Source organism: Clostridium taeniosporum (assembly GCF_001735765.2).
Lineage (GTDB): Bacteria > Bacillota > Clostridia > Clostridiales > Clostridiaceae > Clostridium > Clostridium taeniosporum.
Window position 1 is genome coordinate 1,167,914 of record NZ_CP017253.2, and the last position, 461,373, is coordinate 1,629,286.

At 26.3% G+C, this 461,373-nt stretch carries 402 protein-coding genes, 1 tRNA gene, 11 pseudogenes and 6 riboswitches (2 of these 420 only partly in view); of the genes and pseudogenes, 362 read left to right on the forward strand and 52 right to left on the reverse strand.

What is annotated here, in order from left to right; genetic code table 11:
* From priA to BGI42_RS05620, 11 genes and pseudogenes are all read left to right on the forward strand, one after another.
* Window positions 1-618: pseudogene (gene priA, locus BGI42_RS05570) on the forward strand (primosomal protein N') (it extends 1,583 nt beyond the left edge of the window).
* A 12-nt stretch (window positions 619-630) separates the two neighbouring features.
* Window positions 631-1,074, forward strand: coding sequence for a peptide deformylase (gene def, locus BGI42_RS05575; protein ID WP_069679380.1), 444 nt, complete (start codon window positions 631-633; stop codon window positions 1,072-1,074).
* A gap of 12 nt (window positions 1,075-1,086) precedes the next feature.
* On the forward strand, window positions 1,087-2,016 hold the full coding sequence (fmt, locus tag BGI42_RS05580; RefSeq protein WP_069679381.1) for a methionyl-tRNA formyltransferase: 930 nt from the start codon (window positions 1,087-1,089) through the stop codon (window positions 2,014-2,016).
* A gap of 38 nt (window positions 2,017-2,054) precedes the next feature.
* The gene (locus BGI42_RS05585) at window positions 2,055-2,732 is read left to right on the forward strand and encodes a zinc metallopeptidase (protein ID WP_069679382.1); all 678 of its coding nucleotides are present in this window, start codon (window positions 2,055-2,057) and stop codon (window positions 2,730-2,732) included.
* Between the two features lie 16 nt (window positions 2,733-2,748).
* The gene (rsmB, locus tag BGI42_RS05590) at window positions 2,749-4,065 is read left to right on the forward strand and encodes a 16S rRNA (cytosine(967)-C(5))-methyltransferase RsmB (RefSeq protein WP_069679383.1); all 1,317 of its coding nucleotides are present in this window, start codon (window positions 2,749-2,751) and stop codon (window positions 4,063-4,065) included.
* 14 nt (window positions 4,066-4,079) lie between these two features.
* Window positions 4,080-5,123, forward strand: coding sequence for a dual-specificity RNA methyltransferase RlmN (rlmN, locus tag BGI42_RS05595; RefSeq protein ID WP_069679384.1), 1,044 nt, complete (start codon window positions 4,080-4,082; stop codon window positions 5,121-5,123).
* A gap of 1 nt (window position 5,124) precedes the next feature.
* Window positions 5,125-5,844 (forward strand): Stp1/IreP family PP2C-type Ser/Thr phosphatase, encoded by a 720-nt coding sequence (locus BGI42_RS05600; protein WP_069679385.1) that lies wholly within the window; start codon window positions 5,125-5,127, stop codon window positions 5,842-5,844.
* Window position 5,845: 1 nt separating this feature from the next.
* A complete protein-coding gene (pknB, locus tag BGI42_RS05605) occupies window positions 5,846-7,771 on the forward strand; it encodes a Stk1 family PASTA domain-containing Ser/Thr kinase (protein ID WP_069679386.1) in 1,926 nt (641 codons plus the stop codon).
* Window positions 7,772-7,909: 138 nt separating this feature from the next.
* Window positions 7,910-8,782, forward strand: coding sequence for a ribosome small subunit-dependent GTPase A (gene rsgA / locus BGI42_RS05610; RefSeq protein ID WP_069679387.1), 873 nt, complete (start codon window positions 7,910-7,912; stop codon window positions 8,780-8,782).
* Window positions 8,776-9,426, forward strand: coding sequence for a ribulose-phosphate 3-epimerase (gene rpe, locus BGI42_RS05615; protein WP_069679388.1), 651 nt, complete (start codon window positions 8,776-8,778; stop codon window positions 9,424-9,426). Before rsgA ends, rpe begins: the two co-directional genes overlap by 7 nt.
* Before the next feature lies 1 nt (window position 9,427).
* A complete protein-coding gene (locus BGI42_RS05620) occupies window positions 9,428-10,066 on the forward strand; it encodes a thiamine diphosphokinase (protein WP_069679389.1) in 639 nt (212 codons plus the stop codon).
* Between the two features lie 254 nt (window positions 10,067-10,320).
* Here BGI42_RS05620 and rpmB read toward each other — a convergent pair whose 3' ends face one another.
* The gene (gene rpmB / locus BGI42_RS05625; protein WP_003373388.1) at window positions 10,321-10,512 is read right to left on the reverse strand and encodes a 50S ribosomal protein L28; all 192 of its coding nucleotides are present in this window, start codon (window positions 10,510-10,512) and stop codon (window positions 10,321-10,323) included.
* A 197-nt stretch (window positions 10,513-10,709) separates the two neighbouring features.
* Between rpmB and BGI42_RS05630 the strand changes: the two genes are divergently transcribed.
* The 6 genes from BGI42_RS05630 to BGI42_RS05655 all read left to right on the forward strand — a co-directional run bounded on the left by BGI42_RS05630 (window position 10,710) and on the right by BGI42_RS05655 (window position 16,476).
* On the forward strand, window positions 10,710-11,060 hold the full coding sequence (locus tag BGI42_RS05630; RefSeq protein WP_069679390.1) for an Asp23/Gls24 family envelope stress response protein: 351 nt from the start codon (window positions 10,710-10,712) through the stop codon (window positions 11,058-11,060).
* A gap of 13 nt (window positions 11,061-11,073) precedes the next feature.
* Window positions 11,074-12,720, forward strand: a complete 1,647-nt coding sequence (locus tag BGI42_RS05635) for a DAK2 domain-containing protein (RefSeq protein WP_069679391.1) — start codon at window positions 11,074-11,076, stop codon at window positions 12,718-12,720.
* A gap of 66 nt (window positions 12,721-12,786) precedes the next feature.
* Window positions 12,787-14,820 carry an ATP-dependent DNA helicase RecG gene (recG, locus tag BGI42_RS05640; protein WP_069679392.1) on the forward strand — a complete coding sequence of 678 codons (2,034 nt, stop codon included), beginning with the start codon at window positions 12,787-12,789 and terminating at the stop codon, window positions 14,818-14,820.
* A gap of 62 nt (window positions 14,821-14,882) precedes the next feature.
* Window positions 14,883-15,440 carry a 16S rRNA (guanine(966)-N(2))-methyltransferase RsmD gene (gene rsmD, locus BGI42_RS05645; RefSeq protein WP_069679393.1) on the forward strand — a complete coding sequence of 186 codons (558 nt, stop codon included), beginning with the start codon at window positions 14,883-14,885 and terminating at the stop codon, window positions 15,438-15,440.
* Between the two features lie 2 nt (window positions 15,441-15,442).
* A complete protein-coding gene (coaD, locus tag BGI42_RS05650) occupies window positions 15,443-15,922 on the forward strand; it encodes a pantetheine-phosphate adenylyltransferase (protein ID WP_069679394.1) in 480 nt (159 codons plus the stop codon).
* Window positions 15,923-15,933: 11 nt separating this feature from the next.
* A complete protein-coding gene (locus BGI42_RS05655) occupies window positions 15,934-16,476 on the forward strand; it encodes an ATPase (RefSeq protein WP_069679395.1) in 543 nt (180 codons plus the stop codon).
* Here the strand turns inward: BGI42_RS05655 and ylbJ are convergent.
* On the reverse strand, window positions 16,456-17,631 hold the full coding sequence (ylbJ, locus tag BGI42_RS05660) for a sporulation integral membrane protein YlbJ (RefSeq protein WP_069679396.1): 1,176 nt from the start codon (window positions 17,629-17,631) through the stop codon (window positions 16,456-16,458). The genes BGI42_RS05655 and ylbJ overlap by 21 nt on opposite strands.
* An 80-nt stretch (window positions 17,632-17,711) precedes the next feature.
* Window positions 17,712-18,908, reverse strand: coding sequence for a nucleotidyltransferase (locus BGI42_RS05665; protein ID WP_069679397.1), 1,197 nt, complete (start codon window positions 18,906-18,908; stop codon window positions 17,712-17,714).
* Between the two features lie 290 nt (window positions 18,909-19,198).
* Between BGI42_RS05665 and pta the strand changes: the two genes are divergently transcribed.
* The 19 genes from pta to BGI42_RS05760 all read left to right on the forward strand — a co-directional run bounded on the left by pta (window position 19,199) and on the right by BGI42_RS05760 (window position 36,387).
* Window positions 19,199-20,197 carry a phosphate acetyltransferase gene (gene pta / locus BGI42_RS05670; protein WP_069679398.1) on the forward strand — a complete coding sequence of 333 codons (999 nt, stop codon included), beginning with the start codon at window positions 19,199-19,201 and terminating at the stop codon, window positions 20,195-20,197.
* A gap of 26 nt (window positions 20,198-20,223) precedes the next feature.
* Window positions 20,224-21,426 (forward strand): acetate kinase, encoded by a 1,203-nt coding sequence (locus BGI42_RS05675; protein ID WP_069679399.1) that lies wholly within the window; start codon window positions 20,224-20,226, stop codon window positions 21,424-21,426.
* A gap of 125 nt (window positions 21,427-21,551) precedes the next feature.
* Window positions 21,552-22,058 carry a YceD family protein gene (locus tag BGI42_RS05680; protein WP_069681034.1) on the forward strand — a complete coding sequence of 169 codons (507 nt, stop codon included), beginning with the start codon at window positions 21,552-21,554 and terminating at the stop codon, window positions 22,056-22,058.
* Between the two features lie 2 nt (window positions 22,059-22,060).
* Window positions 22,061-22,243: a 50S ribosomal protein L32 gene (rpmF, locus tag BGI42_RS05685; RefSeq protein ID WP_069679400.1), complete on the forward strand. Its 183-nt coding sequence runs from the start codon at window positions 22,061-22,063 to the stop codon at window positions 22,241-22,243.
* Window positions 22,244-22,474: 231 nt separating this feature from the next.
* Window positions 22,475-23,476, forward strand: a complete 1,002-nt coding sequence (plsX, locus tag BGI42_RS05690; RefSeq protein ID WP_069679401.1) for a phosphate acyltransferase PlsX — start codon at window positions 22,475-22,477, stop codon at window positions 23,474-23,476.
* Between the two features lie 88 nt (window positions 23,477-23,564).
* A complete protein-coding gene (acpP, locus tag BGI42_RS05695) occupies window positions 23,565-23,795 on the forward strand; it encodes an acyl carrier protein (protein WP_069679402.1) in 231 nt (76 codons plus the stop codon).
* A gap of 117 nt (window positions 23,796-23,912) precedes the next feature.
* A complete protein-coding gene (gene rnc, locus BGI42_RS05700) occupies window positions 23,913-24,611 on the forward strand; it encodes a ribonuclease III (RefSeq protein WP_069679403.1) in 699 nt (232 codons plus the stop codon).
* A complete protein-coding gene (locus BGI42_RS05705) occupies window positions 24,604-25,626 on the forward strand; it encodes an elongator complex protein 3 (protein WP_069679404.1) in 1,023 nt (340 codons plus the stop codon). Before rnc ends, BGI42_RS05705 begins: the two co-directional genes overlap by 8 nt.
* 214 nt (window positions 25,627-25,840) lie before the next feature.
* The gene (gene smc / locus BGI42_RS05710; protein WP_069679405.1) at window positions 25,841-29,398 is read left to right on the forward strand and encodes a chromosome segregation protein SMC; all 3,558 of its coding nucleotides are present in this window, start codon (window positions 25,841-25,843) and stop codon (window positions 29,396-29,398) included.
* Between the two features lie 165 nt (window positions 29,399-29,563).
* Entirely contained in the window at window positions 29,564-30,475 is a 912-nt protein-coding gene (ftsY, locus tag BGI42_RS05715) for a signal recognition particle-docking protein FtsY (protein ID WP_069679406.1), read from the forward strand.
* A 136-nt stretch (window positions 30,476-30,611) separates the two neighbouring features.
* A complete protein-coding gene (locus BGI42_RS05720) occupies window positions 30,612-30,941 on the forward strand; it encodes a putative DNA-binding protein (RefSeq protein ID WP_069679407.1) in 330 nt (109 codons plus the stop codon).
* A gap of 13 nt (window positions 30,942-30,954) precedes the next feature.
* On the forward strand, window positions 30,955-32,331 hold the full coding sequence (ffh, locus tag BGI42_RS05725) for a signal recognition particle protein (protein WP_069679408.1): 1,377 nt from the start codon (window positions 30,955-30,957) through the stop codon (window positions 32,329-32,331).
* A gap of 17 nt (window positions 32,332-32,348) precedes the next feature.
* Window positions 32,349-32,594 carry a 30S ribosomal protein S16 gene (gene rpsP, locus BGI42_RS05730; RefSeq protein ID WP_069679409.1) on the forward strand — a complete coding sequence of 82 codons (246 nt, stop codon included), beginning with the start codon at window positions 32,349-32,351 and terminating at the stop codon, window positions 32,592-32,594.
* A gap of 49 nt (window positions 32,595-32,643) precedes the next feature.
* Window positions 32,644-32,871, forward strand: a complete 228-nt coding sequence (locus BGI42_RS05735; RefSeq protein ID WP_003371032.1) for a KH domain-containing protein — start codon at window positions 32,644-32,646, stop codon at window positions 32,869-32,871.
* Window positions 32,872-32,945: 74 nt separating this feature from the next.
* Complete coding sequence (gene rimM, locus BGI42_RS05740; RefSeq protein WP_069679410.1) at window positions 32,946-33,443, forward strand: ribosome maturation factor RimM; 498 nt, start codon at window positions 32,946-32,948, stop codon at window positions 33,441-33,443.
* The gene (gene trmD, locus BGI42_RS05745; RefSeq protein WP_069679411.1) at window positions 33,433-34,149 is read left to right on the forward strand and encodes a tRNA (guanosine(37)-N1)-methyltransferase TrmD; all 717 of its coding nucleotides are present in this window, start codon (window positions 33,433-33,435) and stop codon (window positions 34,147-34,149) included. Before rimM ends, trmD begins: the two co-directional genes overlap by 11 nt.
* Before the next feature lie 118 nt (window positions 34,150-34,267).
* Window positions 34,268-34,618, forward strand: coding sequence for a 50S ribosomal protein L19 (rplS, locus tag BGI42_RS05750; RefSeq protein WP_069679412.1), 351 nt, complete (start codon window positions 34,268-34,270; stop codon window positions 34,616-34,618).
* Window positions 34,619-34,721: 103 nt separating this feature from the next.
* Window positions 34,722-35,579 carry a ribosome biogenesis GTPase YlqF gene (gene ylqF, locus BGI42_RS05755; protein ID WP_069679413.1) on the forward strand — a complete coding sequence of 286 codons (858 nt, stop codon included), beginning with the start codon at window positions 34,722-34,724 and terminating at the stop codon, window positions 35,577-35,579.
* Entirely contained in the window at window positions 35,572-36,387 is an 816-nt protein-coding gene (locus BGI42_RS05760; RefSeq protein WP_069679414.1) for a ribonuclease HII, read from the forward strand. The genes ylqF and BGI42_RS05760 overlap by 8 nt, the downstream gene beginning before the upstream one ends.
* Before the next feature lie 207 nt (window positions 36,388-36,594).
* Here the strand turns inward: BGI42_RS05760 and BGI42_RS05765 are convergent, their stop codons facing one another.
* Window positions 36,595-36,963, reverse strand: a complete 369-nt coding sequence (locus BGI42_RS05765; RefSeq protein ID WP_069679415.1) for a YraN family protein — start codon at window positions 36,961-36,963, stop codon at window positions 36,595-36,597.
* 174 nt (window positions 36,964-37,137) lie between these two features.
* On the opposite strand from BGI42_RS05765, the gene BGI42_RS05770 reads away from it, so the two are divergent.
* The 37 genes from BGI42_RS05770 to BGI42_RS05950 all read left to right on the forward strand — a co-directional run bounded on the left by BGI42_RS05770 (window position 37,138) and on the right by BGI42_RS05950 (window position 80,166).
* Entirely contained in the window at window positions 37,138-38,658 is a 1,521-nt protein-coding gene (locus tag BGI42_RS05770; protein WP_069679416.1) for a YifB family Mg chelatase-like AAA ATPase, read from the forward strand.
* Between the two features lie 190 nt (window positions 38,659-38,848).
* Window positions 38,849-39,907: a DNA-processing protein DprA gene (gene dprA / locus BGI42_RS05775; protein ID WP_069679417.1), complete on the forward strand. Its 1,059-nt coding sequence runs from the start codon at window positions 38,849-38,851 to the stop codon at window positions 39,905-39,907.
* A gap of 50 nt (window positions 39,908-39,957) precedes the next feature.
* Window positions 39,958-42,045 (forward strand): type I DNA topoisomerase, encoded by a 2,088-nt coding sequence (topA, locus tag BGI42_RS05780; RefSeq protein WP_105165898.1) that lies wholly within the window; start codon window positions 39,958-39,960, stop codon window positions 42,043-42,045.
* A 191-nt stretch (window positions 42,046-42,236) separates the two neighbouring features.
* On the forward strand, window positions 42,237-43,013 hold the full coding sequence (gene codY, locus BGI42_RS05785) for a GTP-sensing pleiotropic transcriptional regulator CodY (RefSeq protein WP_069679418.1): 777 nt from the start codon (window positions 42,237-42,239) through the stop codon (window positions 43,011-43,013).
* Window positions 43,014-43,248: 235 nt separating this feature from the next.
* On the forward strand, window positions 43,249-43,950 hold the full coding sequence (rpsB, locus tag BGI42_RS05790; protein WP_069679419.1) for a 30S ribosomal protein S2: 702 nt from the start codon (window positions 43,249-43,251) through the stop codon (window positions 43,948-43,950).
* 176 nt (window positions 43,951-44,126) lie between these two features.
* Window positions 44,127-45,038 (forward strand): translation elongation factor Ts, encoded by a 912-nt coding sequence (gene tsf, locus BGI42_RS05795; RefSeq protein WP_069679420.1) that lies wholly within the window; start codon window positions 44,127-44,129, stop codon window positions 45,036-45,038.
* A gap of 109 nt (window positions 45,039-45,147) precedes the next feature.
* Window positions 45,148-45,861 carry a UMP kinase gene (gene pyrH, locus BGI42_RS05800; RefSeq protein WP_069679421.1) on the forward strand — a complete coding sequence of 238 codons (714 nt, stop codon included), beginning with the start codon at window positions 45,148-45,150 and terminating at the stop codon, window positions 45,859-45,861.
* 10 nt (window positions 45,862-45,871) lie between these two features.
* Window positions 45,872-46,429, forward strand: a complete 558-nt coding sequence (gene frr / locus BGI42_RS05805) for a ribosome recycling factor (RefSeq protein ID WP_069679422.1) — start codon at window positions 45,872-45,874, stop codon at window positions 46,427-46,429.
* A 97-nt stretch (window positions 46,430-46,526) separates the two neighbouring features.
* Entirely contained in the window at window positions 46,527-47,288 is a 762-nt protein-coding gene (locus BGI42_RS05810) for an isoprenyl transferase (RefSeq protein WP_069679423.1), read from the forward strand.
* 7 nt (window positions 47,289-47,295) lie between these two features.
* Window positions 47,296-48,090, forward strand: coding sequence for a phosphatidate cytidylyltransferase (locus BGI42_RS05815; RefSeq protein WP_069679424.1), 795 nt, complete (start codon window positions 47,296-47,298; stop codon window positions 48,088-48,090).
* Window positions 48,091-48,458: 368 nt separating this feature from the next.
* The gene (locus BGI42_RS05820) at window positions 48,459-49,430 is read left to right on the forward strand and encodes an AI-2E family transporter (RefSeq protein ID WP_069679425.1); all 972 of its coding nucleotides are present in this window, start codon (window positions 48,459-48,461) and stop codon (window positions 49,428-49,430) included.
* A 51-nt stretch (window positions 49,431-49,481) separates the two neighbouring features.
* Window positions 49,482-50,639 carry a 1-deoxy-D-xylulose-5-phosphate reductoisomerase gene (locus tag BGI42_RS05825; protein ID WP_069679426.1) on the forward strand — a complete coding sequence of 386 codons (1,158 nt, stop codon included), beginning with the start codon at window positions 49,482-49,484 and terminating at the stop codon, window positions 50,637-50,639.
* A 6-nt stretch (window positions 50,640-50,645) separates the two neighbouring features.
* Window positions 50,646-51,674 (forward strand): M50 family metallopeptidase, encoded by a 1,029-nt coding sequence (locus tag BGI42_RS05830; RefSeq protein WP_069679427.1) that lies wholly within the window; start codon window positions 50,646-50,648, stop codon window positions 51,672-51,674.
* Between the two features lie 11 nt (window positions 51,675-51,685).
* Window positions 51,686-52,735, forward strand: coding sequence for a flavodoxin-dependent (E)-4-hydroxy-3-methylbut-2-enyl-diphosphate synthase (gene ispG / locus BGI42_RS05835; protein ID WP_069679428.1), 1,050 nt, complete (start codon window positions 51,686-51,688; stop codon window positions 52,733-52,735).
* Between the two features lie 68 nt (window positions 52,736-52,803).
* A complete protein-coding gene (locus BGI42_RS05840; protein WP_420825932.1) occupies window positions 52,804-57,198 on the forward strand; it encodes a PolC-type DNA polymerase III in 4,395 nt (1,464 codons plus the stop codon).
* Window positions 57,199-57,460: 262 nt separating this feature from the next.
* Entirely contained in the window at window positions 57,461-57,922 is a 462-nt protein-coding gene (gene rimP / locus BGI42_RS05845) for a ribosome maturation factor RimP (RefSeq protein WP_069679429.1), read from the forward strand.
* A gap of 16 nt (window positions 57,923-57,938) precedes the next feature.
* Window positions 57,939-59,093 carry a transcription termination factor NusA gene (gene nusA, locus BGI42_RS05850; protein WP_069679430.1) on the forward strand — a complete coding sequence of 385 codons (1,155 nt, stop codon included), beginning with the start codon at window positions 57,939-57,941 and terminating at the stop codon, window positions 59,091-59,093.
* A 13-nt stretch (window positions 59,094-59,106) separates the two neighbouring features.
* Window positions 59,107-59,373, forward strand: coding sequence for an RNase P modulator RnpM (gene rnpM, locus BGI42_RS05855; RefSeq protein ID WP_069679431.1), 267 nt, complete (start codon window positions 59,107-59,109; stop codon window positions 59,371-59,373).
* A complete protein-coding gene (locus BGI42_RS05860) occupies window positions 59,366-59,686 on the forward strand; it encodes a 50S ribosomal protein L7ae-like protein (RefSeq protein WP_069679432.1) in 321 nt (106 codons plus the stop codon). The genes rnpM and BGI42_RS05860 overlap by 8 nt, the downstream gene beginning before the upstream one ends.
* An 18-nt stretch (window positions 59,687-59,704) precedes the next feature.
* Window positions 59,705-61,774 carry a translation initiation factor IF-2 gene (infB, locus tag BGI42_RS05865; protein ID WP_069679433.1) on the forward strand — a complete coding sequence of 690 codons (2,070 nt, stop codon included), beginning with the start codon at window positions 59,705-59,707 and terminating at the stop codon, window positions 61,772-61,774.
* Between the two features lie 13 nt (window positions 61,775-61,787).
* The gene (rbfA, locus tag BGI42_RS05870; protein WP_069679434.1) at window positions 61,788-62,138 is read left to right on the forward strand and encodes a 30S ribosome-binding factor RbfA; all 351 of its coding nucleotides are present in this window, start codon (window positions 61,788-61,790) and stop codon (window positions 62,136-62,138) included.
* Window positions 62,138-63,115, forward strand: a complete 978-nt coding sequence (locus BGI42_RS05875) for a DHH family phosphoesterase (RefSeq protein WP_069679435.1) — start codon at window positions 62,138-62,140, stop codon at window positions 63,113-63,115. Before rbfA ends, BGI42_RS05875 begins: the two co-directional genes overlap by 1 nt.
* Entirely contained in the window at window positions 63,112-63,987 is an 876-nt protein-coding gene (truB, locus tag BGI42_RS05880) for a tRNA pseudouridine(55) synthase TruB (protein ID WP_069679436.1), read from the forward strand. The genes BGI42_RS05875 and truB overlap by 4 nt, the downstream gene beginning before the upstream one ends.
* Before the next feature lie 16 nt (window positions 63,988-64,003).
* The gene (locus BGI42_RS05885) at window positions 64,004-64,930 is read left to right on the forward strand and encodes a bifunctional riboflavin kinase/FAD synthetase (RefSeq protein WP_069679437.1); all 927 of its coding nucleotides are present in this window, start codon (window positions 64,004-64,006) and stop codon (window positions 64,928-64,930) included.
* Window positions 64,931-65,045: 115 nt separating this feature from the next.
* Window positions 65,046-65,309 carry a 30S ribosomal protein S15 gene (rpsO, locus tag BGI42_RS05890; protein ID WP_069679438.1) on the forward strand — a complete coding sequence of 88 codons (264 nt, stop codon included), beginning with the start codon at window positions 65,046-65,048 and terminating at the stop codon, window positions 65,307-65,309.
* A gap of 73 nt (window positions 65,310-65,382) precedes the next feature.
* Entirely contained in the window at window positions 65,383-67,488 is a 2,106-nt protein-coding gene (locus BGI42_RS05895) for a polyribonucleotide nucleotidyltransferase (protein ID WP_069679439.1), read from the forward strand.
* A 257-nt stretch (window positions 67,489-67,745) separates the two neighbouring features.
* Complete coding sequence (locus tag BGI42_RS05900; RefSeq protein ID WP_069679440.1) at window positions 67,746-69,053, forward strand: M16 family metallopeptidase; 1,308 nt, start codon at window positions 67,746-67,748, stop codon at window positions 69,051-69,053.
* Between the two features lie 65 nt (window positions 69,054-69,118).
* Window positions 69,119-69,400 carry a YlmC/YmxH family sporulation protein gene (locus tag BGI42_RS05905; protein ID WP_069679441.1) on the forward strand — a complete coding sequence of 94 codons (282 nt, stop codon included), beginning with the start codon at window positions 69,119-69,121 and terminating at the stop codon, window positions 69,398-69,400.
* Between the two features lie 130 nt (window positions 69,401-69,530).
* A complete protein-coding gene (gene dapG, locus BGI42_RS05910; protein ID WP_069679442.1) occupies window positions 69,531-70,730 on the forward strand; it encodes an aspartate kinase in 1,200 nt (399 codons plus the stop codon).
* Window positions 70,731-70,795: 65 nt separating this feature from the next.
* On the forward strand, window positions 70,796-71,500 hold the full coding sequence (locus tag BGI42_RS05915) for a ClpP family protease (RefSeq protein ID WP_069679443.1): 705 nt from the start codon (window positions 70,796-70,798) through the stop codon (window positions 71,498-71,500).
* A 113-nt stretch (window positions 71,501-71,613) separates the two neighbouring features.
* The gene (locus tag BGI42_RS05920; RefSeq protein ID WP_069679444.1) at window positions 71,614-73,980 is read left to right on the forward strand and encodes a DNA translocase FtsK; all 2,367 of its coding nucleotides are present in this window, start codon (window positions 71,614-71,616) and stop codon (window positions 73,978-73,980) included.
* Between the two features lie 103 nt (window positions 73,981-74,083).
* A complete protein-coding gene (gene rimO / locus BGI42_RS05925) occupies window positions 74,084-75,424 on the forward strand; it encodes a 30S ribosomal protein S12 methylthiotransferase RimO (protein WP_069679445.1) in 1,341 nt (446 codons plus the stop codon).
* Entirely contained in the window at window positions 75,408-75,998 is a 591-nt protein-coding gene (pgsA, locus tag BGI42_RS05930; RefSeq protein WP_069679446.1) for a CDP-diacylglycerol--glycerol-3-phosphate 3-phosphatidyltransferase, read from the forward strand. Before rimO ends, pgsA begins: the two co-directional genes overlap by 17 nt.
* A 302-nt stretch (window positions 75,999-76,300) precedes the next feature.
* On the forward strand, window positions 76,301-77,368 hold the full coding sequence (gene recA / locus BGI42_RS05935; RefSeq protein WP_069679447.1) for a recombinase RecA: 1,068 nt from the start codon (window positions 76,301-76,303) through the stop codon (window positions 77,366-77,368).
* Between the two features lie 462 nt (window positions 77,369-77,830).
* Entirely contained in the window at window positions 77,831-79,372 is a 1,542-nt protein-coding gene (gene rny, locus BGI42_RS05940) for a ribonuclease Y (protein WP_069679448.1), read from the forward strand.
* A gap of 147 nt (window positions 79,373-79,519) precedes the next feature.
* Window positions 79,520-79,780, forward strand: coding sequence for a stage V sporulation protein S (locus BGI42_RS05945; RefSeq protein WP_003369307.1), 261 nt, complete (start codon window positions 79,520-79,522; stop codon window positions 79,778-79,780).
* A 125-nt stretch (window positions 79,781-79,905) separates the two neighbouring features.
* Window positions 79,906-80,166: an HPr family phosphocarrier protein gene (locus tag BGI42_RS05950; protein WP_069679449.1), complete on the forward strand. Its 261-nt coding sequence runs from the start codon at window positions 79,906-79,908 to the stop codon at window positions 80,164-80,166.
* Between the two features lie 146 nt (window positions 80,167-80,312).
* Here the strand turns inward: BGI42_RS05950 and BGI42_RS05955 are convergent, their stop codons facing one another.
* Entirely contained in the window at window positions 80,313-80,537 is a 225-nt protein-coding gene (locus BGI42_RS05955) for a DUF378 domain-containing protein (RefSeq protein WP_069679450.1), read from the reverse strand.
* 170 nt (window positions 80,538-80,707) lie between these two features.
* On the opposite strand from BGI42_RS05955, the gene purB reads away from it, so the two are divergent.
* Window positions 80,708-82,138, forward strand: a complete 1,431-nt coding sequence (gene purB, locus BGI42_RS05960) for an adenylosuccinate lyase (protein WP_069679451.1) — start codon at window positions 80,708-80,710, stop codon at window positions 82,136-82,138.
* Window positions 82,139-82,359: 221 nt separating this feature from the next.
* Here the strand turns inward: purB and BGI42_RS05965 are convergent, their stop codons facing one another.
* Window positions 82,360-83,343, reverse strand: a complete 984-nt coding sequence (locus BGI42_RS05965; protein ID WP_069679452.1) for an amidase domain-containing protein — start codon at window positions 83,341-83,343, stop codon at window positions 82,360-82,362.
* A 279-nt stretch (window positions 83,344-83,622) separates the two neighbouring features.
* On the opposite strand from BGI42_RS05965, the gene BGI42_RS05970 reads away from it, so the two are divergent.
* The 5 genes from BGI42_RS05970 (at window position 83,623) to ribH (ending at window position 88,932) form a co-directional block, all read left to right on the forward strand.
* Window positions 83,623-84,828: a DUF6398 domain-containing protein gene (locus tag BGI42_RS05970; RefSeq protein WP_105165899.1), complete on the forward strand. Its 1,206-nt coding sequence runs from the start codon at window positions 83,623-83,625 to the stop codon at window positions 84,826-84,828.
* 67 nt (window positions 84,829-84,895) lie between these two features.
* Window positions 84,896-85,013, forward strand: a riboswitch (FMN riboswitch).
* Between the two features lie 419 nt (window positions 85,014-85,432).
* Window positions 85,433-86,524 carry a bifunctional diaminohydroxyphosphoribosylaminopyrimidine deaminase/5-amino-6-(5-phosphoribosylamino)uracil reductase RibD gene (gene ribD, locus BGI42_RS05975; RefSeq protein WP_105165900.1) on the forward strand — a complete coding sequence of 364 codons (1,092 nt, stop codon included), beginning with the start codon at window positions 85,433-85,435 and terminating at the stop codon, window positions 86,522-86,524.
* A 13-nt stretch (window positions 86,525-86,537) separates the two neighbouring features.
* Entirely contained in the window at window positions 86,538-87,188 is a 651-nt protein-coding gene (locus BGI42_RS05980) for a riboflavin synthase (protein WP_069679453.1), read from the forward strand.
* Window positions 87,189-87,220: 32 nt separating this feature from the next.
* Window positions 87,221-88,414 (forward strand): bifunctional 3,4-dihydroxy-2-butanone-4-phosphate synthase/GTP cyclohydrolase II, encoded by a 1,194-nt coding sequence (locus BGI42_RS05985; protein ID WP_069679454.1) that lies wholly within the window; start codon window positions 87,221-87,223, stop codon window positions 88,412-88,414.
* Between the two features lie 56 nt (window positions 88,415-88,470).
* Window positions 88,471-88,932 carry a 6,7-dimethyl-8-ribityllumazine synthase gene (gene ribH / locus BGI42_RS05990; RefSeq protein WP_069679455.1) on the forward strand — a complete coding sequence of 154 codons (462 nt, stop codon included), beginning with the start codon at window positions 88,471-88,473 and terminating at the stop codon, window positions 88,930-88,932.
* Between the two features lie 152 nt (window positions 88,933-89,084).
* On the opposite strand, the gene BGI42_RS05995 is transcribed toward ribH, so the two are convergent.
* Window positions 89,085-89,855 carry a DeoR/GlpR family DNA-binding transcription regulator gene (locus tag BGI42_RS05995; protein WP_069679456.1) on the reverse strand — a complete coding sequence of 257 codons (771 nt, stop codon included), beginning with the start codon at window positions 89,853-89,855 and terminating at the stop codon, window positions 89,085-89,087.
* Between the two features lie 228 nt (window positions 89,856-90,083).
* Between BGI42_RS05995 and BGI42_RS06000 the strand changes: the two genes are divergently transcribed.
* From BGI42_RS06000 to BGI42_RS06035, 8 genes are all read left to right on the forward strand, one after another.
* Entirely contained in the window at window positions 90,084-91,238 is a 1,155-nt protein-coding gene (locus BGI42_RS06000; protein ID WP_069679457.1) for an iron-containing alcohol dehydrogenase, read from the forward strand.
* Window positions 91,239-91,243: 5 nt separating this feature from the next.
* Complete coding sequence (locus tag BGI42_RS06005; RefSeq protein WP_069679458.1) at window positions 91,244-92,089, forward strand: class II fructose-bisphosphate aldolase; 846 nt, start codon at window positions 91,244-91,246, stop codon at window positions 92,087-92,089.
* Between the two features lie 78 nt (window positions 92,090-92,167).
* Window positions 92,168-93,187: a 5-dehydro-2-deoxygluconokinase gene (iolC, locus tag BGI42_RS06010; protein WP_069679459.1), complete on the forward strand. Its 1,020-nt coding sequence runs from the start codon at window positions 92,168-92,170 to the stop codon at window positions 93,185-93,187.
* A 14-nt stretch (window positions 93,188-93,201) separates the two neighbouring features.
* The gene (locus BGI42_RS06015) at window positions 93,202-93,987 is read left to right on the forward strand and encodes a 5-deoxy-glucuronate isomerase (protein WP_069679460.1); all 786 of its coding nucleotides are present in this window, start codon (window positions 93,202-93,204) and stop codon (window positions 93,985-93,987) included.
* 17 nt (window positions 93,988-94,004) lie between these two features.
* Complete coding sequence (iolD, locus tag BGI42_RS06020) at window positions 94,005-95,936, forward strand: 3D-(3,5/4)-trihydroxycyclohexane-1,2-dione acylhydrolase (decyclizing) (protein WP_069679461.1); 1,932 nt, start codon at window positions 94,005-94,007, stop codon at window positions 95,934-95,936.
* 16 nt (window positions 95,937-95,952) lie between these two features.
* Window positions 95,953-96,966: an inositol 2-dehydrogenase gene (iolG, locus tag BGI42_RS06025; RefSeq protein ID WP_069679462.1), complete on the forward strand. Its 1,014-nt coding sequence runs from the start codon at window positions 95,953-95,955 to the stop codon at window positions 96,964-96,966.
* Window positions 96,967-97,058: 92 nt separating this feature from the next.
* Window positions 97,059-97,955, forward strand: coding sequence for a myo-inosose-2 dehydratase (gene iolE / locus BGI42_RS06030; RefSeq protein WP_069679463.1), 897 nt, complete (start codon window positions 97,059-97,061; stop codon window positions 97,953-97,955).
* Between the two features lie 116 nt (window positions 97,956-98,071).
* Window positions 98,072-99,664, forward strand: a complete 1,593-nt coding sequence (locus BGI42_RS06035) for a solute:sodium symporter family transporter (protein WP_069679464.1) — start codon at window positions 98,072-98,074, stop codon at window positions 99,662-99,664.
* Window positions 99,665-99,987: 323 nt separating this feature from the next.
* Here BGI42_RS06035 and BGI42_RS06040 read toward each other — a convergent pair whose 3' ends face one another.
* Window positions 99,988-100,149: a hypothetical protein gene (locus BGI42_RS06040; RefSeq protein ID WP_242984749.1), complete on the reverse strand. Its 162-nt coding sequence runs from the start codon at window positions 100,147-100,149 to the stop codon at window positions 99,988-99,990.
* Window positions 100,150-100,407: 258 nt separating this feature from the next.
* Between BGI42_RS06040 and BGI42_RS06045 the strand changes: the two genes are divergently transcribed.
* On the forward strand, window positions 100,408-100,644 hold the full coding sequence (locus BGI42_RS06045) for a hypothetical protein (RefSeq protein WP_069679466.1): 237 nt from the start codon (window positions 100,408-100,410) through the stop codon (window positions 100,642-100,644).
* Window positions 100,645-100,731: 87 nt separating this feature from the next.
* The gene (locus BGI42_RS06050; RefSeq protein ID WP_069679467.1) at window positions 100,732-101,337 is read left to right on the forward strand and encodes an NUDIX hydrolase; all 606 of its coding nucleotides are present in this window, start codon (window positions 100,732-100,734) and stop codon (window positions 101,335-101,337) included.
* A gap of 198 nt (window positions 101,338-101,535) precedes the next feature.
* On the opposite strand, the gene BGI42_RS06055 is transcribed toward BGI42_RS06050, so the two are convergent.
* Window positions 101,536-102,828, reverse strand: coding sequence for an NCS2 family permease (locus BGI42_RS06055; protein ID WP_069679468.1), 1,293 nt, complete (start codon window positions 102,826-102,828; stop codon window positions 101,536-101,538).
* A 469-nt stretch (window positions 102,829-103,297) separates the two neighbouring features.
* Between BGI42_RS06055 and BGI42_RS06060 the strand changes: the two genes are divergently transcribed.
* From BGI42_RS06060 to crcB, 3 genes are all read left to right on the forward strand, one after another.
* The gene (locus BGI42_RS06060; protein WP_069679469.1) at window positions 103,298-104,140 is read left to right on the forward strand and encodes a YdbT family protein; all 843 of its coding nucleotides are present in this window, start codon (window positions 103,298-103,300) and stop codon (window positions 104,138-104,140) included.
* Window positions 104,141-104,350: 210 nt separating this feature from the next.
* Window positions 104,351-104,491, forward strand: coding sequence for a hypothetical protein (locus tag BGI42_RS16180; protein WP_192875389.1), 141 nt, complete (start codon window positions 104,351-104,353; stop codon window positions 104,489-104,491).
* 303 nt (window positions 104,492-104,794) lie between these two features.
* A complete protein-coding gene (gene crcB, locus BGI42_RS06065; RefSeq protein ID WP_069679470.1) occupies window positions 104,795-105,172 on the forward strand; it encodes a fluoride efflux transporter CrcB in 378 nt (125 codons plus the stop codon).
* A gap of 134 nt (window positions 105,173-105,306) precedes the next feature.
* Here crcB and BGI42_RS06070 read toward each other — a convergent pair whose 3' ends face one another.
* The gene (locus BGI42_RS06070; protein ID WP_069679471.1) at window positions 105,307-106,671 is read right to left on the reverse strand and encodes a voltage-gated chloride channel family protein; all 1,365 of its coding nucleotides are present in this window, start codon (window positions 106,669-106,671) and stop codon (window positions 105,307-105,309) included.
* A gap of 224 nt (window positions 106,672-106,895) precedes the next feature.
* Window positions 106,896-106,955: riboswitch (Fluoride riboswitch) on the reverse strand.
* Between the two features lie 314 nt (window positions 106,956-107,269).
* On the opposite strand from BGI42_RS06070, the gene BGI42_RS16185 reads away from it, so the two are divergent.
* Window positions 107,270-107,446, forward strand: a complete 177-nt coding sequence (locus BGI42_RS16185) for a hypothetical protein (protein WP_192875390.1) — start codon at window positions 107,270-107,272, stop codon at window positions 107,444-107,446.
* Window positions 107,447-107,740: 294 nt separating this feature from the next.
* Here BGI42_RS16185 and BGI42_RS06075 read toward each other — a convergent pair whose 3' ends face one another.
* Window positions 107,741-108,364 carry an MntP/YtaF family protein gene (locus tag BGI42_RS06075; RefSeq protein WP_069679472.1) on the reverse strand — a complete coding sequence of 208 codons (624 nt, stop codon included), beginning with the start codon at window positions 108,362-108,364 and terminating at the stop codon, window positions 107,741-107,743.
* 585 nt (window positions 108,365-108,949) lie between these two features.
* Between BGI42_RS06075 and BGI42_RS06080 the strand changes: the two genes are divergently transcribed.
* The 3 genes from BGI42_RS06080 to BGI42_RS06090 all read left to right on the forward strand — a co-directional run bounded on the left by BGI42_RS06080 (window position 108,950) and on the right by BGI42_RS06090 (window position 112,439).
* The gene (locus BGI42_RS06080; protein ID WP_069679473.1) at window positions 108,950-110,425 is read left to right on the forward strand and encodes a cell wall-binding protein; all 1,476 of its coding nucleotides are present in this window, start codon (window positions 108,950-108,952) and stop codon (window positions 110,423-110,425) included.
* Window positions 110,426-110,645: 220 nt separating this feature from the next.
* Window positions 110,646-111,677: a M42 family metallopeptidase gene (locus BGI42_RS06085; RefSeq protein ID WP_069679474.1), complete on the forward strand. Its 1,032-nt coding sequence runs from the start codon at window positions 110,646-110,648 to the stop codon at window positions 111,675-111,677.
* Between the two features lie 534 nt (window positions 111,678-112,211).
* The gene (locus BGI42_RS06090; protein WP_069679475.1) at window positions 112,212-112,439 is read left to right on the forward strand and encodes a carbon monoxide dehydrogenase; all 228 of its coding nucleotides are present in this window, start codon (window positions 112,212-112,214) and stop codon (window positions 112,437-112,439) included.
* 42 nt (window positions 112,440-112,481) lie between these two features.
* Here BGI42_RS06090 and BGI42_RS06095 read toward each other — a convergent pair whose 3' ends face one another.
* The gene (locus BGI42_RS06095) at window positions 112,482-113,459 is read right to left on the reverse strand and encodes a radical SAM protein (RefSeq protein WP_069679476.1); all 978 of its coding nucleotides are present in this window, start codon (window positions 113,457-113,459) and stop codon (window positions 112,482-112,484) included.
* Window positions 113,460-113,900: 441 nt separating this feature from the next.
* Here BGI42_RS06095 and BGI42_RS06100 point away from each other — a divergent pair, with 441 nt between their 5' ends.
* Complete coding sequence (locus BGI42_RS06100) at window positions 113,901-115,262, forward strand: MATE family efflux transporter (protein ID WP_069679477.1); 1,362 nt, start codon at window positions 113,901-113,903, stop codon at window positions 115,260-115,262.
* Between the two features lie 167 nt (window positions 115,263-115,429).
* Here BGI42_RS06100 and BGI42_RS06105 read toward each other — a convergent pair whose 3' ends face one another.
* A complete protein-coding gene (locus BGI42_RS06105) occupies window positions 115,430-115,819 on the reverse strand; it encodes a hypothetical protein (RefSeq protein ID WP_069679478.1) in 390 nt (129 codons plus the stop codon).
* Window positions 115,820-115,998: 179 nt separating this feature from the next.
* Here BGI42_RS06105 and BGI42_RS06110 point away from each other — a divergent pair, with 179 nt between their 5' ends.
* From BGI42_RS06110 to BGI42_RS06130, 5 genes are all read left to right on the forward strand, one after another.
* Window positions 115,999-116,955, forward strand: coding sequence for a CobW family GTP-binding protein (locus BGI42_RS06110; RefSeq protein WP_069679479.1), 957 nt, complete (start codon window positions 115,999-116,001; stop codon window positions 116,953-116,955).
* 15 nt (window positions 116,956-116,970) lie between these two features.
* Window positions 116,971-117,621: a GTP-binding protein gene (locus BGI42_RS06115; RefSeq protein WP_069679480.1), complete on the forward strand. Its 651-nt coding sequence runs from the start codon at window positions 116,971-116,973 to the stop codon at window positions 117,619-117,621.
* Complete coding sequence (locus BGI42_RS06120; RefSeq protein ID WP_069679481.1) at window positions 117,618-118,625, forward strand: permease; 1,008 nt, start codon at window positions 117,618-117,620, stop codon at window positions 118,623-118,625. The genes BGI42_RS06115 and BGI42_RS06120 overlap by 4 nt, the downstream gene beginning before the upstream one ends.
* Before the next feature lie 222 nt (window positions 118,626-118,847).
* Window positions 118,848-119,321 (forward strand): SPOCS domain-containing protein, encoded by a 474-nt coding sequence (locus BGI42_RS06125; RefSeq protein ID WP_069679482.1) that lies wholly within the window; start codon window positions 118,848-118,850, stop codon window positions 119,319-119,321.
* 12 nt (window positions 119,322-119,333) lie between these two features.
* Window positions 119,334-119,819 carry an SPOCS domain-containing protein gene (locus BGI42_RS06130; RefSeq protein ID WP_069679483.1) on the forward strand — a complete coding sequence of 162 codons (486 nt, stop codon included), beginning with the start codon at window positions 119,334-119,336 and terminating at the stop codon, window positions 119,817-119,819.
* A 364-nt stretch (window positions 119,820-120,183) separates the two neighbouring features.
* Here BGI42_RS06130 and BGI42_RS06135 read toward each other — a convergent pair whose 3' ends face one another.
* The 3 genes from BGI42_RS06135 to BGI42_RS06145 form a co-directional block, all read right to left on the reverse strand.
* On the reverse strand, window positions 120,184-120,579 hold the full coding sequence (locus tag BGI42_RS06135; protein WP_069679484.1) for a bacteriohemerythrin: 396 nt from the start codon (window positions 120,577-120,579) through the stop codon (window positions 120,184-120,186).
* 173 nt (window positions 120,580-120,752) lie between these two features.
* Entirely contained in the window at window positions 120,753-121,307 is a 555-nt protein-coding gene (locus BGI42_RS06140) for a hypothetical protein (protein ID WP_069679485.1), read from the reverse strand.
* Between the two features lie 164 nt (window positions 121,308-121,471).
* Window positions 121,472-122,620 carry a DEAD/DEAH box helicase gene (locus BGI42_RS06145; RefSeq protein WP_069679486.1) on the reverse strand — a complete coding sequence of 383 codons (1,149 nt, stop codon included), beginning with the start codon at window positions 122,618-122,620 and terminating at the stop codon, window positions 121,472-121,474.
* A 341-nt stretch (window positions 122,621-122,961) separates the two neighbouring features.
* Here BGI42_RS06145 and BGI42_RS06150 point away from each other — a divergent pair, with 341 nt between their 5' ends.
* The 9 genes from BGI42_RS06150 to BGI42_RS06190 all read left to right on the forward strand — a co-directional run bounded on the left by BGI42_RS06150 (window position 122,962) and on the right by BGI42_RS06190 (window position 145,951).
* The gene (locus BGI42_RS06150; RefSeq protein ID WP_069679487.1) at window positions 122,962-124,404 is read left to right on the forward strand and encodes a DEAD/DEAH box helicase; all 1,443 of its coding nucleotides are present in this window, start codon (window positions 122,962-122,964) and stop codon (window positions 124,402-124,404) included.
* Between the two features lie 296 nt (window positions 124,405-124,700).
* Window positions 124,701-125,570: a methionyl aminopeptidase gene (locus tag BGI42_RS06155; protein WP_069679488.1), complete on the forward strand. Its 870-nt coding sequence runs from the start codon at window positions 124,701-124,703 to the stop codon at window positions 125,568-125,570.
* A gap of 539 nt (window positions 125,571-126,109) precedes the next feature.
* Window positions 126,110-133,417 carry a DUF7507 domain-containing protein gene (locus BGI42_RS06160; protein WP_069679489.1) on the forward strand — a complete coding sequence of 2,436 codons (7,308 nt, stop codon included), beginning with the start codon at window positions 126,110-126,112 and terminating at the stop codon, window positions 133,415-133,417.
* 175 nt (window positions 133,418-133,592) lie between these two features.
* Window positions 133,593-134,066, forward strand: coding sequence for an SPOCS domain-containing protein (locus BGI42_RS06165; RefSeq protein ID WP_069679490.1), 474 nt, complete (start codon window positions 133,593-133,595; stop codon window positions 134,064-134,066).
* A gap of 11 nt (window positions 134,067-134,077) precedes the next feature.
* Window positions 134,078-134,563: a hypothetical protein gene (locus BGI42_RS06170; protein WP_069679491.1), complete on the forward strand. Its 486-nt coding sequence runs from the start codon at window positions 134,078-134,080 to the stop codon at window positions 134,561-134,563.
* Window positions 134,564-134,590: 27 nt separating this feature from the next.
* Window positions 134,591-141,709 carry a DUF7507 domain-containing protein gene (locus tag BGI42_RS06175; RefSeq protein WP_069679492.1) on the forward strand — a complete coding sequence of 2,373 codons (7,119 nt, stop codon included), beginning with the start codon at window positions 134,591-134,593 and terminating at the stop codon, window positions 141,707-141,709.
* A gap of 572 nt (window positions 141,710-142,281) precedes the next feature.
* A complete protein-coding gene (locus BGI42_RS06180; RefSeq protein ID WP_069679493.1) occupies window positions 142,282-143,358 on the forward strand; it encodes a galactose ABC transporter substrate-binding protein in 1,077 nt (358 codons plus the stop codon).
* A 248-nt stretch (window positions 143,359-143,606) separates the two neighbouring features.
* Entirely contained in the window at window positions 143,607-144,104 is a 498-nt protein-coding gene (locus BGI42_RS06185) for a cupin domain-containing protein (RefSeq protein WP_069679494.1), read from the forward strand.
* A 407-nt stretch (window positions 144,105-144,511) separates the two neighbouring features.
* A complete protein-coding gene (locus tag BGI42_RS06190; RefSeq protein ID WP_069679495.1) occupies window positions 144,512-145,951 on the forward strand; it encodes a cation:proton antiporter in 1,440 nt (479 codons plus the stop codon).
* Window positions 145,952-146,005: 54 nt separating this feature from the next.
* Here the strand turns inward: BGI42_RS06190 and BGI42_RS06195 are convergent, their stop codons facing one another.
* Complete coding sequence (locus BGI42_RS06195) at window positions 146,006-146,473, reverse strand: SDR family oxidoreductase (RefSeq protein ID WP_069679496.1); 468 nt, start codon at window positions 146,471-146,473, stop codon at window positions 146,006-146,008.
* Window positions 146,474-146,586: 113 nt separating this feature from the next.
* Here BGI42_RS06195 and BGI42_RS06200 point away from each other — a divergent pair.
* From BGI42_RS06200 to BGI42_RS16610, 12 genes and pseudogenes are all read left to right on the forward strand, one after another.
* Window positions 146,587-147,551: pseudogene (locus BGI42_RS06200) on the forward strand (tRNA dihydrouridine synthase).
* 126 nt (window positions 147,552-147,677) lie between these two features.
* A complete protein-coding gene (locus BGI42_RS06205) occupies window positions 147,678-148,748 on the forward strand; it encodes a galactose ABC transporter substrate-binding protein (protein ID WP_105165901.1) in 1,071 nt (356 codons plus the stop codon).
* 334 nt (window positions 148,749-149,082) lie between these two features.
* The gene (locus BGI42_RS06210; RefSeq protein ID WP_069679497.1) at window positions 149,083-150,147 is read left to right on the forward strand and encodes a galactose ABC transporter substrate-binding protein; all 1,065 of its coding nucleotides are present in this window, start codon (window positions 149,083-149,085) and stop codon (window positions 150,145-150,147) included.
* A 689-nt stretch (window positions 150,148-150,836) separates the two neighbouring features.
* Complete coding sequence (gene xylB / locus BGI42_RS06215) at window positions 150,837-152,339, forward strand: xylulokinase (RefSeq protein WP_069679498.1); 1,503 nt, start codon at window positions 150,837-150,839, stop codon at window positions 152,337-152,339.
* A 107-nt stretch (window positions 152,340-152,446) separates the two neighbouring features.
* Window positions 152,447-152,692, forward strand: coding sequence for a hypothetical protein (locus BGI42_RS06220; RefSeq protein ID WP_069679499.1), 246 nt, complete (start codon window positions 152,447-152,449; stop codon window positions 152,690-152,692).
* Between the two features lie 283 nt (window positions 152,693-152,975).
* Window positions 152,976-154,253 (forward strand): L-cysteine desulfidase family protein, encoded by a 1,278-nt coding sequence (locus BGI42_RS06225; RefSeq protein ID WP_069679500.1) that lies wholly within the window; start codon window positions 152,976-152,978, stop codon window positions 154,251-154,253.
* Between the two features lie 433 nt (window positions 154,254-154,686).
* Window positions 154,687-156,015: a uracil-xanthine permease family protein gene (locus BGI42_RS06230; protein WP_069679501.1), complete on the forward strand. Its 1,329-nt coding sequence runs from the start codon at window positions 154,687-154,689 to the stop codon at window positions 156,013-156,015.
* Window positions 156,016-156,441: 426 nt separating this feature from the next.
* On the forward strand, window positions 156,442-158,346 hold the full coding sequence (locus BGI42_RS06235) for an acyl-CoA dehydrogenase family protein (RefSeq protein ID WP_084023844.1): 1,905 nt from the start codon (window positions 156,442-156,444) through the stop codon (window positions 158,344-158,346).
* A 62-nt stretch (window positions 158,347-158,408) separates the two neighbouring features.
* A complete protein-coding gene (locus BGI42_RS06240) occupies window positions 158,409-159,608 on the forward strand; it encodes an FprA family A-type flavoprotein (RefSeq protein ID WP_069679502.1) in 1,200 nt (399 codons plus the stop codon).
* Between the two features lie 368 nt (window positions 159,609-159,976).
* Window positions 159,977-160,858 (forward strand): Cof-type HAD-IIB family hydrolase, encoded by an 882-nt coding sequence (locus BGI42_RS06245; RefSeq protein WP_069679503.1) that lies wholly within the window; start codon window positions 159,977-159,979, stop codon window positions 160,856-160,858.
* Window positions 160,859-161,350: 492 nt separating this feature from the next.
* Entirely contained in the window at window positions 161,351-161,740 is a 390-nt protein-coding gene (locus tag BGI42_RS06250; RefSeq protein ID WP_069679504.1) for a bacteriohemerythrin, read from the forward strand.
* A 165-nt stretch (window positions 161,741-161,905) separates the two neighbouring features.
* Complete coding sequence (locus BGI42_RS16610) at window positions 161,906-162,028, forward strand: hypothetical protein (RefSeq protein WP_420825939.1); 123 nt, start codon at window positions 161,906-161,908, stop codon at window positions 162,026-162,028.
* Between the two features lie 58 nt (window positions 162,029-162,086).
* Here the strand turns inward: BGI42_RS16610 and BGI42_RS06255 are convergent, their stop codons facing one another.
* Entirely contained in the window at window positions 162,087-163,268 is a 1,182-nt protein-coding gene (locus tag BGI42_RS06255; protein WP_125461014.1) for a glycosyl hydrolase family 8, read from the reverse strand.
* Between the two features lie 360 nt (window positions 163,269-163,628).
* Here BGI42_RS06255 and BGI42_RS06260 point away from each other — a divergent pair, with 360 nt between their 5' ends.
* The 5 genes and pseudogenes from BGI42_RS06260 to BGI42_RS06280 all read left to right on the forward strand — a co-directional run bounded on the left by BGI42_RS06260 (window position 163,629) and on the right by BGI42_RS06280 (window position 167,862).
* Window positions 163,629-163,934 carry a hypothetical protein gene (locus BGI42_RS06260; RefSeq protein WP_069679506.1) on the forward strand — a complete coding sequence of 102 codons (306 nt, stop codon included), beginning with the start codon at window positions 163,629-163,631 and terminating at the stop codon, window positions 163,932-163,934.
* Between the two features lie 23 nt (window positions 163,935-163,957).
* On the forward strand, window positions 163,958-164,671 hold the full coding sequence (locus tag BGI42_RS06265; RefSeq protein ID WP_069679507.1) for a serine/threonine protein kinase: 714 nt from the start codon (window positions 163,958-163,960) through the stop codon (window positions 164,669-164,671).
* A gap of 94 nt (window positions 164,672-164,765) precedes the next feature.
* A complete protein-coding gene (locus BGI42_RS06270) occupies window positions 164,766-165,347 on the forward strand; it encodes a hypothetical protein (RefSeq protein WP_069679508.1) in 582 nt (193 codons plus the stop codon).
* A 256-nt stretch (window positions 165,348-165,603) separates the two neighbouring features.
* Window positions 165,604-167,284, forward strand: a pseudogene (locus BGI42_RS06275) (flavin monoamine oxidase family protein).
* Between the two features lie 173 nt (window positions 167,285-167,457).
* Complete coding sequence (locus BGI42_RS06280; RefSeq protein ID WP_069679510.1) at window positions 167,458-167,862, forward strand: hypothetical protein; 405 nt, start codon at window positions 167,458-167,460, stop codon at window positions 167,860-167,862.
* 251 nt (window positions 167,863-168,113) lie between these two features.
* Here the strand turns inward: BGI42_RS06280 and BGI42_RS06285 are convergent, their stop codons facing one another.
* Complete coding sequence (locus BGI42_RS06285) at window positions 168,114-169,217, reverse strand: DEAD/DEAH box helicase (RefSeq protein WP_069679511.1); 1,104 nt, start codon at window positions 169,215-169,217, stop codon at window positions 168,114-168,116.
* A 346-nt stretch (window positions 169,218-169,563) separates the two neighbouring features.
* On the opposite strand from BGI42_RS06285, the gene BGI42_RS16615 reads away from it, so the two are divergent.
* Window positions 169,564-169,650 carry a DUF4428 domain-containing protein gene (locus BGI42_RS16615; RefSeq protein ID WP_420825940.1) on the forward strand — a complete coding sequence of 29 codons (87 nt, stop codon included), beginning with the start codon at window positions 169,564-169,566 and terminating at the stop codon, window positions 169,648-169,650.
* Window positions 169,619-169,759, forward strand: a complete 141-nt coding sequence (locus BGI42_RS06295) for an SHOCT domain-containing protein (protein WP_084023847.1) — start codon at window positions 169,619-169,621, stop codon at window positions 169,757-169,759. The genes BGI42_RS16615 and BGI42_RS06295 overlap by 32 nt, the downstream gene beginning before the upstream one ends.
* Window positions 169,760-169,848: 89 nt before the next feature.
* Here the strand turns inward: BGI42_RS06295 and BGI42_RS06300 are convergent, their stop codons facing one another.
* Window positions 169,849-170,244: a carbohydrate-binding protein gene (locus BGI42_RS06300; protein WP_069679512.1), complete on the reverse strand. Its 396-nt coding sequence runs from the start codon at window positions 170,242-170,244 to the stop codon at window positions 169,849-169,851.
* A gap of 397 nt (window positions 170,245-170,641) precedes the next feature.
* Complete coding sequence (locus tag BGI42_RS06305) at window positions 170,642-174,379, reverse strand: collagenase (RefSeq protein WP_069679513.1); 3,738 nt, start codon at window positions 174,377-174,379, stop codon at window positions 170,642-170,644.
* 378 nt (window positions 174,380-174,757) lie between these two features.
* On the opposite strand from BGI42_RS06305, the gene BGI42_RS06310 reads away from it, so the two are divergent.
* The 4 genes from BGI42_RS06310 (at window position 174,758) to BGI42_RS06325 (ending at window position 180,411) form a co-directional block, all read left to right on the forward strand.
* Window positions 174,758-175,951 (forward strand): DUF6348 family protein, encoded by a 1,194-nt coding sequence (locus BGI42_RS06310; RefSeq protein ID WP_069679514.1) that lies wholly within the window; start codon window positions 174,758-174,760, stop codon window positions 175,949-175,951.
* Between the two features lie 247 nt (window positions 175,952-176,198).
* Entirely contained in the window at window positions 176,199-177,404 is a 1,206-nt protein-coding gene (locus BGI42_RS06315; RefSeq protein ID WP_069679515.1) for a class I SAM-dependent rRNA methyltransferase, read from the forward strand.
* Between the two features lie 44 nt (window positions 177,405-177,448).
* Window positions 177,449-177,739 carry a thiamine-binding protein gene (locus BGI42_RS06320; protein ID WP_069679516.1) on the forward strand — a complete coding sequence of 97 codons (291 nt, stop codon included), beginning with the start codon at window positions 177,449-177,451 and terminating at the stop codon, window positions 177,737-177,739.
* Between the two features lie 311 nt (window positions 177,740-178,050).
* Window positions 178,051-180,411 carry an EAL domain-containing protein gene (locus BGI42_RS06325; protein ID WP_069679517.1) on the forward strand — a complete coding sequence of 787 codons (2,361 nt, stop codon included), beginning with the start codon at window positions 178,051-178,053 and terminating at the stop codon, window positions 180,409-180,411.
* Window positions 180,412-180,685: 274 nt separating this feature from the next.
* On the opposite strand, the gene BGI42_RS06330 is transcribed toward BGI42_RS06325, so the two are convergent.
* Window positions 180,686-180,868 carry a hypothetical protein gene (locus BGI42_RS06330; RefSeq protein WP_069679518.1) on the reverse strand — a complete coding sequence of 61 codons (183 nt, stop codon included), beginning with the start codon at window positions 180,866-180,868 and terminating at the stop codon, window positions 180,686-180,688.
* Between the two features lie 153 nt (window positions 180,869-181,021).
* On the opposite strand from BGI42_RS06330, the gene amrA reads away from it, so the two are divergent.
* The 10 genes from amrA (at window position 181,022) to BGI42_RS06380 (ending at window position 192,921) form a co-directional block, all read left to right on the forward strand.
* Window positions 181,022-182,431, forward strand: coding sequence for an AmmeMemoRadiSam system protein A (gene amrA / locus BGI42_RS06335; protein WP_069679519.1), 1,410 nt, complete (start codon window positions 181,022-181,024; stop codon window positions 182,429-182,431).
* Between the two features lie 5 nt (window positions 182,432-182,436).
* A complete protein-coding gene (gene amrS / locus BGI42_RS06340; RefSeq protein WP_069679520.1) occupies window positions 182,437-183,423 on the forward strand; it encodes an AmmeMemoRadiSam system radical SAM enzyme in 987 nt (328 codons plus the stop codon).
* 113 nt (window positions 183,424-183,536) lie between these two features.
* Window positions 183,537-184,892: a 6-phospho-beta-glucosidase gene (locus tag BGI42_RS06345; protein ID WP_069679521.1), complete on the forward strand. Its 1,356-nt coding sequence runs from the start codon at window positions 183,537-183,539 to the stop codon at window positions 184,890-184,892.
* 64 nt (window positions 184,893-184,956) lie between these two features.
* Entirely contained in the window at window positions 184,957-187,698 is a 2,742-nt protein-coding gene (locus BGI42_RS06350) for a sigma-54-dependent transcriptional regulator (protein ID WP_105165902.1), read from the forward strand.
* A gap of 262 nt (window positions 187,699-187,960) precedes the next feature.
* Entirely contained in the window at window positions 187,961-188,302 is a 342-nt protein-coding gene (locus BGI42_RS06355; protein WP_084023848.1) for a PTS sugar transporter subunit IIB, read from the forward strand.
* Window positions 188,303-188,323: 21 nt separating this feature from the next.
* Entirely contained in the window at window positions 188,324-188,638 is a 315-nt protein-coding gene (locus tag BGI42_RS06360; RefSeq protein WP_069679523.1) for a PTS lactose/cellobiose transporter subunit IIA, read from the forward strand.
* Between the two features lie 84 nt (window positions 188,639-188,722).
* Complete coding sequence (locus BGI42_RS06365) at window positions 188,723-189,616, forward strand: BadF/BadG/BcrA/BcrD ATPase family protein (protein WP_069679524.1); 894 nt, start codon at window positions 188,723-188,725, stop codon at window positions 189,614-189,616.
* Complete coding sequence (locus BGI42_RS06370; RefSeq protein WP_069679525.1) at window positions 189,613-190,707, forward strand: DUF871 domain-containing protein; 1,095 nt, start codon at window positions 189,613-189,615, stop codon at window positions 190,705-190,707. The genes BGI42_RS06365 and BGI42_RS06370 overlap by 4 nt, the downstream gene beginning before the upstream one ends.
* A gap of 39 nt (window positions 190,708-190,746) precedes the next feature.
* On the forward strand, window positions 190,747-192,012 hold the full coding sequence (locus tag BGI42_RS06375) for a PTS sugar transporter subunit IIC (RefSeq protein ID WP_069679526.1): 1,266 nt from the start codon (window positions 190,747-190,749) through the stop codon (window positions 192,010-192,012).
* Window positions 192,013-192,309: 297 nt separating this feature from the next.
* Window positions 192,310-192,921, forward strand: a complete 612-nt coding sequence (locus tag BGI42_RS06380) for a cache domain-containing protein (RefSeq protein ID WP_069679527.1) — start codon at window positions 192,310-192,312, stop codon at window positions 192,919-192,921.
* Window positions 192,922-192,945: 24 nt separating this feature from the next.
* Here the strand turns inward: BGI42_RS06380 and BGI42_RS06385 are convergent, their stop codons facing one another.
* Window positions 192,946-194,163 carry an IS701 family transposase gene (locus BGI42_RS06385; RefSeq protein ID WP_069679528.1) on the reverse strand — a complete coding sequence of 406 codons (1,218 nt, stop codon included), beginning with the start codon at window positions 194,161-194,163 and terminating at the stop codon, window positions 192,946-192,948.
* Between the two features lie 209 nt (window positions 194,164-194,372).
* Here BGI42_RS06385 and BGI42_RS06390 point away from each other — a divergent pair, with 209 nt between their 5' ends.
* The 6 genes from BGI42_RS06390 (at window position 194,373) to BGI42_RS06415 (ending at window position 200,394) form a co-directional block, all read left to right on the forward strand.
* Window positions 194,373-195,446 carry a methyl-accepting chemotaxis protein gene (locus BGI42_RS06390; RefSeq protein ID WP_084023849.1) on the forward strand — a complete coding sequence of 358 codons (1,074 nt, stop codon included), beginning with the start codon at window positions 194,373-194,375 and terminating at the stop codon, window positions 195,444-195,446.
* Between the two features lie 183 nt (window positions 195,447-195,629).
* Complete coding sequence (gene uvsE / locus BGI42_RS06395; RefSeq protein ID WP_069679530.1) at window positions 195,630-196,541, forward strand: UV DNA damage repair endonuclease UvsE; 912 nt, start codon at window positions 195,630-195,632, stop codon at window positions 196,539-196,541.
* Between the two features lie 169 nt (window positions 196,542-196,710).
* The gene (locus BGI42_RS06400) at window positions 196,711-197,268 is read left to right on the forward strand and encodes a PadR family transcriptional regulator (protein WP_069679531.1); all 558 of its coding nucleotides are present in this window, start codon (window positions 196,711-196,713) and stop codon (window positions 197,266-197,268) included.
* Window positions 197,269-197,304: 36 nt separating this feature from the next.
* Window positions 197,305-198,009, forward strand: a complete 705-nt coding sequence (locus BGI42_RS06405; protein ID WP_069679532.1) for a flavodoxin family protein — start codon at window positions 197,305-197,307, stop codon at window positions 198,007-198,009.
* A gap of 11 nt (window positions 198,010-198,020) precedes the next feature.
* Complete coding sequence (locus BGI42_RS06410) at window positions 198,021-198,641, forward strand: VC0807 family protein (protein WP_069679533.1); 621 nt, start codon at window positions 198,021-198,023, stop codon at window positions 198,639-198,641.
* Window positions 198,642-198,930: 289 nt separating this feature from the next.
* Complete coding sequence (locus tag BGI42_RS06415; protein WP_069679534.1) at window positions 198,931-200,394, forward strand: MFS transporter; 1,464 nt, start codon at window positions 198,931-198,933, stop codon at window positions 200,392-200,394.
* Between the two features lie 321 nt (window positions 200,395-200,715).
* Here the strand turns inward: BGI42_RS06415 and BGI42_RS06420 are convergent, their stop codons facing one another.
* Entirely contained in the window at window positions 200,716-201,939 is a 1,224-nt protein-coding gene (locus BGI42_RS06420) for a trehalase family glycosidase (protein WP_069679535.1), read from the reverse strand.
* A gap of 205 nt (window positions 201,940-202,144) precedes the next feature.
* Between BGI42_RS06420 and BGI42_RS06425 the strand changes: the two genes are divergently transcribed.
* The 3 genes from BGI42_RS06425 (at window position 202,145) to BGI42_RS06435 (ending at window position 207,032) form a co-directional block, all read left to right on the forward strand.
* The gene (locus BGI42_RS06425) at window positions 202,145-202,906 is read left to right on the forward strand and encodes a MerR family transcriptional regulator (protein ID WP_069679536.1); all 762 of its coding nucleotides are present in this window, start codon (window positions 202,145-202,147) and stop codon (window positions 202,904-202,906) included.
* A gap of 395 nt (window positions 202,907-203,301) precedes the next feature.
* Window positions 203,302-204,771 (forward strand): phospholipase D-like domain-containing protein, encoded by a 1,470-nt coding sequence (locus BGI42_RS06430; protein ID WP_069679537.1) that lies wholly within the window; start codon window positions 203,302-203,304, stop codon window positions 204,769-204,771.
* A 68-nt stretch (window positions 204,772-204,839) separates the two neighbouring features.
* Entirely contained in the window at window positions 204,840-207,032 is a 2,193-nt protein-coding gene (locus tag BGI42_RS06435; protein WP_069679538.1) for a phospholipase D-like domain-containing protein, read from the forward strand.
* A gap of 428 nt (window positions 207,033-207,460) precedes the next feature.
* On the opposite strand, the gene ablB is transcribed toward BGI42_RS06435, so the two are convergent.
* From ablB to BGI42_RS06450, 3 genes are all read right to left on the reverse strand, one after another.
* A complete protein-coding gene (gene ablB, locus BGI42_RS06440; RefSeq protein ID WP_069679539.1) occupies window positions 207,461-208,333 on the reverse strand; it encodes a putative beta-lysine N-acetyltransferase in 873 nt (290 codons plus the stop codon).
* A 4-nt stretch (window positions 208,334-208,337) separates the two neighbouring features.
* Window positions 208,338-209,591 carry a lysine 2,3-aminomutase gene (kamA, locus tag BGI42_RS06445; RefSeq protein ID WP_069679540.1) on the reverse strand — a complete coding sequence of 418 codons (1,254 nt, stop codon included), beginning with the start codon at window positions 209,589-209,591 and terminating at the stop codon, window positions 208,338-208,340.
* Window positions 209,592-210,042: 451 nt separating this feature from the next.
* A riboswitch (cyclic di-AMP (ydaO/yuaA leader) is annotated at window positions 210,043-210,175 on the reverse strand.
* A gap of 339 nt (window positions 210,176-210,514) precedes the next feature.
* Complete coding sequence (locus tag BGI42_RS06450; protein ID WP_069679541.1) at window positions 210,515-210,724, reverse strand: cold-shock protein; 210 nt, start codon at window positions 210,722-210,724, stop codon at window positions 210,515-210,517.
* Between the two features lie 401 nt (window positions 210,725-211,125).
* Here BGI42_RS06450 and BGI42_RS06455 point away from each other — a divergent pair, with 401 nt between their 5' ends.
* Window positions 211,126-212,367 carry an MFS transporter gene (locus tag BGI42_RS06455; RefSeq protein ID WP_069679542.1) on the forward strand — a complete coding sequence of 414 codons (1,242 nt, stop codon included), beginning with the start codon at window positions 211,126-211,128 and terminating at the stop codon, window positions 212,365-212,367.
* A 438-nt stretch (window positions 212,368-212,805) separates the two neighbouring features.
* Here the strand turns inward: BGI42_RS06455 and BGI42_RS16190 are convergent, their stop codons facing one another.
* Window positions 212,806-212,952 (reverse strand): hypothetical protein, encoded by a 147-nt coding sequence (locus tag BGI42_RS16190; protein WP_192875391.1) that lies wholly within the window; start codon window positions 212,950-212,952, stop codon window positions 212,806-212,808.
* Window positions 212,953-213,273: 321 nt separating this feature from the next.
* On the opposite strand from BGI42_RS16190, the gene BGI42_RS06460 reads away from it, so the two are divergent.
* From BGI42_RS06460 to BGI42_RS06475, 4 genes are all read left to right on the forward strand, one after another.
* The gene (locus BGI42_RS06460) at window positions 213,274-213,453 is read left to right on the forward strand and encodes a DUF1858 domain-containing protein (RefSeq protein ID WP_069679543.1); all 180 of its coding nucleotides are present in this window, start codon (window positions 213,274-213,276) and stop codon (window positions 213,451-213,453) included.
* 30 nt (window positions 213,454-213,483) lie between these two features.
* The gene (locus tag BGI42_RS06465; protein ID WP_069679544.1) at window positions 213,484-214,131 is read left to right on the forward strand and encodes a nitrite/sulfite reductase domain-containing protein; all 648 of its coding nucleotides are present in this window, start codon (window positions 213,484-213,486) and stop codon (window positions 214,129-214,131) included.
* Window positions 214,132-214,516: 385 nt separating this feature from the next.
* Complete coding sequence (locus BGI42_RS06470) at window positions 214,517-215,296, forward strand: polysaccharide deacetylase family protein (RefSeq protein ID WP_069679545.1); 780 nt, start codon at window positions 214,517-214,519, stop codon at window positions 215,294-215,296.
* 390 nt (window positions 215,297-215,686) lie between these two features.
* The gene (locus BGI42_RS06475) at window positions 215,687-217,696 is read left to right on the forward strand and encodes a methyl-accepting chemotaxis protein (RefSeq protein WP_069679546.1); all 2,010 of its coding nucleotides are present in this window, start codon (window positions 215,687-215,689) and stop codon (window positions 217,694-217,696) included.
* Between the two features lie 156 nt (window positions 217,697-217,852).
* Here the strand turns inward: BGI42_RS06475 and BGI42_RS06480 are convergent, their stop codons facing one another.
* Both BGI42_RS06480 and BGI42_RS06485 read right to left on the reverse strand, forming a co-directional pair.
* Complete coding sequence (locus BGI42_RS06480; protein WP_069679547.1) at window positions 217,853-219,862, reverse strand: methyl-accepting chemotaxis protein; 2,010 nt, start codon at window positions 219,860-219,862, stop codon at window positions 217,853-217,855.
* Between the two features lie 240 nt (window positions 219,863-220,102).
* On the reverse strand, window positions 220,103-220,411 hold the full coding sequence (locus tag BGI42_RS06485) for a hypothetical protein (protein ID WP_069679548.1): 309 nt from the start codon (window positions 220,409-220,411) through the stop codon (window positions 220,103-220,105).
* 234 nt (window positions 220,412-220,645) lie between these two features.
* On the opposite strand from BGI42_RS06485, the gene rbsK reads away from it, so the two are divergent.
* The 20 genes from rbsK to BGI42_RS06580 all read left to right on the forward strand — a co-directional run bounded on the left by rbsK (window position 220,646) and on the right by BGI42_RS06580 (window position 238,960).
* Complete coding sequence (rbsK, locus tag BGI42_RS06490) at window positions 220,646-221,575, forward strand: ribokinase (protein WP_069679549.1); 930 nt, start codon at window positions 220,646-220,648, stop codon at window positions 221,573-221,575.
* Window positions 221,576-221,582: 7 nt separating this feature from the next.
* Entirely contained in the window at window positions 221,583-221,978 is a 396-nt protein-coding gene (gene rbsD / locus BGI42_RS06495; protein ID WP_069679550.1) for a D-ribose pyranase, read from the forward strand.
* A 31-nt stretch (window positions 221,979-222,009) separates the two neighbouring features.
* Complete coding sequence (locus BGI42_RS06500; RefSeq protein ID WP_420825941.1) at window positions 222,010-223,494, forward strand: sugar ABC transporter ATP-binding protein; 1,485 nt, start codon at window positions 222,010-222,012, stop codon at window positions 223,492-223,494.
* Between the two features lie 15 nt (window positions 223,495-223,509).
* On the forward strand, window positions 223,510-224,445 hold the full coding sequence (locus tag BGI42_RS06505) for an ABC transporter permease (RefSeq protein ID WP_069679552.1): 936 nt from the start codon (window positions 223,510-223,512) through the stop codon (window positions 224,443-224,445).
* A gap of 24 nt (window positions 224,446-224,469) precedes the next feature.
* On the forward strand, window positions 224,470-225,372 hold the full coding sequence (gene rbsB, locus BGI42_RS06510) for a ribose ABC transporter substrate-binding protein RbsB (protein ID WP_069679553.1): 903 nt from the start codon (window positions 224,470-224,472) through the stop codon (window positions 225,370-225,372).
* A gap of 51 nt (window positions 225,373-225,423) precedes the next feature.
* Window positions 225,424-226,419, forward strand: coding sequence for a LacI family DNA-binding transcriptional regulator (locus tag BGI42_RS06515; protein WP_069679554.1), 996 nt, complete (start codon window positions 225,424-225,426; stop codon window positions 226,417-226,419).
* A 293-nt stretch (window positions 226,420-226,712) separates the two neighbouring features.
* The gene (locus BGI42_RS06520; RefSeq protein WP_069679555.1) at window positions 226,713-227,702 is read left to right on the forward strand and encodes an NAD-dependent 4,6-dehydratase LegB; all 990 of its coding nucleotides are present in this window, start codon (window positions 226,713-226,715) and stop codon (window positions 227,700-227,702) included.
* Between the two features lie 102 nt (window positions 227,703-227,804).
* Entirely contained in the window at window positions 227,805-228,986 is a 1,182-nt protein-coding gene (locus tag BGI42_RS06525; protein WP_069679556.1) for a LegC family aminotransferase, read from the forward strand.
* Window positions 228,983-229,690, forward strand: coding sequence for an acylneuraminate cytidylyltransferase family protein (locus BGI42_RS06530; protein WP_069679557.1), 708 nt, complete (start codon window positions 228,983-228,985; stop codon window positions 229,688-229,690). Before BGI42_RS06525 ends, BGI42_RS06530 begins: the two co-directional genes overlap by 4 nt.
* Window positions 229,683-230,792, forward strand: a complete 1,110-nt coding sequence (locus BGI42_RS06535; RefSeq protein ID WP_069679558.1) for a DegT/DnrJ/EryC1/StrS family aminotransferase — start codon at window positions 229,683-229,685, stop codon at window positions 230,790-230,792. Before BGI42_RS06530 ends, BGI42_RS06535 begins: the two co-directional genes overlap by 8 nt.
* 50 nt (window positions 230,793-230,842) lie before the next feature.
* Window positions 230,843-231,868 carry a lipid II:glycine glycyltransferase FemX gene (locus BGI42_RS06540; RefSeq protein ID WP_069679559.1) on the forward strand — a complete coding sequence of 342 codons (1,026 nt, stop codon included), beginning with the start codon at window positions 230,843-230,845 and terminating at the stop codon, window positions 231,866-231,868.
* A 43-nt stretch (window positions 231,869-231,911) separates the two neighbouring features.
* Complete coding sequence (locus BGI42_RS06545; RefSeq protein WP_242984750.1) at window positions 231,912-232,226, forward strand: carboxypeptidase regulatory-like domain-containing protein; 315 nt, start codon at window positions 231,912-231,914, stop codon at window positions 232,224-232,226.
* Between the two features lie 252 nt (window positions 232,227-232,478).
* Window positions 232,479-232,811, forward strand: coding sequence for a hypothetical protein (locus tag BGI42_RS06550; protein WP_069679561.1), 333 nt, complete (start codon window positions 232,479-232,481; stop codon window positions 232,809-232,811).
* A gap of 92 nt (window positions 232,812-232,903) precedes the next feature.
* The gene (locus tag BGI42_RS06555) at window positions 232,904-234,628 is read left to right on the forward strand and encodes a motility associated factor glycosyltransferase family protein (RefSeq protein WP_069679562.1); all 1,725 of its coding nucleotides are present in this window, start codon (window positions 232,904-232,906) and stop codon (window positions 234,626-234,628) included.
* A 51-nt stretch (window positions 234,629-234,679) separates the two neighbouring features.
* Window positions 234,680-234,856, forward strand: coding sequence for a hypothetical protein (locus tag BGI42_RS16195; RefSeq protein ID WP_192875392.1), 177 nt, complete (start codon window positions 234,680-234,682; stop codon window positions 234,854-234,856).
* 22 nt (window positions 234,857-234,878) lie between these two features.
* Complete coding sequence (locus BGI42_RS06560) at window positions 234,879-235,187, forward strand: hypothetical protein (protein WP_069679563.1); 309 nt, start codon at window positions 234,879-234,881, stop codon at window positions 235,185-235,187.
* 3 nt (window positions 235,188-235,190) lie between these two features.
* Window positions 235,191-235,508, forward strand: coding sequence for a hypothetical protein (locus BGI42_RS06565; RefSeq protein ID WP_242984751.1), 318 nt, complete (start codon window positions 235,191-235,193; stop codon window positions 235,506-235,508).
* A gap of 84 nt (window positions 235,509-235,592) precedes the next feature.
* Window positions 235,593-235,880: a hypothetical protein gene (locus BGI42_RS06570; RefSeq protein WP_069679565.1), complete on the forward strand. Its 288-nt coding sequence runs from the start codon at window positions 235,593-235,595 to the stop codon at window positions 235,878-235,880.
* A gap of 90 nt (window positions 235,881-235,970) precedes the next feature.
* Window positions 235,971-237,014 carry a sugar phosphate nucleotidyltransferase gene (locus tag BGI42_RS06575; protein ID WP_069679566.1) on the forward strand — a complete coding sequence of 348 codons (1,044 nt, stop codon included), beginning with the start codon at window positions 235,971-235,973 and terminating at the stop codon, window positions 237,012-237,014.
* A gap of 437 nt (window positions 237,015-237,451) precedes the next feature.
* Window positions 237,452-238,960 (forward strand): glycosyltransferase family 39 protein, encoded by a 1,509-nt coding sequence (locus tag BGI42_RS06580; protein ID WP_069679567.1) that lies wholly within the window; start codon window positions 237,452-237,454, stop codon window positions 238,958-238,960.
* Between the two features lie 236 nt (window positions 238,961-239,196).
* Here BGI42_RS06580 and BGI42_RS06585 read toward each other — a convergent pair whose 3' ends face one another.
* A complete protein-coding gene (locus BGI42_RS06585) occupies window positions 239,197-239,709 on the reverse strand; it encodes a GNAT family N-acetyltransferase (protein WP_069679568.1) in 513 nt (170 codons plus the stop codon).
* Between the two features lie 163 nt (window positions 239,710-239,872).
* Between BGI42_RS06585 and neuC the strand changes: the two genes are divergently transcribed.
* From neuC to neuB, 5 genes are all read left to right on the forward strand, one after another.
* On the forward strand, window positions 239,873-241,027 hold the full coding sequence (gene neuC, locus BGI42_RS06590; RefSeq protein ID WP_242984752.1) for a UDP-N-acetylglucosamine 2-epimerase: 1,155 nt from the start codon (window positions 239,873-239,875) through the stop codon (window positions 241,025-241,027).
* Window positions 241,017-241,205, forward strand: coding sequence for a PIG-L deacetylase family protein (locus BGI42_RS16620; protein WP_420825933.1), 189 nt, complete (start codon window positions 241,017-241,019; stop codon window positions 241,203-241,205). Before neuC ends, BGI42_RS16620 begins: the two co-directional genes overlap by 11 nt.
* Window positions 241,193-241,690 (forward strand): PIG-L deacetylase family protein, encoded by a 498-nt coding sequence (locus tag BGI42_RS06595; protein ID WP_420825934.1) that lies wholly within the window; start codon window positions 241,193-241,195, stop codon window positions 241,688-241,690. The genes BGI42_RS16620 and BGI42_RS06595 overlap by 13 nt, the downstream gene beginning before the upstream one ends.
* Before the next feature lie 13 nt (window positions 241,691-241,703).
* Window positions 241,704-242,657 carry a GNAT family N-acetyltransferase gene (locus BGI42_RS06600; RefSeq protein ID WP_069679571.1) on the forward strand — a complete coding sequence of 318 codons (954 nt, stop codon included), beginning with the start codon at window positions 241,704-241,706 and terminating at the stop codon, window positions 242,655-242,657.
* Window positions 242,658-242,722: 65 nt separating this feature from the next.
* Window positions 242,723-243,727, forward strand: a complete 1,005-nt coding sequence (gene neuB, locus BGI42_RS06605) for an N-acetylneuraminate synthase (protein WP_069679572.1) — start codon at window positions 242,723-242,725, stop codon at window positions 243,725-243,727.
* A gap of 27 nt (window positions 243,728-243,754) precedes the next feature.
* On the opposite strand, the gene BGI42_RS06610 is transcribed toward neuB, so the two are convergent.
* Window positions 243,755-244,210 carry a DMT family transporter gene (locus BGI42_RS06610; RefSeq protein ID WP_069679573.1) on the reverse strand — a complete coding sequence of 152 codons (456 nt, stop codon included), beginning with the start codon at window positions 244,208-244,210 and terminating at the stop codon, window positions 243,755-243,757.
* 21 nt (window positions 244,211-244,231) lie between these two features.
* Complete coding sequence (locus BGI42_RS06615) at window positions 244,232-244,654, reverse strand: DMT family transporter (protein WP_069679574.1); 423 nt, start codon at window positions 244,652-244,654, stop codon at window positions 244,232-244,234.
* A 172-nt stretch (window positions 244,655-244,826) separates the two neighbouring features.
* On the opposite strand from BGI42_RS06615, the gene BGI42_RS06620 reads away from it, so the two are divergent.
* The 5 genes from BGI42_RS06620 to BGI42_RS06640 all read left to right on the forward strand — a co-directional run bounded on the left by BGI42_RS06620 (window position 244,827) and on the right by BGI42_RS06640 (window position 249,803).
* Window positions 244,827-245,516 carry a cyclic nucleotide-binding domain-containing protein gene (locus BGI42_RS06620; protein ID WP_069679575.1) on the forward strand — a complete coding sequence of 230 codons (690 nt, stop codon included), beginning with the start codon at window positions 244,827-244,829 and terminating at the stop codon, window positions 245,514-245,516.
* A gap of 45 nt (window positions 245,517-245,561) precedes the next feature.
* Window positions 245,562-246,428, forward strand: a complete 867-nt coding sequence (locus BGI42_RS06625; RefSeq protein ID WP_069679576.1) for a radical SAM protein — start codon at window positions 245,562-245,564, stop codon at window positions 246,426-246,428.
* A 251-nt stretch (window positions 246,429-246,679) separates the two neighbouring features.
* Complete coding sequence (locus BGI42_RS06630; RefSeq protein ID WP_069679577.1) at window positions 246,680-247,582, forward strand: chemotaxis protein; 903 nt, start codon at window positions 246,680-246,682, stop codon at window positions 247,580-247,582.
* Between the two features lie 315 nt (window positions 247,583-247,897).
* Window positions 247,898-249,061 carry a class I SAM-dependent methyltransferase gene (locus BGI42_RS06635; RefSeq protein ID WP_069679578.1) on the forward strand — a complete coding sequence of 388 codons (1,164 nt, stop codon included), beginning with the start codon at window positions 247,898-247,900 and terminating at the stop codon, window positions 249,059-249,061.
* Between the two features lie 202 nt (window positions 249,062-249,263).
* The gene (locus tag BGI42_RS06640; protein WP_069679579.1) at window positions 249,264-249,803 is read left to right on the forward strand and encodes a DUF5662 family protein; all 540 of its coding nucleotides are present in this window, start codon (window positions 249,264-249,266) and stop codon (window positions 249,801-249,803) included.
* Window positions 249,804-249,890: 87 nt separating this feature from the next.
* Here BGI42_RS06640 and BGI42_RS16200 read toward each other — a convergent pair whose 3' ends face one another.
* Window positions 249,891-250,037 carry a hypothetical protein gene (locus BGI42_RS16200; protein WP_192875393.1) on the reverse strand — a complete coding sequence of 49 codons (147 nt, stop codon included), beginning with the start codon at window positions 250,035-250,037 and terminating at the stop codon, window positions 249,891-249,893.
* Between the two features lie 95 nt (window positions 250,038-250,132).
* Window positions 250,133-250,981 (reverse strand): AraC family transcriptional regulator, encoded by an 849-nt coding sequence (locus tag BGI42_RS06645; RefSeq protein ID WP_069679580.1) that lies wholly within the window; start codon window positions 250,979-250,981, stop codon window positions 250,133-250,135.
* A gap of 198 nt (window positions 250,982-251,179) precedes the next feature.
* Here BGI42_RS06645 and BGI42_RS06650 point away from each other — a divergent pair, with 198 nt between their 5' ends.
* A complete protein-coding gene (locus BGI42_RS06650) occupies window positions 251,180-252,412 on the forward strand; it encodes a dicarboxylate/amino acid:cation symporter (RefSeq protein ID WP_069679581.1) in 1,233 nt (410 codons plus the stop codon).
* A 239-nt stretch (window positions 252,413-252,651) separates the two neighbouring features.
* Entirely contained in the window at window positions 252,652-253,464 is an 813-nt protein-coding gene (locus BGI42_RS06655; RefSeq protein WP_069679582.1) for a RelA/SpoT domain-containing protein, read from the forward strand.
* 249 nt (window positions 253,465-253,713) lie between these two features.
* Here BGI42_RS06655 and BGI42_RS06660 read toward each other — a convergent pair whose 3' ends face one another.
* Entirely contained in the window at window positions 253,714-254,721 is a 1,008-nt protein-coding gene (locus tag BGI42_RS06660) for a PLP-dependent cysteine synthase family protein (protein ID WP_069679583.1), read from the reverse strand.
* A gap of 612 nt (window positions 254,722-255,333) precedes the next feature.
* On the opposite strand from BGI42_RS06660, the gene BGI42_RS06665 reads away from it, so the two are divergent.
* A complete protein-coding gene (locus tag BGI42_RS06665) occupies window positions 255,334-256,668 on the forward strand; it encodes a L,D-transpeptidase family protein (protein ID WP_105165903.1) in 1,335 nt (444 codons plus the stop codon).
* Window positions 256,669-256,799: 131 nt separating this feature from the next.
* Here BGI42_RS06665 and alr read toward each other — a convergent pair.
* Together alr and BGI42_RS06675 are read right to left on the reverse strand one after the other, a co-directional pair.
* Window positions 256,800-257,959, reverse strand: a pseudogene (alr, locus tag BGI42_RS06670) (alanine racemase).
* 195 nt (window positions 257,960-258,154) lie between these two features.
* Window positions 258,155-259,630, reverse strand: coding sequence for an aminotransferase-like domain-containing protein (locus BGI42_RS06675; RefSeq protein WP_069679586.1), 1,476 nt, complete (start codon window positions 259,628-259,630; stop codon window positions 258,155-258,157).
* A 223-nt stretch (window positions 259,631-259,853) separates the two neighbouring features.
* Between BGI42_RS06675 and BGI42_RS06680 the strand changes: the two genes are divergently transcribed.
* The 7 genes from BGI42_RS06680 (at window position 259,854) to BGI42_RS06710 (ending at window position 266,806) form a co-directional block, all read left to right on the forward strand.
* The gene (locus BGI42_RS06680) at window positions 259,854-261,227 is read left to right on the forward strand and encodes a L,D-transpeptidase family protein (RefSeq protein ID WP_069679587.1); all 1,374 of its coding nucleotides are present in this window, start codon (window positions 259,854-259,856) and stop codon (window positions 261,225-261,227) included.
* Between the two features lie 126 nt (window positions 261,228-261,353).
* On the forward strand, window positions 261,354-261,914 hold the full coding sequence (gene mnmM, locus BGI42_RS06685; protein WP_069679588.1) for a tRNA 5-(aminomethyl)-2-thiouridylate-methyltransferase MnmM: 561 nt from the start codon (window positions 261,354-261,356) through the stop codon (window positions 261,912-261,914).
* Window positions 261,915-261,962: 48 nt separating this feature from the next.
* Window positions 261,963-262,250, forward strand: a complete 288-nt coding sequence (locus BGI42_RS06690) for a DUF503 domain-containing protein (RefSeq protein WP_069679589.1) — start codon at window positions 261,963-261,965, stop codon at window positions 262,248-262,250.
* 15 nt (window positions 262,251-262,265) lie between these two features.
* Window positions 262,266-263,222, forward strand: a complete 957-nt coding sequence (locus BGI42_RS06695; RefSeq protein ID WP_069679590.1) for an aromatic acid exporter family protein — start codon at window positions 262,266-262,268, stop codon at window positions 263,220-263,222.
* Between the two features lie 356 nt (window positions 263,223-263,578).
* Window positions 263,579-265,699 (forward strand): RHS repeat-associated core domain-containing protein, encoded by a 2,121-nt coding sequence (locus tag BGI42_RS06700; RefSeq protein ID WP_069679591.1) that lies wholly within the window; start codon window positions 263,579-263,581, stop codon window positions 265,697-265,699.
* Between the two features lie 17 nt (window positions 265,700-265,716).
* Window positions 265,717-266,160, forward strand: coding sequence for an SUKH-3 domain-containing protein (locus BGI42_RS06705; RefSeq protein WP_069679592.1), 444 nt, complete (start codon window positions 265,717-265,719; stop codon window positions 266,158-266,160).
* Between the two features lie 331 nt (window positions 266,161-266,491).
* Window positions 266,492-266,806, forward strand: coding sequence for a site-specific integrase (locus tag BGI42_RS06710; RefSeq protein ID WP_069679593.1), 315 nt, complete (start codon window positions 266,492-266,494; stop codon window positions 266,804-266,806).
* 172 nt (window positions 266,807-266,978) lie between these two features.
* Here the strand turns inward: BGI42_RS06710 and BGI42_RS06715 are convergent, their stop codons facing one another.
* A complete protein-coding gene (locus BGI42_RS06715; RefSeq protein ID WP_084023850.1) occupies window positions 266,979-268,100 on the reverse strand; it encodes an IS4 family transposase in 1,122 nt (373 codons plus the stop codon).
* A gap of 197 nt (window positions 268,101-268,297) precedes the next feature.
* Between BGI42_RS06715 and BGI42_RS06720 the strand changes: the two genes are divergently transcribed.
* From BGI42_RS06720 to BGI42_RS16205, 12 genes are all read left to right on the forward strand, one after another.
* Window positions 268,298-268,639 (forward strand): hypothetical protein, encoded by a 342-nt coding sequence (locus tag BGI42_RS06720; RefSeq protein ID WP_069679594.1) that lies wholly within the window; start codon window positions 268,298-268,300, stop codon window positions 268,637-268,639.
* 218 nt (window positions 268,640-268,857) lie between these two features.
* Window positions 268,858-269,847: an RHS repeat-associated core domain-containing protein gene (locus BGI42_RS06725; protein WP_125461015.1), complete on the forward strand. Its 990-nt coding sequence runs from the start codon at window positions 268,858-268,860 to the stop codon at window positions 269,845-269,847.
* 27 nt (window positions 269,848-269,874) lie between these two features.
* Entirely contained in the window at window positions 269,875-270,540 is a 666-nt protein-coding gene (locus BGI42_RS06730) for a DUF2625 domain-containing protein (RefSeq protein ID WP_069679596.1), read from the forward strand.
* 126 nt (window positions 270,541-270,666) lie between these two features.
* Window positions 270,667-271,161 (forward strand): hypothetical protein, encoded by a 495-nt coding sequence (locus BGI42_RS06735; RefSeq protein WP_148665656.1) that lies wholly within the window; start codon window positions 270,667-270,669, stop codon window positions 271,159-271,161.
* A 2-nt stretch (window positions 271,162-271,163) separates the two neighbouring features.
* Entirely contained in the window at window positions 271,164-271,487 is a 324-nt protein-coding gene (locus BGI42_RS06740; protein WP_069679598.1) for a hypothetical protein, read from the forward strand.
* Window positions 271,471-271,815 (forward strand): hypothetical protein, encoded by a 345-nt coding sequence (locus tag BGI42_RS06745; RefSeq protein ID WP_069679599.1) that lies wholly within the window; start codon window positions 271,471-271,473, stop codon window positions 271,813-271,815. The genes BGI42_RS06740 and BGI42_RS06745 overlap by 17 nt, the downstream gene beginning before the upstream one ends.
* A 218-nt stretch (window positions 271,816-272,033) precedes the next feature.
* On the forward strand, window positions 272,034-272,978 hold the full coding sequence (locus BGI42_RS16035; RefSeq protein WP_158523392.1) for an RHS repeat-associated core domain-containing protein: 945 nt from the start codon (window positions 272,034-272,036) through the stop codon (window positions 272,976-272,978).
* A gap of 86 nt (window positions 272,979-273,064) precedes the next feature.
* The gene (locus BGI42_RS06755) at window positions 273,065-273,511 is read left to right on the forward strand and encodes a DUF2691 family protein (protein WP_069679601.1); all 447 of its coding nucleotides are present in this window, start codon (window positions 273,065-273,067) and stop codon (window positions 273,509-273,511) included.
* A gap of 360 nt (window positions 273,512-273,871) precedes the next feature.
* Entirely contained in the window at window positions 273,872-275,584 is a 1,713-nt protein-coding gene (locus BGI42_RS06760; protein ID WP_069679602.1) for an RHS repeat domain-containing protein, read from the forward strand.
* A 5-nt stretch (window positions 275,585-275,589) separates the two neighbouring features.
* On the forward strand, window positions 275,590-275,913 hold the full coding sequence (locus BGI42_RS06765) for a hypothetical protein (protein WP_069679603.1): 324 nt from the start codon (window positions 275,590-275,592) through the stop codon (window positions 275,911-275,913).
* On the forward strand, window positions 275,897-276,064 hold the full coding sequence (locus BGI42_RS16040) for a hypothetical protein (RefSeq protein WP_158523393.1): 168 nt from the start codon (window positions 275,897-275,899) through the stop codon (window positions 276,062-276,064). The genes BGI42_RS06765 and BGI42_RS16040 overlap by 17 nt, the downstream gene beginning before the upstream one ends.
* Window positions 276,065-276,070: 6 nt before the next feature.
* Window positions 276,071-276,280: a hypothetical protein gene (locus BGI42_RS16205; RefSeq protein ID WP_069679604.1), complete on the forward strand. Its 210-nt coding sequence runs from the start codon at window positions 276,071-276,073 to the stop codon at window positions 276,278-276,280.
* A 209-nt stretch (window positions 276,281-276,489) separates the two neighbouring features.
* Here the strand turns inward: BGI42_RS16205 and BGI42_RS06775 are convergent, their stop codons facing one another.
* Window positions 276,490-277,224, reverse strand: a complete 735-nt coding sequence (locus BGI42_RS06775; protein WP_069679605.1) for a GntR family transcriptional regulator — start codon at window positions 277,222-277,224, stop codon at window positions 276,490-276,492.
* A 725-nt stretch (window positions 277,225-277,949) separates the two neighbouring features.
* Here BGI42_RS06775 and udp point away from each other — a divergent pair.
* The 63 genes and pseudogenes from udp (at window position 277,950) to BGI42_RS16380 (ending at window position 343,621) form a co-directional block, all read left to right on the forward strand.
* Entirely contained in the window at window positions 277,950-278,732 is a 783-nt protein-coding gene (gene udp, locus BGI42_RS06780) for a uridine phosphorylase (RefSeq protein WP_069679606.1), read from the forward strand.
* A 172-nt stretch (window positions 278,733-278,904) separates the two neighbouring features.
* Complete coding sequence (locus BGI42_RS06785; protein ID WP_069679607.1) at window positions 278,905-280,107, forward strand: NupC/NupG family nucleoside CNT transporter; 1,203 nt, start codon at window positions 278,905-278,907, stop codon at window positions 280,105-280,107.
* Window positions 280,108-280,272: 165 nt separating this feature from the next.
* Window positions 280,273-281,463: a phosphopentomutase gene (gene deoB, locus BGI42_RS06790; protein ID WP_069679608.1), complete on the forward strand. Its 1,191-nt coding sequence runs from the start codon at window positions 280,273-280,275 to the stop codon at window positions 281,461-281,463.
* A gap of 164 nt (window positions 281,464-281,627) precedes the next feature.
* On the forward strand, window positions 281,628-282,443 hold the full coding sequence (locus BGI42_RS06795; protein ID WP_069679609.1) for a transketolase: 816 nt from the start codon (window positions 281,628-281,630) through the stop codon (window positions 282,441-282,443).
* Between the two features lie 13 nt (window positions 282,444-282,456).
* On the forward strand, window positions 282,457-283,383 hold the full coding sequence (locus tag BGI42_RS06800) for a transketolase family protein (RefSeq protein ID WP_069679610.1): 927 nt from the start codon (window positions 282,457-282,459) through the stop codon (window positions 283,381-283,383).
* A 66-nt stretch (window positions 283,384-283,449) separates the two neighbouring features.
* Window positions 283,450-284,157, forward strand: coding sequence for a purine-nucleoside phosphorylase (deoD, locus tag BGI42_RS06805; protein WP_069679611.1), 708 nt, complete (start codon window positions 283,450-283,452; stop codon window positions 284,155-284,157).
* 171 nt (window positions 284,158-284,328) lie between these two features.
* Window positions 284,329-284,973 (forward strand): fructose-6-phosphate aldolase, encoded by a 645-nt coding sequence (gene fsa / locus BGI42_RS06810; RefSeq protein WP_069679612.1) that lies wholly within the window; start codon window positions 284,329-284,331, stop codon window positions 284,971-284,973.
* 649 nt (window positions 284,974-285,622) lie between these two features.
* Window positions 285,623-287,296 carry a ribonuclease J gene (locus tag BGI42_RS06815; RefSeq protein ID WP_207656934.1) on the forward strand — a complete coding sequence of 558 codons (1,674 nt, stop codon included), beginning with the start codon at window positions 285,623-285,625 and terminating at the stop codon, window positions 287,294-287,296.
* A gap of 358 nt (window positions 287,297-287,654) precedes the next feature.
* Window positions 287,655-290,156, forward strand: coding sequence for a dynamin family protein (locus BGI42_RS06820; RefSeq protein WP_069679614.1), 2,502 nt, complete (start codon window positions 287,655-287,657; stop codon window positions 290,154-290,156).
* A 26-nt stretch (window positions 290,157-290,182) separates the two neighbouring features.
* Window positions 290,183-290,941 (forward strand): viral A-type inclusion protein, encoded by a 759-nt coding sequence (locus BGI42_RS06825; RefSeq protein ID WP_069679615.1) that lies wholly within the window; start codon window positions 290,183-290,185, stop codon window positions 290,939-290,941.
* Between the two features lie 7 nt (window positions 290,942-290,948).
* Window positions 290,949-292,718, forward strand: a complete 1,770-nt coding sequence (locus BGI42_RS06830) for a dynamin family protein (protein ID WP_069679616.1) — start codon at window positions 290,949-290,951, stop codon at window positions 292,716-292,718.
* 219 nt (window positions 292,719-292,937) lie between these two features.
* Window positions 292,938-294,740 (forward strand): dynamin family protein, encoded by a 1,803-nt coding sequence (locus BGI42_RS06835; protein WP_069679617.1) that lies wholly within the window; start codon window positions 292,938-292,940, stop codon window positions 294,738-294,740.
* A gap of 341 nt (window positions 294,741-295,081) precedes the next feature.
* Window positions 295,082-296,265, forward strand: a pseudogene (locus BGI42_RS06840) (DegT/DnrJ/EryC1/StrS family aminotransferase).
* A gap of 181 nt (window positions 296,266-296,446) precedes the next feature.
* Window positions 296,447-297,607, forward strand: a complete 1,161-nt coding sequence (locus BGI42_RS06845) for a MerR family transcriptional regulator (protein WP_069679618.1) — start codon at window positions 296,447-296,449, stop codon at window positions 297,605-297,607.
* Window positions 297,608-298,054: 447 nt separating this feature from the next.
* Window positions 298,055-300,220, forward strand: coding sequence for a transcriptional regulator (locus tag BGI42_RS06850; protein ID WP_069679619.1), 2,166 nt, complete (start codon window positions 298,055-298,057; stop codon window positions 300,218-300,220).
* Between the two features lie 66 nt (window positions 300,221-300,286).
* A complete protein-coding gene (locus BGI42_RS06855; protein ID WP_069679620.1) occupies window positions 300,287-300,715 on the forward strand; it encodes a membrane-associated protease 1 in 429 nt (142 codons plus the stop codon).
* 13 nt (window positions 300,716-300,728) lie between these two features.
* On the forward strand, window positions 300,729-301,154 hold the full coding sequence (locus tag BGI42_RS06860) for a membrane-associated protease 1 (RefSeq protein ID WP_069679621.1): 426 nt from the start codon (window positions 300,729-300,731) through the stop codon (window positions 301,152-301,154).
* A 349-nt stretch (window positions 301,155-301,503) separates the two neighbouring features.
* A complete protein-coding gene (locus BGI42_RS06865) occupies window positions 301,504-301,941 on the forward strand; it encodes a J domain-containing protein (RefSeq protein ID WP_069679622.1) in 438 nt (145 codons plus the stop codon).
* A 41-nt stretch (window positions 301,942-301,982) separates the two neighbouring features.
* Entirely contained in the window at window positions 301,983-302,540 is a 558-nt protein-coding gene (locus BGI42_RS06870) for an FHA domain-containing protein (protein ID WP_084023852.1), read from the forward strand.
* Window positions 302,541-302,553: 13 nt separating this feature from the next.
* Window positions 302,554-303,063, forward strand: a complete 510-nt coding sequence (locus BGI42_RS06875; RefSeq protein ID WP_069679623.1) for an FHA domain-containing protein — start codon at window positions 302,554-302,556, stop codon at window positions 303,061-303,063.
* Window positions 303,064-303,167: 104 nt separating this feature from the next.
* The gene (locus BGI42_RS06880) at window positions 303,168-303,818 is read left to right on the forward strand and encodes a PP2C family protein-serine/threonine phosphatase (protein ID WP_242984753.1); all 651 of its coding nucleotides are present in this window, start codon (window positions 303,168-303,170) and stop codon (window positions 303,816-303,818) included.
* Between the two features lie 219 nt (window positions 303,819-304,037).
* On the forward strand, window positions 304,038-305,879 hold the full coding sequence (locus BGI42_RS06885) for a PP2C family protein-serine/threonine phosphatase (RefSeq protein WP_069679624.1): 1,842 nt from the start codon (window positions 304,038-304,040) through the stop codon (window positions 305,877-305,879).
* Window positions 305,872-307,149 carry a normocyte-binding protein gene (locus BGI42_RS06890; RefSeq protein WP_069679625.1) on the forward strand — a complete coding sequence of 426 codons (1,278 nt, stop codon included), beginning with the start codon at window positions 305,872-305,874 and terminating at the stop codon, window positions 307,147-307,149. Before BGI42_RS06885 ends, BGI42_RS06890 begins: the two co-directional genes overlap by 8 nt.
* Window positions 307,146-307,844, forward strand: coding sequence for a hypothetical protein (locus BGI42_RS06895; protein WP_069679626.1), 699 nt, complete (start codon window positions 307,146-307,148; stop codon window positions 307,842-307,844). Before BGI42_RS06890 ends, BGI42_RS06895 begins: the two co-directional genes overlap by 4 nt.
* Before the next feature lie 106 nt (window positions 307,845-307,950).
* Window positions 307,951-310,599 (forward strand): Hsp70 family protein, encoded by a 2,649-nt coding sequence (locus tag BGI42_RS06900; protein ID WP_069679627.1) that lies wholly within the window; start codon window positions 307,951-307,953, stop codon window positions 310,597-310,599.
* 196 nt (window positions 310,600-310,795) lie between these two features.
* Window positions 310,796-311,575, forward strand: coding sequence for a hypothetical protein (locus BGI42_RS06905; RefSeq protein WP_069679628.1), 780 nt, complete (start codon window positions 310,796-310,798; stop codon window positions 311,573-311,575).
* 242 nt (window positions 311,576-311,817) lie between these two features.
* Window positions 311,818-312,672: a DUF2167 domain-containing protein gene (locus BGI42_RS06910; RefSeq protein WP_069679629.1), complete on the forward strand. Its 855-nt coding sequence runs from the start codon at window positions 311,818-311,820 to the stop codon at window positions 312,670-312,672.
* Between the two features lie 62 nt (window positions 312,673-312,734).
* Window positions 312,735-313,007 carry an EsaB/YukD family protein gene (locus tag BGI42_RS06915; RefSeq protein ID WP_069679630.1) on the forward strand — a complete coding sequence of 91 codons (273 nt, stop codon included), beginning with the start codon at window positions 312,735-312,737 and terminating at the stop codon, window positions 313,005-313,007.
* 1 nt (window position 313,008) lies between these two features.
* On the forward strand, window positions 313,009-314,187 hold the full coding sequence (locus BGI42_RS06920) for a HesA/MoeB/ThiF family protein (protein WP_069679631.1): 1,179 nt from the start codon (window positions 313,009-313,011) through the stop codon (window positions 314,185-314,187).
* Entirely contained in the window at window positions 314,184-315,908 is a 1,725-nt protein-coding gene (locus tag BGI42_RS06925; RefSeq protein ID WP_069679632.1) for an FHA domain-containing protein, read from the forward strand. The genes BGI42_RS06920 and BGI42_RS06925 overlap by 4 nt, the downstream gene beginning before the upstream one ends.
* A 26-nt stretch (window positions 315,909-315,934) precedes the next feature.
* Window positions 315,935-316,750: a S1C family serine protease gene (locus tag BGI42_RS06930; RefSeq protein ID WP_069679633.1), complete on the forward strand. Its 816-nt coding sequence runs from the start codon at window positions 315,935-315,937 to the stop codon at window positions 316,748-316,750.
* A 122-nt stretch (window positions 316,751-316,872) separates the two neighbouring features.
* On the forward strand, window positions 316,873-317,547 hold the full coding sequence (locus BGI42_RS06935) for an RING finger protein (RefSeq protein ID WP_069679634.1): 675 nt from the start codon (window positions 316,873-316,875) through the stop codon (window positions 317,545-317,547).
* Window positions 317,548-317,582: 35 nt separating this feature from the next.
* Entirely contained in the window at window positions 317,583-318,602 is a 1,020-nt protein-coding gene (locus BGI42_RS06940; RefSeq protein ID WP_105165904.1) for a LysM peptidoglycan-binding domain-containing protein, read from the forward strand.
* A 74-nt stretch (window positions 318,603-318,676) separates the two neighbouring features.
* Window positions 318,677-319,279 carry a hypothetical protein gene (locus tag BGI42_RS06945; protein ID WP_069679635.1) on the forward strand — a complete coding sequence of 201 codons (603 nt, stop codon included), beginning with the start codon at window positions 318,677-318,679 and terminating at the stop codon, window positions 319,277-319,279.
* Between the two features lie 16 nt (window positions 319,280-319,295).
* Entirely contained in the window at window positions 319,296-320,705 is a 1,410-nt protein-coding gene (locus BGI42_RS06950; protein ID WP_069679636.1) for a contractile injection system protein, VgrG/Pvc8 family, read from the forward strand.
* Window positions 320,706-320,733: 28 nt separating this feature from the next.
* Window positions 320,734-321,342, forward strand: a complete 609-nt coding sequence (locus BGI42_RS06955) for a hypothetical protein (protein WP_069679637.1) — start codon at window positions 320,734-320,736, stop codon at window positions 321,340-321,342.
* 14 nt (window positions 321,343-321,356) lie between these two features.
* A complete protein-coding gene (locus BGI42_RS06960; protein ID WP_069679638.1) occupies window positions 321,357-321,884 on the forward strand; it encodes an imm11 family protein in 528 nt (175 codons plus the stop codon).
* Window positions 321,885-321,903: 19 nt separating this feature from the next.
* Entirely contained in the window at window positions 321,904-322,290 is a 387-nt protein-coding gene (locus tag BGI42_RS06965) for a DUF4280 domain-containing protein (protein WP_069679639.1), read from the forward strand.
* A 25-nt stretch (window positions 322,291-322,315) separates the two neighbouring features.
* Window positions 322,316-324,307, forward strand: a complete 1,992-nt coding sequence (locus tag BGI42_RS06970; protein ID WP_125461016.1) for a late control protein D — start codon at window positions 322,316-322,318, stop codon at window positions 324,305-324,307.
* Between the two features lie 89 nt (window positions 324,308-324,396).
* Entirely contained in the window at window positions 324,397-324,975 is a 579-nt protein-coding gene (locus BGI42_RS06975; RefSeq protein WP_105165905.1) for a hypothetical protein, read from the forward strand.
* 8 nt (window positions 324,976-324,983) lie between these two features.
* Complete coding sequence (locus BGI42_RS06980) at window positions 324,984-325,361, forward strand: hypothetical protein (protein WP_069679641.1); 378 nt, start codon at window positions 324,984-324,986, stop codon at window positions 325,359-325,361.
* Between the two features lie 604 nt (window positions 325,362-325,965).
* Window positions 325,966-327,221: pseudogene (gene istA, locus BGI42_RS06985) on the forward strand (IS21 family transposase).
* Window positions 327,214-327,966, forward strand: a complete 753-nt coding sequence (gene istB, locus BGI42_RS06990) for an IS21-like element helper ATPase IstB (protein WP_069679642.1) — start codon at window positions 327,214-327,216, stop codon at window positions 327,964-327,966. Before istA ends, istB begins: the two are co-directional and overlap by 8 nt.
* 162 nt (window positions 327,967-328,128) lie before the next feature.
* The gene (locus BGI42_RS06995; protein WP_069679643.1) at window positions 328,129-329,046 is read left to right on the forward strand and encodes a tyrosine-type recombinase/integrase; all 918 of its coding nucleotides are present in this window, start codon (window positions 328,129-328,131) and stop codon (window positions 329,044-329,046) included.
* Window positions 329,047-329,184: 138 nt separating this feature from the next.
* A complete protein-coding gene (locus tag BGI42_RS07000) occupies window positions 329,185-329,709 on the forward strand; it encodes an imm11 family protein (protein WP_069679644.1) in 525 nt (174 codons plus the stop codon).
* Window positions 329,710-329,723: 14 nt separating this feature from the next.
* On the forward strand, window positions 329,724-330,116 hold the full coding sequence (locus BGI42_RS07005) for a DUF4280 domain-containing protein (protein WP_069679645.1): 393 nt from the start codon (window positions 329,724-329,726) through the stop codon (window positions 330,114-330,116).
* A gap of 36 nt (window positions 330,117-330,152) precedes the next feature.
* A complete protein-coding gene (locus BGI42_RS16570) occupies window positions 330,153-332,411 on the forward strand; it encodes a hypothetical protein (protein ID WP_069679646.1) in 2,259 nt (752 codons plus the stop codon).
* A 119-nt stretch (window positions 332,412-332,530) separates the two neighbouring features.
* The gene (locus BGI42_RS07015; protein ID WP_069679647.1) at window positions 332,531-332,857 is read left to right on the forward strand and encodes a hypothetical protein; all 327 of its coding nucleotides are present in this window, start codon (window positions 332,531-332,533) and stop codon (window positions 332,855-332,857) included.
* A gap of 27 nt (window positions 332,858-332,884) precedes the next feature.
* The gene (locus BGI42_RS07020; protein ID WP_069679648.1) at window positions 332,885-333,136 is read left to right on the forward strand and encodes a hypothetical protein; all 252 of its coding nucleotides are present in this window, start codon (window positions 332,885-332,887) and stop codon (window positions 333,134-333,136) included.
* Window positions 333,137-333,138: 2 nt separating this feature from the next.
* Window positions 333,139-333,423 carry a hypothetical protein gene (locus BGI42_RS07025; protein ID WP_069679649.1) on the forward strand — a complete coding sequence of 95 codons (285 nt, stop codon included), beginning with the start codon at window positions 333,139-333,141 and terminating at the stop codon, window positions 333,421-333,423.
* An 18-nt stretch (window positions 333,424-333,441) separates the two neighbouring features.
* Window positions 333,442-333,579, forward strand: a complete 138-nt coding sequence (locus BGI42_RS07030) for a DUF4176 domain-containing protein (protein ID WP_242984754.1) — start codon at window positions 333,442-333,444, stop codon at window positions 333,577-333,579.
* A 1-nt stretch (window position 333,580) separates the two neighbouring features.
* Entirely contained in the window at window positions 333,581-334,450 is an 870-nt protein-coding gene (locus BGI42_RS16210) for a hypothetical protein (protein ID WP_069679650.1), read from the forward strand.
* Window positions 334,451-334,470: 20 nt separating this feature from the next.
* Window positions 334,471-334,659, forward strand: coding sequence for a hypothetical protein (locus BGI42_RS16215; protein WP_069679651.1), 189 nt, complete (start codon window positions 334,471-334,473; stop codon window positions 334,657-334,659).
* A gap of 147 nt (window positions 334,660-334,806) precedes the next feature.
* Window positions 334,807-335,187, forward strand: a complete 381-nt coding sequence (gene cdiI, locus BGI42_RS07040; protein ID WP_069679652.1) for a ribonuclease toxin immunity protein CdiI — start codon at window positions 334,807-334,809, stop codon at window positions 335,185-335,187.
* Between the two features lie 228 nt (window positions 335,188-335,415).
* The gene (locus BGI42_RS16045; protein WP_158523394.1) at window positions 335,416-335,568 is read left to right on the forward strand and encodes a hypothetical protein; all 153 of its coding nucleotides are present in this window, start codon (window positions 335,416-335,418) and stop codon (window positions 335,566-335,568) included.
* Between the two features lie 173 nt (window positions 335,569-335,741).
* The gene (locus BGI42_RS07045; protein ID WP_069681039.1) at window positions 335,742-336,452 is read left to right on the forward strand and encodes an endonuclease V; all 711 of its coding nucleotides are present in this window, start codon (window positions 335,742-335,744) and stop codon (window positions 336,450-336,452) included.
* 732 nt (window positions 336,453-337,184) lie between these two features.
* On the forward strand, window positions 337,185-338,933 hold the full coding sequence (locus tag BGI42_RS07050) for a hypothetical protein (RefSeq protein WP_084023853.1): 1,749 nt from the start codon (window positions 337,185-337,187) through the stop codon (window positions 338,931-338,933).
* A 190-nt stretch (window positions 338,934-339,123) separates the two neighbouring features.
* A complete protein-coding gene (locus BGI42_RS07055) occupies window positions 339,124-339,831 on the forward strand; it encodes an MBL fold metallo-hydrolase (RefSeq protein ID WP_069679653.1) in 708 nt (235 codons plus the stop codon).
* Window positions 339,832-340,061: 230 nt separating this feature from the next.
* Window positions 340,062-340,601, forward strand: coding sequence for a cysteine hydrolase family protein (locus BGI42_RS07060; RefSeq protein WP_069679654.1), 540 nt, complete (start codon window positions 340,062-340,064; stop codon window positions 340,599-340,601).
* A gap of 208 nt (window positions 340,602-340,809) precedes the next feature.
* Window positions 340,810-341,337, forward strand: a complete 528-nt coding sequence (locus BGI42_RS07065; RefSeq protein WP_069679655.1) for an RNA polymerase sigma factor — start codon at window positions 340,810-340,812, stop codon at window positions 341,335-341,337.
* Window positions 341,338-341,438: 101 nt separating this feature from the next.
* The gene (locus BGI42_RS07070) at window positions 341,439-341,849 is read left to right on the forward strand and encodes a PadR family transcriptional regulator (RefSeq protein ID WP_084023854.1); all 411 of its coding nucleotides are present in this window, start codon (window positions 341,439-341,441) and stop codon (window positions 341,847-341,849) included.
* 35 nt (window positions 341,850-341,884) lie between these two features.
* Entirely contained in the window at window positions 341,885-343,156 is a 1,272-nt protein-coding gene (locus tag BGI42_RS07075) for an FtsW/RodA/SpoVE family cell cycle protein (RefSeq protein ID WP_158523395.1), read from the forward strand.
* Between the two features lie 78 nt (window positions 343,157-343,234).
* On the forward strand, window positions 343,235-343,621 hold the full coding sequence (locus BGI42_RS16380) for a coiled-coil domain-containing protein (protein ID WP_069679656.1): 387 nt from the start codon (window positions 343,235-343,237) through the stop codon (window positions 343,619-343,621).
* A 187-nt stretch (window positions 343,622-343,808) separates the two neighbouring features.
* Here the strand turns inward: BGI42_RS16380 and BGI42_RS07085 are convergent, their stop codons facing one another.
* Window positions 343,809-344,591, reverse strand: a complete 783-nt coding sequence (locus tag BGI42_RS07085; RefSeq protein ID WP_069679657.1) for a viral A-type inclusion protein — start codon at window positions 344,589-344,591, stop codon at window positions 343,809-343,811.
* A 170-nt stretch (window positions 344,592-344,761) separates the two neighbouring features.
* On the opposite strand from BGI42_RS07085, the pseudogene BGI42_RS07090 reads away from it, so the two are divergent.
* From BGI42_RS07090 to gshAB, 3 genes and pseudogenes are all read left to right on the forward strand, one after another.
* Window positions 344,762-346,546, forward strand: a pseudogene (locus BGI42_RS07090) (S8 family peptidase).
* 372 nt (window positions 346,547-346,918) lie between these two features.
* A complete protein-coding gene (locus BGI42_RS07095) occupies window positions 346,919-348,247 on the forward strand; it encodes an MATE family efflux transporter (RefSeq protein ID WP_069679658.1) in 1,329 nt (442 codons plus the stop codon).
* Window positions 348,231-350,537 (forward strand): bifunctional glutamate--cysteine ligase GshA/glutathione synthetase GshB, encoded by a 2,307-nt coding sequence (gene gshAB / locus BGI42_RS07100; RefSeq protein ID WP_069679659.1) that lies wholly within the window; start codon window positions 348,231-348,233, stop codon window positions 350,535-350,537. Before BGI42_RS07095 ends, gshAB begins: the two co-directional genes overlap by 17 nt.
* A 144-nt stretch (window positions 350,538-350,681) precedes the next feature.
* Here the strand turns inward: gshAB and BGI42_RS07105 are convergent, their stop codons facing one another.
* Window positions 350,682-350,993: a hypothetical protein gene (locus tag BGI42_RS07105; RefSeq protein ID WP_069679660.1), complete on the reverse strand. Its 312-nt coding sequence runs from the start codon at window positions 350,991-350,993 to the stop codon at window positions 350,682-350,684.
* Window positions 350,994-351,316: 323 nt separating this feature from the next.
* On the opposite strand from BGI42_RS07105, the gene BGI42_RS07110 reads away from it, so the two are divergent.
* From BGI42_RS07110 to BGI42_RS07195, 17 genes and pseudogenes are all read left to right on the forward strand, one after another.
* Complete coding sequence (locus tag BGI42_RS07110) at window positions 351,317-351,961, forward strand: hypothetical protein (RefSeq protein WP_069679661.1); 645 nt, start codon at window positions 351,317-351,319, stop codon at window positions 351,959-351,961.
* Between the two features lie 376 nt (window positions 351,962-352,337).
* A complete protein-coding gene (locus BGI42_RS07115) occupies window positions 352,338-352,877 on the forward strand; it encodes a hypothetical protein (protein WP_069679662.1) in 540 nt (179 codons plus the stop codon).
* Window positions 352,864-353,262 carry a GntR family transcriptional regulator gene (locus tag BGI42_RS07120; protein ID WP_069679663.1) on the forward strand — a complete coding sequence of 133 codons (399 nt, stop codon included), beginning with the start codon at window positions 352,864-352,866 and terminating at the stop codon, window positions 353,260-353,262. The genes BGI42_RS07115 and BGI42_RS07120 overlap by 14 nt, the downstream gene beginning before the upstream one ends.
* Entirely contained in the window at window positions 353,246-354,142 is an 897-nt protein-coding gene (locus tag BGI42_RS07125) for an ABC transporter ATP-binding protein (RefSeq protein ID WP_069679664.1), read from the forward strand. Before BGI42_RS07120 ends, BGI42_RS07125 begins: the two co-directional genes overlap by 17 nt.
* Window positions 354,123-355,175, forward strand: coding sequence for a hypothetical protein (locus tag BGI42_RS07130; protein ID WP_069679665.1), 1,053 nt, complete (start codon window positions 354,123-354,125; stop codon window positions 355,173-355,175). The genes BGI42_RS07125 and BGI42_RS07130 overlap by 20 nt, the downstream gene beginning before the upstream one ends.
* Window positions 355,176-355,481: 306 nt before the next feature.
* Window positions 355,482-355,715, forward strand: a complete 234-nt coding sequence (locus tag BGI42_RS16385; RefSeq protein WP_084023856.1) for a ground-like protein — start codon at window positions 355,482-355,484, stop codon at window positions 355,713-355,715.
* Between the two features lie 364 nt (window positions 355,716-356,079).
* Window positions 356,080-356,790: a pseudouridine synthase gene (locus tag BGI42_RS07140; protein WP_069679666.1), complete on the forward strand. Its 711-nt coding sequence runs from the start codon at window positions 356,080-356,082 to the stop codon at window positions 356,788-356,790.
* A 288-nt stretch (window positions 356,791-357,078) separates the two neighbouring features.
* Window positions 357,079-357,984, forward strand: a complete 906-nt coding sequence (locus BGI42_RS07150) for a MurR/RpiR family transcriptional regulator (protein ID WP_069679668.1) — start codon at window positions 357,079-357,081, stop codon at window positions 357,982-357,984.
* A 195-nt stretch (window positions 357,985-358,179) separates the two neighbouring features.
* Window positions 358,180-359,483 (forward strand): annotated as a pseudogene (locus tag BGI42_RS07155) (CCA tRNA nucleotidyltransferase).
* A 7-nt stretch (window positions 359,484-359,490) separates the two neighbouring features.
* A complete protein-coding gene (locus BGI42_RS07160; RefSeq protein WP_069679669.1) occupies window positions 359,491-359,769 on the forward strand; it encodes a late competence development ComFB family protein in 279 nt (92 codons plus the stop codon).
* Window positions 359,770-359,821: 52 nt separating this feature from the next.
* On the forward strand, window positions 359,822-360,784 hold the full coding sequence (locus BGI42_RS07165; RefSeq protein WP_069679670.1) for an alpha/beta hydrolase: 963 nt from the start codon (window positions 359,822-359,824) through the stop codon (window positions 360,782-360,784).
* 173 nt (window positions 360,785-360,957) lie between these two features.
* On the forward strand, window positions 360,958-361,845 hold the full coding sequence (locus BGI42_RS07170) for a radical SAM protein (RefSeq protein ID WP_069679671.1): 888 nt from the start codon (window positions 360,958-360,960) through the stop codon (window positions 361,843-361,845).
* Window positions 361,846-361,916: 71 nt separating this feature from the next.
* Complete coding sequence (locus BGI42_RS07175; RefSeq protein WP_069679672.1) at window positions 361,917-362,147, forward strand: hypothetical protein; 231 nt, start codon at window positions 361,917-361,919, stop codon at window positions 362,145-362,147.
* A gap of 299 nt (window positions 362,148-362,446) precedes the next feature.
* A complete protein-coding gene (locus BGI42_RS07180) occupies window positions 362,447-362,968 on the forward strand; it encodes a metal-dependent hydrolase (RefSeq protein WP_069679673.1) in 522 nt (173 codons plus the stop codon).
* A 233-nt stretch (window positions 362,969-363,201) separates the two neighbouring features.
* Window positions 363,202-365,397, forward strand: coding sequence for a DNA topoisomerase III (locus tag BGI42_RS07185; RefSeq protein WP_069679674.1), 2,196 nt, complete (start codon window positions 363,202-363,204; stop codon window positions 365,395-365,397).
* 632 nt (window positions 365,398-366,029) lie between these two features.
* Window positions 366,030-368,513 carry an MBL fold metallo-hydrolase gene (locus BGI42_RS07190; RefSeq protein ID WP_069679675.1) on the forward strand — a complete coding sequence of 828 codons (2,484 nt, stop codon included), beginning with the start codon at window positions 366,030-366,032 and terminating at the stop codon, window positions 368,511-368,513.
* A 111-nt stretch (window positions 368,514-368,624) separates the two neighbouring features.
* The gene (locus BGI42_RS07195; protein ID WP_069679676.1) at window positions 368,625-369,554 is read left to right on the forward strand and encodes an exonuclease domain-containing protein; all 930 of its coding nucleotides are present in this window, start codon (window positions 368,625-368,627) and stop codon (window positions 369,552-369,554) included.
* Window positions 369,555-369,851: 297 nt separating this feature from the next.
* On the opposite strand, the gene BGI42_RS07200 is transcribed toward BGI42_RS07195, so the two are convergent.
* Complete coding sequence (locus BGI42_RS07200) at window positions 369,852-370,394, reverse strand: hypothetical protein (RefSeq protein ID WP_192875394.1); 543 nt, start codon at window positions 370,392-370,394, stop codon at window positions 369,852-369,854.
* A gap of 309 nt (window positions 370,395-370,703) precedes the next feature.
* Here BGI42_RS07200 and BGI42_RS07205 point away from each other — a divergent pair, with 309 nt between their 5' ends.
* From BGI42_RS07205 to BGI42_RS07255, 11 genes are all read left to right on the forward strand, one after another.
* The gene (locus tag BGI42_RS07205) at window positions 370,704-371,201 is read left to right on the forward strand and encodes a hypothetical protein (protein WP_069679677.1); all 498 of its coding nucleotides are present in this window, start codon (window positions 370,704-370,706) and stop codon (window positions 371,199-371,201) included.
* A 49-nt stretch (window positions 371,202-371,250) separates the two neighbouring features.
* Window positions 371,251-371,442 (forward strand): hypothetical protein, encoded by a 192-nt coding sequence (locus BGI42_RS07210; RefSeq protein WP_069681044.1) that lies wholly within the window; start codon window positions 371,251-371,253, stop codon window positions 371,440-371,442.
* A gap of 83 nt (window positions 371,443-371,525) precedes the next feature.
* A complete protein-coding gene (locus BGI42_RS07215) occupies window positions 371,526-371,741 on the forward strand; it encodes a hypothetical protein (protein ID WP_069679678.1) in 216 nt (71 codons plus the stop codon).
* Window positions 371,742-372,167: 426 nt separating this feature from the next.
* Window positions 372,168-375,092 carry a helicase C-terminal domain-containing protein gene (locus BGI42_RS07220; RefSeq protein ID WP_069679679.1) on the forward strand — a complete coding sequence of 975 codons (2,925 nt, stop codon included), beginning with the start codon at window positions 372,168-372,170 and terminating at the stop codon, window positions 375,090-375,092.
* 377 nt (window positions 375,093-375,469) lie between these two features.
* Window positions 375,470-375,571: riboswitch (purine riboswitch) on the forward strand.
* A gap of 213 nt (window positions 375,572-375,784) precedes the next feature.
* Window positions 375,785-377,077 (forward strand): uracil-xanthine permease family protein, encoded by a 1,293-nt coding sequence (locus BGI42_RS07225; RefSeq protein WP_420825942.1) that lies wholly within the window; start codon window positions 375,785-375,787, stop codon window positions 377,075-377,077.
* Between the two features lies 1 nt (window position 377,078).
* Window positions 377,079-377,651, forward strand: a complete 573-nt coding sequence (locus BGI42_RS07230) for a xanthine phosphoribosyltransferase (RefSeq protein WP_069679681.1) — start codon at window positions 377,079-377,081, stop codon at window positions 377,649-377,651.
* 307 nt (window positions 377,652-377,958) lie between these two features.
* Entirely contained in the window at window positions 377,959-379,332 is a 1,374-nt protein-coding gene (locus tag BGI42_RS07235; RefSeq protein WP_069679682.1) for an MATE family efflux transporter, read from the forward strand.
* Window positions 379,333-379,779: 447 nt separating this feature from the next.
* Window positions 379,780-383,229: a pyruvate carboxylase gene (locus BGI42_RS07240; RefSeq protein ID WP_069679683.1), complete on the forward strand. Its 3,450-nt coding sequence runs from the start codon at window positions 379,780-379,782 to the stop codon at window positions 383,227-383,229.
* Window positions 383,230-383,359: 130 nt separating this feature from the next.
* Window positions 383,360-386,341 (forward strand): type I pullulanase, encoded by a 2,982-nt coding sequence (pulA, locus tag BGI42_RS07245; protein WP_084023857.1) that lies wholly within the window; start codon window positions 383,360-383,362, stop codon window positions 386,339-386,341.
* Between the two features lie 431 nt (window positions 386,342-386,772).
* On the forward strand, window positions 386,773-388,068 hold the full coding sequence (locus BGI42_RS07250) for an amidohydrolase (RefSeq protein ID WP_069679684.1): 1,296 nt from the start codon (window positions 386,773-386,775) through the stop codon (window positions 388,066-388,068).
* A 123-nt stretch (window positions 388,069-388,191) separates the two neighbouring features.
* Window positions 388,192-388,287: riboswitch (purine riboswitch) on the forward strand.
* Between the two features lie 399 nt (window positions 388,288-388,686).
* Window positions 388,687-389,499, forward strand: a complete 813-nt coding sequence (locus tag BGI42_RS07255) for a purine-nucleoside phosphorylase (RefSeq protein WP_069679685.1) — start codon at window positions 388,687-388,689, stop codon at window positions 389,497-389,499.
* 184 nt (window positions 389,500-389,683) lie between these two features.
* Here BGI42_RS07255 and BGI42_RS07260 read toward each other — a convergent pair whose 3' ends face one another.
* Together BGI42_RS07260 and BGI42_RS07265 are read right to left on the reverse strand one after the other, a co-directional pair.
* Entirely contained in the window at window positions 389,684-391,717 is a 2,034-nt protein-coding gene (locus tag BGI42_RS07260; RefSeq protein WP_069679686.1) for a YcdB/YcdC domain-containing protein, read from the reverse strand.
* A 298-nt stretch (window positions 391,718-392,015) separates the two neighbouring features.
* Window positions 392,016-393,365: a [Fe-Fe] hydrogenase large subunit C-terminal domain-containing protein gene (locus BGI42_RS07265; RefSeq protein ID WP_069679687.1), complete on the reverse strand. Its 1,350-nt coding sequence runs from the start codon at window positions 393,363-393,365 to the stop codon at window positions 392,016-392,018.
* A 203-nt stretch (window positions 393,366-393,568) separates the two neighbouring features.
* Here BGI42_RS07265 and BGI42_RS07270 point away from each other — a divergent pair, with 203 nt between their 5' ends.
* From BGI42_RS07270 to BGI42_RS07435, 34 genes are all read left to right on the forward strand, one after another.
* Entirely contained in the window at window positions 393,569-394,246 is a 678-nt protein-coding gene (locus tag BGI42_RS07270; protein ID WP_069679688.1) for a GTP pyrophosphokinase, read from the forward strand.
* 151 nt (window positions 394,247-394,397) lie between these two features.
* Entirely contained in the window at window positions 394,398-395,387 is a 990-nt protein-coding gene (gene galE, locus BGI42_RS07275; protein ID WP_069679689.1) for a UDP-glucose 4-epimerase GalE, read from the forward strand.
* Between the two features lie 333 nt (window positions 395,388-395,720).
* The gene (locus tag BGI42_RS07280) at window positions 395,721-396,230 is read left to right on the forward strand and encodes a QueT transporter family protein (protein ID WP_069679690.1); all 510 of its coding nucleotides are present in this window, start codon (window positions 395,721-395,723) and stop codon (window positions 396,228-396,230) included.
* Between the two features lie 486 nt (window positions 396,231-396,716).
* Entirely contained in the window at window positions 396,717-397,223 is a 507-nt protein-coding gene (locus tag BGI42_RS07285) for a hypothetical protein (RefSeq protein WP_069679691.1), read from the forward strand.
* 219 nt (window positions 397,224-397,442) lie between these two features.
* Window positions 397,443-398,939: a glycan biosynthesis hexose transferase WsfD gene (wsfD, locus tag BGI42_RS07290; RefSeq protein WP_069679692.1), complete on the forward strand. Its 1,497-nt coding sequence runs from the start codon at window positions 397,443-397,445 to the stop codon at window positions 398,937-398,939.
* The gene (locus BGI42_RS07295; protein ID WP_069679693.1) at window positions 398,936-399,790 is read left to right on the forward strand and encodes a diguanylate cyclase domain-containing protein; all 855 of its coding nucleotides are present in this window, start codon (window positions 398,936-398,938) and stop codon (window positions 399,788-399,790) included. Before wsfD ends, BGI42_RS07295 begins: the two co-directional genes overlap by 4 nt.
* A complete protein-coding gene (locus tag BGI42_RS07300) occupies window positions 399,774-401,129 on the forward strand; it encodes a DUF2334 domain-containing protein (RefSeq protein WP_069679694.1) in 1,356 nt (451 codons plus the stop codon). The genes BGI42_RS07295 and BGI42_RS07300 overlap by 17 nt, the downstream gene beginning before the upstream one ends.
* A gap of 11 nt (window positions 401,130-401,140) precedes the next feature.
* A complete protein-coding gene (locus BGI42_RS07305; RefSeq protein WP_069679695.1) occupies window positions 401,141-402,391 on the forward strand; it encodes a glycosyltransferase family 2 protein in 1,251 nt (416 codons plus the stop codon).
* A gap of 17 nt (window positions 402,392-402,408) precedes the next feature.
* Window positions 402,409-404,535, forward strand: a complete 2,127-nt coding sequence (locus BGI42_RS07310) for a cellulose biosynthesis cyclic di-GMP-binding regulatory protein BcsB (RefSeq protein WP_069679696.1) — start codon at window positions 402,409-402,411, stop codon at window positions 404,533-404,535.
* A gap of 235 nt (window positions 404,536-404,770) precedes the next feature.
* Window positions 404,771-405,040 (forward strand): ACT domain-containing protein, encoded by a 270-nt coding sequence (locus BGI42_RS07315; protein WP_069679697.1) that lies wholly within the window; start codon window positions 404,771-404,773, stop codon window positions 405,038-405,040.
* A 15-nt stretch (window positions 405,041-405,055) separates the two neighbouring features.
* Window positions 405,056-406,411 carry a PFL family protein gene (locus BGI42_RS07320; protein ID WP_069679698.1) on the forward strand — a complete coding sequence of 452 codons (1,356 nt, stop codon included), beginning with the start codon at window positions 405,056-405,058 and terminating at the stop codon, window positions 406,409-406,411.
* Between the two features lie 543 nt (window positions 406,412-406,954).
* Window positions 406,955-407,824 carry a DegV family protein gene (locus tag BGI42_RS07325; protein ID WP_069679699.1) on the forward strand — a complete coding sequence of 290 codons (870 nt, stop codon included), beginning with the start codon at window positions 406,955-406,957 and terminating at the stop codon, window positions 407,822-407,824.
* A gap of 274 nt (window positions 407,825-408,098) precedes the next feature.
* On the forward strand, window positions 408,099-408,365 hold the full coding sequence (locus tag BGI42_RS07330; protein WP_069679700.1) for a hypothetical protein: 267 nt from the start codon (window positions 408,099-408,101) through the stop codon (window positions 408,363-408,365).
* Window positions 408,366-408,539: 174 nt separating this feature from the next.
* Window positions 408,540-410,465 (forward strand): YgiQ family radical SAM protein, encoded by a 1,926-nt coding sequence (locus BGI42_RS07335; protein WP_069681046.1) that lies wholly within the window; start codon window positions 408,540-408,542, stop codon window positions 410,463-410,465.
* 354 nt (window positions 410,466-410,819) lie between these two features.
* Complete coding sequence (locus tag BGI42_RS07340) at window positions 410,820-412,826, forward strand: methyl-accepting chemotaxis protein (RefSeq protein ID WP_069679701.1); 2,007 nt, start codon at window positions 410,820-410,822, stop codon at window positions 412,824-412,826.
* A gap of 94 nt (window positions 412,827-412,920) precedes the next feature.
* A complete protein-coding gene (locus BGI42_RS07345) occupies window positions 412,921-413,208 on the forward strand; it encodes a hypothetical protein (RefSeq protein ID WP_069679702.1) in 288 nt (95 codons plus the stop codon).
* Window positions 413,209-413,480: 272 nt separating this feature from the next.
* On the forward strand, window positions 413,481-414,236 hold the full coding sequence (locus tag BGI42_RS07350) for an exodeoxyribonuclease III (RefSeq protein ID WP_069679703.1): 756 nt from the start codon (window positions 413,481-413,483) through the stop codon (window positions 414,234-414,236).
* A gap of 34 nt (window positions 414,237-414,270) precedes the next feature.
* Window positions 414,271-414,612 (forward strand): hypothetical protein, encoded by a 342-nt coding sequence (locus BGI42_RS07355; RefSeq protein ID WP_069679704.1) that lies wholly within the window; start codon window positions 414,271-414,273, stop codon window positions 414,610-414,612.
* A gap of 36 nt (window positions 414,613-414,648) precedes the next feature.
* Window positions 414,649-415,752 (forward strand): alpha/beta fold hydrolase, encoded by a 1,104-nt coding sequence (locus BGI42_RS07360; protein ID WP_069679705.1) that lies wholly within the window; start codon window positions 414,649-414,651, stop codon window positions 415,750-415,752.
* A gap of 210 nt (window positions 415,753-415,962) precedes the next feature.
* Window positions 415,963-417,927: a GTP-binding protein gene (locus tag BGI42_RS07365; protein WP_069679706.1), complete on the forward strand. Its 1,965-nt coding sequence runs from the start codon at window positions 415,963-415,965 to the stop codon at window positions 417,925-417,927.
* A gap of 324 nt (window positions 417,928-418,251) precedes the next feature.
* Window positions 418,252-418,485: a TIGR04540 family protein gene (locus tag BGI42_RS07370; RefSeq protein ID WP_069679707.1), complete on the forward strand. Its 234-nt coding sequence runs from the start codon at window positions 418,252-418,254 to the stop codon at window positions 418,483-418,485.
* Window positions 418,486-418,842: 357 nt separating this feature from the next.
* Entirely contained in the window at window positions 418,843-420,207 is a 1,365-nt protein-coding gene (locus BGI42_RS07375; RefSeq protein ID WP_069679708.1) for a cation:dicarboxylate symporter family transporter, read from the forward strand.
* Between the two features lie 152 nt (window positions 420,208-420,359).
* Complete coding sequence (locus BGI42_RS07380; protein ID WP_069681047.1) at window positions 420,360-420,665, forward strand: hypothetical protein; 306 nt, start codon at window positions 420,360-420,362, stop codon at window positions 420,663-420,665.
* Between the two features lie 373 nt (window positions 420,666-421,038).
* A complete protein-coding gene (locus BGI42_RS07385; protein WP_069679709.1) occupies window positions 421,039-422,202 on the forward strand; it encodes a 1-propanol dehydrogenase PduQ in 1,164 nt (387 codons plus the stop codon).
* A 311-nt stretch (window positions 422,203-422,513) separates the two neighbouring features.
* Window positions 422,514-422,954, forward strand: coding sequence for a BMC domain-containing protein (locus BGI42_RS07390; RefSeq protein ID WP_069679710.1), 441 nt, complete (start codon window positions 422,514-422,516; stop codon window positions 422,952-422,954).
* A 101-nt stretch (window positions 422,955-423,055) separates the two neighbouring features.
* Window positions 423,056-423,337, forward strand: coding sequence for a propanediol utilization microcompartment protein PduA (gene pduA, locus BGI42_RS07395; protein ID WP_242984762.1), 282 nt, complete (start codon window positions 423,056-423,058; stop codon window positions 423,335-423,337).
* Window positions 423,338-423,427: 90 nt separating this feature from the next.
* A complete protein-coding gene (gene pduA, locus BGI42_RS07400) occupies window positions 423,428-423,709 on the forward strand; it encodes a propanediol utilization microcompartment protein PduA (protein ID WP_105165941.1) in 282 nt (93 codons plus the stop codon).
* A 26-nt stretch (window positions 423,710-423,735) separates the two neighbouring features.
* Window positions 423,736-424,392 (forward strand): phosphate propanoyltransferase, encoded by a 657-nt coding sequence (locus tag BGI42_RS07405; protein WP_069679713.1) that lies wholly within the window; start codon window positions 423,736-423,738, stop codon window positions 424,390-424,392.
* 2 nt (window positions 424,393-424,394) lie between these two features.
* Complete coding sequence (gene eutJ, locus BGI42_RS07410; RefSeq protein WP_069679714.1) at window positions 424,395-425,216, forward strand: ethanolamine utilization protein EutJ; 822 nt, start codon at window positions 424,395-424,397, stop codon at window positions 425,214-425,216.
* 1 nt (window position 425,217) lies between these two features.
* Window positions 425,218-426,033, forward strand: coding sequence for a flavoprotein (locus BGI42_RS07415; RefSeq protein WP_242984763.1), 816 nt, complete (start codon window positions 425,218-425,220; stop codon window positions 426,031-426,033).
* 9 nt (window positions 426,034-426,042) lie between these two features.
* The gene (locus BGI42_RS07420; protein ID WP_069679716.1) at window positions 426,043-426,312 is read left to right on the forward strand and encodes a EutN/CcmL family microcompartment protein; all 270 of its coding nucleotides are present in this window, start codon (window positions 426,043-426,045) and stop codon (window positions 426,310-426,312) included.
* 19 nt (window positions 426,313-426,331) lie between these two features.
* Window positions 426,332-427,834: an aldehyde dehydrogenase family protein gene (locus BGI42_RS07425; protein WP_069679717.1), complete on the forward strand. Its 1,503-nt coding sequence runs from the start codon at window positions 426,332-426,334 to the stop codon at window positions 427,832-427,834.
* Window positions 427,835-427,851: 17 nt separating this feature from the next.
* Window positions 427,852-429,177 (forward strand): 4Fe-4S dicluster domain-containing protein, encoded by a 1,326-nt coding sequence (locus BGI42_RS07430; RefSeq protein WP_069679718.1) that lies wholly within the window; start codon window positions 427,852-427,854, stop codon window positions 429,175-429,177.
* Window positions 429,178-429,201: 24 nt separating this feature from the next.
* Window positions 429,202-429,750 (forward strand): BMC domain-containing protein, encoded by a 549-nt coding sequence (locus BGI42_RS07435; RefSeq protein ID WP_069679719.1) that lies wholly within the window; start codon window positions 429,202-429,204, stop codon window positions 429,748-429,750.
* A 157-nt stretch (window positions 429,751-429,907) separates the two neighbouring features.
* On the opposite strand, the pseudogene BGI42_RS07440 reads toward BGI42_RS07435, so the two are convergent.
* Window positions 429,908-431,108: pseudogene (locus BGI42_RS07440) on the reverse strand (alanyl-tRNA editing protein AlaX-L).
* Between the two features lie 133 nt (window positions 431,109-431,241).
* On the opposite strand from BGI42_RS07440, the gene BGI42_RS07445 reads away from it, so the two are divergent.
* Window positions 431,242-431,757 (forward strand): putative ABC transporter permease, encoded by a 516-nt coding sequence (locus tag BGI42_RS07445; protein ID WP_242984755.1) that lies wholly within the window; start codon window positions 431,242-431,244, stop codon window positions 431,755-431,757.
* A 359-nt stretch (window positions 431,758-432,116) separates the two neighbouring features.
* On the opposite strand, the gene BGI42_RS16220 is transcribed toward BGI42_RS07445, so the two are convergent.
* On the reverse strand, window positions 432,117-432,272 hold the full coding sequence (locus BGI42_RS16220) for a hypothetical protein (protein ID WP_192875395.1): 156 nt from the start codon (window positions 432,270-432,272) through the stop codon (window positions 432,117-432,119).
* Between the two features lie 195 nt (window positions 432,273-432,467).
* Between BGI42_RS16220 and BGI42_RS07450 the strand changes: the two genes are divergently transcribed.
* From BGI42_RS07450 to BGI42_RS07475, 6 genes are all read left to right on the forward strand, one after another.
* Window positions 432,468-432,869: a phosphate-starvation-inducible PsiE family protein gene (locus BGI42_RS07450; protein ID WP_069679720.1), complete on the forward strand. Its 402-nt coding sequence runs from the start codon at window positions 432,468-432,470 to the stop codon at window positions 432,867-432,869.
* 97 nt (window positions 432,870-432,966) lie between these two features.
* Window positions 432,967-433,239, forward strand: a complete 273-nt coding sequence (locus BGI42_RS07455) for a hypothetical protein (RefSeq protein ID WP_069679721.1) — start codon at window positions 432,967-432,969, stop codon at window positions 433,237-433,239.
* A gap of 282 nt (window positions 433,240-433,521) precedes the next feature.
* Window positions 433,522-434,229 (forward strand): response regulator transcription factor, encoded by a 708-nt coding sequence (locus BGI42_RS07460; RefSeq protein ID WP_069679722.1) that lies wholly within the window; start codon window positions 433,522-433,524, stop codon window positions 434,227-434,229.
* Window positions 434,213-436,378, forward strand: coding sequence for a sensor histidine kinase (locus tag BGI42_RS07465; protein ID WP_069679723.1), 2,166 nt, complete (start codon window positions 434,213-434,215; stop codon window positions 436,376-436,378). Before BGI42_RS07460 ends, BGI42_RS07465 begins: the two co-directional genes overlap by 17 nt.
* Before the next feature lie 298 nt (window positions 436,379-436,676).
* Complete coding sequence (locus BGI42_RS07470; RefSeq protein ID WP_069679724.1) at window positions 436,677-438,476, forward strand: heme NO-binding domain-containing protein; 1,800 nt, start codon at window positions 436,677-436,679, stop codon at window positions 438,474-438,476.
* 394 nt (window positions 438,477-438,870) lie between these two features.
* Window positions 438,871-439,014: riboswitch (SAM riboswitch) on the forward strand.
* Window positions 439,015-439,263: 249 nt separating this feature from the next.
* Window positions 439,264-440,571 carry a Na+/H+ antiporter NhaC family protein gene (locus BGI42_RS07475; RefSeq protein WP_069679725.1) on the forward strand — a complete coding sequence of 436 codons (1,308 nt, stop codon included), beginning with the start codon at window positions 439,264-439,266 and terminating at the stop codon, window positions 440,569-440,571.
* Between the two features lie 167 nt (window positions 440,572-440,738).
* On the opposite strand, the gene BGI42_RS07480 is transcribed toward BGI42_RS07475, so the two are convergent.
* The gene (locus BGI42_RS07480) at window positions 440,739-442,349 is read right to left on the reverse strand and encodes an IS1182 family transposase (protein WP_069679726.1); all 1,611 of its coding nucleotides are present in this window, start codon (window positions 442,347-442,349) and stop codon (window positions 440,739-440,741) included.
* 439 nt (window positions 442,350-442,788) lie between these two features.
* Between BGI42_RS07480 and BGI42_RS07485 the strand changes: the two are divergent.
* Both BGI42_RS07485 and BGI42_RS07490 read left to right on the forward strand, forming a co-directional pair.
* A pseudogene (locus BGI42_RS07485) lies at window positions 442,789-444,228 on the forward strand (lipase family alpha/beta hydrolase).
* Window positions 444,229-444,371: 143 nt separating this feature from the next.
* Window positions 444,372-444,863 (forward strand): GNAT family N-acetyltransferase, encoded by a 492-nt coding sequence (locus BGI42_RS07490; protein WP_069679727.1) that lies wholly within the window; start codon window positions 444,372-444,374, stop codon window positions 444,861-444,863.
* 134 nt (window positions 444,864-444,997) lie between these two features.
* On the opposite strand, the gene BGI42_RS07495 is transcribed toward BGI42_RS07490, so the two are convergent.
* A tRNA-Cys gene (locus BGI42_RS07495) sits at window positions 444,998-445,069 on the reverse strand.
* 543 nt (window positions 445,070-445,612) lie between these two features.
* Here BGI42_RS07495 and BGI42_RS07500 point away from each other — a divergent pair.
* Together BGI42_RS07500 and BGI42_RS07505 are read left to right on the forward strand one after the other, a co-directional pair.
* A complete protein-coding gene (locus tag BGI42_RS07500; RefSeq protein WP_069679728.1) occupies window positions 445,613-446,122 on the forward strand; it encodes an AAA family ATPase in 510 nt (169 codons plus the stop codon).
* Window positions 446,123-446,206: 84 nt separating this feature from the next.
* Window positions 446,207-446,968, forward strand: coding sequence for a YdcF family protein (locus BGI42_RS07505; RefSeq protein ID WP_069679729.1), 762 nt, complete (start codon window positions 446,207-446,209; stop codon window positions 446,966-446,968).
* Window positions 446,969-447,055: 87 nt separating this feature from the next.
* Here the strand turns inward: BGI42_RS07505 and BGI42_RS07510 are convergent, their stop codons facing one another.
* Window positions 447,056-447,418, reverse strand: coding sequence for a YccF domain-containing protein (locus tag BGI42_RS07510; protein ID WP_069679730.1), 363 nt, complete (start codon window positions 447,416-447,418; stop codon window positions 447,056-447,058).
* 202 nt (window positions 447,419-447,620) lie between these two features.
* On the opposite strand from BGI42_RS07510, the pseudogene BGI42_RS07515 reads away from it, so the two are divergent.
* The 9 genes and pseudogenes from BGI42_RS07515 to BGI42_RS07555 all read left to right on the forward strand — a co-directional run bounded on the left by BGI42_RS07515 (window position 447,621) and on the right by BGI42_RS07555 (window position 455,555).
* Window positions 447,621-447,802, forward strand: a pseudogene (locus BGI42_RS07515) (hypothetical protein).
* 142 nt (window positions 447,803-447,944) lie between these two features.
* Entirely contained in the window at window positions 447,945-448,493 is a 549-nt protein-coding gene (locus BGI42_RS07520; RefSeq protein ID WP_069679731.1) for a hypothetical protein, read from the forward strand.
* A 327-nt stretch (window positions 448,494-448,820) separates the two neighbouring features.
* Complete coding sequence (locus BGI42_RS07525; RefSeq protein WP_069679732.1) at window positions 448,821-449,435, forward strand: superoxide dismutase; 615 nt, start codon at window positions 448,821-448,823, stop codon at window positions 449,433-449,435.
* Between the two features lie 232 nt (window positions 449,436-449,667).
* Complete coding sequence (locus tag BGI42_RS07530) at window positions 449,668-450,693, forward strand: hypothetical protein (RefSeq protein WP_069679733.1); 1,026 nt, start codon at window positions 449,668-449,670, stop codon at window positions 450,691-450,693.
* Between the two features lie 15 nt (window positions 450,694-450,708).
* Window positions 450,709-451,596 carry an ABC transporter ATP-binding protein gene (locus tag BGI42_RS07535; protein WP_069679734.1) on the forward strand — a complete coding sequence of 296 codons (888 nt, stop codon included), beginning with the start codon at window positions 450,709-450,711 and terminating at the stop codon, window positions 451,594-451,596.
* 4 nt (window positions 451,597-451,600) lie between these two features.
* Window positions 451,601-452,374 (forward strand): ABC transporter permease, encoded by a 774-nt coding sequence (locus BGI42_RS07540; protein WP_069679735.1) that lies wholly within the window; start codon window positions 451,601-451,603, stop codon window positions 452,372-452,374.
* Window positions 452,375-452,465: 91 nt separating this feature from the next.
* Window positions 452,466-453,179: a response regulator transcription factor gene (locus BGI42_RS07545; protein ID WP_069679736.1), complete on the forward strand. Its 714-nt coding sequence runs from the start codon at window positions 452,466-452,468 to the stop codon at window positions 453,177-453,179.
* A gap of 1 nt (window position 453,180) precedes the next feature.
* Window positions 453,181-454,587: a sensor histidine kinase gene (locus BGI42_RS07550; protein WP_069679737.1), complete on the forward strand. Its 1,407-nt coding sequence runs from the start codon at window positions 453,181-453,183 to the stop codon at window positions 454,585-454,587.
* Window positions 454,588-454,736: 149 nt separating this feature from the next.
* Complete coding sequence (locus BGI42_RS07555; RefSeq protein WP_069679738.1) at window positions 454,737-455,555, forward strand: TraX family protein; 819 nt, start codon at window positions 454,737-454,739, stop codon at window positions 455,553-455,555.
* A gap of 95 nt (window positions 455,556-455,650) precedes the next feature.
* Here the strand turns inward: BGI42_RS07555 and feoB are convergent, their stop codons facing one another.
* Both feoB and BGI42_RS07565 read right to left on the reverse strand, forming a co-directional pair.
* On the reverse strand, window positions 455,651-457,801 hold the full coding sequence (gene feoB, locus BGI42_RS07560) for a ferrous iron transport protein B (RefSeq protein ID WP_069679739.1): 2,151 nt from the start codon (window positions 457,799-457,801) through the stop codon (window positions 455,651-455,653).
* A 67-nt stretch (window positions 457,802-457,868) separates the two neighbouring features.
* Entirely contained in the window at window positions 457,869-458,120 is a 252-nt protein-coding gene (locus BGI42_RS07565; protein WP_069679740.1) for a FeoA family protein, read from the reverse strand.
* A 138-nt stretch (window positions 458,121-458,258) separates the two neighbouring features.
* Here BGI42_RS07565 and BGI42_RS07570 point away from each other — a divergent pair, with 138 nt between their 5' ends.
* From BGI42_RS07570 to BGI42_RS07585, 4 genes are all read left to right on the forward strand, one after another.
* Complete coding sequence (locus BGI42_RS07570) at window positions 458,259-458,738, forward strand: metal-dependent transcriptional regulator (protein WP_069679741.1); 480 nt, start codon at window positions 458,259-458,261, stop codon at window positions 458,736-458,738.
* A gap of 289 nt (window positions 458,739-459,027) precedes the next feature.
* Window positions 459,028-459,426: a zinc ribbon domain-containing protein gene (locus BGI42_RS07575; RefSeq protein ID WP_069679742.1), complete on the forward strand. Its 399-nt coding sequence runs from the start codon at window positions 459,028-459,030 to the stop codon at window positions 459,424-459,426.
* Between the two features lie 77 nt (window positions 459,427-459,503).
* A complete protein-coding gene (locus tag BGI42_RS07580; RefSeq protein WP_069679743.1) occupies window positions 459,504-459,821 on the forward strand; it encodes a DUF5661 family protein in 318 nt (105 codons plus the stop codon).
* A 331-nt stretch (window positions 459,822-460,152) separates the two neighbouring features.
* Window positions 460,153-461,373: the 5' portion of a thioredoxin domain-containing protein gene (locus BGI42_RS07585; RefSeq protein WP_069679744.1), read on the forward strand. The gene runs 810 nt beyond the window's last position; only the first 1,221 of its 2,031 coding nucleotides appear in the window; its start codon is at window positions 460,153-460,155; its stop codon lies beyond the right edge, outside the window.

The window sequence follows — 461,373 nt, forward strand, 5'->3', positions numbered from 1 at the left end:
TCATTTAAAAATGGAGAGGCAGATATTCTAATTGGAACTCAAATGATTGCTAAAGGACTAGATTTTCCAAATGTAACTTTAGTTGGTGTATTAGCAGCAGATATTTCAATAAATATTCCTGATTATAGATGTGGTGAAAGAACTTTTCAAATTATAACTCAAGTAGCTGGTAGAGCAGGAAGAGGGCAAAAAGAAGGATTGGTAATAGTTCAAACATATACTCCAACGCATTATAGTTTAATACATGCTAAAAAAGATGATTATAATTCTTTTTTTCAGGAAGAGATTAGGCTTAGAAAACTTATGGATAATCCACCTTTTTCTAAAATACTTTTAATTAATGGTGTTTCTAAATTTGAGGAGAAATTGAAAAAGTTTATGTATAATTTACAGAATAATTTGGAAAAATTAATAATAGACACTGGATTTACGATGTTGGGACCAGTACCTTGCATAATTACCAAATTAAAGGATAAATATCGTTGGCAAATTATAATAAAAGGAAATTTAACAGATGAATTTAATAAAAAAGTAAAAGATACACTTTATCTATTAAATAAGAGTGTATATAATGAAATAAGGGTTAGTATGGATATTAATCCTAATAATATGACATAGGGGGAATTTTTTATGGCATTAAGAACTATAAGAAAATATGGAGATTCTGTTTTAAGAAAAAAATGTAGAGAAGTTAAAAAAATAGATGAAAGATTAGTAACATTAATTAAAGATATGTTAGAAACTATGTATGATGCAGATGGAGTAGGTCTTGCTGGACCACAAGTTGGAATCTTGAAAAGATTATTCGTTATAGACATTGGAGAAGGTCCATTAGTATTTATAAATCCTGAAATATTAGATACTGATGGAAAACAAGTTGATGAAGAAGGCTGTTTAAGTTTGCCAGGTAGAACAGCATCTGTTATGAGACCTAATTATGTTAAAGCAAGCGCTTTAAATGAAAAAGGAGAAGAATTTGAAATAGAAGCAGAAGAACTTTTAGCACGAGCTATTTTACATGAATATGATCACTTAAATGGAACTCTATTTATCGACAGAACTAACAAAAAATAGGAGGTGTGATAGATGAAAATAGTATTTATGGGAACACCTGATTTTGCAGTTCCATCACTAAAAAGAATAATAGAAGAATATGAAGTAAGTGCTGTTCTTACCCAGCCGGATAAACCAAAAGGAAGAGGTAAGAAACTTGCTTATTCACCTGTAAAGGAAGAAGCTCTAAAACATGAAATATCTGTTTATCAACCAATAAAATTAAAAGATGATAGAGAAGTTATTGAAAAGCTGAAAAAGATAAATCCAGATTTTATAATAGTGGTTGCTTTTGGCCAAATATTAACTAAAGAAGTGTTAGATATACCTAAATATGGATGTATAAATTTACATGCATCATTATTGCCAATGTATAGAGGAGCAGCTCCAATAAATTGGGCAATAATAAAAGGTGAAAGAGTATCAGGAAATACTACTATGCTAATGGATGTAGGTTTAGATACAGGTGATATGTTGTTAAAAGAAGAAGTTAAAATACATGATGGTATGACAAGTGGAGAATTACATGATATTTTAATGGAAAGTGGAGCTGAGCTTTTATTAAAAACAATAAAAGGATTATATGATGGAAATATAAAACCTATAAAACAAGAAGGTGAAACATTTTATGCTAAAATGTTAGATAAAAAGTTAGCACATATAAACTGGAATGAAGATGCCTATTATATACACAATCTTGTTAGAGGTTTAAATCCTTGGCCTATTGCTTATACAGAGTATAAAGGTGAAAGAATGAAATTGTATAAAACAAAAGTAATGTACAATGAAGTCTCCAAAAAGCCAGGTACAATATTAGATGTTAATAAAGAAGGTATTAAAGTTGCATGTGGAAAAAATATATTAATTATAGAAAAAGTTCAATTTCCTAATGGAAAGCCACTTACTATAGAACAGTATATAAATGGTCATAGTATTGAGAAAGATTTAGTATTAGGAGAGTAATATAATATATTTAATATTAATTAAGAGGAGGAAAGCATATGTTTTTTTTTGATCCAACAATGATTATATTGGTTCCAGCTATTATAATTGCTTTTTGGGCACAAACAAAAGTTAATTCAGCATATAGTAAATATAGTAAAGTAAGTGCTATGAATGGATATACTGGAGAACAAATTGCAAGAATGATGTTAGATGAAGCTGGACTGTATGATATAAGAATTGAACTAGTAAATACAAAACTAGGGGATCATTATGACCCATCTAGTAGAGTCTTAAGATTATCATCAGAAGTATATAGAGGTCAAACAATAGCAGCTGCTGGTATTGCAGCTCATGAGGTAGGTCATGCAATACAACATAAAGAAGCTTACAAACCCTTGATAATAAGAAACTCAATAGTGCCAGCAGTTAATTTTAGCACGAATTTTTCATGGATTTTATTTTTGGCAGGAATATTAATGGGGATAAAAGGTTTAGTAACCATAGGAATCATATTATTTTCTGCAGCAGTTGTATTTCAATTAATAACATTACCAGTTGAATTTAATGCATCAAGTAGAGCATTAAGTATATTAAAATCTAGAAATATTTTATATGGTGATGAAGTAAAAGGTGCAGCAAAAGTTTTAGATGCAGCAGCAATGACTTATATAGCAGCAGCATTAATGGCAATATCACAATTAATTAGACTTATTGCCATAAGTGATAGAGATTAGGAAAAAGAGGTAGAGTATGAATTGTAGAAATTTAGCAGTAAAAATATTAAAAAGAGTTATTGACGAAGGAGCATATTCAAATATTATTCTTTCAAATGAATTAAATGAAGCAAATCTAGATGAAAGAGATAGAGCTTTATTAACAGAATTAGTTTATGGAGTTTTAAGAAGAAAGAAAACATTAGATCTTACTATAGCTAATTTTGTAAGAGATATTAAAGTTATGGATAAAGAAGTATTAAATATATTAAGGGTAGCAATATACCAAATGACATTTTTAGATAAAGTTCCAACATATGCAGCATGTAATGAAGCAGTTGAAGAAGCAAAACAAGTATCAGAAGAAGCAAGTAAATTAGTTAATGGTATACTTAGAAATTTTTCGAAAGATCCAGATGATATAACAATTAATGGTAATAAAATTAATGAGTATGCATACAAATTTTCTTTTGAACCATGGATGATAAGACTTTTAATAAAACAATATGGAGAAGATGTTGCAAAAAAAATAATGGCTGGGTTAAATCAAATTCCGCAAACAACTGTTAGAGTAAATGATACTAAAGATGATTATGATCAAGTATTTGAAAAATTAGAAGAAATGGAATATTGTGTTGAAGAAGGTTTTATATGTCCAGAAGCTATTTTAATAAAGGGTGGAAGTTCAATACAAGAAAATCCATTATTTAAGGATGGAAAAATTACAGTTCAAGATGAAAGTGCTATGCTAGTTGCACCTTTACTTGAATTAGAACATAATATGAAAGTATTAGATTTATGTAGTGCTCCAGGAGGGAAGACAACTCATATAGCTGAATTATTACAAAATACAGGTGAAGTTAGAGCGTTTGATATACATGAATCTAAACTTGGTTTAATAAAAGAGAATTGCGAAAGACTTGATTTAAACAATATAAAAATTGAGTTAGGAGATGCAACGAAATTAAATGCAGATTTAATTTCATATGCTGATAGAGTACTTATAGATGTTCCATGTTCAGGAATAGGTATAATAAGAAAAAAACCTGAAATAAAGTGGAATAAAACAAGAGAAAGTTTAAGGAAAATTATTCCGACACAAAGAGAAATAATGAATAATGCTTGGGAATATTTAAAAACAGGTGGAGTTATGATATATTCAACATGTACTCTTAATAAAGAAGAAAATGAAGAAAACATTGAATGGTTTTTAAATAAACATAAAGATTGTAAGCTAAAACCTATTTTTATAGGAAAAGAAGATAATCTAGTTTATAACAAGAATGGTACATTAACAATACTTCCGAATACAAAAATGGATGGATTCTTTGTTGCAAAATTAGAAAAGCAATAATAGTAGGTGAATAAATGAAAAACATATTAGACTATACTTTAGATGAGCTCTCATTATGGATGAAAGAAAATGATGAAAGTGCTTTTAGAGCTAAGCAAATTATGTCATGGATATACAAAGGTGTTACAAATTTTAATGATATGAGAAATATGCCTAAATCTTTAATTGAAAAGCTTAAAGGAAATTTTGAAATAGCATTACCAGAAGTAGAACACATATATAAGTCAGAACTTGATGGTACAGAAAAGTTTTTATTTAAATTCTCTGATGGAAATTTAATAGAAAGTGTGTTAATGAGATATAAGCATGGAAATTCTATATGTATATCTACTCAGGTAGGTTGTAGGATGGGATGTAAATTCTGTGCTTCAACTATAGATGGGAGAATCAGAAATTTAACTACTGGTGAAATATTATCCCAAGTATTAGTGGTCCAAGAACATATAGGAGAGAGAATATCAAATATTGTTTTGATGGGAAGTGGAGAACCATTAGATAATTATGATAATGTAGTAAAATTTTTAGAAATAGTTTCTGCCAAGTATGGTTTGAACATAGGACAAAGACATATAACATTATCTACTTGTGGTATTGTACCTAAGATATATGAAATTGCAGATAAGGAGTTTAGTATAACTTTAGCTATTTCATTACATGCTTTTAGTGATGAAAAAAGAAAAGAGATTATGCCTATAGCCAATAAATATAGTATTGACGAAATTTTAACTGCATGTAAATACTTTATAAATAAGACTAATAGAAGAATAACATTTGAATATTCTTTAGTTAAGGACGTTAATGATTCTAAAGAAGATGCAAAAGCTCTAGGAAAATTATTGAAAGGTATGCTTTGTCATGTTAATTTAATACCTGTAAATGAAATAAAAGAGCGTACATTCAGAAAATCATCTAAAGAAACAATACAAGATTTTGAAAAAATATTAAATAATTTAGGAATAGAAGTAACTGTTAGACGTGAAATGGGAAGCGATATTAATGCAGCGTGTGGACAACTTAGGAGAAGTTATATAAAAACCCAAGAATCAAGGGGGGAATAAAATGGTTGGATTAGTTAGTGATGTAGGATTAAGAAGAGCTTTAAATGAAGATTTTGCAATTTATTTAGAAAAACAAGAGTTTAAATTATATGTTGTTGCTGATGGCATGGGTGGGCATAATGCTGGAGAAGTTGCAAGTAAAATGGCTGCTGAATATATTGTAAAATATGTAGAACAAAGTTTTCAATATTCAGTAAAAGAAAACTTAATAGAAGAAGCTATAAAGAAAGCTAATCAAGCAATTTTTAAATATTCTAAAAGTAGTGAAAGCTTAAACGGAATGGGTACTACAGTAACTGCTTGTTTAATAACTAAAGATTTTATTCATATTGCAAATGTTGGTGATAGCTCATGTTTGGCAATAAAGAGTAATGAAATTGTCAAAATAACTAAAGATCATTCTTTAGTACAAGAATTGATAGATTGTGGTAGTATAACAGAGCAGGATGCATTAAATCATCCTAAGAAAAATATAATAACAAGAGCATTAGGAACTGGTGAAAATGTTAAAGTTGATGTTTTTGTATTAAAAAATTCTGAATATAGTAAGTATATTTTATGTTCAGATGGACTAACAAATGAATTAACAAATTATGAAATATTAAATATAATCAATGATGAAGAAGATTATGTAAGTGCAGCTAATAAATTAGTAAGTTTAGCCAAAGAAAAAGGTGGAAGAGATAACATAACTGTATTGTTGTTTGGAGGAGAGATATAGAATGAATGGTGTGATACTAGGAGATAGATATGAATTGCTTCAAAAAATAGGCGAAGGTGGTATGTCAGAAGTTTTTAAAGCAAGATGTAATAAACTAAATAGATTTGTAGCAGTTAAAATTCTTAAAAAAGAATTTTGCAACAATGCAGAAATAGTAGAGAAATTTAAAGGTGAAGCTACGGCTATTGCTAAATTAAATGACAGCAATATAGTAAATATATTAGATGTGGGAACTCAAGATGATATAAATTATATTGTTATGGAATTGGTTGATGGAAAAACCTTAAAAGAGATTATTAGAAAAACAGGAAAAATGAATTATGAGTCAGCAATAACAGCAGCAATTCAAATAGCAAAAGCTTTAGATTGTGCCCACAAAAACAAGATAATTCATAGAGATGTAAAGCCACAAAATATTTTAGTGGCAGACAATGGTTTGATTAAGGTAACTGATTTTGGAATTGCTAAATCTACTTCTGCTTCAACTATTACTAATACTACTACTATAATGGGATCAGCTCACTATCTTTCTCCAGAACAAGCAAAAGGTGGATTTATTGATTATAGAACGGATTTATATTCACTAGGAGTAGTGATATATGAAATGGTTACAGGAACTTTACCTTTTGAAGCTGATACAGCAGTAACTATCGCATTAAAGCATTTACAAGAAGAAGTTATACCACCTAAAAATATAAATACTAAAATTCCTGATAGTTTAAATAGACTTATTTTAAAATGTATGGAAAAAGAGCCTACTAAGAGATATCAAACAGCAAAAGAAGTTATTAAAGACTTGGAAAAAATAAAAGAGAACCCTAATGCCGTTATAGATCAAATTTCTGATGATCAACACACTATAATAATGTCAGCTGTTACTGAAGAAATAGCAAAGCAATCACCGATAAAATCTACATCAGATGGTGATTATGATGATTATGATGATTACGATGATTATGATGATTACGATGATTATGATGATGAATTTAAAGGAAAGAAACATAACAATAAGAAAATATTATTAGGTATTGGTGGTGGAATACTATTAATATTATTATGCTTTGGAATATTTACATTATTTTCTGCAGGTGTAGGTAAAGATGTAGAAGTACCTAATATAGTTGGGATGACTTTAGATGAAGCAAAATCAAAACTTGAAGTAATGGAGTTGCTTTTAGTTGATGCTGGAACAGAAAAAAGTGATAAACCAGAAGGAACTATTATAAAAATTGATCCTAAGGCAGGAACTACTGTAAAGGAAAAGAGCAAAGTAAGGGTAATTGTAAGTTCTGGTCAACCCAAAATAGGAATGCCTAATTTGCTTGAAGATGACATTGATACTGCAAATAAAATACTAAAATCATTTAACTTAAAAATAGATAATATCACTGAAAAGTATAGTGATGATGTACCAAAAGGACAAATAATAAGCCAGACTCCTGCAAAAAATACGGAAATAGATAGTTCAACTAAAATAAGTGTTGTAGTAAGTAAGGGGCCAGAAATTAAACTTTCAACTGTACCTAATGTAATTGGATTAACATTAGACGATGCAAAAAGTAGATTAGATAATGCTAAATTAAAGATTTCTATTGTTGAAAAAGAAATTAATGATGAATCTAAGAATGGAAGAGTGTTATCACAATCTATAGAAGGTAGTAAAGTTGAACAGTGGACTCCAGTTACTATAACAATAGGTAAATATGTAGCACCAGTAGCACCACCAACGCCAATACCACCAACAACACCAACAACACCAGAAGAAAATAATAATAATGAAAATAATAACACTGAAAATAATAACACTGAAGGACCAATAACTCCAGGAAATACAGAAGAACCAACTAAACCATCTGTTGATGGAGATGGAGGAAATGTAGAAGTATCTGCTAAGCATCCAAGTCCAATAAAGCCAAAGGTAGAATAATTAAGAGACTGTCTTAAAAAGTAATTTGTTTTACTTTTTAAGATAGTTTTTTATAATTTCTATATTAAAAAAGAAGTTGCATTTTTAATATAACTTTGTTTATTATATTAAATAGGAAATTTAATTATGGAGGGATATATGGAAGGAAAAATAATAAAAGGTATAGCTGGATTTTATTACGTAAAAGTAGAAAATGATTTGATTGAATGCAAGGCTAGAGGGAAATTTAGACATAAAGATGTTAAACCAATGGTTGGAGATAATGTAATAATAGAGGTTGAAAAGGGAAAAGGAGTTATTGAATCAATAGAAGAAAGAAGCTCTCAGTTACTTAGACCAGCTGTAGCTAATATTTCATTAGCTTTTGTAGTGTTTGCAATTAAAAGTCCTGATATAAATTTTGATTTATTAAATAAATTCTTGGTTTTATGTGAGTATAATAATATAGAAGCAATTGTTTGCTTAAATAAAGTAGATTTAGTTTCAAAAGAAGAAAGAGAAGAAGTTAAGAAGAGAATTAACGATATAGGATATGAAGTTTTGTACATAAATGCAAGAGAAGGATTAGGGATAGATAAACTTAAAGAAAAAATAAATGGGAATATAACAGTTTTATGTGGTCCATCTGGAGCAGGTAAATCTACGTTAATAAATAAACTCACTGATAAAGAGCATATGCTTACTGGAAATGTAAGTGAGAAAATAGGAAGAGGTAAACATACTACAAGACATAGTGAACTTATAGAAGTTTCTAATGGATATATAGTTGATACCCCAGGATTCTCAACTTTGGAAATAAAAGATTTAATGAAAAAAGAAGATCTTAAGTATTGTTTTCCAGAATTTGAACAACACAACGAAAGTTGTAAATATAGAGGTTGTTTGCATAATAAAGAACCTCAATGTGCTATAAAAGAGCATGTTGAAGAAGGTATAATTAATAAATATAGATATGAATTTTATATAAAAACATTGGAAGAAATAATAGAGGGGGAAAAAAATAAATGGTAAAAATAGCACCATCAATATTATCAGCAGATTTTTCAAAGTTAGGAGATGATATAGAAAGAATAGATAAGGCAGGAGCAGAATTTATTCATATAGATGTTATGGATGGATCTTTTGTACCTAATATATCATTTGGATTTCCAATAATGAAATCAATAAGAAAAAAAACTGATAAAGTTTTTGATGTACATTTAATGATAGAAAATCCATCAAGATATATAGATGATTTTATAGATGCAGGGGCAGATTTAATAACTGTACACTATGAGGCTGATAGACATATAGATAGAACAATTCAATATATTAAATCTAAAGGAAAGAAAGCAGCAATTGCATTAAATCCAGGTACTCCAACAATGGTTTTAAAAGATTTAATACCGCAAGTAGATATGGTTTTAATAATGTCTGTTAATCCTGGCTTTGGAGGACAAAAATTTATTCCATATTCTTTAGAAAAAATTAAAGAAGTTAAAGAAATGAGCAAAGCTTTAAATCCATCTTTATTGATTCAAGTAGATGGTGGTGTTGATTCAAGTAATATAAGTGAAGTTGTAAAATCTGGTGCTAATGTAATAGTTGCAGGATCAGCAATATTTAAGGGAGGAAATATAGAAGAAAACATAAAAGCTTTAAGGAGACAATTATAAAATGAAAGTAATGATTGTAAGTGGGGGCACTCCCCCATCAGAAACACTTTTAGTTCAGTATAAAGAGAAAGTTGATTTTATAGTGGCTGCTGATAAAGGTGGAGAATATCTTCTTAAATATAATGTCATTCCTGATTTACTCATTGGAGATTTTGATTCAATGAGTAAAGAAATATTAGAAAAATTAAAGAAGGTAACAAAAGAAATATTAGAATTTCCACCTGAAAAGGATTATACTGATACAGAAATAGCTATAATGGAATCTATAAAGCGAGGTGGCAAAAAGATTTATTTATTAGGTGCTACTGGAACTAGGATTGATCACACGTTAGGAAATATAGGTTTACTTTTAAGTTATAAGAAAAAAGGAATAAGTTTGGAAATAATAGACAATAATAACAGAATGTATTTAGCTAAAAATAGAATAGTTTTAAATGGTAAACAAGGAGAAAATGTTTCATTCCATGCATTATCTAATACTGTTAAAAATTTTAAGATTGCAGGAGCTAAATACAATATACCACAAGGTAAAGACATATCATTACTAGATCCGGCTGCAATATGTAATGAATTTTTAGAAACACCTATAAGTATAGAGTATGATGAAGGTGAGGTATTAATCTTACATTCTTTTGATTAATATATTTAAAATAAAATAAAAAAATAGGAACTTTTTCTAAATGTCTTGAATATTAATATAGTAATATAAATTTTTTTTGTATATTAATATTCAGGAGGTTTATTAATGAAAATAATAGCAATTAAATTACCAAAGTTTTTTTCTAGTATAATAAAATTTTTTAGAAAAAAATAATAGAGTCGTACATACAACTCTAAAATAAAAGGTGAAAATAAAAAATGCAATTATAGTATGAATTGCATTTTTTATTTGAACTATATTGCTCTTTGAACCTTTCCAGATCTAAGGCATCTTGTACATACACGAACAGTCTTTGGTGTTCCATTAACTAAAGCCTTTATTTTCTTTATGTTAGGAGCCCAAGTTCTCTTTGATTGACGATGTGAATGGCTGAATTGTACACCTGCTACAACGCCTTTATCACAAATTTCGCATCTTCTTGCCACTAGAAAACACCTCCTTATATTCTAAAGATAATTATCTTCAATAGGACAGAATGAATTATAACACAGATTGTATTGTATATGCAAGTTAATTTTATAAAAGAGAGGATAATATTAAGATTATTATACATATATTTCTTGAATAAAATATCGTTCTAATATAGAATATACAGTAGGAATGTATTTTAGGAGGAATAGCTATGGTTGGATTTTCAAATGAAAATGGTAATATAAATTATTCTGAAGAAGTCTTAGCTAAAATTGTTGGATTATCAACAATGGAATGTTATGGAGTTGTAGGCATGGTTTCAAAAAGCGCTACTGATGGTTTTTGGGAACTTATGCGTATTGAAAATTTAAGTAAAGGTGTAAAACTAAAACTTATAGAAAGTGATAGATTACAAATCGAATTATTTGTTATGGTTGAATATGGAACTAAAATATCAGTTATAGCTAACAACATAATTCAAAAAGTTCGTTATAGCGTTGAAAATTACACAGGATTAAAAGTTTCATCAATAACAGTAAATGTTCAAGCGGTAAGAGTCTAGGAGGTTAAATTAGATGGAATTTAAAAAAATAAATGGCCATGATTTTTATAACATGGTTGTAAATGCTAGTAATAGATTATTGGAACAAAGTGAATTTGTAAATTCTTTAAATGTATTTCCTGTTCCAGATGGTGACACTGGAACTAATATGTCAATGACATTTAAGGCAGCAGTTAAAGAAATAGAAAATATAAATTCTGCTTCAATAGGAGAAATATCTAAGAAATTAGCAAAAGGTGCCTTAATGGGTGCTAGAGGAAATTCAGGAGTAATTTTATCACAAATACTTAGAGGATTTTCTAAGGGGTTAGAAGGGAAGAATGAAGTAGATGCTTCAGAATTCTCAGTAGCATTTTTTGAAGGCTCAAATGCAGCTTATAAAGCTGTTATGAGACCAACAGAAGGGACTATACTTTCTGTAATAAGAGCAGCATCAGAATCAGCAGTAGAATGTGATGCAGAAGATATAGTAACATTATTAGAACAAGTAAATAAAGATGCTAAAATAATGCTTGATAAAACTCCAGAACTATTACCAGCATTAAAAAAAGCAAAAGTAGTTGATTCAGGTGGAATGGGTCTTTATATAATACTTCAAGGTATGCTTGAAGCATTAAAAGATGGAATAAAAGCCGAGATTCAAGATATAAAAGTAGAATCATCACAAGTTAAAGTAGGTGCAAAATCTACAGAAGATGTGAATATTAAATTTGGATATTGTACAGAATTTATTATTGTTGGTGATTCAACTAAAGCAAAAGAATTTCAAAATATCATAGAACCCCTTGGAGATTCGATGATTGTTGTTGGATATGAAGATGTTATTAAGGTTCATATTCATACAAATGATCCTGGTCTAGTCTTATCTCATGCTGTTAAAATAGGAGAGTTATCAAAAATTAAAATTGATAATATGAGAGAAGAACATAGGGAATTGCTAACTGAATTGCAATCAAATAATAATTCAATGTTAGATGAAGTATCAACTGATGAAACAGATCATAAAAAATATGCGTTTGTAACTGTTGCTATGGGAGATGGAATTGCAAAGATATTTAAAGATTCAGGAGTAGATTATGTTATTGAAGGTGGTCAAACGATGAATCCATCAACTCAAGACATATTAGATAGTATAGATAAATTAAATGCAGATCATATTTTTGTTATGCCAAATAATAAGAATATCATAATGGCTGCAAATCAAGCAGCAGAAATATCAGATAAACACATAGTAGTAATACCTACAACAACTATTCCACAAGGAATAGCTTGTATAACTATGTTTAATCCAGAATGTGAAGTAGAAGAAAATATAGAAGAATTAAATGACGTTATAAATTCAGTAAAAACAGGTTCGATAACTTATGCAGTTAGAGATACTGAAGTTGATGGTAAAGAAATAAAAGAAGGAAATATATTAGGATTAGTAGAAGGAAAGATTAAAGAAGTAGGAGAAGATAAAACTTCTGTTGCTAAACAAATTCTTAAAGATATGCTAGATGATGATAGCGAATTAATAACCATTTATTATGGAGAAGAAGTTGAAGAAGATGAAGTTAATGAATTTATAGAAGAATTAGAAAGTGAATATGAGGATTTGGATATTCAAGCTTATAAAGGAAATCAACCTTTATACTATTTCTTAATGTCAGTTGAATAATAAAATTTTCTAATATTATATAATTAAAAAGCACCTTAATTGGTGCTTTTTTGGAGGGAAAATTTAATGAATATATATAGTGATATTTCTTCATTAAAGGGTGTAGGACCTAAATTAACAGAAAAATTAAATAAATGTGGTATATTCAATATTTTAGACCTTTTATTATATTTTCCCAGAGATTATGAATTTGTTAATTCAAATATTCCATTTGATGAAATAAATGGTGAAGAAAAACAAATTTTAAAATGTAAAGTTACAAGAATAAAAGGTGATGTAAGAACTAAAACAGGAAAAGTTTTGACAACAATAGAATTTGAATATAGTGGTTATAAAGTACATGGAAAGTGGTTTAATCAAAGATATATAAAAAATACATTTTTTATTAATAAGGCTTATAATTTAATGGGAAAATTCAAGAGAGTAGGTAAAATTTTAGAAGTAATCAATCCTACTGTTGTATGTGAAGAAGCTTTAGATAATAGTATGTTACCTAAGTATCCACTAAAGGCAGATATCAGTAATAAGATGATAGAGAAGCTAATTAATTTAGTCATTTCTTCAATAATAATAAAAGAAAATCTTCCGTTAGATATAATAAATAAATATAATCTTATATCTTTAAATGATGCAATAAAATCAATTCATTTTCCTGAAAGTAAAGGTTTATTAGAAAAATCTATTATTAGATTGAAATTTCAAGAGCTATTTACTTATTCATTAAAATTATTATTAGTAAAATATAAACTTAATAAGAGTAAAGATGGTATATATTTTCAGTGGAGTGATGATCTGAAAGCGTTAAAAGACAGTTTGCCTTATAATTTAACTAATGCTCAAACAAAAGTTGTTAGAGATATTTTAAGGGATCAGAAATCAACAAAACCTATGAATAGATTGGTTCAAGGAGATGTTGGAAGTGGAAAAACTATAGTAGCATTAATATCTATATTTAATGTTATAAAAAATGGTTATCAATGTGCTTTTATGGCTCCAACAGAGATACTTGCAACTCAACATTATGAGGAAGCAAAAAAATTATTTGAAGATTTTAATATCCATATTGAGATATTAACAGGAAGTACATCAACTAAAGAGAAAAAAAGAATAAAGGAAAAAATAAAAGAAGATAATCCACTTTTACTTATAGGTACACATGCCTTATTCCAAGATGATGTTATATTTAATAAATTAGGACTTATAATAACTGATGAACAGCATAGATTTGGTGTTGAACAAAGGAGTAAACTAATAAATAAAGGTAAGAAAGCAGATTGTTTAGTTATGACAGCTACACCTATACCAAGAACATTAGCCTTGTATTTATATTCTGATTTAGATGTTTCAATAATTGATGAATTACCACCAGGAAGAAAAAAAATAGATACTAGATTTTATCAAGAAACTAATAGAAATATTGGATATGAATTAGCTTTAAAAGAAATAAATAAGGGGAGACAGATATATGTAGTTTGCCCACTTATTGATGAAGATGAAAAAGATGAACTGAATTCTGTAGAGACTTTATATAATGAGTTGAAAAATGGTATATTTAAAGAGAGTGGAGTTGAATTTCTCCATGGTAAAATGAAGGCAATTGAAAAACAGAATATAATAAACAGATTTAAAAATAATGAATTCAAGGTATTAATATCTACAACGGTTATAGAAGTAGGGGTTAATGTACCTAATGCCTCAGTAATGATTATAGAAAATGCTGAAAGATTTGGATTAGCTCAACTTCACCAATTAAGGGGCCGCGTGGGAAGAGGAGAATATGCATCATATTGTATTTTAATTGCCAAAGCAAAAAGTAATGTAACTAAAAAAAGAATGATGATTATGACTGAATCAAGTGATGGTTTTTTTATATCAGAAGAAGACTTGAAGTTAAGGGGTTCAGGAGAGATGCTTGGTAAAAAACAAAGTGGAGATCAAGGATTTATTTTAGCAGATTTATATGAAGATATTAATATATTAAAGGCAGCAAAACATGAGGCTATTGATATATTACATAATAAATATCAAGAAAATAGGCAACTTATAAATGAAATGCAAAAGAGTTTAGAAAATAATAGTAAATACATTTGCTTCAATTAATTTGAATTATTATATATAAATATGTTAATATACTTAATATATGCCATTAAGGAGGAATAATTTTGAGAATAATATCAGGAAAAGCAAGAGGACGTAAATTAATATCTCCTGCAAGTATGGAAACAAGACCTACATTAGATAGGGTTAAAGAGGCTATGTTTAGCATGATACAAGGTTATATACCGGGAGCTACTGTTGTAGATGTATTTGCTGGAACAGGAAGTCTTGGGTTAGAAGCTGCAAGCAGAGGTGCTAAAGAAGTTTATTTAATAGATAAAAGTTCTGAAACTTTTCCTTTATTAAAAGAGAATATAAAAAACTTAAAATTTGATGATTTTTGTTTTGGATTAAATATGGATTCATATAAAGCGTTAAAAAAATTATCAAGTCAAGGTAAAGTTTTTGAATTGATTTTTATAGATCCACCATATTGTAAAGAAATGATTCCAGAAGCTATTAAAATTATAAAAGAAAATAATATGCTAGATAAAGATGGAATGATTGTAACTAAAATTGATAGTATAGAGGAAATATATGATGGATATGAAGATATAATTTTGACAAAAAGCAGAAAATATGGTAATACTACAGTGTGTTTTTATGCGTATAAGGAGGACTAACCATGAAGGTAGCTGTTTACCCAGGAAGTTTTGATCCTATAACAAATGGTCATTTAGACATGATTGAAAGAGGAGCAAAGGTTTTTGATAAACTAATCATAGGTGTTTTGGTTAATGTTGATAAAAAAGGACTTTTTGAAATTGAAGAGAGAGTTGAACTTATTAAAAAAGTTACAAAACATATAAAAAATGTTGAAGTTAGAAGTTTTAATGGATTACTAATAGATTTTTTGAAAGAAAACAATGCTAATGTAATTTTAAAAGGTCTTAGAGCAGTATCAGATTTTGAATATGAATTTAAAATGGCCCTTATGAATAATAAGTTAGATCCTGATGTTGAAACTGTATTTATGATGACTTCTACACAATATTCGTATTTGAGCTCATCTTCAGTAAAACAAGTTGCTAAATTTGGTGGATGTATAGAAGGTCTTGTACCAAAAGAAATTATATGGGATGTTATTAAAAGGAGCAAAATTTAAGGAGTGGTATTATGGAAAATATGGATGTAAATATAATGGAACTATTAGAATATTTACAGGACTTAGTAGATAGCTCACCTAAAGTTCCGATAAGTGGTAAAGTTGTGGTTGATAAAAAGGAAGTTCTAGAAGTTGTTGATCAAATTATAAATTATTTACCAGATCAGTTTAAAAAAGCTCAGTGGGTTATGAATGAAAGAGAAAGAATATTAGGAGAAGCTAAAAAAGAGTATGATACTGTAAAAAAAGAAACTATCATGATTATGAGACAAAATGTTGAAAGTCATGATATAGTAAAAGAAGCAAAAATAAGAGCACAGGAAATTATAGCTTCAGCACAAAGAGATGCTAAAGCTATAAGATTAGGTTCTAGAGATTATTCTGATGAAATTTTATCTCAACTTGATAGGGAAATAGAAGCTAAGAAAGAAGAATTAATAAAAGCACTCCAAAATAGTTTTGAAATAGTTGCTAAAGATATAGATGGTAATTTAAGTACTGCCTGCTCAACTATAAGAGGAAACATAAAAGAATTAAGAGGAATGAAAAAATAGTTTATATATTATTTTAAGTATTATTGTTAAAATTAAAATTAAGAATATTGGTAATAAGTACATAATGCTATTTATGGTACAAGTTTTTTGGAAACTAGATGTAACAACACTTGTAGGTATAATTTTTATTAATACGTATGTTATGATAAAACTAAATATACCTTGAATTAATTTTAAAGATATATATTTAAAGTAAGAAATATTAAAGTCATTTATAAATGAACTTATTTGTGCTATTACAGAGAGCCCAGAGAAAGAACATAAAAAGCTTATAATTCCTAATTTTAAAGGAAGTAAAATATTTAAGTTTGAGACTAAATTACAACCATTTGTCATTTCTATGCTTCCTAGAAATATAGAAAACAAAGTACCCTTTTGAATATTAAATAAATTTTCTAAAAAATTAAATGTATTATTTATATATGAGCTATTTTTTAGAAGAGATATTATAACAGAAAATATAACTATAAATCCGCAAATTGATAATATTGTGTTTACACCATTTCCAACGGCATTTTTTATTGCTTGACCAAAATTTATTTTTTTTTCATTTATAGAACTTTTAGAAAGTGGTTTTCTTAAGGTTCTATTTTTTTTTGTAATTATTCCAATAAATATAACAGAAAGATAATTAGCTATAAGCAAAATATATCCTAATGTGGTATTGTTTAAAAGAGCTGTTCCAACAGAACCTATTAAGAATAAAGGTCCTACATTTGAAGCTACATTTAGAAGTCTTTGGCATTCACTATCATTTATACTTCCCAAAGCCCATAAATCAATAGAATACTTTGCACCTAAAGGATATCCACATAAGAAACTGGCTACTATAGGGAAAGAACAATCTTTAGATAGTCCTAATGGGTTACAAATTAGTGGACCGAGTAGCTTAGAATAAAGGGATATCCCATCATATGCAATTAATAAGTTACAAATAACTAAAAAAGGAAATGTTACAGGCAAAACAGCATTATACCATAGTTTACACCCATCAATAGCAGCAATTGTACATTGTTTTATATTAAGTACAAATAGTATTATAAATATTGAACATAATAGGCAGAATAAAACATTCTTCTTTATATTCAATAATTTCACCAAAATAATAGTTAATAATATTATTAATAACCATAAGAAAATAATAGTATAATTCATTAAATCACTCCTAAAATATGTATCAAAACATTGAGATTTATTGAAATCTATTTATATTCTTATAATTATGTTAAATATATTTACAATATGATAGGACTAGTTAAATAATCTTGCATAGGATTTAATTTATGGTTTAAAATAGAATAACCTTTTGTTCCAATAAGATCTATTTCTAAACATTCAGAAATATTATTTCTAGGAATTTTAGTTATTAAATTAATATCTCCATTCCTTTTTATATTTTTTAAAAGATTTTTACCTTTTGAATTAAACCCCAAAATTCTACAGTATGGACAAGGCTCTTTTGATAATTTAAGTAAATTATATTTTTCAAGTCCTAAAAAGAATTGAGTTAAAATCCTATTTAGTCTAGTATAAGTATATCTTTTGCTTTTTGAATTTAATATTAAATCATTAAGAGAAGTAGAAGTGACAACTTCCTTTAGTATTTTATTATCCAATCCTTCAGATATATCTGGAATATTATCAATTGATTTTCCATCAGTTAAAAGTTTATATTTTATGTATTGAAACATATTTTCTTCAAAAATAAAAGGATAGTTTTCTTTTGATAAATTATATAGTATATCGTAACTTTCTTTTGGTAAGAAGCTTTTTAAATCTCCTAAATTTTTGTTTTTCAAATAATTTCTTATAGATGTTGCTGATGAAAAAGTGTTATTTAAAGATTTATCATTATATTTTGATCCTTCTCTTTTTAAAGTTAAAGGTTTAATTTTACTATTTAGTAAAATTAATGATTTGATATATTCTATTCCTAAAATATTATTTGAGTTTGAAATGCATTCTAAAATGTGATTTGAATTGAAAAAATCTCTTAATGCATTAGCTCTACATAGGTGAAATGGAAGTCCTAGATTTAAATAATTTTTTAACATAATTTTATAATTATCAGGTTCTTTTACTAATACTTCTGCTATATTTTTAAGAATTTTTATATTACCTTCTTCACTTCCGAAATATAAATTATCTATAATATTTAAAGAATTAAGTAGAGAAACTGCACCAAAAGCAAAATGTTCAGCAGATGATAATGAATATACTAAAGGTAATTCAATTACTAAATCAATTCCGCTTTTTAGAGCCATTTCAGTACGCTTCCACTTGTCTATAATAGCTGGTATACCACGCTGCATAAAGTTTCCGCTCATAACGCAAACTATACTATTAGCATTAGTATTTATTTTGGCTTGACTTAAATGATATTCATGTCCTTTATGAAATGGATTATATTCAGCGATTATTCCTGTTACCATAATAATGAAAACACTCCTTATAAATGAATTTGTTATGTTATTATAACATAATTATAATAGTAAGAATTGATTGTTAAACAATTATCAATATTGTAAAAAAAATATGCTAAAAAATACAAATTAATAATATTAATATAAAAATATAAGGAAAAGATAAAAAAATATTATCAGATTATTCAGATTATTTCAAATCTAAAGACTTCTATTTTATTGTGAAAATTGGTTGAAAAAATCATATATATAGGAGTATATTATAGAATATAGTAAGTCAATTGAAGGGAGATTCATTTATGCAACTTATGGAAAAGATATGGCTTAGAGCTAAAGAAGATAAAAAGAATATAGTATTGCCAGAAGGAAATGAAGAAAGAAATATAACTGCTGCTAGAAAAATAGTAGATTTGGGATTAGCAAATCCTATTTTAGTTGGAAATAGGGAAGAAGTACTAAAAAAAGCAGATGAAATAAAAGTAAATTTAGAAAATATACAAATAATAGATCCGAATGATTCGGATAAACTAGAAGGTTATATAAAAAGTTTCTATGAACTTAGAAAAAATAAAGGAATGACAATGGCCAAGGCCGAAATGATAGTAAGAGACCCACTTTATTTTGCGACTATGATGGTTAAATTAGATGATGCAGATGGAATGGTATCAGGAGCTGTTCATACTACAGGAGATTTATTAAGACCAGGATTACAAATTATAAAAACAATGCCAGGAGTATCTATAGTATCAAGCTTTTTTATTATGAATGTACCAGGAAAAGAATTTGGTAATAATGGAACTTTAATATTTGCAGATTGTGCTGTTAATCCTAATCCAAATGAAGATGAATTAGCCGCAATAGCAATAGCAACTGCTGAAACAGCAAAGAAACTTTGTAAAATGGAACCAAGAGTAGCTATGCTGTCATTTTCAACAATGGGAAGTGCAGATAATCAACTTGTAGATAAGGTGAGAAACGCAACAGCAAAAGCAAATGCATTAAGACCAGATTTAATGATAGATGGGGAATTACAATTAGATGCTGCTATAATTGAAAAAGTAGCTGCTCAAAAAGCTCCAAATAGTAATGTAGCAGGTAAAGCGAATGTTTTAGTATTTCCAGATTTACAAGCGGGAAATATAGGTTATAAATTGGTACAAAGATTTGCTAATGCAGATGCAATAGGTCCTGTTTGTCAAGGATTTGCAAAACCTATAAATGACTTATCAAGGGGATGTAGTGCTGATGATATAGTTAATGTTGTAGCATTAACTGCAGTTCAAGCACAAGGAGTTTAATTAGCTGAGAAAAAGGAGAGAAAAAGATGAAAATATTAGTTATTAATTGTGGAAGTTCTTCTTTAAAATATCAATTAATTGATATGATAACAGAAGAAGCTTTAGCAGAAGGGCTTGTAGAAAGAATAGCAATTGAAGGATCAATATTAACTCAAAAGGTTAAAGGTAGAGAAAAATACATAGTAGAAAAACCTTTAAAAGATCACCAAGATGCAATTGAATTAGTATTAGAGAGTTTAGTTGATGAAAAGAATGGCGTTATAAAATCTATGGATGAAATAAGTGCAGTTGGTCATAGAGTAGTTCATGGTGGAGAAAAATATTCAAAATCAGTGTTAGTGAATGATGAAGTAATGAAAAATATAGATGAATGTATTAAGTTAGCACCACTTCATAATCCACCAAACATAATAGGAATAAAAGCTTGTGAGAAACTTATGCCAAATACTCCAATGGTATGTGTGTTTGACACTGCATTCCATCAAACAATGCCAGAAAAAGCTTATATGTATCCATTACCATATGAATATTATACTGAAGATCATATAAGAAGATATGGATTCCATGGAACATCTCATAAATATGTAGCTAATAAAGTTGCAGAAATTATGAATAAGGATGTAACTGAATTAAAGATTGTAACATGTCATATAGGAAATGGTGTTAGTATTACAGCAGTAGATGGTGGTAAATCAATTGATACTACTATGGGATTTACTCCTCTTGCTGGTACAATAATGGGATCAAGATGTGGAGATATAGATCCTGCAATCGTAACTTACTTAATAAAAGAAAAAGGATATTCAGCAACTGAAGTAAATGATATTCTAAATAAAAAATCAGGAATACTAGGAGTTTCAGGGGTAGGAACTGATTTTAGAGACATAAGAAGTGCTATGGAAAATGATAATAAGAGAGCCATTCTTGCAACTGATATTTTTGGATATCAAATAAAGAAACAAATAGGTGCATATGCAGCATCAATGGGTGGATTAGATACTATAGTATTTACTGCAGGAATTGGAGAGCATGCTCCGGAAGTTAGAATAAGAGCTTTAAGTGGTCTTGAATTTATTGGTATAGAACTTGATGAAGAAAATAATAATAGACATGATATAGGTGAAGGTCTTTTAATTTCAAAAGAAAGTTCTAAGGTGAAAATTTATGTTATCCCAACTAATGAAGAGTTAATGATAGCAAAAGAAACTTTAGCTTTAGTGAAAAAGTAATTTGATAATAAAATTCTTGACTTTTATCGACACACTTTATATAATAAATTGTGTTTGCTTAACAAATATAATATGTTTAAGGAGTGAGAAAGAACTTATTTTTAAATAGATAAGTTCAGTTGATTATGAAAATACGAGTTTCAGATCTTATTTCAAGAAAAGAAAGAAGTAAAAAAATTGACTACAAATTTGAAATACCTAAGTTTGAATTTGAAGGAGATGTAATCACTCCAGTAAGTAAGTGCGAAGTATCAGGAGTAATAACATCTGATAAAGACATTGTAATAATGAAAGCTAAAGTAACTTGTACTTTAGAAATGAATTGTTCAAGATGTTTAGATACCTTTATCTATCCAATAGATATTGATATAGAAGAGAGGTTTGCCAATAATAATAGTCTTGAAAATGAAGATGTTATTATTGTGCTTGATGACATTTTAGACATCGCACAAGTAGTAGAATCTAATATAATATCTAGTTTACCAATTCAAAGACTTTGCAAAAGTGATTGTAAAGGTCTTTGTCAAGAATGTGGTGCAAACCTTAATAAGGAATCATGTTCTTGTAATAATGATGATGTAGATATTAGATTTGATGTTCTAAAAGGTTTTTTTGACAATAAGGAGGTGTAGTTATGGGAAATCCTGCGAGAAAGTGTTGTAGCGCAAGAAGAGATTCAAGAAGAGCTCAAACATTTAAGGCTAGTTTACCTGGCATAGTTGAGTGTCCTCAATGTCATGAAATGAAGCTTGCTCATAGAGTATGTAAAAATTGTGGATTTTACAAAAATAAAGAAGTTGTATCTTCAGAAAAATAAAAGAAAGTCTTTGGACTTTCTTTTATTTATATATTAGAATATTATTTAAGTAAAATGTTTTAATATATGAATATAATTTAATTAAAAATGTTTTAGGTATATGAAAATAAATAACTAGTCAGTATGCTAGTTATTTATTTGAATATGCATTAAGATTAATTAAATTTATTATAATTAATACTTTTAATTAATCTATTTTTTTATTATTTATAGAAAAAAGGGGTTATGTTTATGAAAATAGCTATTGATGGAATGGGTGGGGATAATGCACCTAGTGCAGTTGTAGAAGGTATATTGTTAGCATTAAAAGAATATAGTGAAATAACTTTTTACATTACAGGTCCAGAAGAAAAAATATTATTAGAACTTTCAAAATATGATTACCCAAAAGATAAAGTTATCATAATAGAAGCAAAAGAAGTTATATCTACAAATGAGCATCCAGTTATGGCTTTAAGAAGAAAAAAAGACTCTAGTATTGTTAAAGCTTTAAATTTAGTTAAAGATGGAACATGCGATGCTATAATTTCAGCTGGAAGTACAGGAGCATTCTTGGCAGGGTGTACATTAATTGTAGGAAGAATTAAAGGGATAGAACGTCCTGCATTAGGGCCTATAATACCAGGTAGAAGAGGAAACTTTATGATAGTTGATGCTGGGGCTAATGTAGATAGTAAACCTGAATATTTAGTTCAATTCAGTAAGATGGGAAGAATTTATTATAAAAACGTATTTAATGTTGAGAATCCAAGTGTTGGATTGTTAAATATCGGTTCTGAAGAAGAAAAAGGAAATGATCTTACAAAAGCTACCTATAAATTATTAAAAGAAGAAGATTCTATAAATTTTGTAGGTAATATAGAACCAAGATATATACCTACAGGAGACACTAATATTATTGTAAGTGATGGTTTTGCAGGTAATACAGCATTAAAAATGTATGAAGGATCAGCTAAAAATATCTTAGGTATGATAAAAGACGAAGTTTTAAAAGCAGACTTAAAGAGTAAAATAGGTATAGCGTTATTAAAGCCTTTTTTAAAGAAAATCATGAAAAAATTTGATTATAAGGAATATGGTGGAGCACCTTTCTTGGGCGTAAATGGTATTTGCATAAAAGCTCATGGTAGTTCTGATAGTAAAGCTTTTAAAAATGCTATTAGACAGACTAAGATTTTTTATGAAAATAATGTTTTAGATGAAATAAAAAAAGAGTTTGAAAGAAAAAACTAAATCTTATTTATAAAGTTATTTAATTTAATATTGACTATGGAAAAAATATATACTATTATCTAACTGTAGAGTTCGGGAGGTGAAATAAATGTTTGAAAAAATTAAAAATATTATAGCAGATAAATTAAGTATTGATTTAGAAAGTATTACTATGGAATCATCATTTATTGAAGATTTAAATGCAGATTCATTAGATATAGTTGAACTTATAATGGCATTAGAAGATGAATTAGATATGGAAATACCAGACGAAGATGTTGAAAACTTTAAAACTGTTGGAGACGTTGTTAATTATGTAAAAGCTCATTACGACGAATAATATGATCCCGCATATGAGCGGGATTTTCTTTATAACTAGTTTATTCTTGAATTTGTTATATTTTTACTAAAATTATTTTTAGCAAGTTGAAGAATAAACTTCAAGGAGTGTATGTGAATGAATAAATATAAATTTAATGATATAGAAAATCGCTTAGGAGTTTATTTTAATAATCAATCATTAATTAAAACTGCATTAACTCACAGTTCATTTGGTAATCAATTTAAAGATGCTAAATATAATGAGAGATTAGAGTTTTTAGGAGATTCTGTATTGCAACTTTGTATTACAGAGTATCTTTTTAATAAATTTAAAGATAAGTCAGAAGGAGAATTGACTAAAATAAGAAGCTTAATAGTTTGTGAAAATTCACTTTACGAAATAGCTAAAAAGTTAAATCTTGGAGAATATATAAGGATGAGTAAGGGTGAAGAACTTACTGGCGGAAGAGAAAGAATGTCTATACAAGCAGATGCTGTTGAAGCAGTAATTGCAGCAGTTTATTTAGATAAGGGGATAGGTTTTGTAAATGACTTTATATTACTTCATTTTGAGCATATAATATATAAAGCGATAAATAATGAAATAGTATTAGATTTTAAAACTAAATTACAAGAATTATTACAAAAAGATGGAGAAATACTAATTCAATATGAATTAGTAAAACATGAAGGTCCACCTCATAGAAGAAAATTTTTTACTAATGTAATTATAAATGAAAAAGTTATGGGGGTAGGAGAAGGATATAGTAAAAAAGAAGCTGAACAAAATGCAGCAAAAGAAGCTTTGAAGAGGTTAGAAAAAAAATATGAGTAAAAATTATTATATTATTCCTATATTTGTACCACAAGAAGGATGTCCACATAAATGTGTATTCTGCAATCAAGATAGAATAACAGGACTTAAAGATATAGTAACTACCGATATAGTAAGAAAAACAATAGACGATTATTTAGAAACTATAGTAAATAAAGATGCTGTTATAGAAGTTTCATTCTTTGGTGGTACATTCACAGCAGTAAAAGAAGAAAAGCAAAAAGCATTTTTAGAAATTGCTAGAGAATATAAAAATAAGAATCTAATTGATAAAATAAGACTTTCTACAAGGCCTGATGCAATAAATGATTATATACTTACTTATTTAAAAGAATATAAGGTTGACATAATAGAACTAGGAGTACAGTCATTAGATGATGAAATATTAAGAAAAGCTGGAAGAGGTCATTATGTATCAGATGTAAAGAAAGCATCATCATTAATAAAAGAATATGGATTTGTTTTAGGGCATCAAATAATGCCGGGTTTACCAGGTGATACTTCTGAAAAAGATATTTTAACAACAAGACTATCAATAGAAATGAAACCAGATATATGTAGAATATATCCAGCATTAGTTATAAAAGATACTCCTATGGAAAAAATGTATAAGATGGGATTGTATGTACCATATACTTTAGAAGAAGCAGTACAAATTAGTAAAGCAATGTATAAGTTATATATTGAAAATAATATTCAAGTTATTAGAATAGGTCTTCAACCAACTGAAAGCATAAATGAAGGAGCTGATATAGTATCAGGACCGTTTCATCCAGCATTTAGAGAATTAGTTGAGAGTAGTTTAATATCAGATTTGATTAATTCCAATGTAGAAAGTGAAGAAGATATTGAATTAAGAATAAATCCAAAGGATATAAGTAAATTATATGCTAACAAAAAGAGATATTTTAATACTATAAAAAATAAAAAAATTATCATTAAACAGGATTTAAATATTTTAAGAGGAAATATAAAATTAATAACTCAAGATAAAAATATTAATATTACATATTAGCGAGGGGAAACTCTCGCTTTTTAAATTAATGTTTGGTTAAAATCTTATTGAATTGATATTTAAATGCCTTTAAAATAAAATTATTAGAAATAAGGAGTGTTATTTTATGAAAAGGAAGACTAGAGAAAAATTTAAAATAGGTATGGCTATTTTTATTATTTTAATTTTTATTATAGGATTATTACCAGTATTTTTACTATAAGGAGTGAGGTTTTTGTTTTTAAAATCCCTAGATATAAGAGGATTTAAGTCTTTTGCAGATAAGACGGAATTAAAGTTTAACAATGGAGTAACTGCAGTAGTAGGTCCAAATGGTAGTGGAAAAAGTAATATTTCTGATGCTGTTAGATGGGTTTTAGGAGAACAAAGTGTTAAAACTCTTAGAGGCGGAAAAATGGAAGATGTAATTTTTGCAGGAACCCAATATAGAAAACCTGTAGGATTAGCTCAAGTTTCTTTGACTTTAGATAATAGTGATAAAAAACTATCAACAGAATATAGTGAAGTTACTGTATCAAGAAGAATATTTAGATCTGGAGAGTCTGAATATTTAATAAATAACAAGAAATGCAGACTTAAAGATGTAATAAATCTTTTTATGGATACTGGTATTGGTAAAGAAGGTTATTCATTAATAGGGCAAGGAAAGATTGAATCCATATTAAGTGGAAGACCAGAAGAAAGAAGGGCGCTCTTAGAAGAAGCGGCTGGTATAGTTAAGTTTAAAAGTAGAAAAGAAGAAGCAGAAAAAAAGTTAGCCAATACTGATAGTAATTTAGTTAGGATAAGAGATATAATATCTACTTATAGTGAACGTATAGAGCCATTAAGAATAGATAGAGAAAAAGCATTGAAATTTAATTTTATATCTGAAGATCTTAGAAAAAACGAAGTTTCATTATTGGTTAAATACATAAAAATAAAAGAAAAAGAATTAAAAGAATTTGATGATGAATTAAGAAATAAGAATTTTCTTATTAATGAAAAGAAAAAAGAACTAGAGTTACATAAAAATAAATTAAAATATTTAGAGGAAAATATTAATTTATTAGAAAAAGAAACAGAACAAGAAAAGACTGTTTATTATAAATTAAAAGAGTTAATAAGTGAATATTACAAAGATATAGAATTGAATAAAGAAAGAATTAAAAATCTTAAAGAAAAGATTTTTAAAAATAATGGAGAAATACAAAGTTTATCATTAAAGATTAAGGATTTAGAAGAAACAAAAGTTAATTCAAATACCTATTTAGAAGATTATTTAAAAGAACAAAAAGAAAAAAATGAGACTATTACTAATTTAGAGGAGATAAAATTAAATCTTTTAAATGAACAAGAAAATATGAAAGTAGAACTTTCTAAACTTAAAGAGGATGAATTTGAACTACTTAGAAGTAATTCAGAAACAAAAAATTCTATAACATTAATAAGTAAAGAAATATTAATAAAAGAAGAGAAAAAAACAGAATTAGAAAAATCATATGAGTTTATAAAGCATAATATGACTATTAATGGTGTTACTTATGAAAATTTATTAAGTAAAATAATGAATGATAAAAAAGAAATAAGTTTTTTAGAACAAGCCATAAGTAAAGATAAAAGTTCTATGACTTCATTAATGACTAAATTAACTAATAAACAAAAGGAATTAACTAAATTAAATAATTTAGTAACTAAGCTAGAAGCTAACAAAAATATATTAGAGAATTTAGAAAAGCAATATGAGGGCTACAACAAATCTGTTAAATATTTAATGGAAGCTATAAATAAGGGATTACTTGGAGATGTTAAAAACACTAAGATTCTTGGAGAAGTATTTAAAGTTGAAAAAAAATATGAGATAGCAATTGAAATAGCCTTAGGTTCAATAATTTCTAATGTTATTACTGAAAATGAAGATAATGCTAAAAATTTAATAAGGTATTTAAAAGATAATAAATTAGGTAGAGCTACATTTTTACCGTTAAATATAATAAAGGGTAAGAAGTTGATGTTAGACAATAAAGTTACTAAAATTGATGGATATATTGGTTTAGGTAGCGAAATTGTTTCTTATGAATCAACTTATGAAAACATATTAAGTCATGTATTAGGTAGAACTATAATAGCAAGAGATATGAATTCTGCATTAGAAATAGCTAAAAATGGAAATTACAGATACAAGATAGTTACTTTAGATGGAGAAGTTATAAGTCCGGGAGGAGCGTTGACTGGAGGAAGTATTTATGCCAAACACAGTAATGTACTTGGAAGAAAAAGAGAGATTGAAGAAACACTATTAAAAATAGATATAACAAAAAATAACTATGTTGAAGTTGAAAAAGAAATATTATTAATAAGAGAAGATGTAAAAAAATTAGATGAAGAAATATTAAATAAAAGAGATGAGGTGCATTATAAAAATATTGAGATAACTAAAAAACAAGGTGAAGCTGAAAGATTAAAAAATGATACTAATAAATTTAAAGATAATTTAGAAATAACTAAAAATGAAATTAAAAGAGTAGAAAATGACATAAAGAGATTAAATTCTGATTTTGAAAATAAAAAAATAGAAATTAAAGTTATTGAGGATAAAAATACATTTAACAAAGATAGATATTTAAAATTAGAGGAATCTATTAAAGAAAAAAATAAAGAAATAGATGAAATATTTAATAAGATCACAGATATAAAAATTAATAAAGCAACTTTAGATGAAACTATTCAAAATGAAAAAAATCAATTTATCAGATTAGAAAAAGAATTAAAAGAATTAAAATTAAAAGAAAAATCACTTTTATCTGAAAATAATGCAAATAAGGAAAATCTTATAAAATTAGAAAGTGATGTTAAGATTAAAGTCAATGCTACTAATGAAAATAAAATTAAAATAGAAGTATTAGAAAAGAAATTAAAAGATAGAGATTTAGAAAAAGAAAAGTTAAAAGAAAAGTTATTAAAACAGGATAATTTAATAACTAATATATTTGAAATAATAAATTCAAAGGAAAGAGATATAAATAAAAGAGAAGTTATTAAAGCTAAAAAGGAAATAGAGAAGGATAATTATTATAAAAAATTAAATGAGGAATTAGATTTAACATATGTTGAAGCATTAGAGATATCTGAGGAAGTTGAAAATGAAGATGAAATTAAAGAGTTAATTAAAAAGTTAAAGATGCAGATATCAGCACTTGGAACTGTAAATTTAGCAGCAATTGAGGAATATGAAGAAGTTAAAGAGAAATTTGATTTTATGTCTTCTCAAGAAAAAGATTTAGAGTGTGCAAAAGAGGAACTTAAGTCTGTTATTGATGAAATGACAAGTAAGATGAAAGATTTGTTTAAAGAGAATTTTAAGATATTAAATAAAACTTTCAATGAAACTTTTAGAGAATTATTTAAAGGTGGAAGTGCAGAACTTATTTTATGTGATGGTGATGAATTAACAGCTAATATAGATATAAATGTTGAACCACCAGGTAAAAAACTTCAAAATATAAATTTATTATCAGGTGGAGAAAAAGTTTTATCTGCAATTGCGTTATTATTTTCAATATTAAAGATGAAACCAACACCATTTTGTATATTAGATGAGATAGAAGCTGCACTGGATGATGCAAATGTATATAGATATGCAGAGTTTTTAACTAAGTTTTCTAAAAATACTCAATTTATAGTTATAACTCATAGAAAAGGTACTATGGAAGTAAGTGATATAATTTATGGTGTTACTATGGAAGAAAAAGGTGTATCAAAAGTTGTATCAGTAGATTTAACTGCTAGTTAAGTAAAATTATTGGATAATTGTATTTAGTAGATTATTTTTTATAAAATTTATAAATTATTATTTAGAAGTTTAAGGATATATTATATACTATAATAAATAAAACAATATATATAGCACAAATTGAGAAAAATATATGTAGATTTAAATTTTTAGGAGGAATTAAATTTGTTTGGAAATTTATTTAATAAACTAAAAGAGGGATTAACTAAAACAAGAGATGGGTTAACAGATAAAATAAATGAAGCTTTAAAAATAGCTATAACAATAGATGAAGATTTATATGAAGAATTAGAAGAAATATTAATAACATCAGATGTAGGTATGGATACTACCATGGATATTATTGAAAGATTGAGAAAAAAAATTCGTAAAGAAAAAATTAATGATCCGCAGGAAGTAAAGCCAGCATTAAAAGAAGTTATAAAAGAAATATTACTTGAAGGTGACAATGAAGAAAATTATAATGATGAAAAGAAAGTGATGCTTATTATAGGTGTAAATGGGGTTGGAAAAACTACTTCAATTGGAAAACTTGCAGCTAAAAATAAAAGAGATGGTAAAAAAGTTTTACTTGTAGCAGCGGATACTTTTAGAGCAGCAGCAATAGATCAATTAGAAGTTTGGAGCCAAAGAGCACAAGTCGATATAATAAAACATCAAGAAGGATCAGATCCAGCAGCAGTTGTATTTGATGCCATAGAAGCTTCTAAAGCCAGAAATACTGATTTATTAATATGCGATACGGCAGGAAGACTTCATAATAAAAAGAATTTAATGAATGAACTTGAAAAAATTAATAGAATTATTGATAGAGAATTAAGGGATATTAAAAAAGAAACTTTATTAGTATTAGATGCAACAACTGGTCAAAATGCGGTAATGCAAGCAAAACAATTTATGGAAGTTTGTCCGATAGATGGTATAATATTAACTAAGTTAGATGGAACAGCAAAAGGTGGAGTTGTAATTTCTATTAAGCAAAGTTTAAATATACCTGTTAGATATATAGGTGTTGGAGAAAGTGTTGACGATCTTCAAGAATTTGATGCTGAAAGTTTTGCAGAAGTATTAATTTAATATGAACAAAATATAATTTATAAGATATTTAATATATTAATAAAAGGATTAAAATAAAAAATATAACTGTTAAGTAAAAATACTTGACAGCTGTATAAAATCCTGTTAAAATCTCTTTTGTGGGTAAGGTGATCTTATGGAAGACCGAGTTGAAATTTCATTATTGATGGATTTTTATAGTTCATTATTGACGGAAAAACAACATAGTGTTATGACATTGTATTATAATGATGATTTGTCTTTAGGTGAAATAGCAGAAATAAATAAAACAAGTCGTCAAGCAATTCATGATTTAATAAAAAGATGTTATAAACAGCTTCTATCATATGAAAGTAAGCTTAACTTACTTCAAAAGAGTATGAAAAGAGAAGAAAATATTATGAATTTTTTAGAGGAACTAAAAGAAAAGTATTCTATTAGTAATGATGAATACTTAACGTTTAAAGAAAAGCTAGAAAATTTATAGGGAGGTAATAAACATGGCTTTTGAAGGTTTAGGCGAAAAATTACAGGAAACTTTTAGGAAGTTAAAAGGTAAAGGAAAGTTAACTGAAAAAGATATAAAGGAAGCCATGAGAGAAGTAAAGCTTGCCTTATTAGAAGCAGATGTTAACTATAGAGTTGTTAAAACTTTTATTTCAAATGTTAGCTCAAAGTGTGTTGGAGATGAAGTTCTTGAAAGTTTAACACCAGGTCAACATGTTATAAAAATAGTTAACGAAGAACTTACTAATCTTATGGGTGGAAGTGAGAGTAAAATAAATTACTCGAGTTCAGGAACAACAGTAATTATGTTAGTAGGTCTTCAAGGAGCAGGAAAAACTACCATGTGTGGTAAACTTGCACTTGAACTTAGAAAGAATAATAAAAAACCATTATTAGTTGCGTGTGACGTTTATAGACCAGCAGCTATAAAACAATTAGAGGTTGTTGGAAAACAAATTGAAATTCCAGTATTCTCAATGGGTGATAAAGTTAATCCTGTTGATATTGCTAAAGCTGGTATAGCTCATGGAAAAGATAATGGAAATAATGTTATAATAATAGATACAGCAGGTAGACTTCATATAGATGAAGATTTAATGAAGGAACTTCAAGATATAAAAGAAAATGTTAATCCATCTGAAATACTTTTAGTTGTTGATGCAATGACAGGTCAAGATGCAGTAAATGTTGCAGAAAGTTTTAATAAAGATTTAGATGTAACAGGTGTAATTCTTACTAAATTAGATGGAGATACAAGAGGTGGTGCTGCACTTTCAATAAGAAGTATCACTGAAAAGCCAATAAAGTATATAGGTACTGGCGAAAAGATGAATGATTTCGAGGTGTTTCATCCTGATAGAATGTCATCAAGAATACTTGGTATGGGAGATGTATTATCTCTTATAGAAAAAGCACAAAGTGCTATTGATGAAAAAGAAGCAGCTGATTTAGGAAAAAGAATGTTAAATCAAGAATTTAACTTTAATGATTACTTAACAGCTATAGAGCAAATGAAAAAGCTAGGGCCTTTAAATAAAATTTTAGAAATGATTCCAGGAATGAATTCTAAAGAACTTCAAAATGTGGATTTATCTAAAGGCGAAGATGCTATAAATAAAACAAAAGCAGTCATTCAATCTATGACAGAAAAAGAAAGAAATAATCCTGGATTACTTACATCAGGAAATACTGCAAGCTCAAGAAAAAAGAGAATTGCAAGGGGTGCAGGTACTACAATACAGGAAGTTAATAAGCTTGTAAAAAGCTATGAAATGATGAAGAAAAATATGAAGCATATGAAGTCGCTTCAAAAGCAGTCTAAAAAAGGTTTATTTGGAAAATTACCTTTTAAAATAAATAGTATCTTTTAAAGGAGGTGAAATTAAAAATGGCAGTTAAAATTAGATTAAGAAGAATGGGAGCTAAAAAAGCACCTTTCTATAGAATAGTTGTTGCTGATTCAAGAAGCCCAAGAGATGGTAGATTCATCGAAGAAATTGGTTACTACAATCCAATAACTGAACCAGCTGAAGTTAAAATAAATGAAGAAAAAGCTAACCAATGGTTACAAAATGGTGCACAACCAACAGATGTAGTTAAGAAGCTTTTCACTCAAGCAGGTCTTAGCAAGTAATTTTGTGGAGGTGAAATCTATAATTAGTACATATTAATTATAGGGGTTTATGAAAGAATTAGTTGAGTTTATAGCTAAATCTCTAGTTGATAATCCAGAAGCCGTTAGTATCAATGAGATTATTGGTGAACAATCAATAATTTTAGAGCTAAAAGTAGCTCCTGAAGATATGGGTAGAGTTATCGGTAAACAAGGGAGAATAGCCAAAGCAATTAGAACTGTTGTAAAAGCCGTAGCCATTAAACAAAATAAACGAGTTATAGTAGAGATCATTTAAAAATAAAGAGTTAGGGTTAATCCTAACTCTTTTTAAGTACTTAAAATAAAACAATATGTAAAGGAGTGACTCTTTTGGAAGAGATATTTAAAATAGGGCAAATCATAAATACTCACGGAATTAAAGGTGAAGTAAAAGTATATCCATTAACTAATGATGTTAAGAAATTTAAAAAATTAAAAAACGTTTTGATTGATGGAGAAGAAAGAAATATACAAGGTGTTAAATTTCAAAAAGATAGAGTTATCTTAAAGATAGAAGGAATAGACACTATGAATGATGCTGAAACTTATAAACAAAAATATATTGAGATATTTAGAAGTAGTGAGCCATCACTAGAAGAAGATACTTATTATATAGTTGATTTAATAGGTTGTGATGTTTATGATACTGATAATATAGAGCTTGGAAAAATATTTGATGTTATTAGTACACCTAACAATGATGTATATTGGATAAAGGAGCCTAAAGAATTATTAATTCCTGTTTTAAAAGATATTGTTTTAGATATTGATATAGATAATAAAAAAATAGTAATAAAACCAGTTAGGCAGTGGCAAGATGAAGATTAGCATACTTACTCTTTTTCCTGAAATGTTTTCAATATTTAATCATAGTATAATTGGGAGGGCTCAAGAAAATAATTTAATAGAGTTAGAATTATTGAATATACGTGATTATACTTTAAATAAACATAAAAAGGTAGATGATTATCCTTATGGAGGTGGTGCAGGAATGGTTATGGCACCACAACCAATAGTAGATACTATAAGAAAAGCTAAAGAAAACAATAATGGAAAAGTAGTTTTTTTAGGACCTAGAGGAAAAACATTTAATCAAAAAATGGCGATGGATCTTTCAAATGAAGATAATTTAATATTCTTGTGTGGGCATTATGAAGGAATAGATCAACGTGTATATAAATATATTGATATGGAAATATCATTAGGTGATTTTATTCTTACAGGAGGAGAAATGGCCGCAATTCCAGTAATAGATTCTATTTTGAGGTTAATACCAGGAGTGCTTGGAAAAGAAGAAAGCTTTATGGATGAATCCTTTAGCGATGAATTATTAGAATATCCTCAATATACAAGGCCATATGATTTTGAAGGGGATAAAGTCCCAGAAATACTTTTATCAGGTCATCATGAAAATATAAGAAAATGGAGAAGGTTGCAATCTTTGAACTTAACTAAAGAGAAGAGGTCGGATTTATATAAAAAAGTTATTTTCACAAAAGAAGATAAAAAACTTTTGGGAATAAAAAAGAAATAAATTTTATTGAAACAAATAAAAAAATATGTTATTATTGAAAATGTGCTAGTACGGGCGTTCCTCTGTCAAGCATAGATTTTGTTAAGAACGTCAAATTATCTTAAGGAGGGAATGCACAATGAACGAAATAATAAGAGCTATTGAAGCTGAACAATTAAGAACTGACCTACCAAACTTTAAAATTGGAGACAATGTAAAAGTTTATGTTAAGGTTAAAGAAGGTACAAGAGAAAGAGTACAAATGTTTGAAGGTACTGTAATTAAGAAACAAAACGGTGGATTAAGAGAAACTTTCACTGTAAGAAGACTTGCTTATGGATGCGGTGTTGAAAGAACATTCCCAATGCATGCACCAATAATCGAAAAAATCGAAATTTCAAGAAGAGGTAAAGTAAGAAGAGCTAAACTTTACTACTTAAGAGATAGAGTTGGTAAGGCTGCAAAAGTTAAAGAATTATTAACTAGATAATTAGATTAAAAGGTGGACTGATTCAGTCCTCTTTTTTTCTATAATAAATTAATAGAAGCTTAAGCTTCTTTTTCTTTTAATATATTCTAAAGGAGGAATTGAAATGGCAATTAACTGGTTTCCAGGGCATATGAAAAAAACTCAAAGAGAGATAAAAGAAAACTTAAAATTAGTAGATGCGGTTATAGAAATAAGAGATGCTAGAATACCAAGAAGTTCTGCTAATCCAGATATAGATAATTTATTAAAGGGTAAACCAAGAATAATACTTTTAAATAAAAGTGATTTAACAGAGGCTAAAGTTACAAAAGAATGGATTAAACATTTAACTAAAGATGATGTTAAAGTATTAGAAGTCAATTGTTTAAAAGGAGAAGGATTAAAGGCAATAAAACCTATGCTTTTATCATTGCTTAAAGAAAAACATGAGAGATTAAAAGCAAAAGGAATGGTTAATATAACAACTAGAGTTATGGTTGTGGGAATTCCTAATGTTGGTAAATCTACATTTATAAATAAGATGGCTAGAAATAGTATAGCTAGAACTGGGGATAGACCAGGTGTAACTAAAAGTAAACAATGGATAAAAACATCAATAGGTATAGAACTTTTAGATACTCCAGGAGTATTATGGCCTAAATTTGAGGATGAGAAAACTGCATTAAATTTAGCTTTTACAGGAGCTATAAAAGATGAAATAATGGATATAGAAGAACTTTCATATAAGCTTGTTGAAAGATTGCAAAAATTTTATAAAGAAAATATAAAAGAAAGATATAAAATAGAAGATGTTTGTGAAGATCCATTAGAAACATTAAATTCTATAGCTAGAAAAAGAGGTGCTTTAGTTTCAGGTGGAGAAATCAATTACAATAGGATAGCTGTTATATTATTAGACGAATTTAGAGCAGGAAGAATAGGAAAGATTTCATTAGAACGTCCAGGTGATATTGATGGATAATTTTCTTAAATTAGATATAGATAAATTGTCATATAAAATTATAAAAGAAGAAGTTTCTAAAATATCAATTGTTGATAATTATAGATGCGAAAAGTTAAATAGGATAATTACTAAACTGTTGAATGATAAAAGAAAAAACGTATCATCCTTAGGTAAGACCATGCAAAAACATTTAGATGCATATATTAAAGAGATGCATAGAGTAAAATCTATGTATAAATTTGATAAATCTTTTGGAGATTTTAAATATGTGGCAGGTGTTGATGAAGTTGGAAGAGGACCATTAGCAGGTCCTATTGTAGCTTGCGCAGTAGTATTAGATTTAAATGTAATAGAAGAAGATTTAATTTTATATTTGAACGATTCTAAAAAGATAAATCATATAAAAAGAGAAGAGTTATCAGAAATAATTAGAGAAAAAGCTATAGCATATCATATAGCTATTTCTTCAAATAATGAAATAGATGAGAAAGGCATAGCGTTTTGCAATAATCAAGTATTTCTAGATTCTTGCAATAATTTAAGTGTAAAACCCGATTTGGTATTATCAGATGGTTATAGAATAAAGAATATAGATATTCCCAATGAATTTGTAATAAAGGGTGATACCAAAAGTGCAAGTATTGCAGCTGCATCTATATTAGCAAAAGTATATAGAGATAATTTAATGAAGGAATATTCTAATAAATATCCAAATTATGATTTTGAAAATAATATGGGATATGGAACTCCAAAACACATAGATGGACTAAGAGAATATGGGAAATGTGAAATACATAGAAATAGTTTTTTAAATAATATATTATAATAAGGTATATTCAAATAAATAACTAGTCAGTATGCTAGTTTATTTTGTGAACTACTTCTTCCTTGTAATCTGCTAATAGCACAATTATTAGCAAAACCCAAGTCATTGTATTTCATAAAATAACTGTGGTATCTTAGACTTGTTATTTATTTTTATATACCTAAATACCTTGTAGAATAATAAAAAATTATTTTACAAGGTATTCTTTTATGTTCTGAAGGCATCTTTAATATGATTTATTTTATATGATGAATTAACTCTGTTTAAATAAACCTCAATGACATCAAAACGTACATTTGAATTATTAAGTTTTTGATAATAAATATAGGAGGTTGCCACTTTTATGATATTTTTTTGTTTTTTAAAAGAGACAGATTCTTTTGGAATACCAAATGAATAATCATATCTACCCTTTACTTCTATTATTATTAATGTAGAATTTTTTATACATATTATATCTATTTCTCCTATAAAATTTTTAAAGTTACATTCTAATATCTTAAAACTATTTTTTTTCAAATAATCACAAGCTAATTTTTCACAATAGGTTCCTATATCTTTATTAAATTTTTTCATAGATATGTACTCCTAAAAATATATTTTCACTAGATGTAATATAAAAATTATGTTAATAATAGTAATATATTAAATATAGTAGATATTATTGACACTAATTTTATAAATAAATCATTTGATTTTAAAAGGATTAATAAAAATTTATTTGTCTATAATGTTAATGGGTGATTTAAAATGTCTATAAAAATAATAAGTGCTACACAAAATGGTTTAGAAGGGTTATTAATAGAGGTTGAAGTTGATATATCCAAAGGATTACCATCATTTTCAATTGTTGGATTAGCAGATACTTCAGTAAAAGAATCTAAGGAACGTGTAAGATCAGCAATTTTAAATAGTGGATACGAATTTCCATTAGGAAGAATAACAATTAATTTAGCTCCAGCAGATATAAAGAAAATAGGATCTCTTTTAGATTTGCCTATAGCTTTAGGAATACTTATGGCTTCTAATCAAATAAAATGTAACAAAGTAAACGATTATATAATTTTTGGAGAATTATCTTTATCAGGAGAATTAAAAGCAGTAAAGGGATGTATACCTATAATAATAGAAGGTATAAAAGAGAATAAAAATAGATTTATATTTCCTTACGAAAATTTAGAGGAAAGTTACTATTTTGATGAAGGAGAATATTATCCGTTTAAAAATTTCAAAGAAGTAATATCATATATAACATATAAGGATTTATTACCTTGTAAAGTATCTAATGAAAGTATTGAAATGCAAAAAAAATTAGAACTTTTAGATTTTGGAGAAATAATAGGACAATATTCATCAAAAAGGGCATTGGAAATTTCAGCAGCTGGAAAACATAATATTTTGTTATATGGAGAACCAGGGTGTGGAAAAACAATGCTTGCTAAAGCAATAACATCAATATTGCCACCATTATCTAAAAAAGAATTATTAGAAATAGCTAAAATATATAGTGCATCAGGTCTTATGCAAAAAAATACTATAATAAGACGTCCTTTTAGATGTCCACATCATACTACAACTAAAAATGCTTTAATTGGAGGAGGTAAAGAAATAAAAGCTGGAGAGGTAACATTAGCACATAATGGAATATTATTTCTCGATGAGGTATTAGAATTTAAAAAAGAATCATTAGAATCATTAAGAGAACCTTTAGAGGAAAAACAAATAAATATAGATAGAATCAGTGGTAGTTATACTATGCCAGCAAACTTTTTATTAATAGGAGCTTTTAATCCAATTGAAGAAAAGGATGAAAGCGTATTAGAAAATGGATTATATTCGCGATATAACGCTAAAAAATATTTTAGAAAATTTTCTACTGCTTTATTAGATAGAATAGATATATTAAATTTTGTTCCAAGATTAAAATATGATGATATAGAAAAAAGACAAGATTCATATAATTCTAAATTAATGAAAGAAAGAGTTTCTAAAGCAAGAGAAATTCAAGAAAAAAGATTTAAAAATACAAAATATAAATATAATTCAGATATAAAAGGAAAAGATGTGTTTGATATATGTAAAATGAATAAAGGATGTAGCAACATTTTAAAACATTACTATAATACTTCAAGTGTATCTATGAGAGGATATAGCAAAGTTATAAAATTAGCGCAAACAATAGCTGATATAGATGGAGATAAAGAAATTTTAGAACATCATATAATTGAAGCTTTTAATTATAGAAAAAATATAGATGGGGAGATTATATAATAAGGAATATGAAAATAAATAATAAGTCAAAGATGCTATGGATATTTTGTGAAATACAATAACTTTAGTTCTAATAATAGTTGTGCTATATGTACTATTAGTAGGTTCTAAGGAAGAAGTAGTTCACAAAATAAATTAGTATGCTGACTAATTATTTATTTGAATATGCCTAAGTGCAAGGAGATTTTTAATGTTAAATTATGAACTATGGTTTATTTTGTTAAATATAAGCAATAAAGAAAAAATAAGTTTAATAGATGAGTATGAAAATGAGGAAAATATATATAATAATTTTGAGAATATTTTAAAGGAAAATAAAAAAATACAAAAAAAACTTGGAAAGTTTGAAAAGAATGATTTGATTTATGAAATTATATCTTTAAACAATATATTAAATAAAAAAAGTATAGGATATATAACATACTCTAATCCATTGTATAAAGAGAGATTAAGACTATTTTCACCAATTCCATATTATTTATTTTATAAAGGAAATATTCAGTTAATAAATGAAAAATCTATAGCAATTGTAGGTGCAAGAAAGTGTTCAAATTATGCCTTAGCAGTAACAAAACTCTTGACAAAGGAGATTATTACTAATAATATAACGCTTATAAGTGGTGGTGCAAGAGGTGTAGATTCTATAGCTCATAAATCTGCTTTAGAAAATGGAGGAAGGACCATTATAGTTTTAGGTTGTGGTATAGATGTTGTATATCCAGCCGAGAATAAAGCTCTATTTTCAAAAGTGATTGAGGATGGATTGATTATTTCAGAATTTCCTTTAGGGACTAAACCTCTAAGACATAACTTTCCACTAAGAAATAGAATAATAAGTGGTTTAAGTGATGGAGTTATAGTTATAGAAGCAAGTGAAAAAAGTGGATCATTGATAACTGCGAGAATTGCACAAGAACAAAACAAAGATGTATTAGTTGTTCCAGGGTCTATATTATATGAAGGAGCTAAAGGTTCTAACAAATTAATTAAAGATGGATGTGATGTTTTAACTAGTATCAATGATTTAAGTAGATTTTTTGAAAAAAATCATATGAATATTCAGCCTATGAAGATAAGACCAGAAAAAAGAGAAATATTAGATATGATTACTGATGCACCAATTCATATCGATGATATATTTAAAAATAGTTGTGTTGACAGAGGAGCTTTATATGCGTTATTATTTGAAATGCAAATAAAGAACGAAATAATTTGCCTTCCTGGTAATTACTATATAAAAATAATTTAAAACAAATTTAGGGGGTGAGTACTTCATAAAATTTTTATGAAGTTATAAAAATGGGTCAAAAACTTGTAATCGTTGAGTCACCAGCAAAAGCTAAAACAATTGGTAAATATTTAGGAAAAAATTATGTTGTGGAAGCTTCTATGGGGCATATAAGAGATTTACCTAAAAGTAAATTAGGTGTTGATATAGAAAATAATTATACACCCAAGTATATAACAATCAGAGGTAAGGGTGAATTATTAGATAAGTTAAAAAAAGCAGCAAAAAAATCTGATAAAATATATTTGGCAACTGACCCCGATCGTGAGGGTGAAGCTATATCTTGGCATTTAGCTAATATATTAAAAATACCAGAAACAGAAAAATGCAGAATAGTTTTTAATGAAATTACTAAGAGTGCTGTAAAAGGTGCTATAAAGCAAGCTAGAAGTATAGATTTGGATTTGGTTGACGCACAACAAGCTAGAAGAATATTAGATAGACTTGTTGGATATGAAATAAGTCCCATATTATGGAAAAATGTAAAGTGGGGCCTTAGTGCAGGAAGAGTTCAGTCAGCTGCATTAAAGTTGATTTGTGATAGAGAAGAGGAAATTAAAGCTTTTGTACCTAAAGAGTATTGGTCAGTTGATTGTATATTAAAGAAATCAAGAAATAAATTTCCAATAAGATTTTCAACTTATAAAAATAAAAAGATTGAAATAAACACAGAAGAAGAAGCTAATAAAATAAAAGAAGAACTTGAAAATGGTACCTTTGTTATTAACAAAATAAAAAAAGGTAATAAAGTTAAGAATCCATTACCACCTTTTACAACAAGTACTCTTCAACAAGATGCTAGTAAAAAATTGAATTTTATGACTAAAAGAACAATGTCAATAGCACAAGCACTTTATGAAGGAGTAGAAATAAAAGGATATGGAACTGTTGGTTTAATTACTTATATGAGAACAGACTCTATGAGAATATCTGAAGAAGCTCAAGAAAATGCAAAGGTGTTTATAGAAAATACTTATGGCAAAGAATATTTGCCAAATGAACCTAGAGTATATAAAGGAAAGAAAAATATTCAAGATGCCCATGAAGCTATTAGACCTACATACGTAGAAATTACACCAGAAGTAGCAAAAGACAATCTAACTTCAGAACAGTATAAATTATATTCATTAATTTGGAACAGATTTGTAGCAAGTCAAATGTCATCATGTGTGCTTAATACAAATTCTATAGACATATTAAATGGTGAATATAAATTTAAGGCATCAGGTTCAACAGTGAATTTTGATGGATTTATGAAAATATATAAATATTTAAATGAAGCCGATGAAAAGTCTGTTACATTACCGGCCTTAGAAGAAGGAGAGGAATTAAAAGTTGTATCTATAGAAGGAAAGCAACATTTTACACAACCTCAACCAAGATATACAGAAGCCTCTTTTGTTAAATTATTAGAGGAAAAGGGAATCGGAAGACCTAGTACGTATGTACCTACTATATCTACATTAGTTAGTAGATCGTATGTTGTCCGTGAAAAGAAAAATTTAATTCCAACTGAATTGGGATTTATAGTAAATAATATAGTAAGTGAATATTTTAAACAAATAGTAGATGTTGATTTTACAGCTGATATGGAGAAAAAATTAGATGCTGTTGAAGAAGGAAATGAAAATTGGACTAAAATAGTGGAAGAATTTTTTACACCTCTAAAGGAAGCTATAGAAAAGGCTGAAAAAGAAATATCAAAAGTTGTTATAGAAGATAAAGTTAGCGACGTTAAGTGTGATAAGTGTGGTCGTATGATGGTAATAAAAAGAGGTAGATATGGTGAATTTTTAGCATGTCCAGGATATCCAGAATGTAAGAATGCTAAACCAATAGTTGAAGAATTAGATGTTCCATGTCCTGAATGTGGAAAGCCTATAGTTATTAAAAAAAGCAAAAGAGGTAAAAAATTCTTTGGCTGTTCAGGATATCCGGAATGTACTTTTGTTAGCTGGTATGAGCCAGTAAAGGAAAAATGTCCTAAATGTAATTCTTATATGGTACTTAGATATTCAAAGAGTAAAGGAAAATATATTAAATGTTCTAATGGAGAATGTGATTATACTAAAGAACTTAAAGATGAAAAAAGCGAATGATTTAAATTATAAACTCTAGTATTTGTATTATGTCGAAATTAAAAAAATACTGTTGTAAAGCCTTATTTTATGTGTTAGACTAAAATTAGTAATGCGTGAAAGAAGATTCATTAAATTAAGAATTTTCTGAAAAGATTATGTTCTGTTTGTATAATCAGAAATTATTGTGAGGTTAACAAGGAGGATAATAAATGTCATCTCTATTAGATAAAACAAGAAGATTAAATAAAATTTTGCAAAAAACGGGAACAGATCCAGTAGCTTTTGAAGATATATGTACACTTTTAAGTGAAGTTCTTCAATGTAATGCTTATATAATAAGCAAAAAAGGTAAAGTTTTAGGATATACTTTTTCACCAGGTTTTGAATGCGAAGCTATGAAAAAAAAGGTTATAGAAGATAAAAAATTCCCAGAAGATTATAATCTTACCCTTTTAGAAAGTAATGAAACGCTAGCAAATTTATATAATCAAGGCAGATGCGTGTTTGCAGAAATTGGAGACTGCAAAGCTAAAGATAAGATTTCAACTATAATACCTATAATAGGAAGTAGGGAAAGGTTAGGAACATTAATATTAGCTAGATTTGGAAAAGAGTTTACTGATGATGATTTAGTTTTAGTTGAGTATAGTGCCACTATAGTTGGAATGGAAATGCTTAGAGCAATGCAAGAAGATTTAGCGGAACAAACTAGAAAGAAAGCAGTTGTCCAATTGGCTATAGGAACACTTTCTTACTCAGAGCTAGAAGCTGTAGAACATATTTTTGAAGAATTAAATGGAAATGAAGGGTTACTAGTTGCTTCAAAAATAGCTGATAAAGTAGGAATAACTAGAAGTGTTATAGTAAATGCTTTAAGAAAATTTGAAAGTGCTGGAGTTATTGAATCTAGGTCTTTGGGAATGAAAGGTACTTATATCAGAGTATTAAATGAAAAGTTATTAGATGAATTGAAAAAAATAAAGTAGTATTTTAGTATATGAGGAAAATAGACGAGCTGTAAATAGAAGAAACCAAAGAAAATGGTTTCTTCTATTTATTTTTACAGAAAAAATAAATTTTTTTGTTGATAGCTTAAATACCTTGTGTTATACTGTTTAAGGTAATAGAATACGCACATTATCCAATTTGTAAATTAGGTGCCCTTTTAAAGGTTATTTACAAGTAGAAGATAATGGAGGTAAAAACCAAGGAGGTAACAAAATGTCAGTAATATCAATGAAACAATTATTAGAAGCAGGTGTACATTTCGGACACCAAACAAGAAGATGGAACCCTAAAATGGCTCCTTATATTTTTACAGAAAGAAATGGTATATATATCATAGACCTTCAAAAAACAGTTAAAAAAGCTGAAGAAGCTTACAACTTTGTTAAAGAAGTTGCTACAGAAGGAAAAGATATATTATTTGTTGGAACAAAGAAACAAGCTCAAGAAGCTATAAAAGATGAAGCTATAAGAAGCAACATGCACTTTGTAAACAACAGATGGTTAGGTGGAATGTTAACAAACTTCTCTACTATAAAGAAGAGAATAAGAAGACTTGCTGAAATAGAAAAAATGCAAGAAGATGGAACTTTTGAAGTTCTTCCAAAGAAAGAAGTTATCAAATTAAAAGGTGAATTAGAAAAATTAGAAAAAAATCTTGGTGGTATCAAGAATTTAGAATGCGATAACATAGGAGCTATGTTTGTAGTTGATCCAAGAAAAGAAAAAAATGCTATTTCAGAAGCTAAAATTCTTGGAATCCCTGTAGTTGCTATAGTAGATACTAACTGTGATCCAGAAGAAGTTGATTACGTAATTCCTGGTAATGATGATGCTATAAGAGCTGTTAAATTAATAACTGCTAAAATGGCTGATGCTGTTATGGAAGGAAGACAAGGCGAAGAATTAGCTGAATAGTTTATATATACTATTTTAATGGAAGACAAAACAGTTTGTTTTGTCTTCTAACTTAGAAGTAACAATTATTTAAAGTTTAATATATTAAATTTTAAATAATTGCTTCTAAATAATTAATTTATTATGAATATAATAAGTTAATAAAATGCAATATATAATCGAGGAGGAATTTAATAATGATATCTGCAAAATCAGTTAAAGAATTAAGAGAAAGAACTGGCGCAGGAATGATGGACTGCAAAAAGGCATTAACAGAAACAGATGGTGACATCGAAAAAGCTGTTGAAGTATTAAGAGAAAAAGGACTTGCGGCTGCAGCTAAGAAATCAGGAAGAGTTGCTGCAGAAGGTTTAGTTAAAACATATATTTCAGAAGATAAAAAGAGTGGAGCAATTGTTGAGCTTAATTGTGAAACAGATTTCGTTGCGGCAAATGAAGATTTCGCTGCTTTTGCTGACACTTTAGCTAAAATAGCTACAACAACAAATGCTGCAAATGTAGAAGAATTTGTTAAAGAAAAATTCGATGGAGAAGCTACAATTCAAGAAGCTTTAACAGGATTAATTGCTAGACTTGGCGAAAATATGACTGTTAGAAGATTTGTTAAATTCACTGTAGAGAATGGAGTAGTTAAGAGCTATATTCACGGTGGAGGAAGAATTGGTGTTTTAGTAGAAGTTGCTTGTGATACTGTATCACCAGCTGTTGAAGAAGTTGCAAAAGAACTTTGTATGCAAATAGCTGCTGCTAATCCTTTATTTTTATCTAAAGAAGATGTTGATCAAGAATCTATAGAAAAAGAAAAAGAAATTTATAGAGTTCAAGCTTTAAATGAAGGAAAACCAGAAAAAATAGTTGAAAAAATGGTTATGGGAAGAATTCAAAAGTATTATAAAGAAGTATGTCTTCTTGAACAACTTTGGGTTAAAGACGGAGATAAGACTATAACTAAGTTTATAGATGAAAAATCTAAAGAAGCTGGTTCTGCAATTAAAGTAAACAGATTCGTGAGATTCGAAAGAGGAGAAGGAATCGAAAAAGTTGAAGAAAACTTTGCAGAAGAAGTTGCTAAACAATTAGGCAAATAGTTGAAATATAGGAACTAAAGAGGACACTCTGTGTTCTCTTTTTTTAAGGAAAATAATAAAAAATAAGGCATTGTTTTCTTCTAATGCCACATTCAGGAGGTAGTTTTAAATGACAAATTGTAAATATAAAAGGGTAATTTTAAAACTTTCAGGTGAAGCTTTAGCTGGAGCCAATGGTTTTGGACTTGACTTTAATGTAGCTAAAAGAATAGCTTTAGAAATTAAAGAATTAGTTGATATGGGTGTAGAAGTTGGAACCGTTGTAGGTGGCGGAAATATCTGGCGTGGACGAAGCGGTGAAGGTATGGATAGAACAACTGCTGATTATATGGGAATGATGGCTACTTGTATAAATGCATTAGCATTACAAGACTCTTTAGAACAAGTAGGAGTAAAAACTAGAGTACAAACTGCTATAGAAATGAAAGAAGTTGCAGAACCATTTATTAGAAGAAGAGCAATGAGACATTTAGAAAAAGGTAGAGTTGTTATTTTTGCAGCAGGAACAGGAAATCCTTATTTCTCAACTGATACTACAGCAGCTTTAAGAGCAGCTGAAATAGAAGCGGAAGTAATACTTTTAGCAAAAAAAGTTGATGGAGTTTATGATAAAGATCCTATGAAGTATGCAGAAGCGAAAAAATATGATACACTATCATATATAGATGTTTTAGATCAAGGATTACAAGTAATGGATTCTACAGCAACTTCATTATGTATGGATAATAATATTCCAATACTTGTATTTGGTTTAGATGAGCCAGGAAATATTAGAAGAGCTATAACTGGTAAAAATATCGGAACATTAGTAACTAAAAAATAGGAGGATTATCATGATTAAGGACATCATTAAGAACGCAGAAGAAAAGATGCATAAAACTGTAACTGTATTAAAATCTGAATTAGGAACTATGAAAGCTGGAAGAGCTAATCCAAATATGCTCGATAAAATTCAAATTGATTATTATGGAAGCATGTGCCCATTATCACAAGCAGCAAATATTTCTGCACCAGAACCAAGAGTATTAATGATAACACCATGGGAAAAGCAATTGCTAAAAGAAATTGAAAAAGCTATTTTAAAATCAGATCTAGGTTTAAATCCTTCAAATGATGGATCTGTAATAAGATTAGTTATACCAGAATTAACAGAGGAAACAAGAAAAGAGCTTGTTAAGAAAGTTAAGAAAACAGGAGAAGAATCTAAAGTAGCGATAAGATCAATTAGAAGAGATGCTAATGATAAGATTAAAGCATTAAAAAAAGAGGGAGACGTATCTGAAGACCAAATTAAAAAAGGTGAAGATGATGTTCAGAAGAAGACTGATGCTATTATAAAAGAGATAGACAAAGTAATAGCTGATAAAGAAAAAGAGGTTCTATCTATTTAATCTCAAAACCTGCTTAAAATAGCAGGTTTTTTCCTTAATTTAAATACTTAATATTATTTAGTATAATTATCTTATAAAAAGAAAGGGGATGGGTAATTTGTTAAGTATATTTAAGTCAAAAAAAAATTCAAGTAATGAGATTTTATTAGACATGAATAAGGTGCCATTGCATATTGCAATAATAATGGATGGAAACGGTCGTTGGGCTAAAAAAAGAAAATTGCCAAGAAGTATTGGGCATAAAGCTGGCGTTGAAACAATAAGGAAAATAGTTAAAGAATCTAAACGGTTAGGAATAAAATATTTAACTTTATATGCTTTCTCAACGGAAAATTGGAAAAGACCTAAAGAAGAAGTTAGTGCATTAATGCAGTTATTAGTAGTTTATCTTAGAAGAGAAGTTGCAGAACTACATAAAAATGGTGTTAAAATAAATATATTAGGCGATATGTCAAAATTTCCGGAAGAATGTAAGGCAGAGTTAAATAAGGCTATTGAGAAAACATATAATAATACTGATATAAATTTAAATCTTGCACTAAATTATGGTGGAAGAGACGAACTTGTTAGGGCTATGCAATTGATTGCAGAAGATTTAAAAGATAATAAGATAAATAAAGAAGATATTAGTGAGGATTTAATATCAAATTACATATATACAAAAGGGATGCCAGATCCGGATTTGATTATTAGACCTTCTGGTGAACAAAGACTTAGTAACTTTTTGTTATGGCAATGTGCTTATTCAGAATTTTGGTATTCGGATATAGCTTGGCCAGATTTTAAAGAAGAAGATTTACAAAAAGCTGTATTTGACTATCAAAATAGAGATAGAAGATTTGGTGGAGTAAAGGAGTGATTATTTTTTGAAATCTAATAATAGATATCTAGGTGCGCTTATGATTGCTCCATTTATAATATTTGTTTTTCTTGGAGGAATTTATCTTAAAGCGTTTGTTATTTTACTGTCAGCAATGGGACTTTGGGAATTTTATAATGCATTAAAGAAAAAAAATTTTAATCCAATATCAATTTTTGGATATGCTTTATTAATTATATATTATATATTAAATAATGATTTTAATATAATGATGTATGTAATAGTCTTAGCCATGTTTATTTTGTTAATTATTCCAGTAGTAAATTTAGACTACACATTTATAGATGTTTCTTTAACGTTTTTAGGTTTTATATATGCAGGAATTTTATTTAGTTTTGTGTATTTAGTTAATGCAAAACATTATGGTGAATTTTTAGTATGGCTTATATTTATAGGATCTTGGATGGCAGATACAAGCGCATATTATTTTGGAAGGTTTTTTGGAAAACATAAACTTTGTCCAAAGGTTTCTCCTAAAAAAACTATTGAAGGATCTATAGGAGGACTTATAGGAGCCATTTTATTTTGTGGTATATTTGGACTTATAATTAATAAACATTTAAATATTATGCCTTCATATCATTATTTTATTATAGGTGCTCTATGTGGTATATTTAGCCAATTTGGAGACTTAGTTGCATCTTCTATAAAAAGATATGTAGGAATAAAAGATTATAGTAATTTAATACCAGGTCATGGTGGAATCTTAGATAGATTTGATAGTATAATTTTTTCATCAACAGTAGTATTCTATTATTTAACTTTTATAGTTGGAATTTAATAGTTATAAGAAATCTGTGGATTTAAATTTAAATCCACAGATTTTTTGTTATAGAAAGTTATTAAAACACATTCAAATAAATAATTCAGATAAATAATTAATTAGTATTCTGGCTTATTTTGTGAACTACTTCTTCCTTGAACTAATACATAACTAGTATCAGAACGTAAGTCATTGTATTTCACAAAATATCTGTCGCATATTTGACTTGTTATTTATTTTCATATTTTATGTTTTTAATTTATACTGATATATAATGCTATTTTATTTATGAACATATCAATACTTTATGAAAATATATTTTTTGTTAAATATAAATAATAATTAAATTGTTACTTAAAGCATATATTATAAAAAGTGATTTTAGGATGGTGAATAATATTTTTAATAAATATAAAAAAATAATCTCTTTAACAGTGTTGCTTTTTATAACAATTATAATTACATATATTATAAAATATTATTTCAAACCTTTTTTAGCTATGATTTTTATATCTATAATTGCAACTCCCTTATATAAAATTATGATAAAATTATATATTCCAGATAAAATTTCAGGGGCTTTAAGCATTGTTCTAGTTAATATACTTTTAATATTAATTATATTATATTTAGGAAATGAAATATTCAATGTATTCCAAAAGATATATCTGAGTAATGTAAATACAATAAATAAGATTATACAAGACATATCCTTAGAGCTTAACTTACAATTAAAAAAACTTGATTTTGGTAAGAGTGTAATATCTATAATAAATCAAGAAATCATAAGAAAAGGTGCTTTAACTACAGGTGAAGGTATAATAGCTTATTTTATAGGTAATATATGTGCCTTTTTTGTATTAGTAGACGGTGAAAACATTAAAAAGTTCATTTTAATGTTATTTCCAAATGAAATGATATTAAAAATAAAAAAACAGAAAGAAAATTTTAGCCAAATGTGTATTATAGAAATAACTCTAGTCTTAATATCAACTATTGAGATTATATGTGGATTTTGGATACTTGGATTATCTAATTATTTCATATTAGGAATATTATGTGGAATTTTAGATATATTACCTTATGTGGGAACTATAATTGTATTTATTCCAATTATAATATACAATATTGTAATGAAAGACTATCTTATTGCCTTTGGACTTATGTGTTTATACATACTAGTTCAAGTAATAAGAGAAATTCTAGAGGCAAAATTTTTAGGTGATAAACTAGATATACATCCTTTAATTGTATTGATTTCTATATATATTGGGGTAGAAGTATTTGGTATTTTAGGTATACTAGTTGGACCAATGTATAGTATTTTAGCAAAAGAAATAGTATATAGTTCTAGTTAAATGATTTATAAAATTGATAAAACTTTATAATATACTTTAGGAGGAAAAACCATGAAAAAACTATCTATATTAGGTGTTACAGGTTCAATAGGAACACAGGCTTTAGATGTAATAAAAAATTCAAATGGACAATTAAAGTTAATTGGAGCAACAGCAAATTCATCAGTAAAGAAAATGATTGAAATCATTGAAGAATTTGATCCCAAATATGTGGGAATGATGGATAAAGATTGTGCTGAAGAAATAAAAAATTATTGTGATGAAAATAATAAGTCAACAATAGTATTATCACAAATGGAAGGATTAAACAAAATAGCATCTTTAGAGGAAATTGACATAGTTTTGACATCTTTAGTTGGTATGATAGGATTAGAACCTACTTTAAAGGCTATAAAAGCTAAAAAAGATATAGCACTTGCAAACAAAGAAACCTTAGTTGTTGCAGGTGAAATTGTTATGAGTGAAGCTAAGAAAAATAATGTTAAAATACTTCCAGTTGATTCAGAACATAGTGCTATTTATCAATCTTTAAGGGGAAATGATTTAAAAACACTAAATAAGATAATACTTACAGCTTCAGGGGGGCCTTTTAGAGGTAAGAAATTAAGTGATTTGAATAATGTTAGCGTAAATGATGCTTTAAATCATCCTAAGTGGAATATGGGAAGAAAGATTTCTATTGATTCAGCAACATTAATGAATAAAGGTCTTGAAGTAATAGAAGCACATTGGCTTTTTGATTGTGATTATGATAATATACAAGTTGTTATACATCCTCAAAGTATAATACATTCTATGGTTGAATATTGCGATGGAAGTATAATTGCACAACTTGGAGCAGCAGACATGAGATTGCCAATTCAATATGCATTTAATTATACAGAAAGAAAAAATTTAATAGCAAAGACTCTGGATTTTTATGAAGTATCTAAGTTAACATTTGAAAAACCAGATTTAGAAACATTTAAACCATTAGAATTAGCTTTTAAAGCAGGAAAACAAGGTGGACTTATGCCAACTATATTAAATGGTGCTAATGAAGCAGCTGTAGCATTATTTTTAGATGAAAAAATTGAGTTTTTAGATATTTTTAATATTATAGAAGAATGCATGAATACATTTAAAGAAGAAAGTAAAAAGTCTTTAACTTTAGAGAATATAATAACATTAGATAGAAAAATTAAACAATATGTAGTAGATATGAAATAGGAAAGGATGAAAAAAATGAATTTAGTAGCTATATTAGGAGCTATTTTAGCGTTTAGTGTTTTAATAATTGTACATGAACTTGGCCATTTTACATTAGCAAAATTAAATGGTGTAAGAGTAGAGGAATTTGCTATAGGAATGGGTCCTAAAGTGATTTCTAAGAAAGGAAAAGAAACAACATATTCATTACGTCTATTTCCTATTGGTGGTTTTGTAAATATGATGGGTGAAGAAGAAGCAGTTCAAGATAAAAGAAGTTTTTCAGAAAAATCTCCTCTTAGAAGGATAAGTATTATAGTAGCTGGAGCTTTTATGAATTATATATTAGCTATAATAATATTTGCATGTATTGCAGGAAAATTTGGGTATGCAGTACCAGAAGTGGCAAATGTCCTTCCGGGTTATCCAGCAATAGAAGCTGGACTAAAAGAAGGGGATAGAGTTTTAAAAATAGATGATTCTAAAGTTTTTACACAGGATGATGTTACAATAGGAATACTTATGGCAAAAGGTGAGCCAGTTGATCTTACTGTAAAAAGAGGAAATGAAGTTAAAAATTTCACTATAAAACCTAAGTTAAGCGAAGAAAATCAATATATGATAGGTGTTGGTTTTGCTGCAGAACGTAATCCAGGTATAGGTGCTAGTTTAAAACATAGTGTTAATAAAACAGCTTCTTTAGTATCTCAAACATTTAAAGGTCTTAAAATGATATTTACAGGAAAATCAAATTTAAAGACAGATGTTGGAGGACCACTTACAATAATTAAGATGTCAGCTAAAACTGCTGAAAGTGGAATTTGGTCTTTAATGCGTTTTGTTGGATTTATAAGTGTAAGTTTGGCAGTATTTAATATGTTACCATTCCCTGCTTTAGATGGAGGATGGACTGTAATTTTACTAATTGAATTAATAACAAGAAGAAAAGTTCCAAACAAGATAGTTGAAAATTTAAATTATGTAGGATTTATGTTACTTATAGGTCTTATGATTTTGGTAACTATAAAAGATATTATATTCCCTGTTAAGTTTTAGGAGATGAAAAGATGAAAAGAAGAATTTCAAGAAAAGTTAAGGTTGGAAATATTTATGTTGGTGGAGATGCACCTATAACTATTCAATCTATGACTAATACTGATACAAGAAATGTAGAAGATACGTTAAAACAAATAGATAGTTTATATAAGGTAGGATGCGAAATAGTAAGATGTGCTGTGCTAGATATGGATGCAGCTAAAGCATTAAAAGAAATAACAGCCAAATCGCCAATACCAGTAGTTGCTGATATACATTTTGACTATAGGTTAGCCCTTGAATCAATAGAAAGTGGTGTATCTGCATTAAGAATAAATCCTGGAAATATTGGGAGTGAAGAAAAGATAAAAATAGTTGCAGAAAAATGTAAAGAAAAAAATATACCTATAAGAATAGGGGTTAATTCAGGATCTTTGGAAAAAGATATATTAGCTAGAGATGGAAAACCTACAGCAGAAGGTTTAGTGGAAAGTGCATTAAGACATGTTAAAATTCTGGAAAAATTAAATTTTTATGATATAGTTATATCTATAAAATCATCAGATGTTAGAATGATGATAGATTGCTATAGATTGATAGGAGAAAAATGTGGCTATCCACTTCATTTAGGAGTTACAGAATCAGGGACTGTAACCAAAGGAACTATAAAATCAAGTATAGGTATAGGAACTCTTTTAGCTGAAGGAATAGGTGATACTATAAGAGTATCTTTAACAAGTGATCCCGTAGAAGAAATTAAAGTTGGATTAGAAATACTTAAATCATTAGGATTAAAAAAAGGTGGTATAAATTTTATTTCTTGTCCTACATGTGGAAGAACTCAAATTAATCTTATAAATATAGCAAATGAAGTGGAAAAAAGGTTGGAAAATTGTAATAAGGATATTAAAGTTGCTGTTATGGGATGTGTAGTAAATGGTCCCGGAGAGGCAAGAGAAGCAGATATTGGAATTGCAGGTGGTAAAGGTGAAGGGATCATCTTTAAAAAAGGTAAAATAATTAAAAAAGTTAAAGAAGAAGAGCTAATAAATGCTTTAATGAAAGAAATAGATAACATTTAATTTAAAAGACTAAAAAATATTTTGTGATTTATAAAATAAGCATTATAATATATAAGAAGTATAGGGGGATGAAAATCCCTCTATTTATTTATTTAGAAAGGAGAGTGGTTCTTATTAGTCAAGATCTTATAAAACAATTAACAAAAGAAATTAATAAAAATGAAAATTTAGAAAATAAAGAAATAAGACTATTAAGATTTCAGTTTTATAAAAAAAGCCAAATATTAAAAGTTGTACTGAAATCATTGGAATCACTTACAAGCCAGGAAGAAGAATATTTAAAAAAATTAATTATAGACAATCTAGGATTTCATATAAATATAGAGTTTTTATGTTATTTAGACGTAAGTAATACATCGTTAGAAGAGATTAATTCAAAGTATTGGGTTAATGTGGCAGAAGAAATAGCAAAAAAATATCCGTTATGTCGTTCTATATTGTATTCAAAAAATAGAAAAGTTAAAGAAAAAGTTATAAATATATATTCTGGAAATGAAACATTAATAAATCATGCTTTAAATAAAAAAATAGATAAGCTACTTCAAAATAACATAAAGGATATGTTTAGTTTTTCAGCAACAGTTAATTTTAGTTTTGATTCTAGTTTATTAGTTACAGAGGAATATGAAGCTAGTAAAAAGGAAGAAAATCTTAAAATAATAAAAGAAGTTATGAATGGTAGAACAGTAACATCGGAAAGTTCTGGTTTAAAGGCAAATAAAACACAAAGATCCAATAATAATGGATATAGGAAAAATGATAATAAATCTAATTATGCCTCATATAAAAGAGAGCCTAAAGATGAAAATACCATCTTAGGAAGAGGTATAAGAACGGAGTCTACACCTATAAAAGATATAGACGAAACAACAGGATATGTAGCAATAATAGGTGAAGTTTTTAAAACAGATATTATAGAAACTAAGACTGGAAAAACTATACTTACATTTTATATTACAGATTATACAAGTTCTATAACTGTTAAGTGCTTTTTAAAATCTCAAGAAAAAGAAGAAGTCCTTGATAATGTTAAGAAAGGCCTTTATTGCAAAGTAAGAGGTGAAGCTGTATATGATACCTATGCTAGAGAAGTGGTTATTATGGGTAGAGATATAGCTAGAATGAAGAAAATTGATAGAATGGATGGTGCTGAAGAAAAAAGGATAGAACTTCATCTACATACTAATATGAGTAGTATGGATGGAATAACCTCAGCATCTAAAATAATAGAAACTGCTGCAAAGTGGGGGCATGAAGCAATCTCTATAACAGATCATGGAGTGGTTCAAGCTTATCCAGAAGCTCAAATTGCTGCTAAAAAAAATAATATAAAAGTACTATATGGTGTTGAAGGTTATTTAGTTAATAATGGAATTCCTCTTGTAATAAATGAAAAGGATAATACATTAGATGATACATTTGTTGTTTTTGATTTAGAAACAACAGGCTTTTCTCCAGTTAATGATAAAATAATAGAATTTGGTGCGGTTAAAATTAGAAATGGTGAAATAATAGACAGATTTAGTTGTTTTGTTAATCCTGAAAGGGAGATTCCATATAAGATTACAGAGCTAACAAGCATCAATAGTAGTATGGTTAGAGATGCAGAAACAATAGATAGTGTACTTCCAAAATTTATAAAATTTTGTGAGAACAGTGTAATAGTAGCTCATAATGCATCTTTTGATACTGGTTTTATAAAAAAGAATTGTAGAGATTTGAACATAGAATTTGATTTTCCAATATTGGATACAGTTACATTGTCCAGGTTTTTATATCCTGAATTAAAAAAGGTTAAACTAAATATAGTTGCTAAATTCTTAGGAATTTCTCTTGAAAATCACCATAGGGCTGTAGATGATGCTAAAGCTACAGCAGATATACTTTTGAAGTCATTTGAAAAGATAAAAGAAGAATTTGAAATTAATGATTTAAAATCATTAAATGATTTATTTTTATCCAAAGTAGATATAAAGAAGCAACCAACTTATCATATAATAATTTTGGCAAAAACCCAAATAGGATTAAAGAATCTATATAAACTAGTTTCTAAAGCTCATATAGAAAATTTTTTTAGAAGACCAAGAACACCAAAAACTCTTCTTTCTGAATTTAGGGATGGCTTAATTATAGGATCAGCCTGTGAAGCAGGAGAAGTATATAAAGCTGTTTTAGAAGGAAAAAGTGATGAGGAAATAAAAGAAATTATAGAGTTTTATGATTATGTTGAAATTCAACCCATAGCTAATAACCAGTTTCTAATCGAAAAAGGTTCTGTTAAAGATGAAGAAGAGCTTAGAGACATTAATAAAAGAATATATAGGTTAGGCAAAGAATGCAATAAACCTACTGTAGCTACAGGAGATGTACATTTTTTAAATCCTACTGATGAAGCTTTTAGAAGAATAATTATGGCAGGACAAGGATTTTCAGATGCTGATAATCAACCGCCACTTTATTTAAAAACAACAGAAGAAATGTTAAAAGAATTTTCTTATTTAGGTAGAGAAATAGCTAAAGAAGTGGTTATTTATAATCCTAAAAAAATAGCTGATAGTATTGATGTGTTAAAACCAATACCTGATGAAACATATCCACCTAAAATTGAAGGGGCTGAAGAAGAAATAAAAAATATGACATTAAACAAAGCCCACTCAATATATGGTGAAATTCTTCCAGAAGTTGTTCAAAAAAGATTGGATAAAGAACTTAATTCTATAATTAACAATGGATACGCAGTATTATATTTAATTGCACAAAAGCTAGTTGCAAAATCTACAGAAGATGGGTATCTAGTTGGGTCAAGAGGATCTGTTGGATCTTCTTTTGTAGCAACAATGTCAGATATCACTGAAGTTAATGGGCTACCACCACATTATGTGTGTCCAAATTGTAAAAAATCAGAATTCTTTTTAGATGGTTCGATAAGTTCAGGAGCAGATTTACCAAATAAAAATTGTCCTGATTGTGGTACTCCCTATAAAAGAGATGGTCATGATATACCATTTGAAACTTTCTTGGGATTTGAGGGGGATAAAGAACCAGATATTGACCTTAATTTCTCAGGTGAATATCAAGGTGTAGTACATAGATATACAGAAGTACTATTTGGTAAAGGTCATACATTTAAAGCAGGAACAATAGGAACAGTAGCAGAGAAAACAGCTTATGGATATGTAAAGAAATATTTAGATGAAAGAGAAATTATAACATCCTCAGCTGAAATAGAGAGACTTACTATTGGGTGTACAGGAATAAAAAGAACTACAGGACAACATCCAGGAGGAATAATGGTTGTGCCTGCTGATAATGAAATTTATAATTTTTGTCCAATACAGCATCCGGCTGATGATAATGATACTGATGTTATAACAACACATTTTGATTATCATTCAATAAGTGGTAGATTATTAAAATTAGATATACTAGGGCACGATGATCCTACTGTACTTAGAATGTTACAAGATTTAACAGGACTTGACCCTAAAACAATACCATTAAATGATGAAAAAGTTCTTAGTTTGTTTACTTCACCTGATGCATTAGGTGTTACAAAAGAAGAACTGGAGTGTGAGGTGGGAAGTTATGGACTCCCTGAGTTTGGTACAAAATTTGTTAGGGCAATGCTTTTAGATACTCAACCTAAGACTTTTGCAGATTTGGTTAGAATATCTGGGCTTTCTCATGGTACTGATGTTTGGCTTAATAATGCTCAATATTATATAAAAGAAGGATTTACTACATTAAGAGATTGTATAGCAACAAGAGATGATATAATGGTCTATTTAATGTATAAAGGATTACCTCCTAAGAGCGCTTTTACAATAATGGAAAAAGTAAGAAAAGGAAAAGGTCTTTCAGAGGATGATGAAAAACTTATGAGAGAACATGAGGTGCCTGACTGGTATATAGGATCATGTAAAAAGATAAAATATATGTTCCCTAAAGGTCATGCTGTTGCATATGTTATGATGGCTGTTAGAATAGCATATTATAAGGTATATTATCCAGAAGCTTATTATGCAACCTATTTTACAGTAAGGGCTGATGACTTTGATGCAAATTTAGTATGTCTTGGTGAAGGAGCAATAAATGCAAAACTTCAAGAACTATACGAACTTGGAAATAATGCAACTGTGAAAGATAAAGGGCTTATTACTGTTTTAGAATTATGCTTTGAAGCTTATAAAAGAGGCGTAAAATTTTTAAGAGTAGATTTATATAAATCAGAAGCAGTAAAATTTAAAATAGAAGATGGAGCACTTAGACCACCATTAAATTCCTTACCTGGAGTTGCGGACAATGCAGGAAAAAATATAGTAGAGGCAAGAAAAAAAGGTGAATTTATATCAAAGGAAGATTTAAGAATAAGAGCAGGGGTTTCAAAAACTGTAATTGAAGGTTTAAATAATCATGGATGCTTAGAAGGATTATCTGAAACAAATCAATTATCATTATTTTAGAATAGAGATAAAAATATAATAATATACGAATCTTAAAATTTTAAGCTTTTAGTTATAACTCTTGTATTCCACTAATATTTGTGATATCATATACTTAGTTTTTAATGTCAATAGGCTATAAAAGTGGAGTGGGAAGTTTACCCGCTCTTTCTGTTTGTAACGCAACTACTTTAATATAGTTGCGTTTTTGATTATGATTTTATAATTAAAAACCTACTATATTAATTTTAAAATTGAATATTTATAGAGGAGGTTTTATAAAATGAGAAAAGATATATTACTTGAAAAAATAGAAGAGTTAGTAAAACCAATAGTACAAGAATTATCATATGAATTATATTATTTAGAATATATAAAAGAAAATGGCGAATATTATTTAAGAATTTATATTGATAAAGAAGAAGACAGCATATCATTAAACGATTGTGAAAAAGTTTCAAGAAGAGTTAGTGAAATGTTAGATGTTAAAGATCCAATTGAAGATTCTTATTATTTAGAAGTTTCTTCACCAGGTTTAAATAGAGGGCTTTATAGACAAGAACATTTTGAAAAGTTTATAGGAAGAGAAGTTTTAGTTAAATTTAATGGATCTTTAGAAGGTATGAAAAAAATACAAGGTATATTAAAAGATGCAAATGATGAGTTTATAACAGTTGAAGGAGAAAAAGAATTAAAAATTCCAACTGAAAAAATAAAAAGTGCAAACTTAGAGGGTGAAATATAACAAGGAGGAGATTAAAATGAATGAGGAGTTTGTAGGTGCTCTAAAAGAGATAGTAAAGGAAAAAGGAATATCAGAAGATTTACTTTTTACAACTATTGAAGATGCAATGGTTGCTGCATATAAAAAGAATTATGCAAATTCAAATACATCAGCACAAAATGTTAAAATAAGTATAAACAGAGAAAATGGAGAGATCCATGTATATGCTCAAAAAATAGTTGTTGATGAAGTATATGATGAAGTTACAGAAATTTCATTAGAAGAAGCTAAGGCAGTTAATCCTAAATATGAAGTTGATGATATAGTAGATTTAGAGGTTACTCCTAAAAATTTTGGGAGAGTAGCTGCTCAACTTGCTAAACAAGTAGTTACACAAAGAATAAAAGAAGCTGAAAGAAATATAATTTATAATGAATACAAAGAAAAAGAATTTGATATAATAACAGGTACTATATTAAGAAAAGAAAAAGGAATGGTTTTTGTTAGTTTAGGCAAGATTGAAGGTATAATAGGTCCTAATGAACAAATGCCAAATGAAGATTATAGATTTAATGAAAAGTTAAAGCTTTATATAGTTGAAGTTAAAAATGCTTCAAAGGGAGCTCAAGTGCATGTTTCAAGAACACATCCAGGTTTAGTAAAAAGACTGTTTGAATTAGAAGTTCCAGAAATATTTAATGGAGTAGTTGAAATTAAGAGTATTTCAAGAGAAGCAGGATCAAGAAGTAAAATTGCTGTTTACTCTAATGATGAAGAAGTTGATGCAATGGGAGCTTGTGTAGGTCCTAAGGGTATTAGAGTTCAAAATATAGTAAATGAGCTTAAAAATGAAAAAATAGATATAATAAAATGGAGTAAGGATCCAGCAGAATTTATTTCTAATTCATTAAGTCCAGCTAGAGTATTAAGTGCAGAAATAGATGAAGAAAATAAATCTGCTAAAATAGTAGTAGCTGACGATCAACTTTCATTAGCTATTGGTAAAGAAGGTCAAAATGTAAGACTTGCAGCAAAACTTACTAATTGGAAAATAGATATAAAGAGTAAATCTCAACAAGAAGCTTTAGAATCAGAACAAGAAAAAGCTATGGATCAAGATATTGATATGTCAGATGAAATTATAGAAAATGTAGCAGAGTTAGAGCTTAATTGTGAAGAAATAGAAGAATAGGAGAGTGTTTTTAATGAAAGTTAAGAAGATTCCTCTAAGAATGTGCACAGGTTGCATGGAAATGAAACCAAAAAAAGAATTAATAAGAATAGTAAAGAGCCCAGAAGGTGATATATCAGTTGACTTAACTGGTAAAAAATCAGGAAGAGGTGCTTACATTTGTAGGGATATTGAATGTTTTGAAAAGGCTTTTAAGGCCAAAAGATTAAGTAGAAACTTAGATAGTCCTATAAGTGAAGAAATATATGAAAGACTAAAGGATGAAATAGAAAATGAATAAATTCTATAATTTTTTAGGTATTGCGAAGAAATCAGGAAATTTGTTAGAAGGTTATAGCAAATGTGACGATTTAAGAAATAAACTTGATATTCATTTGTTTATAATATCTAATGATTTATCACAGTCTTCAAAAGAAAAATTTATAAAACATTGTAATCAAAAAAATATACCATATATTAATAATTTCTCCAAAGAAGAATTAGGAAATCCTATTGGTCGTGATCAGATTATGATATTAGGAATTCTAGACAAAAATATAGCAAAAAAATTGCTGGAAATATATGAGGAGGAGAACAAATATATGAGTAGATAATTTAACGGGGGTGACTTTATGTCAAAAGTAAGAGTATACGAATTAGCAAAAGAGCTTAATGTAAGTTCAAAAGATTTAATAACATTATTAATGGATGAGTTTGGTGTAGAAGTTAAAAATCATATGAGTGCAATTGAGGAAGAAGAAGCTCAATTAATTAAAGAATTATTGGCAACTAAACCAGAATATGCAGAAGGAAGTTCAGAAGAAGCTAAAAGCTTAGTTGATGAATATGAAGAAATTTTGCAAGATGAACTTAATAAAAGCAAAAAGAAAAAGAAGAAGAACAAAAAAGGATCAAGAGAAACTGAAAAAGAAGATGAAACTATTGAGACAGAAGTAATTGAAATTGGAGAAACTATTACTGTTAAAGAATTAGCTGAAAAGTTAAATAAACCTTCAAATGATGTTATAAGAACATTAATTTTCGCAGGTGTTATGGCAGCAATAAATCAAGAAATAGATTTTGCAACAGCTGAAAAAGTATGTGAAAGTTATGGAGTATTAGTTGAAAAGTTAGAAGTAACAGAAGAACTTGAAGCTGTAGAGGTTGAAGAAGATGAAGAAGAAAATCTTGCAAAGAGACCACCAATAGTAACTGTTATGGGTCACGTTGACCATGGTAAGACATCTTTACTTGATGCTATTAGAAAAGCAAGAGTTACTGATACAGAAGCAGGTGGTATAACTCAACATATAGGAGCTTATACCATAAACTTAAATGGTGAAGAAATAACATTCTTAGATACACCAGGTCATGAAGCCTTTACTGCAATGAGAGCACGTGGAGCTCAAGTAACAGATGTAGTTATATTAGTTGTTGCAGCTGATGATGGAATTATGCCTCAAACTAAAGAAGCAATTAGCCATTGTAAAGCAGCTGGTGTACCAATGGTTGTAGCTATAAACAAAATTGATAAACCAGGTGCAAATCCAGATAGAGTTAAACAAGAATTAACAGAATATGGATTAATAGTAGAGGAGTGGGGCGGAGATACTATATGTGAAGAAGTATCTGCTAAAAATAATTTAAACATAGATAAGTTACTTGAAATGGTATTACTTACATCTGAAATGCTTGAATTAAAAGCTAATAAAGATAGAAAAGCTAAAGGAACAGTAATTGAGGCTAAACTTGATAAAGGTAGAGGATCAGTTGCTACGTTATTGGTTCAAAATGGTACTTTACATGTTGGTGATTCAATTATTGTAGGATCTACATATGGTAGAATAAGAGCGATGTTTGATGATAGAGGTAAAAAAATCAAATCTGCTGGTCCATCAATTCCAGTTGAAGTTTTAGGACTTTCAGAAGTTCCAGAAGCAGGTGATAGATTCAACCAAGTAAAAGATGAAAAGACAGCTAGAATAATGGCAGAAAAGAGAAGAGAAAAAGAAAAAGCTGAATCATTAATGAGTGGAAATAGAGTTTCGCTAGAAGACTTATATAGCCAAATAAAAGAAGGAAAAGTTAAAGAACTTGCTATAATAGTAAAAGCTGATGTTCAAGGATCAGTTCAAGCTATAAATCAATCATTAGAAAAACTTTCAACTGATGATGTTAAAGTAAGAGTAATTCATGGTGGTGTTGGAGCAATAACAGAAACTGATATTACTTTGGCAACTGCTTCAAATGCAATAGTTATTGGATTTAATGTTAGACCAGATAATAATGCAGTAGCACAAGCTGATAAAGATAATGTAGATATTAAAACTTATAGAGTAATTTACGATGCAATTGAAGATGTTAAATCAGCTATGATAGGAATGCTTGAGCCAGAATATAAAGAAGTTGTTTTAGGATCAGCAGAAGTAAGAGAGACTTATAAGATTTCAAATGTTGGAACAATTGCTGGTTGTTATGTATTAAATGGTAAACTTCAAAGAAATGCTGAAACAAGAGTTATAAGAGATGGTATAGTTATTTTTGAATCAAGTTTATCATCATTAAAGAGATTCAAAGATGATGTTAAAGAGGTTAATACTGGATATGAATGTGGATTAACAATAGATAAGTTCAATGACGTTAAAGAAGGCGATATCATTGAATGCTTTATGATGGATGCAATCAAGAGAAAAGAGCTATAAAGAGGTGATATGAATGCCAAACTATAGAGGTGGCAGAATTAATGAAGAATTTAAAAGAGAAATAAGTAATGTTATTCAAAATGAAGTTAAAGACCCTAGACTTACTGCTATGATTTCTGTTACAGATGTTAAAGTTACTAAAGACTTAAGATATGCTAAAGTATATGTAAGTATATTCTCTACTAATGAGGATGAAAAGAAAAGTAACTTCACAGCTTTAAAGAGTGCTGGTGGATTTATAAGAAAAATATTAGGTCAAAGAATAAATTTAAGACATAACCCAGAAATAATATTTGAATTGGATGATTCAATCAATTATGCAATGCATATTGATGAATTAATTGAAAAGGTAAAAGATAAGTAATGTCTTTACAAAGTATAAAGGAAGAAATATTAAAAGCTAAAAAGATTGGTTTGTCTTTTCATACATCTCCAGATGGTGATGCTATAGGAAGTACTTTATCATTACTTAAAGCACTTCGAACTATAGGAAAAGATGTTTATATTATTTCAAGAGATGTTATCCAAGATAACCTCTCTTTCCTTTCTTTATCTGAAGAAATTGATGGTAATACAGTAGAACCAGATCAATGTACTGATTTAGTAATAGTAATGGATTGTGGTAATGTAGAGAGAATTTCTGCTAATTTAGATAATTATAATGGCAGAATAATAAATATTGATCATCATTTATCAAATGAACAATATGGAGATATAAATTATGTAGATTGCAAAGCAGCAGCTACAGCTGAAATATCATATTTACTAATAAAAGAATTAGGTATTGATCTTACTAAAAAGTGTTCTATAAATTTAGAAATAGGTAAAGCTATTTACACATCATTAGTTACGGATACTGGTTCTTTTAGACATTCCAATGTTACAAAAAGAACTCATTCAATTGCTTCAGAACTTATAGAATTAGGAGTAGACAATAGTAAAGTACACAGCAATCTTTTTGAAAATAGAGAATTTAATAAAATAAAATTAATGGGTTATGTATTATCAAATTTAGAGTTATTATTAGAAAATAAAGTAGCTGTAATGGAAATACCATATTATATGTTAGAAAAATTTGATTTATTAACAACAGATACTTCAGATATAATTTCTTTTGGACTTGGAATAAAAGGAGTAGAAGTAGCTGTATTATTAAAGCAATCAGAAAAAGGAATAAAATGCAGTTTAAGATCCAAAAATGATGTTGATGTAAGAAAAGTAGCAGAGGTATATGGTGGTGGTGGTCACATTAAAGCAGCAGGTGCTCTTCAAAAAGATGTAGATTTAGAAGAAGCTAAAAAGAATTTATTAAAAACAATAAAAGAAGAGATGAATCTATGAATGGAGTTTTAAATGTATTTAAAAATAAGGGTATGTCTTCTTTTGATGTAGTTAGAAAAATAAAATTTCTAGCAAAAGAGAAGAAAGTTGGACATACAGGAACTCTTGATCCAGAAGCAGAAGGAGTTTTACCAGTTTGTTTAGGAAAAGCAACTAAAATTATTGATTATATTATGGATTCTAGAAAAGTATATAGAGTAAAATTAATATTAGGAAAAAATACAACTACTTATGATTTAGAAGGTGAAGTTACAAAAGAAACAGATGCTTCTAATATAAAAGAAGATGATGTAAAAGAAATTATACTTTCTTTTTTAGGCGAATATGATCAAATACCACCTATGTATTCTGCGTTGAAACAAAATGGTGTAAGACTTTATGAACTTGCAAGACAAGGAATTGAAGTTGAAAGAGAAGCAAGACGTATAAACATTTATAATATTAGTGATATTGTTTTTGATTTACCATATGTGTCTTTTGAGGTTGCATGTTCAAAAGGCACATATATAAGAAGTTTATGTTATGATATTGGTGAAAGATTAAATGTGGGAGCTACTATGGTTAATTTAATAAGAACGGAAACTTCTATATTTAAAGAAGAAAATAGTGTTAATATTGAAAGTTTAACAACTGAAAATATTGAGAAATATTTGATGAGTATAGAAGATGCTCTTATATCTTATCCTAAATTAACAGTCAATAATTCATTTACAAAGTTATTAGTAAATGGAGTAAAGGTGTATGATAAAAGATTAAGTGATGAAGTTATAGAAAATGATATTTTGTATAGGGTATATGATAAAAAGAATACTTTTATAGGACTTGGAAAGCGAGACAATAAAGGATTTAAAATACAAAAGTTATTATTTTAAAGTGGGAGTAATAAAAATGGTTATTATAGAAAACAACTTTGAGGATATAAAAACTTATAAAAATTATATTGCTCTTGGAAGTTTTGATGGATTACATATAGGTCACTTATCATTAATAGATAAAGTTACGAAAATAGCAAAAAAAAATAATGGTAAAAGTATGGTCTTTACATTCAAAAATCATCCAAGAAAGTTTATAAATCCCAATAATACTCTTAAACTTTTGATGGAAAATGATGACAAGGTAAAAATATTAGAAGATAAGGGTATTGATATAATATATTTCGCAAATTTTAATAAAGAATTTATGAAGATAACACCAGAAGAATTTATAAAATTTTTATGTGTTAATTTAAATGTAAAAGGAATAGTAGTAGGTTTTAATTATAAATTTGGATATAAAAATTCAGGTGATATTAAGCTTCTAAAGGAACTTCAAAAGAAACATGGATATGAATTACACATAATGGATTCATGTACATATAAAGATGAAGTTATAAGTAGTACTAGAATTAGAAAAGAACTAGAAGAAGGAAATGTATTAGAAGCAAGTATCATGTTAAATAGACCATATTTTATAAAAGGTGAAATTGTACATGGTAGACAATTTGGAAGAATGATGGGTTTTCCAACAGCTAACTTAAAATACAATAAAGATATTATTTTACCTAAAATAGGTGTATATTATACTAATGTAGAAGTCAATAATAAAATATATAAGGGGATTACTAATATAGGTAATAACCCAACTGTTAATGGTAAAGATATTACTGTAGAAACTAATATTTTAGATTTTAATGAAGATATTTATGGAAATATAATAAAAGTTTATTTTGTAAAGAAAATAAGAGATCAAAAGAAATTTGATTCTATCGATGATTTAAAAAAAGAATTAAAAAATAATAAGTCATTTGCAGAAAAGGAAGAAAAAATCGTTAAATAATATTTATTTACAATAATGATTACTTCTGATATAATACCATTGAACCTACTTCTAAGTTTAAAGGCGCCATCTTTTTACTTGGAAATAAGGGGATAAAATACACGGAGGTGCACTTATGGATAAGGCAAGAAAATTAGAAATAATTAAAGAATATGGAAGAGGCGAAGGAGATACAGGTTCTCCAGAAGTACAAATCGCTTTATTAACAGAAAGAATTAACTCATTAACAGGACATTTAAAAGTTCACAAGAAAGATCATCATTCAAGAAGAGGTCTTTTAATGATGGTTGGACATAGAAGAGGTCTTTTAAACTACTTAGCTGATCAAGATATCGAAAGATATAGAGCTATAATAAAAAAATTAGGCTTAAGAAGATAATTTATAGAGCGGGTATTCCGCTCTATTATTTTAAAAAAATTATTAAAGAGAGTTTGAAAGGAGGGTTTCAAAGATGAATAACGTTTTATCAACTAACATTGCTGGAAAAGAGATGAAAGTTGAATTTGGAAAAATAGGTATGTTATCAAATGCAGCTATATTTATGAGCTACGGGGATACCGTTATTTTAACTAATGTTAATGCATCAAGTGAGCCAAAAGAAGGAATAGATTTCTTTCCTTTAAGTGTTGAATATGAAGAAAGATTATATGCAGTAGGAAAAATACCAGGTGGTTTTATAAAAAGAGAAGGAAGACCATCAGAAAAAGCTATATTAAATGGTAGAGCTGTAGATAGAACTATTAGACCTTTATTTCCAAAAGGATATAGAAATGATGTTCAAGTAGTTTGTACAGTTGTTTCAGTGGAAAAAGATAATTTACCAGAAATATTAGCAATTAATGCTGCATCAATGGCATTATGTTTATCAAGCATACCTTTTACAATTCCAGTTGCAGCTGTTCAAGTAGGAATTATAGATGGTAATTTTGTTGTTAATCCAAATGCAGAAGAACGTGAAAAGAGTTCTCTTCATCTAACTGTTTGTGCAACTAGAGAAAAAGTAATGATGATAGAAGCAGGCGGAGATGAAATTCCAGAAGATACAATGATTTCAGCTATTAAATTTGGATTTAATGAATGTCAAACTATTATTGATTTTCAAGAAGAAGCAATGAAGAAATTTGGAAAAGAAAAAAATACGCCAGAATTATTTACTGCTGATGAAGAAGTAGAAAAAGATGTAAAAGCATTTGCTTCAGAAATGATAAAAGAAGCTATGTATATAACTGACAAAGACGAAAGAAATGCAGCTATAGATGCTGTAAATGAAAAAGTCAAAGAAGAATTTAGTGAAAAATATGAAGATAAATTAGGTGACATAAAAGAAGTTCTTTATAACATGCAAAAGAAAGTTGTTAGACATATGTTATTAAAAGACAAGAGAAGACCTGATGGAAGAGCTTTCGATGAAATAAGACCTTTAGGTTGTGAAGTTGGATTACTTCCAAGAACACATGGAACAGGATTATTTACAAGAGGACTAACACAAGTAATGACAGTGGCAACATTAGGTGCTGTAGGAGATATACAAATCTTAGATGGAATAGATGAAACTCAATCTAAGAGATATATGCATCACTATAATTTCCCAGGATATAGTGTAGGAGAAGTAAAACCTTTAAGAGGACCAGGTAGAAGAGAAATAGGTCATGGAGCTTTAGCAGAAAGAGCACTTGAACCATTAATCCCATCTGAAGAAGAATTCCCATATACAATTAGATTAGTATCAGAAGTATTAAGTTCAAATGGATCTACTTCACAAGCATCAGTTTGTGGTTCAACATTAGCTTTATTAGATGCAGGTGTTCCGATAAAGAGACCAGCAGCAGGTATAGCTATGGGATTAATTACATCAGAAGATTTATCAGAAGAACAGGTATTAACTGATATTCAAGGAATAGAAGATTTCTTTGGAGATATGGACTTTAAAGTTGCTGGTACTACAGAAGGAATAACTTCAATTCAAGTTGACACAAAACTTCAAGGATTTAGTTTTAATGTAGTAGAAAATGCAATTCGTAATGCTAGAAAAGCTAGATTAACTATAATAGATAAAATTAATGAATGTATATTAGAACCAAGAAAAGATGTTTCTTTATATGCACCAAAGACTGAGACAATTCAAATAGATCCAGATAAAATAAGATCTGTAATAGGTGCAGGTGGTAAAGTTATCAATAAGATAATTCAGGATACAGGAGTTAAGATCGATATAAAAGAAGATGGAGCTGTATTTGTAAGTTCAAGCGATCACGAAGGTGTTAAAGAAGCAATAAAGATAATTGAAGGATTAACTAAAGAGGTTAAGGCTGGAGAAATTTATTTAGGTAAGGTAACTAAAATAACTACATTTGGAGCTTTTGTTGAAATTCTTCCAAATAAAGAAGGTTTAGTTCATATATCTAAATTAGATAAAGAAAGAGTTAATAAAGTAGAAGATATTGTTTCTGTAGGAGATGAAATTTTAGTAAAAGTTACTGAAATTGATTCACAAGGTAGAATAAATCTTTCAAGGAAAGATGTTTTATTAGATCAAGAAAATAAAGAAGAAAAATAAAGGGCAATTAATTTGCCTTTTTTACCCTTCTTTAATATATCTTATTCAATATAATATAAATTAATGAATTTAAAATCGCTTTGGCGATTTTTTTTATTATAATAATTTAAAATTTCCCCTTAACATATAGCATGAATTGTAATTATTATTATATAAATATAATAATAAAAAATTTCATATTAAAATTTATTATGGGAAAAATAAGATTATACTTATAGAATTTTAAGCAATTCATAAATGGAAGGAGAGCGCTAATTATGTATAATATGTATACTTTAAATAATGGGCTTAGAGTTATAACAGAGAAAATAGATCACTTAAATTCAGTAAGTGTTGGAATTATGATACAAAATGGTTCAAGAAATGAAAGTGAAGAATTAAATGGGATATCTCATTTTATTGAACATATGTTTTTCAAAGGAACTAAAAAAAGAAGTGCTAAACAAATAGTAGAGGAAATAGAGAATGTTGGTGGTCAAATAAATGCTTTTACTAGTAAAGAAGCAACTTGTTATTATATAAAAGCTTTAAATACTCATTTAGACTTAGGTTTAGATTTACTTTCAGATATGATATTGAATTCAAAATTTGATGAAGAAGAGATAGAAAAGGAAAAAGGTGTAATAATAGAAGAAGTTAATATGAGCCAAGATTCACCAGAAGATGTATTAGATGATAAACATTCAGAGACTGTTTTCGGCACAAATCCTTTATCTTATCCTATATTAGGAACTATGTCTAAAATAAAATCATTCACTAGAGAAAAAATTCTAAATTTTATAAGTGAAAAATATACTCCTTATAATTCAGTAATATCAGTTTGTGGAAAATTTGATGAAGATGAACTGAAGAAATTAATAGAAAGTTGTTTCGGTAGCTGGAAAAGTTCTAAGAAATACATACCTAAATATAATACTCCAATAATTCATTGTGATTCTGGGTATATAAATAAAGATATAGAACAATTACATATTTCATTAGGATTAAAAGGTTTACCTTATAGAGATAAAAATAGTTATCCTTTAGTATTACTAAATAACGTTTTAGGTGGAGGCGCATCTTCTATACTTTTTCAAAAGGTAAGAGAAGAATTAGGGCTTTGTTATACAATATATTCTTATTTACAACCTTTTCAGGGAATAGGAACTATAAATATATATACAGGACTTAGCAAGAATTATGCTGATAAAGCACTAGATGTTATAAATAGAGAAGTAATAAAATTTGCTAATAATGGTATAACTAAAAAGCAATTAGAAATTAGTAAAGAAAAAATAAAGGCAACTTATATTTTAGGTTTGGAAAGTACTAGCTCAAGAATGTTTGCCAATGCTAAAAGTTATCTTTTCACAAATAATGTTTTTACAGAAGATGAAGTTATAGAAAGAATTGATGCAATAGATGAAAATGATATACAAAATGTATTAGATGAGTGCTTTAAACCAGGAATATTGAATGCTGGTTATGTTGGTCAAGATGTAAATTATAATGAGTTAAATAAAATAATATTAAAGGATGTCAAGGCATATGATAATACTTTAAATAGTAATAAGACGTTAATTTAATTATACTTGTAATAAATGTTTTTCTTTAATCATATTATGTTATGAATGAAAGAGGAGGATTTATTATGGGAGAATTAAACAATGTAAAGTATTTAAGTGACATAGAAAAATATGAGTTAATAAATATTAATGATGGTGAAAAATATGATTATTTAGCAAATAACGATTTAATAATAGATGACGATGGGAATTTTAGATTTTTAATTATTAATACAAATGTAAGTAAATTTAGTATGTTTGGAAGTAAGGAGTTTTTAGAAATTCCTTGGGAATGTGTAAAAAAGATAGGATCTAAAACAATAATACTTGATGCGGATGATGAAACAGTAAAAAAAGTTAAACTTTAAAATGGTATGCAAATATTATATTATTAAGTATGAAAAATTAATATTTGTAATCATGAAAGGAGGATATTTATTAAAGTAGATTAAATATAGAAGATTATATTTAGAACTATTTTGATAAATAATTAAACAATTGAAGATAGTTGTTCAAAAATTTGGAGGAACCTCGGTTTCAACATCAGAAAAAAGACAAAAAGTAATAGAAAAAATTAAACAAGCAAAACAAGAAGGTTATAATCCAGTTGTAGTTGTTTCTGCAATGGGAAGAAAAGGTGATCCATATGCAACTGATACTTTACTATCTTTAGTAGATGAAGATTTTAAAATATCAAATAAATTAGCACAAGACCTGCTTATGTGTTGTGGTGAATTTATAAGTTCAGTTGTAATGAGTAATGATTTGTATACTGCGGGAATAGACGCAGTACCATTAACAGGTGGGCAAGCTGGAGTTATAACTAACAACAATTTTACTGATGCAAAATGTATAAATACAAATCCAAAGAAGATATTAAGCTTAATATCTCAAGGAAGAGTTCCGGTAGTTACAGGATTTCAAGGAATAAGTGAAGAAGGATATTTTACAACACTTGGAAGAGGTGGAAGCGATACAACAGCATCAATTCTTGGAGTTGCACTTCAAGCTGAATGTATAGAAATCTATACAGATGTTGATGGTATTATGACAGCAGATCCAAGGCTTGTAGAAGATGCTAGTTTAATAGATATAATAAGCTATAATGAGGTGTTTCAGTTAGCAGATCAAGGAGCTAGCGTTATACATCCAAGAGCTGTAGAAGTAGCAATGCAAGCTAATATTCCTTTAGTTATTAAAAACACTATGAGCAGTTGTAAAGGAACATTAATAAATAATCTTGGAGATAAGGGAAATGAAAGAATAATAACAGGTATAACACATCAAAAAGATAGAATTCAAGTTCTAATTAAACTCGCTGAAAATAAAGATAATGAGAAATATCAAGATGTATTAGATTTATTGGCTGCTAATAAAATAAGTTTAGATTTAATAAATATATTTCCAGATAGACAAGTATTTACAATAAGCATTAAAGATAAAGAAATTGTAGAAAATATACTAAATAATTTTAATTTAAAATATCATCTAGTAGAAGATTGTAGTACTATAGCAGTAATAGGATCAAGAATGAATGGTAGACCGGGAGTAATGGCTAAAATAATTAAATCTTTAGTAATGGCCAATATAGAAGTTTTACAGACAGCTGATTCAAATATGACAATTTGGTGTTTAATTCACTCAAAAAATACTAAAGAAGCTATAAATATACTTCATAAAACTTTTAATTTATCATAGTACGAAATAAGTAGGTATATAATCATTCCTTCCGTGCAAAATAATTGTATGGGAGGAATGTTTTTATGAACGAAATATTTAATGGTGAAAATACTAATGAGAAAAACAATAATACTAAAGCAGAAAATAAAATGCAATCTATAAAAGATTTTGGAAATACTACATCTGTAACTCCAAACAAAAGTATACAAGTTTTATCTATAATAGGTCAAATAGAAGGACATATGATATTACCACCACAAACAAAAGCTACAAGATATGAACATATTATACCTCAGCTCATAGAGTTAGAACAAAATGACAATGTTAAAGGGATTTTAATTGTTTTGAATACTGTAGGAGGAGATGTGGAAGCAGGTCTTGCTATTGCAGAAATGATAAGAAGCATGTCTAAACCAACTGTTTCAATAGTCACAGGAGGAGGACATTCTATAGGAGTACCACTTGCAACAGCATCAGACTATTCATTTATTACCCCATCTGCAACAATGATAGTTCATCCAGTTAGAATGAACGGATTTATAATAGGTGTAGCACAAACTTTTGAGTACTTTAAAAAAATGCAAGAAAGAATAAATGATTTTATTATAAGAACATCAAATATAAAAAAAGAAAATTTAGAGAAGTTTATGTTACAAACTAATGAATTATTAAATGATGTAGGAACAATATTAATTGGTAAGCAAGCGGTTGACTGTGGACTTATAGATGAAGTTGGTGGTATAAAAGAAGCTATATCAAAATTAAAAGAATTAACAGAAAGACAATAACTTATTTAACAGCTATAGAAAAAAATCTATGGCTGTTTTTTATTTTTAATGGTATCTTATTTAAAGGAGAACTTTTATCTATGTAGAAATAAATAATAATGAGGTGATTAAATGTGAGCAGAAGAGGAACTAAAAGTGGAACTAAAAGAAGTAATAAAAAGAGCAAAAAAGAAAATAATATAAATAAGGATATATTAGGAATAATATACATGGCAGTAGGATTAATACTTGCTATAGCTATATACACTTCTTTTGCAGGATTGCTATCTTCTTTAGCACAAAATTTTTCTTATTTATTAATAGGGGTAGGAGCTTATGCTATACCTGTATATTTAATATACTTTAGTTTACAATATATTAAAACCAGAGGAAATGTACAATTTGGAAAAAGGTTTTTAGGAATATCAATGTTAATATTGATGATAATATTAAATTGTTCAGTTATAAGTATTCAAATGATGGATGAAGCAAATAGTTTTGGAGATAATATTAGATTTATTATTGATAATAAAGAAAATTTACATGGTGGATTAATAGGTTATTTTATATGTTACCCATTATATAAGTTTATAGGGGGTATAGGGACTTATATTCTATTTTTTACTTTATCTGTTATTGCACTTATATTAATATTTGATGTAAATTTATATGATTTAGTAGTTGTAGCTAAGGATAAAGGTGAGAAGATTAAACGAGACAGAAATTTAAAAGCTAAAACAAGGGAAGAGGTTAAGGTATTAGATAATACTTTTGTAAATGTAGTTGAAAAAGAAGGGTATTTTCCACCGGCAAATAAAGAAAAAGATGAAATTTTATCAAGTGTGGATAAAAAAATAAAGATTTTGGATTTTATGAAAAATGATAATACTAAAGGTGTTGTGGAGGAAGAGGTTTCATCAGATATAGAAAATCATATTTTTGAAAATATGACAGAAGAAAAAAAATCTTCTAATAAAAAGGTGAAATTAAATAAAGAAGAAAAAGAAAATATGAGTACTGAAATAGAAGAAAATATTTATGAAAAACAAGAGAAAGAAGAAGTTCCATATTTTTATCCAGGTTTAGATCTTTTAAAGATAAATAAAACTCTTAAAGGATCTGATAAGAAAGAATTAATTGAAAATGCCAGTAAACTTGAAGAAATATTATCAAACTTTGGTGTTGATGCTAAGGTTACTCAAGTTACAAAAGGACCATCTGTTACAAGATTTGAATTGCAACCAAGTCCAGGAGTTAAGGTAAGTAAGATAGTGAATTTATCAGATGATATAGCACTTGGACTTGCAGCATCAGGTATTAGAATAGAGGCACCTATTCCTGGGAAAGCAGCAATAGGTATAGAAGTACCTAATGCACATCAAGTAGCTGTATTTTTAAGAGAGGTATTAGAGTCAAATGAATTTATTAATTCAAGTAAAAAATTGGCTTTTGCGCTTGGAAAAGATATTTCAGGTAAATGTGTAGTTGGAGATTTGAGTAAGATGCCACATACATTAATTGCAGGGGCAACAGGTTCAGGAAAAAGTGTATGTATAAATTCACTTATAATAAGTCTATTATATAAATATAGTCCAAATGAAGTTAAATTACTTATGGTTGATCCAAAGGTTGTTGAACTTAATGTTTATAACGGAATACCACATCTTCTAATTCCGGTAGTTACTGATCCTAAAAAAGCTGCTGCTGCACTTAATTGGGCAGTAAATGAAATGACAAGAAGATATAAACTTTTTGCAGATATGGGTGTAAGAAATATGGAATCATATAATGAACTATTTAATAAAGGAACGATAGAAGAAAAACTTCCTTATATAGTTATTATAGTAGATGAATTAGCAGATTTAATGATGGTTTGTCCTAATGATGTAGAAGATTATATAGGTAGATTAGCTCAAATGGCAAGAGCAGCAGGTATGCATTTAGTAATAGCTACTCAAAGGCCATCTGTAGATGTAATAACTGGTGTAATTAAAGCTAATATACCATCTAGAATATCATTTGCAGTTTCATCACAAATAGATTCTAGAACTATACTTGACAGCTCAGGAGCTGAAAAACTTCTTGGAAAAGGTGATATGTTGTATTATCCAGTTGGAGAAAGTAAACCTCTTAGAGTTCAAGGATGTTTTATATCAGAAGAAGAGGTAGAGCAAGTTATATCCTTTATAAAATCAAGTCAAGGTACTAGTAATTATGAAGAAGAAATAATAGAGCATATAAACAATGAATCACAATCATCAATATCAGAAAATGGTGAGGATGCAGATGAATTACTTAATGATGCCATAAATGCTGTAATTGATTATGAGCAAGCATCAACTTCTTTTCTTCAAAGAAAGCTTAGAATAGGATTTAATAGAGCTTCTAGAATAATGGACCAATTAGAAGAGAGAGGTATAATATCTGAAAAAGATGGAAGTAGACCTAGAAAGATACTTATTAACAGAGAAGAATTATATGATAATAAAGAGGAAAATTAAAAAAATATAAGTAAAATGAATAAATTTAGTTTATAATATTGCTGTTAATATTATAATTAATTTAGTATAATTAAGAAACATTAGGATACGGGAGGATAAAAACTTGACTAAATATAAGGTTGGAATGGTGAGTTTAGGATGCGATAAAAACAGAGTGGATTCTGAAATCATCCTTGGAAGAATGAATAATGAATATGAAATAACGAATAATGCAAAAGAAGCAGACATTATAATTGTAAATACATGTGGCTTTATAGAATCAGCTAAACAAGAATCAATAGATACTATATTAGAAATGGCACAATATAAAAATAACTATAATTGTAAGCTTCTTATAGCAACAGGATGTTTAATACAAAGGTATGGGAAAGAATTAGTAGACCTTATACCAGAAATAGACATAATGCTAGGAGTTAATGATTATAATAAAATAGATAAAGTTATTACAGAATTTATTGAAGGTAATAAGGTAGCAGCTCAATTATTAAATTATTCAGATGATAACATAAATGAAGGAGAAAGAATTATTACAACTCAAAAAGAAAGTGCATATATAAGAATTGCAGAAGGATGTAATAATTTTTGCACATATTGTATAATTCCTAAAATAAGAGGAAAATTTAGAAGTAGAAAAATAGAAAATATTCTAAGCGAAGCTAAAGATTTAGCTGGTAAAGGTGTTAAAGAGTTAATATTAATAGCTCAAGATACAACAATGTATGGTAGTGATATTTATGGAAAAAAGACATTACATATGTTATTAAAAGAATTATCAAAGATAGAAGGAATTAAATGGATTAGAGTTCTATACTGTTATCCGGAAGCTATATATGATGAGCTAATCGAAGAAATTGCAACTAATGAGAAAGTAGTAAAATATTTAGATATACCTATACAACATATAAGTGATCATGTATTAAAACTTATGGGAAGAAAAACAAGTAAGAAAGATATAACTGATAAAATAGAAAAACTTAGAAAAAGTATACCAGATATTATAATAAGAACAACTTTTATAGTAGGATTTCCACAAGAAACAGAAGAGGATTTTCAAGAAATAATAGAATTTTTACAAAAATACAAATTAGATAAAGTAGGAGTTTTCAAATATTCAAGAGAAGAAAATACACCAGCTTCAAAAATGGATGGTCAAATAGATGAAGAGATAAAAAATAAAAGAGAAGAAAGATTAATGTTATCTCAAGAAGAAATTTCTAATAATATAAATAAATTTAAAGTTGGCAAAAAATACGATATTTTAATTGAAGAATATAATGGTGAACATTATAAAGGGCGAAATTTTGAAATGGCACCTGATATAGATGGAAATGTATTTTTTGAATCTCAAAAGAAATTGAATATAGGTGAATTCGTTAAGGTAAAAATAATCAAAAATATGGAGTATGATTTAATAGGAGTTGTTGAAGATGAATCTTGCAAATAAATTAACTTTAATTAGAATATTTTTGGTACCTGTTTTTCTGGTATTTATAGTTGTTAAAAGAATACCTTACGGCAGTTTTATAGCTACTATTATATTTGTATTAGCTGCGTTAACAGATAAACTTGATGGATATATTGCAAGAAGTAGAAATCAGGTTACTAATTTTGGTAAATTTATGGATCCGCTAGCTGATAAATTACTTGTTACTACTGCATTAATTACTCTTGTTGAAATGCATATAGTCCCAAGTTGGGCTGCTATTATAATAATAGCACGTGAATTTGCAGTATCTGGATTAAGAACAGTAGCAGCATCCGATGGTAGAGTAATAGCTGCAAGTTGGTGGGGAAAGATAAAAACAGTAATACAAATAATAGCTATAGTATTATTACTATTACAAGTTAATATAGGTGATTCTAGGTATTTAACTAAGTTAGTTATTAATAGTGAATTTTGGAGAAACTTCTTTAATACAATTCCAAGTATAATGTTGATAGCAGCTGTTATAATAACTATAATTTCTGGATATGATTATTTTAGAAAAAATAAAGATTCTATATCCACAAATAGATAAAGGTTAAAAAAATATAATTTGGATATAATTACAATAAGGCATATGAAAATAAATAAGAAGTCAAAGATGCGACAAATATTTTGTGAAATATAATGACTTGGGGTTTGCTATTAGTAGATTCCAAGAAAGAAGTAGTTCATAAAACAAACTAGCATACTGGCTAGTTATTTATTTGAATGTGCCTAATTCCTTCTTTAATACATATTTTAAAGGAGGAATTTTTATCAATACTGTTGACTAATAATAATAGTTAACTTATAATTATATACAGAACATAAGTTCGATGAGAGGAAGGTAATATTATGGCTAATATAGATACAAATAAATTAAAAGCAATTGAAAATGCAATGGGACAAATAGAAAAGCAATTTGGTAAAGGTTCAGTTATGAAATTAGGAGAAGATAGTGTTTTAAATATTGATTCAATTTCTACTGGATGTTTAGATTTAGATATAGCACTTGGAATTGGTGGAGTTCCAAAGGGAAGAATTATTGAAATTTATGGACCAGAAAGTTCAGGTAAAACAACAATTGCTCTTCATATAGCAGCAGAAGCTCAAAAGAAAGGTGGAGCAGTAGGATTTATAGATGCAGAACATGCCTTAGATCCCTCTTATGCAAGAAATTTAGGCGTTGATACAGAAAATCTTATAGTTTCTCAACCAGATACAGGAGAACAAGGTCTTGAAATAGCAGAAGCACTAGTTCGTTCTGGAGCAATTGATGTAATAATAGTTGACTCAGTTGCAGCGTTAGTTCCTAAAGCTGAAATTGAAGGGGAAATGGGAGATTCTCATATAGGTCTTCAAGCAAGATTGATGTCACAAGCTTTAAGAAAATTAGCAGGTACAATAAGTAAAACGAATTGTGTTGCTATATTTATAAATCAATTGAGAGAAAAAGTTGGTGTAATGTTTGGTTCACCGGAAACAACAACAGGAGGAAGAGCATTAAAATTTTATGCTTCAGTAAGACTTGATGTAAGAAGAATAGACTCAATAAAACAAGGTGATGGTATTGTTGGTAATAGAACAAGAATAAAAATAACAAAAAATAAAGTAGCACCACCTTTCAAACAAGCTGAGTTTGATATAATGTACAATGAAGGTATTTCAAGAGAGGGTAACATATTAGATGTGGGTGTTAAGGAAGAAATAGTACAAAAAAGTGGAGCATGGTTTTCATATGGAGATATAAGATTAGGTCAAGGTAGAGAAAATGCGAAACAATACTTAAAAGAAAATCCTGAAGTTGCAATAGACATAGATAATAAAATAAGAAATAAACATAATTTACCATTGGTGGACGGTGCAATAAATGAAACTTTAAAAGAAACAGTTACTGAGAAGAAGGAAAATAAAGGTAAGTAATAAAAAGCAAAAGAATAATTTCTTTTGCTTTTTTATTCTTTAGGAAATTATATCGTTGGAGTATTTATGCATAACTTATAAAATACTGTATTTTAAAGGTATTATGAGTATCAATAAAGAATAAAAAAATCATATGTAGCACCATTATTTTTGCATTAAGTTTGGAAAGGTTGTATAGCTAAAAAAATAAATTATAAAGAATTTATTTTGTAAAATATGGTTATAATTATAATGTAAATATAACTAAAATTTTATAAAAAACAGAAATAAAAAAACTTATAAAACTTAGTAGATATGAGTATGACAACAATATCATAGCAAGCTTGACATAATTTTATTTTTAATATAAAATAAAAAGGAACACTGGTTTATCATATTCACAATACAGTGAGAATACTATGACACCTACTACGGTTTCTTGTTTACTAAAATAGATAGCTTAACAAGCTAGGAGGTGTTTATATGAATTGGATTTTTATAATAATAGTAGATTTATTTATATTATTAGTATTAGGAATACTACTTTATAAAATGATACAAAGAGTATCAAAAGAAAAAGTTGAGTCTCTTGAAAATGAGGCACAAGATGTTTTAGAAAGAGCTAAAAGAGAAGCTGAAGCTCTTCAAAAAGAAACAATACTTGAAGCTAAAGAAGAGGTTCATAAGTTAAGAAATGACTTTGAAAAGGAATCTCGAGAAAGAAGAAATGAGATTCAAAGACTTGAGAGAAGAGTTATTCAAAAGGAAGAATCACTTGATAAAAAAAGTGATATACTAGAAAAAAGGGAAGAAAAGATTAATCAAAGAATGCTTGATATAGATCAAGTAGAAGCAAAAGTACAAGAACTTTATACCCAAAGAAGAGAAGAATTAGAAAGAATTTCATCTCTTTCTAGTGAAGAAGCTCGCAAAATTTTGTTAGATGAAATTAAAAGAGAAATTTCACATGATGCTGCATTGATGATAAAAGAAATCGAAAGTAAAGCTAAGGAAGAAGCAGATAAAAAAGCAAGAGAAATAATTACTACTGCTATCCAAAGATGTGCTGCAGATCATGTGTCTGAAACTACTGTGCACGTTGTTGCGCTACCAAATGATGAAATGAAGGGTAGAATAATAGGTAGAGAAGGAAGAAACATTAGAACTTTAGAAACATTAACAGGAGTAGATTTAATAATAGATGATACTCCAGAGGCAGTCATTCTTTCAAGTTTTGATCCAATAAGGAGAGAAGTTGCAAGAATAGCACTTGAAAAGTTAATAGTGGATGGTAGAATACATCCAGCAAGAATCGAAGAGATGGTTGAAAGAGCAGTCAAAGATGTAGAGAATGATATAAAAGACGAAGGGGAACAAGCGACCCTAGAAACTGGCATAAATGGATTACATCCAGAACTTATAAGACTACTTGGTAGATTAAAGTATAGAACTAGTTATGGTCAAAATGTATTAAAACATTCCATAGAAGTCTCATACTTAGCTGGTTTAATGGCTTCAGAATTAGGTTTAGATGTTACTCTAGCTAAAAGAGCAGGATTATTACATGATATAGGTAAAGCTGTAGATCAAGAGCAAGAAGGACCTCATGCGTTAATCGGAGGAGACTTAACAAAGAAATATCATGAACAACCATTAATAATAAATGCTGTAGCAGCCCATCATGGAGATGTGGAAATGCAATCTTTAGAAGCTGTATTGGTTCAAGCGGCAGATGCTATATCAGCAGCAAGACCAGGAGCAAGAAGAGAAACATTAGAAGCATATATTAAGAGATTGGAAAAATTGGAAGAAATCGCAAATTCCTATGAAGGTGTAGAAAAGTCATATGCCATTCAAGCTGGAAGAGAGATAAGAATTATTGTTAAACCAGACAAAGTTGACGATGCTGGTACTGCTGAATTAGCGAGAAATTTAGTGAAGAGCGTAGAAGAACAACTTGAATATCCAGGACAAATTAAAATTAATGTAATAAGAGAAACTAGAACAGTAGAGTTTGCTAAATAAAATTAAAAGATAAAATGTGTATAAAATATGCATTTTATCTTTTTTTATTTAGAAAATATTATAAATAAAAAGGAATTTTGCTTAATATATAGAATATATATTAATGTAAACGATTTTTGTATAATAATTCTAGGAGGAATAATAAAAATGGAAGTATTAAAAGTATCAACTAAATCAAATCCAAACTCTGTAGCAGGTGCATTAGCAGCAATAATAAAAGAGAAAAATATAGCGGAGATTCAAGCCGTAGGAGCAGGTGCAATAAATCAAGCAGTCAAAGCTATTGCTATAGCAAGAGGATTTGTAGCACCAAGTGGAAAAGATATTATATGTGTACCTGCCTTTACAGATATACAAATAGATGGAGAAGAGAGAACTGCAATAAAACTTATAGTACAACCTAGATAACATAAAAAGGTTTAATAAATATGTATCTTAATTATTTTTAAGTTGAAATTACTACTAAAACAGTATATACTAAAATAGTTGGATGCTATATTTATTAATTAATTTTTTATAAAGAGGTGGATATAATGGTATCAAAAGAAGTTATAGTAAAAAGTTCATCAGGTCTTCATGCTAGACCAGCAACGTTATTAGTAAAGAAAGCTTCAGGATTTAAGTCAGACGTTAGCATAGAATACAATGGTAAAAAAGCAAACGTTAAGAGCTTAATAGGAGTTTTATCTTTAGCTGTTACTAAGGATGCTACAATAAAAATTTCAGCATCTGGAGATGACGAAGCTTTAGCAGTTGAAGAATTAGCAAATTTAGTTCAATCTTTAGATGATTAATATTTATTAAAAAGGAGATGTCTCTAATATGTACATATACTTAAGAGACATCTCTTTTGTTATGTGTAATTTTATAAATATATTTTTAAATAAAGTTATTAAACATAATATTATTTAATTTACAGGGAAAAATTATAGTAGGTACTTCAATTTAGTTTTTTACTAAAATTACTATCACATTTAAATAATAATGAGATTAAATTTAATGCTGATATAAAAATAATTATATATATTATTCTTTGAATTAAAGGTATTTTAAAGGAAAGTAAAGTTACTAAATTAATATTTAGTAAACCTATTAATCCCCAATTAAAAGCACCAAGGATAACTAAAACAAAAGAAATTTTATCAAATATATTTAACTTATACATTTTTAATCCACTCCTAACTTTAGATATATTATGATTATATATATGATTAGAAACAAAAAATAATAACATTAAGTAAATTTTTTAATAAAGTACTATGAAAATATAAAAAATATGTTATAATACGAATATTGAAAGAAAAAAATAAAAGTATATTCGTGTGGAGGTTTGATATGAGAAATTTATATAGCACACCATTAAATTCAAGATATGCATCAAAAGAAATGAGTTTCATTTTTTCAGATGATATGAAATTTACAACTTGGAGAAAACTATGGGTAGCTCTTGCAGAATGTGAAAGAGAGCTAGGTTTAAATATAACAGAGGAACAAATAAGAGAACTAAGAGAAAATATTAATAATATAAATTATGAAGATGCCATTAAAAAAGAAAAAGAAGTAAGACATGATGTAATGAGCCATGTATACGCATATGGTCTTCAATGCCCAAGTGCTAAAGGAATAATACATCTTGGAGCAACTTCATGTTATGTAGGTGATAATACAGACATAATAATAATGAGAGATGCGCTTTTATTAATAAAAGATAAGATAGTAACAGTGCTAAATCATTTGAAAAATTTTGCTATTCAATATAAAGATCTACCTACTTTAGGTTTTACACATTATCAACCAGCTCAATTAACTACAGTGGGAAAAAGAGCAACTTTATGGATGCAAGATTTAGTAATGGATATAGAAAATATAGATTTTGTTATACATAGTTTAAAACTAAGAGGAGTTAAAGGTACAACAGGAACTCAAGCTAGTTTTATGGATTTATTTGATGGTGACGAAGAAAAAGTTAAAAATTTAGATAAAATGGTAGCAGAAAAAATGGGATTTGATAATAGCTTTGGAGTTACAGGTCAAACTTATCCAAGAAAGCTTGATTCAATAGTTTTAAATACTTTATCAGAAATTGCTCAAAGTGCTTATAAATTTAGTAATGATTTGAGATTACTTCAAAGTATGAAAGAAATGGAAGAACCATTTGAAAAAAATCAAATAGGATCATCAGCAATGGCATATAAGAGAAATCCTATGAGAAGTGAAAGAATAAGTGCTTTAGCTAGATATGTAATAGTTGATTCATTAAATCCTGCTATAACAGCGGGAACTCAATGGTTTGAAAGAACTTTAGATGATTCAGCTAATAAGAGATTATCTGTTGCAGAAGGATTTTTAGCTTTAGATGGGGTTTTAAATCTTTACATAAATATAGCTGAAAATATGGTGGTGTACGATAAAGTTATATCTTCACATGTAGCTAGGGAATTACCATTTATGGCTACTGAAAATATAATGATGGAAGCAGTTAAAAGAGGTAAAGATAGACAAGAATTACATGAAAAAATAAGAGTTCATTCCATGGCAGCTTCACAAAGAGTTAAGGGTGAAGGATTAGATAATGATTTAATAGAAAGAATAATAAATGATGATTCATTTGGATTTACTAAAGATGAGATATTATCAATAATAGATCCTAAAAAATTCATAGGTAGAGCACCAAGCCAGGTGGTAGAATTTATTAATGAATATGTAAATCCTATTATAGAAGATAATGAAAAAGCTTTAAAAATTAAAAGTGAAATAACTGTTTAAAGATATAGGATATCTTAGAAAAATGATTCTAAGATATCCTTATGTTATAAGGGGTATGAAAATAAATAACAAGTGAAAGATGCGACGAATGTTTTGATAAATACAATGACTTTGGTTCTGTTAATAGTTGTGCTATTAGTAGGTTTTAAGTAAGGATTAGTTTACAAAATAAATCAGCACACTGACTAGTTATTTATTTGAATGTGCCTAAGTAAAGTGTTTTAATATATTTCTATTGATCTAATTTTAGGATATAATATAGGATATGTTAAACTTAAAGGATAGTTTAATTTGTTATAACTATGACAACAATAAAGATAGTCTCCATCAGGAAGAATATGAGTTATTATTCCAGAATGAAAAAATCTTCCTAATTTAGGTGTATAAAATTGTATTATATCACCTTTTTTTAATGGAATATTTTCCTTTAGTTCCATACCTAATTCATTTTTTATTATATATAAGTACAATTCTTCAACTCTCACCCAAGCATTGCTATAAGGTTTCCATGTATTTGAGTTTTTCAATCCACCACTATATAGGGCTTGAGATACAAAATTAGTACAATCACCACCTATTCCTTCAAAAGATTTGTATTCAGGATTAGCCTTTAAAGCAAATTTTTCTGCATATTCACAAGCTTTTAAAGGGTTATAAGAAGAGCTTGTAGGTATTGAATAGGGTGTTCTATAGCAGTTATTAATCTTTAAGTATTTATCATATAGACGATCTAATACCTTTATTTTAGAACTCCAAACACTTATTTTATTTGAAGAAATAATATTTGTTATTTGCAGAATATCTTTTTTTAATATTTCTTCATATAGATTTGGATTTTCTTCTTTGTTAACCAAAAAGATTATTTTAAATCTGTGATGAGTTTTTGTTAATATAAGCAAATATTCATCTAATGAATAGGATATTATTCCTTTAGGGGAGTTACTTAATGAAAATGATTTTAAATATTTGAACTTTATTTTAATTAAATTGCAGTTTTTTTCTAATATTTTATATTTATATTTAGTTTTTATATTACTAGGGTTTATATTTAGTTTTTTTATCCATAAAGAATTAAAGCATTTTTTTAAATATAAATCTTCTAAAATATTTTCATTTAAGTTATGTTTTCCTTTTAAAAATAAATTAAATTTATCATAGGGAGTAGATAAAATTTTATAAAAATAATGTAAATCTCTTAATAACAATATATCACCACCAAAAAATAGGTTTATAATAATATATAAAAACATGCTTATAAATATACATGAAAAAATTGAAATATATTGCTATAAATTATTAAAATGTATATTTTTATATAATTAAACGTTTCTATTATGTATAACACTTGCTGAGAATATAATTAAAATATATAATATAAAGGTATCGAAAAATAAAGAATAATATTTTATATTGTAAAATATTTTAATTATATTAGTTATTAATGAAAACTTGTGAGAGATTTGAAAAAAGGAGTTATAAAAATAATGCAAAATTTACCTAACTCAATAGTTGAAAAATATGATGAAATTCTTGAAAAGATAAAAGTCTTTTCAAATAAATATCTTAACGAACAGTACGAGAAAATTTGTATAAAAACGCTACATAATTTAGGAATGAATCATGAAGAGTTACTAAAAAAAGGTAAAAGCTCTTCGTGGGCTGCAGGAGTTGTTCATGCAATTGGAACAGTAAATAATTTGTTTGATGCTAAGGAAGAACCATATATAAAAGCTCTTGATTTATATAAGGCGTTTGGAGTAAGCAATAGTACTGGTTCTACAAAATCAAAAGAAATAAGAAATTTATTAAATATATCAAAAGATAATAGAGAATGGATACTAAAATCTAAAGATAATACATCTAACTTAAACGAAGAAAAGGAAGAATGTAAAAAAGAAAATAATATTTCTTTAGAAGAAAATAATAGAATTACTGATGAATTTATAAAAGCTCAAAAAATAATGAGAAAAGCATGGATGGAAAAGAATTTTAATAAAAAAGTAAAATTTGCTAAAGAAGCTTTAGGAATTTGTGAATATTGTTCAGATGCATATATAATTTTATCTAAAGATATAAGTTTAACAAATGATGAAAAGAAATCATTATTAGAAAAAGCTGTTGATTCAGGAAAGTATATACTAGGAGTTGATGATCTAAAAACTGCATCTAAAGAATGCTTTAATAGAAGTGAGGCTCAACCATTTTTTGGTGCTAAATATACTTTAGCCATTCAATTGTGGAAAATGAATGAAAGAGATGCTGCTATAGATAATGCTTTTGAAATATTAGAACTAAATGAAAAAGATAATTTAATGATAAGAGGACTACTATCTAGTTGGCTATTAATGGAAAAAAGATATAATGATGCAGAAAAGTTATTTAAAAAATATGATAATGATTATTTAGCAGCTGTGTCTTATAATAAAGTTTTATTACTTTATAAAACAGGAAAAATAAAAGAAGCAGAAGATGCTATAAGAAAAGCATATAAGAAAAATCCATTTGTAATTCCATATATATTAAAGCAAAAGAAGATTGCTAAAGTGTTACCTAGAATTTCAAGATTTGGTAGTGATGCAGAAGCTATGCATTATGTAAAATATAGTTTAGAAGTATGGAATGAATCAAAGGAGATTATTAAATGGGTAAAGGAAATGAATATAAATTTTAAAATTCAATCATTACATTAGTAAGAAAGTTGAATATTATCCTTTACATAATTTAAAAGGTATGTTAATATGAGAATATCAATTGAATATTAATCTTCAGGGCAGGGTGAAATTCCCTACCGGCGGTAAAGCCCGCGAGCTATGCAAATGGCAGATTCGGTTAGATTCCGAAGCCGACAGTAAAGTCTGGATGAAAGAAGATGTTAAATATTAATCTAATAGTTATTATATTTTAATTCATGTTATTTAGCGTTATTTATACCCTGAACTTATGTTTTAGTTCAGGGTTTTTAAATTATTAAGGTAAAATTTGATTTAATATTATATTTTACCTTAATATTAAAGACCATAAATCTTTATGTTAATGAATTAAAATGCTAATAAATTATAAATAAGATAAATTTCAATCCCTGAAGTTATAATACTTCAGGGATTTTTTATTCTTTAGGAAATTATATTACTAAAATTTTCTGGATAACTTATAGAACATTGTATTTTAAAGGTTTTATGAGGACACCCTAAAGAATGAAGAATCATATGTCTTGTACTATGTTTGGAAATGGTACATGGCTAAAAAAATCGATATTACAAAGTCGCTTAGCGATTTTTTAAGAAGGTGAATTTGTTGAAGGAAGAATACATGGATTTAGCACTAGAATTAGCTAAAAAAGGAATAGGAAAAGTTAATCCCAATCCTTTAGTTGGTGCAGTAATAGTAAAAGATAATGAGATAATTGGAACAGGTTACCATGAGCAATATGGAGGAAAACATGCAGAAGTGAATGCTATTAAGAATGCGACTAAAGCAGTAGAAGGAAGTACAATATATGTTACTTTAGAACCTTGTTCACATTATGGTAAGACACCTCCATGTGTAAATTTAATAATAGAGAAAAAAATAAAAAAAGTAGTAATAGGAATGTTAGATCCTAATCCATTAGTATCTGGAAAGAGTATAAAAAAATTAAAAGAAAACAATATTGAAGTTGTAGTTGGTGTGAAAGAAAAAGAATGTAAGAAATTAAATGAAGTGTTTATTAAATATATAACATCTAATTTACCATTTGTAGTTTTAAAAAGTGCTATATCATTAGATGGAAAAATAGCTACAACAAGTGGTGAATCTAAATGGATTACATCTAAAGAAGCTAGAAGAGATGGTCATTTATTAAGAAATAAATTATCGGCTATTATGGTAGGTATTAACACAATAATAAAGGATAATCCAGAACTTACATGTAGGATAGAAAATGGAAGAAACCCAATAAGAATTATTGTAGACAGTACATTAAAAATATCATTAGATTCTAAAGTAATAAAAAATAATGATAATCTAACCATTATAGCTACAACTAGGTATGCAAATAAATCAAAGAAAGAAAAATTATTAAATGCAAATATTAGAGTAATAGAGGTAAATGATAAAGATAAAAAAGTTGATTTAAAAGAACTTATGAGATTTTTAGGAAATTTAAAGATAGATTCAGTATTAATTGAAGGCGGAGGAACATTAAATTTTTCAGCATTAGAAGAAGATATAGTAGATAAAGTTAGATTTTATATAGCACCTAGAATATTAGGTGGAGAAACAAGCAAAAGTAGTATAGGTGGTAAAGGATTTTATAGATTAAGTGATACTGTAAAACTTAAAGATTTAACATATGAAAAATTATCAGAGGAGATAGTTATAGATGGTTATGTAAATAAATTGAAGTGAAGGTTGGGATTAAATGTTTACTGGAATAATTGAAGAAGTAGGAGTTATAGAAACGCTTACATTAGGTAATGGTTTTGGAATAATAGAAATAAAAGCAAATAAAGTGTTAGAAAATACTAAAATAGGAGATAGTATAGCATCCAATGGTGTATGTTTAACAGTTTTAGAAATGACTAAATCTTCATTTAGGGCTAATGTTATGGGGGAGACTTTAAAGAAAAGTTCATTAGGAAGTTTAAAGACAGGTAATAAAATTAATCTTGAACGGGCTATGAAATTAGAAGATAGACTTGGAGGTCATATAGTAAGTGGGCATATAGATGGTATAGGAAGAATAATAGACATACAAAAAGATTCTGATGGAACATGGTTTACTATAACTGCACCTGATGAAATTTTAAAGTATATTATATATAAAGGCTCAATATCTATTGATGGCATAAGTTTAACTATTGCTTATGTGGATGATGAAAAATTTAAAGTATCGGTTATACCACATACTTTAGAAAATACAATTTTGTGTGAGAAAAAAGTTGGATCAATTATTAATTTAGAATGTGATGTAATTGGAAAATATATTGAAAAATTATTAGGTAAAGAAAATAACAAAGTAAATAGTGAAAGCAAGGTAACCATGGAGTTTTTAAGAGAAAATGGTTTTTAAATAAAATAAAATTATGTATGAGGTGAGAGAAAATGAACTTTAATACTGTTGAGGAATGTGTTAATGATTTAAGAAACGGAAAAATGATTATTATTGTTGATGATGAGGGAAGAGAAAATGAAGGAGATTTAGTTATTCCAGCAGAGAAAGCAACTCCTGAAAATATAAATTTTATGATTAAATATGCAAGAGGGTTATTATGTGCACCAGTAGAAGAAGAAATAGCATTAAAATTGGGCTTAAATCCTATGGTGAAGAAAAACACTGATAATCATGAAACAGCATTTACAGTGGCAATTGATTATATAAACACAACTACTGGAATCTCAGCTTTTGAAAGATCTGAAACTATAAAAATGTTAGTTGAAAGTGAAAGACCAGATGATTTTAGAAGACCAGGACACGTATTTCCTCTTATAGCAAAGAAAAAAGGTGTTTTAGAAAGAACTGGACATACAGAAGCATCAGTAGATTTATCAAAAATCGCAGGATTTAAAGGTGCAGCTGCCATATGTGAAATAATAAAAGATGATGGAAATATGGCAAGAAGAGATGATTTAATAAAATTTGCTAAAGAGCATGATTTAAAGATACTAACTATAGAAGAATTAATAAAATATAGATTGAAAAATGAAAGTTGTGTTACTAAAGAGGTAGAAGCAAAACTTCCAACTAGGTATGGTGATTTTAAAGTTATTGGATTTAAAGAAAACAATAGTGAAAAATGTCATTTAGCATTAATTAAAGGAGATATTTCAGGAGAAGAACCTGTTCTTGTTAGAGTTCACTCAGAATGTTTAACAGGTGATAGCTTGGGGTCAAGAAAATGTGATTGCGGAGAACAATATGATGCAGCTATGAAAATGATAGCAAAAGCAGGAAGAGGAATATTGTTATATATGAAACAAGAGGGAAGAGGGATAGGACTTTTAAATAAGTTAAAGGCTTATTCACTTCAAGATGAAGGTTTAGACACAGTTGAAGCTAATTTAGCTTTAGGGTTTGCTCCAGATTTAAGAGAATATAAAGCTAGTGCCGATATGTTAAAAAATTTAGGTATAAATAAAATTGAATTAATTACGAATAATCCAGAAAAGATAGATGGACTTAAAGAAAATGACATTGATGTAGTACAAAGAATACCTATAGAAATGCCATTAAATAAAAATGATGAATTCTATTTAAAAGTTAAGAAAGAAAAAATGAATCATTTATTAAATATATAAAAATTTATTAGAAAAATTTGTATTTAGAAAAATGTAGATTTATGGAGGAGTTAATTATGAACGTTTTTGAAGGAAAGTTAATTGCAGAAGGACTAAAGGTTGGAATAATAGTAGGTAGATTTAATGAATTTATAGGTAGTAAACTTTTAGATGGAGCATTAGATGCACTTAAAAGACATGGAGTAAATGAGGATGATATAGATGTGGCTTGGGTACCAGGTGCATTTGAAATGCCTATAGTAGCGAAAAAGATGGCTAAAAATGAAAAATATGATGCAATTATATGTTTAGGAGCTGTAATAAAAGGAGCAACATCTCATTATGATTATGTTTGTGCAGAAGTTTCAAAAGGAATTGCAAATGTATCATTAGAAAGTGGTAAACCAGTTATGTTTGGAATTCTTACAACAAATAATATTGAGCAAGCTATAGAAAGAGCTGGAACTAAGTCTGGCAATAAAGGGTATGAATGTGCTGTAGGAGCAATTGAAATGGCTAACTTAATGAAAGCACTTTAATAATTTAATAATATAAAGCCTCGTTAAGTATTACAAGTATAAAAGCTTGTTGTACTTAATGAGGCTTTTTCTTTAGAAAATTAAAAATATAGAAATTCATAATGTTACAAGAATATAAAATTATATTAGTACTGTATATTGATTTACTTGAATTATTCCTTAAAGTTAGGAACTATAAGTTCAATATTGTAACTATTAAAATAATCAATATATTTAGCTGAAGGATAATTATTTGTAATTATATAATCCAAATCTTTTACATCACAAAAAGTCATTAACGATATTATATCAAATTTGGAATCATCTGCAACTAAAAATTTTTTATGACTTTTACAAACGGCCATTTTTTTTATTTTAAACTCACTAGGTGAGGTATGAGTAACTCCATTTTCTAATGAAATTCCAGTGCAGGCCATGAAACATTTATTTATATTATATGATGATAAAAGATCACTAGAGGTTAATCCTGTAAAAGAAAAAGTAGTTCTATTAAATTTACCAGATAAACATATTATGTCTATATTTTCATGAGGAATTGCTTTTAATATAACATTAATACTATTAGTAAAAAGTGCTATATTATTTTTGGAATCTATATAATCAACAATATTTAAAGTAGTAGTACCAGAGTCTATAAATATTGAATCTCCATCTTCAATAAATTTGGCAGCTTTTTTAGCAATCTCTATTTTGGCACTATTATTTTTTATTGTTCTTTCTTCAAAAGGAAGTAATTCATTACTTTGAGAATTTACTGTAACTCCTCCATATACTTTTTTTATTACCCCTTTATTAACTAAAATATCTACATCTCTACGAATTGTATTTTTAGACATTTTAAATTCTTCACAAAGTTTGTCCAGTGATACAGTTTTATATTTATAAATATATTCTTCTAATAAATCAAGTCTTTTTAAGCGCATTTTGTGTAAACTCCTTTCTAAAAATTCTAAAAAATGGAACATGATATTATTATAAACTATTCAATTGGAAAGCAAAAGATATCACCAACATTATACCATAAATTTACTAAAAATTAAAAAAAGTAAAAATATACAAGGAAAATATTGACAATTAATATTTATATACTTATAATATAACCATAACATAACAAAAAGTTAACCATTAAATTACTGAAAGGAGAAGAAGAAATGTCAGATGAATTTATAATTCCAAAAAGGATTTTAATTGGGAAAAATTCCTTAGAAGATAGTAGAAAATATTTAAAATCATTTGGAAAAAAAGTTTTAATAGTTACAGATAAAATTATGGTTGAATTAGGTAATGTACAAGTTGTGCTTGATACTTTAGATAAAGAAAACATTGATTATTTTATATATGATGATATAAATGGTGAACCTACAGATGTGATGATAGAAAAAGGTGTAGATTTATATAAAAAAGAAACTTGCAATTTTTTATTAGCTGTTGGAGGTGGAAGTGCAATAGACTCAGCTAAAGCAATAGGAATGATGGTAAATAATGAAGGCAATATTTCTGATTACATGGGAAAACAAGTTGAAAATAAATTGCCTGATATAGTAGCAATACCAACAACTGCTGGAACAGGATCAGAAGCAACAAAGTTTACTATAATTTCTGATACTAAAACTGATGTAAAAATGCTAATAAAGGGAAGTTCGCTAATGCCAACATTAGCAATTATAGATCCTCGTTTTACAATGACAGCACCACCTAAGATAACAGCTGCAACAGGATTAGATGCTTTAACACATGCCATAGAAGCTTATACATCTAAAAAATCTCAACCACTTTCAGATATATTTGCATTGTCAGCAATAAAAAGAATATTTAGATATTTACCAATATCATTTAATGATGGAAAAAATGAAAAAGCTAGAACTGAAATGGCAATTGCAGCTTTGGAAGCAGGAATTGCTTTTAATAATTCATCAGTAACAATAGTACATGGAATGAGTAGGCCTATAGGAGCACTATTCCATATACCACACGGAATATCAAATGCAATGCTATTGAAGGAATGTTTTAACTTTGTATTAGATGGTGCTTATAAGAGATTTGCAGATCTTGCAAGAAATATAAAAATATCAGATGAAAATGAAGAAGATGAGATAGCATCAAGAAAATTTGTTGAAGAAGTAGACAAACTTTGTAAAACAGTATTGATACCTACTTTAAAAGAGTATGGAATAGATAAAGAAAAGTTCTTTAACAATTTAGATAAAATGGCAAAGGATGCTTTAGAAAGTGGTAGTCCAAGCAATACTATAAAAACAGTCACTCATGATGATATTGTTGAAGTTTATAAATCACTTTGGAGGTGATTAAAATGCCATTAGTAAATATGAAGGAACTATTATTGAAAGCTGACAATGAAAATTATGCAGTTGGAAGTTTTAGTATAGCTAATATGGAAATGATAATTGGTGCCATAAAAGCTGCTGAAGAACTTAAATCACCAATAATATTACAAATAGCAGAAGTTAGATTAAAACATTCTCCTTTAGATATAGTAGGCTCAACAATGGTAAAAGCAGCAGAAAAAGCTAAGGTACCTGTAGCTGTACATTTTGATCACGGACTAACAGTAGATAATATAAAAAAAGCATTAAGTTTAGGTTTTACTTCAGTAATGATAGATGGATCCTCTTTAGAGCTTTCAGAAAATATAAAGATAACTTCTTTAGTAGAAAAATTGGCGAGATATTATGGGGCCGCTGTAGAAGGTGAAATTGGTCATGTTGGCGGTAGTGAAGATGGAAGCGAAGATGTAGAGATAGAGGTTACTAATATAGAAGATGCTAAAAAATTTATAAGTGATACAAATATAGATGCACTTGCAGTAGCTATAGGAAATTCTCATGGAGTTTATAAAGGAAAGCCTAGATTAAGATTTGATGTTTTAACAAAACTAAATGACAACTTAAATATACCATTAGTATTACATGGTGGTTCAGGAATATCAGAAAGTGATTTTAGAAAATGTGCAACTATGGGAATAAGAAAAATAAATATAGCAACTGCAACATTTAATAATGTAAAGGATTCAGTAAGAAATTTAAATAAAGAATTAGAGGATTACGATTATTTTACTTTGCATAATACAGAAATACAAGGAGCTTATGAAAATGTAAAAAAGCATATAAAAATTTTTGGTAGTGAAAATAAGGCTTAATAAATGAATTTTTATTTGAAAGTATTAGAATGTTTTCATAAAATGTTATGTTCATATTCATAGAAGGAGGTTTGGAAAATGGGATATATTAAATTTCAAAAAGATAGAAAATTTGAGATAGTACCTATTGGAAGAGTAGCAATTGATTTTAATCCAATAGATATAAATAGACCACTTTCACAAAGTAAGACTTTTAAAAAGTATTTAGGGGGATCACCAGCTAACATAGCTGTTGGACTTTCAAGACTTGGTAAAAAAATTGGATTTATAGGTAAGGTTTCAAAGGATCAATTTGGAAAGTTTGTAGTTGATTATTTTAACAATGAGGGAATAGATACTTCACAAATAAAGTATGCAGAAAATGGAGAGTCTTTAGGATTAACTTTTACAGAAATAGCAAGTCCAACAGAAAGTAGTATATTGATGTATAGAAATGGAATAGCTGATTTAGAGTTAAATGTTAATGAGATAGATGAAGAATATATAAAAAATACAAAGGCAATAGTAATATCAGGTACAGCACTTGCTAAAAGTCCATCTAGAGAAGCTGCTCTTAAGGCATTAGAGTTTGCTAAAAAGAATGATACAGTTGTAATTTTTGATGTAGATTATAGAGAATACAACTGGAAAAATAAAGATGAAATAGCTATTTATTATTCAATAGTTGGAAAACAAAGTGATATTATTATGGGTTCACGAGAAGAATTTGATTTAATGGAAAATTTAATTGTCAATGAAAAAAGTACAGATGAAGAAAGTGCTAAAAGATGGTTAGGTTTTGGAAATAAAATAGTTGTTATAAAACATGGAAAAGAAGGTTCAACGGCTTATACTAATGATGGAAAGTCATATAAGATAAAGCCATTTCCAGTAAAACTACTTAAATCATTTGGAGGTGGAGATGCATATGCTTCAGCATTTATATATGGAATATTAGAAGAATGGGATATTATAGATGCTTTAGAATTTGGAAGTGCTTCAGCTGCTATGTTGGTAGCAAGTCATAGCTGTTCAGAAGATATGCCAACTGCAAAACAAATAAATGAATTTATAAAAGAAAAGAAAGAAAAATACGGAGAAATGATAGCAAGAGGTTAAAGGAGGGGTTATTAATGGTTCACGAATATGATTTGCAATATGGTAAAAATATATTATGTGAAATTGATGGCAAAAATAAAGAAATGCTAATGGATATTGTAGTTGAAAAATTAAAAAAAGGTGAAATAAAAGAATATTTAAATTCTGATAAAGAGATAGCATTACTTCTTTTAACAGGAAAGATTAAAATATCTTGGAATAAAGATTCTGAAATAATAGAAAGAAAATCTGTTTTTGATGAAGATCCATGGTGTTTACATGTTTCAAGAAATACAAAAATAATAGTTGAATGTTTGGAAGAAAGTGAATTTATAATACAAAGTACAGATAATAAAAATGATTTTGAAGCTAAATTATATTCACCTAAAAATTGTAGGAGTGATATTTTTGGTGAAGGAACTTGGAATGGAACGGCAAGAAGAATTGTAAGAACAGTATTTGATTACAATAATGCACCTTATTCTAATATGGTAATTGGAGAAGTTATAACATTCCCAGGAAAGTGGTCAAGTTATCCACCACATTATCATCCTCAACCAGAAGTGTATTTTTATAAATTTAACAAAGAACAAGGATTTGGATTCTGTTTAAATGGTAATGATGCTTATAGAATTTCAAATAATAGTTTTTCTACAATAATAGGTGGAGATGTACATCCACAAACATCAGCACCTGGATATGCAATGTACTATTGCTGGATGATTAGGCATCTTGAAAATAATCCTTGGACAGATAGGATAGATGTAGAAGAGCATAAATGGCTTTGGGATAAAGATGTTAAGATATGGCCTGATAAATAAAAAAAGAAGGTGAATTTATGAGTAGTATAAAGATGACAACAGCGCAAGCACTAGTTAAATTTTTAGACAATCAATATGTAGCATTTGATGGAAAAGAAGAAAAGTTTATTGAAGGAATATTCACTATATTTGGTCACGGAATGGTTGTGGGCTTAGGACAAGCTTTAGATGAGAATCCAAGAGATTTAAAAGTTTATCAGGGAAGAAATGAACAAGGAATGGCACATGCAGCAACAGCATTTGCTAAACAAAATAATAGAAGAAAGATTATAGCTTGTTCTTCCTCAATAGGACCAGGAGCTGCTAATATGGTAACAGCAGCAGCCACTGCTACAGTAAACAATATACCATTACTTTTACTTCCAGGAGATTCATTTGCAACTAGACAGCCAGATCCAGTACTTCAACAAATTGAGCAATCTTATAATATTGGAATTACTACAAATGATGTATTTAAGCCCGTATGTAAGTATTGGGATAGAATAAACAGACCAGAGCAATTGATGTCTTCAATGATTAATGCAATGAGAGTATTAACAGATCCTGCTGAAACAGGAGCAGTATGTGTAGCCCTTCCACAAGATGTTCAAGGAGAAAGCTTTGAATTTCCAGAATATTTCTTTAAAAAACGTGTTCATAAAATTACTAGGCCATTAGCTGTAGAAGAGGAATTTAATGAATGTTTAAATATAATCAAAAATAAAAAGAAGCCTATAATAATTTGTGGTGGTGGAATAAGGTATTCAGAAGCTGGAGAAGCATTATCTAAATTTGCTAATAGATTTAATATACCTATAGGGGAAACACAAGCAGGAAAAAGTTCAATAAAATCAAGTGATCCTATGAACTTAGGTGGAATAGGTGTCACAGGAAATTTAGCTGCAAATATAATTGCTAAAGAAGCAGATTTAGTAATTGGTATTGGTACAAGATTTTCAGATTTTACAACTTCATCAAAATCATTATTTAAAAATTCAGATGTAGAATTTGTAACAATTAACTTATCAAAATTTCATGCAAGTAAGTTAGATTCATGTAAGATGGTTGGAGATGCTAAAGAATGTTTAGAACATCTTTATAAATTACTTGACAAAGAAAATTATATTTCTTCATATAAGAATGAGATAAAAGATGCAAAAACGGCATGGAAAGAAGAGATGAAGAGATTAATTAATATAAAATATAAAGAAAATTTTGAACCATTAATAAAAGCTAGAAATAAAGAAAGCTTAGAAGAATTTAAAAAGTTAATGGATACAACAATAACTCAAACTTCAGCATTAGGTGCAATTAGAGAAAATATTGATGAAGATGCAATTATTGTTGGAGCAGCAGGAAGTTTACCAGGAGATTTGCAAAGAATGTGGGAAACAGATACTTTAAATTCTTATCATATGGAATATGGATACTCATGTATGGGGTATGAAATAGCAGCGGGATTTGGGACAAAATTAGCAGAACCTGAAAAAGAAGTCTATTCAATTTTAGGTGATGGAAGTTATTTAATGTTACATTCAGAACTTTTAACTTCAATTCAAGAAAATAAAAAAGTAAATGTATTATTATTTGATAATTGTGGATTTGGTTGTATAAATAATTTACAAATCTCTAATGGTATAGGAAATTTAGCTACTGAATTTAGATATAGAAATAATGAAACAAATGAATTGAATGGTAGATTGATACCAATAGATTTTGCAAAATCAGCTGAAGGATATGGATTAAAAACTTATACAGCTAAAAATTTAGAAGAATTAAAGAGAGCATTAATAGATGCTAAAAAACAAAAAGTATCTACTTTAATTGATATAAAAGTATTACCTAAAACTATGACTGATGGATATGAATCATGGTGGCATGTAGGATTAGCTGAAGTATCAGAAAAGAAATCTGTTAACGAAGCTTTTGAAAGTAGTGAAAAAATATTAAAAGGTGCAAGAAAATATTAAGAGGGAGATGTTTTATATGTTAAAAGTTGGAATTATTGGAGCTGGAAGAATAGGTAAAGTGCATGGAGAAAGTATTTCTAAGTATGTAAAAAATGCAGAAGTAAAGGCGATAGCAGATGTATTCTTAAACGATGATACTAAAAAATGGGCTAAGGAAATGGGAATAGCTAATGTTTATAATGATTACAAGAAAATTCTTGATGATTCAGAAATAGATGCAGTGCTTATATGCTCATCAACAGATACTCACTCATCAATTTCTATAGAAGCTATAAGAGCAGGAAAGCATGTATTTTGTGAAAAACCAATTGACCATGATTTAAGCAGAATTAAAGAAGTTATTGATGAACTTAATAAATCAAATGTTAAATACCAAGTAGGATTTAATAGGAGATATGACCATAATTTTAAAGCTGTTAGACAAGCTGTTGTAGAAGGTAAGATTGGAGAACCACACATTCTTAAAATAACTTCAAGAGATCCAGAACCACCATCAATAGATTATGTTAAAGTTTCAGGAGGTCTTTTTCTTGATATGGCTATCCATGATTTTGATATGGCTAGATATCTTTTAGGAAATGATGTTGAGGAAGTTTATGCAGCTGGAAATGTATTAGTAGATAAAGCTATTGGAGAAGCAGGGGATATAGATACTGCTATAGTAACATTAAAAATGGAAAATGGAACAATGGCTGTAATTGATAATTCAAGACAATCAGCTTATGGATATGATCAAAGGGCAGAAGTGTTTGGATCACTTGGACAAGTAGCTGTGACTAACGATAGTACTTCAAGTGCAGTTGTATCAACAAAAGATGGAGTAAATGGAGAAAAACCACTATTCTTTTTCTTAGAAAGATATATGCAAGCTTATGCAGAGGAAATAACAGAATTTATTAATGCAATTGTAAATGACACAGAAGTTGCAGTAAATGCTGATGATGGATTAAAGGCTGTACTAATAGGTAAAGCAGCAACAAAATCTTTAAAAGAAAATAGAACTGTTAAGATATCAGAAATTCAATATTAGTATAAAAGAAAACAAAATGATGTAATTAAAAAAATGTAGATTATTTAGGAAAGAATAGCTTAATATTTCTTAAAATTTTAGGGGGAATTGATATGTTTAATAACGATAAAGTAAAAGTAGGAATATGTCCAATAGGTTGGACTAATGATGATATGCCTGATTTAGGTAAGGAGAATACATTTGAGCAAGCTGTTAGTGAAATGGCTCTTTCAGGATTTAAGGGAACCGAGGTTGGAAATAAATATCCTAAAGATGTAAAGGTTTTAAAGAAAGCGTTAGAAATGAGAAAACTTCAAATTGCAAGTGCTTGGTTTAGTTCATTTTTAACTACTAAACCTTATGAAGAAACTAAAAAAGAATTTATAGATCATAGAGACTTTTTACATGCTATGGGCTCAAAGGTTATAGTAGTGTCAGAACAAGGACATAGTATTCAAGGTCAAATGGATACTCCAATATTTGATGGAAAGTATCACTTTAATGAAGAAGAATGGAAACTTCTAGCTGATGGACTTAATAAACTTGGAAAATTAGCAGCAGATAAAGATATGAAAGTAGTTTATCATCATCATATGGGTACAGGTGTGCAAACAACAGAGGAAATTGATAAATTAATGAGTATTACTGATGAAAATTTAGTATATTTATTATTTGATACAGGGCATTTAGTATATTCAGGTGAAGATCCAATTGAAATACTTAAAAAGTATGTTCATAGAATAAAACATGTTCATTTAAAAGATATAAGAACTGAAATTGTCAGTAAAGTTAAGAATGAAAAGTTAAGTTTCTTAAAAGGTGTAAGAGCTGGTGCATTCACTGTTCCTGGAGATGGAGCAATAGATTTTGAACCAATATTTAAGATATTAGCAAAAAATGATTATGAAGGATGGTTAATGATAGAAGCTGAGCAAGACCCATCTATTGCAAATCCTCTTGAATATGCAATTAAAGGAAGAAATTATATAAAAGAAAAAGCTAGTATTTAAGCATTTACTTTATCGTTTTATCTTTAGGATTTCATGTTATATTTTATAATAGTAAGTATTTTATAAATAAATATAATGTGAAGTCCTTTTATTTTTAAATAGAAGGAGGAATGTAAATGTTTATACTAATTACCTTTATATTTTTTATAATTTTAGTAGGAGTAATTTCATTTCACAAGACTAAAGGTTCTAATACTCAATCAGCAGAGGGTTATTTTTTAGCTGGTAGAGGGTTATCAGGAATAGTAATAGCTAGTTCTATTATGCTTACCAATCTGTCAACAGAACAAATAATAGGGTTAAATGGACAAAGTTATATGACTAATATGGGACCAATGGCATGGGAAGCTACAGCATGCTTAGCATTAGGGATTTTAGCTTTAATTTTTTTACCTAAATATTTTAAAAGTGGTATTACAACAATTCCAGACTTCTTAGAAGAAAGATATGATTCCACAACTAAAAGAATAGTATCATTATTGCTTCTCTTAGGATATATAGTGACATATATTCCTACAGTATTGTATTCAGGAGCTATAGTCATAAATAAAATATTTGGAATATCAAATATTTTAGGAATAACAACCTTTCAAGCAATAGCATTAACTGGTTTCATTATATCAGTAATAGGGTGTGTGTATGCAGTATATGGTGGCTTAAGATTATGTGCTGTATCAGATACTATTAATGGATTAGGTCTATTAATTGGTGGACTCATGGTTCCTATACTTGGAATAATTTCAATTGGACACGGAAACTTTATAGATGGATTTAATGTATTGCTTACAAATCCTCAAAAATTAAATGCAATAAATCCAGCAAATTCACTTTCACCATTAGTTCCTTGGCCAGTATTAATGACTGGGCTATTATTCAATAATTTATTTTATTTTTGTACAAATCAATCAATAGTTCAAAGAGCTTTGGGAGCTAAAAATTTAGCAGAAGCACAAAAAGGTGCTATATATGCAGGATTTTTAAAATTGATAGGGCCTTTCTTTTTAGTGATGCCAGGTGTAATTGCATTTGCTAAGTATGGAACAAGACTAGAAAATGCAGACATGGCATATCCTACATTATTAATAGATGTATTACCAAAACCATTATTAGGATTTTTTGCAGCAGTTTTATTTGGAGCTATTATGAGTTCATTTAATGGAGCATTAAATAGTTCAGCTACATTGTTTACTTTGGATCTTTATAAGCCACTTTTAAAACCGAGAGCTGATGATAAGGAACTGGTTTATATTGGAAGGAAATTCAATATGATAATTGCCATAATAGCTACATGTGTTGCACCGTTTATATTATATGCTCCTACTGGATTATATGGGTTTTTACAAGAGTGTTTTGGATTTTACAATGTACCTATTTTAGCAGCAGTAGTTGTAGGATTTTATTCTAAGAGAGTGCCAAAGATTGCTCCTAAAATTGCATTTTTTGTTCATATAGTTTTATATACATTATCTAAATTTTTAATAAAAGATGTTCATTTTCTTTATGTATTAGGGGGGTTATTTCCAATATGTGTAATCGTTATGATTATAATTGGAAAAATAAGACCTAGAGAAACTGAATTTATACAAGAAAATAAAGCATTAGTTGATTTAGTACCTTGGAAATATGCAAAATTAGCAACTGGCATTATGATTGGAACTATGTGCTTAATATATTTAATTTTTTCACCACTTGGAATAGGTCAATGGTAATTTAAAATTAAAAATAAAGAGATATGATTTTATAATTTTCGTTAATTCATATCTCTTTATTTAATTTATATAAAGATTATAATTAAAAGATATTTTTAGGCATATGAAAATAAATAAAAAGTTAAATATGTATGGATATTTTGTAAAATACAATAACTTGGGTTCTGCTAATAGTTATGCTATTAGTAGGTTCTAAGGAATAAGTAGTTTACAAAATAAACTAGCGTACTAACTAGTTATTTATTTGAATGTACCTTAATAGAAAGAGAATAAGTAGTATTTAAAATGTTTTTATAAAACTTTTTAATAAATTTAAGTTAGCATTATAAATCATCAGCATCTTGAATTTCACCATATCTTACAGTTCCTTCTGAATTAAAGCTGTCCTTGGAATCATATTTAATAAAAGAACCATCATTAGGTTCCTTAGATTTTTGAGCACATTTACTGCAAGATTGTGCTTGGGTATGTAATAAATCAATCAATCGTTTTATATTATCCATATAAATAATCCTCCTTTTAATTGATTATTTATAGTATTCCCTAAAGATTAAATATAATATTAAGAAATATAATGAATAAATAAAATAAATAGCCAAACTAACTGTTATTTTTTGAAAAGATATATTATTTAACATTTGAGTTTATACTAAAAATTAGGGATGATTTAGACAAACATAGTAATATTTATAAAAGATAATCATAAAATTATATAGGTAGAAATTTAATTAGAGGAGAATATTATGAATTTAGAATATTATGATAAAAAATTATTGGAAAACAAAAAAATAATATTAGAAAAAATAGAACAAGGAAAAAGCTCAGGAATAAATAAAGTATCAGCAGTTTTTGCTATAAATGAAAAAGATGATATGAAAAATAAGATGGTTAAAGAAATAGCTACTTGGTTAATGGAAGATGGATATAAAGTATCTATGAAGAAAGATGAATTGAAAATTCTAGTAATTGAATGGGATTAGCTACTATATTTTTAGGAATATAGTAGTATAATTATATTATTAGAAGTTTAAACTTTTATAAAAATATAGTTATAAGAGGGAGATAAAATGAAAAGAAGTAAAGTAGTGGATTTAGAAAAAATGTCATCATCAAAATTTTTGAATATGTATAAAATACAATATAAAAATAAATTAGGTAAATTAAAAAATTGGATTGTGGCATCTAGAAAAAGTGAAGAAACATTAAGGGATAGATATTTAAATGGAACAGAAGATAAAATAGATGGAGTAGTTATAGCAGCTTTTCATAAGAAAGAAAAAAAATTAGTTATAATAAAACAATATAGGGTGCCAATAAATGATTATGTATATGAATTAGTAGCGGGACTTGTTGATAATAATGAAGATATAAAAAGTACTGTTGAAAGAGAATTAAAAGAAGAAACTGGATTAAGACTTTTAGAGATAACAGAAAAAGGAAATAACAAGCTTTATATATCCCCTGGAATGACTGATGAAGCATTAGGGTTTATTTATTGTATTTGTGAAGGTGAATTTTCAAAATATTATTTAGAAGAAGATGAAGATATAGAAACAATACTTGTATCTCAAGAAGAAGCAAAAGAGATTATGAAAAGCAAAAATAATATAGATGTAAAGTGCTTTTTGATTTTACAGAGTTTTGCAGAATTAGGAGAAAAGATGTTTCTATAACAATAGTAAAGTAATAGAGGTTACATAGTATTTATTATAAAGGAAAAATTAAAATAATATTACTCACCCTAGTATAGTGCTGATATATTCAATAGGTAAAATGATATTTTATTAAGTTGATTTTTTTTATATCAAAATATATTAAAATAGGATCATAAAAAATGCAGAAGTCAAAAACTTCTGCATTTTGTTTATATATTAATGAATAAAACCTTGAATTAAGAAGTAAATAAAGAAGATAGCAGATGTAATACACATAGTTACTGATAAATCTTTCTTTTTATTACTAAATAATTTACATATAGGATATAAAATAAATCCAAAGGCTATTCCATCTACGATACTATAAGTTAATGGAATTAATATTATTATTATAAATGCCGGTATTAATTCTGTTAAATCATCAAAGTTTAATTGTTTCAAGTTTTGGAACATTAAACTTCCTATTATAATAAGAATTGGAGATAATGCTGCATTTGGAATTACTGATATAAATGGTATAAAAAACAATGAAAGCAAAAATAATAATCCAGTTATTATTGATGTTAAACCAGTTCTTCCACCAGCTGCTATTCCTGCTGCACCTTCAACAGTAGATACAGGAGGACTACTTCCAAGAAAACCATATCCAATAACAGAAAATGCTACTGAAGATAAAGCTTTTTGAGATTTTTCTGGAGTTTTTAATAGCCCATTTAATTGTCCATGTAATAGTCCTATATTTTCAAAGATTAAAACTAATGTTAATGAAAATGTAGAAATCCAAAAGTTTGGATTAAGTATGGCACTAAAATCAGCATTAAAAAATATGTCTTTATAAGCTCCAAAATCAGGAAGTGAAAATGTAATATTACTTATATTTACAATTCCCATAAATATAGAAATAACTGTACCTATGATAATTGAAATTAAGAATGCACCAGGTACATTTTTAATAAATAATATTAATGTAATAAGCATAATAATTATAAATGCTATAACTTCAGGACTAGTTATATCTCCAAGCTTTAATAAACTAGAAGAATCAGAAACTATAAGACCTGATTTTGATAATCCAATAAGTGTAATAAAAAGTCCAATACCAACAGTAATGGCTTCTTTTAAATTATTTGGAATGGCTTCTGTTATATTTTTAGCAAGTGGAGTAAGTGCAACTATTGTTAATAAAATTCCTGATACTATTACTGCTGCTAGTCCTTGATAAAATGTAAGTCCTAATGTTTTTACAACAGTGTAAGTAAATAGTGCATTGATTCCCATACCGGGCATAACGATTAGAGGAGCATTACTAACAAAACCTACTATAAGACATCCTATTAATGAAGATAAAACCGTTGCGATAATTAAAGGTTCAATAGGTATGCCTGAATCACTTAATATGCTAGCGTTTACTATAATAATATAAACAGCAGCAAAAAATGATGTAAGTGCGGCTATAGTTTCTCTCCTTATTGTAGAATTGTGTTCGTTTAATTTAAAAAATTTATTCATCCTTTCGACCAACTTTCAAAATCTCCCTCACCCACCCGCACAAAAAGTGCAAGTCTATTATATCATCCATAAGAAAAATTTCAATACAATTTGTATATTAAAAATATTTTTGGGCAAAATAGAAAATTAATTTAACATACAAATTATAATTTGCTTTGATAATTTATTGTTAAAGTATTATAAAAAACGATGAATTATTAAAGTATTAATAAAATAATTAGAAGAATGTAGATAATGTTAGAAAAACATAAAATTAAGTATATTAAAGAGAAATAAAAATAATTCGATAATAAGAAATGGTACAAAATACTTTTTTTATAATAAAAAACAAATAAAGTAATTATTAAAACTTTTTTATATAACTTTAATAAAGTGTCCTTGACATAGGATCCATTTTAGTTATAAGTATAGGTTTTTTATAAGTTCAGATAATTAATAATAATATTTATATAAACTAGGAGGAACAAAAATGCAGGAGTATATGTATAGAAAACACTTAAGATATCCTATTAAATATTTAGTATCAATAGTAGGATTTATTTTATCAATAATAATAGAAACATTTATTATATCATATTTAAGATCAATGCAGGAGGATTTTATATCTTATTTTGGAATTGCTTTAATTATGATTTTAGGATTTTTAATTTTAGTTATATTTGAATTTTTATTTCTTTATTTTATTATGTTTAGAAAATTTAAAAATGTTAGTGTACAATTAACTGATTTAGGAATAGTATATAAAAATATTAAGGGAACGACTTTTATTCAATATGAAGAAATAAAATCTATACAATTTCCATACATAAAATATTTTGGTGGATGGACAAAAATTAAAAGTAATAAAAAGAATATTAGATTAACTGTTGTTTTAGAGAATATAGAACAATTTATGCATGATTTAAAAGATATATTAGATAAAAAGAATCTAAGTTATGTATATGATGATAAAAAATTATATAATTTTAGAAAAACTGCTACATATAGTGATCAAAGTTGGGAAAGAGTATATGAGAAAATAAAGACTATATCAATTGGATACTTAATATGTATGATAATTGCAATAGTATATTTAGGATTTGTTAATTACAATGTATCTCAAATAATATTTCAACTATTAATTACATTATATCCACTTTTAGTATTTATAATAAGTGAAATAATTTTTGGTATTAAACTTTCTAAAGAGATAAAATTAAATAAAAAAATAATAACAAAAAGAAATAAAAAGTTTGAAAATAATGTATATAAATATACATTTATAGTTTGCGGAGTTTTAAATGTGTTAATTCTTATAATATGGATGATATAAGTAGTTTAAAATAATAATTATGGATAATCTTAATGTAAAAGACAATATAATTTTACAATTAATGCAATTAAAAGGAATTAATTAAAGCTAGTATTTAGCTTTACAAATTAGTTATAGGCAAAAATCTAAAAAACTGCAAGATAAGTAATAAAATACAAAGGATAACTTCTTTTTTTGGAGTAAAAATATTAAAGAAAGGAAGTGGATGTTATGTCTAAAAGCAAAAAAGATAAATTAACACAAAAAACAGGTAATATGTCTCAATCTAAAGTAAAATCATATCAGGAAAATAGAGAGTATCTTGATAGAGCTAGGGCTGAAGTAAATAATACTAATAATAAGTTTGCTTAGTATTAAATATTAAATCTTATTTATTAAAAATAAAGTAATTTATTTACTTTTAAAGAAAAATAATATATAATTTATATAAATTGTATAGGTGATGGGGTTCACCGTAATTCAACGTCTAATTATAGAAAATATATAATATATAATAATTTAAAGTTTAGAGGTTGTATCCTAAACATTTTAATTATTAATTAAAGTTTTATGATTAATAATTTTATGAATAGTATATTTAGGATAAAGTGCATCAAGCTAATGACTCCTGCTTTTTAAAGCAGGAGTTTTTTTATTTTTATGGAGGTGGTCAATTTGCAAAAAATTATTTATGTTGGTATTGGAGGGTTCATAGGAGCAACAATTAGATATTTAATTACTTTGCATTCAGCAAAATTAGTTAATTCAAATATTTCATTAGGTACATTAATTGTTAATGTACTTGGTGGATTTTTAATAGGTATGATAATGGAAATTAGTATGTCTACAAATTTAATATCTTCTAATTTAAAGCTTTTTTTAACCACAGGTCTTATGGGAGGACTAACAACATTTTCTACATTTAGTTATGAAACAATTAGTTTAATGAATACAGGAAGATATTTATTAGGGACTATGAATATTTGTCTTAATTTATTTTTGAGTTTAGGTGGAATTATTATATCAACTTTTTTATGTAAAACTATTTTTTAGATTCATATAAGTACATTTATAATATAATCCAGTATGCAAATTTTAAGATATGGTATTATAGATTAATTAATAAAAATGGAAAAAACTGAAACAATTATTAACACTGAATTGTTTCAGTTTTTATTTATTATTCATTAACTACATGATTTTTTTTGTTCTTTTGTATTATTTTTTAAATATGTATTAGAGTTATTACTTTTATAATGAGCAAGTGTAGACTCTTTTGGAACTTTAATTAAGGTACTTTTACTTATACCTATTTTTTGAGAAATATATATCCCTGAATGACCAGAAAATATGTAGCTTATAGCACAAGTCATAAACATGAATTCAATTCCTTGAGAACCAAAAAGTTCTAGTCCCAATATGAAAGATGTTATAGGTGCATTTGTAGCTCCAGCAAAGACTCCTATAAGGCCTAATGCAGCTAAAAATGATGGAGAAATATTAAGTATACTAGATAAAGTATTTCCAAAGGTTGAACCTATTACAAATAAAGGTGTAACCTCACCACCTTGAAAGCCAGTACCTAAAGTAAATGAAGTAAATATTATCTTGTTAAAAAATGTTATAGGATTAACACTTTCAGTAAAAGAATTACTAATTAAAGGTAAACTAAGTCCTAGATAATCTCTTGTTCCTATTAAATATGTTAATATAATTACAATAAATCCGCCAATCATACTTCTAATTGCAGTGTTTTTAAATTTATCAGAAAATATATCTTTTAATTTATGTGTTAACTCACTAAATAATTTACTAACTAATCCAAATAAAATTGCAGCAATAATGATTTTTAATACCACTACATATGTAATATTAGGAACTTCTAATATACTATAATGTGAGTGATGAACATTAAATGATATAGTTACAAGGTTTCCAACAAAAGCTGATGTAAAGCAAGGAATTAAAGCTTGATAGCTCATAGTTCCAAGTGCAGCAACTTCTAAGCCAAATATAGTACCAGCAAGTGGAGTACCAAAAACAGAACTAAATCCACTACTAATTCCGCACATTAAAATAATTTTAGTATCGATTTTGTCTAATTTTAATAAACGTCCAATAGCCTCAGATATACTTGAACCAATTTGCACTCCAGTACCTTCTCTACCAGCAGATCCACCAAATAAGTGAGTTACAAAAGTACCTAAAAAGACCAAAGAAGCCATACGAAGAGGTATATCTCCATTGTTAGTATTAATTTTTTCTATAATTAAATTATTTCCTTTTGAAGATGATTTTCCATATTTAGAATATAGAAAACTAACTAAAGCACCTCCAAAAGGTAAGAGAAATAATAGCCAAGGCTTGTTATTTCTTAAGGCTGTAGCAATTTCTAAACTATTTAAAAATAAAGCTCCAACTAAGCCTGTTAAAGAACCTACAATTGTACCTATAAAAACCCATTTTAAAAATGAAATGCTTAGAGGTGCACTTAGATTTTTAGTCTTAAAAAATACAATTGATTTTTCTTTTTTTAAGTTATTCTTACACATTTATTTTCTTTTCTCCTTTTTATGTTTTTTAGGCATATGAAAATAAATAATAATTCGAAGATGCCAAGGATATTTTGTGAAATACAATAACTTATGTTCTACTAATAGTGGTACTATTAGTAGGTTCTAATGAAGAAGTAGTTCACAAAATAAACTATTATACTGATTAGTTATTTATTTCAGTGTGCCTTAATAAAAAAACTCCTACAAAAAACAGTATACCCGTTTTTGTAGGAGTCATTAGCATTAAGCAGTTAAAGGCGAACTCCATCACCTAATATATAAATATAATAATATGATTTTGTTACTTTAACAATGTTAACTAAGGTGTAATAATTAAAATTAGATTTTATTTATTAATAAATAAAACGTTATCAGATATGATTTTATGATAATACTTTTTTATTTGTATTAAAATTTCATTGAAGTTTTTTAGTAATTGATTATTAAGCAGTGAACATTGTTAATTGGAACATATATAGTTATATTATTCCATTAGCATATTTAATTGGAATATATTGGAATGATTATTTTATAATAAATTTATTACTATTGGATAATATAATAGGGTAATAAATTTTTAAGGAGTGAAGTAATTATGGCAGGAAAAGCACAAAATTATGTAAATCAAGGAATGAGTACTGTGCAAACAGCAGTAAATGCGTTACAACAAGCAGCAAATTCAGCAGAAAAACCACAAAACAAACAAGTGATTCAAAATGCAATTAATAATCTTAATAATGCTTGTAGTTCTTTATCACAATATCAAGACTAATAACTAAAATCTAGTAAAAAGCCATAAAATCAGCTTGAAATTAAGCAGATTTTATGGCTTTTTTATTATAAATAAAAGACTAATTAAATAAAAGATTAAAAAATATTAGTTAAAAATTGATAGTGTAAATAGGTAAGTTTAGAATTGAGAATCAATAGTTTAGAGTTAATGAAAAAACTCTTAGTAAACTTTTAATCTTTATTTATCCACTCTCAATTAAAGAAGCGTGGTGTAGCTACTTTTTATAGTATGGATTTATTTAATAATTGCGCAAAATAGCAAGTATTTAATAGATCATAATAAGTATTCATAAATCCCCCAGAATATTAAGAGAATACCTGATAATATATAGAAATTTTTAATTGTCCAATTAGAAAAAGAAAATTTTGTTATATATTTTCCAAGTAATATCATTAAAATACTTATAGTAAAATTAAAAAATAAACTAATAGGCATATTTGTATTAAGAAGACCTGCAATTAAGCCTAACAAAATATTAGTTTTTGAAAGAAAGATAGCCAGTGATAGATTATCTTTTAAGTTTACATGGTTAGAATAATGAAATTCAGAAAAATCTCCTTCTTTTAATAATGAATTGAATCTTGAATTATTTTCTACGTAGTAAGAAGTATCCTCATTACGACTTTTTCGTAGTAATCTTACATGTTCAACAAAAAAGTAAATTCCTATAAATATTAAAAGTGTACATCCAAAAGGAATTATGATTTCTTTTAATAAGAGTTTACTGATAAATTCCCCCATAGAAATAGAAATAAAAGTAGTAAATGTTGCGATAATTGAAATAAGTAAAATTTGAACTTTTTGCATAGGTACTTTCTTTAAACCATAAAAATTTGAAATTCTGAAAGTATCTAAATGTGATGATAGTGATAATAATAATGGAGAAAAAATATTCATAGATTACCTCAAAAATATTGATTTAATATTAATATATTCTAAAGTTATAAAATTGACAAAAAGTAACATAAAAATAAGATTTATATATAATTAAAACAGTAAACTTTGAAAAATACGTTTAATATCTTCTTAAAATAAAACGAAAAAATAAATTAAATAATCAATAAAAACCATAAATATTCTAAAAGTAATGTATATATTTTGTAAGATGTCAATATAAGCATAAACAAAGAGGGATTATTATAAAAATAAAGTTAGATTTTATAATATTGTAATAAAAATTTAAATGCTATTTTTATAAAAAGTAGTTATACATTGATTAGCAGAAAAATATAAAGGTGGATTGTATAAGCTTAATACATCACAACATACAGAGCAATATTTTAATTTAGGAATAGGAGATATAAAAGTTCTATCTGAACTTATGAATATACCATAAATGTCAATATTCGAGATTAAAATATAGAAAAAATTAAATTTATATTAATTTTTGCATTTTTTGTAATTTAGGACCTTTTTTATAACTAATTTGTTGTATTATTAAATGGTACGATTTATTAAGATTATAAAGGGGGAATCATAAAATTGAAGAAGAATTTAATTGTAATAGGAACAGTAGCACTAATGACAATATGTAATGGAAGTGTACAAGCATTTGCATATGATAATAATGCAAATACTAAAATAGAAATATCTCAAGAAGAAAAATTTGAACCAGAGAGAAATTGGCTTAACATGGAAGTGGCAGATGAGCTTAATAAGAACTTTAATGAACTTACAAAAGAAGATTTTTTAAAAATTAAGAAGTTAGATTTGCATTACAAAATGTTAGAAGGGGAGTTGCCTGAAACAATAGGGTTAATGAAAAATTTAGAGTATTTAAATTTAAACTATTGTAAATTAACTAAAATCCCTGATAACATAACAGAATTAAATAAATTAACATATATAGATTTAGGAGATAATAAATTTAGAGAATTACCAGAAAAATTTGAAGAAAAAATAATTAAGGGTGAATACCAATATGTTGATGTTGAAAGTGATGAATTAAGATTAAAAGAAGGATGGCATTTTTTAAAGGGAAAATGGACATACTTAGATAGATATGGTGATAGAGTAAAAGAAACTACCAAAATAGATGGTAAAACATATAACTTTAATGAAGATGGTACTGTAAAAATTGGATGGCAAAAAGAAGAAGATAAGTGGTTTTATTATGATACTTCAGGACAATTGATAAAGAATACATGGAAAGTGATAAATAATAAAAAGTATTACTTTAATGAAAAAGGTGAAGTGCAAACAGGATTTTTAGACCTAGATTCAAAGAGATATTATTTAAATCCTAATGGAGATATGGCTACTGGATTAGTTAAAATAGATAAAAAGAGTTATTATTTTGATAGCAATGGAGTAATGTTAAAAGGTTGGTTAAATGAAGGGGATAAGAGATATTATTTTGATGAAAATGGTGTTATGGTAGCTGGAAGAGATATGACTATAGATGGCAAAAATTATAAATTTTATTCTAATGGAGTATTAGTTAAAAATCAATGGCTTAATGATAATACGTATATTCAACCTAATGGTGAAATTGTAAATGTGTCTAATAATTATGCCCATTCTAATGTACAACTTAATGCATTTAAATATATGACAAATCCAAGTAATCAATTAAGTGTTTATGATAAGGCTGTAGAACTTCATGGAGGAGATACAAGTAATAACTGTGTATACTTTTTATCAGAAGTTTTAAGAAGAAATGGAGTTTGGTTACCAGAACAAACTTGTAATACTTATGAATTGGAAGGATTATTAAAGGAAAAGGGATTTGTAGCATCTAATGATTTTACACAATTAAAACCAGGTGATATTTTATATACTAATGGTCATAGTCATGTTTATGTATTTATGGGATGGAGAGATAACCAATATGCTTATATAGTAGATAATCAAAGAGAGAAATTTGATAATGAAATATATCATATAAGAAATGTATATTATGATGATTCAATACATTCTACTGATAGAGCAATATATTTCTATTACTATCCATATTAGGACTTATAAACAAGTTTAATGGAATTATATAATTTAGAAAATTTCATTTATAATTGATACTAGAAAACAAAGAATTGAGGGGTTATAATGAATAATTGAGAGTTAAGGAAAAAAATGAATTAATGATATTTTAAATATATATTTTAGAAAGTCTTTAAGACTTACAATAAAAATTTTGAATTTTTATCTTACTACTTTTAATTAAATAAGGAGAGTGTTTATGAATATTAATAAAGAATATATTTTGAAAACAGCTAAGGAAATATTAGAATTTAATAGCCCAACTGGATTTTGTTTTAATATAATGAGAAAAATTGAAGAAATAGCAAAAGGATTTGGCTATGAATTTGAGACTACAAGAAAAGGTTGTGGAATAATAACGATAAAAGGTGAATCTAATGATGAAGTAATAGGATTATCTGCACATGTAGATACTTTAGGAGCAATGGTTAGATCAATAACAAGGGAAGGAAAATTAAAGTTTACTTTACTTGGTGGTCCAATAGTTCCAACATTAGATGGTGAATACTGCATTATAAGGACTAGAGAAGGAAAACTTTACAGTGGTACTTTTTTAAGCACTAGTCCTGCAGCACATGTTTTTGAAGATAGTTCAACCAAAACACGTGAACCTAAAAATATGGAAATAAGAATTGATGAAGTAGTAAAATCTAAAGAAGATGTTGAAAATTTAGGAATTTGTACAGGTGATTTTGTATTTATAGATCCTAAAACAACAATAACAGAAAGTGGATTTATAAAGTCAAGATTTATAGATGATAAAGGTAGTGTATCTTGTTTAATGGGACTTTTAGAGTTATTTAAAAGAGAAAAAATAACTCCTAAATTTACAACTAAGATATTTATTTCAGTTTATGAAGAAGTAGGACATGGTTCATCATATATTCCAGAAGATATAACAGAGATGATAGCAGTAGATATGGGATGTATAGGTGATGATTTAAATTGTACAGAACATGATGTTTCAATATGTGCAAAAGACTCTGGTGGTCCTTATGATTATAATATGGTAACCACATTAGTTAATTTAGCAAAAGATAATAATATAAATTATGCAGTAGATATTTATCCAATGTATGGATCAGATGTAGGAGCTGCACTTAGAGGCGGGAATAATATTCGTGGAGCCCTTATAGGACCAGGTGTTCATGCATCACATGGAATGGAAAGAACTCATTATAATGCCTTTGAAAATACAATTAAATTATTGTATTTATACTTAACTAAGTAAAAATTCCGTTGCTTGATTTTATATTTAAAATACATTCGTCAAAAATTTCGTCAAAAATAAATTCTTTGTTATTAAATTAGTAGCTTTTTTAATCATATGGTCATTTGCATGACTATAAGTTTTTAATGTTTTCTAAACATCAAGACATAAAAATTGAGTAGATGTTTTAAAGTTTAAAGTGAAATTTATATAAAGAATATTTTAAAAATATTAGTTAATTGTTAGCTGATTTCTGTATTATACAGGAATCAGCTTTTTATATTATTTTATATTAGCTTTTTAAATCATCACAAGTAAGGTGAAATATTGACTAAGTTTGTAATTTTAAAATAGTATTTTTTTATTTTAATACAACTTTATTTATTATAATATGGATATATTTTAAAATATGTCAATAAATTAAAATGAAAATAACCAAAAGTAAACAATTACACATCTATAAATATTATAATGAAAATATTTATAGTTTAAGTAAATTTTAGAAGGAATTTTACACTACCTTATATAATAGATTTATATGAGAGGAGGGGTAAAATGAAGGTCATTAACAAGAAAAGCAAATGTAATGCATGTCATAATATTGTAAAGTGGAATTGTATAATATATGATGAAAAATCACTAGAACATATTAAAAGAGAAGGGATGGAAGCAGAAGAGGTAATAGCAATTAGTGAAACTGTAGGTAATGAGGGGATAATAACAGAGTATGAAGCAATTGTGAAGTGTCCATTCTGTAATACAAAAAATAAATTTTTAATATAGAATAGTTAGGCCCATAGAATGGGCCTTTTATAGTTCAAACTATTAAAGAATAGAATGAAAACAGTATTTCATATTATTAAAATTTAGTTTAAGTTCATTATTATAAAGACTATTTTTATCTATAATAATTTTAGAAGTTATTGAATTATCTAAAAAATTTAATGGAATATAAGGTGGGGTTATTTTTAGATGCTTTATTTTTCTGTAGAGTTGTAATTTTTCTTTTTTTTCGTTTATCACTGAATCATAAAAATATAAATTAATAAAAGCTCCTTTTTTTAATATCATATCTATAAATCTATTTGAGGTTACAGCCATTATATTATTAAAAGAAATATTTGATGATATTCCAAAAGGAATAGAGTTATATTTAAGTAAATCCAGATTAGACATAACTTTATTAAAAGTTCCTTCTCCACGACTGTAATCTGTAAGATCTTTAAATCCATTAAGAGAAATTATAGGCACAACATTAAATAAAGTACTAAGTTTATTACATATTATAGGGGTAAATAATTCTCCGTTCGTAAATGGAATAAATAATATATTAGAATATTTTTTATAAATATTAAATAATGGATCTATAGAAAAAGGCTCTTTTCCAATTATAAATACATAAGATATTTTATTTTCTTTTACATTCTTTAAAATTTTATCAAGTTCACTATATAAAATTTTATCATTTATATCTTTAGAGGATAAATCTATAACAAAAAAAGGAAAATAAGTATTATCATTACTATTTAATACATAATTGAGGAAGTTTATTGCAAATTTTTTTAAAAAGTTAGGATTTATGTTTATTAATAAGTTTTCAATAAAATTTTTTATTAAAGGATTATTATTATAATAATCATATAAATCTCTTATTTTACTTTTATTTTTAGTATCTTTTGTAAGTTTAATTGATAAGTTAAATAATTTATCAATGTTTTTGGAAGGATCTTTCTCTAAGAGTGAACATATTTTTGAAATTATAACATTTTTAGTAGAATTTTTTACATATTCACTAAAATTCATATTTACAACATTCCTTAAATTTTATATTAATACACTTATAGATATATTTATTAAAATGATAAATATACTAAATTTAAAAAATATTTTGACATGTTACAATATTTATATATAATAATTTAAGTACAATAAGATTCATTATGAAGCCTGAGGTTAGATTTAATTCTAATCTAGAGACTTTATAGATATATAAGTTTTTTTATTCTTAAAGAAATTATTTTCTAAATAATATTTGGATAATTCAGGTTATATTTTGTTTAAAGGATAAGAAATAAACCTAAAGAATAAAAAAAGAAAATATATTCGCCTGCTAGATTTTTCTCACATATGTTGGAAAAGACAAATACTAAAAAAATCCACGAGTCTACAGTGGCCTTGGAGATTTTTTTAATGTAATTATAATAATTTGAATTTATAATTAAATTTTATAAAGGGGGAGTGTTTATGGAACAAAGAATTGATTTAACAGAAGGAAAAATTGTATCAAAACTTATTAAATTAGCGTTACCAATAATGGGAACATCTTTTATACAAATGGCATATAATATGACGGATATGATATGGATAGGAAAGGTAGGAAGTGAAGCTGTAGCTGCAGTTGGAACAGCTGGTTTTTATCCGTGGCTTGCAATGGCTTTTATTATGATATCTAAAACAGGTGCAGAGATAAAAGTTGCACAAAAAATAGGTGAACATAATTTAAGAAAAGTTAAGACTTACATAATAAGTGCTATTCAAATAAATCTAGTTCTTTCTATTTTATATACATTGATATTACTAATATTTAGGAATGAACTTATAGGATTTTTTAACCTAGGTGATAGTGACGTAATTTCAATGTCTAAAACATATTTAGTAATAGTAGCATTAGCAATGATATTTTACTTTATAAATCCAGTATTTACGGCAATATTTAATGGTGCTGGAAGTAGTAAAACTCCATTTGTAATAAATACTATAGGACTTGCATTTAATATGGTTTTCGATCCAGTTTTAATACTAGGAATTGGACCTTTTCCAAAGATGGGGGTAGCAGGAGCCGCTATTGCAACTGTAATTGCACAAATAATAGTAAGTTTAAGTTTTATATTTGTTATGTTTAAAAGTAAAGAAGAATATTTAAAAGTAAATGTATTTAAAACACCTAGAATGGATTATATAAAGGTACTTTGTAATATAGGTTTACCAGGAGGAATACAAAATGGATTATTTACTATATTTTCTATGTGTATAGGAAGAATAATCGCAGTATTTGGACCTATACCAATAGCTGTTCAAAAAGTAGGTTCGCAGATTGAAGCTATATCATGGATGACAGCAGGAGGATTTTCAACTGCACTTGGAACTTTTGTTGGGCAAAATTTCGGAAGTAAAAAGTATAAACGAATAAATAAAGGTGTAGAGGTTACTATGTTAATGGCAATAACAATAGGTATACTTGCATCACTATTATTAATATTAGGTGGTGAGCATGTATTTTCATTTTTCTTAAATGATCCAGAAGCTGTTAAGGAAGGAACTGTATACTTGAGAATACTTGGGTATTCACAATTGTTTATGTGCATAGAGATTACAATAACAGGAGGATTTAATGGACTTGGACGTACATATATACCATCAATTATAGGAATATTGTTAACAGGAGCCAGAGTTCCAGCATCATATCTTTTATGTAAACCAAATATACTTGGATTAGATGGAATATGGTGGAGTATAAGTGTAAGTAGTATTTTAAAAGGAACTATTTTATTATCTATATACTTATATTTATTAAAGAAAAGAAAGTTATATAAAGAAGAATTTTAAAAAAAGTTGTATCTTACTCTTACGTGAGATACAACTTTTTTAAAATTTAGGAATTTATATTACTAAAGATTTAGTAGATAATTTTTAGAATACTATATTTTAAAGGTATAATGAGCAGATCGTCCATCTTTATTTATATATAAACACATTTTTAAAACATATGACTATTAAACTATTTCATAATGAACTTTAATTTTTCTAATAGCTCTAGATGCATCATAAGTATATTTTAAACCAGATTTAAATATATTATTTTTTCTTTTTAGAGTAGGTATTTTTTCACGTGGAAAACATCCAAAATCTCTAAGAATAAATTTAACCATACGTCCAACCATTTGTTTAAACATATCTTCAGGCATGCCACCTTCAAATAAATCTTCAATTTCTGGAATTACACCTTCAATAGCAGGTCTGTTAGCTTTAGCTGCTTCAATCATATTATAGATACTTTTAGCTTCACATAAAAAATAGAAGACTTTAGGTGTAAGATAAAAAGATTCATATTTTATATACATTCTATGATCAGGGTGGTTGAAGAAATCATCTACATCATACATATAATCACTCCTTAATTATTTTTAATAAAACGTTAATATAACATACCTTTATTAAAAATAACATAATTTTAAAGTTTTATCAATAATTATTAATAAGAAGAAAAAATATTTTTAATCTAAGTAATATTTATATTACTTTAATTATAAATAAATATATAGGAGTATAAGGAGGAAATTTTATGACAAGTAAGATAGATATATTTTCAGGATTTTTAGGTGCAGGAAAGACAATGCTTATTAAAAATTTATTATCAAACAAAATTTATGATGAGAATACAGTAATAATAGAAAATGAATTTGGTGAAGTTGGAATAGACGGAACTATATTAAAGGAAAGAAATATAGAAATAAAAGAGATAAATTCAGGATGTATTTGTTGTCAAGTAACAGGAAATTTTATAGATTCAGTATTAGAAATAATTGATAAATATAACCCTAAAAATATTATAGTTGAACCTTCTGGCGTAGCTAAATTAAGTGAAATATTAAATATTTTAAATAAAAATCATTATAAAGATAAGTTTTCAATAAATAGAATAATTACAGTTGTAGATGCTCAAAGATATGAAATGTATTTAAATAATTTTGATGAATTTTATAAAGATCAAATAAGAAAAGCAAAAGTCGTAGTTTTTAGTAGAACGGAATTAATAAGTAAAAATGATTTAGAAAATGCAATAAGCTCTATTAGGAAGATTAATTCTAATGCCACAATAATAAGTAAACCATTATCAAGATTAGGTATAAAAGAAATAAACAAAATAGTAGGAATAGATGATACAGTATTATATAACAAAAATGAATTTATATTTAATAAAATAGCTAAACATGCTTCATTTAGAAAAGAACATAGTCATTCAGCAAAGGATGTTTTTGAAAGTTATCCTATAGATTTAAATAGTAAAATCAGTGAAGAAGAATTAGAAAGTAAATTTAAAATAATAGCACAAAACAAACAGTATGGAAATGTAATAAGAGCTAAAGGAATAGTTGAAGTTATAAATGGAGAATATTATCAATTTGATTATGTACCAAATGAATTTCAAGGAAGAAAAATAAAATGGGCTAATAAAAAAGTTATTTCTATTATTGGAAGTAATTTAAATAAAAAAGAGTTAATTCGTTTATTTAGTTAAGGTGGGGATATATCAATGAAAATTCAAGTTGAAATAGTAACAGGTTTTTTAGGCTCAGGAAAAACAAGTTTTATAAATTCCTTAATAAAAGAAAGCTATGTTGATGGAGAAAAAATAATAGTAATACAATTAGAAAATGGAAAAAACAAAATATTAGAAGAAACTTTAAATTATGGAGTGGTAACTATTTATAAGGAAAGTAATTTTGAAAGATTAAGTAAAGAGATGATTAGATTAATAGAAGAATATTCTCCAAATAGAATAATAATAGAATTTAATGGAACTTATGATTTAGAAGATTTATTTAAAATAGCTGATAAAAAAACATATAAAAACATTATAAATTTAGATAGGATATATTTTATTGGTGATACTAAAAATTTAAAATTATATGTTCAAAACATGGGAAATTTTTTAATTCCATTTATAGAACTGTCTAATTTACTAGTATTAAATAATACTAAAAACTGTAATGAAGAAGAAATATTCAGTGTAAAAAACATACTAAAAAATATAAATCCATCAGCATATATATTACAAGCAAAAGATAAGGAAGATTTTAATTCAATGATAAGAGAAAATGAAATATTAGAGAATGGTTTTATAAAAAAACTTAGAGTTAAAGTCAATAATTCTAAGAAACGATTTAAGGAGAAAAAAGAGTGAAGAAAAAAAAGAATAGAAATTTTTTAATAATATGTTCTATTATATTTATAATTATTATAGCATTATATAGATTAAATATTTATGATAAAAATATAATGGAAAAATTTTTAAAAACATTTACAGAAATAATGAAAGATTCAACTCCTTTTATTGCTTTAGGAGCTATAATTTCAGGTGCTATGCAAATATATATATCAAATGAGACTATAAGTAAATTTATGCCTAAAAATAATATTGTAGGATATTTTGGAGCAGCATTGATAGGACTTATATTTCCAATATGTGAATGTGCAATTATTCCTATAACAAGAGCACTTATAAAAAAAGGAGTACCACTTGGCTTTGCAATGACATTTATGATGGCAGTTCCTTTAATAAATCCAATAGTAATAATGTCAACATATACTGCATTTTATGATAACATATCTATGGTAATTGCAAGGACTGTTGGAGCATTTGTAGGAGCTATTCTTATAGGTGTTATAATGGCTTCACTTCAAGGAAAAAGAGAATATTTATTAATGGATAGGTTAATAGATAATAAATCATATTGCAGTTGTGGATGCAATAATGTAAATATAATAAGGGATGGGAAAATAAATAAATTTAAATTATTTTTAGAACATTCGATAAAAGAATTCATAGACATTATGAAATATCTCATAATTGGAGCTTTTTTAGCTACAGGATTTCAAGTATTAATACCAACAAATGTATTTGATAATATATCTAATGGCAAAATACTACCTATAATATTTATGATGTTACTTTCATTCCTATTGTCTTTATGTTCTGAAGTTGATGCTTTTATTGGAAAGAAGTTATTAAATCAATATCCATTTAGTAGTGTTGTAGCTTTTTTAATATTTGGAGCTATGTTAGATATGAAAAATCTTATAATGCTATTTGGAACATTTAGAAAAGAATTTGTAATAAAATTATCATTTATTATAGTATCAGTTATTATTTTTATTTCAACCATATTTTTATTATCAGGACTATAAATATAATGAAGCTTATGTATTACAAAATTTAAAATTAAATTAATAAAGTAAGGATATTTTCATTAATAATTTTATATGAAAATATTCTTATTATTTTTTATAGAGAATATAAAAGAATTTGCTTAATTAAAATTTGACTAAATTAGATAATATTTTATTATTTTCACATAAAATTTTCTTGTGAATATTATATATTATGAAAAAATCAGGAGGAGATATATCATGGGGAAAATCCAACGTGATCTAATTGAATATAATGGAATAAATGATTGCCCAATAAAAAATACAGCCAATTTTAATCAAATAAATATTGAAGAAAGATTTTGTATTCCAAATCAAAAACCAGATATGGAACAAATAACAAGAGTTTGGGTAAAAGGAAAGGTTGTTGATTATGAAATAGTAAAAACACCAATTGGAACTTCATTGGAAGGACAAACAGTAACTGGATATAAAATATTAGTTTGTGGAGATATAAACTATAAGGTAGAGTATGTAGCTCTTGAAGCAACTCAATCAGTTCATACAGCACATACAACTATACCATTTTGTGCATATGCAGTTTTGCCAGAAAATACAAATCCAAATGCAAGAATAAATTCAACAATATTAATAGAAGATGTGTTATCAGAGCAAGTAGATAAAAGATGTATTTATAATAATATAACTATGATGTTATTAGTTGATATATGTTAGGAGGAAAAAAGTGTGAATTTTACAGGTAAATGTTCAATTGGTTCAAATTTGTTACCAACTGATCCAAAGTATTTTAAAGAAGAACTTATTAGTGAAATATTGACCATACCAGTACAAAAACCAGATATGGAAAGAATATTAAAGGTATTAGTAAATCCTAAATTAGTAAATACAAAAATAGTTGAAACTGAAGTGGGAATGTCTAATGAAGGACAAAATTTAACTGGTTACAAATTGGTGGTAGAGTTTAATATACAGGAAAAAATAGTTTATGTTGCAAATGAAAAAAGTCAAAGTGTTCATGCAGCGCATTTTGAAAATATGAAGAGTATATTTGTAGTATTACCAAAAGAAATAAATGGAGAAGATGTTTGTCAACTAGTAAGAGCTAATAGGATAACAGTAACACCATATGTTGAGGCAATTAAGACTAGAATACTAGATTGTAGAAGAATTCAGAAATGTGTAATGTTATTTGTTGATGTAAAAATATGTTAGATTAAATAGGTTAAATGGTAAATTGGGTTTAGGCTAATCTAGGTACTAATTTTACCCAGTATAGGATGAATTCAATTGATTTATTTTAGACGTTTTACTATGAATTAAAAATAATAATAAATGGTATAACTGTTACATTTTTAGACAATTCTAAGTTCGATTTTTATATCCAGCAATTATCAAGATGGATTCTGATAAAAAAATTAAGCTGAAACTAATAAAAAACCACCAATTCTAGTGTAAAATTGATTTGCAAATATCAAATTCATTAAGAAAGGTGGTTTATTTATTAAAGTGAACCCTATATAGTAGACACTTATAAAAGAGAGTCTACTATATATAGGGTGCACTTTATATAGTATTATTATATAAAATTTTTTAATATAATATCCTTCTTAGTTATATGATCAAATATCCAACTATATAAGAAGTTAATTAATGTTTTTAATTCATCGTAGTTTTCTTTATAAAAATTAGAAATATTAATATCTAAAATTTTGTCTTTAAATTGTTCATGTTCAGCAATATGAGTTGTTAGATTATCATATTGTGCTATACTAAAATACATTTCTTCAAAATAGAAATGATAAGTGATGTAATTTCTAAATTCACATATAATCTTAATTGCATCATCTACTTTATATATTACATTAGGAGTTTCAAGTAACATTTCTAAATTTCTACATAGTTTAAACAGATATTGATGTTGTTCATCTATAGTTTTAATTCCAATATTATAGCTATCATCCCACTTTATCATTTATATACCTCATTAATTGATTATTTAGCTACTTAATTTTATCTTTAGTAAAATATTCTACATTATTCTTGGTGATATATAATATAATTTATATATATATATCATTATATTATAAATATATATAAATTCAAACTAAATAAATACAGAAAGATGCTTAATAAGCATCTTTCTTATTATTGAGCATATTTTTCATCTAATATAATTTCAACATAACTAAGTTTATTTTCTACAGAAGCATCTGAAGCAACTGTTATTTTATAAGTATTAAATTTATTATTCCAAACAAGTCCTATAGGTGCAGTAACATCTGGAGTTTGTGCGTTAATTCCTAATACATTTAATATATTGATACCATCGTTAGGATATTTCATTTCTTTTGTTGGGATAATTTTGATGATTGCAGATTTAGAATCAACGTAAGTTATTTCAAAAGTATAATCATCTTTTTCATAAGTGACTTTGTTTTCCTCTTTACTCTTAGGTTCTCCTAAAACTTTTTTAATAGTTGCTTCGTCTTTATCTTTTAAGTTATCTATACTAACAACCTTTTTAACTTCTACAGTAGAAGGTTCAACATTTCCTGGTATAGTTGGAGTAGTATTTTCGTTTTGAGTTTGTTCAGTAGTGTTATTATTATCAGTATTATTAGTATTTGGTTTCCCACATGATATTAATGTCATAATACATAATAGTGAAATTACTGATAATTTAATAATATTTTTTTTCATTCCCTTTTCCTCCTAAAATCAAAAAAATTTATATATTAATTATATTAATATAGTAATATATAGTAAAAAATTTTTATATAAGATATTATATCACTATTTATTTTTAATAAAAGGAAATTAATAGAATCTTAATAAAGATTAAATTTTAATGTAATCTTTAACAGTTACTTAACTTTATCTTTAAATACTCCATTTGAAATTATTTTTTCTTGGAACTTTATATTAAATGTTTTTTCATATTTTTTTATTATGTTCATTTGCTTGTCAGTAACTATACAGATAGAAATACCTTTACCAGTACCTCTAGCAGTTCTGCCAGATCTATGTAAGTATTCATCAAGTTTTAATGGAAGATCTAAATCAAATACATGAGTTATATCAGGAATATCAAGTCCTCTAGCAGAAACATCTGAAGAAACCAATATTTTAATTTTACCTTTTTTAAAACTATCAATTGCTTTTTTTCTTTCTTCTTTAGAAATGCGTCCACTGATAGCAAAACAGTCTTTACTATGATAATTAAGTTTTAAAGCTGTTAATTCAATATCTTTATTGTCATTAACAAATACTAAAGCTCTTTTTGGATTTTCAGAAGATATTATCTTCCTAAGAACTTCAAATTTATCTCTTCTATCACATTTTACATACATATGTGAAATATTAGGATTAATTGAAGATTTACCTTTACATTTAACTACTACTGGATCCTTCATCAACTCTTTTAATGAATTAACTATTTCAGGCTTAATAGAAGCTGAGAAAGCCATTAATTGTCTATCTCTCATAGTTGTTTTTATTATATCTTTAACTATTTGAGCTCTCTTTGGATCTAGTAAATTATCAACTTCATCTATAACTATAGTTTTTATAGTGTGAGCAGTGATTTTTTTCTTTCTTATAAGATCAAGAACTCTTCCAGTTGATCCAACTATAATATGAGGTTTAACTTCTTTAATTTTTTTTATTTGATTATTTATATTAACATCTCCTATAATTCCAAGAGATTTAACGTTTATACCAGAATTATTTGAAAGTAATTTAATTTGTGATTCAATTTGCATAACTAATTCATGGGTTGGTGCTAAAATTATTGATTGCATTTCTTTTTTTTCAGTATTTATTCTTTGAAAGATAGGTAAAAGATAAGCTAAAGTTTTACCACTTCCAGTAAATGCTTCACCTATAATGTCTTTATTTTCTAAAGCTTCATTTATAGTTAAACTTTGAATTTCAGTTGGAACAGTAATGTTTTGTTTTTCTAATGCCTTTATTATATCTGAATTTAAATTTAAATCTTGAAATGATTTTGTCATGTTATAAAAATTCTCCTTTGTTTTTAAATATTAGTATGATTAATTATATACTTAATGGTTATATTTTTCTAGTTAAACTTGTATTTGTAGTATATAATCATATAGGTTAGTTGAATTTTTAGAATATGCTTATACATATGTAAGTAAATATTAATTGAGAATTAACAGAATAAAGTTGAGAATAATATAATTATTATTAGAAACAAAGTCATTGTATTTCACAGAGTATCTGTGGCATCTTTGACTTGTTATTTATTTTCATATGCCTAAAATAATATTATAATGTTAATAATATTGTTTTAGGCATTTAATTAAGCTAAGGATAGGAGAAAATTTAAAGAATGAAAAATGAATTTAATAAATTTAATATAAGTGATGAAATTTTAAAAGCAATAGAAGGACTTGGATATAAAAAGCCATCAGAAGTTCAAGAAAAAGTAATACCAGAAATACTTAGAAATAAAGATTTAGTTGTAAAATCTCAAACAGGAAGTGGTAAAACAGCTGCTTTTGGTATTCCGTTATGTGAGAAAATAGATTGGGATGAAAATAAACCACAAGTATTAGTATTAGCTCCAACAAGAGAATTGGCAGTCCAAATTAGTGAAGATGTTTTAAATATAGGAAGATATAAAAGAATTAATTCTGTAGCCATTTTTGGAAAGCAAGCAATAACAGAACAAGAAAGAAAGTTAAAACAAAAAACTCATATTGTTGTTGGAACTCCAGGAAGAGTACTAGATCATATTGATAGAGGAAGCCTTGATGTATCAAAGATAAAATATTTTGTTATAGATGAAGCTGATGAAATGCTTAATATGGGATTTATAAGACAAGTAGAAGCTGTAATTAGAAGAATATCAAAGAAAAAAGTAACATTATTATTTTCAGCAACTATACCAGATGAAATAAAGAATTTATGTGATAAACATATGAGTAGGCCAGTTAGTATATCAATAAAATCTCAAAAGTTAGTAAATGATAATATAAGTCATAGTGTTTATTTTGTAGATTATAATGAAAAATTGGAAGCATTAAATAATGTATTAATATCAGAAATGCCAGAAACGTCAGTTGTATTTTGTAGAACAAAAGAAAATGTAGATAAAGTATATGATTATTTAAAGAATAAAGGATATTCAACAAATAAGATCCATGGTGGAATGATGCAAAAAGATAGACTTAATACAATAGAGCAATTTAGAAGAGGTGAATTTAGAATATTAGTAGCAACTGACATAGCTTCAAGAGGAATAGACATAGAAGGAATAACACATGTTATAAATTATGATATTCCTGTTGAAAAAGAAGCTTATGTACATAGAATAGGAAGAACAGGAAGAGCAGGGGCAAAGGGAAAAGCTTTAACTTTATGCAAAGATTCTGGAGATAGATACTTAAATGAAATTGAAAGCTACATAGGATTTAAAATAGAATCTAAAGAACTTCCAAGTAAGGAAGAAGTAAGTAAATGCATAGAAAAAGCTTTTAGTGTATTAAAAACTAGACCTAAAAAGAAAAAAGAAAAGAGCAATGCTGTAAGTAAAAACATAATGAAAATATATCTAAATGGTGGAAAGAAGAAGAAGATTCGTCCAGGAGATATAGTTGGAGCTATAACTAAGATACCAGGAGTAACTGGAGAAGATATAGGAATAATAGATGTTCAAGATATAGCTTCATATGTGGATATATTAAATGGAAAAGGTAAAATAGTAATAAATGGACTAAAGGCAGCTACAATAAAGGGTAAGAAGCTTAAATGTGATAGAGCGAGAAAATAATTTTAAGTAAAGTGTTTATATATGAATAAGCAAATCAGGATGAAGTAATTAAACTTAGTAATGCTAAAATGAGTATAATTTAATTAAATAAGATAATAATTTGATTAAATAGTATAATTTAGTTATACTGAATAAAGAATAATAAATAGTTAAAAAATCACTTTTAGATTTTTTCTATATAATATATAGTGTGTTATTTTTTATAGTATGAGAAATTATAATTAAATGTAGAATAATCTAAAAATTTAGTTACATAAAATTTAAAACAAATATAGCAAAGAGGTGTATTTAAAGGTATGTTTTCAAATAGAAACGCAAAGTGTTGGTGTGGCAGTGGATTAAAATATAAAAGATGCCATTTAGAATTTGATGAGAAATTAGAAAGTTTAAGATTAAAAGGCGAAAGAGTTCCACCAAGAGAAATAATAAAAACTCCAGAAGATATAGAAGGAATAAGAAAAAGTGCAAAAATTAATAATGGAGTTTTAGATTTAGTTGCAAGCAAGATAAAGGCAGGAATGTCTACTTTAGAGATAGATAAATTAGTTTATGATTATACAGTAGAACATGGTGCTATACCTGCACCTTTAAATTTTGAAGGATTCCCTAAGAGTGTATGTACTTCTATTAATAATGAAGTATGTCATGGTATACCAGATGAAAAGATAATACTTAAAGATGGAGATATCGTAAATGTAGATGTATCAACAATTTTAAATGGATATTATTCAGATGCATCAAGAATGTTTATGATAGGTGAAGTTAGTGCAGAAGCTAAGAAATTAGTTGAAGTAGCTAAAGAATGTATGGAAGCTGGAATAAAAGCAATAAAACCATGGGGACACTTAGGTGATATTGGAGCGGCTTGTCAAGAAGTAGCTCATAAAAATGGTTATACAATCGTTAGAGCTTTAGGTGGGCATGGAGTAGGAAATCAGTTCCATGAAGAACCTTTTGTACCTCATATAGGTGAAAAAGGAACAGACATGGTTTTAGTACCAGGAATGGTACTAACAGTAGAACCAATGGTTAATGCTGGAGAATATAATGTATATGTAGATGCTGAAAATGAATGGACTATATATACAGAAGATGATTCTTTATCAGCTCAATGGGAACATACTGTTCTAATAACTGAAACTGGAATTGAAATATTAGCTAAATAATTCTGGTATGTTTTAAGTATAGTTTATATATATATGTATAAGTAAAGTTGGACGTAGTAATTATATAAGAGATTACCATCTTATGTTTGTATAAACATAGGGTGGTATTTTTTTATGGAATAGTTTGTTTTATAGTAGGAAAATTTTAGAACGTTTATTTAAGATTAGTGTAGATATATTTATATTTGTCTTATCTAAAATTATATCTAAATTTGTACCTTAACTGAATAGTTGCAAAAATAATTATATTAACCAAAAGTGAATTTCAGAATAATATAGATTAGAGTCTTTTTTAGGAAAAAAAAGTCTATGTAAAGAATTAAATAAGATTTAATTAAACATTATAGCATTAACAATTGTAAAATATCAAATATAACTGTTTAAAGAAATTAACCGGGTTGATATCGCAAGTTAATACATTCTAAATCAATGTTTATATTAATGCTGTAAAAGCATGTATGTTAGATTGTAAAAGAATTTAGAAGTTTTTAATGCTATTTGTAAATGTTAAAATTTATTATTAAAGGAGTGATTAATATATGGCTGCAACTATTACTGGAAGAGTCTTTGATGACTTAAATCACAATGGAGTGTATGATCCAGGTGAGCCTGGAATACCAAGTGCCTATGTAGTTTTAAGAAATCCTAATGGTGTATGTACAACAGTTCAAACAAATGTGTCTGGTATATATACTTTTACAAATATAAATATAGCTGGGGATTATACTATCTATGAAACAGCTATAAATCCTGGAGCTACATGTCCACCAACAACATTTGAACAACCAGCAGGATTTACAAATTCAAGTACCTTTAGAACTGATACAGTTACTGTAACTGCAACCAATATAACAAATAATCAAACCGTAACTGCAGCAAATTTTGGTCATGATAATCCAGATACCTTTATTTGTTCAGCAATTGGATATCAAGTTGCTATACCTCCTGGAGGAACTAATACGGAATTTTTAAAGATTAGTCTAGTAACAGGTGATGTAACTGTTGTAAATTCAAATATGGGATTTAATGTGAATGCTATTGGATATAACATTTTAGATAGTATGATATATGGTATTGAGAATAATACTGAGAATCTTGTAAGAGTGGCAGAAAATGGTACTGTAACTGATTTTGGATCTATTCCTAATTTGCCAAATGGAGCTAATTATATTGTAGGAGATATAGATGATCAAGGACATTTATTTTTATATAGTAATGTACTTGATAGGTATTATGTAGTTGATGTAGATCAGAATTCACCTACATTTGGTCAATTGCTTGACCCTCAAAATGGATATGTGTTAGATACATCACCATATGGAAATACTCTTCAAATAGCCATTTCTAATATAGCAGATTGGTCATGGAATTCAATTGATGGTTATTTATATTCAATAACTTTTAATGGTAATGCAGTAAAAATAGATCCTACTACAGGTGCTGTAACAACTTTTACAACAATAGGTATACCAGGAAGCGTCTTTTATGGAGCTATGTTTATGGATGCTAGTGGTACTTTATATGCTATTAATAACGATACAGGAGTTATTTATCGTGTAACTTTTTCAGGTACTACTGCCACTGCTGAAGTATTTTCTCAAACTGTTGCAACAAGTGGTAATGATGGAGCTATGTGTGCTAATGCTTTAGTTGAAATAGACTATGGTGATGCTCCTGATCCAAATCCTGGGAATGGGCCGGATGATTATACAACACTATTCGCTAATAATGGTCCTAGACATCAAATAATTAATGGTTTAGTTCTAGGAACACAAGTAACTAGTGAAGCGGATGCATATGCAAATACAACTACTGATGCAACAGGTGATGATATTCCAAAAGGTATTCAAGATGATGGTTTAGCAGTTCCTCTTACTGACTTGCTAACAATTAATACGACTTATTCCTTAACTGTAACTGTTACAAATCCAATAGATACAGGTGCTTCTGCTAACTTATATGCTTGGATAGATTTTAATCAAGATGGTATATTTGAAGGGAATGAAGCTGCTTCTGTTCAAGTAGTTCCAACTTCTGCATCTACTCAACAAGTAGTTTTAAACTTTACTGTACCTGCTGGTATAACTCCAGATCATACTTTTGTAAGACTTAGACTTACAACTGATAATTTAGTAAATGGTAATGCTGCAGACCCAACCTTATTAGATACAAGAAGTATAGGTGCAGCAAGTGATGGAGAAGTTGAAGATTACTATCTAGTAATAAGAGACCCTCTTGTTGAAATAAATAAATCAGTAGATAAAGCTTTTGCAAATGTTGGTGAAGTTTTAACTTATACTGTAACTATTAGAAATCCAGAAACAGTAGCTGTTAGCAATGTATTATTTACCGATCCTCTTCCTTCAGGAACAACTTATAATGATAATTTATCAGTAAGTACAGGATATACAGGCACTGATCCTCAAAGTGGCTTAACTATAACTACAATAAATCCAGGTGAAACTGTAACTATTAGTTGGGAAGTCAAGATAGGGGATGTGCTTCCAACTCCAAATCCTATTCCAAACACTGGGACAGCATCCATAGATGGTGGGGTTCCAATACAAAGTAACACTGTTTTTACAGCTGTTCTTGAAAATACTAAATCAGTAGATAAGGATTTTGCAAATGTTGGGGATATTTTAACTTATACTGCTACTATTACTAACCCTGGAACTGATCCAGTTAATAATGTATTCTTCCAAGATCCAGTTCCAGCCGGAACAACTTATAATGATAACTTATCTGTAAGTACAGGCTACACAGGAACAGATCCACAAACAGGACTTACAATTACTACAATAAATCCTGGAGAAACTGTAACTATAATATGGCAAGTTGAAGTTGTAGATACCTCTGCAAATCCAATAACTAATATAGCTGAAATAACAATACCTGGTGGAACTCCAACACCAACTCCACCTGTAGAAACAACAGTTCTTGAAAATACTAAATCAGTAGATAAAAGTTTTGCAAATGCTGGTGAAACTTTAACTTATACTGTAACTATTACGAATCCAGGAACTAGTGCTGTTAATAATGTATTATTCCAAGATCCAGTTCCAGCCGGAACAACTTATAATAATAACCTATCAGTAAGTACAGGATATACAGGAACTGATCCTCAAACTGGTTTAACTATAACTACTATAAATCCAGGTGAAACTGTTACTATATCTTGGGAAGTTATAGTTATAGATACTTCTGTAAATCCAATAATCAATATAGGTGAAATAACAGTACCAGGTGGGACACCATCACCAACACCCCCAGCAGAAACAACAGTAATTGAGATCTTAAAAGCAGTTGATAAAACTGTTGCAAATGTGGGTGAAGTAATAACTTATACTGTAAGTATAACCAATCCTGGTCCAACTGCAGTAAGTAATGTATTCTTCCAAGATCCAATTCCTGCTGGAACAACTTATAATGATAATCTATCAGTAAGTACAGGATATACAGGAACAGATCCTCAAACAGGACTTACAATTACAACTATAAATTCTGGTCAAACTATAACTATTAGTTGGGAAGTTAAAATAGGTGATACTGTTCCAACTCCAAATCCTATTCCAAACACAGGAACTGTAACTATTCCTAATGGAACTCCAACTGACACAAACACTGTTTTTACAGCTGTTCTTGAAAATACTAAATCAGTAGATAAGGATTTTGCAAATGTTGGTGAAGTTCTAACTTATACTGTTACTATTAATAATCCTGGAACTCAGGCAGTTAATAATGTGTACTTTATAGATGATGTACCTCAAGGAACTATTTATAATAATAATTTATCAGTAAGTACAGGTTATACAGGAGCAGATCCTCAAAGTGGACTTACAATTACTACAATAAACCCTGGTGAAACTGTAACTATAACATGGCAAGTCATAGTTGTAGATACTTCTGCAAATCTAATAACCAATATAGGTGAAATAACAGTACCCGGTGGAACTCCAACGCCAACTTCTCCAGTAACCACAACAGTTCTTGAAATTGCTAAAGCAGTTAATAAAGTTTTTGCAAATGTAGGTGAAGTAATAACGTATACTGCTACTATTACTAATCCTGGAACTGAGGCAGTTAATAATGTGTTATTTACAGATCCGATTCCAGCTGGAACAACTTACAATGATAGTTTGTTAGTAAATGTACCATATACTGGATTGAATCCTCAAACAGGACTTACAATTACTACAATAAATCCTGGTCAAACTGTAACTATTAGTTGGGAAGTTAAAATAGGTGATACTGCTCCAACTCCGAATCCTATCCCTAATACAGGAACTGTAACTATTCCTAATGGAACGCCAACTGAAACAAATACTGTTTATACAACTGTTCTTGAAAATACTAAATCAGTTGATAAATCATCTGCAGTTGTTGGAGAAATATTGACTTATACTGTTACTATTACTAATCCAGGAACTGAGGCAGTTAATAATGTGTTATTTACTGATCCATTACCAACAGGAACTATTTACAACAATAACTTATCAGTAAGTACTGCATATACAGGAACAGATCCACAAACAGGACTTACTATAACTACAATAAATCCTGGAGAAACTGTAACTATAACATGGGAAGTTAAGATAGTAGATGCTACAGTAAATCCAATAACAAACATTGCTGAAATAACAGTGCCGGGAGGAACTCCAACTCCAACCCCACCTGTAGAAACAACAGCTCTTGAAATTGCTAAGACAGTTAATAAGTCTTATGCTGACTTAGGGGATATCATAACTTATACAGTTACAATTAAAAATTCAGGAACTGCAGCAGTTAATAATGTACTATTTACAGACTCTATTCCAAATGGTACGACTTATAATGATAATTTATCAGTAAATACTGGATATACAGGAACAGATCCACAAACAGGACTTACTATAACTACAATAAATCCAGGTCAAACTGTAATCATATCTTGGGATGTAAAAGTAGGAGATGAAATTCCAGATCCTAACCCAATAACTAATGTAGCCATAGTAACAGTACCAGGAGGAACTCCAATACCAACACCAGAAATACCAACAGAGATTAATAATGCTGATTTAGTATCACCGGGAAACTTCGTTAAATCAAGAGATTTAGCTTATGCAGATATTGGTGATGAAATAACTTATACAATAAATGTAACTAATACAGGAAATACTACAGCAAATAATGTTATTATAAATGATCCTATTCCAAATGGTACTTCATATGTTAATGGTAGCTTAGTAGCAAATGTTTCAGTTACAGGAGTTCCTGCTACAGGAATAAATGTAACTAATGGTATTGCACCAGGACAAACTGTTATTTTAAGTTACAAAGTGAAAGTAGATGAAATACCAAATCCAAATCCAATACCAAATACAGCAAGTATAAGCTACACTTATACAGTAGATCCAAACAATCCAAATGGAGCTAGTGGTGGTGGAAATACTAATACTGTATATACAGAAGTTAATCATGGCGAAATACCACCTGAAGAGGCAATAAAAACTGTAGATAGAAATCCAACAACTCCAGGGGATATTATAACTTATACTATTACAGCTAAAAATACTGGAAATGTTCCTGTTACTAATGTAATAGTTAAAGATGTAGTTCCTCAGGGAACAACCTTCGTAGATGGTTCAGTAGTGGTAAATGGTTTATCTAAACCATCAGAAGACCCTAATATAGGAATCAATGTAGGCACTATAGATGCTGGAGATACTGCTATAATATCATTTGAAGTTTTAGTAGGTGATACTGCTCCAAATCTATTAACTAATACTGCTGATATAGAATATTCATATACAGTAGATCCAGATAAACCACCAATAGATAATATTGTTCCTACAAATCCAGTTGATACTACAAATCTAAAATCAAGTATCAAATTAGAAAAGGTTGCAGATAGAACTGGAGCAGTAGTTGGAGATATAGTAAGATATTCTATTTTCGTTACAAATGATGGAGAAATTGCTCTTAATAATATAATAATTACAGACCCATTATCACCAGGACTTCAATATGCAGATAATCTAACTATTAATGGTTCACCTTCTAACCAAAGTATTTTAACTGGAGTAAATATAGGCTCACTAGCTGTTGGTGCTGGTGCTACCATAGCTTTTGATGCTGAGATTATTTCTATTCCTGAAGATAAATTTATTAATAATACTGCTTCTGCAGAATTTGATTATGTTGTATCAGGAAAAACATTTGATGGAGCTGGTGAAAGTAATGAAGAAACTGTTAGAGTTTATAATCCTGAATTAACTATGACTAAGATGTCAAACAATCCTACTGTTAAAGTTGGTGACACCTTCCAATATACTATTACAGCAGAAAATACTGGTGATATTATTATAAACGATGTAATTGTTAAAGATGATTTACCACCTGAATTTGAAGTAGTTCAAATTACTGTTAATGGTGCCGTTGTTAATGGAGATATTGGATCTGGCATAAATATAGGTAATCTTGCAATTGGTGAAAGCGTAGATATTGTTTTAACAATACAAGTATTAGCTGATTTAACTGCTACCTTCCAAAACATTGCCACTGGTACTGGTATAAGTATAACAGATCCAAATAAACCACCAGTAATAGTAGAAGGTGAAGGAGAGGACCCAGGTGTTACAGTTTATAATCCTAAACTTGAATTAGAAAAATCAGTTGATAAGTCATATGCTATAGTTGGGGAAACAGTAACCTATACAGTAGTTGCTAAAAATACAGGAGATATTACTTTAGGTAATGTGGAACTTTCTCCAGTAACAATATTTGATATATTAAGTCCAAGTTTAGAATTTATAGCAGGAACAGTAACTGTAGATGGAATAGTTGAGCCATTATCAGGAATTGCAACTGGAGTAGATATAGGTCAATTATTACCAGGACAAAGCAAGATAATAACATTCCAAGCAAAGGTAATATCTACAACAATAAATCCAATAACTAACACATCTAATGCAACATTTGGATTCCAATTGCCAGGACATACACCTGAAGTTGGAAATGCTACTAGTAATGTAGTAAATGTAGTTCCAGAAGTAGCAAATATAGATGTAATCAAAACAGCAGATAAAGATTTCGTAGTATTAGGAGATACTATAACTTATACTGTAACATTAAAGAATACAGGTACAGTGGATGCTTTAAATGTAATATTTAAGGATGATTTGCCAGATGTAGTTGAACTCGTTAATGGAAGTTTTAGTGTAAATGAAATAGTAATCAATAATGTCAATATCAGAGCAGGAGTTAATATTGGAATTATTAAAGCAGGAGGTCAAACTATAGTTAAATATACAGTAAAAGTGGTTAAGGCTAACTGCGAGCTTCAAATCATAAATAGTGCTAGTGTTAAGTTTAATTTTAGACTTCCAGATGGCAGAACAGATATAGTAGAAAGTACTCCTACAAGTAATTCAAGTAATATAATAACTATTGGTATTAATAACTTTAAACAATTAAGTGTAGAAGAAAATTTAGTTATACCAATAGAGAAGCTAGACGTAGAAGAAATATCAGAAGTTACTGGAGATATAGAAATTATAAAATCTCATGTAATTAAAACACCAATAAGTGAATCAAATGAAGGTCAAAACTTAACTGGATATAAGTTAGTCATTCATGGATTATTAAATGAAGTTGTTGAATATACTGCTTTAGATGAAGAACAATCAGTTCATTCAGCACACTATAGTATACCATTCTCAACATTCATAGTATTACCAGAAAATTATTGTAATGGTAATGTTGAAATTAATGGTGTTCTAGAAGATATTTTCTTTAAACAATTGAATTGTAGAACTTTATTTACAAATGCCACAATATTAATTAAAGCTAGTGTTTGCACTTGTTAATGTTAGTTCTAGTTTAGCAATATTTATAATTTAGATAAAATAAATGGCGAGCATATTTTGTGCTCGCTGTTTTTATATTTAGAAAGTTATAGAATATTAAAACTTAATGGCAGATAAAATCACCAATAATTTATGTATGAATATTATATTATTATGATAATTAGGAGGTACTATTATGGGGAAAATTCAAAGAGAGTTAATAGAATATAGTGGAATCAATACTTGCATAATAAAAGATAAACAGAATTTTAATCAAATAAATATAGAAGAAACTTTTTGTATACCAGCTCAAAAGCCAGATATGGAACAAATAAATAAGATGAGAGCTAAGGGATGTATAGTGAATTATGAAGTTGTGAAAACACCTGTTGGAACATCATTAGAAGGACAAGTTATTACAGGTTATAAACTATTAGTATGCGGAAAGATAGAATTAAAGGTTGAATATGTTGCGTGTGACTGCACTCAATCAGTGCATACTGCTCACGCATGTCTTCCATTTTGCGCGTATGTAGTATTACCAAAGGACATAAACCCCAATGCAAGACTAACACCAAATGTTATTATTGAAGATATATTCTCAGAACAGATAGATGAGAGATGTATCTATAATAATATAACTATGATGGTATTAGTAGATATATGTTAGGAGGTATAGACATGAAATGTAATGCAAATATTGTTATGGGATCAAATCTTCTTCCAACTACAGCAAAGTATTTTAAGGAAGAAATTTTTAGTGAAATATTAACAATACCAGAACAAAAACCAGATATGGAAAGGATTTTAAAAGTTTTAGTAAGCCCAGAAATAGTAGATATAAATTTAGTAGAAACTGAAGTGGGTTATTCAAATGAAGGTCAAAACTTAACAGGATATAAATTAGTGGTAGAACTAAATATAAAGGAAAAAATAACTTATGTAGCAAATGAAAAAACACAAAGTGTTCATGCAGCTCATTTTGAAAACATGAAAAGTATTTTTGTAGTTATACCTAAAGAAATAAATGGACAAGATGTTTGTGAATTAGTAAGAGCTAATAGAATATCAGTGACTCCATATATAGAGGCTGCAAAAGCTACGATGTTAGATTGTAGAAGAATTCATAAATGTGTAATGTTATTTGTGGATGTAAAGTTTTGTTAAAAGAATTTAATAAGGAGAGTGATGTAAATGCCATCAATTTTAAGATATTCAACTACTGCTAGGGGTTCTATGGTTATTACAGGAAATACATTAGGGTTATTAGGAAAGTTTAATCCACCTGATGCAACTGATACTGATGTAAATGCTAATGGTATAGGTGCTTTTATTAGTTTGAATAATGGAATTTCTGCTCCAGGTGGGTATCCTTTAGGTACAACATTTGATTGGAGAGAAAATGGATCAGATGCAATAATCGATATACCTGTATCTGCAAAAATATTGTATGCAGAGCTATCGTGGTCAGGTTCATATTTAAATGCCGATCAAGATGTAAGTGCATTTCTTGATAATGCTATTACTTTTAATACACCATTAGGTAGCTTTCAAGTTAATCCAGATGCTGCAACTGCTGGTAGTGTAGTTTTTCCTACTAATGGTGTTGGACAGTATTTTAGAAGTGCAAATGTAACCACATTAGTAAATTCAGGTACTGGAACGTATAGTGTACAGAGCATTCCAGGTGTATTAGGAGGTACTCCAAGTAATCCAGCTGTAGAAAATAATTATTTAGGATGGAGTTTAGAAATTGCTTATGAAGATGTAACTTTACCATATAGAAACATGAATGTATGGACTATATTTGATCCAGTAGATTTAGCAATTTCTCCAATTGTTGATATACCAGTATCAGGATTTAGTACGCCAATATCAGGTTCAATAAAAGCAAGATTACTAATTAGTGCTGGAGAAGGAGATCCACAAGTAACAGGGGATCAAGTTTTATTCGGTCCGGATATAGTGGGTTTAGTTGCATTGCAAGGAGAGCCACCATCACCACCCAATAATCCAGTAGATAATTTTTTTGTTTCTAGAATTAATGATGGTAATTCAGAAAGTTTAACTGTAGGGCAGGTTGATACACTAGGCAGTTTTGGAACTTTGAATCAACCAGTACCAACAACTTTAGCTGGGAGATTAGCTCCAGGACGATATGGGTATGATATTACTAATGTTGATGCAAGTACAACTCTTGTTAATTCCCAAACAAATGCTTTAATAAGGTTAACAACTTCTGGTGATGGATATGTTCCAAATTTATTAGGGCTTCAAATAGATTCAAATTCACCGATTATAAGCATAAATAAATCAGCGCCAGCAACTGCAACAAGGGGAAGTGATATAACTTACACTTTAACAGTAACTAATACTGGAGTAATACAAGCAGATACAGTTACAGTATTAGATCCAGCGCCAACAGGAACTACTGTAAATCCAGGAAGTGTAACAGTTCAAAATGCAACAGGACCAGTTGTAAATAATTCAACAGCAGCAACTTTAAATGTAGATATTGGACCACTTTTACCAAATCAAGTAGTGACTATACAATATACTGTAAGTACTACAGGAACAACTCCAACACCAGTGTTAAATAGTACTACAGCTAATTATACTTTTGTGCCAATACCAGGAGGAAATGTAATAACAGACACATCTAATAGTAATGAAACAATAACAGCTATTGCTAATAAGTTTGTATGTGAACCGTTTGGATACAGGGTAGCAGCCGAATCAACTGGTACAAATAGTACACTTTTAAAATTAAATTTAGTAACAGGGGAAGTAGACGTTCTAAATCCGGATATTGGAATGAATATAAATGCTATTGGATACAATGTTTTAGACAATTTAATATATGGTATAGAAAATACAACTACAAATTTAGTAATATTAGATTCAACTGGTACAACATCAGTTTTGGGACCTGTACCAAATTTACCACTATTACCTTCCCCATTTTATAATACAGGCACAATTGATAATAATGGACATTTATATATTAAAAGTTCTACAGATCCCAATTACTATGTAGTAGATGTTAATAGTAGTTCACCAACATTTGGACAATTAGTAGATCCACTTAATGGATTTGTTTTAGATACAGCACCATATGGAACTCCTATAAATCCTAATATGCTTGTAGCTGATTGGACAGTTAGTTCAGTTGATGGAAATTTATATGGAGTAGAAAATACAAGTGGAAATGTTGTTAGTTTAAACCCATTAACTGGAGTTGTTACAGTATTAACTACAAGTGGTATACCAATAGGAGCGTATGGAGCAGTATATTCTATTAATGATCAATATATATATGCAACCAATAATACAACAGGTGTAATATATAGAATTGAAATAAATGGAGATAATGCTACTGGTATTGTATTTTCTTCAGATGTTCCAAGTAATAATAATGATGGTGCCGCTTGCTTAAATGCTGAACTTTTAATCGATTTTGGAGATGCACCAGATCCAACACCAGGAAATGGACCAAATGATTATTCAACATTATTAGCTAATAATGGTCCAAGGCATCAGATAATTAATCAACTATATCTAGGGACACAAGTGACAGCTGAGAATGATGCATATGCTAATATAACATCAGATGCAACTGGTGATGATATTATACAAGGAATTCAAGATGATGGATTAGTAGTTCCTCTAACTCCAATGTTATCAACAGATACAACTTATGCATTAAATGTCTCTGTTACCAATAATACTGGATTACCAGCTAATCTTTATGGATGGATAGATTTTAATGAAGATGGTATATTCCAAGGAAATGAAGCAGCACCTGTACAAATAGTTCCATCAGCCTTAGGATTACAACAATTTATTTTAAACTTCATAGTACCAGTAGGAGTAGTATTACAACCAGATCATACTTTTGTAAGGTTAAGGCTTACAACTGATGATTTAATAAATCAAAATAGTTTACCAATAGATGAAGATACAAGGAGTATAGGACCAGCATCAGATGGTGAAGTAGAAGACTATTATTTAACAATAACACCAGTAGCAGATATAAGCGTTGTTAAAACAGGAGCACCAAACCCAGTAGTAGTTGGAAATACGTTAACTTACACAATGGTAGTAAGTAATCTAGGACCATCTGATGCTCAAAGTGTAAGTTTAACAGATGCAGTCCCAGCATGTATTTTAAACCCAGTGTATTCAGTAAATGGAGGAACAAGCAATCCATGGCCAGTAGGTGGAATAAACCTAGGAACAATAGCATCTGGAGCTACACCAATAACAGTAACAATAAGTGGAACAGTAGATCCAGCATGTACAGAGTCAAGTTTAGTTAATACAGCAACAGTAAGTTCACCAACACCAGACCCAGATCCATCTAATAATACTAGCACAGTAACAACCCAAGTAAATCAATCAGCAGATATAAAGGTAGTAAAAACAGCAAGTCCAAGTCCGGTAGTGGCAGGCCAAACTTTAACTTACACAATGGTAGTAAGTAATCTAGGACCATCTGATGCTCAAAGTGTAAGTTTAACAGATGCAGTACCAGCATGTATTTTAAACCCAGTATATTCAGTAAATGGGGGAGCAAGCAATCCATGGCCAGTAGGCGGAATAAACTTAGGAACAATAGCAGTGGGAGCTACACCAATAACAGTAACAATAAGTGGAACAGTAGATCCAGCATGTGCAGAGTCAAGTTTAGTTAATACAGCAATAGTAAGTAGTCCAACACCAGATCCAGATCCATCTAACAATACTAGTACAGTTACAACTCAAGTAAATCAATCAGCAGATATAAGTGTAGTAAAAACAGGAAGTTCAAACCCAGTGGTAGCTGGAAACATTTTAACTTACACAATGGTAGTAAGTAATTTAGGACCATCTGATGCTCAAAGCGTAAGTTTAACAGATGCAGTCCCAGCATGTATTTTAAACCCTGTATATTCAGTAAATGGAGGAACAAGCAATCCATGGCCAGTAGGTGGAATAAACCTAGGAACAATAGCATCTGGAGCTACACCAATAACAGTAACAATAAGTGGAACAGTAGATCCAGCATGTACAGAGTCAAGTTTAGTTAATACAGCAACAGTAAGTTCACCAACACCAGATCTAGATCCAAATAACAACACTTCAACAGTTACAACAACTGTAAATACTTTAGCAGATGTTTCAGTAGTAAAAACAGCAAATCCTATTAACGTAAATCGTGGAGATGTAGTGACTTATACTATAGTTGTATCAAATGCAGGACCATCGGATGCACAAAGTGTAAGTTTGGCAGATGTAGTTCCAAGTGAATTATTAAATCCAGAATTCTCTATAAATAATGGAGTAAGTTGGAATATTTGGTCAAACCCATATAGCATAGGCACATTAACAGCAGGTACTTCAAAAACTATTTTTATTAGAGGTACTATCAGTAATACAGCAATAGGAACAGTTAATAATACAGCAACTGTAAGCAGTTCAACACCAGATCCAAATCCAGATAATAATACTTCATCAGCAAGTATAGAGGTTAATTATGCAGATTTAGTAGCACCAGGAAACTTTGTTAAAGCAGTAGATAAGCAATATGCAGATATTGGAGATGAAATAACGTACACTATTAATGTAACTAATACAGGAAATACAATTGCAAATAATGTTGTTATAACAGATCCGATACCAAATGGAACAAGTTATGTTAGTGGAAGCTTAATTGCAAGTGCTCCAGTAACCGGAACACCAGCTGGTGGAATTAATGTTACAAATGGAATAGCACCGGGAGCAACTTTAACTTTAAGCTATAAAGTAAAAGTTATTCAAATGCCAGTACCAAATCCAATACCAAATACAGCAAGTATAAGCTACACTTATACAGTAGATCCAAACAATCCAAATGGAGCAAGTGGAAGTGGAGATACTAACACTGTATTTACTCAAGTAAATCATGGAGAAATTCTTCCGGAAAATGCAGTAAAAACAGTTGATACAAACCCAACTACACCTGGAGATATTATAACTTATACAGTTTCTATTAAGAATACAGGAAATGTACCAGTTGATGCATTAGTTACAGATGTGGTGCCAACAGGAACACAATTTGTTACTGGAACAGTAATAATTAATGGTGTATCTAAACCAGCGAAAAATCCAAACTTTGGAATAAAAATTATAGGTATTCCAGCCGGAGAAATAGCTAATTTAAGCTTTAAGGTAAAAGTATTAGACAATGCACCAAGTACTTTAATCAATAATGCAAAGATTAATTACTCTTATGTAGTGGATCCAGCACTTCCACCAGTTAATAAAGATGTAACTACAAATACTGTAAATGTTACAGTATTAAAGCCAGAATTAACTTTAGTAAAATCAGCAGACAGAACTGGAGCGGTAGTTGGAGATATAATTAGATATTCGATTACAGCTACAAATACTGGAGAAATTCCATTACAAAATGTAATAGTTAAAGATGTTTTAGCTCCAGAATTGAGCTATATTGGAAATCTAACTATAAATGGAGTGCCTTCAGGTCAAAGTATATTAACAGGAGTTAATATTGAAGATTTGTCAATAGGTGAAGTAAAGACAATTTCTTTTGATGCAAAGGTAAATGCTATTCCAGCGGATAAGACTATTAATAACACTTCAACTGCAACATTTAATTATATAGTATCAGGAAAGAATTTCAGTGGAAATGCTACAAGTAATGAAGAAACTATTAGAGTTTATAATCCTGAATTAACTATGACTAAGATGTCAAATAATCCTATTGTTAAAGTAGGTGATACCTTCCAATATACTATTACAGCAGAAAATACTGGTGATATTATTATAAATGATGTAATTGTTAAAGATGATTTACCACCTGAATTTGAAGTTGTTCAAATCATTGTTAATGGAGATGTTGTTAATGGAGATATTGAAGCTGGTATAAATATAGGTAATCTTGCAATTGGTGAAAGTGTAGATATTGTTTTAACAATACAAGTATTGGCTGATTTAACTGATACTTTCCAAAACATTGCCACTGGTACTGGTACAAGTATAACAGATCCCAATAAACCACCAGTAATAGTGGAGGGAGAAGGAGAAGATCCAGGTGTTACAGTTTATAATCCTAAACTTGAATTAGAAAAATCAGTTGATAAACCTTATGTAATAGTTGGAGATACTGTAACTTATACAGTAGTTGCTAAAAATACAGGTGATATTGTTTTAGGTAATGTGGATTTAGATCCTATAGTAATTTATGATCTATTAGGTCCTAGTTTAGAATTTGTTTCTGGCTCAGTTACTATTGATGGAATATCTGACCCGTTATCAGGAATAGTAAATGGTGTAATTCTTGGTGTATTAAATGTTGGTGAAAGCAAAACTGTAACTTTTAAAGCAAAAGTTCTATCTAATGATATTTCACCAATAGAAAATACTGCTCAAGCAACTTTTGGTTATCAAATTCCAGGCGATGAACCTGAAACTGGTAATGCAACTAGTAATACAGTACAAGTAATTCCTGAAATTGCTAATTTAGAAATATTAAAGGAAGCTGATACAAACTTCGCAGTTATGAACGATGTAATAAACTATACTGTAACTGTAACAAATACAGGAACCTTAGATGCTAACAATGTAATTTTTACAGATGAATTGCCACCAGAAGTTGAATTAATTGATGGTTCATTCAAAGTTGATGGAATCGGTATAAACAATGTAGACTTGAGACAAGGCGTAAATATTGGAACTATTAAAACAGGTGAGGAAGCTATAATAGAGTATTCTGTAAAAGTTATAGCTACTAACTGTGAACTGAAAATTAAAAATTCTGCAATTGCTAAATTCCAATATAGATTACCAAATGGAACTACTGGTACTGTTACTACAGATCCATCAGAAACTTCTACTGTTATTGTAAATCTTGGTATTAGTAACTTTAAACAATTATTTATAGAAGAAAATCTAATAATTCCAGATGAAAAACCAGATATAGAAGAGATTAATGAAGTAAATGGTGATGTAGAAATAATCAAGCATTATGTAGTAGAAACTCCTATCTTAAAATCAAATGAAGGACAAATTTTAACAGGTTGCAAGTTGATAATTCAAGGGGTTTTAAATGAAGTTGTTGAATATACAGCATTAGATTCTGAACAAACAATTCACTCAGCTCACTATTCTATACCATTCAGTACTTTTATAATTCTTCCTGAGAATTATTGTTATGGTAATGAAGATATAACAACTGAAGTTGAGGATATATATTTTAATAGCTTAAATTCACGAAAACTATTTACTAATGCCACTATTTTAATAAAGGCAACAGTAAGTTATTGTAAATAATTTAAATTGTGGCTGGTTCAAATTTCTGAACCAGCCTTATAAATACTTTTGAATTGTAAATTTTAGTGAGAAAATTGATGTAAAAAGTTTAAAAGTTATTCTAAATATTTTATTAATTTATTAAATTTAGTAATATGCCGCGTAGAATATTATAATTTTAGGATTTGTATATCAAAATTACTTGTTATTTCTTCATTTAAAAATTTAAAGGTGGTTAATTTTTAAGGTTATATATTGTCCACACCACAAAAGCCATGAAAATCTAAAATTTTGGATTTTTGTGGTTTTTTTTATTGTTATTATTGTAAATTTAGTGGAATGAATAAAAAAAAAATACACATAATAAGATTAGAAAATAAATTATATTCAATAATATGATATTTCCTTATAATTTAAAAACACTATAGTAAATGAAAAATTAGTTATTTAAGAATATAAAAATAAGGAATATAAAAAATTAATAAGTTTATGATGCAATATATTTTTTTAGTAAGTTAAAGAAGTATATTTGATTCATAGTAGGTTTATTAAATAAATACAGAGTAATTAAAAATAAATTAAGGAGAAATAATATGCAGGTATTAAAAAAAGTATTAAAAGTTATAATAACTTCAATTATGATTTTAGTTATAATAGTAGGCAACAGTAAGAAAGCTATAAGTCTTACCAAAGATTTTCAAGCAAGGAGGTCTATTAAAGTAGCTGTATTTGCCAAAGATCTTGTTACTGATGATTATCTCATAAATATTTGTAAAGATTTCGAAGAGATTGAAAGAAAAAATCAGGGAAAGGTTAAAATTACCTGTTATGATTCGAAATCCAATTTAGCAATACAAGATGAAACTATTGATAAAGTACTTAAAGAAGGTGTTGATCTTATATTACTAGATCCAGCTGATACAAGAAATTTACAGGGAACTATTGATAAAATTAAAATATATGATGTCCCGGTAATAATATTTAATAGAGAACCACTTACAATGGATGCCATTAAATCTTATTCAAAAGCTTTATACATAGGAACAGATTCAAAACAATCTGGAATAATGCAAGGAAAAATGCTTATTGATGATTGGAATACTAATAAAAATTTAATTGATAGAAATGGAGATAATATAATTCAATATGTTATGCTGCAAGGTGAGCGCTATAATATGGTTCCAATTGAAAGAATAAAATCTTCTGTTTCCACAATTGAAGAAGCTGGAATACAAACAGAAGAACTTGCATCAATAGTTTGTCAATGGGATTTGGAGTTAGCTAAAAGCGAAGTTAAGTCATTGCTCTTAAGATATGGCAATAGAATTGAAGCTATAATTTCAAACGATGATACAATGGCACTAGGAGCTATTCAAGCGTTACAAGAATTTGGATATAATAAAGGAGATAGAACAAAGACAATTCCAGTTGTGGGAGTTGACGCAGTACCAGAAGCTAGAGAATTGATTGATAAAGGAATTATGTTAGGTTCTGTTGTTCATGATCCAATAGATTTGGTTCAGGCTCTTTATAGTGTAGGAATGAATTTAGTGAACAATAAAAATCCTGTGGAGGGCACTGAATATAAGCTTGATGATACAGGAGTTTCAATACATATTCCCTTTAGAGGTTATATACAAAATGTTAGAGGATATGTAGAAAGTAAATAATTAAAAATGTATAATAGTTTAAAAGATAAAATTAAATGATAAGTATGTTAGAAAATATTTTTAAATACTTACCATTTAATTTTAAGGATAGACATATAACATATATAACTATTTAGAATCATTAATAACTATTTTTCTATTTAGAATATGACTTGTCAGATATGTGTATTTAGAGAATTTTTATTAGTGGATAGAAAAAATAATACCTTTCATGTAAAATAGTAGTAGGTTTTGAAAGGAGCAATTAAATGTACACAGCAGATTATTTTATAAAAGAATTAAATATGATATCACATCCAGAAGGTGGATTTTATAAAGAGAGTTTTATGTCAAAAGAAAGTATTTTAGCTAGAAAATTAAATGTTGAAAGTGAAGAATCAAGAAAGCTTTGGACTAGTATATATTTTTTACTTAGAGATGGTGAAGTTTCAAATTTTCATAGATTAAAATCAGATGAAATGTGGTATTATCATTCTGGTTCTCCACTAACTATTTATATGATTACGCCTAAAGGAGAACTTATCACAGAAGAACTTGGACTTAACATTGAAAAGGGAGAAAAACCTCAGATATTGGTTCCTAAAGGCTACATATTTGGTTCTGCAATGAACAATGAAGGATATGCTCTAGTTGGTTGCATGGTATCTCCAGGCTTTGAATTTAAAGATTTTAAATTGTTTGAAAGAGATTATTTATTAAAAAAATATCCAGAGTATAAACAAGAAATTCTTAAATTAACAAGATAAATATATTTGAACTATCTAAAATAAAGAGTGAATTTTTATTTTAGATAGTTTATTTTTTATTTAATAGACATAAACATTATTTTCTTTCATATGTTTTAAACTAACTGTTTAAATAGAAGTTCTAGTTCTAAATAGGTAGCTTTTTCCTAGTTGAAAAATATGCCTATTTATATAAAAGAAAAATAAGTTATAGGTATATAAAATATATTTATTCAATAAAATTTATATTTACATAATATGTTAAATGTTGCAAGTAGTATTAACATACAATATAATTATAAAAGTTATATAATCATTTAACATTTTTATTAAGAGCATATATGAAGAAAAGAAATTTATTTAAAAAATATGAAAAATTAACTAGTTATATGCTAGTATGAAAAATGTATTTAATGGGAGGGATTTTTATGGAAGAAGCTATTAATTTTGAGTCTATTCTTATAATTTCAGTGTTAGCTTTTATAACACCGTTATTTATTAATTCATTTAAAAAAATAAAGATACCATTTGTAGTTGGAGAAATATTTATTGGACTTATATTTGGAAAAAGTTTTCTTAATTTAGTACATGAAGATGTATGGATTGTATTTCTTTCTAACCTAGGTTTAGCTTACTTGATGTTTCTTAGTGGATTAGAGATAGATTTTAATCAATTTAAATCAGATGAAAATGGCAATAAAACAGCTAAGACTTTATTAATATGTTTTGTTATGCTCATAATTTCATTAATTGTATCCTATGGAATATCAATTTATTTTGTCAAAGTTGGGATAATAAAAGATGTATTTTTCTCTACTTTTCTTTTAACAGCAACAGCTCCAGGGTTATTAGTTCCTTTACTTAAGGAAAGAAATTTACTTGATTCTGATTATGGTCAAACATTATTGATTTTTTCATTATTTTGTGAATTTGTATGTTTAATAGCAATAACAATTTTATCTACAATAATAGATTCAGGGCTTAGTTATAAGAACTTTTTATTTACTATATTAATAGTACTTTCTTACGTTATTTACAGGTTTATAAAAAAATCAATAAAAAAATTTAGATTTAGTATTGAAAATTTTAAAGGTCTTCACATAGAAGTAAGAGCTGCTTTTGCTTTAATTATTATTTTAGTTTCTGTATCTCATGCTTTAGGTGCAGAAATTGTAATGGGATCTTTTTTAGCAGGGGTAATATTTTCACTTATTTCAGGTTATAATCGTGAAGATTTAAAAGAAAAATTAGATATAATAGGATATGGATTTTTGATACCAATATTTTTTATACAATTGGGTGTAAATTTAGATATAAAAACAATATTTAATGATGTTAAAATGTTAGCATTTATACCATTGTTACTTATAGCATTTTATGTAGTAAAACTTTTTGCTTCATTACTACTATCGCTTTTATTTGGAACTAATAAAGCAATATCTGGTGGATTTATACTTTCAAGTCAGTTGAGTTTAATGATAGTTGGTTTACAAATTGCTTATTCTTTAAATGTAATAAGTGATTCAGTATACACTTTATTTATAGTAACAACTATAATGTCTTGTTTTATATTTCCTATTTTATTTGACAAGATTTTCAAATATGATGGAATTGCAACAAAGAAATCATCTGCTTTAGATAAAATATGCATAAGAGAAAGAGTTTTGACTAATTCTAATTTAGTTGATAAACCACTTAAAGAAATTAAATTTCCACCAAGTTGTAGAATAGTTATGATAATGAGAGGCTCTGAAGAGATTCTTCCAAATGGAGAAACTATATTAAGGAAAGGAGACATTCTTCTTTTAGCTGGGATTAAATCTAATGAAGGTGAAATGTTAGATATGGTTACAAGAACAATAATATAGTTTTAGTTAACGGTATTTTTCAAAATGTAAATGTTACATTTAAAATTAAATCCATCATGATGTAATTTTCATCATGATGGATTTTGATTTATTTTTTTCTTTGAATTTTGTTTTTTGTGTTCTTAAAGTTATATCAGTTATAACTAATCTATCTCTTGCTTTTAAAGTCATATCAACAGCATTAGCTACTTCATCAGGAGTAATATATGTGTCAAGTAAGTTTCCTTCTTTAAAGTTAGCATTTCTATAAAAATTGGTTTTAGCTATATCAGGATGAATAGTAATTATTTTTACGCCATATTTTCTTGATTCATCAAGTAAACTATTAGAAAAATGAGTTAAATTATTTTGAACATGTTTCAATACTTCCTTCTTTAAAGTATGTTTAAAAAGTATGTCTGTATAATAAGTTCTCTTTGTATCATTATCTATAATTTTATTGTAGAGAAAGGTTTGTCCAATTTGTAAATTTTTGTTTTTACTTCCATATAAACCAATATTAATAATAAGATCAGAATCCAATGGTTTAACCTTTGATAATAAATATGTTTAAATGTAAGTAGATAAGAGAAAAGAAGGCTGATATAATGTTTTTTAGAATGTGTATACTATATTAGATAATAAGGAGTTATCAAATGAAATATTATTTAGCACCAATGGAAGGAATTACAGGTTACATATATAGAAATTCTTATGAAAAATTTTTTGGACATATTGATAAATACTTTACACCTTTTATTGTTACAAACAAAAGTAGAAGTCTTAAAACTAAAGAATTAAGGGATGTTTTGCCTGAAAATAATGAAGGAATGAATATAGTACCTCAAATACTTACTAATGATTCAGAAGGTTTTATTAATACCTCTAGAAAATTACAAAAGTTAGGTTATAATGAGGTTAATTTAAATTTAGGCTGTCCTGCTGGAACAGTTGTTGCAAAAAACAGAGGCTCAGGATTTCTAGCTAAAAGAGAAGAACTTGACATATTTTTAGATGAAATATTTAAAATAGATGATATGAAAATTTCTATAAAAACTAGAATAGGAAAAGATAATTCAGAAGAATTTTATGAATTAATAAAAATTTATAATAAATATACTATAGAAGAATTAATTATTCATCCTAGAACACAAAAAGATTTTTATGGAAATAAACCTAATTTAGATGTATTTAAAGATGCATTATCTTTAAGCACTAATCCAGTATGTTATAATGGTGATATTTTTACTGTTGACGATTATAATAAATTAACAAAAACTTTTCCAAAAGTAAAAACAATGATGATAGGACGAGGTATATTAGCCAATCCAGGATTAATTAGTGAAATAAAAGATAATAATAACATAGATAAAAAAATATTAAAAGATTTTCATGATGAAATTTTTGATAAATATAGAGAATTATTTAATGAAGATAGAAATGCTTTATTTAGAATGAAAGAATTATGGGGATATATGATTTATATATTTTCAGACAATAAAAAATATGCTAAAAAATAAAAAAGTCACAAAAATTAAGTGATTATAATGAGGCTGTTTCAAGTTTATTTAAAGAGCAGGAAATTATAAAAGGGGCTGGATTATTTTATAATCAATATTAAATAAAAATGGAATTATAAGTATTACGTATTAAGAAGTGAAAAGAATGCAATTTAGAATATTTTTTTTAATTAATACAAATCCTAAGGTTAATGATTATAATAAACCTGTATCTTTGGAGGATTTAAATGAATAATTTTAAAAAAATATTAACATTTATTATGATACTTATTATAATAGTTACTTTACCCATAGGAGTTTTTGCAAATAATATATTCACTAATTCAAATTTTAAGAAAGAAAAACCAGTTAAGATAGGTGTATTTTTAAGTGATCTTGAAAACATGTATGTTTCTCTAGTTAAACAAGATTTAGAACGTATGGAAAAAGAAAATAAGGATAAAGTTAAATTTATTTTTTTTGATGCAAAAGGTAATAAAAGCTTGCAAAATGAAAGTATTGAAAAAGCTCTTACAGAAGAAGAAGAATATGATCTTTTTATAATAAATTTAATTACTAATAACTTAAGTGATATAGAAAGTACTTTAATTAAAATTATAAAAAATAATATTCCTTTAATTTTAAGTCCAGATTTATCTAAAGAAATAATAAACTTTATTAAATCTTATAAGCGATTTGTGATTGTTGGAGCAGATTATAAGCAAGCGGGTGCTATAGAGGGGGAGATACTTGTTAATGAGTGGAATTCTAATAAAGAGTTCATAGACAAAAATAATGATAACATATTACAGTATATTATGTTAAAAGGTAGTATTGGTAGTCCTTTAACATATTTAAAAACAAAGTATTCTGTTTTAGCACTTAATGAAGCAGGGATAAAAACAGAAGAACTTGCATCAGCTAATTGTGAAGGTATGGAGGATTGTGCTAAACTTTCTATTGAATCTCTATTCCTTAAATATGGAAATAAAATAGAAGCTATAATTGCTAATAATGATGATATGGCAATAGGTGCTGTTAAAGCGCTACAAGAGTATGGATATAATAAAGGAAATAAATCAGAAACAATTCCAGTTGTAGGTATTAACGGAATTCCCGTAGCCAAAGATCTAATTGAAAAAGGGTTTATGACAGGTACTGTTGTTTTAGAACCTGAAAATTTTGCTAAAGCTATTTATTCTATTGGAATGAATTTAGCTTCTGGTATACCTGCTCTTGAAAATACAAACTATAAATTTGATGATACAGGATTTACAGTTCATTTAGATTTTAAGGAATATATAAATGAGACAAAGTAAATATTAAATTTTATTATTAATATGTTTATAATTTTATTTTATGTATTTTAAGTCAATTGTTTAGATGAAAATTCTAAATAGTTGACTTTTTTACATTTTTTTATTAAAACTCATATATTTGATAAATATAAAATAAAGTATAAAGTATAAACATTATAAAATATATTACAATTAAGAATAAATTTGTTTTTTTATTTAATAATTGCTATGGAAAATGGCAGTTATGATTTTGGTAAATACTAAAGAGAATTTAAGGATACAGTAGAATATTTTTTTTATTAATACAAATCCTAAGATTAATGATTATAATTAAATCTGTAATTGGAGGATTTAAATGAACATTTTAAAAAAAATATTAATATTTATTATGATTCCTATTATGATGTTTGCTTTACTCATAGGAGTTTTTAAAAACAATGTATTTGCTAATTCAAATTTTAATAAAGAAAAACCAGTTAAGATAGGAGTATTTTTAGATAATTCTAATGCTATGTATATTTCTTTACTTAAACAACATTTAGAATGTATAGAAAAAGAAAATAAAGATAAAGTTAAATTTACTTTTTTTGATGCAAAAGATAATCAAAGTTTACAAAATGAGAGTATAGAAAAAGCTCTTACAGAAGAATATGATCTTTTTATAATAAATTTGATTACTCGTAACTTAGACGAGGTAAAAAACATTTTAATTAAAATCATGAAAAAAGATATTCCTTTAATTTTAAATCCAGATCCTTCTGAAGAAATAATAAACTTTGTTAAACCGTATAAGCGCTTTGTAGTTGTTGGAGCAGATTTTAAGCAATCAGGTATTATGGAGGGAAAGATACTTGCTGATGAATGGAATTCTAATAAAGAGCTAATAGATAAAAATAATGATAATGTATTGCAGTATGTTATGTTAAAAGGTAGGATTGGTAGTCCATTAACATATTTAAGAACAAAGTATTCTATTTTAGAACTTAATGAGGATGGAATAAAAACAGAAGAGATTGCATCTGTTGATTGTGAATGGATGCAAAAATGTGCCAAAAGTTCTATTGAAGCTTTATTTTTAAAATATGGAAATAAAATAGAAGCTATAATTGCTAATAATGACGCTATGGCAGTAGGTGCTGTTGAAGCTCTTCAAAAATATGGATATAATAAAGGGAATAAATCAGAAACAATTCCAGTTGTAGGTATTGATGGAATGCCAGTAGCAAAAGATTTAATTAAAAAAGGATTTATGTCAGGTACGGTTGTATTAGATCCTAAAGATCTTGCTAAGGTGCTTTATTCTATTGGAATGAATTTAGCTACTAGTAGACCTCCTCTTGAAAATACGAACTATAAATTTGATGATACAGGATTTACAGTTCATTTAGATTATAAGGAATATATAAACAATACAAAGTAAATATCAAATGTAATTATTCTTATCTATGTTGGAGCTATTAGTTAATTGATTATTAATTTAGAAAAATTTATATAAGAATAGATGTAGGTATATAGTAAAGTAACATCCTTTTCCTGTAACTACAATTCCAATATTCATTATATACACTCTATCCTTATTTTTTGTATTGCTTCAAGTTAAATTGTTAGTGATTTCTTCGTTATATACTTTAGATAATTCAATATAATTTTATAAATAGAATAGCTAAAATTATAATTTTTCTAAGCATTAAGTATACATCTAATTAGTATATAAATATATTATTATTTCACAATGAAATTCACAAAAATATAAAATTGAACTGTAATCTCTCAAGTAGTATAGATGAAAAAATAAAATTATTAAGCTGAGATATGATTTGAATGTTTAATTGAAATCATATCTCTTAAATTTTTTTACAACAGAAAGGTTTTTTATATGACAAATACTATGTAGATATTATATAAGATAAAAGGAAATATAAACCTTCACTACAAAAGAAAACGTTTTTAATATCTGTGTAAAAGTTTACCAAAAATATTGACTAAGAATATAATAATAAGTACAATAAACTTATTAAAATACATTTAAAAAAGTATTTTAAATAAAAATTTAAAAGTTATAATTTAAGTATAAATGAAAATATGTATACAAAAATGGGAGGTTTAATTATGAGATATTTATTAGGTTTGGATATTGGAACATCAGGAACTAAAACAGCATTATTTGATGAAGAAGGAAACACAATAAAAACTGCAACATATGCATATGAGTTATTTCAACCACAAGTAGGATGGGCAGAACAAAACCCAGAGGATTGGTGGAAAGCATGTGTTAATGGGATAAAAGATGTTATTGAAAAAAGTAATGTACAAGCATCTGATATTAAAGGTATTGGATTAAGTGGTCAAATGCATGGGCTTGTTTTATTAGATAAGAAATGTAAAGTTATTAGAAATTCTATAATTTGGTGTGATCAAAGAACAGAAAAAGAATGTGATTACATGACAAAAGTTATAGGAAAAGAAAGATTAATTAAAATAACAGGAAACCCTGCATTAACTGGATTTACACTTTCAAAATTATTATGGGTTAGAAATAATGAACTTAATAATTATAAAAAGATATATAAAGTACTTCTTCCAAAAGATTATATAAGATTTAAATTAACTAATACCTTTGCAACAGAAGTTTCAGATGCTAGTGGAATGCAAATGTTAGATATAAATACTAGAAATTGGAGTGAAGAATTACTTAAGGAGCTAAATATAGATAAAAACATATTAGCAGATGTTTATGAATCGGTTGTTGTTAGTGGACATGTTACAGAAGAAGCAGCTAAGCTTACAAAACTAGAAATCAATACACCAGTAGTTGGAGGCGCAGGTGATCAAGCGGCTGGAGCTATAGGAAATGGAATAGTAAATGAGGGAATAATATCAACTATAATAGGTTCATCAGGAGTAGTATTTGCAGCAACAGATACACCAAGATTTGATAAAGAGGGAAGAGTTCATACTTTATGTCATGCAGTACCTAATAAGTGGCATGTAATGGGTGTTACTCAAGGGGCAGGTTTATCATTGAATTGGTTTAAAAGAACATTCTGTGCTAAAGATGTTGAAGATAGTGAAAAGGCGGGCACTGATGTATACGATTTATTAACAAAAAAAGCAGCAAAATCAAAACCAGGCTCTAATGGAATAGTTTATTTACCATATCTTATGGGAGAAAGAACTCCACATATAGATCCAAATGTAAAGGGTGCATTTTTAGGAGTATCACTTATAAATAATCATGATGATTTTGTACGTAGTATATTAGAAGGAGTTAGTTTTAGCTTAAAGAACTGTCTTGATATTATTGAAGATATGAATGTAAAAGTTAATGAAATAAGAATAAGTGGTGGAGGCGCAGAAAGTAGTGTTTGGAGACAAATATTAGCTGATGTTTTCCAATATTCATTAACTACAGTTAAAGCATCAGAAGGTCCAGCACTTGGTGTAGCAATACTAGCAGGAGTTGGAGTAGGAATATATGATTCAGTAGAGGAGGCTTGTAGTAAAATTATAAAAGGCAATTCAATGGTATATTCAAATACTGATTTAAAAGAAGTATATTCAAAAGTGTATGATGTATATAATTCAGCCTATCCTAAAATAAAAAATATTTAGGTAAATAAAGTAGAAGGTATTTTTATGTATTTTGATATGGAATAATTAAAAAATTATTTAAGAAATTAGCAGATAGCTTTACAAATTTAAATATAATTTTTGAGGCAATGGATCCTATATTAGTAGGAAAAGCCAAGCATCATGAGTCAATGAAGAAGCTAAAAACAAAATCTGAATTTTCCTCTGGGTTTAAGTCTGGAAAGGAAATAGAATCTTTTGATGATAGACTTAATTTTATAAAAGAATGGTATCATTTTGATGTTGGAGGGAAAAGATGGAGAAAAATGAGATTGCTTTGGTGTATTTCAAGATTTAAAAGAATGATGAAAATAATAAAAATTAAAGTAAATTAATAATGTTTGATTTTAGATTAAGAAAAAGAAATAAAAAAATCATTTAGAATTTAATTATTTTAAGTGATTTTTTATTATATTAAGGATAATACTTTAAATTAATTTTAATTTTAAGTATAATATTTTAAGGACTAATAAGGTAAAAACAAACTATTTAACTAATTGGTGAATATTAAATAAAATAGAAGATAGATATATTTTTAAAATTAAATAAACCAATGTTAAGAAAAAAAATAATATAAGATACTTTTAAGGAAAATTAGTAATAGAGGAGTAAATTAGTATGAAAAAAAATGATAACATATACAATACTTATGTTCAAATATTAAAAGAAGAATTAGTTCCAGCAATGGGATGTACAGAACCAATTGCAATAGCTTATGGAGGAGCTAAAGCAAGAGAGATTTTAGGTGTAATTCCTGAAAAGTGTGAAATTGAGGTAAGTGGTAACATTATTAAAAATGTAAAAAGTGTTATTGTACCAAATACAAATGGATTAAAGGGGATAGAAGCAGCTCTAGCAGCAGGGGTTACAGTTGGTAATGAGGCAGCAGTTTTAGAAGTTCTTGCAAATGTGCAAGATGAAGACAAGCCTAAGATAAAAGATTATATGGATAATCATGAAATAAAGATAATTCCGAGCAATAAAAATATAACATTTTATATTGAAGTAAGACTTTATAGTAAATCATCTTATGTAAAATTAATAATTGAAAATTATCATACCAATATTGTACTTATTGAGATGGATGGAAAGATAATATTTGAATCAGGTAGTGAAAAAGAAAATACTGCTGGCATTACAGACAGAAGTCTTTTAAATGTCAAAGAGATAGTTGAGTTTGCAGATATAGTATGCATTGATGATATAAAAGATACTATAAGTCGTCAAATTGAGTATAATATGGCTATTTCAAAAGAGGGACTTACAGGTAATTGGGGAGCTCAAATAGGAAAAGTTTTATTAAAAACATACGGTAATGATATAAAGATTAGGGCTAAAGCTGCTGCCGCTGCTGGTTCTGATGCACGTATGAGTGGTTGTGAATTGCCTGTGATAATTGTTTCAGGAAGTGGAAATCAAGGTATGACAGCATCTATTCCTGTTGTTGAGTATGCAAAAGAGCTTAATGCTAGTGATGAAAAATTATATCGTTCACTTATAGTGTCAAGTCTTATAACAATTCATCAGAAAACTGGAATAGGAAGATTATCTGCATTTTGTGGAGCAGTTAGTGCAGGATGTGGCGCTGGAGCTGGAATAGCATATTTAAATGGTGGTGATGATAAAATAGTTTCACATACTGTTGTAAATGCTCTTGCAATTGTATCTGGAATTATATGTGATGGGGCAAAATCATCTTGTGCTGCAAAAATTGCAACAGCAGTAGATGCAGGAATTCTTGGATATAATATGTATTTAAATGGTCAGCAGTTTTATAGCGGTGATGGAATAGTTACAAAGGGTGTTGATAATACAATAGATAATGTAGGTAGAATGGCACGTGAAGGTATGAGAGAAACTGATAAGGAGATATTAAAAATAATGGTTGGACAATAATAATTAAAAAAATTTGTAGTTAATAAAATAAGTATATTACTAACCAGTTTTAAATGGAGAATAGAAATTAAAGTATTAAAAATGACTAATGTACTGGATTCATTAGTCATTTTTATTTCAATTTAGAACTTATAATAATTATTTACAAATTTTTTTATTAATATTGTCAATTCTTGATCAAATTTATTAAAATGATAAATTTAACAATACATAATAATTAAAAATAAGAGTTCTAAGAAGAAAAATATATTATTAAAATGATAAAAAAGTTATCAAAATGAGAAATCTTTTATTTATATAAAATAAATTTAATTACTACAAAGTAAAAAACAGTATCTCCGAAGTATTTTACTTGGCATAAATATTGCTTAGTAATATTTGTAGAAAATTCTGTAAACGTATAACTAAATTTTAGTACAAGGGGGAATTTTTTATGGAATTAAAGGAGAAGTCTTTACTTTTTCAATTTGAAGGTAAAACAAATTTAAAAGAAATAGTTCCGTTAGGACTACAACATGTTGTAGCTATGATTATTGGATGTGTTACCCCAGCTATAATAGTAGCTGGGGTATGTGGATTAAAGCCAGAAGATAAAATTTTACTTGTTCAATCATCATTATTTTTTGCAGGAATAGCAACGTTAATTCAACTTTTTCCTATATTTGGGGTTATTGGTTCTAGATTACCTATAATTGTAGGGACAAGTTTTGCTTATGTACCAACATTAATAGCTATAGCTGATGAATTTAATATTGCTACAGTTTTGGGAGCACAAGTAATTGGAGGAATAGTAGCTGTTATTTTTGGAGTATTTGTTAAAAAGTTAGTTAGATTTTTTCCTTTAATAGTAACAGGTACTGTTATATTTTCAATAGGTTTATCATTATATTCAGTTGCTATCAAGTATATAGCAGGTGGAGCTGGAAGTTCAACTTTTGGCTCACCTCAAAATTGGGGAGTTGCACTTATAACTTTAAGTGTAGTAATATTTTTAAATTATTTTACCAAAGGATCATTGAAGCTTGCATCTATATTAATAGGAATTATTGTGGGTTATGTTGTTGCTCTATGTTTTGGAATGGTTTCTTTTAAAGATATTGAAACAGCAGGCTGGATGCAAGTACCTAAATTTATGCATTTTGGAATGAGTTTTGATGCTACAGCAATTATATCTATGGTTATAATGCATGTGGTAAATTCTGTTCAAGCAATAGGAGATTTTTCAGCGACTACTGGTGGGGGGATGGATAGAGTTCCTACAGATAAAGAACTTTCAGGTGGAATAATTGGTAATGGCATTAGTAGTATTATTGGTTCATTTTTCGGTAGTATGCCTACTGCAACATTTAGTCAAAATGTTGGTATAGTAACAATGAATAAAGTTATAAATAGAAGTGTATTTGTATTTGCTTCAGTAGTTATTATAATATCAGGAATAGTACCTAAATTTGCATCAATGCTAACAAGTATTCCACAGTGTGTACTTGGAGGAGCTACATTATCAGTATTTGCAACTATAACAATGACCGGGATAAAGATGATTTCATCAATTAAACTTACAACTAGAAATACTGCTATTGTAGGATTATCAATTGCTTTAGGTATAGGAATAGTTGAAGTTCCAAATTCATTGGCTTTATTTCCAGCTTGGTTTATATCAATTTTTGGAAAATCTTCAATAGTTGTAACTACGTTAGTAGCTATAATTTTAAATCTAATTTTACCAAAAGATGAAACTAATAAAGTAAGTGATAATAAATAATAATATATGTAATGATATCTATAAAGAGCTGATGAATTAAGAGAATTATATCTTAAACTTATTAGCTCATTTTTATTAGAAAAATAATTAAGCATTTATATAAGTTTAAATAATTTTTTGCTTTTTCAATTCTTTTATTTAATACAATTATATTTTAAATAAACTTTAATTATATATTAAAATATAATTTAATTTAGATTTATTTATGAAATAAAATTCATTTACGGAAAAAATTGACAAGAGATATAAAATGTTTTATAATAATAATTGTTAAAAGATAAAAAAAATTATATAAAAAATTATAAAAACTAATAATATAATTTAAATAGCTATATTTTAAATCAAAAAAATGTATAAATTTATAAATTTTTAATAATATAGCTTATAGAAATAAGAATAAAATACTAAATTAGAGGAGGCAAGTTTATGTTATTTAAGACTACTGAACAACACGAAGCTTTTCGTTTAAAAATTAGAGAATTTGCAGAGACAGAGGTAAAGCCAATAACATTTATGCTAGATAAGGAAAATAAATTTCCAACTGAAGCAATTGAAAAATTAGCTAAAATGGGGGTATTAGGTACACCTTATCCTAAGAAGTATGGTGGTGCAGGTTTAGATGTACTTAGTTATGCCATTGCTGTTGAAGAACTTTCTAGGGTAGATGGTGGTACAGGTGTAATTTTATCTGCACATGTTTCTTTAGGAACTTATCCAATTTTTGCATATGGAACTGAAGAACAAAAGAAAAAATACCTAATTCCTTTAGCAAAGGGTAAAAAGATTGCTGCTTTTGGTCTAACTGAACCTAACGCTGGTAGTGATGCAGGGGGAACTGAGACTACAGCTGTACTAGAAGGAGATCATTATATTTTAAATGGTGGAAAAATTTTTATAACTAATGCAGATAAAGCTGATACGTATGTTGTATTTGCTGTAACAACACCAAATATAGGAGTTAAAGGCATAAGTGCCTTTATAGTTGAAAAAGGATGGGAAGGATTCACTTTTGGTGATCATTATGATAAGATGGGAATTCGTTCATCTTCAACAGCAGAGTTAATATTTAATAATGTTAAAGTTCCAAAAGAAAATTTGTTGGGTGAAGAAGGACAAGGCTTTAAGATAGCCATGAAAACTTTAGATGGTGGTCGTATTGGTATTGCTTCGCAAGCATTAGGTATAGCGCAAGGAGCTTATGAAAATGCTTTGGAATATTCAAAGGAAAGAATACAATTTGGAAGACCTATCTGTCAGCAACAAATTATTTCTTTTAAATTAGCAGATATGGCAACTAAGATAAGAGCAGCGAGATTTTTAGTTTATAGTGCTGCTGAACTTAAAGAAAACCATGAATCTTATTCTATGGAAGCTGCTATGGCTAAACAATATGCCTCAGATATATGTTTAGAAGTGGTAAATGATGCACTACAAATTTTTGGAGGAAATGGTTATCTTAAAGGAATGGATGTAGAAAGAGCTTACCGTGATGCTAAAATTTGTACTATTTATGAAGGAACTAATGAAATACAAAGGGTGGTAATTGCATCTCATATAATTGGAAAAATGCCTAAAAATGAAAATAGAAGAACTTCAACTCGTGACCCATTAACTGGTGCTCGTAAAAAGGTAATTATGAAAGACGGTACGGCAGAAGAAAGAGTTTCTAAGCTTGTAGAAGCATTGAAAACTGATGGATATGATTTTACCGTTGGTATTGATATAAATACTCCAATTCCTAAAGCGGATCGTGTTGTTAGTGTAGGAAAAGGAATTGGTGAAGAAAAAAATATGGAACTAGCTAAAGCTTTAGCTGTACAAGCTGGTGCTGCTATTGGTTCATCACGTCCTGTAGCTGAGACTTTAAAATACTTACCTTTAAATCGTTATGTAGGTATGTCAGGACAAAAATTTAATGGTAACCTATATATTGCTTGCGGTATATCAGGAGCTGGGCAACACTTAAAGGGAATAAAAGATGCTACTACCATAGTTGCTATTAATAATAATCCTAATGCACCAATATTTAAGAATGCTGATTATGGTATTATTGGAGATATGATGGAAATAATGCCGTTATTAACAACTGCTTTAGATAATGGAGAACCTAAAAAGGAAGCACCTCCTATGAAGAAAATGAAGAAAAATCTTCCTAAAAAGACTGTGCCTAATTGGAAGAGATATGTTTGTAATGGTTGTGGTTATGAATATGATCCGGCCATAGGTGATGTAGAAAATGATATATTGTCTGGAACTTTATTTGAAGATCTTCCAGAAGAGTGGATATGTCCTGATTGTGGTGAAGAAAAAGATATGTTTATAGAAGTCTAATTTTGTGGTAAAATATAGTAGTAACTTAAATTGTTTTGTAGTAAAAGAAGGAGGACTAAATTATGTTTTGTGTTAGAAAAGTAACCGAAGATCTTTATTGGGTAGGGGGCAATGATAAGCGTTTATCTCTTTTTGAAAATATTCATCCAATTTCAAGAGGTGTTTCATATAATTCATATTTATTATTAGATGAAAAAACCGTATTATTTGATACTGTAGATTGGGCAATTGGTAAACAATTTTTAGAAAACGTAGAAGCAGTTCTAGATGGTAGGCCACTAGATTATTTAGTAATAAATCATGTGGAACCTGATCATGCAGCTGCTATTGAGGAAATAATATTACGTTATCCAGAGGTTAAAATTATAGGTACAGCAAAAGCCTTTCTTATAATGAGACAATTTGGATTTGAAATTGATGGCAGAATTGAAGAAGTTGTAGAAGGTGATACAAAATCTTTTGGAAAACATGTAGTAACATTTATAGCTGCACCAATGGTACATTGGCCAGAAGCTATGGTTACATTTGATACTACAAATGGTGTCCTTTTTTCAGCTGATGCTTTTGGAAGCTTTGGAGCATTAGATGGAAAACTATTTAATGATGAGGTTGATTTTGAACATGATTGGATAGATGAAGCTAGAAGATATTATACAAATATTGTTGGTAAATATGGTCCTCAAGTTCAGTCTTTATTAAAAAAGGCAAGCAAAATTGATATTAAAATGATCTGTCCACTACATGGCCCGGTTTGGCGTACAAATATTGAATATTTTATTGATAAATATGATAAATGGAGTAGATATGAACCAGAAGAAAAAGCAGTAATGGTAGTTTACGGTTCAATGTATGGTAATACTGAAAGCGCAGCCGCATCTTTAGCTACTAAATTAGTGGAAAAGGGTATTAAAAACGTGGTTATGTATGATGTTTCAAGTACTCATGTATCTGAGTTGATTTCAGAAACATTTAGAGTTAGTAATGTAGTCTTAGCATCTGTAACATATAATCTTGGTATTTATCCACCTATGCATAATTATCTTATGGATATGAAGGCTCTTAATCTTCAAAAGAGAACTTTTGCACTTATTGAAAATGGATCATGGGCATGTAAATCTGGAAAATTAATGCATGAATTTTTAGATGGAATGAGAGACATGACAATCCTAGAAGATAAAGTTACACTTGTTTCTTCAATGAAAGAAGATAACATTACAGATATAGATAACCTTGTTGAAAGTATTATAGAATCAATGAAATAGTTATAACAAATCTAATTAAATTTTACCAAAGATAATTAGCAGAGACAGTAGATAATTTTGTATAAATACAAAATTATCTACTGTCTCTATCATTTTCATTATATATGTCTAGTCACTTGAAAAGCATTATTAATTGTACACATAACATTTCTAATTTATTTTGCATCTCATATTAGATAAAGTTCTTACATTAAATTTAAATTTATTATCAATATATTAACCTATAATATTTAATGTAAGAAAAATCTCAATTATTATATAATTTTATAAGAAATACATGATACTATATATTAAGGGAAATAAATAAGGCATATTCAAATAAACTTATTTATTTGAATATGCTTAAATTAAAGAATGGAGTGATTCTAATGATAAAACTTATAGCATCAGATATGGATGGTACTTTATTAAATAATAATCATGATATAGATGTAGACACTGTCGAAGCAATTAGAAAAGCAGAAGAGGCAGGGATAATATTTACAATATCTACAGGAAGAGAATATGACAGTGTTAAAGGAATATTAGATAAGCATAATATAAAATGTCAATGTATTCTTTCTAATGGAGCAGAATATAGAGATGAATCAGGGAATATTTTAGAAGTAATAAATATAAATGAAAAGTATGCAAAAAAAATAATAAAGATATTAGATGAAAATAAATTACCAGCACGTATATTTACCAATAAAGGTGTATTTACAACATCTACAAGAGAAGAAGCATTTCAAGAAGTTATATTTAGAACTATGACTTTTAATCCAACTTTAACAGAAGAAGAAGCTAAAAAAATGGCAGAAAAAGAAGGATTTTTTACAAACTTAAAATATGTTAATGATGTAGAAAAGTTTTTTAAAGATGACATAGAAATAAGAAAATTTGTGGCTTTTCATAAAGATATAGATTTAATAAATAAAATGAAAGAGACTATTGGAAAAATTGAAGGACTAGCAATATCTTCATCATTTGATGATAATATAGAGATAACCGATATAAATGCTCAAAAAGGAATCATATTGAAAAAGGTAGCCCAAAAAATGAATATAGATATAAAGAATGTTATGATTCTTGGGGATAGTTTTAATGACTATTCAATGTTTGAAATATTCGAGGAAAGTGTTGCTATGAAAAATGCTATACCAGAAGTTAAAAAAATAGCCAAATACATAACAGATAGTAATGACAATTTAGGCGTTGCAAAAGCCATTTATAATGTTCTTAATAATGAAATGAATAATATGCTTAAATAAATTTAATTTAGGATTTGTATCAAAATTTATTGATGCAAATCTCTTCATTTATGTATAGTAAACTATAAAAATTTTTTAATTTGAAAGACTGATAAAAGTTAGGTTTAATCAAAAATATTGGTTTAATCAAAAATATTGGTTTAGATGGGGATTTAGGAATTTTATAAAAGAATTTCTAATGAAATTTTTAAATACATATTTTACAAAATGTTAAAGTTATTCATTCTAAATCAAAAAGTGTAACGAAGCAACTTTGTTTTGATATGTTAAACATGGGAATGTCTAATAAAAAGTTAATTATAAGTAAGGCATGATTATTTAGTAATAGTAAGGTTACATATATTGAGATAAAATCTTAAGAAATTTCCAAAGTAGGTTTGTTAAATTAAATATGAAATTTATCCTAATGAATAATAATTATCATTTGATATGGCATATTATTTAATGTATAATAATTATAATATATAAACAATTGAAAGAGGGTAGTATTTAATGTATGAATTTAAAGAAGAATATAAAACAGGAATAGATTTTATTGATGAACAACATAAAGTTCTTTTTGAAATAGCTGATAAAACTTATAATTTATTAAAAAATGATCTTAGAATTGATAAATATGATAAAATAGTAGAGTTAATAAAAGAACTTCAAGATTATACAGTTTTTCATTTTAATGCTGAAGAAGAATATATGAAAAGTATCAATTATAAAAGAATGTTTACTCAGAAAGTTGAGCATGATGCATTTATAAAGAGAATTAAAGATGTAGATTTTTCAAAGATTGATGAGGATCAAGATGAATATATAATTAGTATATTACAACTTCTAAATGACTGGTTAACAGGACATATTTATTCAAACGATAAACTTATAGGAAAATAATTATACTTTTACAAAAGAAATAGGACAAGTATATATCCAGAATATTAAAAAAACATTTTAATAATTATAATATGATTTTAATGTGTCTACATTTAATATTTATAAGAGTACCTTATATTACAAAGGTGAGTCTAATGTGAAAATAATTTGTAATTAAATAATAGTATTGTAGCAGCAAGACAAGATAATATGCTAGTAACATCCTTTCATTCTGAATCAACAAATAACTTAGAAATGCATACGTATTTTATAAGTATGTGTAGAAAAAACAATAGAACTGTAAACTAAATTAATAAAAACTAATCTAGTTTACAGTTCTTCTGTTTAATAACTTATTAAGCTATTTTTATATCTTAATCCAATTTCCAGTAGCTACTATCATAGCCATAAGTTTAAGTGTGTTTCCATAAAAAAGTGAATCTTCAATTGGTGTATTTGTTAATGTTTTCCAAAGTTTTATTGTCCACATTTTATTTTTTCTTTGAATAAGAGAGGAAACTAAAAATGGAGCAATAAATGATAAATCATTAGAGTTACCAAAAGGTTTTCCAGGAGTAGAATTAGCTACATAGTAACCAGAAACTATATTTTTAGGATTAGAATTGGTTTTTGTGATTATCCAATTATTTAAAGTAGAGAGTTGATTTGTAATATGAGCTTTATCTAATAGAATATCCATGGAATAGCGCCAAGGAGTTTGGCAACTGTAATAATAATAATCTCCATCATGAATTGTTTCTAGAACTTTTCCTTTTGGTGCTATAAATTCATTTTTATCTTTAACAAAGAAATCTGGCATAAGGCCATTCATTTTACTTTCTCTATTCATTTGATTATTTATTATACTATTAATTTTTTTAATCACATTTCTCCAATTTTTACTATTTTTTCGATCAGCTTTAACAAATTCTTTTAAAATATAAATACTAAAATCTGAGCTTCTAGTTATTCCTTTAAATTTACTATTAATATTTGTATTAACCCAATCTCCTAAATTTAATATATAATCTTTTTTATCAACACAACTAATCATCAATGCATTAATTCTTTTAAGAGCTTCTTTTTTATAATTTATATTGTCTTTTTTTCTCCAGAGTTTATTAGCAATAAGCAGTCCATAGCATATATCCATATCACTATTAGTAGTAGAAGCAGTTTTAGGTTTAATGTTTATTATCTCTCCTTTATCAGTAATAATTTGTTGCCATGCCATGAGATTATCGTTGTAAATACTAGGATAAGCATTTACAAAATTATAGAGATTATTAAAATGTTTTTTAGCTGTGGCATCAAATTTACTCATGATTGCAAAAATAATCATACCATATCCCATTGCGGCAGAAGATGTAACTGCATTATTTTCAGTAGAAAATTCTAAAGTATCAAATAGATATTCTTTAGTAGGAAAGGAGTTCTTTACAGTTCTTAAGTAACGTTTTTTCCATTTGTAATAAAAGGAGAGGAGTTCTAAGGTAAGTTCTTTTTTAGAGTAGGTTTGCATAATTACATTTCTATAAATTTTTATCACCCCAATAAATTTATATTATTAATCTATGAAATATATATATGTGAATATAAAAAGTTTTAATGACTTTTGTATGATTTAAAATGATATTTATTAGATGCCAAAACATTGATGGTTAAAGTACTTTTGAATTATAATACTAGAATAAAAAAATTATAATTTATAAAAAAATATGTAACAATATAAAGTTTTGTCTCATATTATATATTATAAATTAAGTATAAATCACTTAGTTTAGATTATAATTATTGAAATAATGATAGTGTAAAGTACGCTATGAAAAAACAAAGCTAAAAATTAAATAACTTAAAAATCAATAATAGTTAAAATTATAAAAATAGAAATAATAGAGGGGTGTTTTGTATGAATTTTTATACAAACCAATCATATAGAGGCCATAGATATTATACAGTAAGAAATAGAGCAGAAAGTGATTCAAATGAATCAAATAGTGGATCAAGAAGTTATTCAAATGAATCAAATGGTGGATCAAGAAGTTATTCAAATGAATCAAATGGTGGATCATATAGTTATTCAAATGAATCAAATGGTGGATCATATAGTTATTCAGATGAATCAAATAGTAGATCAAGAAGTTATTCAAACGAATCAGATAGCAGATCATATAGTTATTCAAATGGATCATATAGTAGATCATATAGTAGATAATTTTTCTAATAGAGATTAGTTAAATGGATAGATATTACAAAAGAAATGAAATAGTAAACGAATATTCTATTATAAAGAGAATAGGTGAAGGTAGATATGGTATTGCATATTTAGCTATAAATGATAAAAAAGAGAAATATGTAATAAAACAATTAAAAAAGGATACTATTGAGAAAACAAGAGAAAAATTGTTTTATGAGGAGCATATATTAAGAAATTTAAATGATTATAAATTTCCTAAATTTATATCAAAATTTAAAGATGATGATAGAGAAGGCTATATACTAGAGTATATAGAAGGTAAAGTATTTGAAGATTTATTAGTTGCGGATAGATACGAATTTAGCAAACCTGAAATTTATGAAATAGGGAGTCAACTTTTAGAGATTATAGAAATATTGCAGAATAATAATGTAGTTCACAGAGATATTAGACTTCCTAATGTAATAATAAGAGAAAATAAAGAATTAGTTTTAATTGACTTTGGTTTAGCTAGAATTATAGATAATGATAGATATGTAAAAATGATAGACTATTGGTTTCTAGGAGATTTTTTAATCCATTTGCATTATTCATCTTATAAAGAAACTGATTTACCAGAAAGACCTTGGTATGAAGAATTAGATTTAAAATTAGAAGAAGAAATCTTTTTAAAAAAGCTTATGGGTATTGATGGTAGTTATCAAAATATTGAAGATATAAAAAATCAACTCAAAAAAATTAAAAATATAGTTTAAGTAATATGTAAACCATGCGATTTTAAGGACTACTTTAATATTGCATGGTTTATTTTTAAATAACAAGATGTATTAAACAAAGGAGGAGTATATTTTGATAAATTCAAATGGAATATTAAAAGTATATCCTGAAAGTTTTAAAGCCAACTTTTATACTACTAATCCATTTAGAATGATTGGTATAATAGATGTAAATATAAAATATAATTATGGAATAGAGAGGGTTACTTTATCTTTTTTTAGGTCATCAGGAACTAATAGTGGGAAAATCAAAGGGCTATGGTATCCCATTGTTGGAATAAAAACCTATACGGGGGAATTTACTGAATTTACTGAATATATAAATTTTGTGTTAAAAAATTCTACAAGAAAGGGAAGGGCTCGTAAAGGATGGCTTGCTAAATCTTTATTTTTTCCTAATTCATATAATGACGATGTTATAATTAAAGGATTTTCTAATGGAATATATCATGAAAGTCTTTTAGAAATTGGAAAAATATTAAGGGATTTATATGAGAAAGATGAATTTCAAATGATGAATTCATTAGATGCTATAGAGCTGAATAATTTATTGACTTCAAAAGAAATATATAAAGGAAATACACATAGTCAAAGAGAAAATTTTGAAAAATTTATACAAGATATATTTAATTTGAGTAATTTAATTCTCATTTGATTTATGTATTTTACTTTAAATAAAATTTTTATGTTTTGTACAATAAATATTATACCAGCTATATAATATTTAGTATTATGTAAAAATAAAAACTAAATAAAAAATATCCCATGATTTCTGATGATAGATTTAGATGTTTCTACAAGATAACCATAAAGATTATCACTATGGATAATTTATAGAATATATTAAATACTAGCAAGGACTTATCGTTACCATTTGCTAGTATTTTTATATAGGGAGTTGAAAATATATAATGCAAGGTATTGAATATAAACAACAACTTAATCCATCAAATGAGGAAAGACATAGAATGTTAAAAGCTACTTTAGCTAAATTTAACCGAATGGATGATTTTGAAAATATAATATCATCTCTTAAACCACCAATTGATATTACTCAAATAGCATCTTATAAAGAGTGCAAAGGAATTAAAGTAGGAGTAATAGGAGGTGGAATTGCTGGCTTAGCTTCTGCTTTTGAGCTTAGAAAATTAGGATTTGATATTACAATATTTGAAATTGAAAAGAATCGTATAGGAGGTAGAATTTATACTCATTATTTTGATAAAAATAAGAAAATTTATGGTGAACTTGGAGCTATGCGTGTACCAATAAGTCATGAAACTACCTGGCATTATATAAATCTTTTCAATTTATGTACAAGACCATTTATTGAAGCTAATAAAAATGCTTATATATATATAAGAAATAAACGTGTAAAGAATGACTCTAATGGCAAAAATGTCATGGAAAAAATATATCCAGAATTCAATTTAACGAAACAAGAGAAAAATATACCATGGCAAAAACTTGTGGAGTATGCTTTAGTAGATAATATTTTAGAAATAAGTCCATCTATAAGGAAAGAACTATTAAATATAAAAAAACAATATTCAGCAGAAATTGAATTTTTAGATAATTTAAGTATAAGAGATGAATTACAAAGAATGAAATTAAGCGAAGGTGCCATAGAATTGATATCGTGTATTATTCCATTCCTTGGAACTTTTTATAGTAATAGCTATTTAGAAAATTTAAGAGAAGATTATAGTTTAGATTCTTTTTATAGATATGAAATTGTTGGGGGCACAGTTAATTTACCACTCTCTTTTTATAATTCATTAAAATCTGAAAATCCTAAGGAATACATTGATATATCTAAAAATCAATTAGGAAAGGTTAAATTAGAATATGGAAAAACAGTATTTAGTATATTAGAAGATAAAGAAAATAATAAAGTTATACTTGAATATAAAGGTAAAGATTCTAAAAAAATTTTAAATAAAAAATATGATTATGTTATTTGTACTATTCCTTTATCTAGTCTTAGAAATTTAAATATATTTCCAATGTTTAGTACTGAAAAGATGCAAGCAATAAAGGAAGTAAATTATGTATCATCGCAAAAAAACAATTTTTATGTGTAATGAACGCTTTTGGGAAAAAGGTAATGATAATAACAAGATATTAGGAGGTGGCTCTTTCACAGATTTACCAATTCAAACTATATGGTATCCGTCACATAATTATAGTATAAAAAAACATAATAAATATGGAGTTCTCCTAGCGTCATATAACCTTGGACAAGATTCTATACGATTGGGGAATTTAAATAATAATTTACGCTTCGAATCAATAAAAAGACAAGTAGAAGAAGTTCATGGATTTTCTAGAAATTACTTGGATAAAATAGTTACTGATTTTAAGACAGTAAATTGGAATAATGAACCGGGAATTTTAGGGGGATTTTGTTATTTTATGCCTAATCAAAATACACTTTTTTCATATGTACTATCAAAACCAGAATATAATAATAAAATATATTTTGCTGGAGAACATGTTTCAACTAAGCATGGTTGGATACAAGGATCCTTAAATAGTGCTATGAATGCCGTTAATTTAATAGCTAAACATTGTAAAGAATCAAAAAGATAAAATTAAATAAATGGATAAAGAAATGTTATTCTTTACAATAGAAAACTTGGAATAATATAAAAACATATACAGATTAAGTTTAGTAGTATTATATTTAGAATATAATTATCTTTTTATTGAAATACTAAGAATTGTATATAAAAAATAATTCTTAGTAAAGGAAGGGATAGATTATGAGACTAAAGAAAATTATACCTATGATATTTATATTTTTATTAATATTTAGTACTACAGTTTTTGCTAATGAAAAAAAGGTTGAGGAGACTATTTTTATGGGGAAGGTACAAGCGGTACAAAAAAGTGAAAAAGATAATACTGTGAGGATAAAAACAAATGGTTATATAAGAGGTTGTAAAGTTTATCAAGAAGAGATTATTGCAATAATAAGTGAAGAAACTTTTGTTATTGCAGATACATGTAAAATAGATGAAAAAGATAAGAAACAGGAAAAAGTTAATTTAAAAGAATTTAATATTAAAAAAGGGGACATTGTTTTTATGAAACTTAATAAAGTTATGACAAAATCAATACCACCACAAGTTGGAGTAAAGGCAATTCAAATCACACAGGTAAATTAGATAATTTATAAGATTAAGTTTTCTTATAGATTTATAGATTTTTAAAGTATAAGAAAATGATATAATACAGTTTTTAAGGTGAAATTTTAGTTGCTATTTATGGGGAGAAAGTGAAGAGGTAAGGAGTAAATTAAGTATTGAATTATTAAAACATATGGTTTAATAAAGTTGAAATTTAAAAAGTACTTAATTTTACCGTCTTCACTTTAAACTAAATAAATTTAGTTTAACTATTTTATTTTTATAATATATTAAATTTCACGGCGAGGTATTTTGAAACCTAATTTTTCTTCTATTTCATTTAAGTGATAAGAATCCTTTGGTGCTATAAACATACAAGTATATCCATCTTCACCGGCGCGTCCAGTTCTACCTATACGATGAATATAACTTTCTGGAGTTTCTGGAACATCATAATTATAAATATGTGAAACACTAGAAATATCTATACCTCTTGCAGCAACATCTGTTGCTATTAAGTATTGTATATCAGCCTTTCTAAAAGACTTCATTATTCTTTCACGTTTAGCTTGAGGAACATCACTATGTATTTTTTGGCAATTAAAACCTTTTTGATGAAGTGCAATTTCTAATGTATCTGCTCTACGTTTTGTTCTACAGAATATAATTGCCATAAATGGATTATCTTCTTTTAAAGCTGCACATAGTGCATTTTGTTTCCACCTATCTGTGGTTTCAATAACTTCTTGTTTTATTTTATCAATAGATATTGTTGGCGATTTTACATCTATAAATAATGGATCTACCATGTATCTATAAGCAAGTTTTTTTACTTGTGAATCTATTGTAGCAGAAAAGCAAAGCATTTGATGTTTTTTTGAAGTAAATTTCATGATTTTTTCAATATCATTTTTAAATCCCATTAATAACATTTGATCAGCTTCATCAATAACTATAGTTTTTAATTTTGATAAATTGATAGTTTTTCTATTAATATGATCAAGAAGTCTACCAGGAGTAGCAATAATTATATGAATATTATTTTTTAATTTTTTTAACTGATTTCCAATATCCTTACCACCATAAACGGAAAGTATATTAATATCATTATTTACATTAAATTTTTTACATTCATCTGTTATTTGAATAGCCAATTCTCTAGTAGGTGATAAAATTAATACTTGTATATCTTTAGAATTAGGTAAAATATTTTGAAAAATAGGAAGAAGAAAAGCAAATGTTTTTCCTGTTCCAGTTTTAGCTTCTCCAATAATATCTTTACCATCTAGTATTTTAGGTATACTTTCTTCTTGAATGGGTGTAGGAGTTTTAATTCCATTTTTATTTAATACATTAATTATATTTTCATTTATTCCTAAATTTTTAAAGTCCATAATTATTATCCTTCCAAGTCTTATATTTTTATATGAATTTATATTTCATTAATAATATTGTACACTAATAAATAAAATATATAGATTATTTAACTTATTAAAATACATTGAACGAAGAAAAGCTTGGCATCTTTGGTAAAAGATAACCAAGCTTTAAGATTGTAATTTAATAATAACCGTTCTAGTAATAATAGCACTTAAATATAATGCAGTCAATAGTAGAACAAGAAGAATTATTATTTACATATATTTTGATTTATTTAAAAATTAAAACTTATATGGTATTATATAGTAAAAAGATTGATAGATTAAAGGAGGATAACAAAATGGGATTTTTTCACCATCAGTGACTTGTAATATTTGTGGGCAAAAAGCAGGGTTAAGTAGATTTAAGATAGAAGATGGATGGATATGTAAAAATTGTTTTATATGATTCATCAGATACTGCAACTGAAATTAAAAAATTGAAAGAATTATTAGATGAGGGAATAATAACATTAGAAGAATTCAATGCAAAGAAAAAGAAACTTTTAGGAATTTAAATAAATGGATAAAGAAACGTTAAGTTATAATGAATTGTCAAACTAAGTGTTTTACTTAGTTTGACAATTTATAAAACAGATAAACTAGATTATTTAATGTTACTTTCATTTACAACTACATGATAATCATTGTTATTATTGTTATCCCATTTTACTTCGTTATTATTCCAGTCTTGTTTAAAGCAATAATCTACTGTTGAACCTTTTTCTACATAAATTGTTGTAAAGAAAGTTTCAAATGTTCTTCCCATGTAATAATCAGATACTCTTCTATTCATTTTAATATCTTTAACATTATTCCATCCATTAATACCATAATGTAATGTTACATTTTTTACATCAGTTGTATTGAATTTACTATAATTAAATGGCATACATATTGTATATGCTATTTTTTCATTATTTTCTGCTGCCATAGCTGTTTTTGGCATCATAAATGTACATAATAATAATGTTACCATCATAAAAGTTAATATCTTTTTCATTTTATTTCCTCCAATTTTTTTATATCATATTCATATTGTAATCTTTTAATTGAGCGCGCTTTACTGATTACAAATTATATTATATCATGTTACATTAAATGTTATAAATTGAATTATAATGTAATACTCCTTGTGTAATCATTTAAATCTTAAAAATATTATACTTTTTTGGGGTATACTTCAAATTATTATAGAATATATTTGTAATTTATTTTAATATTATGTATTTTAAATAGATATAAACTTATTTTATATTATATGGTAAATATTAATTCTGAGGATTTAATATTTAAAGGAATTAGTATTTAAGCATTATTGCAAAAGAATAAATATTTAACATAAGAAAAATAGCCAGTAGTAAAAAGTCTATAAAAGACTAAACTACTGGCTTGTTTATCTATTTTATTGTAAATGTGTATGCACCATTATCTTGAGTATATTTATATATTAGTAAATAATATTTTCCTGGTTCAACAGTAGCAGTTCCTACAATAGAATCATCAGATTTTGAACCATAAGCAATATAATTATTTAAATCTTTTTCACTGAAAAGTTGCCATGCTACACCCAACTTATTTAAACTCTTTAATTTAATATTTAAATTAGTAGTTTTGTCTACATTGAAATAATAAATATCTTTATTATCTTCATTGTTTAATGTATCTGTAATAGTAGCAGTAGTATTAATTTTGGTTGCAGAGTCAAAAGAATCATCATTTTTTTCTTCTTTAACAATATCTTTATCATCAGATTTCGAAGAACTTTCAATATCACCATCTATTTTTAATTTATATTTTGAATTATTACCATTTGCTTCATATACAACTATATAGTATTTTCCAGGTTTATTAACTTTAAAACTTCCAGAAAATTTATTACCATCATTTTTTGATGCATATCCTATATAATTATCAGTATCTTCACTATTATAAGCAAGCCAATTAATAGTAGATGAATCCATATTAGAATTTTCTAAGATTACATTTATAGTTCCAGCACTTAATGCATTAATAGAAAAAGTGTCACCTCTTTCAGAAGAATCTAGATTTCCACTTACTATTTGATTTTTAAAGATATTATTAGCGCATTGAAAATCATCATTATATTCTTCTTCATTAATATTTTTATATTTACTGTTATCATGGTTAGCATTAGTAGTTTCATTAGAATCTTCATGTTTATTGTTATCATGGTTAGTATTAGTAGTTTCATTAGTGTTTTCATCAGTTTCATTAGTATTTTTATCTTCATTGACTTCAGGAGTTTCAACAAAACTACCTTCAACTAAAAATTTATAATTATTTTTTTCTTTAGAGCTTTGATATACAACTAAATAATATTTACCAGGTTTATCAATAGTAATAGTTTTTGTAAGTTGATTCATTTTATTTTTAGGAAAAGCTAAGTAATCATTTGTATTTTCAGCATCGAATAATAACCAATTAAAATTATCTTTATCTGCAGAACTATTTTCTAAAGTAATAGTTATGTCATCTGGTTTTGTAACTTCAAAAGAAAAAGTATCTTGAGAATCATCACCCTGTAAATCACCTGAAACTAAATCATTTAAATTAATTTCATTAGCATTTTCAAAACCATTATTATATTCTGTTTCACGCACTGGATTTCCATTAAGAATTTTAAATATATTTATTTCTGAACTTTTTTCTATCTCAAAGCCTTTTGAATCTGTAACTTTAAGCTCTATTGAATAATTTCCAGAAGTTTTGTATATATGAGTAGGATTTTTTTCATTACTAGTATTTCCATCACCAAAATCCCAAACATAAGAGAAGTTACTATCATCTGTTGAGCATTCACTAGTAAATTTAATTTTTTCTCCTGCATTACCTTTAGTAGGTGCAGTTAATGTAATTGTAGGTTCTTCAATAAAGTTGTCATTATGATGCAGTAATCCGTGGAATACCACATCGTATTCAACTTTATTATCTGAACTTACTCTAGGGTTTACAAAATAACCTGTAACTGTTTTATACCCTTTCCAAGGTAGTTTGTTTAATTTTTCTAAAGCTTCATTTACTTTTTTATTCATTTTATTCCAATTATTAAATTCACCATTATTTGAATCTAATTTATAAGTTCCTCTTAATGTATAAGTATTAAAATAATCTGAACGTTCTTTTACTATTTTTGAATTATTTAATCCCATAGCATTTTCAATATCTTTTTTTACTGTTTGTAAATTTTTACTATCATATTTTTTCATATAGTTATCAGACACTAGAGGAATGGTATAGTTGCTATAGTTATCAACTAGTTTATTCATATGTTTTTGATATTGCCTATTTAAGTTTTTATCTTTGCTACATCTTTTAATTATAGAATCATATCTATTAACATCATTAGATTTCATTGAATCAACTAAGTCTTTAAATAATTTATGATCATTATTATACATATAATCAGTAAAAGTATAACCATAAGTATAGAATTCCCATCCATCTGAGTATGAAGAATGGAATAGACTGTTTGCATTAAGTCTTTCTTCTTCATTTTGTCCTATACCTGATACCATTGATTTTCTAGGTAATACTGTAGTTCTGGTAGAGCCTGCAAAGAACTCTGCAGAACCTTCTTCAAACCAAGTAAGTCTTGTGTTATTTCCTCTATAAAAATCTCCTTGATTAAATAAACCAGGAACTAAATAGCGACCTTGAAGATAGTGAGTAAATTCATGTCTAAAAAGTTCTTCTAAACTATATATACTGTCTTTTGGAGTTCTTTCATATGTGAAGAAAGTTCCAACATTTTCAATATAAATACCTCCATTATCAACAGAATAACCATATAAAAGCCTATTTAATTTGTATTCTTTAGGATTATTATAAATAACCATAGTTAATACATCATCGGCTGCACCTGTTTCTAGAGGCTCATCACTACCTATTATTCTATGAAATTGAGCTTTCACTTCTTTTGCAGCCCAATAAAGTCTTTGGATTTTAGATTCAGACACCTTATCTCCTGCTTTAATTACCATTTTTCCATCGTCAAATGTATAAGTTTTAGGTAAAAACGCGTTTTTCTTATCTTCAATAATTTTATCTACATCAATGTTATTACCATTTGAATCCTTAGAATTAAAATCACTTTTTAATAAATCTAAAGTAGTAATATATTGTTCAGAAGTGTTAGGTAGAGTTTTTAAACAATTATCTAATACTTTATGTAGTATTTTAGGATTACTATGATATTTTGCTAATTTTGCTGTGTAATATATTCCATTATTTATAAGCCATCCATTATCATCAGTTATTTGTGTAATAGATGCAAATTTTGAAATGGTATTTATAAAGTTATCTATCTTTCCAGTCCATGGAGTATTTTTTCCATCTCTAATATTATTGTCATAACAATACTGATCAATATCATATGTTATTTGACTCATTATTTTTAATACAGCATCACCTTTTAATTTATCTTTTGGATATTGATTAACTTCATCATAATATTGATTTAAAATAGCAACTGATTTATTTACTACTTCTGGATTACAAGAAGCATTTCCAATAAGTTTACCAAATGCTAGAACTACTTTATCTTGTCCCTCTTTACCTAATTTAAAGTTTGGATTGTTTTCCATTGCAATTAAAGCAGGAATACACTTATCAAGGAATTTTCTATCTTTTAAATACTTTAAAGAATCATTGTAAAATCCTAAGTAAAATCCAGATCTTAGAATTTCAACTAATGTATCAATTCCATTATCATCAGTAGCTGTAAAAGTACATGATTTTTGGTATAAACCGTCTATTATGGCTTGTACACGATTTTTGTTTGAATAGAATTCATAAGTATCTTCATTGTACTTAAAAATGTCAGGTATATCTTTCCAAGATATTTTTGTAGATAATTCTATTATTTCTTCATTACTTAATTTGTTAAGTTTTTTGAAAGGATATTTTTCATTACTTTCTTCATAAGAAGCGTTTATTACATCCTCACTTAAGTTGTCATTATTTTGCTCACTATTAATCTCATCAACTAAAGAACTTTTACTTAAACAAGTTTTAGGTACATTTTTAGTGGATGAGGAAATACTAGCAAAACATTCTGTACTTAAACTAAAGCTTAAAGCCATAGCACAAAGTACTGTAAAAAGTCTTTTTTTCATTTTGCACCCCTCAATTATAGTATTTTTACACTTAATTAAAGTAATTTACAGTATACTTAGTTATTTTATTACTTTAATGAGTATAATTATATAAAAAATTATAAAATCCAGGGTATTATACCATAATATTCATAAATAATACAAATTTTTATCAAAAATAGGAGAGTGTAACTATATTGAGGTAAAAATTTTTAAAAGATATTATTATTTTTATGTATGAAAATTAAACTTGCATTATAAAAATTAAACATAAAAATAGACATAAATATAAAGTAATGGAAAAATAATCCGAAGATAAAATTGGGATTAATATATATTTTTTATAGATAAATTATAAGAATAATTTAATAGAAAATTTAACTAAAAGGAAAAAATAATATGAAACTAATCAAAAGAATATTTAATAGAAAAAATAAAGAAATAAACGATAAAAAAATCATAAATAATAATATTAAAAATAATATGAATTTAAGTAATGATCAAAAAGTTATAAGAGCATTAAAAAATAAAGTAAGAGATAGTGAAATAAAAGATGAAAATTTATATATTAAAGATATAGATTTGATAATAGAAACTCATGTGTCTCAAATTAATAAAGACTTTATTCAAGTAATATTTATACTTAAGAACAAAGTATTTGATGAAGATTTATTTGAATGTTCAGGTGGAATTGGAAGTAATCTTAATGATGCAATTGAAAGTGCAGTAGATAATTTCTTATTATCATCATTAAGTGGAATAACTCATGCATTAAAAAATGAAAAGGGGGATAAATTTAAGATAAAATATTATGATGAAATAAATGAATTTACCCTTTATAAAAGTTGTTTGGTAGTTCAAGGGGATGGAGAGTGTAGAAAAACAATAGATTACTGGGATACTTTAGGAGAAGAAATTAAAAAAAGGTTAGGAAATAAGAGGGTTTATTATGTAAAAGTATATGTATCTAAAATTGGAGAGTTAATTAATTGTGAGTGTAGAATAAATGGAAAAGTAAATGTTAGCTTAAGTAAAATTATAAATAAAAATATCAATAATTGGGATATAGAGTCAACATTATATTCTGAAAAACAAATTTTTATTTTAATTCAAACCAATAATACATATGTACCATATAGTTTTAATAAAATGCATGTTAGTAATATTATTATTAATGCATTAGATTTATATAAACAATGTGATTCAGATGAAAAGTATAGTAATTTATATACAGAAATTTTTAATTTTTGCGTTGATAATACTTTAACAACAGATTTATTTTATTTTATACCAGAAATTTTTTGTGAATTTATGTTTCCAGAAGTAAAATATTCTGATGAGATAATAATATTAAAGGGAAATGAAAAAGTTCAATTATTTAAAGAACAAATTATGTCATATAATTTTATACATGATATTGCTGAAAAAACTATCAAAGGTGGATATTTTAAAAATAATGAAATAATGAATATTGTTTTTAAAAGTTCCTTGTTTAATTCTATAAATAGAGCTTTAAATAGTGGAAGTAAAATGGAAAGAATATGTACGGAACCTTTAGCATTTAATGTTAGAGATGATTATAAAATTTTTTAAAATACATAAAGTCAACGTTATATTAGAGTGATAAAAAAATATATAATCAAAAATATTTATAGTAAAAAACTTTGAGAAAAATTTTACTTAAAATTAATACAATATTATACTAAGTTGCAGTGTAGTATTAAATTAATATAGATACAATATATTAATTTAATTTTTAGTACTATCTAGATATAAAAATCTTTGCTATAAAATTTATATAATATATAATATAAGTATTAATTTAAGGTAGGTATAACAAATGAAAGAATTAAAAGTTACAGTTAAAAATGAATATGTAAAAAAATATAGTAACAAATATGCATTAATACTAGAAGAGGCATTAGAAAATTCTAATGTACTTAAAAATGAGGGGGAAATTGTTACCTTAATAGATAAAAAGCAACAATTTTTAGGTAAGGGTTATTATGGTAAGCAAAATAAAGGCTGTGGTTGGATTTTAAGTAACAGTAAAAAATGTAATTTTGATAATAAATTCTTCTATGACAAGTTAAGAAATGCTTTTTCAAAAAGAATGAAGTTATATCATTCTAAAGATACTAATGCTTTTAGAGTGTTTAATGGTAGTGGAGATGGAATTGGAGGTTTAACTATAGACTATTTTGATGAATATTACCTTATAACATGGTATAATAAAGGTATTTATGCATTTAAAGAATATATTATTAAATCTATAAAATCTTTAGTATCATTTGAAGGAATATATGAAAAAAAGAGATTTAAAGAAAATGGAATGGTTGTAGATGAAGATAGTTTTTATTGTGGTAGGAAAGCACCAGAACCTTTAGTGGTTAAAGAGAATAATGTAAATTTTGCTATCTATTTAAATGATGGGGCTATGGTTGGAGTATTTTTAGATCAAAAAGATGTTAGAAAATCTATAAAAAATAATTATTCTAAGGGAAAAACAGTATTAAATACTTTCTCATATACAGGAGCTTTTTCCATGGCAGCAGCAAAAGGTGGAGCAATAACTACTAGTGTAGATTTAGCTAGTAGAAGTTTAAAAAAGACAACAGAAAATTTTCAATTAAATAAAATTGATGCAAATAATCATGAAATTATAGTTGAAGATATATTCCATTATTTTAAAGAAGCTAAAAAAGAAAATAAGAAATTTGATGTAGTTATATTAGATCCTCCAAGTTATGCAAATTCTAAAGATAATACATTTAGTGCAGCTAATAATTATACAGATTTAGTTAAAAATGCAATTGATGTAACGGAAGATGAAGGCTTAATAGTTTGTTCTACTAATTGTGCTACATTTAATATGGATAAATTTAAAAAGTTTATTGATAAAGCATTTAAAGAAAGTAATAAAAAGTATTTTATTCTTGAAGAACATACATTGCCAGATGATTTTGCCGTTTCAGATAAATATCCTGAAGGAAACTATTTAAAAGTTGTATTTGTTAAGGTATATGAAGAGAAGATTATGAATTAATTTTTAATATTAAAATTAATAATAAATAATAGGGAGAGTTTAAAATGTCAATATGTAATGTAAGTTTACAAGTAGTACCAAATGTTCCAGGAGATAAGATTTATCCAGTGGTAGATAAAGTTATAGAATACATTGAGTCTACTGGGGTAAAGCATGAAGTAGGACCAATGGAAACAACAATGGAAGGTGAATTGGATTTTCTACTTGAAATTATAAAAAAATCTCAAGAGATTTGTGTGGAACAAGGAGCAGATAGAGTAATTTCAATGGTTAAAATTGATTACAAAAAAGATGGTGTAACTATTGATGAAAAAATAAAAAAATATAGAAAATAAGATTATACGAGTTAATTTATAATAAAAATTTACGCTTTAATTTAGGCACATTAAAATAAATAACTAGTCAGTATGATAGTTTATTTTGTGAACTACTTTTTCCTTGGAACCTAATAATAGCATAACTATTATCATAACCCAAGTCATTGTATTTCACAAAATATTTGTGGCATCTTTGACTTGTTATTTATTTTTATATGCCTTAACATACATTTTTATTACAAATTAAGAAGAAAATAGGATATTGAAGAATATTCTACTATATTATGTTATACTACTGATTATAGGATATATTAGGAGGCTGTTCACGGATGGATAAAAGGCAACTAGTTGTAATATCTAATAATGCAGAAACTTTTTTAAAAATATTTGATAAGGCAAAAGAAAATGGTTTTAAAATTTCATTTTGTAAAAATGTAAATGAAGTTATTAAATTAAATAAAAATATAATAATAATAGACACTATTATAGGTGATGAAGAAGTTATTAGAAGTATAAAAAAATTAAAAAGTGAGTTTCTGAAGGTTAAATTAGGAATTATAATATGTACAGATAAAGAAAATATTGAGAATCTAAAAAAATATGTAGAAAAGGGTGCTGATGACTATATATTAAAACCATTTACTACAGGAGAATTAGAATTAAGGCTTACTAATCAAATTAAATTAATGAGAGCAGAAAAAAATTCTAAAATGAAAGATATACAATTTAATGCATTGTTAAATAATACCCCCTTTATGGCTTGGTTTAAGGATAAAGATAGTAATTATATTAAAGTAAATAATGAGTTTATGGAACATAGTGGAAAAACTATGGAGGAAATAAAGGGTAAGGGTGATCACTATGTATGGAGTGGTATGGTAGGAGATCGATGTAGAGAATTTGATTTAGAAGTAATGAATAAAAGGACACAAGTGGTTTTTGATGAAATAATTACTGGTAAAAAAGGAATTAAACAATTTGATATGTACAAAGCACCAGTATTAGATGAATTTAATGAGGTAATAGGAACTATAGGAATTGCAAGAGATATTACTGATTTAAAGAATAAAGATGCAAAATTACAAATTCTTATGGACAATTTACCTTTTCCAGTTTGGCTAACTGATACAGAAGCAAGATATGTTAATGGTAATAAAAAATTTTTAGATTATTTTAATTTAGATATGGACAAATTGATAGGAAATTTTCCTAATGAATTTTTTGAAGAAGATACAGTGACAAGTATTTATATGGAAAACAATGAGATTATGAAATCTAAAAAGACTAAAAAATTTGAATCAACTATTAAAGTTAATGGTGAAATCAGATATATAGAAATATATAAAACACCAGTATTGGATATAGGAAATGAAGTTATAGGTATTACATGTGCATTAATAGATATTACAGAATTTAAAGAAGCTCAAAAAAAGATAAAGAAACAAGCATTTACAGATGAATTAACTAAAATATTTAATAGAAGAGCATTATATGATTATATGAAAGGTAAACATGATTATAGAAAAATAGGAATGATGCTTATTGATATTGATGATTTTAAGAATATAAATGATTATTATGGTCATAATTTTGGAGATAAAGTAATTATTTATGTTGCAAATGAACTTAAAAAAATCTGTAAAGATGCATTTATATGTAGATTTGGTGGAGATGAATTTTTAGTTGTCTTTAAAGATGTAAAAGATGAAGAGATCATATGTAAAAAAGCTAAAAAAATATTAGAAAAAATACATATTTTTAAAGAACATGATTTTTCTGTTAGTATAGGTATTGCAATGGGGAATGAAGGAGCAGATATAAATAGATTACTTATAAAAGTAGATTTAGCAATGTATAAATCTAAAGAACTTGGTAAGAATAGATTTATGATATATACTGATGAGTTAGAAGCAGAAAAGAATTTAACATTAAATATAGAAAAAGATTTAAAGTATGCAATAGTAAAAAATGAAGTAAGAGTATTTTATCAACCACAATATACAATAGATAAGAAATTAAAAGGATTTGAAGCATTATTTAGATGGCAAAGTAAAAAATATGCTAATGTACCTGTTATAAAAATAATTGAAGTTATGGAGAGTACTAATTTGATAATAGATATGGGTTATTATATAATGGGCCAGGCTTGTAAATTTGCTAAAAAAATAAATTTAAATAGAAAAGAAAAAATAATAGTTTCAATAAATATATCTGCAATTCAAATAATGGAAAGAGACTTTATAAAGAAAGTAAAATCAATAATTGATGAAACTGGTGTAAATATAAAATGTATAGGGATAGAAATAACAGAAACTATATTAGTTAAGAATATAGAAGAAAATATAATGAAAATTAAAATATTAAAGGACATGGGAATTACAATTAGTTTAGATGATTTTGGAACAGGCTATTCATCTCTTAATTATATTGTAAATATGCCTTTATCATTAATAAAAATAGATAAAAGTTTTATTAGTGGAATGAATATAAAAAACGAGTATGTGAAACTTTTAAGACTAATTATAGCATCTGCACATTCATTAAATCTTCCTATAGTAGCTGAAGGTGTGGAAACTGAAGAACAATTAGAAAAATTAAATAAAATGAATGTAGATTATGTTCAAGGATATTTATTTTCTAAGCCAGTAGAAGAGGAAAAGGCATTAGAGTTATTAGAGAATTATAAATAAATTCAGAAATACTTAATGAAAGATGGAAAGTTGTATTTTAATAATTATAAAAGATTATTAGAATATAACTTTTTTATTTTAGAAAAGATTATAGAAACTTTAAAGTTTAATAAGAATAAAAAATAAGAAAAATATTTATTACATAAATATAATTAGATAATTTAAATAAACTTATAAATAAGGACTGTATCTTAATTAGATTAAAAATAATTAAGATACAGTTTTATTTTTGCATATTATATGAGAGGATTTAATTCTGATATAAGGAAGAGAATTAATTAAATATATAGGGATAGCGAATTTTACATATACTGATACAATCTCTAACAGTATTTTCACCATAATGGTTTATTAGTTCTACAATAACTAAGCATAATGCATTTTCAACTTTTGCAGCATATAAGGTATGAACTAATTTATCAGTTAGATTATCAAAATCAAAGTAATGTTTACTCATAATAAATCCCCTCTAATTACAATTTATTAGATATATATTCAAATAAAGTAACTTTAATGATTAAAATAAAAAATAATAAACTAAATTAAAGAATACTAAATTAAAAATATGTAAAAATAATCTTATATTAAAATATTAAAGAGGTGTAATTTTATGAATAATATACAAGGCTATTATTTGATGCCACATCCACCTATAATAATTCCTGACATAGGAAAAGGAGAAGAAAAGAAAATTGAATTAACTTCAAAGTCATGTGATGAAATAGGTAAAGACATAAGTAATTTAAAACCTGAGACAATAGTTATTATAACTCCACATTCAACAATGTTTTCAGATGCAATAGCTATATCTAATGAACATAGAATAAAAGGAGATTTAAGTAAATTTAGATGTTCTAATATAAAAATGGATATTAAAATTGATACTGAATTTAATAATGAGCTTATAAAATTGTGTACTGAATTTGAAGTTCCAGTTGCACCTATAAATTCAGAGTTTTTAGTAAGATTTAATAGAAAATATGAATTGGATCATGGAACAATAGTACCGTTATATTTTATAAATAAGTATTATAATGATTACAATTTGGTTCATGTAACTTATTCTATGATTGGTGATTTAAATTTATATAAATTTGGAATGAATTTAAAGAAAGCAGCAGAAGCTTTAAATAGAAAAGTGGTAATAATAGCTAGTGGCGATTTATCACATAAACTTAAAAACCATGGACCATATATTTATTCACCTTTTGGAGAAAAATTTGATAATGAACTTTTAAATAATCTTAAAAATGGTGATTTTTTGGATGTATTTAATATGAATAAAGATCTTATAGAAGAAGCAGGTGAATGTGGTTTTAATTCAACTATTATACTTTTAGGAAGTATGGATGGAAAAGAAGTAAAAGGAGATTTATTATCATATGAAGGAACATTTGGAGTGGGATATGGTGTGATGAAATTTAATATTAATAATGATAAAGAAAGTATTTTTAATTTTATAATCAAATCTAAAGAAGAAAAATTAAAAAGAAAATTAAATTCTTCAAATTCATATGTAAAATTAGCTCGTGAAAGTTTAATTTATTACTTCAAAAACAATAGAAAAATGACAGATTTATCTAATGTACCACAAGAATTATTAAATGAAAAACATGGTGTTTTTGTATCATTAAAAAAGTTCGGTAATTTAAGAGGATGTATAGGGACAATATTACCAACAACAGATAATGTAGCACAAGAAATTATTAGAAATTCAATAGAAGCAGCAATAAATGATCCTAGATTTATGAGTGTAGTAGAAGATGAATTAAAGGATTTAGATATATCTGTAGATGTTCTAATGGAAGCAACTTTATGTAGTAAAGAAGAATTGGATCCTAAAAAATATGGAGTAATAGTTACTTCAGGATATAAAAGAGGATTATTACTTCCAGATCTTGAAGGGGTAGATACTATAGAAAGTCAATTAAGTATAGCTTGCAATAAAGCAGGAATAAATGAAGGTGAAAAATATGAAATAGAGAAATTTGAAGTTATAAGATATAAAGAAGGTGAATAGTAATCTTGAAGCATAAAGTATTATTTTATGAAGAATTACAAGATAAAATTAAATGTAAATTGTGTCCTCATAACTGTATAATAGGGGACAATAAATTTGGAATATGTAAAGTAAGGACTAATAGTGATAATGAATTATTTGCTGTAAATTATGGTGAAGTCACATCAATAGCAATAGACCCAATAGAGAAAAAGCCCCTATACCATTTTAAACCTTCTAAAAACATATTATCAATTGGAAGCTTTGGATGTAACATGACATGTAGTTTTTGTCAAAACTATGAAATATCTCAAAATAAACCCAAGACACAGTATATAAGTATAGAAGAATTGATTAAAACTATACAAACTCTAGAAAATAATGTTGGAATTGCATTTACTTACAATGAACCCTTTATGTGGTATGAATATATGTATGATACTGCTAAAAAAATAAAGGAATATAACAAAAACATAGATGTAGTTATAGTGACTAACGGATATATAAATGAAGAACCATTAATTAAAATATTACCATTTGTTGATGCCATGAATATAGATTTAAAGGGCTATACAAATAGATATTATAATAAAATATGTGGTGCTAAATTAGAACCAGTTCTTAAAACTATAAAAAAATGCAATGAATATTGTCATGTTGAGATAACTACATTATTGGTTAATGATGAAAATGATTCTTTAGAAGAGACTTCACAAATAGCACAATTTATATCAGATGTAAATAAAGATATACCTCTTCATTTAAGTAGGTATTTTCCAAGATATAAAATGCAAAATGAGGCAACTGAAATAGAGAAAATAATTAAAGCAAGAGAAGAAGCTAAAAAATACTTAAATAATGTATATATAGGAAATGTACAGGGAGTAGATAACAATACTTATTGTAAAAAATGTGGCAAACTTCTTATAAAAAGAGACGGATATATTACTGAAGTTTATATTAAAAATAATAAATGTAGTAAATGTGGAGAAGAATTAAATATAATTATATAGAATTTCATTAAATGATTAAATCTTACTAATCATATATTAAGACTTAATTGAGTAAATAATAATATAGACGTATTCATATTGCTTAACAAATCATTTTAATGGAGGTTAAAGATATGAATAATAAACAAATAAAAATAGTTACTATTGGTGGCGGTTCAAGTTACACTCCTGAATTAATTGAAGGATTTATAAAACGTAGTAATGAACTCCCAATTAGAGAAATTTGGCTTGTAGATATTGAAGATGGAAAAGAAAAGCTAGAAATTGTAGGTGCTATGGCTAAAAGAATGGTTAAAGCTGCTAAATTAAACTGGAAAGTCAATTTAACTTTAGATAGAAAAAAGGCATTAAAAGATGCAGATTTTGTAACAACTCAATTTCGTGTAGGTCTTTTAGATGCAAGAATTAAAGATGAGAGAATACCTTTAAGTCATGGATTAATAGGACAAGAAACAAATGGTGCAGGTGGAATGTTTAAAGCTTTTAGAACAATCCCTGTTATTTTAGATATAATTAAGGACATGAAAGAATTATGTCCAAATGCATGGCTTATAAACTTTACTAATCCAGCAGGAATGATAACTGAGGCTGTTATTAAATATGGAGACTTTAATAAAACAATTGGACTATGTAATGTACCTATAAATTGTATAAAACAAGATAGTAAAGCCTTAGAAATTAAAGAAGAAGATTTATTTTTTAAGTTTGGAGGTATAAATCATTTTCATTATCATAGAGTGTGGGATAGGAAAGGAAATGAAAGAACCAAGGAATTAATAGAATTGTTATATAATCCAATTAATGCAGATTCAAATAATGAAGCAGTAGTAGCTAATATTAAAGAATCGAAATTTCTATATGAACAAATAAAAGACTTAGGGGTGTTGCCTTGTCCTTATCACAATTATTATTATGCTACTGATGATATGTTAAAAGAAGAATTAGAAGGTTTTTTAAAAGGACAAACAAGAGCAGAGGTTGTAAAAAAGACAGAAGAAGAATTATTTGAATTATATAGAGATGTTAATTTAGACTATAAACCAGAGCAATTAACTAAAAGAGGTGGAGCTTATTATAGTGACTCAGCTTGTGAAGTTATAAGCTCAATATTTAATGATAAGAGAAAAGTTATGGTAGTTAGTACATTAAATAATGGTGCACTTTTAGATTTGCCATATGATTCTGTTGTAGAAGTTTCAAGCATAATAACATCTCATGGGCCAGAACCAATAAGTTTTGGTAAGTTAAATACATCATTAAAAGGTATGCTCCAATTAATGAAATCAATGGAGAAGGAAACTATTTTAGCAGCAATTAGTGGAGATTATAATAAAGCACTACAAGCTTTTACAATAAATCCATTAGTACCAAGTGGTAAAATAGCAAAAGAAGTATTAAATGAACTATTTTTAGCACATAAAAAGTATTTACCACAATTTCATTATATAATAGAGAAACTAGAAAAGTAAATAAACATGATAAAAGTGGCTTAGCCACTTTTATTTTTAAGAATTTGATTAAGGGGAGAGTTTGGTGGAGGGAATAAGTAGAAAAGAAGAAGTAATGGAAAAACTACTAGAACTTGAAAATAAAAGTCAAAATGGAGTTACAGCCATAGAATTAAGTTCATATATGCATTTAGATCGTACTAATATAAGTAGATATTTAAATGAATTGTATAAAGATAAAAAATTAAATAGAAAAAATGGTAGGCCTGTTAGATATAGCAGTATAAAAGCTAATGATAAAATAATTTTATGTGATAATGAAGAAAATAAAAGCATAAATAAAAAAGATAGTTTAGAGATGCTTATTGGTTCAAATCATTCATTGAAATTACCAGTTCAGCAAGCTAAAGCAGCAATATTATATCCACCTAGAGGACTTAACACTTTAATACTAGGTGAAACAGGAGTTGGAAAATCACTTTTTGCAGAAGTTATGTATGAGTTTGCTAAAGAATCTAATATTATATCAGATAATGCACCTTTTGTTAGATTTAATTGTGCAGATTATGCAGATAATCCTCAATTAGTTGTTGGACAAATATTTGGAGTAAAAAAAGGAGCATTTACTGGTGCTGATAGTGATAAAGAAGGATTGTTAAAAAAAGCAGATGGTGGAATATTTTTTTTAGATGAGATACATAGATTATCTCCACAAGGACAGGAGATGCTTTTTACATTTATTGATAAGGGATATTTTAGAGCATTAGGAGATACAGAGAAGAAAATAAAAGTAGAAGTACAAATTATAGCAGCAACTACAGAATCACCACAATCATTTCTTTTAAAAACATTTACTAGAAGAATTCCAATGACAATATTATTACCTTCTCTTAGAGAAAGAATGATGGAAGAGAGGTATAGACTTTTAAGTGAATTTATAGTAGCAGAATCATTAAGACTTGGAAAAAGCATATATGTGAGCAAAAATGCTATAATATCATTTTTGTTATACGATTGTCCAAATAATATAGGACAATTAAAAAGTGATATTCAATTATCTTGTGCTAAAGCATTTTTAAACTATAAAATAAATAATAGTAACTATATTCTAATAGATCAAGAAGATCTACAGCTTAGAGTTCAAAAAGGAATAATGAAAATTCAAGATCATAGAAAAGAAATAGATAATATAATGAAGAATATGAATGATATTTTAAGATTTTCTAGTAAAGACAATATAGAAAGAAATTTTGAGTTAGAGTTTGGTGATTCGGGAAATATAAAAAACAAAAGTTTTTATTCAATAATAGAAGATAAAATTGAATTATTAAAAGATCAAGGAATGGATGAAGATAGTATTAATAGTATTTTAAATATTGATTTTGAAAAATATTTTAAGAAATATATAAGTAATATAAGTATCAATTTAAAAAAAGAAGAGATTTCTAAGATAGTAGGCTTAAGGATAATAAGAGTTGTTGAAAAAATGTTATCAATAGCTTCTAAAAAGTTAAATATAGATTTTAATCAAAAAGTTTATTTTGGACTTTCACTTCATTTGCAAGGTAGTATTGAAAGAATTATATCAGGTAAAAGAATATATAATCCAAAACTTAATGTTATAAGAGTACATTATAGAGATGAATTTATAGTAGCAATGGATATAGTAAAGATAATAGAAAAAGAATTTAATATAGATGTTCCATTAGATGAAATAGGATATATAACCATGTTTTTATCTGCATGTAATGATGATGTTTGTGAGGAAGTTGAAGAAAAAGTTAGCGTTCTTGTTATGATGCATGGAAAAAGCAGTGCAACAAGTATTGCTGAAGTAGCCAATACACTTATAGGAGAAAAATATATACAAGCATTAGATATGCCATTAACAATGAAGGCAGAGGTTATGTTTGAGCAAGCTAAAGAAAAAATTAAAGAAATGAATGTAAAGAAAGGCATATTAATATTAGTTGATATGGGGTCTTTGATTAATTTTGGAAATATAATTAGCAATGAATTAGGCATTAGAGTTAAAACGTTAGATATGGTAACAACACTAATAGTTATAGAAGCTGGAAGAAAAGCTTTGAATGGAAGAAGTTTAGATTCTATTTATAATTCATGTAAAGAAATAGGAAGAACATCAATACAAATGTCTAAGGAATATTATAATGGTGACAAAGAATTTATAATAATAACAACATGTTTTACAGGAGAAGGAGCTGCTGAAAGAATAAAAACAAGAATAAGCTGCAATTTGAAAAATATAGAAAAAGTTAATATAGTACCACTTGATATCTTGGATAAAGGTGATTTCTTAAAAAAGATAAGTGAATTAAAAGAAAAGTATATAATACTAGCTATTGTTGGAACTGTAAATATGTCTATTGAGGGAGTGCCTTTTATAGCAGCACAGGATATATTTATGGAAGAAGGAGTAAAAGAGTTAGATGATTTAATTGAAATGGAATGTGATTTTTCAAAAGTTAGAAAAGCACTAGAAAATGAGATAACAAGCATTAATTGTATAAAGTTAATTGGAGATATTAGAAACATAATACAAGGAATAGAAGAGTGTTTAAATATTAAAATTCAACATGATGTACAAATTGGAATACTAATTCATATAAGTTTTCTTATGGATAAGGTGAAAAATGGAATAGATCAAACAAGTTTTAATGATTTAGAAGAATATAGATATAAACATTTGAAAGAGTTTTTACTTGTTAGAAAGAATTTGTGTATTTTAGAGAATAACTATAATATTCAAATTGGTGATGATGAACTAGCGTATATAGTTAGAATGGTTATAGAAAATACATTGTGATTATTAATTTGTTAATTAACAATGCAATAATTAGAGTGTAAAAAATAGTTTAATAAAATATAGAGTGTAGTAAAAAAATAGTGTGTAATTAATTTTACACACTATTTTTATTTTTTTACAACATGTAATTAATTAAATAATAATAGATATAGTCTCATTTGTAAGATTAAAATAGGAAAATAAATGTTGGCATGATTATTGCTATATATAAAGGTGTAAGATAAAAAATAATAAGCAAAATGAATACGTTTAAAACTATAATATGAAAAAGAACAGAGAAGGAGGCTTTAAAATGAAAAAGATATTATTAGTTTGCTGTGCAGGAATGTCTACAAGTTTATTGGTATCTAAAATGCAAGCAGCTGCTAAAGAAAAAGGTATTGAATGTAGTATTGAAGCAACAGGTGAAGCAAAAGTTAAAGATCATGTAGATGGTATTGATATTTTGTTGTTAGGTCCACAAGTTAGATTTTTATTGAAACAATTTCAAAAAAGTTTAGCAGATAAAAATATTCCAGTAGAAGTTATAAATACAATTGATTATGGAACAATGAATGGTAAAAAAGTTTTAGAAAGGGCTTTGGAACTTATAGACAATAAATAATTAAAAAAGGGGAGAAACGCTATGGAAGAAATAATTATGAATCTAATAGTGTATAGTGGAGAAGTTAGAAGTTATTCAATGGAAGCAATTCAATATGCTAAGAAAGGAGATATAAAAAAAGCAAAAGAACTAATAGAAAAAGCTGATGAAGAAATGTCAAAAGCTCATAATGTTCAATCATCTTTAATACAAAAAGAAGCTGGTGGGGAAAAAATAGAAGTTTCATTGCTTATGGTACACGCTCAAGATCATTTGATGACAAGCATGACAGTAAAATCTCTTGCAGTTGAATTTATAGATATGTATGAAAAATTTAATGATAGATTAAAAGATTAAAAAATTAATTAAAAATTAGAACTTATTTGATATAGTGATTAATAAAAAATTATTTAAAGAAAAATAAAAAAGTGTGGTGATTATATGAAATATGTTATAGGTGTTGATGGTGGGGGAACCAAAATTGAAGCAACAGCTTATTCAAAAGAAGGCAAACCTATTAAAACATCTATAAAAGGTTTTGGAAATTTATTAAATAATAAGGAAAAAGCTTTAGATAATATAGTAAATTCTATAAAAGAAATAATTGAGTTTTTAAGTAAAGATGAGCTTGTAAATATATATCTTGGCATAGCTGGATCCGAAGTGGGAGATAATTCAAAACTAATAAAGAAAACCTTAAAAGAAAAGCTTAATATGGATTGTGTAGTTATGAATGATAGTGAAATAGCATTAAAAGCTATGCTAAAGGGACAAGATGGCATATTAGTTATAGCAGGAACTGGATCAATAGCTTTAGGAATTAAAAATAATACAAAAATAAAATGTGGAGGATGGGGTAGTTTATTAGGTGATGAAGGTAGTGGTTATAAAATAGCCATTGAAGCTATAAAAAGAATGATATTGGAAGAGGAATGTTCAATTAAAAAATCAAAAATATCCAAAGAAATTATGAAAAAATTAAGCATTAATTCAGTTGATGAAATAACTAATTTTGTATATTCATCAACAAAGGATGAAATAGCCAAGCTAACATTTATAGTTGTCAAATTAAGTGAAGAAGATGATAAGATATCTAAAGAAATATTGACAAATGAAGGTATAAAACTAGCTAAAACCACTATAAATGTATATAAAAAATTAAAGCTTGAAAGTTCAAGTATAGCCTTGGTTGGTGGAGTTATTAAAAATTCAAATATCCTTAGAGAAGCTTTTGAAAACCACCTAAGAAAAAATATAAATGTTAAAGAATTTATAGATGAAGATGTATCTCCTACAATGGGAGCTTATTATATAGAATGGGGGATGGAAGAATGATGGAACTTGGTATATCAGTTTATCCTAACCATACTGATATAAATGAAATTGTAAATTATGTACATTTAGCTGGCAAATATGGATTTAAAAAAATTTTTACATGTTTGATTTCAGTAGCTGATAAAAATATGGAAGATGTAATAAAGGATTTTAAAACTATGTTATGTGCAGCAAATGAAGAGAATATGGAGGTGATTGCAGACTTAGATCCAATAATATTTAAAAATTTAGGTGCATCTATATATGACTTAAAAGTATTTAAAAATATTGGGTTAGATGGAATAAGACTAGATTTAGGATTTAGTGGATTAGAAGAATCAATAATGAGTTTCAATGATTATAACTTAAAAGTAGGATTGAATATGAGCAATGGAACAAAGTATGTAGATAATATTTTGTCCTATAAAGCTAATATTGATAATTTGTATGGATGTCATAATTTTTATCCTCATATGTATACAGGACTTTCACTTGAACATTTTATTAAGTGCTCAAAACAATTTAAAAAGTTAGGAATAAGAACAGCAGCATTTATAAATTCTAAAGAAGCAAAATATGGACCATGGCCTGTATCAGAAGGTTTATGCACATTAGAAATGCATAGGAATTTACCTATAGATGTACAAGTAAAACATTTATTAGCAACAGGACTTATTGATGATGTAATCATAGCAAATTCTTTTGCATCAGAGGAAGAATTAAAAATATTAAGTGAAATGAATAAAGAAAAATTAATATTTAATGTGGAATTTAATGAAAGTGCAACAAATTTAGATAAGAAGATAGTTCTTGATGAATTTCATTATAATAGAGGTGATGTATCAGAATATATGATTAGATCTACACAAAGTAGAGTAAAATACAAAGATAAGGGTTTCCCAGTAGTTAATACTCCAGATATCAAAAGAGGAGATATTTTAATAGATTCAGATTTATATACAAGATATTCAGGTGAACTTCAAATTGCTTTAAAAGATATGAAAAATAGTGGGAAAACTAATGTAATTGGAAGGATAGTTGATGAAGAAGTATTTTTATTAGATTATATAGAACCTTGGACAAGCTTTAGCTTTAGAAAAGTAGAGAGCTAAAAGTTATAAAAATATGTTTAAGTAAGGAGGAAAATGTCTATGAAAAAATTTTTTGATTGGATGGAAGAGCACTTTGTACCGATTGCAGCTAAAATAGGTGCCCAAAGACATTTAGTAGCTATAAGAGATGGATTCGCTACAATAACACCATTAGTTATGGCTGGAGCATTTGCAGTATTGTTTAATAATTTAGGCTTTAAATGGTATCAAAACTTTATGGATTGGCTATTACCAGTAGGTTGGAAAGCTTGGGGAGTAGCTATTTGGAATGGTTCATTTGGAATAATGTCGCTTTTAATAGTATTTACTATATCATATCATTTAGCTAATGGTTATGGTAAAGATGGACTATCCGCTGGAATAGTATCAGTTTCAGCGGCACTGATTTTATATGCTACTAATGCTGAAGGAGCATTACCATTTGATTTTTTAGGTGCACAAGGATTATTCGTATCTATAATAGTAGCATTAATAGCTACAGAACTTTTTGTTAAATTAATAGGAAATCCTAAATTGGTAATAAAGATGCCTAATGGTGTTCCACCAGCAGTTTCTAAATCTTTTGCAGCTTTGTTACCATCAGTTATAATATTAGCAATTACAGCAGGAATTAAGGAATTATTTATAGTTATTAATATACCAGATGTTCATAAAGCATTATTTGAAACTTTACAACAACCATTACAGGGTGTTGCAGGAAGTCTAGGTGGAGTATTGCTTATAATTTTTGTATCTCAATTATTATGGTTCTTTGGATTACATGGTTCTAATATACTTTTACCAATAATAAATGGGTTATTACTTCCTTTGCTTATAGAAAATACTAATATGTTAAATGCTGGTTTAGAACCAAAGAATATTTTAAATAGTCAATTCTTAGATTCATATGTAAATATGGGAGGTTCAGGAGCTACAATAGCATTAATTTTAGCAATATATATTTTAGGAAAGAAATCTGGTTCTCAACAAAAAATGATAGCAAATTTAAGTTTAGCACCAGGATGTTTTAATATTAATGAGCCAATAATTTTTGGTATGCCAATAATATTAAATCCAATGTATTTTATTCCATTTATATTAGCACCAATAGTATCAGCTTTAACAGCTTATGGCTTAACATTAATACACTTTGTACCAAAAGTTTCAATTATGGCAACATGGACAACACCACCAATTCTAGGTGCATTTTTATCAACCAATTCAATTAGGGGTGCAGTAACAGCTATTATTTGTTTAGCAGTTAGCGTAGTAATATATCTTCCATTTGTATATGTAGCTGGAAGACAAGAATTAAAAAATGATTAATTAGTAATTTATATTTTTTAATAAATGCTTAAACTATTAAATTATATAGTAGTTTAATATCATATAAATTATCCTCTCAAAATTAATCCATTTTATAAAATAATTTATTTATTCAAAGTGCTTCTAGGAGATCCTAGAAGCACTTATTATATATAATAAATTTTATTATGATTTTTGAAATAACTTATGATGAAATTTAATTTTATATTAGAACTTATTTTAATAAATTAAGAATATTAAATTTTATACGATAAATATAAATAGAGAAATTTAATATATTATCAAGGAGAATTTTGGATGATAAAGTTTAAAAGATGGTCTTTAGTTAAAAAAACAGTTACATTCACCACAATAATACTTTTATTATATAGTTTGATTTTAGGTGCATTAACGTCTATAAAAACTAAAGATAATATTCAAAAAGAATTTAATAAGAATATTATTAATACATTAAATGTAATTACTGCGAATATAGATGGTGATAAACTTGAAGAACTTATAAAACAGGGAAGGGAAAATAATGATTATTATGGTGAGCTTCATAAATATTTAAAAGAAGCCAGAGAAAAAAGTGATTTTAGATTTTTATATACAATAGGTAAATTTGATGATGATAATTTTTATTATTTAGTAGATGGATTAGATGAGAATAATGATGAATTCACAGAATTTGGAGAACAACTTGAATTTTTAGAAGGTGAATATTATAAAGATGAAAATAAAACTTTAAAAAGTGGAAGTCATGTTTCAAATATAGAATATTATGAAGAGTGGGGATACTTGGTAACTGGTAATGTAGCTATTTATAATAGTAAAAACAAACCAGTAGCAATTTTAGCAGCAGATTTGAATGCAAATGATTATAATAGTACTTTAAATAAAACTACATATTTTATTATAACTAACTAGACTTGTGCAGTAAATAGGAAAAATTTAAGCTACTAGTCCTAATTTGGAAATAGTAGACTCTAGATTAATCCCGTTATCTGCACATTCATGTGCAAAAGCAACTATTTTTACCAAATAGTTGTTTCGGAAGTGTAATATTACATCACCGATATTTTTCAATTTATATAATTTACCATATTTAACTCTGAAAAGCTCAAGGAAAGTATACGTTAAAAATATCATACTCCAATATCTATGTATTGATTCTAAAGATTGAATTTGAAATTCATCAAAACCAAGAGCTGTTTTATGATATCTATAACTTACTTCAATATCCCAACGCTTTTCGTAGTATGAAATTATTGTTTTATTATCAAGTGAAACATCAGTACTTATAATGAATGCTGGCTTATCAGATAAATCACTTTTAGTCCAGCTTATAAGTACAACGGCATTTTCTATATCGTTGAGTTTTCCTTCATATCTATAAACGTAGTACTTGTTGTTACTAGCGGTAACTAAGCTAGTTTCATTAGTTCTAATGTATGAAGAAAACTCTTTTACATTTGTTTTAATGCCAGCAGGATATATCACTCTGTTAGATTTTATTCTACCGATAGTGTGACAACCATTTATTAAACCGTGAAGCAAAATTTTTGCTGAAGTATACCATGAATCAACTAATAAATAGTTGTTTTTAGTTGCAGGAGCAAATTCATTTATTAGTTCCATTGCAAGTTCATTTTTATCTAGAAATTTTTTAGATAGCTTTTTACTAGATTCCTTTCGGTGATATTGTTTGAAATTCAGAGGTATAGAATAATCATTAATCTTATAGTGGGATGTAACTAAGCAGTGAGACCACTTCGGTTTGTTACCATCAGCATGAGAATTGTGAAAATCTAAACCTTCAATTTTTTTACTTGAAGTATTTTTCTTACTCAAGGTATCATCAATAATTAGGAATCCAACATCACTATCTTCACAAGTATTGGAAATTTCAGAGATTGCATGAAATATGCATTCTTCCGTAACATATTCATGATTCCATGAATATGAACTTAGGAATCTTGAACCAGTACTTCTGTGTCGGTTAGATGTAATCTTATTGTAAGCTGAAGAAATAGTCTTATTTCCTTCGGTTACGATTATTCCAGATGTTAAATTTACCATATGATTCTTTAACGCAGAAGAATATGGAATATTTAACTCTAAAATATAGTTGCTAATAAATTCGTTTTGGTTTAATATTGTTGTCGGCATATAAATCTCCTTAGGTTTTAGTTTTGCAACAATAAATCTAGCATGTTTGAGGTTTATATGCTACTTTTTTATATAATTTTTCTTTTGGTAAAATATGAATTATAAACCAATGGTAAATTTTCTTAAATCAATGCACAAGTCAAGTAACTAATTTAATTTTTGGTGGAATCCTTATAGCTATTTTTATAGGATTTTATCTATTTAGGGCATTGAAGCCTATGAATAAGATTAAGAATGCAGCACTAAGTATTTCAAAAGGCAATTTGAATGTTTCTTTAAATGTAAAGTCAGAAGATGAAATAGGTAAAATTTCTAAGGCTATGAATGAAATGGGAGAAAACTTAAACAATATAGTTAATAATATAAATAATAATTCTACAGAGGTATTTATATATTCTAATGATTTAAAAGAACAGTCAGAACAATTTACATCTTCAGCAAGGCAAGTAGTTTTAAGAACAGGAGAAATATCTGAGTTTTCAGAGATTCAGTATGATAAGATTCAATTAATTGTTGATAAGGCAAAGAATATTAATTCAGAAGTGGAAAGTATTATTAATAAACTTGAAAAAGTTGCATTAGAAATTCAATCATCACATAGTTATGCACAAAAGGGTGAGAATATAATAAAAGATTCTACAGATAAAATTATAACTGCTAATGATAGTATGGAGATATCTAAAGATAAAATTTTAGATCTTGGTAAGAAAATAAATGAAATTACAAATTTTGTTGAAGTAATAACTAATATTTCTGACCAAACTAATTTACTAGCATTAAATGCATCCATAGAATCAGCTAGGGCAGGAGAAGCAGGAAAAGGCTTTAGTGTAGTTGCAGAAGAGGTTGGAAAATTAGCAGATGAATCATCAAAAGCAACTAAAGAAATAACTTCTATTCTTAAAGCTATTGATTCAAGTTCTAAAGAGGTTTTCACATCAATTGACAAGACTTATAATGAACTAAAAGAAGGGGCAGTAACTTCAAAAGATGCACAAAAATATTTTGATAATATACTAACTTCAAGTAGTAAGATAAAAAATAATACATCAGAAGTATTAAGAAGTATAGATAATTATTCAAAGGAAACAGAAGAAATTTTAGTTGCAGTTAAAGAGGCAGATGAAAGTATTGAAAAGTTATCTAAAAACTGTGAAAATATTTCAAAAATATCAGAAGATCAATTTGTATCCTCTGAAAAAATATTAAGATATGCTTCAGAATTAAAAGGTGTATCAGAGAAACTTGAAGATTCTATTAAGGTTTTTAATACTCATAATTAGAAATTAAATTTTAAGTTAAAATTGATATTTAAGGCAATAGCTGATTTTGTTTTTACACAAAATCAGCTATTGCCCTTTAAATTCTTCATTTAAATTCATCCCTATGGTTATAATACTATTTGAAGGTTAAATAACAATTAAGTTTAGATTAAATATGATTAAATTTTATTGAAGGTGATAAAAATGATAAGAAAAATTGGTTATGCTTGTATAAATAATAATTTAAAGCCAAGAAATTTTAAACAATGTAGGCTTAATTCTGTATATAAATATGGAATAGATTATTTAAAGGATAAAATAATTAATAACTTAAATCTGACTAAAGATATATTAAATTGGAATATTAATAATGGCATATTTATGTATAGAGCCACTAGTAATTTATTACCTTTAGTAGACCATAAATATATATTAAAGGATTTTCAGTGGAGATGGCAACAGGATAAAGAGCTATTAAGTATAATGGATGAAATAAAGAATATTGTACAAAAAAATAATATTAGACTTTCAATGCATCCAGATCAATTTACAGTTTTAAATAGTATAAAAAGTAATGTTGTAGAAAATAGTATAAATTATTTAAATCATCATTATGAAATATTAAGTCTTCTTGGTGGAAATGATATTATTATTCATACAGGTGGAGTTTATGGAGATAAAATTAGTGCAATTGAGAGGTTTATAGAAGTGTATAAGAATTTAACAAAAGGTGTTAAAGAAATGTTAAGACTAGAAAATGATGACGTTTCGTTTAATATAGATGATGTCTTATATATTAGTGAAAAAACATCAATACCTATAGTTTTTGATATTCATCATAATCGTTGTAATAATCAAAGGGAGATAACAAATAATGATATAAATCTTATAAAAGATACATGGAAGAATACAGGGCTTATTCCTAAGATGCATATTAGCAGTGGAAAAACAGGAGTTTATGATAAAAGTCATAGTGATTATATATTAAAAGATGATATTATATCATTTACTTCACTAATTGAGGATATTGAGATTGATTTAATGGTAGAGGCTAAGGAAAAAGATAATGCTGTTTTAAGATTAATTAGCTTTTTAAAGGAAGAGAATATTAATTAAAACAGTAGTTTAGAAAATAAAGAAATAATAAAAAGTAATGGTTTAATAAAAATGAGATATTAAGCTATTACTTTTTTTTTTGATTTTTTATGACATAAAAAGATTGATTCTAATATATCACAATGATATATTATATATCATAATGATATATAATAGAGGTGAAGTTAAATTGGCAAAAGTAAATAAAACTAGATATGCTCTTTTAGGAGTATTAAATTTAATGTCAGGTTCAGGTTATGATATAAAAAAGTTTTGTGATTCTTCCATAGGTCATTTTTGGAATGAAAATTATGGACATATATATCCTGTACTAAAAAAAATGGAAGAAGAATTTTTAATAACAAAAAAAGTTAAAAAAACAGAAGGAAGACCATCAAAGAATATATATTCTATTACTGAAAAAGGGAAAGAAGAATTAGAAAAATGGATTACTCGTCCGGTAGAACAACAGCCTATTAGATCAGAACTGTTATTAAAAATATTTTTATCAAAAGATATATCTGTAAAAAATGTTATTGAAAAAATTCAAAAGTTAAAGAAAGATTCAGAAGAAAATCTCAAGAAATATTTAAAAGTTGAGAATTTACTTAAAGAAAAAAATAATATGGATAAAAAGAATTTAATATTATGGCTTAGTACCATTAATTTTGGAAAACATGATGATGAAGCAAAAATAAAGTGGTGTGAAGAAACATTAAAGGCTTTAGAAGAAATAAAAGATTTATAAAATATTAAAATTGATAATAAAAAGGAGATATTTGAAATGAAGGTTTTAGCTATAAATGGAAGTCCAAGAGGAAAAAAGGGAAATACACAGGTGCTTTTAAAGCCTTTTCTTAATGGATGTGAAGAAGCAGGTGCAGAAACAGAAATAGTATATCTTAAAGATAAGAATATAAAACATTGTAGTGGTTGTTTTACTTGTTGGACAAATACTCCAGGAAAGTGTATTCACAAAGATGATATGGAAGAATTACTTAACAAGATACAAAAAGCAGATATAATAGTTTATGCTACTCCTCTATATTATTATACTGTTACTGGGATGATGAAAGATTTTATGGATAGGATGCTTCCATTAAATAATAAAGAAATAGTTAAAATTGATAACAGATACTCTCATAATATAAGATTTAAAAGAGAAATTCCTGTTAAAACTGTATTAATTTCAAATTCAGGATTTCCTGGCAGTTATAACTTTTCAGGATTATTAGAAACTTTTAAAGTTCTAACAAAAGGAAATTTAGCAGGTGCTATTTTGTGTGCACAAGGTGGAATTCTTAATAGTGTTAATACTAATAATACATTAAGAAAAATGTATAGTCCATTTTTGGCTGCATTAAAAAGTGCTGGAAAAGAAGTAATAAATCAAGGATGTATAAAATCAGAAACTCAAGCTATACTCGATAAAAATATTATAGATTCTGATGCCTATGTAAAAGCTGCAAATGAAAGTACAAAATACTAGGAGGAAAATCAATGGAAGAATCAAATAAAAATTATTCAGTATTAAAAAATATATTCAATAAAGATTTCGTTGTAAGTGCAATTATTCCTATTATAATCTTTTCAATTTTTAATAAATTACAAATGACTTTTTATGGAATAATATTATCTGGAGTGTGGAGTATAGGAATAGTTATAATTAATTTTATTAAAGAACATAAAATTAATGCGCTTGCATCCATGAGTGCTATTTTCTCCGGAATTGGACTTATAGGTACAATTATTTCTAAAAATCCAACTTTTTATTTAATATCTCCTATAATACAAGATATCTTATATGCTTTAATTTTTTTCAGTTCATTATTATTTGAAAGATCATTAATTCAAGTAATAGTAGAACAAAGTTATTTAAAAAATGTTTCCCAGGAAGTTAAGAAAAAACCAAAATATAAATTAGTTTGGAGAATACTTACTGTAGCTTGGGGAATTTTAAATGTAAGCCAAGCAGTTTTAAGAACAATACTATTATATTCTGTATCTATGAGTTCATATTATGCAATAAGTACTTTATATAGTAATATTTCTTCACCATTACTTTTAGCGTTTTCTATTTTGTTTCCTAAATGGTATTGGAAAAATAGATCTATAGATTAAAAGAATATGATTTTATATTTTAGAAATATTATAAAAGTTCTAATTACTATAAAAATAGTGATTAGAACTTTTACTATTTTTAGAAATGTTGTTCACCTTTTTCAACTATAAAATGTTATATATATGGTGCCATTAAAAGAATATGAAAAAAGTTGATTAAATATCAATGATAAAATAAATAATAATATAAAAACTATTTATATATTTTATGCTATAATTTTTAGTGGCAATATTTTGTAGTATTAAATAAACTAAAGAGTAAATTAAGAAAGGGGATATAAATTAAAATATGACCAAAATTGAAAAAAACAATATAAGAAGAAATAACTGGATAATTCTTGCTATAGTAGTTATGTCACCATTTATGGCATGCCTTGATAGTAGCATAATAAATGTAGCATTACCTGTTATGGCAAAGGATCTTTCAACATCTATGGCTGGTATACAACAAATAGTTACAACATATCTTATAGTAATTTCTGCAACTATACTTGTATTTGGAAGATTAGGAGATATAAAAGGAAAAACAAGTGTGTTTAAATATGGATTTATAATATTTGTTTTAGGTTCTTTATTATGTGGGATATCAACTACACTTAATTTTTTAACATTTTCAAGAATTGTTCAAGGTATTGGTGCAGCTATGACTATGTCAACAAGTCAAGGAATTATAACACATACATTTCCAAAGAATGAGAGAGGAAGAGCCCTTGGAATTTCTGGAACTTTTGTAGCACTTGGAACTTTACTTGGACCACCATTAGGTGGCTTAATAATATCATTAGTAAGTTGGGAATACATATTTTTAATAAATGTTCCAATAGGAACATTAGCTTTTATAGCTGCTATAAAGTATTTGCCTAAAGATAAAATAACTAGTAAGCAAACCTTAGATTATAAAGGAGCTATACTTTTCTTAATATGTATAGTTTCATTATTTTTAGGATTACTTAAGGGACAAAAGATAGGATATAACAATATAATAATAATTTTATCATTTATAATAGCTCTTATTAGTTTTGCTATATTTATTATATTAGAATTAAAAATAGAAAATCCACTTGTAGATTTATCTATTTTTAAAAATAGAGTTTTTTCTATTAATGTATTTTGTGCTTTTTTATCTTTTGTAGGAATTAGCTGCATAAACATAATACAACCTTTTTATCTTCAAGATGTGTTAGAATTATCTCCAGGTACAACAGGATTTATTATGATGGGTTATCCTATAGTTTTAACTGTTGTAGCTCCGCTAAGTGGATATTTAGCAGACAAAATAGGAAGTAAGATACTTACTTTAACAGGTCTTTTTGTAAGTGCAATAGGTTTAATTACTATGACAACTTTAAATGAAAAATCATCATTTTTAATAATAATAATTTCGTTATCTATAGTAGCTTTAGGAAATGGAATTTTCCAATCTCCTAATAATACTTTAGTTATGTCTTCAGTTGAAAAAAGTAAACTAGGTATAGCTGGAGGATTAAATGCTCTTATCAGAAATTTAGGTTTTGTTTTTGGGGTTTCATTTTCAACTACTATATTGTATAGCAGAATTAGTTATAAAATAGGTTATAGAGTGCTTGGATATGTTGAAGGTAGAGGAGACGTATTTATATATGGTATGAGATGGGTATATTTTCTTGCAGCAATAGGATGTATTATTGGATTTATCGTATCTTTAATTGATAAATTGCAAATAAGAAATATTCAAAAAAGTAATGAATCTAAAATTACTGAACAGTCTATATAAATATTATTCAAAGATTATGCGCAAATGTTTATTAATTAAATGTGATTATTATATAATCCTAACAATAGTGAATGAATGATATGTAACTAAATTTTGAATTTGTTAAGAAGCATAACTTAATGTACATATTAAAAATAGTATTGATATTGTAGTATATAGTTTATTGAAAGAGGAATTTTGCTTTAATAAAGCAAAGCTAATATAAATTTACATTATACTACAATATCAATTTTTATTTAAAGTATACTTTTAAATTTAAAACAGCAAAATTTTATTAGATATGTCTATTTATTTTTTATGTATGTTAAAATAAGACTACTTTTATATGAAGATATCGGAAATTATTTTTTCATAAACGCCATTTGTCCATCCAAATCCATCCTGTAATTTATATCGTCCAGATGTTTCTATATTTAAATCAACTACATTATATTTTTCATATAACTTACCATGCTTTATAAACATTTCTGTACAAAGATGAATCCAACGTAGAGCAATTTCAATACTCTCTTTTTCAAAACCATAATTTTTTAAACCTTTAATAACAATCCATTGTAGAGGTGCCCAACCATTTGGATAATCCCATTGATGCCCAGATTTTGTGAGTGAAGTTACCATTCCACCTTTATGAAGAAATAATGGAATAGATTTTGCTATTCTATTGCTTTGATAAGAAGACGCAATTCCAGCCCATAATGGATAAAATGTTGCAAGTGAATAGTAAAGGTTTTGTTTATTGTCTATATAGTTAAAATCAAAATATACTCCATAATCATTATTCCATAAATATTTGTCCATTAGTTTTTTTCTTTTTAAAGCTTTTTGTTTCCAGTTGATTGCATCACTATTTAAATTTAAAACTTTTGAAAATTCATATAAATCTACTTCATATTTATATAATAAAGAATTTAAATCAACAGGAATAAAATCTTTACATTTGTTATTAAATCTAGCTGTATAATCCCAGCCAGATTCAGCTTCAGTTCTTTCATTTAAAAACTCATCAGGAATATTAATGTCATTATAATGTAAGTAAGCTTCATTATTAATTTTAAGCATTTTCTCTAAATCATCACAATATTTATTAAGCCCAATATCTTCATTATAATGTGTTTTAGGATTCATCCATACTTGTTTATATTCTATTTTAGTTATTTCATATGCTTTCTTTAACCATGTTTTATCGTTATTCCATACTTCTTCAATCATTGATGTTAAAAATGGAGGTTGTGAACGACTTAAATGTGCAATTTCAGAACTGTTTGGAATAATTCCAAAAGTTTTCATCTCATATAAAAAATTTTCAACGATTCCTTTAATAAATGCATTTGACTTAGAATTTTTTAAACCTAATATAATAAAATAAGAATCCCAATAAAATAATTGATTAAAAACACCACCAGGAACTACATAATAATTTGGTAGATAAAATAATTGATTTTGTGTATATTTAGGACTCTTTTTTATGAGTACATCCCAATAATTATGTATGTATTCTAAAGTAAATCTAATATTTTTATTTTCATTTACAGACAAATATAACATAGAATACAAATCCTTTCTAGTAGTAAATACTTATTTAAAAATTAATTATTAATATATATTTATATGTGAATAAATTAACGCATATGAGGAATGAGCAAAGTTGAATTTTAGGAGTTTTTTTAAAATCATGTATTGACTATAACGTTCCGTGATAGTTTATTATAAAGATGTAGAAACAAGTACTAAATAATAAGGGGATGATTTTATTTCTTATAAAGTAAAAGATATCGCTAATATGGTAGGAGTAAGCGTACGAACACTTCACTATTATGACCAAATTGGATTATTAAAACCAGATACTATAACTATTACAGGGTATAGACTTTATACAGAAAAAGATCTTGAAAAGTTGCAACAAATTCTTTTTTTTAAAGAACTTGATTTTAGTTTAAAACAGATAAAAAATATTATAGAAAACCCGGGATTTGATAGAATGCATGCATTAAATAATCATAAAAAATTATTATTGCAGAAAAAAGAGAGACTTGAAAAAATAATAGATACAGTTGAAAAGACTATAAATTCAATTGATGGAGGAAAAGAAATGAATAAAAAAGAAATGTTTAATGGATTTGATATATCTGAAATAGAAAATTATAAGAGTAAATATGCAAAAGAAGTTAAGGAAAAGTATGGTAATTCAGAGGTATATAAGGAAAGTGAAAGAAAAACATCAAAATATACAAAAGAAGATTGGAACAATATTATGGCATCTGGAAATTTAATATTTGAAAAGTTATCAAAATTAATGGATAAGTCAAAAGAATCTGCAGAAGTTCAAGATGTAATTGAAGAATGGAGAAGATATATTACTAATAATTTTTATAATTGTACACCAGAAATATTTAGAAGTTTAGGACAAATATATATTTATGATGAAAGATTTACAGACTTTATTAACAAAACTAAACCAGGATTAGCTAAATTTTTTAGTGAAGCAATAAAAGTCTATTGTGATAATATATAAATTTATGGTGTAAATAAAAAACCATGTATTATAGAGATATAAATCTTATTAAATACATGGCTTTTTATTAAATATTTATTTTTTAAAATTATGTGTTAATAGAATGTTTCGCCACAGTTTGTTATAAATCTTCATAATTATATATATTATTACAATATTATTTCATGTTAATAATTATATACATTTTTTCAATATTTTTCTGTTTTTTACTTTTTATTATGGATATTTTGTGATTTGTAACAAAAAAGTGGTTGTTAAATATATGTTTTTTGTATTTAGTCAAGAAAAAAGTAAATAATAAAAAATTCTACATAATATTACATTTTTTATCATTTACTTCCAACTGATATTGAGGTATTATAAGTAACGACTTAAAAATATTGGGGGGAATTACAATGAAAAGAAATAGAATATTGTGTTGTATCACATCAGCTTTAATAGCTTGTAATATGTTTATTTTAACACAATCTACTCCTGCAAATGCCAGTTGTGTTAATAAAGCAACTACTACTGCAGCTGTAAGTTATACATTTAATGAAGATAATTTAAAAAAATCAAATTTAGATACTGAAGTATCTTTTTCACCATTTGATAATCAGGTAGAAAAAGTACTTAAAGTTTTAGATGAAGCACAAGATGAGGTGGTTATTGCACATTACAATATACGTTTACAACCAATATTATCTAAACTTGTTGAATTATCAAAAAGAGGAGTAACTGTTAAGGTTGTAGTAGACAAGGATAATGCGGCTAAAGAATGGAATAAAGGTGATGATTATTTAGAAGAAAATGGTATAGAAGTTGTAAAGTCTAAGCCAGAAAAGACAATAGGAACTACAAATTATTCAATAATGCATTTAAAATCAGTTGTAATAGATAAAAAAACTGTTATGACTGGATCATTTAACTGGAATGCTACAGCTGCATATTGTAATGATGAAAATATGATTCTTATAAGAAATAAACAAGTAGCTAGAATTTATAGAAATCAAATTCTTCAACTATTTGAAAAAAAACCCTTTGAAATAGAAAAAGATCAAGATAGTGAGATATTATCTATTCATTTCTCACCTGAACAAAGTTTATCAAGATATATTGAAAAAGAAATAAAAAAAGCAGACAAATCTATTGAAGTTTCAATGTTTACATTTACTAATAGATATATAAGTAGGAGCCTATTAAATGCAGCTAAAAGAGGTGTTAAAGTAAAAGTAATAATGGAAAAGAAACAATGTGGATTTTCTAAAGTAGATGAAGCTTTAGAAAATCAACCGAATATAGAATTGTATAAAGTGGGTAACAAACTATCACAATTTTCTGCTATGCATCAAAAATATTGTGTAATTGATGATAAAACAGTTATAACAGGTTCTGCTAATTGGACAGCATCTGGTACAAAATTTAATGACGAAGATATTTTAATTTTAAGAAACAGAAATGTTGCAAAAAAATATCATCAAAATTTTTTAGATTTAATAAATGTTTATGAAGGTATATCAACCACTTTTGAAGGTGAAGAAATTCGTAAAAAAGCACCTATATTATTTCATGTAAATTGTTCATCAACTAAATCAGGAGACAAGGTTATTGTTGTTGGAAATACTCCTGAATTAGGAGAATGGAATATAGAAAAAGGGTTAGAAATGTCAACATCTGATGATTTATTTCCAGATTGGTTTGTTAAAGCTGGTGTTAAACAAGGTAGCAAAATAGAATATAAATATGTAATATTAAGGGCAAATGGTAGTGCAGAATGGGAAAACGGACAAAATCGTACTATAGATATTTCAGATATATCAAGAGCTTCTGAGGTTAGTGGTGTATATGGAGATACCTCTAATAACTGGATACCAGCACAAAAGTAAAATTATACATGATAACTTTAAAATAAATATTATAAAAAACATAGAGAAATATTAGGAGGAAAATTAAATTGAGTAACTTTAAGAAGATTAAAGTCTTAGCTTTAATACTAATTTTCACAACAGTTATTAATTCTAATGTAGTATATGCAAACACAACTAATACTACTGAAATAAAGCAAGAAAATATTATAGATAAAGTAGAGGTAAATGAAAAAAATATAGAAGATAAAGCTCAAAATAATCAAGGAGAGCATAAAAATTCTATTGCACTTACAAATAATAATTTAAATAAAGATAAAGTGACTGTAACTAAAAAAATTAAGATAAATAAAGACAGCCCTATGGTTACAGATAAAAGTGTTAAAGAAAGTGGAGAAAATACTAAAGAGAAACATGATAATGCAGAAATAAAAAAAGAAGACTTTGCAACACCAATAGATTATGGTTTTTGGTTTGATGAAGATAATAAGAATAAAGATATAATTAGAGCTTATGTAGATTTAGGGGTAAACAACTATGAGTATCATAAAAAAATCACTCTTAACATGCATATAGAAAGAGAAAATGGTGCTATTGAACATTATTTATATCATTTGAAATATAAGGGTAATATGGAAGATGATCGAGAAAAATGGGGAACTGATACAATAAATATCGATACTAATACTAGTTGGAATGGTAAAATAAAAAATGTGTATATTACATACAATATTTTGAAAGATATAAATAATGATGGAAAAAGAGAATTGTGTTCATCAAAAAATAAATATCTTATTGCAACTTTAAAGGATTTAGATAAAACAAAATTAAAAAGTAATATTGGAATTCCTAAAGTTGCAAAAGATAATGATTATATAAATTCTAATGAAGTGGTAGATACATCTTTAGCAGAAACTATGTCTCAAAAATTTAAAGATTCAATACCAAAAACAGATGTATATTTTGCACCTTATGGTAATCCAGAATGTAGAGTTATTAAAGAAATTGAGAAAGTAATAAAAAATAAACAAAAAGATCCAAATGGGTATCATTATATTCATGCTTCTTATTATGATATAAATGATTATAGAATTGTTGATAAATTAATAGAAGCTCATAATAAAGGTGTAGAAGTTATGATATTAAGTGATTCTAGTCATATGTATACATCAAAAACTTGGGAAACTGAATATAAAAAGATGCAACAAGCAGGAATTAAGGTTTTAGGAATATGTAGAAAAGAATTTTTAGCTTCAAATCATACTAAAATTGCAATATATGATGGTAATGTTGTATCAACTGGTTCTTATAATTGGGAGTATACAGCAGCTGAACAAAATTGTGAAAATATATGTTTTTTCACTTCAAAAGAATTAGCTTCTGTTTATGAGCAAATTTTTCAAAGTGTTGCAGGATTAGGGGAGATTACTTATAAGAATAGTCCATCAAGTAAAATTAACGTATACTATTCTCAGTATCATAATATTCCTAAAGCTATTTATGATGAAATTGAAAATGCAAAAGATGAAGTAGTTATATCAATGTTTACATTACGTCATTTGAATTTTAATGATAATGGTGTAAAAAAAGATATGCTTGATGCATTAATAAGGGCTGAAAAAAGAGGAGTAAAAGTACGTTTAGTTCTAGAAAGTAATATTGCAGATGAAGGGGAATATTATGGCAAAACAACTCCCAATGAATTAACAGATGAGTGGCTTTCAGAAAATGGAATAGATGTGGTTAAGGTTCATACTAATTATCATGGTAATAAATATTCTACTATGCATCATAAATTTGCTGTAATAGATAGAAAAATTGTACTTACAGGTTCTGCAAATTGGTTCTCAGCTACAATAGTTTCAGATGATGATCTTATTGTTATAAGAGATAAAAATATTGCGAAACAATATTTCGGTGAATTTGTTAATTTAAGAAGTCATTATGACCCTAAATTTGATGCAAAAGAATTTCCACAAACTAAATTAAGTTTTTCTGTATTTAACAATAATACAAAGTTTGGTGAAAAATTATATGTAGTAGGTAATATTCCTCAATTAGGAAATTGGGATATAAACAACGCACTCGAATTAAACGGTGAAAATTGGCCAAATTGGAAATCAACAAACAGTATAACTCTTCCTTCTGGAATGAATTTTGAATACAAATATGTTATTAAAACATCAACTGGTTTGGTTTATGAATCAGGTGAAAATAGGCAACATATTGTGGATCCTATTGATTCAGAGGATAATGTACAAGAAAGTTTTAATAAAAAATAAGTTTTTAATAGAAAATATCTAATTTAGGTTATAATTTAAGTAAATATATTAAAAGTACCATATAGGACAGGATTATGTATAATTTTTATCCTATATGGTACTTTTATAAATATAGTTTTTTATTGTCATGCCAGATTTTTCTCACATACGTTGGAAAAATTAGATGAGTAAAAAAATTAACGGCTCCACAGTGGCTTTGGCGATTTTTTTATTATATAGGAAATTATATCATTGGAAGGTCTATGGATATCTTATAAAATACTGTATTTTAAAAATATTATTAGTATCCTAAAGAATAAAAAATAATCATATGTCGCACCGTTATTCCTACACTATGTCTTGAAAGGGCACATGGCTAAAAAATAAACTCTCTAAAGTGGCTTAACGATTTTTTTATATTTAGTAAACTTGATACTTAATAGAAAGCATTAGTTTTCAATTAAATCAGTATTAATATTTTTTACCCAAACGTTCATATCTTCAAAGTTACCGCATATATTACAATTATTTATTAATTTTCCTCTAAATTTGTAATTATGTTTACTTAAAACAAAATTAATACCTGGATTTATTGCTCTAGCTAAACTATATAAAGCTATAAATCCTTTATCTTTAAGATCTAATTCCAATAAATAAACAATATCAGATAATAGCCCTTTACCTCTATATTCAGGATCAGTAGCACAATCAGTAATTTCAGCATTTAAGTTTTCCTTATCCATATCTGCTGAAGCTATAGCAATTATTTTATCATTATCTGTTGCAACTTTATATAAAACTTTTTTATTCATGGTTTGCCTTAAAAATTCTTCATCATAAACTGGAGATGGATAAGTTGAAAATACATTAGAAAATAGTTTTATCATTTCCTCTATATCATTTTCATTTGCATTTCTTATATGGTATGCAGTATTATTGCTATTATACTTATACGTATTTTTTAAATCTAAGCATTTATCTAATATTAAGTTTTTCTTATCAATATTATTATAAAATCTTCTGTTATTATTTACAAAATATGATATTAAAAATGCATCTTTTCCTTTAAAATAACCTTCAATTTTACCTTCTAAGTCAAAGCCAGCTTGAAAAAAAGTTTTTAAGCATTCAACATTACTATTACAAAGGATTTTGCTTAGATTTTCTTTTAAAGAAAAATGTATTATTTTTTTTATATTTTCAATTGAGATATTATTTAAGTCAATTATTTTCACACGTTTATTAATATAATCCACATATATTTTAGTATCGTTTATATTAGTATAATAGTTAGTATTATTTAATTTATAGTTTGCACTCATTAAATTAGTCCCTCCTTTTCATTCTAATATTACTTTGTGGAATTAGACAAACTCTCTCATCCTTAAAAAGTTGTTCTAATCCTTTAGAATCATCTTTTTTAAACTTATCACATATTCCACAATGATGGCATTCATGGGTTTTATCAGATGGTTCATTATAAGTACATAATACACCTTCATAATTTCTAAGTATTAATTTTTCAGGTGATTGTGATACTAAGTATTGAGGATTAATAGGTATTTTACCACCACCGCCTGGAGCATCAATTACAAAAGTTGGTACTGCAAAGCCAGAAGTATGTCCACGTAAAAGTTCTATAATTTCTATACCTGTTGAAACCGGAGTTCTAAAATGTTCAATTCCTTGAGATAAATCACATTGATATATATAATAAGGTCTTACTCTATTCATTACTAACTTATGAACTAAGCTTTTCATAATATAGGGACAGTCATTTATATTTTTTAGCAGAACAGATTGATTTCCTAGAGGAATTCCAGAATCAGCAAGCATTTTGCAAGCTAAAATAGACTCTTCAGTTATTTCATTTGGATGATTGAAATGTGTATTAATCCATATAGGATGATATTTTTTTAAAATATTACAAAGGTTAGTAGTTATTCTTTGTGGCATAACAACAGGTACTCTTGTCCCTATTCTTATAACTTCAACATGTTTTATTTCTTTTAATTCTTTTAAAATAAATTCAAGCTTTTCATCTGATACGCAAAGTGCATCTCCACCAGATATTAATACATCTCGTACTTCTTTATGGTCTTTTATATATTCGATGGCTTTTAAGATATCATTAGTTGATAGAGAACTATCTTCATGTCCAGCAAATCGTCTTCTTGTACAATGCCTGCAATACATAGAACATTGTTCAGTAATTAGAAGAAGAACTCTATCTGGATATCTATGGGTTAATCCGGGAACAGGAGAGTCAGCACTTTCATGTAAAGGATCAGTACTATCATATTCAGATATCTTTGTTTCATCCATAGTAGGAATGGCTTGTCTTCTAATTGGACAACTGTAATCATTAGGGTTAATTAATGTTGCATAATATGGAGTAATTGCCATTTTGAGTTTTTTAAGACTGGCTTTTATTCCATCTTTTTCTTCAGGAGTAAGATTTACAACTTGCTCTAATTCATCTATTGTGGTGATTCTATTAGAAATTTGCCATTTCCAATCATTCCATTGATCTTCTGTAACATTTTTCCATAAAGATATGTCATTATAGTTTCTTTTCAATTTAAACACTCCTTTAAAATTTAACAATACATAGATAATATTTTATATAATGATATTCAGAATAAGTAAATTTTTACTTATAAGAAAGGGATATAAGTATTTTATATTTTTAGAGAAGTTTTTTTATTAGAGTAATTCTATGAGAAATTTAAAATAATTTTATAATGCATTTATGCGTGCTGACATATATAAATCTTTTATAATTTTTCATAAACATAATAAATTAATCATTTCACAAAAATAATTTTTCTTTTTATGAAATTTATTATATGAATTGATATGAGTAAAAAATTTTCAAGAAAAGATTAATTAACTAATTAATTATATTTGTGTAGTAAAATACTTAATTGAATTATGGATTAAAAGGTAATAAGCTGCAAAGAAGTCTCTACAGCTTATTAAGCATAACTATTTATAGGAACACTAAAAAAAGTATATAGTAGTATACCTAAAAACTTCTCTTCAACGCTTACGAGATTAGCTGACGGATTCGGGTTGAAGAAATTAACCCTACGTATCATAATGATAAGATTCACCCCTAAAAATCGGTTCTCCCGCTCAATTTGATTCAGCGTTATTAATATTTTATTATTCTTTCTGATTCATACTATCTATAATAACCTTATCATTTTAAGATATTAATGTCAAATAAATACAGTTGCAATATATATATATATATATAAATATATATATTGATTTTTAAATAATTTTATTTTAATAGGAATAATTATATATAAAGAGATATTAAAATATGTAAAATAAAAACTTTCTACAGAATATGCAAATTTAAACTGTAGAAAGTTTTATTCTATAGAATAAAGTTTAATAAATAAAAATATACAATTAAATTATTTATATAAATTAAATATCAAAACTTTATTTTGTAAATATAATATTTAAAATAGAGTGGATTTTTAATTTATTTATAATTTTTGTATATTTATTGCCATTGGGCCTTTTTCAGCATCTTGTATATCAAAAGTTACACTTTCACCTTCATGTAACTCTCTTTCTGAACCATTTTCTTTAATTTGTGAGGAATGTGCAAAAACATCATTTCCACCATCACATGAAATAAAGCCATATCCTTTTTCTTTATTAAACCATTTAACTATTCCTGTTGTTTTAGACATAAATTTTCGCTCCTTATATTAATTTTCAATAATAGTATTTGCTTAAAATTAAATTTTATTATTTTCTTTATAAAAAATTATGTTTATTGTGTAAAATAATAAGAACTTGTTTTATATATTTATGTACTATATAAGAGATGATATGTTTTAATTAAGGCACATTCCAATAAATAACTAGTCAGTATGCTAGTTTATTTTGTGAACTATTTCTTCTTTGGAATCTACTAATAGTACAACTATTAGCAGAATCCAGATCATTGTATTTTACAAAATATTCGAGGTATTTTTGATTTGTTATTTATTTTTATATACCCAAATTAAATTTAAATATTTATGTATTAAGTAAAAATATATGGTGAAATTTCCTGAAAAATTAAAAACAATAAAGGAGGGATAACAATATGAATTTAATAAAGAATAAGGATTTTTGTTTAATTATTGTAGGGAATTTTGTATCATTATTAGGTACGCAGATGTTAGAAATAGCATTATCTTTATATATACTTAAGACAACAGGATCTGCAACAAAATTTGCATCTGTTTTGTCTATTGCATTAATTCCAATGTTATTGTTAGGACCAATTGGAGGTGTTTTTGTAGATTGGTTTAATAGGAAAAAGATAATTGTTTTATTGGATTTTCTAAGTGGAATCTCAATATTATATTATGCATTTGAATTTTGGATAAATAAAGGTTTAACAATAAATCAAATATATTTATTAACTATAATTCTTTCAACAATATCCGCAATTTTTAATCCGGCTATGAATACAGTTATTCCATCAGTAGTTAAAAAGGAACAACTCTTAGATGCTAATGGCATACATTCAGTTTCAAAAAATACAGCAAATTTTTTAGGACCAATGATTGCAGGAACATTATTTGGTTTTTGTGGATTATTGCCTATACTAATATTAGATTCTGCTAGTTTTTTCATATCTTCTTTTAGTGAGATGTTTATAAGTATTCCTCTTAATGTGAATTCTGAGAACATTGGAGTTAATAGGTTTATTAAAGATTTTAAAGAGGGATTAGCATTTATAAAAAATAAGAAAATACTAATGAATATAATTATAATGGGACTTATAATCAATTTTGCTTGTTCACCTATATTTTCAGTTGGGTTTAATTATATATCCAAAATAGATTTAGGGGTAAGTGATTATGAATTTGGAGTTTTAAATTCAATAATAATGATGGCAGCTTTTTTTGCACCAATTTTATGTAAGATTGTTTCAAAAAAATTTAAATTAGGGAAAATATTATTTTTAGATATATTTATTGTATCATTAATGTATTTTGTAGTAGCCTTTATTTGCAGTAAAAGGTATTTAGGATTATTTAGTACAAATTCTATTCCATATATAAGTTTAGTAGTGGTAGGATTTATATTAATACTAGTAGTTTCTACGGGAAATTTAGCTTTAAATGTTATTATACAAAAAGAAACACCAATATTATATTTAGGACGTATTAACTCTGTTTTAAACACAAGCTTAATGGCTGCAATACCAATTGGACAAATGATATTTGGTGTTTTATTTGATAAATATCCAAGTTCTATATGTGTTATTATTTCGGCTGTTATATTATTTATAACTGTGAATTTATTTAAACGCTCATTATTTGAGGATGAGAGTTAGTTATTTTAAATTAGCCTATAAGTAATAAGTGTAAATGCAAAATAATGTATTAATGTACAAATAAATTCTTAATTGTTAAAATAAATTCTTAATTGTTAAAATAAAAGCATTCAGATTTCATATCTTCAACGGCTTAATGATATGAAATATGAATGCTTAAAATTGCTTTACCATACGGTAAAAAATCAAACAATTATAATTAAATACATGTAGTATAATATAATTTTAGGAATTTTTCAAGATGATTTTAATTTATTAATAAGATTTACATATATGAATTCATAGTAATAAAAATTTTTTAATTATTATGAATTAAAAGAAGATGATTTTTCACAAGACTAAATAAATCTTGTGAAAAATCATAAATTTTAATAATATATCTCTAGATATTAAATGAAAAGCCAGCAAAATTAGTAATTAGAAAATTTGTACAAAATTTTATTTGTAAGTTGTACGGGGAGAAGGTTCATTATTGCCATAAGGACTATCTTCGTGACTTTTATCATTCACGTTTTTAGCATATTCAGTTGATGCAGGATCAGAATTAGTAATGTTATTATTTGAGTAAAGATTTTTCTTTTTCATAAATATCCTCCTTATATAATATTTTTATAGAAAAATGTTACGATATTAGTTTATCCATTTATAAGAAAAATTATATATTTAGTATTTTAATTTATATAATTAAAGAATTATTTAATATCTATTTAACAAATATATTTAGGATACAAATAATAATATTAGAATATGATTTTTATAATTTATGTAACATATGTTACTTAAATTATATAATCATTCATATATAATTACTTACAGAAAGAGAATTGTACCAAATATTAGTTTGGTTAAAATGAATAAATATTAAGATAATATATATTAATAAATTTAATAAAAAGGAGATAAGTTATGATAAATAAAGATATGACAGTAGGAGAAATAATAAGAATTAAGGAAGATGCAGCAGAGATTTTAATGGGTTTTGGAATGGGATGTATCGGATGTCCATCAGCTCAATCCGAAAGTCTTGAAGATGCAGCAAATGTACATGGATTAAATTTAGAAGATTTATTGAAGGCGCTTAACTAATTTAAATTAGACAACAAGGAGAGGATGTATATGGATTACGGAAATCTTCAAAAAATAAGAGATGGAAAAAGAACATATAGTATAACTCCACATATACCAGGTGGATTTGTAACTATAGAAACAATGCAAAAAATAATAGATGTAGCAAAAAAATATAAAGGCGTATTAAAAATTACGTCAGGTCAAAGAATATTAATAACTAATTTAGAAAAAGAGGATTTGCCTAAAATATGGGAAGAACTTGGTATGGAACCTGCCGTAAAAAGTGCTAATTCTGTTAAAAATGTAGAGATGTGTCCAGCAGGATTTTGTAAAAGACAAAAATATAATACTATTGGGATAGGAATGAAGCTTTCTAAGAAATATACTTGGATGGAAATGCCATGTAGGACTAAAATTGGAGTTGCAGGATGTAGAAATGCTTGTGGAAGTGTGTATAGCAAAGATGTTGGAATAATTGCAGACAAAACAGGGCTTATAGTATGTGCAGGAGGTTCAGCTGGATATAATCCAAGACTTGCAGATATTATTGTTAAAGATGTAAATGAAGAGGAAGCATTAAAAATAGTGGATAATATATTTGATTATTATAAAGAGAATGCTGAAGCAGGAGAAAAATTAGGATTTTTTATAGATAGAATAGGTTTAGAAGAATTTAAAAAAGAAGTTCTTATTTAAGATTTAATCTATAAAATGTATCTAAAGTTCAGCTTATTAGTTAAAAAATGTATATGCAATTATGTTAACTAATTTTTTTAAATATCACTAAAATTCTATTATGGTATATATAATTTATCCTTTATAATATATTAAACTTATTCAATATATTATAAAGGATTTTTATTGTAATAAAAATTCTAATAAGTATAGATATATTATTTTTCAGGTTATAGAATAATTTATTTTGCTGTTTTAAATTAAGCTTACCAGTCTGATTTTTAAAAATGTTGTTGGTAATATTTTTTAATGCTAAAAATTACAACAAATAAAAAATGCTCAATAGTAAATGATAATGTATAGTGGGTTTTATATTAAAGAATGATTTATTAAGGAGTGAAATAGAGTGAAAAATAATTGGAAGTATCTGAAGTATTTTTTGTTAATTATAATAAATATACTTCTTGTTATTTCTATATTTGAACAAAATTTTAGAAGTATTTCAACAGGAGCTAATTTAGATATTACAAATGTTAATGCAAATGAGGAAAGTGGTAAGAATGACAAGAAAATAATATATCTTACTTTTGATGATGGTCCAAGTGATAAAGTGACAGAAAAGGTTTTGGATGTTTTAAAAGAAAAAGATGTTAAAGCAACTTTCTTTTTAATTGGAAGTCAAATTGAAGGAAAAGAAGATATTGTAAAAAGAATTAACGATGAAGGGCATGGCATAGGACTTCATACATATACTCATAAATATAAGTGTATTTATTGTAATGAAGATAATTTTATAAAAGAAATGATTGAGTGTCGAGATGAAATAAATAAGGCTATAGGGATTTCGCCTAATATAATTAGATTTCCAGGAGGAAGTTACAAACATTTAAGTAAAAGTTATTTAAAAAGATTACACGATAACGATTTTAAAATATATGATTGGAATTTAGATAATCAAGATGGTTTAAATCCTAAAGCGCCACCCTATAAATTATACAAAAAAGCTACAAATAATAACAAGAATTTACCACAAATAATATTACTTATGCATTGCACTGATATGCATAAAAATACATGTAAAGCTTTACCGGAGATAATAGATTTTTATAAATCACAGGGATATGAATTTAAAATAATTGAAGAGGATACTCCAGAAATGTATTTTAAAATAAGAAAGAATTATTAATGAAAATACCGTACTAAAAATTAAGTGTACGGTATTTTTGTTTTTATTGTATGTAGAATTAGGGAATTTCTAAACTTTTAACTAAAAAATGGGACGTAGATATCTTGTTTTATAATAAAATAATAATTTTACAGATATATATATAAATATTATTTTACAAAATAAGATATAAAATAATTTCTAATATGATAACAAATTTTTATAAATATTATAAAAAATATATTGATGTTAAAAAATAATAAGAAAATAATATAAAGATGTCGAATCAGAAGCACGACAATCAAATATAAAGAAAGATATTATTTTAGGTGGTGTTTTATAATGTTGAAAAATTTCAAATGATTATTTAGAAAAAACCATAAAGGTAAAAATATCTAAAGGGGTGGAAAAATGAAGCATAAGAAAGGAAATTTCTGGAGCATGAAGAATAAGTTAATTTCTAGTTTAATGAGTATATGTTTGATACCACTTATTATATTTAGTTTGATAACTTATTTTAAGTCAGCAGGAATAGTTGAAAAAAATTTCAAAAGGTCAAGTCAGGAAATTTTGAATCAGGTAAGTAGTAGATTAGATAATTATTTTATTGCTATTAAAAATCCTATAAATTTATTGAGTGAAAATTCTAATTTTAAAGATATATATAAAGATATTAATAATGAGACAGTAGTTAGATCGCAACTTCAGAAACTAGAAAGTTTAGATAAAGATATATTAGGAGTATATTTTGGAACTGAATCAGGTAAATTTATTAATTATCCTGAACAAGCTATGAGTAGTGATTATAATCATAAAATAAGACCTTGGTATAAATCAGCAGTAGATAAAAAAGGTGAAGTCATTATAACAGACGTTTATATAGATGCAACTACAGGAAAACTAGTGGTAACCTTAGCTAAGGCAGTGGAAAATGAAGGGAATGTAATAGGGGTTATAGGAGCGGATTTATCTTTAGATGGTTTAACTGAAAGTATATCTTCAACAGTAATTGGACAAACTGGATACATATATATCGCTACTAAAGAAGGAAATATGGTAATTCATAAAAATAAAGATTATATAAATACAGACATAATAACTAAACAAAGTTATTGGGATGAAGCAAAAAACAAAAGTGAAGGTATAGTTAAATATACATTTGAAGGTCAGGATAAGTTAGCAGTATATAAAGATAATGATATAACTGGATGGAAAATATTTTCTGGATTAAATGCAACAGAAATAACAAAAGATACAAATGCTATAATAAAAGTAATGGGATTAATTATGTTAATAGTTTTAGTTATATCAATAGCAGTAGCACTTTTTATTAGTAAAGGAATACTTAAAAATTTAAATAAATTAAAAGAAGGTTTTTCAAAAGCTGCAAAGGGAGATCTTAGCACTGATATAGAAATTAACTCAAAAGATGAATTTGAAGAAATTGGTGAATATTTTAATTATATGATAAATAACATTTCAAATCTTATTAGTAATGTTAAAAAATCTTCTAATATAGCATTACAAACTTCAAGCCAATTAGCATCTATGTCAGAAGAAACTAGTGCATCTTTAGGTGAGGCTTCAAATGCAGTTAACGAAATAGCACAAGGTGGCACAAGACAAGCACAAAATGCTTTAAATTGTGTAGATAATATGGAAGATTTATCTAATAGGTTAAATAATGTTTCCAATTCAACTATGGAACTTTCAAATACATCTGATAGTACTAAAAATTTAAGTGTTGATGGAATTGATATGGTCAAAACTCTTATAGAAAAGTCTATGAGAAGTAAAGAGGCATCTATTCAAGTAGGGGAAATTGTTATAGATGTTAATGAGAATATGGAAAAGATAAATAAAATATCTGAAACAATCGCAAGTATAACAGAACAAACTAACCTATTATCTTTAAATGCTTCTATAGAGGCTGCAAGAGCAGGGGAAGCAGGAAAAGGATTTGCAATCGTTGCTGAAGAAATTAGAAAATTAGCTGATGAATCAAGTAAATCAACAGAGGAAATAAAAAAGATAATAGGAGAAATAAAAGATAAATCTAATATAGCAGTTAATGCTATTGAGGATACGAAAGATATTGTTGAGGAACAAGAAGTAGCAGTTTCTAAGACAGAAAAAATATTTAATAGTATAACAAATCAAGTAATGAATTTAATAGAAAAAATTAAAGAAATAGAAGAAGATACAATAGATATAAGTGGAAGAAAAGATGCTGTATTAACTGAGATTGAAGAAATATCAAGTATATCTGAAGAAACAGCATCTGCTAGTGAAGAAGTTTCAGCAGCTACACAAGAAATAACAGGTTCTATGGCTGAATTTACTAAATGTGCAGATGAACTTCAAAATACAGTTGAGGAATTAGAAACTGAAATAGGAAAATTTAAAATTAAACAACAGTAGTATATTAAAACAATACCTAAGTTAATAATAAAAGATCGTGATAAAATGATTGAATTTTAATCTGGGAATGATCTTTTTGATTAAAACAACAGGACAGTATATAGATTTACTTTAAAAATCTATGTACTGTCCATTTTTTCTAATTAAAAATATAAATTATATTTTAAATTTATTTACATTCTTAATCATTTCATCACTCATATTATTTAATAATTCTATAGAATTTGATAATTCGTTAGTTGAATTATTCATTTCTTCAGTTGATGATGCTATTTCTTCCGATGATGCAGAAACTTCTTCAGCAACTGAAGATGATGTTTCTATTTTAACTAAAATATTCTCCTTATTTACATTTAAATCATTAACAGAATTATTAGCTAATTGAATTTTAGGTTCTATATCATCAACAGCAGTTGTAATTGTTTCAAAAGATTTCATTGCCGTATATATATTATTTTCTTGAACTTTAAGCTCATTTTTCATAGTATCAGTAGTATTTACCATAAGATTTGTATCTACAGAAATTTCTGATATTAATTTAGAAATACTTAATGAAGATTCTTTACTTTGTTCAGCAAGTTTTCTTATTTCATCTGCTACAACAGAAAAACCTCTGCCAGACTCACCAGCTCTTGCTGCTTCAATAGCTGCATTTAATGCTAGAAGATTAGTTTGTTCAGATATACTATTTATTAAATTAGTTATCTCATTTATTTTTGTAACATTAGAACCAACACTTTGTATTTTTATAATTAGGTCATTAAATGCATTATTAACATTTTTTACAGATTGAATAACAGTTTCCATATCTGTATTGCTAGAATAAGCTTTTGATTTTATATTGCTTGCATGTGAGCCTATATTATTTATTATTTTAACCATCTCATCCAATTTAGAACTAAAGTTTTGTAATATAGCAGTAATATCAACTAAATCTTGAGCTTGATCTACAGTTCCCTTAGCAACATCATTAGTAGCTACTGAAATATTTTTACTTGAAGTAGACATTTCATTAGATAGTGATAATAAAGTATTACTTTGAGTATCTATACTAGAAGAACTTGACTTTATATTATAAATCATGCTAATCATAGAAGTTTTCATAGTATCTATAGCTTTTGCCATTTCTCCTATTTCATCAGTTCTATATAAAAGTTTTTTAGAAATATCTAATGTTAAATCACCTTCAGATACAGATTTTAATTGTTTCATAGATAGTTTTATAGGTTTTGTAATTGAAGATGATATAAGTAGTACTATAAAGCTACTTAATAAAATAAATATAACTAATGTTATTCCAATAACTAATTTTAAAACATTTAGTTGATTTAAAATCTCATCTTTTTCAACTACTATAGCTATAGACCAACCTGTACTTTTAACAGGAGAATAGCTAATATATTTATTTTTACCTTTATAAGAATATTCTCCAGAGCCGATTTTACCTTCAACCATTTTTTTCTCTATTTTAACTATAGATTCTAATGAAGGATCAGTCTTTATATTTTCAAAATCATTATCTTTATTAAATACTAAATCTTTATTGTTATGTGCAATTACAGTTCCTTCTTTATTAAGCATATAGGAGTTACCTGTTTTTCCAAATTTAATATCATCAGTATAACTGCTTAATTCATTACCATCTCTAATAGCAGTTAAAACTCCAACGGTAGAATCATTATTTTTTATAGGAACACTATACACAACTATTAAACTATTATCAGCTTTACTTACTATAGGATCAGACACAGAACTAATGCCTTGCATTGCCTTTTTAAAGTAGTCTCTATCAGATATATTTAAAGCCTCATTGTTAGTATTTAATCCATTACCATTAATATCGACAATAAACATTCTTAAATATTCATTTTTTTTCGAAACTTCTGAAAGTAAATTTAACTTGTCTTCCATTGATATAGATTGATTTTTAATTTTTTCATTATTAGATAAATTCTCTAAAACTTTAATATGTGTATTAATTTCATTTTCTATAGAAATGCTTGCTTGTTTAGAAATCTCAGGTAAGATAGTATTAACAGTTGAAATTACAGATTTCTTTGATATGTACATAGAAATTAAGGCTAAACATGTACAAGTAATTACAATTAGTGAGATAAAACATAGTAATAATTCATGTTTTATACTCTTAAACTTTAGTTTCTTCATATAAAAATTTCCTCCTAATGTAGTTATTAAATAAAATAGTACATTTATCTATCGTAACATTTAATAAGACTCTTAATTAAAATATGAAAAAAGTTTAAATATATATTTAGTAAAATAATTTTAGTATACTACATATTTAAGTTTGTATTTAGAAAAAATATAGCAAAAATAATTAAAGAACATGCTTAAAATAATTAAATAAGCATGTTCTTTCTATTTGGGAATTGTTTTATATAAATTTTAGCTATTTATCCATTCAATAACACCTGGTGTTAAAGAAGCAGCATTATCTTTATTTACTTCTGTAACAAAAAGCATATCTGTAGCTTCAAGAACTTCTTTAAGCTTTACTGAAATTTCATCAGCAGTTAATTCACATTTAACTAGAAAACCAGTAGGCATAAAGTGTGCCCAAGCTCCTAAAGCTTTGATGTTTCCAGTTATTTCGTAATCATCTCTGTGATGATGGTGATGTTCGTGATCATGACCTTCACAACCACAAGAATTAGATTCTTCTTTTAAGTAATAAGTTATTGCATAAACTTTCATATATGTACCACCTTAAATTTTATATTATTAAACTTTTATTATTGTATATATGAATTATACAACAAATGAAATACATTTTCAAATAAAAGTGAATATCAAAAAAATAATAAAAATAAATAAATTCAAAAAATTATTGATTAACGTTTACAAGTGATTTATACTATAGTTAATCGGTTCAGTAAAACGGTTCACTAAAAATTAATCGATATTAATTTGAATTTTGGAGGAAGTTGTATGAATAGGATATGTGTACTTGGAAGTATGAATATGGATTTAGTTATGAAAATAAAAGATATGCCTAAATCAGGAGAAACTATATTATCTAAATCATATGAAAAAATACCAGGTGGTAAAGGAGCTAATCAAGCGGTAGCAGCAAAGAGAAGTGGTGCATATGTTTCAATGATAGCTAAAATAGGACAAGATGATTATGGTAGGACATTAAGAGATGAATTAAGAAAAGATGATATAAATATAGATTATGTTTTTGAAGATGAATCTAATGCAACAGGAACGGCAATTATAATGGTAACTGATAGTGGTAATAACTCAATCATTGTTAATTCAGGTTCAAACATGAGTATTAGTGAAACAGAAATAGATTTAACATTAGAAAGAATAAAAGAAAGTGATATTTTAATTGCACAATTTGAAACAACAGTGGAAATGTCTTTAAGAGCATTTAAAAATGCAAAAGAAAATAGAAAAATAACAATATTAAATCCAGCACCAGCAAAAAAAATAGATGATGGACTTTTAAAAGTTACAGATATTATAGTTCCAAATGAAACAGAAGCAGAGGCTTTAACCGGAGTAACAGTTGAAAACATAAAAGATGCTAAAAAAGCTGCAAAAGCTTTTATGGACAAGGGTGTTAAGTTTGTAATAATAACAATGGGTTCAAAAGGTGCAGCTGTAATAGGAAAAGATTTTTGTGAGTTAGTCCCAGCATATAAAGTAAATGCAATAGATACTACAGCAGCAGGTGATAGTTTTATAGGTGGATTAAGCACAAAATTAAATCCAAATGAAATAACTAAAGAAAATATACTTAAAGCAGTTAAGTTTGGTAATATGGTATCTTCAATAGCAGTACAAAGAGAAGGTGCTCAACCATCAATACCATACAAAGAAGAAGTAATTAAAGTTTACGGAGAGGAATAAGACGGATATGAGAAAAACAATATTATTAAATAGTAATTTAAGTTCAGTAATTTCAAAAATGGGTCACACAGACATGATAGCAATAGGAGATTGTGGTCTGCCAATACCAGATGAGAGTGAAAGAATAGATTTAGCTTTAGTAAAAGGTATACCAACATTTATGGAAACTTTAAAGGCAACATTATTAGAATTACAAGTAGAAGAAGTAATTTTAGCTAAAGAAACAGAAGCAATTAGTAAAGAACTTTATAATGAGATAAAAGAAGTAATAGGAAATGTTAAGATATCACTTGTTACACATGAAGAGTTGAAGGTAAAATTAAAATCTTGTAAAGCAGTAGTTAGAACAGGTGAACAAACTCCATATGCCAATATAATATTAAAGTCAGGAGTAGTATTTTAAAGGGGTGAGCAATTTGAGTAGCAAAAAACCAATGCTAAAAATGGAGGGGGTATCTAAGGTTTTTCCAGGAGTAAAAGCCTTGGATAACGTAAACATTACTGCTTATGGTGGAGAAGTAACTGCACTTATGGGAGAAAATGGTGCTGGAAAATCTACACTTATGAAAATTTTAAGTGGTGTTTATAAAAAAGATGGAGGAAGAATTTTTATTGAAGGTGAAGAGGCTGATATAAAAGGAATAAAGTCAGCAGAAGAATATGGAGTAACCATAATTCATCAAGAATTAAGCTTATTAAATAATCTTACTGTAGCTGAAAACATTTTCTTGGGCAATGAAAAATATGATAAATTTAGTAGAAAGATAAATCAAAAACTTTTAAATGAGAGAAGTATAATGTTTTTAGAACAAATAGGTTGTAATCTTAATCCTAATGAACTTGTAGCTAACATTAATGTTGGTGAGAAGCAAATGATAGAAATTGCAAAAGCATTAACTAAAAATGCCAGAATTATCATAATGGACGAACCTACAACAGCATTAACAGATGTAGAAACTAAAAAGTTGTTTGAAGTAATAGAAAACTTAAAGAAAAAAGGAATAGCTGTAATTTATATATCTCATAGAATGGAAGAAATATTTGCAATTTGTGACAGAGTAGAAGTACTAAGAGATGGTAAATATGCGGGCAATGCACTAATCAAAGATATAGATAATGATGATCTTATTTCAATGATGGTTGGAAGAAAAATAGAAGATCAATTTCCATATAAAGAAGTTAAAAAAGGAGAAAATTTTTTAGAGGTTTTAGATTTAAGTGCAAATGAAGGTGTACAGAATGCATCATTTAATGTTAAGTCTGGAGAAATACTAGGAATAGCAGGACTTATGGGATCTGGTAGAACAGAGCTTGCTAAAGCTATCTTTGGTGAATACAAGAAAACTAGTGGATGCATAAAAATAAAAAATAAAGAAGTAAATATAAAATGTGTTAGTGATGCTATAAATAATGGTATATGTTATTTATCAGAAGATAGAAAGAAAGAAGGTTGTGTTTTAGGATTATCTATAAAGGATAATATGTCAATTTGTAATATAGGAAAATATGAAAATAAATTTAAATCAATAGATAGTAAAAAAGAAATTGAAGATGTAGATTATTATATTAAAAAGATAAATATAAAAACTCCTAGTAGAGATCAATTGATAGGTAAACTAAGTGGAGGAAATCAGCAAAAAGTAATTCTTGCAAAATGGCTTATGTTATTACCTGAAATTTTAATAGTAGATGAACCTACTAGAGGAATAGATGTAGGAGCTAAGAAAGAAATATATGAATTATTAAATGAACTTAAATCAAATGGAAAAGCTATTATAGTAATTTCTTCTGATTTACCAGAGATTCTTGGAATAAGTGATAGAATAATAGTTATGAGTGAAGGTAAAATATCAGGGGAACTTTCAAGAGAAGAAGCATCTCAAGAAGCTATTATGAAATTAGCTGTTGGGATTAACTAGATAGGGGGAATAAAAATGAGCGAAAACTTTAAACAAAATTTAGTGAAATATAAATCAATAATAGGATTAGTAATATTGTGTACTATTATAACATTTGTAACACCTAGTTTTTTAACATTATCTAATATTACGAATGTCTTTACACAAGTTTCAACTAATGCCATAATTGCTGTTGGTATGACTTTTGTAATTTTAACAGGTGGTATAGATTTATCAGTAGGCTCAACTTTGGCAATTAGTGGAGCTTTAGCAGCATCTATTATTAAATCAACTGAAAACGTATTCTTAGCTGTTATAGTAGCAGCTGTAGTTGGAATAGCTGTAGGTCTTGTAAATGGATTGTTAATTTCAAGAGGTAAATTACAAGCATTTATTGTTACTTTGGCAACAATGACAATATTTAGAGGGTTAACATTAGTATTCACAAATGGTACTCCAATTTCAAAATTACCAGAAGTTTTTGTAAAAATTGGTAATGGGAAAATAGGATTTTTACCAATTCCAGTTATTATAACTATAGTAATTGCTATTATTGCAATATATTCATTAAGTAAAACAAGATTCGGCAGATATTTATATGCTTTAGGTGGAAATGAAGATTCAGCAAGATTATCAGGTATAAATACTGATAAAATTAAAACACTTGCTTATGTAATTTCAGGATTTGCATCAGCAATTGCTGGAGTAATTATAACAAGTAGAATAGCATCAGCATCACCAAATGCAGGAACAGGATTTGAACTAGATGCAATAGCAGCAGTAGTAATTGGAGGAACTTCATTAGCTGGTGGGGAAGGAAAGATTTCAGGAACAATTATTGGTGCTCTTATAATAGGAATTTTAAACAATGGATTAAACTTAATGAATGTATCACCATTTTATCAATCAATAGTAAAAGGTTTAGTTATATTAATGGCAGTGTTATTAGATAAGAAGAGTAGAAAAAAATAATATGAACATATAGGAGGAAAGACCATGAAAATAATAAAAAAAATATTGATGCTTGGATTAGTTTGTATAATGGTAGGTTCTTTTATCGGATGTTCAAAGGACAGTAATGAGAAAAAAATAGGAATGGTTTTATCTACATTAAATAATCCTTTCTTTGTAAATATTAAGCAAGGTGCAGAAGAAGAAGCTAAAAAGTTAGGATTTGAACTAATAGTTTTAGATTCACAAAATGATGCTGCAAAAGAAAGATCTAATGTAGAGGATTTACTAGAACTTGGAATAACTGCATTATTAATAAATCCAACAGATAGCGATGCGGTAGTAAAATCAATAGAAGTTGCAAATAAAAGAAATATTCCAGTTGTTACAATAGATAGAATGTCTAATGGAGGAGAAGTTACAAGTCATATAGCATCTGATAATGTTAAAGGTGGTGCTATGGCAGGAAAATTTGTATTAGATAATTTTAAAGATAAAGATATTATAAATGTGGTAGAATTACAAGGAATACCTGGATCTTCAGCTACTAGAGATAGAGGAGAAGGATTTCATAGTATAATAGATAATAATCCTAAATTTAATTTAGTATCAAGTCAAGCTGCTGATTTTGATAGACAAAATGGTCTTAAAGTTATGGAAAATATAATTCAAGGAAGTAAAGATATTGATGTAGTATTTGCTCATAATGATGAAATGGCACTTGGAGCTGAAAAAGCCATAAAATCTGCTGGGTTAGATACTTTAGTTATTGGGTTTGATGGAATTGATGATGCTTTAGATGCCATAGAAGCAGGAGAAATGAAAGCAACAGTTGCACAACAAGCAGATTTACTTGGAAAGTTAGGTGTTCAGCTTGCAGAAAAAATATATAATTCTGAACATGTCGATAGCGAAATAGCTGCAGATTTAAAAATTATGACTAAATAATTTATGGTATAATGTGATTTAGTTAGTATGGATTATAGAAGGAGCATTTTTATGAAGAAAACTACATTGTTAGACGTAGCTAATCACGTTAATGTATCAAAAACTACTGTATCAATGGTATTAAATAATAAGAAAATAAATGTTTCAGAAGAAACAAGAAATAAAATTTTTAAAGCTTCTAAAGAACTTAACTATATTCCAAATTCATTAGCAAGGACTTTAAGTACAAATAGGAGTTATACTATTGGATGTGTTGTTCCAGATATAGAAAATCCATTTTTCTCTGAAATTGCTAAGGCTATAGAAACAGAAGCAGAAAAATATGGATTTAGTATGATACTGTGTAATACTTTAAATAGAGAAGACAAAGAGGAAAATTATATAAAGCTTTTAATAAGTAAATTGGTTGATGGGGTTATAATAGTTCCAAGTAAAGATGGAACTAACTCTTTAGATTTATTAACACTAAACAATATTCCATTAGTTGTTGTAGATAGAAAAATAAAATACAAAGATAAATACAATATAGTACATTGTGATAATAGACAAGGAATAAAACTGGGAATTAAGTATTTAATTGATAAATCTAAGAAAAACATAGCATTTGTAGGTGGAATAAGACATAGAATGGATACACGTCTTGATTATTTTAAAGAATTTGCATCGGAATTAAGAATTCTAAATGAAGATATTATTGAAGAAGAGAATTTTTCAATGAATGGAGGAATAAGAGCTACTGAAAATATAATCAAAAAAGATAAGAATGTTGATTGTATTTTTTATAGTAGTGATGTAATGGCAATAGGAGGAATAAAATATCTAATTAGAAATGGATATAATATTCCAGAGGATATAAGTATACTGGGATATGATAATATACATATATGCTCATTTATAGAACCTGAACTTACTACTATTGCTCAACCAATATATAAAATGGGTGAAGAAGCTTTTAAATTATTACTTAAAGTAATAAATAGTGGTGATTATATAAAAGAAAATATAATATTAGAACCTTATCTAGTAGAAAGAGAAACTGTAAAATAGTAAATTATATTTAATTAAAGTAACAATAATTATATAAAAGTATTAATATAAAATATATAATAAATTAAGTTAATAAAATAAGATTAAATTTATTATATATGAATTTTAAGAAAAAAGTCTTTGAAATATATTTTTCAAAGACTTTTTTTCTTAAGCTTATTTTTATATAAGTATATAAAATTTATATTATATATCAAGTTATTATTAAGAACTTTACAGTATTTAAATGAATATTATATATGGTGACCTTTATGGTCTGAAAATTATAATTAATATGAAAGTAGTGATTTTAGTTGTCAAAAAAGGTATTGGTTACAGGTGCTGATGGATTTATAGGCAGTCATTTATGTGAGATTTTATTAGATGCAGGATATGATGTTAGGGCTTTTGTTTACTATAATTCTTTTAATTCATGGGGATGGATTGATTCTTTGGACAAAGAGAAGAAAAAAGAAATTGATATATTTGCAGGAGATATAAGAGATCCAAATGGTGTTAGAGAAGCAATGAAGGGAATGGAAGAAGTTTTTCATCTAGCAGCATTAATAGCTATTCCTTTTAGTTATAATTCTCCAGATTCTTATGTTGATACAAATATAAAAGGAACTTTAAATGTACTTCAAGGAGCTAGGGAATTAAAAGCTAAAAGAGTATTAATTACATCAACTTCAGAAGTTTATGGTACAGCTAAATATGTACCTATAGATGAGAATCATCCACTTCAAGGTCAATCACCTTATTCAGCTACAAAAATAGGTGCTGATAGGATTGCAGAATCTTTTTATAGGAGTTTTAATTTACCTTTAACTATAGTAAGACCATTTAACACATTTGGTCCAAGGCAATCAGCACGAGCTGTAATTCCTACTATAATAACTCAATTATTATGTGGAGAAAAAGAAATTAAATTAGGTTCATTAACACCAACTAGAGATTTTAACTATGTAAAAGATACAGCAAATGGTTTTCTTGAAATTTCTAAATGTGAGAATACAATAGGAGAGGAAATAAATATTGCAACTTCTAGAGAAATTTCAATAAAAGAACTTGCATATGAATTAATAAAACAAATAAATAAAAATGCCAAAATCGTATGTGATAAGCAAAGGTTAAGACCAGAAAAAAGTGAAGTTAATAGATTATTAGGTTCTAATGAAAAAATCAAAAAATTAACTAAGTGGGAACCTAAATTTACTTTTGAAGAAGGAATAAAGGAGACTATAGAATGGTTTAGAAAAAAAGAAAATTTATCTAGGTATAAAACTGATATATATAATCTGTAAATAAGGATCAAATATATTTTAAATTAATTATAAAAATAAACTAGCATATTGATTAGCTATTTATTTGAATGTGCCTTAGATTAAATCAAAGGAGATAAGTTTATGATGGATTTTATACCTTTATCTGTACCTAATTTAAAAGGAAATGAAAAAAAATATGTTTTAGATGCAATAGATGAGGAATGGGTTTCCACTGGAGGAAAATATATAAATGAATTTGAAAAACAAATAGCTAAATATTTAAATATTGATAATGCCGTGGCATGTCAAAGTGGTACAGCAGGATTACATTTATCTCTCATATTAAGTGGAGTAGGTTGTGAAGATGAGGTGATTGTACCAACTTTAACTTTTATTGCAGCAGTAAACCCAGTTAGATATATAGGAGCTAATCCAGTATTCATGGACTGTGATGATAATTTAACTATGGATCCAGAAAAGCTTGAAAAATTTTGCAAAAATGAATGTACTTTAATAAAAGGAAAATTAATAAATAATAAATCTAGGAATCATATTAAAGCCATTGTAGTAGTTCATGTTTTTGGAAATATAGCTGATATGGAAAGAATAATGAAAATTGCTAATAAATATAATTTGAAGGTTATTGAAGATTCTACTGAGGCATTAGGATCTAAGTTTATAAGTGGAATTTATAAAGATAAATATGCAGGAACTATAGGTGATTTTGGAGTATTTTCTTTTAATGGAAATAAAATTATAACAACTGGTGGTGGCGGAATGGTTGTAGCAAAAGATAAGAAGTTATTAGAAAAAGCTAAATATTTATCAACTCAAGCAAAAGATGATACTTTGCATTATATCCATAATGAAATAGGTTATAACTATAGAATGACTAATTTGCAAGCAGCATTAGGTATAGGTCAACTGGAACAATTAGATAAATTTATAAATATAAAAAGAGAAAATTATAAATTTTATAAAGTCAATATAGAAAAGATTGAAGGTTTATCTTTACTAGACTTTAGAAAAGATATAAATGCAAATTATTGGTTTTATTCCTTATTAGTAGGAGATAAATATCCTTTAAATAGAGATGAATTAATACAATATTTATTAGAAAATAGAATTCAAACTAGGCCTATTTGGGAGCTTATACAAAATCAAAAGCCTTATAGAAATTGTGAAGTTTATGATATTAAAAAGGCAAAATATTATATAAATAGAGTAGTGAATATACCTTGTAGTACTAATTTAAAAAGAGAGGATATAGAATTTGTAATAAAAATATTAAATTTAAAGAATTTAGGTGAAATAAAATCATGAAAGGTGAAATATTAGCTATTATACCAGCAAGAGGTGGTTCAAAAGGTGTTAAGATGAAAAATATAAAGTTATTAAATGGTATGCCATTAATAGCTTATACCATTTTAGCAAGTAAGAAAAGTAGATTTATTAATAGAACTGTAGTAAGTACTGATAATATAGAAATAGCAAATGTTTCTAGAAAATTTGGGGCAGAAGTACCTTATTTACGACCTAAAATTTTGGCCAGGGATAATTCATTAACTATAGATAGTGTTTTTCATATGTTGAATTTTTTAGAAAAAAAAGAAAATTATTGTCCAGAATATGTTTTATTACTTCAGTGTACATCTCCACTGAGAAATGAATTTCATATTGATGAATCTATAAAAAAGCTTATGAAAAGCGATTTTGATGGTCTTGCATCAATTTGTGAATCAGAAGTTAATCCTTATTGGACAAACATTTTAAAGAGTGAAAAACTTGAGTACTTTATTAAAGAAGGTAAAAATATTACAAGAAGACAAGATTTACCACATATTTATAGATATAATGGTGCTATTTTTTTAGCAAAAACAGAATCTTTAAAAAAGGAAAAATCTTTCGAAGTGAAAAATTTAACAGGTTATATTATGGAAAAAGAATATTCTATAGATATAGATACTGAAATTGATTTTAGAATAGCGGAAGCAATTATGAAAAATAAGGAAAATTATAATGAATAATAAATTAAAGTATCCAATTGGAGGGGAATTTTGGTTTCAAGATGAATTTCAAGATAAAGACATTTATAACAATATTGAAAATGAAGGATTGCTTTTGAGTGGAGGGGAAAGTGCAATAAGGTTTATTTTGAATGAAATTTCTTTTGAAAATGATGAAATAATTTTATTACCCAGTTATTTATGTCCAACAATTGTAGAATTAATTAAGAAATTAAATATTAAATATAAATTTTATAATATAAATAAAAAATTAGATATTGATATAGTATCTATAGAAAATCTAATAAATAAATATAATGTAAAAGTAGTATTTTTTATTGATTATTTTGGATTTTTTCATAAAGAAAGTACGAGAAAATTTCTAAAAAATTTAAAATTAAAAAACATCTTATTAATTGAAGATGCTGTACAAAAATTTTGGATTAAATGGGAGAAAAAATTTATTGGAGATTATGTTTTTAATAGTTATAGAAAATTTTTACCAATAGACGGTTCATTAATATTATGCAGAGAAAATGAAAGTTTAAATATTCTAAAAAAATTAAATAGTTTATCAAGGTATAAAGAAGCTAATGATAAATATTTTAAATTTATGGAAAAAGCAAGAGATATAAAAACAAAATTTATATCACAAAATATTGGGTATGAAAATGATTATTTAAATTTATTTAATAGAGCAAATATAGAATATTATAAAAGAAAAAATATTTTAAAAATTAATTTAAAGCATAAAAGGTATTTAAATCATTTTCCAATAAATAAATTCATTAAAAGAAGAGAAGAAAATTATAGTTACGTTTTTAAACAACTAAAAAATATGAAGAAAATTACCTTTTTAAATCAAACAGAAAATTTAGATGATAACACACCTTTAGTTTTCCCAATTTTAATAGATAATCGAGATTGTATAAAAAAAGAATTAATGAAAAATCAAATATATCTTCCTATTCATTGGAATTTAGAAAATGAGAAATGGATAAATAATTTTAAAAATTCTTTAAATATTTCTAAAAATATTTTAAGTTTACCAATTGATTGGAGATATGAAATTAAAGATATGGAATTTTTAATATTTAAGTTAAAAGAAATTTTAATCAGATAAAATAGTTAATTTCATTAATATCATGATAATCATAAAATGGAGGTGAAATAATGATTAAAATTTTAAATAGTTCATCTCAAATGTGGAATTATTATATTGAAAAGTTGCCTATAGTTTTAAGGGATATATATTTTAAAAGTGAATATTACAAACTTTATGAAAACGGTAATGATAAAATAGCTAAAATTTTTGTTTTTGAAGATAAAAAGAATTTAGCAGTATATCCATTTTTGATGAACAAAATTAAAGGCTATGATTTAAAAGAAGAATATTATGATATAGAAACTGCTTATGGATATGGTGGCCCAATATTAAATACTACAAATGAAAAATTTATTGAAAACTTTGAAAAAGCGTTTAGAAAGTTTTGTAGTGAAAATAATATTATAGCAGAATTTATCAGATTTCATCCTCTTTTAAATAATTATAGTATATTTATTGATGGTATTAATGTATATCACAATAGGACAACAACTTATATTGATTTAAGAAATTCTATTGATGATATATGGAAAAAAGACATTACTTCAAAAAATAGGAATGTTATAAGAAAGGCTAAAAAATTAGGTCTTACTACAGAAATATGTTTTGATTTAAATGAGTTTAAGAAAATATATATAAAAACTATGAATAGATTAAATGCAGATAAACGCTATTATTTTGGTGATAATTATTTTAATGATTTAATGAACTTAAATCATATATGTATTAGTATTAAATTTAATAATATTACAATAGCTAGTGCTATATTTTTACAAGGAAATGATTTTTTTAATTATCATCTATCAGGTAGTTTAAAAGAGTATTTGAAATATTGTCCAAATAATTTATTGTTATGGGAAGCTATAAAGTATGCCAAAGATATTGGCTTTTCTAAGTTCCATTTTGGAGGGGGTTTAAGTGATAGTTTAGATGATACTTTATATAAATTTAAGAAGAGTTTTTGTAGATATACAAGTGATTTTTATGTTGGAACAAGAATTCATAATAAAGAAATTTATAATTATTTAATAAATAAATGGGAAAATAAAAATAAAAAAAAGTCAAAACTCTTTCTACAATATAAAGAGATTTAGTTAAAATATATGAAATTTATTTAAATGTTCCTTAGGAGGTGGTATGAAAATGTGTGCTGTTGCAAAAGAAGTATTATGTGGAAATGAAATTATGTTCTGCAAAGTAGTAGAAATAGACTCTGTTTTGCAAAAAGAAGAATATATATTAATTACTGGTAAGGTATTAAGTCCTGATAAAATTCCACTATCTAATGCAGCAATAAAGGTTTTTTCAATAGATGATAGATATACTCCAGCTAAAAAAAAATATATAGGAGTAACTTTTAGTGATGAAAAGGGGAGATATGGTATATCAATTCCAAGAAATTTAAATGTTTCCTATGAATTTAAGGCGTATGGTTGTATATATCAAGAGTAACTTTATAATTGTCAAAATTATTCAACTTACAACATTATAAAAATTAAAATTCTATTTAATATAAAGATAATTTTAATTATGTTATATATTTTTCTAATTTTAATCACCTATAAATAAGCAAAGCATATAATATAGTATATGCTTTATATAGGTAAGTTACTGAAATTTTATAAGCTATAGTGATTTACAATATGAAATATAGAGATATTAATGAACTAATAACAAAAGAATAAAATCGTAGGAGGAAGTTATATGTCAACTTATAAACCTTTAGCAACTGTTATATCAGCTGCAACTATTAATAACTATAATGGAAATAAATTGACACAAACAGTAGGAACCACTGCTTGGGATTTAGTTTTAATTAATGGAGTGGCTGTAGGTACAAGTATGCATGTATCAGGTAGTACAGTTATATCAGCTCCAGTAATATTAAACAGTGGTACAGTTTTAGGATGGTATGATACTACTGCAGGTTCAATAGGTAATGCTGATATTCAAACATTTACAGATAGTAATGGTAAATACGGTGTCACTGTTAATACTGGAACATCATTAACTCTTAAATTTTATGCACATGGCTAAAATTTAATTTAATTATAATAAAATTAGGTTAATATAAAAATGGAGATACAGTATATTAATACTGTATCTTTCTGTGAATTTAGGGGGTATAAATGGAGAAAGTTAAATCATTAGATGGATTTTATTTATATAAAATAAAAAAAGATAATAAGAATTACTATTTAGCAAATAAGAAAAATTATAAGAAAGATATTGAAAATTTAATTAATAATTTAGATGATCTTAAATTTGATTCATTAGTAATACTTTTTGGACTAGATACAGGTGAGTATTTAAGTAAATTAGAAAAAGTATTATGTAGTAATAATAAAGTAATTATATTTGAACCAAATGAAGATGTTTTTAATAAAAATAAAAATATAATTTTAAATGATAATATAAGGGTAGTTTTATTTGATGAAGAAAATATAGGATCTATTTTTGCTACTATAATTGATGGTAATAATTTTGACAATTTATATGTTCATGCTTTTGGAAATTATAAAGAAATTTATAAAGAAGAGTATAAAAAATTATTAGAAGCCATAGATGCAAAATATTTTTCAGTTAGTGGAAATATAACGCTAGCGTATAGATGTAAAGAATCTTTTATGAGAAATTCAATTCAAAATCTTAAAGTTATTAAAGAATCAAGTCCTTTAAATTCATATATAGAGAGCAATAAAGATGTACCAGCAATAATAGTATCAGCAGGACCATCATTGGATAAAAATATAAAAGATATGGTTAAAAATAAAGATAAAGCTCAAAAGTGTTTTGTAATTGCAAGTAATAGAACTTTCACAACCCTTATAAAAAGTGGAATTAAACCAGATTTAATCATATCTATAGATCCTTCAGATGCTATGTATGACATGATGAAGGAAAGTCTTAATGAAGATGTCCCACTTTTATATTATGAATATAGTAATAGGTATTTGGTAAATGAATATAAAGGTGAAAAGATATATATGTCTAATATTTTTTCAAAAATAATTAAGGAAATTAATAAATTTGAAGGACTATCTCAAGGAGGATCAGTTGCTCATACATGTTTAGCTATGGCAAATATATTAGGATGTAATCCAATAATACTTGTAGGTCAAGATTTAGCCTACACTTATGATAAACATCATTCTGATAAGGCGACTTTTGATATTGTTGATAACATTATTACAACTAATTGGGCAAATGAGTTAGTTGATGATGTTTTTGGAAATAAAGTAAGAACAACAACAACTCTAAAAGTATTTAAAAACACTATGGAAAATCATATTAAGCAATATAAATCTGAAAGAAATGTAGAGTTTATAAATGCATCTTATGGAGCTGATATAAAAGGGGCTCCTCATGAAGAATTAAGCAATATATTAGAAAAAGATATATTTAAAGTAAAGAAGAAAAAATTACAACCTGATAAATGTATTGATTTAAGTCCTGAGAAAGTAATAAGTACTATAATTGACTTTGTTGATACATTTATTGAAAAATCAGAACAAGGTATGGAACAATGTAATATATTATCAGAAATTAAAGAAGATAAATCATTAGTTCATATAGATGGAAATGATATAGATTTTCAAAGATTCTTATTTATATTAGATATAGTACAAACTTTTGAATCATCATTAGAAAGCTTTTATTTAGGAGGATATTTTAATAAGTTTTTATTTTCTATAAAAAGAGAAAGTTTTTTAATGCTTGCAAAAGATTATGACCAATTAACTTCAAATATGAGATATCAAAGTAAAGTATTTTTTAATTATTTTATAAGAATGAATGAAATGCTTTTAGAAGCAAAAAAAATAATAGATGATGAAGTTTCAAAATTTAAATAAATTCATATTATAGTAGTAAAGAACTATTTATTGCTAAGGAGGAAACGGCTAATGTCAGAAATAACTATAAATGGACAAGTTTATAAAGAAAAGAAAATCAAATCGTTAGTGGTTAATGGAAAAGAACAAAACAGTATGATAATATCAGCTGAACAACTTAAAGGACAAGATAAACTACACGTAAATATAGAAACTGAACCTACGGTAGATAATCAAGAAGAGCAATAGAAAAAGATTTTAAAGAATAAAAATGCAAAATGAAAAAAAAAAGTCTATAATTTTATATGGTTCAAATTTAAAGTGTAGTAAAATGTGTAAAGTAGATATAGTGGTAAATAACAAAAGAACTACTATAATTAAAGGTAATGTATATAATACAGATCATAGCCCGTTAGTTGGGGCAGCTATTGAAGTAAAAGAAATAAATTGCGAAACAAACAGATTTAAAATATTAGGATACTGTTTTACTGACTATAGAGGAGAATATGCATTTTCATTGAATCCATCTTGGGAAATGCGTTATGAAATTTTAATATATTCTCCTTTAATAAAATTTTAGAGGGTGAATATATTGAGCTGGCATAAAGAGATATTAATAAGTCCTAAAGAATTAAAGGGTTGTTGTGTATTAAATAAAAAGATTATTATAAAGAAAACCATGGAAGTTTTGATAACAGGAAAAATAGTAAATCAATATGGTGATCCTTTATCAAAAGCTGTAGTATACATTACTCAAGTAGATAATAGTTATTACTCACCAGGAATAAAAGAATATGGATATTTAATTACTAATGAACAGGGAGAATATGCAATGGTAGTACCTTGCAATAGTAATTTAGATTATGTGTTAGAAGTATATGAGCCTATTGTTAGATGCTAATTTAGGGATATGAAAATAAACTAGCATATTGACTAGTTATTGATTTCAATGTGCCTTATAAGAAAGTTTTATAGTGAGGTTATTATGAAAAGTACTAATTGTAAAAAACCTGTCTTGGTAAAGGGAAATTTATTTTATGATGATATGACGCCAGTAAAAAATGCTATAGTATTATTAGAAATAGTATTATTAGAATATGAAAAAATTCATATGAAAGATAACAGTAGCCTTTATTGTGCTTATGATATAACAAATGATTTTGGAGAATTTTGTTTTCAAATAAATGATAGAGATCATTATTATAAAATAAAAATTTGTGAAAATTATAATGTAAATTGTATGATCAATGAAACTATTTATACAGATAGGTAAAAGGAACTGTTAATCAGTTTCTTTTTTTATGTATAGGAAAGTATAGGGTTTTTATTAACAAAAAATATCAGTAAATAAAGGAGATTTCTTATGGATATAAGTAGTCTTTTAATAAATAAAGATGTAACAATAAAGAAAGCTATAGACATATTAGATAAAACAGGCAAAAAAATTATTATTGTTATTGAAAATAAGAAACTAATAGGTGTAGTTACTGATGGGGATATTAGACGATGGATACTAAAGAATGGTGACATATCAAAAACAGTTGATAATATAATGAACAAGTCACCTAAATATTTAAAAGTAGAAGAAAAAAATAATGTTAAGAATATAATGAAAAAATATAAGATTGAAGCTGTACCAATAGTCAATGAGAAAAATGAAATAGTTGATGTAGTATTTTGGAATGATATTTACCAAAATCAATGCACTTATTTTGATACTAATAATATACCAATTGTTATTATGGCAGGTGGAAAGGGTACTAGGCTAAAGCCATATACTAATATTATTCCCAAAATGTTAGTACCTATAGGGGAAATTCCTATAATTGAAAGAATAATAAATAACTTTTTAAATTTTAATTTCAATAATTTTTATGTAACTATAAATTATAAAAAAGATATAATTAAAGCATATTTTAATAAAGAAACATCATATAATATAGATTTTATTGAAGAAGATATTCCATTAGGTACAGCAGGTAGTTTAATATTATTAAAAGATAAGATTGAAAGTAGTTTTTTTGTAAGTAACTGTGATATATTGGTAGATGCAAATTATTCTGATATATTAAAATTTCATAAAAAATGTAAAAATAAGATGACAATAGTTACAGCTTTAAAAAATTATGTTATACCATATGGAATTTTTAATTTAAATGATGATGGAAGTATTAAATCTTTAGATGAAAAGCCTAGTTATGAATTTTTAGTGAATACAGGGATGTATATATTGGAAAAAGATGTTTTAGATTATATTAAAGAAGAAAACTATTCTGATATGACAGATATAATATATAAACTTTTAGAAAATAAAGAACGAGTTGGAATATATCCAGTTACAGAAGGAGCATGGCTTGATATGGGAGAATTTGAATCAATGAAGAATATGATAGATAAATTAGTTTAGGCACATTGGCATCTTTGACTTGTTATTTATTTTCACATGCTTTAGATATATTTGTACAAACAATACTGAAGATATAATTTTGTGTAGTTTACAAATTCGTTATTAAAATATTACTGGAAATTAAAATTTCCAGTAATATTTTTTTATTATAAGATTATGGGATTAAGAGTATATTTTTTTATATTAGATATAAAATTCATTATTATCTAATAATATATATAATCTAATTAATATATAAGAACTAATTTAAATTCTATTTGCTGTATTTTCAATCATAGATATTTTGATTATAGATTTATTTGTATGGAATTTTTGGGAAAATATGATATAATAAGGTTTGTTTAACGCATAATTTAGGGAGGTAAACATGAAAGAGATAAAAATAAAAAAGGAAGGCAGGTATGGACAAGCTTAATTAAAAGCTTTAAGAAGATAAAATGAATACTAAATTTAGTGGAACTTTTACAAGAATAATGAATATAACAATTAAGAGCTTACTGTATGTTCTTTTAATAAGAAATTTATCGGAAATAGTGTTAGCTCTGGTTGGACCTGTTAAAAATACTATATTATCAAGAATAGATTTAAATAGAGTTGGATTTAATAAAAGTAGTATATTACTTTTATTTATAGGAATAATATGTATATCAATAGGATATGTAATATTAAAAACACATATATCTAAAGGAAAGAAGTTAATTATTATTTTAATTATTGGATTTATTCTTAGAATTTTATGGTTATTAAATATACCAAGTGTCCCTGTATCGGATTTTAAGCTTATATATGATACATCTATTAACTTTTTAAATGGAGATAGAAGTATGTTCCAAGGAACGGCTTATATGTCTAGATTTCCTCATCTTACAGGAATGGTATTATATATGGCTCTTATGAATCTATTATTTCCAATAAAAAGTTTATTAGCTATGAAAATTATAAATTTATTTTTAGGATTATTAGATATAATTTTAATATATTTAATAACAGATCTTATATTTAAAAATAAATTGTATGCACAAATTTCGGCATTTATATCTGCAATATTTCCACCATTTATTACTTATACATCAGTATTTTGTAGTGAAAATATTGCTATACCTTTTTATTTATTAAGTATATATTTGTTTATTTATTATTTAAGGAATAAAAAGAATAAATCTAAACTTTTAATGTGTGGAGTAATTCTATCACTAGGTAATTTTTTTAGGACCATTGCAACTGTTGTTTTAATAGCTTATGTATTGTATATAATAATATATTCATTAGATTCCATATATGAGAGAGCAAAGAATATATTAATACTAGTTATATCTTATTTATTAATAACAATTATAATAAGTGCAACTCTTCAAAATTTCAATGTTTTAGAAAGACCATTATGGGATGCTAAAGAACCTAAAATAACAAGTGTACTTAAAGGAAGTAACTATGAAAATGCTGGAAGATGGAACGAAGAGGATGCAAACTTTATTAATGAACATCTAGATAATTATGATGAATTAAAAGAAAAAAGCAAAGAAATAATAGTTCATAGATTTACATCACACTCAATATTAAAAACTATAATATTTATATTAGATAAGTTTACATTACAGTGGACTGCAGGTGACTTTTCAGGTTCAATGTGGGCTCAAATGAATGTTCCAGAAGAACAAATTAAATTTCCTATAGTAGAAAATGAACCATTAGAATTTCAATTAATTTATACAATAATATTGATATTAATATGTATGGGCTTAAATAATAGAAAAATGATAAAAAGCATTAAAGAAGTAAATTTATTATATTTAATTCTTGGAGGATATGGAATAACATATTTAATAATTGAGCAACAAGGAAGATATTCATATATATGTTGTTATATTCTAATATTTTTATGCATATTTGGAATAGATAGGGTAATGCAGAAATATAATTGTAAATCAATATCAAAAAGTAAATAGACTATTTTCTTTAATAGTAGAGAAAATAAAAGTTAAAAATAATATGGATTTATGTCAATATACTTAACATAAATCCATATTTTAATGTATAAAAAGTTATAAAATTTTTAAAGCGTGAAAGGTTTATAAAATCTAAATTAAAGCAAATATCAGTTGAGAGGTAAGAGGATCAGTAAGTTAGGAGTTTTAACTAAGAAGTGTTGCGTAGCAACTTTAATTACTATAAGTAATTAATTTTATGAAATTCTAATTATTTTATATACATATTTTTTTAAGAACTTATAGGTATTTAGGTTTTCTACATAGATTTTTTTTCGTTCATCAGTTTCATCATAACCATTTTTTAATACATTTTTTATAGAACCTATATTGTCTTCTAATATCCATCCATCAACTTCATCAATAAAAGTTAATTCATTTTTAGAATAGTCTATAGCAAATTTTATTATTTCAGTACCAAGACCTTTACCCTTATACTTTGAATTTACTCCATGTCCGGTTTCTATGATATTATGATTGTCACCAACTATATCTAAATATAAGTAACCAACAGGTTCATCTGTTTCATCACTTCTAACTATAAATAAAAGTCTATCATCTCTTTTTAATTGTTTTAAATACCAATTTTTTAGATTATTTTTATTTGGTTTTTTATCGTATCCTGTCCAATAAATATTTTCATCATCACTTCTTAAGATAAAAAAGTCTTCAAAATCTTCTTCATCACATCTTTTGAATATAAGTTTCATATAATAAAGCCTCCAATCATCATCTAACAATACAGATATTTCATTAGAATTTTATATTTATTATCAGAATATAATATGAAAGATAGTATTTTATGTGAGGTGTAAAAATAGATATATCTACAGTCACCTTTAGTCATTTTTTTATATAAAACTTAAAAAGGTGGTGATTTTATTGAAAAAAATATTGGCTATTACAGGAATAAGATCTGATTATGATTTAATGAGCAATTTATTTAAAAAATTAAATTCTGATGATTACTTTGAATTAAAGCTTTTAGTATGTGGAGCACATTTGTCAAAGACTTATGGAAAAACAGTAGATCTAATAGAAAAAGATAATTTAGATATACTAATGAAAATTGAAAGTTTAATTGATTCAGATAGTAAGAGTTCTAGACTTAAGACAGCATCTATAATGCTACAAAACTCAATAGATATAGTTAATAATTATTCACCAGATTTAATAATATATGCTGGTGATAGAGAAGAAGTTTTGATTGGTTCAATGCTTGGAGCTTTTTTAGAAATTCCTACGGCACATTTTTTTGGAGGAGATTATACAAAAAGTGGATTAGTTGACAACCAACTTAGAAGTGCTGCATCTAAGTTATCATCTATTCATTTTGTATCTACTTATGAACATAAAATGCGATTGATGAATATAGGAGAACCTGAGTATAGAATTTTTCAAATAGGTAGTCCAGCATTGGATAAATTTAAAACAGAGAATGTTGAAATGATGGGTACAATTTATAAAAAACTTAATATTAAGCCATTTGATAATTTTGCTTTAGTAATATATCATCCATTAAATGATAATTCTTATATAACATTTGAAAATATATTAAAATGCCTTGAAGAAATAAATATGAAAGCTTTTGTAAGTTATCCTAATACAGATGCAGGAAATAAAGAAATTATAAATGTAATAGAAAAATACAAAAATCATGAAGCGTTTTATTTTTATAAAAACTTAGATAGAAATACATTTATAAATATATATAGAAATGCTTTTTTTCAAATAGGAAATTCAAGTGCAGGAATAGTAGAAGCTGCCAGCGTTGGAATACCAGTTATTAATATAGGGGCAAGACAAGAAGGACGAGCTGCTAATGAAAATGTAATATTTGTAGATGAAAGTTACAACCATATAAAAGATGGCATTAATAAGGCTTTAAAGAACGAATTTTTGAATAAATGTAGAAATATAAAAAATATTTATGGAGATTCAAACAGCTCAGAAAAAGCTTATAAGATACTTAAAAAATTGGAATTTAAAGATTATTTATTGAAATTGGAGGATCCAAATGAAATATAAAAATATATTAGTTATATCAGTACATCCAGATGATGAAACAATAGGCTGCGGAGGAACTATTCTTAAGCACAAAGATAAAGGTGACAAGGTAAACTGGCTTATATTAACTAGTGCAGAAACCAGATATGGATACTCATATCATCAGGTTATAGAGGAAAAAAACAAGTGGAGAATATAGGGAGTGCTTATGGATTTGATAAAGTATATAATTTAAAGTTTGGACCATCAAAGATTAATTATGATGTTTTTTCAAATCTTATAAATAAAATAAGTGAAGTTATGTATAAGGTTAAACCAGAGATTGTATATATGATTAACAGAAGTGATGTTCATACGGATCACCAGATAGGGGCTAAGGCTATTTTGAGTTGTACTAAGAGTTTTAGATATCCTTTTATTAAAAGAGTATTAATGTATGAATGTCTTTCAGAAACAGAAATTGCACCACAATTTCAAGAAAATATTTTTGTACCAAATGTATTTTGTGATATTACAAAATATATTGATAAAAAGTTAGAAATATTAAAATTATACAAAACAGAATTACAAGAAATACCGCAACCTAGGAATGAAGATAGTGTTAAAGCATTGGCTAGATACAGAGGATGTTCAGCATGCACAAAATATGCTGAGGCATTTATGTTAGTTAGAGATATTTTTTAAGGATGTGTTAAAAATGCTAGAAATAAGAGATTATAAGAAGAATGATGAAAAATATATAATTGATTTATTTAAGAAATCATTTTATAGAGAAATGAAACCTTATGAATGGCGATGGAATTATGAAAATAATATTTGTAAGGATAAATTTATAAAGCTTATGTGGGATGATAAAACTTTAGCAGGTCATTATGCAATATTACCAAATAAAATGAAGATTTATGATAAATTTTATTGTACAGGTTTGTCAATGACAACAATGACAAGTCCTAAGTATAAAAAGCAAGGAATATTTGTTAAGCTTGCAAGTAATTTGTATGAAGAAATATATAATAAGATACCAATTATATATGGATTTCCAAATAATAATTCATTGCATGGATTTAAAAAATATCTAGGATGGGAACATGTTTTAGACATAGAAATGTATAGTTGTTATTCATATAAATTTGACTTAAAATCATTAGATAAAAATATAAAGAGTACTGAAATGTTAGATGATAGAGTAAATATTTTGTTTGATAAGTTTTCAAAGAGATTTAAAGAGTATAAGATAATGATTAAAAGAGATAAAAAATATCTTAATTGGAGATATAATTTAAATCCTTATAATAAGTATTATTATTTAGTTTATGAAAAAGATAATGAGTATTTAGGATATTGTATTTATAAGATATTTAAATATGGAGATAAAAAGGTTTGTGATTTAGTAGATATAATATCAGTTGATAATATGATTTATGAAAAGATTTTAGAAACTTTAATTGATTTAATGGCTTGTAATGGTATTAGAAATATAAATTCATGGTTTGTAAATAAAGACAAGCTACAAATAGGAGAAAAGTTAGGATTTAAGAAAAATAATATAATTACTCATTTTGGATTTAAATTAAATTGTGATTTTTTGGATTCAGATATGATGAATATTGAAAAATGGTATTTAACTATGGGAGATTCGGATGTATTTTAATTACATTAAATTTTTAAATATTATTTATAAATTAAAATTGTAGATTAGGAAGGTAAGGAAGATTTATGGGAGTATTCATTATAGCTGAAGCAGGAGTAAATCATAATGGAGATATTAATCTAGCAAAGAAATTAGTGGATATGGCAAAAGAATGCGGAGCAGATGCTGTAAAATTTCAAACTTTTAAAGCAGAAGAAAGTACAGGCTTGTTTGCAGAAAAGGCAAAATATCAAAAAGAAAATGATAAAACTGAGGAATCTCAATTAGAAATGATAAAAAAGTTAGAATTACCTTTTGAAAATTTCAAGGAAATAAAAGAATACTGTGATGAAAAGAAAATTATATTCTTATCTACTCCAGATGGAAAAGAAAGTTTAAATTATTTAGTTAAACTTAATGTAGAGTTTATTAAAGTTGGATCAAGTGAAATTACTAATATAGGATTTTTAAAGGCAATAGGAGATACAGGAAAACCTATAATTTTATCTACAGGAATGAGTACTTTAGGTGAAGTTGAAAAAGCAATAAGTACTATTTATTCTACAGGAAACAAAAATGTAAGGCTGATGCATTGTACTTCCGATTATCCTACTAAAGTAGAAGATGTGAATTTAAAATCTATGATTACTTTGAAAAATGCATTTAAAGTTCCAGTTGGTTTATCTGATCATACTTTGGGATTTGAAAGTGCAATAGCAGCTACTACTTTAGGAGCTGAATTTATAGAAAAACACATAACATTAGACAAAAAAATGAAGGGGCCAGATCATAAAGCTTCTATGGAATTTTCTGAATTTAAAAATTATATTACTCATATCAGAAATACTGAAAAATTATTAGGTGATGGAATAAAGAAACCAACCGAAAAAGAAAAGATTATAATGAAAGATGCAAGAAGAAGTATATTAGCTTCTAGGAATTTAAAAAAAGGAACAATAATAAAAGAAGATATGTTTACTTTTAAAAGGCCAGGATATGGAATAAAGCCAGAATTATCTTATATATTAGTTGGAAGAAAACTAAAAAGAGATTTATTAAAAGATGAAGTTATAATGTGGGAAGATGTATAAAAAAGCTTTTGAATTTTTTCAAAAGCTTTAATTTTCCTCTTCTATATTTATTTTACTATAATTATAATCTATGTTCATATTATAAGCTAAACCTATAATTACTATTAATCCACCTATTATTTTATTAAGAGGGAATTGTTTAAAAATTAACCAATCTAATGCTATACCAGTAAAGAGTTGAGCTACAAATATAAGTAATGTAACATAGAAAGCTGACATTTTGGGAGTTACAACACTATTAAGTATAACAATAGATACCCCTAAAAAACCACCTAAATAAGCATAAAAAGGGATATTATTCAATGAAGTAAAAACAAATTTTTCTTTCATAATGAAAAAAAATATTATAGAAGTTATTGAACCTGTAAAATAATTAAAATAACTTGATTCTATAAGTCCTATTTTTTCAGAAAGTTTTGTGTTTAGTATTCTAGAAATTACTATAATTACTCCTGCCAAAATAGACATTAATATATATAACATAAGTTACCCTCCTTTTAATATTTAGAAAAAAGTCATTATGCAAACACCAATAGTTATTATTACAATACCAATAATCTTTTTTTTATTAAATTTAATTTTTGGCATTCCTAATAATCCATACTGATCAAATACCATGGAAGCTATGGTTTGTCCTAAAAGACCTAATGCTACAGGTAATGATACTCCGATAACAGAAAAAGTTATATTGTTAAATAATATTGTAAAAATTCCAAGAGCACCTGCACTATAAAGATATAACGGTAAATTCATTTTAAACGGTATTTTGATTTTTTTATAAAGCATTATTACAATTAAAGTAAGGTAACCTAAAACATGAATTATGACTAAAGATGAATAATTTCCAGTACCTGAAGAAAGCTCTCCATTACAAACAATCATAAAAGCAATAAGTATACCTATTAGTAAAGATAACCAATTATACATAATTCCTCCTAAACCAAATATAATTCTTGATTTCTAAATATATTTTAAGTTATTATAAATAAAAGTATATAGGACATATGTCATATTATTGAAAATATACGGCGCATCTTTGACTTGTTATTTTCAATATGCTTTATAAACTATACAAGAATTGATAAAAGGATGAAGAGATTTGATTAAAGTAATTGATACAGAAAAAATGAATACATATATAAAAAAATATAGGATAAATGAAATGTTTAGTATAGATGTATCAGATTATATGAATTTATATATGTTTAGTAAAAATGAACACATCTGCAAAGAAGATGATATGTTAAATACAATGTTTTTTGTAGTTGATGGAAAAGCTAAAGTATATAAAAATTTAGCTAATGGGAAATCATTATTATTATCTTTTTATAAACCATTTACTGTAATTGGAGATATTGAATTTTTAGATAATAACAGAGCTGATTGTAGTGTTCAGGCTATAAAAGATACATACTGTATAGGAATTGGATTTTCTATAATTAATGAGAAATTAATGAATGACTGTAAGTTTCTAAAATATAGATGTAAATACTTAGGAGAAAAGTTAAGGAGTAGCAGTAATAATAGTTCAATAAATTTGCTTTATCCACTTGAAAACAGATTATCAAGTTATATATTAGCTTTTATTAATGAAGAGACTAATAATATGAGATTTATATTTGATGGTGGTTATAATGAAACAGCAGAATTATTAGGAACAAGTTACAGACATTTAAATAGAACCCTTAATAAACTTTGTAATGAAGGAATAATAAGAAAGAAGGATAATTCTTTTATAGTAAGTGACTTAAAAAAACTTAAAGATTTATCAGGAGATTTGTATAGATAACTATTAAAAATATAATATTAAATATCTAAGAGGAGGACTTAAATTATGTATGATTATCCTTTATATAGACCACCAAGTGAAGGTAATAGTCTTATTATACAAGCTACTTTAGGCTGTTCTCATAATAAATGTAGTTTTTGTAGCATGTATAAATCCAAGAGCTTTGTAATTAAATCTTTAGAACAAATAAAGAAAGAAATAGATTATTTTAGACAGGTATATTCTTATGTAGAAAAAATATTTTTAGCTGATGGGGATGCTTTAATTATACCAATGAATGATTTAAAAGAAATATTATTGTATATTAAAGAGGTTTTTCCAGAGTGTATTCGTGTAACTTTATATGGAACACCAAAATCGATTATGATAAAAAGTATTGAAGAATTACAAGAATTAAAAAAATTAGGATTATATATGATTTATATGGGAATTGAAAGTGGAGATGATGTAGTTTTACTTGATATAAATAAAGGAGTAAATAGTAAGGAACTAGTTAAAGCTGCCCAAAAGGTAAAGGAGTCAAAAATATTATTATCTGTAACTGTAATTTCAGGAATTGGAGGAAAAGAATATAGTAAAAATCATGCTATAAATACTGGAAAGATAATAAGCGAAATAGAACCAGATTATTTAGGAGTTCTTACTTTAATGTTAGAAAAAGAAACACATTTATATAACAAAATTCTAAATAATGAATTTAAAATTTTAGAAGATATAGAAGTGTTAGATGAGATAAAGTTGTTTTTAGAAAATATAAGGGTACATAAGCCTGCTGTCTTTAGATGTAATCATGCATCGAATTATATTTCATTAAAAGGAACATTACCTTTAGATAAAGAAAGACTATTAAATGAAATTATATATTATAAAAGTACAAGTGATTTAAAAAAAGAAGAATATAGGCAATTATAATAAAATTTAAATTATTAAAATAATAACTATATTCAGATAAATTAATAGTAAAAATATCCCTAATAAAGAATTTGAAAAATTAGTAAAAACATTGCCATAAGAGTATAATGTTTTATAGAAACAATAGTTTATTTTAAATATTTAATAAACTTAAATATGTTTTATACGAAAATTAATAGAGACAATTGAATTTAATAAGATTAGGATAAATTATATTGGTTTCGAGATAGTTATAAAAAGGGGATGGCAATATGAAAAGTAATATATTATTAGAGTCAGGTACAGGAGAATTAGAAATTATTGATTTTATTGTTAATGGAACTCATTATGCAATAAATGTAGTAAAAGTTAAAGAGATAATTAAAATGCCAAATGAAACTTTAACTAAATTACCAGATCCTAAACCTGAAGTAGCTGGACTTATATTATGTAGAGATGAAATTCTTACGTTAATTGATTTAAAATATATATTAACTAAAGGAAGAAATCAGGAATTAGGATCTAAAGTTATAATTTGTGAATTTAATAAAATTAAAGTAGCATTTAATATTGATGATGTTGTAGGAGTTCATCGTATAAAATGGGGTGATATAAGAAAGCCAGATGATTTATCTGAAAATTCATTATCTGTCGGTAACATACTTTTAAATGATAAAGTTTTAATTATGTTAGATTTTGAAAAAATAGTAACAGACCTTTGTCCAAGCGTTGGAATAAGTGAAGATAGACTTGTAAAAGTAGATCATCAAGATAGATCTAATGTGAAATTAGTATTAGCAGATGATTCTGCTTTGGTAAGAAAGTTATTGAAAGAAACACTTACAAAAGCTGGATTTACTAATTTAAGATTATTTAATGATGGTGAGCAAACATTAAATTATTTAAAGAGTTTAGTAGAAAAGAAGGGTGAAAATTTTATAGATGATGTACATCTTCTTATTACAGATATAGAAATGCCACAAATGGATGGACTTACACTTACAAGAAAAATAAAGGAAGATGAAGTATTGAATAAATTACCAGTAGTAATATTCTCATCATTAATCACTGATGAATTAAGACATAAAGGTAAATCAGTTAAAGCTGATGCTCAATTAAGTAAACCAGAGATAGAGCAACTTATTGGAGTTATAGATGAATTATTAGAAAAATAATTAAAATTAAGCAGAAAAGATCGGTTAGATCTTTTCTTTTTTATTTTATGCTTTAGAGTTCAGAAAACTACCTGCTAAACAGGTGATCCTGACTCTTTAGGAATTCATATCACTAAAATATCTATGGATAATTTATGAAATACAGTATTTTAAAGATATTATTGGCATTACCAAAGAATAAAAAATAATCATAATATTATATTATCTTGTATAAGAATCATATTTATAATAAAATTAGAAATGCATTAATTTATATATAGCAAAATTTATTATATATAATTTGACTTAAAAATAAGTGATAAGGTGTGTAGTAATATGGAAGAATTAAAAAAAGCTATTGATAAAATTTTTAGTGAAGAGATAATAAAAATAGTTATTAGCAATAAAATGAATAAAGAAGTAAAGTATAATAAAATAAATTTTATTCTAAAAGAAAAGGATAATAGTAAATATTATCAAATAGAAAAATTTACAGATAAGCAAGTTTTTCATGAAAATATACATATAGAAAAATTAAGAGAAAAAATTATAAAATATATTGAAAATAATTATAAACAGCTTTCTGCTTGGTCAAATACAACTACTTTTGACTTAAAAATATCTAAAAAAGGAAAAATATTTTTGAGCAACAAAAAAGGAAATAATGAAAAACTAGTTAATAAATCTCATAATAAAGAAAAAAATTATATCCTAAAAGAAGGTATGATAATTGAACCACTTATAGATTTAGGAGTATTCACAAAAGAAGGAAAAGTTATTAACTCAAAATATGATAAATACAAACAAATAAATAGATTTGTAGAAATCATTGATGACGAAATTAAGAAGAATCACTATAAAGAACTTACAATTTTAGATTTTGGATGTGGAAAATCATATTTAACATTTGTACTTTACTATTATTTTGTTAAGATTAAAAAGATTAATGTAAAGATGATAGGATTAGATCTTAAGGAAGATGTTATAAAAAAATGTAATGAAATTGCTAGAAGATATAGATATGATAATTTACATTTTGAACTTGGAGATATAAATGGATTTAAATACAATAATAAAGTAGATATGGTTATAACACTACATGCTTGTGATACAGCAACAGATTATGCATTATATAATGCCATAAAGTGGAATAGTAAAATGATTTTTTCAGTGCCATGCTGTCAACATGAATTTAATAGTCAAATAAACACTGATTCTTTATCTATATTAACTAAATATGGAATAATTCAAGAGAGAGTTTCAGCACTTATGACAGATAGTGTTAGGGCAAATCTTTTAGAGTGTGTAGGATATAAAACACAATTGTTAGAATTTATAGATATAGCACATTCTCCTAAAAACATATTGATTAGAGCTTCAAAAAGCAATATGTCAAATAATAAAAAGGAGAAAGCTTTATTAGAAGTAAAAAATTTAATGGAAGAATTTAATGTTAGTCCAACATTATTTAAATTATTAGAAAATGATAAATTAGTATAATATGAACACAAAATAATTGGGGTTAATGTAATAAGGGATAATATTATAATAGTGTAATATCACTACTTATTAAAATAAAAAGCAGATTTTTTAGAAGTCTGCTTTTTATTTTTAGTTGTTTGTTTATAACAAAAGATGTTATTATTTATAAAAAAGAATAAGTAAAAAAGTATTTAAACAAGTTTATAGGATGTGGGGAATAATGAATTTAATTAATCATTTTAAAACAATAACAAATCATAAATTACTAGTTATGAAATATTGCTTTAAAGTTGGTTTATATAAACAAGGATTACTACATGATTTATCAAAATATTCTTGGGTTGAATTTTCAGCTGGAATAAAATATTATAGAGGTGATGTTAGCCCAAATGGAATACAAAAAATAGAAGAAGGGTATTCTGATGCATGGCTTCATCATAAAGGGAGAAATAAACATCATTTAGAATATTGGATAGATTATGGGACAAATATAAAAAAAGGTCTTGTTGGAATGAAGATGCCAACAAAATATGTAGTAGAAATGTTTATAGATAGAATGTGTGCGTCAATGAATTATCAAAAAGAAAGATATACTGATAGAAGTGCATTAGAGTATTATAATTTAGGGAAAGATCATTATGTTTTACATAATGATACAAGAAAATTACTAGAATTATTGCTTAACAAGCTTGCAAATGAAGGCGAAGAATTGACTATTTACTATATAAAAAATTATTTATTAAAGAATAGAGAGTTATAATTAATTTATTAATTATAAGATCAGCAGTAATTGGAAAAAATTAGTGCTGATCTTATAAACTATTGATTAAAAATAGTTTTTAATAATTTAGAAATGAATATCAATTTCTTTTCTTCTGATTTTCTTTAAATCTTTAAGTCTTAAATTAGTTTTTTCCATTATTGTATCAAAAGATTCCCCAGCAATCATCATTTCTTTAGCTCTTTCACGAGCTGACATTTTATCATTACCCATGTTTTAAAATCCTCCTTAAAATATTTAATCATTAATTATATTTTCCTAAAAAAAATAATATATACATTGTAAGAAGGAGTAGTATATATGAAATTTTACTTTGAAAGTTCTCTAGGAGATTTATTAAATAATTTTTTAAAAGAACGTAAAAAATTTGAATAGTCTTTAAAACCACATTTAGCAGAAACTTTTAAAATAGGTTCACCATGTTCTATTAAATCTTTTGCTATTAACAATCTTTTTTGTAATATATAATTATGAAGAGTATATCCAGTCTCTTTTTTAAATTTATGCATTAAGTAATATTTACTTATAAAAAATTTTTTTGATAAAAAGTCAATAGAAAGATTTTTAGAAATATTAGTATTTATGTATTTTAATATTTCTTCGACTTGTTTATCGTATTTAAGAGAAGATTCATCATTAATAAACATATCTTCAAGATATATTCTATTTAAATAAATTAAAAACTGAATAAACAAGGAATTGCTTAAAAGCTTGCTACCAAAATCTTTTGAGTTTAATGATTTTTCTAGTGAAGCAATAATACTTTTTAATGAATCCTGTAATTTAACATCTAGTCTAATAAGATTAAAGCTTTTTTTATTAGCTAATTTAAAACAAGTCATTAAGTCACAATTATTGTAATTATGAGATTCTATAAAATCTGAATTAACCCAAATTACTATTCGTTCATATACTTTTGATGAATCTATAAGTGGTTTATGAACAGCATGATTATTTACAAGAAGAATATCCCAAGGTTTTAAGTAATAAGCTTTTCCCTCCATTAAGTAAGTAACATTACCAGATAAAAATATAATTATTTTATTAAATTCATGGTAATGGAACTCAAATTCTTGATTTTTCTTATCTTTTATGTGAAACAATTTAAAATCACTATGTAAATACCCATATTTATTTCCATGATCAATTGAATTCATCTAAGTACACAACCTTTCTAATAATATATATAAATCATAGAGCAGTTTTTGCAATATTTCAAGCAATATATGCACTATTTATAGTTAAAATTCTGTATATAATAAAGTTAACAAAGAAATTTTTTATATAGCAAAATTAAGAAATTATATGTTATGAAAAATATTAAAGATAAGAAATTGATTAGGGAGGAACATACTTTGAGATTTATAAAAAACTATAAATATTCAATAATTTTATTATTGTCAATTATACTTGGTGGTTTAATAGGTTTGATAATGGGCCAAGATGCAAAAATATTTGAACCATTAGGAAAACTATTTTTAAATTTGATATTTACTTCATTAATACCGATTGTATTTTTTAGTATATCATCATCTATAGCAAATATAGAAAGTTCTAAAAAGCTAGGTAAATTGCTTGGTATAACTGTTATAGTATTTGGAACAACAGCTATTATTTCAGGGATTTTAGGAGTAGCTAGTTTTAAATTATTTAATCCTACTAAGGGATTAAATTTATCTACATTTGATAATTTGATTAATTCTAATCAAAAAGAAATGACTAATTCATTTGGAATATTAGAGAAAATTGTAAATAGTATTAGTGTTGGGGATTTTTCAGAACTTTTAACAAGAAGTAATTTACTTGCATTAATTATGTTTTCAATAATAGTTGGATTTGCTACAATGCTTTGCAAAGAGGAAGGAAAAATGTTTGCTAAGTTTTTAAATAGTGGTGCAGCTGTAACTATGAAAATTGTTAGTATAATAATGTATTATGCACCAATAGGACTTGGAGCTTATTTTGCAAGTATAATAGGAGAATTAGGTGGTCAAATATTAACAGGATATTTTAAAGTGTTTATATTATATACAATCCTTTCAATATTATATTTTGGGGTGTTTTTTACAATATACGCATATATTGCAGGTGGTAAGAAAGGAATTAAGTGCTTTTGGAAGAATTCTGTTGAACCATCAGTAACAGCTGTGGCAACTTGTTCTAGTGCAGCATGTATACCAGTAAATATAAAAGCTGCCAAGAGGATGGGTGTACCAGACAATATAGCTAAAATATTAATGCCAATAGGTGTAAATATTCATAAAGATGGATCAGTTATAGGTGGAGTATATAAAATTATGTTTTTATTTGGAATTTTTGGTCGAGATATAGATAGTATTAGTTCATTAGTAATAATATTAGTTTTAGGTTTAGTAATAGGTGCTGTTGTTGGTGCTGTTCCTGGGGGAGGAGCAATTGGAGAAATGCTTATATTAAGTATATTTAATTTTCCACAAGAAGCTCTTGCTATAATGCTTGTAATAGCAACAATAATTGATATGCCAGCAACATTATTAAATTCATCAGGAAATACAGTTTGTACAATGATGATTTCAAGATTTATGGGGAATAAACAAAATCACATATAAATTAAAAAACTGATTTTGTTTAAGGCATATTAAATCAAAGAATAAAAAAGAAAATATATTCGCCTACAAGATTTTTCATGCATACGTTGGAAAAGTCAGATGCGTAAAAAAATCAATGGTTCTACAGTAGCCTTAGGGATTTTTTTGTCAAAATGTTTAGACAGGACTATTTATATTATAAGAAAATTAGTGTAGTATTAAACTATAAGAAATTTTTTTTTGACAAGGGGAGTGTATTTATGAAGAAGGACTTTAATATAGATAAATTTTTATTAGAGTATCCACATGTGGCTAAAATAATAGAAAAATACAATATTAATATGGAGACTATAAAAGAAATATATGATAATTATATTGAATATAAAAATTCTTATGAAAATCAAGCAGAATTTATAGCTAATATATTACGTTCTCAAGAGGTTATACATTCAGTAAAATCAAGAATTAAAGAGCCGGATAGATTAATAGAAAAAATTATAAGAAAAACAGAAGACAGAAAAGCTAAATATGGAGAAAATTTTGAATTTACTGTAGATAATTATAAGAAAGAAATAAATGATTTAATAGGAATAAGGGTTATACATATATTTAAAGAGCAATGGAGAGAAATACATGAGTATATAACAAATACATGGAAAATTATAGAGATAACTGCAAATGTTAGAGATGGAGATAATATTGAAGTTTTTGAAGATTTAGATATAAAAGTTAGATCAAGGGCTTCAGGATATCGTTCAGTACATTATTTAGTAGAATTTTGTCCAACAAATGAAAAAGTAGTTGCAGAAATTCAAGTGAGAACAATTTTTGAAGAAGGATATGGAGAAATAGATCATATTTTAAGATATTCTCATAATGAAATTCCAGAAATTTTAAAATCAAATTTATTATTATTTAACAGAATAGTTGGAAGTGCTGATGAAATGGCATCATTAGTTAATAATTTAAGCAAAGAGTGGTGCGAAAAAGAGAAAGATTATATTAAAATGATAGAAGAACAGGATGCTGAAATAAATAGGCTAAAAAATAAGATGACCTGGATAGATGTGTAATGTAAATTTAGGCACATTCAAATAAATAACTAGTAAGTATGCCATTTATTTTGTGAACAACTTTTTCCTTGGAATCTACTAATAGCACAACTATTAGTAGAACCCAAGTTATTGTAGCTTACAAAATATTTGTCGTATCTTTGATTTGTTATTTATTTTCATATGCCACACCGTTATTTTCAGATAAAACTTTAAGCTTTTCAATTATCCACTTTCAACTAAAAAATGTAGCGAAGACACTTTTTTAGTTTATAATGTTTTAAAATCTATTAACTCAATATTTGATGAAATAAAATTATCTTTAATTGGTTCAGTTTTCATTAGATCAGTACTTAAATATTTTTTATTATCATCTGCAAAAATAGTGACAACATTTCCTTTATATTGATTTAATTCAAGTGCTTTTATGGCACCTAAAAAATTAGCACCAGAAGATATACCCACACCTAAGCCTAAAGATTTAGAGAGTTTTTGAGCCATTATTATTGCATCACCATCATCTATACTTATTACTTCATTTAGCGATTTTAAATTAAGTATAGGAGGAATAAATTCATCAACAATTCCCTGTATTCTATGTTCATTTACTTGAAATCCTGTGGAAAGCGTAGGAGAATTTGATGGTTCTAATGGATAGATTTTCACATTTGGATTCTTATTTTTTAGATAATTCCCTATACCCATGATTGTACCACCAGTACCAACTCCAGCAACAAATGCAGTGGGTATAATATTATAGTTATTTAAAGTAGTCCATATTTCAGGACCGGTAGATAAATAATGAGCTTTTGCATTATCATTGTTAGAAAATTGGCATGGAAGAAATACAGTATCTGAATTAGATTTCCTTTTTTCTGTAAGTTCTAAACATTTCAAAAATCCACCATCTTTTTTAGAAACTAGTATTAAATTAGCATTAAAACTTGATAAAAGTTTTTTCCTTTCCTCACTCATCCAATCAGGCATATAAATATCAACAGAATTTCCTAAGTAAGTTCCTATAGCAGAAAAAGATATACCAGTATTTCCACTAGTTGTTTCTACTATAGTATAGTTTTCTTTTATCATGTTGTTAAGATATGCTCTTTTTAGTATATACAAAGCCATTCTATCTTTTATGCTACCAGTATAATTATAATATTCAAGTTTTGAATATATAGATAATTTTTTCCCATTATAGTTAAAGGATATTTCAACAAGAGGAGTATTACCTATAAGTTTTTCTAAGTTATTTATTTTATTAAATACATTATTCATAAAAAAACTCCTATTCTAATTTAATGTTATAGTATAGACTATGTAACAATTGGTAATTTATTAAAATATGTTTTGAATATTACAGAATATGTATTGAAACTATTTTTTTACACAATAATATTACATTAGGATATTAATTTTAGCGAGTTCAATAGTATTTACGTATAATATAGTTGTTTTTATAATTTCAATATAAACATATAGTGGGAAAACAAATCTTGTATTGCAATATAGTTTAAACAAAAAAGCTGATGAATCTGTAATTAGTTAGCAATTACATAAGTCACCAGCTTAATAAGCAGTTTTCACATGTGTTAAGGGGGAACTTCATTCCCAAATAACAAAAGTAAATATATCATAAAATTTAAATTTAGTCAATAATATAGTAACAATATTGGAATAATAATAATTACTTGAAATATATGCTGATTTTAAAGGTATATAGAGTTATAATAATATATGCATTTGTGATATAATTATTAAGATAATGTATATGTTAAAATTATTAAATTACAATATGTAATATATAATTTTCTTAATATAAAAGAGGGGACAAAACATGAGAAAACGAAGGCACAAACATACAAAAAAAATACACATATTAAATCTAGTATGGTATTTATTACTGTTTTACTTGCTATTTATTTGGGAGGATCAACATATTTTACAAAACATTTTTATTTGGGTTCACAGATTAATGGAATAAATATTGGAGGTTTAACAGTTAATGAAGCAAAGGATTTATTATCTTCTGAGATTCCAAAGTATAAACTTGAACTTAAATTAAGAGATGGCAAAAAAGAAGAAATAAACGGTGATAGTATAGATTTAACTTATGATCCTAAAGATAAAATAGAAAATTTAAAGGAAAATCAAAATGCATTTTATTGGCCAAAATCTATATTTAGTAAAAGTAATTCTACATTAAATGATATAGTTACTTTTAATCAAGAATTATTAGATAAGCAAATAAATAGTCTTTCTTGTATTAATGAAAATATTATAAATCCTAAGAATCCAAGTTTTAAATATACTAGTAATGGGTATCAAATAATACCGGAAGAAAAAGGGAATAAAATAAAAAAAGAAGTACTTTATGAAGCAGTAAAAAATGCTATTATAAATGGAGAAACAAAAATAAATTTAGAACAAATGAATTGTTATGATAATCCTAAATTTAATGTAGATTCAAAAGAAGTTAATAAAGCTAAAGATCTTCTTGATAAATATACAAATTTACGAATAACATATGATTTTGAAGATAGTAAAGAAATATTAGACGGTTCTACAATAAAAAATTGGCTTTATGTTAATGATGATATGGAAGTAATGATTAATGAGAAGAATGTCAGTCAATATGTTTATTCGTTAGCAAGTAAATATAATACTTTTTCTAAATCAAGAGAGTTTCATACATCATTAGGAGAAACTGTCACAGTTACTGGTGGAAATTATGGGTGGATTGTAGACAAGCCAGCAGAAACAAAATCCTTAATTGAAATAATAAAAAAAGGTAAGAGTGTTACAAAAAAACCGGCTTATTCTCAAACTGCAGTATCACGTAGTGAAAATGATATTGGTAATACATATTTAGAAGTTAATTTTGCTAAACAACATATATGGTATTATAAAGATGGTCAATTAATAGCAGATGGTGATGTTGTTACAGGTAATGTAAGTAATAATTTTGGGACTCCTGTAGGAACATATAGATTAACTTATACCGAAAAGAATGCTACGCTGAAAGGTGAAAATTATAGTGCACCTGTTAATTACTGGATGCCTTTTAATGGAAACATAGGACTTCATGATGCAACTTGGAGAACAGAATTTGGTGGTCAAATTTATTTAACAAGTGGTTCTCATGGATGTATTAATGCACCTTATGAATTGGCTGAAAAAATATTTCAAAATATAAAAGCTGGAACTCCTGTAGTTTGTTATTAAAGTTAAGAACATTCAAATAAATAATAAGAGAACAAAGAAAATAATAAAAATATCCTATAGAATAAATTAGTCTATAGGATATTTTTATTTAGATTTTTTATATTTTACAAAAGAAATTTTATTTAAATAGATTAAAGGTAATTTCTAACATTTGATATCTTATTATTTTTAATATAAACTCTAGGAATCCTATATTTAAGCATACAAAGAATTTCATAATTTATTGTTCCCATAAATTCAGCAAGATCATCTGCTGTTAATTTTAAGTTTCCGCTTTCTCCTAAAATTATAACTTCATCCTCAATAGTAACTTCACCAATATCAGTAATATCAATCATACATTGATCCATACATATTCTACCCACAACTGGAGCAAAATGTCCGTTTATTATTACTTTAGCACCTGGTGCAAGCAGTCTAGAGTATCCATCAGCATATCCAATAGGTAAAGTTGCAATTATGCTTTTTCTTTTAGTTTTAAATGTCTTACCATAACTTATATAACTATTTTCTTCAAATTCTTGAATACGTGTTAAATTAGCTTTTAAAGTTAATGCAGGTTTCAATTTTAAATTTTCTTTTTTATTTCATCAGATGGATAATATCCATAAAGTATTATACCAGCTCTTACACTATCTAAATAAGTTTTTGGCATATCAATAATAGCACCACTATTTGATATATGTTTTATTGGGATTTCAATTCCAATGTTTGAAAGCTTGTTTATAAAAGTTGTAAATTTATTAAATTGTTCATTAGTATATTCTTTGTTAAGTTCATCAGAAGTTGAAAAATGAGTAAATATACCAGTTGTATTTAATCCTTCTAAAGAATAGATTTCTTTTATATCATTTAAAGCTTTTTCATTAGGGATAAATCCAATTCTACCCATTCCTGTATCTATAGCAATATGAACTTTAACTTTCTTATTAAATTTAATAGCTAAATCTGATAGCTTTTTTGCATAATCTAAGTCATAAATAGTTTGTTCTATATCATAATTAATTATTTCTTCAAATAAATATTCTGGAGTATATCCAAGTATCATAATAGGAGCATCTATATTATTATTTCTAAGTTCAATTGCTTCTGTTAAAACAGCAACAGCAAGTTTAGAAGCACCATTTTCAAGTAATGTAGGAACTACATCCAAAGCACCATGTCCATAACAATCAGCCTTTACAACGGCTATTACATCTTTATCATTTACTAGACTTTTTATATTTTTCATATTGTAAGCTATTGCATCTAAATCTATTTCAGCCCATACTGGTCTCATTATTTTTTCCATTACAATCTTCCTCACTAGTACATTATATTAATAGTTTAACCATAACAAATTATAATTTTTATTCTATATCTATATATTATTTTATTAAAGGAATAATAATAAAGAAAGAACCACTAAGTTTTTAATTTATATAAATAGTGGTTTGATTGATTATAATAAATTAGATTAATGATAATTAGTAGGTAAAATAAATTTTTATAACTTGTATTTAGGCACATTTGCCTTATTAGATAAAATTTTTATATTTTTTCCTATAATTTTAATTCCATTTTTTATGTCTTTCTCATTTACTCTACCAAATCCTATTCTAAATGTATTATTATCAATATTGTCTTCATAAAAGATATCTCCAGGCATAAAAACAACACCATCTTTATAGCATAAATTTAACAATTCTCTAGAATTTATATTATTCTTTAATTTAACAAAAATATGAAGACCACCTTCACCGGTTATATATTCATAAGGAATATATTTATTTATCATTTCAACAACTAAGTTATACTTATCCTTATAATATTTTCTAACATTTTTTAAATACTTACTAAAAGAACCGTTTTTAAGATAATAATAAAAGGCACTTTGATCTAAGAAAGAAGAATGGATGTTTTTTCCTCGTTTTACACTTTCTAAAACATCTATAAGCTTTTCATCTGCAAATATCCAACCTATTCTAAGACCAGGAAATAAAATTTTCGAAAGGCTACCTATGTAGATTATACCATTTCCTTCTCCAGCTAATGATGCAATGGGTTCAACAGGTGAACTAGAATATAAGAGTTCTTCATTGAAGCCATCTTCTATTATAGGTACTGAAAATTTTTTAAAAAGATTATATATACCTTTTCGTCTCTCACTTTTAGTTACAATACCCGTTGGATTATTATAAGAAGGTATTAAATAACCGAATTTAGGATTATATTTATCTAGTTTTTTTTCTAATTCAATTAAGTTTAATCCATCTTTATCCATATCAACCTGAACAACATTTAAACCATAAGATTTCATTATTTTTATAGCAGTATTATGTGTAGGTTTTTCACAAATAATAGTATCTCCTTTATTAGTTAAAGAAGAAATTATTATATCAAAAGCCTCAGTAAATCCATTTGTTATTAAAATATCTTTATTCTTTATATTAACTCTTTTTTTTATCATATAATCCAAAAAATAGTCTATTAAAGGCTTGTATCCTTTAGCATATCCATAGTTTAAAAGATTAGTATTTTCATATGTCCATGCATCTAATAAAGCACGTTTAAAATCATCAAGATTAAAGAGGTCGCTTTCAGGAGCTATGGATTTAAAAGAAATAAAATCTTTTTTATTAGGTAATTCTGTTTTTATTATATCCAAATTTTTAAGGTTATTAGAATAATCATTTGTCATAGAAGAGTAGTTTATGTTGTAGGGAAAACATTTTGCTTCATTTTCTATGGCTATGAATGTACCTATGCCTCTTTTAGATATAATAATACCATCACTCTCTAATTCTTCATAAGCTGAGATTACAGAATTTCTACTTATTTTTAAGAGCTTACTTACTTCTCTTGTAGAAGGTAGTTTGCTATCTTTTTTTAATTCTCCTTTTTTTATTCCATCAATAATATGTTGTTTTATTTGTAAATAAATAGGTTTATCTTTATTGATATTAATAGTAGAGAATATCAAATTTAATCACCTCAATCAAAGATAGTTATATATTTTACTTATTTATCATTAATTAGTATTATATCAATTTATATAAAATAGGTACAATTTTTATATTAAAGAAATTACATTCCATATAAAAATAGAATAAATAACTTAATAATTTAATATAATGAAAAGAATTAACTTTAGAATAAGTATTTTTACATTATACTATTTTAATATGTGAAAGGAAGTAATTACTTTGAATAAGCTTTATAAGGTAAAATACTTAAAATATATAGGAATTATTTTTATTATAATGTATTTTATTTTATCATTTTATTTTATTAATCATTTTTATTTTGGAACAGTGATAAATGGTGTTAATATTTCATGCAAAAATATAGATGAAGCTAATGCAAAAATTTCAAATGAAATAGAATCATATAAATTAGAATTAGAAGAACGTGATGGAATTAAAGAAGAAATTTTAAGTACAAACATTGGTTTGAAATATGATTCAAAAGAAAAACTACAACAGTTAAAAAATGAACAGAAACCTTTTAAATGGATTTTACAACTCTTTAAATCATCTAATTATAAAAATATAAATTTAACTTCATATGATGAAAATTTATTAAAAAAATATTTAGAAAATTTATCATGCTTTGATGAAAATAAAGTAGTACAACCTTCAAATCCAAGTTTTAAATATTTAGATAATAAATATATTATTTTAGAGGAAACCTATGGAAACAAAGTTAAAAAAGATGTTTTATATAACAATGTAGTTAAATCAATAAATAATGGAGCACATATATTGAATTTAGAAGAAAGTGATTGCTATGAAAATCCTAAATATACATCTGATTCACCAAAAGTGATAGAAGTTAATGATAAATTAAATAAATATATATTATCAAAAATAACTTATGATTTTGGAGATAGGAGAGAGTTATTAGATGGATCAATAATCAATCAATGGCTTTTAGTAGATAATGATTTAAATATAATTTTTGATGAGAAAAAGATAAGGCATTATGTTAATGAAATAGCTAATGTATATAATACTGTGGCAAGGACTAGAGAATTTTCAACTTCTATGGGAACCAAAGTAAAAGTTACTGGAGGAAACTATGGATGGCTTATAAATGTAGAAGAAGAGATTAAAGCTTTAATAAATATAGTAGAAAGTGGAGAAAATATTACTAGAGAACCTATATATCGTCAAAAAGCATCAAGTCGAGAGATTAATGATATTGGAAAAACCTATGTAGAAATTAATTTTACTAAACAACATTTATGGTTTTATAAAGAGGGGAGTATAATTACACAAGGAGATATAGTAACTGGAAATGTAAATTTAGGACATGATACTCCTATAGGGGTATATATCTTAAATTATAAGCAAAAAGATGCAACTTTAAAAGGTGATACTTATGAAACAAAAGTTAAATATTGGATGCCGTTTAATGGGGGAATTGGTATACACGATGCAGTTTGGAGAAATCAGTTTGGAGGGAATATTTATAAATCAAATGGATCGCATGGATGTGTAAATGCACCATCTTATTTAGCACAAAAAATATTTGAAAATATTGAGCAAGGAACTCCAATAGTATGTTATTATGAATAAGTAAGTTAATTTTTAAGAATTTAAAAAAGCTGACTTCTGTTTAATACAGAAATCAGCTTTTAGTTGCTTTTTTTGAGAATAACATATCTATTTGATATAATCAAAATAGTTAAGGAGGAATATTTTATGAATAGTAGTGTTAAAAAATTTAATTATGTAGCAGATATAAGTAATATTTCACATTACATAATTAGGGAATTTTTAGATAATAAGATGATAGCAGTAGATGCAACATTAGGCAATGGATATGACACGGAATTCTTGTCCAATAATTTCAAAATGATTTATTCATTTGACATACAAGAAAATGCCTGTAAAGAGTATTTAAAGAAGCAAAAAGATAATGTTATGATTATAAATGATTCTCATGAACTTTTAGATAAATATATAAAAGAAGAAGTTGACTGCATAATGTACAATCTTGGATTTTTGCCAGGTGGGAATAAGGAAATTACTACTCAACATATTACTTCATTAAAAAGTATAAAATTAGGATTAAAATTATTAAAACATGGTGGCTTAATGACAATTTGTATTTACAGAGGGCACAATGAAGGAAAAGAAGAAGAACATTATATATTAGATTATTTAAAAACATTAGATAAAGGTGAGTTTGGAGTTATGCATCATAGTTTTTTAAATAGAAGTAAAACTTCACCTATATTGGTAGTGGTAGAAAAGAAGTGATACTTTTAGGCATTAAATAAAAAAATATTGAAAGGTGTTGATTTTATTGTGAAGATTTTAATGTTAAAGATTACCCTAAGAGCTTCATGGGTAATGTCATTAAAAGAAAAGAGAATGATTATAAAAAGTATAATACAGCGATTAAAAAATAAGTTTAACATATCAGTAGCTGAAATAGATAAGCAAGATATACATAAAATTATGGTAATAGGTATATCGGGAATATGTGGAAATTCAGCACAAATAGATTCAACTTACGAAAATATAATAAATTTTATAGAAGATAATACTGATGCAGAAATTATTAATATACAAAAAGAAGAAGAAATATTTTAGGAGAATGTGAATTAAATGGGGAAATATTTTCAATCTAAAACTGTTAAAGCTGCATTAGCAGCTACTATAGCAATTTTTATATCAAATTATATAGGAATAGAATTTGCTGTAACATCAGGTGTAATAGCCATTTTAAGTATTCAAAATACTAAGAGGGAGGCTATGATTATTTCGGTGAGGCGAATATTGGCATCTATAATAGCAATAGCATTGTCTTATGTATTATATATGTTATTAGGAAATACTCCTGTGATATTTGGAATTTTCTTGTTAATTTTTATACCTATAACTAAATATGCTAAAATAACAGAAGGAACCATAGTAGGTGCTGTTTTATCTACACATCTTTTAAGTAGTAATAATATAAATTTTTATTGGATTACTAATGAAATAAACTTAACTATAATAGGAATTGGGGTAGCAATGGCATTTAATTTATATACAGTATCTTTAGAAGAAGAATTCGAAAGTAATAAAGAAAAAATAGAAGAGTATTATAGAATAATTCTATCAGATATGGCTTTAAGCTTAGTTACTCAGTCAGTACCAATATATGAACAACAAATTTTAAATGATTCAGAAAAATTAATAAAAAACACTAAGGAAATAGCACAACAAATAAACAATAATTACATATTAAAAAACGATTATTATTATATTAGATACATAGACATGAGAATGCTTCAATTAGATACAATTAAAAGAATGAAAAAGCATTTTTCAAAATTTTATATGACATATGAGCAAACAAAGTTATTATCAGAGTTTACAAATGATATTGCTATGAATATATATGAATATAATGATTGTATAAATTTAATTAATAAATTAAATTCATTAAGAAGAGATTATAAATCAATGAGTTTACCTGCAAATAGAGATGAATTTGAAAATAGAGCTTTATTATTTCAATTTCTAAATGATTTAGAAGAGTTTTTAATAATAAAAAAGGAATTTAAATTAAGTTTATAAAGACATATTTTACCAAATATTAAATGAATAAACCGTGCATTTAAAGATAATTTATCTTTATTAATGCATGGTTTATTTATTTTACAAGTATTAATATTGGAGAAACAAAAACTTATTCTACTTACTACAGCTATGACAAAGATAATAATCCAACATCTATTATTTTTTCTAGGGGTACTGAAAGTGGTAATTTAGATGCTTCATTATTAGCTTATTATACCTTTGATAATGGCGATGCTACAGACCTTAGTGGAAATGGATATAATGGAATTATCCATGGTAATCCTGCTTTTGTTAATAGTGCAAAAGGAAAGGCAATAAAATTATCAGGAGAAACTCCTGCAGGGTATCAGTGGGTGGAGTTTAATGATTTTGATACATCAGATACATTTACTGTCAGCTTATGGTTAAAACCAGATAAAAATACTGATGGGCAATGTTTCTTAGGAAAGCATACAGATGATGGAAATAACATATTCTTAATGGGATTTTGGGACAATGGTTATGAGGTTAACATTAGAGATAAATCTTATTCTTCAAATGGAGCAGATGCTAAAACAGAAGACTATCAACATTTAGTAGCAGTAATTAAGAAGGTTGATGATACAAAGTCTCATGTTACTGTATATAAAAATAATGAAGAATTATGGAACACAGATATAAATGGAGTCATTGGAAGTACCAAAGGAAAAGGCTGGACGTTAGGTCAAGACTGGGATGGAAGCAGTGTCACTGATTTATTTAAAGGAGAAATTGATGAATTAGCAATATATAATCGTGATTTAACTGTTGATGAGGTAGGTTATTTATACAATAATAAATCAACAATAAATAATAGTTATGATTCCATAGGAAGATTGGAACAAAAATCTATAAATAGCGGTGTAAATTCTTTTGTTACAAATTATAGTTATTTAGATGGAATTAATGGCGCAACTACAACAAAGATTGAATCTATAGACAATAACGGTAAAAGTATAGCTTATACTTATGATCCTAATGGTAATATTGAAACTATTACCGAAAATAATAAAAAAATAACATATAGCTATAATGAACTTAATGAACTGATAAGAGAAGATAATCAAGTATTAAACAAAACTATTGTTTATTCTTATGATGATGGAGGAAATTTTGAAAGCAAGGTTGAATATCCTTATACAGACCCATTAACAACACCTTTAGGAGCTACAAACACAGTAAATTATACTTATGGAGATACTAATTGGAAGGATAAATTAACCAACTTTAATGGAAAAGAGATTACTTATGATGCTATAGGGAACCCATTAACCTATGATGAATATACTTATTCATGGGAATGGGGAAGACAACTTGCATCCATGACAGGTAACGGAAATACCATTAGCTACAAATATAATGATTCAGGAATAAGAACACAAAAAACAGTAAATGATATTACTACAAATTATCACTTAGTAGGTGATAAAGTAACTTATGAAGATAATGGTATTGATAAGATATATTATACTTATGATGCTTCAGGACAACTTGTAAGTATGAATATAACTAGTAGTGAAACTTCTGATATTAATGGAGAATACTACTACATCAGAAATGCTCAAGGAGACATTATAGGGTTATTTGATGGCACTGAAACACAAATTGCTAGCTATTCATATGATTCTTGGGGAAAGCTTATATCCATAAAAGATGGTAGTGGTGTTGACATAACGAATGATACAGAAAGTATTGGATATAAGAATCCTTATAGATATAGAGGGTATAGATATGATACCGAGACTGGATTATACTATCTACAAAGTAGGTACTATAATCCTGAGTGGGGACGTTTCATAAATGCTGACTCAGAAGGTGGAACAGTAGGAGAATTATTATCTCATAATGTATTTGCATACTGTGGTAATAATCCAGTAAATAGATTAGACCCTGATGGTAGAGCTTGGTGGATAATTGGGGCAGTTGCAGGTGCAGTAGTAGGTGGTATAGCAGGAGCCGCATATTCATACTATACTACAGGTTCTGTAGATTGGAGATATGTTGCTGGAGCATTAGTAGGAGCAGGATTAGGGTATCTTGCAGAAACAGCATATGTTGGAATAACTACAAGTGCAGCTGCGGCAAGTGCGGTACAGTATGGACAACAGCGTGTTTCTGAATTGAAAAATGGTCTGTCAAATTCTCAAATAAGTAAATTGCCTAGAGCAACATCTACGGCAGTAAGTAGAGTTACGGGAAAAGTATACCAAGCTGAAAGTGGAACAATTTCGGAAACTATACACCCTCTGCTAAAAAGCCGTATCCCAAATCCTAGCCTAACAATGAGACCTCCAGCAAATTGTGCAGAGTTCAATGCGGTTAATAAAGCACTGTTAGATGGTGCAAAAATTAAGGATTTAAGTGTAGCAACGTTCAAAATTAGAGAGGGAACAGCATTCCCAATGTGTCCAAATTGTAGGGTAACAATTTTCGGTGCAAATGTAGTAACTAATTAGTAAAGGAGAAATAGAATATGAATATACCAAATAAAGTAATCGAGTGTTTAACGAAATCAGGATGGTATAGTTCTCGTAATATTGATATTTCAAATTATGAAGAGGCATATAAGAGTGAAGGTTATAAGATAAGCGAAACTATTATAGAATTTTTAAAGAAATTTGGAGGATTGGATATAATTATACCAGCTTTCAGAAGACCTGAATGTACTGACAAAGTATATATTGACCCTATTAGAGCTATCAATGGGATTTATAGAGGTAATGTACTTGAGTACGAAGAAAGAGTTGGAAAATCAGTTGTTGTCATAGGTGAAACACAGAATGAACAATTGGTTCTAATAATGGACGAAAATGGAGAGGTTTATGCTGCATTTGATAATTATCTCGCTAAACTAGGTAATAACATTTATGAGGCTTTGGACACCTTCTGTGAAAGCAAGCAACCTATAGAAATGTAGTAAAATTGTAGTATCGGAGCTAAAGTAAGCAGAATAAAGCCATGATTAGCAAAAACTATAGAGGGTAAAGTAATATTAGCTAACTACAGAAAAAAGCCTAATTAACTGCAAAAACTTTGAAACGTTGAAGTATGGTTAATAAATTATATTAATAGCCATAAGTAAGAAATATTTTTACTGCATAATATTAATTCTGCAGTGAGGGTAGCATATCTTCAGCCGTATCAAAAGAAAAATCAAATATATATTATAGTCATAGTAATATTGAGGGCTAACGTTCAGAGCGTTAGCTCTTTTCTTTTGCCAAAAATCAAGTGAAAGGAGAATAGGCATGGCAACAGACTTTGTGGAGAAATTCAAAAGATACTTACAGGAGGATGGAAAGAGTGCAAAAACTATTGAAAGCTACGTCGGAGACATTGCTGGCTTTGTAGCCTATCTTCAAAACATGGGAGTGAAATTTCAAGGGGAACTGAAAAGGTTCTACGTCACAAGCTTTAGAAACCACATCATTGAAAGTCAATACGAGATAGCAACCATCAACAAGAAAATCAATAGTCTACAAGCTTTCAATAAGTTTCTAGTGAAAAATAATTTTTCTAATGAAAATGTGGTGGACATAAGAAAAGACAGAATGAAGGTCTGACTTACGGACAGTTATTTGTAATAAATTTAAATAAAACCATAATAATTGATTAAATTGATTATTATGGTTTTCTATTTATTTTTATAATGAGATTTTATTACATAACTGAATTAATATGTAAATGAAAAATTAAAACTATTCAAGTGTATTATGTCAATGAGATTTTTAAACATTAACTTTCATAAAGTGTAAAGCAAAATTTTAGATAATATTCATTTCTATTTGAATAATAACATCTTTTAAACCATTTTAATCCAGATCTAAATAAGCTGTAAATTCTTACTTTTCTACCATTTAAATTTTTAACTACTCCAATAATAGTGTTATTTTTATCTTTACTACAAGAGATTCCTAATGTTATTATGAAGCAATAAGCTATTGAAATACAAAAATAAAGCATCTTTATATATTGAATATTCATGCTCCAAGTAGATTCTAAATTAAAACCACCACTTTTAAAGTCTTTAAACATTTCTTCAATTTGAAATCTCTTTTTATATTCTCTTATTGCAAGAGATTTTTCTAAATTATGTGCTATAAACCAAGTTTCTTCCGCGTCTTTTGCTTTGCAAACGGATAAATTGCAATTATAATTTTGAGCAGTTAATTTTATATTATAAAAGTTTTTTCCTTTATTACTTAATGGTTTTATATCTTCTAATTTCTTTATTTTTGATTTTCCTTTTATGGTTACACTTAAATCTTTAGTACATCTAATACAATATTTCCACTTAAGCTCTTCATCTATAAATTTAAATAAAGCTACACTTTTAAAGCCTCTATCTGCAAGTAATGTTACATTATAATTATAAGATGCTAAAACTTTATGTAAAAATTTAAGACCTTCTTTTATATGTTTGAAATCTTTATTACCATTTTCCTTATATCGAAACATTTTGTACCAAAGTGGAAGAGCCCTTTTACCAACTTTAAGAGAGAATTGTAATATTACAAATTTATCTTCAATAGTGGTGTGATCAAATATTATATATAGAGAATTTGAAGTACTTTTATATTTATTTAAGAATTTATATATATAAAATTCATATAGCTTTTCTGGATTAATAGATTTATTACTTAGAAATCTTTGAAGTCTCTTAATTTTACTTTCTTCTGTGCCAGAAGAGTACGAATCTTTAAGCTCTTGAGCTATTTCAGACAATACAACTGTTTTTGAAATTATGATTCCAATAATCATAGCAACTAAGTTATTTAATCTTTTTGAAGATAAAGGTATCATTTTCTCTAGTGTTTTTTTCAATTTTGTAGTAATATATTCTTGATCATTGATCATAATAAACCACCTTTCTATGTAAATTGGCTGTTGCAAATCAATTTTACACTAGAATTGGTGGTTTTTTATTATTTTCAGATTAATTTTTTTCTCAAAAATGATATTGGAAATTATTTGGTTATTAACTGTCCGTAAGTCAGATTAATAGATAAATATGCGACATATAGGAAAGATGTTTATTATGGGAGGTGATAAAATTGGAGAATAAAAGAAAGTATATATTGATATCAATAGGAATATGCGGTGTACTGTTTGGGCGCATTTTCAATAGGATATTATCAATTTATTTTGGAAATAATAGTTCTAATGTAGTCTTTGGAGTAGCTACTGCTGTTGTACTTTGTGCAATTTTAATTTCGATTGTTATGGGATATTATAAAGGAGCTATTCAATTAATAATAATCTCATTACCAATGATTATTGGAGGAATAGGATTATATAGAGATAATATGGATATGGTAGGTTTTAGTCTACTTATAGCTTTAATTATGTATCCTATATTAATAAAAGTAATGAAAAAATTAAACCGTAATGAATAATATTATTAAAAATTTAATAATATTAAAGGAAAATAACAAAAATTTACTGGAATTAGATAACTATAATATTTAATTGAAATGTAAGTGTTTATGAGAGTAAAGAGTAATACCGTTGATAAAATTTGTTGTATATAAAAATTATAAAAGGCTAATTTAAGTTAACAATAAGACGTCAACAAGTGCTAATACTTGTTGGCGTTTTTTCAACCGAATTAAAATTGGTACGGATAAGATATAATATATATAGTGCTTCAGGACAACTTGTAAGTATGAATATAACTAGTAGTGAAACTTCTGATATTAATGGAGAATACTACTACATCAGAAATGCTCAAGGAGACATTATAGGGTTATTTGATGGCACTGAAACACAAATTGCTAGCTATTCATATGATTCTTGGGGAAAGCTTATATCCATAAAAGATGGTAGTGGTGTTGACATAACGAATGATACAGAAAGTATTGGATATAAGAATCCTTATAGATATAGAGGGTATAGGTATGATACCGAGACTGGGCTGTATTACTTGCAAAGTAGGTATTATAATCCTGAGTGGGGTAGGTTTATTAATGCTGATGACTACGTAGGAACAGTAGGAGACTTACTGTCTTGTAATATGTTTGCTTATTGTAAGAATAATCCTGTAAACATGTCTGATCCAGATGGGCATAATGGGCTGTTAGCATTTACATTCCTTGATATAATGGCAGATGTCGCTGAAGCAGTTGTAGCAGCTGTTGCAGCACCAGAAGTACTAATTGGAGTAGCTATTGTCGGTGTTGGATTGCTGGCGTATGGAGGATATCAATATTATAAGAATCATCACATGACATATAGCGATGCCGAAACCTCTGTAAGTGATGGAGATACACCAGAAGATGCAGATGTCGAGGTTGTTATTCCGAGAAGTAAATACCCAGAGACAGCTCAGCACGTAGATGATGCTATAAAAAGTGGACATCCAGATACGTTGACTGTTGATAGAAGTAAGGCAAAATCAAATAGGAAAGAGTCATTGAAAGGTATACCAAAAGTAAAAGCAAAGGATTTAGATGAGTATCCTCCAGCTATGTTTAAAGAAGGGGGAGCAGGTGCTAGCGTAAGACCCCTTAATCCATCAGACAATAGAGGTTCAGGTTCTTGGCTTGGTCATAGGTTAAGAGCTTTCCCAGATGGAACAAGAGTTAGGATTAGGGTTGGAGATTAACTATACTACAAAAGGAGAATGAAGTGAATGAAATCGATAAATGAATTAATTAATGAATCACAATCTGCATGGAAACTTCTAGAAAAGTGGCAGAGAGAAGCGTCAAATCAAGTCCAATTTCTACCATGTCATAAAGAAAATGCTGAAAGAGTTCTGGTTGATTTGCAGGTAACAACCAAATCGCCATTAGGAGCTATAGCATACCATACAGGTGGAATAGTTATAGAACATGGCTGGATTAGAATTTTGGGAAGTGGAGCAGATAGCTTTAATAGAGATATTTCGACATGGAACAAATTGAGAGATAGCAGCCCTAGATTAGATGGAGCATTACTTGTTGCAGATGATGTTCTAGGAGGTTTTTTTGCAATTAATGGAGGAGCATTTGAGGGACAGTCAGGAAACATATTCTATCTTCCACCTGATACATTGGAGTGGGAGGACCTGGAATTAAAGTTTTCAGACTTCGTTTATTGGACTTTTACAGGTGGTATAGATAAATTCTACGAGACATTTAGGTGGAAAGGCTGGAACTCCGAAGTTGAAAAAGTAGCTGGCGATATGGGGATTTCAGTATATCCATTTTTGTGGGCAGAAGGACCAGAACTAGAGAAGCGTTCGAGGAGAGTGGTACCTATAGAGGAGATATGGGGTATCACAATGGAAAATAGAAAAAAACTAGGTATAGAATGATTTGAATTTTTAAGCATTAAAACTCGCTATAAAAATCAGTAAACTCGCTACAATAAAATGTGCTAATAAGAAAATATAGTAGAATGTATTCTTTTCAAATGATTCTTGACAGTATCATTAGCGATAATGAATAACAGATATAATTATAAGTCTGGCTATATAAAAAAGAGTTTTGATTATAAGACTAGTGCTAAAAAAGGAACAATATCAGGAAGTATTGATAAAATTGGTGAGGTGGCATCTGGAACCTTTATAAAAGAAAAAAAGGTTTGGAAAAGCTTTAATACCTTAACTTTAGGTAAGTATGTTAACAATCTTAGTAAAGGTATTAAGTTTAGTAAAAAGGCTTTAGGTGTAGCCGGTACAGTTGGATTTGTGGCATGGGATTTAAGTAATGATTTGATAAAAGGAGAATGCGTAGGGGCTGGAATAGATGTATTATCTGCAGTAGCTGGATTGGGTGCAGGAGTAGTAATAAGCTTAGGGACAGCAGCTGTAGTAACTGCAGGAACACCAGTATTATTAATGTCAGGTATAGGATTTGGAGTGTCTGTTGGTGCTGGCATGTTCATTGATTGGGCTTCAGGTGAGATAAAAGATAAAGATTATAGGAGGCAATAGATTTGAAGAAGAACAGGGCATTTTTAGGTGTATTAGTAGTTTTGTTGACTATAAGATTTAGCAGATTTATGGTAGGCAAATATGGAGAAGATATAAGAATTAAAATTATGGTTGCAGCTTTAGTAGTTTCAATACTTTGTTTAGTAGGTATAATATATAAAAAGAAATATTTAGCTACATTAATAGCACTTTCTTTAATAGTACCTTTATTAGTTATGACTATAGGCATGTATTTAGACAATTTATATTTAGGGGTATTTGGATTTGGGTTGATGTTTATTTTAATACCTATTATGATAAAGTATAAAAATGAAGAAGAAAAATAATAAGTATACTATGACATCAATAGGAATATGCGGTGTAATGTTTGGGCGCATTTTCAATAGGATATTATCAATTTATTTTGGAAATAATAGTTCTAATGTAGTCTTTGGAGTAGCTACTGCTGTTGTACTTTGTGCAATTTTAATTTCGATTGTTATGGGATATTATAAAGGAGCTATTCAATTAATAATAATCTCATTACCAATGATTATTGGAGGAATAGGATTATATAGAGATAATATGGATATGGTAGGTTTTAGTCTACTTATAGCTTTAATTATGTATCCTATATTAATAAAAGTAATGAAAAAATTAAACCGTAATGAATAATATTATTAAAAATTTAATAATATTAAAGGAAAATAACAAAAATTTACTGGAATTAGATAACTATAATATTTAATTGAAATGTAAGTGTTTATGAGAGTAAAGAGTAATACCGTTGATAAAATTTGTTGTATATAAAAATTATAAAAGGCTAATTTAAGTTAACAATAAGACGTCAACAAGTGCTAATACTTGTTGGCGTTTTTTCAACCGAATTAAAATTGGTACGGATAAGATATAATATATATAGTGCTTCAGGACAACTTGTAAGTATGAGTATAACTAGTAGTACAACTCCTGATATCAATGGGGAATACTACTATATCAGAAATGCTCAAGGAGACATTATAGGGTTATTTGATGGTACTGGAACACAAATTGCTAGCTATTCATATGATTCTTGGGGAAAGCTTATATCCATAAAAGATGGTAGTGGTGTTGACATAACGAATGATACAGAAAGTATTGGATATAAGAATCCTTATAGATATAGAGGGTATAGATATGATACTGAGACTGGACTTTATTATCTACAAAGTAGATATTATAATCCTGAGTTCGGTAGATTTATTAATGCGGATACAGCTGTAGGGCAAATAGGAAATATTCAAGGGCATAATATGTTTCAGTATTGTTTTAATAATCCTGTTAACATGGATGACCCAAGTGGTCAATGGCCAGCTTGGTTAGACTACATAGGTGATGTTGTTGAAGACACTGTTAATACTGTTATTAATACGGTAAAATCTGTCGTTGATAATGTAACAGCTTATGTTAGCAATGTTATTTCATCAGCTGTGAATATGGTAAAAGCTAGTCTTGGTGCAAGTGGTGAGCCCAATTCTGTTGGACGAGAATATAATAAAAATGGAAATTTAACAAAAGAACGATGGTATGGGCCAGATGGTCGTGCTTCAAAGGATAAACATTATACTGACCACGGTAATCCAAAACGACATTCAAAGGTGCCTCACGAACATGATTGGGGTTATAATAAAAATGGAAAATGGGCTACTGGTCCTTGGTACTCTGATATTGGTACAAAGGCTAAAGTTTCCATTGGTGTGGCTGGTGGAACATATTTAATATATAGAGGTTTAAGAATGATACCATCCTTTGCTCCACCTTTATGGTGGACAATTCCTGCAAATATTGTAACACCTTAAAATAAATAGTAGTTTCAATATTATGAAGTTTAAGTTATAGAAAAATTACTTATCAGAAAATATAAATAATGCAATGGAGGAAAACAATGAGAGGCATAAGTTTTAAGGTAGATGATCGCGATGAACATATATTATGGACAATATTACGTGGAATAGAAATTGAAAATTTATGGTGGCATATTTCAGAAGATGAAGTGTATAATGATATAAATGAATCGATATTTAAGAATAGTTATATTAAAGGGGAGGGGTTTTTAGAAATAATACAAGAAAAAAGTTATACTGTTATTTCTGCAAATATAAAAGCATATCCGCCGAATTCTGTACCTAATCATATAGAAAATTATGATGAATTTATAAAAAGTAAATGTAAGATAGTTATTTTATGCTCAGATGTATTTTATTATGAAATATATGTAGATGATAGCTCGGTCATTGAAACTCTTAAAAGTAATGTAATTAAAGGTAATATTTCTGATTTAGAATATATTACTGAAGAGAATGATGCTAGAACAAGTTTTAGTGTAATATAACAAAATATCTCAAATATGAAAAAATTTCTATAGACAAGTTTTAAATTAATATAAAAGAGCAGATAAGATGAATTAACAAGATCTTATCTGCTCTTTTTTCATTCTACTAGCTCAGGAAATAAGGTTACCTATGATTATAATGAAACAAAAGGTACCTTAGATAATGTCACTGATGCAAAGGGATCAACTACCAGCTATTTATATGATCCTAACATTGATACATTAACAGATGTTAAAAAGACTGCAGAGGGTAAAGAAATTTTAAATAGCTATATCTATGAAAAAGATAGACTTGATACTATAACTCATAATGGTTTTAGTTATACTTTTGATTATGATTCTTTAGAAAATAATACTACTGTGTCAGTAGGAAATCAAAATCTTATTACTAACATCTATGGGACATATTACAATGCAGCTTATGATAAAAACTATGAAACAGGGCTTCTTAAGGAGTCTCAATATGGAAATGGACATGTTGTAAAAAATAATTATGATGATTTAGACAGAGTAACATCAAGAATTTTTAATAATCAAGAATTTAAATATTCATATGATGCAAATGGCAATCTTGGATACCATGAAGATTTAGTAAATGAAGTAAACTATAGATATTCTTATGATTTATCTAATAGGCTTACAAAGGTTTCAGATAATAAAGGAAATATATTAAACTACAGCTTTAATATAAATAGCGATTTAAGTGCTGTAAGGGAAACTATTAATACTGGAGAAACAAAAACTTATTCTACTTACTATAGCTATGACAAAGATAATAAGCCAACATCTATTATGTTTTCTAGGGGGACTGAAAGTAGTAATTTAGATGCTTCATTATTAGCTTATTATACCTTTGATAATGGGGATGCTACAGGGAACCCATTAACCTATTATGGATATACTTATTCATGGGAATGGGGAAGACGACTTGCATCCATGACAGGCAATGGAAATACCATTAGCTACAAATATAATGATTCAGGAATAAGAACACAAAAAACAGTAAATGATATTACTACAAATTATCACTTAGTAGGTGATAAAGTAACTTATGAAGATAATGGTATTGATAAGATATATTATACTTATGATGCTTCAGGACAACTTGTAAGTATGAGTATAACTAGTAGTACAACTCCTGATATCAATGGAGAATACTACTACATCAGAAATGCTCAAGGAGACATTATAGGGTTATTTGATGGCACTGAAACACAAATTGCTAGCTATTCCTATGATTCATGGGGTAAGCTTATATCCATAAAAGATGGTAGTGGTGTTGACATAACGAATGATACAGAAAGTATTGGATATAAGAACCCTTACAGATATAGAGGATATAGATATGATACTGAAACTGGGTTGTATTACTTGCAAAGTAGATATTATAATCCAGAGTGGGGTAGATTTATTAATGCGGACGGTATAATAGGGCAAACGGGAGAATTATTAGTACATAACTTATTTGCTTACTGCAAGAATAACCCTGTAAATATGAAAGATGAAAATGGATTTAGACCTATATTTTCAGCAAGTCTTAGCGAAGAGACAGATGAAATGAAAGAAGTATCATTAGCGATAATGAATAACAGATATAATTATAAGTCTGGCTATATAAAAAAGAGTTTTGATTATAAGACTAGTGCTAAAAAAGGGACAATATCAGGAAGTATTGATAAAATTGGTGAGGTGGCATCTGGAACCTTTATAAAAGAAAAAAAGGTTTGGAAAAGCTTTAATACCTTAACTTTAGGTAAGTATGTTAACAATCTTAGTAAAGGTATTAAGTTTAGTAAAAAGGCTTTAGGTGTAGCCGGTACAGTTGGATTTGTGGCATGGGATTTAAGTAATAACTTGATAAAAGGAGAATGCGTAGGGGCTGGAATAGATGTATTATCTGCAGTAGCTGGATTGGGTGCAGGAGTAGTAATAAGCTTAGGGACAGCAGCTGTAGTAACTGCAGGAACACCAGCATTATTAATGTCAGGTATAGGATTTGGAGTATGTGTAATTACAGGTGTATATATAGATAAAATTTCAAGTGGAATAAAAGATAGATACTACGGGGGATGATAAATATGAAAAAAATAGTTCCGAATTTAGGTGGCATTTTAACCATAATCGCTATAATATTTACTAGATATATTGTTTCAAAATATGGTGAAAATTCTAGAATAATAATTGTAACAGTAGCTTTATGTATTTCAATTATAGGATTAATTGGGATTATTTACAGCAAAAAATATTTAGCTATATTATGGGCATTAGCAATAGCAATACCTTCAATAGTAATGGCAATAGGTATATATTTAGATAATATTTATATTTCTTCAGTAGGTTTCTTATTAATATTTATTTTAATACCTATTATGATAAAGTATAAAAATGAAGAAGAAAAATAATAAGTATACTATGACATCAATAGGAATATGCGGTGTAATGTTTGGGCGCATTTTCAATAGGATATTATCAATTTATTTTGGAAATAATAGTTCTAATGTAGTCTTTGGAATAGCTGCTGCTGTTGTACTTTTTGCAATTTTAAAATTTTAATTTCGATTGTTATGGGATATAATAAAAACCATTTTTTATCTTTGGGAATGGGGAAGACGACTTGCATCAATAACAGGCAATGGAAATACCATTAGTTACAAGTACAATGATTCAGGAATAAGAACGCAAAAAGCAGTAAATGATATTACTACAAATTATCACTTAGTAGGCGATAAAGTAAATTATGAAGATAATGGTATAGATAATGAAGAATAAAAATTAGAGGGTTCAAAAGCACCCTCTAAATAAACTTACATTTATTAGTGGATTTGATATTTGCAAATTAGCTTTACACTAGAATTGATGTTTTTTTATTTTATTCATTTGTAAAATTATTGAATAAATTTTACACTATTTGAATAGTTTATATATATTTATTTTCAGTTTTTAACAAATCAACATTTATGATATAACACATTTTGATTTTATTTTGTAGGATGAAGTTTTATATATGTTGATTTTATTGGAAGATAATGTTTGTTTGAGACTATTGGAAATTTATTATCTTTATATATTGTTTCTTGAATTAAATAAAACTTATCTTCTGATGCAATTGGATGCTGTTTTGCAGCAAAATTTCCAGAAGTTGAATATTTTAATTCAATTAATATATCGTTAGCTATTTCATAAAGTTCTTTCTCTAAAAAATTTTTTAATTGTTTTTTATTGTTTAAATCAATATTAAGTGATGAGATAGTTTCAATTGGTATTAATGTAAAAGTATAAGCTACTGCTTTCCCTTTATGTTTATACCATCTATCAATAAGAACAACTGCAGCAGTATTTTTTACTAAAACTTTATTAAAATAATCTGTAGATGGTTCTATACGTAAAATAATTTCAACATCATCAATCTCTTCGTCTAAAGATTTGTAAACTGGATGTCCTATTTTTTCTAAACCAATATTCTTATTTGTTTTAGATTTTATTATAAAATTACCTTTACCGCGAATATTTTTTACTAAACCATCATCTTGAAGTAAAGCAAGAGCTTGCCTTAAAGTAGTTCTACTTACACCAATAAATTTTGCTAATTCAGGTTCAGAAGGAAGTCTACTGCCTTCTTTAAAAGTACCTTCATTTATCATTTTAAATAACTGATTATATACAGTAACATATCTTAATTCTTTAGGCTTTATATTTAAGTTAATATCGTTCATAAAATTCACCTTTCACCAATAGTTAAATATATGATAATTCAATAAAAATATTTTTATAATCATATATTATAATTTTTATACTTAATTTAAGATAACGATTTCTATTTATCCCGTAGTATTTAATAATTAAGAACATTCAAATATATAACTAGTAAGTATGTTATTTTGTGAACTGTTATTTCATTGGAACCTAATAAGTAACATAACTAATATCAGAATCCAAGTTATTGTATTTCATAAAATATCCGTAACATATTTTAATTGTTATTTATTTTCATATGCCTTAATATAATAAAAAATATTAATTAGACAAGTTTAATACAAGTAGGACATAAGGTCTTATGTTTTCATGCTTTTGTATAGTTTATACTTTAATTATAACATTAAAATATTTAATTTGAATATCATGTTAATTATTACGATTATGATTAAAATTATATATAAAAAATTAAGTATTAACAAGAATGTAGTTAAAATATCAATATTTTAACATATTTACTATAGTCTTATAAAAAAGCTTGACATACAAATAATAGACATGATATTATTTAGGCATAGACAAGGGTACAACAGATTAGACAAGTAGGGTAAATGTACAAAAAAGTGTTTTATAACAAGCATGTAATCGTATTCTAAACGTATACAAGCATATAAAAAAGTAAGTTGGGAATACTAATAAACATTAAAAAATAAAAAATTATGTAATTAAATATGGAGGGATTAAAGTGAAATATTCACAAGGATCAGGGAAACAATATCATATAGACATTGCAAAGGGAGAAGTAGGAAAGTATGTAATACTTCCGGGAGACCCTAAAAGATGTGCTAAGATTGCTGCATATTTTGATAATGCAGAATTAGTTGCAGATAAAAGAGAATATATTACTTATACAGGATATTTAGATGGTGTTAAAGTAAGTGTTACCTCAACAGGAATTGGGGGACCATCAGCAGCTATAGCTTTAGAAGAATTAGTTCAATGTGGAGCAGACACTTTTATTAGAGTAGGTACATGTGGTGGAATGGATATCGATGTTAAAGGTGGAGATATGGTCATAGCTACAGGTGCCATTAGAATGGAAGGAACTAGTAAAGAATATGCACCAATTGAATTTCCAGCAGTTGCAAATATTGATGTAGTAAATTCATTAGTACAAGCATCTAAAACTTTAAATGAAAAATATCATGTAGGTGTTGTACAATGTAAAGATTCATTTTATGGTCAACATTCACCAGAAACAAAACCAGTAAGTTATGAATTAATGGATAAATGGAATGCATGGCTAAGATGTGGATGTCTTGCATCTGAAATGGAATCAGCTGCTTTATTTGTAGTTTCAAGTTATTTAAGAGTACGTGTTGGTTCAGTATTTTTAGCTGTTGCTAACCAGGAACGTGCAAAAGCAGGATTAGATGATACTCAAGTTCATGATACAGATGCAGCAATAAAAGTTGCAATAGAAGGTATTAGGAACTTAATAAAGTTAGATAAAGAAAATAATAAATAATTAAAAATAATTTTTGTTTTAATATATAGAGAGAAAACTTTAACATAGTTTAAATAAAATAATTATTAAAATGTATTTATGGGATTTTTTGATTCGTGTATTTAATCATGTTCAAAAGGTATGAGGTTTTATGAAGATAAGTTAATATACAACAAAAGATAGGAGAAATAGTATGAACATAGTTATAAATTTAATAGGGATAGTTTTATTATTAGGAATAATGTATGTTTTATCTTCAGATAGAAAAAGTATTCCACACAAAACTATATTAAAAGCACTTGGTATACAATTTGTAATTGCATTCTTATTAGTAAAATTTCCACTAGGAAGAATGATAATATTAAAGATTTCAGATGGTGTAACTCAAGTACTTAATTATGGTAAAGATGGAATTGGCTTTTTATTTGGTTCACTAGGTGATGCAGGAGCACCAACAGGATTTGTATTTGCTATTCAAGTATTGGGAAATATTGTTTTTATATCAGCATTAGTAGCAGCTCTATATTATTTAGGAATATTAGGATTTGTAGTTAAAATAATAGGTAAAATAATAGGTAAAATATTAGGTACCACACAAGTTGAAAGTTTCGTAGCAGTTGCTAATATGTTTTTGGGTCAAACAGAAAGTCCAATTTTAGTTAGCAAATATTTAAATAAAATGACAGATAGTGAAATAATAGTTGTATTAGTTTCAGGAATGGGAAGTATGTCAGCTACAATAATAGGCGGTTATACAGCGTTAGGTATTCCTATGGAATATTTACTAATAGCTAGTGCTTTAGTTCCAATGGGAAGTATTGTTATTTCAAAAATACTATTACCTGAAAAGGAAGAAGTAGAATTGATTGAAAATGTAACCATGGACAATAAAGGAGATAATGAAAATCTTATTTCAGCTATTTCAGAAGGTGCAATGAGTGGTTTCCAAACAGCCGTTGCAATTGGTACCTCATTACTTGCAATTATAGCTTTAGTAGCATTAGTTAATGGGATACTTGGGAAGTTTGGAATAAGTTTACAACAAATATTCTCTTATATATTTGCACCATTTGGATTCTTTATGGGATTAAATGGAGGAGATATATTTACAGCAGGTCAATTATTAGGAAGTAAATTAGTATTAAATGAATTTGTTGCATTCCAACAATTGGGAACTATGTTTGGATCATTAAGTTATAGAACAGGTTTAGTACTTACTATATCACTTTGTGGATTTGCTAATATCTCAAGTATGGGAGTTTGTATTTCAGGTATAGCAGCTTTATGTCCAGAAAAAAGAAGTACACTTGCTAGATTAGCATTTAAGGCTATGATTGGTGGATTCGCAGTAAGTGTTTTAAGTGCAATGATAATTGGATTACTTACTTTAATTTAATAATCACACATTTTACAAAATTAATAAGATTTAAATTTTCTTAAAGTTATAAAGAATATTCTTTATAACTTTAAGGTTATTATATAAAAAATTATTATAAATTATATTATATAAAAGTTAACAAAATTAGTATTAATATAGTCTAATTTGGAAAGGATTAAAGTTATGAAAAAGTATAACAGGATTTTTACAATTGTAATAGATTCACTTGGAATAGGTGCTATGCAAGATTCAGCTGAATATGGAGATAATGGAGTAGATACTCTAGGGCATATTGCTGAATCAGTAGAAAAATTTAACATACCTAATTTGCAAAAGTTAGGAATAGCCAATTTACATCCTATAAAACATGTAAAACCATGTGAGAAACCTTTAGCTCATTATATGAAAATGAAAGAAGCAAGTGTTGGTAAAGATACTATGACAGGTCATTGGGAAATGATGGGATTACACATTACAAAGCCATTCCAAACATTCACAGATACAGGATTTCCACAAGAATTATTAGATGAATTAACAAAAAGAACAGGACATGAAATAGTAGGAAATAAGAGTGCAAGTGGTACTGAAATATTAGATGAACTTGGAGAGCACCAAATGAAAACAGGAGACATGATAGTGTATACTTCTGCTGATTCTGTTTTACAAATTTGTGGTCATGAAGAAACTTTTGGTTTAGATGAACTTTATCGTTGTTGTGAGATTGCAAGAGAAATTACTCTTAAAGATGAATGGAAAGTTGGAAGGGTAATAGCTAGACCTTATGTGGGAGCTAAAAAAGGTGAATTTAAACGCACAAGTAATAGACACGATTATGCATTAAAACCATATGGAACTACAATTCTCAATACATTAAAAGATAATGGATATGATGTAATATCAGTTGGAAAAATAAGTGATATATTTGATGGAGAAGGAATTACAGAATCAAATAAATCAAAAAGTTCTGTTCATGGAATGGAACAAACAATTGATATAATGGGGAAAGACTTCAAAGGATTATGCTTTGTTAACTTAGTTGATTTTGATGCTTTATGGGGACACAGAAGAAATCCAGTAGGTTATGGAGAAGAAATAGAAAAATTTGATGTTAATTTAGGAAAATTATTAGAAAAATTAAGAGAAGATGATTTATTAATAATTACAGCTGATCATGGAAATGATCCAACTTATACTGGTACTGATCATACACGTGAATTTGTTCCATTTATAGCTTATTCACCATCTATGAAAGAAAGCGGCTTAATGGATACAGTAGATACATTTGCTACAATTGGAGCAACTATAGCTGATAATTTTGAATTAAAGATGCCAGAAAATACAATTGGTAAATCAGTATTAGAAAAATTAGTTTAATTATAATTTAAATTTAGTAATACAATGTTTTAATTTAAATTGATATTTTAATATGAGTAAATATTTTATAATTAAGTTATGGAATCACAATACTATTAAAATATCAATTTATAAAACATAAAGTTAATTAGACATGTAAATTAAAGGATTGGTTGGTGAAAGGTATGAATAAAGAAAATTTAGTTTCTACACTAAAAGAAGTAAAAAAAGACATAATAGAAATGATTTATGCAGCAAAATCAGGACATCCAGGTGGTTCTTTATCTTGCTCAGAAATAATAACATATTTATACAATGAAAAAATGAATGTTGATGTTAAAAACCCTAAGGATTCTAACAGAGATAGATTCGTATTAAGTAAAGGGCATGCAGCTCCAGCACTTTATTCTGTATTAGCAGAAAAAGGATTTTTCCAAAAAGAGGAATTATATAATTTAAGAAAAACAGGAGCTCTTCTTCAAGGACATCCAGATTCTAAACATGTACCAGGAGTAGACGTTTCAACTGGTTCACTTGGTCAAGGAATATCAAATTCAGTAGGAATGGCTTTAGGTCTTAAGACTCAAAAGAATAATGCTAAGGTATATGTTGTTTTAGGTGACGGAGAATTACAAGAAGGATTAGTTTGGGAAGCATCAATGGCAGCAGCACATTATAAATTAAATAATTTAGTTGCTATCGTTGATAATAATGGACTTCAAATAGATGGTAAAAATGAAGACGTAATGGGAATTTCTCCACTAGATAAGAAATTTGAAAGCTTTGGTTGGAATGTTGTTATTTGTGAAGATGGTAATGATTTTGATAAAATAAATGAAGCATTTTCACAAGTGGAAAAGTGCAATGATAAACCAAGTGTTATTATAGCTAAAACTGTAAAAGGTAAAGGTGTTAGTTTTATGGAAGATCAAGCAGGTTGGCATGGTCAAGCACCTAATGAAGAACAAAGAAATCAAGCAATAAGTGAGATTGAAAGATAGGAGGAATTTTAAAATGGGTAAGGCAACAAGAGAATCATATGGAATGGCATTAGTTGAGCTTGGACGTGAAAATGAAAAGGTAGTAGTATTAGATGCTGATCTTTCAAAGTCAACAAAGACTAATGGATTTAAAGAAGAATTCAAAGATAGATTTTTTAACGCTGGTATAGCAGAACAAAACTTAATGGGAATGGCAGCAGGTTTTGCTAATGTAGGAAATATACCTTTTGCAAGTACATTTGCTGTTTTTGCAAGTGGAAGAGCTTTTGAAATCATAAGAAATTCTATTTGTTATCCAAAAGTTAATGTAAAAATAGCTGCAACACATGCAGGTATTACAGTTGGAGAAGATGGTGGTTCACATCAATCTGTTGAAGATATAGCACTTATGACTTCACTTCCAAACATGACAGTAATAGTTCCAGCTGATCATAAAGAAGCAATGGCTGCAACAAAAGCTGCTGCTGAATTTGATGGTCCTGTTTACTTAAGATTTGGAAGATGTAATACAGAAGATATATTTGATGATACTTATAAATTTGAAATAGGAAAAGGTATTCAAATTAGAGAAGGAAATGATGTAAGTATAATAGCTACAGGAATGATGGTTCAAAAAGCTATAGAAGCATCAAAAGAATTAGAAGCTAAAGGAATTAAAGCAAGAGTTATAAATATTTCAACCATAAAACCAATAGATAGAGAAATAATATTAAAAGCAGCTAAAGAAACTAAAGGAATAGTTACAGCAGAAGAACATTCTATTATAGGTGGACTTGGAGCAATGGTTTCTCAAGTTGTATGTAGTGAATGTCCTACTTTAATTAAAATGGTAGGAATTAAGGATACATTTGGAGAATCAGGCACACCAAACGAACTTATGAAGAAATATAATTTAACTAGTGAAGCAATAATTGATCAAGTTAAATCAATATTAAAATAGAGTTTGATTATAATAAAATTTTAAATATAACTATTAATTAAATTATGATAATCGGAGGGAAATATAATGAGTATTCATATTAATGCACCAGAAGGTGCTATAGCAGAAAGCGTATTATTACCAGGAGATCCTTTAAGAGCTAAATTTATAGCTGAAAATTTTTTAGAAGATGTAGTTTGCTACAATGAAGTTAGAGGAATGTATGGATTTACAGGAACTTATAAAGGAAAAAGAATATCAGTACAAGGAACAGGAATGGGTATTCCGTCAATGTCTATTTATGCTACTGAATTAATAGAAAGTTATGGAGTTAAAAACCTTATAAGAGTTGGGACTTGTGGTGGTTATCATGAAAGCGTTAAGATTAGAGATCTTATAATTGCTATGTCTACTTCAACAGATTCAAATCTTAATTTAGTAAGATTCCAAGGAAGAACATATGCACCAACTGCAAGCTTTGATTTATTAAAACCAGCTTATGACATAGCAGTAGAAAAAGGTTTTGAACCTAAAGTAGGTAGTGTATATAGTTCAGATATATTCTATGGAGATGATAATGAAGATTGGAAAAAATGGGCTGATTTTGGTTGTCTAGGAGTTGAAATGGAAACAGCAGGATTATATACAATTGCTGCTAAACATAAAGTTAAAGCATTAACTTTATTAACAGTAAGTGATCACTTTATAACAGGTGAAGTAACAAGTGCAGAAGAAAGACAAACAACATTTAAAGCAATGATGGAAGTTGCTCTTGATACAATAGCTTCTTTATAAAAAATAAATTTCTAAGTTTTAGATTAAGATGTTCTTTTTCTAAAACTTAGACTATTTCTTTGGAAATATGAAAACGTTATGTTTTAGGATGGTCATTAACTTTTTAAATTAAGGGGATTTGAATTAAATATAGAATGAATAAATTAATAAATAGAGTGGGAGGAATAATAGATGAAAATTTTTGTTGACACAGCTAATATTGAAGAAATAAAAAAAGCTAATGAATTAGGTGTTATTTGTGGAGTAACTACAAATCCATCTCTTATAGCAAAAGAAGGAAGAGATTTTAAAGAAGTAATAAAAGAAATCACAAGCATAGTTGATGGACCAGTAAGTGGAGAAGTTATTTCAATGGATCATGAAGGAATGGTTAAAGAAGCACGTGAAATAGCCCAAATTCATAAGAACATGGTAATAAAAATTCCAATGTGTGCAGAAGGATTAAAGGCAGTAAATATTCTTCATAAAGAAGGAATAAAAACTAATGTAACATTAATCTTTTCAGCAGTACAAGCATTGCTTGCAGCAAGAGCTGGTGCAAGTTATGTAAGTCCTTTCTTAGGAAGATTAGATGATATTGGAGATAAAGGAATTGCACTAATAGAAGATATATCTGAAATATTTGCAGTTCATGGAATAGAAACTGAAATAATATCTGCAAGTGTTAGAAATCCAATTCATGTATTAGAATGTGCAAAAGCTGGATCTGATATTGCAACAATACCATATAAGGTTATTATGCAAATGATTAATCATCCTCTTACAGATGCAGGAATTGAAAGATTTTTAAAAGATTATGAAGGTATGAATAAATAAAATATTAAAGAAACTCTGTTTTATCAATGTTTTATTAACACTGATTTAAGACAGAGTTTTTTGCTGTTTTATAGGAAAGTGAAGGAAATTTAAATTTTGAAAGTCTGATAAAATTTAAGTTGAAGTAAATATTAGTTAAAATTTAAAAGTGAAATTTCTCAATAAAAATAGCTGTTCTTAAATAATATTAAATTTATTTGTTTAGGACAGCTATTTAATTTTATTTACAAATTAATATGATTAATTAAATTTTGTGTATTATAATATAAATATGATATTTAAATTTATATAAATTTTTTATTTAATAAGATTTGTTTATTTTGATGCAGAAAAATCAAAGTTATTAGAAGGAATAATATAAAATTTACTATTAAGTTTAGTTCTAAAGCCTATTATTAAAAATAAAATAGATATATTTAGTTATAAATTAATAATATACAATTAAAGTTATATATTTAATTGTATATGTACATACTTAAAATAAGTAGTAAAAAGTAGATAGTGTAAAGTACATTATAAAAAATAAAATTAAATAATTTTAAAAGTAGATATTGTAAAGTACGCTATGAAGAAAGCAATGAGGGGTGAAAAAATGGAAAATATAATTGAAAATAAAATTGATAGAAAATCGAAAAATTATAAGCCTAGAATGGCTAAATTAAAAAATAAAAGTAAACTAAAAATAATTCCATTAGGTGGACTTGGTGAAATAGGAAAAAATATAACAGCTTTTGAATTTAATGATGAAATAATTGTTATAGATTGTGGTTTAGCATTTCCTGGTGAAGATCTTTATGGAATTGATATTATAGTTCCTGATGTTACATATCTAATCAGAAATAAAGATAAAGTAAAAGGATTATTTATAACACATGGTCATGAAGATCATATAGGAGGAATACCTTATATACTTCAACAAATTAACATGCCTGTATATGCACCAAAATTAACTTTAGCATTAGTTGAAAGTAAATTAGAAGAACATCATATGTTAAATGATTGTAAAATTAATTTGGTTGAAATAGGGGAAAGTGTAAAATTAAAGAATTTTAATATTGAGTTTATTAGAACAAATCATAGTATTCCAGATTCTTGTTCAATAGCATTGCATACACCCATGGGAGTTATTGTACACAGCGGAGATTTTAAAGTTGATTTTACTCCTATAGATGGTCATATAATAAACCTTCAAAGGTATGCAGAGCTTGGAAAAAAAGGAGTATTATTATTAATGGCAGACAGTACTAATGCATTGCATAAAGGATACACAATGTCTGAAAAAACAGTTGGAGAAACACTAGAAAATCTTTTTAGTAAAGCGACTGGAAGAGTAATAGTATCAACTTTTGCATCAAATGTTCACAGATTACAACAAATTAGTGATTGTTCAATAAAAAATAAAAGAAAAATAGCTTTTAGTGGTAGAAGTATGGAAAAAATATCAGAGATTGCAATGGACTTAGGATATTTATCTATACCAAAGGACATGATAATAAGTTTAGATGAGATAAAGAATTATCCTAATGATAAAATTACAATAGTCACAACTGGTAGCCAAGGAGAATCAATGGCAGCACTTTCAAGAATAGCAGCCTCAACTCATAAATATATAGAGATACAAAAAGGAGATATGGTTATAATCTCAGCATCACCAATACCAGGTAATGAAAAAGCAGTATCAAATTTAATAAATGATTTAACTGCAAAGGGTGCTAACGTGGTATATAAAACTATAGAAGAGATACATGTTTCAGGTCATGCATGTGAACAAGAACTTAGAATAATTCAAAGTTTGTTAAAACCTAAATTTTTTATTCCAGTACATGGTGAGTATAAACATTTAATTACTCATGCTAAAATTGCTGAAAGCATGGGTGTTGAGGAAAATAATATATTTATATTAGATACAGGTGATATATTTGAATTATCTAAAACAAAAGGAAAAGTTATTGGAAAGGCACCTTCTGGAAGAGTACTTATAGATGGTCTGGGAATTGGTGATGTAGGAAACATGGTATTAAGAGACAGAAAAAATTTAGCTGAAGATGGAATTATAACAGTAGTAGTAGCAATAGATAGAGCAAATAAAGTAATATTATCAGGTCCGGATATAGTATCAAGAGGTTTTGTATACGTTAGAAACTCTGAAGACTTAATTAATGAGGTGAGAAATATTGTGGCAAAAGTTGTAGAAAAGTGTTTGGAAGATAATATAACACAATGGGCAGAAATTAAAAATAGAATAAGAAGAGAAGTAGACAGTTTTGTATATACTACAATGAAAAGAAAACCTATGATACTCCCAGTAATAGTTGAAATATAATTTATTAGAATTTAAGATGAGTATTAATATTAAATAATAAGGTTTCTATGATTTTCAGGATTTAGAAAAGTTTTATAAGCTATATTTTAGAAAACAAAGTATTATAAAGTATATTTATATTATCTGAATTTATCTAAAATGTAGCTTATTTTTCTATGATTTTTTAAAATACATTATAAAATATAAAAATTTTTTAATAATTATATATGGCACAATTATTCACTCTTAATTAAAAAGAGTGAAACCTCGATTTTTTTATAAATAGAAATTAGATAAATGTACTTAATTGTGGTAATATAACAGTAAATGATTATTTATGAATACATAACATGAATTAGCATAAAAGATGGAGAAAATTATGAATAAAAATAACTATATATTACAAACAATTGAAGATATAAAAAATGTATTAGAACAAAATGAATATAGAAAAAATAGATATAATAATGATATTGAATGGTTACAGCAGCGTAAAAAGCAAATAAAAAGTAATATAATAAGAATTGCTATTATGGGAATAACAAGTAGTGGAAAATCAACATTAGTAAATTCATTACTAGGAGAAAAGTTATTACCAGTAGCTATTTTGCCAAGCTCAAGTATAATAATAACCGTGTCAAAAGGAGAAAAGAGACAAGCTACTATATATTTTAAAGACAAATCTCCAGAAGTTTATGAAGACACTAATTTAAATATACAAGTTATATCTAAATATGCAGATGAAAATAAAAATCCTAATAATAAGTTTAATGTATCTCAGATTGATATAAAATCACCTAACTTTTTATTTGATGATAGTATTCAGTTAATAGATAGTCCAGGATTAGAGGCTTATAATTTAGAAATGCATGAAAAGTTAACTTTAGAAATTCTATTACCAACAATAGATATTTGTGTATTTTTAACTACGGTAAAAGCTAATAGTGATGCAATTAATTTAGAAAAAATTAAAATAGTAAATGATAAGAGAAAGCAAATAGTATTAGTTCAAAACATGATAGATTCTGTGGAAGAAAAGATAGGAAAATATGGTATTGTTGAAGAAAGTAGAGATGTAATTTTAGATAAGCATAAAAAAAGAGCACAAGCATTACTAGAAAAAGCTACAAATAATAGAAAATTTGATGTTATTCAAATATCTTCTCTTAATGCTTTAAATGGAAGAATAAAAGATAATAACAATTTGTATAAAGAATCTAATATTGAAGAATTTATAAATTCTGTATATAACTGTATTGAAAATATTATTCCAAAATTAAATTTTCAAAGGCAGATCAGTATTATTGAAAGAATTGATAATATAATTGATACTGATAAAGAAATTATAGATGGAAGTGATTTGGAAGATACAAGTTATATAAAGGAAATTCTTAATGATATTGACGATCTTAATTACGATTTTAGAGTATCTAGGGATAAAATAACATCTAAGATTAATTTAATAGATAAAATAACGGTTAATACAATAGAAGAAATAAATGAATCTGATTCTAAAGAAATAAGCAGTTATTTAGATATAGTAGAAAATATTAATAATAAAAGTAAAAAAATAGAAAATCAGATTTTAAGCATTGTAAGAGAATGTGAAGAAAAGAAAAAAGAAATATATGAGAAACTAAACATTGATATTAGATTTTCATATTCATTACCTAGTATGGAAAACGAAGATATATGTGTTAAACATAAGTATGAAGAAAAAGTAAAGCTTATTAAAAAAGAGGGGTTCTTTAATAAAGGAAAAAGGATATTATCAGATATATTTGAAGCTGATTGGGGATATGAAAAACAAGAATATGATGAGAAAGTAGTTGATAAAGAAGGTACTATACTGATTGTCAAAAAAGTATGCAACGAAAGTAGTAGGAAATATATGAGCATACTTTATGATTGGAGTGAGCAATATAGTAATTCTTTAAGTTTTTTCTACAGTGAAATAAGCAAAATAGAAGAAGAATTTAAAAAGAAGAAAGAACAAAATATAGAGCTGTATGATATAGATACTGTTATAAGAGATTTAAATATTATGAGAAATAAATTAAAAAATAAGTGCAAACATATAGAAGAAATAGCAGTAACATCAGATGCAGAAAAGAAAAAAGAGAACACTTTTATAAAGCTAGATGAAATAGAAGTAACCACTGTTTCTTATAATCTTTATAAATTAAGTAATGAGATATTTAAGAAAAATTATTCAATGATTAATAATTATATAGAAGAAAAAGTTTCATTCAAATCTAAGAAAGAAGTTCATAAAATATTTTGGACTTGGGATTTAGATGCAGCTACTAACTTTATTTTTAGAATGTATGATTTATATCTTAGTAAAGATGAATTAGAAATCATAGAAAAGCAAGGAATATATACTTTTAAAAATATTACAATAGTGTATGAATTATCTCGTAACAAATTTAATGTAAATCAAGAGTTAAATATTAATAATACAAAAGAATATAATATTTATTTACTTTTTAATGGAATTCAAATAGGAAGTTCTGAAAAGCAAATAATAGAAAATTTTAATCTCAAAAATGTTGTTTTAAAACATGATATGATGATAAATTTAGTAATAGATTCTAGCAGAGAATTTATAAATGCTAATAATATAAAAGAAATACTTATAGCTACTAATTCACTTAAGAAAAAAATTTTAAGTATAATAAGTAATTCTAAAATAGGCTATATACTAGTTAATTCTAAAAATCCTATTTATAATATAGCATTAATAGAGGGACAAGAAAATAATGGATTTTTATTAAGTGAGTATAAAGATATAAAAACTAAATTATTTGAAAATATATTATCTCGTGGTAATGAAGAAAAACAAACATTAGAAGAGATATTGAGTTATTTTTTAAAGTAATATTATTAATACTAAGGAGTAGAAAAATGGATAAAAAGTCTTTATTAGTACAATGTGATGAAGTTACAAAAAATATGATGGATGAATTACAGCAAGATATGATAGAATCTCTATCAAAGATATCTAAAAATATAAATGATGAACTAGAAGAAATTTTAAAACCTATTGAAAAGAAAATAAATATATTAAAAGATGAGGTTGGAGAAGGTAACGAGGATATAGAAGAAAAAATAGAAGAAATAAATGAGCATATGTTAAAGATTTCAAAGTGTGTAGAAGTTATTTCAGAAGAACATAGTAAACTTTTAAATAGTGGATTAAATAGAATAGCAGTAACTTTAGAAAAGTTAAAAGATCGTATTGAAGATTCAGATAAAGAATTAGAAACTAAGGTATTAGAAGGATTAGATAGTTTAGGAAATAAGATAGAGGATGTGAATATAGAATCTCTAGAAGATAAATTAGCTATTTTAGGTGTTAAGGTGGTTAAGAGTTCGGAAATTAATAAAGAAGAGATAATAAATAAAATACAAGAAATTAATGTTGATGAAGCTAAAGAGAAAGTAAGTTCATTAGAAGAGGCTATTAAGGTTAATATAAATAATAGTTGTGAAGCTATGGAAAAATTAGATTCAGTTCATGAAAAGATGTTGGAAAAATACGAAATAATGAATATGATAAATGATATGGAAACTAAATTAAATAAGAAGATGAATAATATACAAGAAGAAGTTGAATGGGGAAATAAATCGTTCTTTGCAAGAATTTTTGGAAAGAGGAGATAATATTTAGATGAAATACGTAGATTTAATAAATGATTCTAGATTTGATTTTTTATTAGATAAATATCTAAATAAAGATAATAGTGTAAATTACATAGAGTATTTTAATCATTTTATTGATAACTTAGATAAAAAAGAAATAATAATACCAGTACTAGGTATTCAAGGTGCAGGAAAAAGTAGTTTTCTTAATGCTATTTTAATGGAAGAAAATATTTTGCCAACAGATGTTGATGAAACTACATGTGTACCAGTAGAAGTGAGATATGGAAAAGATACAAAGAAAGCTATAGTATATTTTGTGGATAAAGATTGTAAAGAGATTGAGCTATGCGATTTAGAAAAATATGTTCATAATGATTATAATATGGCAAATGAATTAAAAGTATCTAAAATAGTTTTATACAATAAAAATGAAGTACTAAAAAATAATGTTGCACTTGTTGATCTTCCAGGTGTTGGTAGCTTAACACCTGAAAATCAAAGAACTACATTGGATTATGTAAATAGGTTAGTTTCGGGAATATTTATGTTAAGGACAAACCCTCCAATTACAAGGACTGAAAGAAATTTTATAAATGCATTATGGCCTAAATTATCAAATACAATTTTTGTTCAAAATAAATGGAATGATGAAAGTGAAGAAGATGCATTTGAAGCAAAAGAACATAATGAATATGTGTTAAATGGAATATGTGAAGAACATAATGAAAGTAAAGAAATTAACATAAATATAGTAAATGTATATGAAGCTGTAAAAGGCAAATTTACTAAAAATCACAGCCTTTATGAAGAATCCGGAATAATAAGGGTTATAGAAAGTATAAAAAATGCATCTAAGGAATATAATTTAGATTTAGAAAATGCTCTTAATTCTAAAATTGTGGGAGCTTTAGAAAATATTAATGAGAAAATAAAAGAATATAAGGCATTATGTTTAAATGAGAAAAAACAAAATGATTTAAATAAAGAAGAGAAAATTAGAGAGATAAAATCTATACTTTTAGATAATAAAAAGAACTTTAGAAGAATTAGAGGTTACGCCTATGAAGAAATGGAGAATATTATCAATTATGCTTCAAGTATTATAAAAGAAAAAATAATATCTTTAAGAACTAATTTAAAATCAATAGTAAGCAAAGGAATAGTAGATGGAGAAAGATTAAGTTCAATATATAAGGAATTATCAGATAAAGCTATAAATGATATTATGGATGAAGTATTAGATAAAACTAGTGCACTTATTAAAAATCTTAATAAAGAATTAAATGGAATAAAAATAAAAGGTTTTTATGGACAATATGAGAACATATCATTTTTTAATAAGGAAAGTGAATTTAAGTTTGAAAAATCTTTACCATCAGTATTAGGAGTATCTGGTGGTTTGATTGGTACACTTGGAACTGTTGGAACATTAGGGGGACCTCTTGGAATACTTGTTGGAATGGGAATTGGAATGGCATTTTCATTGATAGGTGATTTTGTACGTAAAGAAATAGTTGAAACCAGAGCAAATTACACATTAAGAGATTTAGAGCCAATGATCGAAGATTTAGAAAATTATTTAAAGGAAGAAATACTTGACGATTTAAGAGCAAAGCAACAAGATATGGACGATTCAATAAAAGAATTAAGAAAGAATTTAGAAAATAGTTTTAAAGAAGATATTCAAAATATAGAAAAACAATATGATTATACTTATAATGAAAATAATATATTAGAATTTGAAGATGATTTGAATCTACTAAATAAAGTGAAAGAAGATGTAGGGTTAATTTAAAGCAAGGTACTGTATTTTAAAGAGATATGTATATATTCATAATTAAATTGGACGGAGTAATTGAACTTAGGAATACTAAAATAACTAAGGTTCCTTTTGGGCTTGCTCTCAATATAAATTTGACACAAGTAATAAAAGAAATAATACTTATTTCATATTGAATATATATACATATATTTTAAAATAATAGTAAAATTATTAAAGCAAGGGGATGAATATATGGATAATTTTGATAAGTGTATAAATAGACAAAAGAGTATTGATTCAATTGTTAAGACTTTAGGAAATGATGATATTGCTGAAAAGAATTTTTTAGTTAAAGATAAAATAATGAATCCTTCACATTATGTTGTTATGCTTGGAGAAACAAGTTCAGGAAAAAGTACATTAATAAATGGATTATTTAAAGATAAAATTTTATTAGAAAGTGTTAAACCTACAACTGGGGTTGTTACTGAAGTTATTATATCTGATGAAAAAGAAGAAAAGTTAATAGCAGTAAATAAAGATTCTAGTACAAAGGTTATAGGCAAAGAAGAGTTTGATAATTTATTAGTAAAATATAATAAGGATTTACATAAGCTTAAATATGTTGGAAAGTCAAATAATTCTAAGTATAATGGAATGAGAATTTTTGATACACCTGGTTATGGTTCACTTGTTGAATATCATGAAGAATCATTAAAGAGTTTTATTCCACAAAGTGATTTTATTGTGTATGTAGTATCTTATAAAGTTGGAATTGGAGATGATGATTTTCAATTTTTAAAATATGTTGGAGAAATTATAAGTGATGATGTAGAAGTTATTTTGGCTATAAATATGTGTCCAAAAGATATAACAGAAGATAATAAGAGAATATTAGAAATTAAAAAAAGTGTTAATCAATGTACTAATAAAGAAGCAAAGACATTTTTTATAGAGAGCAATAAAGAGAAAAATCCAGATACAACTATGCTTTGGGAATATGTACATGAGAGAGTTAATGATGATGATAAAAAAGAAGAACTTGCAAATAGTTTTAAAAATTATCAAGATTATATATTGAATGAGTGCAATATAAAGATCAACTCTAAGATTGCAAATATAGAATCTAAAAAAGAAGGTATAGAAGAAAGATTAAATATTTTAGGTGAATTTTTAGATAGGAAGCATGAAATATTAACAATTATAGACAGAGGATTTACTAAAATAAAAGTAAATTCAATTAAACTTATAGATAAATCTGCTATAGATGTAAAAAATAAAATCACTGAATATATTCAAGATGAGAGTAAATGGACTAAAAAAGAAGAAACTTATACATTAATGCAAAATTATTATGTTCCAAATTTAATAAATGAAGAAACAGAAAATTTAATGCAGAGTATTGAAAGTGAAATAATACTTTTAGACAAGAATATTGAAGAAATATTAAAAGAAGCGATAGTGAAATTAGAAGAAAAGATAAAAGTAAGTATACCATCTTACACAGAAGTTGTGGAAGGTGTATTAAAGCAACATATAGGTGATGAAATACAACAAGCTACTGGAGAAATGTTTAGAAAAGCAACTTCAAAAGAAGATAAAGATAGCATAAGTAATCCAGAAGATGTAAATTTAAATAAATTAGGTAATATAATAGATACTAAGTCATATAAGCATACACATGAAAATTTAAAGTATTTATTAAAAGCTATTAAAGCGTCATCAATAAAAGCAATTACGAAATACTTAACTGTTTTTACTGAATCAGTATTTTATTTATATGATTCATTAACATGGCAAAAGAAAATAAATGAAATATCATTAAAAGCTATAGATAGCTGGGCAGAAGATGTGGAAGTTTCTATAAGAAGATATTTAGATTCTTTAAAAGAAACAAATAAAGAAGAAATAATGTCTTTGTTTGATGCATTAGATGAAGAATTTAAAGAGGATGAAAAGAAATTAGAAGATTTTAGTGTAGAAGAGCTAATAAGAATAAAAAAGGAAATAGAATTTTTATTACACAAATGTCTTTATATATCAATGAATAATTAATGTTATATTTTATTTTGAGCTAGTGCTGATATTTTAGTATAAAGTTCGTAGACTGAATTTGAAAGGAAACTCGACTCATGTACAATCCATGATTAAGTTCAAGGAGCGAAATATAAAATATTACTATTGACTCCTACCTTAGGTAGGAGTTTATAATAAATATTGAAATAGGAAATACTTAGTATAGGATGTTAATTTATTAGAGAAAAATTTGTTTGGAAACAATAGGATAAAAAATAGTATTATTAATTAAAGAAAGCAGAGTTTAATTTATAATTTGTTTATATACTAAAAGATATAGAATTAAAGAATTTTTAATATTAAGAGAGGAATGAATTTAAATGACTAAAGTAAAAAATATACCTTTTTCACCACCAGATATAACAGAAAAGGAAATTGAAGCAGTTTGTGATGTATTAAGATCAGGATGGATAACATCAGGACCACAACTTGCTAAATTTGAAGAAGGAATACAAGAGTATTGTAAAGTTAACAAGGCTTTAGCAGTAAATAGTGCAACATCAGCTATGGAACTAGTACTTAAGGTTTTTGATATAAAAGAGGGAGATGAAGTTATAACTACTCCTTATACTTATACAGCAACTTCAAGTGTGTCTATACATAGAGGAATTAAACCAGTATATGTTGATGTGAAAAAAGATACATTTGAAATGGATATAGATAAAGTAGCAGAAAAGATAACTGATAAAACAAAAGTTATTATGCCAGTTGATATTGCTGGAGTGCCTTTTGATTATGATGGACTTAAGAAGATTTTAAAAGAAAAAATAGAGAAGATATAATAATACTTTGTGATTCAGCACATTCTTTTGGTGCTAAATATAAAGGTGAGCCTGTAGGATCTCAATGTGATTTCCATTCATTCTCATTTCATGCAGTTAAGAATTTAACTACTGCAGAAGGGGGAGCAGTTACTTTTAATGATAACAACTTTGGTAATCATGAAGATTTACAAAAATATATGAGATTCACAGCTATGCATGGACAATCAAAGGATGCATTAACAAAACTTAAAGCTGGTGCATGGGAATATGATATAATTAATGATGGATTAAAATGTAATATGACAGATATAAGTGCTGCAATAGGATTGGTTCAACTTGAGAGATATGAGGATTTATTAGAAAAGAGAAGAGCTATATTTAAAGTATATAGTGATATATTATCAAAAGAAGATTTTTCAATAATACCTTTTACTAAAGATGATAATGGTACAGAAACTTCTTATCATTTATATCTTTATAGAGTTAAAGGCTTTAATGAAGCTAAGAGAAATGAAGTGATAAGTAGACTGGCTGAAAAAGGAATAGCAACAAATGTTCACTATAAGCCACTTCCAATGTTAACACTTTATAAAAATCTTGGATATGACATAAAAGATTATCCAAATGCTTATGCACAATATGAAAATGAAATTTCTCTTCCTGTATATACAAAATTATCTTTAGAAGATGCCGAATATGTAGCAAGAGAAGTTGTAAAAGTTATTAAAGAATTACTATAATAATATTGAATTTATATTGTAATGTACATTCAAATAAATAAAATATAAGCAATAAAAAGTAGCATATTTAGTGAAAACTATTATATGCTACTTTTTATAGTTAGTCCACTTTACTTATGCATATATAAACATTTTAAAAAATATGTTTATATAATTTCATTAATAATTGGAGGGATTAATTTTGAAAATTGGGGAGTTTGCTAAAAGATCTGGAGTTACAGTAAAAACACTTTTACATTATGATAAAATAGGACTTCTTAAACCATCTGAAAAAACAGAAGTAGGCTATAGAATTTATTGTGAGGATGATTTTTTAAGGCTTCAGCAAATAACCACTCTAAAGTTTATTGGATTATCATTAAGTGATATATCACATATATTAAATGAAAGTGGAGAAAATTTAGAAAGCATGGTTAAAATCCAAAAAAGAGCTTTAGAAGAAAAAAAGAAACATATAGATTCTGTAATAGAAATATTTAATAATGCTGAAAATACTGCAAAACAAAATGGATTTTTAGATGTTAATAATTTAGTAAATATAATAAAAATAACAAATATGCAAAAGAGTATAAAGGAACAATATAAAAGTGACAAGAATTTAAATTTAAGAACTAATCTTCATAGTTACAACACAAATAAAGTTGATTGGGATAAATGGTGTTTTGAAAAAATGAATTTGTTTAAGGGTTCAAAAATATTAGAACTAGGATGTGGAGTAGGAAAGTTATGGGTCAAAAACAAGGGATTTATAGATAAAAATTCTGAAATTATTTTATCAGACTTTTCTCCTAATATGTTAAAGTCTGCTAAAAATAATCTAAAGAATATAGATTTTAAATTTCAATATAAAAAGATAAATGCAGAAAATATCCCTTATGATGATGAAATTTTTGATGTAGTTATTGCAGGACATATGCTTTATTTTGTTGCAGATATAGATAAAGCATTAAGTGAAATAAAAAGAGTTTTAAAACCTAATGGTATTTTTTATGTAACAACTAACTCATGTAATTCTATGATTGAATTAAATGAATTAGCTGAGAGATTTGATTCTAATTTAGATATAAATAATAATGGTCTTTCAACAAGATTTGATTTAGAAAATGGGGAAGAAATATTAAAAAAATATTTTAATAGTATTAAAGTAGAAATGTTAGAAGGAAAAATAATAGTAGACAAGGCAGAGCCGGTTGTATCATATAAAGCATCAACAATTCAAGGAAATTCAATACTTGTAGGGAAAAAAAGAGAAGAATTTACAAGATATTTAGATGAATATATTAAAGAAAACAAGAATATAGAAATAACAACAAAGACTGGAATGTTTAAGGCTTCAAAATAATAGTTAAATGGAGTTTCATAAATCTGAGGGTATAATAAATTTAACTTTAATTTTTTTGTGTTTAATATTATGATTTGTTTTTTTATTATAAAATTTGCATAAAAAATCCTTTGAAAAGGTAGTAAAAAACAATTTTAAATTTGTTTTTTTATTACCTTTTTTTTATATTTATAAATAAAAAATAAACAAACTTAGTAAAAAATACAAAAAAACCTAATTTTTTTTATATACATTAAATTTAACGTTAACAATTATTAAATTGTTAAAAATATGAATTTAAATTCCAAATTATATAGAAAAATGTCAAAAAAATTACAAAAAAATACTAGAAATTAAATGTAAAAATGGAATTTGAATTAAAGTGATGGAAAAAAGAACCGAAAAAGGAAAAGTAATTTAAGTTAATTATCAAAAGTAGCATAAAATGATTTTTGGAGGAAATAGATTATGGATGTTATTCAACAAACCAATAGAACGATATTATTTGAGGAAATAAACCCGGAAAAATTAGATTTGATTTCTGTAATTGGAGATACTAAGGGATTAAGTAGCTTAAATGATGACCAAATAAAAGAAATTAATGAAAATTTTTTAGTAAGTAGTTTTGATGAATTTTTGGATAAATTCTCACCTGTTGTATATTCATTTTATAATGCAACAAACCAAAAGGTTATGTATACATTAAAAAAACCTGAAAATCTTCCAGATAACTTAGTAACAGAAATACCAATAAATCAATCAAATGATTTTCTAAAAATGTTATTTACTTTAATAGATACAAAAAGTGCTCAAGGAATAGCTAATGTAGATTTTAAATTTGAAAATTTATTAGATATGATTTCTCCTAAGAAAGTAATGGATGATATAAGACAATCAAGAAAAGAGATACAATATTTATATAGCAAGTATGATGAATTAGATGATGAAGATCCAAGCAAATTAGACTTAGGAGATAAGTTAAATAATTTATTTGAAAATGCTGGTGAAAATTATAATAATATAATGGCTATGCTTCCATTAGCCATTGAAGATATAAAAACAAGATTGCTTTTAGGACAAGATGATAATCAAAATGGTGGAGAAGCATTACAAATAGGTGTGTTAAGTATGGGAGAAGATGGTGAACTTAAAGTTCTTGAAGCTCCTAAAAGTGAAGAAAAAGCATTAGTAGCAATAGATGATAATGCAAATTTAGGTTTAATTGAAGCTTTTGAGGATGATTATGATGAAGTAAATGAAACAAAATCTGATTATGTTAAAAGCTTAGTTGTTAGAACTTTCTGTCCACTTGCATCTACAATGGAAAGTCAAATAGATGTGGAACGTGAAGTAGAAAATTATAATACATACCTTGAGTTCTACAAAAATTCTAAAGATGATTTTATAAAGACTGTTAAACCGTTGATAGAAAAAATTGTTGGTGTAAAGATGTTCTTTGATCAATATAAAACAAAAAATAAAGGTATGAAACCAACATTACTTGTTACAAATAACAAACTTGATATGTTGGTAAATTCAGCTAATTTACCAAGACTTGAAGCATATTTAAGTACTGTAAATGATAAAAATGATTTTGATAATACAATTTGGTTTGGAATAGTTCCGTCAATTCAATTAGAAGGTAAAAATAAAGGTGGAGCTAAGAGAGAAAGATTTAAAGGAAACAAGAAAGTTGAAAAAACAGAATGTAATACTATGGAAGATCTATCTTTACTTCTTAATACAGTACAAAAATATAGAATTCAAATCTTCTTTAGTTTTGAAGCAAGAGAGGATACTACATTTAATCATGTAGCAACAGCAGGAATAGATAAATTTATGGATAAATGTGCTCCTTTAATGAGACAAACATACAGTGAATTTGCCATTCCATGTGTTCCTAATTTTACAATCATTCCAAAGGAAAAATCAGGTGTAATACTTGATAGTAAAATGCTTATGACAGATGAAGGAAATGCAGAATTATCAAAAGCAAAAGAAGATTTATTTAAGTTATGGATTGAAGGAGTATATATTGGAAGTTCATATATTGCAGCAGGAATAGTTGCAGCATATCAATGTCCAGAATACTTAAGAGAATATTATGGTAATGTATTTTTTGATTATCCAGGTGTAAGATTTGATATTGAATCTGGAGATAATTCATTAAGAGTTACTTCAACTTTAGCAAAAGAAATATCAGGATTTACTAATGAAATCAAAAATTTAATAAATAGAAAGAACTTTGGATTTGTATTCTCATCAGAAAATGCTAAATTCCAAGGTAAAGATATAAAGCAAATTACAGTTTATAAGGCAAGAAGCCTTCAAGCAAATGAAAATGATTTTGAATCAATGTATAAGACATTAGTTACAACTTATATAGAAAGAATGTTAAGGTTCTATACTAATGATTTTAAAGAAGATAATATAGTTAAATTCTTTAGTAATAATCCTAATAGTGTTAAGAGCAAATGGATGTCAAATAAAGAATTTATTAATGCAATAATACAAGATGGAGATGATATAAACTTTGTTATAAATAATAAGAGTGGAACATGTAATATTGATCTTGTATTTAATGGAAATATCAAAAATCTTGAAGTTGAAATTACTAGAAGTGAAGCTAGCTAATTCTAATAGATATTAATTAAATATCTGTTTTAATTATAAAAAAATTATAAAAAGGGAGATGACAAAATGGGATTTAGAGTAAAAGTTGAAGGTGCAGAAACTATTGACTTAAACATTGAAAGTGTTGAAACAGTAGAATTTAAAACTGATACACCTGATGATTCAAACGCCCGTTCTACAGACCAAGGTACAACATTAACAATTACAGGAAAAATATTAACTCCAGTAGGGGGAGAAGCTGCTGATAGCACTATGAAATTAGCACAATGGTCTCTTGTACCAGCAGAAAAAGCTGATTGTTACAGAAACGTAAAGGTAGATGTTATTTCAGCATCACAAGTTGTAAGACAAATGACATTACCTAATGCATTTGTTGTAGATTATGAAGAAGACTTTGGTGATTGCGAAGGTATTGGTACTTTCAGATTATGTGTAAAACAAAAGAAAGATAAAACTGCTTTTGTAAAATTTGAAGGTGGATTTGGAGAAGAATAGGAGGAATTAAAAAATGGGATTTAGAGTAAAAATTGAAGGCGCAGAAACAATTGATTTAAGTATTGAAAGTGTTGAAACTGTAAAGTTTACAACAGATACACCAAAAGATGCTAATGCACGTTCAAAAGACGTAGGAAGCACAATGACTATATCTGGAAAGATATTAACAGCTGTAGATGGAGATCCATTTGATAGCACAAGACAAATGGGACTTTGGTCTTTAGTGCCAGCAGAAAAAGCAGATTGTTATAGAAAAATAACAGTAGAAGTTATTTCAGCTGATCAAATTATAAGAAGAATTACTTATCCTAATGCTTTCGTTGTAGATTACAAAGAAAACTTTGGTGATACTGAAGGTATTGGTACATTTACACTTGTAGTTAGACAAAAGAAAGACAAGCTAACTCAAGTTACAATTGAAGGCGGATATAGTGCTTAATTAATGACTTAAATTACTAAAATAGCAATATATCTAGTTTTATTATAGTTGCAGAGGATTTAAATTTTACACACTAATAATTTAAATCCTCAAATGCAACTTTTTTAAAATAACGATAATTATATTATTTTAAATAAACATAATTATCTTAGTTAGATATACCTCCAGCATCACTAATTATAGTATACTAAAATATTTGTGCATTAGTCTATAGAAATTAAAGGATAGTGTAAAAATAAACACTTAATTTAAAACTATGTTTTAGTATAAAGTTGATATATATATAAGTAAATGTACAGAAAAGAACTTGATTTAGCAATCTTAAAACAAAGAAAAAGTGAGTGATAAAGTGAAAAATTATTATAAGATACTTGGAATTTCTGAAAATGCTAATAAAGATGAAATAAAAAAAGCTTTTAGAAATTTAGCTAAAAAGTATCATCCAGATAAGAATAAAGATAACGCAGATGCCATAGAAATGTTTCAGCAAATAAATGAAGCATATGAAATTTTAAGCAATGAATTATCTCGAGAAGAATATGACAAAAAATTAAATCAACAAAATTCTAATAGTGAAAATAAAAATAATAGTCAAAAATCACAAACTAAATCCAAGAAAAATTTTAATAAAGATGATGTTTTAAATGATTTAAATGAATGCTTTGAAAGCTTTTTTGGGTTTAAAGCAAATAGTAATGATGTTGATGCTAGCAAAATAAAGAAAGATAGTAAAAATCCTATTGATACAAGTAATATTTTCAATAGTTTCTTTAATGTAAAGAAATAAATGTTCATAAAAAGTATTAAAAAAGTAATGGAGTGGTTATTTTGAAAAATAATCAAAATAATAAATTAATGTTTAGTATTCAATTAATAAATGTTTTTATAGGCATAATTGTAACATTAATATTTGGAATGATTTATATGACAATAAAATCAAATGAACTTAAAGGAGTACTTTTAGGTTTATTAATTGTGTTTGGAATTTTTGTTTTTATAAATTTATATAAGAGAATACACAATCAAAATGATATAGAAGAAAGCAATATAATAAATACAATTGAATTAGTAAATGAAGATAATGAAATTATAAAGCAATGGTCAATACAAGATAAAATTTCTTTTCTTATTGGAAAAAACAATGGAGATAATGAAGCATTTTTGGATTTAAATGAATCTATTTATTCAACATTAGTTGAAGATAATCATGCAGTATTAAATTATGCTGCTGGAACATGGTATATAGAAGATTTATCTTTAGATAGTGGAGTATGTATACAAAAAATAGATGATGGTAAAAAATATAGAATTGTAAAAAATACTCCTTGTAGCTTAAAAAGAGGAGATATTATATTTATTTCAAAAGTGAAATTATTACTTAGATGAATGGAGTGATTATATGTCATTAATTAGATGTCAAAATGGTCATATGTTTAGTGAAAGACGATATGGTCCAATATGCCCTTATTGCAACATAGATACAAGTAAAAAAGAAAATAAAAATGAACTTTTACCAGATGTTGAAGAAGTGGAAACAAATCTTTTATATCAAGAAATAGAACCAGTGTGTGGATGGATTGTTTGCATTGAAGGATGCAGAGTAGGAAAAGATTATAAGATAAAAAGTGGGAAAAATTTCATTGGTAGAGCAGATGATATGGATATACAAATAATTGGAGATAATTACATAACAGCTAGAAATCATGCTGTTGTAGTATATGATCCTAAAAAGAAAAATTATGTATTACTTCCAGGAGATTCTTCAGGAATTGCTTATTTAAATAATGAACCAGTATATATGCCAATGGAGCTTGCAAATTATGATGTTATAGAACTTGGAAAAAGTAAATTTTTATTTGTACCATTTTGTGGTGAGCATTTTGAATGGCAAGATAAAGAGCAGAGGTAATTTAAATGTTGTTTATGAGTAGATATGATTCAGAAAAAGTGGTATTCATTTTAATAATATTATTATTTTTATTGTGTGTGATAAAACATATATTGTTTAAAATTATGAAAAAAGAAAATATAAGTTTAGTTAAATATTCATATATAGGTAATGAAGAAATACAGGAAGATTACTTTAATATAAAGAAAAAAAATAATACCATTTTAGCAGTTATTGCTGATGGTTTAGGAAAAAATGAAGCAGGAAGAATTTCTAGTATTACTGCTGTAAAAACAATATCCAATATATTTTTAAAAGAATATAATAATGAAAAAATTAACTATTTTTTCAAAAAAGCTATTAATAAAACTAATCATGAAATACTTAAAAGAGTAGAGAAAAATAAAGGTGGCACAAGCGTTTTAATGTCAATAATTAATGGAGAAAATTTATATTATACCTCTTTAGGAAACTTGATGTTAGCTATTTTTAGAAAAGGTGAACTTATAAAATTAAGTGAAGGTCATTGTATGAATGAAGTTGCAAAAGAAAAGTATTATGAAGGAAAAATTGAAAAGATTGAGGCACTTCAGGTTTTAAATAATAAAAAGGTATTATATTACCTTGGACAAGAAAATTTAAATAATGTAAAAATGAAAATTGATAGTATTAAATTAGAAAAAAATGATTTACTTTTGATTATGAGTAAAGGAATTTATGAAGAAATAAGATGGGTAGATTTTGAAAATATATTAAATGAAAATAAAAAAATATAGATATAGTTTTAAATAAAATTATAGATGAAATAGAAGAAAGCAAAGAGACTCATAATGGAAGCATAATAATTATGAAAAAGAATTTTTAAATTAAGTAAAATAATCTGTTTTAGCAATTTCTTGATATATGGATATATGATTTTACTTATTATATATGCTAAAACATATTAAAAACGCAGCGTCAAAATAATCAGATTTTAATAAGTTAGGGTGAGACAAATGAGAAAGTTAAATTCAAAATTTAAGACAAGCTTTATATCTGAAGAAGGAACATATCTTCAAAATAAAGATTATTTTGCATATATAGAGCTTGATAAATTTGGATGTTATGCTATTGCAGATGGAATCGACAATGATACAGAAAATGAAAGTGCTCAAATAGCAGTAACAACATTTATTAAATTATTTACACAAAATCCTACTATGAATCGATTTACTCTAAGAAAATATTTAAATATAGTTAATAAAGAATTAGTAAATTCAAGTAGAAATGTAAGACTTAAAGCTTCTCTGACAATAGCTATAACTAATTATAGTAAAGTTAGATATATTGTTTTAGGTAATTCAAGATTTTACTTTTTTAAGGATGGATACTTAAAAGAAAGAAGCAAAGATTTATCTTTAACACAGCAACTTAGTGACAAAGAAATTATAGCTTTAGATAAAGCAGCACAACATATAGAAAGAAACAATCTTTCTTGTTATTTAGGAGAAAATAAATTAAGCTCACCATTTATATCTAAAAAAATAAAACTTAATGATGGTGATGTATTTACATTACTTACAAAGGGTATATGGGAAAATTGTGATGAAAAAGAAATAGAAGATGCCTTAGAAGGGGCAACAGAACCACAAGAAGTTGCAGATAGAGTTGAAGATATGATTTTATCAAAGCAATTAAGTAAGCTGGAAAACTATACATTGGCAGTAACATTTGTTGAAAAAGCATATGTAAATCCAAAGAAAAAAGCCATAATAAAAAAAATATTATTTGCAGCAATTCCAATAATATTAGTTTTAGTTATAGCATTAGTAATATTTAATATAAAGCAGAATAAAAAAAGAGATGAAATAGCATCTATGAATAATTATATAAGTGAGGCAAATGGATACATAGAAAATAGACATATTGAAAAAGCAAACTCCAAATATGAGGAAGCATTAAAAATAGCTAATAAGTACAAACTTAAAAATCATATAAAAGAAATAGATGATGAATGTAAATATACAGAAATAATAATTGAGGGTGATAAAAAGCTTGAAGAAAAAAAATTTAATGAGGCTTTAGATCAATACTTATTAGCAATGGAAAAAGGTGAAGATACTGATGATAAAGCCAGAGATTATATTTCAAAAAAAATAGATATAACTAAAACTTGTATAAGCGTTGCTGATCTTTTAGAACTTGCAGATAGTCAGTTAGAGGCGGGAAAAGTAGCTGAGGCAGAAGAAAATTATTTAGAGGCGAAAAGACTTGCTTCTAATTATTATTTAAAAGATGAAAAGAAAGAAGCTATAGACAAGCTTAAAGAAATATATGAACAACAAGGCAAAGAAGCAGAAGCCAAAAAGCAAGAAGAAGAAAAAGCTAAAGCAGAAGAGGAAAAAGCAAAAGAAGAAGAAGAGAAGAATAAGGAAAAAGAAGAAGAAGCTAAAAAGGAAGAGGATGAGCTTCAAGGTAAAGCTATAGACCTAAGAAAAAATGGTGACACACAATATATAGAAGGTGACTATGTAGGAGCAAAGATGTATTACACTTTGGCAAAAGAGGCTTTTGAAAAAATAAATTCTAATAGTTTAGCAAATGCATTAGAAAAAAAAATAGTTCTTATGGATAAAAAGATAGAAGAACAATCACAAACAAAAGCTGAAGGTGATATATATTTAAATGAAGCTAATGAAAGATATACTAAAGGTGATATTACTTCTGCTAAAGTTTTATATACATTAGCAAGAGATGCATATAGTCAAGTGGGTCTTACAGAAGAGATAAAATCAATAGATGAAAAATTAAAGGTATTAGACAAAGAAATAGCTAGTACAGGTGATAAGAATGAATAGAATTTATGAAAAATTAAATGAAATAAGTGATTTAAATGATAGATTAACTCTAAAAAAAATAATGAATAGTGTATTTACTTCATTAGAAAAATACAGTGAAGATAGACTTAATGAGTTAGAAGAAAGAGTTTTTGACGAAATACAATATTTAGAAGAAAAATATAATGTATATTCAACTATAATTCATAGAAAATATTTAGATGTAACTAATGAGTTTTTATTTCCAATGATAGAAGAAGATATAGAAGAAAAAATATATGATGTAAAAACAATTATAGATAATTTAAATAATAATGTGTCATCTAAAATGTTTAATATATTTTTAAAATGTAAGTATAGCACTTTTAAGCAATTTGTATCTAGAAATTTAGAAATAACAGGAACTATAGAAACAAATAAAAAGATTCATAAAGCTTATTTTAAAGTAAAAACAAATACTGAATACAAAGAAAAAATTAATACTTTATATAAGGCTTTTATAAATAACAATATTATGTGGAAAACAGTTAATGTGCCTTATATAAATAAAATAGCAGAAGTCTATCTTATAAAGTGTGAGGATCAAATAGATGAAAAAGAAGAAATTATAAAAATTAATATTGATTTTGGTGATTTTAACCAATACATAAAATACGATATGGTACCACTTTGGAATATAAAAGAGATTAAATTAAAATGCGCAGGATTTCCAGTACCTTGTATAGATAAAGTTAGCTATGAACATAATCTTTCAATAGAAAAAGAAGGAATAAATCATGGTTATCTAGTTGATTTAGATGAAAAATATATGGATTATGTAACAATAAAAAAAGACTATATTACCGTAAATTCAAAGACTTCAAATTCATTTTTATGGACAGTATATAAGTTTGTCAGCTACAAAGAAGATAAAGTAGGAAAATATAATTATGAAATTATGAGTAATTATAAAAATGTTAATTTCTCAAATAGATTTTTATTTAATAATAGATATGTTATAAAAACAAAGAGCGAAATAGCAAAGCTTATAAATTCATTTGAAGTATCAAAACATTTAAGATTTAAAGATTTAGAAATAGGAGAATTTAATATTAATGAAGACAAAGAAACTTATGATTTTAATGACTTTATAATAGATGAAATAAGAGAAGATAATATTAAAAAATCATTGGTTCTATACTTTGAAGTAAAGGACAAAGAATACTATTTAAATAATGATATTTTAAGTTTTTTAGCGTCAGAAATACAATTGATTTATCCAGAATATAAATGTGAAGGAAGATTAATATGAATTACATTTATGACATCTTTATAAAGGCAATAGAAGAAGATACATCAATAGAAACAATAAAATTTAAACAAGCTGATATATATAGTCCATATATGGAATTATCTATTGAAAATATCAATTCAAATAAATTACCACAAGATGAATATGTTGAAATAAATGCTTTTTATAGGTTTCAAGAGATATTTGAAGAATTACTGGATATTAATTTCAAAGAAAATACAGAATTAAAAAATGTATTATTTGATATATTAATTCATTATTTATGCGAGTTAGATTTAAAACAAGGATTAAATAAAAGCGAATTTTATAAGAAATTTTTATATAAAGACATAATAAATAATGTATACGGAGAAGATTTAGCTAAAAATGTACTTTGTTTTAGTAAAAAAGAAAAAGATATATTTTTAAATAGCTTTATAACATTATATAAAACAGGAACTTCTTTGCAGCTCTTTAATAACACTTTAGCAAAAATATTTAAGAACAGTATGGTGTATTTAAATAAAGAAAATCCAAAAGATATCTATATTTATTTAGATGAATGTAAAACTAAAATTCTAAAAGGTAGAATAAATGCAATTATAGATACATTTTTACCTATAAATATGAAGATTTATTTATTTTGGAATAAGCATTTTGGAATTTTAGGTTCTAATAATACAATGAAAATTAATGACATAGTAATGATTGAATAAAAATTAATAAATATTGTATATGTTATTTTTGCTATTTAGAATAATGAATTAAAAATATGGATGTTATTAGCTAAATAAAAAACCACTTAAAATTTAGGAGGGAAAAATGGGGTTATATACTTACAAGTTGTATAAAAAGCAAGAAGAAAATATTTCAAAAAGATATAAAGAAAAAGACTTAATTTTAATGACAACTTTTCAATTAAGAGAAATATGTAATAAAGAAAAGTTAATAAAAAGTATAATAAATCCTTTAGATAAAGAAGAACTTATAAAACTTATTATGAAGTATAGAGGCGAAAAAGATAGTAGGTTAATAAATAATTATACAGAGGGCGGAATAGAAAGAGTAGAAAAATTCATAAAGAGAAGTTCTAAAAGAGAAATACAAAGTGATGTTATAGATTATTCTGGAAAAATAGTGATTTATAAAGATTTATCACTTGAAGTATGTGATGAATCTGAATTGAAAAGTAATAAAGAATTACAAGAAGGTAATGTTTTATTAGTTGATAATAATTTTAATGTTTTTACTATATTAAATATCAAGAGGATAAAGAAAAATAATGAGTATAAATATTTTTTAGTAAAGGGAAAAGATGTTTTTATTCAAGAAAATGAAAGTAAATTTTATAATCTAGTATTTTTACCTGAAAAAGAGTCAGAACTTATTTATGATATATATGAAAATAAAGTAGATTTTAAAAATTATGATTTAGAGTATTCATCTGTACCTATTTTGCAACTTGAAATAAGAGAATTAGAAGAGACAACAATGCCACTTGCTATAGATTTTGGAACTTCAAATACCACAGCAGGAATTTATATTGATAAAGAAGTATTTCAAGGGTTAAATAATGATTTAATTAGAAATAGAAAACATGAAGATTACGAAGATGATAAAGTAAAATTAGTAAAACTTTTAGATAAAACAAAAAAAGATTATACAATAACTCCATTGATTCCAAGTGTAGTAGGAATTAAATATATAAACGAAAATGAAGATAATATTAAATACATATTTGCTTATGATGCTTTATTTGCATCAAAAAAGAGATATGTTGATGACAGTTTAACAGTTTTTTACGACATAAAAAGATGGATAAGTGATTTTGAAAAAAGTGAAAAAGTAATAGATATTCATGGTAAAACAACACTTGTAAAGAGAAAAGATATCATAAAAGCATATTTAGAATATGTCATATCTTTAGCAAATCAAAGATTTAAATGTAAATTTAAGAATATTTACATTTCATGTCCATCAAAACAAAAGTATAAATTCCATAAATTATTTGAAGAAGTATTAAGTGATTATAATGTTCATAGTGAAAATATGCTAGAAGAAAGTGTTGCAGTTCTTTATAACACAATAAGTGATTTTATTGACAGAGATAAGTATTCAAATGGAGATGAATATAAGGCATTAATCATAGATTGTGGAGGGGGAACTACAGATCTTTCAGGATGCAGTTTTAGCATAAGGGATAATAGGGTTTCATACAAAATAGATATAGAAACTTCTTATGAAAATGGAGATACAGATTTTGGAGGCAATAATCTTACATTTAGAATTTTACAATTTATAAAAATATTAATGGCAAATACATTAGCTAGAGATAATTGCTTAGAAATAAAAAAAGCTATAGTAGATGAATTTAGAATAGATATATTTAGAAATATAGATAAATACGGAATTACTCAGTTATATGAAGAATTAAACAGTGAATATGAAAAAGCAGAAGAGATAATTCCAACAAGATTTAAATTATATGAAACTAGAAATAAGGAAGACTATTGTAAGGTTAGAAACAATTATTATTTCTTATTTAATTTAGCAGAAGAGATTAAAAAAATATTTTTTAGTAATCCAGAGCTTATAAAAATAATATTAAGTCCAAATGAAGTGAAAGAAAATTTAGAAATAATAGATAGTGCTCAAATTATATATGATAAATGGAAACTATCATATATGAATAAAGGAAAATTACAAATTATAAAAGAGGCACCAACATTAAATCTTACAACATATGAAATAAGTACATTAATAAAAGGTGATGTATATAACATAATAAAGAAATTCTTAGAAACTTTATATAAAAATGATGAGCTTTACGAGTATTCATTAATTAAACTTACAGGTCAATCATGCAAAGTAGATATATTTAAGGATGCTTTAAAAGAATTTATACCAGGAAGAATAATTGAAATAAATAAAAGTAAAAAAGATACAAGTGAAGATTATGATTTGAAGTTAAGTTGTATTAAAGGAGCATTAAAGTATTTATATTCTAAAAATTTTGGATATGCAGATATACAAATTCAAAATAATATGCCAACACTTCCATATACACTTACAGCATTTACCCATAAGGGAGACGAAATTAAGTTAATTAAAAATAAAGAAATTAAAAGAGGTTTTGTTTCAAGATTTATGGATAGAGTTATATTAAAACTTTATTTAAAAGATAGTAGCAATAATGTGAAATATGAGTATGATTATAAATTTAATAATGAGGAATTAGAAAATACTGATGCCGTTAGTATTGTGGAAAAGTATCCTAATATAAGTCAGCATGAAACAGATAATATTGAAAATGATGAAATAAAGTTTTTTGTTTGGGCAGAAGAAGAACTTTGGGGATTTTATGTACTAGCTATATTAAGAAAAGAACATGAATTATATATCAGTAAAGAAAAGTTTTTTTATTTTGAAAATGATAAATGGGAGAAAAATTTCTTCGATGGGATGAACTAGTTTTAAAGTTAACTCTCTAAAGCCGAAATGAAAGGAATACATTTGCTGGGTTACTGAAAAGTTTATTGGGTGTATCTAATGTAACACCACACAAAAGATACATTTCATTTCTAATTTAACAATTAACTTAGATATATCAACATATATAGATTTATTAACAAATATTTACAGATGAACATTGAAAGAAGGTGACTTGGTGTTTGAAAATAGGTACCCACTATTTGAGAGTGGTAGACTTTTAAAAATAGATATGCTTAATGAGCTTAGGGATTATCCAAGAATATTTATTGACATAATGCTTAAAGAGTATTGTGATGGGATAATCTCTGGATGTTCAATAGATGTAGAAAATGATTTTTTAATAGTAAAAAAAGGGATAATTAAATATAATGAGGTCATTTATATTTTGAAAGAAGATACAAAAATAAAATATGAATGTAACAATAAATTCACTATAGTAAAAGTGAAATTTTTAAGAGAGGCAATAGATAAGGATTTTATAAAGAACTGTACAGAATTTTATTTAGATGATGAACTTGAGTTAAATGAAAATGAAATGGAATTATGTAGGTTTCAGCTTAGAGAAGGGGCACATTTAAGAATAAATTATACTGGGTTTGAAGATTTATCAACGGAGTATGACACTGTAAATATAATTAATACCCCTTATTCAACTAAAAGCACAATAGGTTTATCACCAATTATCTTAAAAATGTTTGGAAGAGAATTAATAAAGTGTAATATTAATGAAGCATGGGATATAACTTTTGCTACTATGTGCATTCAAAATAAAGATGCAATTGAAAAAGATATAATAATAAGTTACTTATCATATAAACTAAATATTCAAGAAAAGGATTATTCAAATGAAGAATTATATTTGTATCTCTTAGAGGTATTAAAAAAACAAAGAGAAGACTCAGGAACAAATAATAATCATAAAAGGGGAAGATTTAAAAAGATACTGATAGATTAAGGGGGGAAAATAGAAAATATTTAGTTTAGAAAAAGAGGTTATAAATGTTGGTAAGTATGGGAAGGTAGGTGAATTAAGTTTATAGAGAATCTAAAATTATAGAAAAAAATGCGTTTTAAGCATAATAGTTGTTTAGAAAAGAGATACATATAAAAAATGCTTAAATATAAGATTAAAGCACAAGAATTTAAACTAAATATAGGAATTTTATTTTTATTTAACATAAGATGGAGGATTGTAATATGATTAAGAAAGTATTAACAATATTAGTTGTTTTAATAATATTTGCTCTAAATACAGGAATTGCAAAAGCTGATGACTCAGTAGATATATCAAAAATAAATTGGATTGAAGGTCCAAAGACTGTAGATGTGGGAAATGACTTAGCAGAGTTAAACTTGCCTGATAAATATATTTTTGCAGATGGAAAAGACGCAAAGAATATAATGAAGAGAATGGATAATAGTGTTAGTGGTAGGGAACAAGGCATAGTTTTTGCAAAGGATACTAACGAAGATTGGTTTGTTCTATTTGAGTTTAATAATATGGGATATGTTGAAGATAAGGATGCTAATAAAATAGATTCAGATAAATTATTATCACAAATAAAAGAAGCAACAGAAGAAGATAATAAGGAAAGAAGAAAAAATGGAAGTGCTACTCTGGAGATAGTAGGATGGGATGAAAAGCCACATTATGATCAAAATACTCACAATTTAACTTGGTCAGTGTTATGTAGTAGTGAAGATAGAAAAATAGTTAACTATAATGTAAGAGTATTAGGACGTGGTGGAGTAACAGAAGTTACATTAGTTGCAGATAAGGAAGAAATAGAAAATGTTAAGTCTGATTTAGCAACTATAATTAGTAAATATTCTTATAAAGAAGGTAAAAGATATACTGATTACATAAAAGGGGATAAAGTAGCAAAAGTTGGAGGATTAGCGGCATTAATTGCAGGTGGTTCAGCAGCAGCCAAGGCAGGGTTATTTGCAAAAATATTGCTTATATTTAAAAAAATATGGATTCTAATTGCAGTTGGTATAGGTGGATTGTTTAAAAAAATAAAAAACATATTTAAGAAAAAAAATGATTAGATTAACTTACAATAAAAAATTAAAGATAATAAATAAACAGTTTGAAAGGGGAAAATTAAATTATGGCAAAAATTAATGTAGTTATTGTTGACACAACAGGAAATAAAGAGAGAAAGGTTGGCCTTCCAGATGATATTAAGATAGGTATTATAATGGTTAAACTTATAGAAAAAATCAAACTTCCATCAACAGGACCAGATGGAAATCTAATTAGTTATAAATTTATTCACAAGGTTTCAGGAAGACAACTTTTAGAAACTCAAACACTTTCTGATGCACAAATAAAAGATGGTGATGTTTTAAGACTTCAACCTGAAATAACGGCAGGTGCATAGTATGGAAGAAATTCTAAATTTAGATATTGATGAGAATAGATACTCAAGACTTGAACTTATACCGTGGTGGAATCAAGAACTTTTACATAATTCAACTATTATGGTTGTTGGTGCTGGTGCTATTGGAAATGAACTTATCAAAAATTTAGCACTATTAGGCATTGGAAAAATATTAATTATTGATATGGATAAAATTGAACAAACAAATTTAACTCGCTCTATTTTATATCGTATGAGTGATGTAGGCAAATATAAAGCAGAAGCAGCTGCTGAAAAAGCTGTAGAAATAAATCCAGATGTTAGAGCAATTCCATTAAAAGCCAACATCGTTACTGATATAGGACTTGGTGTTTTTAGAAAAATGGATGTTGTTTTAGGGGGGCTTGATAATCGTGAAGCCCGTCTTTCTATTAATCAATTTTGCTATAAGGTGAACAAGCCTTGGATTGACGGAGCAATTGAAGTGTTAAATGGATTTGCAAGAGTTTTTGTGCCACCTGGTCCATGCTATGAATGTACAATGACAGAAAATGACTGGAATTTAATTAATAAAAGAAAATCATGTGCATTACTTACTCATGAACAAATCCTTGAAGGTAAAACTCCAACTACTCCAACATCATCTTCTATTATTGCTGGAATTCAGGTTCAAGAAATGCTCAAGTTGTTACATAACGATAGAAAATTACCAACACTTGCTGGAAAAGGTTATGTGTTTAATGGTTTAACACATGATTCTTTTGTAGTTGAATATCAAAGGAAAGATGACTGTATGAGTCATGATATATACGAAGATATTAAGGAAATGCCATGGTCTGCAAGAGATATTTCCATTAGAGATGTATTAAATCAAGCAAAAAAAGACTTAGGAGATAGTGCAATTTTAGAATTTGATAGAGATATTGTAACTATAGCAACTTGCAGTTGTGGTCATTCAAAAAACATTTTTAATGTAGTAAATAAATTAAGTAATAAAGATATTGTATGCGAAAAATGTGGAAAGACTATGAGATTTGAAACATTTCACTCTATTTATGGAGATGAAAACTTTCTTGATAAAAAATTATTTGATATAGGTATTCCGCTTTTTCATATTATTAGTTCAAGAAGTGGCTTAAAGTATATTCACTATGAGTTATCAAATGATAAAAATGAAGTTTTAGGAGGTTTATTTGAATGAATGCAAGACTTAGGAGAATTGCAGCAGACTATGAAGAAATAAAAAAGAACTTTCATGGGCATAAAAATATAATCGTTGAACCAATAGGCTGTGAACCAGCTGAAAAATACAAAATCACCTATTATATTAATGGTATTTATTTGAATGAAGATGATAAAATTGAAACTTTAAATAAACATGTTATCACAATTACATTACATTCAGAATATCCAAGATACAAACCCTTTTGTACAATTGAAACACCAATATGGCATCCTAATTTTAAGGATGGTCAAATTTGTATTGGTGATATATGGGGTGCAGGTGAATCTCTATGTGACATAATTGTAAATATTGGAGACATGATTCAATATAAATCTTGGAATTCATTCAGTCCCCTTTCAGCAGATGCTGCAAAATGGGCAATTGAAAATAAACATTTATTTCCAGTGGGAAATATAAATTTATGGACAGGTGAGGAGGTTTCAGAAACTCTTACTTCAAGTTTTGATATAGATATATTTAATGATGATGGTGAAATAGTTGAAGAAAACGAAAATATTAATTCCATTGAATTATTGCAAGCTGAGGAAAATGTAATAGGAGAGGATAGTTCTAAAGTAGCTGAAGTAGTATTAGAAGAAAAAGATGAAAATGATTTTGATATTACAGTTGAAGAGCTTGAAGGTATTGATTTTGTACCAACTGTATCTAGAATGCAAAATAGTCAAGTTACTGTTCCTAAAGGTGGAAAAATTAATTTTAAAACTATATTCTTTAAAGGGATTTTATACGGTTTAATTGGAGGAGTTATTGCATGGATATTGCAAGAGATTATGCCAATTGATAGCGAGAAAATACTTGCGTTGAAAGGATATACAATTGAAAGTCTTATAAATGATTTTAATTTAGGGAGAATTAGTCAGTCACAGATTTATGCAATAAGGGGAAGTGCGATTTTATTAGAATCTTCATTATTCTCTGCAATTACCGGTGGAGCTATTGGTGCTGTAATGGGAATTGGAGAAGGAATATATTATGGTTCAAAGAAAAAAGCTATTAAATATGGGTTTATAGGACTTATTATTGCACTTATTGTTGGATTTGTTGGTGGATTCTTAGCACAAATAGCATATTCTTCTTTATTACATGATACAACTGAATATACATCAGAAATTTATTTGGGATTTATAAGAGCTATTGGTTGGACAGTTATGGGAGCCGGTGTTGGTATAGGTATTGGTTTAATTAAACCAGAAAAAATGAGAATAATTAATTGTGTATTAGGTGGTATTATAGGAGGATTTATTGGTGGCTTTTTATTTAACTTTATAGCACAGTCTATTAGCATAGATCCAACAGATACAGGAACAGCTGCAAGAGCAATTGGTATCATAATTATGGGAACTTTAATTGGACTAGGGATAGGGTTATTAGAACAATTTGCTAAAACTGCATGGCTAAAAGTAATACGTGGTGAATTTGAAGGTAAGGAATATCTTGTATTTAAAGGAATAACAAGCATTGGAAACAGTGGTAAAAATACAATTGTATTATTTAAAGATAAATTAGTTGCTCCTAAACATTGTGATATTGTTCAAGAAGGAAATAGATATGTGCTTATAGATAAAGGTTCACCATCAGGGACTTTTGTAAATGGCATGAGAATAACAAAATATACTTTAAAGCAAGGAGATGCAATTTCACTTGGAAATTCTGTACTTGTATTTAATACAAAATAAAGCAAATTGAAAAAGGTGGGATTTGTATGAAAATTAAATATGTAATTATATTCCTAATATGTATACTGCTTATCCCTAAGCCTGTTTATGCTATGAATTTTGTTCCTGAAACTCTCTTTAATTCAGTTACAGTTGTTTATACTGATAAAGGTCTTGGAAGTGGATTTGCAATTGATAAAAATACAATTATTACTAATGCACATGTGGTTGATTCTTTTAGTTCTGTTACTGTGAAATTATATAATGGGAAAAGTTGCGTTGGTAAGGTAACTAAAATTGATACGAAAATGGATTTGGCACTTATTAAAGTAGATGAAAACTTAATACCTCTTAAACTTGCCTCAGAAGATAAGATATCTATAGGTAAAGAGGTTTATGCTATTGGAGCACCAGAGGATATTCCATATACAATGACAAAAGGTATAGTTTCAGCAAAGAACAGAAAAATTAGGAATCACGAATATATTCAGATAGATGCATCAATAAATTCAGGAAATAGTGGTGGACCACTTGTTGATGAAAATGGTGAAGTAATGGGAATAAATACTATGAAAATATTAGATGCAGAAGGAATAGGATTTGCAATAGGAACATCTAAGATAAATGATTTTATAAACAATATTACACCAGAAAATATTAATACTGATGAAAATCAACAGAATAACCTAATAAAAAGTGATATAGAAACAAAATATAAAAAAGTTGTAGCACAAAATGAAAAATTAAAAATCGCAATTATTATTTTATCAATATTACTTATTCTAGCAATACTCATCATATTGAAATTATTAATTAAAAAAAAGAAAAAAGATGAATATGATTTTGAAATAGAGATTTATTAACAAAATAAATTATAAATTTTTATATTTATACAAGGCACATTTAAAAAATAATAGACAATATGCTCATCTATTTTGAGCCTATTATTTTGGTTAATGTGCCTAAAAACAGGAGGAGTTGAACAATGAACTTTGTAGGGAAAATCTGCCCTTATTGTAAATCGGAATTCAAAGAAGATGAAGATATTGTAGCATGTAGCATCTGTGAGATGCCACATCATAAAGAGTGTTGGATTGAAAACAAAGCATGTACTACATTTGGATGTACAGGAACTATTATGGGAACTGAAGAGCATGAATATATACATAAAACATTTAGTAATAATTATAATCCATATAATGAAACAAGCATTGATGAGGATATGAGAGCCTTTATTGGAAAAAATCAAACTTATTTTTTAGAAAGATTTAAAAAGTTTAATCTTACTAATAGTAAAGTGAGTTGGAATTGGGCAAGTGCATTTTTCGGAGGACATTGGTATGCATATAGAAAAATGTATAAGATTCAATTGCTATATTATGTATTACATTTTTTAAATTTAATATTTTTAGGAATGTTATTGTCTAATTTAATTTTAAGTGAAGATAGTATATTAATATTACTGATATTCATTATACCTTTTGTGCTTTCAGGGGCTTTTGGTAATTATTTATATAATCGCCATGCAGAAAAACATATTAAAATAGCAAAAAACATGCATGAGTATATTAAACCAAATTATCTAGAAGAAAAAGGAGGAACCAGTAAAAAAGCCGTATGGGCTATTATTGCTATTATGATATTTTTAAAAATTATTTAAGCTACAACATAAATCCATTGATGAGGTGAATTTAAATGAAAGAAATTGAAATTTTAGAAGATGAAAAAATTAATGAGTGTGATAAAACTATCAAGCTTCCTGTTAATTTCATTGTTGTTGGAGAAATAGATGTTAATGATATAAAAATTTATATTAAGCAAGGGGTATATAAGGAAATAGAAAAATTTTCAAAAGAAGATACATCTCATGAACGTGGTGCAATTCTTATAGGAGATTATGCTGAAATTAATAGTAAAAAGCATGTTATAATTTCAGATTTCATTGAAGCAAAATACACTGATGCATCTGCATCTACTCTAACTTTTACCCATGAAACTTGGAATTATATTCATAAGAAGCACGAAGAACTATATCCTGAAAAAAAAATTTTAGGATGGCAACATACACATCCTAGTTATGGAATATTTTTATCTAATTACGATATATTTATTCAAAAAAATTTTTTCAACTTACCGTGGCAAGTAGCTTATGTTGTTGATCCTATAGCAGGAACAAGAGGATTTTTCCAATGGAAAAATGATAAAGTTGAGAAAATCAGTGGGTTTTATATATTTGATGATATTGAAAATAAAATTGATATAAAGCAAGTGAAATCATATGAGAAAAAAGAAAAATTTAAATTATGTTCTATAATAATGATTTTTTTAACAACTATTTTATTAATGCTTACAGTATATTTCGGTATTGAAAAATATACTGTTACAAAAAAACTTAATGAGATAATTTCTACTAATACCAAAATAACATCAGAAAAAGATGAATTAGTACAAAAGCTACAACAAAGTAATGAGTTAGCACAAAAATTACAACAAGATGATAATTCATCAAAAACAGCTAAACCATCAGATGAAACTACAAATGATATTGTGAAATTAAAAGTGTACACAATAAAAGAAGGCGATACATTAAATGAAATTTGTAAAAAAAATAACATTGAATATGCTAAAAATAAATCTGAAATATTAAAAATAAATGACATAGAAAATGAAGATGAAATTTATTTTGGACAAACATTGTATTTACCATTAGATTAAGAAAAAATTTTGAAATAGTCATAGGAATAATTTATTTTTATGAGGTTCTATAAAGTTATGGGAGGATGATAAATATGGATGAAAGAGTAGATGAAAAGATATTAGATTTTATAAATGAAGCAGAAGAAAAGGAACTTAGAAAAGATATTACAAATGGATTAGTTAAGATAAATAATAAATTTTATGAGTTTGAAGAAACAGAATTTTTTGATGGAGCTTTAAAAATTTATATACCAAATACATTTGAAGATATGAGTGAAGAATCAAGAAAATTTAAATATCCATCAGAAAACAGACCAGAAATAATTAAATGTAATGAAGATGGAAGCATAGCTATAACATTAAAGATTATAGATAGTCCTTTGGATGATGATCATATAGAGGAGATAAAGGGTATTATGAAACTAATAACTCAAAGACTAAATCCAGCAAACATATATTTTGATGAAGGTATTATAGAGGTAGATAAAAAGAATATAGGATACTTTGATTATAAAAGTTCTGCTATAGATGATTTTCTATATAATGTTATGTTTTTTTTAGAATTTCAAGGAAAAACTTTAATGGGTACATTTAGTTGCGGCTATAGTGAATATAAACAGTGGAAAGATGATATTGTATTTCAAATACTTAAAACAATAAAGATAAATAAAGAAGTATGCTCAGAAAATAATTAAAAGGGAGTGAGAATAAATGAGTATGGAATATGTATATACGCAGGGAGACATATTAATAGAACCTTATGAATTTTTAAAAATTTTAGAGTTAAGAGTAGTTAAAGAAATAAATGAGCATGGAAAATTTTATATAAAGGGAATTATATCAGAAGAAATATCAGATGAGTATGTAGAGAAAACAGGAAGTTATAACATAATAAAGGTATCGTTAAAGGATGATAAAGAAAATATAACAGAAATTTTTAAAGGAATAGTTACTAATATATCAATAGATACTTTTAATAATGTAAGAATTTTAGAAATAGAAGCACAAAGTGAGACTTTTTTAATGGATTTAGAAAAGAAAAGCAGAAGCTTTCAAGGTGAATGTTTAACATATGTAGAAATTTTTAATACTATAAATAAAATTCATAATGCTCAAATGATAGATTATGTAACAAATAGTAAAACCATTGATAATATGGTTGTTCAATATAATGAAACTGATTGGGAATTTTTAAAAAGATTAGCATCTCATTTTAATACTGTACTAATACCAGAATGCACATTAGATGGAATTAAATATTACATAGGAGATGATGGCCCAGGGACAGTATATGAATTAGATGAATTTAATTATTCTGTAAATAAAGGGATAAAGGAGTATAAGTTAAAATCAAGAGAAGGTAGTTATGAACTAAATGATATGAATTTTATTAGTTATGAAGTAGTTACTAATAGAATTTTAAACTCACTTACTTCTATTACTTTTAAAGGAAGAAAGTTATGTATATGTAAAAGTGAATTTACTTTAGTTAAAGGGGTACTATCTAATAATTATATATTAAAAGATAAGAATGGAGCAAAAGTTAAAAAAGTGTTTAATGAAAATATATCAGGGGTATCCTTAGAAGGCTATGTACTTGATGTTACTAAAGATTTAGTTAAAGTTTCTCTTAAAATTGATGCATATTTAAATACAAAAGAGGCAACAATTTGGTTGCCATACTCAACAGTATTTTCATCACCAGATGGTACTGGATGGTACTGTATGCCTGAAGTTGGAGATTCAATAAGATTATATTTTCCTGACAATACTGAAAGTAATGCTTATGTTATCAGTTCAGTTAATTTACAATCAAGTAATTCATCTAAACGTAGTGATCCATCTATAAAGAGCATTGGAACTAAATATGGAAAAGAAATAATAATGAGACCCGGAGCTATAGATGTTATTTCAGGAAAGAATTCAATGTGCTTAAGTGATAATGGTGGAATATCTATAAATAGTAATAAATCTATATCAATGTCTGGATCCAGTGTAAATATAAGTGGTGGCTATGTATCTATCTACGGTGGTGGTGGTGTTACAATATCTCAAAATGGAGCAAAACTAAAAATAAAAGATGACATAGTCATGAGTGGAACGAAGATTAATACACAATAAAATCTTACTGCATAGGGGCGAAGGATTAATGATAATTCCAGTAGATAAAGAAAAAGTATTAAAAGAGTTTAATGAAAAATATGTTAAAGAAAGATTTATTGAAGAACGTTTAAAGATATATGAAAAATTTAATAATAGAGAATCTATAAAAAAAGAGCTGATTGATAATTTTGATTATGTTTGTAAAGTTTCAAATGATCTACAAAATAAAAACTTAAAAGGGAAAATAAAATATATTTATATATCATATCTAAGAACAAATATAATTGAAAATAGTGGGTTTTATAGAATTGATATGTATGATGAAAAATGGTTTTTAGACAAGGAAGACTGTACAGGAAATCTTAATTTATCTTTTATATATGAACCACTTTTTAATCATATCAGTGAATTGCTAGAAAAAAAGAAAGCATACGGACGTACTATAACAGAAATGGATGTTGAAAAAATAAAAATTAGTGAAGGAAATAAATATCATAATGTAGTCATTGATATTTTAGAAAGTATTGTATGTGATTTTTTAAATTGTGAATCATATAAAGAAATGAAAAAGAGTGAAGAAATAATGATATTTGTTGGTGAATATAGAGATGAAGTTAAACTGATATATGAAAATTCACCATCAAAAGAAGAATAAGAAAGGAAATATATATGGATTATTTTTTATTAAAGCAAGATAAAAGATATTCTAATACTCCACAAATATTAAATTTATTTAAGAAATTTAATACTAAGGATTTGAATTTAGTGAAAGCAGATAATATTGAAGATAATAATATTCTTTATGTTAAATCAGCACAAGGAATTGAGTACTTAGATATTCTTAATATTCCAATATTTTTAGTTTCAGAAGAATTACAAAGGATATTATCAAAATATAACTCTAATATAGTTTTTAAAATGGTTGCCTTAACTGATTATAAAAATTTAGAACAATATATCTATTATTTGCCCATATTTGAAGAAGTACAAGCTTTAAATGAAGAATCAGAATTTAATTTAAATAAAACAATAGTAAAGAAAATAGTGTTAGATGAAAACAAAATTAAAAATAAGAAGATATTTAAAATAAAAGAAAGTGATAAAACATTAATAGTTGTCAGATTAGATGTAGCAGAAAGTTTATTAAGACGTGATTTTAAAGGGATTTTATTAGAAAGATTAGAAGTAAAAAAATAAATAATTAAGGGGGTATATTATGGCTGTTTACTATATTGTAAGAGGTGCAAAAATGAAGTGTAGTAAAGGAAGTAATGAAAGAAAAATAAATCTTCCTGTAAGTCATGGAAGCTATGCAAATGGTAAGCCTATATTAAATAAAAAAGATAATACAGAACAAAATATAAGTTATTTTGGAGTATGCGAAGAAAAAGGATGTTTTGTAGAGAAAACTGAAATAACAGTAATAGATAAAGATGGAAATCTTAAAACTGGTATAAAGTGTATGCCACAAATAGTTCATGATTGGATAAAAACTAAAGATGATACTATAGTTGAAGGTGAACCAGCAATTACAACAGATTCAGTAATATATTGTTGCCGTGGTGGTAATATAACTTTTGTAACCAGTGGACAAGATGACTAATAGTAAGGAGGTGATTTAGTTTACTATGGAAGCAATAAGAAAACTAAAAGTAGAGTGTCCATATGAAATACTTAAAATAGAAGATGCTAAAATTTTCTGTAAACCTAATGAACATGGAAGTATATATTTAAAATGTTTAATAGATGATAGCGTAAATTTTAAGTATTCTATAGAAGCTTCCACAAATGATAAAATATGTGTCTATGAAGAAATAGAAGAAAACACAGATTTAAGTAATAATGAAAACACAGGAAATGAAGAAAAAAGAATAATAATATTTAATGGAATAATAGAAAATGTTAAAACAACTAATATTAATGGAATATATTATTTAGAGTTAGAAGGTTCATCTACTAGTTCATTGCTTGATATGGAAAAAAGGACAAGATCTTTTCAAGATATAAATATGAGTTATGATGACTTAATAAATGAAATACTAAAAAATTATAAAGGATATGGATTTACTCAATGCATGAGCCAACCTATGAGTATTGAAAAACCACTATTTCAATATAAAGAAACAGATTATGAATTTTTAAAAAGAATAGGAAGTCATTTAGGGTTAGAAATAATTTGTGATGTAGTAAATACAAATAATATAATTTATTTTGGAAAACCTAGTTTAAAATTTCATGCTTTGAATAATGAAATTAATTATAAGGCACATAAAGATTTAGAAAAATATCATAAAGTCTTAGCTCTAGGAATGGATTTACATGATACAGATTTCTTTTATTATGAAGTAATTCTTAGAGAAAAAATGAATATTGGAGATTTAATAAAATTTAAAGAAAGAGATTTTTATGTAAATCAATATTATGGACAAATACATAATAGGGAATTAATATATAAATATAGGCTTTGTAGAAAAAAGGGAATTTGGCAAGAAAAAATATATAATGAAAAACTAAAAGGTATATCTATTGAAGGAAAAGTTCTTGCAGTAGATGGAGAAAAGGTAAAGCTTCATTTAAATATAGATGAAAGTCAAGAAATAAGCAAGGCATCATGGTTTAAGTATGCCCCACCAACAGGAAATATAATGTATGCAATGCCTATAGTAGGAGAAAGCGTAATGCTTTATTTCCCTAATAAATATGATGAACCTATTGTAACTGGATGCGTAAGAAAAAATGGAAGTAGTTGCTCTAAAATATCAAATACAAACAATAGATATTTCTCAACAGAAAGTGGAAATAATTTAGACATATTACCAGGAGCTATTAACTTCTATAGAAGTGGAATGAATGTAAACTTAAATGATGAAAATGGAATTAATATAAGTAGTTCAGGAAATTTAAGTTTAGGAGCATCAGGTGGAATAAGCTTAAGTGGTGGAAGTGTATCTATAAGTGGAAGTAATAAAGTAGTAGTTCAAAAAAGTAAATCAAGCTATATTTCTCTTGAAGGAGAATGCTATAATCAAAGTAATGAAGTATACGAAAATGGAAGCTGTAGAGAAACATATGAACCATTTACAGATGATGATCCACAAAATGGAGTAGCTGAGGCATTAGCAGAACAAATGAAAATGAATGAAGCTGCTTTACTAGCAGCAACTGATGGTGCTAATGCAGTTTCTAGTAGTACAGATGATAGTAAAACAGATGGAACGCTAGATATAGCGGTGGATGATTATGGTAAATTTGCAGAGGATGGGGAAGAGGCATATAAAAAAGCGAAGCCAACAGAACAATTAGTAGGATCTGTGGTTGCAGATGAATGTGTAGAATTGATAATTGAACCATTAAAATGGATACCTATGGGTGCTAGATGGTTTGGAGAAAAAACGGGACTTGGAGACGAAAATACTTATAAGAACAATACAGAATGTATAGAACGTTTAACTGAACTTCAAGAAGGAGTACATAAGTTTTTCAAGAATCTTTCAGGTGATGAAAGAACATTTGAAGGAATTTCAGCAATTTATGAAAACGCATTAGCAGTGTCAGGAGGTATTTCCCTAATAATTGGAGCAACTAAAGGATCAATTGCATTATCAAAAAGTAAAAAGTAAAAGAACTTTTAGAGTTATTAAAAGGTACTAAAGTATGTAGCAAAACAGCTGATAAAATTGATGATTTTGAAAAGTGGCTAAATAGGATAGTGAAACCAAATGAAGTTGAAGCTGAAAAGCTTAGTGATGTTGAAAAAACTATTGAAAATGTAACTAATGAAGGTAATAATATAGCAGAAGAAGTATCAAAAGCTCCAAAAGTTGCTGATGAAGTTGAAACTAGTAAAATTAATAATGGAGAAGTTTCTAAGGGGGCAAGAGACCCTAAAACATTAAAATTCTCAGAGATGCCTGAAGAAGAAATTACTAAGGTAGTAAATAAATATAGAGAAAAATCACCAATTGAAATTCCTGAAACCGCAAAAATAAAGGCTCAATCAAAAGATGGATATGAACAAATATCTTATAAGTGGAATGATGGAACATATAAATATGAATCAAGATGGCATACAAGAACACCAGGAGCACCAGAGGAACAAGGAAATACATGGGTTATACAAAGAACCAAACCAGGTAATGGAGGCACAAGACCAACGACTGAATTTAAAATTGGTGAAGATGAATGGATACCAGGGTATAAGTGGTATGATGCTATTGGAGCAAGGAAAGCAGGAACTGCTACTCCAGAACAAATTAGTATATTAGATAGAGGTCATTGGAAGGAGTAATTTTAATTATGATAAATAATAAATACTATGATGGACTTGAAGGAGAACCTGAAGTAGTAATATATTTCAAAGAAAAGGATAAAGAAGGTTTTAGAATCTGGATAGGATATTTTGAATATTTACTAGGAGCTAGTATATCAGGAGAAGTTAAAATTGGTGGGATTTTAGAAAGTTATATAAATCAAGATGGTTGGTATGATGAGAGTGAATGGAGAATTGAGGAGCTACAACAAGCTATATTTGAACTAGAGCAGTTTAATATAGAGAAAATTGAGAGCAAAGAAGATAGTATTATTGAAACAGTATCAAACATACAAAAAGATTTAGTGAAATTTCTAAAAAATGCATTAAAAAATAGCCATTTAGTGTGTATAGATTATGAATAGTATACAGGCTCAATATAAAACAATAATAGTAGTAGATGAATAAAAATAATTGATTTAATTTTACTATAAAACCATATAATTTTACAAAATATATAATAGCATAATTGTAATAATGAAGTGAATCAGCTGAAATTTAAGTAGGTTGATTCATTATTTTTTTATCATAAAAATACTTAACTTTTAACAATTAAGCCCATTAAAGATAACTATAATAATTTTTTATAAAAAGGAGTATTTATTTTAACCATTCAAGAAGGTTATCAAGTTTAGAATTATAGTTGTATGATTTTGCATGATGCCTTCGATTTAAGCAATAATATTATTTAATTAAAGAGGAATTATTGAAAAAAGGAGTTTTGTTATTGCTTAGTTTACAGTAGCATATGTTACTGATAGTCGTATCTATATGATAGGGCTACATTTATCATAGAGAGTATCTCTATGGAAGGATGACTAAACGATTTTGAGTTAAGATAGATACTCTAGAGTTTAAACAGTAGGGTAGGTATAAATGATATGATAAGAATGTAAGGAAACGATCATATAAGAATGTACAAATTAGTTTGAATAAATTATAATTACTCAAGATTTATTGGGGGTAATTATGATTATAAAAACTAATATTTATTCAGAAATTAAAATTAATACTTTAGAAGATCTTCATAAACTAAAGCCAATTATGGAGGTAAACAATTTGAAAGTAAATAAAAGCCAAATAGCTAGGGAACTTGGTGTTGATCCTCGAACCGTAGGCAAATATTTAAATGGATATGTCAAACCTACCACTAGAAACTGCAAATCTAAGATAGAAGCTTTTAATCCTATTATAAAAGAGCTTCTTGGTAAAGATTCAATTCAAGTATTTTATTACAAGCGCATTTTATGGCAATATCTTAAAGATAATCATGGACTAGATTGCGCTCAATCTTCGTTTAGAAGATACATTTCTAAGCACTCAGAATTTAATGAGTATTTTACTAGTAGGAAAAAAGGACATATATCAAATACTTCGTCTATCAGGTATGAGACTAAAAAAGGACAACAAGCTCAATTGGATTGGAAAGAAAATATAGAATTTATTTTAACTACAGGTGAAGTCATTAATATAAATGTTTTTGTGTTAATCCTTTCATACTCAAGATTTAGAGTATATAAATTATCTATTGATAAAACACAAGACGTACTACTTTCCTTTTTAGATTAGTCATTTGAAACATTTGGAGGAGTACCTGAAGAATTACTCACAGATAACATGAAAACTGTTATGGATGAAGCTAGAACCAATTATTCTAAAGGAAAAGTAAATAATACATTTCAACAATTTGCAGATGACTATGGATTTAAGGTCCGTCCCTGCATAGCAGGAAGACCGAATACAAAAGCTAAAGTTGAAGCTCCTATGAAACTATTAGATGAAATAAGAGCATATAATGGAACCTTAGATTATGAAGGTCTGTATAAGCTCGTTTCAGATTTAAACAATAGAATTAATAGTACATGCCATACGTCAACTGGCAAAATACCTATATTGCATTTAAAAAAAGAAATCACTACAAAATAATCACCACAAGTGTTAAAGTAAATTACCAAAGCATGATTTCATATAAATCAAACCAATATTCTGTCCCACCAGAATACATAGGCAAAAAACTAAAACTTCAAGTTTATGATGATCAACTACATGTGTATTATAACATAAGTTTAGTTACTATTCATAAAATACAAAATCAGAAGTTAAACTATCATACTGATCATTATGCTGAAATCATTGCTTTAACATTTAATAAAAATTCATATGAAATGATAGAAAAAGCTAAAAATAATTTGAAAATGATAGGAGAAGTATATCAAAATGAATAGTACATATACACAACTTATAAATAATTTAGAATATTTGAAGATGAAGCAAATGATTACTCATTTGGACGAAGTTATTGATTTTACAACAAAGAATAATTTGTCTTTTGTTGATGCTCTTATTAAGCTTACAGCTCATGAAATTGACTATAAAGAAGCAAACATGATTAAATCTATGGTTAAGGTTGGAGCGTTTCCACATCAAAAAGAAATTAAGGACTTTGATTTTAATTTTCAACCTGGAATTAATAAAGATCAAATATTAGATTTTTTAACACTACGTTTTTTAGAATCACAAGAAAACATTGTATTTTTAGGTTCTAGTGGTGTTGGTAAAACACATCTTGCGACTTCTATCGGAATCGCGGCTGCAAAGCGCCGTTACAGTACTTATTTTATTAAGTGCAATGATTTGTTGCAACAGCTAAAGCGAGCAAATTTAGAGAATAGATTAGATGCTAGACTTAAGCACTTTAGTAAATATAAGCTTCTTATTATTGATGAATTAGGTTATTTACCTATAGATAAAGAGGATTCAAAATTATTCTTCCAATTAATCGACATGAGATATGAGAAAAAAAGTACCATCTTAACCACCAACATAAATTTTAATTCTTGGGATGATATTTTTTTTGATGCTGTTATAGCTAGTGCTATCTTAGATAGAGTTTTACATCACGCCCATGTTGTTACAATTAATGGAAAGTCGTATAGACTAAAAGATCATTTTAAGCAAGACGAAGATTAAAAAAACTACATTCTTAAATGATCGAAAAGTTACATTCATGGGTTGACATTTATAGGTAGGTATTAACGATGGAATGGACTAGCTATGCCCTTTAGGCAGCTAGGGAATGGAGACGTTAATACCTAACCCAAGATAAAATTATACAAAAGAGAGGAATTTAATATGGCAAGTATAAAAGGTCAAGTATTTCACGTTATTGATAGCAATTTTAGTCCAGGACAAGATAAAAGAAATGATAAATTCGATGAAAATATGGAAAAAACAAAAATATATAGTTTCTCAGAAAGAAACAATTTACGGCAAACAGCTATGGAATTAGCTCAATATTGTAAAGTAATTTATGATGTGAAACAAGTTAAAGATATAACTTATGGTATGGTTAGAAACTTTATGAAAGACAAAGCTAATACATGCAATCAAAACACCTTAGATAATATTTCAAGTAGATTATCTAAAATAGGAAAGTTAGTAAATCAAACTTATAAATCTTGTGATGTGGATTGGAGTTTCATTAAAGTCAAAAGTATGGTAGGAGAAGAAAAATTAAGAGATATACCAATGAGTAGAGAAGATTTTAATAAACTAATATCATATGCAAAAGAGAATAATTTAACATCAAGAGCAATACTTGGAGTAGAACTTGCAGGAGCTTTTGGTCTAAGGGTCTCGGAGGTTTGTAAACTTCAAGTAAGAGACATAGATTTTGAGGGAATGAAACTTCATATTCATCAAAGTAAAGGTGGATTAAGTAGAGATTTAAATATTAAAGAAGAATATAAGAAGTTTCTACAAAAAGTAATGACTAATAAAGCATCTTTAGATAGGTTAGTTCCTATTAAAGAAGACAGTGTGAACAAATGGATTCGAGAAACTTTACCAAAGGTAGAGGGAATAGATGCAACTAAGTATTTGAATGCAAAGACAGGAGTTCATAGTATTAGGAAAATGTGGGCAACAGAAAGGTATATAGAGCTTATTTTACAAGGTTTAGATGAAAAAGATGCGTGCAATAAAGTATCTAATGAGTTGGGGCATGGAGATAACAGATGGGATGTAGTAAAAAATTATATTTATAAGTAAGTAGCGAATTTTAGCTGCTTATTTTTTTGCGTTAATTTAGCTTTTGATAATAATTAGTGGGATATTTTTAATTTGAATTAAAAGCTTTCACAAGCAATTAATAGCATTCAATAATAATTAATTTAGATGGGGAATATTATGGATTATTTTTTATTAAAGCAGGATGAAAGATATACTAATACTCCAAGACTTAAGGATATATTTTATAAAATAAATATAAAAAATATAAATAGATTAAATGCTCATAAAATTGATGATGTAATTATATTTCAAGTTACAGCAGAGGAAAGATGCGAATATTTAGATGTGTTAGATAAGCAACTATTTTTAATATCTGAAAAAATAATGAAGATTATTTCTAAATATGATACTGATATTGTTTTTAAGATTTTACCATTAATAGATTCTAAACAAGATAGACAAGAAAATTATTATCTTCCTATATTTGAAGATATAGAAGCATTAAATGAAAAATCAGAATTTAATTTAAATAAAACAATAGTCAAAAAGATAGTTCTTAATAAGAAAAAAATTGAAGAAAAAAAGATATTTAGAATAAAAGAAAGTGAAAAAACTCTAATAGTAGTTAGATTAGATGTTGCTGAAAGTTTACTAAGAAGAAAGCCAAGAGGAATATCATTAGAAAAATTAGCAATTGAATAAAGGAGGGATTAAAAATGGCAGATGAAAAATATTACATTGTAAGAGGAGCTAAAATGGTATGTGATAAGGGCTCTAATGAAAGGCATATAAATCTTCCTAATAGTCATGGATCTTACGCAAGTGAAAAACCTATGATGAATAAGAAAGATAATGTTGTAGGAAAAAATATAAAATATTTTGGAGTATGCAAAGGAGATTGTCCAGCAGGTGATGGGGATGTTGCAGTAATAGACATGAATGGTAATAATGCTATAGGAAAAAAGTGTCAGGTTAAAATATTAAAGGATTGGATGAAGACTAAGGAAGATACATTAGTTAGAGGAGAAGAAGCTTTAACAACAGATTCATTTTTAGTATGTAAATATGGTGGAAAAATAACTTTTGTAACTACAGGACAAGAAGAATAGAGCAGCTAAAGTATTAAAATAGGGGGAAGATAGAGGATGGGAGCAGTTCATGCATTAAGGATTAAATCTCCTTATAAATTATTGCATGTAGAAGATATTAAAGTTATATATTTACCTAATGAACATGGAAAATTATATTTAAAATGCTTATTAGATGATAGTATTAATTTTAAATATTCTATAGAAGCTTCAACTAAAGATGAAATAACAGTTTATGAAGAAAAAGAAGATGAAAATAATAATTTAGAAGTAGATATTAATAATGTAGATATAAGTAAAAGTGTAGTAGTGTTTAATGGATTAGTAGAAAATATAAAGACAACAAATAAAGATGGTTTATACTATATAGAAATAGAAGGAATATCAAGAAGTTCAGAGATTGATATAAAAGAAAAAAGCAGATCATTTCAAAATGTTAACATGACATATGATGAACTTATAGGAACAATATTAAAAGATTATTCAGGGTTTGGTTTTGTTCAATGTATAGAAAAAGAACAAGCAATAGAAAAGCCAATATTTCAATATAAAGAAACAGATTGGGACTTTTTAAGAAGAATATCAAGTGAGCTAAAGTCAGAAATATATTGTGATATAATAGATTTAAATAATCTATTGTATTTTGGAATAAATAATGGAAAAAATTATGAATTACAAGATAATATATCATATAAAGCCACCAAAGATTTAAAAACATTTTATAAATCAGGTGGGTATGATTTAGGTTTTCATGATACAGACTATTTCTACTATGAGATAAAGAGTAGAGAAAGATATAATATAGGAGACAATATTTATTTCAAGCAAAAGGATGTATATGTTAGTGACTATGAGGCTTTTAAATATCAAGATGAAATAATTTATAAATATAAATTACGAAGAAAAAATGGAGTATGGCAAACAAAAATATATAATTCACTTTTATGTGGATCATCACTTGAAGGAAAAGTATTAGATGTGCAAGGAGAAGAAGTAAAACTTCATCTTAATATAGATAAAAAACAAGATAAAGGTGAAGGTTCATGGTTTAAGTATGCTCCACCAACAGGAAACGCCATGTACTCAATGCCTGTAGTAGGAACAAGTGCCAAATTATATTTCCCAGATGAAAGTGGAAATGAACCGCTAGTTTCAGGATGTGTAAGAAGTAATGGAAGTAGCCAAGCTAAAACAAGTGATACAACAAAAAGATACTTTGGAACTGAACATGGTAGCGAAATAGAAATGACACCATCAGCGCTAAATATTAAAGGTGGAAGTGCATCACCAATAAGTATAAGTATTGATGATAGTGTAGGAATAAAAATAACAAGTCCAAAGAAATTGACATTAAGTGCAGATTCTGAAATAATAATGAAAACACCAAAAAATGTTAAGATAAATGGTGCAAGCCAAATAAATGCATTAAAAACTAATACACAAAGTGGATTTTCTTTAGAAACAGATTTACATTTTTTATCTAATAATGTAATTAAGAATGGAAGCTCTAGTGAATCTTATCCAGATTTTGAAGATGAACCTCAAGCAGGAAGGATGCCAGAACCACCAAAGGAAGAAAAGAAAGGATTTAATTGGGGAAAGCTTTGTAAAAATGTTTTGGCAGGATTAGCAGTAGTTGCAGCAGTAACAGTAGCTGCGACTGCAATAGCAGTTACAGCAGGATTAGCTGGACCAGTGATAGGTGCGATAGCAGTAGGTGCAGCAGTTTCAGGAACGGCAGCAGTCGGAAGTATGGCAGTATCAGATATAAAACGTGGTAAAGTAAGTGAAATGTCCGATTATATGTGGGCAGGAGGACGAGAAGCTTTTGTTGGCGCATTATCAGGAGCAGTATTTGGACCGTTTGGAGTTAGTGAAACTATTGGTGGAAAGATGGCTTTAGGTGGGATAACCAATGCATTTGAAAGTGTTGTAAGGCAAAAGCTAAATGGTGAAGATATAAATTGGGGAACTGTTTTCTTTGATGGAGGAATCGGAGCATTAACAGCAGGATTTTTCCATTATGGGGGAAAATTCATGAAAGGTGCTTCAAATTACGTTAAAAAATCATTTAATAAAGTTTTAAGTAAAAATGAATCTACATTAATGAAGCTAGCTAAAAATTTAGATGATATGTTAGCACCTGTAAGAATAGCCGAAACCCCAGAAGGAATAAAAATTCCTATAAGAGGAGAAGGAAATACAAAGATTCAAGATACTGTTTCTAAAATTGTTGATGATGCTAAAGGTGTTGGTACTAGGGGGTTGGTGAAGCTAGTAAGGGTGGAAGTGGTTCTGTATACCAAAAGGGAATAGATAAATTAAAGAATTTACGAGAACAATTACCAAATGGAAAGAACCCTGAAAAAAGTTTTTCACCTAAGTTTAATCTTGGGGTAGAAGAAGAATTTAAAACTTTTGAAATATCTGCAGGAATGAAACAAGTTGGAGATAAATATTTAGGAGCATCAGGAGAAATATCTACAACTGCTTATAGTGAAAAGGCAGAATTAGGTTTAGAAATAGGAAAAGATGAAGAGAGTGGAAAAATAAGCTGTAATGGAAAAGCAGGAGCTATAGCAACACTTCATTCGGCAAAAGCAGAAGAAAAGTTTACCATACTTGGTCTTGAAATATGTATTGAAGAAGAAGGACACTTAGGGGCATTTGGTGCAGAGGCTGAAATTGGATTAGATCAAGGTAAATTTAAAGTAGAAGCAAAAGTTGCTGCAATTTTAGGGATTGGGCATCAGTATCAGTAGGATTAGCAGATTAAGGAGGGAGTAAGTGTGGGTAGCATAAAAGAATGGTCATTTGAATTTAGTGAATTGAAATTTTTTTTGTTTAATAGGAAAATTTGTAGAATATGTGGAACAAAAATGAAAAAAGTAACAAGTAAGAAATATATCGGGATGAAAAAGTTTAGAGGTGTTGTGACAGGTTTATCATACGATAAAGCATATGAAGTTACAATTTTTTACTATTGTTCAAAATGTGATAAAAAATATTCTTTAGAAGAGTTAGCAAAGGGGAAGAAATAATTATGAGAAATTTAATTAAAAGAATAGTAACCAATAAATTGTATATAGGATGTTTGGGAGTTGTATTAATACAATATATTCTTAGAAATAATTATATTAAACAAGCGTTATTTAATACCACAAGCATATCATCAATTAGTCAATATGGATTATTAGTTTTAGCAATTATAGGAGCGACTATTCTTGCAGGAACTATACTTTTTAGTGGACTTTATGTTTTTATACTAGTATTCATAAAATTTATATTACCAGGATGGAGAAACATTTTTCATATGTTAAAAAAATAAAAAAGGAGATTTGATATTGTGAAAACATTATTACCAATAGGTTCAGTTGTATTATTAAAAGATAGTAATAAAAAATTAATGATAATAGGAAGATTACAGAGAGAATTAGAAAGTAAAAGCGAAAATCAATGGGATTATTCTGCATTATTTACATAATATGGAATCATATAAAGATGAATTTGATTGTAAAAAAGGTATAACAGATTTATTAATGACACTAGATGGTATAATTGGAGTTGCTGGTATAGTTAAAAATATTCCTAAAATTATTAATAAGGGATTAAAAGTAGCAGGCATTGCTAAGAATACATTAAAATTAGAAGAAGTATTTGGTATATCAAGAATGAGTGAGATTGAATTAGCTGGAAATAGTGGTATTAATTCAATAGGAAAAACTAGCAAAGCACTGGAGGATATATTAAATACTTCAAAAGTTGGAGAAGGTATTGGTGAAGCTGAAAAGCTTATTGATGTTGAAAAAACTATTGAAAATGTAACTAATGAAGGTAATAATATAGCAGAAGAAGTATCAAAAGCTTCAAAAGTTGCTGATGAAGTTGAAACTAGTAAAATTAATAAGGGAGAAGTTTCTAAGGGGGCAGCAGATGCTGATATTCATAATTATGAAAACCAGAGTCATTATAGTACATCTAAATGGTCAGACTTTCTAAATGATAAGTATGGAAAAGAGAGTGTAAATCATGATCCTAATATAAAATTTAAAGAGGATTATTATGTTGAACATACGACAGGACCAATTACTAAGTTTACTGAGCGTAATGGTACTAGTGGTGGTCATAATTATGATGAATTAAAAAATTACTTTAATGATAAGTCTAATAAATATAAGTTAGTAGAAATTGGCAGAAATAATCATCCAGAGATAGATGGGATTTTTGATATAGAATATAGAGTTAAGTATGAAAAGATGGATTATACAGGGAAACGTGGAACAGGTAGCTATAAGGAAATACCTCCAGAGGGAAAAAAGCCATTCATGAAAACAGTATATGACCCAAAAAAATAACTAGTGAAGAAATAATTGATTTGAGTAAAAGAGCTGTCGATGAAGGTATATTAAATAATAGGAATTTTCCTTTAGAAAACCAACATAAAACAATAATTCAAGGTCAAGTAGATTATAATGGAAAGGTATTGAAATTTGAAGCCTTTCAAGATTCATATACAGGTATAGTAGAAAATGCTTGGCCAGTATTAGAATGGGCGAGATATTAGTATTATAATGAGAATTATTAATTGTAAATTAGATGTGAATATTGTATATGTTATTAAAATATTATATTAAAAAATTATAATAAAAGAAAAATTTAAGATAATTTATAAGATATAAATAAAGATTTTATACTGGAGGAAAGATTAGCGATGTATGAATATAAAGAGTTTAATGAAAAAATGAAAAAGAATTATTTAGATAAAGGTGCAGTCATTGATGTCCTAAATGCATATGCAAATGGAAGTGATTTTTTGCAGAAATTAGAAAAAATTAAGAATAAAGAAACAGAAAGGAGCCAAGTTTTGGGAATAATCTATTCACAAGACTTTGAGGAGGATGATGATGGGTATTTTGGAGAAAGCAGAGTTTTATTTTATGCAGGTGATGATTGTTATGATATTATAGATTATGATGATTTGTATTTATATTTATATTTTGCTTGTGAATTTTATATTGAAAAGCATGAAAATGAAAAAGAAATAGTTCAGGAAAAACTTGCGTTAATAGCAGAGTCATATGGTATAAAGTAAATATACTAAAATGGTAGATTTATTTAAGTATTAAATAAAGTTTCAGGATAAGGCGTAGTTTTAGATATTACATTTGCAATAACATGAAGTTTGCATCCATAATAATGAAAATCCTTAGCTTCATAATAGCTTTTATTGCAAATTTCATCTGCAATTTTTCCTTTGTAAGCTCTTTTATCTTAAGCTAACGTTATCGGAAAAGTTTCAGTAACTGTTGAAAAATTATTAATGAAAATTGATGTTAAAAAGTATCCAAATCTAAATTTGATAAGTAGAGGTGAAATTATTAAATGGAATGGGAATGGTATGATAACTTATTGGGCAGAATTTGAAGCTGATGTCAAAAAAGATATAAAGAATGGAATAATCAAGGTGAATTGATATATGAAAAAAGGAACCTACAATAGAAGATTTAGAAAAAATAAAGAAAATAAAATTTGAAAAGTAAAATTACAGATGTGGTATTTTTTATTTAGAGCTTATGTATACTCTCATAAAGAGACTGCTTCGATATATTTTATTAAAGAATGAAAAATGAGGTAAGAATAAATAAAATGGAAATTAACTTTATTCATGATTTTAATGTGAATTCTGAAGAAGAATTCTCTAAAATTCAAAAAAGACTAGCTAAAAATATTACATTAAGAAATAGTTTTTATATCGATGATATAAAAATTTGTGCAGGTGTTGATCTTGCATATTGGATAAAAGATGAAGAAGAGTATGCTGCATGTTGTATAGTAATAATTGATTATAAAACTAAGGAAGTATTAGAGAAAGTATATAGTTACGGGAAGATAGAGGAACCATATATACCAGGATACTTAGCATTTAGAGAGTTACCTTTAATTATCAAAGCGGTGGAAAAATTAAAGATAGAGCCTGATATATTTATATTTGATGGGAATGGATATTTACATTTTAATCATATGGGAAGTGCAACACATGCATCATTTTTCCTAAACAAACCAACAATAGGTGTAGCAAAAAGTTATCTTAAAATAAAAGGAATAGATTTTGAAATGCCTAAAGGTGAAATAGGATCATATAATGATATAGTTATAGATAATGAAGTTTATGGAAGAGTATTAAGAAGTAGAAGCAATGTTAAACCAATATTTATTTCATGTGGAAATTACATTGATTTAGAAACAAGCACAGAGATAATAATGAATTTATTAAATAAAGACAGTAGAATTCCAATTCCAGTTAGACTGGCTGATTTAGAAACACATATTATGAGGGAAAAACTGAAAAATCTATAGATTATAATATAATGATTTTTTTATGGCTGATTCAGCTAATAGCAAAATTCCAATGAATGCTACTGCTGTATCTATTGTGATTTTATTTTTATATGTAATTTGTATACAATAAAAGATGAGGATATTTATAAAGCAAAAATACAACTTGCAGAAGAGATAGAAAGAAGAGGAACTATAAATAAAGATTAGTTCCTCTTCTTTTGTTATAAATTAGTTATTAACTTTTTGTGATAAGTCTAAAATAAATGTTTTAAAGGATTTTTGATTAAGAATATTACAATAATATAATTCTCTAGTATTAAAATAGAATGAACTTTCATCTTTTAAAGTTATTTTAATTTCATTAGCAGCCTTATTAATTTTAATCTTTGCTATGTTCTCATGAGTGATTTTAGTTTATTTTGAAAATATAATGTAAAGAAATGTATAATATATCCGAATATATTTATGTATAGTTTATATTTCCATAAATAGAATTAATTATTATGAGTTTGAACATAGAATAACAATAATAATTAATATATAGAATTTGTAATAATAAAAATAGGGGGATGAATAATGGCCATTATTGGAATTGATTTGAAAACTACTAATAGTTTGGCATCTTCTTTTATACTTTGTTCTTTAAAGGAAGATGCAGAATTTTATTTAAAAATACAATCTAATAATTAAAAGCTTATTTAATATATAAATATAGCTTATTAAATAAATTATATAAGGGGTAAAATAATAATGAATGACGAAACAAATAGACAAAATCATGAATCGACAGAAAAGAGTATTAACAAAATCAATGAAGGAGAAGCCGTTAAAATAGAAGAGTTCATTGATAAGAAAAAGAAAAATACAGAAATCAATGTTGAATCTAATAGTGAAGTTAAAAGTAATTCGGATGTAACTGATAATACTTTTAATGGAAATCTACAACAAAAAAAGTTAGGTAAAAGAAATAAAAAAGCAATAATAGCTATAGTATCAACTGTAGTAATTTTAATTGCATTAGTTAGCATTTTTGTAATAAATAATCCAAAGGCAAAAGTAATAAAAGCATTTAAAGCTACTAGTGAAGAATTAAGTTCTAGAAAAACATTTTTTGAACAAGCTACAGGCGAAAAAGAGTTTTTAAAAGTATATGATAAAGGTTTAAGCCAAGAAATAGAAATGAATGTTATATCAAGCAATATTAAAGGATTAGAAGAAGCTCATAATAGTGGATTTAAATGTACATCTGCTATAGATAGTGAAAATAAAAAGGCTTTAATAGGTTTGTCTGCTAAATATCAAGGTAAAGAGATGGGAAGTTTTAATGTTTATACTGATAATAAAAAAATGATGATTAAATTACCATCAATACATAGTTCTTGGTTTGCATTTGATTGTGAAAATATTCAAGATCAATATAATAGTTCTATTTTTGGACAACAAGGTATATTACCTAATGATGAAATAACATTGAGAATGTTTGGTGATGATGATATACCAACATATGATGAACTAAAAAAAGTTTTAGTTGAGGGATATTTAAAATCACATGAGGATGATTTGTTAGAAATTTCCAAAAACATAACATTTAAGAAATTAGATAAGTCTAAAGAAATTATGGTTAATGGAGAAAATCAAAAATGTAAGGGATATGATGTATTAATTCCTAAGACTGAAGTAAATAAATTTTTATCAAGTATTTATGATTATATTGAAAATGATGAAGAGGCAAGAAGTATATTAAATAGATATTTTAAAAACATTAAAGTTGTTTCTGCTGTAGAAAATAAAAATGAAAGTAGTGATTCATTTAATAACTTAGAAAAATTTATTACTTGTTTAAAAAATGATTTTAATGTAAATGATATTTCATTAAAAGTTTATATTGATAAAAAAGGAAGAGCAGTTGGAATAGATATGGATACTACTCTAAATATGAAAGAAGATACTTTAAAAATCAATTCATCTATTGAATATAAAGGAAAAGATAATATAGGTGATGATATTGATATATCTATGGTTTTAGATGAAAGTGGTATACCAACCAATGTAGATATGAATTTAAAAAGAGTAGATGAAGGGTTTAGTACTGAAAATATACTTTCAGGGAAAGTTACTAGAGCTGGAGAAATTGTAAATATTGATTGTAATACTAAATATGATACTGAGAGTAAAAAAGTAAATGGAAAATTTAAATTTGGTACTAATGGTTCAGAGATGTCTTTAGATTATAATGGAAAGTATGAATGTAACAAAGAAAACCAGTATTTGAAATTTGATTTTGATAAAATTAATATTAATATGAATAAAAATACAAGCAATACTAATGAATATATTACTTTTGATTTGTCATATGGAAGGATGCCATTAAGTGTACCTGTTGAAGAACCAAAAGAAGAAAAAATAGATATATTTAAAATAGATGAAAATAAGCTAATGCAAATTTATCTTGAGATAGAACAAAATTCAAATAATTTAAAGCGAACTTTAAGTTTATAATTGTGGTTAATATTAGATAAAAATGAGGCTGTATCAGAATTTGTTGTAAATAAGGTGCATGAGTATAATTTTAAAATTATGGATTAAGATAGTATTAGAAAATTTTGTAATGATTTAAACGTATATGTTAAATACTATAGATATACATTATCTATGTTTTTACAATTTAATACCTAGTATAGGAGGAAAAATGCTTAATTTTATTGGGATTGGTAGTGCTTTTAATACGGAAATAGGAAATACAAGTGCTTTTATAAGGAAAGATAGTAGTTTAATTCTTATTGATTGTGGAGGAACTGTTTTTCACAGATTACAAGAACTAAATTTATTTAATAGAATTGAAAATTTGTATATTATTATAACTCATACACATCCTGATCATGTTGGAAGTCTTGGAGAGGTAATATTTTATTCATACTATATTTTAAAACGAATACCAATTATTTTCTTTCCTAAGAAGGAAGTAATTGAAGGTTTTCTAATCAGTATAGGTGTAAGTTCTGAAATGTATAGACTTAATAGTTTTGAAGTAATAGATGTTAATGACATGGAACTAGGAAAGTTAGGTATAGAATTTTTGCCTGTTTCTCATGTTGACACAATACCAGCATATGGATTTATAATGAAATTAAATGAGAAATCATTTTACTATAGTGGTGATGCAAATAACATAAGTAGCAATGTTATTAATAAGATTGTGAATGGAGAAATTTATAGAATCTATCAAGATACATGTGGATTAGACTATGAAGGAAATAATCATCTATCATTAAGAAAACTTTGTAGTATAATCCCACCTAAATTTAGAAATAAGGTTTATTGCATGCATATTGATAAACATATAACAGAAAAGGAAATACAAGACAACGGTTTTAATGTTGTTGAAATATATAAGTAAGAATATAAAAAATTAAATATTGCCTACGGATTTTATGCCAAAAAGAATAATATTATTATTGGTTGAAGATATATACTCAATATATATTCCATAAACAAAATATATTAGTTGAAACAGCTAAAAATTTTAATGCAATTTCTAGATTTGCGAGGGGATAGGAAGTTGTTGCAGTTGATATTATATAGGACAATTTTAAGTAAGTATATTAAAAATATAAGGAGAAACTTAAAATGAAAAAGTTATTAGTAGTTATAGATTATCAAAATGATTTTGTAAATGGGACTTTAGGATTTAAGAAGGCAGAAATATTAGAAGCAGGTATATACAATAAAGTAAAAAACTATTTAGATAATGGAAATAAAGTAGTATTTACTTATGATACGCATTATGAAAATTATCTAAATACCAGAGAAGGAAAAAATTTACCTGTACCACATTGTTATATAGGAACTAAAGGTCATGAATTATATGGAAGATTAAAAGAATTTAAGGATACAAAAAATACATTTCATTATAATAAAGAAGCTTTTGGAATAGCACCCAAAGACATGATTAGGTTAAGTGAAGAGATTGGATTAGATATAGATGAAATTGAATTTGTAGGTGTAGTAAGTAACATTTGTGTAATAAGTAATGTAGTTACTTTTCAAGCTCAATATGTAAATTCTCAGTTTATAGTAGATGGAAGTCTTTGTGCAAGTTTTGATGAAAAGTTACATGAAGAAGCTTTAGATGTTATAGAATCTTTGCAAGTTAAAGTTATTAGATAAATTGGTAAAAATAAGTAGTAGATAATTAAAGATATATAATTAGAAATTAATAATACATTAGTAAAATAAATTTTAATTTATAGTTTGTTTAAAAAGTAAAAAACATCTTGTTTAAATTATGTAGACAAGGTGTTTTTATTTTAAAATTTTTTTAGTTGAAACAAAATAGTAATTATAAGTATCATTACTAGTGTAAGGGGTGTGAAATTTGGAAGAAACGAATAATATAGAAAATTTACTTATTGATATCTATAATTCTACATATGATGATGTTTATAGATATGTTATATGTAAATGTAGGGATGTAAATAATGCAGGAGATTTAATGCAAAACATATATTTAAATTTTTATAAGACATTAAAAAATAAAAGGAATATTAGAGAACCTAAAAAATATTTGATAAGTATTGCTAAAAATGAATTATATAAGCATTACGGTATTCTTAAAATGTTAAGAAATCATGTTCCAATATTCTCTGAAAGTAATGATGAAACTTCATATAAATTTGAAGAAGATTTAAAGTTTGAACATAATTATGATGAAAAGCTATTGTGCAAAGAAATATGGAACTATTTAAAGTGTACTGATTTGCTTACATTTAAGATTTTTGTATTGTATTTTAAAGAGGATTTAAAAATAAAGGAGATAAGTAATATTCTTAAAATAAAAGAATCAACTGTTAAAAATAGACTTTATAGAACAATGATTAAAATAAATAATAAATTTAAAATATAGAGATTTTATTAAAATTTTTAAATGATTTATTTTGTATGGAAATAATTTTTTAGTAAATTAAAAAAATTATAATTATAAATTTTGGTATAGGAGGATATGTATTGAAAAAGAAAAATTTAATTAAAAAAATAATAGATACTAATTTAAAGTCCAAGGAACAAATATTAGAAGATATATTAAATGTAGTTAAACAAGATGAGAAGAAACAAGATAATAAATATGATTTTAACATTTTAGTATTAGCATTAATTAAAAGGAAAGACATGTATGGATATTTAATTATTAAGGAAATGGAAATTAAGTCAAAAGGAATATTCTCAATGAATGAAGGTGAGTTATATCCTATTTTACATTCATTAGAGAATGATAAGTTTTTAAAATCCTATTGGAAGTTAGAAGATAATATAGAAAAGAAATATTATACAGTAACTAAAAAAGGATTAAAGTATATTACAACTAAAACTGAAGAAATTAAGAAATTTGTTTTTCTATGGAATATAGAAAAAATTTAAAAAATGAATTGATGTTAAATCTAGGGGGAAGAAAGTTGGAGTTTAAAAATAATAATAAAATAGAAGACTATATTGATGATGTTTGTAAACATATAAAAAATAAAAGAGTTCATGAAGATATTTCAGTAGAATTAATTTCACATATAGAAGAAAAGGTAAAAGAATATATTAAAAATAATCAAACTGAAGAACAAGCTCTACAAAAAGTTTTAAATGAAATGGGCTCATCACAACATGTTGGTAATGAATTGAACGCTATTCATAAATGTAATCCAGAATGGAGTTTATTAACAATTAGTATTGGACTGGTAATATTGAGTGTAGTTTTTATATTTTTATTTAAAATAAATGGTGATTTTCAACAAAGATTTGCTGGACACGATAATTATATTTTAAATGAAACTATTTTATGGGGAACATTAGGTGTAATTGCATTAATAATAGGATCTTTTATTAATTTTAAAAATATTAAAAATCATTCAAAATTTATTTATGCTTTTGGTTTACTTCTTATGGCTTTTACCATGTTTAGAATTGAGTATGCCGAAGAAAAATCTCAATGGTTACAATTAGGCGGATTAAGTATAAATAGTGCATATGTTGTTCCAATTATATTTATAATTTCACTGATCGGAATATATTCAAATTATAATTGGAAAAATAGAAAAGAAATATTAAAAGGAATATTATTAGGTATTTTACCAATGTTGTATCTAGTAAGTATTGATAGTCCAATTTTTATTATTATGTATGATTTCTCACTTATATTTATAATGTATAAGTTAAAGGTTAATAAAAAAATAATTTGGACAGTAATTTTTACCATGGTTTTATTTAGGGGTGGTTATGAGTATATAGATAGTTATAATTATATTGAGAAAGATAATTATATATGTGATACACTAAAAATAATTAAAGAATCATCACAAGTTATAGGAAGAGCAATAAATTTTCAACCAAATATTATACCTGAATTCTATAGTGACTTTATGCTTGGATATATAGTTTATAGTTGTGGATGGTTACCAGGAATAATAGTATCTTTATTAATTGTAATATTACTATATAGAATAATTAAAGTAGGATCTAGTGCAAAAAGTAATTATGGAAAAAACATTGTTTTTACAATGTCAATAATTTTAGGAATACAGTATATTGGACATATTTTATTTAATTTTGGGTGGCTAAAATATGGATTGCCATTACCTTTTATTAGTTATGGTGGAACTTCAATGGTAGTAAATATGTTTATAATAGGAATTATTATTAATGTATATAAAGGACGAAATATATCAATAATTAATTAAATTTTATAGCTATAAATGATATAAAATTTATGATATAATAACTTTATTCCATAGAGATTATTATGTGAGGTGAAACAGTTGGATAATCAGATATTAGATATATTAAAATTAATGCAAACTAGTATCAATGAAATGAAAAATGATATTAATGGTATAAAAGATGATATTAATGGAATTAAAGATGATGTTACTGGAATGCAAAATGATATTACTGAAATGAAAAGTGATATTAATGAAATGCAAAATGATATTACTGAAATGCAAAATGATATTGTGGATATAAAGCAAGAACAAGAAAAAACAAATGAAAGATTAGATAAAATAGAACATAAAATAGATATAACTTATAATCAAGTAGCAAGAACATCTGAAGATATTATAAGTTTAAAAAGTGATATAAATACAGTTGAAACTGTAACAGCAAAGAATTGGCAAGATATAGTTAAATTAAAAGCAATTAAATAATGGGAATTACTTGTAATGAGAAATATGTATAAATTTGAGAAGATAATAGATAGTTTTATGTAATATAAGACTATCTATTATTTTTAGTTAGAATTTTAAATGCTTTAGAAGTTAGTTATTTTAAATGATTTTTAGGGCTATGGATACAGTAGATGATTTTGTGTAAATACAAAATTATCTACAGACTCTATTTTTCTAAATTTTGTTTTTGGTCATCATTTGAATTTTGAATTTCTTTCTCAATGTTATCATTTTTAACATTAAGTTTTTTATTAGCTATTTCTGCTTTATATTGTAATCTTTTAGCTACATTATTAATTTTATTTATTTCTTTAGATACACTATGACTTAATGATGAAATGCTTTTAGTAATTTGTGCTAAACGTTTATCATTGTAATTGTTAGGATTAGTGTAACCATTTAAGTCAGATATGTGTTTAATGTAGCCAGCTTCTACCAATTGTCTGTTTTTGCTATCTTTAAGTAGGTGAATATTATCTTTAGAATTATTAAATTTTATAAGCTCATTTAAACTAGCAGAAATTATGATGTCATCTCTAACTTCATCTTCATTGGCTTTAAGTTCTTCTTCTTTAGCTTGCTTCTTTAATATCTCTTCTTGTTTTTTTTCAATTTCTTTTTCTTGTTTATTTATTATTAACTGTTGGATTTGAGCTTCTATACTTTGAAGGCTTTCGTTTATTTCTTCAAGTTTATATTTCTTTTCTTTAGGATCCATAGTTTTTTCAATTAAAGCCTGTTTTCTTTCAGTTAAAATCTTTTTTTGCTTTTGAAGATTTTTAAGTAAACTATTTTTATTATTAGTTTGTTTATTTAAAGTAAGGTTTAAAGATTTTTTATCATCTTTATTTTTTAGAGTCTTATTATAACTATTATTAATATCACCTATTCTTTTAATACTATTATATTTAAATATATTGATATTATTGGAATTTAAATTTAAACTCATAATATAAAATTTACCTCCTTTCGTAAAATAATTCATATATTATATTTATCGGATAATATTACAATAATTTTATAATATTAAGAAAATATTTAGAAAAAATAAACTTATTAAGAAATTATTATAAGATTTATACATAATAATAATAATAAGCAATTTAGGAGTTAAATAAAATGAATTCACCAATATGTACTCCATATTATTCAGAAGATTCCCCTAATTTTTTGGTGGAATATGGGGGAGGTTTTAAAGGAGAAATAGATAAAGTACCATACGCTTGTGGAGATATATTAACTAATACTATAGGGGTTATATCAACTCCATATAATTACTTAGATCAAATATTAAAAGATGTACCATCAATTAAATTTATTGATTTTAGAAGCATATTTGTATTGCAAGATATTTCACCAAGTTTAGTTGGGCAAATATCAGTAATAAAGAAAAATACATATTTAAATTTAACAGGAAACGGTGTATTAATAGGAATTGTTGATACAGGCATAGATTATCTAAATAACGAATTTATTAGAGAAGATGGTACTTCAAGAATAGTTAGAATATGGGACCAAACTATAGAAGATATAAAAGATGAATCTGTATATATTGGAAATATTTATTCAGATGAAGATATAAATAAAGCAATAAATGCTTATAAAAATAATCAAGATCCATATGAAATTGTTCCAACAAAAGATGATATAGGTCATGGGACAGAAATGGCTGGAATAATTGGAGCTAAAGGATATAATGGAGAATTTGAGGGAATTGCAAATGATAGTGAATTTGTAGTTGTAAAGCTTCTTGAATCTTTGAATTACCAAAAGCAATTAAAAGAGAATAATGTTAAATATACACCAATGTATAATGCATCTGAAATACTAGCTGGTATAGAATATTTAAACAAATAAAGCTCAATTTAATGCTAATGTTCCAGTTTTTAATATTACTGCAATATTTTCTGCTTTAGAATTTTTATATGAATATGCTTTAAGAAAATCTGAACCTATGGTTATATATCTTCCTCTTGGAAGTAATTCTGGAAATCACAAGGGAAATGGAATTTTACCAGAATACATAGAATCAATTTCTAATAGTAGGGGTATAGTTATAGTAACAGGTGCAGGAAATGAAAGGTCTAGGGCAGGACATGCTTCAGGCGTGATTTCTAAAGTTGGTGAAACAAGAAGTATAGAATTAAATGTATCACCAGAACAAAAATATTTATGGATAGAAATTTGGATTTCTCCACCAAATATAATGACGGTGGATATAGTATCACCATCAGGAGAAAATACTGGTGTAATTCCGGTGATTATTAATTTAAGTGAAGATTACAACTTTATTTTTGAAAAAACATCAGTAAAAATTGAATTTTATATTCCAGAAGAAAATACAGGAGATGAGTTAATTCGTATACAATTTTATAATTTACAACCTGGAATATGGAAAATAAAATTAATAGCTAACTTGGTATTGGATGGGAGATATGATATATGGATACCACAATGTGGACTATCTGTAGGTGATACTTCTTTAAGTCCAGCAGATCCATTTGGAACATTTACTAATCCAGGTGGATCAACATCTATAATTACAGTAGCTTCATATAATCAGAATAATAATAATATAGTAAAGTATTCAGGAATGTCATTTTTAGATGATTATATTGATAGGATTGATATTACAGCAGGAGGGGTAAATGCTGTAGCTGTAGCTCCTAACAATTCAATTACAACGGTAAATGGAACAAGTGTTTCTGCTGCAGTGGTTGCAGGAACTTGTGCGATATTGTTTGAATGGGGAATTATTGAAGGGAATGATCCATATATGTATTCTCAAACTATAAAAACTTACTTAACACGAGGAACTAAAAAAGCTCAGGAGATTTATACCCTAACCCTCAATGGGGGTATGGCATAATAGATGTTTTAGGTATCTTTGCTAATATGACTTAGTTAAATACTATTATGATATGATTTAACACAACAATAGTATTTTTTAATTAATATAAGGTTAAAATATAATAGACAAAATTATTTTTTAAGAATATAATACATATAGATAAGTTTCTATGTGTATTATTTTTTTTACTTATTTATAAAAATTAATTTAACATTATAACTTAATATTATAATGTTAAATTAATTCAAAACAGGCAAAGTACGTATAAAAAAACCTTTTCTATAACTGAAAATAGGATAAATGATGATTTTAGAAATATTTTCAATAAAATATGTTTATTAGATTGTTACATATGAAAATAATTTATTGGGTGGTTATACATTGATTAATATCTATATAATCATTTGAACATTATGGGAGGAAAGATGAAGAAAATAGATTTAACAAAAGGAAAAGTTATTTCTGTATTATTAACTCTAGCTATACCTATTATGGGAAGTTCACTTTTACAGTTTACTTATAATTTAATAGACATGTTGTGGGTAGGTAGTCTTGGTAGTGATGCAGTAGCAAGTATAGGTTCATCAAGTTTTTTTATAGGACTTGGATACTCTATAAATGCATTAGTTATTATTGGATGCGGGATAAAAGTAGCTCATGCTATAGGTGAAAAAAATGATAAACATACAAAAGAATACATAAATGCAGGAATTTTAATTAATTTAATAATAGGATTGTTATTTATGCTATCAATAATATTTTTTGGAAGTAATCTAATAAATTTTTTAAATTTAAATAATTCAATTGTTGAAAGAGATTCTTATAGATATCTTTTAATAAGTGGACCAACTTTATTTATAGCTTTTTTAAATTTATTATACGCAAGAATATTGGGGAGTTTTGGAAATAATAAATTGGCTTTTATTATAAATGCAATAGGATTAATTTCTAATATATTATTAGATCCATTATTTATTTATGTATTTAAATTAGAGGTTCTTGGAGCTGCATTAGCTACATTATTTGCAAATTTAATTATGTTTTTTATATATATTTTAAAATGCAAAGATACTTTAAAATATAATTTTAAATACAAGATAGATTATGAAAAACTAATGGAAATAATAAAATTGGGATTTCCAATGTCTCTTCAAAGAGTATTATTTACATTAATAAATATAATACTTGCAAGAATTATAAGCGAATTTGGATCAGACGCAATAGCAGCTCAAAAGATAGGACTTCAAATAGAATCTATAACTTATATGGTTATAGGAGGCTTAAATGGTGCTATTTCTAGTTTTACTGGGCAAAATTTTGGCGCTAAAAAATATACTAGAATAAAAAATGGATATAATACGGCTCTTAAGATAGGAATAACTTATTCATTTATAATGACACTAATATTTTTATTTTTTAATGTTCCTATTATTAAATTATTTATAAAAGATAAGGAGACAATAATTATAAGTTCATCTTATCTTAAGATTATAGCTTTTTCACAAATTTTTAGCACAATAGAAATGGTATCAAATGGATTATTTACTGGTATAGGAAAACCTAAAATACCAGCAACTATAAGTATAGTATTTACATTTTTAAGAATACCAATGGCATTTATGTTTATAAAGTATTTTGGATTAAATGGGGTATGGATAAGTATAGCTATATCGAGTATTTTAAAAGGTGTAATGTCATATTTGCTATATATGATAAAGGTAAGAAAGGAATATAGAGATGTTGAAATATGTTAAAGAAAAAATTGATAAAAATCACTGGCTAAAAGCCAATTATGGAATAGAAAGAGAAGTACTAAGAGTTAATGGAAATGGAGAACTTGCTTTAAGCAATCATCCAGCTATTTTTGGAGATAAAATAAACAATCCTTATATAACTACTGATTTTTCAGAAAGTCAAATAGAAATGATAACTCCGGTATTTGATAATGTAGAGGATGTTTACAAATTTATGAATTCATTGTATGACATTGTAACAGAGGAAATTGGAGATGAATATTTATGGCCACAATCCATGACTTGTTTAATCTATGATGAAAATAAAATACCTATTGCAAAATATAATAAAAATAAAAAAGGAAAAGAAGCAGAAGAATATAGAAAAAAACTAATAGAAAAGTATGGGAAAAAGAAGCAGCTTATTTCTGGAATACATTATAACTTCTCTTTTAATGAAAGATTAATAAAGAAATTATATAAACAATTAAAAAAAGAAAAAGAAAGTTATGAAAGTTTTAAAAATAATATTTATTTGAAGATTACACGAAACTACCTTAGATATAGATGGCTTATAATTTATCTTTTAGGAGCAAGTCCGGTTTTACACGACACATATATTTCAAATAATAATTATGAATTTGAAGAGATAAGTCATAAAACATTTTCTAATAATAAAGCTGTATCATATAGAAATGGGAAAAATGGATATAGAAATAAAATAGATTTTTTACCTAATTATAATAGCGTAGAAGAATATGTTGAAAGTTTAAAAAATTTCATAAGTGAAGGCGTTATTGATAGTCATAAAGAATTATATAGTCAAATAAGACTAAAACCTAAAAATAATGAAAACTTTTTTGATTCATTATTAAATGATGGAATAAATTATTTAGAATATAGAAGTATAGATATAAACCCTTTTGAAAAAAGCGGAATATCATTAGATGATTTGTATTTTATACAAGTATTTAATATATATTTATTATTAAAAGAAGAAAGTAGCTATATGGAATGGCAAAAAGAAGCATTAGAAAATCAAAATATTATATCAAATTTTGGACAAGAAAATGTTCAGTTAAAAAAAGATGGAAAATGCATATCAAGAAATGATTGGGCGTTAGAGATATTAAAAGATATTAATAATATTAACGATGAACTTAATCTTGAAAGAAAAGATGCAGTAGATCTTATGATTAAGAAAGTTAAAAATACTGAGCTTACTTATTCATATAGAATACTTAAAAAAATAAAAGAAGAAGGATATGTTAAAGGGTTTTTAAGTTTATCAAAAGAATATAAAGAGAATGCTTATAATAACAGATTTAAATTTGAAGTATATGAAGATTTGGAATTGTCAACTCAAATTTTAATAAAGGAAGCTATAAAAAGAGGCATTAAGTTTAGTATTATAGACAGAAATGATAATTTTATTTCACTTGAAAAGGATAAAAAAATAGAGTATATAAAGCAAGCTACCAAAACTTCAAAAGATAATTATAGTAGTGTTTTAATTATGGAAAATAAAGTTGTTACTAAAAAAGTACTTGAAAATAACAATATTAATGTGCCAAAAGGAAATGAGTTTATATCATTGGATGAAGCAATAAGTATGATGGATGAATTTATAGATAAACCAATAGTAGTTAAACCTAAATCCACTAATTTTGGAATAGGAATAAGTATATTTACAGAAAAATATGGTAAAGAAGACCTTGTATCAGCTTTAAAAATGGCATTTAAGCATGACACAACTGTGTTAGTAGAGGAATTTATAAAAGGAAAGGAATATAGATTTTTAGTAATAAATGATGAAGTAGTAGGTGTTTTACATAGAGTTCCAGCTAATGTTGTTGGTGATGGGGTAAATAATATAAATACTTTAGTAAAAATAAAAAACCAAGATCCATTAAGAGGTTATCATTATAGAACACCATTAGAAAAAATAAATTTAGATGAAAATGCAAAATTATTTCTAAAACAACAAAACAAAGATTTTACTTATGTACCAAAAAAAGATGAAGTAGTTTACTTAAGAGAAAATTCTAATATAAGTACAGGTGGAGATAGTATAGATTATACTGATGATATACCAGAAATATTTAAAAATATAGCAGTAAAAAGTGTAAAGGCTGTAAATGCTAAGATTTGTGGAGTTGACATGATTTTAGAAGATTATAAAGATGAGAATTCATTATATGCAATAATTGAACTTAATTTTAATCCAGCAATACATATTCATTCTTATCCATATAAAGGTATAGAAAGAAAGATAGCTGAAAAAATATTAAAATTATTAGAATTTATATAAGTAATTTTTATATTTATTGATCAGTTTAAGAATACATTACATATAGAAAACAGTTAGGTAAATAAAGGTGTGTATAATAAAATTAATATACACACCTTTTTAAATATTATAAATATATTAGTTTGATTTAAGTAATGAATAGTACTATCTTAATCTATTAGAAATTGTAGATATGGTACTTAGTGGTACATCACTCTTAGATGAAGATGTATTTTTTAAAGCTTTTTGACCTTCGTTAGTTGAATTTAAAGAATCTACTAAAGTATTTTTTAAATTTTCTCTTGGATGAGGATTTTCATATATTGTTTCTGTAACATTTGAAAAATCATCACCTACTATTGTATTTTCTAAATTGTCATTTAAATTACTCATAAAATCCGCATCAGTACTATTTTTATAAACATCTGTTTTTAAAAATGGAATATGACCATCTGTGTTATTATTTTTATTATGCATAAATTTAATCCTCCTTGTACAATCTAGTTGTAACATTTAATAGAAACTATTTGATCTTTTTATGAACATTAGACCTTTTAGTTATTTTAAAATATATCTATCATTAATAGATAATATAAAATTAGTATTTCTAAATAAGTAATATTTAATTCTAAAATAATTTAAATATTAAGTTTAGATTATAATTATATTTATAAAAGCTAATAATAAGAGTATAGTATCTATTTAAAATGAAAATATGATTAATGATTTTTTGTTTATTTGCATTTAAAATATGAATAAATAATAGATTGAGTTAAATTGTTTATATTAGGAGGTGCATTATGGAGGAGTATATTGAAGAGGTACATAATATATTATTTAATAAGATTTTATGGTGTGAGAAATTAGAAGAAGATATGATTAATTTAGCTGAAGAAGAGGGATTAGATGTTGAATCTTTAATTAAAGAAATAAGTGAAAAGTATGAGCCTAAGCTTCCTAATCTTCCATTAGAAGAAATGGTAGATACAAATGATATAAAGGGTTGGTTGCAAGAAAAAGTTACTTCGGCAGAAGGTAGAACAGCGGCATGGATTACAACAATTATAAATATTAGTGAGAGTGCAAAAAGCAAGCTAGAATTTCTTTATGAAAATCAAGGGAAAAAGGTAGCAGAAGAAGTATTAAAGAAAAATACTGAATTAAACACAGCTGTTCAGATATTTAACAGTATATACGAATATATCTTAGATGGAGTATCTAGTGATAAAATAAATGAGATAATTTCATTAACAGATGATAGAATTGAATGGAAAAGAAAAATTTGTGTTCATGAAACAATATGGAATAAAGAAAATGGAGATATTAACTATTTTTATAAATTAAGGAGTAAATGGATAAAAGGATTTATAGATTTAGCAAATAATAAATTTGAGTATGTACAACAAAATAATGGTATACAGATAATAGAAAAAAAGAATATATAATATAGTTACATATTGTATTTTAGATTATTTTATGGAGATATTATTTTTAACTAAAATTAAATAGAAAATGTATAGATTGAAACAGTAAGTATTATAATTAGATTTTTAATAGCATGAGTATTTTAATTACTTATATTGTTAAATTATTATGATTTTTAATATTATTACTGTTTTTTTATTTGAAAATAGTATGGTGATTTTTAGTGGATTTTATTATTGAATTTATATATGCGAAATTTAATATTGCAATGGTAGTTATAAAAAAATTAAGTATTAAGATATTTTTAAGAAATAACTAATGTTTTTATAAACTTTAATTTATTATAATCTAAGTGTACTATATAATATAATACACTTAATACAAGGAGGCAAGTACATGAAAAAATCTAAAATAGTAGTTGCATTAGGTGCTTTCGTAGTTATGACTGCACTGCTTTGCATAGGAACTAATGATAAAATATATAAAAAACAAGTTCATTTTAATACTACAGATGAAATACTAAATCAATTAGAAAATAATAAACTGATAGTATTTAATGAAAAAGGAGATTGGGTAGCAAGTAAGCAATTTAGTGAGTGTCTTTCACTAAGAAAAAGAATTGCAGGATCAGCTATGGATTATGAAACTATTAATAATATAGAAAAGCAAGATATAACTGAAGAAGAAAAAGAAGAAATAAAGAAAGATTATATAAATCAGGCATCAAAATTATCTAATTATAAAATACAAGATAATATTGATGTAGTTAGAATTAAATGTGATACACACTACCTAAGATGGGATCATTCAAATAAACAGAGGATAGATATGGTATTTGTGGATGAAGGGGAAGGAAAAGTAATAGATTATATTTGTATTTGGGATTTAGATGATAATGGAGAAATAAATAAGGAGAATAATAATGATAAAGGTTGATCCAAGGAGCAGCACTCCTATATATGAACAAGTTGAACTTAGAATTAAGGAATTAATTTTAAAGGGAGCTTTAAATGAAGGTGAAAAATTACCATCAGTTAGGGAATTATCATCTATATTAACTATAAATCCTAATACTATAAGTAAAGCTTATAAAGAACTAGAAAGAGAGGGTATTATAGAAACGTTGAGGGGTAAGGGAACTTTTATAACTAAAAATATAAAATCAACTAATGATTCAAAAAAAATAGAGAAAATAAAGGAAGAATTAAAGAATTTAATTTTGGAGGCTAGTTATGCATCAATAGATAAAGAAAGATTCTTAAATATAGTACAAGTGATATTTGATGAATTGGGAGGAAAAGATTGTGATTCAGGTAAATAATTTATCTTTTAAAATAGATGAGAAACAAATATTAAAAGATATTAATTTAAATATAAATGAAGGTAAAATATTTGGAATAATTGGACCTAATGGAGTAGGTAAATCTACTTTACTTAGATGCTTAAATGGAATTTATAAGCCAACTAAGGGAGAAGTTAAGTATAATGAGGAAAATGTTTATGATAATCCAAGAATTAAAGAAAATATTGGTTTTGTAGCAGATGAAAATATTTTCTTTTATAATTTTAAAGTTAAAGAAGTTTTAAAATATTATAAATATGCTTATAAAAATTTTGATATTAATAGATTTAATGAATTAAATGAGATATTTAAATTACCATTAAATAAGTTTGTATTTCAATTTTCAAAGGGAATGAAAATGAGATTATCTTTAGCGTTAGCATTTTCAATAAAAGCAAAATACTTAATTTTAGATGAACCAACATCTGGACTTGATCCTATAGTAAAAAATAAACTTTTAAAAATATTTATTGACGAAGTAGCTAATAATAATTCAACCATTATAATTAGTTCTCATCATCTTGGAGAGTTGGAAAGGATATGTGATGAAGTAGCCATATTAGATGAAGGAAGAGTTACTTATGAAAATTCTATTGAAAATATGAAAAACAAAATAAAAAAGATACAAGTGGCATTTGATAAACCAACATATGAAGAAGATTTAAATTTAGAAGGAATATTTAAGATATCTAAAGTTGGACGAGTATTTACAATTATAACAGAACAATATGACAAAGAATTTATAAAAGCTTTAAACAAGTTTAATCCTTTGTTCATAGAGGAAATAGATTTAAGTTTAGAAGATATCTTTATTTACAAAGTAGATAAGGAGGATAATAATGAAAACATATTTAAATAAGGCATTAATTTATCAATGGTTTAATTCTGCTAAATTTGCCATAATTGCAGGAGTACTTTTTTGGGGAATATATTCTAATTCTATAATTGATAATGTATATATGAATATATTACATGGTGTTTCTATATTTAATTCTAATGAATTTGAAACTGTAGGACTTGAAAAATATTTTATATTAGGGCTAATATTTTTAGTTATTTATATGCTAACTTTTGGAGTTAATAAAAGAAATACGGAAATATTTTTATCTAGTGGTCCATATACAAAGAAACAAATAAAATTTAATGAATTAATTTGTTATATGATCACATTAGGAGTTTTTGTTTTAACATACTTATATATATCTATTACATTTTATATAAGAAACAGGGAAAGTTTTATAATGCTTAATGGATATTCAACTATAATTATGATAGAAATAATAAAAATTATATTACTTGGAATGTTGGGAATAATAATCATGCTTATTATAGAAGCTATGTTTTCCAATAGTATGGTGGGGTTAGTATTTATGATGGTAATACCTATTTCATTTTTATTCTCAGTTTTAGAAAAATTTTTTAGTTATCATCATAGATGGATTAATATGGTTACTTTTGAAGATTATTCTATTGATAAGGAATTAAATGGGTTTAGATCCTGTGGAATTTTTGATGGATATTTACGTGTTAATGAAATTAGAATGAGAAATTTATTTATAGCAAGTCTAATATTAATAGCTATTATATTAGTTTTTTTACTTATATTAAACTATGTTCAAAGAAAAAATTCTTTAGAAAATAATGTGGGATTCTTTGCATCTATATGGAGTAAAAATATAGTAGTAATATATATATCAGTTACATTTGGTATAATCTTAAGCGATTTAGTATTAGGTGGCTACAAAGATAAATTCACAGTGCCATATTATTTATCAAAAAAAATATCTGTGGGGAGTTATTTAACAGGTTTAGGAGTAGACTTAGGTTTATCAGCTGTAGTAGGGATTTTAATATATATTATATTTAAGAAGATATCTAAAAAATTGGCTTAATTTTTTTGAAGTACTGTTATAAAATGCAGTGCTTCTTTTTGGTTATATGAAAAAATTATACAAGTTTTAAAGATTGTAAGGCTGATAAAATCTAGATTTAATTAAATATTAGGTGAAAGTGAAAAGTTGAGAGTTAATGAAAAAATTCCTTAACTCTCAACTATCAATTATCTACTATCAATTAAAAAGCTTGCAGCAGAATAAAATGGGCTTAGTATATCATTATAAAAATTATTTTAAAGAGTAGAACACAAAATTTAAAATTTGAATAATATATACTAAACGAAAGAATAGGAGTTGGTAAACATGTCAAAGAAATCTTGTGACTGTTGTAAATGTAAATGTTGTTGTACACCTTGCTGCAATCCATGTTGTAATCCATGCTGTGATCCGTGTTGCAACCAATGTTGCAATAGTGGCTTCGGAGGAGGCTTTGGAGGAGGCTTTGGAGGCTTCTGGTGGATATGGATAGTATTACTTTTATTTGGCTGCGGAGGCTTTGGAGGCGGATGTGGCGGCTTCGGAAGAGGTTTCTATTAATATTATCTTAGATTAAAACAATAATAGTAATGCATATTACAATGTTGCTTTATTATGTAAATAGAGGCAAAATGCCTCTATTTATATTGTAATCTATTAAAATAATAAACCAGTTTCTTATGTTTATTCCTATTCTTTAGAGGGAAAAGTATTAGGGAACTTTGGTTTATTATTTTATTTTTTAGTTAAATACTAAAAAAATATATTTTTATTATCTAATATAAGATGAAATATTAAAAAATAATATCATTTAATGTTAAAATTATGGTATATTAATTAATACAATATATAATATATAGAGTTATTTATTACATATTTAATATTAATTATAATAAATGTTTATTTTATGGAGTGAGATAGTATTATGGAAGAAAGATTACAAAAATATATGGCAAGTTGCGGAGTTGCATCAAGAAGAAAATGCGAAGAACTTATATTAAGTGGAGAAGTTAAAGTTAATGGTATGATAATAACTGAACTTGGAACTAAAGTAAATCCAATGAAAGATAAAGTTGAATATAAAGGAAATTTAATAACTAAGGAAGAAAAAAAGGTTTATATAATGCTTAATAAACCAGAAGGATACATAACTTCTGCAAAGGATGAAAAAGGACGTAAAACAGTTTTAGATTTAGTTAAAGTTAATGAAAGGATATATCCAATAGGAAGATTAGATTATGATAGTTCTGGACTTATATTATTAACAAATGATGGGGATATATATAATAAAATAATTCATCCAAGAGAAGAATTGAATAAAAAATATATATCAGTAGTTAAAGGTGAAGTATCCAAAAAAGATATAAATAGTTTTAAGAATGGAATTGATATTGGTGGATATGTAACAGCCCCAGCAAATCTTAAGGTTTTAAATTATGAAGGTGGAAAATCTACAATTGAAGTATGCATTCATGAAGGAAAGAATAGGCAGATTAGAAAGATGTGTGCAGCTTTAAATCATGTAGTAATATCTTTAAATAGAGTTTCAATAGGAAATCTTAAATTAAAGTATTTAAAAAAAGGTGAGTGGAGAGAATTAAGTACAGAGGAACTAAATTATATAAGAAACTTATAAGATAGCTAAATTAAATATTTATTTGAGAATTGAGTTAGAAAAGTTGACAGTTAATAAAAAGTTCTATAATAGAATAAAAAAATATATTCTTAGAAAGTTTTTAAGAATTTTAAATAAAAAGCGTAGGGTAAGCTTTTTATTTAATATAAATGAATGTTTAAATTATAAAACTTGCAATTTTAAAGTTTTTATTCTTAATATTTCAATATTTCTTGAATATATAGCTATAAGATGATAGAATTTATATGAATATTATTCAATATTGTGAACGATAGGGTGATAAAAAACATGGATGATATAAATAATGATAATAATGAAAATACTAAAGATTTGATGAGAATTATTCAAATTAAATTTTCAAGGCTTAGTAAGGGTCAAAAACTAATTGCAGAATACATATTAAAAAATTATGACAAAGCTGCATTTATGACAGCTGCGAAACTTGGAACATCTGTTGGAGTATCAGAATCCACAGTTGTACGATTTGCAAATGAATTAGGTTTTTCAGGATATCCTAAGCTTCAAAAAGCATTACAAGAACTTATAAAAAATAAGCTTACAACAGTTCAAAGAATAGAACTTCAAAATGATTATTATAGTGATGGAGATGCATTAAAAGGTGTACTTAAAGCTGATATTGAAAATATAAGAGCAACATTAGAAAAAATAAATCAAAATGTTTTTCAAAATGTTGTCCAAAATATATTTGAAGCAAAGAGAATATATATTATAGGTCTTAGAAGCTCAACTGCACTTGCAGAATTTTTAGGTTTTTACTTAAATGTAATTCTTCAAAATGTAAGAATTGTAAGTTATGGAATTTCTGATATTTTTGAGCAAATGATAAATATAGGAGAAGAGGACTTGGTTATTGGCATAGGCTTTCCAAGGTATGCAGCAAAAACTATAGATGTATTAGCTTTTGCCCAGGATAGAAAAGCAAAAGTAGTTGCAATAACAGATAGTTTATTATCACCTTTAGCATCTAAAGCAGATAATACTTTAATAGCTCAAAGTAATATGGCATCATTTGTGGATTCTTTAGTAGCACCATTATCTGTAATAAATGCTTTAGTTATTGCAGTAGGTATGAGAGAAAAAGATAGTATTTCAACTACATTTGGAAGTTTAGAACAAATATGGAAAGATTACAATGTATATTCTTATAATAATAGAAATGTAGCTGATGATTAATAAATGTTTAAAGAGTCTTAAGGAATTTATTTCTTTAAGACTCTTATTTATGTTTAGATTGGTATAGAATTTTTAAAATTTAAAAGACTGATAAAATCTAGGCTTGATCAATTAAAAAGTGTGGTGTAGAGACTTTTGTTCATATTTTTATGCTTAATGATAATATAGATTATATATAAGGAAGGGATTTTAAACATGAATTTTAGAATTGATATTCCAAAGGATGTTGGAATTATTCTTAATACATTAAATAAGAATGGTTATGAAGCATATATAGTTGGAGGATGCGTTAGAGATAGTATACTTAATTATAATCCTAAAGATTGGGATATAACAACTAAAGCAAAACCAGAAGAAATAATAGATTTATTTGATAAAGTTTTATTGACAGGCATTAAACATGGAACTGTAACAGTTATTTTGAATTCACAAGGGTATGAGATAACTACATATAGAACAGATGGAGAATATGAGGATAATAGACATCCAAAGCAAGTAAATTTTGTATCAAATTTAAAAGAAGATTTAGCTAGAAGAGATTTCACAATTAATGCAATGGCATATAATAAAATAGATGGATTGATAGATTATTTTGAAGGAGTAAATGATTTAAAGAAAAAATAATAAAAACAGTAGGTAACCCAGAAAAAAGATTCTCAGAAGATGCTCTAAGGATGTTAAGGGCTATAAGATTTTCAGCACAATTAGATTTTAACATTTCAAATGATACTTTAAATTCAATAAAAAACTTAAGAAGTAATATAAAAAACATATCAAAAGAGAGAATCAGAGACGAGGTTAATAAAATACTTTTAAGTAATACAAAAGGAGTTGATATTCTAAGAGAAACATGTTTAAGTGAATATATTTTCCCTTTTGTAGTTAAATATTATGGTTTTAAAATTGATGATTCATATTATAATGAGAATTTATATAATCATACAATTAAAGCCGTTGAAAAAGTAGAAAACAAATTATATTTAAAATTAACTATGTTATTTCATAATTTAATTAAGATAAATAATGATGATGTAGATTTAACTATTTTTCAAGTTAAAGAATTTTTACAAGAATTTAAGTATGATAATAATACAGTGAATAAAGTAACAAATTTACTGAAATACATGAATAAACCTTTAGAAACAAAATTAGATGTTAAACAAATACTAAGTTTAATAGGTACTGAATTATTTGAAGATTTATTAAAAGTAAAAGAAGCAGAAATATTATCCCAAAATCCATTATGTAAAGAGAAAAGAGTATATGAATTACAATTAATAAAAGAAAAATTTAAAAACATTATTTTAAACAATGAATGTTTTCATTTAAAGACTTTAAATATAAATGGTAGTGATTTAATAAATTTAGGATTTAAAAAAGGAAAAAATATTGGTAAGATACTTAATGAATTATTGGAATTAGTAATGAATAATCCACAATTAAATGATAAAGAAGAGCTTATAAATATTGTAAAAGAAAAAATAAAAAAGAAGATGTGAGGTTATTATGGATAAAGTAATAAATTATATGGAAATATGGGTAAAGGAATGCATGGAAAAGTTATTATTAAAAAATAATATGTGTAAATGTGATAAATGTAAGAAAGATATTTTTGCACTAGCTCTTAATAATTTAAAACCATATTATGTATCAACAAATAAAGGTGAGGTAATGGCTAAAATAAATGGTATGTATCAGCAATTTGAAACTGATATAGTAATAGAAGTGTCTAAAGCAATAGAAATAGTGAAAAAATATCCAAAGCACTTAGAAGAAAGATTTTAAGAGTATAATATATAAAATCTATATCAATTAAACATTAGGAGAAAAGACAATAATGAAAAATATAATGATACTAATAATATGTATTATATTGCTAATGATTATTATTTCAATTATACTTGCAGGAATATATTTTTATAACTTATCTGTTAATAAAAATGTATCAAAAGAAGCAGTTTTTGATGATAGAAAAAATGCTAGTAGTAAAGGTATAAACCAAAGTGAAACTAGTGGTGAAGATAGCGAAATATATAAAGAATGGATTTCAAAAGAATCTAATTATGAGGATATATATATAAAATCTTTTGACAATTTAAATCTTCATGGTTATAAAATATTAAATAAAATACCTTCTAATAAATGGGTTATTACTGTCCATGGATATACTGGAGAAGGTCTTAGAATGGGAAGTAGAGCAAAAAGATTTTACGATATGGGATATAATATAATAATTCCTAATTTAAGAGGACATGGTAAAAGTGAAGGAAATTATATTGGAATGGGATGGCATGATAGAAAAGATATTCTTGAATGGATTGATTATATAATTAAAGAAAACCAATATAGTGAAATAATTTTATATGGAATTTCAATGGGAGCAAGTACTGTCATGATGACATCAGGAGAACAACTACCTAAAAATGTGAAACTTATAATTGAAGATTGTGGTTATACATCAGTTTGGGATGAATTTTCATATCAATTAAAGTGCATGTACAAATTACCATCATTTCCGTTAATTCATGTTTCTAGTATAATAACAAAAATGCGTGCAGGATATTCGTTTAAAGAAGCTTCTGCTTTAGAACAAGTTAAAAAGTGCAATATACCTATTTTGTTTATACATGGAGATAAAGATAGTTTTGTTCCTTATAATATGTTAGATAAAATCTATAATGCAGCAAGTTGTTCAAAAGAAAAATTAGTAATAAAAGATGCAGGGCACTGTAAAGGTGATAAAGTAAATCCTGAGCTATATTGGGATACTATTAAAAAGTTTATTGAAAAATATACTTAATAAAGGCTGTATCTTAAAATATAGTTTAAAAATAACCTCTACTATTATTATAAATAGGTGTTTAAATTATATAAAATATGGATAAAATGTTTAATAATTATTAAAAACTATCATTTTGGATATGTTTATCTAGTTTAAATAACAAAAATATTATAATTGTAGAGGTGTTTTTTATGAATTACAATAAGATTATTTATAGACCACCTATTGAATCAAATACTTTATTATTACAAGTAACTTTAGGTTGTTCACACAATAGCTGTGCATATTGCAATATGTACAAAAATATAAAATTTCAAAAAGAAAACTTAAAGAAAATAGAAAGAGATTTGAAGGAAGCAAGCAAATTACATAAATATGATTCAAGAATATATTTATTAAATGGAGATCCTTTTATTTTAACAACTAAAGAACTAAAAAGTATAGCCACTCTTATAAACAAATATTTACCTAAATGTAAAACAATAGCTATGTATGCTTCAATAAAAAGTATTAAATCAAAAACATTAGATGAATTAAAAGAATTACACGAATTAGGAATAAATGATTTGTATATTGGTTTAGAAAGTGGAAATGATGAAGTTTTATTAAATATTAATAAAGGAAATAATTCTAAGGAAGCATTAAATGAACTAAAGAAGTTAGATGAGGCAGGAATTGAATATTATTGTATGGTTATGACTGGTATTGCTGGTTTTGGAAAAGGAATTAGAAATGCTATTGATACTGCTGAATTGTTAAGCAAAGTAAATAGTAAAGGGATTTTCCCGTTATCATTGCTTTTAATGCCAGGAACAAAATTATATTCAGATTATTTAATTGGAAAATTTAAAGAGGCAACAGAATTAGAAAGATTATTAGAATTAAAGACCTTAATAAAAAATCTGAATGTTAATGAAAATACATTATTTAGTTCAAAGCATGAAACAAATTTTATTCAAATGTCAGGAAAATTACCAAGAGATAAAAAAGAATTTATAAAAAGATTAGATATAATATTAGAAAATTATGATGAAATGAGATTAAAACTTGAATTTAATAGGAATTCAAGAAGTTTATAATATTCGTACCATTTATATGAAATCTGAATACTATAAGAGTATAAATGATAACTTAAGTAGGAGGATTTTAAATGAATGGTTATCAATTGATAATGAGAGTTCAACAAAAAATGCAAGATCCTGTATTTGCTCAAAGGTTTTATAAAACAGTAGGTGAACTTCAAGGTATACCAGGTCTTCAACAAGAAGTACTTAGAATTGCACAAATACAAGATGAAAGAAAAAGAGAAAAAGCATTAGATAGGTTACCGAATAAAGTAAAAAAAGCAGTTAAGGATTTGTTATCAATGGTAGAAAATTAATAGTTTTTTAGAGTTAGAATTATTTAAGTAAAGTCAAGTTAATAAAGAGTATTTTAATTATTAAATTCTAAATGTTGATTTAAGAAGCATCTAAAACAATTTTTATGTTTGGATGCTTTTTGTTCATTTATAGGAATTTATAAAATTTTTGAAGTTTAAAAGACTGCTAAAATCTAAATTAGATCAAATATTAGTTGAAAATTAAATGCGTATTTATCTGTTTTTTTGGAAATATATCAAATGTGTAGTATAATACCCAATATAGTAATATAAACTAAAGAGAATTCAGGAGAAGAAAAATGAATTATAAAACTCATATGAATGGAGGAATTTTAGGAAGTATCTACCTAACTTCACAAATGTCTAATATTGAATTATTACCAGTAAGTATATTTATCGGTGGATCAATACTGGGTAGTCTTTTACCTGATATTGACCATAAAAGTAGTTATATTGGTAAAAAAGCTAAACCAGTATCTAGAGTTATAAATAAATTGGCGGGACATAGACAGCTTTTCCATTCACCGTTATTATATTTAATATTATATTTAGTTGCTACATATAATATTAAGGATACATATAAACTTACTTTTATAAATGGATTGTTTTTAGGAATAGGTTCTCACTTAGTTTTAGATAGTCTTACTGTTGGAGGGATACCATGGTTTTATCCATTAAGCAAAAAGAAAATATCATTAGGTAAAATAAAAACTAATAGTCAGCTTGAATTTACTTTTTGTGGTATACTAATTTTTGTTAATATAGTAATATTGTTGGATTTATTGAGAATAACATCAATATTTACTTTTACACAACATTAGGTTGACAGGCTATATTTTAAACATAGAAAATCAATAAAGCTGTTTCATAGATTAAATATGATATAATACATATGTTAAAGACTTATTTAATATTAAGTTTTATATAATAAAGTTAAATTCAGTTTTAAATTTAAGCTAATAATATAAAAGAGATAATATATTAAAGGTATATTATCTGGTAGCTGTTTTAGAATATGAATATTAACAAAAGTCTAATTAAGAGAGGTAAAAGAATGAGCAAAATTCTTGTATTAGCTGAAAAACCTTCTGTTGGAAGAGATTTAGCTAAAGTATTAAAATGTAATCAAAATAAAGGTTCTTATATAGAAGGAAAGAATTATATTGTAACATGGGCATTAGGTCACTTAGTTACATTACAAGCCCCAGAAGGATATGGAGATAAATATAAAAAATGGAGTATGGAAACTCTTCCAATGTTACCTAAAAGCATGAAATTATGCGTTATTAAAAAAACATCTAAGCAGTTTTATGAGGTAAAGAAACAAATGCTTAGAAACGATATAAAGGAAATAGTAATTGCAACAGATTCAGGGAGAGAAGGAGAGCTTGTTGCTAGATGGATTATAGAAAAAGCTGGAATTAAAAAGCCGCTTAAAAGATTATGGATTTCTTCTCAAACAGATAAAGCAATTTTAGATGGTTTTAGAAATTTAAAACCAGGTTCTGCTTATGAAAATTTATATAAAGCAGCTCAAGGAAGAGCAGAAGCAGATTGGATTGTAGGTCTTAATGTAACAAGAGCATTAACGTGCAAATATAATGCTCAACTATCAGCTGGAAGAGTTCAATCACCAACACTTGCTATGATAGTTCAAAGAGAAGAAGAAATTAAAAACTTTAAACCTAAAGATTACTATACTATAATAGCTAAAAGCAATAAATTAGCTATGGAATGGTATTCTAATGAGTCCACTAATAGAATATACGATCATGAATATACTAAAAAGTTAGTACAAAGTTTAAGAGGCAAAGAAGGAGAAGTTATTGAAATAAAGGAAAGCAATAAGAAGCAATATGCTCCAGCTTTATATGATTTAACTGAACTACAAAGAGATGCTAATAGAATATTTGGATATTCAGCAAAGCAAACTTTGTCTATAATGCAAAGACTTTATGAAAATTATAAGATTTTAACTTATCCAAGAACTGATTCAAGATATATAACAAAGGATATAGTTCCAACATTGAAAGAAAGATTAAAGGCAATATGTGTTGGGAATTATTCATCATCTGTTAATTTTATATTAAAAGGAAATATACGTGGAAATAAAAGTTTTGTTGATGATTCAAAAGTTAGTGATCATCATGCTATAATACCAACTGAACAAAAAGTATCTCTAGGAATTCTTAGCAAAGAGGAAAAGAATATATATGATTTAGTTGTAAAGAGATTTTTAAGTGTATTATTACCACCTTTTGAATATGTTCAAACTTCAATTAAAGTTAATATAGGAAATGAAAGTTTTAGAGCTAAAGGAAAAGTTATAAAATCTAAAGGTTGGAAGATGGTTTATGACAGAAAGGATGATATGGAAGAGATAAATGAAGAAGGAACTTTAAAAGAACAAGAACTTCCTAATTTATCTAAAGGAGATAAATTAAATATAAATTCTATAGAAATAAAGAATCATCAAACTAAGCCACCTGCAAGATTTAATGAAGGAACACTTTTATCAGCTATGGAAAATCCACAAAAATATATTCATGTTGATAAGGAATCAGCAAAGACCTTAGGTCAAACTGGTGGACTTGGAACTGTTGCTACAAGAGCAGATATTATAGAAAAATTATTTAATTCTTTTGTAATAGAAAAAAGAGGCAAGGATATCTATCCAACATCAAAAGGAAAACAACTTATTGATTTAGTACCAAAAGACTTAAAATCACCACTTCTTACAGCTAAATGGGAAAAAACATTAGATGATATAAGTAAAGGAAAAGAAGAGGTTCATAAGTTTATTTCTAACATGAGAAATTATGCTATTGCTTTAGTGCAAGCTGTTAAATTTAGTAATGATAAATATGTTCATGATAATATGACAGGAAAAAAATGTCCTGTATGTGGTAAGTATATGTTAGAAGTTAAAGGCAAAAACGGTGTTATGAATGTATGTCAAGATAGGGAATGTGGTCATAGGGAAAGTGTATCTAGAATAACAAATGCCAGATGCCCTGAGTGTAAGAAGAAATTAGAACTTAGAGGACATGGAGAAGGTCAAATTTATGTTTGTCCAAATACAAATTGTAATTTTAGAGAAAAGGCATCACAATTTAAAAAGAGATTTGATAAAAAAGGTAAAGTAGATAAAAGAGATGTACAAAAGTACATGAAGAAGATGCAAAAAGAAGCAGAACAAGAAGCTATGAGTGATAATCCATTTGCAGCACTATTGAAAGAGTTTAAATAAAGGCTCTGTTTTAGTAGAATGCTGATATATATATAAGTAAAGTGGACTGAGTAATTGAACTTAGGAATGCTAAAATGAGTATAGTCCCATTTTAGCTTGCTCCAAATATAAAATTGAGACAAGCAGTAAATGTGACAATACTAATTAAGAATTCTCAAAGTCAAATTAAAATGTTATTGTACCTATTGTATATATCAATAAATATTAAAATAAAGTCTAAATAAATTAAAAATAGAGTTTTAAACAAGAGAAAGGGTTTACTAAATTTAAATTTTATTATATTTAAATTTAGTAGGCTTTTTTTGTATAAGAAGGTGAAAAAAGTTATAAATTACTTGTGATTAAAATTAATGAGCTAGTTAATTAGTTTCTATTATAGCATATGAAAAATTTACTATAGGAACTATAACTATCATATTACAAATAATGAAAAAACAACAATTACAGCATATAGATAAGTTATTTAAACTAAAATATGACATGGAATATATCCATAAATATTAGGTTATAATATTTATATAAAATTTAATTATAGATTTTGATATTTAAAGAAAAAAATAAATGATAGTATATCATGTTAGCGAAAGATAGAAAGACCTATTAATAAATAAAGTAGTAAAGGATAATGGAATATGAATTTAGATTTTTTAGGGGGAGCTTTAGAAGTTGGGGGAAGTTCTATATTATTAAAGATTGATAACAAAAATATACTTTTAGATGCAGGGATTAGACAAAATGTTAATAAAGATAGTGTTCCTAATTTCAGAGCTATTCAAGATAATGGAGGCCTAGATGCAATTATTATAAGTCATGCTCATTTGGACCATATAGGTTGTTTGCCACTTATAAGTAAGGAATATCCTAATGTTAGAATTTATATGAATAATATGACTAAAGATTTAGTTAAGGTTTTATTGTATGATAGCTTAAAAATAATGAACAATAGAGAAAGTGAAATTCCATTATATAGTGAGAATGATGTTAAACTCACTTTAAATAGAATTTTTACTTTAAATTATTTGGTTAGATTTCCTATATTTGAAGATATGCATATTACCTTTTATAATGCAGGACATATTGCAGGAGCTAGTTGTATTTATATTGAAAGTAAAGAAGGTGCAGTATTTTATTCAGGGGATTTTTCTGTTTTTTCTCAAAAAACTGTAGAAGGGGCAAAGCTTCCAAAGCTTAGACCAGATGTAGCAATATTAGAATCTACTTATGGGGATAAGCTTCATTCTAATCGTGAGATAGAAGAAAAAGCTTTAATTAATATTGTTAATGAATGTATAGATAATAATGGTAAAATGATAATTCCAGCTTTTGCATTAGGAAGAGCTCAAGAGGTAATATTAATTTTAAAAGCAGCTATGAATAAAGGGTGTTTAAAAAAGGTTAAGGTATATGTTGATGGGATGGTTAGAGATATAAACAGAGTTTATAAGAATAACCCTTTATATTTGAAGAATTCTTTGGGCAAAAAAATATTAAGGGGAATTGAACCGTTTTATGACGAAAATATTGTAGAAGTTAATTCAAAGGATAATAGAGAAGAAATATTATCAGGAAAAGAATCAGCAGTAATAATTTCAAGCTCAGGTATGCTTACTGGAGGTCCAAGTGCTTTCTACGCAGAAAAAATAGCATCTATGGAAAATGGATATATTGTTATTACAGGATATCAAGATGAAGAATCTCCAGGTAGAAGGATTTTAGATTTAGCTAATGAAGAAGAAGAAAGATATTTAAGTATTAATAATTTAAATATACCTGTAAAATGTAAAGTGAAAAAAATAGGATTATCTGCTCATTCTGATAAAAGTGAGATTAAAGGTGTTATTGAAAGGATAGCATCAAGAAATGTATTTCTAGTTCATGGCAATGAGAATGTTATAAAGACTTTAGCAGCTGAAATATCACGAGATTTTATTGGAAAGATTTTTACTCCGGATTGTGGAGAAAGTGTTACGTTAAATATTAATAATCCAAGAAAGCAATTAAGAAAAAGTTTCCCATATGTAATGAATAAAGAAATAATACTTTCTAAAGAAAATATTAAAGAATTGTGGCAGTTTGTTTCAAATAAGTATGGAGAAAAATTTTTTACAATAGAGGAATTATTATATTTATGGAAAGGTAAAGTATCTTATAACAATGGAGAAATACTTAATTTTCAAAATACAATTATAGATAATGTATATTTTGAATGTGATAATAGAAGATTATTTTTATTTAAAGTTAGAAGTGAAGATGATATTATAGAGGCTTCAAAGCCTAAAGAAATTAACCAACAAGTTTTAATGGAAATTGTTAAAGAGAAGTTTAAAGATTTTAATTATAAAAAAATAAGTATATTACTTCAAAATAAAGAGGTCATTTTAAATTTTGATTTTCCACAAAGCGTTGATGAGTCCATAGAGAAAATAATGAAGGAATTTGAAAATGAAACAGAGTGGAATATTAAAATAAATGAAAAGATAAATAATAGTTCTGCAGAAATACTTATTAAAAAGTTTATTAATTCAAATGATATAAAAAAGATATCATTTTATCCAGATAAATTTTATGTTGAAGTTTTTTTGAATTGCAATAATATGTATGGCAAAGAAATATATGATGATTTTGAGAAAATAACTGGATGGAAGCTTCTTATAACAGAAGAAGGTGGAAAAAGGGGATTAGAGAATAAAAATAAAGTTTATTTTGAAGTTTCTGATTGTTTAATGATGGAACAAAATAATGCACTGCAAGCTATTGATAAAGCATTTGAAGAAGAAAAATACAAACCATATAAAAAAAGCATAAAAAATAATGAAAAAGGAAAATATTTAGAACTTGTATTCATATCTCCTAAAATTGGAGAAAGATATTTAGAAAAGTTAGGACATTTAGCTAAGGAAACAGGGTGGACAATAGCTTTATCAGATAAGGTTAATCAAGTAGAAATTATTAATATTTTAAAAGTACTTTGTGATAAATATGGAGTAAAGTTAAAAAAGAATCCGGCTTATCTTGGAAATATGAATATTTTAATAACAATAACTGAAGGAAAAGAAAATTTTGAAAAATTAAAAAAAGAATTTGAAGAAACCACAGGATGCATTTTAAATCAATAGTTATAGTTTGAAAATATTATGTACATATATTTTTAAAATTAAATTGATATATTCAACATAACTTTATTATAATAGTTAGTTGTGTAGAATAAAAAACATAGGAGAAAAAGAATGAACTTTGTAGCTATAGATTTTGAAACTGCTAATGAAAAAAGAAATAGTCCATGTTCTATAGGAATTGTTGTTGTAAAAGATGGTGAGATTACAGAAAAGATACATCACTTAATAAAACCTAAGGAAATGAGATTTATGCCAATAAATATTGGAATCCATGGAATAAGGCCTGGTATGGTTAAAGATGAGTTAGAGTTTAATAAGGTGTGGGAAAAAATTAAACATTATTTTAATAATAATTTAGTAATAGCTCATAACGCATCATTTGATATATCTGTATTAAGAAGGACATTAGAACTTTATAACATAGAAATGCCTAGTTTTCAATATATATGTACAATGAAGCTTTCTAAAAATTTTTATAGTAATATTGACAATGCAAGATTAAATACAGTAAATAAATTTCTAGGATATGAATTTATGCATCATGATGCTTTGGCAGATGCATTAGCATGTAGTAATATTTTATTTAATATATCAGAAGAATTGAACTCAAAACATATTAATGAAATATCAAAATTACTAGGAGTAACGTTAGGATATGTAAATGAAAGTGGGTATAAACCATCTTCAACTAAAGGAAAGATCTTAAAAAAATCTAATAGACAAGCTTCAACTGAAAATATAATGGCGAATTTTAATTTTACTGCATTTGAAGATGAAGTTGTTGTATTTACAGGTGGACTAGCTTCTATGACAAGAGATGAAGCAACAAGATTAGTTAGAAAACTTAGTGGAACTGTTGGAAGTTCTGTAACAAGAAAAACAACATGTATAGTAACTAATACAAAAGATATAGATGATTTACAGAAAGAAGAAATGAGCAACAAGCTAAAAAAAGCTGTAGATTTAAAGAAAAAAGGACAAGATATAAAATTTCTAAATGAAGAAACATTTTTAAAAAGATGTACAGAAAAATTAATTTAAATTTTTTAAATAAATGAATCCCTCAACAAGAATTTTTTAAGCTTGTTGAGGGCATTTACATTAGAAGTTTTAGTTTTAGAATAATTTAATATTATAACTATACTATAATTTATAAATTGAATATATAATTAATTTTAAAAAGTTTTATATATTTAAATTCATCAAGTTTTTATCTTTTAAGTTTAGAGCACATACTTTTATATAATCTGTTGTTACATCTACAACTAAAAAATAATAAGTAGCAATAGGTAAAACTATAATTAACTGTTTACTTTTAATTTATTAATTCAGTGATAACTAATTAGAGTTATTTAACCATTTTCTATAAATATCAGGTCTATTAGTTTTAACAAAATCTAAAAATTGTTCTTTATATCCTAATTTTTGCAAGGTTTTAATAATTAAATATGGATATCTAGTTTTCTTTTTCATAGCTCTTGCAGTATCAATAAGTTTAATTTCATTTGATGATGTTAAAAAAATATGAAATGGTGCTGCATCTAATCTAGTATATCCTACTAAATTCATAGCTTCATAAATCTCAATAATTTTATTTGAAAGGTCTTCTGTAAGGAAATGAGATGATAAATATTTGTCTAATTCTATACCATCTATATATTCTCTTATAATATAGTCTTCACCAAATAAATAAAGTTTTGGAAAATGTGAATCTGTTTGTGCCATAGCTAGAGTTTCTATTTCATCGTAGCACACCTGTTTTCTTTTAAAAATTTTTATACATCTATATGAATCAATTTTATATACCTTACCTTGCGTTCCAGCACCTAAAAATTCTAATTTTTTTACATTTAAGCCTGCATATAATTTAATAATAATCACCTAACAATAAAGTAATACAATATTACTATATGATAATAAACCATCTTTGGATTAATAAAATTTTTATAATGTATTTAAATAATATAATTTGTCCATAGTGGTTTAGTGATTTTTTTTATTAAGTTGCAATATTTTAAATATATAAGAATATTTTATATTATTAGGATAATTCTTAATAATCTCCTTAGTTTTTTAGAAATTTTGAAAGGAGGTAGCTGCTGTATAATAGGATGCAAAAAATAATACTATAGAAATTACATAGATTTAGATAAAAGTATATTCTATATAATTATTGCAGCAGTAAGTATATTGGAAGACAAAGGGAATATAAAAATTAAATATTTACATTCTGATATTACTAAAAATAAAAACAATAAATTTTGTGATGAATATAAAATTTATGCTCCTAAAATTACTAAAAAATATAAAAAAACTTTTAAAATTTTACTTAAATTTACCAAAGATAGAGATAGGACATTATATATTATGTATAATAAAGTGAAAAAGTGGTATAAAGATGAAAATATAAATATGAGCATGGAAAAAATATATATTAAATCAAAATTAGGTTCTTATTTAAGTGGTGGATGTGGAATTGAGGCGTCTCTATTAACTAATTTAACTGCTAGTGCAGTTTTCGCTTATAGTAGCACATATATAAAAAAATTAGGAACTATATCGTTATTATGTTATTTAACTATCATGTCTTTTTATGGACTTTTTGTATTAAGTAAGGAAGATGATGAAGTAGAAATGTATAATTTGTTTTTAGAGGTATTAAGTGAATTAGAAAGAAGAAATGAATAAAAACAATTTTTACACACAAAATATTAGTGTAAGAAAGGAAGTGTTTAAGATGTACAAACCAAAAAGATGTTGTAGTGAAGAAGAAAAAAATGTTAAGCGTTATAATGGAGAAGGATACCATGAACTTGGAATGGCTACAGAACATTCTAATAAGGTTGTAGCATCTAATCCTATAACAGAACATTATCATGTTAAAGGATTTAATGATATTGAAGGAAAAAATTCTGATAATATCAAATAAAGTGGTGTTAATTTCTAATAATAAAGTAGCATAAAAACTTTAATTTTTACACAATATATATGTGTAGAAAGGAAGTGTTTGTTATGGATAATAATAAAGGATATTATGATCAAAGCAATAACCATGAATGCAGTAGTGGATGTCATAAAAAGGCAACACCATTAACTGACGAATATAAATTAAATGCTACAGACGGAAAAAGCGCCACTTGTAATAACTGGTCATCAGTACCTCGAAATTATGACATTAAAGAAGCATGTGAAAGACATGAAAAAACTGCTACAAATAATCAATGGTAATCTTGTTCAAAATAACAAAATATTTGTATTACAAACATAAGTTTTAAACTTTTTCCTTTCAAAATAATATACTAAATCATATTATTAATATCAAAAACAAAATTATATTTATATAATAATTATAAGGGTATACTTATAATATTTGATGCTGAAATGGTTTAGTAGCTTATTTGGAAGTCCCAGATATAAGAAAATTTTATCTGGGACTTTTTAGTGTATATGAAAATATAATATTTTTAAATCTTAAAATATTATAAAATTTAGGTTTACAATTCTTGTTAAAAACCATGGCATAAATATATTTTTAATAAATTACTTTTATTTAGTAAACAATTGTATTATGATATAATTTTTAGTAAAGAAATTGTATTATAATATTTTTAAAAGTATATTTCAATTAATTAATACTAGGAGTAAATATATACTATGGAAAATTTAAAAAGCATTTTGGATAATGTCATATATTTAGATATTGAAACAACAGGTCTTGATGAAAAAACATGTGAAATAATAGAAATAGGTGCTGTTAAAGTTAAAGATTCTAATATAAGTACATATAGAACTTTAATAAAACCTAATGGGAAAGTACCAACAAGTATTTATAAACTTTGTCAGGGATTAACAGAGGAAGAATTAATGAATTCAAGAAAGCTACAAGATGTAAAAAATGAACTTATAGATTTTTTGGAAGATTTACCTTTGATATGTCATAATGGAGATTTTGAAAAGAAATTTCTTTCATACTATATCTCAGAAATTAAAAATCAAATTCTTGATTCTATGGAACTTGCAGCAATATTGGAGCCTTGGAGAAAAGAATATAATTTAGATTCATTAATAAAAAGTGTTACTAAATTAGAAAAAGATGAATTACATAGAGGACTTGAGGATTCTTTTGATACTTTAAAAGTAGTAAATTCACTTTTATGTAGAGAATGGATTAGAGAGGAAAATAAGAAAAAAAATACATCACTATATAGTATTATAGATAAAGATTATGAATTTTTAAAAAAATGGGAATGGAAAGAATATTTATTAAAACCATTAATGTTTAATATAGATGATTACCCTTATGTTAGTTATGAAGAAAACAAAAAACAAGATATTAAACTAAAAAAGATAGACATAGATTATTCAAAGTATGAAGAATTATTGAAGGAAGAAGAAATATGGAATAATGGTGGGGATTTTGGATACAAATATAGAGAAGAACAAAAAAGTTTTTCAAATAAAATAAGAGAAAACATAGAAAGAGAAGAAAGAATTTTCATTGAAGCTCCAACTGGAAGTGGAAAAACTTTTGCATATCTTCTTATAGCTGCCACTAAAGCTTATTTAAATAAAAAGAATAAAAAAATTGAAGATGCAAGTTATTTTATTTCTACTAACACCAAAGAACTTCAAAATCAACTTATTGAAAAAGATATACCAATGATACTTAAAAAACTTGGATTGGATAAAAAATTAAATTATGGTGCTATAAAAGGAAAAGCAAATTATATTTGTATAGATAGATTAAATAAATGTGATAGATTAAATGAGAGTAAAGAAAGTAGCTTAACTCAATTATTTTTGAGAAGATTATGTGATGAAGGAAAACACGGAGACATTGAAGATGTAAGTTATTGGGCTTATATCCATTTTGAAATTGATAAATACTTAAAAGAAATAAATTGTGATAATGAGTTATGTGATTTGGATAGATGTATTAAACCATGTTATTTAAAAAATAGATATAATGAATTGCCCTATGAAAATATAACTGTAATAAATCATTCTTTATTATCATGTTACCCATATTCTGAAAAGAAGAAAATAAAACATCTAATAATAGATGAGGCACATAATCTTATAGATAAATGCTATGACTTTTTCTGTGAAGAATTTGTTTCAAATGATTTTGAAGATTTGCTAAATCAAGTAGAAAAGGGTTATCCTAGTGTTTACTCTCAACTTAGAAAATTAAATGCGGAGTATGGTTATAGAGAAACTATAGATTTAAATAAATTGCGATTTTTAGTTGAAGAAATTAAAAGTAATATAATAATATTGCTAAATGAATTTAGAAATATGAAGTTAATAAATGGTAAATATAATTTTACTACTGAATTTTTTCTACCAAGGTATGAAATTGAGGAATCAATGAGAAATTCAAGATTACCTATATCCAATATAAAGGAAAGCATATATGCTTTATATAAAGTGTTAAATGATTACATAAGAAATATTACATTAGAAGATGAAACAAATGGAGATAGGGAATTTAGAAATTTAAATGATTATGTTGGTAAATTAAAGGATAATTTTAATATAATAGATAAGTTTTTAGAAGAAAGCAAATTTTATGCAAAAGAATTAGAAGTAGACAAGGAATATAAAGGTTGTACCCTTAGAAATATACCTTTGAATGTTGGTGAATTAGTAAATGAACATATGCTTAAAGAAGTTAAAAGTGTAACATTTTTATCAGCGACTTTAAGAATAGAAAAGTCATTTGAAAAAATAAAAAATCATTTGGGTCAAGAAAATTCAAAGGAATTTATAATACCTCCTACTTTTAATTTAAAACAAAGAACCAAAATATTTGCTTTAAATGATATAGGATCTTATAATAGTTCCAATTATATTAGGAATATGGCTCAATTTATATTTAATACAGCTACAAAGCTAAATGGTCATATACTTGTTTTATTTAATAGTAATAACAGAAAACAAGAAGTATTTGAGGAATTGGAATTATTGACAAGTGGAAGTAAAATAGAAGTTCATTTAAATAGAAAGGCAATTGGATCATTAAATGACCAAAAAAGAAGTGTTATAGTGTTAGGGGGAAAAGGTTTTTTTGAAGGCATAGATGTTGCAGGAGAAGGGCTTAATTGTGTAATGCTAGATAAATTACCTAATTATAATATAGATTACCCTATATTAAAAGCCATAACAACATATCAAAATAAGATATACCAAGAAGTAAATTATCCACAACTTTGCATAAAAATGAAACAGATATATGGACGACTTATTCGAAGTGATTTAGATTATGGATATTTTGTTTTATTAGATCCTGGAAAAAATTCTAATACAATAAGAAACATAGAAAGAGATCTTGGAGGACCAGAAATTGAAGTCCTTAGTTCTTATAGAGTATTAGATAAAATGGATTATGATTATAAATTTTGGAAGAGATATAATTTAAATGTTTTATTAAGAGAAATGAGAAAAAAAGGCAAAGATGTTGAAAAAAATTTTAATGATGAATCTAAGAAACATAAATTATTTTGGCAATTAGCAGGTGTTAAAGATGGGCAAAGTTATTTTCGTAATATAGATTATAATTTAAAAGCTAAATTATAATAATTTATTTATCATAAATGTTTATTAAATAAAGTATTTAATACTAAAAAGTAAATAATTAAGATTGTTTATAAGGATTGAATTAACTAATTTATAAAGTAAGGGACATTCAATCCTTTTTTATATAAAAGAAATTATAGAATTTTTAAAGATTGAAAAGCTGATAAAATCTAAATTAAAGTAAATATTAGTAAGGAAGTATGAAGCTATATCATAGAAATATTATATATAACAAAAATTTAGTTAAAGACGAATTTTTAAATTGCAAGAATTTTTAATTAAAAATAATCAATTTTATAAAATAATATATAAATATCTTGAAAACATCTTAATAAAATATAATATGTTTGAATAAATAAGGTTTATGTGTTATAATTTCAACATTCATACGGAAGACTCGTATATTTTCAATATAATGGTTGGAAAGTTTCTACCTGCTATCCGTAAATTAGCAGACTACGAGGTATTGTTAAAATTCTTGATTAAATTACTATCTAGAAATGCAACACCTCAAATTTTATAATTTGAGGTGTTTTTTTGTTAGGTTAATTTAAGAATATATTAGTTATTTGCGTGTCTTTAGGTATGATTAAATTTACTAAAAGGGAGATAAATAATACATGCAATTAGATTTAAAGCAACAAAGAAAGCTTAGAATTAAGAAAGATGATTTACAGGAAAATCAAGAAGATATGCAATTACTTTATGGTATTGATGATAAGCCTGGCTTAGTTACTCAAATATTATTAGCATTTCAAAATATATTCGCCGCATTTGGGGGAATCATAGTTGTGCCATTAGTTATTTCAAGTGCATTAGGATTTGATACTGCAACATCAACTGCTCTTATGAGTGCTACTATATTAGCGGCTGGAATAGCTACTTTTATTCAATCAAAAGGAATTGGTCCTATAGGCTCAAGAGTAGCATGTATAATGGGAACAGATTTTACTTTTGTGTCACCAGCTATAGCAGTTGGTAGTGTTTTTGGAATTCCAGGAATCATAGGTGCAACAATACTAGGATCATTTGTGGAAGTAATTTTAAGTTTTATAATTAGACCACTTATGAAACTATTTCCACCTTTAGTTACAGGAACAGTTGTATGTTTAATAGGACTTACTTTACTTCCAGTATCAATGGATTGGGCAGCAGGTGGTGTTGGATCACAAAGTTATGGTAGTATAGTGAATATTTCAATTGCAATGATAGTAATGACTACTACTTTACTTTTAAATAGATATGGAAAAGGACTTATAAGTAGTGCTTCAATTTTAATTGGTATGGTACTTGGATACTTAATATGTATACCACTTGGAATGGTTGATTTTACTTCTGTAAGAGATGCAAGTTTTGTATCATTTCCTAAAATATTTTCATACGGTGTTACACTAGACTGGAAAGTAGTGATACCTTTTATACCTGCTTATTTTGTTACTACAATAGAAACTGTTGGATGTTTAAAGGCAATAGGAGAAGTTTCTAAAATAGAAATGGAAGATAAGAGAGTTGGTTCAGGTGTATTAGCTGATGGAGTAGGAAGTATGATTGCAGGAATTTGTGGAACGTTTCCTAATACTTCTTTTAGTCAAAATGTAGGTTTAATTCCATTAACAAAGGTAGCAAGTAAATATGTAGCAATGATGGCTGGAATTATATTGATTATATTAGGATTTTTCCCTAAGTTTGCAGCATTGATAAACATAATACCTTCACCAGTTTTAGGTGGAGTAGGAATAGTAATGTTTGGTACTGTTGCAGCTTCTGGAATTAAAACTTTAAGTAGAGTAAAATTAAATAACAGAAATTTATTAATAATAGCAACAGCAATAGGTCTTGGAGTTGGAATTACATTTCGTCCAGAGTTCATAGGTCAATTACCAGAAGGTTTAAAAATGATATTTTCATCTGGGATTTCAACAGGAACTATTGTAGCGCTAGTTTTAAATTTAATATTAAAAGATGAAAAAAGTGAGGTAAAATAAAATGGAAAATTTACATAAGCGTATATTAAAAGAAGGACAAGCACTTTCTAGTGATGTATTAAAAGTAGATTCATTTTTAAATCATCAAGTAGATGCTGATTTAATGTATGAAATGGGTACATATTTTAAAAATTATTTTAAAGATCATAATATAACAAAGATTTTTACAATTGAAAGTTCAGGAATTGCACCAACTGTTATGACTGCAATGCAAATGAATTTACCAATGGTAATATTAAAAAAACAATCATCTAAAATATTAAAAGGTGATGTATATCAAACAACTGTACATTCATTTACAAAAGGTACAGATTATGAACTTACACTTCAAAAAAAATATATAAATGAAGATGATAATATTTTAATAATAGATGATTTTTTAGCTAATGGGGAAGCTGCACTTGGAGCTGCAAGATTAGTAGAAGGTGCAGGAGCTAAGGTTGCTGGAATTGGGATAGTAATAGAAAAATCATTTCAACCAGGACCTAAACTTTTACAAGAAAAGGGATATGATGTATATTCTTTAGCTAAAATAGAAAAACTTGAAAAAGGTATTATAAAAATTGCTAAATAAAGTTTTAAGTTTATTATAAAAACAAAGGGTATTTTTGTATAAGTAAGTGGACTTATAAATTAGTTTTAAGAATTCTAAAAATAAATTTAAATGTTACTATACTTTTTATAATAAAATATCTATAATTAATTTAAAATAGTAATAAATTATAAATAATTAAAACTAGAATTGTAATTAAATTATTAGTTAATTATTAATTCTAGTTTTATTATATTGAGAATAATTGGTAAAATTATGAATTTAATACTAGTATTGTATTTGGAATTTTTAAATTAGTTTGAAAATTTATAAGGTGGGGGTAAAATTAATGGCAATAAAAAATCATATAATAAATATGATACAAGATAAAGCATTTATTCGTAAGACTATAGCAATTGCTATTCCAGTAACTATACAAGCTTTACTTAATACAATTTTAAATCTTATAGATACTATGATGATAGGTCAATTAGGAGAGACAACTATTGCAGCAGTGGGTCTTGCTAACAAAGTTTTCTTTGTGTTTACATTGTTATTATTTGGAATTGTAAGTGGATCATCAATATTAACTGCTCAATATTGGGGGAAAAGAGATATTAAAAATATAAGAAAGGTATTAGGAATATCTTTAATTATAGGTTTAATTGGAGCAATAATATTTGTTATTCCGAGCTTAATATGTCCTAATTTAGTTATGAGAATTTTTACACCAAGTGAATATACAATAAAAATAGGTGCTGCGTATTTATCAATTGTTGCATTAAGTTATCCATTAACAGCAATTACTAACGCATATATATCTTTATTAAGAGCTGTAAATGAGGTAAAGGCACCAGTTGTAATAAGTTTGTTTTCAATTTTGATTAATGCTATTTTAAACTATACACTAATTTTTGGACACTTTGGTTTTCCGGCATTAGGGGTACAAGGTGCCGCTATTGGGACTTTAATTGCTAGGATAATTGAATGTATTAGTGTATTAAGTGTAGTTTACTTAAAAAATGGGCCAGCTGCTGCAAGATTGAAGGAGTTAGTTGATTTTAATAAAGCATTTATAAAAATATTCTTTATTACAGTATCACCGGTTATTGCAAATGAGTTTATGTGGGGACTTGGAGTAACCATATATTCACTTGTATATGGAAGAATGGGCGATGGAGCAGTAGCAGCTATTACTATAACTCAAACAGTTGAGCAAATTGCAGTTGTAATATTTCAAGGTATTAGTGCCGCAACGGCTGTTATTCTGGGAAATGAGCTAGGAGCAAACAAGCTGAAAAAAGCAGATATACATGCAAAATATCTTTTTATACTGCAATTTATAGGTACTTTAGTTATAGGAATTATATGTATTTTTATGAGATGGCCATTAATAGGTTTGTTTACTGTAACAGAATCAGTAGCAGTAGATATAAGCAAATGTCTAATCGTATTTGTAGTATATTTACCTTTTAAAATGTTCAACTTAGTTAATATTACGGGAGTTCTTAGAAGTGGAGGAGATACTAAATCAGGACTAATTTTAGATACTACAGGTGTATGGCTTATAGGAATTCCTTTATCTTATTTAGGGGGAATAGCATTATCATTGCCTATATATTGGGTATATGTATTAGTATTAGCAGAGGAAATTTATAAATTTATTTTAAGCTTTAAAAGATATAAACAAAAAAAATGGCTAAAAAATATTGTTGAAGTATAAAATTTTTAATATTTATTATTTATTATTTAAAACATTAACCAATGGATGAAAATATTTTTATCCATTGGTTATTTTAATTATATTTTTAAATTTTACGGATAAGACATTAGTTGTATGATAACAATATTAATGATATTTTAATTTGTAAAAAATACGAACTTTAAAGACAAAAATTATATTAGAAATTAAATAGATAAATTAGATTAATATATAATATTATATTGACAATTAAAAAATAAAAGTCTTGATAAATAGTAGCTTTAAAGATTTTAGTTATTTATTATAATAAAATTAATAATAATGAGATTAAAAGAAAAATAATAACGAATATTAAGTGATAATTTCAAGTAAATATGCTATAATTTTTATAACATTACTAATTGAATTAACTAAAATAATAAAATGTACTTTAATTATAGTATAAGAAATAATAAAGGAGTGTATAAGTTGGGGAAGAATTTTAAAAGAGTATTAGTTGCAAACAGAGGAGAAATTGCAATAAGAATATTTAGGGCATGTCATGAACTTGGAATAAGAACAGTTGCAATATACTCAGAAGAAGATAAACGTGCTCTATTTAGAACCAAAGCACATGAAGCATATCAAATAGGTAAAAATAAGGGGCCGGTAGAAGCATACTTAAATATTGATGAGATAATAAGTCTTGCATTAAAGAAAAATGTAGATGCTATACATCCTGGATATGGATTTTTATCAGAAAATTCTGAGTTTGCAAAAAGATGTGAAGAAGCAGGGATAGAATTTATAGGTCCTAAGTCTGAAATGATGGATCAATTAGGTGATAAAATAAAATCAAAAATAGTTGCTAAAAATGTTGGGGTACCAGTAATACCAGGAATAGAAAAACCTATAACTTGTGAAAAGGAAGCTATAAAAATTGCCCAAATGTGTGGGTATCCTGTTATGATAAAAGCTGCTGCAGGTGGTGGCGGAAGAGGTATGAGAATAGTAAGACGAGAAGAAGAGCTTGTTGACGCATTTGTAAACGCTAAAAATGAAGCCAAGAAGGCTTTTGGTATAGATGATATGTTTATTGAAAAATACATAGAAGGTCCAAAACATATAGAAATTCAAATTTTGGGTGATAAATATGGAAATATAGTTCATCTTTATGAAAGAGATTGTTCTATTCAAAGAAGACATCAAAAGGTTATTGAAATTAGTCCAGCTTTATCTTTAACACAAGAAAAAAGAGAAGAAATCTGTGCTGATGCTTTAAAAATAGCTAAATCTGTTAATTATAGAAATGCAGGAACCTTAGAATTTTTAGTAGATATGCACGGAGATCATTACTTTATAGAAATGAATCCAAGAATTCAAGTAGAACATACTATAACAGAAATGACTACAGGAATAGATTTAGTACAAAGTCAAATTTTAGTGGCTGAAGGATATCCATTGGATTCGAAAGAAATTGGAATATATTCACAAGAAAATATAAAACCAAGAGGTTATGCTATTCAATGTAGAATAACTACTGAGGATCCATCAAATAATTTTGCACCAGATACGGGAAAAATAGATGTTTATAGAACAAGTTCAGGTTTTGGTATAAGGTTAGATGGAGGAAATGGATTTGGTGGAGCTGTTATAAGTCCTTACTATGATAGTTTATTAGTGAAGACGACAGCTTATTCAAGAACATTTGAAGATGCTGTAAGAAAATCTATACGTGCTATAAAAGAATCAACTATAACAGGTATAAAAACTAATGTAGACTTTTTAATAAATGTATTGAATAATGAAACATTTAAAAAAGGTGAATGTGATACTAATTTTATATCAGAAAATCCTCAATTATTTGATATAACACCAAAAACTGATGAAGAATACAAGTTACTTAATTTTATTGGTGAAAAGATAGTAAATGAAACTAAAGGAATTAAAAAAGAATATGATGTTCCAGTAATTCCACCAGTAGACTCATTAGATGGGTTATTAGGAACTAAGCAAATACTAGATTCTGAAGGTCCGGAAGGTGTAGTTAAATGGATAAAAAATCAAAATAAATTATTGCTTACAGATACTACTATGAGAGATGCACAACAATCTTTAATGGCTACTCGTGTGAGAAGTAAGGATATGAAAAACATAGCTAAAGCAACAGCATTATATGGAAAAGATTTATTCTCACTTGAGATGTGGGGTGGTGCTACCTTTGACACTGCATATAGATTTCTAAAGGAATCGCCTTGGAAAAGATTAGATTCATTAAGAAAAAGAATTCCAAATGTTATGTTCCAAATGCTTATTAGAGGAGCTAATGGAGTTGGATATAAGAATTATCCTGATAATATAATAAGAGAATTTATAAGAGAATCAGCTAATAGTGGAATAGATATATTTAGAATATTTGATTCACTAAATTGGCTAAAGGGAATAGAAGTATCTTTAGAAGAAGTATTAAAAGCTAATAAATTAGCTGAGGTTGCATTATGTTATACTGGAGACATTTTAGATGAAAATAGGGATAAGTACAATTTACAATACTATGTAGACAAAGCCAAAGAAATTGAAAAAATGGGAGCTCATATTCTAGCAATAAAAGATATGTCAGCATTACTTAAACCATATGCGGCTAAGAAACTTATAAAAGCATTAAAGAATGAAGTTTCAATACCAATTCATCTTCATACTCATGATACAACAGGAAATGGTGTAGCAACAGTATTAATGGCTGCTGATGCAGGTGTTGATATTGTGGATACAACATTTAATAGTATGTCAGGACTTACAAGTCAACCAGCTTTAAATTCAATAGTTGCAGCACTTAATAATACTGATAGAGATACTGGTATTGATATAGGTGGAATTCAAAAATTGTCTGATTATTGGGATGCAGTAAGACCAGTATATAGTCAATTTGAATCTGATTTAAAATCAGGTAGTGCAGAAATTTATAAGTTTGAAATTCCAGGGGGTCAATATTCAAATTTAAAACCTCAAGTAGAAAGTTTTGGGCTTGGACATAGATTCAATGAAGTTAAGACAATGTATAAAAAGGTAAATGATTTACTTGGAGACATAATAAAAGTTACACCATCTTCGAAAATGGTTGGTGATATGGCTATTTTTATGGTACAAAATGATTTAACTCCAGAAAATATATTTGAAAAAGCAAAAAATATGGCTTTCCCAGACTCTGTTGTTTCATATTTTAAAGGTATGATGGGTCAACCAGAAGGTGGATTCCCTGAAGGATTACAAAAATTGGTATTAAAAGGCGAAGAACCTATTACAGTAAGAGCAGGAGAGTTATTACCACCAGAAGATTTTGATAAGATTAAAGAATATTTGAAGGATAAATATAAGTTTAATCCAAGTAAACGAGATATATTAAGTTATGCATTATATCCAGATGTATTTGAAGACTTTATGAAATTTGTATCAAAATACGGTGATGTAAGTCGCATGGGCAGCGATGTATTTTTCCATGGATTATCAGAAGGAGAAACAAGCGAAATTGAAATTGCTGAAGGCAAAACAATGATTGTCCAATTAATAGAAATAGGTAAACTAGATAATGAAGGATACAGAACTATTGATTTTGAAATAAATGGAAATAGAAGAGAAATTAAAATAAAAGATAATACAGAAAGAGAAATGAATAGTCTAAGATCAGATAGTACCTCTAAAATGGCTGATCCTTCAAATAAATTAGATATAGGAGCAAGTATACCAGGCAATATTATTAAGGTACTTATTGAAGAAGGTCAACAAGTAAAAGAAGGAGAAAGCTTAGTTGTAATAGAAGCAATGAAAATGGAAACAAATATAGTTGCTAGTTGTGATGGAATTGTAGAACAGATTTCTGTTAAAGAAGGTCAACAAGTAAAAATAGGTGAACTTTTGATAAAATTAAAGGAATTAGATTAAATTTAATTAAAAACTAATAAAAAAGCATTTTAAGTTATAATTATAGCTTAAAATGCTTTTTACATATATTCCATAAAATGTAAAAGCGTGATATAGTATTAATGTAAACATTTAAAATGGAGGGGAGACAATGAAAAAACTAAAAAAAATATGGTCAATAATCTTTGTGGTTACTTTTATTTTTACTATGGCCCAAATTCCACCTGTAAAAGTTAAAGCAGCTGACGATAATGATGGGGTATATGTAAAAATAAGATATGATCGACTAGATAAAAATTATGATGATTGGGATATATGGACATGGGAAAAAGGGAAAGATGGAAAATCGGTAAACTTTATTGGAGAAGATAATGAAGGAAAATTTGCAGTTATAAAAATAAATAAAAATAAAAAACAATTATTTTTTATTATTAGAAAATCTGATTGGAGTGATAAAGCAACAGATGATGAATGCGTAGATTTAACTAATGGTGATAAGGAAGTTATAATACATGAGAATAACAAAAAAATAACTAGAGAAGATAGAAAATTAAATAGAAATTTCAATAAAGTAAAATTAAATTTACATTACTATAGATCAGATAACAATTATGATTCATGGAATGCTTGGTGTTGGTTTAATGAAAACGATGGGCAAGGATATAAATTCAATAAACAAGATGAATTTGGTAAGATTGCTGAAATAAATAAATTAAACACAAAAAATGATAGAAAAATATCTTTTATAATAAGAAAAGGTAAATGGAAAGAAAAAGATATAGATAAGGATAGAGCTATAGATTTAGCATACGCTAATAATGATGGTGAAATTAATGCATATATTGCTGAAGATGATGAAAATGTTTATATGGATAACAATAAGTCAATTGGCAAAAAAATAACTTCTCTAAAAATAGATTCTATCAATGAAATTAAATTTGAAACTAATTCTAAAATAGATAATACAGATGAATTTATTTTAAAAAATAATGGGAACGTTTCCGAAAAGGATTTATATAACATTACCCTTGAAGATAATAGGATGAAAGGATGCATTAAATTTAATAAAAAGTTAAATTTAAACAACACATATTCTTTAGAAATTCCTAAATTCGGAACTAGAAATGCTGACTTTAGAAAAGTATATGATAGTAGCGAGTTTGAAGATTTATATTCATATAGAGGTAATTTAGGAGCTATTTATAGTAAAGAGGGTACTCAATTTAAATTATGGGCACCAACTGCAACTGATGTTAAAGTAGTTCTTTATGGAAAAGATGGAAAACAAGCAGATTCTAAGTCAGAAAGAAAGCTAAATATGACTAAAGAAAATAATGGGGTTTGGACTGTTAAAGAATCTGAAGATTTAGATGGTGTTTACTATAATTATTTAGTAACTATTAATGGCGAAGAAAATGAGGTTATAGATCCTTATGCAAAGGCTGTTGGAGTTAATGGAAATAGAGGAATGGTTGTTAATTTAGAATCTACTAATCCAAAGGGATGGGAAAATGACAAGAGACCAGAACTTAAAAATCCAACTGATGCAGTTATTTATGAAATGCATATTAGAGATTTTTCAATAGATCCTAATTCAGGTGTTGACTTGAAATATAGAGGAAAATTTAAAGGTGTATGGCAAAATAACACAAGTAATTTAAATGGAAATATAAAAACTGGTGTTGCTCACTTAAAAGAGTTAGGTGTAAATACAGTTCAATTAATGCCAAGTTTTGATTATGGCTCTGTAGATGAAAGTAGATTAAATGTACAACAATTTAATTGGGGATATGATCCTAAAAATTATAATGTTCCAGAAGGATCATATTCAACTGATCCATATAATGGGAAGATAAGAATAAAAGAATTTAAAGAGATGATAAATGAACTTCATAAGCAAGGAATAAGAGTTGTTATGGATGTGGTTTATAATCATACTTATACAACAAAAAATTCAAACTTTAATTTAGCTGTACCTGATTATTATTATCGTCAAGATAAAGATGGTAATTACTCTAATGGCTCAGGTTGTGGAAATGAAACAGCTTCAAATAGACCAATGGTTAGAAAATTTATTCTTGATTCAGTTAAGTATTGGGTAAAAGAGTATCATATTGATGGTTTTAGATTTGATTTAATGGCAAATCATGATATTGAAACAATGAAATTAATTAGAAAAGAATTAGATAAAATAGATGATAGTATATTAGTCTATGGGGAAGGATGGGCAGGTGGCCCATGTGCTTTAAAAAATGAAGATCAATCATTAAAGATTAATGTATCTAAGTTTGGAGATAGACAAATAGGTGTGTTTAGTGATGATATACGAGATGGCTTAAAAGGTGATGTTTTTAATAAAACTGCACCAGCTTTTATTAATGGAACATCTGGCTTTGAAGATTGGGTTAAGTTTGGAATTGTAGGTTCTACTAAACATGATGGTATAGATTATAATAAAGTAAGGTATTCAAAAAAACCATGGGCTAATGAGCCTTATCAAACTATTAATTATGTATCGTGTCATGATGATTTAACTTTATGGGATAGAATGAATATTGTTAATCCTAATAAAAGTGATGAAGAATTAAAAGATATGAATAAAATGGCAGCTGCTGTTATATTTACATCACAAGGAATTCCATTTATTCAAGCAGGTGAAGAATTTGCAAGAACTAAAGTTAATAAAGATGGAACATTTAATGAAAATAGTTATAATTCACCTGATAGTGTAAATAAATTAGATTGGAATAGAATTGAGAAATATAAAGATTTATACAAATATTATCAAGGATTAATTAATTTAAGAAATTCTCATAAAGCATTTAGAATGAATAAAGCAACTGATATTCAAAATAACCTTAAATTTTTAGAAACTAATAAAAATAATCTTATTGCATACACAATAAATGGTAAAGCAGTTGGAGATAAGTGGGGAACCGTAGCTGTAATATTTAATTCTAATAAAGAACCTGTTAAAATTACATTACCAAAAGATAAGTGGACTATTGTAGTAAATAAAGATAAAGCTGGAGTAGAAAATTTAGGTAAGATAGAAGGAAATAAAGTTACTATTCCAGGTAATACATCTTATGTTCTTGTTGATACTGAAAGTTATGAAAAAAATTATAAATAATAATTATATTTAAAATGATGTATTTATAAGGAAGAGAAGCTTTATATACTTCTCTTTCTTATGATTTCCTAATATGAAAAAACTATGATATTTTAGAAGTTTGAAAATTTTATAAAATTTAAGTTAAAGAAAATATTAGCTTAAATTAAAAATTATTTGAGTTTAAGTTGGGGTTATTTTCAAATAATACAAATTTAGTTTTAATTTATTGTTTTTTTCATTTGATAGATATGAGTAACGTTTAACATAATTATTCTTCAAAAAAATATACATAAAGATATCAAATCAATATAATAACTTGTGAAAATCATATTTTTAAATATAAATACATGTTGAATATTATAATTATTTTTGATAATATAACATAAATTATAGTAAGTAAATTTATGATACCCGCTACCGTAAATAAAAAAGAAATGGGGATACTTATTATGTTATTTAAAAATATTACAATGATTGATGAGAACTTTGATACTGTTAAAGAAATTAATATTTTAGTAGAGGACAATAAAATAGTTTATATTGGAAAGGATGTGCCAGAAAATTATTCAGGTGAAGTGTATGATGGTAAAAATAAGGTCGCAATGCCTGGATTTTTTAATACACATTGTCATGTTCCAATGACATTGCTTAGAGGGTATGGTGAAGGATTACCTTTGCAAAGATGGTTAACTGAAAGAATTTTTCCATTTGAAGCTTTACTTACAGATAAAGATTGTTATTGGGGTACTTTACTTGGAATATCTGAAATGATAAAAAGTGGTGTAGTGTCTTTTACTGATATGTATTCTCACCTTGAATCTTTAGTGCAAGCTATAGATGAAACAGGAATAAAAGCAAATATTTCAAATTCATATTTAAAAAATGATGATACTAATGATTACTTTAAACATAATTCATACAAAGAAACGGAATTTATTCGTAATTATGCTAAAAATTCTAAAAACGGAGCTATAAAAGGAGATGTATCTATACATGCAGAATATACTTCTTCAGAAGATTTAGTAAAACAAATTTCTGATTATTGTAATTCAACAGAAATGAATATGCATATACATCTTTCAGAAACCAAATTGGAACAAGAAGGTTGTAAAAAAAGATATGGAGGATTAACTCCAGCGGAATATTTTTATAAGTGTGGAACTTTTAATAGTAAAACAACAGCAGCTCATTGTGTTTTTCTTGAAGGTGATGATTTTAACATTCTTAAGGAAAACAATGTTACAGTTTCACATTGCCCAACTAGTAACTTAAAACTAGGTAGTGGAGTAGCTCCACTAAAGAAAATGTTAGAAAGTGGAATTAATGTAACTATAGGAACTGATGGGGCAGCAAGTAACAATAATCTTAATATGCTTGAAGAAGTTAATCTTGCAGCTTTATTGCACAAAGGGGCAAATAAAGATCCTCTATTTTTAAGTTCAAAAGATATGTTAAAAATATCATGTTTAAATGGAGCAAAGTCACAAGGAAGAGAAGACTGTGGTTGCATCAAAGTAGGAAATAGAGCTGATATTGTTGTTTATGATTTTAATAGACCTCATATGCAACCTGTATATGATGTACTAGCAAATATATTCTATTCTGCACAAGCAAGTGATATTTGTTTATCTATGATTGACGGAAAAGTTGTATATAAAAATGGACTATTTACAACTATAGATATAGAAAAAGTTTATTATAATGTTAACAGAATTAAAACTGAAAAACTTTCGAAGTTAAGATAGACATTTTAATTATTTACTCTCAACTAAAAAGTTAGCACATTAGCTTTTTAGTTGATTTTAAATTCTTATTATGTTATTATTTAAAAATAAATATACGGTAGCGAAATTTATAATTTACATTTGTAATTAAATAATATTTTAACTTATATAAGTTCATAATAGGTTGAACGTTTCTACCAACTACCATAATAGTTGATTATAAGTTAATCCTTTTTAGGGATTGCTATATTCAAATTTTTATGGATGTTGGTTTTTTATATATAAAATTTTACAAAATATAGTAATCTCTAATAAAACTATTTTAGTTTATAAAAAGTATAGAAAAAGCAGTAGCTGATATTATAAGCATATAAGAATTAAAAAATAAGCTTATTGTTAAGAGAAAGAAAATAAATCTTTAAGAAATTTAGAAGATTAGTATATAAAGTTCCAGTACAAATGAATACAAAAAAAGGTATTAAATCTTGATAATGCTAAAATTAATTATGATAGGTAAAATATTATATTCTAAAAACAGAGAAAAAATTTATTAAAATAGAATGATATAAGTATTTTACAATAGTAACATTTACGGTTAATATAGTAATATATAATAAATTTGGCAATGGAGGAAATGATATGTACGATAAAATAATGGAATCTGTAAGTTACATTAATGAAAAAGTAAAAAGAAATCCTAAAATAGCAGTAATACTTGGATCTGGATTAGGAGATTTAGTTAATGTTGTAGAAGATGTAGAAAGTATATCTTATGAAGAAATACCTAACTTTCCAGTGTCTACAGTTAAAGGACATGAAGGAAAATTAGTTTTTGGAAAAATTAATGGTATTGAAGTGCTATTAATGCAAGGAAGATTTCACTATTATGAAGGTTATAATATGAAAGAAGTTACATACCCAATATATGTAATGAAAAAATTAGGAATAGAAAAAATAATAGTAACAAATGCTTGTGGTGGAATAAATACAAACTTTGAACCAGGAACATTAATGATTATAAATGATTTTATAAACTTATTCGGAACGAATCCATTAATTGGAGTTAATGATGAAAGATTAGGAACTAGATTCCCAGATATGTCAGAACCATATAAAATAGAGCTTATAAACAAAGCTAAAAAAGTAGCTGACAAATTAGAAATAAAATATGCTGAAGGTGTTTATGCTGGATTTATGGGACCATACTATGAAACAGCAGCTGAAGTTAGAATGATAGGTAGACATGGAGCAGATGCAGTTGGTATGTCAACAGTCCCAGAGACAATAGTTGCTAATTATTTAGGTATGGATGTATTAGGAATAGCTTGTATAACTAATATGGCAACGGGAATACAAAAAGTTAAACACTCTCATGAAAGAGTTGTTAAAACAGCTCAAAAAGCATCAGCTAATTTATGTAAATGGGTATCAAAAGTTATAGAAGCCATTTAATATAAAGTTAAAAAAGAAACTTCTAAATTTAGAATGCTGAAATTTTAATAGTCCCATTTTAACTTGTTTTAATTAAAATTGAAAGCAAGCTAAAATGGGACTATAGTCATTTTAGTATTCCTAAGATCAAGTACTCAATCTACTTTGTTTATATAAATATAAGATGTTTTTATAAAATACAGTATCATTTATTATTTCCTTTAGTTAATAAGTTATATATTATCTTTGCAGCATCTGCATTTGTTACATTATTATTAGGATTAAAATTCTTATTTTCATCACCTGTCATTATTCCTAATGAATAACAAATTGCTGCATAACCTTTTATATCATCTTCAATACAATCATTAAAAGGATTATTGAAAATATAAGAATTTTTAGCAATTTTATCATATCCTAAATACTTGACTACTAATTTACTTATATCTTTATTAGTGAGTAGTGAATTAGGTAATTGTTCTTCTTCGTTAATAATCCCTTTTTCTATAAGCATATTATAAAACTCATCATCATCATCATAAGTATAAGTTTGAGAATAAAGATACCTTAAAAAATTAATTTGAGTTATGCTATCATCAGGATTAAATTTATCACCTTTCAGATAATAACCATTTTCTAATAGTTTTTCAATTATTTTTTCGCACCAATGTCCATTTATATCTGAATACTTAGGTAATTCATTTTTTTTATATTCTTCACCAGTAAATTTTAGTCTTATTCCATTAAAAGGATTAATAAGATAATTTTTTTCTAAATCCATAAAATTATATATTAGAGTAATATTATTATCACTAGAAAGAGCGTATTCTAATCCAAATTTGTCATTAATACCGTTAAAAATGGTATTTGGTGATAATACTTTATTTATATCTGGAAATTTAACATTATCATACCACTGGGTATTATATTCAGAAATTTTACCATTAAATTTGTTTATAGAAACTGTAATATAATTGTTTATAAAGCTAATCCCATTTACTCTACGTATAAACTTAAATTTAAAGAAATCATTGTTATCAGTATTAATATTTTCTAATTTAGTTTCTTTAAATTTATTAGGAGATACTTTATTTAAAAATTTGTTAACTATATTTTGTGCATCTTCTTGAGAAATCGTATTACTGTTATCTTTTTTAGTTGAATAATTATAAAAAGATAATAGTTTATTTGATTTAGCATCTATTTCAGCAGAAGCATTTTCAAAATTAATGGTCCAAATATAAGCATTGGATACTAAATTTTTCTTTATATGAACAGTAGAAATCTTATCATCAAATGCAGCTAAATCAGAGTATTTTTTTACTGTTTTAATAGCTAAATCTTTTGATATAAGTCCAGAAACATTATTTATTGCATCATCTTCTTCTTTGGTTAATTTTTTTGAAAAATCTAAATTTTCATCAGCATATCTGCTATAGTCATTAATTAAATGATTATCTTTTTTATTTATGGAAACTTTTTCACCAGAATGAGCTTCTATAGCTATATTAGGATTACTATTTAAACAGTATGCTGGAAATATGTTTAATTTATTGTTTTTATAATCATAATACGAGTAGTAATTTAATTTTAAACCAATATTATTAAGGTATAATTTACTAGCTTCTGTTTTAGATATAATATTATCTTTATTTGGATAAGAAGTTGACTGTGAATTATAGTTATTTGTATTAAAGGTAATAACTTCTCCAGTATACTTGTCCACAGAAATAGAAACATAGGAGAATTCCAATGGAATATCATCAAAATAATATTTATATTTAAATTTATAGACATTATTAGATGGACTATTATAAGTATCGATTTCTTTTAAGTAATTATAATCATTTATAAGAGCTTTCTCTATAAACTCTTTAGAAGCTTGTCTAGCAGAATCCTTACTGATAGAAGCAAGGGTTTTTGATATATTTTTATTACTAAATTTATAAAAATTGTATAAATTACCTTTATCATCTATTGATACAGATATATTTCCATATTTACCTTGTACTTCAGACCAATTAAGTTCAAATATGTTTACTTCCCCTAAAGATGTATTTTGTGTTTTATTTGAATGAGAAAAATCCGTGTAAGTATCAGGTATATTTATTATTTCTTTGGCTCTTGTAATAGCATGTTCCAGTGATTTGCTGTAATTTTCATCTGCAAATACTGGAGATTGAATGTTAAAAATAAGGCAAAAGAATAATAAAATAGTAAAAAAATAATTCCTTTTCATTAATATCTCCCTCCAACTAATTTATAAATATAAGAAATAAAAGAAAATATATACAATTATATAGTATCATTAAATATATTTTCCATCTACCATTTAATTAGTATATTAAGTTTAATTTAAGAAAAGAATTATTAAATTAAAAGGGATATATTTTTAGTATATTAACACATAAATTATTTTTATAGACATTCATATATTAAATATACTTCATAATATACCCTTAAATTATAGTTTTATTTTATTCTTTAGGAAAATATATTACTAAAGAATCTGTAGATAGTTTACAAAACACTGTATTTTAAAACTTTCTTTCTAATAGTTCTATTTTTTCGGAATTTTTAAAATCATCTATTGAATTTATATTTATTTTTGATAATACTTCGTCTAACGTTGTGCTATGAACTGGAACTTGTATAGCAGAATCATAAGCAAGTTTATCAACAGCAACTTTAGATTTGGTTGGAGGTACAATAGCTTTAGGTCCTCCGACACATCCACCAGGGCATCCCATACCTTCTAGAAAATTAGCATTTACCTCTTTTTTTAGAGCCTTATCTAATATGGCTTTACAATCTTTAATTCCATCAACTTTAACGCTCTTAAAGTATTTGAATTTTTCAGGATAAAGTTCTTTTATTGTTTCAGCAATAGCAACGGAAACTCCACCAGTTCTAGCATATAAACGTCCTGCTTTTGATGCATATTCTTTAGAAGGAATACCTTTTAATTTCAATGGATTTATATCTAAAGCTCTAAATATTTCATCTAATTCTTGGAAGGTTAATACAAAATCAATATCACCAACCAAATCTTTTTCTTTAGCTTCAGCCTTTTTAGCAATACACGGTCCTATAAATACTACTTTTGTATCATTATTTAATTTTTTTAGTATTCTTCCAGTTGCTATCATGGGAGAAACAGAAGGAGATAAATCAGGAACTAATTCTTTATAGACTTTTCTTAACATTCCAACCCACATTGGACAACAACATGATGTTATCATTAAATCATCAGATTTATTAACATGTTTATCAAATTCTACAGCTTCTTTTATAGTTAATATATCAGCAGCAAAAGCAACTTCAACCATATCTGTAAAACCTACTTTAATAAAGGCTTCTCTTAATTGATCCATAGTTACATTTTCACCAAATTGTCCGGTTATTGCAGGAGCAACAGCAGCAATTACAGTTTTATTTTCTTTTATAAGATTCATAATAGGTAAAAATTCAACTTTATCTAGAATTCTACCGTTTTTACATGAATCAATACAAATTCCACAGTTTATACATACATCTTTGTTTATAGCAGTAGATTTCTTTTCAGCATCATAATATATAGCATTAAAAGGACAAGCTAATTCACAAGTATATTTTTTTTCTTTATTGGGAGTACAATTAGCTCCACAACATTCAAGTTTTTCAACGATTCTTTTGTTAACAGTATATTCTGTAATAGCTTTTTTTATATTATAGACATAATTATTATCGAATTTAAGTTTTACTCCACAAAGGGATGTTATTATTTCAAAAGTTTCTTGTGGAGATACTTCATGACATACCATAATACGGTTAAGAGTTTCATCAAAAGTATCATTATAGTATGACTTGACTAATGTATCAAATAAATCTAAGTATTTATTATTCATAAATATATAACCTCCAAGTTAGTGAATAAGATTGATTTTTAATTTTGTTATTAGTATGTATTAATAAACTGTATTTTATTAAATTATATGTAAATTTAATCATAGAAAAGTTATAATTATGTTAGAAGATTGATTTTTATAATGAATATGTTACCATATGAATGGAGAGGTGTATTTATGATACTAAAGGGGGATGACATAATATGAATGACTTAAAAGGTAATGATAAAATATTTTTTGATTATGGAAATGCTACCATATTAAGCGAAAATATAGAAGAAAAATTAGATGAAGTTGAAGAAATTTTAATGATATATAGTTCTGCTATAAAAGAAATTAAAACTAAATTAGATATTTTAGATTTCGAATTTAAAATAAGAAGAAAAAGAAATCCAATAGAGTATATGAAATCTAGGGTAAAATCACCAAAAAGTATATTAGAAAAACTTAAAAGAAGAGGATTTGATTTGAGTATTAAATCGGCAAAAAAAAATTTAAATGATATAGCTGGTGTTAGAGTAGTATGTTCTTTTGTTAGTGATATATATGAAATTGCTAATATGTTAAAGAGTCAAAATGATATAAAATTATTAGAGGAAAAAGATTATATAAAAAATCCAAAAGAAAATGGCTATAGAAGTTTACATATGGTGTTACAAGTTCCAATTTATTTTTCAGATCATATGGAAAATGTAAAAGTGGAAGTTCAAATAAGGACTATTGCTATGGATTTTTGGGCAAGCTTAGAACATAAATTATATTATAAAAAAGGAAAAAATACTCCTAAACATATAAGAGCAGATTTAAAAGAATGTGCTAATATAATTTCAGCAACTGATAAAAAGATGCAAAAAATTCAAGAAGAAGTTGAAAAATTATAAAATATTTAATAAATTTTTATATCTTATATGATGATTTTATAATATAAAAGGAATATAATATAAATTATGAAGTTAATAAATTATATAATAGTTATAAATATACATATATAATTTGAATGTAAATAATTATTATTAAGAAATGAGGTTAAAAATGAGTATTTTAGTTTTAGGTGGAGCAGGATATATTGGTTCTCATGCAGTAAGCCAATTAATAGATAATGATTATGATGTTGTAGTTGTAGATAATTTACTAACTGGACATGCAGATGCTATAAATAAAAAGGCAAAGTTTTATAAGGGAGATATAAGAGATAAAGAATTTTTAAGAGAAGTTTTTAAAAAGGAATCATTTGAAGCTGTAATACATTTTGCAGCCAATTCTTTAGTAGGTGAATCCATGATTGATCCTCTTAAGTATTTTAATAACAATGTTCAAGGAACGCAAGTTTTATTAGAAGTTATGAATGAGTTTAATGTTAAAAATATAGTGTTCTCTTCAACAGCAGCTACTTATGGGGAGCCAAAACAAATTCCAATAACTGAAGATATGGAAACTTGTCCAACAAATCCTTATGGTGAAACAAAACTTACTATGGAAAAAATAATGAAATGGTGCGATAAAGCTTATGGAATAAAGTATGTATCACTTCGTTATTTTAATGTTGCAGGAGCAAGAGAAGGTGGAGTAATAGGTGAAGATCATAATCCAGAAACACATTTAATTCCTATAGTATTACAAGTTGCTCTTGGAAAAAGAGAATTTATAACAATATATGGTGAAGATTATGACACAGAAGATGGTACTTGCATAAGAGATTATATTCATGTTGAGGATCTAATAGATGCACATATTTTAGCAATGAAATATTTATTAAATGGTGGAGATAGTAATATATTTAATCTTGGAAGTAGTCAAGGATTTTCAGTTAAAGAAATAATAGAAGCTGCAAGAAAAGTTACTAATCATTCAATTCCAGCTAGAATAGGTGAAAGAAGAGCTGGAGATCCAAGTAAATTAGTTGCATCTTCTGATAAGGCAAGGAAGATATTAGGATGGAATCCAAGTAGAACTAATATAACTAAAATTATAGAAGATGCTTGGATATGGCACACAAATAATAAGAATGGATATATTAAATAAGTTTAATTGAATTAATTATAAAAAAATGTTATATTAAAAGATGGTCAGTTCGAGAGCCTCCTGACTTTAAATAAAACTACGGTTAACTTTTAATAAGATGAAGCTTTTATATATTTAAAAGGTTTATTGGTTTATTGAATTTTTATCGTAGGATTAATATCCTACGATTTTTTTAAAATAGTATAAAAAAGATAATCTTTAATTATAAATTTTGAAATTTTAAAACTAAAGGTTAAGTTATAATAATAAAAGTTAATGGTTTTATTTAAGTTTATAATAAATTAATTATATAGCTTAGGAGGTTGTTGAACTAATTTTTAGGAGGAGATTTTAATGAAAAGTAGTAAAACAACAAAAAAACTAGTTAGAACAGCGGTTATAGCAGCTATTTATGTAACATTAACTTTAGTATCAGCATATACAAGTTATGGGAATGTTCAATTTAGAATTTCAGAAATAATGGTATTATTAGCATTTGTAGATCCATTTTATATAACAGGTCTTACATTAGGATGTTTTATAGCAAATATGTTTAGCCCAAATGGAATGTTAGATATATTTTTAGGAACACTAGCTACATTAATTAGTGTTATAGCTATATCATTAACAGCAAAATACATTAAAAATAATAAAAAAGCATTATTAATAGCTTCATTATGGCCTACAATATTTAATTCGTTAATAGTAGGATGGGAGCTTAATTATTTATTACATATTCCACTTATATTAGCTGCAGGGGGAGTAGCAATTGGTGAGTTTGTAGTTGTTACTTTAATAGGGTTACCAGTATTTAAATTAATACAACGTAAATATAATAAATTAACTTTGGCAAAAGATATTTAAAAAAAAATATTAATAAAAGACATAAAAAGGAATTTTAATCTTTTTTATGTTTTTTTTGTTCTTTATTTATAAAATGTAATTATTTTATAAGGAAAAATTGCATATATTATATTAAAGAATATTATTTGGGAAAAATAAAATGAATAAAACTATATATATATCTTTGATAATAATTATTTTTCTTTCTTTGATTTTAGATATAGTATTTATGTTAAAGGAAGAGGAACGTAAATTACCTAAATATTTTTTATATAAAATTTTACTTATAATTACATTAATATTTGGAAAAATCATGAGTTATTCTCTTTTCAAGTAATTTGTAATATTAAATATATATAAATATCATAAATGCTAAATTAATAAAATTATGAGGTGATAAGACTAATCCACAGCGTCTTATGATAATTATAGTAAAAAATATTAAAGAAAGGAAAAGTATAATGAAAATGTGTTTTTTACTATGTTTTCATTATACAAGGTGATATTATGCATATATCAACAAAAAAAAGGTTTAATAAGATAGGAGATAAATTTATAAAAAGTGATTATGATTTATCAACTATAAGATGGATAATTAATGAAGTTAGAAATACTATTTGGGATATGAATAAAATGGACTTTGAAAAACTTATGGGTATACCAAGAAGTATATTAGAAGAAGATGTATATATTAAGGATATTAAATCGTGGCAAAAGGAAAATAAGAGCTACTTATTAGAAAATTTAAGTGATTTTAAAGAGGAATATTTTATAAAGTTAAAAGAAAAAATTTATTCAGAAAAATATTCTGTAAATGATATGTTAGAAACCATAGACTACATTACAGATAACTTTGATGATTTACAAGAAAGATATAGTGGGAATGTGGAAATGCTTTTAAGAAATATTGAATTTGGATTTAGAAATTTGAATTTTTCTGACAAAGAAAAAGTGGTATTAAATGGAGAGATTTTTTCTAAAAGTATAGAAAGTGTAGTAAATGAGACTTTATAAATTTATAATAGGTAACCAAAATTAAAAGAAATAAGTCATTATTTAATAACTTATTTCTTTTAATTTTTTTATAAATACATAAAAGTTATGTTAATTTCTTAAACTAAATTATAGATAAAATAATTTAGTTTAAAGTGAAAAAAGTATATAAACTTAAACAAGTTCATAGATATTTTTGTTAATTATATAATTTCGTAAAAAATTACTTAAATAAAGAAGGTGAATAACATAAAAAAAATAGATTTGTTTAAGCATAAGTATAATTATATTCTTAGTAATATTAATTATCCATTGTTTGCATGTTCTTTAGTATTGATAATAGGAATATTAACATTATTTATATATCCTATTATAGGTATGGCAGATAATGGAGAGTTTTATAAAGTTATGAATAGAAACGACGTTTATTATTTACACAAAAATACTGATATGTTTTTAGGTTATTTTGTAAAAAACTATGGTATCTATAAATATAACAATGAACATGTTAATTTATTAATATCAACACAATCAATATTTATAAAGATAGCTATTTTTTTAGATAAATTGTTTACAAAAGATCATATTTTTGATATACGGTTTATGGCAATCATGTTTTTAATAATTGAAGCCATAGGTATTTATTTATTAATAAAGACATTAACAAATAAGTTAAATAACTATAAATATAAATTAATAATAACTTTAATAACTATTTTAATATTTTGTGATACAGGTTATTTAGCATATTATAACTCATTTTATGGAGAAAGTGTTAATATATGTTGTTTTTTATTTAGTGTAGGATTATTGATTTATATGATAGAATTTAATAAATTCACATGGTACAATTTAATCTTATTTTCAACAAGTTCACTTCTTTTCTGTGGAACTAAACAACAATTAGCACCAGTAGGTATCTTAATATCACTTGTTTTTTTTATAATAGGAATTTATTTAAAAAAGAAAAAAATAATTAGAATCTTAAGTTTTATTCTGTCAATCATATTCATAATAAGTTCTGTATTATTCTATAAATTATTGACAGAAGATTTTAAATATACAGATATATATCATTCTATGAATAGAGGGATTTTATTAAATGAAAATGATCCAGACAAAATATTAGAAGAATTTAATATTAATCCACAGTATTCTTTACTTCAAGAAACAGATTTTTTTGAAGAAATAAAATTACTAGATCCATATAAAGAATCATTAATAAAAGATTACTATGAAAAAATTTCCTTAGGACAAATTTTAAAATATTACGTCATACATCCAACAGCTCTTATGAAAGTATTGAAGATAAGTTTTAGTAATGGATATTATATTAGACCAAAAGTAATTGGAAATTATGAAAAAGATACTAATAAAGTTTTTGGAGCTAAATCATATTTTTTTGGATTATGGAGTACATTTAAAGAGAAAATAATCCCCCATAATATCTTATTTACATTATTAACAATAGGATTTTATTTATATATATCTATTTCTAGGTTTTTAAGATCCATAAAGAACAGTGATAAAAAAATTCAATTAAAGGAAATTACATATTTTTATGTTTTTTTAGTTGGATTATCTCAAGTTGTTATTTCTGTAATAGGTGCAGGAGATGCTGATTTATCAAAGCATGTTTTTATGTATAATATGACATTTGATTTGATACTTATATATATTCTTAGTTTAATATTTGAAAATAAAACAATAAAATCGCAAGGTGGTTTTAAAGTATGAATGATATAGACATTAGAAAAAAAGTAGATCTTTTAATGACGCTCTTAATAACTTACTTTTTTATTATAGCTATTAGTTTTAGTATTTTTGACTTTAAGCAATCTTTTGAGAATTATATTATGCTTACAATCATAATGATAATTGCAGTTACAAGTTATTATACCACTGTAACATTTTCATTAATTATTATTTTAATAGCTGATTTTATTTATATAAGTTTAAAACTGTATTTAAATCTTACAGGGAATCTTACAGTGAAATTTAATACATATTATTGGATATTAATAATCCCTATTACAGCATTATTAATCTCACTAGTATCAAAAAATATAGTGGATTTGCAAAAAAAAATATATTTTTTAGAGAATGAAAATTCACGGCTTATAATGATTGATGAATATACAGGGATAAGAAACAATAAAGCTCTTATGATGGAATTGCCAATATATATGAATATGAGCAAAAGACATGGATTGCCATTAACTTTGATAATTGTAAAAGTTAAATTTGCACATAAATTAAAAAAAATAATAGGAAAAGAAAAATATTTAGAATTATTAGTACAAACATGTGATATTTTGAAAAAAGCTTTAAGAGAAGAAGATGTTAAATATATATTGGATGAAAGTACATTAGCATTTATAACAATAACAGATGAAAATGGATCTAAAGTTGTAAAGAAAAGATTTAGAGAAAACATAAATAATACAGCTTTTTTAGAACACTCTTTATATAAGAATATAAAATTAGATATTCAAATTGGATCTTATACATTTCATAGTTCTATAAATGATCCAATGGAATTTTTAACAAAAGCTGAAAAGGAAATTGAATATGATATCAAGGAATAAATTATCTGTTTATAGTAAATTAACCGTGTTAGTATTTATTTTTATAATTATAAGTAATGTATATTTTATAAAAAATACATATGGAATAGAGTCAAATAATAAAATTTTAATTTTATATGATGTTTATAAAGATTATGGAAAAGAAAAAAATGCTTTAAATTACATAAATAGAATATGCTTAGATGATGCTGATTATATTGATATAATTAAGTGTTCTGCTTACAAAGAAAAAGATTTAACAGAATATAATAGTATTTTTGTATTAAATTTTTCTAATACTAATCTAAGTGAAATTTTAAAAGAGAATTTAAATAGGTATGATAAGAAAATAATTTGGATTGGTAAAAAAACATATAAGGACTTTTTAAATATTGATAAAGTAACTTATATAAATGAATTAGATTTTAATAAGTTTAGTTATAATGAAATAAAAGATAATATTTATAAAAATTTTAATAGAAAAAATAAAGAAAATATATATTTATATATTAGCGATGTAACACCTTTTAACGAACTTAATACATTGGTTGAAGAAATAGATTATTTAAAAGAATTAGGAATACGCTTTTTTATTGAAGTACCTCCTATATTTAAGAATGATAATTTAAAAGCTATGAATAGATTTGCAGAGGTATTACGATATGCACAAGCTAATGGTGGAGGTGTAATATTAAATTTTCCACCACTAGTAAATTTGAATGTTAATGGAAGAGATATAGAAGAAAAGATAAGCTTAGGATTTAAAAATTATATAAATTATTTTGTTTATCCTATATCTATTAGTATAAGTGATTATTTTTTATATAGAGAAGACTTAAAAGAATTATTTGAAAAAACTAATACTATATTTATAGATTCTAATATAAATATAGAAATTTTAGATTTTGATAAGTATTCAATAAAAGCTAATAAAAATATAATTGAAAAAGTTAATTCCTATAGTATAGATCATTTACATAATAATTTAGCAGTAACTGTAAGTGCTAAGTTACCTATTGATGAATTTAAGAAAAAAGTAATGGGAATATTTAAAAAAGAAGTATATTTTAAAGATATACGTAATATAAATAGTAGTTTTACAATTGATAATTTAAATATCAGAAACAATAAAAATGGTGTGTTTTTAAATGAGGAAAATGTTACACAATCATATTTTATTAATAACGAAAAATATAGTGATTTAAAAATAGGAGAAGACAAAAAAATAAATGAAGATACTAATATAAACTTAACAAAAACAAATAAGATTTTAGTAATTATTAGCATAGTTGTTACACTTATCTTTATATTAATTGTTTTTATAAGTTTTAATATTGATAGAAGAAAATTTTTTAAATAGGAGAAAATAATATGAATATGTTTGACTACATTACTTTATATTCTTTAGGAGTAATTTGGATAATAATATTTGTAAATATTGTTTTAGTGGTATATGGATATATATATTATTCAAAAGTTCACAATAAAAAAATGGAAGAAAAATTAGAATATTATCCTTTTGTTTCTGTTATGGTTCCAGCTCATAATGAAGCTATTGTTATAAGAAAAACAGTAGAATCTTTATTAGAACTTGATTATCCAAAGGATAGATATGAAATTATAGTAATAAACGATAATTCAAGTGATAATTCAGCAGAAATATTACAAGAAATAAAAGAAAATTCTCCAAAAAGAAATTTAATAATAATAAATACTGATAATATTATTGGGGGAAAGGGTAAATCTAATGCTCTTAATATTGGTCTTAAAAGAAGTATTGGAAAAATTTTAGCAATTTATGATGCGGATAATACGCCTGATTCAAAAGCATTAAAATACTTAGTTCAAACACTTGTAGAAGATAATAAATTAGGTGCTGTTATTGGGAAATTTAGATGTAGAAATAAAGATAAAAACTTACTGACTAATTTTATAAATATAGAAACATTGACTTATCAATGGATGGCACAAGCTGGCAGATGGGAAATGTTTAAACTTTGTACTATTCCAGGAACTAATTTTGTTGTTAGAAGAAGTATTATGGAAGAAATGAATGGTTGGGATACTAAGGCTGTAACAGAAGACACAGAGGTGAGCTTTAGAATTTATATGATGGGATATAAAATAAAATTTATGCCTCTTGCTGTAACATATGAGCAGGAACCTCAAACATTAAGTGTATGGTTTAAACAAAGGATTAGATGGGCAAAAGGAAATACATATGTAGTAATAAAAAATTTTAAGTATCTTTTTAAAAAGGGATTTGGGGTCACTAAATTTGATATATTGTATTATACAATGATTTATTTCCTTTTTTTATCAGCTAGTATATTTTCAGATTTATTATTTTTATTAGGCTTTGGAGATATAATTCAAATAAATATTACTGGATATGGATTAATATTATGGGTAATGGCATATACTGTATTTAATTTATCTATAATGATAGCAATTTCAACTGAAAAGGGAGAGTTAAACATAAAAAACATAAGTGTAATAGCAATTATGTATTTTACATATTGTAAGTTATGGGCTATTGTGGCTGCTATAGGATTTTATAATTATATAAAAGATTCTTTACTAAAAAGGGAAAGTAAATGGTATAAAACTGAAAGGTTTTAGATGGAAGAAGGTTAGATATGAATAAGTATAATACTATTTTATATAAATTGAAATTTTTCATATTTTTTATACTTATATTTTTATTTATAGGTAATATTATATCAATAAAAGTAAGTGCAAAACCAATTAAACGTTTAACCAATATAGAAAGTGTTGATAATACAAAGACATATACGATGGGAAATGATTTGAGTTTTAAAGGAGTATTTTCAAGTCATAGTTGGTATTTTAATATTAATAAATGGTGGAGTGTTAACAATGTTGAGACCAATATAAGATTTTCAATAAATCAATTAGTAGATGCTGAAAAAGATGCTTATATAGTGCTATCTGTTAATAATGTTAATTTCTATTCTCAGAAAATATATTATGATTCAAATAATCGGGTTCAAAAAATTAATATAAATATTCCTAATGATTTAATTAGAGATGGAAGTAATGAAATAAAAGTTGAGACATATTCAAGAATTTCAGATTTACCTTGTATAGATGATGTAAATATGGCTAATTGGATTACTATAAAAGGAGATTCTAATGTAAAAGTTAATTTCAATAATGTAATAGCTGATAGTAATATAAGTAATTTTCCATATCCATATTTAAAAGAAAATGATGAAGAAACACAACAACCATGTATAGTAATACCTAATAATTACAGTGATGGTGAACTAACAGCAGCTTTATTATTGAATTCTTATTTGGGGAAATTATATCAAAGTGGTGATTATTATGGAGAAATATTAAAATATGATGATTTTTCTAGAACATCTTCTAAGAATGTAATTTACATTGGAAATTATCAAGATATTCCTCAAGAATTAAATTTAAATGATACTGATAGGGAAAATGCGGCTCTTAAAGTGATTAATTCTCCATATACTAAAGATAAAAGTAAGAAAATGTTATTAATATTAAGTGATAATGATGAGTTACGTTTAAAAACTGTAAAAACTTTAATGAATAAAGAAATAGTTTTTCAATTAAATAGTGATACATTTATAATAGATAAAAACTTGGAAGAAGAAAATAAAATTCAAGATGAAGATGGAAAAATAACATTTAAAGATATGGGAAGTAATGAAGTTTATTTAAAAGGTCAATTTAGAAGAAGTGCAACTTTAAACTATAGTCTCCCTAAAAATAGAGCTTTAAGTGTTGGTGATAAAATAAAATTATTTATGAGGTATTCTGAAAATCTTGATTTTAATAGAAGCTTAGTAACAGTATATATAAATAATACTCCAATAGGAAGTAAAAAATTAGAAAAAGTTAAAGCTAACGATGATGAGGCAGAATTTATTATTCCAGATGATGTTAAATTAAGCGGTTATATGGAACTTACAGTAGCTTTTGATTTAGAATTAGAAAACTCATATTGTGAAAAGCGTCAAGAAGAAACTCCTTGGGCTTTAGTAAGAGGAGATTCATATATTTATACAGGATTAGACGATATAAATAATTATTATTTTTCTACATATGGAACACCGTTTATTAAAGATAGAAAATATAATGACGTATTATTAATTTTACCAGATAATTTAACTTCAGAAGATTTAACTTCTATAGGTAGAGTTTTTAGTTATTTAGGTAAAGATATTTATTATAATAATGGAGTGTTAAAGACTATTCGAAGTTCTAAAATTAATGGAGAAGAAAAAGATAGCAACATAATAGTATATGGAACACCAAAAAATAACAATGTTATTAAGAAACTAAATAACAATCTTTGGTTTAAATATGATGATACATATTTGAAGTTTTTATCAAATGAAAAGTTATTTTTAACAGATCCATTTTCAAGGGAGATAGCTACTTTTCAACTTGACGTATCTCCATACAATGTTCAAAAATCAATGCTTGTTATTACATCTCCAGATGAACATATATTAAGAAATTCATTAGAATATCTAAGTTCATCAAAAAAAATATATAATCTTAATGGGGATAGTGCAGTTATAGATCAATATGGAAATATAAAAACGTATAAAATGAAAGAAGAAATTTCAAAACCTATTTATAAAAATGTGGCTTCATTAGATTCTAAAGCTAAAGGGCTTTTAGGAATTTCAGCATTATTTATCATATTTATTATTATTTCTATTGTCATGTATTATTTAAAAAATAGATCTATAGAAAAAAAATGAGTTTCTTTTTATTTTAAATCTAAAAAAATTGGAAGCAAGTATTCAAAGAATATAAAAAATTTAAAAATAAATAGTTTTATTAAATAACTAAGTTAAAATATTTTATATTAAAATTGACAAATTTTAATACAAAATATAAAATAAAAGTATTATTTGAAAATATTTGTAAATAAATAGTCATCTAATTGATAGAGTATATTTGCAAAAAATAATTTATAGAATGGAGAAGATAAGCATGAAAGCAATATTAACAGTAATTGGGGAAGATAAGGTTGGTATTATTGCAGGGATTAGTAACAAGTTACAAAAGTTTAATATTAATATATTAGATGTTAATCAAACAATAATGCAAGGATTTTTTACTATGATTATGATTTTAGATTGTAAAAAAATGAACGCAGAATTTGAAGAAGTACATAAAGCATTAAGTGCTAAAGGTGCTGAACTTGGGGTAGAAGTTAAAATTCAAAGGGAAGAAATTTTTAAGTCTATGCATTCACTATAATTGGGGGGAAAACTTATGAATACAAGTAAAATACTTGAGACAATAAAAATGATTGAAGAAGAAAAATTAGATGTAAGAACTATAACAATGGGAATTTCGTTGTTAGATTGTATAGATCCAGATGGAGAAAAAGCTAGAATAAAAATATATGATAAAATTACAAAATCAGCAGAACATTTAGTAGAAGTAGGAAATAAAATCGAAGCTGAATTTGGGATTCCAATAGTAAATAAAAGAGTTTCAATAACTCCTATGTCTATAATTGCAGGATCTACTAATGAAGAAAATTATGTAAAATTTGCTCAAACTTTAGATAAAGCAGCTCAAAATTTAGGAATAGACTTTTTAGGAGGATTTTCAGCTTTAGTTCAAAAAGGATGTACTAAGGGAGATAAGATTTTAATAAAGTCTATTCCAGAAGCGTTAGCTACTACAGAAAAAGTTTGTGCTTCTGTAAATGTAGGATGTACAAAATCAGGAATAAATATGAATGCTGTTAGAGATATGGGAGAAATTATAAAAAAAACAGCAGAACTTACAAAAGATAAGAAAGGCTTTGGTTGTGCAAAATTGGTTGTATTTGCAAATGCAGTAGAAGATAATCCTTTTATGGCTGGTGCTTTTCATGGCGTTGGAGAAGCAGAAAAAATAATAAATGTAGGTGTAAGTGGTCCTGGTGTTGTAAAAAGAGCTTTAGAAAAAGTTAGAGGCGAATCTTTTGATGTTGTTGCAGAAACAATAAAAAAGACAGCTTTTAAAGTTACAAGAATGGGAGAATTAGTGGCTAATGAGGCTTCAAGAAGATTAGGTGTTCCATTTGGAATAGTTGATTTATCCCTAGCTCCAACTCCAGCAGTAGGTGATTCAGTAGCGGAAATACTAGAAGAAATGGGTCTTGGAATGGTAGGAACACATGGTACTATAGCAGCTCTTGCAATGCTTAATGATGCTGTTAAAAAAGGTGGTGTTATGGCATGTAGTCATGTTGGTGGACTAAGTGGTGCTTTTATACCAGTTTCTGAAGATGCAGGTATGATTGATGCTGTAATAAATGGTTCATTAAATTTAGAAAAGCTAGAAGGAATGACTTGTGTATGTTCAGTAGGACTTGATATGATTGCAATTCCTGGTGATACACCAGCATCAACAATATCTGCTATGATTGCTGATGAAGCAGCAATTGGTGTTATAAACAATAAAACCACAGCTGTAAGAATAATTCCAGCACCAGGTTGTAAAATAGGAGATATGGTTGAATTTGGAGGTCTTTTAGGTACAGCACCTGTAATGAAAATAAATCCTAATTCATCAGCTTTATTTATAAAAAGAGGTGGAAGAATTCCAGCACCAATACATTCATTTAAAAATTAAGATTTAATTTGTAAATTCTATATATTAAATAAGTGGATTGCTATATTGAAAATATAATTACGTAAGTTAAAATATTAAAAATAGTTCTTAGATAAAATTTATTTGAGAACTATTTTTATTTATTACTAGATTTACAATTTTAATATTCTATTTTAAACCAATATATACATATTATGATATAATGTACTTATAAGCAAGAGAACTAGTATAGATTACAAACTAACAAATAAGAGTTTATAACATTATGAATGATTAATAAATTTTAATTAATATATTTTGTTAAACTTTTGTATAATAGTTAAACTTTAAACTTATTATTGTATAATATTATTTAATTAAGTATACAATTAAAGGAGAGTAATTATAAATCCTTTAATTATATTTCACCTAACTTATTTATAATACATAGTATAATAAAGTTATGATATAATTTCCATAATTAAAGTTTTATAATAAAGTGTATTATAAATATAGCTTCATATACCAAAAAGTTAGTTTGTAATATGAAGTATGAAATTAAATAAATAGTAAGGATGTAGATTAATGAAAAAGTTTATTATAACGACAGACACAACATCAGATTTATCAAAAGAATATACAGAACAAAATAATATAGGACTTCTAGTAATGTCATTTCAGATGGATGGTAAGGAATATGTAGGAGATGAGAATTTAGATATAAAAGATTTTTATGATAAAATGCGTTCAGGATCTATGCCAACAACAGCACAAGTGAATCCAGAACAAGCAAGAATACAATTTGAAAAATATTTAAAAGAAGGATATGATATATTACATATTTCATTTTCTTCAGCACTTAGTGGAAGTTACAATAGTACAAGAATTGCAGCTATGGAATTAGCAGAAACATATGCTGATGATAAAATCATAGTTGTAGATTCTTTAAGTGTTTCTTCAGGTGAAGGACTTTTAGTATATAAAGCTGTGGAATTAAAGAAACAAGGTAAAAGCATAGAAGAAATAGCTAATTGGATTGAGGAAAATAAGCTAAATGTTTGTCAATATTTCACAGTAGATGATTTGAATCATTTGTATAGAGGTGGACGTGTATCAAAAACTACGGCTATTCTTGGTACTGTAATAGGTGTAAAACCTATTATTCATGTAAATAATGAAGGAAAGCTTATACCAATTTCTAAAACTAGAGGTCGCAAACAATCTTTAGGAAAATTATTAGATAATATGGAAAAATTAATGGGTAGTTATAAAGAAGAAAACGATGTTATATTTGTTAGTCACGGTGATGCAGAAAAAGAAGCAAAGTCTGTAGCTGATAAGATTAGAGAAAGATTTAAAATTGATTCTATAGTTATTAATAACATAGGGCCTATTATTGGAACTCATTCAGGGCCAGGAACTGTTGCTGTATTTTTTATGGGGGAAAATAGATAATTATAAATATAGTTTATAATTAAATTTATTTATATAGTAAGTAGTTTAAATTATTCAAACTTAAAAATATAATTAAAAGTCTAAATTATATAAATTTATATTTATAATTTATAAAAATACAATTAAAGTTATTTTAGTAGAACTTTAATTGTATTTTTTATATATAGAGATTTATAGTATTTAAATTATTTATAAATGAGTTAAAGTTGAATGGAAGTTAATAATTATAATATTAATAATAATGTAGTGTAAAAAATAAAAGGGGTAAGGGTTGATGGATAGAAAGTGTTTTATTGGATTTATGGGGATAGTCTTTGGGTCGCTATTATTATCGTTAGAATTATATGGATTAAAATTTATACAATTTATTGACTTGAAGGTAAATGGAAGTTGCTATACTAATGAATGTGAATATATAGGTACTGGTACTATATCAATTGCATTTATAATAACAATTGGAATCATTATTTATAGCATTAAATTAATTATCAAAGCAAAAAATAAATCTAATGATAAAAATAATAAAAATGAAAACTTCTAATCTTGACTATGTAACTTTTAGAATATACACTAATATGGTGATATATACTTATACTTAATAAGTTTATATATGTCAAGTAATGAAATTTAATATAACTATATGTTATTAGATATTTAAGTAGGTGAAAAAGTGGAAACAAATGAAAAGAAATTTTTGCCCATTAGTAAAAAAGATATGGAAGACAGAGGATGGGAACAATTAGATTTTATAATTGTTACAGCTGATGCTTATATAGATCATCATAGCTTTGGAACTGCTATTATTTCAAGAGTACTAGAAAATGCAGGTTATAAAGTTGGAATAATAACACAACCTAAGTGGAAAGAAATTGATGATTTTAAAAAGTTAGGAAAACCAAAGTATGCATTTTTAGTTAATGGTGGGAATATGGATTCTATGGTTAATCATTATACTGTAAGTAAAAAACTTAGAGAAAAAGATATGTATTCACCAGGAGCTAAAATGGGATTGAGACCAGATAGAGCTACTATAGTTTATTGCAATAAAATAAGGGAAGCATATAAAGGTGTAAATATAGTAATTGGTGGAATAGAAGCTAGTTTAAGAAGGTTTGCTCATTATGATTATTGGAGTGATAAAGTAAGAAAATCAATGCTTATTGATAGTGGGGCTGATTTACTTGTTTATGGAATGAGTGAAAAGCAAATAGTTAAAGTGGCAGATAAATTAAAATCAGGTATACTAGCTAAAGAAATTTATGACATACCTGGAACATGCTATGTTGTTGAAAACATAAATGATTTAAAAGATTATATAGAAATTCCATCATATAAAGAAGTGTGTAGTGATAAAGTTAAGTATGCAGAAGCAAGTAGAGTTCAATATTTAGAACAAGATCCAATAAGAGGAAAAATTATAGTACAAAAACATGCTAATAAATATTTAGTTCAAAATATACCAGAAACTCCACTAAATAGAGAAGAACTTGATGTAGTTTACGATCTTCCTTATATGAAGAATTATCATACTATATATGAAGCACAAGGTGGGGTTCCAGCTATTGAAGAAGTTAAATTTAGTACAGTAAGTTCTAGAGGTTGTTTTGGTAATTGTAATTTTTGTGCAATAACTTTCCATCAAGGAAGGATAGTTCAAAGTAGAAGTAAAAGTTCTATATTGAAAGAAGTAGAGGAAATAACTAAATTACCAGATTTTAAGGGATATATACATGATGTTGGAGGACCAACAGCTAATTTTAGAAAACCAGCTTGTAGTAAACAATTATCAATAGGTGCATGTAAAGCAAAGGAATGTTTATATCCTAGTCCGTGTAAAAATATGGATGTAGATCATAGTGAATATTTAGATCTGCTTAGAGCTATTAGAAAAGTTCCAAAAGTAAAAAAAGCATTTGTAAGATCAGGTCTTAGATATGATTATATAATGGCTGATAAGGATGACACATTTTTTAAAGAATTAGTAGAGCATCATGTTAGTGGAAAGTTAAAGGTAGCGCCTGAACATATATCAAAGGATACTTTAAGATATATGGGGAAACCATCAGGTAAAACGTATGATAAATTTACAGAAAAATTTTATTCAATAAATAATAACTTAGGAAAAAAACAATTTATTGTTCCATATTTAATGTCAAGTCATCCTGGAAGTACACTAAAAAATGCTATTGAATTAGCAGAATACTTGCGAGATATAAACTACCAACCAGAACAAGTTCAAGATTTTTATCCAACACCAGGAACATTATCAACAACAATGTATTATACAGGTTTAGATCCATTAACTATGAAAAAAGTCTATGTTCCTAAAACTAAACATGATAAAGCAATGCAAAGAGCTTTACTTCAATATAGAAATCCTAAATATTATACATTAGTTTACGAAGCTTTAGTTGAAGGTGGAAGAGAAGATCTTATAGGTAATGGAAATAAGTGTTTAATAAGAGATAAGAGAAAAACTAAAAAATCCTATGGTGATAAAATTTATAATGGAAATAAACAAAGTAGTAATAAAAAACATAGCAATAAGACTAGTAAAGTAAAAAAAGAAGGAAAAAAAAGAATTTCTGGAAAATCATTAATTAAATCTAAAAAGAAAAATACTGACTATAGAAAAAGATAATAATTAAATATTAGATAATATATTTTAAGCATACATTACAAATTAATTTTGATGTATGCTTAAGTTGTATTTGTAATATTAAAAATATAATGTTACTATATAATTGTGTAATTATATGGAAATCGCTTACATATATAATATTAATATTGATTTTTCATATTTAAAAATAGTATTTTAGTTATAGCAACTTAAATAAAATAGTGTAAAGAAAGTTTTTTATTAATTCAAAAATTGAAGGAGATAATAAAGTAATAATTGTACAGTAAAGAATTAAGCACTAAATAAATGTTAAGAAATAAATACATTATCTCAATGATGAAAATAAATTTTAGTTTAATTAAGGGTGGTAAATTTATGAAGACGAACAATAGTATAAAAGTGAATTTAATTAAAAAATTATCATTAGGATTTGTACTGGTATTTGGTATAGCATTTTTAGGGACATTTTTAGTAGTTCAAAAGACTTTGTCAGAAGTGAAAATTTCTTGTATGAAAAAAATGATAAATGATGCCACAACTATTGTACAAGATAAAATAAAGGGGAAAATTAATATAGCTAAGACTATTGCTTGTGATAATATTGTATCTGATATGAGTTTGACACTTGATGATAAAAAAGATTTATTAAATAATTATCAAATGAATTTAAATATAAGATCCATAGGAATAGCAGGCTTAGATGGTAATTTGCAAGCAACAGATAATTATAAAGAGAATATTTCAGAAGTAGAATATTTTAGAAAAGTTTTAAATAATGATATTTATATAAGTTCTCCAATAGTAATAGATGGAACAAATGAACAAATAGTATTTATTGCAGTACCATTAAAAAATGGACAAGATACTGTTGGAGTTATGACATGTACATTTGATAGTGCATTTTTATCAAGAGATATAAATAATTTAAAATATTTAAGAATGACAGGGACATCATATATACTAGATAATAAGGGCACAATAATAGCATCTGAAAATACAGAAGATGTTATTAATAGTAGGAATATAATAAATGAACAAAAAAAAGATCCTAAATTAAAAGAACTTGCTTTAATTCATAAAAAGATGATTAATGGAGAAAGTAATATAGAAAAATATATTGAAAATGAAGAAAAATACATAGGCTATGCCAATATCCCTGGAACACCAGGATGGTCAATAGCTTTAGAAGTAAATGCTATTGATGTTAATAAAGAAGAGGCTTTTATAATTAGTTTATTTATTGGAGTAACTGTAGTTGGAATTTTAATATTGCTAAGTGTAATATATATAATTGGAAACTCTCTTGGTAATAGATTAAAAAGATTAAAAGGCGATATAGAAGTATTAGAAAGTGGAGTATTTAATCAAGATTTAGATGAAAAAGAATTACTAAAAAATGATGAAATTGGTGAAATTAATAAATCATTAAAGAAAACTAAAGAATCCATTAGTGGAATACTTAAAGGAGTAAAGAATGATTTAATAATATTAAATGAGCAATCTAGTATTTTAGAAAATACATCAACTCAGATATCAATAGGATCAGAAAATATAACAATATCAATGCATGAATCAGCAAAAGCTAATACAAGTCAAACAAACGAAATTATGAAAATTAATGATGAAATGAGGTCATTTGGAACTAATATAGATTATATGAATAACAATATAGAAAGAGTAGCTGAAATTTCTTCAAATATTGAAGCAAAACTTACAGAAAGTAATAAAACAATAAATGAACTTAATAATTCTTTAATTAATTTTGATAATAGTTTTAGTAAATTTAATGGTGACATAATGGTTATGAATGATAAGATATCCTTAATTAAGGGTATAACTTCAACTATAAATGAAATAGCAGAGCAAACAAATCTTTTAGCATTAAATGCAGCAATTGAAGCAGCACGTGCAGGAGAAGTCGGCAAAGGTTTTAGTGTAGTAGCAGAAGAAATAAGGAAACTTGCAGAGCAGAGTAAGGAATCTGTAAATCAAATAGGAAATATAATTATTAATGTTCTTGAGGAATGTGATAATATGATAAAATCAAGCACTGATATTAATTCTGAAGTAGATAATCAAAAATTAAGTATTAGTAATACTATAAATTCATTTAATAATATTACAGATTTGTTAAATGAAATTACACCTAAAATACAAGAAGCATCTAATCTTTCTAATAGTAATAATAAGAAAAAAGATGTGATTTTAGAAGTTATAGAGTCTGTTACAGCTATTTCGGAAGAATTAACAGCAAGCACTGAGGAAGTTGATGCAACAGCTCAAGAATTCAATGTTTCAAGTAAAGATATTAATAGAGTTTCAGAAAAACTAGTAGAATTAATTGAAGAACTAAATGAAGAAATAAATAAATTTAATATATAATATAGTATACTGACTAGTTATTTATTTTAATATGACTTAGCTAAAATAAATTATAATTTCATATGATATAATTATATTAAAAGGGGATGAAAATATGAAAATTGAATTTTGTCTTGCAGAAAGTGGAGAAATTATATTTACTAAAGAATCTAAGGATCTAAAAGATATAATTAATGTTATTACTAGAGTAGGAACTGAAATCAATTTAACCTTTAGTAAGGATGATTTCATCCATGGATATGTTCAAAACATATTATATCAGGCTAATGCAGAAGAAAATGATGAAAGCATTAGAATATATATATCAGATGATTATAAAAACTTTAAAAATACTGCAAGAATATCTGCTGAACATTTAAGCAGTGTAAAATTAAAGAGCTAATAAAATTAGCTTTATCTATTAAAAATCAGGTTAAGGAGTGTCAAAGTAAATTTGTCACTCCTAATTTTAATTTTATAAGAATATTAAAAATATCTATCTAGTTATAATAACATATATAAAATTATTCATAGTTATAAATTCCAGCTAATATTTAGACTGTACACAAGGAAGGATTTGTAGTTATAATAGGTTTTTTTATGTAATTAATAAAATATTTATGTTATCATATCTATATTAGTTAAAACAATTTTATACTGATAAGGAGAAATAAGATGAAAAAATTAATTTCATGGAATGTAAATGGGTTAAGAGCTTGCGTTAAAAAAGGATTTTTAGATGTATTAAAAGAAAGTGATGCTGATATATTTTGCATTCAAGAAAGTAAACTTCAAGAAGGGCAAATAGAATTAGATTTAGAAGGATATTATGATTATTGGAATTACGCTGAAAAAAAAGGGTATTCAGGTACAGCTATTTTTTCTAAAGAAAAAGCTTTAAATGTTTCATTAGGAATAGGAATAGAAAAACATGATAAAGAAGGAAGAGTTATAACATTAGAATTTGAAGATTTCTATTTAATTAATGTTTATACTCCTAATTCTCAACAAAAATTAGCAAGAATAGATTACAGAATGAATTGGGAAGATGATTTTAGATCTTATTTGAATGATTTAAAGAAAATCAAGTCAGTTATAGTATGTGGAGATTTAAACGTTGCCCATAAAGAAATAGATTTAAAAAATCCTAAGAATAATAAAAATAATGCAGGATTTAGTGATGAAGAAAGAGGGAAATTTGGTGAACTTTTGAATTCGGGATTTGTAGATACATATAGATATTTTTATCCAGATAAGGAAGGAATATATTCTTGGTGGTCATATAGATTTAATGCTAGAGCAAACAATGCTGGATGGAGAATTGATTACTTTTTAGTTTCTGATGATTTTAAAGAAAAATTAGTTGATGCTAATATTCATACAAGTATTGAAGGATCAGATCATTGTCCCGTTGAATTAATAATAAAATAAAACAATATACATATAAGAAGGAGATTTAGTTTGTATGAAAGAGATTTTTAAGATAAAAGATTTAATATTTTATAAAGAAGAATTTTTAGATGATATAAATGAATTTGAAGATATATTTCCTATAATAAAAGAATTTAGTGATAATCTTAGTTATGAAAAAATTAATGTAGCTAGTTTAAATGAGTGCTGTGAAAAAACAAAAGAAAATTATTTTATTGAAATTCAAGGTTATATAAATAAGGATGATGACTTTATAACAAAACAAGAATTAGAACAAATGTCTGTGGCTTTTGATAGAAGAGAATTAGATTTATTTGTTATTAGAATTTATAAATGTACTGAATGCAATAAATGGATTATAGATATACTAGAATAATTGCATATATTACTAATGAAGAGGTGAATAAATAATATGAAATTAAATCATAAAAATAAATTAAATTATAAGATATTATTATTTTTATTAATGTTTTCTTTAAATATTATATTAGGATTTAATGAAAATACAGTTGTTTATGCTGATGAAAATGAAAAAGCAGAAATCAATAGTTTAGTTGTTGATGAAGATAATTATGAACAATTCATGAAAGAAACCGTGGAACCTTATTTAGATAGCAAAAGATTAGAAGGATATTTAAAAATAAATAATGATATTAATTTATATTATCAAAAGTATAAAATTGAAAATTCTAAAGGAACTATTGTAATTAGTCATGGATTTGGAGAAACATTAGAAAAATATAGAGAAATGATTTATTATTTCTTGTGTAATGGATATTCTGTATTTGGAATTGAACATAGAGGTCATGGACGTTCCGGATCATTAGGAGTGGTTGACAAAAGTCAAATTCATATAGAAGATTTTAATTTATATATTTCAGATTTTAAATCATTTATGGATGAAGTTGTTAAATCTGAAATTGGTGATGAAAAGTTATTTTTATTTGCACATTCTATGGGTGGAGCTATTGGAACAAAATTTTTGGAAGAATATCCTGATTATTTTGATGCATCAATTCTAAATGCACCCATGCTTGAAGTAAATACTGGAGATTTCCCGGAGTTTATAGCAGAAGCAATATCTTGGATATGTACAATATTACCTTTTGGGGATAAATATGCACCTACACAAAAGCCATATAGCAATAAGTATAGTGTAGAAGATTCTTGTACAAGCTCTGAACCTAGATACAAATATTATTATAATATACAATCTAATAATAAGGAATTTCAAAGAGGTGGAGCTTCTTATAGTTGGCTAAAAGAATCATTAGATATAACTGAAGAAATTACTGAAAAAGAAAATGCTTCAAAAGTAGAAACACCAGTGTTATTATTTCAAGCAGAAAAAGATACTTATGTAAAGCCAAGAGGACAAAATGAGTTTGCTCAATATGCAAAGAAGTGTAAAGTTATATTAATGTCTGGTTCTAAGCATGAAATATATAGAGAAAAGAATGGAATACTAAAAGCATACTTAAATCGAGTATTTGATTTTTATAATAATAATTTATAAATAGTTGTTATCTAAGATTTTCATATTATAATTTAATATTAGAAGTTTTCAAAAAGTCTGTTTAAATACATTTTTATATATTTGGACAGGCTTTTAATTATTAATATAAATTTAATATGAAGTTAAGAGATAATATGAATAAATTTAGTGATTTATTATGTGATATAATTTTAATATGACAATAGTAGTATTTTAAAAGGAGAAATAGATATGAAAAAAACAATAGGTGTATTAGCTCATGTCGATGCTGGGAAAACTACTTTTGCAGAGCAAATACTTTATCACACAAAAAGTATAAGATTTTTAGGTAGAGTTGATCATAAAAATTCATTTTTAGATAGACATAATATAGAAAAGCAAAGAGGAATTACAGTTTTTTCAGATCAAGCTGTGTTTAAATATAATAATAATGAATATTATCTTATAGATACTCCAGGTCATGTAGATTTTTCAACTGAAATGGAAAGAGCAATAGAGATAATGGATTATGCCATTGTTATAATCAGTGGTGTAGATGGAGTTCAAGCACATACTGAAACAGTTTGGGAACTTTTAAGAAAGAATAACATACCAACCATTTTTTTTATAAATAAAATTGACAGAGAAATTGTAGATTTAGAAAATGTATTAAATGATATAAAGATGAAATTAACTTCAAATTTATGTCCAATTGATGAAACTTTGAATAATAAGAAGATGGATTTGGAATTATTAGAATTCATTGCCGAAAGAGATGAAAGATTATTAGAAACATATTTAGAAGAGGGTTATGATGAAATACTGTGGTTAGATTTTATGAAACAACAAATAAAAGAATGTAGAATTTTTCCATGTCTAAGTGGATCGGCATTGTTGGATATTGGTATAGATAAATTTATCGAAAAACTAGATTTATTAACTTATACAAATTATGAAAGAAATAAAGAGGGTTTTAGTGGAAAAGTATATAAAATACGTTATGATGATAAAGGAAGCAAAGTAACTTACATAAAGGCTTTAGAAGGTATAATCAAGGTGAAGGATACCTTATCATATATAGAAGGTGAAGTACAATTTAATGAAAAAATCAATCAAATAAGAATATACAACGGGGATAAATTTATAACCAAAGATATTGTACATGCTGGAGAGGTGTTTGGTGTTACTGGCTTAACCAAGTTTAAAATAGGTGATGTTATAGGGGAGAAGAAATTTAAAATAAATTATAATATAGTACCTACATTAAAATCAAAAGTTATCTTTGAGGAATCCGTTAATGCTAAAGAAATACTTACATATTTTAAAATTTTAGAAGAAGAAGATCCAGGATTAAATGTATTATGGAATGAGGAGCTTAAAGAGATACATATACATATTATGGGTAATATACAGTTAGAAGTTTTAAAAGAAGTAGTTAAAGATAGATTTAAATTAGAAATTGATTTTGGAGAATGTGAGGTTTTATATAAAGAAACTATAAAAAATAAAGTAAATGGATATGGACATTTTGAACCATTAAGACACTATGCAGAAGTATATCTGAAATTAGAACCTGGTGACAAAAATAGTGGAATAACATTTGAGAATGAATGTCATGTAGATGATTTAAATATAGGTTATCAAAATTTGATAAAGTCCCATATATTTGAAAAAGATCATAAGGGTATTTTAACAGGATCAAAGATATGTGATATAAAAATAACATTGGTTGATGGAAGAGCACATTTGAAACACACAGGTGGAGGAGATTTTAGAGAAGCTACATATAGGGCTATAAGACAAGGATTAGAAAAAGCTAATAATATTTTATTAGAACCGTATTATAAATTCAAAATAAATGTTAAAAATAATTATGTAGGTAGGATATTAGCTGATATACAAAGATTATATGGAACATTTGATAAGCAAGAAACATTAGAGGATAAAAGCATTATTTTTGGAAGAGGTCCTGTATCAACTTTTATGAATTATGGAATGGAATTAATATCATTTACAAAAGGTAAGGGGGCTATTACTTTAAGCTTTGATGGATATGATCAGTGTCATAATAGTGAAGAGGTTATAGGAAAATTTAATTATAATAAAGATAGTGATAGAGAATATACTTCCAGTTCTGTGTTTTGCTCTAAAGGTCATGGATTTATAGTTAGATGGGATAAAGTAAAAGAATATATGCATTGTTTAAGGCATATTTAAATAAATAACTAGTCAGTATGCTAGTTTATTTTGTGAACTATTTTTTCATTGGAACTTACTAATAGCACAACTATTAGTAGAACCCAAGTCATTATATTCCACAAAATATCCGTGTCATCTTTTACTTGTTATTTATTTTCATATGGTTAAAATGAATCTTAATTGTAAACTTTGTTAAAATAATAATATATAATTAATATCATAAGTTTAATGAGTTTAGATAAAAAATATAAAATTATCTTTAGGTTTTAACTATATGAAATTCTATTAATTTATTATATAATGAATTAATAAATACATAATAAATTTATTGGAGGAACTTTTATGAGAACTATTTACAAAAATCCATCAGAACTAGCAACATGTTTAAAGGATTTAGTTGATACATACTTGGAGAATTTAATAACTTATGAAAAAATGGAAGAAAAAATGTCTAAGATATTAGTAGCAAATAATGTATATAAAAATGGATTTATATCTGTAAAATTATCTAATATAATTGGAGAAGAGAGAATGGAGATTATAAATAAGATATATAAAGATATGCAAACACTATAGAGCTAAGGCACATTAAAATAAATAACCAGAGTTAGTATGCTAGTTTATTTTGTGAACTACTTTTTCATTGGAATCTACTAAATAGCACAATTATTAGTAAATTCCAAATCGGTGTATTTCACAAAACATCCATGGCATCTTTGATTTGTTATTTCTTTCCATATGTCTATTTTAAGGCGATACTAAGATATAGTATCGCCTATTTTTTTTTATATAATATTTTTGAACTTTATTAGGTTAAATAATAATTATTATTATTTAAAAATATAAATATTCTATTGACATAATTAATAAATCTATGTATGATATAAATCATACTAAACTTATAGGAATAATAAACAAAGGATGGGGAGAAACATGAATAGTACATTTTTAACAGATTTTTTAATGATAACAAATTTTAAAACTATATTATTTATAGTTATTTTGATAGGAACATTTTATTTAATGAAACTTCTTGAAAGAAAAAAGGTTAATTTTTCTAAAAGAATGATTTCAGCAACAATTTTAGGGCTGTTACTTGGTGGAATAATACAATTAGTGGCAGGCTTTCCAGATACAACAGATAATATACCATGGATAAAAGAGGTTACAAAATGGTATGGTTTATTCGGGTATGGATTTATGGATTTATTAAAAATGTTGGTTATTCCATTAGTATTTCTTTCGATTATAAAAGTAATTATAAATATGAAAGAAGGAGAAAATTTAGGGAAACTTACATTTAGATCATTATTTGTTTTACTTGGTACCACTACAATAGCAGCTATAGTGGGAATTGTTATAGGAAACTTATTCAAATTAGGTGTAGGACTTGAAATTGTTCAAAATAACTCAGAAATGAAAGAAATAAGTTCTGTAGTTGATACACTAAGAAAATTACTGCCAAAAAATCCAATTAAAGCAATGTCAGAAGCAAATGTTGTAGGAGTTGTTATTTTTGCAGGATTTATTGGAGTTGCAATAAATAGACTTAAGAAGAAGTATTCAGATATAATAAAACCTGCTAAGGATTTAGTAGAAGCAGCATACAAAATTATTACAAGTGTAGCTATGACAGTAATTAAATTTATGCCTTATGCCGTAATAGCATTACTTGCAAATACCATTGCAGCAAGAGGAATACCAGCACTTATAAGTGTTTTTGATTTTATATTGGCATTATATGTTAGCATATTTATAGTATTTGTAATACATTTAATTATATTAGCTCTTAATGGAATAAATCCTATTAAGTATTTAAAAAATACGATGGAACCTTTAATTTTAGCATTTACTTCAAGATCTAGCTTAGGTACATTACCTGTAACAATAGAAACTTTAACTGAAAAAGTTGGAGTTGAAGAAGGAATAGCAAGTTTTGTAGGAAGTTTAGGAGCTAATGCTGGTATGAATGGATGTGCTGCAATATATCCTGCACTAATGGCAGTTACTATTGCAAATATGTCAGGAACACCAATGGGTTTTAGTTTTTATGCAATGTTACTTGTAATAATAGTAATCAGTTCAATAGGAATTGCAGGACTTCCAGGAACTGCCACTATGGCAGTGTCAGTAGTAATATCAGGTATGGGAATGGGAAATTATTTTTCTTTAGCAGGAGGAATTCTTGCAATAGATCCAATTCTTGATATGGGACGTACAATGCTTAATGTAAATGGAACAATGGTAACTACAGTTACAGTTGCAAAGAGTTTCGATAAAATAGATAAAGAAAAGTAATATTTTACTGTCATACAGAAAAATCCATTAAATACGTTTATATTATTTAATGGATTTTTTGTTTTATATAATTATTATTGAGTAAATACAAATTATTATATTAAACATTCCATGGAGTATGATATAATATGTCTTTAGAAAGAGGTGTAAAAATGGCTAAAAAAAATAGTAGAAATAATGATTTATTAAAAGATACAAAAAATACTACAACATTAAAAGTTTATTCTTTATTAGTTAGTTTAGTTAATGATGATAAAGAAAATTTAGCAGAAGATGTCTTAAAAATAGATTATTTATTAACATATATGAATAATTGCATTAAAGGCAAGGATTTTAAAGAAGCAAAAGACACTTTAGATATGATAGATAGAAGAATTAAAAATTTAAAAAAAGAAAAAGTTGACATGGAGCATTTTGAAAATATTTTAAATAAATTAAAGCTTCAGGTAAAAAAATAAAGATATTTTATTTGGGCTTTATACAAACAAAGAAGATTAACAGTCTTTGTTTGTATATATTTTTGCTAAATTTTTTTAGAAAAAACACATATTTATTAGTTAAAAAAATAACATAGTTATAAGAAATAATTATTAAAATAATTATACTACTTTTTAAAATTTTATTATAATTAAATTAATATAAAATGCAATACCGTAAAAACGCATATTAAAAGCTGATAATTGATGAAAAAGCATCATATTAAAAACTTTTTTTGAATTTTATAAAAAATTACTTGAAATTTATGGATTGTATGGTAAAATAAAATTAATTAGGAATGTTATTATATTAACAAGCTATATATTCTCCAGAAGAAATGGGGGTATAAAGTATATGAAAAGTTTTGCGGTTCCAGCACAAATATTGTATGAAGATGATGCAATACAATATTTAAAAGATTTAAAATCAAAAGGAACATTTATAGTTACTGATAAAATTATGTCAAAACTTGGAGTCATAGATCCAGTAACTAATATACTAAAAGAAAACGATGTAAGTTATGAAATATTTACAGAAGTAGAACCAGAACCAACTATGGAAGTTGTTACACATGGTTTTAAGAAATTTTTAGATTACGGTGCTGATACTATAATTGCTATAGGGGGAGGATCAGTGATAGATGCTTCAAAAGCCATGATTTATTTTTTGGATGTATTAAGGCAAAAATCAGTTGATTCAAATTATGAAAAACCGTTTTTTATAGCAATTCCAACTACAAGTGGAACAGGATCAGAAGTAACATCTTATGCAGTTATAACAGATGCATCAACACATACTAAAATTCCATTAAAAAGTGATAGTATGTATGCTGATGTAGCACTGCTTGATTGGAATTTTACTAAAAGTGTTCCTCCTAGAGTAACAGCAGATACAGCTTTAGATGTATTAACACATGCACTTGAAGCTTATGTATCCCTTGGTGCATCTGAATATATTGATGTATTAGCCAAAGAAGCAATTTCTACTATATTTGATTACACAGAAAAAGCATATAAAAACGGAATGGATAAAAAGGCAAGAATGAAAATTCACAATGCATCTTGTATGGCTGGTATAGCATTCGAAAATTCAGGGCTTGGGATAAATCACAGTTTGGCTCATGCATTAGGAGCAACTTTTAAAATAACTCATGGAAGATCAAATGCAGTGCTTTTGCCATATGTTGTAGAATATAATTCTTCGTTGTTTGATGAAAATGACTGTTATGATTTTAAAACTGCCAAAAGATATACTGAAATATCTAGATTGTTAGGATTGCCACATACTGATTTTAAAGAAGGTGTAGTAATGTTTGTAAAAGCTTTAAAAGCTCTACTACAATCAGTAGGTATTCCAATAAGAATCAAAGATCTTGGAATTGATGAAAATTTATTTAATTCAGCTCTAGAATCTATGTGCAGTAGAGCAATGCAAGACATATGTACTGGAGGAAATCCTAGAATTGTTGATGAAAAGGGCTTAAAGGATATTTTAATTAAGGCTTATTATGGAAAATAATTTAGTATAATTTTTTTTGAAAATAATTGTTAAATAATTAACAGTTGTGAAATTGATAATAATGCTATATTAGATTGAATAGATTGTTTATTTAAAAAATATTTATATAATAGTTAATTATTATAATAAATATTATAAAAATGCATAATTTTATTAATAAAAAGGTATTTTTAAAAAAAAGATATAATATTTAATAAAAAATATTTGTAAAAAAATTAACAAACTTTAAACTTTTAATGAAAATATTAAAATAGGAGGAGATATTTTAGTAGCTGTTAATTTTAAAGTAATTCCTAAGTTTTTTAAACAATATGAAATTTAAAATATTAAATTCACAGGAGGTGATTAAACTGAATAGTTTTGCTTTAGGTCTTATAGAAATAATTGGTCTTGCAGCAGGAATAGAGGCAGCAGATACGGCTGTTAAATCATCTAATGTAGAATTAATAGGATATGAAAATTCAAAAGGTGGGACTGTTGTAGTAAAAATAAAAGGTGATGTTGGTGCTGTTAAGGCAGCTGTTCAAGCTGCATCAGTTTCAACAAAATTAATAAATAAAGTATTAGCCACATCTATTATACCTAGACCAAATTCAGAGTTAGAAGATATTATATTTTCACAAAATAAAACTAAATCATCCTTAGAATCTAAAAAAAAGATTAATATAGTTAAAAGTGAACAGGAACTTAATGAAAAAATAAATAATTCACATGGTAAGAAAAATAAAAAGATAATTAAAGAAAAAACATAACTTGTAATTTGTGTATGGATCCAATGTGTTCAAGAAAAAAAGGACAACCTAAAACTTCTTGTATGCATTTTAGTAAAATAAAAAATAATTAGGAGGGTATTATTATGCATGATGCATTAGGAATGGTAGAAACAAAAGGATTGATAGGAGCTATAGAGGCAGCAGATGCTATGGTGAAAAGTGCCAATGTAACATTGGTAGGTTATGAAAAAATAGGATCAGGATTGGTAACAGTTATGGTAAGAGGAGATGTAGGAGCAGTTAAAGCAGCAACAGATGCAGGAGCAGCAGCAGCGCAAAAAGTTGGTGAAGTAGTATCAATTCATGTAATACCAAGACCACACATTGATACTGAAAAGTTAATACCAAAAATAGAAAATTAATATGAATTAAATTAAATAATATTAAAGAGGTTTATTTTAACAAATTATATTCTGAATATTTTGAATATAGAAAAAATAAAGGAGGATATTATTATGAAAGATGCATTAGGAATGGTAGAAACAAAAGGATTGATAGGAGCTATAGAGGCAGCAGATGCTATGGTGAAAAGTGCCAATGTAACATTGGTAGGTTATGAAAAAATAGGATCAGGATTGGTAACAGTTATGGTAAGAGGAGATGTAGGAGCAGTTAAAGCAGCAACAGATGCAGGAGCAGCAGCAGCGCAAAAAGTTGGTGAAGTAGTATCAATTCATGTAATACCAAGACCACATATGGATACCGAAAAGATATTACCACAATCTAATCTTTAAATATAAGAAAGGGGTAAAAATTCCATATGGTTCAAGTTGATATAGAAAAAATAATATTAACGGTTACTAAAGCAGTTATAGAAGAGTTGAATAATTACAGCGAAAGTTTAATACCAGTAGGGATATCTAATAAGCATATTCATCTTGGATTAAGAGAACTTGAAGCTTTATTTGGAAAGAATTATAAGCCTAGTATAAAAAAAGAGTTAAGACAACCGGGTCAATATGCATATGATGAAACTGTTGAAGCTATAGGTTCAAAGGGATATTTTGAAAGAATAAGAGTTCTTGGACCTTTAAGAGAATCTACACAATTAGAAATTTCAATAACAGATGAAATTAAGTTAGGAATAGATGCACCTATAAGACAATCAGGAAAACTTAATGGTACTCCTGGAATATTTCTAAAAGGACCGAAAGGCCAAATAGAAATTGATCAAGGAGTGATAATTGCAGCAAGGCATATTCATCTATCTACAGAATTTGCAAAAAAATTTGGATTTAGAGATGGGGAATTAGTAGATGTAACTAGTCATGGACCTAGAAAAGTAACCTTTCACAATGTAATTATTAGAGTTTCAGATGATTTTGTACCAGAGATGCATATTGATATGGATGAGGCTAATGCTTCTGGATTAAAAAATGGTGATAAGATAAGAATTACTAAAGTCGAAGGAGTTTAACTATGAATTTAGATGATGCAAATAAAGGATTAGATATTTTTTATAATTTAATAAAAGAGAAAAAGTGTAATAAGTTTAGTGATAATTTAAAAGTTGGTGTTGATTTAGGTACAGCTAATATAGTGCTTTCAGTAGTTGATGAAAATAATAATCCAGTAGCTGGAGCATCATATCCAGCATCTGTTGTAAAAGATGGGCTAGTTGTAGATTATATTGGAGCTGTAGAAATAGTCAAAAATTTAAAAGCTAAAGTAGAAAACATTTTAAAAACTACTATAAATTATGGTTCAACAGCAATTCCACCAGGAACATTGGAGGGAAATGTAAAAGCAATTGGAAATGTACTTGAAGCTGCAGATATAGAAGTTGTAAGCATTATTGATGAACCAACAGCAGCTGCTGCAATACTTGGAATAAAAGATGGTGCTGTTGTTGATGTTGGAGGAGGAACTACAGGTGTAAGTATATTAAAAAATGGAAAAGTTTTATATACAGCAGATGAACCAACAGGTGGAACTCATATGAGTTTAGTTTTATCAGGAAATCATAATATATCTTTTGAAGAGGCAGAAGAATTAAAAAAAGACCTTAAAAAAGAAAAAGATAATTTTATTATTATAAAACCAGTTATAGAAAAAATGGCATATATAGTGAAAAGACATTTAGAAGGATACGATGTAAAGAAAATTTATGTTGTTGGAGGAGCATGTAGTTTTAGTGAGTTTACATCTGTATTTGAAAAAATTATTGGTATAGAAACTATAAAACCTAATCATCCTTTGCTAGTTACACCTTTAGGAATTGCTGTTAGTTGCATCAAGTGAGGTGAGTAATTTGAACTTTGATGATATTGTACAAGTTGTTTTAAAAGAAGTTATGTGTCAATTAGAAATTAAAAAGTTTAAACAAAAAGAAGTTATAGTATGTTTTACTGGAACTAATAGAGGATTAACTAGCATCATTGCTGAGTTAAAAAAACTGAAAAGTAAAGGAATAAGATTAAAAGCAGTTTTATCTAAATTTGCATCACAAATAATCGATATGGATTTAATAAATAAAGTTTTTAGCAAAGAAGATATTTATATAGATGATGCTTTAGAAGTTAATCATATCTATGATAAAAAATTTGATCTTTTAATAGGGGGAACATGCAGTATAAACTCATTAGCTAAAGTAGCAAATGGAATAGGAGATACTTTACCAACTGCACTTATATCAAAATGTATTTTAAATGGTACTAAAATAGTTATTGCTAAAGAAAGTTTTGAGTTTAATAAAGAGATACCTGTTTCCTATATGAATATGATCAACAAAAACCTAGATAAATTGAAATCTTATGGTATAGAATTAATGAATTCTAATAACATAAGTAACCTTGTATTAAATGAACAATATATTATTAACTCAAAATTAAATAAAGATATAATTAATGCAAATGAGATTATTTCTAAGAATTTAGTAGATAAAAAAGGTATTTATGAAAATAATTCAGAGATTGAGATATATAAAAAAGTAATTTCTAGCGAAGATATTTCTAATAATAGTAAAGATGAAAAAATAGTAGTTCCAAGTAACTCAATAATTACAGCACTTGCACAAGATTTAGCGGATGAGCTTAACATAGAAATAATAAAAAGGTAGGGTAAAGATATGTATTTAGCAAAAGTGGTTGGAGTAGTGGTTGCAACGACTAAAAGTGAAGGATTAGTTGGAAAGAAAATGCTTATGGTACAACGGTTAACTCCAGAATATGATTTATTAGGAAGCGTTGAAGTAGCTATAGATTCTGTTGGTGCAGGAAATGGAGAAATTGTATTAATAGCAACTGATTATGCAGCACACCAACTATTTAATGCTAAGGATGCACCTGTAGATAGAGCTATTGTTGCTATAGTAGATAGTGTAGAAATGAATAAATAGAAATTAGGGGGAAGATAAAATGAATGATTTTAATATGATAGACATAGAAAATATAATTAAAAATGTTGTTAAAGAACTTACTGTAAATGGACAATTACCTGAATGTAATACAGATACAACTGTAGCTAAAAAAGCATTAAATAACAACCAATTGGCTGGTATTGAAAATAAGATAATAGGAATTGTAAATAATGATGAGGTACAAACTGGGGATTATGGAGTATTCGATGATATTAATGATGCAATCGAACAAGCATGGATAGCAGAGCAAGAATATATGAAAGTTGGGCTAGACAAAAGAACTAAAATAATTGAAGCCTTTAAATCAGAAGTTAGAAAAAATGTAGAAGAATTATCTCGCAGAACTTATGAAGAAACTAGGATGGGAAGATATGAGGATAAGATATTAAAAAATAACCTTGCCTTAGATAAAACACCAGGAGTAGAAGATCTTGAAGCAGGTGTAAAAACAGGAGACGGTGGATTAACTCTTTATGAAATGTCACCATTTGGAGTTATAGGAGCAATAGCACCATCAACTAATCCAACAGAAACAATAATAAATAATGGAATTTCAATGCTTGCAGCAGGTAATACAGTTGTATTTTCACCACATCCAGGGGCAAAAAATGTTTCAGTATTTTTAGTTCAACTTATTAATAAAGCAATAGAAAAAGTTAACGGTCCTAAGAACCTTATAGTAACAGTTAGAAATCCAAGTATAGAAAATACAAATATAATTTTATCACATCCTAAAATTAATATGATTTGTGCAACAGGTGGACCAGGAATTGTTAAAGTAGCATTGTCAAGTGGTAAAAAAGCAATAGGAGCTGGAGCTGGAAATCCACCAGTAGTAGTTGATGAAACAGCTGATATTGAAAAAGCAGCAGTTGACATCATAGACGGTTGTAGTTTTGATAATAATTTACCATGTATTTGTGAAAAAGAAGTAATAGTAGTAGATAAAGTTGCAGATTATTTGAAAACTTGTATGTCAAAATATTGTGCATTAGAAATAACTGATAAAAATATAATTTCACAATTAGAAAAACTTATTTTGACAGAAAATAGAACTGTGAATAAGAAATTTGTAGGAAAAAATGCTGATTATATAATGAATCAATTAGGAATTAATATAGATCCAAGTATAAGAGTTATCTTTGTAGAAGTAGAAGCTGATCATCCATTTGCAGTTGAAGAACTTATGATGCCAATTTTACCTATTATAAGAGTTAAAAATGTAGATGAAGCTATTGAACTTGGTGTTAAACTTGAACATGGAAATAGGCATACAGCTATAATGCATTCAAAACATATAGATAATTTAAGCAAATTTGCTAAAGCAGTTCAAACAACTATATTTGTTAAAAATGCGCCTTCATATGCAGGAATTGGATATGGAGCAGAAGGACATGGAACATTTACCATTGCAGGACCAACTGGAGAAGGGTTAACATCTGCAAGAACATTTACAAGAAAGAGAAGATGTGTAATGGTAGATAATTTCTCTATTAAATAGAATTGGAGATGAGATTAGTGGAAAAAAGCTTTTTAGATTTAATAAAAGATGGTGGTTTAATCGGTGCCGGTGGGGCAGGTTTTCCAACTCATGTTAAATTAAATGCTAAAGTTGAATATGTTATTGTTAATGGTGCTGAGTGCGAACCACTTCTTAAAGTTGACCAACAATTAATGGCAGAAAAAGCTTCTGAACTTTTATACGCATTAAACAAGATAGTTGAAGAAACAGAAGCTAATAAAGGTGTTATTGCATTAAAAGGTAAGTATAAAGCTGCCATGAAAAACTTAAGTAAAAAGTTAGTAGAATATCCTAAACTAGAATTATTTGAACTTGGAAATTTTTATCCAGCAGGTGATGAACAGGTTACAGTTTATGAAGTAACAAAAAGAGTAGTTCCTGAAGGTGGGATTCCTTTAAATGTAGGAGTTATAGTTATAAATGTTGAAACATTATTAAATGTATATAATGCTTTAGAAGGAAAACCAGTTACAGATAAATATTTAACTATTACAGGGGAAGTAAAAAATCCTGTTACTATTAAAGTACCAATTGGAATATCAGTAAGGCAAGCTATTGAATTAGCTGGTGGAGCACTAATTGATGAATTTGAAATTATTGATGGTGGTCCAATGATGGGAAAATTAATAGAAGATATAGATAGACCCATAAAGAAAAACACTAAAGGTTTAATAGTTATACCTAAAAATCATAATATAGTTTTATCAAAGAAAAGAAATATACAGTCTATGTTAAAACAAGCAAGAGCAGCATGTTGCCATTGCTCAATGTGTACTGAAGTATGTCCAAGACATTTATTAGGGCACAAATTAGAACCAGATAAAATCATGAGAATAGCAAGTTATGGTAGTACTTGTAGTAAAGAAATTTTACCAACATCTTCATTTTTATGTAGTGAATGTGGTCTTTGCGAACAAGTTTGTGTTATGGGACTCCAACCTTGGAAGTTAAATAGCTTTTTTAAAGGAGAATTAGCTAAAAATGGAGTTAAAAATCCTAATCATAATGCGCCGGAAAAAGCAGAAAATTTTAGGAAATACAGAAAATTTCCAGTTCATAAATTAAAACAAAGATTAAATATAGAAAAATATGATGTGGAAGCACCACTTCAAAATGAAGAGTATGATTTTTCAGAAGTTGTAATTCTAAGGTCTCAGCATATAGGCGTTAAGGCTGAGCCAGTGATAAGTATTGGTGACAGAGTAGAAAAAGGTGATCTTATTGGAGATATAGCGGATGATAAATTAGGTGCAAAAATTCATGCTAGTATAAGTGGTACTATAAAAGAAATAAATGATGATAGTATTGTTATAAGTAAATAGGATTGCCAGAAAGGAGAGAATAAAATGAGAAGATCTATTGGATTACTAGAATTTAAAAGTATTGCAAAGGGAATTGAATCAGCAGATGAAATGGTCAAGTCTGCTAATGTGGAGATTATTTTAGCTACTCCAATGTGTCCAGGAAAATATATAGTAATATTATCAGGAGATGTAGGAGATGTTACTAATGCTGTAGGTGTAGGAAAAGAAGTTGGACTTAGCTATCTTATAAGTGAATATACAATAGCTAGTGTACATGAAAAAGTATTTCCAGCAATAACAGCCACTTGCGACTTTGATAATATTTCATCTATTGGAATTATTGAGACAATATCTGCAGTTTCTTCTGTAATCGCAGGTGATACAGCTTTAAAAGCTGCAAGTGTAGAACTTTTGGAAATAAGAATTGCAAGAGGACTTGGAGGAAAAGGATATGTTATTCTTACTGGAGAAGTATCAGCTGTGAAAGCAGCAGTAGAAGCAGCTGAAAATAAACTTGCAGAAGATGGAGATATTATAGGAACTGTAGTTTTACCTTCACCAAGTAAAGAATTAATACAAACATTGCTATAATAATATGTTAGGAAAAATAATTATATTAGAGTAAAAAATCAACCCTTAGAGTGTTGGAGATGATGGTTGATTTTTTTATTATGGTAAATATGATTATATTTACCATAATAAAAAATTAAAGTATAAAAGTTATAAATTATATATGTATATATAAATTTTATAATATATTTTTAAGTTTACTATAAGCATAATTTAAAGTATTTTCTAAATTTAAGATGTTTTTACCTGCACCTTGGGCAAGGGTTTGATTTCCACCACCACGTCCATCTATAAGAATTATTGAATCTTTTAATAAATTATTCATATTAACATGAGTGAGGTTTTTAGAGCATGAGAATATAAGATTAATTTTATTTTCATTTACTAATGCAATTAAAGCAATTCTATTGTCTTCTGAAGTTATTTGAGAAATTGTTGTATTAACAAATTTTAAAGTTTTATTATTATATATGTGTTTAATAATAGTTATATTATTAATCTTTGCAGAATTATCTATAATTTTTTTTTACTTCATATTTTGAAAGCTCAATATTCAGATTTTTATTTTCATTAAGAACCTTTTTAAATTCTAAATTTAAATTTTGTATACCATTTAAAGCTTCTTTTTCATTACAATTTAAATATTTGCACATAGAGTTTGTAAATAAATCTTTTTCTAAAGAATCATTTACAGCTTTTGAACTAGTTATAAATTCAATTCTTGAGCCTTTTTTATGTTTTTCACATTTTTTTATTTTTATAAGTCTTAAATCTAATGTAGACTTAGGATGAACTCCACAGCAAGCAATCATATCTAAATCGTCAATTTTAACAATACGTATTTCATTATTAGTATTAGGAAGATCTCTTCTAAGTTTCATATTTTTAAGTTCACGTTTGCTTGGAGTTAATAATTCTACCTCTAAAGATTCTGCTATAATTTCGTTAGCATATTTTTCAGCAGAACGTATTTGTTCATCTGTAAGCATTAAATCAAAATCTATAGTACTAAAATCATTTCCATGGTGTACAGCTATAGTATTTATAGTAAAAAGTTTAAAAAAGCAAGCAGATAAAACATGCTGAGCTAAATGATGAGTCATTCCATCTAATCTTCTTAACCAATCTATTGAACATTTAACTTTATGTATTCTAGAAGGTTTTTTTGGTAGTACATGATAAACTAAATTACTGTCCTCATATACATTTAATACTTCAATGCTATCTATTTTTCCTAAATCATGTTTTTGCCCACCACCACCTGGGAAAAAGGCTGTTTTATTTAAGACTACATGAAATTCATTACCAATTTCTTTGATTTTATCGATTTCTGCAGTGAAGTCTTTTAAGTAGGGATCTTCATAATAAAGTTTTTGCATAATAATTCTCCTTATAATAGTATTTTATATAATTATAAGAACATTATAACAATTAATTATATAAAATAATCTAATTAATAAATAAATATGTTAACTTATGCAAATATTAACCTTGAGGAAGGTGATAATTTTAATGAGTTATACATTTTTTAATTTTATTATTTATTCTTTTATAGGATGGATTATTGAAGAAGTATACTATTTTTGCACAAAAGGAAAATTTAAGGAAGATGGTTTTTTAATAGGTCCATTTAAACCCATGTATGGTATAGTTGTAAGCGTTTTGATAGTGTTAAATAATTATCTTTATGATAAAACATCAATAATGATAATGTTCTGTTTTTTTGTACCATCTATAATAGAATATATAAGTGGATATTTATTAAAAAGTATATTTAATAAAGTGTATTGGGATTATTCTAAATTAAAATATAATTTAGATGGATTAGTCAGTCTTAAATTTTCTGCATACTGGACTTTAATGACATTTTTAGGATTAAAATACATTGAACCATTTTTTCATAATATTTTTATAAGAAATGAAAGTATATTTTTAGGATTAACAGTCATGTTAACTATTTACTTATCAGTAGATTTTTATTTAACAGTACATAGTTTATTGAAAACAAATAATGTAAGCAGTATTTAATATTTTTATCTTAAGAATAATTAAAAGTAAAAAAATAGGAATTTACCTTTGTTTTTATAGTTGTACTTATTAAGTATAACTGAAGATAATTAACTATATTGATTTAAATAAAAAACAATATAGTTAATATTAGGCATATTCAAATATATAACTAGTCAGTATGCTAGTTTATTTTGAAAACTATTTTTTCCTTAGAATCTATTAATATCGTAATTATTAGAAGAACACCAATTATTGTATTTCATAAAATATCTGTGGCATCTTTGACTTGTTATTTGTTTTCATATGCCTTAAGGTAAATTCCATTAAATAATTTTAATTAATATAAAGTTTAGTAATATTCTTATAAACTTTAAAATCTAGAATCCTCTTTTCTTAGCTTCAATACCACTTTTATTTAAACCGGGTTCTTCTATAGTAGTATTAAAGCTACTTTTAGCATATTGGTTTTGAGATTTAGTACCATTTCTTAAAAAATTATCTTTACTATATGTTTTTTTATTATCATTTTTCAAATTTATCATCTCCCTAATATGTTATTACAATTATAGTATTAACATATTGATAGAAATTTAAATTGGTAATTATATGAACCGAAAAATATAAAGTAAATTTAATTACTATTAAGATAATATATTATAGAAATTTTAAGAACAGAGTTAAATTTTAATATTTAACTTAAGTTTATTATATAAGGAGGAATATAACAAATGAAAAAACAAATTTATATTAAAATAGCTCATTATTTTGAAGCAGCTTTAGCAATAGTAGTTATGTTATTGGTTCTATTATCTACAATAGATGTTTTAAAACATATTTTTAATATTTTTATAATAAATAGTGGTACTATGGTAGAGTATCAGGAAATTAATGATTTGTTAGGACAAATCTTTTTATTAATAATAGGAATAGAGCTTGTTATAATGCTTTCACTACACACACCTGATACAATTGTAGAAGTTTTACTTTATGCAATAGCTAGAAAATTGTTATTACTTCCTAAAGAAGGTGCAATGGTTGAATTATTACTAGGAGTTATTGCAATAGCAGGATTATTTATGATAAGAAGATATTTAATAAATAAAAATCCATTGGCTGAAGGAAAAGATTAATACATTATATTTTGTAAATTATTCACTAGATATAATTTACAAAATATAATGTATTAAAAAATATTTAATAATTTGTAAATAATTAATAGGAGGTAATTTGAACGAGTATAATTTTCAACAAAAAGACTTAATTGTTAAAAAACTTTATGAAATTCTAGGACATGCTAGGATTTTAGAAAATTTAAAAATTAATACTAATTTGAATGATGAATTATCTAAAAGAATAACTATTTTTAAAATATCATTAAATGATGCCAGTAAGATAATACTGCAATATTATATACAAGGTTGTGTAAATGAAATAATGAATGAATGTAATAAAGAAGATTTTTTTAAGTTTAACAATTTAATAGGAAAAGTTTTAAAGTGATTTTTAATATTGTTTTTAATATAGTGTAAATGCATAGTGTGTTATTGGTACATACTATGCATTTAATTTATTTTATGTTTTTAAATAATTTTTAATTTTCTTTAGACAATCTTTAGTTTTTATAGAAGATTGTCTTTATTTATTAAATATATAATTTAGTTGTAAGGTTGAAAGCGAGGTGTGCTTATGAATGATTAAAATCATAAAGATAAAAGAATATTTTGTATCTTATGCTATCATATAATTGCAATGATTTTTTATGTAAAGGTGAGGATTAATATTATGAATTTATACAATGTTTTAATAGTTGAAGATGAAAAAGAAATATGTGATGCAATTGCAATATATTTAAATAACCAAGGATACAATGTTTTTAAAGCTCAAAATGGAATTGAGGGTTTAGATATAATAAATAATGAAACAATTCATTTAGCTATAGTAGATATAATGATGCCTAAGATGGATGGAATTAAAATGACAATGAAACTTAGAGAAAATTTTGATTTTCCTGTTATAATGTTATCTGCTAAATCAGAGGAAATGGACAAGATAATGGGTCTTAATATTGGAGCTGATGATTATATTACTAAACCATTTAACCCTATGGAGTTACTGGCAAGGGTTAATTCTCAACTTAGAAGATATTCTAAATATTTAAATGTAATAAATGATTTAGAAGAAAAGAGTACTAAATTTATAATAGATGGTTTAGAGTTAAATGCAGAAACAAAAGAAGTACTTGTTGATGAAGAACCAGTAAAATTAACACCTATAGAATTTAAAATATTACATTTATTAATTAAAAGTCCTGGAAGAGTATTTTCAGCAGATGAAATATATGAAAAAGTATGGAATGAAAATGCAGTAAATACTGATACTGTTATGGTACATGTAAGAAATATAAGAGAAAAAATAGAAATTGACCCGAAAAATCCAAAGTATTTGAGGGTCGTATGGGGAGTTGGGTATAAAATTGAAAAGTATAAATAGAAATCCGTATTTTATAAATATAATTACAATCTTAATATTAGTAATGACATCAATTGGAATAATTAGTTTTTATCCTAAAATGGGAGATTTAGCGCAAAATACAAAGGTTTCTTCACCTTATGAAGACTATAATCTTTTACGCGAGATTCATAATAGTAGCTATGTTTTATATAAAGATCTTTTAGAAAAAGAACAAGGTAATAACTTGAAATTTTCAAATGTTTATATACAAGATATAAATAGTAATCCAGAAGAATATAAGGATGATATAGTACAAAAGAATCATATAGAGAATATAGAAAGTCATGTTAATTCTGAAATTGGAGTTTGGGAAGAAAATTTATCAAGAAATTTTAAAAATCTTGATTATTTGGTAAGTAATAAAAATGGAGATATAATAAAAACAAATAATGAAAATCCATTACAAGAGTTGGTATCGCAGAGCAATTCAGAGGAATTGAAAAAATTACAAGACATTTATGCATTTTATATGGTTGCACAATTTAATGAAGAAGGAAATATTAGAATAAATACAGTTTATGGTGCAGATGAATTTAATGTACGAAATAACTTTATAGATTCTGGTTTTAGAAACTTAATTAATACTTATGATGATACAGTTAAATTCAATAAAATAAAAGATACTACTTTTATTTATGCTATACCTAAAGAGTTAAAATATAATGATGAAATAAGCAGAACCATAGAAGATTCCAATATTAATATAAATAGTGATGCAATAATTTCAATTACTTTAATAATATTATGTACAATATTAATATTATCGTTATTAGTTCCATATAAAAAAGGTAAAGAGATACTTGGAATTAAGTATATATTTAGAATCCCATTTGAAATTCTTGTATTTATATTTGGATGGGCAGCCATAATGTGTGGTATATCATCTTGTTCATCAATATTGCATACTTTAGAGGGTGATTTTGGAAAGACATGGGTTGGATTTGGTATAAATTCTGATTTTGATTGGATATTAGCAAGTGGTATAAATACAATTATGTGGAGTTTAATAATATATGCTATATTAGCAGGTGTTATGTTTTTAAAACATATATTTAAAACTGGATTTACTAAATATTTAAAAGAAAATTTACTTATTATAAAAATATTTAAGAGAGTAATTGATTATACTAAAAATATTGATTTAACTGATAAGTCTAATAAATTTATTATTAAAATATTAGCTGTGAATTTTATAGTTCTTATGTTTATTTGTATTATATGGATTTTTGGAATACTGGCATCCATTGTATATACAGTGGTGTTATTTGTAATTTTAAGAAAATATTTTAATGATATTAGAGAAAAATATGAAATACTTCTTAATGCTACAAATGAAATTGCAAAAGGAAACTTAGATGTCAAGATAAATAAAGATTTAGGTTTATTTAATCCTTTTAAAGAGGAAATAGAAAAAATTCAACAAGGATTTAAGAAGGCAGTTGATGAAGAAGTAAAAAGCCAAAAGATGAAAACAGAACTTATTTCAAATGTATCTCATGATTTAAAAACTCCACTTACATCAATAATAACTTATGTTGATTTGTTAAAAGATGAAAGTATAAGTGAAGAAGATCGCAAATCATATGTAAATACAATAGATAAAAAATCTCAGAGATTAAAGTTTTTAATAGAAGACTTATTTGAAGTAAGTAAAGCAACAAGTGGAAATGTTAAACTTAATCTTGTTAATGTTGATATAGTTGAACTTATGAGACAAACTCAAATTGAGTTGAATGATAAAATAGAAGATTCTGGTTTGATCTTAAAAAATAATTTTTCAAAAAATAAAATTATATTAAATTTAGATAGTCAGAAGACATTTAGAATATTTGAGAATCTAATAAACAATATAATTAAGTATGCAATGAAAAATTCAAGAGTTTATATTGATATTTTAGAAGAAGATAGTTATGTAAAAATAATACTAAAAAATATATCTGAAGTTGAAATAGATTTTAATCCAGATGAAATTGTTGAAAGGTTTGCTAGAGGAGATTTATCACGTAATACAGAAGGATCGGGATTAGGTCTTGCTATTTCAAAGAGTTTTGTAGAACTTCAAGGTGGAACTTTTAAAATAGAAGTAGATGGAGATCTTTTTAAAGTTATAATTGAATTTAAAATATAAATATTAATTAAAATGATTTTCTAAAAAATAACCTATGAGAAATAATTTCTTTTTCATAGGTTATTTTTTTAGAAAAATTATAAGTATTTATGGCGATAAAATAAAATGTAATTCTAATATAATATAGAAATTAATAAAATAGATGTTTATAAAGTTATAATACATCTTTATAAACAAATTACAAGGATTTAATTTTTTATAAAGATGTATTATTATATAATTAAGAGGTATAATTAAAAGGAATTATAATTAAATAATAATAATTATTTTAAAAAGTAAAAAAAGGAGGTATATATTCATGAAGGGAACAGTTGTATCAACATGGATGACAACAAATAGAAAGCTATTTGGAGATTTAATTGTTGATAAAGCCATGGATTATGTTGGCTGGGGAAGAGGTAAAATATTTTCTCCAATTGAAAATATTGATGATAATGAAGTAAAAAAGATAATGTCATATATAGCCAAAGAACAAAATATGGATGTTGGAATGTTATGGAGAAAAATAGGACAAGATAATATAAAATCTTTTAGTAAAGATTATCCAGCGTTTTTTAGACACGATAATTTATATTCATTTTTAAAATCTATGTTTGATGTTCATGTAGTAATGACAAAAAAGTTTAAGGGAGCAAAACCCCCGTTAGTTTTAATTGAACCAATATCAAATAAAGAAGCTATATTTAGTTATAATTCTTCTAGAGGTATGTTTGACTATTTTCTTGGAATGTTGGATGGAGCATGTGAGTATTTTAATGAAAAAGTGGAGAAAAAAGAATTATCAAGGACAAGTACAGAATTAAAGGTTAAACTTATTTTTGAAAAAAATATATACTACAATAAAAAATATTTTTTTAATAATGTACTTTCCTTTGGATTTATTAAAAATTTTGGTGTAAAAGCAGGGATATTTACATTTTTAATTTCAGCAATAGTTATGATACCTATGTTAGGAATAGATAATATATTTAAATCTTTGATTGGAAGTTTTATATCTGGTATTGGGACATTTTGTGGAATTTCACTGATGATGTCTCCTGTTAATTCTATAAAAGAAGAGATTAATAGAATTATAAATAACCAATATAATTTGGACGGACAAATTACAACAAAGGATTTTTTTGAAGATATATATAATTTACTTAAAAATCATAAAGAAGTTATACAAGCAGATTTTGTTGGATTTAAAGGTGTAACAGATGAAATGAACACTTTTGTAAATAATATAAATACAATTTCTGATTCAATGAATCATACTTCTACTGAAATAGGAGGAGTTGTTGAACAAGTTGCAAATGGTGCTGTTATGCAAGCACAAAATACAGATAATGCAGTACAAGCGCTTAATGAAAATATTCAATCATTAAAAAATATAGTAGAGAAAGAAAATACAAACAAGTTACAACTTGAGGATGCAGTGGAAAAGATAAATAATAGTTATGAAAATGTAGATAATACTAGTGAAAATATATTAAAATCTTTAGATACATTTAATGAAGTTAAGGATAAGAGCACACGTCTTGAAGGAAAGGCAAAAGATATAACAAGTATAGTTTCTATAGTTTCTGGAATATCTGAACAAACTAATTTACTTGCTTTAAATGCATCTATTGAGGCAGCTAGAGCTGGAGAACAAGGAAAAGGTTTTGCTGTCGTAGCTGAATCAATAAGAAAATTAGCAGAACAATCAAAAGATGCAGTACAAGAAATAAATTCGAATTTAAAGCAATTTGTAGAAGAAATAAAATCTTTAGTAGACGATATAGAAATACAATATGATTTGTTAGAAAAGCAAACAGATAGTTTAGGTGTTGTTAGAAATATAAGTTTTGAAGCTAATAAATCTGTACAAAATGTAGCCACATCAATGATAGAGACAATAAATAAATTGAATACTGAAGCAGATTCTATATCAAAAGTGTATGATAGTATAGAATCATTAGCAGCTATTGCTCAAGAAAATTCAGCATCTTCAGAAGAAGTAAGTGCTAATGTAATAAATTACACTAATGAAATTAAGAAACTTATAGATAATATACATGATTTTAAAGGAATTACTGAGACATTTAAGAATGATTTAGAAAAATATAAAATTTAATAAACATAGATTGATTAAAAATATTCTCCATTATAATAAGGAATTAGTTTTATTTTTTAAATTTAGTTATTATAATGGAGAATTTATTATTGTATAAATACCTTATTATAATAAACGTTAATGCAACATACCTTTAATTTCAAAATCACAAAATATACAAATAAAAACAAAAATTAAAATAACACAAAAAATGATGAATAAAAAAATTTTAAAGTTGATATAATTAATGTAAATATTAAAATTTTAAAATTGTTAGAAAAATACAATATTTTTTCATAAAAACACTTTAAATTTAATAATAATATATAAAATTATAAATTAAATAATAGTTTTATTAATATTTAGTATTGACATATAATCATTATATTGTTAAAATTATAATTGAAAAAAAGAATACTTATCAAGAGTGGTGGAGGGACTGGCCCTATGAAGCCCAGCAACCTACTTTTAAGGTTAATTAATGTGTAAATGCACAAAGTTTACTTTAAATGTGTGGTGCCAAATCCCGTTAGATAAGAAGTCTAATATAGTATGAGAATATTTAAAGCTTCACTATTGGGTGGAAGCTTTTATTTTTTTATTCTTTTATAATAAATTAAAATTTTGGATAACTTAAATAAATAATAGAAATTATAATTTAAACAAAAAAATTGTACAAGAATAAAAAATAATATATTCAGTTGATGGATTTATATATGTAGAAATTCTATATAAATCTAAATCTCCATCTATTGCCTAAGGATTTCTTTTATCAAAAGTTTCAAATGACAAAAGGAGGAAATAGTTTATGAAGAAAAAAGCAAGTATAAAATCTTTATTACCATTATTAGTATTTTTAATAGTATATGTAGGAGTATCAATACTCGCAGGTGATATGTATGCTGTATCTGTAATTATTCCATTTTCAGCAGCATCAGTAGTTGCTTTAGCTATGAATAGAGAAAAAAAATTAAATGAAAAATTGGAGATATTTTGTAAAGGGTCAGGACACAGCAATGTAATATTGATGATATTAATATTCATATTGGCAGGAGCATTTGCCCAAGTAGCTAAGGATATGGGAGCAGTAGATTCTACTGTAAATCTAGGTCTATCAATTTTACCAACTAATTTATTAACAGTAGGTTTATTTTTAATAGCATGTTTTATAGCACTTTCTGTTGGAACTTCAATGGGAACAATAGTCGCATTAGTACCAATTGCTGTTGGTATAGCAGATAAAACAGGCGTATTAGTTGCCTTATCGGTTGGTGCAGTAGTTAGTGGAGCTATGTTTGGAGATAACTTATCAATAATTTCTGATACTACTATAGCAGCAACAAGAACTCAAGGTTGTGAAATGAGAGATAAGTTTAAAATGAACTTTAAAATAGTGGTTCCTGCTGCAATATTAACAGCAATAATATTTGGAATATTAACAAGAAATGCTGCTACAGCAGGTGTAGAAGAATTACAGTATAGTTTAGCAAAAATAATTCCATATATTGTAGTAATAGCATCAGCGTTAATAGGATTAAATGTTGTGGTAGTTTTATTTGTAGGAATAATAATTGCTGCAGTTATTGGATTTATTTATGGTAGTTTTGATGTGGTTGGATTATGTAGTTCAATATCTACTGGAATATCAGGAATGAGTGAATTAATAATTATATCATTATTAATAGCAGGAACAATTGCTTTAATTAAAGAAAATGGTGGAATTGAGTATATATTAAATAAAGGATTAAAAAGATTTAAGAATAAAAGAAATGCAGAACTTGGAATAGCAACTTTAGTAAGTTTAGTTGATGTATGTACTGCTAACAATACTATAGCAATAGTAACAGTTGGTCCAATAGCTAAAAATATTTCTGATGAATTTGATTTAGAACCAAAAAGAGTTGCAGGAATAATGGATATGTTTTCTTGTGTATTCCAAGGAATAATTCCATATGGAGCTCAATTAATTTCAGCAGCTGGATTAGCAGCAATATCACCTTTTGCTATAATGCAATATTTATTTTACCCTTATTTAATGGGCATATGTGCTTTAATATCAATATTTATATATCATAGCAACAAGATGCAAAAATTAAGATCTAAAAAAGCAGCATAAATAAATAGAGATGGGGCTGTTGCGAAATGGTTAAATTTTAATCATGAGCGACGCTCCTTTTCGATTTAAATCAATAAATCTCCCAATAATTAAAAGAGGATATAAATTATTGGGAGATTTTTTAATTTTGAACGCACTTAAATAAGCCTACTTAATATATTCCATAATTAGGCAGAGATTTTTAATTCATGAAGATGATTTTGAGTTCTTTCATTTTGGATTTTAGAATGTAATTTATTAATATTAAAACCAAAACAAAGCAAAATAAATTCCGTTTTAACGCTATTTTTTCCACGTGTTAAAAATCTATTGAATTCATAGTCACTTTTTAAAACTCCAAATGCTCCTTCGACCTGAATAGATCTATTCATTCTTAGTTTAGCACCTTTTTCAGTAGTAATATTTTTATAAGATACTTCACGCTTTTCTATAAAAGTTTTTGAAACTTGCATCTTTCTATTTGCTTTCGCTTTCGTACATTTTGCTTTGTAAGAGCAGTTATCACAACTTTCACATTCATATACAGTAACTTCGGCTTCATATCCACTTGCAAACTTTCTATGAATAATTGAAAAAGGTTTTAATTTCGTGCCATTATGACAAGTATAAGTATCTGTTTCTGAATTATATTGCATATTTTCACGTTTGCTTATATCATTTTTAAAACTTCTCTTTTTCCACTTTTCATAAGTTTGTGGTTTTATATATGGGATTTGATTATTACTTTCTAAAAACAAATAATTTTCTTCACTTTCATACCCTGAATCTGCAATTACATTGAGATGTTTACGTCCCAGCTTTTCCTGCATATTGTTCAGCATAGGTATTAGTGTTGCTATATCATTTCTATCTTGAAATATTCCGACACCGGTCACGTATTCACTTTCAACAGCTATTTGTACATTATAACCAGGTTTTAATTGACCATTTCTCATATGATCATCTTTCATATGCATGAAAGTTGCGTCAGTATCGGTTTTAGAATAACTATTTCTTTTTGATAATATTTCCTTGCTTGAATCATATTTTTCTTGTCTTTGCTTGTATTCAATCAATTGTTCTGTCCACTTTTGAATCTTACTTTTTCTTTTTCCAATTCCATGAACAAATTCTATGTTTCTATTTTGTTTTTCTAATGAAAGCCAGTCAAGAATTGCATCAATATTTTCTATCAATGTTTCTTTTCCTATAATAAAGTCTTTTAGCTCTTCAACATTGACATCTTCGATAAGTGCAACTATTTTATCAAACATTTTTTCTTCATTTTTATAAATTGATTTCTTCCAAACAAAAGTATAACGATTAGCATTCGCTTCGATTTTAGTACCATCTATAAATACATTTTCAAATAATATTTCCTTTTGCTCTGCTAAATATTTAGCTTGCTGATAAAATAAATCTTCAATTACCTCATTTGAAAGATAATCTTTACGAAATCTACTAATTGTAGCATGATCAGGTGCTTTATAGCTTTGAAGCAACCACTTGAAGTTTATATCTCTTTTGCATGCCTTTTCTATTTTTCTGCTTGAATAAATATTTTGAGAATAAGCATAAGATAATATTTTGAACATGATTTTAGGTTCCACTGCCGGTTTTCTTCCAACGGAAGAGTACGCCTTATACAACTTTGTGTAATTTAATCCCTCCAATACATGGCTTAGCAAGCGGACAGAATCATCTTCTGGTATTAAGTTTTCTAAATTTAATGGTAATATAAGTTGAAAATTATCATTAAATTTATTATAATTTTTAATGTATGATTTGTTTATTAGCATAAGTTAATTATACAACTAATGTGAGTTCTTCGGAATTCACATTTTTTTATTTTCATAAAAAAATGAGCCGCTACAAAACTAACTATGTTAGTTTTGCATCAGCCCCATTTTATTTAACTCAAAAGTAAGTTTGGTAATAATATGTTATAATTAACTTATAATGTATTAAGAATCAAGAATAATAATTTTCATTAGTAGTACGTTAATATGTTTTATTTCAAAGAGTACTTTACGAATGAATTAACTTTTTTATTCTTATTAATGATAGTATTTTTAATTTATTTGTTAGATATGATTATTTAAATACAAAATGAAATTCTACAAATGAATAAAAAAATACTTATAGAAGATAAAAATATTGAACAATTTAAATTCATAGAATTTATATAATTGAAGCTAAAGAATTTATTGATTCATTAAATAAGGATAGGTTTTAAAAATGACAGGATCAGCTATAACTTTTATTATAACAATTATATTAATTAGTATTATTTATATAGATAAAAAAATGTTTTTACTAAATAGAAACTTTATTAGTATATATTTAATTTTTGCTCCACATATTGTTTTGATATGGTATTTTTTTTGTACTCAAACTAAAATTGGACAGGCAAATAGTCTATATAAATGTTTAATTTTAACTGAAATATTAATTATTATTTTTTATATTTGGATGAAATTAAATATAGTTACAAATATAAAAAGGGAAATAGTAAATACTAGACTAAAAATAATGATAGATGGACGTAGTCTTATACTTTATGGATTATATCTTATAGTAATTCAAAGTATATTATACATAACTATATATAAAACAACATTTAAAGAATTTATTCCTAAAAATATTTTTATAATAGATATTATTATTACTGGAATATGTATTATTCTATTAATTACAAATGGAATTTTACGAATCTTGTGTACTTCAAAAAGGTTAAACATAATAAAAAGACTTATAATAGCTTTTTGGATTTGGATTCCTATTATAAATATTTTTATATTGCTTTATGCTTGTAGTGTTTCAAAAAACGAATATGATCATGAATGCTATAAAGTAATTAGAAATGATATACGTGTTAATTCAAACATATGTAAAACTAAATATCCACTCGTATTGGTTCATGGAGTTGGATTTAGAGATTTAAAATATATTAATTATTGGGGGAGAATACCTAAAGAATTAATTCGAAATGGAGCACTAATATATTATGGAAATTAAGAAGCATGGGGAACTGTATCATACAATGCACAAGATATTAAAAATAAGATTCTTAAAATTGTAAAAGATACAGGTTGTGAGAAAGTAAATATTATTGCACATTCAAAAGGTGGACTAGATGCTCGTTATATGATTAGTAAATTAAATATGGGAGAGTATGTTGCATCATTAACAATGATTTCATCACCACATAGAGGATGTAAATTTGTAGATATAGCATGTAAAATACCAGATAACATTTATAAATTTATTGCAAAATATTTTGATAAATATTATAGAATTTTAGGCGATAAAAATCCGGATTTTTATACAGCAAGTAAACAATTTTCAACTTATCATAGTGAAAAATTTAATAAAGAAGTTAAAGATGATGACAATGTTTATTATCAAAGTTATGCAAGTGTAGTAAGAAATATATTTAGTGATTATGTAGTTACAATTCCATATATTATAGTAAAGTTAACAGAAGGTGAAAATGATGGGTTAGTAGCAATAAATTCTGCTAAATGGGGTGAATTTAAAGGCGTATTAAAAAATAAGTATAGACGTGGAATTTCTCATGGAGATATTATAGATTTAAGGAGAGATGATTATAAAGGATTTGATGTTATAGAAAAATATATAGAAATAGTATCAGATCTTAAAAAGAAAGGATTTTAATTAAATAGAAAACAGTATATCATATGCTTATATATATGTAAAAGCTAAAAATCATAAAAAGTATATTATGATATAATGGTAATATGTTGTAAATTTAAAATGTTTTTTTATATACAATAAAAATAATTAAAAGGAATATAAAAATGAAACGATTAGAAAGTAAACGAATGGTTTTGAGACCTTGGAGAATAGAAGATTTAGATGATTTACATCAATGTACATCAGATGAACAGGTAGCAAAATTTGCAGGATTTAATGTTAGACAAACTAAAAAAGAAACATTAAAGATTTTAAAGCAATTTATAGGTGATTCCTTAAAATCATTATGGGCAATTGAATTGAAAAAAGACAAAAAGGATATTGGATGGATTGAATTATATAATCAGTCTAATGATTTAAATATGAATTCAAAAGAATTGGGTTTTGTTTTATCACAAGAATATTGGGGAAAAGGACTAATGACAGAAGCAGTAAAGTTAGTTCTTAATTATGTTTTTAATATAAAAAAAGTAAATTCTATTATATGTTCTCATTTTCTTAAAAATATTAGATCAAGAAATGTTATTACAAAATGTGGATTTAAATTTATTATTAATGATTCCAGTAAATGCTATTATTATTTAAGCAAAAATTGAAAGAAAAAATAAATGGTTAATTATTAGTATAGGATATAAAAATAGAATAAATTTATTTGAAATTTAATAGATCAATAAAAATAAAAGCTAATAAACAAGGGCAATATCCCAAGTTTATTAGCTTTCTTTGTTAGAGGCACCACCCAGATTTGAACTGGGGAATAAAGGTTTTGCAGACCTCTGCCTTACCGCTTGGCTATGGTGCCATATGATTTGATTTTTTATTATTTAGGAAATCATATTGTTATGAGATATATGGATAACTTATAAAATACTGTATTTTAAAGATTTTATGAGTACCTCTAAAAAAATAAAATATATTCGCCTGCCAGATTTTTCTCACATACGTTCGAAAAGGCAGATGCGTAAAAAAATCGACGCTCCACAGTGCCCCTGGGGATTTTTTTGTAAACACATTAATAATATATGAAGAATTTAAAATTTGTGTTACTTATAATATGGAAATTTTAGTTTTATTACCTTAAAATATAATTTATATTCTATGATGATTTTAGATTTAAACGGTATTTTATAATTAATAATGATTAGAAAGTTAAATTATAGTATTATATAATTATTAGTTCTTAGTATAGAATATGATGAAAATATTGTATTAAGAACTAAATTTTAATTAAAAATAAAAAGAAATTATATAGTATAGTTTATATAAAAATTTTATTAATATTAAAGTTGTACTTATTAAATTATGAAATTAAATTTATTAAAAGATATTATAGATGAGGTAATAAATGATTAAGAAATTTATAATTATTAATGGAACAATGGGAGTAGGGAAGAGTACTATATGTGAAAATCTTTATAAAATTTTACCTAATTCAGCATGGCTTGATGGTGATTGGTGTGCTATGATTAATCCTTTTGTTACTAGTGATGAAAATAAAGATATTATTATAAATAATATTACACATATACTAAATAATTTTTTGAATAGTTCTTCAATAGAATATGTAATATTCAATTGGCTTATTGAAAGTGAAGATATTATGAATTTAATATTAGATAATATAAACAAAAAAAACTTTAAATTGTATAAAATCACATTAACATGTTCAACGGAAGAACTTATGAAAAGAGTGGGGAGAGATATTTTAGATGGTAAAAGAAATAGAGATTCATTAAATAGAAGTCTAGAAAGAGTATTTCTTTATGAAAAGATGGGTACTTTTAAAATAGATACAACTACATTAAAAGTAAATGAAGTAATAAATAATATAATACGTATAATTTCTAAGGAATAAAGAATTTAATATATTTGTAACTGATAACAAATAACATAATGATATAATAATACTATTGTTTAAAATTAATGGAGGTATTGTTGTATGAAAAATGTTTATGATATATTATTGGGATGTATTTTAATTATATATGTATTTATAGTAAATTTATTAAGTTCTTCAAGAATTGCATTTAGTTTACCTATTTTTATTTTAGGAATACTTTTTGTTATATATCATTTTATAAGACAGAGGTTTGCATTAAATAAATATTTTAAACAGTTTAATAAAGTTATGAAATTGTTTATTTGTTTAGGAATTATAGTATTTATATTTTTAGAGATTTTAATTATATCTTGTCCAAAAAGTAATAAAGAAAATACAGATTATATTTTGGTGTTAGGAGCAGGATTAAATAATGGAAATCAAATTAACTATATTTTAAAATCTAGACTAGATAGTGTATTAGAATGTGTAAATGAATTTAATAATCATGGATATATTGTAGTTTCAGGTGGTAAAGGAAATGATGAAAGAATTTCAGAAGCAGAAGCTATGAAAAGATACTTAGTAGAACAGGGAATACCTGAAGAAAAGATATTAATGGAGGATAAGTCAAAAAATACATTTGAAAATTTAAAGTTTTCTAAGAGAATAATTGAAAATCATAGCAAACAAAACATTGGAAATTTAAGTGTGAAAATAGTTACAACAGATTTTCATGGTTTTAGAAGTAATATTCTTGCTAAAAGAAATGGATATGATAAAGCTAATTTATATACAAATAAAACAATATATTACCTTATTCCAACATGTTATACTAGAGAGGCTTTTGCATTAGTAAAGAGCGTAATATTTGATAGATAAATGAGAAAGGTTAAAAAATATAAATAAATAGTTAATAGGCCATGTATAAATTCTACTTTTGTAAATGCATATACATGGCCTATTTTTTTATACTATTTTCTTACCAAAAGGCATTAAGGATAATTTAGCTAATTTTAAAGATTGAACTGCAAATGGTATTCCAACTATTGTAATACATAATAATAATGCACTTAAGAGATTTGAAATGCAAAGTGCTAATCCACCAAATATAATCCATAATATATTTAATATAAAACTTGTACCACTAGAATCAGTTTCCACAACATCTTTTCCAAAAGGGGCAAGTTGTAATCTAGCCATTTTAAAACATTGAAGACCAATAGGAATGCCTATTATAGTTATGCACCAAAAGATTCCTGTAAGAAACCAACCAACAGCATTAACAAATCCTCCAAAAATGAACCAGATAATATTACCTAAACAACTCATTAATAATACCTCAAATCTATTTAAATTTTTCACTAATATATTATACTAAAATTTTTTTAATAAAGTATATTTGATTTGTATTATTTAAGTTTAATTTAAGGTTTTGATTGCTGAAATTAATATATTGTTATATAAATTTGAAATTATTATAATATTTATATAAAATAAAATATGTAAAATTAAAATAAGGAGAAAGAACAATATGTTTACAAGGGATGAACTTTTAGTAATTGAAGATGCTTTAAAAATAGCTGATGATGAATACATAAAATTGCTTGACAAAAATAAAAATAATAAAAATATGATGGTATCTTACAATAGAAAACAAAAAAATTATGGCTTGTTCAAAATAAATTAAAAAAGATTTTACAAGATACTAAATAATAAAAAAATGTATAAAAAAGTAGATAACTTTTAAAATTATCTACTTTTTTTTGTTAAAAGTAATAAAATTTACAAATAACTATCTAAAAAAGTATATTATGGTATATAATAAAATTAATAAAAGGTTTAAGGGGTTGAAGATATGGGTGAAAAAATGAAAACGTATAAAAATAATTTTAAAAAAATAGATTTATCTGGAGAATTTTATGATGCAAGTTTAAAAGTTAAAGAACTATATGAAAATTCCTTGAAGCTACATGAATATATTGAAGAAGAACAGATTTCTTCGGAAAATATGTTTACATTAAATAATATTCTTAGTGGAATTGAAATAAGTAAAGAGGGAATTATAACAGGATGGAGTGAAATAAGTTGGAGCAAAGATATATTCAATAATATTAACAATATTATTGAATATATATTATTAATTAAAAATGATTTAAGTAAAGAATCTTGTTTTAGCTCAAAAGAAAACGTTTTAATAAAATTCTGTAATGATATTATAAGTGAATTTTGTAATAATCAAAATATATTTAGAGAATTAAATGAAAAATTAGAATTATGTTCTAAATGTTATATAAATGATTTAGATGGATTAATTTTTCAATTATGTAAAATGAGTAAAGAAGCAGCTAAAGAAAGCCTAGATATATTTAAAAAGTATAATTATAATGTAAACAAGCTTAAATAACAATTATATATGGATTGTGAATTTTATAAAATGTGTTTTAAGTATACTTTTTAATAGAATATATTAGTTTTTTAAAAGCTAGTATACTGTATTATTTTATCTTAAATTTATATTCAACTTTGGTAATGTTTATCTAAAATATAAATTGCCAAGATAATAAAATATTTAAATTATATAATATATAGGACATAACTATGTGTAAATTTTTCAATTGGTACTAATAAAATTTATAAATTAAATTCATTTAAATATTTAAATGCCATAAAAATAATATTAATTGTATATACTATATGTGATTAAAATATTTAAAACAAGGAGAGATATATTATGTTTAACAAAATTGAATTACCATATAATTATGAAGCTTTAGAACCATATATAGATAAGGAAACAATAAATATACATTATAATAAGCATCTACAAACTTATGTAAATAATTTAAATAAACTTTTGGAAGGACATGAAGATTTTGCAAAAGGAAAAACTTTAGGGAAAATATTATCAGATACAGAGTCTATACCTGAAGATATTAGACAAGGAGTTATAAATCAAGGTGGTGGAGTGTTTAATCATAATCTATATTTTTCAATTCTTTCACCAACACCTAAAAAAGCTCCTGAAGGAAAGTTACTAGATGAAATAAATGCAACTTTTGGTAATCTAGAAAATTTGAAACAGAATATAAGTAATGCTGCTATAGCACAATTTGGATCTGGATATGCTTTTTTAGTTAAAGATGAAAATGGAAAATTATCAGTAATAAGTATATTAAATCAAAATAGCCCTCTTAGCAATAATCTGATCCCTATATTATGTATAGATGTTTGGGAACATGCTTACTATTTAAAATATAAAAACTTAAGAGCTGATTATGTAAAGAATATTTGGAATGTAATTGATTGGGGAAAGGTAGAAGGGTTATATATGAATTATTCAATTTAATACACATATAATAAATTTTAATTTATTTAAAATACTTATAATTTGGAATGCTCATTAAATATCAAATTTGATATTTAATGAGCATTTTTTATTAAAATTGATTTTAAATTTAATATATAAATATTTATAAAATTATTTAAGGTTTATTTAAGATTAACAATGTTTTCATATAAGATTTAGATATTACTATATAGATATAGCCAAGATAACAACATAAATATGGAGGAGAAAAATGATAAACTGGGAATTTAAAAAATTAATTAAATCTAAAGGGATGATAATTTCATTAGTAATTTTAATTTTTACATTACTTATTTCATCTTTTATTAAACCAGTATTAGAAACTGAAAATTCTTATATAGATGAGCAGAAAGGTTATGTTCAAGATACTAGAGATAAATTGGAAATAGCTAATGAAAAATTTAATATGAAATTATCTGTTTTACAAGAGATAAGTAATGAAGAAAATAACGAAGATAAATTTTCAAAAGAAATTTCTTCTATAGCACAAGAAAAAATAAACAGTTTAAAAAGTAAAAAATATGAAGATATAAGTTTTTGGCAAATATTCAGCTATAGAGCAACTAATCCACTTATAAATGTAGCAATGCTTATCATTATAATGATAATTATATCTAATATTTATATTGATGAAATAATATCTTCAGTAAAAGATATTATACTTTCATCAAAAGAAAAGAAAAAAGTATTAAATTCTAAGATAATAATAGCATTTTTAGTACCAATAATAATTTATAGTTTGTACTTATTAGGCGTATTTATTATAACTTGCATTCAGCAAGGAACTCCAATTAATGGAAACTTAGAAGCTTTTAGAATAGTTAGTGATATATCAATATTAAAAGGAAATCCAACAATAATACATCATGTGTTAAATAACATTATAATAGCATTTTTAATGTTTGAAGGTTGGGCTATGGCATCTATGTTCTTTTCATTCATAAGTGTATCATCAATAAGTTCAATAAGTCTGTTTGGAGTATTTATTGTATTAGGTAAAGTAATAGCAACTTTGAAGTTTATGCCAGAAATGATACTTTCAGTATTTTCATATGGAAATTACTATGATTTAATATTTAGCTTTGATAGTTTAATTGGAAGCTATATAGGAGAAGTTAATTTCCTAGGAACTGAAATTGGTATTATAAGTTTAGTAAAAGTTATGTTAATAATGATTTTTGTAGTTACAACTATATTATGCTTTACAATAAGCAGAACAAAATACATTAATAGATAATTGGAGGAATAAATTATGAATAAATTAGAAATTAAAAATTTAACAAAGATATATGGTAGAAAAAGAGCAAATGATGGTATTACAGTTACTTTAGAAAATGGTGTTTATGGGTTATTAGGTCCTAATGGAGCTGGAAAAACAACTTTAATGAAACAAATAACTACTCTTATAAAACCTGATAAAGGTGAAAATTTATATAATGGTAAAGATATATTAAAAATGGATGATAAATATAGAGATATTATTGGATATCTTCCTCAAGAATTTGGAGTATATAATAATTTTACAGCAAAACAATTTTTACAATATGTTGGTGCTTTAAAAGGAATAAAGGGAAGAAGTTTAAATTCTAGAGTTGGTGAATTATTAGAGTTAGTAGGTCTTTATGATGTTAGAAACAAAGCAATAGGAAAATTTTCAGGTGGTATGAAAAGAAGAGTTGGAATAGCTCAAGTTTTATTAAATGATCCTAAAATAATAGTTTTAGATGAACCAACAGCTGGATTAGATCCACAAGAAAGAACTAGGTTTAGAAACTTAATTGCTAAAATATCAAGAGACAAAATAATAATACTTTCAACTCATATAATATCAGATATAGAATCTGTAGCAAAGGAAACTATAATGATTAAAAAAGGTAAACTTCTTATGAAAGGAACTCATAGAGAAATATTAGCAGACATGAATAATAAAGTCTACAATATAAGTGTTACTAATGACAGTGAGATTAATAGAATTCAAAGTAAATATAAAGTTGTAAGCATTCAAAGTGATGTTAATTCAACTATATTAAGAGTTGTTTCAGATACAACACCAAAGGAAATTAATGTAGAACCTACATCAGCTAGATTTGAAGATGTATATATGTTCTATTTTGATTTAGAAAACGCAAAAGAGGTGTAATATTATGATAAATTTAGTAAAAGCAGAATTAAGAAAAATTTTAGGTAAAAAAAGTATTCTAGTACTTTGGGCATTACTTTTAGGATTTGGTTTTATTTTAATTAGAAATTTTGATGTACTAGAAACTTATGCAGATATATTTTATAAAATAGAAGGGTCACTTCCTCTTATTGGTTTAATAATGTTTATAGCTATATCAGGAAATTATACTAAAGAGTATGAATCTAACATGGCTGATTTGATAAATACAACTAAAAATGGAAAAAAATACATAACAATAGCTAAAGCTATAGCGTCAGGAATAGCTTTATCATTAATAAATCTTTCATTTACATTATTTGTAGGATTAAGAGCATTTAAATTAGAAGAGTTTAAAAATTTAGATACGCCCATTAAAAACTTATGGTATTTTGGAAATAGTGGCTCAGAAATTACAGTATTACAAATGTATATAATAGTGGTTTTATCTGTTATAGTTGGATCATTTTTATTTGCACAAATTGGACTAACTTTATCATCTACATTTAAATCAGCAGTAATTCCATTTATATTAGGTGGAGCAATTATGGCAGTTCCATTTTTAATTCAAGCTTGGGTACCAAAATCAATACTTAATATTATTGCTTTAACACCTAATTGGGTTATGATGAGTCAATTAATGGTTAGATATCAAATTCCATGTACTTATAGAATTTTAGCAGTGATAATATCAATAGTATTAATAATTTTATTACCTTTAGTAGCATATAAAAATTTTACAAATAGTAAGAAATTTTAATTGAAAATACCTTTTATCTTATCTACTATTAATGTAAAATTAAATTATGAAAATTTTGTCGAAGGATAAAAATGAAAGAGAGGCCTATATTGTGAATAATAAGATATTAATAGTAGATGATGAAATTGAAATTTTAAAGTTATTAGAAACTGTATTAAAAAAAGAAGGCTTTAGTAATATATATACAGCTAAGACCTTAAAAGAAGGATTGGCAGAATTTAAAAGAACAATGCCTGATTTAGTTATACTAGATATTATGTTACCTGATGGTGATGGATATGAAATGTGCAAAAATATAAGAAACACATCTAATGTTCCAATATTATTTTTATCAGCAAAAACAGAAGAATTAGATAAGATATTAGGATTTGCTATTGGTGGAGATGATTATATAACAAAACCATTTAGTCCTAAAGAAGTTGCTTTTAGGGTTAAAGCTCATTTAAGAAGGGTTAATTACATTAATGAAAATTCAAATAAATCAAATAATGAAGAAAGAATAATAAAGTTTGGTCCATATGTTTTAAATGAAAGTAGAGCTGAACTTATGAAAAATGGTAAAATCATAGAATTAACAGCTAAAGAACTTAAAATTTTATCTTTACTAGCTCATAATCAAAATCAAATAATAAGCAAAGAAAAATTATGGGATAAAGTATGGGGAGAAGATTACTTTGGGTTTGATAATACAATAATGGTTCATATAAGAAAATTAAGAGAAAAGATAGAGGATGATTCATCTAATCCTAAATATATTATTACAGTTAGAGGACTTGGGTATAAATTATCTGTAAAGGAAGAGTAGAATGAAAACCAAATGGAAGATAACCGGAAATTTTGTAGCTACTATAGTTATGGTCGTTATACTAGTAGTAATAATAAATATTTTAACTATATTGGGTGTATATACATTTAAAATGACTTCACAAAAAAGTACTATAACATTAAAAGATAGTCCTGAAACATTTGTAAGAAGTTTTGAAAACTATATGTATGATAATGATGGAGTTTTGGCTTTATCAAAAGAAGGTAATGAACTTTTAGAAAAATCTGGAGCTTGGATACAAGTTTTAAATGATTATGGAGAAGAAGTAGGTAATATAAATATGCCTAATGGAGTTCCTAAAAAATATACTCCTTTTGACATGGTGAATAATTACAAATATGAAGAAAGACCATATGTAAATTTTATGTTAGAAAAAACTTTGAGTTCTGGTCATGTTAATATAATTTTTGCACTACCAACTGATAAAGTTGATAGAATAACTGTAAATTTTTCTATGTATACAGTATTAGATCAAATAAAAATAATTATAATTGTAACTCTTATTATAGATGCAATTATAGCTTTAATATTTGGTTATTTGTTTAGCAGAAAGTTAACTAAACCCATGTCAAAACTAATAAATAATATAGATATATTATCCAATGGAAATTATACATTATGTACAGAAGAAAAAGGAATATATAAAGATGTTTTTCAAAATATAAATGAACTTTCCAGTGTGTTAAGAGAAAATGAAATTCAAAGAAAAGAATTGGATTCCATGAGAGAAGAATGGCTTGCTAATATAACACATGACATAAAAACCCCCTTAGCATCTATTCAAGGATATGCTGAAATTATTAGTGATAAAGACTATGAATTTTCAAAAGAAGAAATTCAAGATTATACAGAAATTATATATAGTAAATCTAAATATATAAAAGAATTAGTAGATGAGCTTAATTTATCAACTAGATTGAAAAATAATGCTTTAACTTTAAATAAACAAAATATTAATTTAGTATCATTACTTAGAAATATAGTAATTGATATACTAAATGATAGTCGATATGAAAATAGAAATATAGAATTTAATAGCAATATAGATATTATTGAAAAAGAAGTAGATGTAATGCTATTAAAAAGAGCTTTAACTAATTTAATTTTCAATGCAGTGGTTCATAATAAAGAAGATGTTTCAATAAATGTAGAGATTAAAAAAGTAGATAAGATAACAATATCTATAAAAGATAATGGAAATGGAATAAGTACAGAAGACTTAAAACATATTTTTGATAGATATTATAGAGGGACTAATACTGGAGAATCTCACAAAGGCTCAGGCCTTGGAATGGCGATATCAAAAGAAATAATAAATAATCATGATGGAGAAATCAAAGTTAATAGCAAATTAGGAAATGGAACTGAAATTATAATAACTTTGTAAGCACCGAGGATACTAATAATAAGATTATGTAATTAAAACTAAAATTTATTACAAATTTCTTAGATAGTAGTAAACAACAATTAACCTATTTTAAATTGATTAAAATAAAAAGAATTGATTAAAATAAAAAAAGATTGGGAGAATTATTTATGGAAAATATGAAAAAAGGTTTTGATGGATTCACTATCAAAATATTAGCACTTATATTAATGACATTTGATCATATAGGAGAATTTATGCCTCCTTCAATGAATATACCAGTATGGTTTCACTGGTTAGGTAGAATAGTAGCACCACTGTTTATATTTATGGTAGTGGAAGGTTTCTATCATACAAGTAACAGAAAAAAATATATTGGAAGACTTTATATGTGGTCTGTTATTATGGCTGTGGGAAATAGTGTTATTCAAAGAATTATGCCACATCCAAATGAAATTACTATAATTAATAATATATTTGGAACTATGTTTTTAATTACAATTTTCCTTCAAGGAATAGAGTTTATAAAAAGATATAAATCTGAAAAAAATTCAAAATTTATAATTTATGGTTTAGGTTTAATTTTAGTACCATTACTAATAGGAATAATAGTTTTATGTACTTTTGCTTCTTTACCAATGATTTTAATACAAATAATTATTTATGTATTTCCTACGATTATCACAGTAGAAGGTGGAATAGGATGGATTATTTTAGGCATAATATTATATCTATGTAGAAATAGAAAAGTATCTTTGAGTATTTCATATATAGTATTTACTATATTTATATTCATATCTGGTGCTCATGGAGATTACAGTTTAAGTAATAGTTTCTTAAGTAATTATCAATGGATTATGATAGGTGCATTACCATTTATGCTATTATACAACGGTGAAAAGGGTAAAGGTATGAAGTATCTATTCTATGTATATTATCCAGTACATGTTTATTTACTTTATGTATTAGGAATTTTATTAATAAAGTAGATTTAAAAAATTAATTAAATAAAAAAGCCTGTTCATAATAAAGTATTAGTTATTATGGACAGGCTTTTTGTATAAATCTTATTTTGGAAAATAATTTAACCAATTCCTAGTATTCGAACTATTGATGTGAAAATAAAACAAATAGTAATTCCAGTAATTGTAGGGATTAAAAAGGAAATTAATGTCCATTTTAAACTTTGAGTTTCTTTCTTTATTGTTAAACAAGTTGTACTACAAGGCCAATGCATTAAAGAAAAAAGCATTACACAAACAGCTGTAAGCCAAGTCCATCCATTTTCAGTAAGCAAGCTATGAAGTTTAGCTATACTGTTTAATTCAAGCATACTTCCTGATGACATATAACTCATAATTATTATAGGAATTACAATCTCATTTGCAGGAAATCCTAAGATAAATGCCATAAGTATATATCCATCTAATCCTATAAGTTGAGCAAATGGATCTAGGAAATTAGCACAATGGGCTAATAAACTAAGCCCATTCATATTCAAATTTGCCATTAGCCATATAACTAATCCGGCAGGGGCTGCAACCATAATAGCTCTTCCAAGAACAAATAGAGTTCTATCAAAAATTGATCTAACTATTATTTTGCCAACTTGGGGTTTACGATAAGGTGGTAGCTCTAAAGTAAATGTAGAAGGAATTCCTTTTAAAATAGTTTTTGATAATATTTTAGAAATTATAAAAGTCATGAAGACTCCTAAAAGTATTACACCAGTTAATATAAGAGTAGATGCTATTGATTGAAATGGTCCTATAAACATGCCAGTAAAAAACATTGTTATTATAGCAATTAGAGTAGGGAAACGTCCATTACATGGAACAAAATTATTTGTAATAATGGCAATTAATCTCTCTCTTGGAGAATCTATTATTCTACAACCAATTATCCCAGCTGCATTACAACCAAAGCCCATGCACATTGTGAGAGCTTGTTTTCCACAAGCACATGATTTTTTAAAGAAATTATCTAAATTATAAGCAATTCTAGGTAAATATCCCAAATCTTCAAGTAAAGTGAATAGTGGGAAGAATATTGCCATAGGAGGTAACATTACAGAAATAACCCACGCTAAAGTTTTATATATACCTTGAATTAATACACCTTCAAGCCATAGAGGCGCTCCTAATGAAAAAAGAAAATCTGAAAGTTTATCTTGAATCCAAAATAATCCATTAGCAAGCATTTCTGATGGAACATTAGCTCCTGTTATAGTTATCCAAAATACAACGGCTAAGAGTAATATCATAATAGGAATACCAAATTTTTTAGAAGTTAAAACTTTATCTATTTTTCTATCAAAATCATTATATTTTTCAAGACTAAATGCTACTACATCCTTACTTGTTCTTTCTGCAATAGTAACTAAAGTTGTTACCATTTCATCTCTAAGCATATTTTCATCTAATCCATTAATTTTTAAGTATTTTCTAGCTTTATCAAGAGCGTTAGAAATATTAATATTACCTAATAAATTAAATTTAAGATATTTATCTATTGAAGAAAGTAATTTTATATCACCTTCTAATAATTTTAATGCTAACCATCTAGTATTAACTTTATCTTTTAAATTATCAGGAAGTTCTTTTTCAACAATAGAAATAGACTCTTCTATAAGCGAATTATAATTTATATTTATTGTTTTAATATTTTCATCATTAAATGATATTTTATAAATTTCCTCTTTTAGTTTTTCTAACCCATCACCGATATTAGCGCTTGTACCAACTACAGGTACTCCAAGTAAATAAGAAAGTTTTTTTAAGTTTATAACTATACCTTTTCTTTTAGCTTCATCCATCAAATTAACACATACTATTACATTTTTTGTTATTTCAAGTGTTTGTAATACAAGATTTAAATTTCTTTCAAGGCATGTAGCATCAACAATAACTACAGTAGCATCAGGATTTCCAAAACATATAAAATCTCTAGCAACTTCTTCTTCTACTGAATTGGCCATAAGAGAATATGTGCCAGGAATATCAACTAAGGTGAATGTTTTTTTATTATAAGTATATTTCCCTGTAGCATTGGTTACAGTTTTTCCTGGCCAATTACCTGTATGTTGATTTAATCCAGTTAAATTATTAAAAACTGTACTTTTCCCAACATTAGGATTACCCGCAAGAGCTATTACTTTATCATCTTTAGAAGTTCTAACAATATTTAAATCTTTATCTAAAGCATTAGTACCAGTAGATTGATTTGTTAAGCCCATAAAAAACTCCTTTATATATTAATAAAAAACTATATTTATAAAATTAATAAATTAGCATATATAAACTTTAAATTGTTTCAACTAAGATTTTAGAGGCATCTTCAGATCTTATAGCTATTACAGCACCTCTTATCAAATAAGCAATGGGATCTCCAGATGGACTTTGTCCTAAAGATTCAATTTCTGTACCATTTATTAATCCAAGATCTAAGAACCTTCTTCTAATTATTCCATCTACATTTAATTTATTAACTCGACATTTGTTTCCAAGTGGTAGTTTATTAAGCGAAATTAAATTATTTAAAGAATTATTATTCATAATTTGTATCTCTCCTTTTATAATACATTATGTCTTTAGCTTAGAGAAAAAAACTTTCTCTAAGCTAACATATGAGAAATAATTAGAAAGTGATACACATAAATTTAAAATATATAAATAAATATTGGTGGTGATAAAATGAAGAAAGATTTCCATACAGTAAGAGGATATGAAAACATAAATTCAACAAGAAAATTACTTACACCAGCTATGGAAGATTATTTAGAAATGGTTTATAGATGTAGTATAGAAGATAAAATTGTTAGATTAAATAAAATAGCACAAATGTTAAATGTAAGAGATTCATCAGCATCAAAAATGATGAAAAAGTTAGGAAATTTAGCACTAATAAATTATGAAAAATATGGAGTCATTGAGTTGACAGAAAATGGAGTAAATCTAGGGAAATATCTTTTATATAGACATACTGTAATAGAAGAATTTTTAAAGCATCTAGGGGGGCAAGATGAAGTCCTTATAGAAACTGAACTAATAGAACATGTTATAAGTAGTGAGACTGTTGAAAACATAAATATGCTTAATATGTTTTTTAAAAATAATCCTGATATATTAAAAAAATATAATAAATTTAAAAAAGATAATAAAAAAATTACATAGATACTCTTTACTATAATTTATAATATAACTTATAGTAAAGATATATTAAATTTGTTATACATTAATTTCTATTTTTGATATTATATAAATGGAGTTATTTATATAATGATTAAGGAAAGATAATAATTAAATTTAATAAGTTATCTATTAATAGCACAGTGTCTAACATTAATATTATTATATATTATTTAAATGAAAATGAAGTAATGTACTATTCAATTAATATTATAAGATAAATACAAAAGTTTATATGAATTTATTTATAATGAAACAAAAGGTTGTGATAAACATGTTTTTTATAGGTGTATTTGGCATAGAAAATAAAGATAAAGAAATAAAAAATTTAGAAAACATAATTTGTGAAAAATGTAATGAAAATGTCACTGCAAAATTAATTAAGAATTTTGATTTCTTTCATTTTTTCTTTATTCCTATTTTAAAATGGAATGAAAGTTACTATTTAATATGCAATAAATGTAATACTATTTATGAAATTTCAAATGAAAAAGGTAAAGCTATTGAGAAAAATGAGGATGTCTCAATAAGTTATTGGGATTTACAAAAAAGTAGAAATCAATATTCTATAAATAATTATGCAATAAATAAATGTCCTTATTGTGATGAAAAGTTAGAAAATAATTTTAATTATTGTCCTCATTGTGGAAAGGAAATAAATATATATAAATGATTAATTTAAGATAACTGTAACATTATAAAATTAATTTAATAATATGATATTGTAAGCAATTAGAAATTGATATTATTATGAAACATATTAATTGGATTTTATTAAAATTAAGAAGTAAAAATGATAAGATATCATTCACTATTGATGAAGCAAAACAAATAGCAGAGGAATTAAATATCGATTTTTCAAAAGAAAAATTTAATTTAGACGAATTTCTAATGGGATTAAATGTTGAATTAGAACATGGTACAAGATTTCCAAATGCCAATGTTACAAATAATGATCCTATTTTAACTGGTAAAATTGCATTAGCTCATTTGTTAGAGTTTCCTGATTATTACACAAGACTTAAAAAACTTGAAGAAGAAGCTAAAAATTATTGGAATGAAACTTAATAATTAAGTATATTAGCTAATAAATAATTATTAAGTACAATTTTTAGAATATAAAAGAGTAAAAAAAGAACCTATAAAATAGATTATAATTGAAAATCTATTTTATAGGTTCTTTTCTATGAATTATTTTATAATTTTAAAATATGAGATTATTTAACTAAGAACAGTATTATTATGTACACTTAAATGTTTATTGATACAAAAATGTTAAATTCAGATTATTTAATTTTAATGTAGTTATTATAAATCTTTTTTGATACATAACTGTATATAATTTTTTTTAGTGAGATATACTAGAACTAAATTTAGTTATAAAGTAAGGTGGAATATTATGTTTTCAAAGAAAAAACCCAATCACTTAATTAATGAAAAATCACCATATCTTCTCCAACATGCATATAATCCTATTAATTGGTATTCATGGTGCGATGAAGCATTTGAAAAAGCTAAGAAAGAAGATAAACCAATATTCTTAAGCATTGGTTATAGTACTTGTCATTGGTGTCATGTAATGGAACATGAATCTTTTGAAGATGATGAAGTTGCTAAAATTATGAATGAAAATGTTATAGCTATAAAAGTTGATAGGGAAGAGCGTCCAGATATAGATAGTATTTATATGACAGTGTGTCAAGCGCTTAATGGGCAAGGTGGATGGCCTTTAACAATTCTAATGACACCAGATCAAAAACCATTTTATGCAGGAACGTATTTTCCTAAAAATTCACGATACAACATGATAGGGATTATGGATATTTTATATTCAGTGTCAGTTCAATGGAAAAATAACAAAGACAAAATAATATCAGCTAGTGAAAATATATTGTCTGAAATAACCCCTTTCTTTATAGTTAAAGGAAATGACTCAAAAGTAAGTATTAATAATTTAGATAATGGATTTAAACAGCTTTTAAACTCTTTTGATGAACAATATGGTGGCTTTGGATCAGCACCTAAATTTCCAACACCACATAAACTAATGTTTTTATTAAGATATTATAAATTAAATAATAATAAAGATGCTTTGTATATGGTAGAGAAAACATTAGATTGTATGTATAGGGGTGGAATTTTTGACCATGTCGGTTATGGATTTTCAAGATATTCAACTGATTCTAAATGGCTTGTTCCTCATTTTGAAAAAATGCTTTATGATAATGCATTACTTATAATTACTTATTTAGAAGCATATAACGTTACCAATAAAGAATTATACAAGAATATAGCTATAAAGTCTTTAGAATATATAGCTAGAGAATTAACAAGTAAAGACGGTAGTTTTTTTTCAGCACAAGATGCTGATAGTGAAGGTGAAGAAGGAAAGTATTATACATTTAAATCAAAAGAAGTTATTGAGATTTTAGGTGAAGATGATGGCAAATATTTTAATGAATATTATAATATAACACCTAATGGCAATTTTGAGGGGAAAAACATTTTAAATTTAATTAAAAACAATTATTTTACTGAAGAAAATCATAGAATAAATAACTTAAGGAAAAAAATACTACAATATAGAGAAAATAGAACTAAATTACATAAAGATGATAAA

Bases quoted from the DNA above. Each gene is read 5' to 3' on its own strand.
- def (WP_069679380.1), top strand. From the start codon at position 631: ATGGCATTAAGAACTATAAGAAAATATGGAGATTCTGTTTTAAGAAAA.
- fmt (WP_069679381.1), top strand. From the start codon at position 1,087: ATGAAAATAGTATTTATGGGAACACCTGATTTTGCAGTTCCATCACTA.
- BGI42_RS05585 (WP_069679382.1), top strand. From the start codon at position 2,055: ATGTTTTTTTTTGATCCAACAATGATTATATTGGTTCCAGCTATTATA.
- rsmB (WP_069679383.1), top strand. From the start codon at position 2,749: ATGAATTGTAGAAATTTAGCAGTAAAAATATTAAAAAGAGTTATTGAC.
- rlmN (WP_069679384.1), top strand. From the start codon at position 4,080: ATGAAAAACATATTAGACTATACTTTAGATGAGCTCTCATTATGGATG.
- BGI42_RS05600 (WP_069679385.1), top strand. From the start codon at position 5,125: ATGGTTGGATTAGTTAGTGATGTAGGATTAAGAAGAGCTTTAAATGAA.
- pknB (WP_069679386.1), top strand. From the start codon at position 5,846: ATGAATGGTGTGATACTAGGAGATAGATATGAATTGCTTCAAAAAATA.
- rsgA (WP_069679387.1), top strand. From the start codon at position 7,910: ATGGAAGGAAAAATAATAAAAGGTATAGCTGGATTTTATTACGTAAAA.
- rpe (WP_069679388.1), top strand. From the start codon at position 8,776: ATGGTAAAAATAGCACCATCAATATTATCAGCAGATTTTTCAAAGTTA.
- BGI42_RS05620 (WP_069679389.1), top strand. From the start codon at position 9,428: ATGAAAGTAATGATTGTAAGTGGGGGCACTCCCCCATCAGAAACACTT.
- BGI42_RS05630 (WP_069679390.1), top strand. From the start codon at position 10,710: ATGGTTGGATTTTCAAATGAAAATGGTAATATAAATTATTCTGAAGAA.
- BGI42_RS05635 (WP_069679391.1), top strand. From the start codon at position 11,074: ATGGAATTTAAAAAAATAAATGGCCATGATTTTTATAACATGGTTGTA.
- recG (WP_069679392.1), top strand. From the start codon at position 12,787: ATGAATATATATAGTGATATTTCTTCATTAAAGGGTGTAGGACCTAAA.
- coaD (WP_069679394.1), top strand. From the start codon at position 15,443: ATGAAGGTAGCTGTTTACCCAGGAAGTTTTGATCCTATAACAAATGGT.
- BGI42_RS05655 (WP_069679395.1), top strand. From the start codon at position 15,934: ATGGAAAATATGGATGTAAATATAATGGAACTATTAGAATATTTACAG.
- ylbJ (WP_069679396.1), bottom strand. From the start codon at position 17,631: ATGAATTATACTATTATTTTCTTATGGTTATTAATAATATTATTAACT.
- BGI42_RS05665 (WP_069679397.1), bottom strand. From the start codon at position 18,908: ATGGTAACAGGAATAATCGCTGAATATAATCCATTTCATAAAGGACAT.
- pta (WP_069679398.1), top strand. From the start codon at position 19,199: ATGCAACTTATGGAAAAGATATGGCTTAGAGCTAAAGAAGATAAAAAG.
- BGI42_RS05675 (WP_069679399.1), top strand. From the start codon at position 20,224: ATGAAAATATTAGTTATTAATTGTGGAAGTTCTTCTTTAAAATATCAA.
- BGI42_RS05680 (WP_069681034.1), top strand. From the start codon at position 21,552: ATGAAAATACGAGTTTCAGATCTTATTTCAAGAAAAGAAAGAAGTAAA.
- rpmF (WP_069679400.1), top strand. From the start codon at position 22,061: ATGGGAAATCCTGCGAGAAAGTGTTGTAGCGCAAGAAGAGATTCAAGA.
- plsX (WP_069679401.1), top strand. From the start codon at position 22,475: ATGAAAATAGCTATTGATGGAATGGGTGGGGATAATGCACCTAGTGCA.
- acpP (WP_069679402.1), top strand. From the start codon at position 23,565: ATGTTTGAAAAAATTAAAAATATTATAGCAGATAAATTAAGTATTGAT.
- rnc (WP_069679403.1), top strand. From the start codon at position 23,913: ATGAATAAATATAAATTTAATGATATAGAAAATCGCTTAGGAGTTTAT.
- BGI42_RS05705 (WP_069679404.1), top strand. From the start codon at position 24,604: ATGAGTAAAAATTATTATATTATTCCTATATTTGTACCACAAGAAGGA.
- BGI42_RS05720 (WP_069679407.1), top strand. From the start codon at position 30,612: ATGGAAGACCGAGTTGAAATTTCATTATTGATGGATTTTTATAGTTCA.
- ffh (WP_069679408.1), top strand. From the start codon at position 30,955: ATGGCTTTTGAAGGTTTAGGCGAAAAATTACAGGAAACTTTTAGGAAG.
- rpsP (WP_069679409.1), top strand. From the start codon at position 32,349: ATGGCAGTTAAAATTAGATTAAGAAGAATGGGAGCTAAAAAAGCACCT.
- BGI42_RS05735 (WP_003371032.1), top strand. From the start codon at position 32,644: ATGAAAGAATTAGTTGAGTTTATAGCTAAATCTCTAGTTGATAATCCA.
- trmD (WP_069679411.1), top strand. From the start codon at position 33,433: ATGAAGATTAGCATACTTACTCTTTTTCCTGAAATGTTTTCAATATTT.
- rplS (WP_069679412.1), top strand. From the start codon at position 34,268: ATGAACGAAATAATAAGAGCTATTGAAGCTGAACAATTAAGAACTGAC.
- ylqF (WP_069679413.1), top strand. From the start codon at position 34,722: ATGGCAATTAACTGGTTTCCAGGGCATATGAAAAAAACTCAAAGAGAG.
- BGI42_RS05760 (WP_069679414.1), top strand. From the start codon at position 35,572: ATGGATAATTTTCTTAAATTAGATATAGATAAATTGTCATATAAAATT.
- BGI42_RS05765 (WP_069679415.1), bottom strand. From the start codon at position 36,963: ATGAAAAAATTTAATAAAGATATAGGAACCTATTGTGAAAAATTAGCT.
- BGI42_RS05770 (WP_069679416.1), top strand. From the start codon at position 37,138: ATGTCTATAAAAATAATAAGTGCTACACAAAATGGTTTAGAAGGGTTA.
- dprA (WP_069679417.1), top strand. From the start codon at position 38,849: ATGTTAAATTATGAACTATGGTTTATTTTGTTAAATATAAGCAATAAA.
- topA (WP_105165898.1), top strand. From the start codon at position 39,958: ATGGGTCAAAAACTTGTAATCGTTGAGTCACCAGCAAAAGCTAAAACA.
- codY (WP_069679418.1), top strand. From the start codon at position 42,237: ATGTCATCTCTATTAGATAAAACAAGAAGATTAAATAAAATTTTGCAA.
- rpsB (WP_069679419.1), top strand. From the start codon at position 43,249: ATGTCAGTAATATCAATGAAACAATTATTAGAAGCAGGTGTACATTTC.
- tsf (WP_069679420.1), top strand. From the start codon at position 44,127: ATGATATCTGCAAAATCAGTTAAAGAATTAAGAGAAAGAACTGGCGCA.
- pyrH (WP_069679421.1), top strand. From the start codon at position 45,148: ATGACAAATTGTAAATATAAAAGGGTAATTTTAAAACTTTCAGGTGAA.
- frr (WP_069679422.1), top strand. From the start codon at position 45,872: ATGATTAAGGACATCATTAAGAACGCAGAAGAAAAGATGCATAAAACT.
- BGI42_RS05820 (WP_069679425.1), top strand. From the start codon at position 48,459: ATGGTGAATAATATTTTTAATAAATATAAAAAAATAATCTCTTTAACA.
- BGI42_RS05825 (WP_069679426.1), top strand. From the start codon at position 49,482: ATGAAAAAACTATCTATATTAGGTGTTACAGGTTCAATAGGAACACAG.
- BGI42_RS05830 (WP_069679427.1), top strand. From the start codon at position 50,646: ATGAAAAAAATGAATTTAGTAGCTATATTAGGAGCTATTTTAGCGTTT.
- ispG (WP_069679428.1), top strand. From the start codon at position 51,686: ATGAAAAGAAGAATTTCAAGAAAAGTTAAGGTTGGAAATATTTATGTT.
- BGI42_RS05840 (WP_420825932.1), top strand. From the start codon at position 52,804: ATGAAAATCCCTCTATTTATTTATTTAGAAAGGAGAGTGGTTCTTATT.
- rimP (WP_069679429.1), top strand. From the start codon at position 57,461: ATGAGAAAAGATATATTACTTGAAAAAATAGAAGAGTTAGTAAAACCA.
- nusA (WP_069679430.1), top strand. From the start codon at position 57,939: ATGAATGAGGAGTTTGTAGGTGCTCTAAAAGAGATAGTAAAGGAAAAA.
- rnpM (WP_069679431.1), top strand. From the start codon at position 59,107: ATGAAAGTTAAGAAGATTCCTCTAAGAATGTGCACAGGTTGCATGGAA.
- BGI42_RS05860 (WP_069679432.1), top strand. From the start codon at position 59,366: ATGAATAAATTCTATAATTTTTTAGGTATTGCGAAGAAATCAGGAAAT.
- infB (WP_069679433.1), top strand. From the start codon at position 59,705: ATGTCAAAAGTAAGAGTATACGAATTAGCAAAAGAGCTTAATGTAAGT.
- rbfA (WP_069679434.1), top strand. From the start codon at position 61,788: ATGCCAAACTATAGAGGTGGCAGAATTAATGAAGAATTTAAAAGAGAA.
- BGI42_RS05875 (WP_069679435.1), top strand. From the start codon at position 62,138: ATGTCTTTACAAAGTATAAAGGAAGAAATATTAAAAGCTAAAAAGATT.
- truB (WP_069679436.1), top strand. From the start codon at position 63,112: ATGAATGGAGTTTTAAATGTATTTAAAAATAAGGGTATGTCTTCTTTT.
- BGI42_RS05885 (WP_069679437.1), top strand. From the start codon at position 64,004: ATGGTTATTATAGAAAACAACTTTGAGGATATAAAAACTTATAAAAAT.
- rpsO (WP_069679438.1), top strand. From the start codon at position 65,046: ATGGATAAGGCAAGAAAATTAGAAATAATTAAAGAATATGGAAGAGGC.
- BGI42_RS05895 (WP_069679439.1), top strand. From the start codon at position 65,383: ATGAATAACGTTTTATCAACTAACATTGCTGGAAAAGAGATGAAAGTT.
- BGI42_RS05900 (WP_069679440.1), top strand. From the start codon at position 67,746: ATGTATAATATGTATACTTTAAATAATGGGCTTAGAGTTATAACAGAG.
- BGI42_RS05905 (WP_069679441.1), top strand. From the start codon at position 69,119: ATGGGAGAATTAAACAATGTAAAGTATTTAAGTGACATAGAAAAATAT.
- BGI42_RS05915 (WP_069679443.1), top strand. From the start codon at position 70,796: ATGAACGAAATATTTAATGGTGAAAATACTAATGAGAAAAACAATAAT.
- pgsA (WP_069679446.1), top strand. From the start codon at position 75,408: ATGAATCTTGCAAATAAATTAACTTTAATTAGAATATTTTTGGTACCT.
- recA (WP_069679447.1), top strand. From the start codon at position 76,301: ATGGCTAATATAGATACAAATAAATTAAAAGCAATTGAAAATGCAATG.
- rny (WP_069679448.1), top strand. From the start codon at position 77,831: ATGAATTGGATTTTTATAATAATAGTAGATTTATTTATATTATTAGTA.
- BGI42_RS05945 (WP_003369307.1), top strand. From the start codon at position 79,520: ATGGAAGTATTAAAAGTATCAACTAAATCAAATCCAAACTCTGTAGCA.
- BGI42_RS05950 (WP_069679449.1), top strand. From the start codon at position 79,906: ATGGTATCAAAAGAAGTTATAGTAAAAAGTTCATCAGGTCTTCATGCT.
- BGI42_RS05955 (WP_069679450.1), bottom strand. From the start codon at position 80,537: ATGTATAAGTTAAATATATTTGATAAAATTTCTTTTGTTTTAGTTATC.
- purB (WP_069679451.1), top strand. From the start codon at position 80,708: ATGAGAAATTTATATAGCACACCATTAAATTCAAGATATGCATCAAAA.
- BGI42_RS05970 (WP_105165899.1), top strand. From the start codon at position 83,623: ATGCAAAATTTACCTAACTCAATAGTTGAAAAATATGATGAAATTCTT.
- BGI42_RS05980 (WP_069679453.1), top strand. From the start codon at position 86,538: ATGTTTACTGGAATAATTGAAGAAGTAGGAGTTATAGAAACGCTTACA.
- BGI42_RS05985 (WP_069679454.1), top strand. From the start codon at position 87,221: ATGAACTTTAATACTGTTGAGGAATGTGTTAATGATTTAAGAAACGGA.
- ribH (WP_069679455.1), top strand. From the start codon at position 88,471: ATGAACGTTTTTGAAGGAAAGTTAATTGCAGAAGGACTAAAGGTTGGA.
- BGI42_RS05995 (WP_069679456.1), bottom strand. From the start codon at position 89,855: ATGCGCTTAAAAAGACTTGATTTATTAGAAGAATATATTTATAAATAT.
- BGI42_RS06000 (WP_069679457.1), top strand. From the start codon at position 90,084: ATGTCAGATGAATTTATAATTCCAAAAAGGATTTTAATTGGGAAAAAT.
- BGI42_RS06005 (WP_069679458.1), top strand. From the start codon at position 91,244: ATGCCATTAGTAAATATGAAGGAACTATTATTGAAAGCTGACAATGAA.
- iolC (WP_069679459.1), top strand. From the start codon at position 92,168: ATGGGATATATTAAATTTCAAAAAGATAGAAAATTTGAGATAGTACCT.
- BGI42_RS06015 (WP_069679460.1), top strand. From the start codon at position 93,202: ATGGTTCACGAATATGATTTGCAATATGGTAAAAATATATTATGTGAA.
- iolD (WP_069679461.1), top strand. From the start codon at position 94,005: ATGAGTAGTATAAAGATGACAACAGCGCAAGCACTAGTTAAATTTTTA.
- iolG (WP_069679462.1), top strand. From the start codon at position 95,953: ATGTTAAAAGTTGGAATTATTGGAGCTGGAAGAATAGGTAAAGTGCAT.
- iolE (WP_069679463.1), top strand. From the start codon at position 97,059: ATGTTTAATAACGATAAAGTAAAAGTAGGAATATGTCCAATAGGTTGG.
- BGI42_RS06035 (WP_069679464.1), top strand. From the start codon at position 98,072: ATGTTTATACTAATTACCTTTATATTTTTTATAATTTTAGTAGGAGTA.
- BGI42_RS06045 (WP_069679466.1), top strand. From the start codon at position 100,408: ATGAATTTAGAATATTATGATAAAAAATTATTGGAAAACAAAAAAATA.
- BGI42_RS06050 (WP_069679467.1), top strand. From the start codon at position 100,732: ATGAAAAGAAGTAAAGTAGTGGATTTAGAAAAAATGTCATCATCAAAA.
- BGI42_RS06055 (WP_069679468.1), bottom strand. From the start codon at position 102,828: ATGAATAAATTTTTTAAATTAAACGAACACAATTCTACAATAAGGAGA.
- BGI42_RS06060 (WP_069679469.1), top strand. From the start codon at position 103,298: ATGCAGGAGTATATGTATAGAAAACACTTAAGATATCCTATTAAATAT.
- BGI42_RS16180 (WP_192875389.1), top strand. From the start codon at position 104,351: ATGTCTAAAAGCAAAAAAGATAAATTAACACAAAAAACAGGTAATATG.
- BGI42_RS06070 (WP_069679471.1), bottom strand. From the start codon at position 106,671: ATGTGTAAGAATAACTTAAAAAAAGAAAAATCAATTGTATTTTTTAAG.
- BGI42_RS16185 (WP_192875390.1), top strand. From the start codon at position 107,270: ATGGCAGGAAAAGCACAAAATTATGTAAATCAAGGAATGAGTACTGTG.
- BGI42_RS06075 (WP_069679472.1), bottom strand. From the start codon at position 108,364: ATGAATATTTTTTCTCCATTATTATTATCACTATCATCACATTTAGAT.
- BGI42_RS06085 (WP_069679474.1), top strand. From the start codon at position 110,646: ATGAATATTAATAAAGAATATATTTTGAAAACAGCTAAGGAAATATTA.
- BGI42_RS06090 (WP_069679475.1), top strand. From the start codon at position 112,212: ATGAAGGTCATTAACAAGAAAAGCAAATGTAATGCATGTCATAATATT.
- BGI42_RS06095 (WP_069679476.1), bottom strand. From the start codon at position 113,459: ATGAATTTTAGTGAATATGTAAAAAATTCTACTAAAAATGTTATAATT.
- BGI42_RS06100 (WP_069679477.1), top strand. From the start codon at position 113,901: ATGGAACAAAGAATTGATTTAACAGAAGGAAAAATTGTATCAAAACTT.
- BGI42_RS06105 (WP_069679478.1), bottom strand. From the start codon at position 115,819: ATGTATGATGTAGATGATTTCTTCAACCACCCTGATCATAGAATGTAT.
- BGI42_RS06110 (WP_069679479.1), top strand. From the start codon at position 115,999: ATGACAAGTAAGATAGATATATTTTCAGGATTTTTAGGTGCAGGAAAG.
- BGI42_RS06115 (WP_069679480.1), top strand. From the start codon at position 116,971: ATGAAAATTCAAGTTGAAATAGTAACAGGTTTTTTAGGCTCAGGAAAA.
- BGI42_RS06125 (WP_069679482.1), top strand. From the start codon at position 118,848: ATGGGGAAAATCCAACGTGATCTAATTGAATATAATGGAATAAATGAT.
- BGI42_RS06135 (WP_069679484.1), bottom strand. From the start codon at position 120,579: ATGATAAAGTGGGATGATAGCTATAATATTGGAATTAAAACTATAGAT.
- BGI42_RS06140 (WP_069679485.1), bottom strand. From the start codon at position 121,307: ATGAAAAAAAATATTATTAAATTATCAGTAATTTCACTATTATGTATT.
- BGI42_RS06145 (WP_069679486.1), bottom strand. From the start codon at position 122,620: ATGACAAAATCATTTCAAGATTTAAATTTAAATTCAGATATAATAAAG.
- BGI42_RS06150 (WP_069679487.1), top strand. From the start codon at position 122,962: ATGAAAAATGAATTTAATAAATTTAATATAAGTGATGAAATTTTAAAA.
- BGI42_RS06155 (WP_069679488.1), top strand. From the start codon at position 124,701: ATGTTTTCAAATAGAAACGCAAAGTGTTGGTGTGGCAGTGGATTAAAA.
- BGI42_RS06160 (WP_069679489.1), top strand. From the start codon at position 126,110: ATGGCTGCAACTATTACTGGAAGAGTCTTTGATGACTTAAATCACAAT.
- BGI42_RS06165 (WP_069679490.1), top strand. From the start codon at position 133,593: ATGGGGAAAATTCAAAGAGAGTTAATAGAATATAGTGGAATCAATACT.
- BGI42_RS06170 (WP_069679491.1), top strand. From the start codon at position 134,078: ATGAAATGTAATGCAAATATTGTTATGGGATCAAATCTTCTTCCAACT.
- BGI42_RS06175 (WP_069679492.1), top strand. From the start codon at position 134,591: ATGCCATCAATTTTAAGATATTCAACTACTGCTAGGGGTTCTATGGTT.
- BGI42_RS06180 (WP_069679493.1), top strand. From the start codon at position 142,282: ATGCAGGTATTAAAAAAAGTATTAAAAGTTATAATAACTTCAATTATG.
- BGI42_RS06185 (WP_069679494.1), top strand. From the start codon at position 143,607: ATGTACACAGCAGATTATTTTATAAAAGAATTAAATATGATATCACAT.
- BGI42_RS06190 (WP_069679495.1), top strand. From the start codon at position 144,512: ATGGAAGAAGCTATTAATTTTGAGTCTATTCTTATAATTTCAGTGTTA.
- BGI42_RS06205 (WP_105165901.1), top strand. From the start codon at position 147,678: ATGAATAATTTTAAAAAAATATTAACATTTATTATGATACTTATTATA.
- BGI42_RS06210 (WP_069679497.1), top strand. From the start codon at position 149,083: ATGAACATTTTAAAAAAAATATTAATATTTATTATGATTCCTATTATG.
- xylB (WP_069679498.1), top strand. From the start codon at position 150,837: ATGAGATATTTATTAGGTTTGGATATTGGAACATCAGGAACTAAAACA.
- BGI42_RS06220 (WP_069679499.1), top strand. From the start codon at position 152,447: ATGGATCCTATATTAGTAGGAAAAGCCAAGCATCATGAGTCAATGAAG.
- BGI42_RS06225 (WP_069679500.1), top strand. From the start codon at position 152,976: ATGAAAAAAAATGATAACATATACAATACTTATGTTCAAATATTAAAA.
- BGI42_RS06230 (WP_069679501.1), top strand. From the start codon at position 154,687: ATGGAATTAAAGGAGAAGTCTTTACTTTTTCAATTTGAAGGTAAAACA.
- BGI42_RS06235 (WP_084023844.1), top strand. From the start codon at position 156,442: ATGTTATTTAAGACTACTGAACAACACGAAGCTTTTCGTTTAAAAATT.
- BGI42_RS06240 (WP_069679502.1), top strand. From the start codon at position 158,409: ATGTTTTGTGTTAGAAAAGTAACCGAAGATCTTTATTGGGTAGGGGGC.
- BGI42_RS06245 (WP_069679503.1), top strand. From the start codon at position 159,977: ATGATAAAACTTATAGCATCAGATATGGATGGTACTTTATTAAATAAT.
- BGI42_RS06250 (WP_069679504.1), top strand. From the start codon at position 161,351: ATGTATGAATTTAAAGAAGAATATAAAACAGGAATAGATTTTATTGAT.
- BGI42_RS06260 (WP_069679506.1), top strand. From the start codon at position 163,629: ATGAATTTTTATACAAACCAATCATATAGAGGCCATAGATATTATACA.
- BGI42_RS06265 (WP_069679507.1), top strand. From the start codon at position 163,958: ATGGATAGATATTACAAAAGAAATGAAATAGTAAACGAATATTCTATT.
- BGI42_RS06280 (WP_069679510.1), top strand. From the start codon at position 167,458: ATGAGACTAAAGAAAATTATACCTATGATATTTATATTTTTATTAATA.
- BGI42_RS06285 (WP_069679511.1), bottom strand. From the start codon at position 169,217: ATGGACTTTAAAAATTTAGGAATAAATGAAAATATAATTAATGTATTA.
- BGI42_RS06295 (WP_084023847.1), top strand. From the start codon at position 169,619: ATGGATGGATATGTAAAAATTGTTTTATATGATTCATCAGATACTGCA.
- BGI42_RS06300 (WP_069679512.1), bottom strand. From the start codon at position 170,244: ATGAAAAAGATATTAACTTTTATGATGGTAACATTATTATTATGTACA.
- BGI42_RS06305 (WP_069679513.1), bottom strand. From the start codon at position 174,379: ATGAAAAAAAGACTTTTTACAGTACTTTGTGCTATGGCTTTAAGCTTT.
- BGI42_RS06310 (WP_069679514.1), top strand. From the start codon at position 174,758: ATGAAACTAATCAAAAGAATATTTAATAGAAAAAATAAAGAAATAAAC.
- BGI42_RS06315 (WP_069679515.1), top strand. From the start codon at position 176,199: ATGAAAGAATTAAAAGTTACAGTTAAAAATGAATATGTAAAAAAATAT.
- BGI42_RS06320 (WP_069679516.1), top strand. From the start codon at position 177,449: ATGTCAATATGTAATGTAAGTTTACAAGTAGTACCAAATGTTCCAGGA.
- BGI42_RS06325 (WP_069679517.1), top strand. From the start codon at position 178,051: ATGGATAAAAGGCAACTAGTTGTAATATCTAATAATGCAGAAACTTTT.
- BGI42_RS06330 (WP_069679518.1), bottom strand. From the start codon at position 180,868: ATGAGTAAACATTACTTTGATTTTGATAATCTAACTGATAAATTAGTT.
- amrA (WP_069679519.1), top strand. From the start codon at position 181,022: ATGAATAATATACAAGGCTATTATTTGATGCCACATCCACCTATAATA.
- BGI42_RS06345 (WP_069679521.1), top strand. From the start codon at position 183,537: ATGAATAATAAACAAATAAAAATAGTTACTATTGGTGGCGGTTCAAGT.
- BGI42_RS06355 (WP_084023848.1), top strand. From the start codon at position 187,961: ATGAAAAAGAACAGAGAAGGAGGCTTTAAAATGAAAAAGATATTATTA.
- BGI42_RS06360 (WP_069679523.1), top strand. From the start codon at position 188,324: ATGGAAGAAATAATTATGAATCTAATAGTGTATAGTGGAGAAGTTAGA.
- BGI42_RS06365 (WP_069679524.1), top strand. From the start codon at position 188,723: ATGAAATATGTTATAGGTGTTGATGGTGGGGGAACCAAAATTGAAGCA.
- BGI42_RS06370 (WP_069679525.1), top strand. From the start codon at position 189,613: ATGATGGAACTTGGTATATCAGTTTATCCTAACCATACTGATATAAAT.
- BGI42_RS06375 (WP_069679526.1), top strand. From the start codon at position 190,747: ATGAAAAAATTTTTTGATTGGATGGAAGAGCACTTTGTACCGATTGCA.
- BGI42_RS06380 (WP_069679527.1), top strand. From the start codon at position 192,310: ATGATAAAGTTTAAAAGATGGTCTTTAGTTAAAAAAACAGTTACATTC.
- BGI42_RS06385 (WP_069679528.1), bottom strand. From the start codon at position 194,163: ATGCCGACAACAATATTAAACCAAAACGAATTTATTAGCAACTATATT.
- uvsE (WP_069679530.1), top strand. From the start codon at position 195,630: ATGATAAGAAAAATTGGTTATGCTTGTATAAATAATAATTTAAAGCCA.
- BGI42_RS06405 (WP_069679532.1), top strand. From the start codon at position 197,305: ATGAAGGTTTTAGCTATAAATGGAAGTCCAAGAGGAAAAAAGGGAAAT.
- BGI42_RS06410 (WP_069679533.1), top strand. From the start codon at position 198,021: ATGGAAGAATCAAATAAAAATTATTCAGTATTAAAAAATATATTCAAT.
- BGI42_RS06415 (WP_069679534.1), top strand. From the start codon at position 198,931: ATGACCAAAATTGAAAAAAACAATATAAGAAGAAATAACTGGATAATT.
- BGI42_RS06420 (WP_069679535.1), bottom strand. From the start codon at position 201,939: ATGTTATATTTGTCTGTAAATGAAAATAAAAATATTAGATTTACTTTA.
- BGI42_RS06430 (WP_069679537.1), top strand. From the start codon at position 203,302: ATGAAAAGAAATAGAATATTGTGTTGTATCACATCAGCTTTAATAGCT.
- ablB (WP_069679539.1), bottom strand. From the start codon at position 208,333: ATGAGTGCAAACTATAAATTAAATAATACTAACTATTATACTAATATA.
- BGI42_RS06450 (WP_069679541.1), bottom strand. From the start codon at position 210,724: ATGTCTAAAACAACAGGAATAGTTAAATGGTTTAATAAAGAAAAAGGA.
- BGI42_RS06455 (WP_069679542.1), top strand. From the start codon at position 211,126: ATGAATTTAATAAAGAATAAGGATTTTTGTTTAATTATTGTAGGGAAT.
- BGI42_RS16190 (WP_192875391.1), bottom strand. From the start codon at position 212,952: ATGAAAAAGAAAAATCTTTACTCAAATAATAACATTACTAATTCTGAT.
- BGI42_RS06460 (WP_069679543.1), top strand. From the start codon at position 213,274: ATGATAAATAAAGATATGACAGTAGGAGAAATAATAAGAATTAAGGAA.
- BGI42_RS06465 (WP_069679544.1), top strand. From the start codon at position 213,484: ATGGATTACGGAAATCTTCAAAAAATAAGAGATGGAAAAAGAACATAT.
- BGI42_RS06475 (WP_069679546.1), top strand. From the start codon at position 215,687: ATGAAGCATAAGAAAGGAAATTTCTGGAGCATGAAGAATAAGTTAATT.
- BGI42_RS06480 (WP_069679547.1), bottom strand. From the start codon at position 219,862: ATGAAGAAACTAAAGTTTAAGAGTATAAAACATGAATTATTACTATGT.
- BGI42_RS06485 (WP_069679548.1), bottom strand. From the start codon at position 220,411: ATGAAAGTTTATGCAATAACTTATTACTTAAAAGAAGAATCTAATTCT.
- rbsK (WP_069679549.1), top strand. From the start codon at position 220,646: ATGAATAGGATATGTGTACTTGGAAGTATGAATATGGATTTAGTTATG.
- rbsD (WP_069679550.1), top strand. From the start codon at position 221,583: ATGAGAAAAACAATATTATTAAATAGTAATTTAAGTTCAGTAATTTCA.
- BGI42_RS06500 (WP_420825941.1), top strand. From the start codon at position 222,010: ATGCTAAAAATGGAGGGGGTATCTAAGGTTTTTCCAGGAGTAAAAGCC.
- BGI42_RS06505 (WP_069679552.1), top strand. From the start codon at position 223,510: ATGAGCGAAAACTTTAAACAAAATTTAGTGAAATATAAATCAATAATA.
- rbsB (WP_069679553.1), top strand. From the start codon at position 224,470: ATGAAAATAATAAAAAAAATATTGATGCTTGGATTAGTTTGTATAATG.
- BGI42_RS06515 (WP_069679554.1), top strand. From the start codon at position 225,424: ATGAAGAAAACTACATTGTTAGACGTAGCTAATCACGTTAATGTATCA.
- BGI42_RS06525 (WP_069679556.1), top strand. From the start codon at position 227,805: ATGATGGATTTTATACCTTTATCTGTACCTAATTTAAAAGGAAATGAA.
- BGI42_RS06530 (WP_069679557.1), top strand. From the start codon at position 228,983: ATGAAAGGTGAAATATTAGCTATTATACCAGCAAGAGGTGGTTCAAAA.
- BGI42_RS06535 (WP_069679558.1), top strand. From the start codon at position 229,683: ATGAATAATAAATTAAAGTATCCAATTGGAGGGGAATTTTGGTTTCAA.
- BGI42_RS06540 (WP_069679559.1), top strand. From the start codon at position 230,843: ATGATTAAAATTTTAAATAGTTCATCTCAAATGTGGAATTATTATATT.
- BGI42_RS06545 (WP_242984750.1), top strand. From the start codon at position 231,912: ATGAAAATGTGTGCTGTTGCAAAAGAAGTATTATGTGGAAATGAAATT.
- BGI42_RS06550 (WP_069679561.1), top strand. From the start codon at position 232,479: ATGTCAACTTATAAACCTTTAGCAACTGTTATATCAGCTGCAACTATT.
- BGI42_RS06555 (WP_069679562.1), top strand. From the start codon at position 232,904: ATGGAGAAAGTTAAATCATTAGATGGATTTTATTTATATAAAATAAAA.
- BGI42_RS16195 (WP_192875392.1), top strand. From the start codon at position 234,680: ATGTCAGAAATAACTATAAATGGACAAGTTTATAAAGAAAAGAAAATC.
- BGI42_RS06560 (WP_069679563.1), top strand. From the start codon at position 234,879: ATGCAAAATGAAAAAAAAAAGTCTATAATTTTATATGGTTCAAATTTA.
- BGI42_RS06570 (WP_069679565.1), top strand. From the start codon at position 235,593: ATGAAAAGTACTAATTGTAAAAAACCTGTCTTGGTAAAGGGAAATTTA.
- BGI42_RS06575 (WP_069679566.1), top strand. From the start codon at position 235,971: ATGGATATAAGTAGTCTTTTAATAAATAAAGATGTAACAATAAAGAAA.
- BGI42_RS06580 (WP_069679567.1), top strand. From the start codon at position 237,452: ATGAATACTAAATTTAGTGGAACTTTTACAAGAATAATGAATATAACA.
- BGI42_RS06585 (WP_069679568.1), bottom strand. From the start codon at position 239,709: ATGAAACTTATATTCAAAAGATGTGATGAAGAAGATTTTGAAGACTTT.
- BGI42_RS16620 (WP_420825933.1), top strand. From the start codon at position 241,017: ATGAAATATAAAAATATATTAGTTATATCAGTACATCCAGATGATGAA.
- BGI42_RS06600 (WP_069679571.1), top strand. From the start codon at position 241,704: ATGCTAGAAATAAGAGATTATAAGAAGAATGATGAAAAATATATAATT.
- neuB (WP_069679572.1), top strand. From the start codon at position 242,723: ATGGGAGTATTCATTATAGCTGAAGCAGGAGTAAATCATAATGGAGAT.
- BGI42_RS06610 (WP_069679573.1), bottom strand. From the start codon at position 244,210: ATGTTATATATATTAATGTCTATTTTGGCAGGAGTAATTATAGTAATT.
- BGI42_RS06615 (WP_069679574.1), bottom strand. From the start codon at position 244,654: ATGTATAATTGGTTATCTTTACTAATAGGTATACTTATTGCTTTTATG.
- BGI42_RS06625 (WP_069679576.1), top strand. From the start codon at position 245,562: ATGTATGATTATCCTTTATATAGACCACCAAGTGAAGGTAATAGTCTT.
- BGI42_RS06630 (WP_069679577.1), top strand. From the start codon at position 246,680: ATGAAAAGTAATATATTATTAGAGTCAGGTACAGGAGAATTAGAAATT.
- BGI42_RS06635 (WP_069679578.1), top strand. From the start codon at position 247,898: ATGGAAGAATTAAAAAAAGCTATTGATAAAATTTTTAGTGAAGAGATA.
- BGI42_RS06640 (WP_069679579.1), top strand. From the start codon at position 249,264: ATGAATTTAATTAATCATTTTAAAACAATAACAAATCATAAATTACTA.
- BGI42_RS16200 (WP_192875393.1), bottom strand. From the start codon at position 250,037: ATGGGTAATGATAAAATGTCAGCTCGTGAAAGAGCTAAAGAAATGATG.
- BGI42_RS06645 (WP_069679580.1), bottom strand. From the start codon at position 250,981: ATGAATTCAATTGATCATGGAAATAAATATGGGTATTTACATAGTGAT.
- BGI42_RS06655 (WP_069679582.1), top strand. From the start codon at position 252,652: ATGAAGAAGGACTTTAATATAGATAAATTTTTATTAGAGTATCCACAT.
- BGI42_RS06660 (WP_069679583.1), bottom strand. From the start codon at position 254,721: ATGAATAATGTATTTAATAAAATAAATAACTTAGAAAAACTTATAGGT.
- BGI42_RS06665 (WP_105165903.1), top strand. From the start codon at position 255,334: ATGGTATTTATTACTGTTTTACTTGCTATTTATTTGGGAGGATCAACA.
- mnmM (WP_069679588.1), top strand. From the start codon at position 261,354: ATGAATAGTAGTGTTAAAAAATTTAATTATGTAGCAGATATAAGTAAT.
- BGI42_RS06695 (WP_069679590.1), top strand. From the start codon at position 262,266: ATGGGGAAATATTTTCAATCTAAAACTGTTAAAGCTGCATTAGCAGCT.
- BGI42_RS06705 (WP_069679592.1), top strand. From the start codon at position 265,717: ATGAATATACCAAATAAAGTAATCGAGTGTTTAACGAAATCAGGATGG.
- BGI42_RS06710 (WP_069679593.1), top strand. From the start codon at position 266,492: ATGGCAACAGACTTTGTGGAGAAATTCAAAAGATACTTACAGGAGGAT.
- BGI42_RS06715 (WP_084023850.1), bottom strand. From the start codon at position 268,100: ATGATCAATGATCAAGAATATATTACTACAAAATTGAAAAAAACACTA.
- BGI42_RS06730 (WP_069679596.1), top strand. From the start codon at position 269,875: ATGAAATCGATAAATGAATTAATTAATGAATCACAATCTGCATGGAAA.
- BGI42_RS06735 (WP_148665656.1), top strand. From the start codon at position 270,667: ATGAATAACAGATATAATTATAAGTCTGGCTATATAAAAAAGAGTTTT.
- BGI42_RS06745 (WP_069679599.1), top strand. From the start codon at position 271,471: ATGAAGAAGAAAAATAATAAGTATACTATGACATCAATAGGAATATGC.
- BGI42_RS06755 (WP_069679601.1), top strand. From the start codon at position 273,065: ATGAGAGGCATAAGTTTTAAGGTAGATGATCGCGATGAACATATATTA.
- BGI42_RS06765 (WP_069679603.1), top strand. From the start codon at position 275,590: ATGAAAAAAATAGTTCCGAATTTAGGTGGCATTTTAACCATAATCGCT.
- BGI42_RS16040 (WP_158523393.1), top strand. From the start codon at position 275,897: ATGAAGAAGAAAAATAATAAGTATACTATGACATCAATAGGAATATGC.
- BGI42_RS06775 (WP_069679605.1), bottom strand. From the start codon at position 277,224: ATGAACGATATTAACTTAAATATAAAGCCTAAAGAATTAAGATATGTT.
- BGI42_RS06785 (WP_069679607.1), top strand. From the start codon at position 278,905: ATGAACATAGTTATAAATTTAATAGGGATAGTTTTATTATTAGGAATA.
- deoB (WP_069679608.1), top strand. From the start codon at position 280,273: ATGAAAAAGTATAACAGGATTTTTACAATTGTAATAGATTCACTTGGA.
- BGI42_RS06795 (WP_069679609.1), top strand. From the start codon at position 281,628: ATGAATAAAGAAAATTTAGTTTCTACACTAAAAGAAGTAAAAAAAGAC.
- BGI42_RS06800 (WP_069679610.1), top strand. From the start codon at position 282,457: ATGGGTAAGGCAACAAGAGAATCATATGGAATGGCATTAGTTGAGCTT.
- deoD (WP_069679611.1), top strand. From the start codon at position 283,450: ATGAGTATTCATATTAATGCACCAGAAGGTGCTATAGCAGAAAGCGTA.
- fsa (WP_069679612.1), top strand. From the start codon at position 284,329: ATGAAAATTTTTGTTGACACAGCTAATATTGAAGAAATAAAAAAAGCT.
- BGI42_RS06815 (WP_207656934.1), top strand. From the start codon at position 285,623: ATGGCTAAATTAAAAAATAAAAGTAAACTAAAAATAATTCCATTAGGT.
- BGI42_RS06820 (WP_069679614.1), top strand. From the start codon at position 287,655: ATGAATAAAAATAACTATATATTACAAACAATTGAAGATATAAAAAAT.
- BGI42_RS06825 (WP_069679615.1), top strand. From the start codon at position 290,183: ATGGATAAAAAGTCTTTATTAGTACAATGTGATGAAGTTACAAAAAAT.
- BGI42_RS06830 (WP_069679616.1), top strand. From the start codon at position 290,949: ATGAAATACGTAGATTTAATAAATGATTCTAGATTTGATTTTTTATTA.
- BGI42_RS06835 (WP_069679617.1), top strand. From the start codon at position 292,938: ATGGATAATTTTGATAAGTGTATAAATAGACAAAAGAGTATTGATTCA.
- BGI42_RS06850 (WP_069679619.1), top strand. From the start codon at position 298,055: ATGGATGTTATTCAACAAACCAATAGAACGATATTATTTGAGGAAATA.
- BGI42_RS06855 (WP_069679620.1), top strand. From the start codon at position 300,287: ATGGGATTTAGAGTAAAAGTTGAAGGTGCAGAAACTATTGACTTAAAC.
- BGI42_RS06860 (WP_069679621.1), top strand. From the start codon at position 300,729: ATGGGATTTAGAGTAAAAATTGAAGGCGCAGAAACAATTGATTTAAGT.
- BGI42_RS06875 (WP_069679623.1), top strand. From the start codon at position 302,554: ATGTCATTAATTAGATGTCAAAATGGTCATATGTTTAGTGAAAGACGA.
- BGI42_RS06880 (WP_242984753.1), top strand. From the start codon at position 303,168: ATGAAAAAAGAAAATATAAGTTTAGTTAAATATTCATATATAGGTAAT.
- BGI42_RS06885 (WP_069679624.1), top strand. From the start codon at position 304,038: ATGAGAAAGTTAAATTCAAAATTTAAGACAAGCTTTATATCTGAAGAA.
- BGI42_RS06890 (WP_069679625.1), top strand. From the start codon at position 305,872: ATGAATAGAATTTATGAAAAATTAAATGAAATAAGTGATTTAAATGAT.
- BGI42_RS06895 (WP_069679626.1), top strand. From the start codon at position 307,146: ATGAATTACATTTATGACATCTTTATAAAGGCAATAGAAGAAGATACA.
- BGI42_RS06900 (WP_069679627.1), top strand. From the start codon at position 307,951: ATGGGGTTATATACTTACAAGTTGTATAAAAAGCAAGAAGAAAATATT.
- BGI42_RS06910 (WP_069679629.1), top strand. From the start codon at position 311,818: ATGATTAAGAAAGTATTAACAATATTAGTTGTTTTAATAATATTTGCT.
- BGI42_RS06915 (WP_069679630.1), top strand. From the start codon at position 312,735: ATGGCAAAAATTAATGTAGTTATTGTTGACACAACAGGAAATAAAGAG.
- BGI42_RS06920 (WP_069679631.1), top strand. From the start codon at position 313,009: ATGGAAGAAATTCTAAATTTAGATATTGATGAGAATAGATACTCAAGA.
- BGI42_RS06925 (WP_069679632.1), top strand. From the start codon at position 314,184: ATGAATGCAAGACTTAGGAGAATTGCAGCAGACTATGAAGAAATAAAA.
- BGI42_RS06930 (WP_069679633.1), top strand. From the start codon at position 315,935: ATGAAAATTAAATATGTAATTATATTCCTAATATGTATACTGCTTATC.
- BGI42_RS06935 (WP_069679634.1), top strand. From the start codon at position 316,873: ATGAACTTTGTAGGGAAAATCTGCCCTTATTGTAAATCGGAATTCAAA.
- BGI42_RS06940 (WP_105165904.1), top strand. From the start codon at position 317,583: ATGAAAGAAATTGAAATTTTAGAAGATGAAAAAATTAATGAGTGTGAT.
- BGI42_RS06945 (WP_069679635.1), top strand. From the start codon at position 318,677: ATGGATGAAAGAGTAGATGAAAAGATATTAGATTTTATAAATGAAGCA.
- BGI42_RS06950 (WP_069679636.1), top strand. From the start codon at position 319,296: ATGAGTATGGAATATGTATATACGCAGGGAGACATATTAATAGAACCT.
- BGI42_RS06955 (WP_069679637.1), top strand. From the start codon at position 320,734: ATGATAATTCCAGTAGATAAAGAAAAAGTATTAAAAGAGTTTAATGAA.
- BGI42_RS06960 (WP_069679638.1), top strand. From the start codon at position 321,357: ATGGATTATTTTTTATTAAAGCAAGATAAAAGATATTCTAATACTCCA.
- BGI42_RS06965 (WP_069679639.1), top strand. From the start codon at position 321,904: ATGGCTGTTTACTATATTGTAAGAGGTGCAAAAATGAAGTGTAGTAAA.
- BGI42_RS06970 (WP_125461016.1), top strand. From the start codon at position 322,316: ATGGAAGCAATAAGAAAACTAAAAGTAGAGTGTCCATATGAAATACTT.
- BGI42_RS06980 (WP_069679641.1), top strand. From the start codon at position 324,984: ATGATAAATAATAAATACTATGATGGACTTGAAGGAGAACCTGAAGTA.
- istB (WP_069679642.1), top strand. From the start codon at position 327,214: ATGAATAGTACATATACACAACTTATAAATAATTTAGAATATTTGAAG.
- BGI42_RS06995 (WP_069679643.1), top strand. From the start codon at position 328,129: ATGGCAAGTATAAAAGGTCAAGTATTTCACGTTATTGATAGCAATTTT.
- BGI42_RS07000 (WP_069679644.1), top strand. From the start codon at position 329,185: ATGGATTATTTTTTATTAAAGCAGGATGAAAGATATACTAATACTCCA.
- BGI42_RS07005 (WP_069679645.1), top strand. From the start codon at position 329,724: ATGGCAGATGAAAAATATTACATTGTAAGAGGAGCTAAAATGGTATGT.
- BGI42_RS16570 (WP_069679646.1), top strand. From the start codon at position 330,153: ATGGGAGCAGTTCATGCATTAAGGATTAAATCTCCTTATAAATTATTG.
- BGI42_RS07015 (WP_069679647.1), top strand. From the start codon at position 332,531: ATGAAACAAGTTGGAGATAAATATTTAGGAGCATCAGGAGAAATATCT.
- BGI42_RS07025 (WP_069679649.1), top strand. From the start codon at position 333,139: ATGAGAAATTTAATTAAAAGAATAGTAACCAATAAATTGTATATAGGA.
- BGI42_RS16210 (WP_069679650.1), top strand. From the start codon at position 333,581: ATGGAATCATATAAAGATGAATTTGATTGTAAAAAAGGTATAACAGAT.
- cdiI (WP_069679652.1), top strand. From the start codon at position 334,807: ATGTATGAATATAAAGAGTTTAATGAAAAAATGAAAAAGAATTATTTA.
- BGI42_RS16045 (WP_158523394.1), top strand. From the start codon at position 335,416: ATGAAAATTGATGTTAAAAAGTATCCAAATCTAAATTTGATAAGTAGA.
- BGI42_RS07045 (WP_069681039.1), top strand. From the start codon at position 335,742: ATGGAAATTAACTTTATTCATGATTTTAATGTGAATTCTGAAGAAGAA.
- BGI42_RS07050 (WP_084023853.1), top strand. From the start codon at position 337,185: ATGAATGACGAAACAAATAGACAAAATCATGAATCGACAGAAAAGAGT.
- BGI42_RS07055 (WP_069679653.1), top strand. From the start codon at position 339,124: ATGCTTAATTTTATTGGGATTGGTAGTGCTTTTAATACGGAAATAGGA.
- BGI42_RS07060 (WP_069679654.1), top strand. From the start codon at position 340,062: ATGAAAAAGTTATTAGTAGTTATAGATTATCAAAATGATTTTGTAAAT.
- BGI42_RS07085 (WP_069679657.1), bottom strand. From the start codon at position 344,591: ATGAGTTTAAATTTAAATTCCAATAATATCAATATATTTAAATATAAT.
- BGI42_RS07095 (WP_069679658.1), top strand. From the start codon at position 346,919: ATGAAGAAAATAGATTTAACAAAAGGAAAAGTTATTTCTGTATTATTA.
- gshAB (WP_069679659.1), top strand. From the start codon at position 348,231: ATGTTGAAATATGTTAAAGAAAAAATTGATAAAAATCACTGGCTAAAA.
- BGI42_RS07105 (WP_069679660.1), bottom strand. From the start codon at position 350,993: ATGCATAATAAAAATAATAACACAGATGGTCATATTCCATTTTTAAAA.
- BGI42_RS07110 (WP_069679661.1), top strand. From the start codon at position 351,317: ATGGAGGAGTATATTGAAGAGGTACATAATATATTATTTAATAAGATT.
- BGI42_RS07115 (WP_069679662.1), top strand. From the start codon at position 352,338: ATGAAAAAATCTAAAATAGTAGTTGCATTAGGTGCTTTCGTAGTTATG.
- BGI42_RS07120 (WP_069679663.1), top strand. From the start codon at position 352,864: ATGATAAAGGTTGATCCAAGGAGCAGCACTCCTATATATGAACAAGTT.
- BGI42_RS07130 (WP_069679665.1), top strand. From the start codon at position 354,123: ATGAAAACATATTTAAATAAGGCATTAATTTATCAATGGTTTAATTCT.
- BGI42_RS16385 (WP_084023856.1), top strand. From the start codon at position 355,482: ATGTCAAAGAAATCTTGTGACTGTTGTAAATGTAAATGTTGTTGTACA.
- BGI42_RS07140 (WP_069679666.1), top strand. From the start codon at position 356,080: ATGGAAGAAAGATTACAAAAATATATGGCAAGTTGCGGAGTTGCATCA.
- BGI42_RS07150 (WP_069679668.1), top strand. From the start codon at position 357,079: ATGGATGATATAAATAATGATAATAATGAAAATACTAAAGATTTGATG.
- BGI42_RS07160 (WP_069679669.1), top strand. From the start codon at position 359,491: ATGGATAAAGTAATAAATTATATGGAAATATGGGTAAAGGAATGCATG.
- BGI42_RS07165 (WP_069679670.1), top strand. From the start codon at position 359,822: ATGAAAAATATAATGATACTAATAATATGTATTATATTGCTAATGATT.
- BGI42_RS07170 (WP_069679671.1), top strand. From the start codon at position 360,958: ATGAATTACAATAAGATTATTTATAGACCACCTATTGAATCAAATACT.
- BGI42_RS07175 (WP_069679672.1), top strand. From the start codon at position 361,917: ATGAATGGTTATCAATTGATAATGAGAGTTCAACAAAAAATGCAAGAT.
- BGI42_RS07180 (WP_069679673.1), top strand. From the start codon at position 362,447: ATGAATTATAAAACTCATATGAATGGAGGAATTTTAGGAAGTATCTAC.
- BGI42_RS07185 (WP_069679674.1), top strand. From the start codon at position 363,202: ATGAGCAAAATTCTTGTATTAGCTGAAAAACCTTCTGTTGGAAGAGAT.
- BGI42_RS07190 (WP_069679675.1), top strand. From the start codon at position 366,030: ATGAATTTAGATTTTTTAGGGGGAGCTTTAGAAGTTGGGGGAAGTTCT.
- BGI42_RS07195 (WP_069679676.1), top strand. From the start codon at position 368,625: ATGAACTTTGTAGCTATAGATTTTGAAACTGCTAATGAAAAAAGAAAT.
- BGI42_RS07210 (WP_069681044.1), top strand. From the start codon at position 371,251: ATGTACAAACCAAAAAGATGTTGTAGTGAAGAAGAAAAAAATGTTAAG.
- BGI42_RS07215 (WP_069679678.1), top strand. From the start codon at position 371,526: ATGGATAATAATAAAGGATATTATGATCAAAGCAATAACCATGAATGC.
- BGI42_RS07220 (WP_069679679.1), top strand. From the start codon at position 372,168: ATGGAAAATTTAAAAAGCATTTTGGATAATGTCATATATTTAGATATT.
- BGI42_RS07225 (WP_420825942.1), top strand. From the start codon at position 375,785: ATGCAATTACTTTATGGTATTGATGATAAGCCTGGCTTAGTTACTCAA.
- BGI42_RS07230 (WP_069679681.1), top strand. From the start codon at position 377,079: ATGGAAAATTTACATAAGCGTATATTAAAAGAAGGACAAGCACTTTCT.
- BGI42_RS07235 (WP_069679682.1), top strand. From the start codon at position 377,959: ATGGCAATAAAAAATCATATAATAAATATGATACAAGATAAAGCATTT.
- pulA (WP_084023857.1), top strand. From the start codon at position 383,360: ATGAAAAAACTAAAAAAAATATGGTCAATAATCTTTGTGGTTACTTTT.
- BGI42_RS07250 (WP_069679684.1), top strand. From the start codon at position 386,773: ATGTTATTTAAAAATATTACAATGATTGATGAGAACTTTGATACTGTT.
- BGI42_RS07255 (WP_069679685.1), top strand. From the start codon at position 388,687: ATGTACGATAAAATAATGGAATCTGTAAGTTACATTAATGAAAAAGTA.
- BGI42_RS07260 (WP_069679686.1), bottom strand. From the start codon at position 391,717: ATGAAAAGGAATTATTTTTTTACTATTTTATTATTCTTTTGCCTTATT.
- BGI42_RS07265 (WP_069679687.1), bottom strand. From the start codon at position 393,365: ATGAATAATAAATACTTAGATTTATTTGATACATTAGTCAAGTCATAC.
- BGI42_RS07270 (WP_069679688.1), top strand. From the start codon at position 393,569: ATGAATGACTTAAAAGGTAATGATAAAATATTTTTTGATTATGGAAAT.
- galE (WP_069679689.1), top strand. From the start codon at position 394,398: ATGAGTATTTTAGTTTTAGGTGGAGCAGGATATATTGGTTCTCATGCA.
- BGI42_RS07280 (WP_069679690.1), top strand. From the start codon at position 395,721: ATGAAAAGTAGTAAAACAACAAAAAAACTAGTTAGAACAGCGGTTATA.
- BGI42_RS07285 (WP_069679691.1), top strand. From the start codon at position 396,717: ATGCATATATCAACAAAAAAAAGGTTTAATAAGATAGGAGATAAATTT.
- BGI42_RS07295 (WP_069679693.1), top strand. From the start codon at position 398,936: ATGAATGATATAGACATTAGAAAAAAAGTAGATCTTTTAATGACGCTC.
- BGI42_RS07300 (WP_069679694.1), top strand. From the start codon at position 399,774: ATGATATCAAGGAATAAATTATCTGTTTATAGTAAATTAACCGTGTTA.
- BGI42_RS07305 (WP_069679695.1), top strand. From the start codon at position 401,141: ATGAATATGTTTGACTACATTACTTTATATTCTTTAGGAGTAATTTGG.
- BGI42_RS07310 (WP_069679696.1), top strand. From the start codon at position 402,409: ATGAATAAGTATAATACTATTTTATATAAATTGAAATTTTTCATATTT.
- BGI42_RS07315 (WP_069679697.1), top strand. From the start codon at position 404,771: ATGAAAGCAATATTAACAGTAATTGGGGAAGATAAGGTTGGTATTATT.
- BGI42_RS07320 (WP_069679698.1), top strand. From the start codon at position 405,056: ATGAATACAAGTAAAATACTTGAGACAATAAAAATGATTGAAGAAGAA.
- BGI42_RS07325 (WP_069679699.1), top strand. From the start codon at position 406,955: ATGAAAAAGTTTATTATAACGACAGACACAACATCAGATTTATCAAAA.
- BGI42_RS07330 (WP_069679700.1), top strand. From the start codon at position 408,099: ATGGATAGAAAGTGTTTTATTGGATTTATGGGGATAGTCTTTGGGTCG.
- BGI42_RS07335 (WP_069681046.1), top strand. From the start codon at position 408,540: ATGGAAGACAGAGGATGGGAACAATTAGATTTTATAATTGTTACAGCT.
- BGI42_RS07340 (WP_069679701.1), top strand. From the start codon at position 410,820: ATGAAGACGAACAATAGTATAAAAGTGAATTTAATTAAAAAATTATCA.
- BGI42_RS07345 (WP_069679702.1), top strand. From the start codon at position 412,921: ATGAAAATTGAATTTTGTCTTGCAGAAAGTGGAGAAATTATATTTACT.
- BGI42_RS07350 (WP_069679703.1), top strand. From the start codon at position 413,481: ATGAAAAAATTAATTTCATGGAATGTAAATGGGTTAAGAGCTTGCGTT.
- BGI42_RS07355 (WP_069679704.1), top strand. From the start codon at position 414,271: ATGAAAGAGATTTTTAAGATAAAAGATTTAATATTTTATAAAGAAGAA.
- BGI42_RS07360 (WP_069679705.1), top strand. From the start codon at position 414,649: ATGAAATTAAATCATAAAAATAAATTAAATTATAAGATATTATTATTT.
- BGI42_RS07365 (WP_069679706.1), top strand. From the start codon at position 415,963: ATGAAAAAAACAATAGGTGTATTAGCTCATGTCGATGCTGGGAAAACT.
- BGI42_RS07370 (WP_069679707.1), top strand. From the start codon at position 418,252: ATGAGAACTATTTACAAAAATCCATCAGAACTAGCAACATGTTTAAAG.
- BGI42_RS07375 (WP_069679708.1), top strand. From the start codon at position 418,843: ATGAATAGTACATTTTTAACAGATTTTTTAATGATAACAAATTTTAAA.
- BGI42_RS07380 (WP_069681047.1), top strand. From the start codon at position 420,360: ATGGCTAAAAAAAATAGTAGAAATAATGATTTATTAAAAGATACAAAA.
- BGI42_RS07385 (WP_069679709.1), top strand. From the start codon at position 421,039: ATGAAAAGTTTTGCGGTTCCAGCACAAATATTGTATGAAGATGATGCA.
- BGI42_RS07390 (WP_069679710.1), top strand. From the start codon at position 422,514: ATGAAATTTAAAATATTAAATTCACAGGAGGTGATTAAACTGAATAGT.
- BGI42_RS07405 (WP_069679713.1), top strand. From the start codon at position 423,736: ATGGTTCAAGTTGATATAGAAAAAATAATATTAACGGTTACTAAAGCA.
- eutJ (WP_069679714.1), top strand. From the start codon at position 424,395: ATGAATTTAGATGATGCAAATAAAGGATTAGATATTTTTTATAATTTA.
- BGI42_RS07420 (WP_069679716.1), top strand. From the start codon at position 426,043: ATGTATTTAGCAAAAGTGGTTGGAGTAGTGGTTGCAACGACTAAAAGT.
- BGI42_RS07425 (WP_069679717.1), top strand. From the start codon at position 426,332: ATGAATGATTTTAATATGATAGACATAGAAAATATAATTAAAAATGTT.
- BGI42_RS07435 (WP_069679719.1), top strand. From the start codon at position 429,202: ATGAGAAGATCTATTGGATTACTAGAATTTAAAAGTATTGCAAAGGGA.
- BGI42_RS07445 (WP_242984755.1), top strand. From the start codon at position 431,242: ATGAGTTATACATTTTTTAATTTTATTATTTATTCTTTTATAGGATGG.
- BGI42_RS07450 (WP_069679720.1), top strand. From the start codon at position 432,468: ATGAAAAAACAAATTTATATTAAAATAGCTCATTATTTTGAAGCAGCT.
- BGI42_RS07460 (WP_069679722.1), top strand. From the start codon at position 433,522: ATGAATTTATACAATGTTTTAATAGTTGAAGATGAAAAAGAAATATGT.
- BGI42_RS07470 (WP_069679724.1), top strand. From the start codon at position 436,677: ATGAAGGGAACAGTTGTATCAACATGGATGACAACAAATAGAAAGCTA.
- BGI42_RS07475 (WP_069679725.1), top strand. From the start codon at position 439,264: ATGAAGAAAAAAGCAAGTATAAAATCTTTATTACCATTATTAGTATTT.
- BGI42_RS07480 (WP_069679726.1), bottom strand. From the start codon at position 442,349: ATGCTAATAAACAAATCATACATTAAAAATTATAATAAATTTAATGAT.
- BGI42_RS07490 (WP_069679727.1), top strand. From the start codon at position 444,372: ATGAAACGATTAGAAAGTAAACGAATGGTTTTGAGACCTTGGAGAATA.
- BGI42_RS07500 (WP_069679728.1), top strand. From the start codon at position 445,613: ATGATTAAGAAATTTATAATTATTAATGGAACAATGGGAGTAGGGAAG.
- BGI42_RS07505 (WP_069679729.1), top strand. From the start codon at position 446,207: ATGAAAAATGTTTATGATATATTATTGGGATGTATTTTAATTATATAT.
- BGI42_RS07510 (WP_069679730.1), bottom strand. From the start codon at position 447,418: ATGAGTTGTTTAGGTAATATTATCTGGTTCATTTTTGGAGGATTTGTT.
- BGI42_RS07520 (WP_069679731.1), top strand. From the start codon at position 447,945: ATGGGTGAAAAAATGAAAACGTATAAAAATAATTTTAAAAAAATAGAT.
- BGI42_RS07525 (WP_069679732.1), top strand. From the start codon at position 448,821: ATGTTTAACAAAATTGAATTACCATATAATTATGAAGCTTTAGAACCA.
- BGI42_RS07530 (WP_069679733.1), top strand. From the start codon at position 449,668: ATGATAAACTGGGAATTTAAAAAATTAATTAAATCTAAAGGGATGATA.
- BGI42_RS07535 (WP_069679734.1), top strand. From the start codon at position 450,709: ATGAATAAATTAGAAATTAAAAATTTAACAAAGATATATGGTAGAAAA.
- BGI42_RS07540 (WP_069679735.1), top strand. From the start codon at position 451,601: ATGATAAATTTAGTAAAAGCAGAATTAAGAAAAATTTTAGGTAAAAAA.
- BGI42_RS07550 (WP_069679737.1), top strand. From the start codon at position 453,181: ATGAAAACCAAATGGAAGATAACCGGAAATTTTGTAGCTACTATAGTT.
- BGI42_RS07555 (WP_069679738.1), top strand. From the start codon at position 454,737: ATGGAAAATATGAAAAAAGGTTTTGATGGATTCACTATCAAAATATTA.
- feoB (WP_069679739.1), bottom strand. From the start codon at position 457,801: ATGGGCTTAACAAATCAATCTACTGGTACTAATGCTTTAGATAAAGAT.
- BGI42_RS07565 (WP_069679740.1), bottom strand. From the start codon at position 458,120: ATGAATAATAATTCTTTAAATAATTTAATTTCGCTTAATAAACTACCA.
- BGI42_RS07570 (WP_069679741.1), top strand. From the start codon at position 458,259: ATGAAGAAAGATTTCCATACAGTAAGAGGATATGAAAACATAAATTCA.
- BGI42_RS07575 (WP_069679742.1), top strand. From the start codon at position 459,028: ATGTTTTTTATAGGTGTATTTGGCATAGAAAATAAAGATAAAGAAATA.
- BGI42_RS07580 (WP_069679743.1), top strand. From the start codon at position 459,504: ATGAAACATATTAATTGGATTTTATTAAAATTAAGAAGTAAAAATGAT.